This is a genomic window from Pseudarthrobacter sp. GA104 (genome assembly GCF_009741265.1).
GTDB lineage: Bacteria > Actinomycetota > Actinomycetes > Actinomycetales > Micrococcaceae > Arthrobacter.
Map to the genome: position 1 here is coordinate 4009390 of NZ_WOWL01000001.1, position 461373 is coordinate 4470762.

A 461373-nucleotide genomic window follows, 5' to 3' on the forward strand; every position below is an offset into this window, starting at 1 on the left:
GAGCGCAACCGCCTGAACCTGGCGCTGACCCTCAAGCAGGGCGGCAACCTGCTGCTCCTCGATGAGCCCACCAACGACCTCGACGTCGAAACCCTCAGCAGCCTCGAAAACGCACTGCTCGAGTTCCCCGGCTGCGCCGTGGTGGTCTCCCACGACCGCTGGTTCCTGGACCGGGTGGCCACGCACATCCTGGCCTATGAAGGCGACGAGGAAAACCCCTCCAAGTGGTACTGGTTCGAGGGCAACTTCGAATCCTACGAGGAGAACAAGGTGGAGCGCCTCGGCCCGGACGCCGCCAAGCCGCACCGCGTCACGCACCGCCGCCTCACCCGCGACTGACACCAGGCGCAGAGCGCACAAAGACGAACAGGCCGGCACCCCCACTGGGTGCCGGCCTGTTCGTCTTCCCGCTGAAGGCGGAGTTCCGGGTGGTGCTAGTCCCGCCCGGCCTTGCGGATCTGGTGCTCCATCAGCTTCGACTGGAAAGCGCCCACCACTTTGTTCTTCAGGTCGGTAGGCACGCGGATCATTCCCTCCTGCGCGACGGAGGCAACGTGCTGCCCCGCCTGGTTGAAGATCTTGCCGGTCGCGAGTCCACGGGCACCTTGGGCGCTGGGTGACTCCTGGACATACAGGAGCCATTCGTCCACGCGGGCAGGCCGGTGCCACCACATGGCATGGTCCAGGCTTGCCACGTTCATCCCTGGCGTGATCCAGCTCAGCCCGTGGCGCCGCAGGATGGACTCAAGGAGGGTGTAGTCGCTGGCGTACGCCAGGGCTGCCCGGTGCAGGTTGGGGTTGTCCGGCATCGGCCCGAAGGTCTTCATCCACACAGCATTCCGCGCTTCCCTCTTGCCCTTAGCCGACACGTACAAGGGGGGATCGACGTGCCGGATATCGAACGGCCGCTCGTAGGCCCAGTGCCGTGCCACCGGATGGTCGAACTTGCCGAGCAGGTCGGCGGTGCTTGGCAGTGACTCCGGGTCCGGGATGCCGCCGGGCATCGTGGACTCGTGCTCCACGCCTTCGTCCTCGCCCTGGAAGGACGCGATCATCGACAGGATGGGCACGCCCTCCTGGTACGCATGGACCCGCCGGGCGGAAAAGGACCGGCCGTCCCGCAGGCGCTGGACGCCGAAGGTGATGGGCTTGTTCGCGTCCCCCGGGCGCAGGAAGTAGCCATGCATGGAATGGACAAAACGTTCCGGGTCCACCGTCCTGATGGACGCGATGAGCGACTGTGCCAGCACCTGGCCGCCGAACACGCGGTGGTGGGGCTGCTGCTGGGACGGACCCAGGAAGATGTCCTCGTCCGTCCGGGCACCCTCCAGCTCACCAAGGTCAAGGAGGGAGATGAGCGATGAGGTGGGGTCCCCGCTGGGGAGCGCCAGGATTTCGGCGTCGGCTTCAGTCATGGTTTGACTCTAGACGGCCCCCCGGCACCGCTCAACAAAGGTCCAGCGGGTAGTGTTCTTGGTGTGTCTGATCTACTCACCTCGTCCTTCCGCTTCGCCGATCCCCAGGATCTCGCTGACCTGAAGACTTTCGCTACGCGGGCCAAATCAATTGACGACGGCGCCATCAGGCTTCAGGCTGCAGGTTCCGTCCTCGCCGCGTACGTCTGCGTGCTGCGGCCGAGGCTGCTGGGTGAATCGACTCCCACCATTCTGGGGCTGCGGACCATGGCCCTCGCGGAACCTTCGGCGACGGATGTGACAGTGTCCTTGTCCGCCGTCCTGGACCGCCTGGCGCGGGCGGGGGCGGACGACGTCGAGCTGCCGGTTCCGCCGTCCACCGTCACCGAGTCCTGGACCGGGGTGGGCGCCCCGCGGAGCGGGTGGGAGCTGATGGGTTCACGCAGCGATGCCGCGCTGCGGAAAGCCGCAGAAGCAGGAATCGCGGAAGTGGCGGGAATCGTCCCTGACAAGCCGGGGGCGCTGATCGTCAACAACGCCCGTGCCGCCGTCTGGGGCAGGGAACTGGACGACTCCGGCCTGCCGGCCGGAGCCGCTTTCGCCGCCCTGGCCCTGGGGTTTCTGGCCGACGGCGACCAGAAGCTCTACCGGGCAGGGCGCTGGTTCCGGCTTACAGGCACCCGCGGCCACGTGCTCGCGCGGACCGGAAGCGCGCTGCTCTAACGGCGGTTAGGGCAACATCAGCCGGGGCTGTTCACCATGGACAGCGCGGCCCGCTCCATGTAGTCCCACAGCGTTCCCTCGTAGAGCGGCGGCAGTTCCAGGGCATCCACAGCGGCACGCATGTGGAAGAGCCAGCGGTCCTTGGCCTCGGGCGTCACCTTGAACGGCATGTGCCGCATGCGGAGCCGGGGATGGCCGCGCTCCTCGCCGTAGGTGGTGGGCCCGCCCCAGTACTGTTCCAGGAACATCAGGAACCTGCGCTTCGCCGGCGCCAGGTCTTCTTCCGGATACATGGGGCGGAGGAGCGGATCGGTTGCCACGCCGTCGTAGAAGACGTCGATCAGCTTCACGAAGGTTTCATGCCCGCCCACGGCATCGTAGAAATTGTCGGTGTAGCCGGGCTTGCTGAACGGATCGTTCTGCATCAGCTGCGGCCGCTGGGGATCGCTCGGGATTGTCATTCCTAGTCTCCGGCCTTCTGGTCAGTCTTCTTGGGTTCGGCATGATCCGTGCCCTGGTCCGTGGTGCCGTCCTCCGACTCGTGCAGCGGCACATAGTTGCCTTGCGAACGGTTGCCGACGCGCAGGATCTCGCCGTTGCGCAGGTACCAGATAGCGCCGTCGTCCGAGCGGACGCGCGTGATGCGCAGGCCCATGGACTCCACCACGCCAACAACCTCGCTGGTTTCGATGACGTCGCCGATGCCGTACTGGTCTTCAATGGTAATAAAGATCCCGGCCAGGAAGTCGCGGATCAGCTGCTGGGCACCGAAGCCGATGGCCACACCCAGGATGCCGACGCTCGTCAGGAGCGGTGCGATGTTGATGTCCAGGTTCTGCAGGACGTACATGCCCGTGATGATCACCACGAGCACGCCAACCACGCTGTTCAGCAGCGAGCCGATGGTTTCCGCGCGCTGGACGCGCCGCTCGTGGTCCAGGGCCCTAAACGCCGGGGCGGCCCATTTGAAGGTGGGTTTCTTGAAGAAGTTGCTGCCTGCCGCCACGCGCCTGGTGATCCGGGAAATCACGAACGTGGCCACCAGCCAGATGGCGACGCCGACGCCGAGGCTGATCACGATGCCCGTGACGCTGATGCCGTCCGGCTGGCTGGCGGTGGACGGAAGGATCGACAACGTGCTGACCATAAGGGGGAAGTACTCCTGCTGTTCTTCGGCTGCGCCGGGAAGGGATGCCGCAGCGCCGGTTACGCCCGGCGCGGAAGGCTCTGTTCTTCTTCAACACTATCGCCGTAGCGTCTGAACATGCGCATTCTTGTCCTCGGCGGAACAGCCTTCCTGTCCGCAGAAATTGCCCGCCAGGCGGTGGCGGCGGGACACGACGTCACCTGCCTTGCCCGAGGTTCCGCGGCGGCCCCGCCAGCGGGAACCACGTGGCTGAGGGAGGACCGTTCACTGGGCGCGGACGCCTACGCGGGCGCCGAGGGGGAGTGGGACGAGGTGGTGGACGTGGCCCGGGATCCCGTCCCCGCCGCCGAAGCCCTGGACGCCCTCGCACACCGGGCAGCGCACTGGACGTTCGTCTCCAGTTGCTCCGTCTACGCCGACGCCTCTCATGCAAACGAAACTGAGGATGCAGCGCTCCTGCAGCCCCTGGCGCCGGGAACTCCCTCCACTCCGGAGAACTACGGCGAGTCGAAGGCGGCCATCGAGGCCGCCACCCTCAAAGCGGCAGGCGGAAAAGCCCACCTCTGCCGTGCCGGCCTGATCGGCGGCCCGGGGGACAGCTCGGACCGCTACGGCTACTGGCCGGCCCGCTTCGCCAGGAACAACAAGCCGGTGGTGGTTCCCGCCGTCGACTATCCGACCCAGGTCATCGACGTCCGCGATCTTGCTGCCTGGATCCTCCGGGCGGCCGGGAAGGGCGTGGCCGGAGCGTTGAACGCCCTGGGCGGGCAGGTGGCCTTCGGAACGTATCTTGCCGCCGCCAGGGAAACCGCCGGCCACGACGGCGAGGTTCTTCCGGCGGAAGAAGAGTGGCTTGCGAACCAGGGCGTCAACTACTGGGCAGGCCCGGACTCGCTGCCGCTTTGGCTCCCGCCCGGGCATGAGGGCTTCATGGCGCGGAGCAACCGGGCAGCCGTCGCTGCCGGGCTGCAGCTGCGGCCGTGGCGGGAGACGCTGCAGGACACCTTGCGGGACGAGCGGGCGCGAGGGCTGGACAGGCCCCGGAAGGCCGGGCTGTCCCCCGGAACCGAGGCGCGCCTCGCCGCCAGCCTGCCGTCCTAAGCCGCCACTGTCACCGGTTCATGCTCCACCGGGAAGTTCACGCTGCGGGCGATGAAGCACAGCTGGTTCGCCTCGTGGTGAAGCTGGCCGGCCAGCTCCACCTGCGCCGCATCGGCCACGGTCACGTGCGGTCGGAGCGTCACGCGTTCAAACTGGCCGCTGCCGTCCCGGTTCAGGGTCATCAGCCCGAAGGCCTCGTCCCGGTAGTCCGTGACCACCACGCCGTGCTTTACCGCCACGTGCAGGAAAGAGAGCATATGGCACTGGGCAAGTGCCGCGAGGAGCAGCTGCTCCGGGTTGTACCGCTCCCGGTCTCCGTGGAAGGTGGGGTCCGCGGAGCCCTTGAGGACAGGGAGCCCCGGAATAAGGATGTCGTGGTCGCGTGAGTAGCCGCGGTAGGACGCCGTCCCGCTGCCCGAGTTGCCCGTCCACCGGACCGTCAGCTCATAGCGGTGCTCGTGCAGGCTCATGATGCAGGCACAGCTTCGCCGGGAAGGACATCCGCAGCGCGCGCCCGCAGTGCCCGGGCAACGCCGTCGCGGTTTTCCAGCATCATGCGCCGCAGCGCGGCGCTTGCGGGCGGAAGCGCCGCCAGGAAGCCGTCAGTCCGGTCCACGGTTGCCTGGCTGGTCAGCAGCGCAGGGTAGAGTCCGACGACGATCTGCTGGGCCAGTGCGTGGGTGCGGGTTTCGACGATCCGCGGCACTGCCTCGAAGTACTTTTCGGCGTAGGGCTCCAGCAGGGACCGGTCCAGCACGCGCATGAAGCCGGTGACCGCGGAGCCCTGCAGTGCATTGGAGAGCTCGCCCTTGACCACAATGGAATCCCAGGCGGCTGCCTTCGCCTCCGCCGTGGGGATGGCGGCCTTGGCAAGGGCAGCGGCATTCTGGCCGCTGGAGGTATTGTCCCGCGCAAGTTCCGCGTCGATGCCGTTCTGGCCGAGGCGTCCGCCCACCACAAGTGACGCGACCAGCTCCCAGCGCAGGTCCTGGTCAACACCCAGCCCGTCCAGGACCAGGGAGCCGTCCAGGAGGCCCGCCACCTTGTCCAACTGGGGGGCGCTGCCGGCCAGCAGCGCAAACGACTTCACGAACTGCAGCTGCGCGTCCGAGCCGCCCGGCACCTGGGACGCCAGGTCCCACAGCCGGTCCGCCGCAGCCACCGCAGTCGCCTCGCGGTGTTCCTCGGCCACGTAGAAGTTCAGGGTGGTGGCAAGCTGGCGGAGCTGGACCAGGATCACCGAGGAATCGGATTCGGCGGCCACGTTGGCCAGGATCAGCTCCACGTACCGCCGTGCCGGGGTTTCGCCGTCCCGGGCAGCGTCCCAGGCCGAGTTCCACACGAGCGTCCGCGGCAGGCTCTGGCTGAAGTCCTTCAGGTGGGCGGTCGCCGTCGCAAGCGATTTTTCGTCCAGCCGCACCTTGGCGTAGGCGAGGTCGTCGTCATTGACCAGGACCAGGTCCGGCCGGACCAGCCCCACCAGCGCCGGAACTTCGGTCCGCCCGCCGTCGACATCCAGTTCCTCGCGGTGCACCCGCTCCAGCTTGCCGGCGTCGTTAAGGTTGTAGAACCCCACGGCGAGCCGGTGCGGGCGGATGGTGGGCCAATCGTCCACGGCGGACTGCACGATGGCGAAGGACGTGAGCCGGCCGTCGCCGTCAACCTCGAGCTCCGGCTTCAGGGTGTTGACGCCGGCGGTTTCCAGCCACTGCCGCCCCCAGTCATCCAGGTCGCGGCCGCTGGCCTTCTCCAGTTCCACCAGCAGGTCGCCCAGCTCGGTGTTCTGCCAGGAATGCTTGGCGAAGTACTCGCGCACGCCGGCCATGAACTGGTCCGGGCCCACCCACGCCACCAGCTGGCGGAGCACCGAAGCGCCCTTGGCGTAGGTGATGCCGTCGAAGTTGACCTCCACGTCCTGCAGGTCGTTGATCTCGGCGAAGATGGGGTGCGTCGTGGGCAGCTGGTCCTGGCGGTAGGCCCAGGACTTCTCAACGGACGCGAACGTGGTCCAGGCGCTGGTGAACTTCGTCGCCTCGACGGCTGCCAGATGGGACATGTACTCGGCGAAGGACTCGTTGAGCCACAGGTCGTTCCACCAGCGCATTGTCACCAGGTCGCCGAACCACATATGCGCGAGTTCGTGGAGGACGGTGATGGCCCGGCGTTCCACCTGCGCGTCGGTGACTTTGCCCCGGAAGACGTAGCCCTCCAGGATGGTCACCGCGCCGGCGTTTTCCATGGCGCCGGCGTTGAACTCGGGCACAAAGAGCTGGTCGTACTTCTCGAACGGGTAGGGGCAGCCGAACTGCGCCTCGAAGAACTCAAAGCCCTGCCGGGTGAGTTCGAAGATGTTGTCCGCGTCCAGGTACTGCATCAGGGACTTCCGGGCGAAGACGCCGAGCGGGATGACGCGGCCGTCCGAGCTGGCCACCTCGCTGCGCACCGACTGGTAGGGGCCGGCAACCAGCGCAGTGACGTAAGAGGAGAGCCGGGGAGTGGGGGAGAAAGCCCACACGGAGCGGGCACCGCCGTCGTCCGCGGCGGTGGTTTCCACGGGCGCCGGTGTGGGCGAGTTCGAGATGACGTCCCAGTGGGAGGGGGCCGTGACGGTGAACGTGAAGGTTGCCTTCAGGTCCGGCTGCTCGAAGACGGCGAACATCCTGCGCGAATCAGGAACCTCGAACTGCGTGTAGAGGTAGACCTCGTTGTCCACCGGGTCCACGAAGCGGTGGAGTCCCTCGCCGGTGTTCATATACGGGGCATCGGCCACCACCGTGAGTTCGTTGTGTTCCTTGAGATCCGGGAGCTGGATCCTGACGCCGTCCGCCACTGTGGCCGGATCAAGGCTCCTGCCGTTAAGGGTGACGCTGTGCACCGCGCGTGTGACTGCGTCTATGAATGTTGAGGACCCTGGCGTCGCGCTGAACTTCACCGTGGTGGTGCTGCCAAAGACCTCTCCGCCCCGGGTCAGGTCCAGGCTGACGTCATAGGATTCGACGGCGATCAGTTCGGCACGTTCGCTGGCTTCAGCTCGCGTCAGATTCATACCTGGCAAAGTGGGGCCTCCAGAAAGGTTGCGTCTGCCTGCTGGCGTGCCCAGCGGCGGCATTGTTCATTCTTGCATTCCGCCAGCCTTGGCAAGTAGCACGGCCCGGGATGGCTGCCGCGTGAGGCGGAAAGCCGCCGGCCGGCCGTGGGAGTAGCGTTAAATCATGGGAAAGTTCATGGAGTCGATGGACACGAAAGCCCTTCGGTTTGTGGTGGGGTTCCCGCTGCTGGTGTCGGCGGCCTTCGTGGTGTGCGCCTTCCTGATCCGGCCGGACCTTCCGGAGCCGCTCGCCATCCGGTGGACGGACGACGGCGGCGCCTCCTTCGCGCCCTTCGGCGCCTACGTCACGGCAGGAGCCTTAATGATCCTGGCCGGCGGCTGGCTGGTCCTCTTCCAGGCCGTGCCCGTCAGCAGGCCCGTGCTGATGCGCCGGATCATGATGGGCGCCGGGATGTTCTTCACGCTCTTCGTCACCAGCGCCCTCGCTGCCGGCATCGTGGGACAGGCAGGGCTGGCGGACGCCCGTGAATCCCATGTGGACATGACCGTCCTGGCACTCGGAAGCGGGGCGGCCCTGTCGCTCGGCGTGATTGTTGCCTTTACCTTCAAAGCGGACCAGCAGTGGTCACCGGACGACGACCGGGCCCTTCAACTGGCCATCGCGAGGGAGGCTGACCCCGACCTGACACGGGACGACATCCGGCTCTGGGTCCATGCCCGCAGTTCGGTATTCGTCATGATCGCCATCGCATCGCTGCTTCCGTCTGCCCTCATCGCCGTTGCCGTGCCCTGGCTCGGCGCGCTCCTCGTGCTCCTCGCGGCGACGGGCGCGGCGTTCCTGTTCGCGCGCATCAAAGCCGACCGCCGCGGCCTGAAAGTCCTGCTGGCCGGCATCGTTCCGGTCATGAACGTCCCGGCCGGAGCCATCTCGGGCGCTACCGCCGCCGAGGTGAAGGCCGCAGACTATGGGGGGTGGGGCTACCGGCACCACGGCGGCACTGCCGCCATGCTCGTCAGCAGCGGTCCCGCCGTCGTCGTCAGCAAAACCGACGGCCAGCGCCTCGCGGTGAGCGGGGGCAGTACTGCCTCGGCGGCGAGGCTGGCCGAGGTACTGACGCGGGTTGCTGAAAGGGCCCGGCCCGGCGGCGGGGCGGCGCCGACTCCCGGCCAGCCGGAGTCCTAGTATTCTTGACCGTGTTGTCCTGACCCTGGCCTGCGCCGTCCCGGCCGGCTGCCTGCGCCCCCAACCGAACGGATTCTGCTCGTGACATCATCCCCTGCCTTCCCGCGGGTCCACATCGCCACCGACCATGCGGGCATGGAACTGAGCGCCCACCTGGTGTCCCACCTGACAGCCAAGGGCTATGAGGTGGTGGACCACGGCCCCAAGGCCTACGACGCCCAGGACGACTACCCCTCTTTCTGCATCAATGCCGCCCTTGCCGTGGTTGCCGACCAGCAGGCAGGCATCCACGCCCTGGGCATCGTGCTGGGCGGCTCGGGCAACGGGGAGCAGATCGCCGCCAACAAGGTCAAGGGTGTCAGGGCTGCCCTGGCCTGGAACCACTCGACCGCCACACTCGCCCGCGAGCACAATGACGCCAATGTCGTGGCTGTCGGCGGCCGCCAGCACACGGTGGAGGAAGCGACCCGGCTGGTCGAGGCCTTCCTGACCGAGCCCTTCAGCAATGACGAGCGCCACGTCCGCCGCATCGGCAAGATCGCCGCCTACGAAGCAACCGGCGAGGTCATCGAGTAGTGCCCGAAGGGCATTCCGTCCGCCGCCTGGCGCGGCAGTTCGGGGACGTATTCGGCGGCCGGCGGCTCACTGTGTCCAGCCCGCAGGGCCGGTTCAGCGGAGGCGCCGCGCTCCTGGATGGGCGCACCCTGCTCGTGGCCGAGGCGCACGGCAAGCACCTGTTCCTGCACTTCGACAACACCTTGGTGCTGCATGTGCATCTGGGCCTGTACGGTGCCTGGAGTTTTGGCGGCGACAGCACGTTCGCCGGCTCCTCCAGCATCGGTGCCCCGCGCCGGGTGGGGGAGCGGGAGACGTTCCCGGACGCGAACGACGGCGACGGCGCCGGCACGAACGGAGGCAGCGCCTATGCCGGTCCGCCGGACCCCGTGGGGGCCGTGCGGGTCAGGCTGGCCAGCAGCAACGGGTGGGCCGACCTGAGGGGTGCCACCACCTGCGAGGCGATTACCGCGGCAGAGGCTGACGCTGTCCTCGCCCGGCTGGGGCCGGACCCGCTGCGGAACCTGCGGGGCGACGCCGGACGGTTCGCGGCCAATTTGCAGGGCCGGAAAACTCCGGTGGCTGCACTCCTGATGGACCAAAAGATCATCGCCGGCGTCGGCAACGTCTACCGCGCCGAGGTCCTTTTCCGCCGGCGTATCGATCCCTGGCTGCCGGGAACCGCACTGCCCGACGCCGAGGCACGCAAGTTGTGGCGCGACGTCGTGACCGTCATGAACGACGGCGTTGCCGACGGCCGCATCATCACCACAACGCCCCGGTACTGGTCGGAACACGGCAAGGCAACCGCCGCCGCCTTGAAAAGCGGGACCTTCCCCGCGCGGGACAATGCCCATTACGTCTACAAGCGGGACGGGATGCCGTGCCGGGTCTGCGGCACCACGGTGCTGATTGCTGAACTGGCGGGGCGCAAACTCTATTGGTGCCCCTTCTGCCAGCAGCAGGCGTGAACGGGGGCTGCCGGCAAAGCCCCCACGATGGCTTGCCGGCACTGGGGCCCCAACGGATTAAAAAGACAGGCCCCTCGTCGGAGGGGCCTGTCTGTTTGGAGGGGACGACGGGAATCGAACCCGCGTAATCAGTTTGGAAGACTGAGGCTTTACCATTAAGCTACGTCCCCGGAAGAACTGCATCTGCAATATTAGCAGGCCTGCAACTCCGGGCTGGCTGTTCAAGCCGGATACAACTAAACCTAATCCATGGGCTACGTGTCAAATGTGCAAACTGGGCGCGGATCACCGTAGACTTGCCTGTGCACTAACGGGGTGTAGCTCAGCTTGGCTAGAGCGCCTGCTTTGGGAGCAGGAAGTCGCAGGTTCAAATCCTGTCACCCCGACTCTGCGGCCCGGACCACTCGGCCTGGACAAAACATTGCGTTTGCAGAAACCCATCCCACAATCCCAGGAGTACTTAGACCGTGAAGAGCGCTGTCGAGAACCTCACCCCCACGCGGGTCAAGCTCAATGTTGAGGTCCCCTTTGAGGAATTGAAGCCCAGCATCGACTCGGCCTACAAGACCGTTGCTTCGCAGATCCAGGTCCCGGGCTTCCGTAAGGGCAAAGTCCCCGCCAAGCTCATCGACCAGCGCGTCGGCCGCGGCTACGTCCTGGAGACTGCCATCAACGAAGGCCTCAACGGCTGGTACCAGGCCGCTGTGCAGGAATCCGGCATCCGCCCCCTGAGCCGCCCCGAGGTTGAGATCACCGAGGTCCCGGACCCCTCCGCAACGGACGGCGGACTGAAGTTCGCTGCCGAGGTGGACGTCCGCCCGGAGATCGAGCTCCCGGACTACTCCGGCATCAAGGTTGAAGTTGCTGCGGCCGAGTCCTCCGACGAGGACGTGGACAAGGCCCTCGACGAACTGCGCGGCCGCTTCGGCACGCTCAAGTCCGTGGACCGCCCCGCCGCGGACGGCGATTTCCTCACCATCGACATCACCGCCAGCATCGACGGCGAAGAGGTTGACTCCGCTTCCGGCCTGTCCTACCAGGTGGGTGCCGGCACCATGCTCGACGGGCTCGACGAAGCCGTCACCGGGCTCAGCGCCGAGGAAGACGCCATCTTCGACACCACTCTGGTGGGCGGCGACCACGCCGGCGAAGCCGCCCAGGTCAAGGTCGTCGTCAAGGCCGTCAAGGAGCGCGAACTCCCCGAGGCAAACGATGACTTCGCCCAGCTGGCTTCCGAGTTCGACACCCTCGCCGAACTGCGCGAAGACCTGGCCAAGCAGGCCGCAGACTCCAAGGTTGTGGAGCAGGGCGTCGAGGCCCGCGACAAGGTCCTGGACAAGCTCGTTGAGCTCGTTGAGGTTCCCGTTCCGGACTCCGTCGTTGAAGAGCAGCTCGAGGCCCACTTCAAGGAGGGCAGCGGGCACGGTGAAGGCGAGCACGACACCGAGGAGCACCGCGAAGAGGTTCGTGCCAACACGGCCCGCGCCTTCCAGAACGAAATCATCCTCGACGCCATTGCCGAGAAGGAAGAAGTCAACGTCAGCCAGAACGAGCTGATCGACTACATCGTGACCACCGCCAGCCAGTACGGCATGGACCCGAACCAGTTCGCCCAGATCATCGATCAGAGCGGCCAGGTTCCCATGATGGTTTCCGAGGTCCGCCGCCGCAAGGCGCTGGCCGTCGTCCTGGGCCAGGCTGAGGTCACCGACACCGAGGGCAAGGCCGTGGACCTGAGCGACTTCGTCCGTCCCGGCGGCGAAGAGGAAGCTCCCGCAGCCGAAGCTGTCGAGGCCGAGGCTGAGACCGCCGAGGCAGCCGTCGAGGAAGACACGGCAGAGGCCAAGGCCCAGGCCTAAGAGCCACTGAGTGGACGGCCCCCGGATCATTGGATCCGGGGGCCGTTTGCGTTGGATCCTGCTGCTTCGCACCGGCCCTGCCGATCGTGCGCCGTCAGCGAACAGCCGCGGATGCGCGAACAAAACACCGCTGAAACCGGTTAGTGTCCAAGTAGTGATTTTCAGTGATGTCACCGTCACCAGCGAGAGGTAAGTACACATGTCACAGCACGCAGAGTCCCCCCGGATGGCTACTGTCGATCCCGCAGCCCAGGACAACTACATCTACAACCGTCTCCTGAAAGAGCGGATCATCTGGCTGGGCTCAGAGGTGCGTGACGACAACGCCAACGCCATCTGCTCGCAGCTGCTCCTGCTGTCCGCCGAGAACCCGGACAAGGACATCTACCTCTACATCAACTCCCCGGGCGGCTCGGTGACGGCAGGCATGGCCATCTACGACACCATGCAGTTCATCCCCAACGACGTCGTCACGGTAGCCACCGGCCTGGCCGCCTCGATGGGACAGTTCCTGCTGTCTTCCGGCACCAAGGGCAAGCGCTACGCGACCCCCAACGCCCGCGTCCTGATGCACCAGCCCTCCGGCGGCATCGGCGGCACCGCCTCGGACATCAAGATCCAGGCCGAGCTCATCCTGCACATGAAGAAGGTCATGGCGGAACTGACGGCCGAGCAGACCGGCCAGACCGTCGAGACCATCCTCAAGGACAACGACCGGGACAAGTGGTTCACGGCAACCGAGGCCCTGGAGTACGGCTTCTTCGACAAGATCGCCGCCCACGCCGGCTCTGTATCCGGTGGCGGCGGAACGGCCAACGGGTCTTCCGGCGAGTCAGCGTCCGAACAGTAATCCGGCACAGAGAAAACTTAGATCAGGAGCAACAAAAATGACCTACAACTTCGGATCGACTGCCGGTAACCTTCCGACCAGCCGTTATGTCCTGCCCCAGTTCGAGGAACGCACTCCGTACGGCTTCAAGCGCCAGGACCCCTACACCAAGCTCTTCGAAGACCGCATTATCTTCCTTGGTGTGCAGGTGGATGACGCCTCTGCCGATGACGTCATGGCCCAGCTGCTGGTCCTCGAGTCCACTGACCCGGACCGCGACATCACCCTCTACATCAACTCGCCCGGCGGCTCTTTTACCGCCATGACGGCCATCTACGACACCATGCAGTACATCCGCCCCGAGATCCAGACGGTCTGCCTCGGCCAGGCCGCAAGCGCCGCTGCCGTACTGCTGGCGGCAGGTACTCCCGGAAAGCGCCTGGCCCTCCCGAACGCCCGCGTCCTGATCCACCAGCCGGCGCTGTCCGGCGGCCAGGGCGGACAGGCCTCAGACCTGGAGATCCAGGCAGCCGAAGTCATGCGGATGCGCTCCTGGCTGGAAGACACGCTCGCCCACCACTCGGGACGGACGTCAGAGCAGGTCAACAACGACATCGAGCGCGACAAGATCCTCACCGCGGCAGAAGCGCAGACGTACGGCCTGATCGACCAGGTCCTGGATTCACGGAAGATCAAACCGCAGGCGATCAGCCGGTAACGGTAAAGTAATGGGCCGGTGGGGCCAATCATTTGGCTTCACCGGCCTTTTCCTTCCACCCTGGGAAGCGAATGTGACCTAGAGTGGATGGTGTCACAACCGGTCCGTGCAGGCCCGGTGGAGATTCCAGCAACGGAGCAAGGCTGCCTGGCAGCAGGATACTAAGGGGTTCACATATGGCTCGGATTGGCGAGAGCACGGATCTGCTGAAGTGCTCTTTCTGCGGAAAGAGCCAAAAGCAGGTGCGCAAGCTCATAGCCGGGCCCGGTGTCTACATCTGCGATGAATGCATTGAGCTCTGCAACGAGATCATTGAAGAGGAGCTCGCGGAAGTTGCTGACCTGGGAAGCTTCGAACTTCCCAAACCGCGCGAGATCTTCGATTTCCTGCAGGAGTACGTCATTGGCCAGGAGCCTGCCAAGCGTTCCCTCGCCGTCGCCGTCTACAACCACTACAAGCGGATCCAGGCCGGCCACGCCCCTAAATCCGGAAGCCTTGCCGACGGCGGCCACCACGACGACGTCGAGATTGCCAAGTCCAACATCCTGCTCATCGGCCCCACCGGCTGTGGCAAGACCTACCTCGCCCAGACCCTCGCCCGCCGCCTGAACGTTCCCTTCGCGGTAGCTGACGCCACGGCCCTGACCGAGGCCGGGTACGTCGGTGAAGACGTGGAGAACATCCTCCTCAAGCTCATCCAGGCCGCCGACTACGACGTGAAGAAGGCTGAGCAGGGCATCATCTACATTGATGAGATCGACAAGATTTCCCGCAAGAGCGAGAACCCCTCCATCACCCGCGACGTATCCGGCGAAGGCGTCCAGCAGGCGCTCCTGAAGATCCTGGAAGGCACGGTTGCCTCCGTCCCGCCGCAGGGCGGCCGGAAGCACCCGCACCAGGAATTCATCCAGATTGACACCACCAACGTCCTCTTTATCGTGGCGGGCGCCTTTGCCGGCCTGGAAGAGATCATCGGGTCGCGGTCCGGACGGAAGGGCATAGGCTTCGGCGCCCCCCTGAACGAGGCCAGCAAGAAGGTGGATTCCTACGGTGAAGTGATGCCCGAGGACCTGCTGAAATTCGGCCTGATCCCCGAGTTCATCGGCCGGCTTCCCGTGATCACCACCGTCTCCAACCTGGACCGCGATGCCCTGATCCAGATCCTGTCCACCCCCAAGAACGCCCTTGTGAAGCAGTACCAGAAGATGTTCCAGATAGACGGCGTGGAATTGGTGTTTGACGACACAGCCCTTGACGCCATTGCGGAGCAGGCGCTGGAGCGCGGCACCGGCGCCCGGGGGCTGCGGGCCATCATGGAGGAAGTGCTGCTTCCTGTCATGTTCGATCTCCCCAGCCGCGAAGACGTTGCCAGCGTGATCATCACCGAGGACGTCGTGCTGAGGGGTGCGGAACCGACCATCGTTCCCCACGTCGCCAAGCGCCGTAAGTCTGCCTGACTTCCCGGCACAGCGCCGTTACCCGCAGTAGCCCTTACACGTCGTGGCTGCCCCGCGCCACTGAGACCAGCGAAGGAATTCCCTATGACTGAGCCCGCTAAGAACACGGCCGACTTCTGGTTCGATCCGCTGTGCCCGTTCGCCTGGATCACCTCGCGCTGGATAGGCGAAGTGGAGGGCGTCCGCGACATCGGGACGGAGTGGCACGTGATGAGCCTGGCCGTCCTTAACGAAGGCCGGGACCTGGAACCTGCCTACCGCGAATCGATGGACAACGCCTGGGGTATGGTCCGGGTGATCATCGCGGCCCAGGAGGAACACGGCAGGGGCACGGTCAAGCCACTCTACGACGCCATGGGCTCGTTGATCCATGAACAGGGCGAAAAGGACCGCGACCTGGTGATCGCCAAAGCACTTGCTGAATGCGGCCTTCCCGCTTCACTGGCCGGAGCCGCCGCTACCGACGCCTACGACCGCCAGCTCCGGGCCAGCCACGAGGAAGGCATCTCGCGGGTGGGCCAGGACGTTGGAACGCCGGTTGTGGCCTTCAACGGCACGGCATTCTTCGGTCCCGTGCTCACCCGGATCCCGCGGGGCGAGGAAGCCGGCAAGCTGTGGGATGCCACCACCGCGATTGCTTCCTACCCGCACTTCTTCGAATTAAAGCGGAGCAGGACCGAACGTCCGGAATTCAACTAGGCCCGGCCCCTCCGGAAGCCCCGGCGGGAGTGTCCAGAGCCCCGGCTGAACTACTCGTTTGTAGTTCAGCCGGGGCTCTTGCGCATCGCGGCAGCCGGGACAACAATAGTTCTTACCCACTTCGAAAGAATTGGGACGCAGAAACCAAAGATTCAGTGATATGCATTCGACGCAGCCATCGGCAAAGTCAGGATGCAAGCTACAAGTGACGAACGTAGGAAGACCTGAAGATCGGCGGATTCTGCCAGACCATCAAGACGTCACCGGATGGCCGAAAAGTCGAAGCCCCACCAACGGCAAAACGCTGATGGGGCTTCCCCTTTGCCCGAAAACAGGGCCCAAGGCTGCGGCTATGCTTTCGCCGGCTCCTCCGTGACGGCCAGTTCCACACCGGTGACAGCCAGCTCGCCCTCGCCCACCACTATTGAAATTTCGCGGGCATTGGAGGCTGCCTTCAAGTCGGCCAAGCCGGCATTCAGTTGCCCTGCGAGTCCAGCTGGAGCCGTGATGGTCGCAGTCAGGACTTCCGTGCGCTGCTTCACCTTCGCCTCGGATTTGGCCTTGCGGACACCGCTGAGGGCAACACCAACCGTTGCGAGCATGGTGGTGTCGCCGCCCGGCACCGCCAGGGCGGCCGGCCACGCGGCGCGGTGGACCGAGCCCTTGCGCCACCAGCTCCACACCTCTTCAGTGGCGAACGGCAGGAACGGCGCGAAGAGCCGCAGTAGGGCGTCCAGGGTGGTGGCGAGGGCTGCCAGCACCGAGGCCTGTTCCGCTTCGCCCGCAGCCCCGTAGGCCCTGTCCTTGATGAGCTCCACGTAGTCGTCGGTGAACTGCCAGAAGAAGCTTTCCGTGATCTGCAGCGCCCGAGCGTAGTCGTAGTTCTCGAAGGCCTTCGTGGACTGGGCCACAACGTCGGCGAGCTGTGCCAGGACCGCGCGATCGAGCGGATTGGTGAGGACGGAGAGGTCAGCGGACAGCACCGAGTCCTCCGTGGCGCCCAGGTTCAGGACGAACTTGGAGGCATTGAGCAGCTTGATGGCCAGGCGCCGGCCGATCTTCATCTGGGCGATCTCGTAGGCTGTGTCCGCACCGAGCTTGGCCGAAGCGGCCCAGTACCGGACAGCGTCCGAGCCGTATTCCTCCAGCACGTCGGTGGGTACCACCACGTTGCCCTTGGACTTGGACATCTTCTTGCGGTCCGGGTCCAGGATCCAACCGGAGATGGCGGCGTGCTTCCACGGCGCGCTGTTTTCCAAGGCGTCCGCGCGCACCACGGAGGAGAACAGCCAGGTCCGGATGATGTCGTGGCCCTGAGGCCGGACGTCAAAGGGGAAGACCTTGGCGAAGAGGTCTTCGTCGCGCTTCCAGCCGCCCACGATCTTTGGAGTCAGGGAGGACGTGGCCCAGGTGTCCAGGATGTCCGCGTCACCGGTGAAGCCGCCGGGAACATCGCGCTGGCTTTCGTCGAAGCCGGGAGCGGCGTCCGCTGCCGGGTCCACCGGCAGCTGCCCGTCGGAGGGCACGATGGGGGAGTCGTAGTCCGGGTTGCCGTCGGCGTCCAGGGGGTACCAGACGGGGATGGGCACGCCGAAGAAGCGCTGGCGGGAAACCAGCCAGTCACCGTTCAGGCCGGAAATCCAGTTCTCGTAGCGGGAACGCATGAAGGCAGGATGGAAGTCGATCTCCCGGCCCCGTGCGATGAGCCGCTCCCTGCGGTCCTCGTCGCGTCCACCGTTGCGGATGTACCACTGCCGGGACGTGACCACTTCCAGGGGCTTGTCGCCCTTTTCGTAGAAGTTCACGGGATGCATGATCTTCTTGGGCTCGCCCTCAAGCAGCTCTGCGGCGGTGAGGAGCTTCACCACTTCTTCCTTGGCGCTGAAGACTGTCTTGCCGGCAATCGCGGCGAAGGCCTCGCGGCCGGCATCGGTGGTGATCCACTCGGGAACCTCGCTGATGATCCGGCCGTCCCGGCCAACGATGGCGCGGGTGGGCAGCTGCAGTTCGCGCCACCAGGTGACGTCGGTCAGGTCACCGAACGTACACACCATGGCGATGCCGGAGCCCTTGTCCGCCTTGGCGAGCGGGTGCGCCTTCACCTCAACCTCGACGCCGAAGACGGGCGACGTGACCTTCTTGCCGAACAGCGGCTGGTACCGTTCGTCGTCGGGATTTGCCACCAGTGCGGCGCAGGCAGCCAGCAGCTCGGGACGGGTGGTCTCAATGTGGATCTTCTGTCCGTCCTCGGTGAAGAACGGGTAGCGGTAGTAGGCTCCGGGGACCTCGCGGTCTTCGAGTTCGGCCTGGGCCACTGCGGTACGGAAGGTTACGTCCCAGAGGGTGGGTGCCTCGGCCATGTAGGCGTCGCCCGCCGCCAGGTTGGCCAGGAACGCGCGCTGCGAGACCGCCCGCGAGTTGTCGTCGATGGTCCGGTATGTCAGCTCCCAGTCGACGGACAGGCCCAGTGTCTGGAAGAGGTTTTCGAAGACCTTCTCGTCCTCAACCGCCAGCTCTTCGCAGAGCTCGATGAAGTTCCTTCGGGAGACGACGTCGAAGTCCCGCTGGTTCTTCGCCGGCTGCGCCGGCGGCCGGTAGTCAGGGTTGTACGGGATGGAGGGGTCGCAGCGGACGCCGTAGAAGTTCTGGACCCGGCGCTCGGTGGGCAGGCCGTTGTCGTCCCAGCCCATCGGGTAAAAGACGTTCTTTCCGGTCATGCGCTGGTAGCGCGCCAGCACGTCAGTCTGCGTGTAGGAGAACATGTGCCCCACGTGCAGTGAACCGGAAGCGGTGGGCGGGGGAGTGTCAATCGAGTAGACCTGGTCCCGGGTGGTCTCCCGATTGAACTTGTAGGTCCCCTCGGCCAGCCAGCGCTGCGTGAGCGCAGCTTCGAGGCCCTCGAGGGCCGGCTTGTCCGGAACGTTGATGGGGGTGGTGGTGGGCGTGTCTGTACCCTGTTTGTCTTCAGCCATCTGCCAATTGTTTCATGTCCCGCCGCTTCCGCCCGCCCGGCGTCCATGAGGCACCCCGTGTGCTGCGGTTCATCCGCCGACTCATCGGGAGGCGCCCGTTCGGCAGCCCCGGTTAGGGTGGTGCCATGACTGACATTTCGCAGAAAAAAGCAGCATTGGTGACCGGCGCAAGCAGCGGAATCGGAGAGGCCACCGTCCGTGCCCTCGCGGTGGAGGGTTGGACCGTGTTTGCGGTCGCCCGCCGCGCGGATCGCCTCGCCGCCCTGGCGGAGGAGACCGGCGCCGTCGCAGTCCCTGCCGACATTTCCGAGGACGACGACGTGTCCCGGCTTGTGGCGGAGGTGGCCGAAGCGGGCGGCATCGACACGCTGATCAACATCGCCGGCGGTGCCAGGGGCGCCGACACCATCGCAGCAGCCGACACGGAGGACTGGGAGTGGATGTACCGTGTCAACGTGCTGGGCACCATGAAACTCATCCGGGCGTTCCTGCCGATGCTGCGCGCCAACGGCGAAGGGACGGTGCTCAACCTGACCTCCACGGCGGGGTTGGCAGCCTATGAGGGCGGCGGCGGGTACAACGCGGCGAAATTCGCCCAGCACGCCCTGACCGTGGCCCTTCGGCTGGAGGAAGCCGAGCACAACGTCCGGGTCATCGAGGTGGCACCGGGGCTGGTCCAGACGGAGGAGTTCGCTTTGAACCGGCTCGGTGACCGGCAGGCCGCGGACAAGGTCTACCAAGGGGTGGAGAAGCCGCTCACTGCAGGTGACGTGGCCGGAGTGGTGCGGTACGCAGTGAGCGTTCCGCACCACGTCAACCTCGACCAGATTGTGGTCCGCCCGGTGGCGCAGGCAGCAAACTACAAACTGATCCGGAAGAACTGACCGCAGCAACCCGGCCGGCATCCCCGTGGGCGGCCGGGGCTTCGGGGATCAGCCCGCGGGGACGTCAAGGACCGCCGTGACCGCCGCATGGTCGCTTCCGGCTACCCGGTGCACTACGTAGCCGGAGCTTCCGATGTCCGGGCTTGTCACGACGTGGTCGATGGTGATGCCGGGCAGCAGTTGTCCGTCCATGGGCCAGGTGGGCACCAGCCGTGCGCCGGCCGCGACGCCCACGTCCACAAGGCCAGGACCGTCCCCGCCGCCCAGGAGGTTGCGGAAATCGGCGTGATCGTACGTGGCGTTGAAGTCTCCCATGAGGAGCCTGCTCCCGCCGCCGGCGGCCACCTTTTTGACGGCGGCCAGGTCACTGCGCCATTCCCCTGCCTTGTGTTCAACCGGTGCCCGGGTGTGGACATTGGTCACCTCCAGCACCCCGGCCCGGCCCTGGGACGTAACGGTAATCCGCACGATGGGCATCCGGAACGCAGTGCCGGGAACCTGCCCGGCTTTTTCAAGGGGGAACCGCGAGTACACAGCGCTGCCACCTGCATTATTGGCGGGATCCGTCACCCTATGCTGCAGGAGCGCGTCCAGGCCTTCGGCGGCAAGGCGCTCCTGGAAAGCCTGGGAATGCTCCTGCACGGCGAGCACATCTATCCGGTTCTCCTGCACCAGGCGCACAACCGTGCGGGCATCGGCCCGGCCGAGCTTCGAGTTGAAACTCATCACCCTTAACTCGACTGTTGGTCCGTTGCTGGGCACCCGCTTGCCGGCCGGGAGCGGGAAGAGCCAGAAGGCGATGCAGGCCAGCAGCGCCGAACTGACGGCAGCCTGCCAGCGGTTTCGGCCCAACAGGGCCAGCAGGAGTGCCGCTCCGGCCGGTGCCGCCAGCCACGGGGTGAAAGCAAGCAGTTGGATTGCGCGCAACGGCCACGCGGCAGGGACGGCGCGAAAAATGGACAGGCCCACCATCGGCACCATAAGGAGGAACCAGAGCCATGCGTATGCCCTGCCCGGACGCAATGCCGGCCGAAGCCGTGCAGAGTTGGCCATGTGCTTGAGTCTAGGCATCGGGCCGCACTTGCGCAGCGGGGAAGTGCACCGGCCCAAGGTGCCGGAATGGCGATGGACCGGCGGCGATAGTAGACTCAGAGATGGCTATGACCCGGCAATCACCGGTGAGCTTCCGGAAGAACACGCATCCTGCCGTTACGGGGTACGCGCCAGTAGAACCGGACGGGTAAGCCCGTCACAGCAGTCAATGAGCGGCCGTCGCGGCGCCAGTTCCCTTCGGGGAACACGCAGCGACGGTAAGTGAGGTGGTACCGCGGTGAGCGTGGGGTCCGGCGGACAACACGGCAAGCCGTCCTCGCATCCTGAACGGAACAGCACGGCGCAGGCCGGCAGTTCGCCAAGCTCAACCCAGGATGTCGACATGACGTATTACCCCAAGGCCTCAGCCTCCACTTCTGCCAGCGCGTCGTCCAGCGGCGGTGCCGCTGTTTCCGCCTCCGTGAAGTTTCCGGAGATCGAAGAGCGCATCCTGAAGTACTGGGACCAGGACGGCACCTTCCAGGCCAGCATCGACCAGCGCAGCGCGGACGCTCCCGGCGGCGAGCCCGGCAGCAACGAGTTCGTCTTCTACGACGGCCCGCCCTTCGCCAACGGCCTGCCGCACTACGGGCACCTGCTGACCGGCTACGCCAAAGACCTGGTGGGCCGCTACCAGACCCAGCGCGGCAAGCGCGTGGAGCGCCGTTTCGGCTGGGACACCCACGGCCTGCCCGCCGAGCTTGAGGCCATGAAGCAGTTGGGCATGACGGACAAGACCCAGATCGAAGCTATGGGCATCGACAAGTTCAATGACGCCTGCCGCGCCTCCGTGATGAAGTACGCCGACGAGTGGCGCAATTACGTCACCCGCCAGGCTCGCTGGGTGGACTTCGACAACGACTACAAGACCCTCAACGTGGAGTACATGGAGTCCGTCCTCTGGGCCTTCAAGCAGCTGCACGAAAAGGGCCTGACCTACAACGGCTACCGGGTTCTTCCCTACTGCTGGAAGGACGAGACACCGCTGTCCAACCATGAGCTGCGAATGGACGACGACGTCTACAAGAACCGTCAGGACCAGACGGTCACGGTGACCTTCCCCATCACCGCGGGGGACTCGGAGCTGTCCCGGCAGCTTGCCGGCGTCCAGGCCCTCGCCTGGACCACCACGCCCTGGACGCTGCCCACCAACGCGGCGCTCGCCGTCGGCCCTTCCATCACTTACGCTGTGCTGCCTGCCGGCCCGAACGGCATCAAGGCTGCCTCCGCGGAGGCGCCCGTCACGGGAAGCTTCCTGTTGGCGGCCGACCTGGTGGGCAACTACGCCAAGGACCTGGGCTATGAGGATTTCGAGGCTGCCCAGGCCGCAGTGGTTTCCACCCACACCGGCACGGAACTCGAAGGGCTTGCGTACCAGCCGCTGTGGCACGACTTCGCAGACAACGAAAAGTACGGCATGGAGAACGCCTGGCGGATCCTGGTTGCCGACTACGTCACCACCAGTGACGGCACCGGCATCGTCCACCAGTCGCCTGCCTACGGCGAGGATGACCAGAAGGTGTGCGAGGAAGCCGGCATTCCGGTGATCCTTTCCGTGGACGAAGGCGCCAGGTTCCTGCCGCTGTTCAAGCACGGGGACCTGCACGACATCGCGGGCCTGCAGGTGTTCGAGGCCAACAAGCCCATCACGCAGGTGCTGCGTGCCCAGGGGCGGCTGGTCAAGCAGGCCAGCTACGAGCACAGCTACCCGCACTGCTGGCGCTGCCGCAACCCGCTGATCTACCGTGCGGTGTCCTCCTGGTACGTGGAAGTCACCAAGTTCAAGGACCGCATGTCCGAGCTGAACCAGGAGATCAACTGGATCCCGGGCAACGTCAAGGACGGCCAGTTCGGCAAGTGGCTGGAGAACGCCCGCGACTGGTCCATCAGCCGCAACCGCTACTGGGGCAGCCCCATCCCCGTGTGGCAGTCCAGCGATCCCGAATACCCCCGCACGGACGTTTACGGCTCGCTCGCCGAGATCGAGGCGGACTTCGGCCGCCTGCCGCTGAACAAAGACGGCCAGGTGGACCTGCACCGCCCGTTCATCGACGAACTGACCAGGCCCAACCCGGACGATCCCCGAACTCCCGAAGAGGGCCAGTCCGTCATGCGCCGCGTGGAGGACGTCCTGGACGTCTGGTTCGACTCCGGCTCCATGCCCTACGGCCAGGTGCACTACCCGTTCCAGAACGAGGCCTGGTTCGACACCCACAACCCCGCCGACTTCATCGTGGAGTACATCGGCCAGACCCGCGGCTGGTTCTACATGCTGCACATCCTCTCCACGGCACTGTTCGACCGGCCGGCCTTCCGCAACGTCATCAGCCACGGCATCGTGCTGGGCTCTGACGGGCAGAAGATGTCCAAGAGCCTGCGCAACTACCCGGACGTGTCGGAGGTCCTGGACCGCGACGGCTCGGACGCCATGCGCTGGTTCCTGATGTCCAGCCCCATCCTCCGCGGCGGCAACCTCGTGGTCACCGAGCAGGGAATCCGCGACGGCGTCCGCCAGGTCATCCTGCCGCTGTGGAACGTGTACAGCTTCTTCACGCTCTACACCAACGCGGCCAATGGCGGGGCGGGCTACGACGCGAAGCTGCGCTATGACGGCTACGCCGACACCCTGGACCAGTACCTGCTCGCCAACACCGGCGAGCTGGTCCGCAATATGACCGCCCAGCTGGACAGCTATGACATCTCCGGCGCCTGCGACGAACTGCGCAGTTACCTGGACATGCTCACCAACTGGTACGTCCGCCGGAGCCGGCAGCGGTTCTTCGACGAGAGCGTCGACGCCTTCGACGCGCTCTACACCGCGCTGGAAACCGTCGCCCGCGTAGCCGCATCCCTGCTGCCGCTGGTTTCCGAGGAGATCTGGCGCGGGCTCACGGGCGGGCGCTCCGTGCACCTGGCCGACTGGCCGGACGCCGGGCTGTTCCCGGCCAACCCGGGGCTGGTCGAGGCGATGGACCGCGTACAGCAGATCTGCTCCACCGGGTCCTCCCTGCGCAAGGCCGCGAACCTGCGCGTGCGCCTCCCGCTGCAGGAACTTACGGTCGTGGCACCCGGTGCAGGCGCGCTGGGAGGCTTTGCCGTCGTCGTCGCCGATGAACTGAACCTGCGCTCGGTCCGCCTGCTCGACGCCGAGGCCGCCTCCCCGGAGGAGTTCGGCATCGAGCAGAAGCTCGTGGTCAACGCACGGGCTGCCGGCCCGCGCCTGGGCAAGAACGTCCAGCAGGCCATCAAGGGCTCCAAGTCCGGTGACTGGTCCGTCAGCGACGCCGGGGTGGTCACCGCCGGCGGCCTCGAGCTCGAGCCTCAGGAATACGTCCTGGAAACCGTCGTGGCTGAAGCCGCAGAGGGTGCCGGGTCACGTGCAGCCGCTGTCCTTCCCGGGGGCGGCTTTGTGGTCCTGAACACCGAGGTCACCCCGGAACTGGAAGCAGAGGGACTGGCCCGGGACATGATCCGCGCCATCCAGCAGGCCCGCAAGGACGCCGGGCTGAACGTCAGCGACCGGATCCGGACCACTGTGGCTGCCCGGCAGAACGTCGTGGACGCCCTGCTCGCCAACGCCGACCTGGTCAAGGGTGAGACCCTCACCGTTGACCTGGCGGCAGAACCTTCGGACGCCGCCGAGCCGGCCGTCGCCGTCGAAAAAGTAGAGGCCTGATCCATGACTGACGAATTTTCCGTAGAGAGCGTCTACGCCGAACTGCTGGGCAGGGCGCCGGAAAACAAGATGGAGCCGCGCCTCGCGCCCCTGTTCCGCGCCATGGACGTGCTGGGGGAGCCCAACAAGGCGTTCCCGATCATCCACGTGACCGGCACCAACGGCAAGACCTCCACCGCCCGCATGATCGAATCGGTGCTGAGGGCCCATGGCCTCAGCACCGGACGGTACACCAGCCCGCACCTGTCCAAGGTCACTGAGCGGATCAGCATCGACGGCCACCCGGTTTCCGACGAGACGTTCGTCCGGATCTGGGACGAAATCCGTCCCTACCTGGAGATCGTGGACTCCGAGCTTGAAGCCGAGGGCCAGCCCCGGCTCACCTACTTCGAATGCCTCACCATCCTTGGCTTCGCAATCTTCGCGGACCAGCCGGTCAACGTGGCCGTCATCGAGGTGGGCCTGGGCGGGATCACCGATGCCACCAACGTGGGCGACGGGCAGGTCTCCGTCATCACGCCCATTTCCCTTGACCACACGGACCTCCTGGGCGACACCACGGAGGACATCGCCCATGAGAAGGCGGGAATCATCAAGCCGGGCGGCTACCTCATCAGCGCCGCCCAGCCCCTGGACGCGGCGCAGGTCCTGCTGGAGAAGGCAAAGGACGTGGGCGTGCCGTTCCGCTTCGAAGGCGTGGAATTCGGCGTTGAGTCCCGGACCGTGGCTGTGGGCGGGCAGATGGTGAGCATCCAGGGCATCGCCGGCCGGTACCCGGAACTCCTGGTCCCGCTGCACGGCGCACACCAGGCGCAGAACGCCGCGGTGGCCGTGGCCGCGATCGAGGCATTCTTCGGGGGCGAAAAGGAACTCGACTTCGACGTGCTGCAGGAAGGCTTCGCCAACGTGACGTCGCCGGGCCGGCTTGAAGTGGTCCGGACCGCGCCCACCATCATTGTGGATGCAGCCCATAACCCGGATGGCATCAAGGCGTCGGCTGCCGCCCTGCAGGAAGCCTTCAACTTCACCAGGCTGGTTCCGGTAGTGGGGGTGCTGAAGGAAAAGGACGCCGAGGAGATCCTCCGGCAGCTCAAGGAGTCGCTGGGCGGGATCGCGGAGGAATTCTGCTTCACCCAGTCGAACTCCCCGCGGGCAGTCCCTGCCGCGGAACTGGCCGAACTCGCGGTTGAGCTTGGCTTCGGCGAGGACAACGTGCACATCGCGGAGAAGCTCGACGACGCCCTTGAGTGGGCAGTGGAACGCGCCGAAGCCAACGACGACCTGTCCGGGGGAGTCCTGGTGACAGGCTCCATCACCCTTGTTGCCGAGGCCCGGATCCTGCTCGGAAAGACGGAGGCCTGAGTGCCCAAGCTGACCAAAGCCCAGCGTGAGTGGCGCCCGGGCATGCCCAGGAAGCGCCGCTCCACCAAGGTGATGTTCGCGTCCACCGTGCTGCTGCTGGAAGCCTTCGTCATGTTCTTCGCCACCCTGGCAGTGTTCGGACTTCGCCGCGGGGAGTTCCCGCCGGCCCTCATCCTCGGTGTGGGGATCGGGCTCAGTGTCGTGATGATCGTGGCCTGCGCGTTCCTCACCAGGCCCTGGGGCATCGGGCTGGGCTGGATCCTGCAGCTCGTCCTGGTCCTGACCGGCATCTTCGAGCCCGCCATGTTCCTGGTCGGCGCCCTGTTCGCAGCGGCCTGGTGGTACGGCATCCGCACCGGAATCCGGCTGGACCGCGAGGCCGGGGAGCGCGCCCGCGAGCAGGCGGAGTGGGAGGCGGCGCACCCGGACCAGGCGGCTGGGCCGGGGCAGCAGCCGCAGTCCCCGTAGGCAAAGTCCCCGTAGACTTGTCCCCGAAACCCATCCCAACGCATTGGAGCAGTCGTGACCACTGAGCGCACCCTCGTCCTGATCAAGCCCGACGGCGTCGCCCGCAACCTCACCGGCGCCATCCTGGCCCGGATCGAAGCCAAGGGCTACACCCTGGCCGAACTCAAGAAGGTCGACGCCTCGCGCGAACTCCTGGAGCAGCACTATGAGGAGCACGTCGGCAAGCCCTTCTACGAGCCCCTCGTGGAATTCATGCTCAGCGGCCCCGTTGTTGCGGCGATCTTCGAGGGCCACCGGGTCATCGAGGGATTCCGTTCCCTTGCCGGCACCACCGATCCCACCACGGCGGCCCCGGGCACCATCCGCGGCGACTTTGGCCGTGACTGGGGCCTGAAGGTCCAGCAGAACCTGGTGCACGGCTCCGACTCCACCGATTCCGCGGAGCGCGAGATCAAGATCTGGTTCCAGGGCTGACCGCCCGGGGACAGCAAAAAGCCCCTGGTTCTTCGGAACCAGGGGCTTTTCCCGTCCGCAGGCCTAGAAGCCTGACGTCCCGGCGAAAACCTGGATAAAGGCGAAGAAGATGGTGGCGATAACTGCCACATAGAGCAGGGCCGTGATGATCCAGCCGGAGTCGCCCAGGATGCGGGCGGCCTTGGCAGGTACCGGGATCACGCCGGCGCTGATGTTCCGGATGGTCACCCACACGAAGAGCGGAATCATTGCCGCCCACACAATCATGCAGAACGGGCACAGGATGTGGATGACGTACAGCGCCTGCGACCATAGCCACACCACAAACGCGAAGCCCAGCGTGACGCCGGCCTGCAGGCCAAGCCAGTACCACCGGGCGAAGTTGGCGCCGGCCAGCAGCGCCATTCCCACCGTGATGGTGATGGCGAACGCCACGATGCCGATGAACATGTTGGGGAAGCCGAACAGCGAGCTTTGCCACGTCTGCATCACCTGGCCGCAGGAGATCCAAGGGTTCACATCGCACACCGTGGTGTGGTTAGGGTCCTTGAGGACCTCCAGCTTCTCCAGGACCAGTGCTCCGGACGCGAGCCAGCCAACCACCCCGGTGACCACCAGCAGCCAGCCGAGGGGCCGGTCGCGGGTCATGGGCGGGCGGGCTCCAGCCGCACTGGTGTCCGGGTCAAGAGTCCGTTCCGGCGCGTGGGTGCCGCTGACGGGGGAAATGCTGGGCATTGGCAAGGCGTCCTTTTCATCGGGTGCTCCTTGCCCGATTGTAACGCCGGCGGCTGGAAAGACCCTTCAGGGAGGGAATATGCAGCGCCTCTTCCGCCGTGGAATAGTCCGGGTATGAGAGAATGAACGTGGCTGGAACCCGATCCACATTCGGATTCCGGTCCGGTGGCTTGTTCGCAAGACCGCCAATGATGAGCAGCGCAGGCTTTGGATTTGTCAATCCGGCCTCCCGCAACTCCATTGGGCGGCACCTGGTTGTGACACGTGGAACAACGGGTTTTTGAACATCCTGCCGGCCCCCACGGGCTGCCGCACCCCACTGCCGGTGCGAACCTGGGGGTATCCACTTGACTTCTGTCAACGCCTGCGGGTTTTGACAATATGTGCCCCAATGGGTGCCGGATGTGGCGGTACGTCAGGGGCAGGAGTGTTGCCACATATGGATAATGAACAAGTTTCAGCCGTTAATGATGAAGCCGCCGCCACGGGTGCCGAGGCCGAGCCGAAGAAGGCCACGAGGACCAGGCGGAAAGCCGCTCCCAAGGCCAGTGACGCCCTGATCGCCGAAACAGACGTTGCGGCAGGCACCGCGGGCGCAGATTCCGTGCAGGCAGGGGCCAGCGCCGCCGAATCCGGCGCGAACGCAGTAAACACAGTGCCGGTTACCGACGCCGCTGAGGCGAAGGCACCCGTCCGCCGGAGCCGCTCCAGGAAGAAGGTTGACCCGGCTGAGCCGCTTCCGGCCTTCGCCGAGGAGGCAGCCGCCCCTGCCGCTGCCGGCGACGACGCCGGCGCGCAGGCTGCGTCGGCCGGCGCGCCTTCTGAAGCCGCCGCGGAGGACGCAAAACCCGTCCGACGCCGGCGGGTTGCCACCCGCAAGACCTCCGCCCCGGTGGCGGAGGCTGCGGCTGCGCAGGCAGAGAGTGCGGCGGCGGGAGCTGCGCCCGCCGAAGCCGCACCTGCCGCGGAAGCTCCAGCCGTCGCTGACCCGGCAGTCGCCGCAGCTGAAGCCGAAGCGGCCGCACCGGAACCTGCGGTCCTGCCTTCCGCAGCCGGGCAGGACAACGGCACTCCCGTGCAGGGCCCGCCCGCCGCCGAGGCAGCCGCCCAGGGCGATGCTGCCGCGGAACCCGTAGCCGCCCCTGCCGCTTCCACCGCCCCGGCAAGCCCTTTCGGCTCCCTCTTTTTGGAGCCAGGTTCCGCCACTTCCGTCCTGTTCCAGGCCCCGGATCTCAGCGCTGTTGTCCGGCCCGCGCCGGCCGCCACGGAAGAAGCTGAAGAAGAGGACACCGAGGACGACTCGGACGATGCCGGTAACCGCAGGAGGCGCCGTGGCCGCGGCCGCCGCGGCCGCAGCAGGACTGGCGAGCGTGACGGCGAAGACGCCGAGGGCTCAGATGCCGAGACCGATGCTGCCGATGACGCCGACGAGGAAGCCGCCGGGCAGGCCGACGAAGGCGTGACGTCCCGCCGTCGGCGCCGCCGCCGCCGTGGCGACCAGGACCTTGAACTGACGGGCGGGGGAGACGACGATCCCCCCAACACGGTGACCCGCGTCCGCGCACCGCGCCCCGTGGGAGAACCCGCGGTCAGCAACCGGGTCACCAGCGTCAAGGGCTCCACCCGCCTGGAGGCCAAGAAGCAGCGCCGCCGCGAATCGCGCGACACGGGCCGCCGCCGCACCGTCATCACCGAAGCCGAGTTCCTGGCCCGCCGGGAGTCCGTGGACCGCCAAATGATCGTGCGCCAGCGCGATGACAGAATCCAGATTGCCGTCCTGGAAGACGGCGTCCTGGCCGAGCACTTTGTCTCCAAGACCCAGCAGGATTCCCTGATCGGCAACGTCTACCTGGGCAAGGTCCAGAACGTGCTGCCGTCCATGGAAGCAGCCTTCGTGGACATCGGACGCGGGCGCAACGCCGTCCTGTACGCTGGCGAAGTCAACTGGGAGGCCGTTAACCTCGAGGGCAAGCAGCGCCGCATTGAAAACGCGCTCAAGTCCGGCGACACCGTCCTGGTCCAGGTCACCAAGGACCCCGTGGGCCATAAGGGCGCGCGCCTGACCAGTCAGATCTCACTGCCGGGCCGCTACCTGGTCTTCGTTCCCGGCGGTTCCATGACCGGCATCTCCCGCAAGCTGCCCGACGTCGAACGCAACCGCCTCAAGCGGATCCTCAAGGACCGCCTCCCCGAGCAGGCCGGCGTTATTGTCCGGACCGCTGCGGAAGGCGCCTCCGAGGAAGAGCTGACCCACGACATCAACCGGCTGCGGGCCCAGTGGGAAGGCATCGAAAGCCAGTCGAAGTCCACCAAGATCCTTGCTCCGGAACTGCTGTACGGCGAACCGGACCTGACCATCAAGGTGGTCCGCGACGTCTTCAACGAGGACTTCTCCAAGCTGATCGTCTCCGGCGAGGAAGCCTGGGACACCATCGAGGCCTACGTCACCTACGTCGCTCCCGATCTGGTGGGGCGCCTCGAGAAGTGGACCAAGGACCAGGACATCTTCAGCGCATGGCGGATCGACGAACAGATCCACAAGGCACTGGAACGGAAGGTCTTCCTGCCCTCCGGCGGCTCGCTGGTGATCGACCGCACCGAGGCCATGACTGTTGTGGATGTCAACACCGGCAAATTCACCGGCAGCGGCGGCAACCTTGAAGAGACGGTCACCAAGAACAACCTGGAAGCTGCGGAGGAAGTGGTACGCCAGCTCCGCCTGCGCGATATCGGCGGCATTATCGTCATCGACTTCATCGACATGGTCCTGGAATCGAACCGCGACCTCGTCCTCCGTCGGATGGTGGAGTGCCTGGGACGCGACCGCACCAAGCACCAGGTTGCCGAAGTCACGTCCCTTGGCCTGGTGCAGATGACCCGCAAGCGGATGGGCACCGGGCTGCTTGAAGTGTTTGGCGAGCAGTGCGAGGCCTGCGCCGGCCGCGGCGTGGTGACCCACGATGACCCCGTGGAGCACCGCCGGGCCAATATCGTGGCGGCCGAACACCACGTTCAGCGCTCGGACGCCCGCCCGGACGTCCGGAATGAAAGCCACCGCGCTGAGGCCCAGCGCGGGGACAGCAGCCAGCCCGGCGTCCGTCCAGACCGGAAGCGCCGCCGCGGCCGCGGCGGCCAGCAGGTGGACGCTGCTCCTGCAGCCGCCCTCCACGTGCACACGGTCCACCCCGACCCCACGGACGCCGAGCGGCACGCAAAGGCCGAAGCCACCAGGCTTGCCCTTGCCAATATTGCTGCGGCAGCACACGCCGCCCACCTGCACGACGATGAGGTAGCCGCGGCCCGGCAGGCTCCGCAGGTCCAGCCGGCGGAACCTGAGAAGCACGACGGCGACGCCTCCCGGCCTGCCGCCGTCCTCACCTTTGGCGGGGAGAAAGTTGCCCTGCCGTTCGTGGAGCACGCGGAGGAGCAGCAGCCGAAGCCGGCCCTGACGCTGGACCGGCTCGCCGAAGCCTTCGCCCACCTCGGTGAGCCTGCCCCTGCCGCGGAAGCCACAGCCGGGCAGCCCGAACGGCGGGCACCGGAAAAGGAGCAGCGGGAACCGGAGCAGGTCCGGGCACCGCAGCACGTCCAGGCACCGCAGGCGGAGTCTCCGCAGGTCCGGCCTGAGCCGCTGCAGGCTGCCCATGCGCTGCGCGAAAAGGACTATTCCGACCACACCCTGGAACAGTCCCGCCCGCGCCGGGCGCGCCGCAACCGCAGCGCCAGCCGTGCCCAGGGTGCGGCCAACGAGACCTCCGTCGAGCAGCACGAGAATGTCCCCGCCGCGGCGGCAGGGCATTCACACTCTGCAAAGGCGCCGGAAGCTGACCAGGCAGGTGCCCCTGCGCCAGGCAACGCCAAGCCTGCCGCGGAGCCCATCATCCTGGGTGTCGGGGTTCCCGCTTCGGAACTCTAGGCCACGGCACGCGACACGCTGGATGCCCGGCCGCCCACCACGTGTGGACGGCCGGGCATCCGGCATTTAAGGCCGCACCAGTCGCACTGCGTCACCTTCGCCCTGCGTACCGCAAAAAAGCTAGGCTGGTGAACCGACACGGGGTGCCGCGCACAGAGCCGGCTGAGATCCACACCCGTTGAACCTGTCCGGCTAGCACCGGCGAAGGGATGTCTCTTGTCTTCAACTCTCGAATTGCCCTCTGCCACCCCTCAGGGCGCCCCTGCCCCTGCAGCACAGTCCGGCCAGCGGCCGGACGTGCCCCGGGTCCTCTCGATCGCGGGCTCGGATCCGTCCGGCGGAGCCGGCGTCCAGGCGGACCTGAAAAGCATCGCGGCCCACGGCGGCTACGGAATGGCCGCCATCACTGCCCTCACCGCACAGAACACCCGCGGCGTACGCGGGGTCCACGTTCCGCCTGCTGACTTCCTCACCCGGCAACTTGACGCGCTCAGTGAGGACATCAGCATCGACGCCGTGAAAATCGGGATGCTGGGTGATGTCGCGGTGATCGAAGCTGTCCGGGCGTGGCTCGAAAAAGTCCGTCCCGGCGTCGTGGTTTTGGACCCTGTCATGGTGGCCACCAGCGGTGACCGGCTCCTGCAGGAATCCGCCGAAGCCGCACTTCGCGAGCTGCTGCCGCTGGCGCACCTCATCACGCCCAACCTGGCTGAACTTGCCATGCTGGTGGGCGGGAACGTGCAGGAGAGCTGGGAAGGCGCCCTGGAACAGGGCCGCGAGCTCTCTTCCGCCACCGGGGCGACGGTGCTTGTGAAGGGCGGACACCTGGCCGGGGACGAATGCCCCGACGCCCTTGTCAACACTGCAGGCACGCTTGGCCAGGACGTGGTGGTGGTCCCGGGCAGGCGGGTGGCAACGCTGAACAGCCACGGCACCGGTTGTTCACTGTCATCAGCCATGGCCACAGTCCAGGTGCGGCTGGGGGACTGGGAGGCAGCCCTCCGGGAGGTCAAGCCCTGGCTGTCCGGCGCGCTGGAGGCCTCGGAGTCGCTGGAGGTGGGTACGGGCAACGGACCAGTCCACCACTTCCACCACCTTCAGCCGGAGCCTGCTGAAGGCAGCTTCGCGGCGCGGCTGTGGGCTGAAGCGGAGGAGCACCTGGAAGCCATCTATTCCCTGGCGTTTATCCGGGACCTGGCCTCCGGCGACCTGGCCGAGAAACAGTTTGGCTACTACCTGGCCCAGGACGCCATCTACCTCAACGGTTATTCACGGGTGCTCGCGCGGACAAGTGCCCTGGCCCCCACCGAGGCAGAGCAACTCTTCTGGGCACGTTCCGCCGCGCAATGCCTGGAGGTCGAGTCTGAACTGCACCGCTCCTGGCTCAGTACCCGGACCGTTGAGCCGCAGCTGGGACCCGTAACCAAGTCCTACGTGGACCACCTGGTGGCGGCATCGGCGTCGGGCAGTTATGCCGTGCTGGCGGCAGCCGTCCTGCCCTGCTTCTGGCTGTACGCGGAGGTGGGCAAAACGCTCCACGCACAGTTCGTGGCTGCCGGGGAGCCGGCGGGCCATCCCTACGCGGAGTGGCTGCGCACATACGCGGATGAGGACTTCGCCGCGGCCACCCGCAGGGCGGTTGCCATTGTGGACAGTGCGGGGCGCACCGCTCCGGCGCATGAGAAGGATGCCATGGCCACGGCATTCAGGCAGTCCTGCCGCCTGGAAGTTGAATTTTTCGACGCGCCGCGCCTTCATTCCTGACGTCCGGACGGCCGCCGCGCCGGTACTATGGTGGGGCACCCCCCGGCCAAGGAAATGTGTTGTGGTACCTATCACAGACAACCCGCCGGAACCAGCCTCATTTGCGGCCGAAGCCAAAACTAGCGTATTCTAGATCTTCGGTGCTTACGCCAACACTTGGGTTATGACCCCACGGCGTTGAGGCACAGCGAGAGCCCAACCAATTATGGAACCGGGTTCCGCACGCAAATTTGTAATAAACGTCGAGAGAAGTGAGTTCCCAAGTGGTGTACGCGATTGTCCGCGCAGGCGGCCGCCAAGAGAAGGTTTCCGTTGGAGACTTCGTTACCCTGAACCGCGTCGCCGGTGGAGCTGGCAGCACCATTCAGCTGCCCGCACTGCTCCTGGTTGATGGTGACAAGGTCACCTCCGCCGCTGCTGACCTGGCCAAGGTAACTGTTACGGCTGAGATCCTCCAGGACCTCCGTGGTCCTAAGATTGTGATCCAGAAGTTCAAGAACAAGACCGGTTACAAGAAGCGCCAGGGTCACCGCCAGGAACTGACCAAGGTCAAGATCACTGGTATCAAGTAACCTTCCGTTACTGTTCAGGTTTTTCAGCAGATTCCCCAGAATTTAGAGGCAGGCATTTCAGATGGCACATAAAAAGGGCGCGAGCTCCACTCGCAACGGTCGTGACTCCAACGCACAGTACCTCGGCGTCAAGCGCTTCGGCGGTCAGGTAGTTTCCGCAGGCGAGATCATCGTCCGCCAGCGCGGCACCCACTTCCACCCGGGCGCCGGCGTTGGCCGCGGCGGCGACGACACCCTGTTCGCCCTGACCCCGGGCGCCGTTGAATTCGGCACCCGCCGCGGTCGTCGCGTCGTCAACATCGTTGCTGCTGCAGCTGCAGAGTAACAACCAGTTCTGAAGCGGTGGAGCGGGCCATGTGGTCCGCTCCACTGTTCTTTTAACCGCATTACAATCGTCTTGGCGCCCTTGGGTGTCCAGGAAACAGCACTGAGGAGATCCACGTGGCCAGCTTTGTAGACCGGGTAGTACTGCACGTATCCGGCGGTACCGGCGGCCACGGGTGCGTCTCCGTCCACCGTGAGAAGTTCAAGCCGCTGGGTGGTCCCGACGGCGGCAACGGCGGCAACGGCGGCGACGTGATCCTTCGCGTGGACCACCAGACCACCACGCTCCTTGACTACCACCACGCGCCCCACCGCCACGCCACCAACGGCGGCCCGGGCATGGGGGACTGGCGCGGCGGAAAGAACGGCGAGACGCTCATCCTGCCCGTTCCGGACGGCACGGTGGTCAAGTCCAAGGACGGCACCGTCCTCGCCGACCTCGTGGGCGAAGGCACCGAGTACGTGGCTGCGGCGGGCGGCATCGGCGGCCTGGGCAACGCCGCGCTCTCTTCGCAAAAGCGCCGCGCTCCCGGCTTTGCCCTCCTCGGCATCGAAGGCGAGTCCAGCGACATTGTGCTGGAACTGAAGTCAATTGCGGATATTGCCCTGGTGGGTTTCCCGTCCGCCGGCAAGTCCAGCCTTATCGCCGCCATGTCCGCGGCGCGGCCCAAGATCGCCGACTACCCCTTCACCACCCTGATTCCCAACCTGGGCGTAGTTCAGGCCGGGGATGTCCGCTTCACCATTGCAGACGTACCGGGGCTGATTGAAGGCGCCAGCGAGGGCAAGGGCCTCGGCCACCACTTCCTCCGCCATGTGGAGCGGTGCGCGGCGCTGGTCCATGTCCTGGACTGCGGCACGCTGGAGGCCGACCGCGACCCCCTCTCGGACCTGGCCGTCATCGAGGCCGAACTCGAAAAGTACGCCGTGGACATGAGCTACGCGGGCCAGGACGGTGAAGTGGTTCCGCTGAACCACCGCCCCCGCCTGGTGGCACTGAACAAGGTGGACCTGCCGGACGGCAAGGACATGGCCGAGTTCGTCCGCCCCGAACTGGAATCCCGCGGCTACCGGGTCTTTGAAATCTCGGCAACTAGCCACGAGGGCCTCCGCCAGCTGGGCTTTGCCATGGCCGAAATCGTCCAGGCGGCCCGGGACGCGGTGGCTGCTGCGCCGCCCAAGGTGCAGCCCGTTGTCATCAAGCCCCGCGCGGTCAATGAAGCAGGCTTCCGGATCCGCCGGGAAGAGAAGGGCCTTGAGCCGCTGTTCCGCGTGCTGGGCGAAAAGCCGGTGCGCTGGGTCAAGCAGACGGACTTCACCAACGAGGAAGCCATCGGCTACCTCGCTGACCGCCTGGCAAAGCTCGGCGTGGAGACGGAGCTGTTCAAGCAGGGCGCCAAGCCCGGCGACACAGTTGTTATTGGCGAGGATGACGGCGTTGTCTTCGACTGGGAGCCCACCATGATGGCCGGTGCGGAACTGCTGGCCTCGCCGCGCGGCACCGACGTCCGGTTTGCCGATATCGGCGACCGCCCCACGCGCGGACAGAAACGTGAAGAGCAGCAGGAACGCAAGGACGCCAGGGCGGCCGCCCGCGCCGAACTTGAAGCCGAGCGCAAGGCCGGCATCTGGACCGAGTCCGTGAGCAGCCGCCGGGTCGCCAAGCCGCTCAAGGAGAGTGGACTGGACGCAGGCGATGAGTTCTAGGGCTGCAGCTGCGGTGCCGCTGGCGCGGTCCGTGGACAGGAGCGTGCTCGCCAGCGCCCGCAGGATCGTGGTGAAGGTTGGCTCGTCGTCGCTGACCAGCATCAAGGGCGGCATCTCGGAAGAGGCGCTGACTGCCCTGGCTGACGCGTTGGCGGCCAAACGCAACACCGGCACCGAAATCATCCTGGTCTCCTCCGGTGCCATCGCCGCGGGCCTGGCACCCCTGGGCCTTGCCAAGCGCCCCCGCGATCTTGCCACCCAGCAGGCAGCTGCCAGCGTGGGGCAGGGCCTCCTGATGGCCCGCTACACCCAGGCCTTCGGGGCGCACGGTGTGACGGTCAGCCAGGTGCTGCTCACCGCCGAAGACCTCATGCGGCGCAGCCAGCACACCAATGCCTTCCGCGCCCTGGATCGGCTGCTCAACCTTGGCGTGGTGCCGGTGGTCAATGAAAACGACACCGTGGCCACGCATGAAATCCGCTTCGGTGACAACGACCGGCTCGCTGCCCTCGTTGCCCACCTGGTCCGGGCCGATGCCCTCGTGCTGCTGTCCGACGTCGACTCCCTCTACGACGGCCCGCCGTCACTTGGCGCGAAGCGGATCCCGCTCGTTGAGGGCCCCGCGGACCTGGATGGCGTCTCCATCGGGAAACCCGGCAAGGCAGGCGTGGGCACCGGCGGGATGCTGACCAAGGTGGAAGCGGCCACCATGGCAGCCGGCTCCGGCATCCATGCCCTTGTCACTTCCACCCCTAACGCGGCGGCTGCCCTTAACGGCGAGGACGTGGGCACCTGGTTCACGGTCAACGGTGCCCGCAAGCCCGTCCGCCTCCTGTGGCTGGCGCACGTCGCCTCCGTCCAAGGGCGGCTGGTGCTGGACGAAGGCGCCGTCAAGGCTGTGCGGCACCACCGCACCTCGCTGCTTCCCGCAGGCATCTCCGCCGTCCACGGTGAATTTGAAGCGGGCGACGCCGTCGAGATAGCAGCTGCCGACGGCACCGTGGTTGCGCGGGGACTGGTGAACTATTCGTCAGCGGAGTTGCCGCAGATGCTTGGCCGGTCCACCAGGGACCTGGGTGAGGCGCTGGGCAGCGGCTATGACCGCGAAGTTGTTCACGTTGATGACCTGGTGCTGGTTTGAGCTTCCCGCTCGCCTAAACTTGGAACATGACTGAGGCCCTGATCCACAACACGACTGCTGAAAATCCCGGAGATACTGCCGCCACCGAGGCGCAGCCGGCTAATTCATCCGTGGCGCAGGTGCCGGCTGACTCCCCGCTGTCTTCGGGCGATATTGAGGCAGCAGTCCATGCCATTGCGGACCGCTCCCGTGACGCCGCGCGCCGTATGGCCATGGCAAACCGGGCCTGGAAGGACCGCGCCCTCCGTACCGTCGGCGCAGCCTTGGAGGAGAACACCGGGGCCATTCTTACGGCCAACGCCATGGACGTGGCGGCAGGAAAAGCCAATGGCACCTCCGCCGCCATGCTGGACCGCCTTACCCTGACGGAAACCCGCATCTCGGGACTCGTGGCAGCTTTGGAAAACCTGGCCAACCTTCCCGATCCCGTGGGTAACGTGGTCCGCGGGCAGACGCTTCCCAACGGCCTGCGCCTCCGGCAGGTGAACGTGCCCATGGGTGTGGTGGCGGCAATCTACGAAGCACGGCCGAACGTCACCGTGGACATTGCGGGGCTGGCACTCAAGAGCGGCAACGCCGTGATCCTGCGCGGCGGCACTGCCGCCCAAGCTACCAACGAGGTGCTGGTGCGGGTACTGCGTGAAGCGCTGGAGTCCGTAGGCCTGCCTGCCGACGCCGTCCAGACAGTCGACCAGTACGGCCGCGCAGGTGCCAACGTCCTCATGAAGGCGCGCGGCAGGGTGGACGTGCTGATTCCCCGCGGCGGCCGGGAGCTCATCCAGACCGTTGTCGTCAACTCGGCCGTGCCTGTGATCGAGACCGGTGAAGGGAACGTGCACATCTTCATCGATGAATCGGCCAGCGAGGATATGGCAGTCGAGATCCTCCTCAACGCCAAGACCCAGCGGCCCAGCGTCTGCAACACGGTGGAGACGCTCCTGGTCCACTCGGGATCCCCCGTTCTTCCTGCCGTGGCAGCCGCGCTCCGCCAGGCAGGGGTCCGGCTGCATGCCGACGAGCGGGTCCGCGCGGCCCTGCCCGCCTCCATCGAGTCCGAACCTGCCACTGAGGAGGACTGGGGCACGGAGTACATGGACCTGGACCTCGCGGTGGCCATGGTGGACAGCCTGGACGAGGCCGTGCAGCACATCCGTACGTGGTCCACGGGCCACACGGAGGCGATCCTCACCAACGATCTCCGTAACGCAGAACGGTTCATCGCCGAGGTTGATTCTGCTGCCGTCATCGTGAATGCCTCCACCCGGTTCACCGACGGCGGGGAGCTTGGCCTCGGCGCCGAGGTGGGCATTTCCACCCAAAAGCTGCACGCGCGGGGCCCCATGGGGCTGACCGAGCTCACTACCACGAAGTGGATCGTGCAGGGCGAGGGCCAGGTGCGCGGGTAGCGCACGGTAACATAGACCAGAAGTCAGAAACGGCGGAGCTTTCCGCTGCCACAATAGTTTGAGCCCAAGGGGAGAAAATGCTGTTCCAGCAGATTGCCACGTCCGTCGCCGAAGGCGGAGAACACGAACTCGCGCCGCTGTGGGCTGAGCCGTGGGTCTTCGGGGTGGTTATTTTCGCCCTCCTGCTGGTGCTGATGTTCATCACCTTGTCCTACTCCAACCTGGGCAACCGCCACGCAGCAACCGAGGAGCACGCGGACCCGCACCGCCAGCACCCCAACAAGCACGATCACGGGCAGGGCCGCTAACATTTCCCGCGCCCTGCACCGCTCGGGTGCCACCGGCAGGCTGCGGCTTGGCGTGATGGGCGGGACGTTCGATCCCATCCATCACGGCCACTTGGTCGCAGCCAGCGAAGTGGCGGCGGAATTCGACCTGGACGAGGTGGTTTTCGTCCCCACCGGCCAGCCGTGGCAGAAGTCCCACCAGCACGTCAGCGAGCCCGAGCACCGCTACCTCATGACAGTCATCGCGACGGCCTCCAATCCGCGCTTCACTGTGAGCAGGGTAGACATTGAGCGGCCAGGTCCCACCTACACCATCGACACCCTCCGGGACCTCCGCGCCCAGCGTCCCGACGCTGACCTGTTCTTCATCACCGGAGCGGACGCACTGGCACAAATCCTTTCCTGGAAGGACATCGACGAACTGTGGTCGCTCGCCCACTTTGTGGGAGTCACCAGGCCGGGCCATGTCCTCGACGGGATGGGACGCGCTGACGTGAGCCTCCTTGAGGTTCCGGCCATGGCCATCTCCTCCACGGACTGCCGCACGCGCGTGGCGGCGAACAACCCGGTCTGGTACCTGGTGCCGGACGGCGTTGTCCAGTACATCGCCAAGTACGGCCTGTACGCCGACGCCGTGGAAGCCGGCGATGTCCCAACTTCCCAAGCACGTGAACCAGCCAGTACTGAATGAGTTCTCAATGAGTCAGGAACAGCCCCCCATCCGCAGCCGCCGGGAACTCCGGAAGGCCAGGGATGCCCAACAGCCCGTGCCCGCCGGCACGGAGCAGCTTTCCCCTGCCGCGAACCCGCCTGCTGCCACCCCTTCGGCCCCCGGGCCCGCTGCTGCTGTGTCCGAGCAAACCTCCACTCAACGGTCGTCCCAGATCCGGGCGCGCGACCGCGCAGCCCTGCGCACCCTTAAGGAGCTGGAGGAAAAAGAGGGCCAGCTCTCTGCCGGAGGGCCACCCACCCGGCGCCAGCTCCGCCTGCAGCAGCTCAAGGAACAGGCGCTGACCGCGGCCAACCCCGTTGTGCCGCCGTCGTCCGTCCAGACCGATGCCGCCGCTCAGGTGCAGGAGGGCCGGGGCGCGGGGGAGCGGGCTGCCCAGGACGGCAAGAAACCCTCCGGTGCGGAGCCGAGTCCTGCAGCCCCTGCGGGCATGACGGTTGAACAGGCCCTGGCGGCACGGGCACTGCTCGCCGAGCAGGCCAAGAACCAGATCGCCAAGATGGAGCACATCGCCTCCCTGGACCCGGAAGCGGTTGACCCGGAGATCCTGGCGGAGCAGATCGCCCTGGCCGAACGTGCGGCCATCCTGAACCGCCGCGCCATTGCCAAGCAGAAGCTGGCCGAGCAGGCCGGAGCCCCGGTTGCGCCGTCGAGGGATCCTGCCAAGAGCCCGGCGCGGGAACCCGGCGCCGGGGACCAGGCCGGCCCGGCAAGCCAGCGCCCGGCGCCATCGACGGCCAGCAACCTTGCCATGGTCACCCCGCTGGAGTTCGTGCAGGTTCCCGGCATCGACCGGCCGGTCATGAAGCCGCCCGCAACCTCACATGTCCCGGTCACCACCCGTCCGGGGTCGAAGGTTACGGCGCCCGGAACCAAGAAACGGCGCCCTGCGGGCCCTCAGCGTCCGGCCGCACCCGATGCCGGTTCGGGCCGCTCCCACGTCATTGCCAGGGCGGAAGCCGCAGCCCGGGCGGCTGCCCGTCCGCGGCCCGTGATGACCGACGCGAACCAGGCGGAGGACCTCTTTGAGGACCTCCCGCGGATCCCCGCCAGGTCGGCCTACGGCCTGGAGCCCCTGGACGCTGCCACGGCCGGACTGGCCCGGGCGCAGCGGAACAGGGTCCTGCAGTTCTGCATCCTGGCATTCGGAATCGTGGCCCTGGTCTCGGGCATCATCCTCATCATCAGCGGCATGTCCCGCTGAGCCGCGTTCCGCCACTTAGAGTTTCCACCCAACAAGGAGTCACGTGACTGCATCAGAATCATCCATCACCATAGCCCGCGCCGCCGCCAAGGCAGCCGCGGACAAGATCGCGCAGGATATCGTTGCCCTGGACGTCAGCGAGCGGCTCGCCCTGGCCGACGTCTTCCTCATTGCCTCCGCACCCAGCGAGCGGCAGGTCAACGCAATCGTGGACGGGATCGAGGAAGAGCTCGCCAAGCAGGATCTGCGGCCTGTCCGCCGTGAAGGCCGTTCCGGCGGCCGCTGGGTACTGCTGGACTACTCGGACGTTGTGATCCATGTCCAGCATGAGGAAGACCGCGTTTTCTACGCCCTGGAGCGCCTCTGGAAGGACTGCCCCGTCGTTGACCTGCAGCTCGGTGACGACACCTCCGTAAAGGCTGTTGCTGCGTCCGAGAGCGAGTAAATCCGCGGAACCACGCGGAATATGCCCGATTTGGAATTTTCGGAATTGCTGTTCTAAGATATTTGAGTTGCTTCGGGGAAAGCCGAAAAGCTTGAAGGAGCGGCAATAGTTCGGGGCTGTGGCGCAGCTGGTAGCGCACCTGCATGGCATGCAGGGGGTCAGGGGTTCGAGTCCCCTCAGCTCCACCGGACGGTCCGCCGGAATCACTGCGATTCCGGCGGATTTTTTTGTGTGCTTTTACCTGCCCCGGCTGGGAGCCGATGCGGCCGCCAAGGCGGACCAGGCCGATTGGCGTGAGCGGCGAAAGTGCATTAAGCTGAACAGGTTGCTTCGAGGTGGTAAACCGGGGGCGGCAAAGTCCGGGGCTGTGGCGCAGCTGGTAGCGCACCTGCATGGCATGCAGGGGGTCAGGGGTTCGAGTCCCCTCAGCTCCACCGGCACAAAAGGGACGATCCCCACGGGATCGTTCCTTTTGCTTAAGGGCCCGGTTCCGGGGGCACGACCCTGTGTCGCCCCACGGCCCAGGCAGTCAAAGCCACGCTGTACGCCGCAGCGGCGGTTCGTCGCCGCCGGGCCGCTGTACCAGGACCTGGTTGACGCCTGTCAGGCCGCTTTCGAAACCCAGTGCGCTTGCAGCCATGTAAAGCCGCCAGACCCGGGCCCTTCCGAGGCCGCTGAGTTTCGCAGCCTGGTCCCAGTTTGCCTCCAGCCTGTGGACCCACGCGCGCAGGGTCAACGCGTAGTGGCGCCGCAGTGCCTCCACATCCAGGATCTCGAAGCCTGCTGCCTCCAGGGCGGAAACCATCTCGCCGAGGCTGATCATCTCCCCGTCCGGAAACACGTAACGGGGGATGAAGGAATTCGGATCGGGTTTGGTGGGACCGGCATTCCAGGAGATCGCGTGGTTTAGCAGCCGCCCGCCCGGCCGGAGCAGGCCGAACAAGGCAGCGGCGTAACCGGGGGTCTGCTCCCGCCCAACGTGCTCGGACATTCCGATCGAACTGATGGCATCGAACGGACCGTCCCCGATGTCCCGGTAATCCTGGACCCGGATGTCCACCCGTTCGGTCAGTCCGGCGTCTGCGGCCCGTTTCCGGGCCAGGATGGCCTGTTCCTTGGACAGCGTCACGCCCACAACGGTTGCGCCGTACTTCCCGGCCGCATGCAGGGAAAAACTGCCCCAGCCGCAGCCGACATCCAGCACGCGCATGCCCGGCCGGAGGCCAAGCTTGCGGCATACCAGGTCCAGCTTGGCCTCCTGCGCGGCGTCCAGGCCGTCGGCGAGCCGGCTCCCGGCATCCGGTTGCTCCGGGTGGTCGCTGTCTTCGGGCCACACGGCGCAGGAGTAGACCATGGACTGTCCCAGCACCAAGGCGTAGAAGTCGTTGCCCACGTCATAGTGATGCGAGATGGCTGCGGAGTCACGGCGGCGCGAGTGCAGGGGACCTCTCCGGGCCACCCTTGCCTCCTCCGGCGGTGGTGCAGGGTTGGGGCCCAGGGCGCCCAGCCGGACCGCGGTGCGCAGCAGCGTCCAGACTTCACCGGCGGTGAGCGGCCGGAACGGACCCGGCTCCGCGAACTTGCCCGCCGAGCTCAGGGCCGCGAACGCTGCGAAAATGTCCCCGGGAGAGTCGATCTCGCCAGCCACATAGGCACGGCTCAGGCCGAGCTGGCCCGGGGACCACAGGATCCGGCGCAGGGCGCGGCGGGATCGGAATTCAAGGACAGGCGCTCCCGCCGGCCCTGCCTCGGAACCGTCCCAAGCGCGGAGGCGCAGGGGTATTTCTTCAGTGCCAAGCACTACTGCCAGGGCCCTGGCGAGCCGCGATGCATTCCCGGTAGCTGTGGTCATGGTGCTCCTCCCGTCTCCATGGGCCAACACTAAGGCCGGAATACCTCGCGCGACTATCATTGGGGAGGTGAATTCTGCCCGAACCGACGTCATCGTCATTGGTGCGGGCCGGCCGGGTTCTCCGCTGCCTGTCACCTTCAGCGCCGTGGCTCCGGCTATGTAATGCTCGACGCCGGGGACGGCCCGGGTGGCGCCCGGCGGGACCGCCGGGAAAGCCTGCGGACGGCTTTGGAATGAGCGGCAGCAGTTCCGGGCAGCGGCACGTGCAACCAGAACAACGGAAAGCAGCGGGAACAGTTGGCATCAAACAGTCTTGGGGATCTCTTTGCAGCACTCCGGCGCAGGCCGGATGTGGAAGCACCCAACCTGCAGGCGTGGGACGCCACGGACCGGCTCCTGCTTGAGGCAGCCGGGGGACTGGTGGCTTCCGGAAGCGCAGTGGCCGTCATCGGGGACCGGTACGGTGCGCTGACGCTCGGGGCCCTCGCCGCGCTCAACCCGGGCTCCGTACGGGTCCACCAGGACCTGATCACCGGGGAGCGCGCCCTGCAGCTCAACGCGGCCGGGCTCCGTAGCGCCGGCCTGCTCCCGGCCGCCCCGGCGGGGATGCCCGCCGGTTCCACGGACGGGGAGCCGGGGTTCACCCAGCTGCCGCTTGGCCCGGAACTCCTGGCCGGGGCGCAGGCAGTACTGCTTCAGTTGCCCAAGACGCTGGCTGAGCTGGACGAGATCGCCGCCGCGGTGGCCCGCTACGCGGCACCGGGCGTTACGCTCCTGGCCGGCGGGCGGGTCAAGCACATGTCACTCGGCATGAACGCCGTGCTGGAACGCCACTTCTCTTCCGTCCAGCCGCAGCTCGCCAGGCAGAAGTCGCGCGTGGTCCTGGCGTGCGGTCCGCAAGGGGGCGGGAAGGGAAACTATCCCGTCGTCGAACACCTCGCCGAGCTCGACCTCGACGTCGCCGCCCATGGGGCAGTGTTCGCCGGCACCAAACTGGACATCGGTACCAGGTTCCTGCTGACGTTCCTCCCGGCCATGAAGGCGGCCCGGCACGCCGTCGACCTGGGCTGCGGCACGGGAATCCTTGCCGCCATGTACGCCCGGCAGCACCCTGGGGCAGCAGTGACCGCCACGGACCAGTCCGCCGCAGCAGTGGCCTCCGCGCAGGCAACGGCACAAGCCAACGGGCTGGAAGGCCGAATCACCGTCCTGCAGGATGACGCCCTCGGCAGCCTGGCGGCAGGCAGCGTGGACCTGGTCCTGCTCAACCCGCCGTTCCACGTCGGCGCCGGGGTCCATGCTGGAGCAGGCCTAAAGATGATTGAGGCAGCGGGACGGGTCCTCGCGCCCGGGGGCGAGCTGTGGACGGTCTTCAACCGCCACCTGCCCTACCTGCCCGCGCTGGAGCGGCACGTTGGGCCTACCGCCGTGAAAGGCAGGAACCCCAAGTTCACGGTGACGTTGAGCACCCGCCGCGGCGATGGATGAGCGGAACAGGCCGGCCCCGCTCCGCCCAGGGGGAGGACCGCCCTTGCCGCGCCGCGCCGTCGTGCCTGCCCTATGGGTCTGTGACCACGCGTAACGTACGATTCAAGCATCACCACAAGTATGTGGCCAAAGACGTTTAGGGGACGCCGTGACTGAGATCCGCCAATCCTCACCGAGGCGCGGAACCAACCTGCCCAAAATGGGGGACTTCAACCTCACGGTGATCCTGGACGCCATCCGAAGGGCTTCCGCCGGGCTGAGCCGGGTGGAGCTGGCCCAGATTGTGGGCCTCTCACCGCAGACCATCTCCAACATCTCCCGGCGCCTCCTTGACCAGAACCTCATCGTGGAGGCGGGCAAGGAAGGCAGCGGACCCGGCAAGCCGCGCACCATCCTGCGGCTCAACCCCGGCGGTGTGTTCGCGCTGGGTGTCCACCTGGATCCCGCTGTCACCACCTTCGTGGTCCTGGATCTGGTGGGCGCAGTGGTGCGGCACTCGAGGATCAAAACCCCCGGCGGCAACGATCCGTCGGCCGTTATTTCCACCATCGCTGAGGAGATCGCCCAGTTGGTGGAGGACTCCGGCGTGGACCGGGAGAGGATCGCCGGACTCGGCGTCGCTGCTCCCGGCCCCATCGACCTTGATAGCGGATCCGTGGTGGATCCGCCCCTGCTCCCCGGCTGGGACCGGGTGGAACTGCGCAGCGCCCTTTCCGAAGCCACGGGCTATTCCGTCCTGATGGACAAGGACGTCACCAGCGCCGCCGTCGCGGAAACGTGGGCCGGCGGCCCCAGCGGCTCCGGCAGCTTCGTCTTCATGTACATGGGCACCGGCATCGGCTGCGGCATTGTCCTCAATGACGAGGTTGTCCGGGGAACTTCCGGAAACGCCGGCGAGATCGGCCATATCGTGGTGGACCCGGACGGACCCCCTTGCGACTGCGGCCTGCGCGGCTGCGTGAAGTCCACCTGCATCCCGCAGGTGTTGGTGGCCGAAGCGGAGGCCGCCGGGATTTTGGACGGCACGCGGTCCGGGAACAGCGGCGCGGAGATCCAGCAAAGCTTTTCCCGGCTGTGCGACCTTGCGGACGAGGGAAACGAACAGGCCCTTGCCATCATCGACAAGTCCGCAGCGCGGGTAGCGCGTGCCGCCTCGGTGGTCACCAACACGCTGGACGTTGAGCGCGTGGTGTTCGGAGGGCCCTTCTGGAGCCGGCTGGCCGGTCGTTACCTCGAGAAGATTCCGGCGCTGCTCGAGGCCAACAGCGACACCCGGCTCATCCATCCCATCGAGGTAGTGGGCACCGGGGTAGGAGAGGACGTCGGAGCCATCGGAGCGGCCTCCCTGGTCCTGGAATATACGCTGGCGCCCCGGGCCCAGCGGCTCCTCCTGGAAAGTTGACCGGTGCGCCGCCGGCGGTGCCTTGCCTGGGTCAGGGCGTCCATCTAGCATTTGCTTATTGCCGCGGCTGGGGGCCCGCTGACAACGGGGACCGCAGCCATTGACCGAATGGAGCACCATGCGTCGCCAGTCGCTGAAGACCATGTCCCTCATCGCTTCGGCAATGATTGTCCTGACGGCGTGCAACCCGGCTGATCCGGCGGGTGCTTCCAAGACCCTGAAGGTGGCTTACCAGAAGACGGACTCCTTCACCGCCCTGGATACCATGCTCCAGGCCGCCAAGCAGGAGTTCGAGGCGGCGAACCAGGGTGTCAAGGTCGAGCTGCAGCCCATCCAGGCGAACGACGACGACTACGGCACCAAACTGGCGCTTGCCCTCCGGTCGCCGTCCACGGCACCGGACGTGTTTTACGAGGACACCTTCAAGGTCCGCTCCGACGTGGACGCCGGTTACCTCCTCAAGCTGGACAGCCACCTTGAGGGCTGGGCGGACTGGGATACGTTCGACGACGGCGCCAAGGCGGCAGGGCGCGCGGACGACGGCGGGACGTACGCGGTGCCGCTGGGCACGGACACCCGCGCCATTTGGTACAACCGGAAGGTCCTGGAAAATGCCGGGATCAGCCTTCCCTGGCAGCCGCGGAGCTGGCAGGACATCCTGGACACCGCCCGGAAGATCAAGGCCAACGACCCCACGGTGATCCCGTTCAACATGTACGCGGGCAAGGGCACCGGCGAGGGCTCTGTGATGCAAAGCTTCTACGAGCTGCTGTACGGGACGGGGTCTGCCCTGTATGACGAAGATGCCGGCAAATGGGTGGTTGGGTCCGCCGGTTTCCGGGACTCGCTGGGATTCCTTGAAACGCTGTATGAAGAGCAACTGGCGGTTTCGCCGGCTGAAGCGCTGGACGCGAATGTCTGGAAAAAGGTCTTTGGTGAATGGTTCCCGAACGCCAAAATGGGGGCCACGGTGGAAGGCTCCTACGCGCCGTCGTTCTGGCAGGATGGCGGTTCCTACGAGTGGCCCGGCTACGAGCAGGAGATCGGCGTGGCCCCTTTCCCCACCCAAAACGGCCAGGCGCCCGGTGCCGTGAGCATGTCGGGCGGCTGGACCCTGGCGCTCGGGGCGGGGACGAAGGAACCGGAACTGGCTTTCAACTTCCTCTCAACGGCGCTCAACAAGAAGAATTCGTTGGCCTTCACCGTGGAGAGCTCGCAGATTGCCGTCCGAAAGGACGTGGCTGCCGAGAAGGAGTACCTGGATGCCAACCCGTTCGTCAGGGATGTATCCGAGCTTGTCTCGGTGACCCGGTACCGGCCGGCAACTGCTGACTACCCCCGGATTTCAGCGGCCGTCCAGGAGGCCACGGAAGCCGTCATCACCGGCAACAAATCCCCCCAGGAGGCAGCGGCGGAGTACGACGCCGCCGTGGCCGGGATCGTGGGCGGCGACAACACCGTCCGGCAGTAGCCCGTTGCAGCTACCCGCCACGGCACGGCAACTGTTTCGGTACCTGCCGGTCCTTCCTGCTGTGCTGCTCCTCCTCGTCTTTCTTGCCGGACCCGTGCTCTGGGCCTTCCACGCGTCCCTCACCAACGCCGGCCTGACCGGGCGCAGCGCCCGCAACCCCTTATGGGTGGGGCTGGACAACTACGGCCGGCTGCTGGCGGACCCGGTGTTCCCGCTCTCGCTTTTCCTCACGGTGGTGTTTGTCGGTGGTTCGGCGGTACTGGGCCAGAACCTGCTGGGGCTCGCCCTGGCGGTGTTGATGCGCCGGGCCCGGCCGGTGGTGTCCACGGTCGTTGGCACCACGGTGGTAGCTGCCTGGGTCCTTCCCGAGATCGTTGCTGCCTTTGCCGCCTATGCCTTTTTCAGCGGCGACGGGACGCTGAACCAGCTCCTGGGGAGCCTGGGGCTTGGCCGGCCGGACTGGCTCTACGCCTTTCCCATGGTGGCCGTAACGCTCGCCAACGTGTGGCGGGGAACCGCGTTTTCCATGCTGGTGTACCGTGCGGCACTGAACGATGTTCCGGCCGAGGTGACAGAGGCGGCCCAGATGGACGGCGCGCATGGCTGGCAGCGGCTCGCCTTCATCACGCTGCCGATGATCCGCGGAAGCATCACCACGAACCTGATGCTGATCACGCTGCAGACACTGGCGGTGTTCACGCTGGTGTGGGTGATGACTGCCGGTGGACCGGCCAACGCTAGCACCACGCTTCCTGTCCTGGCCTACCAGGAGGCCTTCAAATTCGGGGACATTGGCTACGGGACAGCGGTCGCCTCGGTGCTTATCCTCATTGGCGCGGTCTTCGGCCTGGTGTACGTCCGGCTGCTCCGGGAACGGAATCCATGAGCGCTCCCGCCAGGACAGCCCGCACGCGTCCGGCCACCACTGGAAGCCGGCAGCGGCGCCGGGCCGGCAGCACTCCGGCTGACGTGGTGCTGCTCCTGATCGGAGCCGGCTTCCTGTTGCCGCTGCTCTGGCTCATCCTGGCGTCCCTCGATGCCGAAGCCGGACATGAACTAAGGATTCCTGCCGAAGCCGGCGCGGACAATTTCGCCGCCGTCCTGACCCCGGAACTGCTGTTCCGGCCACTGTGGAACAGCGTGGTGTTGTCCGGGGGTACGGCCGCCGTGACCCTGGTTGCAGCCGTCCTGGCTGCCTATCCGCTCTCCCGCTACCAGTCCCGGTTCAACCGGCCGTTCATGTACACCGTCCTCTTCGGAACATGCCTGCCCATCACTGCCATCATGGTCCCGGTGTACGGCCTCTTCGTCCAGTTCGAGCTGCTCGACTCGATGCCCGCCACCATCTTCTTCATGGCCACCACCACCCTGCCCATGGCCATCTGGATGACCAAGAACTTCATGGACGGCGTGCCGGCATCGCTGGAGGAAGCCGCCTGGGTGGACGGTGCAACGCGGATGGCTGCGCTCCGAACCATTGTGCTGCCGCTGATGAGGCAGGGGCTGGGCGTGGTGTTCATCTTTGTGTTCATCCAGGCGTGGGGCAACTTCTTTGTGCCGTTCGTGCTGCTCCTGTCCGAGGCACGGCAGCCCGCCGCGGTATCCATCTTCAGTTTCTTCGGACAGCACGGGGCTGTTGCGTACGGCCAGCTGGCCGCGTTCTCCGTCCTGTATTCCCTGCCGGTGCTGGTGCTCTACGTCATTGTGGCCAGGGGCGCCGACGGTTCCTTTGCCTTGTCCGGAGCCGTCAGGGGGTAGCCGGGCAGCGCGGGTTTCGCATCACCGCCGGCAACGGCTGCAGCCCGGCACGGACCATGGCGGCCCCTGCCAAGCGACTTTCCCGGGGCAGGAGGAGTCAGTCGATGTCCTCGATGACCACTCCGTACGGCAGGCTTTCGTCCAAGTGCGCCTGGTGGCCTGTGGCTCCGGGATTGTAGATGACCCGGACCCCGTGCAGCTTGTCCGCCGCGGACTGCAGCAGGACAGGCCTGACAGTGCTGATGAACATCTCGCTTTTGTCGGCGAGAAACTCCTTGTAACTGGCTGGAAGCTCGCTCATGTCAAAAGGATAGACCCGGGCGCCCTTGATGGGGAGGGCTCCCCATTGCCGAAAGTGCAGCCCCGTTCTTGGATAGGATGGCGGCGGAGTGCAGCCGGTCCGGCAGCAAAGCCCAGTTCAGCCACCAGGGGGAGTCCGAGTGCTTTCAACCAGCGCGTCCGCAAGAATTGAACCCGCGGAACTGGCCCGGGCGCAGCAGGTTGTGGCGAACATCGCCAGAAGCTTCGAGGCCAAGGTGGTGGGGCAGGCAAGGCTGCGGGAATCACTGCTGGTTGGCCTGCTGACCGGCGGCCACATCCTCCTGGAAAGCGTCCCCGGGCTTGCCAAGACCACCGCCGCGCAGACGGTGGCGGAAGCCGTCAGCGCAGAGTTCCGCCGGATCCAGTGCACCCCGGACCTGCTGCCCAGTGACATCGTGGGGACCCAGATCTACGACGCTGCCAAGGGCACCTTCATCACCCAACTGGGACCGGTGCACGCCAACATTGTCCTCCTGGACGAGATCAACCGTTCCAGCGCCAAAACGCAGAGCGCCATGCTCGAAGCGATGCAGGAACGCCAGACCTCCATCGGCGGCCAGGAATACCGGCTGCCCTCGCCCTTCCTTGTCCTGGCCACCCAGAACCCCATCGAGCAGGAAGGCACGTACCAGTTGCCGGAGGCGCAGATGGACCGGTTTATGCTCAAGGACGTGCTGGACTATCCCTCCCCGGCGGAGGAAGCGGAAATCATCCGGCGCATTGATGCGGGGGTGTACACGCCGGAGCAGGCGCCCCCCGCCGCAGCCTCGCTGGAGGCCGTCACGGCGGTCCAGGAACTCGTCCGGCGCGTCTACGTAGACCCTGCCGTCATCAACTACATCGTGGGGCTGGTCTTCGTCACCCGGAACGCCGGGCAGTACATCGACCCGCGGCTGGCCGGGTTCATCGAGTTCGGTGCCAGCCCCCGGGCCAGCATCGCCTTCAGCCAGGCTGCGCGGGCCGTCGCCCTGCTGAACGGCAGGGACCACGTCATTCCAGAGGACGTCAGAACGCTCGCCCACCGGGTCCTCCGCCACCGCCTGATCCTGAACTTTGACGCTGTGGCGGAAGAGGTACGGGTGGAAACGGTGATTGACGCCGTCGTCGCTGCCGTCCAAACCCCCTAGGCCGGCGTGACCAGCCTCCTGCAGCGGGTGAAGTCCAACATGGCCATCTTCGCGCACCGCAAGGCCCGCGGCATGCTCGACGGCGAATACGGCTCGGTGTTCCGCGGGCGCAGCCTGGACTTCGATGACCTCCGTGCCTACGTTCCCGGCGACGAAGTCCGCGACATCGACTGGAAGGCGTCGGCCCGGCACGGCTCGCCGCTGATCAAACGGTACGTGGCGGTCCGCCGGCAGAGCGTCATCCTGGTCACGGACTCGGGCCGCAACATGGCCGCGGCAGCCTACAGTGGGGAAACCAAGAAGGACATCGCTGTGATGGCGCTGGGGGTCATGGGGTACCTTGCCCACCGGCACGGTGACGTGGTGGGACTGGTGTGCGGCGATTCCGGGGGCACAACGTCACTGCCCGCCAAAGCCGGTGAGGCCCATCTGGAACGCCTCCTGCGGCAGGTGCACTCGGCGGCGACGCTGGACGCTGCGCCCAGCAGGATCGAGGACCAGCTCCACCATGTAGCGCGCAAGGTGAAGGGGCGCAACCTGCTGTTCGTCGTTGCCGACGAACTTGCGGCCAGCCCGGCCTTGGGGCAGTTGCTGCGCCGGCTTCGGGCCCAGCACGAGGTCCTCTGGCTCACGGTCCGGGACGCAGGACTGGCCCCTGGGGACCCGCTCCTTCAGCCGGAGCAGGGCCTGCCTGATTCCTACAGCGTCAGCGGTTCCCGCCCCCTTCTTGCGCACCTTGCCCGGGACCCGGCAGTCGCCGCGGCCTATGCCAACGCCGTGGCAGAACGGGACGCCGGGCGTAGGGCCATGCTGCGCCAGGCCGGGATCACGGAAGGCGAAGTGGCCGGAACCGGGGGCGTGATGACGGCCCTGTTCGCCCTCCTGGAAAGGCACCGACGTGCAGGCTGAACCGGAGTTCTACGGACCGCTGGAGTATGCCCCCGTCTGGGGCTGGGCCGGTGCAGGACTGCTGGTGATGGTTGCCGCCTGGTACGCGTTCGTGTTTGCCGCCACCCGCAAGCCACTGGGCGTGCAGGCCCGCCACCGACCTGCACGCCTGACCGAGCTGGCAGGACTCAAGGCGGCGTACCTGCAGAGGATCGATGACGTGGAACGTGACGCCGCCGCCGGAAAGCGGAGCGCCCGGGACTCCCACCAGGAAATCAGCCTCCTGCTGAGGAAATTCATCCGCGACGCCACCGGAGTGGATGCGCCCCGCATGACCCGGACGGACCTCGCGGAACATCCGCTGCCGGCCGCCGCATCCGCCGTCGGGCAGCTGTATCCGGCCGAGTTCGGCCCCGAGCCCCTTCCCTCCGTCGCAGGCTCCGCGGCCGCGGCACGCAAGGCGGTGCAGGCATGGAACTGATGTGGTGGTGGCTGCTGCCGCTGGCCGCCGTGGCAGCCGGCGCTGCCCTATGGGCTGCCCTGCGGCCGGACAGGAATGCCAACGCACGACGCCGGCCGGTGGCCCATGCGGACCGGCTCACCGTGCTGCCGGAGTACCAGTTAGCCGTGCGGCGGTACTGCCGCTGGCTCGCAGTGGCCGCGCTCGCCTGCGCGTCCCTGCTGGTTTCCACGGCTGTGGCGGCGGCACGACCCGCCGAGGTGGCCACCATCCGGCCGGAACAGCACAACCGCGACATCATGCTGTGCCTCGACGTTTCGGGCTCCATGAGCAGTGCCGACGCCGCCGTGGTGGACGTCTTCTCGGAACTGGCCGCCGAATTCGACGGCGAACGCATCGGCCTGACCGTTTTTGACAGCACGGCCATCCAGGTTTTTCCGCTGACCGACGACTACGGCTACGCCCGGGAGCAGCTGCAGCTCGCACGGGACGCCTTCAACGGGAAACCCGGCAGTTCCGGATTCCTCGACGGGACGTGGAGCGGCCGGGGCTCCTCCCTGATCGGCGACGGCCTGGCGTCCTGCCTCACCAGCTTCCCCCGCGGGACGGAACAGGCCGGAAACCGGGACACTGGCATCAACCGCCCATCCGGCCAACCGGCGCGCTCGCGGTCAGTGGTCCTGGCAACGGACAATTTCCTCTCCGGAGACCCCATCATGACCCTCGGGGAAGCGGCCGCCCTTGCCAGGGACAGGGCTGTGCGCGTGTATGCACTGAACCCGGGTGACCTTGACTACGGCCCAGGCCAGGATCAGCCAGGGGAGCAGTTGCGGGCTGCGGCGGAATCCACGGGCGGTGCCTATTACGCCCTGGACAACCCCGAAGCTGTGCCGGGCGTCGTGCGGGGCGTCGAGGAAACGGAAAAGTCGGCTCTTCAGGGCGCGCCGCGGGCGGTCGTCTCGGACGAGCCGGGACTGCCGCTCACCGCGGCCCTCCTCTCCGGGCTGGTCCTCGCCGTCGCCGGCTGGCGGTTGCGGCCATGACCCTGCAACCGATCCTTCCCTGGTGGCTGCTGCTTCCCGTCATGGTGGCGGCCCTCGGGTTCCTGGGATGGCGGCTTTACCGGGGAGCGGGGACTGCTGTGCGGACGGCTGCGGAGCGAAGTGCGGGAGCCAACGTCCGCGCCTGGATGCCCCGAAGCGCACTGGTACTGCTCCTCCTCGGCGCGGCGCTGCGGCCCGGACTGCCGGGCGGCACGGCCCAGGCAGCCACCGCCGACCTCAACGTGTTTTTTGTGGTGGACACCACCACCAGCATGGTCGCGGAGGACTACGGCAACGCCGGACCCAGGATGGAGGGAGTGCGGCAGGACATCGCGGCCATCGCCGAGGAACTGCCCGGCGCCCGCTTTTCCGTCATCACCTTCGACACCAAAGCCCATGTCCGGATGCCGCTGACCACCGATACCCTGGCGCTGGAAACCATCATCTCTGTGCTGGAGCCGCAGGTCACGGCCTATGCCAAAGGAAGCACCATCACCGCAGCCCGGAAGGTGCTGGCCGAACGCCTCACCGCAGCCCGGCAGAGCCACCCTGAGCGGCCCCGGCTCGTCTACTACCTTGGCGATGGCGAGCACACCAGCCCGAAGGAACCGGAAGCCCTGGACCTGGCGGATGGCCTGGTGGCCGGGGGAGCAGTGCTGGGCTACGGCACACCAGGCGGCGGAAGGATGCGCGAAAACACCGGGCGGGAAAGCGCCGGGCAGGAGCACCACGGAGGTTCCACGGAAGGCGAGGACGCCCCCTATGTCCAGGACAGCACCGCCGGTGCCGGCGGGGAGGCGCAGCCTCGGGATGCACTGTCCAGGATTGATGAGCCCCGGCTGCGGGAGCTCGCAGGGCAGCTGGGCGTTCCCTATGTCCACCGGTCGTCCGGCGACCCCGTTGCGCCGATGATGCAGGATGCCCGCCCTGCGGTGCCCGAATCCGGGGGCACGCTCGAACGCCCGGGCAGTGACGGATCCCTGGCGGGGCGGACCGAGCTGTACTGGATCCTCGCGGCCGGTGCCTTCGTGCTGGGGTTGGCGGAGGCCATCGTGATTATTCGCCGGCTCCGTGAAGTGCGGGCCCTTGTCCCGGCCTCGGCCGGCCGGCGATCCCAGGATGGAAAGGCGGAGGACGGGTGACGTCCCTCGAGCGCGACGCGGGCAGCCGGCCGGCACGGCGCCGCCGCCTCCTCGCGTGGTCCGCCTTGCCGGTGGTCCTGGCCGTGTGCATCGCCGTCAAACTGCTCAGCCTTGGATTGCTGGGAGGCCGGGCAGCGGACGCCTTCGACGCCGCCGACGCGGCATCCGTCCGGGCCGCCGCGGACGCCCTGCAGCCGGCAAACCTCATCGAACCCCACAAGGCGCCCTTCGCCGCCGGGGATGCCGATGTCCTTGACGGCAATTTCGCCGCGGCGCGCCTCCGCTTCGAGGAAGCGCTGGACCTTGTTCCCCCGGCCCGGTCCGAGTCGGCCGAAGCCTGCGTCATCAGGGTGAACCTGGTCCTGGCCATCGAGCGCCTCGGCGACGAAAAACTGCAGGCAGGTGAACCCGCGCCGGCGGCCGGCCTGTTCAGGGAGGCACTCGCAGCCGCGGAAGCAGCACCCGACGGATGCTTTTCCGAGGGACAGCCCGGCGGGACGGGGGACCGGCTGGCGGGAGCTGACGCACGCCTGCAGGAAAAACTCTCGGCCGCCGGCAACAAGCCGGCGCCGGACGTAGGACCGGCGGAGGACACACCCGGTGAGGACGGCCAGGCTTCGCCGCTGCAGAGCCAGCTCCAGCAGTTGGAGGACAGCGCCCGGCAGGGCCAGCGCGAACGCAACAGCGGCCGCGAACGGGAGGAATACCTGGGGGACACTGAATATGCGCCCGGCCCGGAGCGCCCCTGGTAGCGCCGGGCGCAACGAACAAAATTCCGAAAAGATCCAAAAGAGGGCGTAAAACTGAGTCTTAATTCGGAGGCCAACTTGAATACGTGCCCGGCCGCTCATAGAGTCTTATACAAGTTACCCCGGTAACGTGTCAGCGATCCTCCGTGTGGAGGGTGTGGGTGCCCCCATGTGGGCCTGACATTTGCTCACGGACAACTTCATTTCAGGGCGTACCAGCCGCGGCTGCGTCCTCGTGGAGTCCTTCCGTGTTCCCCAAACTCAATTCATTGCCGGCCCGCCGTCGCATTTGCCGACAGCAGCCGTCAATGGCCCAAAGCCAAGGACGCAAATGTCGCCACCAAGCCTTATTGAAACGCACCCGAATCTCTCCGACGCCGCTCCGGTGGCGCTTTCCTACGAGCTGTTCCCGCCACGTTCGCCGGCAGCCGCGGAAACGCTCTGGACCACCATCAGGGAACTGGAAACCACCGCACCGGACTACGTTTCCGTCACCTACGGTGCCAGCGGCTCCAACCGGGATACCGCCGTCGAGCTCATCAACCGCCTCCTCCTGGAAACCACGCTCCGGCCCCTGGCCCACCTGACCTGCGTGGGCAACACGCCCCAGGAACTTGCGGGAATCATCGGCGAGCTGCTGGATACCGGCGTGCGCGGCATCCTTGCCCTCCGCGGCGACCTGCCCAGGGACGGCGGCGAACCGGCCGAAGGGTCGCTGCGCTATGCGCAGGACCTGATCGAACTGATCCGCCGGGTTGAACAGCGCCGGTCCGCCCTGCTCTGCGCCGGGAAGATCGCCGTGGGCGTCGCTGCCTACCCCACCCGGCACCCGGAGTCACCGAGCGAAGCGCACGACGTCGAGGTGCTGCTCGCGAAGCAGCGGTCCGGCGCGGACTTCGCCATCACGCAGGTCTTCTTCCACACGGAGCAGTATGCCGACCTCCTGACGAGGGCACGCCGGGCCGGGGTCACCATCCCGATCATCCCCGGTGTCATGCCGCTCACCAGCCTCCGGCGACTGAAGCGGCTCGGCGAGCTGACAGGCGTGGAGCCGGCTCCCGAACTGCTGGAACGCATGGCCGCGGCGGACAGCGACGCGGAACGCATGCGGATCGGCGTCAGCGCCACCGTGGACCTTGCCAACGCAGCACTGGAAGCCGGAGCGCCGGGCATCCACCTCTACACCTTCAACGAACACCAAAGCGCCCTGGACGTGCTGGACAAGCTGGCCCTCCCGCGGCGCACCCGCTCCAGCCGCCGCGAAGCCGTGGCCGGCCAGCTCGCCAGCTGAGCCCGCCAAAGCCCAACGTCTTTTAGCTGAACGCTTTTTAGCTGAACACCCTTCAGCTGTGCGCCCTCCAACGGGCCTTCCGCACACATTCCAACTCCCCAGGAGATTCCCATGACTGACATCAACAACGCCACCACGCCCTTTCCCGCCGCTTCCCTGCTGGGATACCCCCGCATCGGCCGCCGCCGCGAACTCAAGAAAGCCGTCGAGGCCTACTGGGGCGGCAAGATCGACGCCGCCGCCCTGGACACCGCCGCCAAGGACATCCAGCTGTCCATCGCCAGGCGCCTGCAGGAACTCGGCCTCACGGAAGCCGCAGCCGTACCGGGCACCTTCTCCTACTACGACCAGGTCCTGGACACCACTGCCCACCTCGGCGCCGTGCCTGCCCGCTTCGGCAAGCTGCTCAACGCCGAGGGACAGCTGGACATCGACGGCTACTTCACCCTTGCCCGCGGCAACAAGGAACAGCAGCCGCTGGAAATGACCAAGTGGTTCGACACCAACTACCACTACCTGGTGCCGGAAATCGGGCCGGAGACCGGGTTCAGCCTGGCCACCACCGCGAAGGTTGACGAGTTCGCCTTCGCCCTGGCCAACGGCATCGAAACCCGCCCGTACATCGTTGGCCCGGTCACGTACCTGCTGCTGTCCAAGGCTTCCGACGGCGCCCCGGCCGGTTTCGCGCCGCTGTCCCGCCTCGAGGACATCCTGCCCGTCTACGTCCAGCTGCTTGAGAAGCTCGCCGCCGCCGGCGCCAGCTGGGTCCAGCTGGACGAACCCGCACTCGTAGTTGACCAGGACACCCCGGCCGTCGAAATCGAAGCAGCCGTGGCCCGCGCCTACGAGGTCCTCACCGCTGCAGCGAACCGCCCGCAGATCCTCGTCTCCACCCCGTACGGTTCGCTCGACGGCCAGCTCGGCACCCTCGCAGCCACCAACATCGACGCCCTGCACATTGACGTCTTCAAGGGCGCCGTTCCTTCCGCCGCGGCACTCGCCGGGCTGGGCAGCAAGACCCTGGTTGCCGGCGTCGTTGACGGCCACAACATCTGGCGCAACGACCTCGCCGCTTCGGCTGCCAAGCTGGACGCCCTGAAGGCAGCTGCAGGCAAGGTCACCGTCTCCACCTCCACTTCCACGCAGCACGTGCCGCATGACGTTGCCGAGGAGACGCAGCTCTCCGAACAGCTGCGCAGCTGGCTGGCGTTCTCCGACCAGAAGGCGGTTGAGGTCAGGACCCTCGCGTCATACCTGGCCGACCCCGCTTCCGCGAAGGCCGCCATTGACGAGGCAACAGCAGTGATTGCTTCCCGCGCCACCGCCGCAGGGGTCCGCCGCACGGACGTCCGTGCCCGCACCGAGGCGCTCACCGCCGCTGACTTCAGCCGCTCGGAGTACCCGGTCCGCGAGGCCGCCCAGGAACAGGCGCTGCACCTGCCGCCGCTGCCCACCACCACCATCGGCTCCTTCCCGCAGACCTCGGAGATCCGTTCGGCCCGTGCCCGCAACAACAAGGGCGACCTCACCAACGAGCAGTACGAACAGCTCATGAAGGATGAGATCAAACGCGTCGTTGAACTCCAGGAAGAGCTGGGCTACGACGTCCTGGTGCACGGCGAGCCCGAGCGCAACGACATGGTGCAGTACTTCGCCGAGAACCTTGAGGGCTTCGACGTCACGGTCCACGGCTGGGTCCAGTCCTACGGCTCCCGCTGCACCCGGCCGTCCATCCTCTGGGGCGACGTCACCCGCAGCGCCCCCATCACGGTGGAGTGGGCCAAGTACGCACAGTCCCTGACCAGTAAGCCGATGAAGGGCATGCTCACCGGCCCGGTCACGATCCTCGCCTGGTCCTTCGTCCGCGACGACCAGCCGCTGCGCGAAACCGCCAACCAGGTTGGCCTGGCCCTGCGCGACGAAATCGCCGACCTCGAAGCTGCCGGCATCAAGGTCATCCAGGTGGACGAGCCCGCGCTGCGCGAGCTCCTGCCGCTGCGCAAGGCTGACCACGAGGACTACCTGAAGTGGTCCGTGGATTCCTTCCGCCTGGCAACGGCCGGTGCAGCCGACGCCACCCAGATCCACACCCACCTCTGCTACTCGGAGTTCGGCGTGATCATCGACGCGATCGACGGCCTCGACGCGGACGTGACCTCCATCGAGGCAGCCCGCTCACGCATGGAGGTTGTCCACGACCTCGAGTCCCACGGCTTCGGCCGCGGCGTTGGCCCGGGCGTCTATGACATCCACTCGCCGCGCGTGCCGGGTGAGGGTGAAGTCACCGAACTGCTGGCCACCGCCGTCAAGCACGTTCCGTCCCGCCAGCTCTGGGTCAACCCGGACTGCGGCCTGAAGACCCGGGGCTACGCCGAGACCGAAGAGTCCCTGCGCAACCTGGTCAAGGCAACCCAGGCAGTCCGCGCCGGCTTGCTGGAGTCAGCGAAGTAAGTACATAAAGAACGACGTCGGCTGGTCACTTCAGGTGACCTGCCGACGTCGTTCTTTTGTTTGATGGTCGAGCCCGTCGAAACCTAGGACTCCCACACAATTTCGTCGTCCACCACGCCGTCTTCGTCGGCGGAGGCCACCAGCACCTCGTCGGTGAAATGCTCACCCAGGGTGAAGTCCAGGACGAAGTAGCGTTCGGGCTGTCCGGGGTAGATGCCCACGTGGCCGAGTTTCAGGGCCTTCAGGAACACCTCGTTGGTGAGCTGGCTGCGGTCTGATATCCCGAAGACCTTCTGCAGGTGCTCATCCTTGAGGGCGTTGCAGTGGAAGTGCAGGTACTCCTGCGGGCTGGTGCCTTCCTGCTCCAGTTCTTCCGCGATCATGTCCCGGACCTCGTCCACGAGCTCGGGCAGGAACCGCAGGCGGTAGTCCACCTTGTGCAGCGCGGCCTCGTCGAAGTGGTCGTGGGCGGTCACGTTCAGGTCGAGTTCCAGCGGGTGGCCGCGCAGTTCATGCTTCGCGGCGATCAAGTGATCCCTGCCGTGGTTGAGCTCAATCTCTCCAAAGTGCCGGCTCGCTACCTTGCTCATAGTTTCAACATAGACCCGAACAGCGGTGCATTCCAGCGTTCGGGCCTAATTCACCGCGGTGCGCATCCCGGCGAGCGTCTCGGCCAGGAGGTCGACGAACAGCTGGACCCGGGCGGTCTTCCGCTCATTGATCAGGAGCGCAAAGACGTTCCGGGCCATCCGGATTTCGGGAACGTCCAGCACCACCACGCCCGCCGGCTTGTTCCGCAGCGCGAGTTCCGGCACCAAAGCCGCGCCCAGCCCCGCGGCGGCCATCTCCAGGCTCGCGTGGAAATCGTCACTGTGCGCCACCACCCGCGGATGCAGGTTGCAGCCGGCGAACAGTCGCTCAATCACCATGGCGTCGCTGGTGCCCGGGTGGTGCATGATCCACGGCATCTCGGAGAGATGGTCAGCCGCCACCTTGGCATCGGAGCGGAAGCCCCATCCGGCGGGCAGCACCACCCGGAAGTCGTCGTCGCCGATCCATTGCCGGTTGATGGTGTTCGGCCACGCAAAACCGGTCTGGCCAACCTGAAAGACCACGGCGAGGTCCAGGTCACCGCCGGTGCGCAGCCCCTGGATGGTCTGCCCGGGTTCAGCCACGGACACCTTCAGGTCGATGCCCAGGTTCTTCCACGACGGGTTCTTCAGGATCCGTGGCAGGACATAGGTGGCCAGGCTGGGAAAGATCCCCAGCCTTAGTTCCTGGCTGGCTGAATCCTGCGTCCTGGAAGCAGCGGCCATCAGGGCTTCAATGTCCGTGAGGACCTTGGCAGCGTGGCGGGTCATGACGACGGCGGCTTCCGTGGGCACCACGCGGCGCGCCGAGCGCTGGAACAGGACGACGCCGGTGTCGCGTTCCAGGGCGGACATCTGCTGGGAGACGGCCGAGGCCGTGTAGCCCAGGGTTGCCGCTGCGGCTGCGAATGAACCGAGCCGGGTGACCTCCAGGAGGGTCTTCAGGTGTACCGGGTTTACCACCCGCCCACAGTACTCCGCCGCGGCCGCCGAAAAAACTGCCGCCCATCCCACCCATCCGCGGGGCACCTGGTGCCGAATTGCCCTCTGCATACCCAGCCCAGCGGCAAATGTTCAGCAGAGGAGCATACATTGTCACCTAACCCAGCAGTAAGCGGAGGCGGGCGACGGCGGGTGGCCGTCATTGGCAGCGGCGTGGCCGGCCTGACTGCCGCCTACGTCCTCAACCGGCAGGACGACGTCACGCTGTTCGAAGCGGATTCCCGGCTGGGAGGGCACGCGGACACGCATGACCTGCCGCAGCCGGACGGGTCCTCCCTGGGCGTCGATACCGGCTTCATCGTGCACAATGAACGGACGTACCCCACTCTGCTGCGGCTGTTCGCCGAACTGGGGGTAGAGACGCAGGATTCTGAAATGAGCATGTCCATCCGGTGCGACGGCTGCGGCCTGGAGTACGCCGGGGCCCGCGGGGGCGGACGCGGCATCATCGCCCGCCCCTCCAGCCTCCTGCGGGGCCGTTACCTGCTGATGCTGCTCGAGGTCACCCGCTTCTACCGGAAGGCCCGGGCCCTCCTGGAGACCACACCCGTTTCCGCGGTCAACCCGGAACTGGCCGCACCTGAGCAGACCCTTGGCGAGTTCCTGGAACGCGAAAAATTCAGCTCCTACTTCATCTCGCACTTCATGACCCCGGTGGTCAGCGCCGTGTGGTCCTGCGACCCAACCACCGCGCTGGCGTACCCCGCCCGCTACCTCTTCACGTTCCTGGGCCACCACGGCATGCTGGGCGTCAAAGGCTCGCCGCAGTGGCGGACGGTCAGCGGCGGCTCGGCCAAGTACGTCGAGAAGCTCGCGGCCACGCTGGCAGATGTCCGGCTCAACACGCCGGTGACCGCCGTCCGGCGCCACGAGCTTGGCGTCGAGCTGGTGACGGAACATGGCGTGGAGGATTTCGAGGCGGTTGTCATCGCCACCCATCCTGCGCAGGCCCTCGGGTTCCTGGCCGATGCCACGCCTGCCGAAAAGGAAGCGCTTGGCGGGATGCCGTACTCCGTAAACCACACTGTCTTCCATCGGGACCCGGCCGTCCTGCCCGCCTCGGACAATGCCAAGGCCTCCTGGAACTACCGCCTGCCGTCCTGCGAAGCCCGGCCGGACAAGGTCCTGGTGAGCTACGACCTGACCCGGCTGCAGCGGCTCAGCCCGGCTGACGGCATGCCCTACCTGGTGAGCCTGGGGGAGTCGGAGCTGATTGCGGATGACCGGGTCCTCAAGCGGATGGTGTACGAGCACCCGCAGTACACCCCCGAGTCGCTGCAGGCCCAGCAGGCAATCGCGGGCCTCAGTGACAACCGCATCGCGTACGCCGGTGCCTACCTCGGCTGGGGCTTCCATGAGGACGGCGCGCTTTCCGGCGTGCGGGCCGCCGAGGCGCTGGGCCGTTCCTGGCCCGTTGCCCAGGCTGCCGATCTGCCCGGCTCCCGCGACGGCGGGGAACGGGAGCTGCTGTCCGCGGCGGAACCCGCATGACCACTGCCCCAGCCCTCTACCGCACGTCCATATCGCACGTGCGGCGCACACCGCTGAAGAACGCGTTCACGTACCGCAACTACAGCTGGTTCGTGGATGTGGACCAGCTCCCGCGGCTACCGTTCCTGCTCCGGCCGCTGGCCGTGTTCAAGGCCGGTGACCATCTCGGGGATCCGCATGCCAGCATCCGCAGCAACGTGGAGCGCTACCTGCGCACCCAGGGCATAGAGCCCGACGGCGGCGCTATCCACATGCTGACCAGCGCCAGGGTTTTCGGTTACGTCTTCAACCCCCTGACGCTGTTCTGGTGCTATCGCACCAGCGGTGAGCTCGAGTGCGTGGTGGCCGAGGTCCACAACACGTACGGGGAGCGCCACTGCTACCTGCTCCGGACGGATGCGGCCGGCCGGGCTTCGGTGCCCAAGGCGTTCTATGTCTCACCCTTCAACGACGTAAGCGGGCAGTACCGGATGAAGCTGCCTGCGCCGGGGGAGCGGCTGGCGGTGTCCATCGTGCTGGAGCGCGAAGGCCACCGGCCCTTCGTGGCCAGCATGGACGGCATCCGCCGGCCCGCCACCCTCCGGAACATCCTTGCGGCCGCCCTTGCGGTGCCGGCCGCGCCGCTGCTGGTTTCCGCACTCATCAGGGTGCAGGGCATTACACTCTGGGCAAGACGCCTTCCGGTCGTCGCCCGGCCACACCACCCCTCACAGGAGGCAGTTCAATGACAATGACGGACGACAACCAAGCAACTGCGGCCTATGTCGGAGGCAAGGCAACAGGCACAGCCGCCGATAGGGCTGGACTCATGGCAGCAGGCGACGCTGCCGGCAAGGCCCCCGCGCACTCTCCCGCAGCCTGGACCGCGGCCGGCGTGCCGGCGTCGCCCGCCACCATCGATCCGGACCTGTGGCCGGAAGTGGCCCAGCCGCCGTCGGGCGCCAAGGCTGCCGTGGCCGGCAAAGCCGCCGGCCTCCTGTTCAAAGGAGCCGTGAAGCGGCTGCCGCTGCGGGTGGAGTACCCGGATGGCACCGTGCTGGGCACCGGCGGTCCGGACGCGCCGGTCATGACCATGATGCGGCCGGAGGCGTTCGAAGCCAGGATCGGCGACAACGGCCTGATCGGGCTGGGCGAGTCGTTTATGGCCGGAGACTGGGAAGCCAGCGACCTGGCTGGCGTCCTTGAGGTGTTCGCGGCGTCGGTGGACACGCTCATCCCCACTCCTTTGCAGAAGCTGCGCTCGCTGTACCTGCCGCGCACGCCCCGCCAGGAACGGAACGCAGAACAGAATACGCGCAGCAACATTTCGCGGCACTACGACCTGTCCAACGACCTGTTCTCCAACTTCCTGGACACCACCATGAGCTACTCGGCGGCACTGTTTCCGTCCGACGCCGGGCCGCTCGCCTCGGTTGGCTGGGAGGCGCTGGCCGAAGCCCAGCAGGCAAAGATCGACAGGCTGCTGGACAAGGCCGGCGTCGGAGCCGGGACCAGGCTCCTGGAAATCGGCACCGGCTGGGGTGAATTGGCGCTTCGGGCAGCAGCCCGTGGCGCCACCGTCTACTCCGTGACCCTGTCCAGCGAACAGCAGGCGCTGGCGCAGGAGCGGATCGCGGCGGCCGGCTACGCGGACAGTGTGACCGTGGCCCTCCAGGACTACCGTGCGGTGGAGGGCGAGTACGACGCCGTCGTGTCCGTAGAGATGATCGAGGCGGTGGGCTACGAGTACTGGCCCATCTACTTCCAGACCATCGACCGGGTGCTGGCCCCCGGCGGCAAGGTGGCCATCCAGGCGATCACCATGCCGCACGGCCGCATGCTCGCAACCCGCAACGCGTACACGTGGGTGCACAAGTACATCTTCCCGGGCGGGTTCCTGCCGTCCGTCCGCGCCATCGAGGGCGTGACGCAGCAGCACACCTCGCTGCGCGTGCGGGAGCGGATGGGCATGGGGGACCACTACGCCGCCACCCTGCGGTTGTGGGAGGAACGGTTCCTGGAGCGGTCCCGCGAGGTGGGGGAGCTGGGCTTCGACGCCGTGTTCCAGCGGATGTGGCTGTTCTACCTCTGCTACTCGCGGGCGGGATTCCAGTCCGGCTACCTGGACGTGCAGCAGATCGTGCTGGACCGCCGGGAGGCGCTGCTCTAGCGCTTCATAGATAAGGCGGCGGCCGTCGTCGTGCGTTTCATCACCAGGAGGGGTTCCGAAGGTCACTTCGGGGCCCCTTTCCTGTGCCACGGACCCCTCCAGCACCCCTCGGCAGGGGCCGCGACACGCCGTCTTTCCAGCGACACGCTGGGCGTTAAATGTGGCTAAGTACTCCACAGGGTGTGGATTCAGTCCACGAATTTGGCGGGATTCCGGACATTTTGAGGGACCTTGCCTGTGGATTAACGGTGCATTAAATGACATACTTGTAATACATCATCTTGGGGTTCCGAAGAGGCGTCTGCACTAGATGTAGTATCTACATACAGCTTGGGCGGGAACACCGGACGAGCAAGTTTTTCCAGAAAAGGGGACAGGAATCATGACCGTAACGGTTTACACCAAGCCTGCTTGTGTTCAGTGCAACGCCACCTACCGGGCTCTCGACAAAAAGGGCATCACGTACCAGAGCGTTGACATCTCCCAGGACGCCGAAGCCCTCGAGCGACTGAAGGCACTGGGCTACATGCAGGCACCCGTTGTGGTCACGGACCAGGACCACTGGTCGGGTTTCCGCCCGGACAAGATCGAGGAACTGGCCCTCTCCGCCGTTTCCTCCGTGGCTTAAGGCCTTTCCCTGCCGACAAACAACAACCAGCCGAGGTGACTCTTACGGCAGCACCAGCAGTCCAGGATTTCCACGTGGCTCAGCGCGTGGCATCTTCAGGGCCGGTCCCGGCGGTTGTTACGGAGAGCCAGCTTATCTATTTCTCCTCGGCGTCCGAGAACACCAGCCGCTTTGTCTCCAAGCTTGGCCGCGACGCGGCCCGGATTCCGCTCCTGGCCAAGGACGCACCCCTGCTCGCCACCCGGCCGTTCGTGCTGGTGGTGCCCACCTACGGCGGCACCGGGGGAGAGGGCTCCGTTCCCAAGCAGGTCATCCGGTTCCTGAACAACCCGCAGAACAGGCAACTGCTGCGCGGGGTCATCGGTGCCGGCAACACAAACTTCGGGGACAACTACTGCATGGCGGGGGACATCATCGCCGCCAAATGCCAGGTACCCCACCTCTATAGATTCGAACTTATGGGAACGCCGGAAGACGTCACCCGGGTCAACCAAGGATTGGATACGTTTTGGACACGACTGTCGCAGACACAGAAGTAACCAGGGCCCAGAAGCCCGAGATGCCCGCCGCCTACAAGGGCCTGGGCTACCACGAGCTGAACGCCATGCTGAACCTGTACGGTCCCAGCGGCGAGATCCAGTTCGAGGCCGACCGCGAGGCCGCCCACCAGTACTTCCTGCAGCACGTAAACAACAACACCGTGTTCTTCCACGACCTGGAAGAGAAGCTCGACTACCTGGTGAAGAACCAGTACTACGAGCGCGAGACGCTGGACCAGTACACGATGAACTTCATCCGTGAACTGTTCAACCGTGCCTACAAGAAGAAGTTCCGCTTCGAGACGTTCCTGGGCGCGTTCAAGTTCTACACGTCCTACACACTCAAGACGTTCGACGGCAAGCGCTTCCTGGAGCGCTACGAGGACCGCGTCTGCATGGTTGCCCTGCACCTGGCCCGCGGCAACGAGCAGCTTGCCCTCCAGATGGTGGACGAGATCATCGAGGGCCGCTTCCAGCCGGCCACCCCCACGTTCCTGAACGCGGGCAAGAAGCAGCGCGGCGAGCTGGTCTCCTGCTTCCTGCTCCGCATCGAAGACAACATGGAGTCGATCGGCCGGTCCATCAACTCCGCGCTGCAGCTCTCCAAGCGCGGCGGCGGCGTGGCATTTGCGCTGACCAACATCCGCGAAGTCGGCGCCCCGATCAAGCAGATCGAGAACCAGTCCTCCGGCGTCATCCCCGTGATGAAGCTCCTCGAAGACAGCTTCTCCTACGCCAACCAGCTCGGTGCCCGCCAGGGTGCGGGAGCCGTGTACCTGCACGCGCACCACCCGGACATCTACCGCTTCCTGGACACCAAGCGCGAGAACGCGGACGAGAAGATCCGCATCAAGACCCTCTCCCTCGGCGTCGTCATCCCGGACATTACGTTCGAGCTGGCCAAGCGGGACGAGGACATGTACCTGTTCTCGCCGTACGACGTGGAGCGCGTCTACGGCATGCCGTTCTCCGACGTCTCGGTCACCGAGAAGTACTACGAGATGGTGGACGACTCCCGGATCAAGAAGACCAAGATCAAGGCCCGCGAGTTCTTCCAGACCCTCGCCGAGATCCAGTTCGAGTCCGGCTACCCGTACATCATGTTCGAGGACACCGTGAACCGGGAGAACCCGATCGACGGCAAGATCATCATGTCCAACCTGTGCTCTGAGATCCTCCAGGTTTCCCAGCCCACCACGTACAACGATGACCTGTCCTACGCGGACACCGGCAAGGACATTTCCTGCAACCTGGGCTCGCTGAACATCGCCAAGACCATGGACTCGCCGGACTTCGGCCTGACCATCGAGACGGCCATCCGCTCGCTCTCGGCCGTGTCCGACATGTCCAACATCACCTCGGTGCCGTCCATCGCCAAGGGCAACGACCAGAGCCACGCCATCGGCCTGGGCCAGATGAACCTGCACGGCTACCTGGCGCGTGAGCGGGTCCACTACGGTTCCGAAGAGGGCCTGGACTTCACGAACATCTACTTCTACTCGGTGGTGTACCACGCCATCCGCGCCTCCAACCTGCTGGCCATCGAGACCGGCCAGACGTTCGGCGGCTTTGAAAAGTCCAAGTACGCCTCCGGCGAGTTCTTCGACAAGTACACGGAGCAGGAATGGGTGCCGCAGACCGAGAAGGTCCGTGAGCTCTTCAAGAACGTGCACATCCCCACGCAGGAAGACTGGCGCGCGCTCAAGGCTTCGGTCATGGAGCACGGCATCTACAACCAGAACCTGCAGGCCGTGCCGCCTACCGGCTCGATCTCCTACATCAACAACTCCACCTCCTCGATCCACCCGGTGGCGTCCAAGATCGAGATCCGCAAGGAAGGCAAGCTGGGCCGCGTCTACTACCCGGCGCCGTACCTGACGAACGACAACCTGGAGTACTACCAGGACGCGTACGAGATCGGCTACGAGAAGGTCATCGACACCTACGCCGCCGCCACCCAGCACGTGGACCAGGGCCTGTCGCTGACGCTGTTCTTCAAGGACACCGCCACCACGCGCGATATCAACAAGGCCCAGATCTACGCCTGGAAAAAGGGCATCAAGACCATTTACTACATCCGTCTCCGCCAGCTCGCGCTGGAAGGGACTGAGGTTGAGGGCTGCGTTTCCTGCATGCTTTAATCTTCAACTAAATGTGCCAGTACGACGGCGGGTGCCCGCCCGCCGTCGTACGCTTTAACTTAGAGAAAACCACCCAACGCATAGGGGATGACATGACCGAGAAGGTCAAGCTGCTTAGCCACGTCGAGGCCATCAACTGGAACCGCATCCAGGACGACAAGGACGTCGACGTCTGGAACCGCCTGGTCAACAACTTCTGGCTGCCGGAGAAGGTGCCGCTGTCCAACGACGTGCAGTCCTGGAACACGCTGACGCCGGCCGAGCAGCAGCTCACCATGCGCGTGTTCACCGGGCTGACCCTGCTGGACACCATCCAGGGCACTGTTGGTGCCGTCTCCCTGATCCCGGACGCGCTGACTCCGCACGAAGAGGCCGTGTACACGAACATCGCTTTCATGGAGTCCGTGCACGCCAAGAGCTACTCCTCCATCTTCTCCACGCTGGCCTCCACCAAGGAGATCGACGAGGCTTTCCGCTGGTCCACCGAGAACGAGAACCTTCAGAAGAAGGCGCAGATCGTCATGGACTACTACCAGGGCGATGATCCCCTGAAGCGCAAGGTTGCCTCCACGCTGCTGGAGAGCTTCCTGTTCTACTCGGGCTTCTACCTCCCCATGTACTGGTCCTCACGGGCCAAGCTGACGAACACGGCCGACCTGATCCGCCTGATCATCCGCGATGAGGCCGTGCACGGCTATTACATCGGCTACAAGTTCCAGAAGGGATTGGAGAGGGTTTCCGAGGAGAAGCGCCAGGAAATTAAGGACTACACGTTCGAGCTGCTCTTCGAGCTGTACGAGAACGAGGTCCAGTACACCCACGATCTCTACGACGGCGTGGGCCTGGCCGAGGATGTCAAAAAGTTCCTGCACTACAACGCCAACAAGGCCCTGATGAACCTGGGCTACGAGGCGATGTTCCCGGCTTCCGTCACCGACGTGAACCCGGCCATCCTCTCGGCCCTGTCGCCCAACGCTGACGAGAACCACGACTTCTTCTCGGGATCAGGTTCGTCTTACGTGATCGGGAAGGCTGTTAACACCGAGGACGAGGACTGGGACTTCTAGGACCCCTGTGAGATCGGAAGCTAGTTGGCGGTATGAACTCTAGTTGGCGAAACAGGACTGGAACACTGGCGAAGACTGGTTTTGATGGCGGTAGCCCGACGACGCCGGGTTAGGGACAAAAATCTTGATCGGCTGGGAGTTGACAAGTTAGTTGGCGCCGTAACAAACAGGATGGCGCGGTGCCAACTAACATGTTCAGCGCTGGATCTTGCATGCTTCAAATACTCAGCAAGGTGTGTCCTCTGCTCGGTGTGGCTGGTCAATTCGACGGAATTTCTTGGCACTCAACCCGGAGGTGCGAGATCGCACACAACGTGGGAGCTCCTTCCGGGCCGAAATCACCAAGGAGCAAGTCTGAGTGTCGGCAGATGAATGGGCGCAAGAACCGAACTTGCGGCTGCCACGCAGAGACTGTCCCGCCGTCCAGCACACAGGGGGGACCTCCCCGAGTTATATTGCTATTTCAAGTAAAGCGCGCGGCTGCGCGGCGCACTCGTTTAGAGCGCTAAATCGACCAAGTTCACAAGCGGGCTCTGTCTGAGTTCGTCGCGCAGTTGCGTACCGCTCAAACGCTGCTTGGACTGGGCCTGGCCAGTGAGTCGTAGCGTCCAATGTCCGTCTTCCAAGTCCAAAACGTGGAGCCCACGCTTGAGTCGAATGTCCGTAAACTCGCTTAGGTCCAAGACATAAGCTTCGTACCTAACGCCGCTCTTGTGCTGATCTGAGAGAGACGACTGGACCAAGTGAGCGAATCGCAGGTCCACCAAGAGCGCCAGAAGCTCGTATCCTGGGGAATTCTTCTGCGAAACGTCTATGCGGAAGTATGCGTAGCCCGCACCCTTCACGATCGAGGACAGCTCTTCGAGCGCACCCAGCAATACATCCGCATTCCCCGCAACGTCTTGTTCAAGGTCTCGCTTCTTGCCACGGGCTAGCCGACCGGCCGCCACGGCTACGTCTTCGCGCCCCAGCTCCTTCGCGAGTGTGCGCTTCTCGCGAGCAACCACGAGGGAAGATGCAAAGAGATTTAGATAATCTCGTGGAACCCCGCCAGATGCCAGAACCAAGCGGCCCAGAGCCTCGGACTTGGCGATTGATGACGGGGATTTGATGCCAGCGGTTGTCGTGTACTTGACCAACACTGCCTCCAGGAAGTGTTGCGTGGCCTGAGGATCTTCGAGGGTCATGTCCAAATCGATCTTTGTGGCGTCGTGCGGGATTTCGAGCCCGACACGCGCTGACGGCTCGTACGGCCGTGTCAATCGTTCAATGCTGGCAACTTTTACCCATCCATCGCAGTCGCGAAGCATTCCGGCGACGTAGTCCAGGAACGCAGGCTGGGCATTCAAAGGCAGCAAGTAGAAATCATCGATAAATACATAGAATCGCACCAGCCCAGGGCGCAGGACTGCCCTAAGGACCTGGTTAATTTCCGGCAACCGACGTGCGATGGCACTCTCCACGTTCTGATTATTGTCGACCAGGTCTGCCAGCTCATCCCGAATCGTCCGAAGTCGGGAGAATGCCGTCCCGCCTGAGCTTCCACCCTGCTCTGCCAGGGTGGAAAGGATCATTCCGGCCAGAACTGCAGCTGCGTTGCCCACGGTGTGGTGCCTGAGGACATGAGCGTTCAGCCAGAGGGTTACGTGACCTTCACGCTCCGCGACCCTCTTTGCTTCCAGCAGTAGGGCGGTTTTCCCTACACCTCTTCGTCCGTACACGAGCTGATGACGCGACGCACCCACGGCCGCGAGGCTGGTGCGCGGGTCTTCCACATAGTGGAGACTTGGGAGGGCGTCGGAAGTGCGCGACCGAGCCTCCATTAGTTGAACAAGCTGGTCGACGTCGCGCTCCGCCAAGCGGCCGCGTCTTACGGGCGGGGCCACAGGAGCGTCTGCAACTACTGCGGGGCGGACCACAACTACGAATGAGCTGGAATCTCCATCGACCTGCTTGTTGAGTGTCTGCTCCAACGATCCAGCCAAGCTTTGCGCCGCTACTAAGCTCTCCCCGGCCACGTAGGTAATCAGCCATCGCTCACCAGGGAAACTGCGTTCTTGCACGTCACTGACAGAAATTCCGGCCGTGGCGAGTGTGCTGATGAGCAATTCGACGTGTTCAATGCTGGACATTAGATGTATCCGTTCTGCAGTGCGAAATCCTCGCACGCTTGGCAAAATTCAGATGCTACGACTGACAGCGCCCGAGCGTCCGCTTCCCAGTCCGACTGCTGCGTCGGGTATGGATCGTAATCCGCGAGATTTCTCAGGAGCCTCGCGTCCGTGAGCTCGATTTCGCGCTTTCCTACGTCGACCATCGAGTGGGGAAGGTTTCGCGGGAGCGTGGAATGAGCTTGGTGGTCATCCCCGCCGTGGAAAGCAAAGCTGATGGCTCGCGCTGCGTGATACATGGCGTAGTAATGACGGCTTATAGAGGCCCGATACTGCAGGTCAAAAACTAGTCTGTCTCCGGTCGCCAGTTGTGAGCCGGAAAGAACAAATCGGTCTGAGACGATCTGACTAACCATCTGAGTGAGCGGTAGGGGATACCGCCGACCAGCCGGAAGGTTCAATATATCCACTTTTTTCAAAGTGGCAATGAACAGCAAGAAACTGTCCGCGGTGTTTAGCTGTGGCAAGCCTTCGTACCCCTTCTACCCCCGGACAAGCCAACTCACAGGCAGCCCCAATTTGAGTTGAGTCTTTCACACGCACAGCGAGTATCGGAAGATCGCCATACCCACCTTCCGCGGCGGAAACGGTGAGAGCGTTACGTCTTCGCTTGGAATGAAGCCTGACCCGTGCACTTCGATGAGCTGATGTGGCGGCCGGTGCCGCGCTCGCAGCATCGCGCTGGAGCGTGAGGCTTCATCCGCAGACCGCTCGCGTCTGGTCGCATGGACGATGTTAGTGAAGACAGAGCCATCGTGCTCGTGAACTTCGACCCGAACGGAGTGGCTGCGATGGGCCGACAAGGCATCGAGCAGGTCACCGAATCGAGCACGAGTCCACTCGGTTGTCGATCCTGTGGCGGGAACTCATGCCCGTCGTAGACGACATGCATGACACCGTTCGCGTCGACGCTGATGCTGGCAAACGGAAGGGTGACTGGCAGTTCTGGTGGGGTTTCTCTGGCGTTGCGATTGCTCATGCAAGGTGAGTGCGCGATGCTTCGCAGACTTTCTCGTTGCATCGCCTGTAGATACGACACATATGTTACAGTTACAGCAGTTAAGGGCAGTTGTGGCAATGGAGGCGGCATGGACGGGCAAGAAGAAGACTCGATCGACGTGCTACGCCGCGCGCTCCGAGAAGCTAGCGGTCACGTGCAAGTAACGCTCACGCTCTCGCGCAGAAGCGCAGAGAACATTCTGCGACTCCTTGAAGCGGAGCATGGATCAGGTGCCGTCGTCGTTCCCGTTAAGGAGCAATACACGACCACGGAAGCTTCGAACTTGCTCGGCGTCTCTCGGGCAACGCTCATGAAGCTCATCGAATCAGGCAGCATCGAAGCTGTGAAAGTTGGGACGCACCACCGCATCCCTGCCGACGAATTGGTTGCGTTCCAGCGTGCCCGCCAGGTGAGCCAGGAAAGGGCCGCAGAACTGCTCACAGAGTTCTCTTCTCGTTCGGCCGCCGGCTTCCACAGCAACGTTACGTTCCGCGCTAGCGTTCAAGGGGAGGAGTGAGGTGACGAATCAACGGCCACTGATGCCTGCGACAGGACCTATGCCAACACCACGCCCGCCAATTGGTGAAACCCCGACTCGACGCTCTGCGGAACACCTCGTTGCGTCCGTTCTTGCGCCTGAGGATTTCGTCGAGACCGGCCGCCGACTCTTCATCGATACGAACGTCTTCATGGACACAGACACTGCACGCTCAGCAGGTCTGAAGAGACTCTTCGAGCGTTGCAAGGATGTCGCCATCCGCAATGGCAACGGCATCGTGGTCCCGTCCAAGGTCATCGATGAGCTCTCCAAGCAGAGCGGCCTGGATGTCTCGCTGTTCACTGAGGAGCGCGCGGCCGCAGTGCGTCGTGCTGGCCAGTGGCTCACGGCGTTGGAGTCCGCGGCAGCACACGGACTCGTTCGCAAGGACCTTGGTGACGGATCGAACCCTTATGCAGACGACCTGTTCGTCGATCTCTTCACGCACTTCAGCGACCGGTACGACATGAGCCTGCTGACCAACGACATCACATTGCGGCTGCGCATCCGACTGCTCGCGGCCGAGGCGAAGTGTCAGCTCGTGGCAGGCACAGTAAATGTGGATGGTCGGATTGCAGTAGATTCCGACCAGGACTTGTACCAGCGTGGCGCTGGAAAGCTCGCCCGCATGACGCGGCACGCCGATGAGGGGCTTGCGAAGGCCAAAGACTATGCCGAAGTGGAGACGCTGGCCCCTCTGCTGGACAAGTTCAAGCGCAGGTTTGGCGTCGCCGAAGTCGACGCGAGGCCTGGAGGCAGGCGCGACACCAGTGCGGCAAAGAGGCCTGCTCCGCAACGAGCGGACGGAGCTTTCAAGCGTGTGACAACGCTCAAGCCGAAGGATCAGCTGCTTGAAGATGCAGCCATCCCCATCTCCGGTGACCAGGTGATCGCAGTGTCACTACATTCGCGTCACGCGCTCATCTTGGGCGAACGGGTTGGCGAGGGCGGTGAGGGTTCCGTCTATGCCGTGCGAGACAATCCCAGCAAGGTAGTCAAGATCTTCGACAGGGACCATCGAACCGAACATCGCAAGGCAAAGCTCGAGCTCCTTCTATCGCACGAACTTGAAACGCCAGGCATTGGTTTTCCCTCGCACATCATCACAAATGGTGACGGTGACTTCGTTGGCTACGCCATGCCGCGAGCAACTGGGAAGGAGCTCCAGGCGACGATCATGCGTCCTGCTCGGTTCAAAAGGATGTATCCGACTTGGACCAAAGCAGACCTCGTAGATGTTTGCGTCTCATTCCTGAAAAAGGTTGCCTACCTGCATTCGCTGAACATCCTCCTCGGTGATATAAATCCGAAGAATCTTATGGTTGACGAGCATAAGAACGTTTGGATCATCGATGCCGACTCATGGCAGGTAGAAGGGTACCCCTGCCCCGTGGGGACGGCGATGTTCACCGCGTCTACGATCACGGGCGACTACGCTGACGCGCTGCGCACCGTCGAGGAGGAACGTTTTGCGATCGCAACGATGCTCTTCATGATTCTCATCACGGGTCAGTTCCCCTATGCGCGCGCCGGAGCTGATGGTGGCGACTTTGCAGCCCTAATCAAGGAAGGCAAGTTCGCTTTCCAGTTCCAGGGAGCGTCCGACCAGGACCAGCCCGAGGGGAACTGGAAGTTCATGTGGAGCCACCTCCCTTTTCAAATCAAGCGCCTGTTCTGGCACGCATTTCAGCGCCAGGGCGGCTCACGCTATGATCGTCGCCCGACAGCGAACGAGTGGCTCGCGGCATTCCGCGAATACCGCGACTTCTTCGGTGGCAACGACGATTTCGACCCTATGTCGAACGATGTCTACCCTTTTCGATTCCGTGCATTCCGGCCTGACACACCTATCCGCGACTGTCCGCAGTGTAAGCGGCCGAGCGCAATCGTCGGCAGGTGGGACGAAGAGAACCAGTCCTACTACGAACCCAGCCTTTGCTACGACTGCAATCAGAGCAAATCGAGATGCGCGGACTGCGGCAAACCAAGGCCTGCTGACGCGCTGAACGAAAGTCGTTGCTGGGACTGCAACCGCAAGCGCAACTACGCGACCTGCGAGAACTGCAACAGGGAAGTTGCCCAGACGTACCTGGTCGATGGTCGATGCTCAAACTGTCAACCGGTTCCGTGCAAGGACTGTAAGACGTTGACTGCGAAGACCGAACTCTCTTACGGGCGCTGCGCTGCGTGCGTCAAGAAGGCAGCGGAACTCAACCCGGCGCGGCTTTGTGCCGAGTGTCGCCAGCCCTTCATCACTTTCGATCATGAGCGGTGGTTCCGATCCAAGGGGCTCGATATTCCAAAGTCTCATCAGACCGCGACAAAGCAACCTTGTCCACCGCGCTCGACTGCTTCGCGCCCGCCGCGCACAGCCCCGAGGTCGTCGCCCTCCTCCGCTAACTCAGCCGTGCCGCCGAAGAAGAGCTTCTGGCAGCGTCTCGTCACGTGGCTGAGCTCCTGATCCACTACTAAGCGATCAGATCAAATGAAAGGTAATCCCATGGCACTCAACATCGGCGCCGACGACCTCGTCGAGAACCCGACTCCGCGCGTACCCGTCGCGCTTTGCCTCGACACGAGCGGATCGATGATGGGAGACAACATCCGCGAGCTTGTCAAGGGCGTCAACCTGTTCTACGACGCGATTGACGAAGATGACGACGCCCACGACGCCGCCGAAGTGAGCATCGTCGAGTTCAACTCTGCTGTGAGCCTGATTCAGGACTTCGCTAGTATTGAGCGGCTAAACCGAATCGATGCCATCGATGCGACGGGCGGCACGGCCCTCGGCGAGGGAGTTAACCTCGCCCTCGACACGCTCGAGAAGCGAAAGTCCACTTATTCCAACGCTGGCGTCCTGTACTACCAGCCCTGGCTCGTTCTGATGACCGACGGTAAGCCTAACGGGCGTCCTGACGAACTCGAACGCGCAGTCCACCGCGTGACGGAACTTGTCGCCCAGAAGAAGCTCACAGTATTCCCGATCGGGATCGGGGCTGATGCCGACATGAATGTGCTGGCCCGATTCAGCCCGAACCGTCCGCCGCTTCGGCTCCAAGGCCTGAGCTTTAAGGAGTTCTTCGAGTGGCTGTCGAAGTCTGTTTCCCGTGTCTCCCGGTCCACCCCTGGAGACACGGTCAAGCTTGATCTTGAGGGCTTGGCTGGCTGGGCGGAGTTGTAAGTGTTCAATGAGTTCCATCATCAGGTGCGTGGCCGAGGGCACGAGCTTGACGGAACGCGCGGTCAGGATCGGACTCAGTACCTTTCACGCGGCGGCGTTCAAGCGATCTGTCTAGCTGACGGCGCTGGGTCCGCTTCGCATTCCGAATTTGGCGCGCAAGCGGTGGCAGACGAAGGATGCGCCGCGCTGGTCGAGCAGTTCGAACAGCTTGTCGCGAGCGTCGACGGCGGCCAGATCAAGATCGAGCTCCTAGAGCGACTTCTCGCCAAGGTCAACATGCTCGCCGAACGACACGGTCGTGACGTTCACGATTTTTCCTCGACCTTCCTCGGCGTTGCGGTTTCTGGCGACAAGTTTCTTGGTGCACATGTTGGCGACGGCGTAATTGGATACCTCAAGGACGGTGACCTGCGTGTCATCTCCGCTCCGGATAACAGCGAGTTCGCCAATCAGACCACCTTCGTGACTTCTCACGGTGCCGCCGGGTCGATGCGACTCTTTCGGGGCTCGCTGCAGGGGGTGACCGGATTCATTCTCATGAGTGATGGCGCTGGGGACAGCCTCTTCAACGCTCGCACGCGTCAGCTGGCGGCGGCCTGCGAGAAGCTTATTGTGGCTGTCGGGGCTGCGCCCGCCAGACTGAGTCAGAACTCAAAACACAAGAATCAGTGGCGGAAGTTCATAGACGTCAGAGTGCGCAACGCGACGAAGGATGACTGTTCCATCGGCGTCTTTGGTCGGCCGGTGGCGTCCCAACGCGAACGATCAGGGTCCGCGAAAACGTCATGAATCGTCGAGGGCATGGCGGCTGCCCACCATCCGTCTAGTAGTGTCGAAGAGCTCCAGTTCGCCGGGGTGCAGCTGGTGCTGGCACACGAACGAGCGATCCTTGATGCGCCACAGGCACTGGCCCACGCCAAGCCCGGGGAGTGGCTTCTGTTCGGTTCCGGTGAGTCCCAGCGCTCCGGCTGTGACTCCGAGCTGGTCAGCCTCCTGTCGGTAGATGATCCGGGTTTCGGTGTTAGCCAAGAGGCTGTTTGCCAGCGCACGCATTGCTGAGCCTTGAGCCCCGACATTCTCGAGGTCCGTTAGCTTGTGAAAGATCAGCATGCATGCAATCCCGTAGTGCCGAGCGAGCCGCCAATGCGCATCTATCCGTCGCAGAAGCGCCAGGTGTGACATAAGCCGCCAGGCTTCGTCGTAGATGCACCAGCGTGTTCCAAAGGCGTGAGCGGCCGAGTCAGCACGGTATCCCTCTCGTTCGCCAACTAGGTCTGGGCTGATGTCAGTTACGAGGATGTTCCCAACCGCGGATACTTGGCGTTTCGCATGTGGCGGAAGCCGCCAACTAGGCCTCGGTCTCACAACCCCTGCCGCGATACCTTTCGGATCTGACACAAGGGACTCCGCACGATTTGTGCGTGGTCCCTTGTGCTTTGCCGGCAGTTAGTTGGCACTGAGGTAGGCGCGCAGGAACTGTTCTGCGGCAGATGGCGGTACCTTAAGGTAGTCCACGGTCCCGCCCACGGTGGTGGGCATAGGCGGGTAAAGCCGTTGTGGTTTCCATTCGCCGGCTTCCGGCGCGATCGAACGCGGCCAGTGGGGCGGCTCCCAGTCCTGGTGTTCGCTTTTGTAGTTCCGTCCTGATGGTGAGACCCAGCCGGGCGGCTCATTTTTTGTTGCCGGCGTCGGTCTCCAGCCGCTGGCGTGTTTGAGTCTGTGGTGCCGTGGACAGGGCTGTCCCAGGTTGCTGATCCCGGTGGTTCCGCCGTGATGCCAGGCCAAGAGGTGGTCGGCTTCGTTGTCCAGGGAATGGTTGCTGCACCCGGGGAACGGGCATTTGCCGTCACGCATCCGTAGCCAGTTCCGCATGGCCTTTGTGACCCGGTAACTCGAGCGTCCGATCTCCAAGGGTGCCCCGTCCCGTGGATCCACGAGCACCCGGTGGAACGAGTCCGCTCCATTGGCCACCAGATTCCGTGCCATGGAGGCAGGAATGGGTCCAAACCCGTCGAGCATGGCCGGCTCCTCCGTCGCCCCGAGCAGGGAGAAGACAGGAACGGTAACCAGGATTTCGGCCCGGGGCGTAGGTAGACCGGCAAGACCGCTGGCCCCTGCATCCGGCCCAGCCCCGGTCGCGCCGCTGACGCCGTTGCTGCAGCGGGTGCAGCCGTTGTCGCTGCGCAGGGCTGCCGTTGCGAATACGTCCGCCCGCAACTGGGTGAGCGTCCGGGCCTCGTTAGGCCCCTGCAGGCCCCGGGCGATGGCGGTAATGCGGTTCCAGATCGCAGCCCCCTGGTCCGCCGGCAGGTAGGCAGACACCCGCGCCATGCCGTCCTGCTCCGGGGTGTATTCCAGGCATCTGTCCTGCACTCCTTTGGCATGGCGTTTTTCGATACTGTCGGGGTGGTGCCGTTCGCGCCAGGTCCTGGCCTTCCGCCGGAACCTGAAGGCGGGCATCTCGCCGACAGGACAGCCGCGGGCAGGAGAGGCCGCATCATCCCCGAGGAAGTGGGCTTCAAGTGCCCCCGCTGCGTCGCGGTCGAGGGTGGCGGTTTCGTCCACCATGACCTTGGCGTGTTGCCACGAAACAGTTCCCGCCTGCAAGGCTGACAGGGTCCGGGGTAGGGACGTAGCTAGAGCATGGGATTGTTCCAGCAGCATGCCTGCGGCCCGATCGCCGATGGCCAGGACGCAGCCCACCTCGGCCGCTATTGCCATTTCCTGGGCTGGGCCGGCATGTCTACGGGCGCCGCCGACCGCGCCGAGTCCGCATAGGTAGCTGCTGCCTCCGCCTTCAATGCCGCGATCCGAGCTTCGGCCCGTGCGCTCCCGGCAAGGACGTCCAAGCACTCATCAGCCACGGCGGCCAGAGGGTCGGTGTCCGACGCCGGCCCGCGATGGGGCCGGGCGACTTCGGCGCGAATTATGGCAATCGCGTCGTCGATCGCCCCAAAAGCCTTTTCCACCGCTTCGCTTGCCATGTACCCATTATTGAAGGAGGGTGTGACATTTTTTGTGCACCAGCTTGCGAAGCCCGTAGCGTGATTCCCTCAGAACAGCGGCCAGGGCACCGCCGACATCTCACCGCTCGGAGCCGGGAACCTACCCGCCGAGCGCAACCGGGCGCAGCGCGCGGCGAGCGAGGCGACTTCTTTGGCGCTGAGCAGGTCCGCCAGGTTTCGGCCCAGCTCACCGTCCAGTCCTTCGCCGACACGGTCGATGCCCTCAAGTTCCTCGACGGTCAGGGCATCTCCCAGCCACCCCCACAGCACCGTGCGCAGTTTGTGGTCACGGTGAAAGGTAAGCCCGTGGTCCACGCCGTGCCGGTGGCCGCCCGCCATGGCAAGGATGTGGTCGCCTTTGCGGTCGGCATTGTTTACGACGACGTCGAACACCGCCATGCGTCTGAGCGCCGGAGAGTCCTCATGGATGAGGGCGACCATCCGTCCGTTCTCATCCTGCCCCTCAAGGACGTGTTTCCAACCGACCTCCGGTACGTCGTCCGACGCAATGAGGTCCACGGCGTTCTGGCCGGGGTCTGTCTCCTGCCACAGCTGCACCATCCCTTCGCCGAACGGGCCATCGCGCAGCCAGGTGCGAGGCACCACGTTCCAGCCGAGGACCTCCGAGACCAGGTAGGCGGCGACCTCCCGGTGGGCAAGGACGCCGTCGGGAAAATCCCACAGCGGTTTCTCCCCGGCTATGGGCTTATAGACAACTGTCGTATCGCCGATGCTGCCCACGAAGGTGGCGTTCGACGCCGTCGTAATGCGCCCGGTGAGCGTCAGTTCGGCCGTCACCAGGTCAGGCGCCGGCATCAGGCCTCGGGCAAAGTGCAGACGTGCCCGTCCGCGTCTACGGGGTAACCGCAGAGCGGGCACGCAGGACGCCCGGCGCCCACAACCTCCCGCGTGCGCTTGGCAAATGCGCGGGCGGTGCCAACCGGCATCCGCACCAGTAGCATTTCGGGCACTTCAGCGTCATCCTCATCAAGCAATTCGTCGTCGTTATCAGCGTCGACATCAGTGATCGGGTAGGCCTCTATCACGACCTGCGCTGTCGTCGGGTCCCAGCCCAAACTCATGGCGCCCGTCCGGAACTGCTCCTGAACGGCCTCGAGCTGGTCATTGTCAACCAGTTCAACGGGAGTACTGGTGGGAACGCTGTGGGGGTTGCCCTCGATGTTGAGAAGCTGGTCGAGGATTTCGTCGATCTTCTCCGCAAGCAGGGCCGACTGCTGCTTCTCCATGGCGATACTTACGATCTGAGTCCCTGCCCGCACCTGCAGGTAGAACGTTCGTGCCCCCGGAAGGCCAATGGTGCCAACGACGACCCGATCAGGCCAGTCGAACTCATGAACACGTGTAGGCATAAGAGCATTCTAGGCACAGGCGCTTCATGGCGTCCGTTGCCCTGCACCGCCGCCCACCGGCGCGTCGACGGACTGGATGCCGTTCGACAGCCAGGACAGATCCCCGCCATCGGTGTTGGTCGCGTAGACGCTTGGTCGTGTGGCGCCATAGCGCACGATCGATACCGAGGCAGGGCCCACGTTAATGCGCTGGAACAGGTCGAGGTGCATGCCAAGCGCGTCGGCAACAATTGATTTGATGACGTCACCGTGGCTCACCGCCACCCAAACGGCTCCCGGCCCGTACTCGGCTTCGAAGGCTGCATCGTGGCGCCGAATCGCTGCTACCGCCCGAGCCTGCATCCCGGCCATGGATTCACCGCCGGGAAAGACGACGGCGGACGGCTGCGACTGCACAGCGGACCACAGGTCTTCGGTTGCGAGATCACTGAGCATGCGGCCCTGCCACTGGCCGTAATCGCACTCGGTGAGATCGGGTTCCACCGGCGCGTACGGATTGCCGGCCTGGCGGTCGAGGATGAGCTGGGCAGTTTGCTGGCAACGCTCGAGAGGGCTCGACACCACCCCAACTACGGGCACTGCCGCGAGCCGTTCTCCGGTCAAGGCCGCCTGCTCGCGCCCGATCTGGTCCAGGCTGACACCGGCGGCCCGCCCGGCCAGCAGTCCAGTGGCATTGGCTGTGGTGCGGCCGTGCCGCACGAGAATAACTGTCGCCATCCACCCAGCCTATCTACCCGCTCGACGGCGGTGTCCCCGGACCCATGAAGATTTTGTCCGGCGCTGGCATCGGCCCTTCGGAAGGGAGTAAGCGTGCCCGTCGAGGACCTGGGTAGGCAATAGCCCGCAGCATGACGGTGCGGGTGGAGTCGCTGGTGGATGGCACGCGCTGCCGCCGTCGGCCACCTTTTCATTTGGTCAAGACACAGCATCGCGGCCCGCCGAACTGCCACGGCACCATTTTTGTTGTCCCTTGGGACTTTGGCCGAAGTTTACGGTGTAGCCCCTGCTGCGTTGCCGCAGCGTCACCTGGCGCTGCTTGGCTCGTGCTGTTCCTTTCCCTATCACCCAGGAGCTCACGATGCCGATCCAGTTCCCCGCATCCCACATCAGCCATGGCCAGAGCCGCCGCAGCTTCCTGGGCATGAGTGCCGGTGCGGCCGCCGCTTTCGCCGTCGCCGGGGCCCCAGCAGCAGCCGCAACTACCCGCGGCGCCGAGCCGCCATTGCGGTTCGGAGTCATCGCCGACTGCCAGTACGCTGACAAGCCCGACCGCGGTGTCCGGCTCTACCGGCAGTCCATCAGCAAGCTGCAGGAGGCGGTGGCCACCCTCAATGAGGAAGACCTCCGCTTCGCGCTGCACCTCGGCGACTTCGTCGACGAGTTTCCGGAGAGCTTCGATGCCGTGATGCCCATCTGGGAGCAGCTGCGGATGTCGAAGTACCACGTACTCGGCAACCATGACTTCCAGATGCCCCGCGAGGAGGTGCTGCGCACCATGAACATGCCGGCGTCGTACCACCAGTTTCGCCGCAACGGCTGGCGATTCATCATCGTGGACACGAACGACGTCAGCACCTACGGCAACCCCGAAGGTTCCGCCAACTACGTACTGGCCGAAAAGATGCGGGCCGAACTGCAGGCGGCTGGCAAGCCGAACGGCCAGACCTGGAACGGCGGTGTTGGTCCGGAGCAGCTCGCCTGGATTGAGCAGACCCTTGAACTCGCTCGCCACAACGGCGAAAAGGTTGTGCTCAACGCGCACCACCCTGTCTTCCCCCTTGACCAGCACAATGCCTACAACGACACCACACTGGTGGACCTGGTGACCTCGTACGACAATGTGGTCGCCTGGTTCAACGGCCACAACCATGCAGGCAACTACGGCTTCGCCGGTGGCACCCACTTCATGACTTTCAAGGGCATGCTCGACACGACGGTGAATTCATATGCGACTGTCCAGGCTTACGACGACCGCCTGGTGGTTGAGGGCTTCGGACGCGAGCCGAACCGGATCGTCCCAATAGGCGCGCCTGCATACGAGGTCTGAGCGCGGCGTCACCCACGACGGCGAGGTGCCCTAGACTCGTGCTTGCCGAAGGAAAGTCGAACTCGAGTGGGTGCGGACGAACATGGTGCATCACCAACTGAACAAGCATGATTGTACTGTTCACGCCGCTGACGTGGTCCAGCGTCTGGGACTCCTCATGCCGTGCATCGCGGGGGAGATCTTGGGCCGGTTCGTGCGGCCGAGTTGGTGGACTGGATTGATGTCGCCTTCGAGGTGGAACCCGAGATTTCCGGCCATGGCTGGCAGGTGGGACTGGACGACGAAGTGGGTCTGCTTGTACGTCCCGACTATGACGACCTGGCAGAACTTATGGGAGAGCAGGCCGGTGTCCGCTCGGTTGTCCAGCTCGATCGGGAGGTGTTCGCCGTTGACGCACCCCGGTTGTGCGCCGATGGGTTGCGCGCAGCAGTGATGCAGGCTGTCGCAGCCGCCAACAGGAGAGCACATGACCCGCATTACGCCGGGCAGACTGATGCCCCGGACGTCGACGGCACCGGCCCGTCCAGCCCGTCCGCCACGGCTCAGAAATCTCAGGATGCGGTGGAAGCTCCGGAAAGCGACGACCTATGCCGCCTGGTTTCCGGGGACGCGACCAGCGACGGCCGGCGGGTTCAGGTCTGGGTCAACATGAACGGAATCCTTATCCTGCCCGCCGGAACCATCCCGCACAATCCTCTGGACCACGGCGATAACCCCCGTTTTCAGCGCACCACTGTGACGCCAGTGCGGGCGGTAAGCCTTGCAAAGCAACATGCAGGGAACTGGATCCCGTATGCCTCCCTCGACAAACTCCGCCTGCGCCGGCCCGGGCTGGTGCGACGCCGGTGGGCGGCCATTGTCTTTGAGAAGAGCGGCGCTTCGGTCCCCTTGAACTGGCGAGGAACCCGTCCACACGCGTTGTTGCTCTGGGGGTACGTCGTTGCCCGGCGCGGCCTCGGCGCGGTGGTCGGGCTGCCCTAAGATCCGGCACCTCTCCAACGCAGCCTACGAAGCAGCCCTGGTTTCGAAGCTGCTCAGCGCGGCAGTGGGCACCGCCGTCGACGTCACTGGCATCGTGGAGGTGGTCAGGCTGCAGCAGGATTTCTCGTGGCGGGCGGCCCTAGAAACTGGTCACCAGTTCGCTGAGCACCTCTTCGAGCCTGTTTGGATCGGTGGCGTCATAGTAGTGGGCCCCGCTGGCCTTAGCGATCTCCCTAAGGGTGGGGACATCGGCGTCGGGACCGTAAGCGAGGGTAAAAACCAGGACCGGCGTGGAATGGTTCTGGCGGCTCAACTGTTCCGAGAGACCCTTCAGGTCCCCCGGATGGGTGGTGTCGTTTTTTCCGTCGCTCAAAAGCACGATGGTGTTGATGAAGCTGTCCTTGTATTCCTTCGCTTGTTCGCCCGCGAAGCGGCTCACCGCTTCAAAAAGAGGCGTAGCATCTACGGCCTTAAGTTCAGCGAGCTTGGCCTTGAGGTCGTCCTTGTTGGTTGCAAAGGGAGCTACGGGGCTTACGATGCCCGGTGTCAGGGGACCGTCGCCCACCTGGGAGAAGGCAGCAAGCCCAATCTCATCTTCCCCGACGAAATGATCCAGCGCCTTGAGCACGGCGTCCTTGGCCCGTTGCAGCTTGGTCACTCCGGTTTCCTGCACCATGGACTCGGAGACGTCCAGCAGGAACAGGGCCCTGGCCCGCTTCCGGACATCGGCGAAGCTGTCCTTGATGTCGTTAAGCATCTTGCCCTTGGGAAGCGGCAGCGGCTGGAGCGTCTCAGCGTACCGTCCGGTCGCGGCCACGCCGGCATCCAGCTTCCCCTGGATGCTGCGATACCCGGATGCCTTCACAACGTGTTGGCCCTGTTCCGTTACTGCGAAGGCGAGAAAGTCCTCGGCCGCCATGCGCTGCTGGCGCCCCACCCAGTCACCGTTAAGGATTACTGCGGGGTTGTCCGCTACGTGCACGCCGTCGTCGGGATAAATGGCGCGAAGGGGTTCCTTCGGCGCGGGACCGGATTGCTTCGTTTTGCCGTCCTCGCTGACGACTCCCCGGTTGTAGTCCCAAACAGACTTTTCATCCACGATCACCGCGGAAAGGAACTCCGAGACCCGCCCGGCGTCGTCAGCCTGCCTGGCGTGCCACAGGAAATGCTCGGGAGTGGCCATGTAGTGGCTGGTGCCGAGCTCCACGTCGCGCACCTTCTCCACCAGCGATGGTGCGTTCAGATCCATGCCCTCCAAACCTCCCACGCTGCCGCCGGCGGCACCGTAGGAAGCTGCGAGGGCCATCAAGCCCGACGTCGAGACGAGCGGGCTGGCCTTGCCGAACTTGAACTTTCCCCAGTCGCCATGGCCCTGGCGTTCCCACACATCCTGTTCCCCGGCCATCCGGAAGACCTCAGACCACGACGGCGGGTTGCTGTCCCAGCCGAGCGCGGCGGTCATCGTCTCCGGCATAGCCACCACAATCGCACTCCGGGCGAGGCTGGTTCCTTCATCGGGGACAAGGCTCCCACCGGCACCTTCCCGTGCGATTCTTAACCACGCGGAGGAGTCCGGCAGCCAGATGGCGGGCCTGTCACCTGCCGGCGCACCGGAGAATTGTGCAGCAACCTTGCCGGCAGCGACTCCCGATTTTTCCTGCATCACTGCAGGAGCCACACATTTGCCGTCCACGCTCCGGGGTTTCGCCGTGTACCCGCCGGCCAGGGCACGGACCATGTCCGCGTTTTCCAGCGAAGTGAGGATATTCAAGGGGATGCAGGGAGCGCTCCCGGCGGCGGCGGCAGGGCTGTCCTGCGCCAGGGATTCACTTACCGGAGGCGTGCCTGATGCGCCGCCCCCTCCTGAATCGGCGGGAAAAATCACCGCCCGCAGCACGAATGCGGCGCCTACGATCAGGAGTGCCACGGCTGCCGCTGCGGCAGTCCAGATCCAGCGTGGATAAATCGGGTCAGTTGCTGCGCGTCGGCGGCCCATGCACGTTTCCTTTGGCTTCCGCCGGGTTTCCCCGGTGTGAATACAAACATGAAACCGACCCGCGGTAGTGAAACCGCGATTGCGCCTAGCCCCCGCCCGAATGCCCCCGCAACCGGAGACGCACTTTGAGGATAAACCCGGCGGGCGCGAACTGAGCGTTGTGATTCACATTTTGCCAAGAAAAGGGCCCTGCACGGAATACCGTGCAGGGCCCGCTTGGTGCCGGCACCGGCTTTACGGCCGGGCAGCTCCGGGTTCCAGCGAGAACTGCTTCGGAAGCTTCATGGAGTACTCGGCCATGACGTTGCGAAGGCGGTCCGGGTAGTCGGTGATGATGCCGTCCACTCCGGTGTCGATGAGTGCACGCATGGTGGGCTTGTCGTCCACCGTCCAGGGAATGACCTGCATCCCCTTGGCGTGTGCCCGGCTCACCATGTCCGCCGTGACATACGGGACATAGCCGGGGTCAGTGACGGTTCCGTTCTGGGGCGTGCCGTGGACGGGGGAAACGGCGTCGAAGCCCAGGGACGCGGCCGCGTCCACCAGGTCACCGCCGAAGTCGTCTGAATCAATGCCGCCCAACCAGGGTGAGCTGCCGGGCTTGCCGGCCTGCAGGAAGTCCTTGTTGGTCAGGGCTACGGTGCGGATCTGCGGGTCCATCTCCTGGACGAGCCGGAGTGCGCCCCAGTCGAAGCTTTGGATGGAAACGCGGGACTGCATGTTGGCAGCCTTGATTTCCTTCAGTGCCACGTTTACGAACTGTTCCCGGGGAGCGGTCTGCTCGGGCGCGCCGGCCTCCACCTTCGTCTCGATGTTGAACTTCACCTGGCTTGCCCGGTAGGAGTCCACCAGGGCAAAAACTTCGGCGAGGGTAGGCATCTTGGCGCCTGGGGACGCCTGCTGGCCCGGGAACTGCGGCAGGGTCTTTGAGCCGCAGTCCAGGCTGCGGACCTGGTCGAAGGTGAGGTCCTTGATGTACTTGCCAACGTACGGGAACTGCGGGTCTCCGGGGGTGACGGGGGCGGTGTCGGCGCACTTCTTGTCGCTGATCTTCCGGTCATGCGTGACGACTTCGCGGCCGTCCTTGGTGATCTGCAGGTCCAGTTCAAGGGTGGAGACACCTGTTTCGATGCCCTTGGCGAAGGACGCCAGGGTGGACTCCACGGTCAGTCCCAGCCCGCCGCGGTGCGCCTGGAGGTCAAAGTGGTTGTCCGTGCCGTTGGGGTTGGTGTCGGCGGCCTGGGCCGGAAGGGATGTTCCCAGCGCCATTCCTGTGCATATGGCCGCAGCGGTCAGCAGCTTTGCGTATTTCATCTGTCAATCTCCAAGTTGGGGGGTGCCCGGTGAAAGGGCACACCAAGTCTCGGGATCCAGATGAAACCAAGAACAGCGAACAGGTGGCGGGGACGTTACGCAGGCATGAACTAAGACCGTACTCCCGGAAGGTTCAACGGCCGACGACGTCGAGCACCACGAGGTGCGCCCCCTCACCTTCGGCGAAGATGGCCAGGCCCGTGCTCGCCTCCCCGGGGAACACCAGGTCAGTGAGCGTGGCGAGCCCGTCCTGGGCGAAAACCTCCACCGAGCAGCGGTCCAGGTAGACCCGCAGGCGCAGCCGGCCTCCCTGCAGGGGCACGGCCACGGCTTCGATCGACGGGAAGGTTTCGTGGAAGGCAACCTGCCCGGATTCGCGGCGGTCCAGCCGCAGCATCCCGTCCGAAGTGTCGTAGCGGAGGACCGTCCGCTCATCGTCCCCCGCCCGAAGCACCAGTCCCACTCCCGCCGCGGCGCCCGGCTCCAGCTCAACGTCGATCCGCGCCACGGATGCGGCGGCCGGAACGTCCAGAACGCCGGACGCCAAGGGCTGCGGCCCCAGCCGGACGTGCCCTGTTTCCCGCTCCGGCAACGGATCAATGGCTTGCTGCCGAAGCATCACTTTCCCGTCCACCTGGGTCAGCAACACCTCCCGCGGCAGGGACATGGCGCTGCGCCAGCCGCCGGTGGGCGTCTCGCGGGCGTAGTCCCAGTTGTTCATCCAGCCGATCATGATCCGGCGCCCGTCCGGCACGTTGCTGAACGAAACGGCGGCGTAGTAGTCCCGCCCCCAGTCCAGCCAGCCGTACTCCCGCATCCGGCTGCTGTCCTTCTGGAGGCCCTCGGTGACCGTCGATCCGGAATGGAACGCCACGCCGTCGAACTCTCCCACGAAGTACTGTCCCGCGGAGCCGCCGGCAATGCCGCCCGGGTTGATGTTCACAATGAGGACCCACCGGCTGTCCTCCGGATTCCCGTCCACGGGCAGCTCGAACAGGTCCGGGCATTCCCAGACGCCGCCGGTGGCGTTGGCAGGGCCAAAGGTGCTCAGGTGTTCCCACGCCTTCAGGTCGGCCGACTTGTACAGCACTACCTGGCGCTGCACCGCCTCGACGGCGACCATCACCCAGTAACTTCCGGCGCCGCCGTCGTACCAAAAAACCTTTGGATCGCGGAAGTCCGCGGACGCGCGGTCCAGCACGGGATTGCCGTGGTACTTGGTCCAGGTCCGGCCTTCGTCGAGGCTGTAGGCGAGCGACTGCGCCTGCCGGCCCGGAAGCGGCGCGGCGTCACTGTAGGCACTGGTGTAAATGGCCACCAGCGGGGGATTGGCCGCTGTGCCGAGGCCGCTGGTGTTGTGCTGATCGAATACCGCCGAGCCGGAGAAGATGGCCTCGTGTTCGTCGCACGGAATGGCCACGGGCTGCTCGTCCCAGTGCAGCAGGTCCCGCGAGGTGGCGTGCCCCCAGGACATGTTGCCCCAGTCAGCGCCGAACGGGTTGTGCTGGTAGAAGAGGTGGTAGGTGCCGTTGAGGTACACCAGCCCGTTCGGATCGTTCAGCCAGTTCCGTTCGGCGGTGTAGTGGAACGCGGGCCGGTACTGGTCGGTGGCAGCCAACGTGGCGCCCGCCGCCGTCGTCAATGAATTCATGGTTAGCCCTTTACACCGCTGGAGGCGATGCTGTTGACGAACGAACGCTGGAAGGCGATGAAAAGCACCACCACCGGAACGGTGATCAGGGAAGCGTATGCCATCACCTCGCCCCACGAAACGTTCAGCTGGAAGAAGTACTGGATGCCGATCATCACCGGGCGCAGTTCCTCGGACTGGACCACCATCAGCGGCCAGAGGTAGGAGTTCCAGGCCGGCAGGAAGGTCAGGATCGCCACCGTGGCCGTCGCCGGTCCGGAGAGCGGCATGACCACCTGGCGGTAGATCTTGAACCAGCCGGCCCCGTCAATGCGGGCGGCCTCGTCGAGTTCCTTGGGGATGGACTCGAAGTACTGGTGGAACAGGTAGATGGAGAAGGCGTTGGCGATGAACGGGATGATCTGCACCTGGTAGGTGTCCAGCCAGCCCTTGGAGAATTCAAGGCTGAAGCCGTTCAGTTCAAAGTAGGGGAGCTGGTTGACCCACCACACCAGCGGCAGGGCGAGGGTCTGGAAGGGCACGATCAGCGTGGCCAGGATGGCGGTGAACACGATCTTCTTGCCGCGGACCTGCATCCGGGACAGTGCGAAGGCGCAGAGGCTGTTGACGAAGATGCCCAGGACAACGGTGACGGCGGAGACGCCCACCGAGTTGAGCAGGAAGCGGGCTGCCGGGACGCGGTCGAACACGGCTGCGTAGTTGTCGAAGGAGATGTTGCCGATGGGCAGGAACGCGGCCAGCGAGGACATGTCGCCGAAGATCTGCTGGTCCGGCTTCAGCGAGGACACCAGCATGAAGACGATGGGGAACGCAGCGACGACCGCGAAGAGGATGCGCACCAGCATGGTGCCGGCGCTTCTGAGGAGCAGTTGGTTTTTCATGTCAGTCTTTCTCCCGCGTGAGGTGGCGCTGCACCACGGAGACGATCAGGACGAGGACGAAGAACACCAGTGAGATGGCGGAGGCGTAGGAGGTTTCCTGCTGCCGGTAGCCGGACTGGACTGCCTCGTAAATGATGGTTGTGGTGGAATCCATGGGCCCGCCCTGGGTCATTACGCTGATCTGGTCGAAGAGGCCAAGGGCCTGGATGGTGATGGTCACGAGCACCAGGCTCCGGGTGTGGAAGAGGCCGGGCCAGGTGACGTAGCGGAACTGCTGCCACCGGCTGGTGCCGTCCAGCTGCGCCGCCTCGTAGAGCTCGCCGGAGATGCCCTGCAGTCCGGCCAGCCAGATGATCATGTGGAAGCCGGCGGCCTGCCAGATGGACAGGATGATGATGGCCGGCATTGCGGTGTTGGGATCGCCCAGCCAGTCCGGCCCGTCGATCAGGCCGAAGCTGACGGCGGCGAGGATCTCGTTGACCAGGCCGTCCTTGCGGTACATAAACAGCCACAGCAGCGAGACCACCACCATGGAGGTGACCACAGGCAGGAAGTACACGGTGCGGAAGAAGTTCACTCCGCGGAATTTCTTGTTGATCAGCAGCGCCATCACCAGGGCAAGGCCGGACTGCACCGGAACGATGACCACGGTGAAGTAGGCGACGTTGAGCAGGGCGCGGTAGAACGTGGGGTCGGTGAAGAGCCGGGCGAAGTTGTCCACGCCCACGAATTCCACCGGCCGCGGCGAGATGAGCCGGGCGTTGGTGAAGGCCAGGCCGAAGCCCAGGATGGCCGGAATGAAGATGAAGGCCAGCAGGAGCACCGCCGCGGGGGCGATCATGCCCCAGCCGCTGAGCTGGTCCCGGCGGAAGCCGGGCCGGCGGTGCGCGGCGGGTTTAGCGTTCGACGGCGGCACGGCAGTTGCGGGGGTGGCCGGACGTGGGCGGGTGGGAAGGTGGGAAGTTGCCATGAGGGGTCTCCGTAGGTCGGGCTGCCGGAGGGATGCGGCGCGCTGCGGCGCATCCCTCCGGCGTGCTCCGGCTATTTCTTGTAGCCGCCGTTGGACTTGATGTTGGCGTCTATCGCCTTCACGGCGCTGTCCAGGGTGGACTTCGGGTCTGCGCCGTTCAGGATGTCCTGGACGGCCTTGCCGTATTCAGTGGCGATGAAGGGGTAGGCGGGTGTCTCGGGGCGCATGACGGCGTATTCACGCGAGAAGTCCATGAAGATCCGGTTGGCGCCGCCCTCGGCGAAGGCCGGGATCAGGGCTGCCGCCTCATTGCTGGCGGGGATGGCTCCGGTGGCTTTGGCGACGGCGGCGATGTTCTCCGGCTTCAGGGAGTAGGAGAGGTAGTCCATGGCGGCCTCGGAATTGCTGCAGCCGCTGGTGACGCCCCACTGCCAGGAGGCGCCGCCGATCTTGGGGCCTTCACCCAGGTCAACAGGGGGCATAACCACCAGGTCGTCACCGAGCGCGGCCTTTGCCTTGTCCGCAGCCCATGAACCGGTGTAGACGATGGCGCTCTTGTTGTTCAGGAAGTCCTGGGTGGAATCCTTGCCGCTCTTCTTGGCGATGAATCCCTGGTCGGCCAGGCCGCGGAACCACTCGGCCCACGCCACAGCCTTGTCCCCGTTGAGCTCGCCCTCGGCGCTCTGGAAGCCGTCGCGGTTGACCAGGTCTCCGCCGAAGGACTGCAGGAAGGGGGAGTAGGCGTACGGAAGCCATTCGCCGGTGCCGGCGGTGCCCAGGTCCAGCGGGTGCTCCCACTTGCCGAGGGCCTTGAGCTTTGTCAGGGCGTCCTGGAACTCCTCTTTGGTCCAGGGCTGCTCGATGGTGGCAGCCCGCACCCCGGCGGCCTCCAGGTCTGAGGTGCGTGCCATCATGGCCAGCGCGACGTCGTAGTAGCCCACCGCGTAGGGCTTTCCGTCCCATTCAGCCACTGTGCTGGGGAGCTGCTTGGAAAGGTCGGCATCCAGTTCCAGGGGTTTCAGGTATCCGGCCCACGCCCAGTTCGGCACGTTGGGGCCATCGATGTCCACGATGCAGGGGAGGTTCCCCGCGGCGGCGGCGGAAACGACAGAGTCGTTGTAGGAGTCCTGCGGGAAGGCCTGGACCTTGATCTTCACTTTGTCCTGGCTGCCGTTGTAGGAGTCCACGATCTTCTGGACCGCAGCCAGCTCGTCCGGGTTACCGGCGTTGTGGGTCCAAAGGGCAATCTCCCCGGAACCTTCGCTGGAGGAGGACGCGCTGCCCTTGCCGCAGCCGGCGAGGGTGGCGGTGAGGGCGACGGCGGCTATGCTGGTCGCCAGGACCTTGGTGAGCTTCTTGTTCATGATCAGTCTTTCTGCTTAGACAGGGTGGAGGGGTGTGACGGGGTCCTGCTGGGAACGCGGCCGCTGCAACGGCTGCGTTCCCGATCTTTTTTGGGGGAATTAGGGAAAGCGGATAACAGCACCTGGCCCGGGGGCTCTGCAGGTCAGTTCCTGGGCGGGGCCACGGAGTCCCGCTCGACCAGCGGGCAGGCGATCTTTTCATGCACCCGGGGTGCGCCGGGGTTCTCAAGTTCGTTGAGCAGCTTATGGACCACCCACCGGCCCATTTCATAGTGGGGGAGGGCCATGGTGGATAGCCCCGGCCAGAGGGCGTCGGCAATCAGTTCCAGGTTGTCCACCCCCACAATCGAGACGTCCGCCGGGATGTCCAGGCCAAGATAGCCGGCTGCCTGGTAGGCGCCCATGGCCATCTGGTCGTTGAAACAGAACAACGCGGTGGGCCGTTCCGTTCCGGACAGCAGATCCAGTGCAGCCGCACGCCCGCCGGCAGTGCTCGGATGCCCAGCCACCAGGCGGTCCGCCGGCAGCTCCAGTCCATGGCGGTCCAGGGCAGAACGAAAACCCGCGAGCCGTTCGTGGGCGGCAGGAATGTCGTCCTCATTGTTGATCATGGCGATCCTGCGGTGGCCTGCCGCCACCAGGAGTTCGGCAGCGGACTCGCCGGCCCCGAATTCGTCCGGCACTACCGACGACAGCCCGGGGTTGTCCGTGGTGGCGTCCAGCACGATGGTGGGAACCGCGCTGAGTTCATCGGGTACGGACACCAGCTGGTTGAACATCCGGGCGAAGATGATTCCGTCAACCTGGTGCTGCTGCAGTGCCCGGATCTCCTGGCGCTCCAGTTCATTGTCCAGGCCGGAGTTGACCACCATCAGCAGGTGTCCGTGCTCGGAAGCCGCGTCCTGTGCGCCCTGGATCATGGCGCCGGCGAAGGGGGTGGTGGTGATCTCGTCGCTGACAAGGCCCAGGATCTGGGAGCGCTGGTTCCGCAGTCCGCTCGCCAACCGGTTCGGTGCGTAGCCGAGGTCGCCGGCGACGGCTTTGATGTGCTCGACAGTCCGGGCATTCACCCGGGAGCTGTGCGCTTCGCTCAGGGCGTGGGACACAGTGGTCACGGACACGCCTGCAGCTTTCGCTACGTCCCGGATGTTTACCTTCGTCGCCATCGACCGTTCCTTTGCAAAACGTTTTGTATGTTGCTTGCATCACTATATGCAAAACGTTTTGCAGCCGTCAAGGGGCGAGTTTGGAAAACCTGGGTTTCCTGGGGCCGCGGACAATGTGTGCAAGAGCCGTGCGGGCACCGCTGTTGGCAGGCAGAGCCGCCGTCGAAGGCTTACGCCACCTGCGGTCCGCGCCTGAAAAGGACAGCCAGGAGGACCCCTCCGGCGATCAGCGTCAGCCAGGCGATGCTGATGATGATGATTTCGAAGACGTCCTCCCGGTTCATGCCGCGCAACGCCACCACGACAGCCAGGGAGGCCACTGCCGCGGCGAAGCTGGCCAGGAACAGCCACCGGATACTCCGCTCAAGCCTGGCCCGGGTGGACAACACAGGCACCAGGGAGAGGAAGACCAGGGTCATGAGCAGGTACCCCAGTTCCTCCAAGGCAATGAAGATCCCGTGGGGGTTGTACTGCGTGAAAATGGACCAACCGTCAAGCTGCCCTTTTTCAAGGCTGGTGGGCATGACCACTGCCTGGATGTAGTAGTTGACCAGGAGGACAGTCGCCGCGATCACCTCGAGGCACAGCGCCAGCGAACTGTAGGTCTTGCTTTTATCCGGTGCGTACTGATGAAGCACGGCAACCAACGCCACGAAAAGCAGCATCAGGACCATCGCCGGAAACAGCCAGTAATAGTCACCGGGCCATTGCTGAGGGATTCCGTCGCCAGTGAACGGGTAGGGGACCTTGTCCGGCAGTGCCGTCAGGGCAAGCGCAAATGTCAGGACCGTCACGCCGACAGTAGCCACTGCCACCCGGAACCCGAACCGGCAGGCGGCCCCGGCCGGGCTCAAGGCGCCCGGCCCGCCGTGTGCGGGTGCGCCGGCAGTTCGACTGCTTTTCCGTCTTGTTGGCATGGCTGTTTCCGCTCCTTGCGCCTACAGGTCCCGCGACTAGGATGCGGCTTAGCCGCCGGAGGAAACAGGGCATAAGGTCCCCGGACAGGCTCAGGGACGGCCACCTGGTCAGTCCTGGCGGCCCTCGAGAATCCGCCGGGCGTCATCCTGCGCCTGGAGGGCACGGGGGCTTACCGCCTCGCCCCTCAGATGGCCGGCAGCAGCGATGATGTTCCGGAGTTCCGAAACTGTGCGTGGTTCTGTCACCCCGTGGTGCGCCAGGGCGTGGCAGTTGGGGCACAGCGGAACAAGGTCGACAATGGGATCCAGCTGGTACCCGGCCCCGAGCATTTCCGGCGGCACTACGTGGTGGACGTCGATGTAGCCTGTGCCGGTGTCGCCGTACGAGGCCTCGAAAGAGAACCCGCAGGCAGCGCAGGACGTTCCATGGAAAGCAAGGCACATCCGGCGCGCTTCGGGGTCCCGCTCGTAGCGGTTCACCTCCATACTGCTGACCGCGGCCAGGGGATAGGTCCCGGAAACCACTTGGGCAGGGACAACGGCGGACGGCCCCTGCTCCCGCCACAGCCGGCGAAGGCCAGGCTCCGCCCCTGGTGGAAGGTCCATGCCTGAACGAAAGGTGATGTCGCGCCAGGCCATCCCGGGGACGGCATGGCTGATGGCCTCCGGCGGTATCTGCTCGCCGAGGGGGAGCAGGGCATCGAAAGCGACGCTGACGTGCCAGGCGGCGTCTTCGCGTTCCCCTCGTGGCATGGTTGCGTAGGGTTCGGACACCACCACCCCATGTCCGATGAGCCCGGAACCTGCGTCAGTGCTGCCCTCTACCAGGAGCCAGGCCTCAGCCCCCGGCCGGACATGCAGTGCGTGGCCAATGCTCCAGCGCTGCAGGAACCGCCCGGACTGTTCCACCTGCTCGACGGCGGCACGGTAGTCCCAGCGGTCCCATGCGTTGGGATTCCATCCAAGGAGGACTGCAGCCACTACTCACCTAATCCAGCACGTGCTGTGCGTCGGGTACCACAGCCATCCGAGCGGAACCTAGATAGGTTCCTTGGCCAGCGCCTTGGTCTTTGCGGGTGTTTCGCGGCCCAGACGCTGATCGAGCGTGACGCGCAGCCTGGCGGCCGCAACCTGGACCCGGTGCTCAGCCGGGGTGGCCTTCTTCGGGGCGGGACTGGCGGAAGTGTTCCGCGGAGGATGGACAAACCGGTGTTCAGGCGACGCTGCGCTCATGGTCCAGCCTCCTTGGTTGTGTCTTCATCCGTCGTTCCATTCTCGCCCATGTTGCGGCCGGCGTCCATGAACGGCATCTCCGCGCCGGTGTTTCCTTCCTCCCCAGGGTCGTCCCCGTTCTCATCCCCGGAGACGCTCTTCCACGCGATGTCGAACAACTCGAGTTCCTCGGTGCGCGCGAGTTCGCTGCGGGCCAGCACTTCCAGGGTGGCCAGTCCCAGGGCCTTCGTTCCCTCGTCCTGGTCCAGCGCCCGGTCCAGCGCCCACTGGGTCCGCCGCCACCATTCGGCCCGGCTGTCCGCTTCAGTCTTCTGCATCAGGGCCCGGGCGTCCGCTTCCCGCTTCTGGTCCAGGGCCGTCTTGTCCGCTGTGGTGCGCTGCTTGAGCGTGCGCCAGTTGATGTAGAAGGCGAGCAGGGCGGCGATGAGGACGGCCAACGGCCCGAGGCCGGCAAGGATCACCCACCAGTCAGCCGGTCCGGAATGCACCACGACATCAAGCGTGCTGGGGGTCGGTGCAGGGGTCACCTGGCCAGCATAGGCCGGGGAAGAGCGGCCGGCCCGCCTGACACCCCGCTCCTGCCACACGCCTTCGCGGCCCAGGATCCTTTCCTCCTGGACGGCCGCAACGTCGTCGGACCACGTCCCCTCAAGAATGGTGGATGGGTTTCCGGGCCGAAAGGGTCCCAGGTCCCCGTGTCAGGTCTCCGCGGCGGACCAGCATGACGACGGCGACGACCAGCCAGGCTGTTGCCGCATGGCCCCACGGGTAGACCTGCTGGGGGATCCCGGGCGTCAGGGGGTTCAGGATGAACTGGAACGTCGCGAGGCTGGCGTGCATCAGCATTGCCAGGAGCAGGCTGCCGGTGTGGTCGTAGACCCACACCATGAGCACACGGTAGGCGGTGAGCTGCCCCACGAGCACGGCGACGAACCATAGGGACAGGAAGATCTCCAGCGGTATGCCGCCGTTTGTCCCGCCGCCGCCCCAGTAGCTCACAAAGAAATGCCATACACCCCACAGCACTCCCACCATGATTCCGGTCCAGAGCACGCTGAGGCGCCGGCGCGCCTTCGGGATGGCGAACCCGGTCCAGCCGATTTCTTCGAGGAGCCCGACCACCAGCCCTAGCACAAGCGCCATGACGATGGTGCCGGCCTTGTCTTCTGCCGTGGCGATCCGTGGTGCGTAATCCGCGGAGGACAACCAAAGGCCCAGCACGACGGCGGCCATCGTCACTGGCGCGACCAGCAGGGCGACGGCGTACCAGCGGCCGCCCACGCGCCACTTCTGCAGGCGCGACCATAATTCGCGGTACCCTGCCCGTCCGGACACGACTCCCGTCAGCAGCAGGCCGGCAACAGCCGGCCCGAGCAGCATCGCCGGCACGGTGACCGGGACCGTCAGCTGGAACTCTTCCGGGGTGGGCGACAGGCCGCCGGTGGAGGCCCATACGGCCAGCACAATGCTGCCCCATGACAAGAGGAAAGTAATGCCGTAATACCACCACAGCGGATGCTTCCGGACTGATGTCCGAAGGGCAAGCATGAGATCCTCCCGGTTTACGCCTGATGTACCTTCAGCTTCCCTTCCACGGAACGCACGGCATAGGGCCGTCCGGCCCGATTCGCCTGGAACATAGGGCAGGGGCTCCAGGGCTTGGCTCGGGCCAGGCGCAGGAATGGAGCAGCGGGTCAGACAGTGCCCCGCCGGGAGATCAGGACCGGGCCTCGCGCGTGGTGAAGGACCGCATGGGCGGTGGAACCGATGGTCTCCCGCAAAAAGCCGTGGCCTTTGGTTCCCACGACGAGCATCCGCGCGTCGTCCGAGGCTTTGAGGATGGCATGCGGGACCGACGCGTCGGTGAGTACCCTGCCCTCCACGGCAACGTAGGGTGCGAGCGCCCGGGCACGGTGGAGGGCGGCGTGGAGCACTTCGCCGGCGGCAGCCTCGGCGTCGGGCCCGTTCCGCTGTGCGTACCCGGCAGGCACATGGTGGACGTGGACGATATTGAGCTTTGCCTGCCATGCCGAGGCCAAGGCGCAAGCGTCCTCCAGGGCCGCGGGAGAACCGGATGCGTCAACCGCGACGACGACCGGCCCGCCAGGGTGGAGGTCCGGCCGGATCACAGCTACGGGGCAGGAAGCAGTGGCGGCGAGTTCCAGGCTCACCGAACCCACCAGCAGCCCCAGGAATCCGCCCAGCCCCCGGCTGCCCACAACAACCATCTCCTGGCCGGCAGAGATCTCGGCAAGGTACGAGGCGGGCAGCCCATGCAGCAGGGTGCCCTGGACGTCCAGCCCGGGTGCCGCGGCTTGGGCGCGGCCGACGCCCTCCTCGAGGATCGCCTGTGCTGACCGTTCCAGGCCGCTGTCCGCTACTCCTGGAACGGGGCCCAGTTTGTGGGTCAGCAGCGGCCAGATTGAAACGTGGACGACGTGAAGGGGACAGCCTCGCAGGTCAGCCTGTTGCGCTGCCCACGTGATGGCGGCGGCAGCTTCGGCCGAACCGTCGTATCCGGCGACGATGGTTCCAGGTTCCTCCATTGCTCCTCTCCTTCGCAGGGACCTTCGGCCCTGTGGCGGCTCGCTGTGGGACTCCATGCTGATGGGGTGGGCTTGCTGTGTACCCGCCCTTCCAGCAGAGCACCCGCAGTTGCCGGAAGCAAGAACTGTTGTCCGAGACGAGGAGCACCACATGGCCGCCTGGCAGGAAAACATCACTCCGCACCGGTTCGAGGGCCAGACCGTCATCGTCACCGGCGCAGCCTCCGGCATTGGGCGTGCCACCGCCCTTCGTGTTGCCCGGGAAGGCGGCCGGGTGATTGCCAGCGACCTCAGCGCCGAGGGCCTGGACAGCCTCGCGGCGGAGTACGCCGAACTGGGTTTCGTGCCCGTGGCCGGGGACATCAGCAACGAGGCTGTGGTGCAGAGCGTCGTGGCTGCTGCCGGGGGGCGGGTTGACGCGCTGGCCAATGTCGCCGGGATCATGGACAGCTTCCAGCCGGTGCACGAGCTCGACGACGAAACGTGGGAGCGCGTGCTGAACGTCAACCTGACCGCCGTCATGCGGCTTACCAGGGCAGTGGTGCCGCTGATGCTGGCCGCGGGGTACGGCTCGATTGTGAATGTCTCCTCCGAGGCAGGCCTCCGCGGTTCCGCGGCAGGGGCCGCCTACACCGTGTCCAAGCATGCGGTGAATGGCCTCACCCGCAGCTCAGCCGTCATGTACGGGCGCCGTGGAATCCGCGTCAACGCTGTGGCCCCGGGCGGGACGAGGACCAATATCCACGCCGAGTTCAAGTCCCGGCTGGCTGCCGAGGTGCTGGGGCCGTTTATGCAGGCGAACGTTCCGCCCATCGCCGAGGCAGAGGAGGTCGCGGCGGGGATCGCCTTCCTGCTGAGCAGGGACGGCACGAACATCAACGGCGTGGTGCTGGCCTCGGATAACGGATGGAACGCCATTTGAGCGGCCCGCAGGCCGCGGGACAGGACAGGACAGGAAAGGACAGGACAGGACTGTGCGCAGGATCGTTGGTCTGCTGCTGGCTTTGCTGGTGCTTCTGCCCGGCAGTGCAGGCGTTGCCTTTGCTGTTCGGCCGGCATCCGTCGAGGTCCAGGACATGGCAGGCGTGCTGGACCGGAACACGCTGGTACCGGCCCTTGAACGCATTGAGTTCCACAATCCAACCAAGGTTGTGGTGTACACCTACAACGGCAGTGCGGAGGATAACCTCAACGAGGAGGTCCTGAGGTTCGCCCGGGCCGAGCACCCTGAATGGATCAGCGCGGACGGCCAAAAGTGGGCGGACGGGCTGTTCATTTTTGCCCTCGACCCGGTGGGCCGCCATGTAGGCACATACATGGGCGAGGACCGCAAGGTGTCCCTGGAGCAGCGGACGGACATCCAGGACTCGGCCAAAGAACTTCTGCGGGACGCCCAGTGGACCGACGGAACCATCGCCGGCGTCCGGCGTGCCGCCGAACTCATCAACCAGCCCTGGTACCTCTCGGCTGCCTTCCTGGTCACTGCCTGGGTCACCGCTGGGCTGGCAGCCCTCGGCGCGGGAGCCTGGATCATCGTGCGGGCCGTGACCAGGTCCTCCAGCCGGAAAGAGATTGAGCGCGGGGACCGGAGCTACGCGAACGTCAGCATGGATCTGGAGGTGACCGAGCTGAACGCCGGCACCATTCCCGAGGCGTCCAGGTACGGAAGCCAGGTGCTTGAGAAACACCGCACGTTCCTGAACCGCTATAACGCAACCAGCGAGCTGTCCAACAAAGTGCACGCGTTCTCCGGGCGCGCTTTGAGCCGGCGGAAGAATCTCAAGCTCGCGCGACAGTACGCGGACGCGGCCTCGGAGCTCGACGCGCTGGACGACGTCATCGCGGACAGCAACGCCCTCCTGAACCGCGCCAGCGCCTGGCAGACTGCCTGGGACCGGCAGCTGGCACCCTTCCGCAGCGACCTGGCCGGACTTGAACAGCTCCTCACCAAGCGCCACGGGCAGGGGGATTCGGCCACCGCGGCGGCGCTGCGGTCTTTCCGCGACCAGAGCCTGCGGGAGATCGAGCGCTGGACCGCCGAGCTGGCGGAGGGAAGGGTCGGCCCGGAAGAGGCGCTGGACCGCCTCTACGACGCCCGGACCCGGCTCGCCTCGCTCCTGGAAAGCCACGCGGAAACGGTCATCGGGGGCTTCGCGAAGAATGAACGTGAAGCCGAACTCATGCGGAAGGAAATGCAGGAAGCGCAGGAAGGCCTGGACCACCGGCGCCGTTCCTATGAGCCAAGCATCCTGGGCACCGTCTACCCGTCCTACCACTTCTTCTCCGTGGCCACCTTCAATTCCGGGCTCAACACCGGGGTTAGCAGCGTCAGCTCCGCCCGCGGCGGAGGCGGCAGCACCACCGGCTATGGAAGCAGCGGCGGGAGCTTTTCCGGCTCGGGCAGTTCATCCAGCTTCTAGCGCCGGGACCCGCGCCTTCCGGGCTCCCTGTCCATTGGGTAATTCCAGGGGCTACCGGCGCGTTCCGCGGCGGGCGAGCGGCCACCCGGGGCCGGCACTTACCCTAGGCACATGAGCGAGCGAAGAACTACGTGGCACGCGCGGCACAAGGAGGGCCTAAGCCGGGGTGAGCGGGCGGCGGACGTCCTCCGCAACGGGATGGGCAGCTGGACATTCGTGGGGCTCTTCGTCGCCTTCATGGCGGCATGGGCCGCATTTAACACCTACGTGCTGGCATCGGACGCCTGGGACCCCTACCCCTACATCCTCCTCAACCTCTTCCTCTCCATGCTGGCCGGGCTCCAGGGCGCCATCCTGTTGATTGCCGCAAAGCGCCAGGACGCCATCGCGGCGGCGATGGCCCGCCACGACTACGAGACGGACGTTCAGTCAAAGTCGGAAATCGACCGGCTGATGGCAATCAACAGCCAGCAGGTTGAGCTGCTGGAGGAGCTCCGGGCCATGATCTCCCGGCCAGGCGCGCTTCAACCCGGCCCCCTGCCGCCGGGCGCGCCGCTACAGGGGGAAGATGCAGGCACGGACGACGGCGGCAGTACGGCCGGCCGCCCGGCCGGCGGATAGGCAGGGGTTGCCGGGCGGGGCGCGGCGGAACCGCAGACTGAAGATCAGGCGGCCGCTAGTCTGCCGGGGTGCCGGAGTCCGGACGGCCAGCGGCCTCCAGGCCGGCAGCGATCTCGTCAGCCCAGGCGTCGATGGCCGCCCAATCCCGGAAATCGCCCGCCGGCAGGGCTTCCTTCGCTGCCGGCGCGAGCCGGATGAGGCGCTCACCGATGCCGATGGGAGGGGAATCCGGGTTCCATGCGCCGAAGAAGACCTGTTCTCCGCTGGGCCGGAGCAGTTCCTGCAGTTCGGCGAACTCCTTGGGCCTGGCACTCTTCAAGACATCCTCACCGTCCTTATCGACAGTGTCGTTTCCGAGCGGGCCGCTGCTGAAGAGCCAGACCCTCCTGGCCTGCAGCTCCCGCCGGTGCCGCTTGGCGAAGGCCGTCGCTTCCCTAAGCCAGTGGACCATGTAGGCGGCGCTGCCCAGTACCACGGCTTCATACTGGCCCACGTCATCCACTTCTGCCACGGGCCGGGCCTCGGCCTCGATCCCGTCTTCAGTGATCCGGGCAGCGATGCGTTCGGCAATGCCGGCGGTGGAGCCGTGCCGGCTGGCGTACGCAACGAGAACCTTCATCGGGGACCTCCCTGATTGGCACTTAGGCGACGGGCCAGACAACCCGGGTCTGCCACTTCGCGGGGTCGGGTTCAGTTTCCGGGTCGCTCAGGTAGTACTCCCACATGGTGTCCGACGGGGTGAGTCCTTCGGCTTCCATCTGCCCCAGGATCGCGTGGTAGGTGTTCTCCAGGGTGTCGTACGGCCCGACGTGGAGCGCTTCCAGGGCATCTGTCTCAGGCAGGGTCCCGCTCGCCACCCCGTCAGCCTCCGTGAAGTTGCCGTCGATGGGGAAGCCCGCTTCCACGTCAACTGTCTCGCTGGGCATTCCCCGGTAGAGCGCAAAAGGCGGTCCTGCGGGGCTGGCACCCTGTTTCCGGGCTGCAGCCATCACCGTGCCGAAGGCCCGGCTGAAGAAGTCAGTCAGGGAAGCCATGGGGACGCGTTCGCGGACGACGGCGACGGGCTGCTCTGTAAGGTGGACTTTCCTTGGGTGCTGGGCAGAGTTGTTCATGGCATTAGCGTGCGCCGCAGGCTGCAGGCGTCACAGGGCCTTAGGACTCTAAAAGGTGTCCGGGCCGCCCGGCCTCAGCCGGCAGCCCCATAGGCTTCGCGCATCCAATGCTCCACTTCGGCGTCAAGCTGGCTACTCTCCAGCAGCTCAAGGTGGTGCATCCAGATTCCGGGGGACGGGTGCACGATTTGCTTGAACCGCGGCGATGGCAACTCGTAGGGGAGCGCAAGGGACAGGACAACGGGAACCGAAGATTTCACATAGGTCCCAGGGCGCCAAAGAAACGCGAAGCCGTGCCGGCGGCGGAACGAAACCTGGCTCTTGGAAACCCGGACCTCCATCGGTCCGAGCGCGGATGCCATGCGTTCCGCCGCCCGGTAGATGCCGTAGGCCGTGGCGGAACCTTCAAAAAAACGGTCAAGCGTCCGGGGTTCGCCGCCCTCCACGGGAACGGGCGGGGTCTATTCGAATCCTGCGCGGGTGGCCTCGTCCAGCGGGGTGCGCCAGGTACCGGAGGCGGACAGGGTGAACCTCCTGCCCGTCACAGACTGGGGAACAATCCGGATGAGGTGGTCCTTGCCTACACCCTGCCAGGGAAAGAGCCCCCGTCGCGTCTCGTTCAGTGCCGGCCCCGCGGCATCGTCCTGGACCGCCCTGCCCTTGACTACAACGCTCCAGGCCAGGCCAAACTCGGCGCTGACGCTGTCCGCTTCCAAGGCAACCAGCGGGTTGGCTTCAATGGCCTGCAGCTTGGTTCCACTCCCTGTCCGGAAAACAAGGCCCTGGCCGTCAACCTTGAAGCCCACCGGGAACACATCAGGCTGGCCGTCCACGACGACGCCAAGACGTCCCACGCTGGTGTGTTCCAGTAGTTTCCAGCACTCGTCGGAGTCAAGGATCTCAGCTTCTGGCACCATGTTCTTGTCGGTCATGTCCAGATCCTACGGCGCCGGCCACAGCCCTGAAAGGGCCCAAAGACCTTTGACCTGTCCGCGAGTTCAGGCTTCCCTGTGGCTGCCCTGGTCCTGCAGGCGCGAGAGAAGCGTTTCAGCCCACGCAGCTGCGCGGTCAACCTCCCCTTTGCGAAGAGGGCCTTCGCTGCCCTTGACATGGAAGGCCATGGGGCCGGCGACAATGCTTGCGCCGGCGTCCTTGAGTGCCCGGCTGATTTTCCCGGCCGCATCCCCGTGGATGAAGAGCTTGAGCCTGGTGTCGAACGCGGCGGCCCGGACCCCTGACAGTCCACGGGCCGCAAGATCGGCGAGCGCCTGGGTGATTTTGGGCGTCGGGCGCCAGCCATTGATGGGACTGCCGACCACAAGGAGATCGCCGGACTGGACTGAACCGGGATCGAAACGGTCCACGGGGAAAGCAGCGGCCATGCTGCCCAGGCCCGCCGCCAGGGCTTCGGCGATGGTCCTGGTGTTGCCGTAGGCGGAGTCATAGACGACGAATGCCTTCATGGTCCTGGTCCCTTTCATGGACGGGCGGAAGCCGGGGTTCCCCTTTCAAGAATGCGCGCCGCCGGGCCTGGGCGGCAGGGGCGAAGGTCATACGGGAGGCGGGCTCCGGGCCTAAATGCCCTAGCGGCGGCCGAGGGGTGGCAGTACGTTCAGCTGTATGCTCAACAACTCACCGGAACGGGACGCCTCAGCGGCAGTGGAGGTCCTTGGCGCCAGTGCCTGCTGGGATCTCCTGCGGACAGTATCGGTTGGCCACCTCGCCGTCCTGGTTGACGGCCATCCGGAAATCTTCCCCGTGAACTACAAGGTGGACCATGAGTCGGTGGTCTTCCGCACCGGAGAAGGAACGAAACTTCACGCGGCCGCCGGGCCCGCCGCCGTCGCCCTGGAAGCCGACGGCACCGACCAGGGAACGCGAACCGCGTGGAGCGTCGAGGTGAAGGGCCATGCGGTTGTCCTTGAACCTTCCCCGGACCTGATGACCGGCGTCGGGCTCACCCTTTTTCCGTGGCAGGCGGGGCACAAGGACTACTTCGTGCGGATAACTCCGACGGCGGTGACCGGCCGGCGCTTCAAGATCACTTCGCCGCTGACCTGGTGGAGCCACCTGGATGACCCGGCGCGGGCAGGTTTTGCCTGAGGGTCGGCCGGCCGGTCCGCCCGGCACGTCCCTGGGGCCGCTGCAGGCGGCGAACCCCGAGCAGCCCCGCACGTCCCTGGCGGGCAGGGGCATCGCGTTTGTCCGGCTGTACCCGCTGGTGGCATTGACATGCCTGATGCTCGCGGTGACGGGACTGTTGCTGCAGTCCGGCCTGGGGCAGCCGGCCCGGCTCGGCGCGTCCGCCTATGCCGCCGTCGTCGGCGTGACCCGTGCCGTGTCAATGTTCCGTTCCCTGCGCCAGGGCCGTTGGGGGATCGACGTCCTGGCACTCATGGCCATTGGCAGCACGGTGTGGGTTGGTGAGTACCTTGCTGCCTTGGTGGTCATCCTCATGCTTTCCGGCGGGGAAGCACTTGAAACCTTTGCCCAGGGACGCGCAGCACGGGAGCTGAGGGCGCTCCTGGACAGGGCTCCGCGGTTCGCGCACCGGGAAGCCCCCGGATCAGTCCTGGAGGACACCCCGGTTGGCGGGGTGCTGCCGGGGGACGTGCTGGTAGTGCGTCCCTCCGAGCTCGTACCAGTGGACGGGGAGCTCCTCTCGGACGCTGCCAGCATGGATGAATCCTCGCTGACGGGCGAAAGCCTCCCGGTTGAGCGGGTCCGGGGCGACCTCCTGCTCAGCGGCTCCGTCAACGGCGAGACGGCCATCAGAATGCGGGCCGCCGCGACCGCGGACGATTCACAATACAGCCGCATCATCGCCCTGGTGGAGGAGGCGGCGTCCAGCCGCGCCCCGGTGGTCCGCCTGGCGGACCGCTACGCCGTTCCGTTTACCGCGCTCGCGGTCCTCATGGCTGCAACCGCGTGGCTTCTTTCAGGGGATCCCGTGCGGATCGCCCAGGTCCTGGTGGTGGCAACTCCGTGCCCGCTCCTGATCGCCGCGCCGGTGGCCTTCCTGGCCGGCACCAGCCAGGCCGCCCACAAGGGCATCATCATCAAGAACAGCGGAACCCTCGAGCAGCTGGCCAAGGCCAGGACCGCGGTGTTCGACAAGACAGGAACGCTGACCTCCGGGCGGCCGGTCCTGGATACCGTGCAGGCAGCACCGGGAGGGGAGGGAAGCGGATCGATGAACCCTGCGCGGATCCTGCAGCTTGCCGCCTCCGCAGAGCAATACTCCTCGCACGTCCTGGCAGCCTCCGTCATTGAAGCTGCCGCCCTGCGCGACCTTGAACTCCTGCCGGTAACCCGGGCCACGGAACATGCCACCCAGGGGGTGGAGGCGGTATGCGGCGGGGACACGGTGGTGGTGGGCAAGGCGGGCCTGGTCCGCAGCTCAGCACGGGGTTTCCGGGAAGCCGCCCTGCGCAGCGGGCAGCTGGCGGTCTACGTGGCCGTGAACGGCACGTACGCAGGCGCCCTCATCATGAAGGACCCGCTGCGCGCCGACGCAGGGCAGACGCTTGCCCGGCTGCACCGCCTGGGAATCCGGCACACCATGCTGCTGACCGGTGATGCCCGGGGGACCGCGGCGCACATTGCCGAAGAAGCAGGCATCCGGCACGTGCAGGCGGACTGCCTTCCCGAGGACAAGGTCAACGCGGTGGCCGGCGTGCGGGAGCGACCGGTGCTGATGGTGGGCGACGGCGTCAATGACGCCCCTGTGCTCGCCGCGGCGGACGTCGGGATAGCCATGGGGGCCAAGGGCGCCACAGCCGCGAGTGAGTCGGCAGACGTGGTGATCATGCTCGACGACCTGTCCAAAGTCGCCGTTGCAGTCGAAATCGGGAAACGCACCGTCGCTGTGGCCCTGGTGAGTATCTGGACAGGAATAGGCCTCAGCATCGGGCTCATGGCTGTTGCCATGACCGGGTACATCCCGGCCGTCACGGGGGCACTCCTCCAGGAACTCGTGGACCTGGCCACAATCTTGAACGGGTTGAGGGCGCTGCACGGACCCAGGCCGAAAAAGCCCGTGGGCCGAGGCTGAAACGGCAGGGGGCCGGCATGACCTTCGGCCCTTCCCACGGCCGCCGCCAGTAGGGAATGTGGTGGATATGAAAGCAGAAACAGTGTCCAAGCCCGTCATTGTGGGTGTCGACGGGTCAGAATTCTCATCGGCAGCCCTGAGGTACGCGGGCACCCTCGCGGCCCGCCTTGGCGCCCGGCTGGAGGTCATCACCTGCATCGGCATGCCGGACTACCTGGTGCTGCCCCACCTTGAAGGCGCCGACCGCCAATTTACCGCGAGGCTTGAGGACGCGGCCCGCCGGTTGGTGGACGAAGCCCTGGGGAGGGCATTCTCCGGCGACCGGCCCGAAGATGTCGGGGTAACGGTGAAGTTCGGGCCGCCGGGCAAGGTCCTCGTGGAGGAAAGCCGGCGGGCACAGCTTCTGGTAGTCGGGCGGCACGGTGAGGGAGGGTTCCTCGGAACCAGCATGGGCTCCGTCAGCAAGGCGTGCGCCGCACGGTCCGTGTGCCCGGTGCTCCTGGTGGGCCAGGAGGCGGACGTCGTGTGATGACCGCGGCTGGCCTGACCTCGGTCCAGGCCGCGGATCTCCTGAAGCAGGCAGGCCCCAACCTCCTTCCGGCCGAGAAACCGGTGCCCCAGTGGCGGAAACTCTGGGGGGAGCTGACGCACTTCTTCGCCCTCATGCTGTGGTGCGCGGCGGGCCTTGCCTTCCTCGCGGACATGCCGCAACTGGGCGTGGCGATTATCGTCGTCGTCCTTGTCAACGGCGTCTTTGCCCACATCCAGCAGGAACGCGCCCAGCACGCGGCGGCGAAACTGCGGGGACTGCTGCCCGCTGACGTACTGGTGCGGCGGGACGGGCGCGTCCGGAAAGTCCATGCCAGTGAACTGGTGATCAACGACGTCGTGCTGCTGGCCGCCGGAGACCGCATCCCCGCCGACGTCGTGCTGGTCACCGCTGCGTCCTGCACCGTGGACGAATCCATGCTGACCGGGGAGAGCGAACCGGTGCCGAAAGCCGGCGGCGATCCTGCCTGGGGCGGGACGTTCCTGGTCAACGGCAACGCGGAGGCCGCCGTTTCGGCCACGGGCGCCAGGACCCGGCTGGCCGGGATCGCGCTCCTGACCAGCGGAGCCGTTTCCCCACCCACTCCGCTGTCCTTGGAACTGCGCCGGATCGTCCGCGTGGTGGCATCCGTTGCCCTGGCAATTGCCGCCGTCTTTTTCCTGGTGTCCCTGCTGGTGGGCATCCAGTGGCGGGATTCCTTCCTCTTCGCCATCGGCGTCGCCGTTGCCCTTGTTCCCGAGGGCCTGCTGCCCACGGTGACGCTGTCGCTCGCGATGGGCGCCCAGCGCATGGCTGCCCGCAATGCGCTGGTCCGCAACCTTGAGGCGGTGGAGACCCTTGGGTCCACCACGTTCATCTGTACGGACAAGACGGGCACACTGACCCAGAACAGGATGAACGCCGTCGAGGTCTTCACCTCCCAAGGAGAGGTACACATTGCCGGTGACGGGTACAACCCGGAAGGGACAGTCCTGGGGGAGGGAAAGGACAAAGCCGCCGAAACTGCGCTCGCGGCCCTTGCCGCCTCACAAGGCCGCGCCGAACTGCACGAAGGACAGTGGCGGGCCTCCGGCGACCCAATGGAAGCGGCCATCGACGTGCTGGCACGGCGGCTGACAGGGGCAGCAGGCGACGGCAGGGTGCCTTCGCGCAGGCTCCCCTTCGATCCCGTACGACGGCGGGAATCGGCGATCGTTGGACAGGACCTGTTCTGCAAGGGCGCCCCGGAGGCGGTTCTTCCGCTCTGCGGCGCCGTGCCCGAACCGGTCGGGGAACAAGTCCATCTGATGGCCTCCCGGGGGCTGCGTGTCATCGCCGTGGCGCGGCGGAAGCTGGAGGGCGCGCCGGCGCTCTGGGAGTCCCGCCCCGCCGAGGACATCGAACGCGGCCTCGAGCTGCTGGGCCTGATCGGGCTTCATGATCCGCCCCGGCCGGACGTGGGCGAGGTCATCCGGACCGCCCGTAATGCCGGTCTCAAACTCGCCATGATCACCGGTGACCATCCGGGTACTGCTGCGGCCATCGCGCGTGAGATCGGGTTGATGGGGGTTCCCGAACGGGTGCTGGAAGGCACGGAGCTCCCGGACGACGAGCAGTTGCTCGGCGCGCTCCTGGACCGCGACGGAGTGGTGGTGAGCAGGGTTTCCCCGGAGCAGAAGCTGCGGGTTGCCAGGGCGCTGCAGTCCCGGGGACACGTGGTGGCCATGACCGGAGACGGTGTAAACGACGGCCCGGCCCTGCGCGAAGCGGACATCGGGGTGGCCATGGGCTTAAGCGGCACCGATGTCGCACGCGAAGCGGCCGACCTGGTCCTCCTCGATGACCACTTCGGAACCATCGTGGCCGCCATCGAACAGGGCAGGGCCACCTACGCCAACATCCACAGGTTCCTTACCTACCACCTCACGGACAACGTGGCGGAGCTGACCCCGTTTGTTATCTGGGCGCTCTCCGGCGGGCAGTTTCCGCTGGCCCTCGGCGTCCTGCAGATCCTTGCCCTGGACATCGGAACCGACCTGCTGCCGGCTCTGGCCCTGGGCGCTGAGCAGCCGGGCAAACGCGTGCTTGCGCGGCCCCCGGAACGGCGGCACCTGATGGACCGGAAGCTGATGGTGCGCGTCTTCTGCGTGCTTGGCCCCGTGGAGGCCGTCATCGAAATGGCCGCATTTTCCGCGGTGCTCTTCGGCGGTGGCTGGGACCGCGGCGAGACGCCGGAGCCCGGGCTGCTGATGGCCGCCTCAGGTGCCGCTTTCACAGCGGTGGTGCTGGGTCAGCTGGCCAACGCCTTCGCCTGCCGGAGTGCAACCGTTCCGCCCTGGCGGCTGGGCTGGGGCACGAACAGGCTCCTGGCATGGGCGATCCTGGCTGAGCTGGGTGTGCTCGCGGCTTGCCTGTTTATTCCCCAGCTCGCCGCCGTCCTGGGGCAGGCCCCCCGGCGCCTGCCGGACTCCTCGTGGCATTGTCGGCAGTGCCGGCCGTCCTGGCTGCGGACTGGGCCTACAAGCGCATCAGGGGCCGCTCCAACCACGCATGACCGGCAGCCGCCCCTGGTGCGGGGCCCGGCAAGGGGCGCGTTCCGGGGGCGGGCCGTGCTCGGGACCAAAGACTCTGCCCGGCGTCTTCCGCCACGGCCCAGAATCAAGGCATGACTGCACCCGCAACCCCCCGTGCCGATGTCCATGTCATGTGGATCGCTGACACCGGGATAGGGGACATCGCGTCCGTGGGGGGAAAGAACGCCTCCCTGGGCGAGTTGAGCCGGTCCCTGCGTTCGGCCGGCGTGAGGGTCCCGGAAGGGTTCGCCACCACCGCTGCTGCCTACCGCGCTTTCCTGGAAGCCAACGCCCTGGAGCCGCGCATCCGGGCCTACCTCGGGGAGTACCGCGCGGGGCGGGCCACCCTGCGCCAGGCCGGGGCGGCCATCAGGGAACTGTTTCTGTCAGCCACTTTTCCGGAAAGCACCGGGCAGGCAATCGAGGAACACTACCGCCTCCTTTGCCGCCGCGCCGGCCAGCCCGAGGTTGCGGTTGCGGTCCGCAGCAGTGCCACAGCGGAGGACCTGCCGGACGCCAGTTTCGCGGGCCAGCAGGAGACGTTCCTCAATGTGGCGGGGGAGCGCGCCGTCCTCGAAGCCTGCCGGAACTGCTACGCCTCGCTGTTCACGGACCGCGCCATCAGCTACCGGGAAATGAAGGGCTACGACCACCTGGAGGTGGCGTTGTCCGTGGGTGTCCAGCGCATGGTCCGCTCGGACGTCGGCGCTTCGGGGGTCATGTTCTCCATCGACACGGAGTCCGGGTTCCCGCAGGCCGTGCTTATCAGCGCCGCCTGGGGCCTCGGCGAGACGGTAGTGCAGGGCACCATCAACCCGGACAAATACCAGGTGTTCAAACCGCTGCTCGCCGATGACCGCTTCAGCCCCGTGATTGACAGGGAACGCGGCGCAAAGGAACGCAAGATGGTCTACAGCCTCGGGGGAAACGCGAGGACCCGGATGGTGGAAACGAGCCAACGGGAGCAGGAGATCCTGGTGCTGAACGACCAGGAAGTTGTCCTGCTGGCGCGTTGGGCCGCTGCCGTGGAGGCACACTACGGCAGGCCCATGGACATGGAATGGGCCAAAGACGGCGTAACGGGCGAACTGTTCATGGTGCAGGCCAGGCCGGAGACGGTCCAGGCCCGGCGCAGCAGCTCCACGTTCCGCACCTACCACCTGCGTGAGCCGGGGCGCGTGCTGGCATCAGGGGCGGCGATCGGTGATGCCATAGCCAACGGGCCGGCCTGCGTCATCCGGGATGCGAAGGACATCGAATCGTTCGTGGACGGCTCGGTGCTGGTGACCCGGATGACAGATCCGGACTGGGTGCCGGTGATGCAGCGTGCAGCGGGCATCGTCACGGACCACGGCGGGCCTACCAGCCACGCGGCGATCGTGAGCCGGGAACTGGGCGTACCCGCCGTCGTCGGAACACGCAACGCAACCGAAGCCCTGCCTGACGGTGACCCCATCACCCTGTCCTGCGCGGAAGGCGAAGAAGGCCGGGTGTACGAAGGACTCCTGGAGTACACCGTGGAGGAAGTGGACATGGAGGCTCTTCCCGCCACCGGCACCGACATCATGGTCAACATCGGCAGTCCTGCCGCAGCCTTCAAATGGTGGCGCCTGCCGGCGGCTGGAGTGGGGCTGGCCCGGATGGAATTCATCATCAACAACCTCATCCGCATCCATCCGATGGCCCTGGTGCACCCCGAGCGGGTGGCAGACCCTGAGGAAGCAGCGCTCATCCGCAAACTCACCAGCGGCTACCGGGACCCCCAGGAGTACTTCGTCGACGTGCTGGCCACCGGGATCGCCAAGATCGCGGCGCCGTTCCACCCCAAGCCCGTGATCGTCCGGCTCAGCGACTTCAAGACCAACGAGTACAGCCACCTGATCGGCGGCGGCTATTTTGAACACGCGGAAGAAAACCCCATGCTGGGTTTCCGGGGTGCCTCGCGCTATTACAGCGAGCACTACCGCGAGGGCTTTGCCCTGGAATGCAGGGCCCTTAAGCGCGTCCGCGAGGAAGTGGGTTTCGCCAACGTCATTGTCATGGTTCCCTTCTGCCGGACCTTGCGCGAGGCTGACCTGGTCATAGAGGCCATGGCCGGGCACGGCCTGGTACGGGGCAGCGCCGGGCTGCAGCTCTACATGATGTGCGAGATACCCTCCAACGTGGTGCTGGCGGAACAGTTCGCCCAGCGCTTCGACGGCTTTTCCATTGGCTCCAACGACCTCACCCAGCTGGTCCTGGGCGTGGACCGCGACTCTGAGCAGCTGGCCGGGCTGTTCGACGAAAGGGACCCCGCCGTCAGTTCGATGATTGCCCAGGCCATCGAGAAAGCACACGCGGCCGGCATCAAGATCGGAATCTGCGGGCAGGGCCCGAGCAACCACCCGGACCTTGCCGAGTTCCTGATCAGCAAGGGCATTGATTCCATCTCGCTGAACCCGGACACGTTCCTGAAGGCCCTGCCCGCCATCGCCGCAGCCGAGCAGCGGCTGGGCAGACAGGCCTAACGGCACTGTCACGGGCGGACGGCCTGCTGGTATCCCTGTCATATGACCGCGTCGCCCACTGCTGCTGCCGCCAAGCCGCCCTTTGACGCCGTTATCTTCGACCTGGACGGGGTGGTCACCAACACGGCGCTGGTGCATCAGGCCGCCTGGAAAGAGGCCTTCGAACAGATCCTGCAGGATCCCCGGATACCCGCCACCGCGGACCGGTCCCCCCTCACCAAAGCCGACTACCGCAACTACATTGACGGCCTTCCCCGGGAAGAAGGCGTGCTGAAGTTCCTTGCCTCCAGGGGAGTGAAAGTCGACCGGGGATCTGACCGGGATGAGCCGGGCACCTGGACGGCTTTTGGGCTGGGCGCCCTTAAGAACCGACTGTTCCTCGAGCACCTGAGGGAGGACGGCGTCCAGAGCTATCCGGGGACAATGCAGCTGCTGCAAAGACTTTCCGACGCCGGTGTTCCCACCGGTGTGGTCACGTCCAGCCGCAATGCCTCCTCCGTCCTGGACGCGGCCGGCATTCCGGGCTATTTCAACGTCATCCTGGACGGGACCGCCGCAGCAAACCTGGGACTCCGCGGGAAGCCCGCCCCTGACGTCTTCCTGGCCGCCGCGTTCCGCCTGGGGGTATCGCCGTCCCACGCGGTGGTCATTGAGGACTCGGTCGCGGGGGTACTGGCGGCGCACCGGGGCGGATTCGGGCTGGTGGTGGGAATCGACCGCAACGGCAGCCGGCGGGAACTCGAAGCCGCCGGGGCGCGCTCTGTCCTCAACGACGTTGGCGAACTGGACCTGGGCCTCGTTGTGGGTGATCCCTGGCAACTGATCTATGAGGGCTTCGACGCCGGCCACGAGGGGCACCGCGAAGCGCTTACCACCCTTGGCAATGGCTACTTTGGCGTGCGGGGAGCGGCGCCGGAGGGCGGAAGCTTCCGGTACCCGGGCATGTACCTCGCGGGCGTCTACAACCGGGTGGCCTCCGAGGCGGCCGGCGAAGTGCTCGTGGAAGAGCACATGGTCAATGCCCCTGACTGCCTTCCGGTCGACCTTCGGCTGTCGCCCGGACAGTGGTGGTCGACGGGTGGAATGACAGTCCTCCGCGAGCGCCGCACCCTGGATCTCCAGCGCGCCGTCCTGGAGCGGCGGCTGCTGCTGGAAGCCGCTGACAAGCGGCGCCTGGAAGTTGTCCAGACGCGTTTCGCGTCCATGGCCGAGCCCCACCTCCTTGCCCTGGACATGAAAGTCACCCCGCTGGGCTGGAACGGTGTTGTGGAAGTCCGCAGCGGCGTCAACGCCGGTGTCAGGAATATGAACACTCCCGGCAAGGGGTCCGTTCCCGGGATCCACCTGGTGGACCGGACCAAGGCCGGAAGCGGCGTCGAGCAATCCAATCCGGAAGACATTTCGGTCGTCGAAGCTGAAACGACGCAAAGCCTGGTCCGGATTGCTGCCGCGTTCCGTACGCTGGTATCCGGGGCGGCGGGCGGCGGACATCCCGGCAGGAAGGGTGCCTTTCACTTCCGGACGTTCGAGGTTCCGCTCGTCGACGGGGCACCGTCCAGGATCAGCAAGGCCGTGGCCGTAGTGACCTCCCGTGACCGCGCGATTTCCTCCCCGGCGTCGGCTGCGCGGGCCGTACTGGAGCGGTGCGGTGACGATTTCGAAGCCCTCCTGTCTGCCCACCAGGAGGCCTGGCGGCGTGAACTGGACCCGTTCCGGGTGGATATCGACGCGCCCGTCCAGGTGCGCCTGGTCCTCAACCTGCACATCTTCCACGTGCTGCAGACCCTGACCCGCCATACGGCCGAGCTGGATGCGGGAGTCACTGCCCGCGGTCTCCATGGCGAGGGTTACCGGGGCCACGTCTTCTGGGACGAGCTGTTTGTGCTGCCCCTCCTGACGTCGAGGACGCCCGATCTTGCCCGGTCCCTCATCGACTACCGCTGGCGGAGGCTTCCCGCGGCCCGCCACGCGGCCTCCGTCCTGGGGTTCTCCGGTGCGAAGTTTCCGTGGCAGAGCGGCAGTGACGGGACGGAGGAGACGCCCAAATGGCTCTATAACGACAGGTCCGGGCGGTGGGTCAAAGACAATTCGCACATGCAGTTGCACGCTGGCCTGGCCGTGGCCTTCAACGCCTGGCAGTACTACCAGGCCACCAATGACAAAGCCTGGCTCCTCCGGCGGGGCGCTGAACTGGTCATCGACGTTGCCCGGTTCTTCTCGTCCCGGGCGGAGCGCAGCCAGGACACCGGCCGTTACCACCTCCGCGGCGTCGTGGGGCCGGATGAGTACCACACGGGATATCCGGGCAGCGCCGATCCGGGACTTGATGACAACGCCTACACCAACGTGATGGCTGCCTGGGCATGCCTCCGGGCCGCTGAGCTTGTCTCCATTGTGCAGGGCAACGAATTGGGCGGGCTGATGGACCGCCTCGGCATTACGGATGAGGAAGTTGCCGGCTGGGAGCAGGTGGGCAAGGCATTTTTCGTTCCCTTCCACTCCGACGGCATCATCGGCCAGTTCGCCGGTTACGAAGAGCTGGAGGAACTCGATTGGGAACGCTACCGGGAGGCCTATGACAGCATCGAGCGGCTGGACCTGATCCTGGAGGCTGAGGGGGACGGTACCAACCGCTACAAACTCGCCAAGCAGGCCGATGTCCTGATGCTGCCCTACCTGCTGGGCCAGGAAGGGCTCATCAGCCTTCTTTCCGAACTCGGATACGCCTGCACCGCGGACCAGCTGAACCGGACCATTGAGTATTACCTCGCCCGGACTGCCCATGGATCCACGCTGAGCCGGGTGGCGCATGCATCCGTGCTGGCCGCGGTGGACGCGGACCGCGCATGGGACAGTTTCCGGGAAGCCCTCGACGCCGACCTCGACGACACGCAGCATGGCACAACCCGGGCCGGAATCCATTTGGGCGCCATGGCCGGGACCATCGACGTCATCCAACGCAGTTTCGCCGGGCTGCGGCTCAGCGGCGACACCATTGTGTTCGCGCCCAACCTGCCCACCGGGCTGCGGGCTGTGGCCTTTGAAGTCCGCTACCGAGGACATCACCTCAAGATTGAACTTAAGGACGGGCGCCTGCACATTGCCTCCGCACCAGGAGACGCGGCCCCCATCACGCTGCATGTGAACGGGAGGGACACAGCCCTCCCGGCCGGGCTGGCCAGGAGTTTCCGCCTGCCGGCGAAGGCGCAGGGATCGGCCGCATCATGAAGCAACTCGGAATCCTGACCAGCGGCGGTGACTGCCCGGGGGTGAACGCCGTGATCCGGGGAGCCGTGCTGGGGGGCGATGTTGCCCACGGATTCGGATTCCTGGGCTTCCGCGATGGCTGGCGGGGAGTCCTGGAGCAGGACGTTGTTCCCTTGCCCCGGTCCAGTGTCCGGGGACTTTCCCGGCTTGGCGGAACCATCCTGGGAACCTCCCGCACCAATCCGCTCAAGGACGGCGGCACTGACGCGGTAAGGGAAAGCCTCCGGCGCAACGGCCTGGACGGCCTTATCGCCATTGGCGGTGAAGGAACGCTGGCGGCGGCAAAAGCCCTGTCCGACCAGGGCATCAACGTGGTGGGTGTACCCAAAACGATCGATAACGATCTCGGTGCAACCGACTACACCTTCGGTTTCGATTCAGCAGTGCAAACGGCAACGGAAGCCATCGACAGGCTGCGGACCACCGGGGAATCCCACCACCGGTGCATGATCGCGGAGGTCATGGGCCGCAACGCCGGCTGGATTGCGCTCCACGCGGGAATGGCATCAGGCGCCCACGCCATCCTGCTTCCCGAGCATCCCGTGTCCTTGGAGCAGGTCTCGGCCTGGGTCATGTCGGCACGGGACCGCGGAAGAGCACCCCTGGTGGTGGTGGCGGAGGCGTTTGCGCTGGAGGGACAGGAAGCACCCTATGCGCCCCGGGGCCTTGATACTTTCGGGCGGCCCCGGCTTGGCGGCATCGGCCGCCTGCTGGAACAGCAGTTGCAGGAGCTGACCGGCATTGAAACGCGGGCCACCGTCCTGGGCCATATCCAGCGGGGCGGTGAACCGACGGCCTACGACCGCGTGCTTGCCACGAGGCTCGGGATGGCCGCCGTGGAAGCGGCAGCGAACGGGAGTTGGGGGACCATGGTGTCCCTGCGGGGAACCGACGTTGTCACCGTGGGCCTGGAGCTCGCCCTTGGAACTTTGAAGGTGGTACCCGAGGAGCGGTACCGGGAGGCAGCAGTCCTGTTCGGCTGACCGGAGTGGTGCCTGGCCCCGGCAGTACCAGGCACCAGCCGTCAACCCCTGCTAATCGGGATTTTCGAGGCCGCCGGTCCCTGGCCCTGGTCCGGCAGGGGAGCACGGACTTCCAGGACGCCGTCCTTGTAGGACGCGGTGACGTCGCCCTGCTGGACGCCGCTGGGCAGCGGGAGCCGCCGGACAAAGGAACCGTAACGGAATTCGGACCGGTAACTGTCCTTGTCCTTGTGTTCCTTCTTTTCCTGCCGCTCGGCCTTGATGGACAGCACGCCGTCGGTCACTGTCACGTCAACGTCCTTGTCCGGGTCGATGCCGGGCAGCTCCGCCCGCACCACCAAGGTGTTGCCGTCCACCATCTCCTCTACCCGGATGGCGGCCGTCCCCGTCTCGCCTTCGAACAGTCTTTCGATCAGGTCCATGGGGGAGCGGCGCGACTCGAACCACTTCATCAGCTCAGTCATTATTGCCTCCTGCTCATACTGGTCCGGGACAGCTGGTTGCCCGGCACTACCACCATCCGCTTTACGCGGTGAAGGTTCCAGAGTCCAAGGTCCCACCCTGGCCTGCAGGTGTTTCCGGGCGAACCCGGAGCACGGCGGAACCGGTGATCCTGTCCCCGGCGAGATCGTCCAGCGCGGTAGCGGCTGCATCAAACGGGTAGACGGTGGTGGCCGGTGCCAGCGGAATTTCGGCTGCGAGCGCCAGGAACTCCAGTCCGTCCGCCCGCGTGTTGGCGGTAACGCTGCACACTTGACGCTCGTAGAACAGATGGTCATGGTAGTTCAGGGCAGGTATGTCGCTGAGGTAGATGCCCGCAATCGCCAGCGTTCCGCCACGATCGAGGGCCCGGAGCGCCACCGGCACGAGGTCCCCCACAGGAGCAAAGAGGATGGCGGAATCTAGCGGCACAGGTGGATCGTCGTAGGCGCCGCCGACGTACTCTGCGCCGAGATCCCGGGCAAGGGCACGGGCCTTCGCCGAGCGGGTCATGACGTAGACGGACGCCCCCTGGTGCATCGCCAGCTGCGCGGTCAGGTGGGCGGAACTGCCGAAACCGTAGATGCCAAGGCGGCCCCCGGCCGGCACGCGGGCCCGCTTCAGCGCGCGGTAGCCGATGATGCCCGAGCACAGCAGGGGTGCTGCCTCTTCATCGGTGAACACCTCAGGGATAGGGTAGGCAAAGTCCTGGGCGACAGTGAGCTGCTGGGCGTAGCCGCCGTCCTTGTCCCACCCGGTGAAGACGGGTGCCGTGCACAGGTTTTCGTCCCCGCGGCGGCAGTAGGCGCAGGTACCGCAGACCCCGCCAAGCCAGGCGATGCCTACCCTGTCACCCGGTGCGAACGGGGAATTGCCCGGCCCGGTCCCGGCTACCACGCCCACTGCCTCGTGCCCTGGCACAACACGGGGACGGCGGGGCGGGAGGTCCCCTTCGGCGAGATGCAGGTCCGTGCGGCAGACACCGCACACGCTCACGTCAACCAGGAGTTCGTTGGCCCCGGGCCTGGGGTTTTCGCGGATCCCCATGGTCAGGGGACGGGTAGAGACGGGGCCGGGGCGGCCCACCCACCAAGCGAGCACCGATTCCTCCTCGTGCCATCCGGCTTATCACTGTGGCACGGCCGGCGCAGCCCGGCCAGAGCCGAAAGTCATTTTCCGCCAGCCATTCCTTGGCCGCCGGTCAGGCGCCGTTGAAAACGGCCGATTCCTTCGATAGCCAGGCTTCCTGCCACGGCCACTATGACGGAGGCCGCCAGCAGGTCCGGGGGCGGCCAGTCGAGCCTGAAGAAATCCTTGACCGGAGGGACGGTGAACAAGAGGACCAGGCCGCCGTACATGCCGGCCAAAATGAGGGTTTTGATCCAGTTCAACGGCCGGGATGCCATCACCAGGATCCATGCCGCGATCAGGGCGAGGCTGATGATGGTGGCAGACTGGACCGCCCCGGCGCCGTGCTGGCCGCCCAGCCGCGCGTAGGCGGCGACCGCCAGCACGCACAGTGCGGCGCACATACCGGCCGGTACCGAGAAGACCAGGGAGCGTTTCAGGAAACCAGGTGCATAGCGCTGTGCACTGGGCTGGAGGGCCAGGAAGAATGCGGGCAGGCCGATGGTCAGTCCGTCCAGTACGGAAAGCTGGCGCGGAAGGAACGGGAAGGGCAGCAGCAGCAGGGCGAAAGCCAACGAGGTCAGCGTTATGTACACGGTCTTGCTGAGGAACACCATGGAGACCCGCTCGATGTTGCTGATGGCGCGGCGGCCCTCCGCCACGACCGCGGGCAACCTGTCGAAGCGCCCGTCCAAAAGGACAAGCCGTGCCACGGCCTTGGTGGCCGGTGATGCCGTGTCCATGGCGATGCCCAGGTCCGCATCCTTCAGCGCAAGCACATCATTGACGCCGTCTCCGGTCATTGCCACCGTGTGCCCGCGCCGCTTCAGGGCCTGGACCATGTCCCGCTTCTGGGCAGGGGTGACGCTGCCGAACACGTGGTGGTCCTCCATGGTCTTTTCCAGCAGGACGGGGTCGGCGGGCAGGTTTCGCGCGTCATAGGCCGCACCCTGTCCAAACCCCACTTCGCGCGCCAGGACGGCAACGGTGCGCGGATCGTCCCCGGAGATGATCTTCACGGCGACCCCCTGCTGCCGGAAGTATGCGAGGGTCTTGTGTGCGTCCTTCCGGATGTCCTCACGGAAGGTCAACAGCACCACCGGAACAAGTTCGGGGGGCAGCCGGCCGCTTTCGCCCCATTCGGGCACGGAACCGGGCAGGGAGCCCGGCATGTGGGCGAGTGCCAGGGTCCGCAGCCCGGTGGAGGCCAGTGCCGCGGCGAGCCGGTGGGCCCCGGCACGCCGGGAGGATCCCGCAAGGACAGCGTCAGGAGCTCCCAACACCCAGGTTCCGGGAGCCCCGGACCCGGGCGGGAACGTCACTGCGCTCCATTTCCGGGCGGAAGTGAACGGCACGGACGCGGCTGCCGGCAGGAGGTCGCCCGCCGGAAAAGCGGCGCCGATGGACTTGGTCGTCGTGCTGGCTTCCTCGTTTGCGCCGAACCACTCCAGGGCCCTCCGCCACCCCTCCGCCGGCGGTGTGCCGGCGTCGTGCACGTCGTCGAATTTGATGGAACCGGAGGACAGGGTGCCCGTCTTGTCCAGGCACAGGACGTCGACCCTCGCCAGGACCTCAACGGCCGCCAGCTCCTGCACCAGGACCATGTGGCCGGCAAGCCGGACCCCGCCCACGGCAAACGCAACGCTGGTGAGCAGGACCAGGCCGAGCGGAATCATGGAGATGATGCTGGCCACCAGGCCCAAGGTCCCGGGTATCCAGCGCCCGGAACTGAGGGCGTCCTCCCAGCCGCCGGCATTCTGGATCTGGGCGTTGGCCACGAGTGCTGCGGTGGGCAGGAGCAGCCACGTAATGACGCGGAGGACTTTGTCCAGGCCCGAGCGGATCTCGGACGTGACCAGGGAGAACCGCTTGGCCTCAGCCGTAAGTTTGTAGGCGAACGTGTCCGGTCCTGCCCGGAACACCGCTGCCCGGCCACTGCCCGCCATGATCAGCGACCCGGACAGGAGCACCGCTCCGGGAGCCTTGGACACGGGTTCGGATTCTCCGGTCAGGAAGGACTCGTCCACCTCCACGTACCCTCCGTCCAGGAGGCGCAGGTCCGCGCTGACCTGTTCCCCGGCGCTGAGCAGGACGATGTCGTCCTGAACCAGGGCGTCCGCAGGGATCCGTTGGGGCCTGCCGTCCCGCACAACCTTGCTCTCCGCCGCGTGGAGAATGGCTAACCGGTCAAGGGATTTCTTCGCGCGGTATTCCTGGACGATTCCGATCAGTGAGTTACCAAGGGCCGAAAAGCCAAAGAGCGCGTCCCGCCACTGGTCCAGCACCAACAGCAGGATGAAGCACCCCGCCACGATGCCGTTGAAAAGGGTCAGGACATTCGCCCGGACGATTTCCCAGAGGCTGCGGCTTGTTGTTCCCGGGACGCGGTTGATGCGTCCGGCACTGGTGCGTTCCAGGACATCAGCCGAGGTGAGGCCATCGTGCCACCGCCGGCCCCCGGGCATGCTTGAGGACGGGTGGTGTTCGAGGCTTTCCCCGGCTTCATACATCACGCCGTCAGCAGGTTCCGTCCGTCATTACTCATGCCGGGTCTTCTTCAGCCGTGTGATCACAGTGGGGCAGGGTGGCTGGGTGAGGACGCCGTGCGCCGTCGATCCGAGGAGCAGCCTTCCAAAGCCGCCCCTGCCCCGGCTGCCCAGAACCAGCATCCGTGCGTTGGCAGCTGCCTGGACCAGGGCGTCGGCAGGTTCCAGGACGGTTTCGAGGACTCCGTGCACCACGAGGCCGGGGTAGTCCTGGCGGAGCCCCGCCACGGTCTCTGACAGGACGATCTGTTCCTCTTGCATCACGTGCTCCGCGAAACTGCTGGACGGCAGCCCTGCCTTGATCCAGCGGTTGGGGCCGGTGAAGGCGTAGATGACGGTAAGTTCTTCGCCCAGTGCGTCAGCCTCGGATGCCGCGAAGGCCACGGCTTGGGTGGACTCCCTTGATCCGTCCACGCCCACCACGACGCCTTGCCCGCCGCCGTGGCCTGCGCCGATGACCGCCACCGGACATTCTGCGTGGGCAGCCGCCTGGAGCGCCCGGTCCGTCAGTGCAGCGCGAGAGTGGCCGCTGCTGCCCAGGACCAGCATGGATGCTTTCGTTGAATAGTCGCCAAGGGATCCCCCGACGCTTCCTTCCAGCAGTTCGGTTGTTACCTGAAGGTCAGGTTCTGCTGCGCGGACGCGTTCCCCGGCCTCCTTCAGCATGCCGAGCGCGGAGTTCCGCAGGGCGTCGATATAGGGGAGCGCATCGAGCGCCTCGCCTGCCATCCAGCGGTCATCCAGGACATGAAGGATGGCCAGCGGCAGCCTGAGCCGGCGGGCACGGGCGGCCGCCCACAGCAGGGCGGCGTTCGAGGGGGAGGAGTCGATGATGCCGACGGCGATGGGCTTGCTTGCGTCCATGGGTTTACCTTCCTTGGTTCTCTCAGTGCGGCGGTGAAGATGTGCCTCAGGCCCTGTCGCCCGGCTCCTGCGGGGCCCACCACCGGGTAGGCGGGGCGATCACGAATCGCCGCCCGGTGATCTCCTCGGGTGTAACGCGGATAAGGCTGTTCTTTGGTCCCGCCTGCCAGGGCGAGAGCCCCGCGTCGGCGGCGTCCTGGAATTCCTCGGCGTCGGTAACGACCACAGCGTGGCCCTTCACCACGACGCTCCAGGCGATGGTGCCGTACTGGTTCAGGCCGTCGGCCTCCAGCGCCACCACCCTGCGTTCCGCCACTGCATCCAATTTCGTGCCTTCTCCCGTCCGGATCAGCAGTGTTCCGTTGCTGGGCACGTAGTTCACCGGGAAGATTTCCACCGTGTTGCCACGGGTGAAGGCCATTCGGCAAAGGGAGGTGGACCGAAGGTATCTCCAGCAATCATGTACGCCCAGGCTTTCGGCTTCCGGTTCTGTCGCAGCTGTATCCATGGCCGTAGCCTAAGGCGGGGAATCCCACCCGGCTAGGGAAGAAGGTCCCGCAGCATTTCGTGGCAGTCTGCGGGCATTGCTAAGCGTTTCAATTAGGGCATTTCAGGCCTTGACTTTTTCTTCTAAACTGGCCCCAAGGTATGCCTTCGTGCTCAGGCAAAGGTGACCTTTCCGGGGGAGCAAACCGGCCCGGACGATTGAAGTGCTGCTGGGCCCGCAGCGTCGCGGGTAACTGTCACAGGAGGTCGGACGTGAGTACTGAGCCGTGGCGCTCTCCTATGAAGGAAAGGGCAGAAGACCTCCTGCGGGATTTTGTTGCCCGTGCGGACGAATTGCTGCAGACCCAGGAACGGATGAACGGCCTCCTGGCTTCCGTGGTGGCCCTGGCCGAGGATCTGAGCCTGGAAGCCGTGCTGGACCGACTGGTGCGGTCGGCCTGCGAACTTGTCGGCGCCAGGTACGGTGCGCTGGGGGTCATTGCCGAGGACCGCAGCCTTAGCCATTTCATCACTGTGGGAATTAACGACGACGCGATCGGGTCCATCGGGGACCTGCCGACAGGGCATGGCGTCCTGGGACTGTTGATCCGCGAGCCGCGGCCCCTGCGGCTGCACGACCTCGGCCAGCACCCCATAGCGTCCGGTTTTCCCAGGAACCACCCGCCAATGAAGACTTTCCTTGGCGTACCCGTGCGCGTGAGGGACGAAGTGTTCGGGAATCTTTACTTGACGGAAAAGGACGGCGGCCAGGACTTCACGCCGGAGGATGAGGACCTCGCCGTCGCTTTGGCTGCTGCTGCCGGTGTGGCCATCCAGAATGCCCGCCTTTTCGAAGACAGCAAGCGGCGCCAGAAATGGTTGGAGGCGGGCATGGAGCTGAGCAGCCGGCTGATCATGACCCCGCACCCCGAAACTGAGGACAACCTCGATCTCGTTGCCGAAACCGCATTGAGGGTGTCGGATTCAGCGCTGGCCGTGATTGCCGTTCCCGCTGGTGCCGGCGCCCTAAGATGCAGGGCATCCCTGGGGGTGCAGGGCCTGCAGGCGGGGCAGGAAATTACCGGGTCGGACGAGGTCTCCCGGGTCATTGAAACAGGGGAGTCGCTTGTGGCGCGGGACCCCCGCCTGGTATTTGATGACGAGGTCGTTGAAAAGCTGGGTTCGGTCCTGGTGTGCCCCCTGGGCCACAGCAACAGTGAAAATGGCGTGCTGCTGCTTGCGCGTCCGGTGGGCGCGGCTGCCTATAACCAGGCCGAAATTGAGTCCAGTTCGCTTTTCGGCAGCAGGATCGGGCTGGCACTTGACCTGGCCCGCGTCCATGCCTTGCGCGAACAGAACCTGCTGTTCACCGACCGGGAGCGGATTGCCCGTGACCTGCACGATCTCGTTATCCAGAGGCTGTTTGCTTCCGGGTTGAGCATCCAGAGCCTCCGCCGCTACACCCTGGATCCTGTCGCCCATGAGCGGATCGCGGTCGTCACGTCCGAGCTCGACGACACCATCAGGAAGTTGAGGGACACGATCTACTCCCTCCGCACGGGCGAGCAAGAGCGTGAACCGCTCACGGGCCGCATCCTGAAGGTGGTGCAGGAGACATCCCGGAGCTATGCCGTGGCACCGAAAGTCGCCTTCGCCGGGCCCGTGGACGATGCTGTCAGGGAGAATATCGCCGGCCACCTGCTGTCCGTCCTCTCGGAAGGACTGAGCAATGCGGCCAGGCACTCGGGCGCCGAGGAAATCCGCGTCACCGTTTCCGTCACCCAAAAACAGGTTGAACTGGTGCTCACGGACGACGGCTGCGGTTTTGGCGAGCCTGCCAAGGCCAGCGGCCTCGCGAACATGCGGCACCGCGCAGAGCTGCTGGGCGGCACCTGCATTATTAAAAGCGCCCCGGGGGAAGGCACCCGGATAACCTGGTCCGTCCACCGCCAATGATCTGCGCCGAAAACGACTGAATGTTGTACACCGCCGTGCACAGGGTTACTGGGCGTCCTGTGCATTCCGGGTGACATAGACGGCTGCCTGGGTCCGCCTTTCGAACCCCAATTTCGCCAGGATGGAAGAAACGTAGTTCTTCACGGTTTTCTCCGCCAGGAAAAGTTCCTCACCGATCTGGCGGTTCGTCAGTCCTTGCCCGATCAGCGCCAGTACCTTCTTCTCCTGCGCACTGAGCGCGTCCAACCGCGGGTCTGTGGGGGCTTTGGAAAGGCCGGCGATAATCCGCTCCTTGACTCCGGGCTCGAACAGCGATTCGCCCATGGCGGCCTTGCGGATGCCCTGAAGCAGGTCGTCACTCCTGATCTGCTTGAGGATGTACCCGGACGCGCCTGCCAGGACAGCCCCGCGGATGGCCTGCTCGTCGTCGTAGCTGGTCAGGATCAGGCAGTGCAGGCGGGGGTCGAACGAGCGCACGTCCCTGCAGACCTCGATGCCGGTGCCGTCGGGAAGCCGACCGTCCAGGATCGCAATATCCGGCTGCAATGCCGGGATGCGCCGGGTGGCTTCCGCCGCCGATCCGCTTTCGCCGACCACCACAAACCCCTCACCCTCCAACAGGTCCTTCAGTCCCTGCCTGACGAGTTCATGGTCGTCGAGGATAAAAACGCGCAGGGGCCCGCGGAGACCTGCAGTCCCTTCCGGACCTGACTCATGCATTTGCACCCAACCGCTCCCATTTTCATAAGGACCAAAACTCACTGCTGTGTGAGGCAGCCCTGCCAAGGGCCTAGGACTATTCTTCCTTGCCCACAGATCGGCAGGAAGGGACCAAAGTCTGGAGTCGTGATCATACAACGCACCCTGTGGCCGCGACTGTGCCGGGCCGGCCGGTCCTGCTGCCGGCCGGCATCCCCCTGTGACTTTAGGCCCTATCCCGCAGGCCCGCACCTTCTCCAGTCTTGGAACAGGCCAAAGAGAATGGAGCCCGCATCATGGATGCCCCCGAACGGCACCCCAAAATAATTGTGGGCGTGGACGGTTCCGACGCCTCTGTTTCCGCCCTCCGGACGGCCGCAACCCTGGCCGGGCCGCTCGAAGCAACGGTGGAGGCTTGGGCATGCTGGGATGTTCCGGCCGGCTTCGGGCTCTACCTGGTAGTGGGTGTTGAAGGTTTTCAGTACGCTGCGGAGCAGTCGCTGGAGCAGGCGCTCACGGCTGCGTTCGGCCCGGAGCGGCCGTCATATGTCCATACCCGGCTGATGCGTGGAAAACCCGGCGAGCTCCTGGTTGAGGGGAGCCGCAGCGCCTCGCTCCTCATCGTTGGGCGGCGGGGGCACAGCGGCTTTGTGCCGGGCTCGGTCAGTTCTGCGTGCGTCAGCCACGCCCATTGCCCTGTCCTGGTAGTCCATGCCCCGGACGAAGAACGCGCCCGCGCGAGAGGAGCCGACGGCGGAAAATAGGGACGCCGGGCTGGTCACCGCTGGTGCGCGCCGCCGTCGTGCGTTTCCGCGTGGTGCCCGCTGCCTTCCCCGGTCAATTCGTGGAGTCCCTTGACCGCTGCGGCAAGGGAAAGCTCAGGGGAGCCGGCAACGAAGGGCATCAGGAGGCGGTTTTCCTTCTCCAGGTGCATGGCAAACATCCGCTGGATGGCAGCGCCGGCAACTGCCGCGGACAGTCCCTTGGACGTGCGAAGTTCCTCCACCAGGTCCACGATGACGCGGTGCTCGGCCAGCATTCCCTCCACCAGGAGCCGCCCCTCCGGGGTGTTGCGGGGTCCACTGTACAGGGGCCCCTCTTCTGCCAGGGCGTGGGGAATAAGCTCGTTGTCGCACCAGTCCAACAGCGTTGCATGTGCTGTTCGTTCGGCTTCCGTGTCGCCTGCCTCAACCGCTTCCATCAGCAGGGCCACCAGCCCCTTGAGCTGCCCGAGCATCTTCGCGTGATGCTGTTCGACGGCCTGGAGCGCCTGGGTCTCGGCGGCGGCGTCCTTGGGGTGGTTCATGGTTCTCTCCCTAACTTATATGCCGGCTGTTGGCTGCGGACTGCTGGTAACGGACCGACGCTTGCCTGCCATTAACTATGGGCAGCAGGCGCAGGCCGCAGGCAGAGCCATTGGTCCCGGTCAGGGTGTCAGTCGTTTTTCAGTTTCTCGGCGAGCATCAGGAGGATTCCGCTGGGACCGCGGAGGTACGTGAGTTTGTAGGCATCGCCGTAGGTCGCCACGCCGCGGAGCGGATGGCATCCGTGCCTCGCAGCTGTTTCGAGGGCTTTGTCGATGTCGTCGACCGAGAAGGCCACACGGTGCATGCCGATGTCGTTTGGACGGGTCGGATCCGACTCGATCGCTTCGGGGTGGATGTATTCGAAGAGCTCAAGTTGACCCCGGCCGTCCGGGGTCTGGAGCAGCGCAATCCTGGCATGGTTGCCATCAAGCCCCACGGCAGTGTCGGCCCACCCGCCGCTGACAGTGTCACGGCCGACGAGTATCAGCCCGAGGTCGGTGAAAAAGGCGATGGCCGCTTCGAGGTCGCGAACCGCGATACCGACGTTCTCAAGTTTGATGGCCATGCATTGAAGCTACCAAGGCGGACAGACCGGCTCCAGTGCCACCGCAGGGCCTTTGGCACTGGTGTTCCGCGGCTGCCCGTCCCACTCTGGGGAAGACACCGGAAGGAGGACTGTGACCGGTGGCTAAGGGGCCCGTTGTGACGCGCAGAAACACTTTCTTCGCCCGCTGGGTGGGCTGGGTGAGCCTCGGCGAGAGCCTGGGATTCCTTGCCCCCGTACTCGCCCAGTCCGTCCCGGTTGCCCCGGGGCCCGCGGCGGCGGTTCCGCTGCTGGTGCTGGCCGGCCTCGTTGAAGGAGCGGTCCTGGGGTGGTTCCAGGTGCGGGTGCTCAGGACAACGCTGCCCGGCGTATCGGTTCTGCGGTGGGTCCTGCTGACGGCCGCCGCGGCGGTGGTTGCCTGGACCGTGGCACTGCTGACCTTCAGCAACGAAGGCTGGCAGGGCTGGCCCGCACCCGCCCAGGCCGCTACGGGAGCCGTGGCGGCAGTGGTCATCCTGGTTTCGATCGGCCTTGCGCAGTGGTTTGAGCTGCGGCACCACGTTCCGCGGGCCTGGCGGTGGGTGGCAGGAAGCGCCGCCGCGTGGACGGCAGGACTGGGCGTCTTCATGGCGGTGGCCACGCCGCTGTGGCAGCCCGGCCAGGATGTGTGGCTGGTTGCCGCCATAGGAGCCGGGGCCGCCGTCCTGATGGCGGTGGCCATGGCCGCGGTCACCGGGTTGGTGATGGTCCGGCTCCTGCCGAAGACGTAAGGCACGGCGGGCCGGGCGTTCGCCGCATCGTTGAACGGCCCCTAGAACTCACGGCGCCGGAAGCGCTTTTCCACTGCCACAACCAGGGACGCGAGCAGTGCGATGCCCAGGATCCGCAGCCAGGCTTCCGCCGTGATCGGGGCCGTATGGAAAAGCTCGTTCATCAGCGGCAGGTACGTGATGGCCAGTTGGCCGGCTGCCTGGACCAGGACGCCAAGGATGACCCAGCGGTTGCTGAAGAAGCCGATTCGCCAGACCGACCTGGTGAGGGAACGGCAGCTGAACAGGTAGAACAGTTCCACCGCAACAAAAAGGTTGACGGCCGCCGTCCGGGCTTCCGCGAGGGACGCGCCGCCAGCGAGCTCAAGTTCGAAGATCCACCAGGTGCCTGCCACGAGGAGGGTGGAGACCAGCAGGATCCGAAGGGTAAGCGTCCAGGTCAGCAGCGGTCGGCCGGGGGCCCGCGGCGGGCGGGACATAAGGCCCGGTTCCTTCGGCTCGAAGGCAAGCATCAGGCCCAGGGCCACAGCGGTGGTCATGTTGATCCACAGAATCTGGGTGGGCAGGACGGGGAGCGTTGCCCCGATCAGGATTGCCACCAGGATCACCAGGCCTTCCCCCATGTTCGTGGGCAAGGTCCAGACGATGAACTTGGTCAGGTTGTCGAAGACGTTCCGGCCTTCCTCAACGGCAGCCTCAATGGTGGCAAAGTCGTCGTCGGTGAGGACGATGTCCGAGGCCTCCTTGGCCACTTCCGTTCCAGAGCGCCCCATGGCTATGCCCACGTTCGCCTGCCTCAGGGCCGGTGCGTCGTTGACGCCATCGCCTGTCATGGCGACGACGTTTCCCCGGGACTGCAGGGCGCCGATCAGGCGAAGCTTCTGTTCGGGGGACACCCGTGCGAAGACCGTTGCCCGCTCGACGGCGTCGGGCAGTCCGTCCGCGGGTATCGCGTCAAGTTCAGTTCCGGTCAGTGCCGTCCCGTCCGCCCGGTCCGCGGTCAGGCCCACCGCCCTGGCAATGGTGGCGGCTGTTCCCACGTGGTCTCCGGTGATCATTTTCACTGCCACGCCCGCCTGGTGGCAGGCCTGCACCGATGCCGCCGCTGCCTCCCGCGGCGGATCGAACATGGCCTGCAGTCCCGTCAGCGTCAGCTGCCCGTGCAGGCTTGACTCGGCCAGGGCGCCGCCGGCAGGAAGGCGCATCATCGCCGTGGCAAGCACCCTCAGCCCGGTGCCGGCGAACCGGTGGGCCTCATCGAGTACTGACTGCCTGGCCAGCGGCGTGGTGCGGCCCTGGTGATCCATCTGCCCCGCGCACAGCTCCAGCACGCGTTCCACCGCGCCCTTGACCAGCACAATGCCGGACCCCGTGCCCCTGCCGTCCTGGAAGGCGGAGGTGTGGAGGGTTGCCATGTATTGGTGCTCCGAGGCGAACGGCAGCGTGCCGGTCCGCGGATGGGAGGAAAGGAACTCCCCGGCCTCCACGCCGCCCTTCCCTGCCGCCACCACCATGGCCGCCTCCGTGGGGTCCCCCCGGGCCTGCCAGTGCTGTCCCTCCCTGATGATCCTGGCGTCATTGCAGGCGCCTCCCGCCAGAAGGGACCAGTACAGTCCCTCGTCCTGCGCCGCCGCCGTCGTCCGGTCCGTGGCGGTTCCGGCCGCCCGGACGCCGGCCCCGGCACGGAGGACCTGCCCCTCCGGGCCGTAACCGGAACCTGTCACCTCGTACCTTGCGGACGGTGTCCAGAGCGCACGCACCGTCATCTGGTTTTCCGTAAAGGTGCCGGTCTTGTCCGAACAGATAACGGTGGTGCTGCCCAACGTCTCAACCACCGGCAACCGCCGGACCACGGCGCGGCGCCGGGCCATGCGGCGGACACCGATGGCGAGGGTTACAGTGACCGCTGCCGGCAGGCCTTCAGGAATCGCCCCCACAGCCAGTGCGACGGCAGCGGTGAACATCTGCGCGGGCTCCTGGCCGCGTGCCACGCCGGCAAGGAAAGCCACGGCGGCCAGGGCAAGGATGGCCACCGTCAGCGTCATGCTGAAGCGTGACAGTTTCTGGGTCAGCGGTGTAGCCACCGGCTGCACCGCACCCATGAGCCGATGGATCTCGCCGAGTTCCGTCTCGCCGCCGATTGCGACGACGACGCCTGCCCCGCTGCCCGCGGTCACCAGGGTGCCGCTGTAGACCATGTTCCGGCGGTCCGCGACGGGGGTGGTCGGGGGCAGTACCACCTCGTCCTTGGCGACTGCGTCGGATTCTCCCGTCAGCGCTGACTCATCCGCGCGCAGGCCGGACAACCTGACCAGCCGGAGGTCCGCCGGCACTTTGTCGCCGGCTTCGAGCAGCACGAGGTCCCCCGGTACCAGCTCCTCGGAGGGAACCTCGCGCCTCTGCCCGTCCCTTGTGACCACGGCACGGGTGCGGACGAGGGAATGCAGCGCATCCAGGGCAGCCTCTGCCCGCACCTCCTGGACGAAGCCGATCGCCGTGTTCACCAGGACGACGGCGAGGATGACGCCCGAGTCCAGGTACTCGCCCAGGGCGAGAGTGACGGCGGCCGCGGCCAACAGGACGTAAACCAGCGGGTTGTTGAACTGCCGCGCCAGTTTCCGGAGAATTCCCGCACCCCGTGAGCGCGGCAGGACATTGGCACCGAACTGTTCCTGCCGGCGGGCCACCTCCGCGGAAGCGAGGCCCCGCACGTGGTCTGTCCCAAGCAGGAGGACCACCTCGTGCAGGGGAAGGCCGTGGTGGGCCGGATCAGGCATACCGTTCGCGGCCGGACCGGATTTTCTGCCTCCAGGCCCTGCCTGCCGGGCCTTAGCCATGGGTCTGGCCCTCCTTGCCTACGGGGCCAGCAGCGCGTCGAGGGTGACGAAGCCATACCCCGCGGCGCTGATCCGGTCGATGATCTGCGGCAGGGCATCGGCGTCCAGGGTAGTGCCGTCGTTGGGATTGGAGCCGATGTGCATCAGGACAATTTCGCCCGGCTGCAGGCCCGCCAGTGTGCGGTCGGCAACGATCTGCGTGTTGATCCCGCCGCTGGTGCCTTTCCAGCCCAGGGTGTCCACAGTCCAGCGGACTGCAACATAGCCCAGGTCGTTGACAGCGGCAATGGTCCGGGCATCGCGTTCCCCGAAGGGAAAGCGGAACAGCGGCGTGGGGTCGGCGCCGGCGGCCAGGATGGCCTGTTCCGCTCCGCGCACCTGCTGCGCAATCCCGGTACCGTCGAGGCCGGTGAAACCAGGATGGGTCATGGAGTGGTTGGCCACCCGGTGCCCCGCGGAAACAATCTGCCCCACCCCTCCGGGATTGGTGTCTGCCCAGTTCCCGGTCAGGAAGAACGTGGCGGCAACCTCTTTTGCGGACAGGGTGGAGAGGATTTTCGGCAGCCCCGCAGCGTTGGCTCCCGCGTCGAAAGTCAGCGCCACGACCTGCCCGGCGCGAGGGATGACCGTGAGGTCCTGGTCACGGAGCGAGGCCGGAAAGGGAGCTGCGGGCGGAACCGGGCCAGGGGTGGCAACGGGCTCCGACGGCGGGGGAACAGGGACGGGAGGTACGGTAACCGGCGGCTGGACGGGATTTTGGCCGGCCTCGGGTGGTTCTGTCGAGGCTTCCGCAGGCTGCGACGCCGAGGGAACGGCGCTGGATGCATCGGGGCTGGGGCTTGACGCCACCGGGGTTGCGGAGGGGCTCGCAGAGCCTGACGGCCCTGCCGCCGGCGGGCCTCCCGGCGCCCTTAGCAAGAGGGCCAGGACTATGGCGAGGGCCAGCAGGGCGAGGGCGGCCGCCACGGCCGCCACCCGCCGTCGTCCGCCCTGCCGCATTGTTGTCAACGGTCTGTACCTGCTGTGCGCCGGCCCAAGCTGCCCTGCCTAGGACGAGGCCGTGTGGGTTTCCGGTGTGTGGACCACCAGCACGGGACAATGGGCGTGGGCCACCAGGGCGGAACTGACTGAGCCAAGCAGCAGCCCGCCAAAGCCGCCGTGGCCGCGCCTCCCCACCACGACCATGTCCGCGTCGCGGCTGGCTTCGATCAGTGATTCCCGGGGATGGCCGCGGACCAGCGTGGAAATGACGTTCGACGGCGTTTCGTCACCGAAGGCGGTCTTGACCGCCTCAGCCAGGATTTCCCCGGCGCGTTCCTCGAAGCCCTCAATGCCCATCATCACGTAGCCTGTGTAGACCTGCGGATAATCCCAGTAGGCGTTGGCCAGGACCTTCGCCCCGAGGGGCACCGCCAGCCGCTGGGCCTGCCGCAGGGCTTCAATGGAAGCCTCCGATCCGTCGACCCCCACCAGTATCCGTGCGAACGGCGCTCCGGAAGTATTCATCTCAGCTCCTCATGCGGCGCGTGCGGCCACACTGGCAATAGTGTCCCGGCGGGCTCCCGCAAAGGTAGGGCCGAAAGTCACTGCAGGCGGCAGTGCCGAGGGGTGGGAAGGGCCAGGCTAGTCGGTGTGCCGGCCCTCCTTCAGCCACAGCGTATCGCCCTCGACCCGGTCCAACTCATCCGATGCGAAGTAGGCATGACCAGCCAACAAGCCGGACCTGTCGACTTTGACATAGCCGATCCGCAGCAGCCTCTCTGCGGTGTGGTGGGGCAACCTGGACGTCGCGGCAAACCCATCGACCGCCGTATTGACGAGGCCTCCCGTTTCAGGGTCTGTTTGGCCGTCAGAGGTCACAGCCTCCGGATCACCCATTTTCAGGTCGTCGACCTTGCCGATTTTCTTCCCGTCCGACGCTACGACGTGCATTCCTTCGCGCACCTGCTCGATGACCGCCATGGCCTTCTCCTCTTGTCCGCAGCCGCTGATTGCAGAACCAGTTTAGGGCGGGCTTGCAGCCTGTAATAGAGGCTGACCGGCAGTCGGCAGGACGCTCCGGCAGCATCAAGGCAGGCCCTCACTCAAGGGGCGGGGTGGCTCCTGGTACGGCGGTCCCGCCAGGGGGCGGCGGTACCTCACGGGCGCCCTGGTCCAGCCGGAACGGAGGGTACTCGTCCCGCATCAGGGCCGCATAGGCCAGGACGCGGTAGATCCATCGGTTGATGCCGAGTATCAGGTCGAACAGCGGGCGCTGGTAGCGGCCGGTGAAGAGCAGGGCCACTACTGCAACCAGGACCAGCAGGCCCAGCAGCGACAGGCCTGTGCTCCGTTGGTAGGTGGTTCCCAAATCATCGGTCTCCGCCTGCCAGGTCCAGGGGGTGCCGGAGAAGGCTGCGACGATGAGCAGGTGCGGGATCGCAAGCAGCCACGACTTGACCAGGACCAGCCCCCGGGAGAGGCGTTCCGGGTAGTCCACCTCGAAATCGGCAGGATAGTTGGTGCGTGCCAGGGTGAACGGCGGGTAGAGGTCCGTTCCTGCAGCGGCGTAGGCGTAGAAAGCCACTCGCCAGTTCCAGCGCAGGACGCCGACGTTGAAGTCAAACAGGGGCCGGGGATAGCGCCCGGTGAACAGGATGGCGAACCACGCCGCGATGGTGGTTACGACGAACGCAAACCAGAGGAAGAACAGCACGATGAAATGCGGGATGGCAAGGAACCACTTGACCAGCCACATTGCTCGCGACAAGGCCGGGTCAAGGTCGCCGAAGAGCCGGGCCGGGTAGGGTGCGCGGTCGGCCCGGTCGCCTTGGCCGGGCTGTTGCAGGGGCGGAGTTCCCGGTGAGCCCGGATAACCGGGATCTCCTGGGGTGCCTTCCGCTCCCGGTGCTCCGCCTGCGTATCCGGGTGGTGGTGCATATCCGGGGGCCGGTCCATAGCCGGGGGGTGGTGCGTATCCGGGGGGCGGTCCGTAGCCGGGTGGTGGCGCGGCCGGCCCGCCGGAGTGCGGCCCAGTGTGCCGGCCGAGTCCGACGGCTCCCAGGATCAGCAACGGAATCCCGATTGCCAGCGCAACGGCGCCTCCCACCAGCAGCCCCGTTGCCGCGGGCCGGATCAGGTCGGAGCGGAAACCGGCCTGCACTTCGGCATTGACCCCGGGGCTGGCATCGGCATTCATGATGACTATCGCCCAATTGCCTGCGGCAAGGTCCCACGTGAGATCCTGCTGGCCGGCCCCGGAGGCAGAGGTGCTCCAGAACGTTTGCTCTCCCGGGGGTGCGGGGGTGCCGGTGCCCGGGATGTCGCGGTATTCGGCCCGGAAGGGCCGGCTGTCGACTTTAATCAGCTCCGAGTGATGCACGCCCGAAAGATATCGCTCGACGTCGGCCTGCGGGGCGACGCCCACGAAGATCTCCTTGCCGGGGTCCAGGGAAGAGGCGCGCAGCCTGAGCGTACCGACGTCGAAGGGAAGGCGGGGCGGTACGCCCCCGCCGACCGCGTCGAGCCTGGGCGAGGTCAGGGCGTGGGATCCAACGGAGAGGCGTTCCGTGCGGGTGGTGAGGTATCCGTCGCCTTGGGCGGTCCCCACTACGGACGCCACGGCACCTCCGGCCAGGATGGTGGCCCCGACGATTGAGATCAGGATCCCGAGGATAAGCATGATTACTGCAGCAGTCTTTTTCATGGTGCCGGCCCGGAACGTAGGGAATGGGACAGGTGTGTGCGGGGGAGTGGGCAGCTGCCAGGGCTTCCTAGGGTGTGTTCTTGATTGCCTGGATCCGGGTGATCACGGTAGGGCACGGCAGGTGCTTGAGGACGCCGTAGGCTGTGGAACCGAGCAGAAGCCGTTTGATTCCGCCCCTTCCGCGGCTGCCCACCACGAGCATCCTGGCCCCGGAGGCAGCATCAACCAACGATTCCACCGGTCCCCTTTCGGTCTCCAGCACGCGATGCACCGTCAGGCTCGGATAGTCCTCGTTGAGACCGGCCACTGTTTCGGACAGGACGATGCGTTCTTCCTCGGTAACAAGGTCGGCCAGGCTGGTGGTCAGCAGGCCCGCATCCGTAACTCGGTCGGGCGCGTTGATGGCATAGACCACAGTGAGGTCGTCCCCCTCACGGTCAGCCTCGGCTGCGGCGAAGGCCACAGCCTGGGTTGCCTCCCTGGAGCCGTCGACTCCCACCACCACGCCGGACCGGCCTTCAAGCTCCTGTGTACCTACCACCGCAACGGGAACCTTTGAAGAAGCCGCAACCTGCAGCGCCCGGTCTGCAAGGGTTCCGCCGAGGTGGCCCGTGCCTGAGCCCACAACCACCATGGATGCCTTGCCGGAATACTTCGCCAGCGAGCCTCCCACGCTTCCGGTAAGAAGCCGGGTGGTAACGCTGATGGGGAAGGCCCCCCGGATACGGCCGGCGGCAGTCTGCAGGAGCTTGTCGCCCGCCTCCTCGAGAACGCCGATCCACGGATACGGATCAGCCGCCCACCGGTCGTCCACGACGTGGAGGATCACCAGTGGCAGGCCGGAACGTTCGGCCCGGCGGGCAGCCCAGAGCACGGCAGCCTGGCTCTGGGGGGAGTCGTTGGTGGCGACTGCGATTGGTTTGCGAGTTGTCATGGCCGGGCTTCCTGTTTCTTCTCGGGCGGGTCCAGTTCAAGACTGGCGCTGTGCCCCCGGGAGATATAGGGCCAAAGGTCACGGCAAGTCGTGCCGGGGGGAAGTTAGCGCCGTCCCTATTTCATCAGTATGCTTACTATTGTTCGCTTTGCCTGTCCAAGAGACATTGGCTGTTCAAGAGAAAGGCATCACCATGACGGAACAGAACCTCCCTGACGACGGCCTTGAGGTTGTCCGGGATGACGACGTGCTCCTTGATGAGACCCCCGGCGCGGCTGCATCATTTGAACTTGACCCGGTGAAGGGCGAACCGGACAGCTATCCGGGAGCGGCCGAAAACAATCCGGACCGCTGGCAGGACGATCCGCTGCTCCAGGACGAGGCGGTCTCCGGGGAAGAAGAGGACTTCATCAGCGACCAGGCATTCCGTGAAGGATCAGCCCAGGCAGGTTACGCAGCGGATGAAGCCCAGGACGGTCCCGTAACGCCCACCTTGGAGGAGGCCGTTGCCGATGTGGATTTCGGCGGGAATCCGAACGGACCAGGGGCTGAGGGCAGTGACGACACGGAAAGCTTTGGCGGCTCCCCTCTCAGTGAGTTCGAACCCGACGATCTGGAGCGCTGAGGGGCCGCGGCTGTCCTGACCTGGCCATTCATCCTGGGGACGAAAGACTCTGGCACCGCACACGGGCCGGATGGATCATCGAACAGGGAGCAGTGGCGGGGCTCCGCGAGGTGAGGATGCAGGGATGATGTGGTGGGACGGGAACATGGGCGCCTGGGGCTACATCCTGATGGTGGTGAGCTTCATCCTCTTTTGGGGTGCAATCATCGTCGCCATCGTGGTTTTTGCCCGCTCGATGTCAGGCGGCAACCGCAGGGACGGCGGAGGCCACAGTCTCGGCAGTGCGGAGCAACTGCTGGCCGAGCGGTTTGCCCGCGGTGAAATAGACGAGACGGAATACTCGGCCCGCCTCTCCGCCCTCCGCCGCGCCCGCGGGGCCTGACGCGCCGCCGCGCCGGCTCTTCCAAGGCCGGATCGCATGGATGTGCGGCTCATAGCCCGGGTGCTCGTTCTTCGGGCTGCCTTGAAGCGGCGGGACCGCTGGAGCCCTGTCCGGATTGCTGCCCACCAGGAATGTGCCCTGCAGAGACTGCGGACGGCCGCCTATGCCGGGTCTGAGTTCTACCGGCGCCGCCATGCAGGGCTCTACGGGGCTCCCCTTGCCCAGTTGCCGCCCGTGACCAAGGCCGACCTCATGGGCCACTTCGACGAGGTCCTTACTACGCGCGACCTGAGCCTGGCCGACCTGGAACAACGTCTCCGGACCCTCGCCGCCGAGGACGGTGATCCCGGCTTGCCGTGGAGGGGGCGCTGGTGGGCTGCGGCGACAGCCGGGACCGCCGGTCCACGCGGAACCTTCGTGTGGAGCCGGCCGGAATGGGCACATGTGCTGGCTTCCTATGCCCGCGCTAATGACTGGGCTGGAATAGCGGCCGGCCTCGGCCGGCCGCTTAAAATGGCGCTGGTAAGCTCGCGCGTCCCCACCCACCAGTCCGCCGTGGTTGGCGCTTCGCTGCGTTCGGGGCTTGTCCCCACGCTCCGGCTGGACGTGACCGCACCCATGCATGAAACAGTGGCGGCGCTGAACGGGTTCCAGCCCCGGGTCCTGGTGGGTTACGCTTCCGCGCTTTTGCCCCTGGCGGCCGAACAGCTGGCCGGGCGCCTGAAAATTTCGCCGCAGGCAGTGATGTCGGCCTCGGAGGTGCTCACCCCGCCCGCTGCCCGGGAATTGGAAAGGGCCTGGGGGAGTGCACCGTTCGATGTCTACGCCGCCACTGAGACGGCCGGCATCGCTTCACCGTGCGTCTACCGGAACCGGCATGTCTACGAGGACCTGCTCATTGTCGAACCAGTGGACAAGGAGGGCGTCCCGGTACCGCCCGGGTCAACGGGCGCGAAGCTTTTGGTCACCGTCCTGTTCTCGCGGACTTTGCCGCTGATTCGCTATGAGCTGTCGGACAGCGTGACGTTGGGGCAGCGCGGATGCCCCTGTGGCCGCTCGTTCATCCGCATGGAGGATATCGAAGGCAGGTTGGAGGACGTGCTTGAGCTGCCAGGCAGGGCAGGCCTTGTCAGCGTCCACCCCATCGTGTTCCACCACGTCCTGGACCAGGCAGCCGCCGCCGGCTGGCAGGTGGTCCAGGAACCCACGGGACTGCGGGTCCTCGTTGCAGGACTGACGGCGGGAAGCACAACAGCAGGCATCCAGGCTTCGGTGGCCGAAGCCCTCGCAGCAGCCGGCGTCGCGCGAACCCCGGTCTCTGTGTCCGTGGTGGACCAGCTGGAGCGGACACCGTTGGGCAAGGCGCCCTTCGTCCGCCGGCTCAGGCCGTGAGCCGTCGGAACGGACCTGGACGCTTCCGGTGAAATGTTCGGCAATGGTGTCCCTTACCGGACGTCGGCCAGCCAGCAGAACGGATCGGGGCTCCTGCGCTTATCGGGCCAAATGCAGGGGGAACTTCTGCTGCTTCCCCTAGTTGCAGCCAAACTACGCTAAAATCATAAGCAGGCTGATGAATATCGGTTGGCAGGATCAATACTGAAGGAGTTTCACATGAACTTGGGAAGCATGATCAGGAATGCCGCTGGACGATTCTCCGGCAGGACCGGGACCGCCGGAACAACGCGCCGGACCGGACTGAATGCCACGGGCCGGGCACCTGGCACGACGGGCCCCGCAGGAGCCCGGACCGGTGGCGTGACCGGCAAAATCATGGGAATGCTCCGGCGGCGCTAAGCCGACCCGGCAACCACAAAAGCAGGTCCCGGACTCCTCCGGAGCCTGCTTTTTGGCACCCACCGCCATGCGCGACCTCACCATCCTCGGTACGGCCTCCCAGGTCCCCACCCGGACCAGGAACCACAACGGCTACCTGCTCCGCTGGGACGGGGAAGGTTTCCTCTTTGACCCGGGCGAGGGCACGCAGCGCCAAATGATCCACGCGGGGATCCCGGCGAGCCAGATAACCCGCATTTGCCTCACCCACGTCCATGGAGACCATTGTTTTGGCCTGCCGGGGGTGTTGTCGCGGATGGCCCTGGACGGGGTGGCGCACCCTATCCATCTTCACTACCCGTTATCCGGGGAAGACGTGGTGCGCGCCCTCGTGTCTGTCAGTTCACCGGGAATCGACCTCAGGCTTCGCCCCCACGGCGGAAGCGGGACGGTGGCCGAAGGCCTTGACGTCCGGCCGCTGAAGCACCGCATTGAGACCTACGGCTACCGGCTGGTGGAACCGGACGGCCGCACGCTGCTGCCTGAACGCCTTGCCGCGGCAGGAATATCGGGCCCCGCGATCGGGCGCCTGCAGCATGAAGGCAGCCTTGCGGGCGTCCGCCTCGATGATGTCAGCATTCCGCGGCCCGGCCAGCGCTTCGCTTTCGTAATGGACACGGCGCCCTGCGAGGGCGCCGAGGAGCTGGCCGACGGCGTCGACCTCCTCGTTGCGGAGTCCACCTTCAGCGATGACGACGGCGGGCTGGCGCGCCAGTACCGTCACCTCACCGCCGGGCAGGCAGGGGAACTGGCAGCGGGGGCAGCCGCCCGAACCCTCGTGCTGACGCACTTCTCCTCACGGTACGGCGAGGACGCCGCGCCGCTCGCGGTCCAGGCCAGGGCCCGTGCGGCGGATACTGACGTCATCGCCGCGCAGGACCTGCAACGCGTCCCCATGCCCCGGCGGCGCCGCTGGCCGGGGCATGGCGTCACGGCACCGGAACGGTCCACTGCACCTGAACGGACCGCTCTGCCAGGCCATGCCATTCCTCGAGCCGGGGAGGTCACCGATGAGCTCATCAACGGCCGGACAAGCGACGGCGATAGGGTTAACCCATGACTGCTGCAGCAGAATCAACTGTCGTCTTCGAGGGCCGCTTTGCCCGTGAACTGGCGGAGCTGGCCGTTCCGTGGCAGGCGGAGGAAGCGCCGGAGCCTGAACTCTTGGTCCTTAACGACGCGCTGGCGACCGAGCTGGGGCTGGCACCCGACTACCTGCGGACGCCGGAAGGCGTGCGCCTCCTGCTGGGCAACTACCTCCCCCCGGGTGCGACCCCCGTAGCCCAGGCGTACGCCGGGCACCAGTTCGGTGGCTACTCACCGCTGCTCGGCGACGGCCGCGCGCTGCTGCTGGGCGAAATAGTTGCCGACGGCGGGCGCTTGCGGGATGTGCACCTGAAGGGTTCCGGCCGTACACCTTTCGCCCGCGCGGGCGACGGCCGGGCCGTCATCGGCCCGATGCTGCGGGAGTACCTTGTGAGCGAGGCCATGCACGCCCTGCACATTCCCACCACGCGGGCCCTGGCCGTCGTAGCCACCGGGCGGCCGGTGCGCCGGGACACGATGCTGCCGGGCGCCGTCCTGGCCCGTGTGGCCAGCAGCCACCTCCGCGTGGGCAGCTTCCAATACGCCCGGGCCACGGAGAACATGGACCTGCTGCGCCGGCTGGCGGACCACGCCATCAGCAGGCACTATCCGGCTGCAGCCCGGTCCGAACAGCCCTACCTGGCGCTGTTTGAAGCAGTGGTCGCCGCCCAGGCGGAGCTCGTGGCCAAGTGGATGCTGGTGGGCTTCGTGCACGGGGTCATGAACACGGACAACATGACCATCTCCGGGGAAACCATCGACTACGGGCCCTGCGCATTCATGGACGCGTTTGATCCCGCCGCCGTGTATAGCTCCATCGATGTAGGCGGCCGCTATGCCTACGCGAACCAGCCCGTGGTAGCCGAGTGGAACCTGGCCCGGCTCGCTGAGGCCATGCTGCCGCTCTTCAACGAAGACCAGGAACAGGCTGTCGGCCCCGCGGTGGAGGCCCTAGGCACGTTCCGCGGCCGGTACAGTGATGCCTGGTTCGAGGGCATGAAGGCCAAGCTCGGCGTGCCTGCCGGCCCTGCGGCAGGCCCGGAACGTGACGAAGCCTCGGACCTTGTGGATGGCGTGATCGGCCTGCTGAAGGACGGACCCGTTGACTACACGCAATTCTTCCGGAACCTTGGACAGGCCGCCCGGGGCAACTCCAGGCCTGCCCGCGGCATGGTGCTGCACCTGGGGACTTTCGATGCCTGGGCCGGACGCTGGGCCGCGCTGAAGCCCGACGCCGAACTCATGGACAGCGTGAACCCCGCGTACATCCCCAGGAACCACCTGGTGGAGGAAGCACTGGCCGCTGCCACCGAGGGCGATCTTGACCCGTTTAACCGCCTCCTTGAGGTTGTCCGGTCCCCGTTCCAGGAGCGTCCGGGGCTGGAACGCTACACGGAAGGACCGCCGGAGGACTTCGGCAAATACCGGACCTTCTGCGGCACCTAGCCGTAATTCCAGCGGAGCCAAGGGAGCCCCAAGGACCCTTAAGAACGTGGAAGGGGCGGCAGCCGGTAAACCCGGCTGCCGCCCCTTCCAGCCCCTTCCACAGGGTGGGACTGCCCCGCTGCGAGCGGACTGCCCCGTCGCCGTTGGTTACGCTACGCGGACGAAGGAAGCGCCGCTCAGCCAGCTGATGGAGTGGACTTCGGTGCTGTAACCGTTCACGCCGCCGCTGACAACCTGGCCGTCGCCGGCGTAAACGCCCACGTGGCCGGCCGTGATCACGAGGTCACCGGGAGCGGGGGAACCCACAACAGTGCCGTACTGGAAGAACTGGGCGGGAGCCAGGTCGCCGACGCTCAGGCCAACGGAACGCAGGGCGTTCTCCACCATCGCGGTGCAGTCCTGGCCGACGCCCACCTGGCTGTAAGCCGAGGCGAGAATTGCTGCTCCGGTGCCCGTGCCGGTGCTGGCAGAGGCGTAGGACAGGTTCATCCCCGTGTTCGCCGGTGCCGTGGCAGCGGCGGTCTGGACGGGTGCCGGGGCGGGTGCGGCGGCCGGAGCTGCCGGGGCGTAGCCTGCACCCGGGATCTGGATCTGGTCGCCGGGGTAGATAACCGCGGAGATTGAAAGCCCGTTGGCTGCCAGGACATCGCCCAGGGCCACGCCGTAAGCGGCCGAGATGGCGCCAAGCGTGTCGCCGGATACAACCGTATGGACGGTTCCGGCCGCGGCGGCGGGGGCTGCAACTGCTGCTGCCGGGGCGGCGGAGGCCTGGATGTTAGTGGTCTCAGTGGTGTCCGGACCTGTCACACCGGCGTGCGCCGGGGCTCCGACGCCGAAGGCAATGCCGGATGCGGCTGCGACGGCGAGCGCCGGACGGCCCAGGGTCCTGGCTTGGGACTTGGCCGAAACAGCCAGTCCTTCCAGGATGATGGAGCGGGCCGGAGTTGCGCGATGACGGGCGGTGGTGGAAATTTTTGACACAGTTGATCGCCTCTCCCATGCCTGCGGGGTGAGCTGTCGGGTTCGGGCTGGAGATACCCGGCCGGGAGCAACTCCGAAAGGAACGGAGGCGCCAGCGACTTAACCCCAAGGCCTCTTGAGAGGCCGTGGAAACTTGGTTCCCCCGTCCCTGCCAGCTGGATAGCGATGGTTCCCGGTTCAGCGGCAGGGCTCGGCAAGCTGAGGGGAATGTCCCGTCTGGGAGGGACACCTTAAGACCATAACCCGCCCCGGCGCCGATTGTCACGTTTGGGTAACATGCGAGGTTCTCCTCTCGGTTTATGCAAACGAATCGACTCTGGGTCGCGGGCACTGCGCGCACGCTCAGGCTTTCACCGTGGAAAGTCGATGGCTTGTCTCTGCTGTATAACGATGCAGGCCCCTCATCCTTGAAGTGAAGGTTGAAGCCGGTAAGCTTCCGAACTATGTCCCGTTCCGTTCTAAATGCCCGGCACCGCCTGCCCGGGATACTGCTGGCCGCCGCCCTCGCCGGCAGCGTTTGGCTGACTCCGGCCGGCGCGGCCGAGGGCGTTCCGCCTGGTGGCTACCCCTCGTGGGAGGACGTGGAGCGGGCCAAGCTGACCGAGGCCGGCACGGAAAAAGAGATCGGTATGATCGCAGGCCTGTTGGACGGGCTGCAGGCGCAGTCGGAGGCCTTGGGCAACGCGGCGGTGGCGTCAGCCGCTGAGTCTGCAGCGGCTGATGCCGCGTTGGCAGCATCCACTGCCCGAGTGGAGTCGCTGGCGGAACAGGCCGGGACCGCCAAAGCCGAACTCATCCGCCACAGGAAGGACATCGGAGCCCTGGCCGCCCAGTCCTACAAAACGGGCGGTACGAACATGGGGTTCTTCGTGGCCCTGGATGCGATCGGGAACAACAATGTCCACGGGCTCAACGTGGTGCATCTGGTGGGCGGCAAAACGGCGGGCCTTGTGGACAAGGCAGCAGCCGCGGGGAAAGTCACGGCTTCACTGGCCGATCAGGAGAAAGCCGCCCGGGCCGAGCGTGAACGGCTGTCCGGCGAGGCGGCGGAAAAGCTTGCGGCGGCCCGATCGGCCCAGGAAGCCATGGCACGCCAGCTTACGGAAGAACAGCAGCGCAGCCGGGAGCTGACCGAGCAGTTGGCGTCCCTGAAGGGCACGACGGCGGCGGTTGAGGGTGAATTCCGGCGTGGACAGGCGGCTCTGGCCGCTTATGAAGCAGCGCAGGAGGCGAAAAGGGCCGCGGCCGGGGAAGAGGCACGACGACGGGCTGCCGCAGCCGCCGCGGCGGCAAAGGCGCAGCCATCTGCTGCTCCCGCCCCCGTGCGTCCGGCTCCTGCCGATCCGGCACCTGAAAATCCTCCGGCCGGCAACCCTGCGCCGGCGGATCCTGCTCCGCCTGTCCCCGCTCCGGCGCCTGCCGCGCCGCCCAGCCCGCCCGCCGTCGTAATTCCCTCTGCTCCTGCGGGTGCGGTCAACGATCCTGCCGGTGCCAAAAGCTACGCCTCGGGGAGGCTGGGGGCCTATGGCTGGGGATCGGACCAGTTCCTCTGCCTTGCCCGGCTTTGGACCAAGGAATCGAACTGGCTGACAACGGCCACCAACCCGTACTCCGGTGCCTACGGCATCCCGCAGGCGCTGCCGCCGGGCAAGTATTCCAGCGCCGGCAGCGATTGGCTGACCAATTACCGGACACAGATCGAGTGGGGCCTTGGATATATCCGCGAACGGTACGGTTCCCCCTGCTCGGCGTGGAACCACTCCGTGGCCAGGAATTGGTACTGACACCGCGCTAGGCTTTTCCCATGCCTGATTTCGAAAGATTCCGCGTCCTCCTCGAGGAGGAGCGGAAGCGGAAGGTGGCACTGCTCCCGGCGCTCCGCGCCGACATTGCCTCGGCAAACTCTGCGCGCCAGGATTCGAACGTCGACGACGAACACGATCCCGAGGGTTCCACCATTGCCTTCGAGCTGTCCCAGGCAGCTGCCCTGCTGCAGCAAAGCACCGCCGGCCTTGACCAGGTGGAGGCCGCCCTGGCCCGGATCGCCGCCGGCACGTACGGCATCTGTGCGGTTTGTGCAGAACCTATCGCGGAGGGAAGGCTGGAGGCCAGGCCGTGGACACCGTTCTGCATCCGGCACGCAGCCGCGGGACGTGGCCGATGAACGGCGGGACCGACTGTGTGGCGGCCGCCGCGGCGTTCATCGACCGCACCCTGCAGAATGAAGGCGCCTGGTACCGGGCGGACGACGTCGAGTCCCGGCTGGGCGGGGCGCTGTCCTCCTACGGCTCTTCGGTGGGCGCCGTCCGGGGAACGGTCCGGGACGCCCTGCGGAAGTTCAAGGAGCTGGACCACGATGCCGTGCTCCAGCTGGCGTCCCGGCTGTGGGGCCAGCCGAAACCTGGCAGCAGGCCGGTTTTTGAGCGCCGCCTGGCCGCCGTGGTGCTCCTGCAGTCAAGGGCCGGCCTCCTGCTGCACTCCGACCTGACCCGGATCGAGGGCTTCCTTCGTTCCGCGGAAAGCCCCGAGTTGGTGGACCCCCTGCTGTCCGACGTAGTGTTGCCGCTATTGGCTGGACTGGCAGGACGCGACCGGCAGCGCGCAGGTGTGGTCCTTGCCAGGTGGAGCCAGGACCCGGACGGGCGGCTGCGCAGGGCTGCGGCCTGCATTGGGCAGCAGTCCGGCACTGAGGCCCCCCACAAAGGAGACAGCTATGAACGATCCCTATGACCTGAAACGCTTCGTGTCAGCCCAGGACAGCGGCGCAGGCGAGGGCGGGACCTTCGGGCAGGCCTTGGCTGAGCTTCAGCTCGGCAACAAGGCCGGCCACTGGATGTGGTTCATCTTTCCGCAGCTCGCCGGCCTTGGGCAAAGCCCGACCTCGCGGAAATATGCCATCACTTCGCTGGCCGAAGCCCGGGCGTACCTGGACCACGAGGTCCTGGGCCCGCGGCTCCTGGAGTGCGCCCTGGCGTTCAGCAACCACGCCGGGCGCACTGCCGAGGAAATCCTGGGCGGCATCGATGCCAGGAAGCTGCACTCGTCCATGACCCTGTTCCTCCGCGCCGCGCCCGGCGAAACAGTGTTCAAGACCGTCCTTGCCCAGTTCTTTGACGGCCAGCCGGACGAGGCCACCGACGCCCTGCTCGCGGAGCAGGACCAGGACTGAAAAGCCAAGCACGTCTACTGTTCCGGCGCAGGCAGTACGCGGCCCCTGTCGACCCCGTCCCTTCCCGCCTCCCGTCAGCCGCGGGAAACCTCCACCAGGCGGACGTCGGCCAGCCGGCCGGCGTCCACGACGGCGGTCATGTAAGTGCAGGCCGGCTGCCGGCGGCGGTCGGTGGGTGAACCCGGGTTCAGCAGGCGCAGGCCGCGCGGGGTGGTGGTGTCCCACGGGATGTGGCTATGCCCGAAGACCAGGACGTCCGCCTCCGGGTACAGCGCTTCGCAGCGTGCCTCACGTCCCTTTGCCTGGCCGGTTTCGTGGACCATCGCAAAGTTGACTCCCTCGAGGGTGGCCGTGGCAACTTCCGGCAACCGCCGGCGCAGCTGCGGCCCGTCATTGTTTCCGTAGACGCCCAGCAGCGAGCGGCTCCGCTGTTCAAACTCATCCAAGAGGGACGCGTCAACCCAGTCGCCGGCGTGCAACACCATGTCGGCGCTTTCGACGGCGGACCACAGCTGTGCGGGGAGGGCCCGGGCGCGCTTCGGGACATGGGTATCGGCAACCAGCACAAGATGCAGCGGCATGGTTAAAATCCTGCCATGGCACGGCTCTTTCCCCACCTCGCCGCCATGCACTCCATTTCCCTCCGCACTTTCTCCTTCGCCCTTTCCCCGCCGGGTAGGCAGTCGTACTCTTGGGCTGGGAGGTGATTGCCATGGAGGCAACGCAAGGCGACCGCATCATCGTCCATGGAAGGACCGTTGGGGCCACAGACCGGCACGGGGTGATCCTGGAGGTGCGGGGCCAGGGCGGGACGCCGCCCTACCTCGTCCGCTTTGATGACGGACACGAAACCATCATGTACCCCGGCGGTGATTTCGCCGTCGAACGCGGCCACGCGAACCAGGCCTGACTGACATCCGGCACGGCAGGTGCACCCCGTCCACGGCACCTGTCAGACTGGAACGATGGATCACTTTTCGGTTTCCACTGCGTCCTCAGCCCCGCCCGTCCGCACCGGTCCCCGGGACCCGGGCGACGCCTGGGTCGAAGGGGACCGCGGCCGCTACTGGGGGCGGTTCGGTGCAGCCGGAGTGCTGGCGTACGATCCGGACAAAGGCGTGCTGCTGCAGCACCGGGCTGTCTGGAGCCACAACGGGGGGACGTGGGGCCTGCCCGGAGGGGCGCTCCATCATGGCGAGGAGCCCGTCACAGGCGCGCTCCGGGAAGCCTTCGAGGAAGCTGCCGTACCCGCCGGCAATGTCGACCTTCTCTTCACGTCCTTCTTTGACGTGGGTTATTGGTCCTACACCACGGTGGTGGTGCTGGTCAGGGAGCCCTTTGATCCGGTGATCAGTGATCCCGAAAGCCTCGAACTGCGGTGGGTGCCGGTGGCCGATGTGGACTGCCTCGAACTGCACCCGGGCTTCGGGGCATCGTGGCCCGGCCTGCGTGAACGGCTTGGGGCCTAGTAGTCCGGACCGTATTCGGCGGTGACCAGGATCGGGAGGTGGTCCGAGTTCCCGCGTGGAAGCGTTTCGACGCTTTCGATGTCGAGGCCCAGTGACGTTGCAAAATCGAAGTGGCCCTTGAATACCTTGTACCGGGTGTAGGTGCGCCTGTTGCTGAGCGACAGGGCATAGCCGGAGTTCTTCATGTGCAGGTCCAGGTTCTTCGTGAAGAACGGATAGTTGAAGTCGCCCACCATCAGGGTCATCAGGCCTTTGCCCATGCTGAGCAGCTCGGCATGGGCGGCGTGGATCTGCTTCCGCCGCAGCGAGTTCGAAGCCGTGAGGGGCGCGGCGTGGAAGGAGCCGATGACCAGCTCATGCTGCGTCTCGTTGTCCATCACCCGGGTGCCGATCAGCCGCTCATGGGCCGGGGCCAGGACCCGGTCGTGCATTGACTTCTTGAGCGCGAAGGACTGGGTGTCCAGGGCAGTGAAGCGGCTCATCCGGTAATAGATGGCCAGCCCCAGCCGGTTGCCCTTGGTGGCATCCGCCAGGTGCAGCGGCCCCAGCGTCTCGGGGAGGTCACTGGAATCCACCTCCTGGAGGCAGAGCGCATCAATGTCATGGTTCCGCGCCAGGGCGAGGAGTTCACCGCTCGCCTTGTGTTTGCGGAGGTTGTAGCTGATGACACGCATGGAACACCTCTTCCGAGGGTTGCTGACAGGACCAGTTTCCGAGTCTAGTCGGATCAATCCTGTCCGGCTCCAACATTTCGCCGCGTCCGGCCAAGTCTCCCTCGGCAGACCGCCTCTGCCGCCCGTCCGGGGGACGGCGGATAGAGTTAAGGCCAATTCACTGAGTATCACCGGAGGGGCGCGCTTTGACCGCAGACTTGCCTGAACTGGCCGCAGGAAGCTTCTACTACCTGAACCTGGGCGGGGGACGATTCCGTTCCACCATCCATGCCCAGGGTGCCTGGAACGTGCACGAGCAGCACATGGCGCCCGCGTCAGGCCTGATGGCGGACAGCCTGGAACGGCATGAGCCGCGGGCGGACATGCGGATGGCGCGGATCAGCTACGAGATCCTGGGGCTCATCCCGGGCGGCGCCTTCCATATCGAAACCACCACCCTCCGGCCGGGGAAGACCATCGAACTCCTCCAGGCGGAACTGGTGGCCGGCGGGCGGACTGCCATTCGCGCCACCGCCTGGCGGCTGGTCACCAGCGATACCACCGAAGTGGCGGCCATCGAAGACAACCCGATTCCCGGACCGGAGGACTGCAAGCCATACGACGGCGCGTCCGTCTGGCCGGGCGGCTACATCCGCTCCCTTGAAATGAGGGTGGCGGAAGGGCACCGGCCGGGCGCCGGAAAGGTCTGGCTCCGGACAGACCACCCCCTGACGGACCGTGGCGACAGCGGCGACCTTGCCCGGCTCATGGGGCTCGTGGACACCGCCAACGGTATTGCGGCCCGGGTCCCCCCGGGCAAGGACAGTTATGCCTTCCCCAACCTGGACCTCCAGATCCACATGTACCGCCGCCCCGAGGGGGAATGGCTGGGCCTGGACAATGCTGTGTCGTTCGGCGGAGACGGGATTGGCCTGACATCCACCGTGCTGCACGACCTCCAGGGTCCGTTCGGGCGTGCCGAGCAGATTCTCACCATCCGCAGAACCTGACATTGCGCGCGGATTTCGGCCGCAGAGGCCGAAGCCGCGCGCTCATGAAATCTCCCCTGCCCCTAGCTCCGAGCCTGTGTCGTTGAGTATCGTTGTATATCGTTCAGGATTCACAAGGGAGAACATCATGCGTGGTTCATATCAATCCGGCGGATTCGGCGGGACCAACATCGATGGCATGTGGCAGGCCGTCGAGGAACTGCGTTCCCGGTTCGAAAAGCGCGCAGGAACCCGCGCCGGCAAAGGCGAGGTCCGCGCCGCCGTGCTGGCCCTCCTGGCGGAGCGGCCCATGCACGGCTACCAGATCATCCGCGAAATCGAGGAGCGCAGCAACGGCAGCTGGAAGCCAAGCGCCGGCTCGGTCTACCCCACGCTGCAGCTGCTCGCGGACGAGGGGACCATCCGCGCGGAAGAGTCCAACAGCCGCAAGATCTATTCGCTGACAGAGGCCGGCCGTGAGGAAGTGGCCAACGACCATGCCGCGGCGGCCCCCTGGGAATCAGCGGGTTCCCAGGCCGGCGGGTTTACGGCCCTGCCCAAGGCCGGTGTGGAATTGGCCCAGGCTGCAGCCCAGGTTGGCCGCACGGGTTCACCGGAGCAGGTGCGGCAGGCCGTGGCAGTGCTCGATGAGGCGCGGCGCCGGATCTATTCGATCCTCGCCCAGGACTGACGCGGGTGGCGTTCGTCCGCCGGGACCGCCCTGCCCGGGTACCCGGCGCCGGAGGCACCCGCGCCCGCTACCGCCGCATCCTTCGCTTTGCCGCGTGGAACCTGGCTGTGACGTGGTGGTTTGAGCTCTTCCTCCCGCGGATCGGACTTGCGCGCATCGCCGGGCGGACACGTTCGAAGAGAATGCAGGGCTTCGCCCGGAACTTCCACCTGATGGCAGTGGAACTGGGCGGCCTGATGATCAAGGTGGGGCAGTTCCTGTCCTCCAGGCTCGACGTCCTTCCGCCCGAGATCACCAGGGAGCTTGAGGGGCTGCAGGACGAAGTCCCTCCGGTTCCGTTTCCCGCGATCCGCGCCCTTGCGGAGAAGGAACTGGGCGCCCGGCTTGAGCAGGTGTTCGCCTTCGTCGAGGAGGTGCCGGTCGCGGCCGCCTCGCTGGGCCAGGCGCACCGCGCCCGCCTCCTGCCCGCCGACGCCGCCGACACCGGGCTCAGCAACGTGGTCCTGAAGGTGCAGCGTCCGGGCATCGACGGGATTGTCGACGTCGACCTGGCGGCCCTGCGCAAGGTGGGAGGGTGGCTCAGCCGCATCCGCCTGGTTTCCAGCCGTGCGGACGTCCCGGCGCTGGTCGAGGAGTTCGCGCAGACGAGTTTCGAGGAGATCGACTACCTGCACGAGGCGGCAAATGCCGAGCGCTTCGAGGCCGCGTTTGCAGCTGATGACAGGGTCGGCGTGCCGCGCGTCGCGTGGGAGCGGACCACCCGGCGCGTCCTTACCCTTGAAGATGTCACGGCCATCAAGATCACGGAGGCCGGAGCCCTTCGCGCCGCCGGCATCGATCCGGCCGAAGTGGCCCCGGTGTTCGCGTCCGTTATGTTCGACCAGTTGTTCACCACCGGGTTCTTCCACGCGGATCCGCACCCGGGCAACATCTTCGTCACTCCTGTTTCCGCCGGCTCGGGGGGACATCCGTGGAAACTGACGTTCATCGACTTCGGCATGATGGGCGAGGTCACCGACTCCACGCGCAGCGGGCTGAGGAAGCTGCTGATTGCGGCCGCCGCGCGTGACGGCAAGGGGCTGGTGGCGGCGATCAACGACGTCGGCGTGCTGGCGCCGTCGGCGGACATCATGGAGCTGGAAAGGGCCATGACGCACCTCTTCGCCCGCTTCGGCGGGATGGGGTTTGCCGAGCTTCGTGAAGTGGATCCCAAGGAGTTCCGCGATTTCGGCGTGGAATTCGGGGACGTTATCCGCTCTTTGCCGTTCCAGTTCCCGGAGAACTTCCTGCTGATCATCCGGGCGATGTCACTGACGTCCGGTGTCTGCAGCTCGCTTGATGAACGCTTCAACCTGTGGGACTCGGTGGAACCGTATGCGGCCCGGCTGCTGCGGGACGAGCGCGGCAACCTCGTGCAGGACGTGGTTCAGCAGGCCCTCGACGCCGCGGCGATCGCCCTGCGCCTGCCCAAACGCCTGGAGGCACTGGCCGGCCGCCTCGAGGAGGGGTCGCTTGCGGTGGCTAATCCCCGCATTGAGCGGCAGCTCGCCCGGCTGGACCGCAGGGCCCGGCGGTCGGCGTCGGCCCTTGTTTTTGCGGCCCTGCTCATTGCCGGCGCCGTGGTGCGGGCAGACGACCTTGTCCTGGGCAGCGTCCTCATGGCCGGGTCCGTGGTCCCGCTGCTGCACGGGCTGTGGGCGGGCCGCCGCGGCCCGTGACCGCGTCAGCGTCAGGCGCGTCCCTGGAATACAAGCCAGCCGGCAACCGTGGACAGCCCGGTGAGTACGGCGCCCCACAGCATGTCCACCACGATCAGCTGCAGCGGCCACACCTTCAGGGTGGCGGCATTGGTGAGGTCGTAGGTGGCGTAGGCGAAGGCGCCCAATGCCGCGCCGTAACCCAGGGCAGTGAGCCAGCTGCCGCCGTCGAGGGCAGGCCGGAGGGCGAAAAACACAATCCCGGCGATGTAAATGACATAGAAGGCGACGGCGTAACCTAGGTGTGGTTTATCCGCCAGCAGCTCGCCGATGTGGCTGCGGTAAAAGGGATTCATCAGCTTGAGCCAGACGGCGTCAATCGCCGCGAAGGCGGCGGCGACCACCAGGAACTGCAATATGACCATAGGGGAGCATAGCAACATGTACGACGACGGCCCGGGGCCCCGCACGCTAACCGTTGTGCGGCAGGAAAAGTCGCTGGGCGCGGGCCGTGACCTGGAGCTCGGCCTGGAACTCCTGGCACGGGTGAAGAAGGGGGACATTGGCCCCACGCTCCGGCTTTACCGGCCTGCGCCCACCGTGGCCTTCGGCCAGCGTGACACCCGGTTGCCGGGCTTTGAGGCGGCTGCCCGGGCGTGCAGGGCCAACGGCTTCGAGCCCCTGGTCCGCCGGGCAGGGGGGCGGGCGGCCGCCTACCACGAGGGGACCCTGGTGGTGGACCACCTTCAACCGGACGCCGACGCCATCGCAGGCTCCAAAACCAGGTTCGGTTACTTTGGGGAGCTGTTTGCGGAGGTACTGCGCAGCGTCGGCGTTCAGGCGGCCGTGGGCGAGATTCCGGGCGAATACTGCCCCGGCGAGTTCAGCGTGCACGGAACCGACCCGACTGACGGCGGCCACCAGGTGAAGCTGGTGGGCACGGCGCAACGCGTAGTGGCCGGCGGCTGGCTCTTCAGTTCCGTCATTGTGGTGGAAAACTCTGCGCCCATCCGCAAGGTGCTGACCGACAGCTATGCCGCCCTGGGGCTGGACTGGAACCCCGCCACGGCAGGTGCGGTCGAAGACCTGGTCCCTGGCGTGGACGTTGCCGCGGTGGAAAATGCCTTGCTTGCCGCCTACGCGGGCCATGCCGTCCTGAAGGCCGCTTCCTTCAGCAGCCTGGGGGCATGACCCGCGCGATGGCGTTAACGCCTAGGCTGCGAGGCGGGTCTTGACCTCGGCTGCGGACGGATTCGTGGCCGCGGTGCCGTCCGGGAAGAGGACGGTGGGTACCGTGCGGTTGCCCCCGTTAAGCTGCTCCACGAGTTCGGCAGTGCCTTCCACTTCCTCGATGTTGATCTCGGTGTAGCCGATGCCCTGGGCATCCAGCTGCTTCTTCAGCCGGTTGCAGTAGCCGCACCAGGTAGTGGAAAACATGGTGATGGTGCCGGAGTCGGGAGTGAAGTCCACGGAGCTCTCCTCTGTGTCGTTGACGGTTTCGTTCCTGACAACGGTAACGCGGCGGTGCCTATTCCCGGCCAACAGAGGCCGCGGGTCGTTCATATGTCCTTCGGATGACACCATCTGGCGCCGGTGGCATGCTGGAGCCATGTGTGGACGCTATGTCATGGCCCGTGCCGTGGGGGACCTCCTGGCCGAGTTCGACGCCGAACTGGAGGACGAGGTGAACATTCCTCCGTCGTGGAATGTCGCCCCGACGGACGGCGTTCCCATCGTCCTTGAACGCCTGGTGGATGACGGGCCGGCTGCCAGGCAGGTGCGCCAGCTCCATGTTGCCCGGTGGGGGCTGGTCCCGTCCTGGGCCAAGGACCCGGGCATCGGCTCGCGGATGATCAACGCACGCAGTGAGTCCGTGCTTGAGAAGCCGGCGTTCCGCAAGGCCGCCAGGTCGCGCCGCTGCGCGGTCCCGGCAGATGGATACTACGAATGGAAGCAGGGGCCGGGAAAGTCGAAGCAGCCGTACTATGTCCATCCGGACGGGGGTAAGGGCCTGGTCTTCGCAGGGCTCTATGAGTGGTGGAAGGATCCCGCGTGGCCGGCGGGGGAGCCGGGCGGCTGGATGCTCTCCACGGCCATCCTGACCACTGACACCCCGCCGCCCGGCAGCGAGTCAACGGTGTTTGGAAAACTGACGGCCCTGCATGACCGCGTGCCGCTGCCGATGGACAAAGCAACGATGCGGGCATGGCTCGACCCAGCCGCGGACGACGCCGCCGGCCTGGTGGACCTGGTGCGGGCGGGGGTCAAGGACGTGGCGGCGGACTGGCGCGTGGACTCTGTGGGAAAAGAAGTCGGCAACGTCCGGAACAACGGGCCGGAACTCATCCGGCCCGTGGAGGCCCTCTTCTAGCAGTCCGTCGCGGACCCGCGGCAAGCGCTACACGGTGACCGCGCCGTCGTCGTCCACTCTCCAGGCGGGGTTGTAGGCAACCTCCCACCGGAAGCCGTCCGGATCGGCGAAGTATCCGCTGTACCCGCCCCACGGCTGGGTGATGGGCTCCGCGATGATGGCAGCCCCCGCCGCGGCCGCTTCTTCCATGACCCGGTCCACGTCCTCAGTGGACGGAAGGTTGTGGCTAAGCGTGATGCAGGGAACCGGACCGGGCGGACTGACGCCGGCGTCAGCCTGCATCTGGCGCACGTCCCACAGGGACAGCACCAAACCGTGGTTCACCTGGATGAACACAACATCACCCTCAAGTTCACGGTGGACCGGCCAGCCAAGGCCGTCCACATAGAACGCGCGGGAGGCGGAAACGCTGCGGACACCTAGTGAGATGAAGTCGACTCTGGGCTGCATGCTTCGATACTGTCAGACGATGGCGACAATTCAAGGAAATGATCGAGATGCTTTGGCCGACAAGGAACAGCTCGCTGCGGTCCGCATTGCTGTCGACGAGGTGGATGAGCAGATTGTCACCCTCATCGCCCGCCGGGAACGGCTGATCCGGATTGCCGGAACCCTCAAGGGTGATGACGCCGAGGTCCGTGCGCCCGGGCGCGTGGAACGGATCATTGAGCATGTCCGCTCGGCAGCCGAGAAAAAAGACATCGACCCGGACATTGTGGAGTCCACGTACCGGGCAATGATCTCCGGCTTCATCGAACTGGAAATGCGGGTCCACAAAGGGAACAGCTGAACTGCCCGCAAGCCCTTGTTTAGAGGTGTTCCTCCACGGGGACGCCGTGCTGGAATTCCCTGCCCTCGGCCTCGCTGAAGGCTGACATGACATGCCCCTTGCCAAGGCCGTTCAAGGCCGCCAGGGGAAAGCTGCCCGTAATGGTGCTGTCGGAGTGGGTCACACCGGACAGGTCGTAGTCTTCTTCGACTCCCTGTTCACGGTTGAATGAATAAAAGGCAATCGCCTCCCCGTTCATGAACTCAATGCATAGCCGCCGTTGTGTTGAATAGTCCGGAGTAGCCCCTACCAGACCTACCACGTAAGCACCGGACGCCGGGATGGTGCCGTCTATATTGAACGTGGCCACCACGGTGGAGTCCTGGGTTGAGATGCTTGCCTGCTTAAGAAGTGCGTCTTGGGTGCTCATGGCACCATCCTGCTCCCTGTCGATCGGTCCGTCCACCCTTGCGCGCCATTCTCCTCAGTCCTTCCCCTGAACCTTCTTTGCGCACGTTCAGGGCAGGGGTAGACTGGGCTTATTCGAACAAGTATTCGAATAAGCCAGATGAGATCCGGGAGGCGCCATGGGCATGTTCAGCCAATCCGTGGACGTCGAGTGCACCGCCGACGGCGAACCGCAGCGCCTGCTGTGGGCAGGACGTTCCTATGCTGTTTGTGCTGAACCGGTGCGCTGGTACGAACGCCGGCAATGGTGGGCGGAAGAAAGCCGCGCTCCGCTTGGCAGCGGCCGCGGACTGGTGGACCACGAAATCTGGCGGGTCCAGGTGCGGCCTGACCACCCTGTCCGTGGAGTCCAGGAGCCGGAAGAAACCCTGACGCTTGACCTCACCAGGCATATCCAAAGCGGCCGCTGGCGGCTGCTGCGCATCCATGACGCACTCCGGCCCAGGACAGCATGAGCTTCACCCATCTTCACGTCTCCACTGCCTTCAGTGCGCACTACGGCGTCTCCTGGCCAGAGGAACTGGCGCAGGCCGCCGCCGCTGACGGTGCAACAGCCCTTGCCTGCACTGACCGTGACGGCATGTACGGAACCATCAAACACCTCAAGGCATGCATGGGAGCGGGCATCGATCCCATTGTGGGTGTTGACCTTGCGGTATTTGACGACGACGGCGATCACCGCACCCAGCTTGCCGGCAGGGTGGTGGTGCTGGCCCGGGGCAACAACAACGGGGCGGGCTACCGCGCGCTCTGCAGGCTGATATCAGATGCCCATGCCCGCACCTCCGGGAAATCCGGGGGAACAGTTCCAGCCGCCGTGACCAGGGCCGAACTTGCCTCCCGAACCCTCGATCCCCAAACCCTGAAACCGGTGCTGACTGTCCTGGTCGGGCCTGATTCCGACGTCGGCCGCGCCATGGGCGGGCGGCGCTACCTTCGTCCGCGCACCCTCTTCAAGCAATGGTTGGACGCCATGCCCGCAGGCACTTTGGTTGCCGAGATAGTTTCCCAGCTCAGCGCACCCGGAAAGCCCTTGAGTACCGCCCATGCTGTCCGCATGCTCAAGCTGGCAGAAGAGCATCATGTTCCTGCAATCCTGACAAACGCCGTAAGGTACTGCGCTGCAGACGGAGCGCCCACCGCGGATGTGCTCGACTCAGCCCGCACCCTGAAATCCCTGCCGCAACTCGCGGAAGAACCCCTGCTGCAGCCAACAGGCCAAGGCTGGCTTAAATCCTCCGCGGAGATGCTCCGCCTGGGCAAGGAGATCATTTCTGCGGCAGGCTATGGTGCAGCGGACCTCAAGCAGCTGATGGCGCAGACCGAGGCGCTGGCGGACCTCTGCAGGATTGATCCGGTCACGGACATGGGGTGGAAGCAGCCCGTGGTGCCGGAAGCTTCAGTCATCGGGATCAGCCAGGATCCGCACCTTGAACTGGTCCAGCGGTGCCAGGCTGGAATCAGCAGGCGCTTCCCGGGAATTACCGGCACTGCCGGACAAAGGATGCGCTCCCGGCTCGATCACGAACTGGGCATCATCCGCAACCTCGGCTTCTCCTCCTATTTCCTGACAGTTGCCGAGGTCTCCCGCATGATCCAGGAAATGGGAGTGCGGGCAGCAGCCCGTGGATCCGGCGCCTCAAGCCTGGTCAATTACCTGATCGACGTCAGCCAGGTGAACCCCCTGCAGCATGACCTCATTTTCGAACGCTTCCTGTCGCAGGACCGGGCAACCCTTCCGGATATTGACATAGACGTTGAAAGCGCGGAGCGGCACAACGTCTACCACCGGATTTTTGAGCGCTTTGGTGCTGAGCGGGTCACCCTGATGAGCATGCAGAATGGCTACCGGGCCAGGGGCGCAGTGCGGGACGCCGGCATGGCGCTGGGCATGGACGGCGACGAAGTGGGGGAGATTGCCAAGCAGTTGTGGCGCTTTTCTGCCCGCAATTTCCGTGAAGCGCTGCAGGAAAAACCTGAGCTCCGGGAGTTCGCCGGCCGGGTGGAACAGCGGGACCTGGATGGAAACCAGCAGCTTGATCTGCTGGTGGACCTGACGGAACGCCTTGACAGGCTGCCCCGGCATATTTCCATGCATCCCTGCGGCGTGATCCTTGGCGACGCAACCCTGCTGGACCGCACTCCCGTGCAGCCCAGCGGACTTGGCCTCCCCATGAGCCAGTTCGATAAGCACGACATGGATCCCATGGGAATGCTCAAGCTTGATGTCCTTGGGGTCCGGATGCAGAGCGCCATGGCTTTTGCCGTGCGGGAAGTCATCCGCATCCACCCCTCCAAGGAAGAAGTGGTGGCAGCCGGAAAGCATTCACCTGGTCCGGACGGGACCGGTCCCGACTACATTGCCGACAACGGGCGCATCGACCTCAATGCCGTCCCGCTGGACGATGAAGCCACCTTTGAACTGATCAGGAGCACCCACACCCTGGGCTGCTTCCAGATTGAATCGCCCGGGCAGCGTGAGCTCATTGGCAAGATGGCGCCCCGGGAATTCAACGACCTCATCATCGATATTTCACTGTTCCGCCCCGGCCCCATGAAATCGGACATGGTCCGGCCCTTCCTTGAGCACAGGCACGGATTCGCCCCCGAGGTGTACCCCCATCCGGACCTGAAACCGGTGCTCGCGGAGACCCACGGCGTCACCGTTTTCCACGAACAGATCCTGAAGACCTTCGACGTCATGACAGGCTGCGGACTGGCACGTGCGGACGAGTTCCGCCGTGCCCTGGGCAACGAGGTCCTTGAGTTGGGCGTGGAGGAGTTCTTCCGCAAAGCGGCCCGGGAAAGGGGCTACGCGCCCGTTGTGGTGGACAACGTCTGGGGACCTTGAAAGCCTTCGGAAGCTTCGGATTCTGCAAAGCGCATGGTGCTGCCTTTGCAGTCCCCACCTACCAGTCGGCCTGGCTGAAGGCGCACCATCCCGAAGCATTCCTTGCCGGGCTGTGGGAGCACGATCCCGGGATGTACCCCAAAAGGCTGCTGGTAGCGGAAGCACGGCGCCTGGGCATCCCGATCCTCCCGTTGGACATCAACCGCAGCAAGGCAGAATACCGGGTGGAACGGGTAGAGCAAGGCCCGGATGCAGGAAAGCTGGGAATCAGGCTAAGCCTGAACGGCATTTACGGATTGTCCGCAACAGAACTTAAGCGGATCGTTGCCGGCCAGCCCTTTGACTCACTCGCAGACCTGAGGGCACGGTCCAGGGTCAGCAAGCCCAGCATCAAGCGGCTGGCCCAGCTGGGCGCTTTTGATTCCCTTCACCGGGAGGCAGGCGGCAACGCAAACCGTGCGGACCTTGTCCAACACCTGCAAAAACTCCAAGGTGCCGGCAGCGGACGGAAAGGCGTGGAGGTTATCGAGGGTCAGCTCTCCCTGCCTTTGGGGGATGTTGAGCTGCGCAACGTCAAGCCCGGGCTGCCGGCGCCTACCCTGGTGGAAACTGTGCGGGCCGAACTCGACCTGATGGCTGTTGATGTCAGCAGCCACCTGATGGACAGCCACCGGCCGATGCTCAACAGGCTGGGAGTCACCACGGCGGACAAGCTCCTCGGCCTGCGGAACGGGACGGAAGTATTGGTGGCCGGGGTTCGCGTGGCAACCCAGACGCCGCCCATGCGGGGCGGCCGGCGGGTAGTTTTCATCAGCATCGACGACGGCACCGGCTGCATCGATTCGGTCTTCTTCCATGAAGCCCAGGAAAAGGCAGGAATGCTCCTCTTTGGAACCCGGCTGCTCCTGATCCGTGGCACCACCAGGCGGACCGGCCCGCGGGGAATCAGCCTGAGCGCGAGCATGGCCTGGGACCTGAGCCGCACCGAAACCTTGCCGTTCCAGGAGTCCCAGGCGCAGGAACCGGAGGCCCGGCACCCCCTGGACGGAATCACCCGGACCCTCGCCATCACGGGATTCGGCGGCTGATCCTCGGGTGCGCCGCGTTGGTCGGGCCTGAGCTGAACCGATAGCATTGACGATGGCTGGCTGTGGTCCCCGTATGCCACAAGCTATGAAGCCATAACTTTGAATAGGAGACACCCGTGTCAGATGCCCAGCAGATCACCCTTCTCGTCGATGGCGAAGAAACCAAGGTGACTACCGGGACAACCGGTGCGGAACTCTTCTTTGAGCGCCGTGATGTTGTTGTTGCCCGCGTCAACGGCGAGCTTAAGGACCTGGACCAGGAACTGCCTGAAGGCGCCGACGTCGAGGGCGTCACCATCGATTCCCCGGACGGACTGAACGTCCTCCGCCACTCCACCGCCCACGTCATGGCGCAGGCCGTCCAGCAGCTGCGCCCGGACGCCAAACTGGGCATCGGCCCGTACATCACCGACGGCTTCTACTTCGACTTCGATGTTGCCGAACCGTTCACTCCCGAGGACCTCAAGACCCTCGAAAAGATGATGCAGAAGATCATCAACCAGAACCAGAAGTTCGTCCGCCGCGTGGTCAATGAGGACGAGGCCCGCGAAGCCATGAAGGACGAGCCTTACAAGCTTGAACTCCTGGGCAAGAAGAACGAAGCCGCAGAGGCCGGCGAAGGCGTCAATGTCGAGGTCGGTGCCGGCGACATCACCATCTACGACAACGTGGAGCGCAAGGACGGGACCACCGTCTGGTGCGACCTTTGCCGTGGGCCGCACCTGCCCAACACAAAGCTGATCTCCAATGCCTTCGCCCTCACCCGTTCGTCCTCCGCCTACTGGCTGGGCAATCAGAAGAACCAGCAGCTGCAGCGGATCTACGGCACTGCGTGGCCTACCAAGGATGCCCTCAAGGCCTACCAGGAGCGCATCGCCGAGGCCGAACGCCGCGACCACCGCAAGCTTGGCTCTGAACTGGACCTGTTCTCCTTCCCGGACGAACTCGGCTCGGGCCTTCCCGTCTTCCACCCCAAGGGCGGCATCATCCGCAAGGAGATGGAGGACTACTCCCGGCAGCGCCATGTTGAGGCCGGCTATGAGTTCGTGTACACGCCGCACATCACCAAGGGCCACCTGTACGAGGTCTCGGGCCACCTGGACTGGTACAAGGACGGCATGTTCCCGGCCATGCACGTGGACGCCGAACTCAATGAAGACGGCACAGTCCGCAAGCCCGGCCAGGATTACTACCTCAAGCCGATGAACTGCCCCATGCACAACCTGGTCTTCCGGGCCCGCGGACGCTCCTACCGTGAGCTGCCCCTGCGGCTGTTCGAATTCGGGTCGGTGTACCGGTACGAGAAGTCCGGCGTGGTGCACGGCCTGACCCGGGTCCGCGGCATGACACAGGACGACGCCCACATCTACTGCACCCGCGAGCAGATGAAGGATGAGCTCACCAAGACCCTGACGTTCGTGCTGGACCTGCTCAAGGACTACGGCCTGAACGACTTCTACCTGGAGCTCTCCACCAAGGATCCCGAGAAGTTCGTCGGTGACGACGCCGCCTGGGACGAAGCTACCCGGACCCTGGCCGAAGTGGCCGAGGAATCGGGCCTGGAACTTGTCGCTGATCCGGGCGGGGCCGCGTTCTACGGCCCCAAGATTTCCGTGCAGGCGAAGGACGCCCTGGGCCGGACCTGGCAGATGTCCACCATCCAGCTGGACTTCAACCTGCCGGAACGGTTCGAACTGGAGTTCCAGGCGGCAGACGGCACCCGCCAGCGCCCCGTCATGATCCACCGCGCACTGTTCGGATCGATCGAGCGGTTCATGGGAGTGCTCACCGAGCATTACGCCGGCGCCTTCCCCGCCTGGCTTGCCCCGGTGCAGGTGGTGGGCATCCCGGTGGCGGAAACGTTCAACGAGTACATGTTCGACGTCGTCGACCAGCTCAAGGCCGCAGGCATCCGTGCCGAGGTGGACACCTCCTCGGACCGGTTCCCGAAGAAGATCCGCACCGCCAGTAAGGACAAGATCCCGTTCGTGCTGATCGCCGGCGGGGATGACGCCGAGGCAGGCGCAGTGTCGTTCCGCTTCCGGGACGGAAGCCAGGACAACGGCGTGCCCGTGGCAGAGGCAGTCAAGCGGATCACGGAAGCCGTCCGTAACCGGACCAGCTAGCGGAAACGGAACAGCACGGTGCAGGAGAACACAGGCGCAGGGTATCCAGGCGATGCCGGCGTTACCGACGACTTTGACCTCGCCGGTGTCCCGGACGCCTTCCAGCGCCTGTGGACTCCGCACCGCATGGCGTACATCAAAGGCGGGCAGCACCAGTTCAAGAATGAGAACGACTGCCCTTTCTGCGTTGGCCCCGGACGGACTGACGAGGAAGCCCTTATCGTCCACCGCGGAAAGACCTGCTACGTGGTGCTGAACCTCTTTCCCTACAACCCCGGCCATCTCCTGGTATGCCCGTACCGTCACATTCCCGACTACACAGACCTGACCCTCGACGAGACCGCCGAGTTCGCGGAACTCACCCAGACCGCCATGAAGGTCCTGCGGAAAGTGGCCAACCCGGGCGGCTTCAACCTGGGCATGAACCAGGGCGTCGTGGGCGGTGCCGGAATCGCGGCGCACCTCCACCAGCACATCGTTCCCCGCTGGGGCGGTGACGGGAATTTCTTCCCGATCATCGCCCAGACCAAGGCCATTACGCAGACCCTCGACGAGGTCCGCCAGCAGGTGGCCGACGCCTGGCCCGGGGAGACGGATGCTGAATAGGCACGCCCGCGGTTTCTTCACCGCACTGTTCACCCCGCTTGCCCGCTGGCTCCTCAAGATCGGTGTTTCGCCGGATGCGGTAACGGTCGTCGGCACGGCCGGTGTCGTGGTGGGTGCCCTGGTCTTCTATCCGCTCGGCCAGCTTTGGTGGGGAACCCTGTTCATCACCGCGTTCATCTTCTCCGATGTCCTGGACGGCATCATGGCCAGGATGCGGGAGGTGGGCAGCCGGTGGGGCAACTTCCTTGACTCCACGCTTGACCGGATCGCCGACGGCGCCCTGTTCGCCGGCCTGGCCGTGTGGTTCTTCACCGGCGGGGCGAACGTTCCCATCGCCGTGGCAGCCATGGTCTGCCTGGTCCTTGGCATGGTGGTTTCCTATGCCAGGGCAAAGGCCGAGTCGCTGGGGTTCACGGCCAACACCGGGATCGCGGAGCGGGCCGAGCGCCTCGTCTCCGTGCTGGTGGTTACCGGCTTCACGGGCCTTGGACTTCCGGAACTGGTGCTGCTGGTGACGCTCCTGCTGCTGGCCGTGGCCAGCTTCATCACAGTGGTCCAGCGCGTGCTTTCCGTCCGCCGCCAGTCCCTCGCCGAGCCGTCGCCTGCTGATTAACACGAATTAAGCCTGCTGGCCGCGGTGAGACTAGTATTAGGACTGCCCGGTCAATGGATCCGGCAACCCGGTGCGTGTACATCGGCATCTCCGTGCCGCCCTGCACCCCGGCGAAGGTCATCTATCTACCCATAGGGGTTTTTGTGTCTACACCTGATGTAAGCAGCGAAGCCGGTTCGTCCGCGAACAGCGTCACGGGCAGCAACCGCGTGAAGCGCGGTATGGCTGAGATGCTCAAGGGCGGCGTCATCATGGACGTCGTCAACGTCGAACAGGCCCGCATCGCCGAGGACGCCGGTGCCGTTGCTGTGATGGCGCTGGAACGAGTTCCGGCCGATATCCGTGCCCAGGGCGGCGTGTCCCGCATGTCGGATCCGGACATGATCGACCAGATCATCGATGCCGTGTCCATCCCGGTCATGGCCAAGGCCCGGATCGGCCACTTCGTGGAGGCCCAGGTCCTGCAGTCCCTGGGCGTGGACTACATCGACGAGTCCGAGGTCCTGACCCCGGCCGACTATGTCAACCACATCGACAAGTGGAACTTCAAGGTTCCCTTCGTTTGCGGTGCCACCAACCTCGGTGAGGCCCTGCGCCGCATCAACGAGGGTGCGGCCATGATCCGTTCCAAGGGCGAGGCCGGCACCGGCGACGTCTCGAACGCCACCGGGCACATGCGCCAGATCCGTTCCGAGATCGCCAAGCTTGCGGCCCTGCCCGAGGACGAGCTGTACGTTGCGGCGAAGGAACTGCAGGCACCGTACGAACTGGTCAAGGAAGTTGCCGCCGCCGGCAAGCTTCCGGTGGTGCTGTTCACCGCCGGCGGCATCGCCACCCCGGCTGACGCGGCCATGATGATGCAGCTCGGCGCTGACGGCGTGTTCGTCGGCTCGGGCATCTTCAAGTCCGGCAACCCGGCCCAGCGCGCCGCCGCCGTCGTGAAGGCCACCACCTTCTTCGATGACCCCGACGTCATCGCCAAGGCCTCCCGCGGCCTCGGCGAAGCCATGGTGGGCATCAACGTCGACGAGATCCCCCAGCCCCACCGCCTCGCCGAGCGCGGCTGGTAACAGCTTCAAAAGCAGTACGACGGCGGGGGGTCACCCGGGAAGGTGACCCGCCGCCGTCGTTCGTTTATCCCAAGTAGGTAGCGCTAAGTGTCGTTTTGGAGGTTCAAAACGACACTTAGCGCTACCTACTTGGAAACCCTTACTCCAGGCCGCGGCGCTTCAGCAGCGGGTCCAGGCGGGCGTCGCGGCCGCGGAGGCTGCGGAAGGATTCCAGGGGGTCCCGGCTGTTACCCCGTGACAGCAGCTCCTGGCGGAAGCGTTGGCCGTTCGCGCGTGTCAGGCCGCCGTTTTCGGTGAACCAGTCCACCGTTTCCGCGTCCAGGACCTCGCTCCAGATGTAGGAGTAGTAGCCTGCTGCGTACCCTGCGCCTGCGAAGACGTGCTGGAAGTAGCCGGTGCGGTAGCGCGGCGGAATCAGGGGGTGGGCGATTCCCGCGGCAGCGAGGGCCTTGTCTTCGAAAGCCAGGGCGTCTTCCGGAACATCGCCGGCCCCGAGGACATGCCAGGCAAGGTCCAGCAAGGCCGCGCCCAGGTACTCGGTGGTGGCAAAACCCTCGCCCCACAGCCGGGACTCGTTGAGCTTTTCCACGACGGTGGCCGGCAGCGGCTCACCGGTGGCGTGGTGGCGCGCATAATTTTCCAGGACTTCGGGCCACATGATCCACATTTCATTGACCTGGGACGGGTACTCAACGAAGTCGCGGGGAACTGACGTGCCGGAAAACCGCGGGTACGTAACGTTGGAGAAGAGCCCGTGCAGGGCGTGGCCGAATTCGTGGAACGTGGTCCGCAGCTCGTCCAGGGTCAGCAGGGTTGGCTCGCCGGCCGGCGGCTTGGAGATGTTCAGGTTGTTGATGACAACAGGCTTGGTTCCCAGCAGCGCCGACTGTTCAACCAGGGAATTCATCCATGCCCCGCCACGCTTTGACTCGCGGGTGTAGTAGTCGCCCAGGAACAGGCCCAGTCCCTCACCGTCCTCGTCCCGGACCTCCCAAATGCGTACATCGGGGTGGTAGCCGGAGAGGTCGTCCCGCTCGTGGAACGTGATGCCGTACAGGGATGTGGCGGCGAAGAAAACCCCGTCGGCCAGGACCCGGTCAAGTTCGAAATAGGGACGCAGCGCCTGTTCGTCCACCGCATACTTCCCGCGGCGGACCCTGGCGGAGTAGAAGGCCCAGTCCCAGGCCTCCAGCGGATGGCCCGCAGCCTCGGCCAGCGCCGCCGCTTCGGCGTCCGCGTTCCGCACCGCTGCCGGGGCCATGCGGCTAAGCATGGCCTGGACCGATTCGAAGTCCGGAGCAGTTTGGCGGTCCACCACCAGCTCGGCGTAGTTGGCAAAGCCGAGCAGCGATGCCTTCTCGGCGCGGAGCCGCGCCATTGATGTTGCCAGGTCCAGCACGTCGAGGCTGCCGCCGCTGCTGCCCCGGGCTACGGAGGCTTCGAAGAGCCGACGGCGGACGTCGCGGTTTTCGAGGGCGGCCAGGGCAGGCTGGTTGCTGGGCTGGATCAGCGTCAGCAGGAACTTCCCGTCATGGCCGGCCGCGCGGGCGGCCTCGGCAGCGCTGGCAATGTCATCCGCCGGCAGGCCGGCCAGATCCCCGGCATGGTCAAGCAGGATGGCGGCCGACTTCATTCCGTCCTTGACCCGCTGTCCGAACTCCGTGCCCAGCTGTGAGAGTTCGGCGTTGATGGCGCGGAGCCTGTCCTGGCCCGGGCCGTCAAGCTGGATGCCGGACTGCCGGAATTCCCTGAGGTATTCCTCCACCAGCCGGGTGGACTCGGCATCACATTGGGCCGTATCGATGGCGGCAAAGCGCTCGAAAAGTCCACGGTTCAGGAAGATCTCGTCCTGGTGGGCTGAGAAGAGCGGGGAAAGTTTCGTTTCGAGGTCCCGGATCCGCTCCGACGCGTCCGCTGACACCAGTGTGAAGAAGGACGCGGCGGCCCGGTCCAGCAGGCGGCCGGAGCGCTCCATCGCCAGCGCCGTGTTGTCGAAGGTGGCCGGTGCCGGGGTGTCCACGATTCCCTGGATCTCGTCCAGGTGTTCGGCGAGGCCCGCTTCGATGGCTTCCTCGTAGTGGGCGGGTTCGATCCCGGCGAAGGGAGGAAGTCCGTACGGCAGGGGACTGGGCGCCAGAAGGGGGTTGGTCATGAACTAAAACCTTTCACAGCAGGCCACGCTTCTCAATGTGCGCCACGCCACGCCGCCGTCCCTACAATGGCAGCTATGGGGACCATATCCGGCAGGGGGCCGGTGCATATCCGCGCCCATGCTTCCGCGTCGGCCTTGGCCGTTTCGGTGCTCCTGGCAGGGGCCTTGGCAGGCTGCGGCCTGTTGGCGGAGCAGGACGGGTCCACGGCCCGGGCGGGAAACTCCGCTTCCGCCGGGGCGGTTCCGGCAGCGGGCGGTTCCGGCAGTTCTGGTCCCGTGACGGCCACAACCCCTGCTCCGCCGTCCACACCGACACCCACCCCGACCCCAGGCAAAGGGCCTGCCTGCCCCGTGCTCCGCTGCACTTCGGTGCTGGTCACCGGAGACATGCTGGTGCACGCGCAGCTGTGGCAGCAGGGACAGCACGACGCGGCGGCCGCAGGCAAGCCGGGAATGGACTTCGTGCCGCTCCTGGAAGGCCAGCGCAGGTACATCAACAACAGCGACCTCGCCATCTGCCACCTGGAAACTCCCGTATCCGGTCCGGACGGCCCGTTCTCGGCCTATCCCTCCTTCAACGTTCCGCCGCAGATCATTACCGCCTCAAGAGAGGTCGGCTACCAGGCCTGCACAACGGGCAGCAACCACACCATCGACCGCGGGACGGACGGACTGCTGCGAACCCTGGATACCCTGGACGCCGCCGGCCTCAAACACACAGGCTCCTACCGGACCGAAACCGAGTCCCAAAAGATCCTCATTATGCAGACGGCGGCGGCAAAGATCGCTGTTGTCCAGGGAACCTATGGGCTGAACGGGCTGGTTCCGGACCATCCCTGGCAGGTGGACATGCTCGATGCCCCCACCATGATCGCCAAGGCGGAGAAAGCGCGGGCGCAGGGGGCGGACATCGTGCTGGCGGCCATGCATGCGGGGGACGAATACGCCAGTGAACCCAACGTCCAGCAGCAGGAGGTGGCGCGTGCCCTGGCGGACAGCGGCCAGTTCAACCTGGTCTACGGACACCACGCGCACGCCGTGCAGCCCATTGAAAACTACAAGGGCACCTGGATCGTGTACGGGCTGGGCAACGCCATCACGGAACTTTCCCCGTGGTATGTGGTCAACAATGAGGGCCTGCTGGTCAGGGTACAGTTCGGCCAGGACACGTCGGGCAGGTGGTCAGCCACGGACCTGGCCTGGGCTCCTTCGGTTATTGTCCGGGATCCCTACCGCTGGTGTTCGGTGGCCTCCGACGCGCCGCAGGGGCCCTGTGCCGGGCCGGAAGCCGACGCCGCGACCAGGGAGCGTACTCTGGGGGTGGTCGAGTCCATGGACGCCCCGTCCGCCGGCGCCCACGAACTCCTGGTAACGAAGGAGCCGTGATCCGTGGTGAACCCGCAGCCGGAGTCAGGAAGAGTGGCCGGGCATCCCGGCCTCCCCGTGCGGTGGACCGGGCCCGCCGGCATTATGGGCTTTTCCGCGGCCTATGCAGTCCTTTGGTACCTGATGCGGCCCGGAGGGGAGGCTGTGCCGGGCTACCTGGGACAACTCTTTGGTGGCGAGTCCATCCTGCTCTTTTCCATAGCGTTGGTCCTGATCAGTACGCTTCCGCAGGTGGAGCACATCTTCGGTGGCATTGACCACGCCGCCATCTGGCACCGCCGCCTTGCGATTACCGGAAGCCTGCTCCTGGTGCCCCACATCCAACTTGCCGCCAACCCCGCTGCCACCAGCGTGGGCAAGGCGCTGGCCGTCATCGCCGCAACCGGGCTTGCCGCCCTGGTGGTCTGGGCCGTCCTGCCTCGCTGGCGCACCATGCTGCCTGCCCCTGTCCGGCGGATGGTGCTCGACTTCCGCGAAGCCTGGCCTGTGCGGCTTCTTCGGCGCCTGCTTGGAGGCTATGAACGGTGGCGCGGCTTCCACCGCCTGACAGGACTTTTTGTCGCTGCCGGCTTTCTGCATGGCCTTTTGGACGCCAGCGCCTTCGATGCGGTACCAGGATTGCGCTGGAGCTACGTGGCCATCGGCGGCACGGGACTTGCCTTCTACGCCTACCGGGAACTCCTGGCGCGGCACTTCCTGCCCCACCACGATTACCAGGTGGAACGCGTCGACATCGTGGCGCCGGGCCTGGTGGAGGTTAGCCTCCTGCCACTGGGAAGGCCGCTGAAGTTCAAACCAGGCCAGTTCGCCATGATCTACCTGGAGACGAAGCAAGGATGGCAGCGGCATCCGTTTTCGATCTCGGGCTCCGTCCGGGAGCGCCGGATACGCATCACGGTCAAGGCCCTGGGTGATCACACCGCCGGCATGCCCGACGCGGTGCTCCCCGGCATGCCGGCGGTAGTCAGCGGACCCTATGGCCGCTTCGACCGCGACGCCGGGACCGGGCACCAGGTCTGGATAGCAGGAGGCGTGGGGATCACCCCGTTCCTTAGCTGGCTGCGTTCCCTGGAAGGAAAGCTGGAGGGCACCGTCGATCTGTTCGTCACCTCATCAGGCACGTCGCCCTTTGCCCAAGAAATCGCAGGTATCGCCAGGGCCCACCCTGGCCTTACGGTCCATTTCGTGGACACGGATACGGACGGGAGGCTGACTCCTGAGATGGTCCTTGGCTCCGTAGCCGTGGAACCTCGCCGCTTGTCTGTCTTCATGGGAGGTCCGGACAAGATGCTCCGCCAGTTTGGGAAGGCTTTTCGCGCCGCCGGTGTCCGCCGGGCGAACATACACCGTGAGTACTTTAACTGGCGCTGAGCGCTGACTGCCCCGCCCCGGGTCAGCGAGGGCGCCGCGCCGCGTGTTCCCTGGCCAGTTCCGCGTAGTGGTCATCCGGATGGCCCGGAACAAAGCTGCCGTACTTGCGCTCCGCTGCCGTGCGGATCAGGAAGTCCGCGATGGCTGGATTCTTGGGCAGGAGGGAGCCGTGCAGGTAGCTGGCCACTATATTGCGGTAGCGGGCACCCTCGTGGCCGTCACTGCTGTTGTTGCCCATACCCTTCGGGGTGGAGCCCAAAGGCCGCACGCCGCTGCCAAGGGTGGTCTGGCCGCTGTGGTTCTCATAACCCAGGACTTCGCCGAACTCCGGGGTGGAGACCTTGACGTTGCCGATCAGGCGTTCGTCCGTCCCGTGGGTTTCCACGTCCAGGATGCCGATGCCCGGGATCACGGCGCCTGTGCGGGTCTTGAAGAAGTGTCCGAAGAGCTGGTACAGCCCACAGATGACAAGCATCGGCGCACCGTCCTCAGCCAGGTCCTTCAGTACTCCGGCCCGCGACTGCAGGTCGTCCTGGATCACCAGCTGGCCGCTGTCCTGGCCGCCGCCGCCCACGATAATGTCCACGCCGTCGGGGAACGGATCCCCCACGTTGTACTCGACCAGCTCCGGAGTGTAGCCGTGCCACCTGATCCGCTGCTGCAGGACCAGGGCATTGCCCCAGTCGCCGTAGATGTTCATGTCCCGCGGGTAGAGCTGCACCACGCGGAGGGTGCCCTTGCTCGCAGAGTTCTCCTGTGCGGGGTCCGCACCTGCCTGGCTCAAGAGACAACCTCCACGGTGGTGATTTTGGACAGTTCACGGCGGATGGCCAGCATGGCGGTGTAGGTGCAGAAGATGCGCTTCGGCTTTCCCCGGGCTTCCCGGATGAAGGCTGCAAGGGCCGGCGCAATGTCCGTCTGCACACTGCCGACGGGGACGTCGTCGTATTGCAGCCGGAGGGCCATGTCATAGGCGCGGGACCCGGTCAGCTGGTCCACCCCGCCTTCCCGCAGGGAATCGAACTCAACATCCCACAGCCACGACATATCCCGGCCGTCCGCATAGTTGTCATTGATGGCGATCATGGTGGCGTAGCCTCCGGCCGGGAAGGACTTCAGGCCGAGCCGGAAGCCGCTCGGGTTCTTGACCAGGACCAGGTCCAGGGGCTGGCCGTCCACGGTAAGGCTTTCCCCGCGTCCGAATGCCGGTGCCACGTGGGACAGCGCATCCAACAGGGTCTCATGGTTGGCCGTGGCGGCGCCGCTGCCGCAGATGCTCCGCGCGAGCGTCAGCGCCGCGGCCGCATTGAAGATGTTGTAGACACCCCGAAGCTTCATGCCTGTGCTGACCGTGACGCCGTCGTACTCGAACTCGGCCGTGTCCGCGCCCACCTTGCGAAGGACGACGTCGGCAGCGGGCTTCTCCGGCAGGCCCGCCGGGGCGGGACTGCCGGGAGCGGCCCGCATATCGTCGTCGTTGGGGAAGGTGCCCAGGAGCGAATCGTCCAGGCCGAAGTATTTGACGTCCTGGCCGGTCAGCGTTTCGGCGATCCGGGCCACCCTGGGATCCTCACGGTTCAGCACCACCGTCCCGGTGGTCTTGGCAGCGATGTGCTGGAGCAGTTGGGCCGTCTTGTCGATTTCACCAAAGCGGTCCAGCTGGTCGCGGAGGACGTTCAGCAGCAGGCAGTAGCGCGGCGGCACGCTGTTGACGAAGTGCACGGCGTGGGCTTCGTCGAGTTCCAGGACCGCGACGTCGGCGTCGAGCCGGCCGCGCCAATCCACCTCGCCCAGCAGGGCTGCGGCCACACCGCGGGTGAAGTTGCTCCCCGTGCGGTTGGTGAAGACCTTGAGGCCCTGGCTTTCCAGCAGCTCCACCACCATTTTGGTGGTGGTGGTCTTGCCGTTCGTGCCGCTGACAACAGCGACGCCGTGGGGGAGCGTGGTGAGCGTCCGCCGCATGAAGCCGGGGTCGATTTTTTCAACCACCAGCCCGGGCAGGGCGGACCCGCCACCCCTGAGCCGGGAGACGCGGCGCACCAGCTTGCCGAGCGGAACACTGAAGTAGAGCATGTTTTGAATATATCCCAGCAACGGCATGCAACCTCCGCCAGGCGCCTGCCATGAGCCAGGCAGGATGGTTTGGGCGCTTATGCTGGTTGGATGGCAAATTCCCCTTCAGCTGATTCTGCGCGCCCGGGCGCCGGCCTTCGGATCGGTGTGCTGGCGCTCCAGGGCGACTTCCGCGAGCACCTCCGTGCGATCGAACGGACGGGTGCCCAGGCTGTGGGCGTCCGCCGCCCGAAGGAACTGGACGGGTTGGACGGGCTGGTGATTCCGGGCGGCGAGTCCACTGCAATCGACAAGCTGGCGCGCGCCTTTGATCTGGCCGAACCGCTGCGGGAACGCATCGCCGAAGGCCTGCCCGTCTATGGCTCATGTGCGGGGATGATCCTGCTTGCCGACGACATTGCCGATCCCGCGACGGACCTGTCCGGGGCACCGCAGCAGACTTTCGGCGGCCTGGACATCACCGTCCGCCGCAACGCCTTCGGCCGGCAGCGCGAGTCCTTCGAGACGGACCTGGAGTTCAAAGGCCTTGAATTCAGCGCAACGGAAGACGGCGTCCCGCCCGTCCATGCCGTGTTCATCCGGGGGCCCTGGGTGGAGAGGGTGGGTCCCGGCGTCGAAATCCTTGCCCAGGTTGAGCCGGCCGACCCGGAACACGCGTCCCACGCGGTCCCGCTGCCCGGGACGGCTAGAATTGTTGCAGTGCGTTCCGGCCAGTTGCTGGCCACCTCCTTCCACCCGGAAGTGACTGGGGAGAAACGCGTACACGAACTTTTTATCCGCATGATCAGAGGAGAAGCGTAGAGCATGTCAGGCCACTCCAAATGGGCAACGACCAAGCACAAGAAGGCCATCCTCGATAGCCGGCGCGCCAAGTCGTTTGCCAAGCTGATCAAGAATATTGAAGTTGCCGCGCGCATGGGCGGCCCTGACCTGCAAGGCAACCCGGGCCTGGAACTCGCCGTCACCAAAGCGAAGAAGACGTCTGTCCCGGCCGACAATATCGACCGTGCCATCAAGCGCGGAGCCGGGCTCACCGGTGAAGTGGTCGATTACACAGAGATCATGTACGAATGCCGCGGCCCGCAGGGTTCCGCCCTGCTGATCGAATGCCTCACGGACAACAAAAACCGCGCCGCCTCCGAGGTCCGCCTCGCGATCTCCCGCAACGGCGGCACCATTGCCGATCCCGGCTCGGTGAGCTACCTGTTCAGCCGCAAGGGCGTGGTGACGCTGCCCAAGAAGGACCTGACCGAGGACGACGTCCTGATGGCTGTCCTGGACGCCGGAGCCGAGGAAGTCAAGGACAACGGCGAAACCTTCGAGATCCACTCAGACCCCAAGGACCTTCAGGCCGTCCGCGACGCCCTGAAGGAGGCCGGCATCGAGTACGACACTGATGAGGCTGAGTTCGTTCCGTCCATGGAAGTTCCCCTGGATCTGGAAGCAGCCAGGAAGTTCATGAAGCTCGTTGACGCGCTGGAAGACCTCGACGACGTCCAGAACGTCTACAGCAACGCCGACCTCAGCGACGACGTCCAGGCCGCCCTGGAATCTGAGTGACGTACCGCCCGCCCGCCGCACCCGCCCAACCGTGACGCTGCGCGTCCTCGGGGTGGACCCGGGCCTGACCCGATGCGGGATCGGCGTGGTGGACGTGGAACGGAACCGGCGGGCCACCATGGTTGCGGTGGGCGTCGTGGGCACCTCGCCCGACGAAAGCCTCGACCAGCGGCTCCTGGTCATAGCCACCTCGATCGATGAATGGCTGGACCGTTATGAACCGCAGGTCCTCGCCGTCGAACGCGTCTTTTCCCAACTGAACGTCAGCACGGTGATGGGCGTGGCCCAGGCGTCGGGCGTGGTGATCGCCGCCGCTGCCCGGCGGGGGATCCCGGTGGCCCTGCATACGCCGTCGGAGGTCAAGGCGGCCGTCACCGGCAGCGGTTCCGCCAACAAGGATGCCGTGACGAAGCTGGTCACCAAGATCCTTCGCCTCGATGCGCCGCCGCGGCCTGCGGATGCGGCCGACGCCCTGGCGCTGGCCATCACCCACGCCTGGCGGGCCGGCAGCGGCATCTCCAACAACGGCGCAGTCACCACCGGACCCGGCAGTTCATCCCTCACTTCCGCCCAGCGGGCCTGGGCCGAGGCGGAAGCAAAGGCGCGCCGCGCACGCTGATTGTCCCGGCGGCTTGCTAGGGTATTCGTAGATATGTTCGGATGCCGGTCCTGCTCCCTGGAGCCCGGCAATACACCAGGAGCCCGGCCTTGATCAGTTTCCTACGCGGGACGGTAGCGCACGTGGGTCTTTCCACGGCTGTCATTGACCTCAACGGTGCGGGCATGAGCGTCAACGCCACCCCGCAAACCCTGAGCCGGCTTCGCGCCGGGGAAGAGGGCCAGCTCTTCACCTCGTTGATTGTGCGGGAGGATTCGCTCACCCTTTTCGGTTTCGCGTCCGGCGACGAGCGTGAGGTTTTCGATGTCCTGCTCAGCGTGAGCGGGGTTGGCCCCCGGCTGGCGCTGGCTGTCCTGGCCGTGCACGAACCGGAGGCCATCCGGGTGGCCGCGCACACCGGGGACAGCAAGACGTTCACCAAGGTGCCGGGCATCGGTCCCAAGGTGGCCGGGCGGATCGTGCTGGAGCTGGCCGGAAAACTTGTGCCGCACGGCACCGCGGGTGCCGCCGCGGCGTCCACGGCAGCCGAGGCCGCCTGGAAACCGCAGGTGGTAGCCGCGATGACGAGCCTGGGCTGGTCCGAGAAGGACGCCTCGGCAAGCATCGACAAAGCCCTGGCGGACGAGCCCGAGGTTTCCTTCCGCGGCAACGTGCCGGAGATCCTGCGCACTACCCTCCGGTGGCTGGGCCAGGACGGCGCGCGCGCCGGCAACCGGGTAGGCAGCCGTGGCTGAACCGTCCCTCGTGGCCGCGGGCGAGGAACCTGAGGAGCGGGCCATTGAGGCAGCGCTCAGGCCCAAGAACCTCGATGACTTCGTGGGCCAGCACCGGGTGCGGAAACAGCTGTCCCTGGTGCTGAAGGCGTCACGGATGCGCGGCCGCAGCGCGGACCACGTGCTGTTCTCGGGCCCGCCAGGCCTGGGTAAAACGACCCTCGCCATGATCGTTGCATCCGAAATGAGCGCCCCGCTGCGGATCAGCAGCGGTCCCGCTATCCAGCACGCTGGAGACCTCGCCGCCATACTGTCCTCCCTTTCCGAGGGCGAGGTCTTGTTCCTGGACGAGATCCACCGCATGTCCCGGCCGGCGGAAGAGATGCTGTACATGGCCATGGAGGATTTCCGGGTGGACATCGTGGTGGGCAAGGGCGCAGGTGCCACCGCAATCCCGCTCGAGCTGCCGCCTTTCACCCTGGTGGGCGCCACCACCCGCGCCGGCCTGCTGCCCGGGCCCTTGCGCGACCGGTTCGGATTCACCGGCCACCTGGAGTTCTACTCCGTCCCCGAGCTCGAACTCGTGCTGCGCCGTTCTGCCGGGCTGCTGGACCTCAAAGTCAATTCCGCCGGTTTCAGCGAAATAGCGGGACGATCCCGGGGCACCCCCCGTATTGCCAACAGGTTGCTGCGGCGAGTGCGGGACTGGGCCCTGGTCCACGGAATTGAGCAGATTGACGCGCGGGCGGCGTCCGCTGCCCTGGACATGTACGAGGTGGACAAGAAGGGCCTGGACAGGCTTGACCGCGCCGTCCTTGAAGCACTCATCACCAAGTTCGGTGGCGGGCCCGTGGGGCTGTCCACGCTCGCGATCGCCGTCGGCGAAGAAACCGAAACAGTGGAAACGGTCGCGGAGCCCTTCCTGGTACGGGAAGGACTCCTGGGCCGCACCCCCCGGGGCAGGATAGCCATGGCTCCCGCCTGGACGCACCTCGGCTATGCCATTCCGTCAGGAGTCTTCGCGCAGGAGCAGCTGGACCTGTTCGAACCGGCCGGGGACGCCGAACCCGCGGGCGGCTGGGCCCCGGAGGGCCCATAGGCAGGCTGCGTTCAGCTTTTCCCTTTAGACTGGTATGACGCTCGGCACGTTCGGGTCTTTGTTTCGTGGGCGGCCACCGGCCTCCTGCGTCGCTGGGGAAGGGAACCCGACAGGCTTTTGCCTGCCTTACTGTCCTGCCCCGGCCGGAGCGAAGCCGAAGTTGCTGGAAAATCAGCTATGTAAATAAAGGACGGAATTCCCCTTGGATCCAATGTCAATTCTCCTGTTCGTCATGCTCGGCGTCTTCATCTTCATGATGTTCCGCCGCAACAAGAAGACGCAGCAGCAGCAGGCGGAGCTCCAGTCGAAGTTCGGCCCGGGCGTGGAGGTCATGACCAGCTTCGGCCTGTTCGGCCGCATCGTGGCCATCGACGAGGAGGAAAACAAGGTCACCCTGGAACTGTCGCCGGGCAACCTCGCCACCGTGCACCGCCAGGCCGTCACCAAGATTGTGGAACCCGCGGTGGCAGCCGAGCCCGAGGTTGTTTCCCCGGCCGTGCCGGACGATGCTTCTTCCCTGACGGCGTCCGAAGGCGGCAGCACCGCTGCGACGGCGGAGACACCGGACGAAACCCCGCAGCGCCTCAATGACGAGGGCAAGAAGGACAGCTAGTCCCCGCTGCTTCCCAACAACCTCTACCGCTGCGGACCGCCGCCGGTGCAAGCACGGCAGGCACCGGCGGTTCCTCCGTGAATAAGAGAAAGATCGACAATGGCACGAACTGGCCCCAAGAAACCAGGCCTCCGGGTCCTGGTCTGGCTCGGTGTAATCCTCGCCGCACTCACTGCCGTCCTGGCCGGAGGCACCCTTGCCGGACAGGCAAGCTGGGCACCCAAACTGGCCCTGGACCTCGAAGGCGGCACCCAGATGATCCTGGCGCCGAAGGTCGAGGGCGGCTCGGACATCAATGAGGAACAGCTCAACCAGGCCGTGGCGATCATCCGCCAGCGTGTTGACGGTTCAGGTGTTGCCGAGGCCGAGATCAGCACCCAGTCCGGGCGCAACGTGGTGGTCAGCCTTCCCGGCACCCCCTCGAGCCAGACCCGAGACCTGATCCAGGCCTCGGCGGACATGAACTTCCGCCCCGTCCTGCTCGCCGGAGCAGGTGCGCCGGTGCCGGAGGAGCAGCGGGCGCCCGAGGACCAGCTGCCAAAGCCGACGGCGGAACCTGCCAACAGCAGCGACACGAACTGGATCACCCCTGAGGTCTACCGCCAGTTCGAGACGCTGGACTGCGACAACCCTGCCCAGGACAAGCAGGAACGCTCGGACCCGGCCAAGCCGCTGGTGACTTGCGAGCCTGCCACCGACTCCACCCCTGCCATCAAGTACATCCTCGGCCCGGTGGAGGTCAAGGGCAGCAACATCGTCACGTCCTCCTTCCAGCTCCAGCAGGGTGCGCAGGGTGCCGTCACGAACGACTGGGCGGTCAACATCCAGTTCGACGACCAGGGAACAGCCAAGTTCAAGGAGGTCACGGAACGCCTGAACCAGTTCTACGTGGCCGCCGGCGGCGACGCAGGCAACGACCCCAAGGCCCAGTTCGCCATTGTTCTTGATGACCAGGTCATTTCCGCGCCCCGGTCCCTTGCGGTCATCACCGACGGACGCCCGCAGATCACCGGAGGGTTCACCGAACAAAGCGCCAAGGCACTGTCCGACCAACTCCGGTTCGGCGCCCTCCCCATCAGTTTCGAAATCCAAAGCGAACAGCAGATTTCCGCCACCCTGGGCGGGGAACAGCTGCGGATGGGCCTCCTCGCGGGCCTTATCGGACTCCTGCTCGTGGTGGTCTACTCGCTGTTCCAGTACCGGGCGCTTGGCTTCGTGACCATCGCGTCGCTGGTGGTGGCCGGCATCCTCACGTATCTCGCCATCGCCATCCTGGGCTGGACGGAGAACTACCGCCTGTCCCTGGCCGGCGTGGCGGGCATCATCGTGGCCATCGGCCAGACGGCCGACTCGTTCATCGTCTACTTCGAGCGGATCAGGGATGAGCTCCGTGAAGGCCGCGGCCTGGTTTCCGCCGTCGAAAACGGCTGGAAGCGGGCCAAGCGGACAGTCCTGGCCTCCAAGGCCGTCAACCTGCTGGCAGCCCTGGTCCTGTACTTCGTGGCCGTGGGCAACGTGCGCGGGTTCGCCTTCACCCTCGGCCTGACGGCCATCGCCGACCTCATCGTGGTGTTCATGTTCACCCACCCCACGCTGCAGCTCCTGGCCCGCACCAGGTTCTTCGGCGAGGGCCACCCGCTGTCCGGCCTCGATCCCAAGCGACTCGGTGCCGTCCCGCTCTACCGCGGTGCCGGGCGTGTCCGTACCCCGGACGCCAAGCCGGCCCTGGTCCGCGCCAAGAACGCCGGCGCGGCAGCGGAAGCCGAACGCAGGATGACCATTGCGGAACGCCGACTGGCGGAGAAGCAGGAGCAGCTTGCGGGCTCCTCGAAGTCCGCAGCGAAGGAGAACAAGTAATGTCAGGCTTCGCCAACTTCGGCAACGAGCTCTACACCGGAAAACGCTCCTACAACTTTGTCGGCGCCAAGAAACTCTGGTTCATCATTGCGGCGGTGGCTGTTGCGCTGTCCATTCTCATCCCGGCGGCCAAGGGCGGCTTCAACCTTGGCATCGAGTTCCGCGGCGGATCGGAGTTCACGGTCTCCAACGTGCAGACCACGGATGCAGCCGTGGGGGAGAAGGCCGTCACCGATGTGGTGCCCGGCAGCGTCCCCCGCGTGGCGAACGTCGCCGGCACCACCATGCGGATCCAAACGGACAAACTCACCGATGATGAGACGCTTCGCATCAAGGAGGGACTCACCGGCGCGTACGGTGTCACCGAGAACGAGGTGACGTCCACCTTCGTCGGTCCCACCTGGGGCGCCGATGTCACCAAGCAGGCGCTGATCGGCCTGGTGGTCTTCGTGCTCCTCGCGGCCGTGCTGATGGCCCTGTACTTCCGCACGTGGAAGATGTCGCTCTCGGCAATCGCCGGCATGGCGGTGACGATGTTCATCACTGCCGGCGTCTACGCCCTCAGCGACTTCGAGGTTACCCCTTCGGCCATCATCGGTTTCCTGACCGTCCTCAGCTACTCCCTCTACGATACGGTGGTGGTGTTCGACAAGATCCGCGAGAACACCGCGGACCTGGACGCCTCGACCCGCCGGACGTTCGCCGAGGAGGTCAACCTCGCCGTCAACCAGACCCTGGTCCGCTCGATCAACACCATGATGGTGGCAATCCTCCCCGTGGGGGCCATCCTCTTCATCGGCGCCGGACTCCTGGGCGCCGGTACCCTGCGCGACCTTTCCCTTGCGCTGTTCGTCGGAATCCTCATCGGAACGGCGGCCACGATCTTCGTGGCGGCCCCGATGTACGCCTGGCTGCGGCAGAATGAGCCTGACCTCGTCAGGCAGGCCAAGCGCGTTGAGCAGAGGCGTGCCACCGCCGAGCGGAACGCGGCTGCGGAGCCCGCCCAGGCCTGACTTTTCAGCAGGGGCCGGACGGCGCCAGGAACCTGGCGTTGTCCGGCCCGTCGGCGTTTAGTGGGCCGGTTATAAAAGTCACCGCCGCGGGGAATAGACTGAAGTAATTAAAACGGTGGTGAGGGGTACTTCATTGGAAGAACGTTCGGCGTCGGCGCCAACGGCACAAGGAGACAAAAGTCCTGCCCCCGGCATGCAGACCGGGGTGGCCGCCTCCGCGCGCCCCGGGCCGCTCGTTCCGGTCGACAACTCCGGGTCCCGTCCCACATTCCCCGGCCGCAGGGAGCGCACCCGCTCCAGGCTCGCCCGGCTGACGGGGCGCAGCACGGCCACGTACTCACCCATTCTTGAACCACTGTTGAGGACCGTCCGGGCCAACAATCCCAAAGAGGACTTCGACCTTATCCAGCGGGCGTTCGACGTCGCTGAGCAGAGCCACCGCGGGCAGAAGCGCAAAAGCGGCGATCCTTACATCACGCATCCGGTGGCCGTGGCCACCATCCTCGCCGAACTGGGCCTGAGCGGCACAACGCTTGCCGCCGCCCTGCTCCATGACACGGTGGAGGACACCCCCTACACCCTCGCCGACCTCAAGCGGGACTTCGGGCCCGAAGTTGCCATGCTGGTGGACGGCGTGACCAAGCTGGACAAAGTCAGCTTCGGCGAGGCGGCGCAGTCCGAAACCGTCCGCAAGATGGTTGTGGCGATGGCCAAGGACATCCGCGTGCTGATGATCAAACTGGCCGACCGGCTGCACAACGCGCGGACCTGGCGCTTCGTGTCGGCCGAATCCTCAGCCCGCAAGGCCCGCGAAACCCTCGAAATTTTCGCCCCGCTGGCGCACCGGCTGGGCATGAACACCATTAAGTGGGAACTGGAGGATCTTTCCTTCGCTGCGCTGTATCCCAAGGTGTACGAAGAAATTGTCCGCATGGTGGGGGACCGGACCCCCGAGCGGGAGAAGAGCCTGAGCGTCATCCGGGACCAGATCACCGAAGACCTGCGCGCCGCGAAGATCAAGGCGACCATCACTGGCCGTCCGAAGCACTACTATTCCATCTACCAGAAGATGATCGTCCGCGATAAGGACTTCGACGACATCAACGACCTCATGGGTGTCCGGGTGCTGGTGGACTCGGTCAGGGACTGTTACGCCGCACTGGGCACCATGCATTCGCGCTGGAACCCGCTGCCCGGCAGGTTCAAGGACTACATCGCGATGCCCAAGTTCAACATGTACCAGTCGCTGCACACCACGGTGATCGGGCCCGGCGGCAAACCCGTGGAAATCCAGATCCGCACCCATGAAATGCACCGCCGGGCTGAATACGGCGTCGCTGCACACTGGAAGTACAAGGACCAGCCCAACCGCACGGCCGTCGGCCCGGGCAGCCCCCGCGACGGGGACATGGGCTGGCTGCGTTCCCTGGTGGACTGGCAGCAGGAAACCTCCGATCCCGGCGAGTTCCTTGATTCGCTCCGCTTCGAAATCAACGCCCGGGAGGTCTTTGTCTTCACCCCCAAGGGCGAGGTCATGGCACTGCCGGCGGGATCCACCCCCGTGGACTTTGCCTACGCCGTGCACACCGAGGTGGGCCACCGCACCATCGGCGCCAGGGTCAACGGCAAGCTGGTTCCGCTCAATAGTGAACTGAACCACGGTGACTGGGTGGAGATCTTCACCTCGAAGGCTGAGGGGGCAGGGCCGAGCCAGGACTGGCAGCACTTCGTCAAGAGCGCCAGGGCCCGGAACAAGATCCGCCAGTGGTTCAGCAAGGAACGCCGCGAAGAAGCCATTGATCGCGGCAAGGAACTGCTGACCCGTGCAATGCGGAAGCAGAACCTTCCCCTGCAGCGGCTCATGACCCACGAGGCCCTCGCAGCGGTGGCGGAGGAATTCAAGTACGTCGACATCTCCGGCCTGTACGCCGGCGTCGGTGACGGCCACACGTCCGCGCAGTCGGTCATGGAGAAGCTGGTCGAGAGCCTCGGCGGCAATGAAAGCACCGACGACGATATTGCCGAAGTCAGCATTCCCACCCAGGTCACCAAGGCCCGCTTCTCCGACTCGGGCGTGGTGGTCCGTGGCGTGGGCGACGTCTGGGTGAAGCTGGCCCGCTGCTGCACGCCGGTCCCGCCGGATCCCATCCTCGGTTTCGTCACCCGGGGCTCGGGAGTCTCCGTGCACAGGACCGACTGCACCAACATCTCCGACCTGAAGGACCAGCCGGACAGGATTGTTGACGTGGACTGGGCACCGACGCAGTCCAGCGTCTTCCTGGTGGAGATCCAGGTGGAGGCACTGGACCGCAAGTCCCTGCTGTCCGACGTCACCCGGGTCCTGTCCGAGAACCACGTGAACATCCTGGCAGCCAGTGTGCACACCTCCACGGACAGGGTGGCCATCTCAAAGTTTGCCTTCGAGATGGGGGACCCCAAGTACCTGAGCCACGTCCTCAGTGCAGTCCGCAGGATCGACGGGGTGTTTGACGTCTACCGGACCACCGGCAACAAGCGCCGGAGCTAGTGCAGCGAGTTTTTCCAGGGCAGCCTTTTTGTGGGGCACCCGCGGCGTGGCTTCTATTGCCAGGACCAGCAGGCGCAGGCGGACGTCGTTCTGGGGCCGCGCCAGCAGTCTTTCCAGGGTGGGGATGGCGCGCTCGGCGTCCACGTGCAGGGCGATGTCCAGGGCGGTCCGCAACGGGCTTGAGACCATCAGGCCACCGAGGCTGACAACATCGAACGGCCCGAGCCTTACCTCATGGAGGGTGCATCCCCTTGTGGTCCGGAGGCTGGAGACCCTCCGCGTCGCATCCACAAGGAGGGCCAGCCTGTCCGGCTCACTGGCACAGCCGTAGATCCAGGCGGCCGTCATCCGGCCGGCAACCACCCTTTGGCGGACCGAAGCGGGCACCGCCCCCGCCGCCGCCCGTGCCCGCAGCTGCGGAGAGGCCGGGAGCCCTGGCAGTGTATAGCCGCGGTGGTGGATCCTGTCCAGCAGCCCGTCCGCCGCGAGGGACTGCAGCTCGGGCCAGGCGAAGGGCATGTCCGGGGAATAGAGTTCGGGAAAGCGGGGCGCCAAAGCGTCTGCCGCAGCTGCATGATCGGGGCCCGGAGGAGCCGGTGGAATCACCATTCGTCCATCCTGCACCGGGAGCCGTTAACTGGCACAGGCCCGGTTCAGGTTATGTGGATAACCGGAACCGGGCCCGCTGGTCAGGGCAGGTGTATCAGGAAAGCTCGCTGGCCGAGCGCTGGATCTGGTCCAGCCATGCCTGGCGTGCTTCGAGGGCCTCCCGGGCCGTCTTGATCCTGCGCTGGTCGCCGCTCTTCTCCGCCTTGGCGAGATCATCCTGCAGGCCGGCGATCGCGGATTCCAGCTGGGAGAGGGCGCTGTTGGTCCGCGCCTTCCGCTCCGGGTTGGAGCGCTGCCACTGTTCGTCCTCGGCGCTGCGGACGGCGTCTTCGACCTTGCGCAGGCCAGCCTCGATGCGTCCCATGTCGGCCCGCGGAACCTTGCCCGCTTCTTCCCACCGGTCGCGGACGGACTGCAGTGCCTTCTTTGCCGCCGCGAGGTCCTTCACCGGAAGGATGGCGTTGGCCTCTGCCAGGAGCGCTTCCTTGACGGTGAGGTTGGCGGCGTATTCCTGGTCGATTTCGTCGTTGGCGGCCTGGCGGTTCGTGAAGAACACATCCTGCGCCGCACGGAAACGGGCCCACAGCGCGTCATCGTCCTTGCGGCTGGCGCGCGGTGACGCCTTCCACTGATCCATCAGCCTGCGGTACTCGCCGGCGGCGAAACCCCAGTCGGTGGAGCTGGACAGCGCTTCGGCTTCAGCGATCAGCTTTTCCTTGGCCGACTTGGCAGCGGAATTGTTGCTGTCCAGCTGGGAGAAGTAGGCGCGGCGGTGGCGGTCGAAAACCGTGCGGGCGGCGCGGAACCTCTTCCACAGGGCGTCCTCGTTGCTCCGGCCCAGGCGTACGCCGCTCTTCTGGGCTGTTTTCCAGCTCTCAAAGAGTTCGTTCATCCTGGCGCTGGAGGTCTTCCACTGAGTCTGTGCCGGGTCCTGGCCGGAGATCTGCTCGGCCTCCGCCACGATAGCCTCGCGGGCCGCCAGTTCAGAGGCGCGGACGGCGTCGTGCTCTGCCTTCTCGGCTTTCTCCAGCTCAACTACCTGTTCGGAGAGCTTGTCCAGCCGGGCCTCCGCAGAACGCAGGTCGCCCACCATGTTGCGCTCCGCAAGCTGCTCCCGCAGGTGCGTCACGGTCTTCTGCATATCAGTGCTGGGCGCCTTTGAGCTGACGCGCTGTTCGAGCAGCACAATCTGGGCCACGACGTCGTCGTATTTCCGTGCGAAGTACGCGAGGGCTTCGTCGTCGCTCACGCCCGGGTACTGCCCGACGGCGTGCTCGCTGCCGTCAATGGTCAGGAAGACGTACCCGTCGCCTTCAACCCGACCCCACTTCGAGGCTTCCGCAAGGGAGGTGGTTGGGGCTGCCGTTACTGCTGCTGCGGCCGGGGCCGCGGCAGCAGGCTTGGGGCGGGAAGCGAACGCGGCCGGAGACGGCGCTACTGACCTTGGAGATGGCGCAGGTGCAGGTGCAGGTGCGGGTGCAGCGTCAGCCGGCGTTTCGGCCGCTGGAGCCTCGCCGGCGGCTGGTTCTTCTGCAGCGGCCCCGGTTTCGGTTGCCTCCGCAGCGGGGGTGCCGGCCGCTTCGGTGGCCTCACCGCCGGCTGCGGGTGCCGCCGCTTCGGCCAGGTCTGTTGCTGTTTCGTCGGATTTCTGACTGTCTGTCACCGCTAAAAGTCTTTCGCTTGGAGGGAAATACGCACGTACTGCACCGCGGCCGCGCCGGCCGGGCTTCCTACTTCAGAGAAAACGAGTCTATCGTGACTGGTTCAACGGGCGCGCCGTCTGTGACACTGCTGCCCGGGGTGACCCCTGCAGCGGCCACTTTCGACACCAGGTCCAGCCCCGACGTCACCTTTCCGACCACCGTGTAGCCTCCGGCGCTGTCTGCCGGGATCACGGTGTCCTTGTAGACGATGAAGAACTGGGTGCCGTTCCCGTAGGCGTTGTTGCCCGTCCGGGCTACAGCGATGGTTCCCGCCGGATAGCTGTTGTCCGCCGGCGTGTTTTCGAGCGGCCCCCACGTGTAATTCGGGTCTCCCTGCCCGTCGCCCGTGGCCGAGCCGCATTGCAGGACGCCGAATGCCTCACCGGTGGTCAACCGGTGGCAGTTCTTTCCGTTGTAGAAGCCCTCATCGCTGAGGGACTTGAAGACCGCGGCGGCCTGCGGCGCGCTGGTCCCATCCAGCTCCACACCGAGCGGGCTGCCGTTGAGGACGAGTTCGCCCGTGAAGGTCTTGCCGGCGGCGATGCCGGCCGCAGGAATGTTGGGACCGTTCGTTGCCTGGGCCGACGGCGTCGCCGAAGGGCTGGCGGTGGCGGGCGGGCTGGACAACCCGGCTTGCGCCGCAGCGAATTCATCCTCGGTCGGGTTGCCGGCGAAGGCAGTGAGCTGGAGTACGACGGCGAGGGCCACTGCGGTTGCCCCGGCACCGGCGGCGATCAGGTTGTCACGCTTGCGCCGGCCCTCCTGGTCCCGCCGCAGGGCACGCTTGGCTTCCATCTGCTGAATGCGCCGTTTGGTTTCGCGGGCACTGCGTGAACTGGCCGCCAAGGGTCCTCCTTATAGTCGGGCTGCTGCAGGCGCGGCTTTGGGGCCGCGTCAGCAGTTGTTGGCGGCCAAGCCCTGCCGCTCCGCTGCATTAGAGATGCCGGCGGATGACGCATAAACTGACTGCCGCACATAGTTTATGCATGACTGGCTGGACTGCCGCCGTCGCAAGCCCGTTTCGGGCCGATTGCCACGCAGGTTCCGGCAACCGTTCACCAAGAGGAGAAACTCCACCATGGCACGCACCGCCTCCCTGTCCGGATTCCCCGAGTGGCTTCCCGAGGAGCGGCTGGTGGAGCTCCATGTGCTGGATACGCTGCGCCGCGTTTTTGAACTGCACGGGTTTTCCTCCATTGAGACCCGCGCTGTGGAGACGGTGGGCCAGTTGCTGCGCAAGGGCGAAATCGACAAGGAAGTCTACGGGCTCAGCCGGCTGCAGGATGATGAGGGCGCCAGCCCCGTTAAGGAGGGCAAGGCCGATCCGCACGCACTTGCCCTGCACTTCGACCTCACCGTTCCGTTTGCCCGCTACGTCGTAGAAAACGCCGGCTACCTGGCGTTCCCCTTCCGGCGGTACCAGATCCAGAAGGTCTGGCGCGGCGAGCGTCCCCAGGAGGGACGCGCCCGCGAATTCACCCAGGCGGACATTGACGTGGTGGGTGACGGCGACCTGCCGTTCCGCTACGACGTAGAGATCGCGCTGGTGATCGCCGAGGCGCTCAGCGCCCTCCCCATCCCTGACTTCCGGCTGCGCATCAACAACAGGAAGCTTGCCGAAGGCTTTTACCGTGGAATCGGGCTGGATGACACCGCAGGGGTGCTGCGGAGTATCGACAAACTCGAAAAGATCGGTGCGGCGAAGGTTGCCGAACTGCTGAAGACGGAACTGGGCGCCACCGACGAGCAGGCCCGGAAGGCCCTGCAGTTGGCTGGAATCCGCACCGAGGACACCTCGTTCGTGGCACAGGTCCAGGCCTTGGGGGTCAGCAATGAACTCCTCGACGAAGGGCTGAGCGAGCTCGAACAGGTGATCGAGGCGGCTGTCCAGCGTGCCCCCGGCAAGGTGGTGGCTGACCTCAGCATTGCCCGCGGCCTCGACTATTACACCGGAACAGTGGTGGAAACCGTCCTGGTGGGCCACGAACAGCTCGGTTCCATCTGCTCCGGCGGCCGGTATGACGCGTTGGCGTCGAAGGGAAACCGGAAGTTCCCGGGCGTGGGTCTTTCGATCGGCGTCACCCGGCTGGTGTCCCGCATTTTGAGCCAGGACCTGGCGAGGGCGTCACGGTCGGTTCCCACCGCGGTGCTGGTGGCCCTCACCCACGATGACAGCTGGGATGCCGCCCAGGACGTGGCCGCCCAGCTGCGCAGCCGGGGCATTCCTACCGAAGTGGCAGCGAAAGCGGAAAAGTTCGGCAAGCAGATCAAGTTCGCCGACCGCCGCGGCATCCCCTTTGTGTGGTTCACGGACGACGACGGAACGCACCAGGTCAAGGACATCCGCACCGGCGAACAGGTGGTGGCAGCCCCGGAGACCTGGACGCCGCCGTCGGAAGACCTGGCAGTACAGGTGTTGACGGCGGCAGAGGCCGCCGCGTCCGTTTAGCGGCGCAGCCGAAGCATCAGCCACCGCCCCGCCACGCCGGCGGCCAGGACCCCGGCCATGGTCAGTACCGGGATCGGCGGCAGGGTGAAGGCCAGCAACAGGCAGGCCACGAAGCCGACGGCGTTGAGCCACTTGGGCGCATATGCCGGGTGCGTCGGCAACGTGTACGCTGATGCGTTCGCCACAGCGTAGTAGATCAGTACGCCAAAGCTGGAGAAGCCCACCACCGTCATAACGTCCGTGGTGGCAAGCAGCAGGATGACGACGGCGGCCACGGCGAGTTCTGCGGCGTACGGCACGGTGTGCTTTCCCCCGACCCGCGCAAGAAGTACAGGCAGGTCGCGTTCCCTGGCCATGGCGAGGGTGGTGCGACCGACGCCGGTGATGAGTGCCAGGAGCGCGCCCAGGCAGGCCGCCGCGGCTCCTGCCTGGACGGCGGGAGCCCCCGCCGCCAGCCCGGACTGCAGCACGGCGTCGAGCAGCGGCGTCCTGGTGGCAGCGAGCTGCCCGCCGGGAAGGTGGTTCAGCAGGAGCAGCGACAGGGTGAGGTAGATGGCGAAGGCACCCGCAAGGGCCGCAAGGATGGCACGCGGTATGGCGCGGGCAGGATCCTTGACCTCCTCGCCGAGGGTGGCAATCCGGGCGTAGCCGGCAAAGGCGAAAAACATCAGGCCTGCCGCGGGCAACACGCCCCCCGGGGAGGCCATGTCCGCGGATCCGGCAGGTCCCGCATCGGGGTGCGGCCCGACCGCTGCGGCAACAGCCACGAAGCTGAGGGTGGCCAGGACGACGCACAGCAGGACCCTGGTGAGCAGCGCCGTCCGCGTGATGCCCAGCAGGTTCACGCCGGTCAGGGCCACCACGGCAGCCACGGCCACCGGCACGGCGTACTGCGGCGAGATGTAGCTGCCGAATGTCAGGGCCATGGCAGCGCAGGACGCCGTCTTGCCGGTCACAAAGCCCCAGCCGGCAAGGAATCCCGGCCACTTACCCAGCTGTTCGCGCCCATAGACGTACGTCCCCCCGCTGGTGGGGTACTTCGCGGCAAGGGCGGCTGAAGCCACGGCGTTGCAGTAGGCCACCGCCCCGGCGATGACCACCGACAGGGCCAGCAGCTGGCCGGCCAGCGCCGCCGCGGGGGCGAACACCACGAACACCCCTGCTCCCAGCATTGAGCCCAGCCCGATGGCGGTGGCGTCGAACGTGCCGAGCCTGCGTTGAAGTTGCTGGTGTGCGCTCATGCGGTGACAGTCCCTTGGCAGCGGGTAAACTCGAACGGAATCGTTCCTGCAACGATCCTATTGAACTTCCCGATCGACTTCCCGCTGTAACCCCGCAGAAAGGCGTGCTGTGCTGCGCACACATGACCTCGGATCCCTTCGTTCCGAGCACATTGGACAAACCGTAACCCTGGCTGGCTGGGTGGGCCGCCGTCGTGATCACGGTGGTGTGGCCTTCGTGGACCTGCGCGATGCTTCCGGCGTGGCCCAGGTTGTGGTCCGCGAGGAAGAAGTCTTCCACGGCCTGCGCAACGAGTATGTCCTGCAGGTCACCGGCACTGTCTCCAAGCGGCCCGAGGGCAACGAGAACCCTGCCCTGGCCACCGGCGGGATCGAGGTCATGGCGGACAAGGTGGTTATCCTCAACACCTCCGAGCCGCTCCCGTTCCAGATCGACGAGCATGTTGAAGTGGGCGAGGAAGCACGCCTGAAGCACCGTTACCTGGACCTGCGCCGGCCCGGTCCCGCCCGAAACCTCCGGCTGCGTTCCGAGGCAAACCGTGTGGCCCGCGACTTGCTGCACAAGGACGGCTTCGTGGAGGTTGAAACCCCCACCCTCACCCGGTCCACGCCCGAAGGCGCCCGCGACTTCGTGGTCCCGGCCCGCCTGGCACCGGGTTCCTGGTATGCCCTTCCGCAGTCCCCGCAGTTGTTCAAGCAGCTCCTGCAGGTGGGCGGCTTTGAGAAGTATTACCAGATTGCCCGCTGCTACCGCGATGAGGACTTCCGCGCCGACCGGCAGCCGGAGTTCACCCAGCTGGACATCGAAGCAAGCTTCGTGGACCAGGACGACATCATTGCCCTCGGCGAAAACATCCTCAAGGCCCTGTGGAAGCTGATCGACGTCGAGATCCCCACTCCCATCCAGCGGATCACCTACGCCGACGCCATGGCCCGGTACGGCTCGGATAAGCCCGACCTCCGTTTCGGCGTGGAGCTCACCGAACTGACCGGGTTCTTCAAGGACACCAACTTCGGTGTGTTCAAGGCGCCTTACGTCGGTGCCGTGGTGATGCCCGGCGGCGCCTCCCAGCCGCGCCGGACCTTGGATGGCTGGCAGGAATTCGCCAAGCAGCGCGGCCACAAGGGACTTGCCTATGTCCTGTTCAAGGAAGATGGCGAACTTGCCGGTCCGGTGGCCAAGAACCTGACCGACACGGAGCGCGCAGGCCTGGCAGACGCGGTCGGCGCCAAGCCCGGTGACTGCATCTTCTTCGCTGCCGGCGAGAAGCCTGCGGCACGGGCACTGCTCGGCGCTGCCCGGGTGGAAATCGGACATCGCACCGGCCTGATCGATCCCGCCGCCTGGGCCTTCTGCTGGGTGGTCGACGCGCCGATGTTCGAACCTGCGGCCGCGGCCGTTGCTTCAGGTGACGTGGCGGTGGGTGCAGGCAAGTGGACCGCCGTCCACCACGCCTTCACCTCGCCCAAGCCCGAGTTCCTGGAGACCTTTGACAAGGACCCGGAATCAGCGCTGTCGTACGCCTACGACATTGTCTGTAACGGCCACGAAATCGGCGGCGGATCCATCCGTATCCACGAGCGCGACGTCCAGGAACGGGTGTTCGAACTGATGGGCCTCGACCGGGAAGATGCCCAGACCAAGTTTGGGTTCCTGCTGGAGGGCTTCAAGTACGGTGCCCCTCCGCACGGCGGCATCGCCTTTGGCTGGGACCGCGTGGTGGCACTGCTGGCTGGGGTTGAGTCCATCCGCGACGTTATTGCCTTCCCCAAGACCGGCAACGGGTACGATCCCCTGACCGCCGCCCCCGCCCCGATCACGCCCCAGCAGCGCAAGGAAGCCGGTGTCGACTTCAAGCCGGAGTCCAAGCCGGCAGAGGGCAAGTAGGGCATTACCCCGTTTGGCCTGAAGGCCCTCCCGGATGGGAGGGCCTTCAGGCTTATCCGCAGACAGGAACCCCAGTGGTCCACAGCCTCCCGGGTCACCAGACCGGCGCCTTCGAGATACTCATGGATGCCGCCTGGCCTGCCGTTGAGCGCCGGGACACGGGGGAGTGGGTGCTCCGTGCTGCGGCCGGGGTCACGCAGAGGGCGAACTCGGTGTGGCCCCGGAACACTGCCGGGGAGCCCCTGGCAGCATTGCGCGAGGCGATGCAGTGGTACCGGGAGCGGCGGTTGCCGCTCATTTTTCAGATGACGGACACTCCCGCCAACGACGGGCTGAACCAGGTCCTGGACGCCCAAGGCTTCACCCGGCAGTCGGAAACGCTGATCATGTCCCGGCCTTCGGGGAACGGCTTCCCAGGTTCCGGAAGCGGACGGGTGGAGGTTCAGGACGCGCCGGACGAGGAGTGGCTGCACCTCTGGTGGAGCGTGGACGGCCGAGGCGGAGAGGGGGAGCGTGACACGGCGCGCGCCATCCTGACCGGATGCCCGTCGCTGTATGCCCTCGTAAGGGGCGACGACGGTGTCCCCGCCGCGGTAGGGCGCCTCGCCATGGTGCACGGCACGGGAGGAATCTATTGCATGGCCACATCCGCGTCGGGCCGCCGCCGGGGATATGCGACGGCGGTGCTCCAGGCCCTCCTTGCTGAGGGAGGCGCGCACGGAGTGGACAGGTTCTGGCTGCTGGTTACAGCCGCGAACCAAGCTGCCCGGCAGTTGTACAGCAAGGCGGGTTTTACGGAGTCGGGACGGTACATTTACCGCCAGCAGCGGCCGCGCAGGGCTCTCACGGGCTGTTAACTAGGACGGGTCTGAGACCTGGATCCGCACCGCACACGCATCGGCGGCGGTTTTCCTCAGCACCGAGGCCTTGGGATCCGGGACGTCGAGACAGGCCAGCCGGGGCAAGGCGGTATAGCCCTTCAGGGCCGGGTGCTCGAGGACAAGGCCGGCCAGGGTCCTGTCGCCCCCGGGAACCACGTATTCAAAAGATGCACTGCTGAACACGCGGCCGGCATGTTCGGCGACTGCCCCCACCAGAGCGTCTGCCTGGTTGCTCCGCCGGCGTGCGAAGCGCTGCTGCGACTGGCCGCCCGCGGCGGTCCGGGACTGCACATAGGTGGAGCCCACCTTGGAGGCCAGGACCACGCCCTCACTTACTACCGCTACGCCGTATCCTCCGCGCCGGACCAGCAGGAGGCCGAGCCTGCGCGGCTGGGACGCGAGGGACGCGAGCCGTTCAAGGGCATCCGCCCCACGGCCCGGCCTTCCGTCAACCGGCCACGGCGGCTGCAGCAATGCTTCGGTGCCGTCCGCGGCAATCAGCCGCAGTCCGTCGTCGTCATCCGTCATCCGGTACCCGCCGTGCGCAGCACCGAACCGCCCTGCCCATCCGGCCAGCCGGGCGCCGGGGACGAAAGCGGTCCGTACGGACGGCGGCCTGGCTCCGCCGGTGGCATGCACGGACATGGGTCAACCCTTCGCTGACGCGCGTGGCTTCCGGCGAAACCGGAAGGTGAACTGGAAGTAGCCTATCTATGTGGAAGATCTCTTCGGGCACGGGCCCGGCAATGATGACGACGACGGCGACAGTGCTGCACCTGCCGCCGGGCGGCCTGCCGGGGGAGGAGGCAGCGCTTCCCCCCGCGGCCCGCTCGCCGTCCGGATGCGTCCCCGCACCCTCGATGAGGTGGTGGGCCAGCAACACCTGCTGGGTCAGGGGTCACCCTTGCGCCAGCTCGCTGCCGGGGCGGGAGCGGACACAACCGGCCCGGCAGGACCCACGTCGCTCATCCTCTGGGGTCCTCCCGGGACCGGCAAGACCACCCTGGCGCACGTGATCGCCAGGGGACCGGGCCGGAAGTTCGTGGAACTCTCTGCCATCACTGCCGGCGTCAAGGACGTGCGGCGGGTGATGGACGACGCCCTCACCGCGAGGGACCTCTACAAGACCACCACCGTCCTGTTCCTCGACGAGATCCACCGCTTCAACAAAGCGCAGCAGGATGCCCTGCTGCCCGGCGTCGAAAACCGGTGGGTGGTCCTGGTGGCTGCCACCACCGAGAACCCCTCGTTTTCGGTCGTCTCGCCGCTTTTGTCCCGTTCCCTGCTGCTGACCCTCAAACCACTGACCGATGCGGACATCGAGGGACTGATCCAGCGCGCCGTTGCAGATCCTCGCGGCCTGAACGGGAAAGTGGACCTCAATGAGGAAGCACTGGACCACCTCGTAAGGCTTTCCGGGGGTGATGCCCGCCGTGCCTTGACGGCCCTGGAAGCGGCAGCCGGGGTTGCGTTCGGGGATGCGGACGATGCAGGGGAAGGGCCTGTCGTCGTCGAACTCAAGCACACCGAGCGTGCCCTCGATGTTGCCGCCGTCCGTTACGACCGTGCCGGGGACCAGCACTACGACGTCATCAGTGCCTTCATCAAATCGATCCGCGGGTCTGACGTGGACGCAGCCCTCCACTACCTGGCGCGGATGCTGGAAGCGGGGGAGGACCCCCGCTTCGTGGCCCGAAGGATCGTGATCTCTGCGGCCGAGGACGTGGGGATGGCCGATCCCACTGCGCTGCAGACGGCAGTGGCAGCGGCCCAGGCCGTGCAGCTGATCGGGATGCCGGAGGGCCGCATCATCCTTGCCGAGGCCGTGGTGCACCTGGCCACCGCCCCGAAGTCCAACGCCGCCTACATGGGCATCAACAAGGCCATCGCCGACGTCCGGGCAGGCCTGGGGAACGGCATCCCCGCGCACCTGCGGGACGCGCACTATCCGGGTTCCAAACAGCTGGGCCACGGCGTGGGGTACAAATACGCCCACGATGCGCCGCACGGAGTAGCCGCCCAGCAGTATCCCCCGGACGACCTCGTGGGGAGGGACTACTACCAGCCCACGGCCAACGGCGCGGAGCGGGACATTGCGGTGCGCCTGGAGCGGCTGCGGAAGATTGTCCGGGGCAAGTAGCCGCCGTGGTAGGATAGATGTTTGTCTGGCAAGGCACGGACGCACAATCTCCCCAATTTACGTTGAGAAGGTTATGCCCTGTGCCCAGTAGCAAAAGGCAGCGGTTGGCCGATGCTCTCCATCGTGGAGGCCAGTAACACTGACACACCGCAGATATTGGAAGGACACAAGTGGCTAACAACACTCGTGCTCGCCGTCAGGCCCGCCTCTCGCGGTCCCTCGGCATCGCTCTGACCCCCAAGGCCGCCAAGTACATGGAGCGCCGCCCGTACGGCCCCGGTGAGCATGGCCGTGCCCGCAAGAAGCAGGACTCCGACTACGCCGTACGCCTCCGCGAAAAGCAGCGCCTGCGCGCCCAGTACGGCATCCGCGAAGCACAGATGACCCGTGCCTTCGAAGAGGCCCGCCGCACCAAGGGCCTGACCGGTGAAAACCTCATCGAACTGCTCGAAATGCGCCTTGACGCCCTGGTCCTGCGTGCCGGTTTCGCCCGCACCATCGCCCAGGCCCGCCAGCTGGTTGTGCACCGCCACATCATGGTTGACGGCGTCCGCGTTGACCGTCCGTCGTTCCGCGTCGGCGAGGGCCAGCTGGTCCACGTCCACAGCCGCAGCGAAACCATGGTCCCGCTCCAGGTTGCAGCAGCCGGCGCCCACCGCGACGTCCTGCCCGCCGTTCCGGCCTACCTGGACGTCAAGCTGGAGGCCCTGCAGGCACGCCTGGTCCGCCGCCCCAAGCGCTCCGAGGTCCCCGTGACCTGCGAAGAGCAGCTCGTCGTCGAATTCTACGCACGCTAAATTCCGGCAGCGTATCCAAAGAAGCCCGTGGCAAGCGCCGCGGGCTTCTTTGTATGTAAGGTACTTGGGGGACATCTGCGGAAACGCGTTTTGCTGACGCATCCGCTGATGACACGAACCACAGAATTTCGAGGAGATGAAACGTCTATGTCTGGTGGCGATATTGCCGGCCTGATCGCTGCCGGGGTGTTTGCGCTCCTGGTGCTGCTGCTCGCGGTGCCCATCGTGAAGCTGGGCAAGGTGTTTGACGAGGTGCGCACGGCCATCCGGTCCCTGAGCGACGGCGCCACGCCCCTGATGGACGAGGTCACGGCCACCGTGTCCACCACCAACCAGCAGCTGAAGAAAGTGGACGGTATCTCGTCCAACGTTTCGGACGCCTCGGCCAACCTGTCGGCGCTGTCCTCGCTGGTGGCCGCCACAGTCGGATCCCCGCTCATCAAGGTGGCCGCCTTCAGCTACGGTGTCCGCACCGCGTTTGCCAACCGCAAGAAACCCGCTGCCGGCCGCCGCAGCCGCTGAATTCCGGAGAACATAAAATGAAACGACTTGTCTGGATGGGAATCGGCGTGGCGATCGGAGTGATCGCCTTCCGCAAGGTGACCGAAGCGCAGGCCGGCATGCAGTCCGCGCTTGGCCCGGAGGGCCTCAACCGCGCGGTGAACCGGCTCGCTGACGGCGTCTACGACTTCGCCGATGCCGTCCGCGCAGGGATGCGTGAGCGCGAGACCGATCTGCGGGCCGCCCTCGGCGTCGAATCGGAAGACCTGGTCCGCCGCTGACCAGGCCCCGCAGGCCGGCACCACGCCGGCCCGCACCCGCCGACCGCACGATGCGGCGGCACCAAACGTTATAACAACACCGGCGGGAACCGTACAGCTACGGGAACCGCACGCGAAAGAACCTCCGCGCCGGTCAGTGCGCGGAGCAAGAAGGGTACGTAACAGCTCATGAAGTCGCAGGAGATCACAAAGCGCTGGGTGGACTTTTTTGTCAGCAAGGGCCACACCGCGGTTCCCTCCGCATCGTTGGTTTCCAGCGACCCCTCGCTGCTGTTCACGGTTGCCGGCATGGTGCCGTTCATTCCCTACCTGACGGCCAGGGAGGAACCACCCTACTCACGTGCCGTCAGCGTGCAGAAATGCATCCGCACCGGCGATATCGAGGAAGTGGGCAAGACTGCCCGCCACGGAACCTTCTTCCAAATGTGCGGCAACTTCTCCTTCGGAGATTACTTCAAGGAAGACGCCATCAAATTCGCCTGGGAACTGCTCACCACGAGCGTTGACGACGGCGGCTACGGGCTTGCGCCGGAACGCCTCTGGGTGACCGTCTACGAAGAGGACGACGAAGCCAGGGAACTGTGGCTGAAGAACACCGGCGTCCCCGCGGAGCGCATCCAGAAAATGGGCAAGGCGGACAACTACTGGCACACCGGGCAGCCCGGCCCTGCCGGCCCCTGCTCCGAAATCTACTATGACCGCGGCCCCGCATACGGCGTCGAGGGCGGCCCGCTGGCGGACGAAACCCGCTACATCGAGATCTGGAACCTCGTGTTCATGCAGTACCAGATCGAAAACGTGCGTTCGAAGGAAGACTTCGACGTCGTGGGCGAGCTGCCCAAGCGCAACATCGACACCGGCCTGGGCATGGAGCGCCTGGCCATGATCCTGCAGGGCGTCGAGAACATGTACGAGACGGACCAGGTCCGCCCCGTCATCGACAAAGCCGCCGAACTCTCCGGCAGGGAGTACACCTCCGCCGAGTCCGACGACGACCCGCACCACACGGACGACGTGCGCATGCGCGTGGTCGCCGACCACGTCCGCTCGGCGCTGATGCTCATCTCCGACGGCGTGACCCCCTCCAACGAGGGCCGCGGCTACGTCCTGCGCCGGCTCATCCGCCGTGCCGTCCGCTCCATGCGCCTCCTCGGCGTGGAACAGGCATGCCTGCCTGAGCTCCTGCCGGCCTCCCGCGACGCCATGAAGGGCGTCTACCCCGTGGTTGACACCGACTTCGCCCGGATCAGCCGCATCGCCTACGCGGAGGAGAAGGCCTTCCTGCGCACCATCGCTTCCGGCACTGCCCGGCTTGAGGACGCCGTCAAGGTGTCCAAAGCGGCCAACAAGCCGCTGTCCGGCGAGGACGCCTTCACCCTGCACGACACCTACGGGTTCCCCATCGACCTGACCCTGGAAATGGCCGAAGAAGCCGGGCTCAAGGTGGATGAGGCAGCGTTCCGCAGCCTCATGCAGGAACAGCGCCAGCGCGCCCAGGCGGATGCCAAGGGCAAGAAGGGCGGCCACGCCGACCTCAGCGCCTTCCAGGACATCCTGGCCCAGGGCGAGACGGTCTTCACCGGCTACACGGAGCTCGACGGCGAATCCCGGGTCCGCGGCATCCTCACGGGCGGCCGCCCGGTCCAGCAGGCCTCCACGGGCGACGAGATCGAGCTGGTGCTCTCCGAGACCCCGTTCTACGCGGAAGCAGGCGGCCAGGCCGCAGACACGGGCCTCATCACCGGTGACGGATTCGTCGTCGAGGTCCTTGACGTGCAGCGGCCCCTGAAGGGCCTGAGCGTGCACAAGGCGATCGTGCGCGAAGGCGAAATCGGGTCCGACTCGCTGGTCCGCGCCGCCGTCGACCGTGAACGCCGGCACGCCGCCGAACAGGCCCACACCGGCACGCACATCGTGCACGCGGCGCTCCACCAGATCCTCGGCCCCGAAGCCACGCAGCGCGGTTCTTACAACAAGGCCGGCTACCTGCGCTTCGACTTCGCCTGGGGCGAAGGCCTGAGCACGGCCACCCGGTCCGAGATCGAGGAAGTCTCCAACCTGGCCATCCGGAACAATTTCCGGGTGGAGACCAAGGTGATGGGACTGGCGGAGGCCAAGGCCCTGGGCGCCATGGCACTGTTCGGTGAAAACTATGGCAGCGAAGTACGCGTGGTGGAGATCGACGGCGCCTGGTCCCGCGAGCTGTGCGGCGGCACCCACGTGCCCAACACTTCCCTGATCGGCAGCCTTTCGCTGCTGGGCGAGCAGTCCGTGGGGTCGGGAAACCGCCGCGTGGAGGCCTTCGTGGGCATGGATGCGTTCCGCCACCTGGCCGCCGAACGCGCCCTGGTGACCGAGCTGACCGAGCTCCTCAAAGTGCCCTCGGGCCAGCTGGCCGACCGGATTTCCGCCACCCTCGCCAAGCTCAAGGCCACGGAGAAGGAGCTGGACCGCCTCCGCAAGGAGCAGTTGGCCGCCTCGGCCGCACAGCTGGTCAGCAGCGCCAAGGACGCGGCCGGCGTGAGCGTCATCGCCCATGATGCCGGCCAGGTCAGTGGCGCGGACGATCTTCGCGGCCTGGCGCTGGACCTGCGCAACCGTCTCGGCTCGGCAGCGGCGACTGTGGCCGTTGCCGGCGTTGCGAACGACCGTCCCATGATCCTGGTGGCCACCAATGAAGCCGCCAGGGAGGCCGGGGTCAAGGCCGGCGCGCTTGTCCGCCTCGCCGCGGGTGTCCTCGGCGGCGGAGGCGGCGGCAAGGACGACGTCGCCCAGGGCGGCGGCACCGACGCCGGCAAGGTCGGCCCGGCACTGGCGGCGGTTGTTGACGCCATTACGCGGCGCTAACCACCCATGACCAGTCCTGCAGCTGCCGGTGCCTACCCCCACGGCATCAAACTGGGGGTGGACGTCGGCACGGTCCGGGTGGGGGTTGCCATCTGCGACCGCGACTCGATCCTGGCAACGCCCTACAAAACGCTGGACCGCAACGCCAGGAAAAACTCCGACGTCAGGGTCATCGCAAACCTGGTCGAGGAGCTCGGCGCCGTGCAGGTGATCGTGGGGCTGCCCCGCACCCTCAAGGGTGAGGAAAGGGCGTCCGCCAAGATGGCCGTGGACTACGCCCGGCTGCTTGCCGGCGAACTGGCTGCCCGTGCTGTGGACGTCCCGGTTAACCTTGTGGACGAACGGTTGAGCAGCGTGACCGCGCACCGCAACCTGCATGAAGCTGGCATGAGCAGCAGGAATCACCGTAAAGTAGTTGATCAGGTCGCGGCGGCGGGTATCCTTCAGCACGCCATCGACATGCAGAAAGCCAGGGGAGCGGACGTCGGCTCACGCGTGACGCCGCCGCCCCCTTCCGTGGACCTGGGAGGCAGCGGGCAGAATGACACTGTGCGCGCCGCCCCCGGCGAAACGGCCCAATCTTCAGATAATGGAAGGCAACAGTGAGCCCTGCCAACATTGACGACGCTTCCAGCCCACTGGACGCCGGAGCAGCACGACCGCTGACCCGCAAGGAACTCCGTGCAAGGGAAAAAACCTTCAACACCGGAGGCCAGGACGCGGTGCCCGAGCAGGCCTACGAGACCGGCCACGACATTCCGCCGCAGCCTTCGGAACCTCCCGTGGCACCCGAGCCGCACCCCCTGCCTAAGGACGAAGCATTGCGGAACGAAGCTGGACCCCAGGAAGCGGCACCGCAGGAAACACCGGTAGAACAGCCCGTTCCTGCTGCTCCCCTCACTCCGCCGTCCATCCAGGACATCCCCCGGGAAGAGGCACATCACAACGAAGACTTCCGTGGGGACGCCAACTATGAAGAAGCCGGCCTGCATGACGGGCTTCATGCCCACGAGGCACCCGTTTTTTCAGGAGCGCCCGCCTTCGGAGCCCACCAGCACGGAACTGGAACGCATTACGACGACGAGCCGCACTTCCCGGACGGGGCCGCCTACCCTGCAGCGCACCACGCGGATCACTATCACGATGGCCACTACGACCAGGAGCACTACGGTGACGCCCACTACGCCGAGGGGCACGACGACGGCGCGCACCATCACGAATTCCTTCCCGCCCCGTCGACGGCAGCGGTAGTGGCCAAACCGTCCAAGAAGGTGCGCCGCCGCAGGCGGATGCTGGCACTGTTCCTTACCCTTGCTGTCTTCGTCACGGCCGTGGCAGTCGGCGCGCAGTTCCTGAAGCCGTTGCTTGGCAACGACAAGCCCGCCGACTTCCCGGGCCCGGGGACGGGCGAAGTCGTGGTGACCGTCGAGAACGGCGAAGGCACCCGGTCCGTCGCTGCGAAGCTGGAAAACGAACGCGTGGTGGCGAATGCGGACACCTTCCTCCAGAGCTTCAGCGCATCCGGGGGAACACTGGCTCCGGGGGACTACACGTTCAAGAACGAGATGAAGAATTCCGACGCCGTAAACGTCCTGCTGGGCAAGGACCAAACCAAGGTCATCTACTTCGCCCTCAGTGCCGGCCTGCGCGTGGGCGAGTCCCTGCAGGCGATCTCGCAAGGTTCCGGAATATCCATCCAGGACCTGCAGGCGCTCAGCAACCAGCCGGCCCAGTTCGGGCTGCCGGCCACCGCAAAAAACCTTGAGGGCTACCTGGCTCCGGGTGAACACCGTTTCCCCCTTGGTACCCCGGCAAAGGACATCCTCCAGGCCCTGGTCAAGATCACAACCGACGAACTTGTGTCGCAGGGCATCACGGACCCGGCCAAGCAGTACGAGGCCGTGATCGTGGCCAGCATTGTCCAGGCCGAAGGCGGCCAGGCGGAGTACGGGGACGTGGCAGGTGCCATCTACAACCGGCTCAAGCCCAACGACCAGACCGGAGGTTTCCTGCAGGTGGACTCGGCGGTGACGTACGGCCTGGGCACCAAGAGCTACAACTTCACGGACGAACAGCGCCAGGACAAGTCCAACCCGTACAACACCTATGCGAATCCCGGACTGCCCCCGGGACCCATCGGCTCTCCGGGAAAGACGGCCATTGATGCTGCCGCCAGGCCGAAGACGAACGACTACCTGTACTGGGTCACCATCAACCTGGACACCAAAGAGACCAAGTTCTCCAGGACGCTGGCCGAGCACAACGGGTACGTCGAGCAGTACAACGCCTGGTGCGCGGCGAACGCCGGACGCTGCACATGAGCCTTCGGGCTGCCGTCCTGGGCCACCCGATCAGCCACTCGAAGTCGCCGGCACTGCATCTTGCTGCCTACGGCCGGCTGGGCGTCGGCATCAGCTACACGGCGATTGACGTCACCGAGCAGTTGCTGCCGACGCTGATGCGGCAGATCCGCGACCAGCCGGGCTGGCGCGGCCTGTCCGTCACGATGCCCTTGAAGACGGCGATGCTCGGGCAGGTGGATGAGGTCCGCGGCGTTGCCGGGATCCTGGGTGTGGTCAACACGGTGTCCTTCGAGGACCACGACGGCGGCCGGAAGATCGTTGGATCGAACACCGATGTTGCCGGGATCGTCAACGCCCTGCGGCATGCCGGGACGGGGCCAGCCCCCGCCGCCGTCATCCTCGGCGGCGGGGGAACAGCGGCCTCTGCCATCGCGGCGCTGAAGGAGCTTGGGACCGGCCACGTCCAGGTTTTCGTCCGGGACACCTCCAGGACCGGGGAGGTCCGCTCCGCCGCCGCAAGCCTGGGCATGGACCTGGACATCCGCCGCCTGGCTGACGCGGTGCACCCAACGGCTGCCGCCGACGTCGTCATCTCCACCCTGCCACCGCGGGCCGCGGACGGGCTGGCGGCCGAAATAGCTGAGTTGAAAACCGCCACTACCGGCGTGCTGCTGGATGTTGCCTACGATCCCTGGCCCAGCCTGGTCGCCTCGGTGTGGCAGGCAGGCGGCGGCACCGTGGTGCCCGGCCTGGAGATGCTGCTGTACCAGGCAGTGGAACAGGTACGCCTTTTTACCCGTCGCGGCGATGACGTCAATGCCGCCGTCATAGATGTGATGTGCGCCTCAGTCGGCCTTCCCCGACGCGCTTTGTAACCGCCCCCCGTGGCAGGATGGAAGATATGTTGCGTTGGTTGACTGCCGGTGAATCCCATGGTCCGGCTCTGATGGGAATTATTGAAGGCGTCCCCGCCGGTGTGGAAATCACCAGCGGGCACATCGCAGACTCCTTGGCACGCCGCCGGCTGGGCTATGGCCGTGGCGCGCGCATGAAGTTCGAGCAGGACGTCGTCACCATCCTCGGCGGCGTCCGCCACGGCCTCACCCAGGGCGGCCCGGTGGCCATCCAGGTGGGCAATACAGAGTGGCCCAAGTGGGAACAGATCATGTCGGCGGATCCTGTGGATCCGGACCTGCTCGCGGACCAGGCACGCAACGCGCCGCTGACCCGCCCCCGGCCCGGCCACGCCGATTTCACCGGGATGCAGAAGTACGGCTTCGCTGAGGCACGTCCTGTCCTGGAGCGGGCAAGCGCGCGCGAGACCGCCACCCGCGTTGCCATGGGCACCGTTGCGGCACAATTCCTCAAGCACCTCGGCATCGAGCTGGTCAGCCACACAGTCAGCATTGCCACTGTCGCAGTCCCGGAAGGACGTCCCCTTCCGGTGCCCGCGGATGTCATTGCGCTGGACGCCGACCCGCTCCGCTGCTTCGACCGCGAAACCTCCGATGCGATGGTCGCCGAGGTGGACGCCGCCCACAAGGAAGGCGAAACCCTGGGCGGCGTGGTGGAAGTCCTCGCCTACGGACTCCCGCCAGGACTGGGCAGCTACGTGCACTGGGACCGGCGCCTGGATTCCCGCCTTGCCGCCGCACTGATGGGCATCCAGGCCATCAAGGGCGTGGAGGTCGGCGACGGCTTCCTGACGGCTGCGCGCCGCGGCTCCGCCGCCCATGACGAAATCGTCCGGGATGCTGACGGCCGCATTGTCCGCACCAGCAACCGTGCCGGCGGCATCGAGGGCGGCATGAGCATCGGAGACGTCCTGCGCGTCCGGGCCGCCATGAAGCCCATCGCCACGGTGCCGCGCGCCCTCAAGACCATCGACGTCAGCACCGGGGAGCCTGCAAAGGCGCACCACCAGCGTTCGGACGTCTGTGCGGTTCCGGCTGCCGGTGTGGTGGCAGAGGCAATGGTGGCGCTGGTCCTCGCCGAGGCCGTCACCGAAAAGTTCGGCGGCGACTCCGTCGCGGAGACCGCACGCAACATCAAGGGTTACCTGGACAACATTCCGGCGTCCCTGGACTCGATCGGCCAGTAAGTGCCCCACCGCAGCAAAACCGGACCCTCAGGCCGGCCCATTGTCCTGATCGGGCCCATGGCGGTGGGCAAGTCGGCCATCGGGCAGCAGCTTGCCTATCAGCTCGGCGTCCCGTTCGTGGACACCGACGCCGTGATCGTGGCCGGCCATGGATCGATTTCGGATATATTTGCCGGGCGCGGTGAACATGCGTTCCGTGAGATCGAAGCACGGACGGTAGCCGACGTCGTCGAAGCGGCGGACCAGACCGTCGCGGTGATCTCCCTCGGCGGCGGCGCGGTACTGGACTCCGGCACTCAGCAGCTGATCAGCCGCTGTACCGTGGTGTACCTCGAGTGCGACGCGCAAACAGTGGCCGGCCGCATCGCCCGGAACTCCGGGCGCCCGCTGCTGGCCGGGGACGCGATGGGCCGCTGGACCGCAATGTTCGCCACCCGCAAGCCAGTCTATGAGCGGCTGGCTGACCTCACCCTGGACGTGCGCCACGGCTCGGTTTCCGAGCTGGGCGCGCGGCTCGAAGCAGCACTGCGGGACTACGCAGCTGCCAAACAGGAAGTTGAAAAGTGACCACCGAATCAACAGTCATCAGTGTCACAGGCAGTTCCGCCGCCGAGAATTACGACGTCGTCGTGGGGCGGGGGCTGCTGGGTGACCTTCCGGGGCTGCTGGGGGAGCGGGTACGGCGCGTGCTGGTCATCCATCCGCGCGCCTTGCGGCTTACCGGCGACACCGTCCGCGACGAGCTGGCCGCCGCCGGTTTCACCTCCCTGACCGCGGAAATCCCGGACGCCGAAGAAGGCAAGCACATCCAGGTGGCCGCCTTCTGCTGGCAGGTCCTGGGGCAGAACGACTTCACCCGGTCCGACGCCATCGTTGCCGTCGGCGGAGGCGCGGTCACGGATGTCGCCGGCTTCGTTGCAGCCACCTGGCTGCGCGGCGTCAAGGTCATCCACATGCCCACCAGCCTGCTCGCCATGGTGGACGCCTCCGTGGGCGGGAAGACGGGGATCAACACCGCCGAAGGCAAGAACCTGGTGGGCGCGTTCCATCCTCCCGCGGGCGTGCTGGCCGATCTCGACACCCTCAACACGCTGCCCCGCAACGAGATGGTTTCCGGCATGGCGGAGGTCATCAAGTGCGGTTTCATCGCCGATCCCGCCATCCTCGACCTCGTGGAAAAGGACCCGGCCGCTGTGGTGGATCCGCAGTCTGACGTCCTCCGGGAGTTGATCGAGCGGGCCATCGCCGTTAAGGCCAAGGTGGTTTCCGAGGACCTCAAGGAATCCGGTTTGCGGGAAATCCTGAACTACGGGCACACCCTCGGGCATGCCATCGAACTCGTCGAACGCTACTCGTGGCGTCACGGCGCCGCTGTCTCGGTTGGCATGATGTTCGCTGCCGAGCTCGCCCGCAGCGTGGGCCGCCTCAGCGATGCCGACGCCGACCGGCACCGGACCGTCCTTGAGAGCCTCGGCCTCCCGGTTACTTACCGGCGGGACCGTTGGCAAGCCCTCCTTGACGGAATGCGGCGCGACAAGAAGTCACGCGGTGACCTGCTGCGCTTTGTTGTTTTGGACGGCGTGGCAAAGCCCGGAATCCTTGACGTCCCGGACACCTCCCTGCTGTTCGCCGCATATCAGGAAATTGCTTCCTGATGCAGGGGGACATGCAAGGAACAGCAGACTGGCCCGATGCCGGTTTTCCGGGTATCCGGATCAACCCGGAATCGCTGCTGCCGGAGATTGTGAACGAGGACGCCTGCCGGGAGGCGTTGGCGGTATCCAGCGATCCGGCAGACCATATTTTCGTTCTCCTGGTGGAGGGGCACGCCTCCGAAGCCGCCGAACTGCTGGCCGAAGCCCGGTTCAAGGACCCCGAATCCTTCCGGCTGCGGACCTTCGAGGCTGAGGTGCTGCGGGTTTCAAACCGCCTTGACCGTGCCGTGGAGCTGTTCCGCCAGCTCCTGGCCGAAGTGCAGGGGACGCCGCGGGAGGCCCTCGTGTGGCAGTTCCTGGGAAAGACCCAGTACAGTGCCGGCCAGATGTCAGCAGCTGTTGAATCGTTCGCGCGCGCACTCGACCTGCGCGTGGCGCAGTCCGCCGATGCGGCCCAGATCTACTCGTCCACCGTGGCGTTGCAGCGTGCCCGGGATGTCCTGGACCTGGCCTGCTGATACCGGCAGCGGATCGGTGCAGCTGCCCTCCGGCAGCCGCCTGAAGCCGCAGCCGGGAAGCGCACCGGATTAACCCGGTAGAATGGTTCTTGAATTTTTAACCACCCGATTTTTGACAAACACGCGCCGGCAGTCCGTTTGGGTTGCCTGCCCGGCATACAACGTCTGACAACGCGACCAGACAGAGAAACCAGAGGAAACAGTGGCAACCACTAACGACATCAAGAACGGAACGGTCCTGAAGCTCGAGGGCCAGCTCTGGAACATCATCGAATTCCAGCACGTCAAGCCAGGCAAGGGCGGTGCGTTCGTTCGCACCAAGATGCGCAACGTGATGTCCGGCAAGGTCGTGGACAAGACGTTCAACGCCGGGCTGAAGATCGAAACCGCAACGGTTGACCGCCGTGACTACCAGTACCTGTACCAGGACGGCGCCGACTTCGTGTTCATGGACACCTCAGACTTCGACCAGATCACTGTCTCCGGCGCAACGGTAGGCGATGCCACCAACTTCATGCTCGAGAACCAGATGGTCAACATCGCCATTCACGAGGGCACCCCGCTGTACATCGAACTCCCGCCCAGCGTCGTGCTGGAAATCACCTACACCGAGCCGGGCCTGCAGGGCGACCGCTCCTCTGCGGGCACCAAGCCCGCAACCCTGGAAACCGGGTACGAGATCCAGGTTCCGCTGTTCATTGAAAACAACACCAAGGTCAAGGTAGACACCCGCGACGGCAGCTACCTGGGCCGGGTCACTGAGTAGTGAGCGCACGCGGTAAAGCCCGTAACAGGGCACTGGACGTTCTTTTCGAAGCTGAGCAGCGCTCGGTTTCGGCCTTTGACGTGATCCGCTCCCGGCGGGAAAAGACCGACCAGGTAATCAACCCGTACACCATCGAAATCGTTGAGGGCGTGCTGTCCCAGCAAACCGCCATCGACGAGTTCCTGGAGACGTACTCCCAGGGCTGGAGCCTTGAGCGGATGCCGTCGGTGGACCGCATCATTTTGCGCATCGGCACTTGGGAACTCCTGTACAACGACGATATTCCGGACGGCGTGGCGGTGAGCGAAGCGGTGGCGTTGGCCAAGACGCTTTCCACTGACGAGTCGCCCCAATTCATCAACGGCCTCCTGGGCCGGCTTCAGCAGCTGAAGCCTTCCCTGCTCGCATAGCCAAACTGACAAGCCCCGTCCCGGCAAGCCTGGACGGGGCTTTTCGGTGCCTAGCCTGCCCGCGGGGCCGCGGCCGGGTGGCAGGTCCCGGATCGTTGGAACCCTATAGGATCTGAACATGCAGAAAGCCCCCAAGGACAACGGGCCCCGGCCGGAGGACATGGCGACGGCCCGCCGGCCGGGCCGCGCTGTCAACCGCCAGGTGCTCGCCGACCACGTCTACGCGGAACTCCTGGCGTCCCTTATGGACGGCCGCCTGGCGCCGGGAGCCGTGGTCAGCATTGACGGCACCGCCCGGGACCTGGACGTCTCGCCCACGCCTGTCCGCGAGGCGCTGGCGAGGCTGGAGCACACGGGCATGGTCCGGAGGGTGGCCCTCAAGGGGTACCGGGTGGCTCCGGTCTTCACAAGGGAGGACTTCGCCGAGCTCATGGAGGCGCGGCTGGCTATCGAACCCGTGAACGCCAAGCTGGCCTGTGAACGGATCGGCCAGAAGGGCCTGGCCGAACTGGAAACGGCGGTGGAGGACCTGAAGGCCGCTCCACGGGGCCCGTCCTTCGCCGAGTTCAAGGACTACCTGGAAGCGGACGAGCGTTTTCACCAGCTCATCGCCCGGCACACCGGCAACCAGTTCATGGAAGCCGCCTATGCGTCCCTCGGCGGCCAGATCCAGCGGTTCAGGCTCTTCGGGGGAGTGGGAATTACCGACGCCGACAGTGCAATCGCCGAACACCAGGCTGTCCTGAAGGCCCTTGCATCGGGCAACCCCGGCACGGCGGAGGCCGCGATGGCCGAGCATATCCGGCAGGTCCGTGCGCGTGCCATGGCTGATGCCCCGCCAGGCTGAACCAGCCCTCCCGCCCAACTAGGTAGCGCCAAGTGTCGTTTTGAACCCCCAAAACGACACTTGGCGCTACTTAGTTGGGTTGCCCCCGCCTCTGTGTGACCTTGACAACACTCCGTTAATAATAAATCCTATAGGAAAGAGGATCTAGCAAGGGAGCTACACCATGGCGTACACAGCCGACAACTGGCCCATCACTGCAGCACTGCTGCAGTTTCCGGCAACAGACGCCCGGGGTGTGCACGTGAACGACGCCGAAGCCTCCGTCTGGGCCGGTGTCCTGTCCGAGGTGAAGGAGGCCGGCTTCGCCAATGCCGACCTCACGGACAGCTGGGTCCGGCCGGGCGATCTGAGCCAAGGGCGCCTGGCCGAGTTCAAGGAGGCCGCGGACGCTGTTGGAATCGGCGTACCGGTCATCTCGGCTATCCGCCGCAGCGTCATCGAAGAAGGCAGGTGGGAAGAAAACCTGGCCTACAGCCACCGCACCATTGACGCCGCAGCAGCGCTGGGCTGCGAGGTTGTCTCCTTTGGACTCCACCAGGCCATCACGGCGGAGCAGCAGAAGCAGCTGTGGTTCTGGACGGTGGAAGGCTACAAGGACCCCGAAGGCAACAGGGAAGCGTGGAACAACGCCGTGACGCGCCTCCGTGAACTGGGCCGGCACGCGGCCGAGGTGGGCGTCCTGCTGTCCCTGGAAATGTACGAGGACACGTACCTGGGCACCGCCGACTCCTCCGTGAAGATGGTCCAGGACATCGGCCTCGCCAACGTCGGCCTCAACCCGGACCTCGGCAACCTCATCCGGCTGCACCGGCCCATCGAGGACTGGCGCGAGATGGTGGCCAAGACCCTGCCGTACTCCAACTACTGGCACATGAAGAACTACATCCGGGACGAGGACACGGCCCGCGACATGTATGTCGCCATGCCGGCACCCATGGAGAGCGGCCTCATCAACTACCGCGAGGCCTTCAAAGTCGCCTTGTCTGCGGGCTTCCAGGGCATCCTTTGCACCGAGCACTACGGCGGCGACGGACTGAGCGTCACCGCCAGCAACCAGGACTACCTCCGCCGCCACGTCCTCCCCAAGACCGACGGCTACGCACTCGGGCAGAGCCGGGTGGCGCAGGGGAGGCAGCTGCCCGCCGCCCCGGAACTCAGCAGCGTCTGATCCATGGCGCCTGGTGCGGCCGGCATGCATTCGGTGGCGGCCGCACCAATTCAGACTCCCGGCTTTACTTCTCCAACTCGGATTCAATGAGGAAACCATGACCCAGATCTTCGACAACCCCGCTGATTTCGCGGATGAGGCACTGGACGGCTTTGTGGCAGCCAACCGCGGGTACGTCGCCCGGGTGGACGGCGGCGTGGTCCGCTCCACCGAGGTGCCCGCCGGCCAAGTGGCCCTGGTGGTGGGCGGCGGATCCGGCCACTACCCGGCCTTCGCAGGCCTCGTGGGACCGGGCCTCGCCACGGGCTCCGCCTGCGGCAACATGTTCGCTTCCCCGGCAGCCGGCCAGGTCTACCGGGTGGCCAAGGCCGCCAACGCGGGCGGGGGCGTGCTGCTGAGTTACGGCAACTACGCAGGCGACGTGCTCCACTTCGGGCAGGCCCAGCTGCGGCTTAACGCCGAAGGCATCGAAACCCGCACCGTCCTGGTCACGGACGACATCGCCAGCGCTCCGCTGGACCAGATCGAGAAGCGCCGCGGCATTGCCGGGGACCTGACGGTCTTCAAGATTGCCGGCGCCGCGGCCGAAGCAGGACTGGACCTCGGCGCCGTCGAACGCCTGGCCATCCGGACCAACTACCGCACCCGTTCCCTGGGTGTGGCCTTTGACGGCTGCACGCTGCCGGGAGCGGACGCGCCGCTGTTCCACGTGCCCGCCGGGCAGATGTCGCTGGGCCTCGGCATCCACGGCGAGCCGGGCATCTCCGAACACCCCATGCCCACCGCCTCCGAACTCGCCGAACTGCTGGTCTCCAGGCTCCTGGCGGACAAGCCCGACGACGCCGGGAACCGTGTGGTGGCCATCGTCAACGGCCTGGGCACGGTCAAGTACGACGAGCTGTTCCTGCTTTTCGGGAAGATCGAAAAGCTCCTCACCGCCGCCGGCCTGACGGTGGTGGAGCCCGAGTGCGGCGAGCTGGTCACCAGCCTGGACATGTCCGGACTCTCCCTCACCCTGCTCTGGCTGGACGACGAGCTGGAGCGGTACTGGGCCGCACCTGCCGACACCCCCGCCTTCCGCAAGGGCAACCTGGCTCCGCGGGCCCGCCGTGAGCTGGCCGGACCGGAAGACGCCGTGGCCGGTGAAGCGGAGAACACGACGGCGGCAGCAGCCGAGCTGGGCCGGCTGGCCGCCGCCGTGCTCGCCCAGGTGCAGGGCGTCGTCGTCGAGCATGAAGTGGAACTGGGGAACCTGGACGCCATCGCGGGCGACGGCGACCACGGCATCGGCATGCGCCGCGGCGTGGACGCGGCAGCGGCGGCCGCGGCTGAAGCAGCGGCAGCCGGAGTTTCCGTGGAGCGCGTGCTGACGTCGGCCGGGGAGGCCTGGAGTGAACGTGCCGGCGGCACCTCCGGTGCGTTGTGGGGATCAGCCGTGATTGCGGCCGGGCTCGCGCTCGGCAACAAGGACTCGTACCGCGGCGGCGACGCGGCCGCTGCCGTGGCCGCGTTCGTGGATGCCATCACCGGACTGGGCGGGGCTGAACCTGGCGACAAAACCATGGTGGACGCGCTGCTTCCCTACCAGGAGGCTTTCCGGGCAGCGTTCGACGGCGGCACGCAGGTCAAGGGGGCACTGGCGGCAGCGGCCGCTGCTGCCCGGGAGGCGGCCGATGCCACGGCTTCCCTCCGTCCGCTCAAGGGCCGTGCCCGCCCCCTGGCGGAGAAGAGCCTGGGGCATCCCGACCCCGGAGCCGTATCCTTCGGCCTCATCGCCTCCCGTATAGCACGCTATGCCGAATCCGGCACAGCCGACAACCCACTGACTGATTCCCGGCTGGCCGCTTCCGCGGCCGGAAATGGAGCACAAGAATGAGCGCAGGACAGAACACAGGACAGAATCCCGGACAGGGCGCGGCAGCAGGGTGGCGCATCGTCATTGGCAACGATGAAGCCGGGGTCGAGTACAAGAATGCCCTGAGGGCGCTGCTCGAGGCAGACAGCCGTGTGGCGTCCGTCGTCGACATCGGCGTAGGCGCGAACGACTCGACCGCGTACCCGCACGTGGCCGTGGACGCCGCCCGCAAGGTGGCAGACGGCGAGGCAGACCGCGCCCTGCTGATCTGCGGTACCGGCCTGGGGGTGGCCATCGCGGCCAACAAGGTCCCGGGCGTCCGTGCGGTTACGGCCCACGACGGCTACTCCGTGGAACGTTCGGTCCTGAGCAACAACGCCCAGGTCCTCACCATGGGCCAGCGCGTCATCGGCCTCGAACTGGCCAAGAAGCTGGTGGGCGAATGGCTCGACTACCGCTTCGACGAGACTTCAGCCTCCGCCGCCAAGGTGGACGCCATCTGCTCCTATGAGCCCGACTACACGAAGGCAGTCTGACCATGACCGAAACAGCAAGCACCCCGACTCCAACGGACGCCAACAGCGCGCGGAAGATCGCCGTCGTCGGCTCCGGCTACATGGGCGGCGGCATCGCCCAGGTCCTGGCGCTCGGCGGAGCGCGCGTGGCACTGGCGGACGTGTCCGCCGAGGTGGCCCGGGGCAACTACGACCGCCTGCTGGCCGAATCGGACCAGTTCGTGGCCGACGGCCTTTTCCCCGCCGGTTCCACAGAGATCCTGAAGCAGAACCTCTGGGCCGCCAAGGACATCGAGGAAGCGGTGGCGGACGCTGACTTCATCGAAGAAGCCGTCCCCGAGGTCATCGCCATCAAGCATCAGACGCTGGCCCGCATCAGCGCAGCGGCGCGGCCGGATGCCATCATCGGCTCCAACACCTCCACCATTTCCATCGCCGAACTGTCCGGGCCGGTCATCCACCCGGAGCGCTTCCTGGGCGTCCACTTCTCCAACCCGTCGCCGTTCATCCCCGGTGTGGAAATCATTCCCCACGCCGGCACGTCCGCATCAACAGTGGGGACAGCCCGCGACCTGGTCCACGCCGCCGGCAAGCAGACAGCAGTGGTCAAGGACGTCACAGGCTTCGTGCTCAACCGCCTGCAGTATGCGCTGTTCCACGAAGCTGCCCAGCTGGTGGAGCAGGGGATTGCGACGGCGGACGACGTCGACACACTGGTCCGCACCACCTTTGGTTTCCGGCTGCCGTTCTTTGGGCCCTTCGCCATCGCGGACATGGCCGGGCTGGATGTCTACAACTTCTGCTACAAGTCCCTGCAGACCGACTTCCCGGAGAGGTTTGCCACGCCCAGGATCCTCAGCGACCTGGTGGAGGCCGGGAAGCTCGGCACGAAGACCGGCGCCGGCTTCCTCAATGTCCCGGCCGAACGCACCCCCGAGCTCATCGCCTACCGCAACAGGGCCTACGTGGCCATGCAGAAACTGCTTGATGAGCTCGGCCCGGCACCCATCGGCTGACCATCCCTTCCTACTCCCAGGAGCAACCATGAGTGTTTTCCCTGCACGACGCACCGCCATCGTCACCGGGGCGGTCTCTGAGCGCGGCATCGGCCGGGCCACCGCCAACTACCTTGCGGCCCAGGGCTGGAACATCGGCATCATCGACCTCGACGACGCACTGTGCAAGGCCACAGCCAAGGAACTGGCATCCCGCTACGGCGTGCAGGCCCATGGCGCCGGTGCCGATGTGGCTGACGAAGGCTCCGTCCGCGCCGCGGTCGACTCAATCGAAGCCGAGCTGCCGCAGGTGGTGGCCCTGGCCAATATTGCCGGCGTCAGCTCCCCGGTTCCGTACCTGGACCTTGACGCGGCCGAGTGGGACCGCGTGCTGAACATCAACCTGAACGGCGTCCACTACGCCACCCGCCGGGTCGCGGAGTCAATGGTTAAGAACCGGATCGGTCGGATCGTCAATATCTCTTCGGTGTCCGCCCAGCGGGGCGGCGGAACGTTCTCCAAAACGCCCTACTCGGTGGCGAAGGCCGGCGTGATCGGGCTGACCCGCTCCACCGCCCGCGAACTGGGGGAGTACGACATCACCGTGAACGCCATCTCCCCGGGCCCGATCGATACCGACATCATGGGCGGCACCCTCAGCGAGGAACGCAAGGAAGAACTCACCCGCGACCTGGTGGTCAACCGGGTGGGATCCCCCCGCGACATCGCTGCCGCCATCGCCTTCCTCATCAGCGAGGACGCCGGCTATATCTCCGGCCAGACGCTGAATGTGGACGGCGGCCTCTACATGCACTAGGAAAGGACCCCCCATGGGCGCCTGGACCAAGGAACGACGGATCTACCTGGCAATCGGCGTGCTCGCCTGCCTGGCGGGCGTGGTTCTCATCGCCTTCCCGCTGTAACCGGGCATCAACGTGCACCGATTTCCACGCTTACATACTCAAAGAGGAGTTTAGATGTCCCTAACAGCAGCATCCACCAAGGAGCTCCTGGACTCGCCGGTCCTTAAGTCGGCGATCTCCAAGGCCTCCTTCCGGCTCATGCCGATGCTCGTCATCCTGTACATCGTTGCGTTCCTGGACCGTACCAACGTGGGCTTCGCGGAGGCGGCGCTCGGGGTGGACCGCGGGGTCACCGCGGGGGCCTACGCCCTTGGCGCCGGTATCTTCTTCATCGGCTACGCACTGTTCGAAATTCCCAGCAACCTGCTCCTAACCAAGTTCGGCGCAAAGGTGTGGCTGGCCCGCATCGCCATCACCTGGGGCATCGTGTCCGCCTGCTTCGCCTTCGTCCAGGGCGAGACTTCCTTCATCATTCTGCGTTTCCTGCTGGGTGTAACCGAAGCAGGCCTGTTCCCCGGCGTCATCATGTTCCTCGCTGCCTGGTTCCCCAACAAGGTGCGCGTGAAGATGTTCGCCATCTTCTACCTCGCGCAGCCGTTCTCGCAGATGATGGGTGCCCCGCTGTCCGGCTGGCTGATCAACATTGGCGACCAGGTTCCCGGCGTGGCCGGCTGGCAGGTCATGTTCTTCGTGGAAGGCATGCTCGCCGTTGTGGCCGGCATCGCCGCCTACTTCTTCCTGATCAACAGCCCCCAGGACGCCAAATTCCTGGGCCCCGGGGAAAAACAGGCCCTGCTGGATGTCATGGCGCTGGAGGACACCGTCAAGGAAGAAACCGGCCCCCGAGGCGTCGTTGCCGCCATGAAGAACCGCAAGGTCTGGTACTTCACGGCCATCTACTTCTGCCTCCAGGTGGCTGTGTATGGCGTGACGTTCTACCTGCCGCAGCAGGTGTCCCAGCTGACCGGCCAAAAGGTCGGACTGATGGTGGGCCTGCTGGCAGCGATCCCGTGGTTCTTTGGCATCTTCGCCTGCTACTTCATCGGCCGGGCCGCCAACACCATAGTCCGCCGCCGTGTCTGGGGCACCGGCCTGTTCCTCTCCACCGGCCTGTGCATCTTCGGCTCTGCCTGGGCGGGAGCAAACCATATCCCGGCCCTGGGCATCCTCTTCATCACCCTGGCGGTGTGCAGCTTCCTGTCCATCGGCCCCATCGCCTGGTCCTACCCCACGGCCTTCCTCACCGGAACGGCAGCCGCCGCGGGCATTGGCCTGATCAACTCGCTGGGCAACCTGGGCGGCTTCGTGGCCCCGATCCTGCGCACAACGGTCAATCAGGTCACGGCGTCGGACACCGGCACCATGGGGGTCTACGCGCTGGGCGTCCTGCCGTTCGTGGCCGCCATCATGATGTACGCCACCAAGCGGTTCCGCAACAAGGCGGACGACCTGCTCGATCATAAGTGATCGAACCCATGCCCGACTGCAGCACAACGGACCGTCAGGGCACCGAAACGGTGTACGTCGGCGTCAGCACCAAAATGTACCTGGGCTACGCCGACTCCCTTGAGTGGCTCACCGGCATCCGGCACGAAGTGGACACCCGTCCGGCCCTTGCGGCCGGGCGGGTGGTCCCGTTCGTCGTCCCCAGTTTTCCGGTGCTGCCGGCCGCCGGCCGGATCCTCGAAGGGTCGCCGGTCCGCCTCGGCGCGCAGAACTGCGGCTGGGCGGACGGGCCCTGGACGGGGGAAGTGGCTCCGTCCATGCTGGCTGATCTGGGCGTCCTCCTGGTGGAGATCGGCCACGCCGAACGCCGCGCCCACTTCGGCGAAACTGACGGCATTGTGGCGCTCAAGGTCCGGGCAGCGGACGACGCCGGGCTGACGCCGCTGCTCTGCGTGGGAGAAGACTCCTTGGGGGAAAGCTCCCCCCGTCACGCCGCCGTCGTTGTGTACAGGCAGATCCGGGCGGCCGTTGGCGGCGACTGGGCGCTGGCCGCCCGGGTCATCGTGGCCTACGAACCTGTCTGGGCCATCGGGGCAGCAGAGCCGGCGGACACCGGGTACGTGTCCGACGTCGTCAGCCACCTCCGCGCGCTGCTCGCCGGGCATGGGCTAGTGGGGCTCCCGGTCATCTACGGCGGGTCAGCCAAGCCCGGCGTGTTTCCCAGGCTCAGCGGCGTTTCCGGGCTGTTCCTGGGCCGCTTTGCCCACGATGCCGCGAACTTCGGGAAGGTACTGGACGAGGCGCTGGCACTGACTTCGAGGGCGTACCCCGCGAGGTGAGCGGGCGGGGCGTCAGCCGGCCACGGCGGCCCGCAGGGCCAGGATGCGCTGCAGCTGCTGGCGCTCCTCAGCCTGGTGCAGCTGGACATCGCGGCCGCTCAGGATGCGCTGCCGGGTATTCGCCAGATGCGTGGCGGCCTTCAGGAACTCCCTCATCTGCCTTTTCCTGCCATAGCTGCCGGCCCAGTTCAACGCCGTCCGCCGTCCGCCCACGGTGGCCAGGAGCTCCACCTCAGCGGGAGTGAACCAGCCTGCCGCCGAGTACTCGAGCAGCCGCTGCCGGGTCAGCCTCTTCTCCGCGACGCGCAGCAGGATGATGCCGCCTACAGCGAGGAGGAAGATGGGCACCTGGACCAGGATGTAGTCCGCCAGGAAGCCCTGCCCCATGCTGTTCCAGCGGTTGTGCAGGAACATGGCAGGCAGCAGCCCCACCAGGAAAGCGGCCACCGAGGCGCCGGTATGCCAGCGCCGGGCGGCGAACCCCATGACCAGCCCGGTGGTGCCCGTGAAGATCGCATGCGCAAAGGGCGACATGACCCCGCGGAGGAAAAAGACCTGGGCGAAGTCGCCTGCGGGATCTGCCGACTCCGCGATGGCCCTGCCGAAGTACAGGATGTTCTCGGTGAAAGCGAAACCCCCGGCGATGGTGAACGCGAAGACCACGCCGTCCACCGGCCCGTCAAAGTGTTTCCTCGCCAGCAGGAGCAGTATCAGCAGCCCCAGGGATTTGGCGAACTCCTCCACGACGGGCGCCTGCACCGTGGCCATGTAGGTTCGGAGGTCCGCCTCGTCAGAAAACTGGAACGCCAGGACGAAAAACGGCTGGATGAGCAGGGTCACCGCAATGGATACGGCGGCGCCCCACGTGAAGGCGAAGTACAGCAGCCGCTTTGGCTCGGGCTCCCACTTGTCAATGATGTGCACGGCCAGGAGCACCACGGACAGGGGGATCAATGATGCGAGGAACCCCACAACGAACCCGGCCGCCCCCGTGCTGGACAGCAGGAACGGCACCACCAGGAAAAGGCTCAGGAGGGCCAGGACACTGACGCCGACGGTCAAACCCAGCAGGCCGCTGCGGGACCTGGCCGCCTTCACCATGGTTCCCTGGTCCTGCGGCGGCACCACAGTTCCAACCGGTGCCCCCTCATGCCCGGGCGCCGGACGGTAGTTCCCGGGCTGCACGTGCCCCATCCAGCTGGGGTTGGCCTGGGCGGGCAGCGGCGCCGTTCCCCGCCCCCAGGGGTCTTCCGGCCGGCCGGACGCAGGGTTGCTCGGATGCATCGACATACCGAAAAGCCTAGGTGTGAGTCGCCCGGACGCCTAAGACCACGCCTTGCCGGTTCCACTAAGCCGCCTGGGTGTGACCATCACCGCGTCCTCCCGACGCATGTCCAGGGAGGCCGCTGTGGTAATTTTGAGACGCACATGATCCTTTTTTAATTCCGTCCCGTGAGGCGGGGAAAGGGGAGACGAGCGTTGACTTCTGTCACCAGCGCACCGGTTCCAGCCAGGGTTGTCCTCAGCCAGGCGGACATTGACCGGGCGCTCACTCGTATCGCCCATGAGATCCTTGAGGCCAACAAGGGATCGCAGGACCTCGTCCTGCTGGGCATCCCGCGCCGCGGTTTCCCGCTGGCTGTCCGGCTCGCCGAAAAAATCGCCGCCGCGGATCCCACCGTTGACGCAGCGGCCATCGTCGGCCAGCTGGACGTCACCATGTTCCGCGACGACCTCTCCCACCAGGGCACCCGGCCGCCGTACCCCACCAAGCTGCCGCGTACGGGCATCGACAACAAGGTGGTGGTCCTGATCGACGACGTCCTCTACTCCGGCCGCACCATCCGCGCCGCCCTGGACGCCCTCGTGGACCTCGGCCGCCCCCGCATCGTCCGGCTCGCCGTCCTGATCGACCGGGGCCACCGGGAGCTTCCCATCCGGGCCGACCACGTCGGCAAGAACCTGCCGACGTCATCCGCGGAAAAGGTCAGGGTCCGGCTGGAGGAAACCGATACCGCCCCCGGCGGCGTACCCGTCAACGAAGTAGTCATCGAGGGCCGCTCATGAAGCACCTGCTCTCCACCGAGGACCTCAGCCTTGCCAGCGCGATCCGTATCCTCGACACCGCCGAGGAGATGGCTGCCGTGGGCGACCGCGAGGTCAAGAAGCTCCCGGCCCTTCGCGGCCGTACCGTGGTGAACCTCTTCTTCGAAGATTCCACCCGCACCCGCATCTCCTTCGAGGCCGCCGCCAAGCGGCTCTCGGCGGATGTCATCAACTTCGCCGCCAAGGGATCCTCGGTGTCCAAGGGGGAGTCCCTGAAGGACACCGCCCAGACGCTGTCCGCCATGGGCGCGGACGCCGTCGTGATCCGCCACTGGGCCTCCGGTGCGCCGCACCGCCTGGCCGCAACCGACTGGATCGACGCCGCCGTCATCAACGCCGGGGACGGCACCCACGAACACCCGACCCAGGCACTGCTCGATGCGTTCACCATGCGCCGGCACTGGGCCCGCCTGGCCGGCACCGGTTCCGAAGGCGCAGACCTCAAGGGCATGCGGGTGGCCATTGCCGGGGACGTCCTGCACTCGCGGGTGGCGCGCTCCAACGTCTGGCTCCTGCGTACCCTCGGTGCCGACGTCACCCTCGTGGCGCCGCCCACCCTGCTGCCCATCGGCGTCGAAAAGTGGCCCTGCAAGGTCAGCTACAACCTGGACGAGACCCTCGAACAGGGCGTGGACGCGGTCATGATGCTCCGCGTTCAGGGTGAACGCATGAATGCATCCTTCTTCCCCAGTACCCGTGAGTACTCCCGCCGCTGGGGCTTTGATGACAACCGTCTGCGGGCGCTGGACACCCTGGGCATGAAGGACACCATCATCATGCACCCCGGCCCGATGAACCGCGGCCTGGAAATTTCGGCGGCAGCCGCTGATTCACCGCGTTCCACCGTGCTGGCCCAGGTCCGCAACGGCGTCTCGGTGCGCATGGCCGCACTCTACCTGCTGCTCTCCGGGGACACCCGCGGACCAGCCGCCACCCCCGCCCTGGCGTACGCCGGCATCCATCCCACCAAGGAGAGCAACTGATGGCAGCCAACACCGGAACCTACCTGATCCGCGGCGCCTCGATCCTGGGCGGCGAACCGGCGGACCTCCTGATCCGCGACGGGCTGATCGCTGAGCGTGGGACGGGTCTTTCAGCCGACGGAGCCACAGTGGTCGATGCCGCCGGCCTGGTGGCCCTGCCCGGCATGGTGGACGTCCACACCCACCTCCGCGAACCCGGCCGCGAAGACGCCGAAACCGTGGAGACCGGAACCCGGGCCGCCGCGCTGGGCGGTTACACCGCTGTCCATGCGATGGCCAACAGCACTCCCGTGGCAGACACCGCCGGCGTGGTGGAACAGGTCTACACCCTCGGCCAAACGGCCGGCTGGGTGGACGTCCGGCCCGTCGGCGCCGTCACCGTGGGCCTGGCCGGGGAACAGCTCGCCGAGTTGGGCGCCATGGCCGATTCCCGCGCCAGGGTCCGGATGTTCTCCGACGACGGCATCTGCGTCCACGATCCCGTCCTCATGCGCCGTGCGCTGGAATACGTCAAGGCGTTCGACGGCGTGGTGGCCCAGCACGCGCAGGAACCCCGCCTGACAGCCGGCGCCCAGATGAACGAGGGCGAGGTGTCCGCTGTGCTGGGGCTGGCAGGGTGGCCCGCGGTGGCCGAGGAAAGCATCATTGCCCGCGACGTCCTGCTGGCCCGGCATGTCGGGTCCCGGCTCCACGTCTGCCACGTCTCCACCGCCGGTTCGGTGGAAATCATCCGCTGGGCCAAGGAGCGCGGCATCAACGTCACCGCCGAGGTCACCCCGCACCACCTGCTCCTGACCGACGACCTGGTCCGCAGCTACGACCCCGTCTACAAGGTGAACCCGCCCTTGCGGACCGACGCCGATGTCCAGGCCCTGCGCGCCGGCCTCGCGGACGGCACCATCGACGTCGTGGGCACGGACCACGCACCGCACCCCAGTGAGCACAAGGAATGCGAGTGGGCGCAGGCGGCCATGGGAATGACCGGACTGGAAACTGCCCTGTCCGTGGTCCAGCACACCATGATCGAAACCGGCCTGATCACCTGGGCGGATTTTGCCAGGGTGACCTCCACGGCGGCCGCGGCGATCGGCCGCCTCGAGGACCAGGGCCGGCCGCTGGAAGCGGGGGAGCCCGCCAACATCACCTTGGTGGACCCGGCCGCGCGCTGGACCGTGGAGCCCGCAAAGATGGCCACGATGGGACGGAACTCCCCGTTCAAGGGCATGGAACTGCCCGGCAAGGTGGTGGCCACGTTCTTCAAGGGCCACCCCACCGTCCTCAACGGCGAGCTCAACACCCCGTACCCGTACGGGTCGGCCACAACCGCAGGCGCAGCCTGATGGACACCAAGCTGCTTTCGCTGGTCATCACGCTGGGCCTCATCGCCATAGCATTTGCCCTTATCTGGATGGGCTGGCGGAACCGCCTCCGACGCCAGTCCGACGTCGAACGGTTGCCCGTGGTGCCGGAGGCGCCGGGGGAGCCGCTCGCCGCAGCCGAGGGCCAGTACGTAGCGTCCACCACCGCCGGTGACTGGCTGGACCGGATCGCCGTGCATGCGCTGGGCATCCGCACCAATGCCACGCTGGAGGTCTACCCGCACGGCGTCCTCTTTGACCGTTCCGGGGCTCCGGCGCTCTATATCCCGGCGGCGTCCCTGGCCGGCGTGCGGCTGGACAGCGGGATGGCCGGAAAGTTCGTGGAGAAGGACGGCCTCCTGGTCCTTGCCTGGGCGCACGGCAGCCATGTGCTGGACACCGGCTTCCGGACCAGGCGCGCAGAGGACAGGGACGTGCTCATCGCAGCACTTCAGGAATTGATTTCTTCGGCCCCCGCGGCTGATGCCAATAGTGGAAAGTAAGACAGTGACAACAAACACCGCAGTAACCGCCCCAGTTTCCGCTCCCGTGTCCGCTCCAGCTGCGCTGGTGCTCGAAGACGGCCGCATCTTCCGCGGAAGCAGCTACGGCGCCACTGGAACCGCGCTGGGCGAAGCAGTCTTCGCCACCGGCATGACCGGCTACCAGGAAACCATCACGGACCCCTCCTACGCCCGCCAGCTCGTAGTGCAGACCGCTCCGCACATCGGCAACACCGGCGTGAACAATGAGGACGCCGAGTCCCGCCGCATCTGGGTCGCCGGCTACATCGTCCGCGATGCCGCCCGCCGCCCGTCCAACTGGCGCTCCGAGCGTTCGCTGGACGAGGAGCTGGTGGCACAGGGCATCGTCGGCATCCAGGGCGTGGACACCCGCGCCATCACCCGCCACCTGCGCGAGCACAAGACCATGCGCGCCGGCATCTTCTCCGGCGAGGCCGCCCAGGCCACGGACAAGGAACTGCTCGACGCCGTGCTGGCCAGTGCCCCGATGGAAGGCGCCCGGCTGGCCGAGGAAGTCAGTATCGACGAAGCCTACGTGGTGGAACCCAAGGACCACGGCTGGGACGGTGAACCCCGCTTCAGCATCGCCGCCATCGACCTTGGCATCAAGGCCATGACCCCGGTCCGGTTCGCCGAGCGCGGCGTCCGCGTGCACGTGCTTCCGGCCACCGCAACCCTGGCGGACGTCAAAGCCGTCAACCCGGACGGTTTCTTCATGTCCAACGGCCCCGGGGACCCCGCCACAGCCGACGCCCAGGTCAAGCTCCTCCGCTCCGTCCTGGACGAAAAGCTGCCCTACTTCGGCATCTGCTTCGGCAACCAGATCCTGGGCCGTGCGCTCGGCTTCGGCACCTACAAGCTGAAGTACGGCCACCGCGGCATCAACCAGCCAGTCATGGACCGGCGCACCGGCAAGGTGGAGATCACCTCTCAGAACCACGGCTTTGCAGTGGATGCACCGCTCGACGGCGCCACGCAGGCACCGGAGGCACGTTACGGCCGCGTCGAAGTCAGCCACGTCAGCCTGAACGACGATGTGGTGGAAGGCCTCGCCTGCCTGGACATCCCCGCCTTCTCCGTCCAGTACCACCCGGAAGCAGCCGCGGGACCGCACGACGCCGCGTACCTCTTCGACCGCTTCATTGACCTGATGGAGGGCACCCGGAACGGCAAGACCGCCAACCTGTCAAAGGAACCGGTGGACTCCGCCCATCCCGCTGCCGGTACCACTGCTGGTGCCGGCCACAACAACGACAACAAGACTGAGGACAAGAAGTAATGCCGAAACGTACAGATCTCAAAAGCGTCCTCGTCATTGGTTCCGGCCCGATCGTCATCGGCCAGGCCGCCGAGTTCGACTACTCCGGCACGCAGGCGCTGCGCGTCCTGAAGGAGGAGGGCCTGCGGGTCATCCTGGTCAACTCCAACCCGGCCACCATCATGACGGACCCCGAGTTCGCCGATGCCACCTACATCGAGCCCATCACCCCCGAGGTGGTGGAGAAGATCATCGCCAAGGAACGCCCCGACGCCGTGCTGCCCACACTGGGCGGGCAGACCGCGCTGAACACGGCCATCGCGCTGGACAAGAACGGCGTGCTGGAGAAGTACAACGTGGAGTTGATCGGCGCCAACATCGCCGCCATCGAGCTTGGCGAGGACCGCGAGAAGTTCAAGGGCGTGGTGGAGCGCTGCGGCGCCGAGTCCGCCCGCAGCCACATCATCCACACCATGGACGAGGCATTGAAAGCCGCCGAGGACCTCGGCTACCCCATGGTGGTCCGGCCCTCCTTCACCATGGGCGGCCTGGGCTCCGGCCTCGCCTACAACGAGGACGACCTCCGCCGCATCGTGGGACAGGGCCTGCAGTACAGCCCCACCAGCGAGGTGCTGCTCGAAGAGAGCATCCTCGGCTGGAAGGAATACGAGCTAGAGATGATGCGCGACAAGAACGACAACGTCGTGGTGGTCTGCTCCATTGAAAACTTCGATCCCGTGGGCGTCCACACCGGCGACTCCATCACGGTGGCACCGGCCCTCACCCTCACCGACCGGGAATACCAGCGGCTGCGCGACATCTCCATCGCCGTCATCCGTGAAGTTGGCGTGGACACCGGCGGCTGCAACATCCAGTTCGCCATCGACCCCGCCACCGGCCGCGTCGTGGTCATCGAGATGAACCCCCGGGTGTCCCGGTCCTCGGCGCTGGCGTCCAAGGCCACGGGGTTTGCGATCGCCAAGATCGCCACCAAGCTTTCCCTCGGCTACACGCTGGACGAGATCCCCAACGACATCACCCAGAAGACTCCGGCGTCCTTCGAGCCCACGCTCGACTACGTTGTGGTCAAGGTTCCGCGGTTCGCGTTCGAGAAGTTCCCGGCGGCGGACAACACCCTCACCACCACCATGAAGTCCGTGGGCGAGGCCATGGCCATGGGCCGCAACTTCACCGAAGCCCTGCAGAAGGCACTGCGCTCCCTGGAGCAGAAGGGCTCGCAGCTGGACTTCAGCTCCGTCCCGGAATGGGAAGTGCCGGACCTCATCGAGAAGGCAAAGCGCCCGACGACGGAACGGCTCCACCAGGTGCAGCGCGCCCTCCTGGGCGGCGCCACCGTTGAACAGCTCTTCGAAGCCACCAAGATCGACCCCTGGTTCCTTGACCAGCTCCAGCTCCTCAACGAGATCTCCCGGGAAATCCGCCAGGCCGGCGCGCTGACGGCTGACATGCTCAAGCGGGCCAAGCGCCACGGCTTCTCCGACGAGCAGATCGGCTCCCTCACCCACAACTCCGAGGCCGTGGTCCGCGGAGTGCGCCAGGCCCTGGGCATCCGCCCCGTCTACAAGACCGTGGACACCTGCGCCGCCGAGTTCGCCGCGTACACGCCCTACCACTACTCGGCCTACGACGAGGAGGACGAGGTTGCGCTGCACTCCAAGCCGTCCATCCTGATCCTCGGCTCCGGCCCCAACCGCATCGGCCAGGGCATCGAGTTCGACTACTCCTGCGTCCACGCCTCCATGGCGCTGCGCAAGGCCGGCTACGAGACCGTCATGGTCAACTGCAACCCGGAAACCGTCTCCACCGACTACGACATCTCCACCCGCCTGTACTTCGAGCCGCTCACGCTCGAGGACGTGCTGGAGGTCATCGCCGCCGAGGAACGCACCGGCGGCGTGATGGGCGTGTTCGTCCAGCTCGGCGGCCAGACCCCCCTCAAGCTGGCCCAGCAGCTGGCCGACGCCGGCGTCCCCATCCTTGGCACCTCCCCGGAGGCGATCGACCTCGCCGAGCACCGCGGCGCCTTCTCCCGGGTCCTGGACAAGGCCGGCCTCATCTCCCCGAAGAACGGCACCGCCGTATCCTTCGAGGACGCCAAGAAGATCGCCGACGAGATCGGCTACCCGGTCCTGGTCCGCCCGTCCTACGTGCTGGGCGGCCGCGGCATGGAGATCGTCTACGACGAGCCCAACCTGTCCCGCTACATCGCCAACGCCACGGAAATCACCCCGGACCATCCGGTGCTGATCGACCGCTTCCTGGAGGACGCCGTCGAAATCGACGTCGACGCGCTCTTCGACGGGACGGACATGTACCTGGGCGGCATCATGGAGCACATCGAGGAAGCCGGCATCCACTCCGGCGACTCGGCCTGCGTCCTGCCGCCCATCACCCTCGGCACGAATGTCCTGGAACGGGTCCGCACGGCAACCCGCGCCATCGCCGAAGGCGTGGGCGTCCGCGGCCTGATCAACATCCAGTTCGCCCTCGCCTCGGATGTGCTGTACGTCCTGGAAGCCAACCCCCGCGCATCGCGCACGGTGCCGTTCGTCTCCAAGGCCACCGGCGTGCAGATGGCCAAGGCCGCCGCCCTGATCGGCACCGGCGTGACCATCAACCAGCTCCGCAGCGCCTACAAGATGCTGCCGGAGACCGGTGACGGATCCACCCTGCCCCTGGACGCCCCCGTCTCCGTCAAGGAGGCAGTCCTGCCGTTCAGCCGCTTCCGTACGCTGGAAGGCAAGGTTGTGGATTCCCTGCTCGGCCCGGAAATGCGCTCCACCGGCGAGGTGATGGGCATCGACAAGCACTTCGACACCGCCTTCGCGAAGAGCCAGGCCGCCGCCAACAACGCACTGCCCACCGAAGGCAAGATCTTTGTCTCTGTTGCCAACCGGGACAAGCGCTCGGTGATCATGGGCGTCAAGCGGCTCTCCGACCTCGGTTTCGAGATCGTGTCCACCGGCGGCACCGCCGACGTCCTGCGCCGCAACGGCATCCAGGCAACGCCGGTCCGCAAGGTGGCAGAAGGCAGCAGCGCCGAAGGCGAAGGCACCATCGCCGACCTCGTGATCGCGGGTGAGATCGACATGGTCTTCAACACGCCTTCCGGCGGCGAGGCCCGCAGCGACGGCTACGAACTCCGGGCCGCGGCCACGTCCATCGGCATCCCCTGCATCACCACGGTGGCCGAGTTCAACGCCGCAGTGCAGGCCATCGAGGCCATGCGGACCTACGAATGGTCGGTCACCAGCCTGCAGGAGCATGCCGCTGCCCTGGCCGAGTCCCAGAAGGCGGCGCTGCAGCGTGCCTGAGCAGGCACCAGCGTCCCCCGCAGTGCAGGGCCGGGAGCCCTTCGGCTCCCGGCTTGGCGCGGCCATGGCCGCCCGGGGTCCGCTCTGCGTCGGGATCGATCCGCACCCTGCCCTGTTGAAGGCCTGGGGGCTGGCGGACGACGCCGGCGGGCTGAGGCGGTTTTCGCTGACAGTTTTGGAGGCCGTGGGTTCGCTCGCTGCCGCCATCAAGCCGCAGGTGGCGCTGTATGAGCGCCACGGGTCCGCCGGCATGGCTGTCCTGGAGGAGCTTCTTGCCGAAGCGCGCGATGAGTCGGTGCTCACCATCGCCGATGCCAAGCGCGGCGACATCGGATCCACCATGGCCGCCTACGCAGACGCCTGGCTCCGTGACGATTCCCCGCTGGCAGCGGATTCGGTGACACTCAGCCCGTACCTGGGTTTTGAGTCCCTGCGGCCAGCCCTGGACCTCGCTGCCGCGACCGGCCGCGGCGTCTTCGTCCTTGCCCTGACGTCCAATCCGGAGGGCGCCTCGGTCCAGCACGTCGGCGGAACCGATTCGGTGGCCCGGAGGATTACCGAAGCCGCCGCGGCGGAAAACCGGCGCTACCCGGGGAACCTGGGCTCCGTGGGCCTGGTGGTGGGTGCAACCGTGGGCTCGGCCCTCGCTGAACTGGAACTGGACCTTGCCGCGGTCCGCGGCCCGCTCCTGGCGCCGGGCCTCGGGGCCCAGGGCGCCACGCCCGCCGACCTCCGCGCCACGTTCGGTACGGCCTACCCGCAGGTCCTCGGAACATCCAGCCGGGACATCCTGTCCGCCGGGCCGGACCTGCGCGGCCTGCGGGACGCCGCGCAGCGGACCCTGCACGGCCTCCGCAGCGAATAGCGGCGGGTTTCACCGGATGCATTGATTCGGGCAGCACCAAAGGGTAGTTTCAGGACAGGTCCAAGGGCGGCCGCCTTTGGACACAGTCCGCCGAATCCGGGGGTGTCCACATGGTCCTGCGACCGTTATCCGCGTCGGAACGGGCTGACGCGCTGAACAAGGCGGCAGCAGCCAGGGCCACCCGCGCGGCGGCCAAGGAAAGCCTGAAGAACGGTGAGAGGTCCGCGGCGGACATCATCGACTCCGCGCAGCAGGACGACGCCCTTGCGCGGATGAAGGTTTCGGAGCTGCTCGAGGCCCTTCCGGGCATCGGAAAGGTCCGGGCCGCGATCATCATGGGCCAGTTGGGAATCGCCGCTTCCCGCAGGGTCCGCGGCCTGGGCGTTCACCAGCGCCGGGCGCTGGTAGATTTTATAGACGATAACCAGGGCGGGCCCTAAACCCGCCTTAACCCAAACCCCGGCAAAGGAATACGTGAGCAAGAAACCTGGATTGACAGTCCTCGCTGGCCCGACGGCTGTTGGCAAAGGCACCGTGTCCACCTACATCCGGGACAACTATCCCGAGGTCTGGCTGTCCGTATCCGCCACCACCCGCGCACCCCGCCCCGGAGAGCAGGACGGGGTCCACTACTTTTTCAAGTCCAAGGAAGAGTTCGAAAAACTCGTGGCTGACGGTGAACTCCTCGAATGGGCAGTGGTCCACGGCCAGAACACCTATGGGACCTTGAAGAGCACGGTGGACCAGGCCATCGCCGAGGGCCGGTCCGTGCTCCTGGAAATCGACCTGCAGGGTGCCCGGCAGGTCAAGGCCGCTGTCCCGGACGCCCAGTTTGTGTTCCTGGCCCCGCCCAGCTGGGACGAAATGGTGCGCCGCCTGGTGGGCCGCGGCACGGAATCCCCCGAGGAACAGCAGCGACGCCTGGAAACCGCTAAACTGGAACTTGCTGCTGAACCGGAGTTCGACCATACCGTCATCAACGACGACGTTCGCCGGGCAGCGGACGAGCTTGTTTCACTCATGGGGCTGACCCCGCATCCGCACGGTTTGCCGGAACCGTCAACCCGCTAGAACTTTGGAGAATTCGTGTCCACGAACCTTGAAGGCATCATCAACCCGCCGATCGACTCGCTGCTTAAAGCGGCGGATTCCAAGTACGGCCTGGTGATCTTCGGTGCCAAGCGTGCTCGTCAGATCAACGCCTACTACGCCCAGCTGCACGAGGGCCTTTTCGAATACGTCGGCCCGCTGGTTGACACCAAGCTGAACGAGAAGTCCCTCTCGATCGCCCTTCGCGAGATCAACGAAGGCAAGCTGGTCTCCACGCCGATCCAGCCGGCAGAGTAAAACTGCCGCCTGACGTACTGGTGACGGAGGCCACGTGCGCATAGTCCTCGGAGTCGGGGGAGGGATTGCCGCCTACAAGGTGGCGTCGCTCCTCCGGCTTTTTACTGAAGCCGGGCACAACGTGACCGTGATTCCCACGGAGGCGTCCACACGTTTTGTGGGCAGCGCCACCTGGGAGGCGCTATCCGGGAATCCGGTCAGCAACAGCGTCTTTGACGACGTCCACCAGGTCAACCACGTGCGTCTCGGCCACGAGGCAGACCTCGTGGTCGTCGCTCCGGCCACGGCGGACCTCCTGGCGAAGGCTGCAACCGGACAGGCCGGGGACCTCCTGACGAACACGCTGCTGATGGCTCACGGGCCGGTGCTGTTTGCCCCCGCCATGCACACCGAAATGTGGCAGCACGCGGCCACCCGCGCCAATGTCGAGACCCTCCGCGGGCGCGGGGCCGCGGTCCTGGAGCCGGCCACCGGGCGGCTCACGGGTGCAGATTCGGGCCCCGGCAGGCTTCCCGAGCCGGAAGCCATTTTCGCCGCCGCCATGGCCCTGGTGGAGGGCCGGCAGGACTTTCAGCTTCCGCTGGCCGGCCGCACAATCACCATCAGCGCCGGTGGCACCCGCGAGCCCCTGGACCCGGTGCGGTTCCTGGGCAACAGGTCCTCGGGCAAGCAGGGTGTCGCCCTGGCCGTAGCCGCCCGGAATGCAGGGGCAAACGTCCGGCTCCTCGCAGCGCACATGGAAGTTCCGCCGCCGGCTGGCGTCGAGGTTGTCCAAGTGGAGACCGCCCTGCAATTGCGGGAGGCGGCGCTGGCGGCGGCAGCTGATTCCGACGTCGTCATCATGTCCGCGGCAGTGGCGGACTTCCGCCCCGCGGAGGTCTCGGACACCAAGATCAAGAAACGTGATGACCGGACCGATCCCGTGATCACCTTGGTCCGCAACCCGGACATCCTGCTTGAACTGGTGGAACTGCGCAACAGTACCGTCCAAGTGGAGGGGCACCAGCTCATTGTCGGCTTCGCGGCGGAGACCGGAGACAGCGACGGCGATGTCCTGGCCCACGCCGAAGCGAAGCTGCAACGCAAGGGCTGCGACCTGCTGGTGGTCAACCACGTGGGTACGGACAAAGTGTTTGGCCAGGACACCACTTCGGTTGTCATCCTTGCCCGCTCCGGGTCCGAACCACAGGAGGCGTCCGGAACCAAGACCGAGGTGTCAGCGGCCATCATCAGCCGGATCGCCTTTGAACTGAATGCCGTTTCGCCCCGCGCCTGAGTGTTTCAGGCCACGTTTGCTTAGCACGGAGACATCTCCCGGCGTCTCCTGCGGGGCGGGCGTATTCCAACCAGTAAGGTAGTTAAGTGACTTTACCGCTGCACCTTCCCCACACTTCCGGGGCCACGCCTCCCGCGCTTCGGCTCTTCACTTCCGAGTCGGTCACCGAGGGCCACCCGGACAAGATCTGCGACCAGATCAGTGACGCCATCCTGGACGCGCTGCTGGCCGCCGACCCCGAATCCCGGGTCGCGGTGGAGACAATGGCCACTACCGGCCTGGTCCACGTTGCAGGCGAAGTCACCACCGATGCCTACGTGGAGATTCCGCAGATCGTGCGCGAAACCATCCTGGGCATCGGCTACGACTCTTCAGCCAATGGATTCGACGGCGCCCGCTGCGGAGTGTCCGTATCCATCGGCCAGCAGTCCAACGACATCGCCGGGGGCGTGTTCAACTCCCTGGAGGCCCGTGAGGGGCGCCAGGAAGACGATTACGACCTTCAGGGCGCCGGCGACCAAGGGCTCATGTTCGGGTACGCCAGCGATGAAACCCCCTCCTACATGCCCGTGCCCATCTGGCTGGCACACCGGTTGTCCGAGCGCCTCACCGAAGTGCGCAAGTCGGGCCAGTTGGCCTACCTGCGTCCGGACGGCAAGACCCAGGTGACGGTCGGATACGACAAAGACGTTCCGGTCTCGGTGGAAACGGTGGTTATCTCAAGCCAGCACGCCGAAGGTGCAAGTCTTGACCAGCTCCGCGCCGACCTCGCGTCGATCGTCATCGAACCGGTGCTCGCAGGTGCCAACCTGGACCTGTCCCGGGTGCGCAACATCCTCAACCCTGCCGGTGAGTTCGTGATTGGCGGGCCCGTGGGCGACGCCGGCCTCACCGGCCGCAAGATCATCGTGGACACGTACGGTGGCATGGCCAGGCACGGCGGCGGGGCCTTCTCCGGCAAGGACCCGTCCAAGGTGGACCGCTCGGCTGCCTACGCCATGCGGTGGGTTGCCAAGAACGTGGTGGCGGCAGGACTCGCCAAGCGTGCGGAGATCCAGATTGCGTACGCCATTGGCCAGGCCCGTCCCGTAGGTACCTACGTGGAAACCTTCGGGACTGAAACCGTCGATCCGGCCCGGATCAGCGCCGCCATCGCGGAAATTTTCGACTTGCGCCCCCGTGCCATCATCGATGCACTGGACCTGAAGCGCCCCATCTATGCCAAGACGGCAGCCCACGGCCACTTTGGCCGCGACGAGCCGGACTTTACCTGGGAGCGGCTGGACCGCGTTGATGACCTGAAGGCGTTCTTCAACGCCTAAGCCCCGGTGGGTCGCCCTGAGCCTTTTTGCCTTGGGAATCATTGCCTTCGGCGGAATGTCACCGCCCTGTGGTTGGCTGGACATGTCCACACGGGAGCTGAACGGAGGTAACGGCCATCGCTGCTGACAGGACCCTCAAGCCATTCCTGGACATCCCGGACGCCGTGCAGCCTACCCTGCTGCAGGGGTTTCCTTCCGCGTCCCGGCCGCCCGGACCGCAGCTGTCAAAGAACATGCCCGTGGCCAGGGTCCTGGTGGAATCCTCCCTTCCGCACCTGGACCGGCTTTTCGACTACGGGGTTCCGGAGGCCCTCGACGAGTCCGCCAAGCCGGGAGTCCGGGTCAAAGTCAAGTTCAACGGCCAGGACCTCAACGGGTTCATCATGGAGCGGGTGGCAGAGTCCGACGCCGGGCACACCCTGGTGCCGCTGGCGAAGGTTGTGTCCCCGGTGCCGGTGCTGACGCCCGCCGTCCGGGAGCTTGTTTCCTCCGTCGCCGCACGCTACGCCGGGACGGTCAGCGATGTCCTCCGCGTCGCCGTCCCGCCCAGGGTGGCCAGGCTGGAAAAGGAGTTCGCGTCAGCGGAGCCGGAGGGGCCGGCAGTCCCGGACCAGGCAGAACCCCGCGAGGCCACGGCCCTGCAGGCCGGTCCCGCGCAGGACGCCCTGCCGAGTGCCTGGGCGGCCTACCATAACGGCCAGGCCTTCCTGCAGCACCTGGCCGGTGGCGGTTCGCCCAGGGCCGTGCTGAACCCGCTGCAGGGATTCGGTCCGGGTGGGTGGCCCCAGCTGCTGGCGGAGGCCGTGGCCGCCGCGTACGCATCAGGGCGCGGCGCCGTGGTGGTTGTGCCCGATTACCGCGACCTTGACCGCCTTGAAGAGGCGCTCCACTGCCTGCTGCCCGAAGACGCAGTTGCCCGGCTGACTGCCGACGACGGACCCACCCCGCGCTACCGGAGTTTCCTGCGGCTCCTGGCAGGGACTGCCCGGGTTGCCATCGGCACCAGGTCGGCAGCTTTTGCACCCGTCAAGGACCTGGGCCTGGTGGCCTGTTGGGACGACGGCGACGACCTCCACATCGAGCAGCGCGCCCCGTATGCGCACGCCCGCGAGGTGCTGCTCCTGCGGGCTGGGCAGGAGGATGCCGCGTGCCTCCTTGCAGGCCACTCCCGAAGCACGGAAGCCCAGCGGCTGGTAGAAGCGGGCTGGGCACGTGCGGTCGAAGCCGGCCGCCCTGACGTCCGGAGGACAGCTCCGCGCATCGTCAACACTGCTGACAGCTTCGAGCAGGAGCGGGATCCGCTGGCCAGGATCGCCCGCCTGCCCGGCGCCGCGTGGCGGGCCGCCAAGGAGGGGCTGGAGCGCGGACCGGTCCTGGTCCAGGTGGCCCGCGCCGGTTATGCGCCGTCACTGGCCTGTGAGATGTGCCGGGAGCCGGCGCGCTGCGGCAGCTGCCAGGGACCACTGGCCGTGGCAGGCGCCAGCGGCACGTCCGCCATGCCCCAATGCCGCTGGTGCTCCACCCCGGCGCCGGACTGGCACTGCGTGCACTGCGGCGGCAGGCGCCTGCGCAAGGGTGCCACCGGAGTGATCAGGACAGCTGAGGAACTCGGCCGTGCCTTTCCCGGGAAGACCGTCGTTACTTCCTCGGGAGACCAGGTAAAGGCTGAGGTGGGTCCGGGCAAGGCGCTGGTGGTGGCCACGGTGGGTGCCGAACCGGTAGCGGACGGGGGATACGCGGCTGCACTGCTCCTGGACGGTGATTCACTCCTGCGCCGGGAGACGCTGCGCGCCGGCGAGGATACGGTGCGTCGGTGGTTCAATGCAGCCGCTCTGGTGCGTCCGGCGGCGGACGGCGGGCTGGTAGTGGTCACGGCCGCGGATACAGCTGCCGTGGGTGCACTGCTTCGCTGGGACCCCGCCGGTTATGCGGAACGGGAACTTTCCCTGCGCATGGAGCTGCAGCTTCCCCCCGCGGTCCGCCTCGCCTCCGTCACCGGGCCGCGCGCCGCCGTCGAACATTACACCGGTGCCGTGTCAGCGGAACTTGCCTCCAGCGGGATCACCTTACGGACCGCCGGGCCCGCACCCGTGGTGCTCAGCGGTCCGCCGTCGCCCCGCCGTTCAGCGGAGGATGTGCGCACCCTGCTCTTCTTCCCCTACGGACAGGCTGCGTCCGTCACCCGTGTCCTGCGGGTCACCAGGGCCGCGGCCGCTGCGAAACGCTCCAGCGAGCCTTTCCAGCTCCGGCTGGACGGCATCGACGTCCTCTAGGGGCTTCCTCTAACGCCGGCCCCGGCGCCGGGCCATGATTTCGTGTGCCACATCCACCAGCTGGCGGGCCGACTCGTCCCAGGTGAACTCCCGTGCACGCGCAACGCAGCGCCGCGAAAGTTCCTCCCAGTGCCCGTTGTCCTGGAGCGTGCGCACGGCATCGGCAAACTGTTCCGGGGACTCCGGATCCACGTAGAGCGCGGCGTCCCCGCCGACCTCCCGGAAGATGGGGATGTCGCTGGCAACAACAGGGGTGCCGAGCGCCATGGCCTCCACCAGGGGAAGCCCGTAGCCTTCAGCCCGGGACAGGCTGACCAGCGCCGCAGCAGAGCGCAGGAATTCGTGATACTGCTCGTCCGTGACGCCGTTGTGGAATACCACGTGCGCCCCTGGCGGAACCAGGCGTTCCAATTCGGCACGGCGTTGGGGCGTGATGCGGCTGAGCAGGTGGAGGGTGTACCCGGGCAGGCCCGCCATCCCCGCCACCATGGTTTCCACGTTCTTGTACGGCATGAAAGAGCCCATGTAGACGAGCGCGCGGTCTGCACCGGCGCCAGCGGGCCGCGGTCCGTGTTCCTGCTCCGGCTGGGGGGCATTGCTGATGATCCGCACCGGGCGGCGCGTCAGGCGGTACTTTGCGATCAGCGCTTCCGTGGTTGCGCTGATGGTGGCCACAGTGTCGGCGCGGTTGAGGAGGAGCCGCTGCGGCCAGTATGCCTTGTGGTACAGCCGCCACAGCAGGCGCACGGGCGCGGGGAGGAAGCCGGGCGGGGCCGGGTGTTCGTAGTAGATAAGGTCGTGGAGGGTCAGGACCAGGCCGTACTTGCGGCCCCATGTTCCCATCGTCTGCATGGGGCACACCACCACGTCGGCGCCCAGCTTGTTGATGGTCCGCGCCACAAACAGTTCCCTGGGCGACAGCGGGCTGCCGATCAGGGTGTACGGAACGTCCGGGAGCAGGGCGAGTTGCCGGACGTCGGAGACCAGCATGGAGACGTCGGCGATTTTAGCCGTGGCGGCAATCAGGCTGGCGCCGTAGCGGCTGATGCCGTCGTGGTGGTCTGTCCGGGTAAACCGTGCGTCAATGACAATCTTCACGCGGGATGGTCCTTAAGGAAGCTGCGGATGAAAGTGGCTGCCGGTTCAGGTGTTTCGTAGTGGATCAGATGCCCGACGCCGGGAATCACCTGGAGCTCTCCATCCGGCAGCAGCGCAGCCAGGCGGTGTTGGTCGGCCAGGACGGCGATCTCGTCCTTTTCCCCCGCGATCAGCAGGACTGGCAGGGTCAGCCGGCCGGCTACTTCCGCCACATGGCTGCTGACTGATGCCGTAAACGATTCAAGGAGGCTCTCCCGGCTGGCGAAAGCGCTGAAGTAGGCGTGGTGCTGGCCGTGGATGAACCGGCGGAGGTCTTTATCGCCCGTCTTGGCCATGGTTTCACTCATGACCCGGACAATCAGCGGATTCCGCAGCAGGGCCAGTCCCACCGTCCGGGGGAGCCGGGCTGAAAGGCGGTAGTACAGGATCGCCAGCCTGGTCATCACACCCTTTGGCCCTTCCAGTGCCGGTGCCGCAATGGGGTTGATGAGGATGAGCGGATCCACGGTGCCGGGACGATCGGCCACGAAGTGCGCCGCAATGATGGAGCCGAACGAGTGTCCCAGCAGGACCGTGTCCGGGCCGAGGCCCAGGGCTGCCATGAATTGCGTGATGAACAGGCCGTAGCGCTCCACGGAATGCTCGCCCGACCGGAATGCCGCGGACTCACCAAATGCGGGCAGGTCCGGCATGATGATCCGCATCTCGGGAAGCTGGTCTGCCACCCTCAGCAGTCCGTGGTGGTCTCCGCGGAAGCCATGGATGACCAGGATGGTGCGTGTTTCGGGGCTGGCCACCAGCGGTTCGTAGGTCCAATAGGCAACCTTGCCGCCGTCGAGCTCCAGGGTGGAGGCGGACGTGCGTGCGGCCAGGTCGGCGCTGAAGTAGGCGGGCGCGGCGGATCCGGGCTGTGCTGTAGTCATGTGTCCTGCCTCAGTTAACGGTGTCCGGGTGGGACCCGGTGCGGTAACCCCGGTCCAGCCCGGCCAGCGCCGTCATGTCCCGGGCGGAGAGCTCGAAGTCGAAGATGTCCATGTTTTCCCGGATCCGCACCTCCGAGCTCGCCTTGGGGATGGCAATATTTCCCAGCTGGATATGCCAGCGGAGGATCACCTGGGCGGGGGTTTTGCCGTGTTCGGAGGCGCAGGCGCGGACAACGGGGTCGGCGAGGACCTGGCCCCGCCCCAGGGGGCTCCACGCTTCGGTCCGGATACCCAGTCCATCATGCTGTGTCCGGAGTTCTGCCTGCTGCAGCCACGGATGCAGTTCTATCTGGTTGACGGCGGGGACCACTTCCGCGGTCTGCAGCAGCCGGTCAAGGTGGGCGGGCTGGAAATTGCTGACGCCGATGGCACGGACTTTTCCTTCCCGGTACAGGGTTTCCAGTGCACGGTACGTGTCCGGAAATAGGCCGCGGGCGGCGCAAGGCCAGTGGATGAGGTACATGTCAACGTAGTCAAGGCCGAGATTGACCATGGACTCATCAAAGGCACGCAGCGTGGCGTCATAGCCGTGGTCGCTGTTCCACACCTTCGTGGTGACGAAAATGTCTTCCCGGGACAGCGCCGGGAACAGCTCGCCCGAGCCGCCGCTGCCCGCGTCACCGCCCAGTTGGGAACTGATGCCCCGAGCCACACCGGTTTCGTTGCCGTACATCGCCGCCGTGTCGAAGTGGCGGTATCCGGCTGCGAGCGCAGTGGCGACGAGGCCTTCCGCGTCGGCGGCCGGGACCTTGTAGAGCCCGTATCCGAGTTGGTGGATCAGCACGCCGTTGTTCAGGCTGAGCCGCGGTGAAGTTCTCATAGCCACGACTCTACCCACCAGCGGTGGCGAGACCTTCAAAATCCACCAGGCGGCGCGCGGTGGCCTCGTCCAGGATCAGGTCCGTGGCCAGGCCCGCCGCCAGGGCTCCGCGGAGCCCGTTGATCTTGGACACCCCGGACACTACACAGATCCTCCGTCGGACTTGCCGCAACTGCGCGAGTGCGGGTCCGGTGGATCGTTCGTTGAGGACGATCCCGTCGGAGGAGCCATCGCTGCGGAAGAAGACGGTGGCTACGTCGCCCACAACATCCGAGGTTGCCAGGATGTTGAGGTCAGCCTCGTCCAGGTATCCACCGGCATACACGTGGCTGGGATAGTCGGCGTCCACGGAGCCCACGCCGAAAATTGCGATGCTCATCTTCGCCTGGAGTTCGAGGATCCGTTGCACGCTGCGTTCATTCCACATGGCAACCTTGGTGGCTGCGTGGTCAAAGAAGGCAGGCACCGGGAACTGTTCAACCCTGGCCCCGTAGGCGCTTCCAAACCGCCGCATGATGTCGCTGGCATACGTGATACCGGTGGTGTGCATGTTGCCGGCGCCGTTCAACTGCACGATGACGCTGTCATGGGTGATCTTGCGGGTGAGGTGGCGGCTGACGGCGCTCAGGGTGGATCCCCAGGCCACTCCGATGATCGCGTTGGAATCCACCAGCGGTCCGATGGTTCGCGCTGCCTGCATCGCCACCCGGTCCAGTGTTTCCGCCTCATTGAGTATTTCCATGACCGGAACCACGTGGACATCCACGCCGTACCGCCGGCGGATCCTGCCCTCCAGTTCGGGGCCCGTATCCAGCGGATTGCGGATCTGGATTTGCACCAGGCCGGATTCGCGGGCGGAGGACAGGAGGCGGGAAACCGTGGACCGGGACGTCCCCAGCTCCCGGGCTATGGCGTCCATGGTGAGGTCCTGCAGGTAATACATTTGTGCAGCCCGCAGTGCGTCAGAGTGGCGTGAGGGGTCCATCAGTCCTCCAGACTGCACGTTTGTGCATAGTGCTTGACTCCATTTTCCATTACTCCAAAGAATAGTGGTGAAACGGCGGTAAACCCATCCGGTACCGCGTCACACAAAGCCCCAAGGGAGTTGTTTTGGGACCCAAGGATTTTCACGTCCAACCTATTGCTTCAGCGGCGAAGCCAGGAGTGGAGCGCAGCGCAGTGCACCACCTCCGGCGCCGTCCACATGCCAAGGTCCTCGTGGTGGGAGGAGGTATCAACGGCGTGGGAACTTTCCGTGACCTTGCGCTGCAGGGCGTGGACGTCGCCCTCGTGGAACGCGGCGACTACTGCCAGGGGGCCAGCGGCGCCTCCTCCCACATGATCCATGGCGGCATCCGCTACCTGGAAAACGGCGAGTTTCGCCTGGTCCGGGAATCAGTGGTGGAACGTAACCGGTTGCTTCGCATCGCCCCGCACTACGTTAAGCCGCTGCAGACCACCATCCCGATCTTCAGCACCTTCTCCGGCGTCCTTGCGGCACCGCTTCGCTTCCTGACGCACAAGCAGCACGGCAAGCCGAAGGAACGGGGGGCCTTCCTCATCAAGCTCGGCCTGAGCCTGTACGACTCCTTTTCCCGGGATGGCGGCGCCGTCCCGCGTCACCAGTTCCGCAGCGGCCAGCGTGCCCTTGCCGAGCTGCCCAGCCTCCGCCCCGACGTGAAATACACGGCGACCTACTTCGACGCTTCCGTGCACAACCCGGAGCGGCTTACGCTCGATGTCCTCCAGGACGGGGAGAAAGCCGGGCTGGCGGCAACCGGTGCAGGCAACGGACAGGGCAGCACGGCCCGTGCCAGCAACTACGTTTCGCTGCAGTCCGTCACCGGACAGCCCAATCCGGGCACCGGCCGGGGAAGCACCGTGCGGCTGCGGGACGAACTGACGGGGGAGGAATTCGACTTCACTGCAGACGTCATTGTGAACACCACGGGCGCCTGGGTGGACCTCACCAACGCCGCCATGGGCTCTGCCTCCACGTTCATGGGCGGCACCAAGGGCTCCCACATCGTCCTGGACCACCCTGCGCTCCTTGAAGCCTGCCGCGGCAGGGAGATCTTCTTCGAGCACACGGACGGGCGGATCGTCCTGATCTACCCCATGGGTGACCGGGTCCTTGTGGGTACCACGGATGTGGATGCGGACATGGCGGAGGACGCCGTCTGCACAGATGAGGAAATCGAGTACTTCTTCGACCTGATAGGCCACGTGTTCCCGGACATCGCCGTTACCCGTGAGCAGATCGTCTACACCTTCTCCGGAGTGCGGCCGCTGCCGCGCCACGATGCCACCCAGCCCGGCTTCGTTTCCCGCGACTACCGCATCGAGCGCCGGGAAACGGGACTGGACCGGAATGGAAAGGGAGCCGTGGTCTTGAGCCTGGTAGGCGGCAAATGGACAACCTTCCGTGCCCTCGCCGAACACATGACGAACGACGTCCTGGCTGAGATCGGGATGGAGCGCAAAGTCTCCACCGCGCAGTTGCCTATCGGCGGCGGCGCCGGGTTCCCTGCCGATGAGGCCGGTGTCCAGAAGTGGATCAAGGCCCATATGGCCGACAACCGTGACGCGGACCGTACAGCAGGGCTCCTGACCAGGTACGGGACACGTGCGGAAGCGGTCATGGAATACCTTGACGCCGGACCTGACAGGCTGCTGCACTCCACCCGCGAACTGAGCGTCCGTGAACTTGAGTTCATGGCGGCCCATGAGCAGGTGGGGCACCTGGTGGACGTCCTCATCCGCCGGACCTCCCTGGCGTTCCGGGGGCTGGTGACGGGCGAGTTGCTCAACGAAATGGCCGAAGTGCTGTCCGTTCCCTTGGGTTGGAACGCCGCAGCCCGGGCAGCGGAAATCAAGCATGCCCAGGAAGTGCTGCAGAAGTTCCACCGTGTAGAAACCCACAGCCTGGTCGCCTGAGGCCCGGCTGTCGGCCGGGGCGGCAACCCGCCCCGGCCACACGGTCCTTCAACCCGCGAAGGACCTCCATCTGAAAATAAAAGGAGTCAAAGATGTCTCTTGGAATAGTTTTCCTTTCCGAAGTATTCGGAACGGCGATGCTGACCCTTCTGGGTTGCGGCGTCGTCGCCAACGTTGCCCTGAGGGGGACAAAGGGCAACAGCGGCGGGTTCCTGATGGTCACCTGGGGATGGGGCATCGCTGTCTTCGCGGGCGTCTTCGTGGCCGCAAAGTCCGGGGCGCACCTGAATCCTGCCGTGACCTTGGGGCTGCTGATTAACGGAAAGGCCGAATACGCGCCGGATGTACCGGTGGATTTCGCTTCCACCCTGACGTACTTCGGCGGCGAGATGCTCGGCGCCTTCCTCGGCGCCGTGGTGTGCTGGCTCGCCTACAAACAGCACTTTGACGCTGAAGAGGAGGTTGCCAGCAAGCTTGCCGTCTTCTCCACCGGACCGGCCATCCGCTCCAGTTCCTGGAACCTGGTGACCGAAATCATCGGCACCTTCGTCCTGGTGTTTGTCATCCTGACGTTCGGCGGGACCCCCTCCGGCCTGGGCCCGCTGGCTGTCGCACTCCTCGTCGTCGGCATCGGCGTCTCCCTGGGCGGCCCCACCGGCTACGCCATCAACCCTGCCCGCGACCTCGGTCCACGCATTGCCCATGCCCTGCTCCCCATCAAGGGCAAGGGCTCGAGCGACTGGGGCTATTCCTGGATTCCGGTGGTAGGCCCGCTGGTTGGCGGCGCCCTTGGCGGCATCGTCGCCAGGATTGCCCCCATCATCGTCACGGCCGCCTCCTGACCCCCTACCCAACCACTGCTCAACTCCATTACAGACAAGGACGTCAACCATGAACCAGTACGTAATCGCCATCGACCAGGGAACCACCAGCACCCGTGCCATCGTCTTCGACCACAGCGGGAGCATCGTGTCCTCCGGGCAGATGGAGCACGAACAGATCTTCCCGCAGGCCGGCTGGGTGGAGCACAACCCGGCCGAAATCTGGAACAACACCCGGGAGGTCATTGCCTCAGCGCTGTCGAAGGCGAACCTGACACGGCACGATATTGCCGCCGTCGGCATCACCAACCAGCGTGAAACTGCGGTGGTGTGGGACAAGACCACCGGTGAGGCCGTCTACAACGCCATCGTCTGGCAGGATACCCGCACCCAGGACATCGTGGACGAGCTGGCCAAGGATGGCGGGCCGGACCGCTTCAAGCAAAAAGTGGGCCTCCCGCTGGCCACGTACTTCTCCGGAACAAAGATCAAGTGGATCCTGGACAACGTGGAGGGCGCCCGCGCCAGGGCTGAGGCCGGCGACCTGGTCTTTGGCAACACCGACTCTTGGGTCCTGTGGAACCTGACCGGCGGAGTGGACGGCGGGGTTCACGTCACGGACGTCACCAACGCCTCCCGCACGCTGTTCATGGACCTGGATACCCTGCAGTGGGATGAGGAGATCCTTGGCATCTTCGGTGTTCCCCGGACGATGATGCCCGAGATTAAGTCCTCCTCGGAGGTGTACGGCACCGTGCACACCTCCCAACTCCTGCGGGAGGTTCCCGTTGCCGGGATCCTCGGGGACCAGCAGGCCGCCACGTTCGGCCAGGCGGCCTTCGAGGCAGGCGAGGCCAAGAACACGTACGGCACGGGCTGCTTCCTGATCTTCAACACCGGCGAGGAAATCGTCCACTCCAAGAACGGGCTGCTGACGACGGTGGGCTACAAACTCGGTGACGCTGCACCGCACTACGCCCTGGAAGGTTCCATCGCCGTCACCGGCTCGCTCATCCAGTGGCTGCGTGACAACCTGGGCCTGATCAGCAGCGCACCCGAGGTGGAAACCCTGGCTGCGTCCGTGAAGGACAACGGCGGCGTGTACATCGTGCCGGCCTTCTCGGGTCTCTTCGCACCCTACTGGCGGTCCGATGCGCGCGGCGCCATCGTGGGACTGACCAGGTTCGTCAACAGGAACCACATCGCGCGTGCCGCGCTGGAGGCCACCGCCTTCCAGACGCGGGAGGTCCTGGACGCTGTGAACGCGGACTCCGGCGTTCCGCTGACCGAGCTGAAGGTCGACGGCGGCATGGTGGCCAATGATGCGCTGATGCAGTTCCAGGCGGACATCCTGGGCGTCCCCGTCATCCGGCCAAAGGTAGTGGAGACAACCGCGCTGGGTGCCGCCTACGCCGCCGGCCTTGCCGTCGGTTTCTGGAAGGACCTGGGGGAGTGCTCGGCCAACTGGTCCGAGGACAAGCGCTGGGAACCGCAGCTGGACCAGGCGGAGCAGGACCGGCAGATGCGGCTTTGGAAGAAGGCCGTCACCAAGTCCATGGACTGGGTTGACGAGGACGTGCGCTAGGCGCCCCTGCCGGCAGCGGATGGCGAAGAAGGAGGGCGGCACGGGTGCCGCCCTCCTTCTTCTTGCGTCGGCTTAATGCCGGCCAGGAACTTCCTCTGCCTCTCAGTAGTTGAGTTCGGCCCGCGGCGTCTTGGCATAGACGCTCCGGCTGACCTCGTATCCCCTTTCGTCCAGTTCCAGGGCCTGTGCGTTGACGGCCGCGAACTTCTCGGCGTTCAGTTTCCGCACTTTCACCAGATCCATGAATTCCTGGTCTTCACCGCCAACGGCAGTGACCTTTATCAGCCCGGTTCCGGGTGAGTAGAACTTCCGCTGGTGTCCGGCCTCAGGCGGTTCCAGGGGGTTGTATTCGTCGATCACCAGGACGTCGTCGTAACACCCGGTGGGAACGCAGACGTTCTGGTTCGTCTGGAACACGCTCCCGCAGTCGAGGAAATCAACCTTGGGTGCGTAGGCCTGGACGTAGGAGGCCGTGCCTGTCTCGGGCTTTGCCTGCATGGCGATGCCCGCCTGTGCCTTGGCCAAACCGCTGATGAAGGTGCTTGGGGCACCCACGAACTCGCCGTTTTCGTATTCCTCAGGGTATTCGCCAAACAGCCACACATCCCCGGCGCGGGTCTGGGCAAAGAAGGCCAGTTCGGACTCCACCAGTTCACCGTCAGAGTAGTCACGGTCCCACATCACACGGGTGGTCACGCCGTCGATTACCTTCGTCAGACCGGTGACCGTATGGACCACCTTGTGCGCCTGGACGCCGTCAGCCGATGTCACGGTGCCCACCGTGGTGAACTGCATGCCCGGCTTGAGCGGGAACCACTTGTTGTCGATCCGCGGATATTCCGGGAAGGCGGACCGGTCGAAATTAATCGCGGACCCGGGGCCGCAGAGTTCTTCGGCTGCCGGCGCGGCCGCCGTTGGTGCCGAGATCACCGTCAGCGACCCGAAGGCCAGCAGCAGCGCGGACCCGTATGCTGTGAGGCGGCGTGCCAAAAGCGTCATCTCAGTGCCTTTCATACTGGTTGGAAGAGGACTACACCGCAGGGGCCGGCTGCAGTTCGGGGGTGCTGCGCCGACCGCGGCCGCCCTTGGCGAAGCGGAGGTACAGCGAGGGGACGATGAACAGGTTGACCAACGTCGACGTGACGAGCCCGCCCAGGATCACCACCGCCATCGGATGCTCGATCTCGTGGCCCGGGATGTTGCCCATGACAACGAGTGGCACCAGGGCCAGCGCGGTGGCCAGCGTGGTCATCAGGATCGGCGACAACCGCTCTGCAGCCCCGCGAAGCACCAGCTCCGGTCCGAAGGGGACGCCTTCGAACTGTTCAAGGTGCTGGCAGTGGTTGATGAGCAGGATGCCGTTGCGTGCCGCGATCCCCATCAGCGTCAGGAAGCCGACCAGGGAACCCAGGGACAGGATTCCGCCGCTGAGGTGCGCAGCGATCACCCCGCCCACAAGCGCCACCGGGAGGGTCAGGATGGCCAGGGTGGCAAGCCGCCAGCTCCTGAAAGCAGCCTGCAGGAGAAGGTAGACAACGATGAGCGCGACGATGGAGTAGAGCATCAGGCGCTGCGATGCGGCCTGCCGTTCCGCGTATTCGCCGAGGACAACGGCGCTGTAGCCGACCGGGAACTGGACTGATTTCATGCCGTCCTGCAGCTTCTCCACCACCTTGGCCAGGTCGCCTTCCTTGACGTTGGCGCTGACATCGATGCGCCTTGACCCTTCGGAACGTTCAACGACGTTGGGTGTCGGCTTGACCGAAACGGCCGCCACGTCAGCCAACCGGATCTTCTGCCCGGACGGCGTATCCAGCACGAGGTTCTCTATGCTTGTGACGCTCGTCCGGACCTCCGGCGGGCTCCAGACCTGGACGTCGTAGGCCTTGCCGTCACGGTAGATGTCGCCGACCTCTTCGCCGGCCACCATGGTGGCCGCCGCCCGGCGCACATCGCCCGGCTTCAGTCCGTAGCGGTTCGCTGCGTCCAGGTTCACCTCCACATCAATCTGCGGAATGTTGGACTGGAGCGCGACCTTGGCACCGATGGCCCCGTCAATGCCGCCGAGGATCTCCTTGATCTTGTCGGCTTCCTGGCGAAGTATCGAAAGGTCGTCGCCGTAGACGCGGACGACGACGGCATAGCCGGTCCCCGTCAGCACCTCACGGATGCGTTCCTTGAGGTAGGTCTGCACGTCCCTTTGGATACCGGGGTAGCCGGCCACTACAGACTCGACCGACTTCAGCGTGGAATCGTAGTCCACGCCCGGGTCTACGCTGATCCAGTTCTCACCAAAGTAGACACCCACCACTTCATCAGCGTTGAAGGCCTGGCCGGTGTGGGATCCGCAGTTGTTCACGCCCTGGATGGTCATGAGTTCCTTGCAGGCCAGCTGGCTGACCCGGACTTCTTCGGCGTTGGACGTACCGGGTTTGGTAAGCCAGTGCATCAGGAAATCGCGTTCCTTGAAGGAAGGGAGCAGGGATTGGCCCAGCAACGGTGCCGCCACTATGCCCACCATGCCGAAGGCGGCCAAGGCGAGGTAACCGGGAATTGGCCGCCGGACGATGGGCCGGAGGGCCTTGCTGTACCAGCGCTTGAGGACCCTGACCACGGGCGGGTCCCTGTCCTCCAGCTTGGCGTTCCGGAGGAAGATGTATGCCAACGCGGGGGTCACCGTAAGGGCCACGAGCATCGACGCGAACACTGCCAACGTGTAGGCCGTGGCCAGCGGCCGGAAGAAGGCCCCCGTCAGCCCGTCCAGGAAGAAGATCGGAACCGTGGCCGCGACGATGATCAGTGTGGCATAAACGATGGGTCCCCGGACCTCCAGGGACGCGTTGACCACAACCCTCGCGGTGCTTCCCGTGCCGCCGGTTGCCCGGTGGTGCCGAAGGCGCCTGACGATGTTTTCGACGTCGATGATGGCATCGTCCACCACCACCCCGACCGCAATCACCAGCCCCGCAAGCACCATGGTGTTGACTGTGCCGCCGGTCCAATAGAGCACAAGGGCAGCCGCCACCAGCGACAAGGGGATGGCCAGCACGCTGACCAGCGCCGTCCGCCACTGGAAGAGGAAGACACTCAACACCATGATGACAAGCAGGCAGCCAAGGAGAAGGGCGACGCCCAGGTTATTGAGGGATTCCTCGATGAACGTTGCCGGCCGGAAAATCGTGGTGTCCACGGCAATTCCGGTCAGGCCGGGTTCGAGTTGCTTCATTGCCTCTTCAACGCCCCGGGTGACTTCAAGGGTGTTTCCCCACGGCAGTTTCTCCACGATCAGCATCAGGCCCGGCCCGCCGTTGATCACTGCGTCACCAATAAGCTGCTGGTGGTCCTCCACGACATTTGCCACGTCGCCCAGCTTCAGTGGTGGCTGCCCCTCCCGGTCCTCCAGCGCCACCTGGGCGAGGTCTTCCGGGGTGGTGATGGGCTGGACGTGGCGGATTCCGATGGATTGGCTGGGCGTGTCCAGGGATCCGCCGGTGCCGATCATGGCACCCGGGGAGTAATGGAGGAGCCCGGCATCCAGCGCATTGGCCGTAGAATTCATCACTGTTTCCAGGCTGACCTTGTGGGTCGCCAGCCTGGCGGGATCCGCCTGGACCTGCAGCATCTGGAGGCGTTCGCCCCAGATTGCCACGTTCGCCACACCCGGAACGCGGAGCAGATGGGCCCTGATGTTCCAGTAGGAGATCATGGACATCTCGATCAGGGACCGCGTGTCGGAGGACAGGCCGATCTTCATCACCCGGCTGGTGGAGGACAGCGGCTGCAGCATCACCGGCGGGGCTGCCCAGGTGGGCAGGGTGGGAATGACTGTCGCCATCCGTTCGGATACCAGCTGGCGTGCAGTCAGCAGATCCGTGCCGTTCTCGAATTCCATGACGATCGAGGACAACTGCGGGACTGACTTGGATCGCATGTGGTCGAGGCCGTCTATGCCGTTGAAGGCCTCCTCCATGGGAACCGATACCAGTGCTTCAACCTCCGCGGCCGTTAGGCCAAGGCATGCTGTCTGGACCTCGACTTTTGGCGGCGCGAATTCAGGGAAGACATCCACTGAGGCGTTGCTGAGCTGGGCGCCGCCAACCATCATCAGAGCCGCCGCCAACGCGATGACGATGGATCTGAAGCGCAGGCTGGCGGCGACTATCCGGCGCATGTCATTTGCCCGTGACGAACTCTGCGCCGAACAACTCAGCGGCGGCCACGGTCACCACTTGGGAACCCGCCGCGGGACCTGCGCTGGCGGTGACAACACCAGCCTCCACTTTCGTCACGGTGACGGCCTGGCGTTCAAACACCCGTGGTTCGGGGTTCCCGTAAACCCAGGTCTTCCCCTCGGCGTCGTAAAGCAGGGCAGCGTAGGGGAGGAGGATGCCTCCATCCGCCGGCTTGACGGTCTCCGTGAGCAGTTCAAGCCGTTCAATGGCCCGCTGGCTGAGCGTTATGCGTGCAATCCCCGTGGTGGCGTTCTTCTCCACCTTGGCAGGCGCTTCGGCTGCAGACTCCGCCTGCGCTGTGGACTGGGCGCAGGCCGGCAGTGAAGACAGCAGGGCGGCGCAGACGGCAGCTGCGACTGGCAGGCGCCGAAGGAGGCTTTTGCTGGTCATGATACTTTCACCTTTTCCGGCATCGACATGACTGGATGTTCTGATTCGTAGACTTCCGACCACTCTTCGGGCTCGGTGCGGGGACCGAACCACAGGGTGAGCAGCGGGAGGATGAAGAGCCCCACGAGCGTTGTGGTCACCAGGCCGCCGGCCAGGATCAGCAGCATCGGCCCTATCAAGGCTTGGCCGACCGTGCCGCCCATGAAGGCGGGCGGTATCAGCACAAGCAGCGTGATGATGGCCGACTTCAGGACTGGCGACACGCGGTCCCGGGCTGCCTGCATGACCACGTCTGTGCGCGAAGCTCCGGCAGTCTCCCGCCAGATCTCGTCGACGCGTGCGGACAACAGGGCTGCGTTGCGCGCGGCGATGGCAAGGACGGCAGCAAACGCTGTCAGTGACAGCCAGGACAGCGACGCCGATCCGAACCAGGCCGCCACCGCTGCCCCGGACATCGCGGCGGGAAGGGCCAGGAAAGTGGCGACAGCCAGTTTCCAGCTCCTCACCGCTGTCTGGAGCAGGAGCAGCACAGCCAGGGCGGCAGCAACTCCGAGCCCGTGCACCAAGGTATCCGCGGCCTGGAGTTCACCATATTTCGTGGGGATCTCGGCGTGGTACTCGAGCGGGAACTCGATTTGCTGGACGGCTGCCTGGATGTCCCGCTGAATATCTTCCAGGGGGCGTCCGCTGATGTCGGCGACAATGTCGATGCGCCGCGACGTAGCATCGTGCTGGACCACGACTTCACTCGGGACCATCCGCACGTCGGCGATCTGCCCCAGTTGGATGTGGCCGCCGTTGGGGGTGTCAAGGAGCAGCTCACGGATGCTTGTCAGGTCATCCCGGACGCCAACGGCCCCCCGGATAACCACTTCGAAAACCTTCTGCTGTTCAAAGAGGTTCCCAACCACGATGCCCTGCATCAGGGTCGCAGCGGCGCGCCTTGCGTCACCGGGCTTGATACCTGCCTTTTGGGCCGCTTCGAGGTTGACCTGGACCTCCACTATCGGGGTCACGGCCGGTGCGTCGATCGTCGGGTTGTTCACCCCGTTGATCTTTTGGAGGGCCTGGCGGACCTCTTCTGCCTTTTTACGCAGCACCGGCATTTCCGTTCCAAAGACCCGGACCGCAAAGTCCGGCTCCATGCTGGAGCGTACATCTCCGATGGTTTGTTGCGAGTAGTTCATCACGTTGTGCGCGATGCCAGGGTAACCCTGGACCACGTCCCGCACGGCACGCTCGGTTTCGCCGAAGTTGGCGCCCCGGTCGATCGACACCCACAGCTCAGCGGAGCTGTTGCCTACCACCTGGTCTGCTGAAATGGCGCGTCCCAGGTGCCCGCCGACTCCGGAGACCCCCGGAAGGGCCCGAAGTTCCTCGGCGGCCTTGGCGGCAACCCGCTGGACTTCATCGTTGGAGGTCCCGGCCATGGTGTCCCACTGAACCAAAAGAGTGCGGTCAGGCAGCGTAGGAACAAGTTGCCTGTTTTGCGTCAGCTGGGAACCGGCTACGATCCCCAGCATTCCCACAACCACCACCACCGCGACGGCAAGGCCTTTCCGGGGACCGATTCCGTCCAGCGCGCGGCCGTAGTAGGCCTTCGCGCGTCCTACAGCGGGAAGTTCCCTGGCCGGAGCAGTCTTCGGCGGAAGCAGGAAGTACGCCAGCACGGGCGTCACGGAGAGGCCAACTATCAGTGCGGCGGCGAGGGTCAGCGCAAGTGACCAGAACAGCGGGGTGAAGAACGAGCCGCCGACCCCGGTCAGAAAGAGCGTGGGAACGAGGACAACCACCATGATGAGCGATGCGTGGAACAGCGGAGTGCGGATTCCCTTCGCGATGAGGCTGATCCTCGACCTTGGGGAAGTTCCCGGCTTCGCCACATCCTGGCCCGAGGCCAGCCGCCGGTGGGCCTGGATGTCTTCCACAATGTCGCCCACGATTACCGATGTGCCGAGCAGAACCCCGAGCAGGATGGCGATGTTGAGTGTTGCATTCTGGGCGAACAGCACAACTGCGGCCGTCGTGACCGTCGTGGCGATGGCCACGAGCGCAATCACAGCCGCACGCCAGGAGCGGAAAAGCAGCCAGAACAGGGCTACGGCAATCAGCAGGCTGATCAGCAGGGAGAGGCCCAGGCTGTCGACGGATTCCTGGACGCCGGTTGCCGGCCGGAAGACGGACGTGTCGATCTGGATCCCGGTGAGGCCCGGCTCCATGTCCTTCAGCGCGGCTTCAACGTTGCGGGTGACTTCCAGTGTGTTGGTGCCCGGGAACTTTTCGACGACCAGCATCAGGCCTGCACCTGAGCCGGCCACGGCGTCCCCGATCAGCGGCTGGTGGCCTTCCTTGACCTGGGCGATGTCGCCCAAGAGCACCGGCGGGTCCGCTTCCTCCACGCTGACCTTTGCCAGGTCGGCCGGGGTGCGGATAGGGAGGACGTGCTGGATGCCAAGGCGCTGGTTGGGTGACTCCACGAAGCCGCCGGTACCCGGCGTGGATGCCTCCAGGAAGCTCAGCGGCGAAACCCAGACGGCGTTGCCCGTGGTCTTGACCAGCTGCTCAAGGGTTATGCCCTTGTCGCGGAGCTGCGTGGGAGTGACTTCAACTTGCAGCTGCTGTTCGCGCTGGCCCCAGATAGACACGTTTGCGACGCCCGGGATGCCTATCAGGCGCGGCTTGATCTTCCACCGGGCCAGGACGGACATGTCGATGCCCGAGAGCTCGGTGGAGTTCATCTTGATCATCATCACGCGGCTCGTGGACGACATCGGCTGCATGATCAGGGGCGGCGAGGAGACGTTGGGCAGCGCGTGGGCCTGCGTCATCCTTTCCGCCACCAGCTGGCGTGCACGCAGGACGTCCGTACCGGGCTCGAAGACGAGTTCGATGGACGACAGGCCGGGAACGGACTTGGAGCGTATCTCGTCCAGCCAGGCCACGCCATTAAGAAGGTCCGCCTCCATGGGGGCGGTGATGAGCTGTTCGACCTCAGCGGCGGAAAGCCCGAGGGCTTCGGTCTGGATCTCGACGTGTGCGGGGGCGAACTCCGGCATGGTGTCCACAGCCATATGTGGAATGTTTACTACGCCAAAAGTAATAAGGCCCGCTGCGATCGCGAGAACCAGAATCCGAAACTGCATGCTGAACCGGGTAACCCAGCCAAACATGGTTCGTCACCCGTTGGATTCTCGGCCGGGGTTAGACGAAGGGTAAGACCCGCGGCTACTTTGCTGCGGGTGTAACTGGCATGAATACATTTCAGGCTCCTACGCCGGAGACCAGTCAGTTTCCCCCTCAGACTTGGTCATTACAATGCACCTGCCCTGCCACTGTTGGCAAGGGGGGAAAGCACACAAGTTCGCAGCTATAGGGGGGTAGGGGAGGGCACGTGGTTTTGCGGGTTGCGGCAGTAGGGGGACACGTAATCCTGCGGGCCGTTCCAGTAGGGGGACTCGTACCCTCGGGGTCCTGACGGAGGCCGTCATTCCCGGCAGGCCCCCGGCGGTGTTCCTTCCCGGGTGCGCTAAAGTGGTTTCATGCGTGCGATCCTTCTGCTTAGCCAGCCGCCCGGTATCCGGACCAACGGATAGCGTGCGGCAGCCCCTCCATGGTGAGGGGCTTTTGTGTGTCCGGGAGCGTCCGGTGACAGCAGGAGGATCAGGCCGTTATGGCAGCACAGATGCCGTAACAGAACAGAAGAGGGCAGCAGTGGGCGTTCAGCCGGAGACAGAGACCGGAACAGCAGCAACAGTGTCAGCGGAGGTGCCCGAGGAGGGCACTTACAGCTTCACGGCGATGGAGGCCAAATGGCCGCAGGTGTGGGAAGACCTCAAGGTCTTCACCCCTGTCGACGACGGGTCCCGGGAGCGGCGCTACGTGCTGGATATGTTCCCGTACCCTTCGGGCGACCTCCACATGGGCCATGCGGAGGCGTTCGCCATGGGTGACGTGGTGGCCCGCTATCTGCGCCAGAAAGGATTCGACGTCCTCCACCCGATCGGCTGGGACTCCTTTGGCCTTCCGGCGGAAAACGCTGCCATCAAGCGCAACGCCCACCCCAGCGAGTGGACCTACGCCAACATCGACACCCAGGCCGCGTCCTTCAAGCGGTACGCCATCTCGGCCGACTGGTCGCGCCGGCTGCATACCTCGGATCCCGAGTACTACCGCTGGACCCAGTGGCTGTTCAAGCGTTTCTACGAGCGCGGGCTGGCTTACCGCAAGGACTCCCCGGTCAACTGGTGCCCCAAGGACCAAACGGTGCTGGCCAACGAACAGGTAGTCAACGGTGCCTGCGAGCGCTGCGGCACCACCGTCACCAAAAAGTCCCTCAACCAGTGGTACTTCAAGATCACCGAATACGCCGACAGGCTGCTTGACGACATGGAGCAGCTCCGCGGCCACTGGCCCGAGCGCGTCCTGGCCATGCAGAAGAACTGGATTGGCCGCTCCGAGGGCGCCCACGTCAACTTCGTGATCGAGGCCGACGGCGGCAAGCCCGCCAAGGAGGTGACTGTCTTCACCACCCGCCCCGATACCCTGTACGGCGCGACGTTCTTTGTGGTGGCCGCGGACGCGCAGCTCGCCGTCGAACTCGTCACCGGGGAGCACGCCGCGGCCCTGGACGAATACCGCGAGCAGGTCAAGGCACTCTCCGAGATTGAACGCCAGTCCACTGAGCGGGAGAAGACCGGCGTCTTCACCGGCCGGTACGCCGTCAACCCGCTGAACGGGGAGAAGCTGCCCGTCTGGGCCGCTGACTACGTCCTGGCCGACTACGGCACCGGCGCGATCATGGCCGTGCCGGCCCACGACCAGCGCGATCTGGACTTCGCCCGCACCTTCGACCTGCCTGTCCGGGCAGTCCTGGACACGGGCGAGGAGGATCCTGCCGTTTCCGGCACGGCTACCACGGGCGAGGGTACCCTGATCAACTCCGGCGACCTCGACGGCCTGCCCAAGGCGGAGGCCATCCCGGCCGCGATCGCCATGCTGGAACGCCAGGGCACCGGTGAGAAGTTCGTGAACTTCCGCCTGCGGGACTGGCTGCTCAGCCGCCAGCGGTTCTGGGGCACCCCGATCCCGATCATCCACTGCCCGTCCTGCGGCGAGGTTCCTGTCCCCGACGAGCAGCTGCCCGTCACGCTGCCGTCCGATTTGCGCGGTGAAGACCTGTCGCCCAAGGGCACCTCTCCGCTGGCTGCTGCCGAAGCATGGGTCAACGTGGATTGCCCTTCCTGCCACGGCCCGGCCAAGCGGGATACCGACACCATGGACACCTTCGTGGACTCGTCGTGGTACTTCCTGCGCTTCGTTTCGCCGCACTACACGGAGGGGCCCTTCGACCCGGAGAAAATCAACGACTGGATGCCGGTGGGCCAGTACGTTGGCGGCGTTGAACACGCGATCCTGCACCTGCTGTACGCCCGGTTCTTCACCAAGGTCATCCACGACCTCGGCATGATCGACGCCGACGAGCCGTTCAGCGCCCTGCTCAACCAGGGGCAGGTGCTCAACGGCGGCAAAGCCATGAGTAAGTCCCTCGGCAACGGTGTGGACCTCGGCGAGCAGCTGGACAAATACGGCGTGGATGCCGTCCGCCTGACCATGATCTTCGCCTCCCCGCCCGAGGACGACGTGGACTGGGCTGACGTTTCGCCCTCCGGTTCCGCCAAGTTCCTGGCGCGGGCGTGGCGCCTGGCCCAGGATGTGGCGAGCGAACCCGGCATCGACGTCACCAGCGGCGACCGCGCACTGCGCTCCGTTACGCACCGGACCATCGCCGACGCCGCCGCGCTGCTGGACGCCAACAAGTTCAACGTGGTGGTGGCGAAACTGATGGAGCTGGTCAACGCCACCCGCAAGACCATAGACGCAGCCTCCGGTGCCGGCGGCGCCGACCCGGCTGTGCGCGAGGCCGCTGAGGCCGTCGCGGTGATCCTGAGCCTGTTCGCGCCGTATACGGCTGAGGACATGTGGAACGTCCTGGGCCACCCGGCCTCCGTCGCGAATGCGGGATGGCCGGCCCATGACGCCTCCCTGCTGGTCCAGGACACCGTCACGGCAGTGGTGCAGGTCCAGGGCAAGGTCCGGGACAGGCTGGAAGTGTCCCCGAACGTCTCCGAGGACCAGCTGCGCGAACTGGCGCTTGCGTCGGAGAATGTCCAGCGGGCACTGGACGGCCGCGGCATCCGCACGGTGATTGTCCGCGCACCTAAACTGGTCAACATCGTCCCGGCCTAGCCGGACCGGGCCGCCGGAACAGCTCCGGCGGCCTGCAGTGACACCAGGAGGCCCCCTTGCCCGACCGCGACACCGCCGCCTGGCCCTGGCTCCGCGCACGCCTGGCGGCCATGCGCGCCAGGCAGGAGGCTGCCAGGCGGGACGATTCCGGAACACGGCCGGGCGCCGTCGTGCGTACTGCCGTGGTCACTGATTCCGCAGCTGCCTTGCCGCCGGAGTGGGTGTCCCCGCTCACGGGCGACGGCGTCCTGACGGTCATTCCGATGCCTGTGATGGTTGGGTCGGAGATCTATGGCGAGGGCGAAGACGACATCTCCGAAACCATCGCCCTGGCGTTGGCCGCCGGGACCTCCGTTAAGACCTCCCGGCCCTCGCCCGGCCAATTCGAGCAGGCCTACTGCGCTGCCCGGCAAAAGGGCTTCGAGGCGGTAGTCTCCATCCATATTTCCGGGGACCTGTCCGGGACGGCGGACGCGGCCCGGCTGGCTGCGGCGAGGGTGGACATCCCGGTGGAGGTCGTGGACTCCCGCACTGTTGGCATGGCTTTGGGCATGGCCGTCCAGGCGGCAGTGGGGGCAGCGGCCGACGGCGGTGGCGCTGCGGCCGTTGCCGCTGCCGCGGCTGGACAGGCAGGACGGACCAAGGTGTATTTCTACGTCCCGAGCCTGGAGCAGCTGCGCCGCGGGGGCCGGATCGGTGCAGCCGCCTCGCTGCTGGGGACGATGCTGGCCATCAAGCCGATCCTGGCGGTGGAGGGCGGCAGGATTGTCCTGCTTGAGAAGGTGCGGTCTGCTGCAAGGGCTGTTGCGCGCCTGGAAGAGATCGTCGCCGCCGATGCTGCCGGCCGGCCGGCATCGGCCGTCCACCTTGCCATCCACCATTTCGGCAATCCCGACGAAGCCAAAAACCTGGCTGCACGCCTGGCCTTGGCCTTGCCGGGGTGCCCGCCGGCCCAGACCAGCCCGCTTCCCGCTGTCCTCGCGGCCCATGCCGGCCTGGGGGTCCTGGCCGTGATCGTGGGGGAAGAGCTGACGGAAACGGGCAGCCGTTCGGCAGGCCTTTCCACATAACGCGTGTCTGCCCTGTTGCCGCGCCTGGACGTTTCCCTAGCGTGAAGCCATGTCACGCCGGGACGCTGGAGAAGCAGGTGGTCCGGCCCGCCATGCCAGGAATCGCCTGCAGGCCGCCCTCGGGGAGGCTCCCGCGGGGCTGCTCCGGAACGGTAACGGGCCTTTTGAGTACCGGGGACCGGCCGGGGACCCGCCGGGGGCCTCCCCGCACTCCCCACCCGCCGGTTCCCGGCAGGACCTGGATCCTTCCGCCACCACTCCCGTGGGATCCGTGCTCCGGTGGCGGCTGGGGCCGCGCCTCGCTGTGCTGCTGGGCATCCTCTCTGTTGCGGCGGGGGCATGGTTCTGGTGGCAGGTGGCATCAGGCCGTCCGGAGATCCTGCCCCTCAGCGGCATCAGCCCCGGTGGTCCGGTGGCGGACGGCGCCCCCGCGGGGGACCAGGGGACCGGAGGTGATCCTGAAGCTGCCAGGGACGCCCGCGGCGATGAATCCCCAGGCTCGGTAGTGGTCCATGTGGCAGGGGCAGTGGCAAGGCCGGGCGTGGTTCGGCTGCCCGCAGGGAGCCGGGTGCACGAGGCCATCGCGGCAGCAGGAGGCGGGGCGCCGGGAGCCGACCTGAACCGCCTGAACCTTGCCCTGGCCGTGGAGGACGGCCAGAAGATCCATGTTCCGCGGGAAGGGGAGGAAGTCCCTGCAGGCGGGCCGGATGGCGCTGGCCAGGATGGCGGCAGCGGTGCAATGCCGCCGGAAGGAAAAGTCAACCTCAACACGGCGGGCGTGGAGGAGCTGGATGCCTTGCCGAAAGTGGGTCCTGTCCTTGCCCAACGAATCGTGGACTGGCGCAAGGAGCACGGGGCATTCAAGAACGTCGAGGAGTTGGACGCCGTGGACGGCGTGGGACCCAAGATGCTTGAAGCATTGCTGCCACTGGTGACGGTGTGAGGCTCTGGCGGTATGGGGAGGCCCGGTATGAGAAGGCCCGGGCGAACCGTGATCCCGATGGGTAGTGGCAGGAAGACCTCCCGGACGAGTCCCTGGAGCCGTTACGTGCAGTCCGCTGTGAAAGTACCGGCTACTCCACCCGGTCCTGGGGGCAGCCGTGAAGCAGGCGCCCGCCTTCCCGGGACCCGTGACAATCCGGCAGTCCGCTCCGGGGATGCTCCTTTCGAGCGCCGGAGGCCGGGGCTTGCAGTGCCCTTCCGGCACCGTGTCCTGGAATATTGGAGCCGGATCCTAAAGGACACCTGGGCGCGGGCAGTGAAGGACGGGGCAGGGACAATCACCGGCACCCCCGGTGAGGCCCCGCGCCGCCGCACGGATGTCCGCCTCACCCTGCCGGCAGCCGCGGTGTGGGCTGCGTCAGTCGCCGGGCTCTGGCTGGCCCCTGCAGCCCTGGCGGTCGTATGTTGCGCAGCGGTGGCCTTGGGGCTGCTCCTGCTGTTCCGCACGGCCCGGCCCTCCTTGCCCGGCCTCCGCCGGCGCAGGCTACGGGCAAACCCGGCAGGGGGAACCTGTACCGGGGGAACGGGGGCATCGGGAGGCGGGGCCTGCGAAGGAGGGGCGCCGGCAGCCAAAAATACTCCGGTTCGGCGGAGTTTCCTGGCCACCAGCGCGGTGGCACTCTTCCTGGCTGCCGCCGCGGCATCGCACTCGGCCGTCGCGTCCAGCCAGAGGTCCGAGGGTCCGCTGGCGGCGGCGATTGCGTCCGGGAAGTCGGTGGTGGCCGTGGTCGAAGTGGCGGGAGCCCCGCGCGCACTGGCGGCACCCGGCCAGGCAGGACCGCCCGAGCGTTGGTCGGTGCCCGTCTGGACACGGGATGTCAGCACCGGCGGCGTCCTGCTCAGGACGCGTGCCCACCTTGTGGTCATGGGCGGCCCGGCCTGGGGAACCCTTGTGCCGGGCCAGCTGGTCCGCACCGCAGGAAAGCTCCGCCCTCCTGATCCGGGCAGGGAGGAGGCCGGCACCCTCACTGCTTCCTCCCCGCCCGGGCGGCCCAACGAATCTCCGCTACTGCAGGGATCGGCCAAGGAACTGCGGGAACGGTTTGTTGCCGCAGCTTCCTTCCTCGCCTCTGATCCGGCGGGCCTGCTTCCCGGCATGGTCACGGGAGACACCAGCGCGCTGGATGAGGGCCTGAAGAACGCCATGAAAGGTGTGGGCATGACGCACCTGACAGCTGTCAGCGGGGCAAACTATGACAATTGATATGGGTCAAATCTCTAATGTTGCGAGGTGGGTAGAGGGGGCAATATACCGAAAATCTCGTTCACAACTCCGCCTCTCCTCACTCGTCCAGAGAAGCTGGGACGCCGTGGATCAGAGATCATGTCCGGATGCTCAGATCTTACGTCCCGGGCCCCATCGCGGCGACCTGCGAGAATTGGATCCATGCCCGACGCGACCTTGACCACCGTCCACCATCTCTACTCCAGACCTGACGACCTCCTTCCCGTCTGTGGCACAGTGCCCGGCCCCGACGGCCCGGAATGGCATACAGGCCATCAGGCTGACGTTCTGCTGGCTTTCTCCGCCAGGGGTTCTGCTTGTTGTTCGCTCTGCCTCGAAAAGGCCGAGACAAAGCTCTGAGCGGCGTTTCATAGGTGGTACATCTGGTACGTTCTGCCATACTGGTAGAGAAAACAGGTATACGAGTGGAAAAGCCGACTCAGCCCAGCTGAGCAGAGAATCCGTCGAGGTGGGCGCGTGGGGACCAGCTTCGGCTCCCGGGCGTGGTTTGGGATCCGGAACTCGGGGATGCTGTGCTGAACTGTGGAGCCGAGACGCTGGACCCTTCGAATAAAACACCACCTGGACACACTGGGTAGAACGAGACGCAAGGGGGAGCGGCTATGAGCGAGAACCAGTCACACGCGCCTGAGCCGCAGACGCGAGAGCAACGCGCAGGCCAGGCAACGAGCGCCGACCAGTGGGCCGCCGCGTTCCAGCAGGAAAACCATCGTAAACCGACCATGGCTGAGTACCAGGAAGCGCTGCGCCTCGGACACGTCGCGGCTGAGCGCCGACCCCGCGATCCCTCGCTGCAGCAGATGGCCGACGGTGCCCGTCAGGTCGCCGCGGGTGCTAAGAGCCTTTACGACACCAAGCTCGCACCCGCTGTCGAGCGCTCCGGTGCCAAGGAATTCTTCAATGAGAAGGTCGCCCCCGCAGCGCAGAATGCTACGCACTCTGCCAGGGCCGCATTCGAAGAGCAGCGCAAGGACCCGCAGGGCAGCCTGCAGCGCTGGATCGCCCGGGCACCGCGGATACTGCCGGTTGCCGCATTCCTGGCCATCATTTCGCTGTTCCTGCCGATCGCCTCGATGTTCGGCGCTTCAGTGAACTTCTTCAGCAAAGAGCTCGACCAGAGCGACGGCGGCTTCATCCTGTTCCTCATGCTCGTCGTCATCGGCTCGTCCATCGCGACCTTCGTCGTGAAGGCGAAGTGGGCCCGTATCGCCGCCGGCGCATCCGGCGTCGTCGCCGGGCTCGTCGGGATGATCAACGGCTTCGGCAACATGGCCTCCGTCAGCAGCCAGTCCGGTGTATCGATCGGCCTCGGCCTGGTCCTGCTGACCATGCTGTCGGTCGTGGTCGCCGGCTGCGGCGTTCTCGTACTGATGTCGCTCCGCCGCACGCCGATCACCGCTCGTGACGAATAACGGCTGAAACCCCCTGTACACCCACATCACCAAACAACACACGACGTAAAGGACAAGATCATGCACACCATCAGGACCGCACACGTGACGCGGACGAAGTTGGCCGCGACCGCTGCGGCCCTGGCTGCCCTGGGCCTCGTGCTCACCGGCTGTGGCGGCGCTGCCGGTGGCAGCAGCAATACCACCAGCAACGCCGACGGCGCGTGGATAGCGACCAAGGGTCCGAACGGCGGCGGCGACGTCCTCGTCGTGGACGGCAGTTCGATCATCTACGCCACCCCGACGAGTGATAAGGGCAGCACCTGCACCAGCACCACTGCGCTTCTCGAAGCTGCGCGGGCCGGCTCGATGGATCTCAATCACCGCAACGACAAAGATGCATACCGCGTCGTCTCGACCGGCACGATCGACGAGGGCCGGACGTCGGTGACATGGGATGACAACAACGGCTCCAACCGAACCGGTGAGGATGCAGGACCCGGATCGATCTCCATCCGAACCGATTCGATCGCATTGAGCTACATCTTCAGTTCCGGTGTCGATGACCCGGAGTTCGCACCTGTCGACGGTGACGAGGGCAAGGCTGTAGCAGCCAAGGCCTGCAGCTGAGGCCAAACCTCAGAGCCACGATCAGTTCAGCCGACCAGAACCCCGTGGACATACCGTCCACGGGGTTCTCTTTTTTCACCCGCTTCGCCCGGAACCGCTGCCACAGGAGAACCAGCATGACCCTCATAGCAAAGACCAGGTACTACCAGGGTCGAGTCGCCTACCCCAGCTCTGAACAGCTGAGGGCCGCGCGTGCCACGTGGGACTTCGATGACGTCCGCCGGCCGACGGAGGACGTCGACTGCACGCATATCCAGCGGATCGAGATCTCGGGTCGCGATGCTCAGGAAGCCCGCCTGATCGAGAAGGAAACGCTGGAGCGGTTCTTCGATTACATCGGACACAGATCCGGTTTCAGAGTGCTGACCCACGAGACGACGACAGGCTCGCATCAAGGTGCGGTGACGGCAATCCACGAAATTGTTTACGTCATCGAGTCGAGACCGACCAAGGGTTACGTGAAGCTGACACTCAAGTCAGAACTGCCACCTGAGCGCCCTGCCGACCTCGTGTCCGGAGTATTCAGTGATCAAAATCTTGACCAGATGAGTCGACTGTTCGAACAACCAAAGAGAGATTGAACCCTGGCAGGACGGTCAACAAAATGAAGACCCAGTGGACATCGCGTCCACGGGGTCTCTTGTTTCCTCCGGCTCTACCGCCGCGCCTTCAGATGATGGGCACGGTACTCATCCACCGTCTCCGGCGGACGACCGTTCTTCGGCAGGTTTGCCTCGATGAAGTCCAGATCCTCCCAGGCCTCCCGGTGTCTGATCCGCGACCTGGCGATAACTGCCAGCGCCGTGACCGACACCGCAATGTTGGCCAGGAACCACAGGATCCCCACCGTCAGCAGAGCCAGGAGGTACCCCTGGACCAACGCGCTGTCCTGCGTCGCCAGGGCAACCATGCACCCAAAGCCTGCCAGGCCCACCAGGAACCCTGCGATCCAACCCTCGACCGGGACACGGCCCTCTGTGAGCTCGCGTGGCGTATCCCGCCCACGTACAAGGTGGAGCGCTTCGCGAGTAAAAAGCCAGGCCCCAACGGCAGCCAGGCAATTCAGCCCCAGCTCCCGCAAGCCAGCAACCCACCAAACTCCTGATCGCCACCAGCCTCGCGGAAACTCGTCGCGCACCTTGGATCTAAGACTCGTCATGCTCTCTTCCTTCGTCTGGCCTGGACGGTGAGAAAGGCGCATCCGGCGGTGATCGGATGCGCCTCTCTCGGCTTCTACAACTGCCGATCAGTCCTTCGACTCATCAGACTCACGCTGTGCAACCGGACCGTCCGTGCGCTTCGGAGCACGGTCTGCCGCGCGGCGCGACCGAGCCGGACTCTGTTGCTGCGGCTGTGCCTCCACCTGGGCGGGCGTCCGAGGGGCCCCTGCGTTGCGAGCCTGACGGCTGTTCACGGTCGGGATCTTCCTCGGATTGCCAGCTGGAGCCGAAACCAGGGCGGACGGCTGCGGGGCTGCGCCCGAAGCCACCGACCGATCAGCCTGTTCCCGACGCTGGCCCTGCTGTGGACGAACAGCCGTCGTCGAGGCGACCTTCCGTCCTCCGTCCTGACGTGGAGCCGGAGCCGGAGCCGACGACGGAGCCTGCGGCTGCGGACGCTTTGCGTCCGGCTGCTGCACGTCCGAACGGCCGGCCGCACGACGTCCGCCCATTGCTTGGATCGGCTGCGCCACCTGGTTCGCCTGCCCCTGGACCGTCGAACCCTGCACAGGGGAGACAGAGCGAGTACCGGAGGCTGCCTGTGGAGCCTTGGTCGAGGCAGTGCCTGCCGCACCCGGAGTGCCCGGAGCGGCCTGATTCGCCGGCGTGCCCGCACGGCCCGGGTTCAGCTGGGCCGGACCGCTGGTGCCAGCGGAGAAGCGCGCACCCTTGGAACCGTGCTGAGCCGGGTTCGAGGAAGCCGAAGCCCCGCCCTGCGGACCGGAGCCGAACTGGGTCGGTCCCGTCTGGTCGGCCCCGTTGGTCCGGCCGCCACTAGTACGCATAGCGTTCTCGGATGCAGCCTGGATTCCACCGTTCCGGCCGTTGCCCTCGCCGGTGCTCTGACCCGACTGCTTCGTGCCCGGAGCACGCTGAACAACGCCGCCGCCAAGTCCAAAGCTGGTCTGACCACCAGTGACCTCGCCGCCGCGGGAAGAGGCGCGCTGAGCGCCCTGTCCACCGGTACCGGCCTGGCCGGTGCCCCCCTGGCCCTGTCCCGCGCCCGGGCGACCGGACTGGCCTTCGGCGCTTCCACGCGAGCCCTGCTGGCTACCGGTGCTGTAACCGAGGTTCGACAGCCCACCCTTGCCACTGAGGCTCTGCGCGGTCTCCTTATCGGAGCGTGAACTGCCAGGGTTACCGCTCGTGAGCTGCAAAGGACCGCCCTTGTCGCCACCGTCAGAGCCCTTCGAGCCCGCAGGGCCGTCGGAGCCGCTACTGGAAGGCAACGCGCGGACGTCGCCGCCACCACCCGAGGGCAGAGGCCGAGGACCATCATCCCCGCCGCCGCTCGACGGGCTGTCCGGATCATTGCCGCCGTCGAGCGCGAGTCCGCCCTTGCCAGCAGGCAGTGCCTGGTGGTCGCTGTTCAGGCCGCCGGCGTTTGTCGACGCAGTCTTGCCGCCGCCCGGGTTGCCGCCGGACGTCGGGGACTTCGAGCCGCCAAGTTTGCTGCCGACTCCCGAGGCAAGCTTGTTGCCCATGGCCATGCCCGCACCGGCTCCGGCCCCGGCGGCCAGCGACGGGAGCAGGCCGCTCTTGTCCGGCTTCGGTGCGGTGTTCGTCTCTAGGAACTTGTCCACGATCTTGGTGAACACTTCGTCCATCGCTTGCAGCACGACCTTGCGCACCCGCAGGAGAGCGACCGTGACACCCATGACCAGAAGTGAGGAGATCAGGGTGAGGACCACCACGATGATTCCGCCGAGCATGCCACTGCCCCAGATGCCATCCTTCGCCATCAGCGCCGACACGGGTCCGGCGATGATGTCAGGGATCGAGATCAGCAGCTCCGAGACGAACTGGTAGATGAACAGCGTTACGAGTACCTCGAGAACCAGCGCGATCGAATAGACGATCACCTTGCTGATGGCTGCCAGCGCACCAATCGTGGCGAACGGAATCGCCGCCACAAGACTGAAGGTGCGCTTGATCGCACCGGCCAGCATGCCGATGGCGTACCAGAAGCCAAGCAGGACGAGTGAGCCGAGAACGGTTGCCGCGTTGGACCAGTACATGAACTTCGCCGGTCCGGTGCCCACCTGGCTGACGGCCATGTGGTCCTCGCGGGTCAGTCCGCTGGTGACGTTGTTCGAACTGAACAGGGTCATGGACGAAGCGTCGAAGCCCGTGTTCAGGTAGTTGTAGGCGGACATCGCCGACATGTTGCATGAAACCGGGGCGTCATTCTCCCAGACCCTGAGCCCGCAACCGTGCTTCGTGCCCAGCGAGGTAAAGACCTTCGAGTCCCCGCCGGGGTTTGACGAGGTCAAGCCGGGGCCGTTCACTGCCAGTATCGGGTGATTGGTCGGGATGTAGTCACCCTCGTCACCGAACCGCTCGCTGTCGCCATAACTCGCCTTGTCGATGAACCATTCCTTCTTGACATCCGAGTCCACAACCAGGGCCATGATCGAGCTCTTGATCGACGACTCGAAATCGGAAGCCGAGGCCTTTTCGCCGACAATGTAGCGGCCGAGCATCCCGTACGTTGCACCGATTGCTGCCGCATCCTGGTCGACGTTGCACTGAGCCGATTCCTTACCGTCCGCACCGATCGTGCAGCCGTCGGGGCGGCCGTAGGACGCGCTGCCATCACGCCATGCCGAGCCGGCGTCTCCGGGCTTCGTCCCGACATTGATGCTGGAGAACAGGGAGCCATGTGCCTGGCGATTGATGGCCAGGGCGCTCGTGCGCACTCCCATCATCGCGTCGTTGCTCGCCTGGTCGCCGTTCCAGGCAACCACAGCGCCCTCAGGTACAGCCAGACGATCATTCATCATCCATGCGTCGAAATCGACGTAGGTCGAGAGGACCACCCTGGTCGGCCCGGCCTGCGAGCCCCATACCGAGTCGTCGAACTTATCGAGGACGCCGGTGTACATGGAGCCCATCAGCGGCAGACCTACGCCGATAAAGACAACGCGGATGACCAGCTTCTTGATCGCGGAACCGCGATCCATCTTCTTGAACAGAACCAGGCCGATGAGCAGGAAGGCGATGAACAGCGGGACCAGCGCTTCCCAGGCGATGGACTGAAGCAAGCTGTACCAACCCGCGATCCAATGCTGCAGACCCGCCAGTGCGCCTCCTCCGGAGTCGCCTCCGGTCATCCCTTCTGCCAGTTCCTGCTGGTGCGAACTGGAGGTGCTCCCGCCCGAATCCGCCGTGACCTTGACCGCCTGGTAGAACCACATGAACGGGTTCACAACCTTCAGCAGCTGGATGACGAGCCAGAAGCACGTACTCACAAGCAGTGCCAGGGAGTAGAGGATCAGCATGATTCCGCCACCGATCAGCGACAGGATCTGCCCGCCGACGCCCGTGGACATGGTGTCCAGTCCGAGGTCGGCGTTCGCCGCGCCGAAGTGGGCGTAGTCGAGCATGCCGGAGTAGACATTCGCGCCGTTGCCGCCGGACACCCTCAACGAGTCATACTTGATCGTCTGCGTGGAACCCGTCGCCTCCGCGTAGAGCCATCCGACGACGTTGAAGAGGTTGAACTCAGGGTCGGCGTAGCCAAGCATGTCGCCACCGGTGGCCGGGTTGCCCGTGATCTCCCTCCATGTCTCGGTCATCCGCTCATCGGGCGCATTGTCGTTGTCCGGAGAGTTCTCCTTGTTGAAGTAGTTTGCAGCGTTGGATGAGAGGTTATACAGCGAGTAGTTGTCGCGCTCCTCTTCTGCGTGTGCCGTTGGCGCGAATACCGTCATCAACAGTGGCAGAACCAGCGCCATAAGCAGCGCCAGGGCAAGGACGCGCGCCAGCGGTCCCCGGGCATCTGCTCCACCCCGGATCCGCGCCACAAGCGTGGTGATCCCGTTCATCTTTTCCTCTCTGTCCGTGATGGCGCTCATGGCTTGCGCAACTTCTGCGGAACCTCGCCGGTCTTCTTCAGGCTCTTCTTTTTCGCCGCTTCCCGAATTGAACTCTTGGATCCGTCCTCCTCGGGCTCGACGTTCTGGCGGGCGCTGGTGAGCTTCGCTCCCGGGGCCGGCTTCTCCTTCATCAGCTGGTCCATCCGGGCCGACTCCTCGGCTTTGGCCGCCTCGAGCCGCACCTGCCTGCGCTGGGCCTCGCGGTAGGGATTGATCCCCAGCGCCAGATCGAGGTGGAAAACCACATTCGAGACGTCGCGGCGCAGGTATGTGAGGTTCTCGCCCTTGGTCGTGATGAGTTGGGCGAGATCCGGCGGGATCTGCTGGTGCAGCTGTTTTTGGTACTCCGCCACCGTGCGGTCGCGCATCGGGCCGAAGAGCGTGTAATCCGCAGCGTCAAACTTGTTGAAACCCGAATCCTCAAGCATCGTGTCGACGTCGTTGTAGCTGTAGACCACACGGCCGCCACGCTCGTGCATGTGATCAAACTGATCGCGCAGGTACTTCTTCACCCGGTCATCGATCTGCTCAGTGCCATGGATTACCAAGGTGTCCCCGAGACCCAATCTGCCGACCGCGAAGCCGACGATGTTGACCAGCTGGGCCATGGCCACACCCTTGCCGCGACGCATCAGCCGGGAGAAGTCATAGACCACACGCTTGGCATCCCGGATCCCGTCGACCGCCGAGGCAGTGTGGTTGTTGAACAGATCACCGTTCGTCGAGAGCATGTTCGATGCGATGCCCTTGAGCACGTTGTATGCACGCAGCTGGTCAGGGTCGGTCTTGCCCGAGTTCAGCAGTGCCTTGTGCGCGGTGTCGAGGTACGACACGAACATCTGCAGCCGCGGTACCTGCTGGTGCGGGATGTTCACCACGCGCAGGCGGCGTCGCTGCTCCTTGGCGTTGTGCCGCCACATGCCCTGCTCGACATAGAAATCCGTTGCGGTGTCTTCCAGCGCGCTGCGGATGATCGAGGCCACAGAGCCATCGGTCGATTCGTAGAGCTGCTCGAACATCAGTTTGAGCTTCTCCATCTGTGCGGCAAAAACGGTAAGCTCGTCGTCCTCTTCACCGAACATCTCGAAAGGGTTCACATCGCCACGGTTCAGGTCCACGCGGGAGGTCAGTCGCTCGAACTTCGGCCCCAGCTTGTCCAGATTCGCCCCATCGAGGACCAGATGAACCACCGCGCCGTTGCCGAGCATGCAGGCCTGCGAGAGCTTCGAGCACCACATATTCGAAACGCGCTGCCGGTCCAGATATCCACTGAGCGTCGTATCGGCTACGACCACGTGATGCTCATACCGGTTCACGTCCATGAGCACAGCTGAATTGTTGACGTCACCGACCATGTAACCGACGTACTCGCCGCCCTTGTCGTTGAGCCCGTTGGTCACCAGTGAGTAAGAGCCTGCCAGCTCCGTCGAGGTGTAATGAAAGCCCTTGCCGCGCTTCTTTTCGTTGGTCTTGAACAGGCTGGAGAGCTCCTGGCGCTGTTCGCCGGCATACGGTTCAGCCTTGAGCGTGCCGAAGCGGTCGATGTAGAGCCGGGTGACCCTGTTGATCGAATCCTCCAGAATCTGCAGATCAGGAGCCTTGAGGAAAAGCCGGTTGTGTACCGAGAGGTAGCTCGCGCCGTCCTGGATTTCGCCGATGGTCACCTCGAGGTCCGAGGTAACCTTCGCGGCCTTTCGCTTCGAGGAAGTCGTGCCCGTCTCCGCCTGCTCGTTCGAGTCCAGCCGGTCCAGCTTCTCTGACTGCTTCGTGAATTGGTCGACCCACTTCTCGTCCATCCGGCGCACCTGCTCCAGGACCACCGCGGTGACTCGGTCGTCGAGACCGTCCGGGATCCTGTCAATGCCCCAGAACGCGGCGAAATTGTCGTGCGCCGCGTCATCGTGGAAGTACGCGAGTACGCAGCCGACCGATCCATCGACCTCAAAGTAATCAGAGCGGAAGAGGTATTTCTCGCGCGGCTTGAGTGCCAACAGGTGCGGATACGAGTCGAACCGCCCCTCCAGCTTCTTCATTTCCTGGCGGCGCTGCCACCAGTTCTTCTTCGGCTCGGCCGGCTCCTCCTCGACAGCTGGAACACCCTCGAGGACCGCCTCCGATTCTTCGACCGACGGTGCGGGAGCCGTGTCCTCGTTCTTGTTCTTCTTTCCCGGGATACCCAACTGCGCCCGGGCCTTTGTCATCAGCGCCATGTCGTCCGTCGTCCTTGTCGTCGTTCGTCTCAGTCGGCCGGTCTCAGCTCAGCGATGCTTTGAGAGAGGGCAGTTCGTCATCAATTCCCTGGTAGAAGACCCGGAGCATGGGTTCGGTCTCCCAGCGGTCGAGGACCGTCGCCTCCTTGATCATCAGCGCCGACCCCTCGACCTCGGCCTGCAGCACCATGTGGGCCCCGCGCAGAGCGTCCGCGCTCTTTCCCCTGAGCAGCAGGTACTGGTGTATCGAGGTGAACTTCCCGCCGACATGTTGAGTGAGAATGTCGTACTGCTCGTTCTGCAACTCGATAAGATCCGGGTCCCGGACCTGGAGCACATGGTTCCGCTCCTCAAGTGAGGCAACCTGGTGGTAGATCCGCTGCGGCTCCTTCGTAGTGATGAAGGACCATTCACAGGTCGACCCGATCTTGCGCCAGAAGGCATCGACCCTGTCCAGGATTCCAATCCGGTCCTCGTCGAAGAGCAGGTAGGACGCCGAACCGACGACCAGGTAGACCTGGCCCTCACCCCCGTCGGAGTAGTGGATCCGGCCGTCCTCCTCGATTCCGTCGATGCCCACTATCGAGTAGAAGTCGCTCGGATCAGAGCTGCGACGGGTGTAAACCGTCCGTGCCCTGGAGGAAAGATAGGCAAGCAGAGCGGGAATAGTCATCGCCCGCAGCTCCTTGGTCTTCGTCATGCCTCCGAAGTAGCCGATCGCCAACAGGGCCCAAATGACGAAGAAGGTGATGAACACCGGCCCCGAGCTCGCCACAAACGTCTGCGTGATGATCCACAGCACAGCCAGCACACCGCCGCCGAAGAAGAGCAGCTGCTTGATGGGGGAGGGTTTCGCCGCCCAGCCGCCCTTGCTCAGCGTGATCTCGTGGTCAAGGAACGACCGGTTGAGGCTCGTCGGCACCTTGTACGACGTCTTGGCCATGAATCTCTCCCTGCTACCCGCGGATTTGTCCGCCCCTGCCCGAATGCCCTCATAGACGAGGGATACATGACTACTCTACCTTAGAGTGACCAGTCGAATCGAGTACGACTGACATGCAAATGGCACCGCCCAATAACAGGGGACTCGCGGTCCGAGGTTATTGGGCGGTGCCACTTTTCCGCTAGATTGCGCAGTATCAGACTATCCGAGCATCTATTGAATGATTACTCAATGACCAGTCGATTGGATCCTTCGCAGAGAATCAGCTGAACGATGGGACGAGCTTCCTCTTCCCGCCCTCGTCCTTCCATGCCAAGGTTGCGTCAAACTTCTTACCCTTACTCGAAGTGAAGCCCTTACCCTTGATCGTCTTACCCGCGGCCAGTGCTGCGAGCTGGTCATCAGTGAACGCCACACCACACCAGCTCTTCGGCGGTGTGTCCAGGGAGGCCTCGAAATCAGGGACGATCTTCTTACCGCCGCCCTTCTTCTCCTCTTTGAAAAAGACCTTGCACTGGAACCGGTTACCCTTCTGCGAAACGAAGTCGCTGGACTCAACGCCCTCGCCGGCCATCAGCCGGTCGATCTCGTCCTGCGTGAAGCTGTACTGGCACCAGGACGCAGGCGGCAGGGCGTTGCCGTTCGCGTCGCGGCGGCCGAACCCCTGCTTCTGGAACCCGACGAACTTCCGCCCCTTGAACGTGCCCTCGCCGAGTACGCCGAAGACCTCGTAGCTGCTCCCTGTGCTGCTGGTGGCTGAGAACTCGATCGTCTCTCCGGACAGCAGCTTGACGACTTCATCATCGGAGAAACGGTGGCCGCCCCATTCGCGAGCAAAGACCACTGATTTGCCGGTTTTCGACCAGGTGCCCTGTGCGCGCTCCTTCTGGACGACAGCCTCCTCCTTCAATCCGAGCTCGGAGCGCATCACGGCGACGTTCTTCTGCATCGTGGCGATGTCCTCGCGTACCCATCCGGCTACGACTGCGAGGCGTTCCTCAGCCGTCGCCGTCCCGGCGGCGATGTCCTTCATGTCCGCGTAGACCTTTTCGGTCAGTGCAAGGTCGCCGATCCGAGTGCCTGGGAGGAGCCGCCAGCTCATGTCCCCGGCCTCGGCGAGAGTGAGCTTGCGTCCCTTCTCGACCAACAGCGGGTACTTCGTCTTGGTACTGGTGACCTCGGAGTAGGTGCTGGTGCGCGTTGCACCGGTGCCCACGTCACGCTTCTCCAGCTGCTTCATCAGCCACTTCATGCTCGGGTGCTCGGCACGCTTGTTTGCCCCCTCGAAGACGAACGGCTCCGCATTGGTGCCCAGGCCCTTGGCCGACTCGTTCTCGTCGCCCTCGGCCGAGTCGTCACCTGCGTCCGGATCGAAGACCGCCTTCCAACCCGCAGAGAGCGGGACGTTTGCGATGCCCGCGAAGTCCGGATACTTCTCGACGTGACCCTTCTGCTGCTCGTAGATATAGTCCTCGGCCACCATCGCCAGGTAGTTCTTGCCCAAGGTTTCGTAGATCAGACGGCCGGCTTTGCCGAAGCGCTGCTCGACGTCGTCCAGCGAGGAAGGCACCTTCGGGCCCGGCCGGTTCGCACCGTGCGCGCCCTGCGGCTTCACGTGCGTCTTCCGCGGCCCGCGGTGCGTAAGCAGCTTCGTGTCCACGCCCACCACCCCGGCGATCCTGTCCACGAGAGGCGCGAGCTCATTGAATTGCTCGGGGGTGATCGTCTTATCCTCGGTACGCGGGTAGCTCACGACCTGCGCCTCATACATCTTCTGGTACGTCGAAAGCACCAGCTGGGCCTTGATGCCCTTGCCGACCAGGAGCGAGGACAACGCTGCAAGGTCCAGCAGCTTCGGCGGAGCAGTCTGCTTTTTCGCCTTGCCGTCGAGCACCACGGGGGAGGGGCCGTACTGATTCGGCACCTGGTCCTTCTTGTCGAACCGCGGCTCCTCCTGGTTCGTGTACATCACGTCGTTCTCATCGCGAAAACGGTTCTGGAAGAACGGCTTCTTGACGTAGTCGTTGTACTCCTTCAGCTGGTCGCCGACCAGCTTGACCATCGCGCTCTTGAGTCGCCCCTGCCGCAACACGGTGTTCTGTCCCGATTGACGGGCCATGTTCGTGGCAATGCGCGTGAACTGCATGGAGAGCAAATCAAACTGGGAGCGGTAGCGCGCCTTCTTGTACTCATCGAAGTCCAACAGCGACGGGATCGTCTTGCGGGCTGCAAACGCCTTCTGCAGTGAAGCGGCGGCCTCGTCCGTGAAGTACATGCGCGACCAGGTCTTCGCTCTGAGGCCCAGCTCGAGGAAGGCGTTCACCGCAATCATGCCGCCCTCGCCCGTGGGATCGACGTCGGTGGCGATCACGATCTCGTCGCATTTGGCCAATGTGCGCTTGACGTCCTGTGCGACCGAGCCTGCATCCTTGATCACCTCGAGCTTCCAGTCGAGGTCGTCCGGATTCCACGGCAGACTACCCAGATCCCAAGTCCGGTACTTATCCGCCAGACCCGGGTCGCCGACCATCTTGTGCGGATCAACGAATTCGTACAGATGCCCCCGTGCATGGGCGATCACGAACTGCTCCCCGTTGTACGTGCCGCTCGTTCCACCAAGGGCCGCAGCGAAGTGCCGCGCCGCGCTCGGCTTCTCCGTAAGGATTCCGACAACCATCATGACTCCTTCTCGTCGATTACTCGTAAATCAGTCATAAGTCTATCGAGTGACCTATCGAATGGCGAGTCAAAGACGAGTCGCATGAGCGTCTGTCAAAACGGAAGTCAGCGATGCCGGCACGTGTTGCGAACCGGGATTTGCTCCTGCTGTACGTCCCTGAACGGGGGTAACGTTTAAAGGGCCGTACGCCCTCGCCCGACCCCAGGAGCACGAACCATGGCCCTCGACCAGACTTTCCTACGCTCGCCCCAGGACTTCCGCAGCATGCTCGTGGACATGCAGGAAGGAAGCTGGCCCCCGGACGAGGCCGACGTCATCCGTATTGCGCAGGCCAGCGCTCTGCTGATCGAGTGCATCGACGCCTGGGAGACCACCACGCACGGCAAGAATGTCTTTGACGTCACCCGCGGGGAGATCACTACTGCAGATGTGCGCCGACTCCTTGCCCAGGAGGTCGCACTGAGCTACGAAGGCGATGTCGCGGTCCTGCTGGTGCCGCCGGGAGACGAACGCGTGCGCGTCGAGATCCGTGCCGACGTAGACGAATACCAAGGGTTACTGAAGCGCCCGGAGATGGTCCTTGACTGGGACGAGGACGGCGAGGAACACCAGCACCACATCTCCCTCAAGCCCAAAGGCCCGCACTGGTACATGCTCTCTCAGCTGCGCGACGACATGAAGGAAGGTCGACTCGTCAGTCAGTCTTGAGCGCTGCTGAACGCTTAGTTCAGGTGTCGGCTCCAGAAGGGATCATCGGCCCAGTCCTCGGGGATGCCCATGCCGCGAAGATTCAGCGCCCGGCCGGCAGTGCCACGCCGAGTCGGACGCGATAGACCTTGAGCACCTTGCCCAGTGTCCTCAGGCCCTCGTGATGGTCAATACCCGTCTCCAGCTCTTTGAGCCGTCTCGGCCGGATTCCTGCGACCTCGGCGACTTGCTTGTGTGTCGCTTTCCCGCGGAGCTTGACCAGCAGGTCCGGAAGATCCTCCCCAAGGTCCTCGAACATCCGGAACTTCTCGGTGGTCCCCATCCTTGTATGGCCGATATGAAGGTGCCCGCAGTGTCCGCAGGAGTACCAGCTCGTCGAAGGATCTCCGCGCAGCCTGTCCGGGATCTCTGACTCGCTGCGATAGCGCCGCTTGAAAACCTCCCTGCCGTCGCGCACCGTCATGCACTCGCGCGGAGCGTCCTGAGGCCGGGCGGCAGGATTCGCCATCCCGGCGCACTTCGATGCACAGAACAAGCCGAGCAGCACCTGATCCTGGGGACGAAGCCCCAGTCCCTTGCCGCACCCCTTGCACCGCTGCCTCTTCGGGAACAGAGTCTCAGCCACCCTTGCTCTCCTTCTTGTTCTTCGTCCTGTCAGCTTCTGCCTTCAAACGCTCACGCCTCGCGCGGGCTGCGGCCTTGATCCTTGTGCGGTATTCCGGGTCATCCCGGTACCGCTGCAGCTGGCGCTGCCTCTTGTGCTCGGCCCGTTGCGGATCGGCGGCGATGTACCGGGCGCTGGCCGCAGACTGCTTCGCCAGGAATCCGGGATCCTGGCGGTACCGGCGAAAATGGTCGCGCTTGCATGGTCGACAGACCCAGGTGCCGTCCTTGGCCCAATAGCCGTTCTCCTCATTCATCGCGTGCCCACGGGCGCAGCTCGTGCTGCCCGGGCGGCGCAATGGCTTCGAGGCCATCTCCATATGCTCCGGATTCACGCAGTCGCTCCGGCTACAGCTCATGCGCAGGATCTGATCCTGTGTCAGCGGCTCAAGACCCAGATCCTCCTGAAGCGCCGCCCACGCGAAGCGGCGAAGCGTGACCGAGGACCGCCCGTGCGCCAGACCGAAGCGGCCTGACGCGGACCAGAGCCAGCAGCCGGTGCCGTCCTGGGCCCCGGCTTCCTTGTCGACTTTCGCCCAGAACCGCTCGGCATCTGCGCTCATACGAGCCTGAATACCACTACTCACCTGATCGGCCGCCCTTCACGCTCCCGTTCGATCCTCGCCTGTTTCTTCGTTTCCTCCCGCACCTTGTCGCGTACGAAGAGCGCATCCTTGTGGATGATCGGGGCGTCATGGATGTTGTGTGAGCCGCGCAGAAAATTGCTCGTGCGGTCCGCAATCGAATAAGCAAGCGCCTGCTCGATAGCGGCACTGGCGTCCTTCACTTCGCCCACCTGCTCGCGCAGACCCGCCAGACCCTCGTTCCGCTCGCGCTCACGCCGTTCGAGGTTCTCCATGCGGGCCGCGATGCTGCCCAGCAACGGATCTCTTGACCGGAACAGCTGCGCCGCCCGGCGCGTAGCCGCGTCGACGTCCAAGCCGAGGTCCAGTTGAGCCAGCAGGAAGGCCGTGACCAGACTTGCCTGGCTCAGACGCTCGGTGAACTCCCTGGCGGCCGCATCGCTTGCGCCAAACTCCCGAACAGCCGCAGAGCGCAGTTGCTCGCGCAGTGTGCCGACCAGGACCTCGGGCAAAGCCCGGACTGCCGGCTGGCTTTTGACACCGGAGAGACGGAATCCGGTCTGGGGGAGCGTCACGCTGTCGCCTTCGTCCCCTCCGTCCGAACCACCTCTCGCCGCCGCGCTCTGAACGGCCTCCTGATGGTCGGTGTGCTGGAGCGGGACCGGGGGTGTGAGGTTCGCCTCCGCATGCGGAGGCATCGGGGGAGCGAGCACGTCGGTCGCGTCGGAGAGATCCTCCGCATCATCGTGCGCCTGAGGGGCTGCTGCCTCTCCCGGCTGGGACGCAGCTGTCCCGGTTGCGCCGGATGAACCGGAGCCGCCGTGTTGTGTGGACGATCCTTCGCGCTCGAGATCACCGGAAGCAGCGTCAGGATTCGGTTGAAGATCCTTACCGGACTCCTCCTGCTCGAGCGCCCTGGCCTGGGCCTTCTTCAGACCATCGCTGCCGCCGGTGCGATAGGCGTCAAGGAATGACGTATCGATGTCCATGCGTTCATCGGTCGAGGGCATGATTTCGTTCAGGTCCTGGCTCACGTCAGTTCCCCATTCTCTTCATCGAGCAGGTAGTTGTCGCCGCGGGTCAAGCCGATGAGGGAGTCGAAGCCCATGGTGACAACCCGCTCCAAATTCGCGGTGTTCGTCGAGACGGCCTTGAGCTCGTCAATGACCTGGTTGATGCGGGCGGTGAGAATGTCCGGGATGTCGAAGTCGAGATTCTCACGTTCGATCTTCTCGGCTACAGCCTCAGCAATATACTCGTTGACCGAGTCGTAATCGCGCCGGTCAGCCCAGTACTCGGCCCGCTGCTTCTCGTCCCTCGACAAACGAGTGAAGGCCCGCTCCCGGCGGTCGTTGCCGTTATGATCGACGCCCGGCCCGCCCCCGGACGGTCGGGCAATACCGGATCGAGCAGCCAACTTTGACTCCTGGGCGACGGTCATGTCTCACCTCTTCTGTCGTATTCGACTGATGTATGAGTCCATTCTATCGCCATTCGACTCGCTGTCACGAGAGGCGACAATGTCGGCATGAGTGATCTTTGCGAATGGACCATTCAGGAGGATAGAGTCATCCACACCACCCGATCAGCGTCTGATCGTGTGCACCCAGGCGGCCTTGGCTTCTCGACCCCAGAGCCAGGGCCGCCAAACATGATTCGCATATCCATCCATGCGAAAAAAGAAGGCCCCGGCGCGCGTAAAGCGCACCGGGGCCTTTTTCTGCCTGCTGTCCGGATTCGAAGCCCTTCGGGTTGCCGCCCAAGCGCCACCTCGGTGGCCTGGATTCCCGCTGGCGTTGTGTGCCGTCTCCGTCCGGGCGTACGATCTACTATCGAACATACGTTCTAAAAGGAAGTGGATATGCAGGCCTCGCAGCCAGAACCCCTGGCGCTCGACGAGCCGCTGATACTTCCGCTCGCGCCGGAAGCGGTGGCCTGCGGCTTCCCCAGCCCTGCAGAGGGATATTGGTCCGGAGACCTTGATCTCATCAAACACATGGTCCGCGACCCGGCCTCCACATTCGTCTGGAAGGCAGCCGGCCATTCCATGACCGGAGCCGGAATCAACGACGGCGACCTGCTGCTCGTGGACCGGGGGATCGATCCCATCCCGGGCAAAATCGTGATCGCTGTCGTCGACGGCGAATACACAGTCAAACGACTCGATGTCATCCAGGGTCGCACGGTTCTCCTCGCCGAGAACCTTGACTACGCAGACATCGTTCTCCATGAATACACGGAGATGACGGTCTGGGGTGTGGTCACATGGATTCTGTCTTCTCCGAAAATCAGACGCGGTGTCAGACCTCGTCGATAGTCTCCGGCCGTGGCAATGACTTCTCTGACCCCAGGACCCGACCAAATCGCTCTCGTGGACTGCGTCTCCTTTTACGCCAACGCTGAGCGGGTCTTCGACCCTACGCTGCACAACCGGCCGACCCTGGTCTTGTCGAACAATGACGGATGCGTGGTCGCTGCATGCCCGCTGGTGAAGGCCCTGGACCCTGACATCATGGGCAAGCCGTGGTTCAAGATCCGCGGCTGGTGCCAGGCCAAAGGCGTTGAGGCGAGGTCATCGAACTACGAGCTGTATGGCTCGCTGAGCGCACGGGTTGCCACCATCCTGGGCCGCTTCAGTGCGTGGCAGGAGGTGTATTCGATTGACGAAAGCTGGCTGAAACTCCGGGGGACTCCTAACGAGCTCGAACCACTGGGCCAAGAGATCCGCCGGACTGTCCTCCAGCTGACCGGCATTCCTGTCCGTGTCGCGATCGCTCCCACGAAAACCTTGGCCAAGGTCGCGGCTCTCGGCATCAAGAAAAACCCTGCTTTCGACGGTGTGCTGGACCTCCGGCGCTTCCCTGAAGAGCGGCTGGACCGGATCCTCGACTCACTCCATGTCACAGACCTCTGGGGCGTCGCCGGCCGTAACGGCAAACGCCTTGCCGGGCTCGGCATCCACACCGCCAAAGAACTGCGCGATGCTGTTGCCAAATGGCTCCGCAAGCGGTTCTCCGTCGTCATGGAGAGAACCATCCTGGAGCTCCGGGGACAAAAATGCATCGAGCTGGAGACTCAGCCGCGCGCCGCCAAAGACCAGCTCATCTACTCCAGGAGCTTCTCCCGCAAGATCACGGACCCCGACGAGATGCACCAGGTGCTCTCGATCTACGCGCAGCGGGTCTCGGCACGTCTGCGGGCTCAGGGTTCTGTCGCCGGTGTCCTGTCGGTCTGGGTTGCGACCGGCTGGGCTGATGAAGGGACCGTCGCCCATTCAGCACACAGGGCTGTTCCGCTGGCTGTGCCGACCGATGACCCGATCGCGCTCACGAAGGCGTCCAGCGCAATCCTGCCTGAACTCTTTCCCGAGCCCGGCATCCGATACGCCCGGGCAGGCGTCGTGCTCACCGGGCTGCGCGCAGCTGACGGCATTCAATTCTTGCCTATGTTCCAGTCCCAATTCGAAGACCGGGGGATAGGCGAGGTACTCGACGAGATCACCAGGAAGCTGGGCAAAGAAGCCGTCGGTGTCGGTCTCGGCGGCATGAAGACACCGCCGGATTGGGAAATGAAACGCGCGATGCTCTCGAAGAGGTGCACGACGCATTGGGATGAACTTCCCGTGGCCGTGGCCTAACCCGGCAACACCGCGGACGCGCGCCGGATCCTGGCCCGGGAAGTCGCCGACAGCTACGAAGGCGACTTTGCGGTACTTGCTACTGCCCGAGGGGGAGCAGCGCGTGCGTGTCGAGCTCAGGGCATTCGTCGACGAAGGCAGCGACCTGCTGCGCCGGCCGGAGCTCGTGCTCGACTGGAGGCACGGCGGCGAAGAGCATGAACACTACGTCTCCCTCAAGCGGAAGGGCGCGCATTGGTCCGATCAGGCCGCCTTTGAATGCGCTCATTAATGTCCTCCGTACTAGATGCATGCTGCTTGCCGTGTGGCACCCCCTTTCAGCCCGGGACAGGGATCTTATCTCAAAGGAAACGAGAGGGCCTTGAATCTAGAAGTCCAATCGGAGCATTATTTGACAATAGTCAGGGCCGCAATCGGTAGGGCGTGAATTCGATGTGGCACAAGTTCAGATTTTTGTTTATAGGCATGTGCCTTTGTTTCGTCGCGGCCAACTCGGGAATCACGGTGATGACGAGTGAACCAACCAGTGCCCATGGGGCAGCGATCGTGTCCACTGAGAGCGTAGGCGGTGTAGCGGCGGCCAAAGTCCAGGGAAATGCCGCTGTATCTCGAACTGGAGCTGCTACTTATACTATTCCGCTCTGGGTCCCTGCCGGACGCCTAGGCCTACAGCCCTCGCTCGCCCTACGTTACTCTTCGGAGAACGGCAACGGTGTGGCTGGCATGGGGTGGTCGGTTTCGGGCTTATCCCGAATTTCGCGGTGTGCTCGCACAGTGGCACGGGATGGATTTGTACAAGGAATCAACTTCAGTGACGGCCCGGCTGGGGACAGATACTGCCTTGACGGAGTGCGACTTCTCTTGCGGACCGGCGAGGAGGGTGCCACCGGAGCTACTTATCACCCGGAGACGCAGGCGGACACGAAAGTCACCATCTCGGAGGCTGACTCTAGAGGACCGTTGACCTTCACGATGCGGACCGGGGACGGGGCCATCGTGACGTTCGGAGGCCGTGGGACCGTAACGTTCCGAGAGCGCGGACTTGAACTTGAAAGTGGGATAACAGAAGGGGAGCGTTTCGGAGTCCCACCTACAAATCCTTTGAGCCTGAGTCCGACCGGCCGGGCATCGGTCCGGCTCACTTGGCCCGCCACCCGAATTCAGGACAGGCACAGCAATTACCTCACCGTCAGCTATTCAAGAATGGATGGCAATGGTATAGAAGTCCTGCCTCAGGTCATAAGATACACGGGCTTCGATTCGCAAAATGATGCACTTCCGCCCGACAAGACTGTGACGTTCACATATGAACCGCGTCCCGATCCCCAAGTTTCCTACGTGGCTGGACTTGAATTGCAGCAGGCATTTCGGCTCAAAGAAATAGGCGTAGCCGTACAAGGACAGTCGGTAATGACCACCGTACTTGGATACAGTCAGTCCCCCGCGACCCGACGAACTCTTCTAAACGATGTCCAGCAGTGTGACCGAGATGGTATTTGCACCAAGCCGACACTCATTGAGTGGCGTGAAACGCGGGAGCCTTCGTTCAGCATTGTTGAGGGCGGGGAGCCTAGAGCGAGCTGGGGAGATCTTAATGCGGATGGACTAGACGACATGCTGGTGCCGCCCAAAGGCGATGCGCCCTATGCGCCGTCTAAAGTGCAGCTCAGCAATGGATCAAGCTTGGGTGTTCCCTTACAGACCAATTTGCCTCTTCTTCCTCAGCTCTACTGCGACAACGGGCGGGGAATAGATAACACGTTTCCACAGTTCGGACCCGCTACAAAGAGTGCGCTGACTGACCTGGACGCCGACGGGAAGGCCGACTTTCTGGGAGCACTATATCGGCTCGTAGTACATAGGAACCCGGATGGTTCAATCAACTCATGCTCCGTTGAGAGGTCACTACAGGTCTTCAGGAATACGACAAGCGATTTCACGAAAATGGTCGAGTTCGAAATGGTGTATTCCGAACCGTTCAGAGCAGCGATCGCTCTCGACGATTACCCAACCTTTGCTGACATGACTGGGGATGGTTTGCCAGACTGGATCGGAAGGATAGACGCAGACCACTACGGATTCCGCAGGAATCTAGGAGGCACTCCGTTTAGGGCGTCGGCCATGTTTGACCATTATCAGTCGTTTGAGGACCTCAGCTCTCTGTGGTCTTCGGGGCCTGGTACCCGCGACCCGCTCTCTTATCTTGTCACCACGAATGATGGAACCGGACGCGCAAGCGTGGTGGGTCGGGGACCGGAAGATTCGTTGACAGTAGCTGACTACAGTAAAGGGTTAGCTTCACGAACAATCGCAACAGGATGGTTCTCTACTCAGATGGGATTGGACTTCACTGCTGCGGACGTCAATGGGGACGGGCTAACCGACATTGTTCGGCGTTTCCATAGCGAAGCGAGTGTGAAGGGTGTCCGTTTCGGGCAGCAGGCCTTGTATGTAAGCCTGAATACGGGGAACGGGTATACGAAGCCGTCCTTGTGGACGGTAGATGGTGTCGATACGGTCTACGCCCACGGTAATCCGATCCTTGTTGACGATTTTGATGGTGATGGTGCCGATGATCTCATATGGAGTGGAGCTTACTTGGATGACAGTTTTTGTCAGCCTCATCCTGGAGGTTGCAGGTCATTCTTCCTCACAAGTCGTTCAAACGGGAAATTTGAAAGCATACGAATCCCGGATGGAAGCCCACCAGTAAGCAAAGGCGACCTTGTCCAGGCCAGCTCAATAGTGTCCCGAGAGTCTTTGGACTTCAATGGAGACGGCCAGACTGATTTCTTTGCGCCCGCGGCCTTACAGCACAGCAGTAAAATTTATGTTCGCGATGTGGACAATTTGGACCTTGTGGTTGGCATAACTGATGGCTTAGGGAAGCAGGACACTTTTCGGTATGGCTCCACTGGGAGCCGTGATGTCTATACTCCCAATCCAACAGGGGTTGAAAAGGGGCAGTCTTCCAGCTTCGGAGGTCAGTGGGTCGTGGACAATCGGACTCTAGCCAGCCATGCTAGCGCTCAAAGCGTGGATTACCGATACGAGAATGGACGGTTTGACCTGCGCGGGAACGGATGGCTCGGATTCGGTTCAGTCATATCGAGAGACCGAAGCACAGGCCTAACCACGGAGCAGACTTATGACGTTTCGAAGAATGTTGCGGGTCATTATCCAGGCCGGGACCAACTGCTTTCGGAAAAGCGAATAGTCTCTGCTGGGCAGATTACTCACGTTTCCTCCACACTCCTTTCGCCAACGTACTTTGCGCGGCTCGATGGAGTGTATGGGCTGACGCGGCTCCAGACAGTGACTGAGGAGAGAGAACTAATCGCAGGCGCTCCTGAAAGAATAGTCAGCAAAGACGTCACAAATCTGAGATTTGACTCCTTTGGCAATCAAGTGTGGCGAGACTCGACGATTACCTGGGCGTCACAAGACGGAAGGATGCATAGCTATTTCACGTCAACCGATACTCGCTATCAAGATAACTTCGATGCTTGGCTAGTGGGCAGATTGCGATCCGCCTCCACAACAAGCCGTGATGACGAAGGACGTTCCCAAACAAGGATTATGGGTTACGAAATCGATGGCGAAACAGGCGACTATACGGCCCAAGTTATAGAACCAGCGAATGGCGACGTCGCGGTCTGGGAGAGAACTGATTACGCCTACGATTCACGCGGTTTGCTCGAAGCAATCAAAAGAACGGACCTCACGGGTAATACGCGTGAGGAGTCATTCCGCTACGACGACTCAGCCAAAACGTTTCCGACTTCTTTTACGAATGCGGTCGGACAATCCGAACTAGTGCAATACGACTCGACTTTTGGAGTCGTGGTCTCGCGCCAAGACGCTAACAACCTTACGAGTCGATGGACTTACGATGGATTTGGCCGCCCGCGTCATGTGTCAATTCCGGGCAGGGCAGGACTTAGTCTGTCATATAGCTCCAATAGCAGCGGCCTCATGCAGCTGCGGGCCACTTATGCCGGTGGGAATGATGTCTTCATAACACTGGATGGGTTAGGCCGCGAGGTTCAACGAAAGTACCCGGGATTTGACGGCAAATGGGTCTTTGAGGACCGCACATACAACACTCAGCTGGGCTTTCCTGAAGCACGGACCATGCCCTATCGGGAGGGTCAGGAGCCGGTAACGATGCGCGTGGAGTATGACCCGCTGGGGCGGCCTGTTCTTTTTGTCGCCGCTGACGGTTCCCAGTCACATCTTTCTTATGCGGGTCTCGCGATCAGCAGCGTAGACGAGGACGGTCATACTACGGCAACTGAAACTGACCCCATTGGCAACGTACTTCAAACCGCTTCCTGGGATGATCAGGGGCGGCGCATCGAGGCTAGATATGTTTACGGGCCATTTGGTCAGTTGTCTAGGACAATCGATCCCGAGGGCAACGAATCGAGTTTGGGTTATGATCTGCGAGGCCGGCAGGAATGGGTCATGGATGCTGACAGGGGCCTCTCACTTTTCCGTTACAACGCGTTCAGCGACTTAGTCGGGACATCCGGACCTTCGGGTGTAATCGAATTTGAATCTGATGCGTTGGGGCGAACGACCAGAGTCGGTTCGCGTGGAACGACGGCTTCGTACGAATGGGATAAGGCTGCGAATGGAATCGGAAGATTAGCTTCCGCCACCTCGCCGGATGGGACGAGAGTGTCATTTAGTTATGATCCCGAGGGCCGGCTGATTGAACAGGCACTCGAATTGGACGGCGAAGCCTTGGCGATGCAGCAGTCGTACGATCAATACGGGAGGCCCTCAATATTGAGGTATCCCAGCGTCGCTGGCCGCCAGTTGGAAGTGGAGACTCTCTACAGCGCTTACGGCGAGGTCAGGGAGCTCCGCAACGCCGCAAGCGGAAAGTCCTACTGGAAAGCAATTACTAAGAGCCTCCGTGGAGAAACGCTCGTCCAAAGTTATGGCAACGGGCTGATCGCCGAACGGACTTATGACGCACGTGGACGTGTCAAAAGTATCTTGAGCCGACTCAACCGTGAGACCGTGCAGAACCTTCGCTATGACTATTCAAACGCGGGTTTGATGCATGAACGAAGCGACGCTATCACCGGGTCAGATGAGACTTTTGAGTATGATGCCTTGGGTCGTCTATCGCATTGGAAACTTTCACAGGGCTCGGTTTTGCTGCACTACGGATACGAATACAGCGATTCTGGCAACCTACTCTCAAGAAACGTACTAGAGGGTCAGGGGTCTGGGCATCAGATTGCCTATTCGGCTCTTGGAGTGAGTCCCCATGCCGCGAAATCTAGGGTTACAGATGCGGGGATCTTTGATTATTACAGCCTTGCGGGCAATCAGTACCAGGCCTATCGGCGGGGTGGGCAAGAGCCACAACTGCTCCGTGAAATCGAATACAACGCTAACGACCTTCCCTCTGAGGTTCGACGTCCCGGTCTCACGAATAACTATCGCTACGATGCTTTCGGTCGCCGAATTATGCAAAGCTCGCGCGCTGAAACCACCTTGGACTTCGGTCGGGAGATGCAACGGCATATTGGGGCTGACGGACGAGAGACGTATGCGTTTAGATTGCAGGCAAGCGGCGAAATAGTTGGAGAAGAAATATGGGAGGTTGGGAATCGAGGAATCGAGACAGAGGATACTCTGTACAGTCATACGGATGTGCATGGGACACCAGCGGAAAGAACAAGCGAATCCGGGCAGTTAGTCCAGCGACAACGCTTCGACCCGTTCGGTGCGGGTCTCAAGTCGGGGAATCTCGGAGAGCTTCCGCCATCGGCATCAACACCGGTATCCGATCTCGGTTTTACAGGTCATCATCTGGAGGATGCATTCGGCATCATAGACATGGGGGGTCGCCTGTATGACCCGCACCTGGGCGGCTTTCTGACACCTGACCCGCTCGTTGCGAGCCTGCCAAGCACCCAGACGCTCAACCCATATTCGTATGTGCTCAATTCGCCACCGAACTTCGTTGATCCTACGGGATTCGAACCAGTCGGGTGGCTCAGCGAATCTTTCTCAACTGGGTCTGGTTCTGGATTCACTTTTGGATTCCACTATTGCTCCTGCGGCGGCTCTCGTTCCCCGGGTCCAGCGACGCCAGCGCCCACGTTTGCAGAAATCGGACGAGGTGGTGAGGTGCCCCGGCCTGAGCCTCGGCCGGCTATAGGCGCTGGTGGGTTCAGGTCCATTCAATCAACTACCGGCAATCTCACATATCGAGTTGGCCGGGTGAACTTGGATGGCTCCAGAGTCCGATACTCCGATCCTTTCGCTGTCGAAGCCGGAGAAAGCACTGGCCTCGCAGCCGCCTACTCTGCGGACGCAGGCTTGGCGGCAAGTGGCGTTGCCCAGGTTCGGGGTCTATTAGTCGGCCTGGTCGGCGCAGGGCGTTCTGGCGCTCGGGCCGTCGTAAATTATGTTGATAAGTTTTTCAATCGCGGTCGCTTGATTCCGCCGACACCCTCGGTTTCTTCAGGGCTAGAGTTCAAGCCCTACATTCCAAGAACCGCCAGCGGTGAGGTTGTGGAACTTAGCATGAATCAACCCAGAGGAGGGATCGACGTACCGCTTCCCGACCCTCGCGCTAACGGATATGCACATACGGTCCTGGGCGGGCGCTACGGTAGTGATGGCAGTGGCCTGTACCGGCAGTCGGCAACTTTTACGGAAGCGGGCAACTACACCGTTTACGGGGGACACCCCGTGCCCTTAGGACGGATCGACTGGACCACCCACAACCGCCCGCTTCAGCATGCGTTCCCTCACATCCATGGATACCATTTTGATGGCCGTACCCTGAGGGAAGCTGAAGAAATCCTTGGATTCCCTCTCCCAAAGCGATGATTTGATGGGCGCTGATTACCGCCCTACTCCTGATGCCTGGGCTGCTGAATCTGTTGACCCGAGGGTCCCCGGTGACTGCAATACTCGCCGATGCACGCGAAACACCAAGGGCCCGTTCTTCTCCACAGCAGCACCGCTCAAACGGACTTGCGGTGCCCCCATGTGGAGCCGGTCCTACAGAGTCTGAGGTGCATGCGAAGCTGGAAAGATCACCGGCGGACAGTGCCCGTCCGGGCCAGCACTGTACGAGGGGGAGTGTGACTTGACTGACATCTATATTTCCGATCCCAACTTCTGGTGGCGCACCGACGCCGGACGAGTCCGCACATTCGTGCCTTTCGACCCTGACGTCGAGGACGGACATCAAACGCTGGGATGACCGCGACGAGCAGCACTGGGATCTGATTGCACAAGCCGTCATCCAGGTCTCCCAAGCGCTGGCAGCCGGCGAGTGGGAACCCGACGACGAGGACGACGACGGCAGGATCAGCTGCCTGATTCGGATCGATGCCGAGGAACTGACCGGCACCGAAACGAAGATCGTCCGAAGGTGGTTCGGCGCGGCCGAGCCCGTGCGCATGGATCCCTGGTTCGAACCCTTGCAGAACGGTCGGCACCGTCTGTGGTCGACGCTGGACTTTTTCGGTAGTGAACTGGTTCCGATCAAGGGCGACGCTCTTGGCTATGCAACGCCCCTGAACACTCAGGAGCTGGGGGAGAACTGGCACAGGCTCTTCAAGATGAACCTCCAGGAACTCGACGCCGTGGACTGGTTCGACACCTCCGACCCTGTCAACATCCGTTTCGCCGATGCTCTGAGGACGGCCGCCCGCGGAGAACACCCTGCCCGTTTCTGATCCGCAGACCAGCTGCGAAAAAAGATGACCCCGGGAAGCCTCAGCCTCCCGGGGTCATTGTCATTATCTGGAACGTTCGCAGCCCTGTAAACAGCGAAAATCCTGGTGCATGTCAGGCTTTACCGTCGTTGCTCTTCCCGGGCGTCACGTTGGCCGTGCAGTCCAGGAGCGCCGTGGTGAAGTCCTTCGACTCCCAAATCCGTTTGTCCTCGTCCTTATGCAGATGATCCGTAATCGAACCGGCACCGATGGGCGCTCCTCCGGCCAGGAAGCGCAGCGTGACCTGTGAGAACCGGGCGTTGAACACGACGCCGGCCAGGCATTCGCCCGCAGCCTGATAGGTCTTTTCCTGCGCCTCGTCCAGAGCGTAGGAGGAGAACATCGAGACCAGCCCGTCGGTCAGCTCCGACGCCGAGTTGATGCTCAGGTCCTCCCTGATTTCGTACTTCGGGTTGAGATTCGGCGCGGCCTCCGCCGTTTCCTCGACTGGCTTCGGCGACTCGTAGCTCTGATCGCCGTCACCGGGAGGAATGACCGCGTCGACACAGGCGTCGAAAAGGTCGCTCAGCTCAGGGGAGAGCAGGATGGCCGTGTCCATCGAGCTGACCTCCCGCAGGCCCTCGGCCACAGCGCCCATGTCGTCGCTGTTCCGCTCGACGATGTAAGCCAGGCCCTCGTTCGAGATGCCCTGCTCCTTCACGGCCTCGACCAGGCAGTCGCCGCCGTCGGCACTCTTCGTGCCCGTGCCATGGAAGACGAGCCTGTGCAGGGCCTTGCCCAGCGCCGTGTCGTTCACAGCAGCCAGGCTGGCGCTCGGGCTGGGCGAGGGCTTCGCCGTCCCGCCTCCTCCCGAGCATCCGGCCAGGAGAACGCCGAGCGTGGCCAGCGCGACGGCAGGAAGTGCCGCCCTCCTCATCATCCGGGTCTTCATAGCTCCGCTCTCTCTTGTCAGATGGACATCCGCTATCAGTCGACTATCTGCTCGTATCCGACTGGTCTTCGAGTACATCCTATCTGACTGAGGCACTAATCATCTATTAGTCACCAGTCAGATGGGGGCTTGAAAACCATTCAGAGAGGAGGGGACGCGCCGAGCTGCGCTCGTGCGCGCCCGGGTCCCCACGGACCTCACGTAGTCCTGGGGTGGCTGGGATCAACGGAGTTGATCCGGAGGAGCTCTCGCCGCGTCTCCCGCGCATCACCGGGGTCCGTGGCGGGCTGGTTGGCCAAACGTCCCGAATCCCGAGGAGCAGAGCCATGCCCGCGCTGGGCTGCGTCGTCACACATAGCCCCACGAGAAGAAGAAGGAGGTCGGCGTCATGGACGTCACCATCGACCACCCGACCTCGAGGGCAATCAGGCCTTAGACACCATCGTCGGCTGCATGACCCTGACCGTCGTCGACGAGCGAAATCACCGTACTGCTTGACCTGCCGCACCTGGAGAAGTACGGACACCAGCGCACCCGTGAGCTGGTTTACGGCTGCAACTTCCCCGTGGCGGTCGGGGACCAGGTGCTCTGCCCGCCGACGCCGCTTTATTCAAAGTGGACCACCGGCGTGATCACAGAGCCCTCGACGGCCGACAGTACCGCGGCCGCGTCAAGTACGTCCGCAAGATCAAAAAGATCCAGCCGGAGGAGGGCGAAGTGCGATGACCAGCCTCCAGCACCACGTCCCGGCCCCGACCAAACCCGGCCCGGTCGTCTATACCGACCGTCAGCTGCTCAACGCGCTGCGTCGGCTGGCACTGAACGAGCCGACCATTGGCCGCCGAACCTTCGATCAGCGCCGCCACAGTTCGGACCCCACGTCGCAGCTCTACGAACGCAGATTCGGCTCCTGGTCCCGCGCGCTCGAAACCGCCGGCTTGACGTCCATCGAGCAGCCCCGGCACTTACAGGGCGCGACGACGAAGTGGACCGAGCCGGCGATACTCGAGGCGCTGAGAAACTGCCAGCGATGCACAGGTTCCACCACGGTCGCTGCCTACGAGGCCTGGCGGACGGACGCCGACTGCCCGCAGACCGATGCCCCGCCGGCGACAACCATCCGCTTCCGGATGCGCAGCTGGTCCCGGGCAACACAGCTGGCCTTTGACTAGGCCCTCTGCCCATACCGCAATCCCATCACGAAGGACCCGGAAGGATCGTTGATCCCATGCCCACCCTCTCTGACCTCTATAACGCCGACCAACGCACACGTGATCCGCAGATCCGCGAGCTGACGAAGAAGAACCTCATCCCGCATCCACTGAACAACGTCCAGTACGCCGACGGCATCTCGAAATGCCGCCATGGCAGGAAACACGATCAGTTCCAGCTCTGCCGCCAGGAGGTGCGCCGCTCATGACACCGGACCCCGAAGAATCCTCCATCGTGACCCTCAGCCGCACTGTTCACGACATGCTCTCCGGCTCCGCGCTGGACGAAGATGCCCGCGCGATCGCACAGCAGATCAGGGACCGGAACCTCTCCATGCTCTTGCCTGAACAAGAGTGGTGCGAGGACTGCTCCCGCGACATCGACGCAGCCGCCGAGCCCGGCATGCCACAGGACGTCGCCGACCGATCCATCGAACCGTTGCCGCTGCCTCCTGACTGGGACCCCGACTGGGGCCCCGCGCCGCTGTATGACGTCGCGTACCTGGCCTGCGGGCACACCCTAGCCCACCTGGCTTCTTGAGCAGGTGGGAATCACAGGCGGTGCTGCTTTTCGTGCGGGTCTGGTGACGTAGGGATCAAGGGCGACCCCGTCGGCGGACCGACGGAGATAGTACTGGATCTCTCACGCAGCGGGGCTGCGTCGGGTCCTGGTCGACATCCAATCTACGAAGGGGTCTTCTCGTGCTCCCCATGACACCTGCCCAGAGCTGGGCATTCCTCGCCCTGGTCATACTCACCATTCTGTGCCTCGTGTGGCTCATGGCCCAGCACCACCGAACAAGCCTGAAGCGCCGGACAGCTTCTGCTGAGGTCACACCCGCCCTCGAAAATACCGTCGAACAGCCCACGCGGCGTCCGGCTCCTCATCTCGTCGAGGGCTCTACGGAGTCTCCGCAAGGTCCCCGCGAGGTCTACGACTGGGCTGTGCAGGGGATCTGAACAGACCTCATCCAGCCCTGGTCCCCATCGGGTCCGGTGCAAGACCTCCAGCGGCCCAGAGCCGCACCACGAACAACCCCCGGTCCGCCGCATGATGCGCCAGACGCGCTTTGCACCCAGCCCAGTCACGTGCAAAGACAGCAGTCCGGTAAAAAGCCACGGCGGCTTGGGGGGGGCACCACGTCGGACCCACCAGGCAATCCCGAAAGCGAGAAGACCATGAACAAGACCAGCGCACCAGCACCCGTCGTCAAGCACGGCATCACCATCGAGTTCAGCGCGATCACACTCAATGGATCGCTGCACCACGACGACGAACGCCGCGCTTTGATGCTGATGACCGAAGAAGGTCCGGAGCGCGTCTCGGTGAACCTTGAGGCGTACGGACTCGTCCCTGCTCCCAGTCACGTCTACGTCAAGGACTGGTCCGAGCACTCGGGCCTTGCCGAGAGCCTCCAACGAGCACGGCTGGCCCGAATCGTCAGATCTATTGAAGTCGGGCCGTTCTCCTCCACGGCATACGAAGTCGAGGTGACACTCTGATGACTCTCGAACCCCAGATAATTGCGCGCCTTGGTTCCATCCGCGAGCACCTCGAAAAGATCGAAGACAGCAACCGCAAGCTGCTCGCCCTCGGCGAAGAGCACCTTGACGTCGAGAGACGTCAGCTCGAAGCCCAGGATACGCAGAACCTGCTGGGCTGGATGCAGCTGCAGCAGGGGGCGGGTCGTGATCCCGATCCGAGCCTTATGGACATCGTTCGCCAACGGCTCCGGTTGTGAGCCCGTGCACCAACTCAAAAAGGAGGGTCGCGCCATGGGTACCGTCATCATCGCCCTCCTGGTCCTCGGAGGAATCGTCTGGTCCACGACCAGAATCCTTCGTTGGATGACGGGGGAGCGCGCGCTCAACGTCGTCGGGCTCGAATCCCGGTACTGGTACGCCAGGGAGATCGGGGATGTGGCAGGTGCGGATCAGATCGAGGCTCAGTTACGCGACACCCTTGGTTCCGGCTGGGGGAGACCCGCAGGTAAGACGCAGGGCATGTGAAAAGCGAGTCAGATCAGCAGAGCTGATGCGGGACTCGTGATGAAGGGCATCTGGATCACCGAAGGCGATCGAAGGAAGAGCTCTGGAAAGAACAGCAGAGCACTCGATCAGCGCAGCTGATTCGGGGCTCCGTTCGAAGATCATCATCTGATCAGCACAGCTGATCCGGATGGGGGTCTGAGAGACAACCGAATACTTCAACTCACCCAATTCGCGCGCGGAAGCAATGACATTGCCCGCGCGCTTCGTGCACAACGAGGAGAAACAATCATGTCGAACCCCCGCAACTCCGGAACCGTCATCGGCCGCCTGACCAAGGACCCCGTCGTCTTCACCAACCAGGACGGCTCCAAGAAGGTCGCCTTCACCCTCATGTCCGACCACGACTACACCGACGCCCAGGGCAACCGCGGCGCAGATGCTGTGCCCGTGGAAGCCTTCGTGCGCGCGACCACCAACGGCACCGGTCCTTTCGCCAGCATCCACAGGGGCGACCTCGTCGCCGTGACCGTGAAGCTGAAGCAGGACCGCTACCAGAAGAACGGCGTCGAGGTCTTCGAGCTCAAGGCAGTCGTCCAGAGCATTACCTTCCTCGAGCCGCGCTCGGTGACCCAGGCCCGTGTGAGCGAACGCGTCGCCGCCGCAGAGGCCCAGAACCAGGCTCTGCAGACCCAGGTCCAGGACCCGGCCCCTGCCGCCGTTGCTGCACCGGCTGTCGCCACCAGCGCTGTCCAGAGCGAAGAGCTGCCCTTCGGAGAGCCGCCCTTCTAAGCCAAGGCGCGCACGCGGCACAGCAAACCATAACTGAATACCCACAACCGAATACAGGTGGCCATGCCACCGCAGATCCCCGTTCCGAGGAGCCTCGCGCTGCTCGGGCGGGGATCTGCTTTTCCACCCCAAAGCACATCAGCACAGCTGATGCGGTTCCGCTGTTGAAAGAACACCCTCGTCCGTAAGAAGGAGACCTGCCATGCCCACCGTCGCAGTTGAAACAACCGACGCCACCGACGTCACCGGCCGCGAGGAGACACTGCGCGCCGAGCTCACCGGCATCGTCGGTGGAGTGATCGAGAACCACCCCGGCCCCGACGTTGAGGCCATGGTCGACGACGTCGTAACGGCACTGGTCGAGAAGCTGCGCTTGCACGCCAGCAAGCTGTTCGTTGCCAAACACGACGACCGGCCGGCGGAGAAGTTCCGCACCGTCACTGGACGGATGGACGTAACCGACTCATGACGGAGCGCAGGCACTACTGAGAGGAACCCGACATGAGCTTGTTGCTTGAACCCCGGCCCACCATCGCGAAAATAGTCGAGCCTGTCGACGCCCGGCCGCCGGCTGTCTCCGACATCCCGGCCCCAGCCCGGATCCTTGCCGAGATGTACCCGCAAATCGTCAACTTTGATGCCACCGGGCTGACGGCCGAGGAAGTCCACTACTTCCTCGGTGGCGAATCACCCGGCATCGCCTACTTCCAGTACCAGGTCCTCGTGGGCCGGTCATAAACCAAACGGCTGGCAGCCTAAGCCCCGATCCGGCTCCAACCATCCCTTCCATCAAAGCTGTCCACACTGGACAGCCCCGGCGCTCTAGCTCAGCGGCAGAGCACTCGGCGTTCTGACTGCCCGCGGTTCGACTCCGCATCAATCCCCGGTCGGGCAGACCCAGGCGACAGGTCCGGTACAGGACGACGCACGAGAGGTCACGGGTTCGATTCCCGTGAGCGCCACCAGATCCCTATCTCCAGTCCCATCAGCCCAGGAGCGCAACCTCATGACTGACATGATCACTCCCGCCTTCCTCGCGATGGCCAGGAACACGGACCCTGCGGCAGGCGGAATCGTCTTCGACTCCGCTGAACGCCACCGTATTCTCGGCGGCAAAAGCGCCAGGCTCCTGCGCCGCGGCGACCGGGTCGCCCTGCGTGACCTGAACCCGGACATCGAAGAGGGCACCGCCGTCATCGACCAGGTGCGCCCACCGGTGGGCACGACAGTTCACGTCCTGACCATCGGTGGAAACGCCTACCTCGTCCGCGGTTCGCGCCTGGTGCTCGTCATCCGCGACGGCGCTGAGGCCTGAAGCCCGGATCCGCTTACCATTGACCTCTTCAACTAGGAGCACCACATGAAGCGCAACGCATCCCGCCTCGTCCTCCGCTGCCTCGTGGCCGCACTGCTGGGCATCAGTACACTGACCGGCTGCGACGACGGCCAACCGATAGTGCCAGGTGTCCCAAGTGACCAAGCACCGTCGACCAGTCAGGCTGCGGATCGGTCCGCGCCACCTCAGTCTCAGGATGGCGAAAAGCCCGTCTCGGTCGAAACCGAGATCATCCGGGTGATCGACGGCGACACCATCGCTGTCCGGGCAGTTGCCGGCGCACTGCAGCCAACCAATGATGCAGGCACCCAGCACACCGTACGCTTGCTGGGCATCGATGCCGCCGAGATGAACTATGGCAAGGACGCCGGCCCCGAATGTGGTGCCCAGGAGGCTACTGACCATCTCAACAAGCTGCTGCCCGAAGGTACCCAGGTAACCATTTCTTACGACTCCCACGCCGACCGCACCGACCGCTACGGCCGGTCGCTTGCCTACGTCCTTGTCTCATCAAGCGATGAGGACGTCAACCTTGCGCAAACCGCCGGCGGTTATGCCGAGGCCTGGATTCCTAAGGGTGAACCCCAGCCTGAGCGCTGGCACGAATACCTGTCCGCCGCCGAGCAAGCGAAGTGGCAACACAAGGGTGCTTACGGCGCGCCTGCGAACTGCCCGACACTCGGCCGCCAGTAATGGCTGACCAATACAGTGTGGAAAGCTCTTGCGCAGAAGGGGCTACTTCGTTTCATGACTGCCGAACCCGCTGCCGCACATGCCACCCCGGCGGTTCAAAAAGACAAGCACCAGACTGGTGTTCTTCCGGGTTACAGCCTTTGAAAGGGCCGTCGACGGAGCAGGATGCCCATGTGGTGGGTTGCGTGGTCGCGCCACCAAACGGTCATTCCGGTGGCCCCATCGAGGCGGAGGTGCTCCCAGGCTCGCCATAGCGCCTCGAGGCGGCTAATCGCTTCGGGGCGGTTCCACCACCGTGGGCACCAAGTAACATCGCCTCCGACGTTGATCTGCCGGCCATGATGGGATCAGACAGTCGCCGGATAGCCTGCGAAGGAGACAAGCTTCACGACCCGTAGTAAGGGATCTCAGCGAAGCTATCTCTTAGCGCTCTTCGCAGCATCCGTTTGAATCTGTAGGATCAGGCCTATCGTGACTTAGAGTACGCGTAGAATTTCGATAATGCCTTTGGCTTCTAGCTCTAAAAGAGGAGCACTGAGTTTAGTGCGCGTGCCCGCGCGTACAACAAGGGTGAAGCGGATCTCATTAGCCCCGGCGAACAGGATAAAATCCTCAAGTTGTTTCGTTAGACTTAGTCGGAGCACATTCTTGACCTCTTCCAGGCCCAGGCTCGTTAATTTGTCCGGTATCCTGAAGCCAGATTTGGAACTGTCTGTTATGGAGATAATCCATTCCTTATCCTCCGGCGAAATACCGCGTGCTTGCTCTCCGGCACGCCCCGTTTGGACAGGTGCGGCTCCGCCACGCTTGGGACCGGCGGATCCGCCTCCTCCCGCTGCTACTGCAAAAGCTGTAGTCGCTTCTACAGCCTTGGCCAGGATGTCGACCTCGCGTAGTGCTACGCTTCCGGCTACGCTGCCTCCAGATACTAAAGCCACGGGCCGTGATGCCCTAGCGACGTTTGCAGCAATCGAGGCGAGACTCTTCGCTAGCGACGCGAGCCCGAGAACTCCGGATACGACCCCGATGTAGTCTCCCAATTTGAGAATTTCGGAGCCTGCTTCGAGGCCGGCTTGCAACCGGTCGAGACGCCATTTTGCTTCCTCCGAATAGGCCTGTGCCACATTTGCCAATCGCCCGTATTCTCCGTGAGTATCATTCAAATCCTCCAATAAATGGAACAATCTGCCGGCGAGATCAATAAGTCCTATCTGAAGCACGTCGTCAGTGAGGTACCAAGGAGCTTCCAGCTCTATGTACTGGGAAAGTTGAATAACAGCCGTGTATGTGCCGATGCCAACGGCGAGAGCCGAAATTCTTTCTACCCACTTCTTCAGGGATTGCTCGTCCGCAGATCCGGTGGCGCTCTTCAATGCTGCGCGTATCCAGACATCAAAACGTGTCATGGACTTCTGCAGAAACTCGATCGCCTTCTGCCAGTCAGGGGTAACGGTTTTGGAGATCGCCTCGAGATTCTCACCTATGACCTTCTCGATTGCTCGGAATCCGATATAGATGCCCGCGTATGCGAACTTCATAACGTTCGAGTCATCTAAGATCCGTTGCTCGTGCAACTTCAGGTCGCCAGTGCTCACCCTTATTAGAGTGCTGCTCCTACTACGCATGGACTCAACGCGAGATTGAAGAAAATAAGACGCCGCAAATTCGTCGGGATACCTTCCAGGTAGAGGATACTTCTTTAGCATGGCTGCTGAAGCCGAGGAGATCAGCTGCAAATCAGAGTTGGGGTCTTTAGCGAGGAGTGAGACCGCGAGTACTGGAATGCAGGAAATCGCTATTGCTTGATGTGCCCCTTCAAGCCATTCCCAATCTTTTGACAATTTGGTCAGCATTACCCCCCAACTTTCATGAATGAGTCGGAAGTAGTCTGATCCGGTGTGCTGCTCACGCGCGTGCCTATGTTCTTTGGCTTCAGGGAATGACTCTATGATCCACCTGAAGTCAGCTGTCGCGCCATCAGGTGCCAAACCTAGTCGGATTCGCGTCGTGAGGCTGTTTCGCGTTGAAGTAACAGCGGCTCGAAGTTCCCCCTGGACAGTGGAGTCGGCAGAAGAAGTGGACCTGAGAAGCCTTTGCATATGAAAAGCCACGTTCGTGATTGATTCATAGTCGGTGTCCGGCAGGGAGATGAACGATGGTCCCACCCAAAGCGCTCCTTTTCGGTGATCCGTGGCGTCGCGCGTTGCGTCTTGCGAGTCAGGGGCACAACATCGGGGGCTCAGCCCCGAGTCTTCGACCTTGCGCAAGGTTAGCGCAAACGCCCTCGTGATGTAACTGATTCGAGTGGTGCGACCGACTAGACATCTCCTCGGGAGGTTGAAGGGGGATCCCGTCGGCGCAAGCTCGGGGCGACGAACAGTGTCTCCCAGGACGAACACGGGTCGCCAAGAGAGGGACAGCAGCAATGTTAGCTCCCAGGCCTCTTGTGATGGGACTGGTTGGAGAGCAAACTGTCAGCAGACATCTTCTCGGGAGGTTGAAGGGGTGTTATGTCCGGAGATAAGGCCGAGGAATCGCCAAATGATGAGGGCAAGATCGAATTAAGTAGCGAATTCAGTAGCCTACATGAGGCAATCTCCTCCCTCCAGGCAGATTCTGATCGCATGACGTACTCGAATGTCTTCGTGCCGCTTCAGATCGAAGAAGGAAGGGGTGCCCCTGCTCTAACGCACTTGCAACTTGACAATCTATCGCGAATCGCTGCATCCCCCCAGCAGCTGGCAACGACGCTGGCTCGAATGGAAATCAAAGATAGGCGTCAACTTCTTTCGATCATCATCGAAAACTGCTTGGATGGAATTGAAGCCCTCGCTCTCGAAGCATCTGGGACTTCTGCAGATTCGGGTAAAGACCTGCATGAGTCAACCGATTCCACGGTTGCCTCCAAAGTTTGGGGCAGGCGTCGTCCGCTTCATAGGAACCGGGTACACATTGCTTCGGGTTCGCCCTTGCGGAGCATTGAAGGCCGTTGGCGAGGGAATATGCCCATGGATCGACTCGTTTCCGCAATTAGGGCGGTTAGCGTAACGTCCGCTGGCAATGACGTCTGGATAGATGCCATTAGTGAGTCCTTGACAAGAAAGAAACTTGTCCTTCCGACTATCCCGTCGATTCAGCAATTCACCCTGGATGGCCCTTCTCAATGGAAGAGTGAAATTGGATCCCTTTTTCTGGATAGAACCAGGGAGAGTCCCTCGGAGATCAGGCTGGGTGAGGATGTTTATGTCTTGCCTCTTGGCCCTGGAGAAGAGGTTGTATTTGAGCAGCGAGCCTTCACGAAGCGACAAATTGCCCTTGAAGACGTGACTGAGGTCGAGCAGCAGAAGGATTTGGAACTGTCCAGTTCACTAAGCACCGAGATGCAGGAGGGGTTGGAGAGGAGCAACGCACGTAACGCCTCGTCTGGAGTGACAGCGGGGGGCCAATTGGGATTAGGCCCACCGGTAGCGAACATTGGCGTCAGTGTGGGCTTTACGAGCAACACCTCTGAAGCGAACAATGAATCTCGTTCATTGTCCGTGAAGAGGGCTAGCGATGCCACCACGAAGCTGGCGGCGAAATACCGCTCCCTTCATCGCCTTGCCTACAAAGTGTCCACGGAATATGGATTTGAGAGCACCTCGAAGAGGATCGTGAAGAACCCGGCAAAGTATTCGGGGATCGACTTGGCGTACTTCAAGATCCTACGACGTGTGCGGCTACGTCAGGAGCGATACGGAATTCGGCTCTGCTGGGCAGCGACAGTGAGAAACCCGGGTGGCGGGTTCCGGGGCCGCATCGACGACGGACGAAGGAAGAGGATCCAGGACGTTACTGACACTGTCTTTTATCCTGCTCCCCCTCCAATACCGGTCCAGAAGACTTCAGCCGTTGAGACAGCTACGGGCCAAAAGAAGATTGTCAACTGGAGCATCGGCGGTGGGACGGATCGCACAGAGGAGATTGTGATTGCCGCGCCATCGGGGAAAGTTTGGGACGGACAAGGGGCCCGCGTAAAGGCGAGCCTGCGGTTCGTGACTAGCATGCATCGCCCTCGGGAGCTGATACCCCTGGATGAACCGCGCTGGGACGGTACTGAAGTGAAGCTCCTTGTCCGCGTCAAGGTCGTTGAGCGAGATCTGATTAGGGATGCCCCCTAACTGGGCGGGAGAATGGAGTGATGTATTTGTTCAAGCGAGCGCCGATTTCATCGAAGATCCTCGATCGGCAGATCAGGCTTATCAAGCAGAGTGGAAAGAATATTCCTCCAAACTAGCCATCTGGCAAGCCGAACATTCCGACTTGGAGCATCGGACTGAAGTCAGAGCACAGGCTTCGGCGGATGCATGGGAGAAGGAATTTCGTGCGTCAACGACTGATCTCGTGGAGCTCACCAGCGTCTTGGTGGAGAATTTGTTTCCGGCCAACTTGCGGGACGAGGCGCACGAAGTAAATCTCTGGCGAGATCTCTTCGAGTGGGATTCGGTGTCTTATGAGCTGTATCCAGGCTGGTGGATTAGCCCAGAGCTGAAACGACCACTAGAACCCCCCGACTCAATCCTTAATGCCAGCTGGGCTCGAATATACCTGCCTGTGACTCCCGGTGCGGAAGATTTGGCGATGCGCTGGTTGTACGGTGGTCGGTTGAGCGAAAAGCGTAGGCAGGAAGTTGTCCGGGATATTGTCGATTTCAGGACGAAGAACTTCGGTTTGGGAGAAGTCGCCTATGGATCAGAATCCAATGCCTTGAAGATGGAACAGAAGTATATGGTTCTCGCTGAGTGGGATGACCTAATGCCTACCGATGGTACTCACGTTGAAATACTACGCAGTAGTACCACTGCCGCAGGCATTTCGGAACTCCGGCAGATGCAAGCTGATGTTCAGCGCAAGTCGGCACTTACATCAGTTGTCCATTCGCTCAAGGGAAAATCAGCCAGAGTCAACGTGGATCTCACTGAGCCTGGGACCAAATAGGAAGTTTCGGTACTTGCGTGTCCTCCGGGAAAGCTGCTGGGGTTGCCCTGATGGTGTTTGCGTGAACGGGAGGGGTAGCTGGAACAAAGAGTCGAAGCTGCCAGCTTTAGCGGTTGGGCGAGGGGGCCCGAGTATGCGGACGTCCTGAGATCAATACCGCCAGGGCGGCCGGCGTCGGGAGAATGTCCTGACGGCAGAGGTCCTTCTGCCGTTGTCGTACCTGCCACGGGATGCGTTCCGGGGGAGGTCCTCCGCAGGGCCCATGGGGCCGAGCGCGCCAGGGAAGCGGCAGCGGGTGGAGGCCGAGCTCGCGAGCATCACGCTGCTGCCCCAGGAAGACACCCTTCCGGGTGGGATTCGGGTCCAGCCCGACGCAGACCTCTCCATGCCCATGAGCTATGTGCTGGTCGAGGCAAAGCGGATCGGCAGGGCGTCCTTCCAGAGAACTCAGCTGGCGAAGGAGTACCTTGCCGTCCGGAAGGCAGCCGTCAGCAGGATTCCGTCCTGCTGCTCATCCTCGGCACTCTGCCGCCCGTAGCGGTGAAGGATACAGGGGCGGTGACGCCGGAAGAGGCCCTGGTGCGGTTCCTTCCGGAGCTGACCGGGGGAGCAGTCCAGGACGCCGAGGCACTCGCTGCCGACGTGCGCGAGGCGATCGCCTGACCTGAGCTGGCCTCCGAAACCAACAGACCCGCGTCGGCCCAGCCGACGCCATGTCCTGCCTTGACCAGGCAGTGCGCCGACCATACAGAGCCCCGACGGGGATGCGCCATGCGCTCTTCGTCGGGGCTCGCTCTTTTCCTTCACTTCTTCGTCGAACACGGGATCAGCGCAGCTGATCCGGAGCAGGAGGTGACAAGACAACCACGCCGGCCACTGGAGGACGACATGAGCATCATCGCCGCACCCGAGCAGGACATACTGCCCCTCGATTTCGATCTGGACCTCCAGTTCCTCGCGCCCGTTTACGACGAGCAAGCTCGTCTGGCCGATCGAAAGCTGTGCCTCGACTACCTGAAGCAGTGGGCCGGTTCCTTCAAGCGCGAAGATGCGACCACCGAAATCAGCAAAGACGACTTCGTAGCGGCTGCCGAACGCCTCGCTACGGCTCGGTCGTCGCAGACGTGGTCGACGGGGAGATGATCGAATTGCGTCTCCCCGTCATTCGAATGGGCGTCATCCTGCCCGTGGAGAACCTGCCCTTCCGCCCCTTGCGGATCCGTGAGGAAGAGCTGGTGATCTGAGGCGTTGTCCGGCGCAGCATCCACGAACCGACGACGCCAACTCGTTGGCATCAAAGGGTGGTTAACTGGGAGCTATGTTTCTTGCCTGGGCGGTTCAGTGGTGCGCAGGAGCGATGAATTCTTGGGGGAGTCTGTCTTGGCGAAGTACGATTTGGATCGTTTGGGCGATGTTGAGTTTGAGCATCTGACCCGAGCATTGGCGATTGCTGTCTTCGGAGCCTCAGCCGAGGTGTTCGGTGTGGGATCTGACGGTGGTCGAGAGGCAACGTTCGAGGGCTCGATGTCCTACCCTGGCGATCGGGGGGCTAAGGACAACTGGAATGGCTACCTTGTCATTCAGGCAAAGTTTTGCGAGGAACCCAAGGGTGTGGCGGACAACTCGAAGTGGCTTCGTAATGCCGTCCAGCGCGAGATCAACGAGTGGAAAGATGAAAAGAAGCGCAGGCGCACCAATGGTCGGCTGCCGGAGTATTTGCTCTTCACCACGAATGTTCAGCTCTCTTCGGTGCCAGGCGTCGGGGGCATTGACGAACTGAACTCACTCCTGGCGAACGAACTACCGTCTCTGGGAATTCGGGGATGGGCACTCTGGCATGGGGATAAGATCCACGCGCTGCTGGACAACTACCCTGGTATCCGGAACCGTTACAACGCCTTTCTCATGGCCGGCGATTTGCTTTCGCAGATACAGAGCCAGCTTCAGCTTGATGGACAAGGACTTGAAGCAATTTATGAGACACACAGCCTGAAGAGTCTCCGACGGGAGCAGTGGGTCCGTCTCGATGAGTCCGGAGCAGACCGGTCCAAGCGCCTTCCGCTTTCGCAAGTCGCTATCGATCTGCCTCACATGGAGGGGTTCCGTGCTGACGGAGGCGATCCGGGCGTACTGCGTAAAATCATTATGCTCGGTGATCGGATGCTACGCCCTGGGGATGAAATGCCTGATCAGCCACATGTGGTCGTCGTCGGTGGTCCGGGTCAAGGCAAGTCGACGCTGGGGTTGCTCCTTTGCCAGGCGTACCGGCTTGCCCTTTTGCAGACGTACCCGGAATCCAAGCTTGCTTCCGCGGATGCCGATGTTTTGAAGACAATGCGTGAGCATCTGGTTCGCGAAATGGGTGTGCCGCTCCCTCTGAATCGTCGCTGGCCGGTTCTTGTCAGGCTGAGCGAGTTAGGCGATGCGCTCACTAGCGGCAAGTCCGGAGGCCTACTGCGTTTTATTGCTGACAGGATGAACGATCTGATCGATGGAGATGCGCCGGTCACCCCGGCGAAGTTGAAGTCATGGCTTCGCATATGGCCATGGATGATTGTGCTCGATGGTCTGGATGAGGTACCCGCTTCGTCCTCCCGCGAGAAGGTCTTTGAAGCGATCGACGACTTCCTCACCGATGCCAGAAGCGTCGAAGCCGATGTGTTCATCGTTGCGACCACCCGGCCGCAGGGCTACGCTCAGGAACTCTCACCTGAGTCCTACGAGCAGCTGACTCTTGCGCCACTCTCGGCCGAGGAAGCCGTGAACTATGTGAGACAGCTCGCCGCCGTTCAGTATTCAGGGGACGACGAGTTGCAAGAGCATGTCGTCCGTCACGCCAAGATTGCTGTTCAGCGTGAAGCGACAAGCCGGCTGATGGTTACACCGTTGCAAGTCACGATCATGAGCTTGTTGCTGGCCAAGCGCGCCAAGCTCCCGGAAAGCCGTCACGAGCTGTTCAGCCAGTACTTTTCGACCATCTACGAGCGTGAGATGAACAAGGAGCCTTCGTACTTGGCTAAGCTCCTTCGAGAACATCGGCGAAACGTTCAGCGGATCCACGAACGTGTAGGGATCGCCCTGCAGCAACGAGCTGAAGACGTCGGGCACGCTGACGCGCTCCTCACAAACAAACAGTTCGAAAGTGTCATCGCCGAACGGCTCAGGGCTGAAGACTTCCCCAACGGTGATGTGCAACGGATTACCTCAGACCTCTCGAAAGCGGCTCTTGACCGGCTCGTCCTCCTTGTTCCGCGGAAGGCCGAGCATGTCGGTTTTGAACTCCGTAGCCTTCAGGAATTCATGGCAGCCTCGTACTTCTTCAGCCTCGGCGACAAGGAGACGTTGGACCCGTTCGAGCGGACTGCCACATCTGCTCACTGGCGGCACACATGGCTGCTCGGGGCAGGTCAGCTTTTCGAAGAGCGCGAGATTCTCCGCGACGGTCTCGTTTCTTTGGTCGGCGACGTCGGCCACCGAGATGAAGCCACCGGCACCAGTCTGCTCGGACCGATGCTCGCAGTCGACCTGCTCGACGACGATATTGCCGCGGACGCACCCAAGTACCTTCGTCGCCTCACCAGATACGCGCTGGAGGCTCTCGGCGAACATCCTGGAAGTCACACAGAGCAGCTGAATAGAGTGCTGAGAGAATCCTCGGAACGCGACACGCAAGCCTGGACCCAGGTGAAAGAACGTATTCAAACGAGTCTGAAGGCTGGCTCCGGGGCGAAGCTCTCCGCGGTATGGCTGCTGGCAAGTCTTTCAACTAGATCAGACAACATCGCCGCACATGCACGCGCCCAGCTCAATACTGCGCTGAAAGGTCTGGACACGGCAGAGTCAGCTGCGCTTGTGTGGTTCCTGCGCGAACGACCAGAACTGATGAAACTGGGAACACTTCGATCTCTGTCCATCGAACTATCTGGAATGCAGAATCTGGGTGACCTCATCGCGCCATACCTGTCGGCGCAGGATGACTTTTCAGGTTCCCCGGGGCAGAAGCCACTGCTCAAAGAGCTCCGCTCCATCAGCGCTACCCGGATCGCGGCAGACGAAATCGTCTTCTACGCCGTCGAAGACATCCCCGATGTGGCCAGGTATGGCCTACTGGACCTTCTCCGTGTGTCGGAGGAAGCCCGTCGGCTGGTTTCCATCGTCATTCAGGTACTACCCATCGAAAATGCGCCGGTTGGTGACTTCCTCCGAACACAACTTCGCGCTGCGATATCCACCAACTCGGCGCAGTGGGGTCCTGGCTGGGCCCAAGATATCAGGGAAAGTATCGAAGACTGATGCGATGTAACGACTGGTCAAACCGGCCCTATGTGAACGCGCTCATTCCATACAGCAACTAACCAGGGAAAGAACTGCAGTACTTGGTGACCAATCAGCGGAGCTCTTCGAGTTGCTGGCTGGCTGAATAAACCCCCTCGCCTAACTTGCCCCTCGCACTCGGCGGGCCTTCGACTCAGAGAACCCCACCAGCTCATAGCTGATGGGGTTCTCTTTTTTTCGATCGCGTCGCGAACCGACTGTTCGCTCTTCTTCCTGCAAAGGATCAGCACAGCTGATCCGGATCTCGTTCTGAATGAGAACTCTCAATGGTTGGCCCTGCACCCGCGGGCCAGCGGACGACGTCTGTAAAGGAGCCTTGCCATGTCTTTCCTCGAACGCATCGGATTCATCGAGACCGAGGGGCAGGAGCGCGAGCGTCTGGCCCAGTCGCCGGAGGGATCCAGCAACCACCACCTGTCCACGCTTCCCATAACGATCCGGGAATGGCCGCAGGACCTGCTAATCGAGCTGCCGGGCTCGACGTTGAACGACCACCGCCTCGTCGTGGTCCCCATCGATTACCGCAAGGACCTCCTGCCCGAGAGGGTCGAGGAGGAGCCGAAGCCCCGCAAGCGGAACTCTGGTTCCTGGACGTGTGCTGTCGTCTCAAGCGACCACCCGAGCTATCCCGTGGGTGGCTACCGCATCGTGATCAGCAGCGCCGAGCTGGCCCGCGGCAGAAAGCTCTCGGTCTGAGGCCAGTCCGACTACCCCGACCCCATGCTTCGGCATCGGGTCGGGGTTTTTCTTTGTCTGGTTCTTCTTTTGTCCTCGGGAAATGCGCTGCAGGGCAGCGCCTGGTGTCTTGCGACAGGAAGACAGCCGTCTCGAACGAAGGAAAAGCCATGACCACCCTGCCCATAACGCGTGTCCCGCTCAAGCAGATGGACCCGGCCATGCTCGTGTTCGAGCTCGACCGCGAGATCCATCGTCTCTTGCCCGGCACCACGAACTCGGAGCTTGTCACCTCCGCAGCTACGATGGCCTCGTTCCTGCACCGGAAGCAGACCCGCTTCGTCAGGGGAGACATGCCACGCGTGCCGTACATTGAGCATCCGCTGCGCGTGGCGTTGCGCCTCATACGGTGGGGCGTCGTCGACGCTGAGCTGATTGCTGCCGCGCTGCTGCATGATGTCGTCGAAGACTGCAGCAAGGAACTCCTCGAAGCTTTCGGCCACCCCAGCGAGAAACCGATGGACTGTCTGTCGCGGATATTCGGCCGGCGCGTCTCGCAGCTGGTGGGAGCGGTGACTAATCCAGCCAACGGCACCAGCTACGAAGAGCACATCACCCTGCTTGCAAACTCCGGCTCCCGGGCGCTGCTCATCAAGGCCAGCGACCTGAAAGACAATGCTGGCTCCATCCGTCACCAACTTGGCCACGGTCAGGACTCCCGGATGTACCGCATGCTGTTCAAGTACATGCCTGCCGTCGAAATTGTGGCCAAAGGTCTGCGCAGCTCACTCTGTTGCCTCACGGCCCAGCCGTGCACCCTGGCCGCCGTCGTCGAGATGGAGGACCTCAGCCACGATCTGGCAGCCTTGTCGGCCGAACACGGCATTGACTGAAAACCAAGCAGACCAGTCAAAAAGTTTAGGAAGGAACTTTGATGGGTACCAGACAAGTAACCCTCACCTCCTGTGATCGTTGCGGAGCTGAGACTGATATTGATGTTACCCACGAGAATTCGGACAACTACGATCCGAATGCCCACGTATGGCGGACCCTGAAATTCCACTACATCCAGCCCTGGTTCTTTCTCTGCCCGGACTGTGTGCAGGCCTTCCTGAAGTTCATCGCCATGGAAGCAGTACTACCTGTCAAAGTGATTCGCAGAGCCGACCGCGCCTCAACCGAATGACCAACAGCACTGCAAAGACCCCACCGCCAGGAGCTCAGGCTCCGACGGTGGGGTCTCTTTTTTCGTCAGTGAGTTACGGCTGCTCGGGATCGTCGGGATTGTCGCTGTCGTCGACGTCCTTCATTCGCTGTTCCAGCCTGGCTGCGTGGACCTGCTTGGCTTTCCGGTAAAGCTTTACGCCACCGGAAACGATGACGACGGTGCCGGCCACGACGCCTGCAATGATCAGGTCCTCCACACGGGTGTCATGACTGCCGTCGTGGTAACCCTTGCCATAGACCGCGCTTCCACGCACGAGTCCCCCCCTTTTGAAATACAAATGACGCCCAAGCCTACCTTAGGGGTCCACCATCAACAGGGCGTCCATCAGGCAACGCCATCGGAGAGAACAACGCCGAGCAGGAACACCAGGGCAGAGAACCCCATCAGGAGCACAGCGAAGACCGCCGGCCGTTCCTCGTACAACTGCCTGAGCCGGGCAACCATACCGGATGGCTTATCTCTGGGTTTGTGCTGGTCCTTCTTGGGTCCGTCGTTGGTCTTGTCGTGATCGGTCATTGTGCTGATGCCTCCTTGGGGCGGTGTATGGACTGCTGCTGGTCGGTCTGTAGTCTCCGTCGGGACGAGTCAGGACCGGGGTTCATTTCCAGGGAGCTGCAACGCTGCGCCCTCGCGCTCCTTATAGACCTCGTAGAGCGTCCGGCCCGTCGAATCGACCTGCAGAAACGCCAGCAGCGCCTGGTCGACGTCGATCATCCTGGCGGCCACGAGCGCAAGCTGCGCTTCGAGCCAGGTCTTCATGACCCGCCAGGCGACGCGTTCTGCCTGGGCCCGGCTGGTCCTCTCGGCCTTGCTGCCTGACTTCAGGCGGCCGGCCTTCTCTTCGCTGCGGAGCAGCGCCTCCATACGGTCGACGCTGGCAGGGAGCGAGAAGCCGCGCTGGCCGTGCGGCGTCTCCAAGACGAAGTCGAGTGCGCTGGGCACACCGGAGGCGTCGTAGTCGACGCTGATCCGGCGTGCTCCATGCGCAGCAAGCAGAGCCTGCATCTCGGCGACAGTCTGTGCCGCCGAGATCTTCGTCGTGTAGTTGACAGGCACTACCATGGCTCAGCCTCCCGCCCCGGCGCTACGGCTCATCACGCCGCAGCCTTGCTCCGCTTGGCCACAGGCTTGGCGCTCTTCGCGACGGCGTTGGCCGCCAGGTAGAGACCCTCGCGGTTCAGGTGCCGCGAGTATGCAGCATCGAGATACAGCACCGGGATCGAGCCGGCTGCCTTCTGCAGGACCGGGCGCAGGATCTCCTTGATCGGACCCGAGCCGCCGCCGTAGACATAGACCACCTCGGTGGTACCGCCGACCTCGGTGAGGACGTCCTCGAACCGCGAGGCGATCTCGTCGCAAAGGTACTCAGCCTCTTCCGAGACGAAGCCGGCCGCCCTGTCGAAGCGACCCTGCAGGAACACGCTCGGCTCCTGCTGCAGGAAATCGGCCAGGGCCTTGCGGTTCTTGAACCGCAAGTCCTTATCACCGCTGGTGCTCATGCGGTCCAGGGCGTTCGTCAGCGCGGTGCCATAGCCCTGCTCGAGGGTCCCAGCAGCTTCAGAGTTGAACGCGCCGTCGGTGAAGACCGGGAAGTTCACGGTGCCCTCGCCGACGTCGACACCAACGGTGTTGCGTACGCCGACCAGCAGGCCTGCGGTGACGCCCTTCAGGCGCGCGGCCTCCTCCGGATCCGAGGCCCGCAGGTCATCAAGCAGAGCCTGTGCCAGCGGCTCGCCCTTGTCGGTGATCGCAAACTGCGCGGACGCACCCTCAGGCAGCACCTGCACGTCCTCGAACGTGAGGCGCACGGTGACCGGAGTGCTGAAGTTCTTGATCGTCACCAGGTGAACCGTCGGATCCGCGCTGCCGAGGCGGCCGATGAACTGGGCGGCGTAAGAACTGCGGCGCTGCACGTACTCGGCGATCGGCAGTGCCAGGCCCGTGCGCACCGAGGCATGCAGCTCGTGATCCGGCAGAGTACCGTGGTCGCGCACGTGGTCGCGCAGTACCTTGGCGGCGAATACACCAAGGACAAGCACGAAGCTCAGCTCCTGATCGGCCTTCGAGCGGGCACCGAGGACCTCAAACTGTGTGAACTTCGAGCCCGGAGTACTCAGCGCCGCGCGGCCGAACGTGCGCAGGTCCGAGTGCCCGACCAGGGGAGTGGTGAATGAGGCTGCGAGGTGATTGTAGAAGTCATCCTCGACGACGATCCTGAGGGCATCTGCATCAGCCTCGGGTACCTTCGGCGTGGCGCGTGAGGTGCTCACCACCGCAGAGGGCAGATCGATTGCGTCGAAGACCTCCTTGCCGTTCACTTCGCCGCGGATGACGCCCTTGACGTAGCCGTTACCGACATCGATGCCGCCGGTGAGCTCAATGGTTTTCTCGGTGGTGCTGTTGCTGCTCATGGTCTGTGTCCTTCTCGTTCAGGTGTTCGTTGTCTCAGGAAGTACGGATCAGTGGGTGAGGAAGGCATCCAACCCGGATGGAGCGGCCTTTACGACTGGAGGCTCGAGGTGCTGCGCGGGCGTCTCGATGAATGGTTCTTCATCAACCTCGGCCGGCTGGGTGCCGACCTGCGCTGCCTGCTCGGTCACAGCCTGCACCTCTGCTCGAGCAGGAACTGGAGCCCCGGTGTTGGCTGTGCCTGCTTCCGGTTCAGCGCCAGTGGCCTGGAGCTCGGACTCGCTCTGCGGCGGTCGGCCCCGGCGGGGCAGCTGCTCGATGGGCCTGTTCACGACGTCGATGTAGCCGTCCCGCTGAATGGACTCGCGGATCAGCAGCTGCAGGGATTGCGAGATGTCGTTCTGCGTATCCAGCCACTGGTTCGTCGACACGTCCACGCGCGGGACGCTCCAGCGCAGGCGGCGCGGCTCAGCAGGCTTCGCCATGATTCACACCCTCTGGCGCAGTCGTGCTGGTGGCCTTGCTTGCAGTCATCACGGACCCCTCTCGTGCGTGGTCCGCGATGGATATCACCATTTGCGGCCCTTTCGACTCATCTATCAGTCATCAGTCTATGGTCTTTCAATGGTCTCTGCAAGGACCAGTGAAAGACCATCGTGAGTCCATGACTGAATGCGGCAGAAATCGAGGCATCGGAGCACTGGGCTGGCTTTGGTTCCGTCAGCGCCACCGGCAGGACCCGAATAAGTCCAGTGCCGGGCCAGCGCGCCCGAAGGCGCTGGACCGGCCGAGGTCTCACCCGGGACCGGCACTCGGTCCCACAGGGGCCACTACTGGACCTCGAAAAGGCCAAGTCACAACACAGGGCGGGTATGGGTCCCCATATGGTGCAGGTGCGCCCACGGAAAGACTGCGATCAGTCCACCCATGAGACCCGGACCAGCAAAAGACCAGTGCAGGACCTGCAATGCGCCAACATGAGTCCCCTGACGCGACGTGGGGTGCTCAATGGGCTGTGAATGCCCTCTCTGGACTCATTCGGGTCCCTACTGCGTCTCTGTCGCGTAAAGGTATGGCCATACAGAGACACCTATCAGTCCGTATCGGGGCCACGTGCTGTCCTGTTGCTTCATTACGATCGGGGCGGTAAACCATGCCCAGGTACCCGCCGGCGATGCCCCAGACAAGCGTTGGAGCCTGGTGGAAAGAGAGTCTGGTCAGATGTCGGTGCAGGGTTGCTGCGCAAGCGGTGCAAGCGGCGTCACCGACTCGTCGTGGGGCCCGCAGGGAGAGCGGATGGAAAAGGCGTGAAGGGGAGTAGGCCCACGCAGTCGGCGAGGGGGCTAAGACTCCCGTTCCTGGAGCGAGGTCATCCGGCTTACGCCTGGAACCGATGGAGGGACCCCGCTCCAGGAACGTCCTCCTGGCAGAAGCCCATGACGACTCGGCGACGCTGGAGGAAGTGACGCTGCGTGGGATCCGGGGCAGACGGTCGCAGCCAGGGGAGTTCTCTTCTTCTGATGCGTCCACGAGACAGTGGCCCGGCGGTGTGCCTCAAAGACTCGCGCAGGCGCTCGTCAGTGGGAGCAACCAAGGTGGGAGTAAGCCGGGCCGGTACGGGCACCGACAAGGAAGCGTCAGAGTGCCCGCCTTTGACGCGGTGCGACATGTGCTGACACAGCAATGGGACACAGCCGGACCAGCACGGCACGGCGACGCAACAGGGCGGTGCTGAAACTGCATCAACCCGTCGATGCAGTGCTGTAGCCACAGGGTTATCCACAGCCTGACGCGACGGGGTCGCGGTGTGGGAAGACCGCTGCGCGCCATGTCTGATGCGCCTGTGGCAGCACAGTGTGACAGTGCAGTGACCGGGCTGCGCCCGTCGTCGCTGGCGCTCCGTGTGAGGACCCGTACGGGTAGCGGCTCGTACCTCGCCATGGAGCTGAAAATGCACCCGTACGGCGTTGCCACGGTCGGCAAAAGGGCTGTACAGCCAAAAGCAGCTATATCCAAGGGAAACGACATGACCCGTACACCCGCTGCGCGGATGAGAGGCGGTGTACGGGTCAAGGGTGTACGGGTCGTTTCCCCTGATATTCCAGGCTTCCGCTAAAGCTCCAGCCGTGGAACAGCGAGACGAACGGCAAGAAGGAAAAGGGCATAAGGGAACCTGGCAACAGCGGTCCTGCGGACCCTCCGCTTCGCTCCGGTCTCTTGCTGCGCTTCGAGACGCTGTTGGTCGGCATAGCCGACGGGTTCCACCGCTCGCTTCGCTCGCTAGTCCGTCAGTCGCTGCGCTCCCTCCGGCTATGCCCAGCGCTGCGCTTGAGTGGTGGATGCCCACCGCCGCCCGCTGCAGTTGTCCACAGGTGGACCCCGCAGCAAAAGGAGGCGACGGCGGTGGATCGTCTGGCGCTGCGCGCCAGGCTCATCCGAGAAGGACGGCCCATCGGCCGGGTCGCTGCGCGACCCAATCGGATCAGATCCCTGGAAGAGGGATCAATGGGCCGTCAGGCCAGCAGAGCTGGCACGGGAGCTGTGCCGAACATCGAGTCCCCGCGGGTCCCACAGGGCCCCGCGTCGATGCCCGACACCTGCATCCCAATGACAGAAGAGGCATCGCCGTAAGCGGGATCATCACGAAGCCAAACATCTGCGACAGGGTCAGAAGGGGAGCCGATCAGCCAAGCCGATGTCAGCCAACAGCTCACCGACAGGCTCGGCCGCGCGATTGATCCCAGTGCCGTCGCGAGGATGTGGAGCCTTGAATGTATTGTGCGCCTCGGACAAGCCGTCGGAGATCACAGTCCTGCCCGGGGTGCAGTTGGGCACCACTCTCTCAGAGTTGGATGGCATCGACAGGAGCATTTGCAGCCCTGGAAGAGAACGTCGATAAAAGGGGATCAACCGCGCACTTGGCGAAACGCGCCACTCGCACAGGGCACGAACGTGCCGATCAACAGCGAGTGCGACCCAATGCTTTCGAAGCTTTCCAAGTCGACCAGGCCTGATGCCTGACCACTCGAATCATTCCGCGAATCATTTCTCTAATGTCACCTGACGCCATAACGCGAGGAGCCCCAACATGACCTCAGTAACTCCTTATGACACCGGCGATCGTTGCGAGGCCAGACCCTGGGTCCCCTCCGGGACAAAGGTCTCCGAAGCGATCCCGGCCGATAGTTTCGGCAAGGTTGACTTCGACAACGATGAAGGCAGCACTGTCTGCGTCGTGCATGTAGAGCGCCGAAAGGACGGCCGTCACATCGTCCACATCCAACCCTTGTGTGACGATACCGAGCTCGATGTAGTCGTTGACGTCGATCGAGCAAATGCACAGGGAACCAATGTCGATGCAACGACCAGCAGAGGCGACCGCCCATGAGTTCAACGTTCTCCCATACCCTGCTGATCACCGGCGCGCACCTGGAGCGACGAGCTTGCTATGCGAGCCGCTTTCAACGAGGCCTGGTGCATCTGGGGAATCTCTAAGGTCGCCCGGCCACTGCTGATCTCTGGGCACTGCCCAAAAGGGGCCGATGCCATGGCCGAGCGGCTGTGGCGCACCGCAGGTTTCGATGTACTTGAGGTCCCTGCCGACTGGGACGCCCACGGTGGAGGGGTAGGATTCAAGCGCAACAGCGAGATGGTGAGGATCGCGCGATCGCTGCGAGAGCAGGGGAGCGAGGTGCTGTGCGCGGCGTTCCTCGACCTGTGCACCAAGCAGAACTGCCCGCAGCTCCGACGTCAGCAGCTCGCACCGATGGTTGCCGGCCATTTCTCGCACGGCACCACGCACTGTAGATCAGAGGCCCGATCTGCCGGGATTCGCACGATCGACGTCCTGCCAGCGGCGCAGCGGCCCGCAAGCTGACTCCGGATGCGCGAAGAGCCCTGCAGCAGATACTGCAGGGCTCTTCGTCGATGAATGGTTGGTGCCCAAACGCCTTTCGGGAAGATGGCCGAAGATGTTGGGAATTCGAACTGACTACTTGGACCGTTCGATGTTGTGTGCCTCGTCATAGGCCTTCTGGACCTTCTTCGGAATGCGCCCGTAAGGCGGTACTTCGAAGTTGTTTTGGCGGCCCCATTCGCGGATCTGCTCCCGTTCCTCGGGCGTGGTCTCGGGTACGAGTCGTTTCTTCTCACCCTTACCTGTGGCCTTTCTGCCCTTGGTTGCATAGCGCTCAAGTGTCTTCTCGAGTTCCTCCCTCTCTTCATCGGTCAGGTCTATCTCAAACCAGGTGTCCTTCAGTCCGAAGGTCACCGTGGCTGCGCCTGCCTTACCACTGATATCTGACTCAATTACTTTTCGCATCGCCATACTTCGCAGGATAAACCATCCACACCCCTATAGAGAAGCCTTTCGGCCTGAGTACCCGATACGCCTGTCGAATGGCCTCGTTATGGCCATAAAACGCTGCTATACGAGCATGAACAACATGCCGCACTGCTAAAATCACACTGCCAGCGGGGGCCACTTTCACCACCGCTGAACCATCACCATCGAACCAATCGAGAGGCCCCGCAATGACCACACTCCAGACCGTCGATGACTACCCCCTGTCTCAGGAAGACGTTGATCTTTTCGCCCTGATGTGCCAGCGTCGCGGTTGGTCCGATGAATACCTCCGCGAGATCGAATCCGCCGAACACGACGAACTCCTGGGCCTGGCCGAAATGGTCGAGGCGCTGGAGGACGCGCGCGCCGCAGGCAGGAAGATCACGATCGCCCCCGACTTCGACATGGACGGCATCTCCTCCGGAATACTCGGCTATGCCGGTCTCTCCGAACTCGGTTTCGATGTGGAGCTGCACGTGCCGGACTACCGCCGCGGCCACGACCTCGCCCCGGAGGACATCGCCGAAATCGCCGCGAAATGGCCGGATACCAGTGTCCTGCTCACCTGCGACGGCGGAGTGAACTCCCATCGCGGGATCGCGGCGGCCCGGGACCTGGGTTGGACGACCCTGGTGACCGACCATCATGAGGAGCTCGCGCCCGGGTCGACCGCCGACATCACCGTTGACCCGTGTCGGATAGATGAGACCTACGCCCACACCGGTATCTGCGGAGCACACGTGCTCTACCAGGTGATCGAGGCCTACGCACGCGTCCATCAGCCAGAAAAGCTTTGGGAAGTCCGCTTGCTGCGCCTCTTCGCCGGCTTGGGTACCGTCTCCGACGTCATGCCTGTCCTATATGAGAACCGACAACTGGTGCGCGACTCACTCTCAATCGCACGCCTGTTGTACGCGCCCGCGCCGCGGACGATCCCCACTCCCTGGGGCTTCGACCCGGACCCTGAAGCAATCGACGTCGAGCAGGCCACGCTGATGCAGCTGCTTCGCATCGACCAGCACCACCCGGTCTTCATCCGGGCCTTCCAGGGTTTCGCGGTCCTCCTGAAAGCTTTCGGACAGGCTGGCAAGGTCCGCGACGTCGACAGCCTCGACGAGGGCTTCTACGGGTTCTACGTCGCGCCGGCGATGAACTGCCCCCGTCGGACAGGTGATCCTCTCGAACCCTGCTTCGAAGTTTTCACCGCGCCCGACCAGAACTCCATGCTGGAGGCTGCGCACAAGGTCATCGCAACCAACGAGAAGCGCAAGCAGCTTGTCGAAGTCCACCTGCAGGAGCTCGCGGGCGATGACCAGCCGCTGGCTCCCTGGGTGTACTTCTCGGAAGCCTATCCGGGCATGTATGGCCTGCTGGCAAATCAAATGATGGAACGCCAGGGCCATCCGGTCGTCGTGCTCAACCGTCCTTCCGGACCGGACGACTTCGTCAGCGGCTCCGGCCGGGCCCCGTCCTGGTTCAACATCATTGACACCCTGGAACCGCAGAACGGCATGCGCGCCATTGGCCACCAGCAGGCGTGCGGCGTCAAGGTCGACCGGGCCGAATTGCTCGATGAGCTCGTCGACACGCTTCAGGCAGCCACGCAGGTAGCTCTGCTGGCAGTCGACCCGAACGAGCGACGCGCCGACCTTGTGCTCGGCCCCGACGCCGACTGCGACGCAGGCCTCGACGACCTTGAACCGTTGGTGGGCTTTGTCCGCCGGATTGAGACTCTGCGGCCCTTCGGCCAGGGATTCGTCGAGCCGGTTGTTGAGATCGCGATCGAGCCTCTGGGTCTGCGCGTGGATCGCATCGGCTCAGACGCCGACTGCGAACACGATCGTGTTGACGCCAACATGATGATGAACGCCCGCGGATACCGTGTGTGCCGACTGTGCAAGAAGCACTTGCGGTTGGTCACCCGCTCGGGACTGTCCTGCCTGTGGTGGAACGTCGCCGAGGAGAAGGAGCCGGAGCTCGTACAGCTGACGAAATCCGCCAGCCGCACGGAGATCGGGACGCTGCGCTTCATCGCGAAGCTGCAACTGAACACCTTCCGTGGCGAGACACGGGTCCAGGCCATCATCGACCAGCAGATCACCGAGTCTGCCTGAACCAAGAAAGGAGGCGGGTATGGCCGCTCCATCAACCAAGTCCCGGCTCCTCGCTGTCGTGTGGTGCTTCCTCATGCCTCTTGGTGTGATCGGCGGATATCTGGGCGTGGGCTTCGCGGTGGTCGCCGCAGTGGGCGAGCCGATCCTCGGGACCATAGTGCTCGGAGGTGTCGTGTTCCTGCTCGTCGGCGCAGCCAGGTTGCTGCGTCCCGGGTGGCTCGCTTACGAGCCGGCCGCCCGGCCGCTGCCCGAGACGCCGCGCTTGACCAGGATGGTACTCGGGGGTCTCGCCCTGGCATTCCTCGCCGGTCAGTCACTGGCACTGTGGCTCTACTCCCTGGGAGGGTCGACGGGTTTCGACCAGTCAGTCCAGGCCCGTCAGGACGCCGGAGTTATCGCCGCCCTGCTGCTTGCCCTGGTCGCTGCTCCATTGGCCGAAGAAATGCTCTTCCGCGGTCTGCTCTACGCGCTGCTGAGACGACGGATCGGCATCATCGGCTCGGTTCTCGTCACAACCACAGTGTTCGGCCTGGTGCACGGAAACGTCGTTCAGTTCGCCTCGACTCTGCCGTTGGCTGTCCTGCTGGCGCTGGTCTACGAACGCACACGCGTACTCTGGCCATGCGTGCTCATGCACCTGGGTTTCAACCTCGTGGCCACGTTCGTCCCGCCTGTACTGGTCACGCCATTGGCAAACCCGGTCTCCGCGCTCCTGCTGATCACAGCTTTCCTCGGATGCGCACTCATGCTCTACCGGAAGATTGCGACTCCGACTGTGCTCCTCGCCGCCGAACCTGCCATGGACATGGGAGACGGTAAGGAAGGCGATCCCAGGACCGTCTAAGCGGCCGGGCTCATCATCCAAGGAACGACGTTGGTGCCCTCCGGGCGCTACCTCTCGACCTCTCGGTCGAGGGTGCGCACCGGAGGGCTGTTCTCGGGTGACCGGGGTGATCCGGTCACCGGGGGATTGGCTGAAAGAATTTCTTCAGCCAAGCTCTTGAGAGAGGGGGATCCACCATGACTGTCGTCAGCACTTGCGTCTACGACGCCCAGGGCCGACTCGTTCGCCCGTCTGACAGCGATGTTCGCCGCGCACGGTTTGCGCTCGACTTCGACACCGGTGAGAGGCCGACCTTTGATCGAGGGTCTGTGCACTTCTACACCATGACCACCAGCGGTCTGACGGCCGGGCACGCGCGTCAGCGTGCCAAGGAAATGCTCTCTCGCTTCTTTGAGCGCGCCGAATCCGTCGACGGCTACCGCAAAATCGAGATGAGCAAGACGCAGGGGATCATCCACTGCAACCGCAACGTCTCGATCACCTACGAGATCCTTTACGCCGTCGAGGACGGCGGCAGGGGCCGTATCCACATTCCCGAGTCCCCCTATGCGGGATACCGGCGAGGCCGGAGCTCCGTCGCCCACTAGGCGAGTAGTGCTCCATCCGCGTCTCGCACCAGCGCAACGCGCAGAAAGGCCGGAGAGCTCCCTTCCCACGGGGAGGTCTCTCCAGCCTTTCTGTTTTTCACGTTCCTGTGACAACTACACCTGGTGACGGTCATCGCCTACACCTTTTCCCCTACAGTATCAGTGCCGAGTCATAATGCGCAATGGATCGCAATCGTCTATCAAGCGGCTCTCTACGTGAGTCCCGGGGTCAGTCACATGGGAGGATGACATTCTGTCGAGTCACTCCAGAGAGGCTCGTCAGAGCCTCCATCGCCGGGAACGCCCGGAAGCAGGGGCCTGGTTGCAAGGTGGCGCGGCAGGCTAATGACCAATCAAGGTGTACCACTTGTAGTGGTACACCTCCGGATCCCAGCTCTGACAAGGGAAGACATCGATCCAGCGAGTTCATCCGGCGGGGTGCGTACCACGTGGCAGCAGGGACGTGGTACGCCGTTTTGACTGATAAACCAACGCTTTTGACAGATGTACCACGTGTACCACCTCAGCACAGGACTTTTCATGCGCACATATGCGCATACGCGTGATACCAAAATGGCTTGGTCGCCGCAAGGGGCTAGTTGAGGGGTTCCGGCGGGTGGCTCTCCACCCCAAAAACCCATATATCTAGTCTTTTTTAAGTGGTACAAGTGGTACAGGGGGTATGTAAAGCCCGCCAACTCAAGGTAAAAGCCTGTACCACGCGCAAATCTCCACGTGGTACACCCAGTCATTACACTTCCCAGAATCCTTGCCTGACCTGGGGAAACAGCTGTACCACGTCAAGTGGTACACCTCCCGATACCCCGTGTGGGTATTCCGTACGAGTGCTGAAGCATCAACCCCTGCCTCTCTTGGGGATTCCAGGCCGGCCGGCCGGAAGAACTCCCCGGGCCCCGACCAGAAGGCCGGGCGGCTTACGCCGCCCGCGGGTGGGTGATCGAGCACGAGAAGACAGTGGCTCCGTGGGGCATTCGCCCCCGGAGCCACTGTTTCTCATTTCAGACCCATGCTCTCAACGTGTGCGCCGCTGGAGACCTCCGGGTCTCGCGCGCGACCCCTCCGAGACCTGTCCATGCATCAGTCGGGAACTCTGTCGATGAATCAGTCGATACGTGGGCGACTCGTTGCGACAGACCACTCGAATGGAATAGAGTCGAGTTTACGTTCCTATTCGATTACGAGACCAATCGGCTTCCCACTCAACTGCCGGCAGGTGCTCGTGCCATCGAGAAAGACAGCAACATGACGACTCCTGACGACCCCACGCCCGTCTTCGAGGACGACTTCGACGTCCCATCAACCAACCCTGTGGCCGACGCCTTTACCAGCGTCATGGACCACTTCTCCGGCGAATCCGACATCGCCCCGCAGAACGAGATTGTCACCCGCGCCACTGCGGTGTACCTCGATCTGATCGACCCGTCCGACCCGCCGTCGCCACGTCTGATCGAGAAGCAGCTGCTCGCGATCGTCAACGGAGTCTGTAAGGCCGAGAACGCCAAGACCAAGGTCGCCACCGAGAAGCTGCTGCTGATGCGGACGCTGACGTACTGGCAGGTGGCGCAGATTCTGTTGAACCTGCACCACGTGATCCGCATCGCCCCAAGCGCCAAGGACACCGACCGGGAGTACGACCTGCTGGCGATGTACCAGGCGACCGGCCCAAGCCGCGGTACCTACACAACCAGTGAGGATGACATCCGGACCGCGGCTCGCAAATACAACACGCAGCTGACGCTGAAGGAGTTCGCCGAGGTCCTCGCTGTCCTCCGGGAGGACGGTCCGCGCCGACACCAATGCACCCATAGGGATCTGATTGCAGTGAACAATGGTGTGTTCCACTACGGACAGACAGCCCGCGACATCTCTGTCGGCGGCAAGGATTTCCATCTGGAACCGAAGACCCTCGTACCGTTCGATCCGGCCCTGGTCTTCCTGGCCAAGTGCCACATTGACTACGTTGAGAACCCGGACAACCCGGTAATCGCGCATCCGACGGATGGTACAACCTGGGATATTGAGTCCTGGGTCAGCGAGCTCTCGGATGATGAGGGAATTCCCGAGCTGCTCTGGGAAATCATCGGCGCGATTATCCGCCCCCACGTGAGCTGGGGTAAGACCGCCTGGTTCTACTCCGAGCAGGGCAACAACGGCAAGGGAACGCTGTGCGCGCTCATGCGTAACTTGTGCGGGCCCCGTTCGCACACCTCGATCCCGCTGAGCGACTTCGGCAAAGACTTCGCACTCGAGCCACTGGTGCGCGCCAACGCGATCATCGTCGACGAAAACGACGTGGGTACCTTCATCGACAAGGCGGCCAACCTGAAGGCGATCGTTACCAATGACGTCATCCAGATCAACCGCAAATACAGAATGCCGATCGCCTACCAGTTCTTCGGCTTCATGGTCCAGTGCCTCAACGAGTTCCCACGGGTGAAGGACAAGTCAGACAGCTTCTATCGCAGGCAGCTGTTCGTGCCGTTCCTGAAGAGTTTCGAAGGTGTGGAGCGCAAGTACATCAAACAGGACTACCTCCAGCGCCGTGAAGTCCTGGAATATGCCCTCTGGTATGTGCTCAACCGCGCCGGAGCTTCTGACCCGGGTAACTACTACCAGCTCTCGGAGCCGGTGGCGACCAAAGAGGTCCTGGCCGAATACAAAGAATCCAACGATCCGGTCCGGGCCTTCTGGCAGGAGTTCCGTGAACGGCTGGTGTGGGACCTCCTGCCCTTCACGTTCCTGTACGACCTCTACAAGGCCTGGTTTGCCGATGTCTCGCCCTCGGGGTCGCCGGTGTCGAACAAGCAGTTCATCACCGACCTCGTGGCGATCGTGCGGCCTGACCCGTTGTGGCACTGCCCGGACAAGAACAAGAAGATTCGTCCCGGTCAGATGATGACCCTCTCCGAGACCACCATCGCCGAATACGAGCTCACCAAGTGGCTGAACCCCAGTTACAAGGGCAGTGACCGCGACAAGCGTTCGAAGCCGCTCATCCAGGCCAACTACCGGGGCATCCTCCGGCACACCGGCCCCGTCGCGGGTGCTGATCCCGCAGGCACCGACCACCACGAAGAACAGGACTGACCTGATATGTCGAAAATAGCCTCGGCCATCGCCCAACTCACTCAAGCCGTCATCGACCTCGTCCAGCAGCAAAGCCGCACGAGCACTGCGCTGACCGATGTCGCACGTGAGCAGAGGATCACCAACCTGATCGTCCGTTCGCAGATTTCCACCGACGGCGAGGAGAAGCAGCGACTGATGGCCGAGGCCACCCGACGCATGGATCAGCCCCGCCGGCGATCGCCTCATGACCAGCTCTGACCACACGACGCCACATCAGTTCAACACCTGGGCCAAGACGCCCAAGGACGGATCACGACCATGACCAAACATCAGAACGGCGAACCCAACTGGCAAGAAGGGTGTGCAGGAGACGGAGTCAAGCCCGGTAAAGAATGCCGTGACTGCCTCTTCCAGCGCGGGCACTTCGGCTATGCCCTCGTCAATGGCCAATGGTCGACCACGCCCTGATCACGATCTCCCTATCTCTGTCACAGGAGTTGGGAACCAAACCTCGATAACTGCAATCCGGCCCGTGACGGCTGGCCGACCAGAGGAGACCCTCATGACCAACCAGCGCATACCCGTCACGGCCGACACAGCGCTCTTCACCTATTACGACATCGAGTCACTGGCCAATGTCTTCAGCCTTGTTGCCTACACGCCGCGGCCCAACGGCATCGGTGCTCTCGAAGTCTTCTACCTCGTCGACGATGCCGCTGATGGCACCAATCTCTCTGACGCCGTCGATTTCAAGGCACTCGGAGACGCCATCTTCCAGAGCAACCCGGGTCTGCCTGCATTCCCGCAAACCCAGCTGCGGTTTTGGGACCTGCGTCTGCTTGAAAGCAACACCTGGCTCGCGCAGATCATAGGCCTCTCCGACGCCGAGCAGGTCTGCCACCGCAATGCCCCCTCGGCCTACCCGGCCGCCCTGCGCCCGGTTTGCGACACAGACCCCGATTACGACCCCACAGTGCACCCGTTCCTTGTCGGCTACAACTCGATGAACTACGACACAACGATGCTCGCGCTCTACCTCTACGAAACGTTCGGTTCCTACATCGATTTCGAGGAGCGTCTCGGACAGGCGCGCGCCATGATCAGCAAGCTCACCGCCCTGCATGCCCGAACCCGGAGCGAAAACGTCGCGCGCGAGCTCGCCGACTGGCAAGCCAGGCTCGATGCTGAACAAATGGCGGGCCGCGGTTTCCGCAAAAGCAGCGCGGCGAAGCTGCGCGAACAGAACGACCAGCTGTTCTCTGACGAGCACATCAACTACATGCCCGGATACCTCGGCTGGGACAAACCCGCCGCAAAGATCCGCCGTGCCATGCTGCATTCCGGCCGGCACATTGATATGTCCCGTCTCAATGAACTGCAGGCCAAGGTCAGCCTCAAACGCCTGCTCGGAATGCTCGGTCGCCAGATCAAAGAATCCGAGAAGCTCAGCCACGACACCACGATCACGGCAGTCGAAGACCTCTACGAGCTGCTGGCCTACAACGTTTCCGACTGCCTGGGCCTGGGCCAGCTGTCCAAGCACCCGGTGTACTCAAACAACTTCGACCTGAAGGCCGGCTTGCTCGCGCAGTACTCCGAGACAGTCTTCGATAAGAACGGTGCGGTGCGCCGGGACCGCCTGGCCATTGACTCGTCCTCGGCGAAGTTCGTGGGTCGGATCCTCGCGCCGTATACGGCTTTGGATGACATCGAGGCTGTGTCCTTCATGTACCCGGACCCCGAAGTCGCCAAGGAGAGAGGAATCGAGCCGGTCAACGTGCTCGACGAGTGCGTGCAGTTGTTCGAGGAAAGCGTCGCGCCCGACCCCGCCAAAGATGCATCCGCGACGCCGGCGCAGCGGGAGGCACATCGTCAGTTCATGCAGATCGTGGAGTACTACCGCTCCATCGAGGGGCAGAACTTCAATGAATCCGAGGAGTATCGCGAGAAATTCAACCTTCCGGCGAAGTCGCTACGTGACATACCCAAGACGCCGAACAATGTTCCGTACTTCGGTGCCGACGCCTCACCGTCGTCCTGTTTCGCCACATTTAGCACCGGCGGCATCCACGGAGCCGAGGCTGATTTGTCAGTCTTCACCTCAGAGCGGATCGAGCATGTCGAACAGGACATGATGCTCACCCGCGCGAAGCTGGTCTTCCCCGATGCAAAGGACTTCGTTTCCGAGGCCAAGCGCCAGCATTCGGCGCTCCGGCTGCCCGACGGCACATTCGTTGACAAACGGCTGGTACTGCTGGGCTCGGACCCTTTGAAGGTGAAGTACAGGAAGCCGAAGAAGGATGACCCGGAGCAGGCCGCGCAGCTCGCCCGCGCTCAAACCCAGGTGCCCGATCCGGCGGATCTGCTCGTAACCCAGCGCCCGGATGCCCAGGCGCTGAACGTCGTCCTGCCCGACGGCACCGTCCTGGAAGGCAAAGTCGTGCTGGCAAGTACCACGGCAACCAAGGCCAGCTACCGCGATGAACCGCCCAAGAAGGCACCGACCCTGTTCACCCTGAAGGAGGACGGATCCGACAAACTGCACCCGAAATTCGCGCGCACTTCAGCGGGCCTGGTAATCCACGAGGATTTCACTTCGTACTATCCAAACCTGCTGCGCAACATGCGCGCGTTCTACAACCCCGAACTCGGTGAGGACCGCTACGCGAAGATCTTCTTCGACAAGGAGCGCTACGGACAGGAGATGAAGCGCCCCGGCATCACGCCGGAAGAGAAAACCCGGCTGAACACGCTCAGGAACGGCACCAAGCTGATCCTCAACTCTGCATCGGGTGCGGGGGACGCAGGCCATAAAACCCCGATCCGAATGAACAACCGCATCATCTCGATGCGTATTCTTGGCCAGCTCTTCAGCTGGCGGATCGGGCAGGCCCAGACACTGGCAGGTGCCCGGATCATCTCGACCAACACGGACGGCCTCTACTCGGTCGTCGGCGGTGGAAACGGCTTCGACGAAGCGACCAACAACCGCGTTCTCGCCGAGCAGCAGGAAGCCATCGGCGTCGACATCGAGCCCGAACTGATGTTTCTCATCAGCAAGGACTCGAACAACCGCCTGGAGATCGAAGCCCCCGAGCAGGGGCGCTCGGTCGCTGACAGCCCGATCATCGCCGCCGGCGGCGGAACCCTCGCATGCCACGCGGGGCCGACCCCGACGAAGTCGTTGGCCCACCCGGCCGTCATAGACTTCGCTCTGGCCAGGTACCTGCAGATCACTGCCAGCAGGGGAGAGGCTGCACTCTCCGAGCCCTTCGACCCCCAGCTGGGCCGGAAGGTGATCGAAGAAGCAGTCCTGGAAGACGACCCGATCCGGTCGCTGATGCTGTTCCAGAACGTCATCGCTGCCTCGCGGGGTTCGATCACCTATCCCTTCGCCGCCGCCCCGGTCAGTGCCGAGGGTGAGAGCGAGGATGCCGAGACTGATGCACAGCTCCTCGATCCCCGCCCGCTGCAGATGGTCAACCGGGTCTTCATCGTCCGCGAAGGCACCCCTGACGCCGTCTCGCTGCATAACGCCGGTGCCTGGAAGGTCAACCCTGCCAGCCAGGCCAAACGCCGTGAAAGCGGGGCCGCTGGCGTTCGTCGCGATCCGATTGCGCTCGAGATCCTGCGCCATCACGGCTGGGCGAAGTCACGCGCCGAGGCCAGTAGCTCAGACGGGCTCGCGGTATTGCCCGATGACCAGGATGTTGTCATCCGACGAATCAACAGTATCGACCCGACCTGGTCAATGGCCGTCGTCAACGACGACCTGCACGAGTTGCCCGCGGAGCGGATCCAGCAGCTCATCGCAGCGCTCGACCTCGACATCTACACCCGGATGCTGGCCGAGACGTTCACCAAGAACTGGATGAACGCCGCCGTCTGAGCAATGCCAACTCCTCATCCGCCGGCGGGGTGCCGAGCGACAACACAATGTCGTGCGGCACCCCGCTGGCTTTCCAAACCTCAATCGAGTGATGCCTTATAGATCAATCGATTCGAGTCATAATTGAGTACGAATGCGAGTTTACTCGCTCATGTCAAACCATTAAGAGGCAATCATGACCCAGTCAACACTCCCCGTCCGCTCCAGTGATCCGGACACCTCCTACGCAGCCGCCGTGAAGGCGGCCCTCGGAGCCTCCCGCGTCCGTCCTGTCGTCCTCGACATCGTCCGCGACCACGGGCCACTCACCCACGACGAGATCATCAGGGCCTACCACAATAAGGTCGTCATGGAACCTGAGACCCCACGCTCCTCGGAGTCCGGAATCCGCACCCGCCTCAAGGAACTCGCCCATGAGGGGCTCGTGGCCGTTGACGACGAAGAGGGCGTCTCCAACTTCGGCAATGCGGCCAAGAAATGGATCGCTGTCAACCCTGACGATCCGAGCTTTGTCTTTGATCCCGATGCGATGGCCGCTTATTTCGAGGAAGAGGACATCGTCCCCTTCACGGCCGCCGACCTGGAGGACGACGCAGCGTCGACGCTCAAAGAGGACTGATCTTATGTCGACCAAGCCGGATCCCAAGACGTTGTCGCAGGCCGAACTGGACGAGCTGCTCGACGAGCTTGTCCAGTCCGGCCGCGACGATTCCCCGGAGTTCCACGCAGCTTACGCCGAATGGGAGCGGAGAGAGGAGCAATCTTGACAACCCTCAGACGAAAACCCCGCGAGAACGTGATCGAGCAATACTTCCTTAGCCAGTGCCGCCAACACGGATTCCTCTGTCTGAAATTCACCTCTCCGTCCCGGGGTGCCGTCCCTGACCGGATCGTCATCGCGCCGGCCGCGACTGTCTTCGTCGAGCTCAAAAGACCGGGCGAAAGTGTGAATAAGCGGCAACTGATCACCCACGCCAAAATGCGCCGCTTCGGGGCAGAGGTCCACGTGATCGACGACAGGTCCGCTGTGGACAAGTTCATCTCCGACATGCTCCGCCGAGGCCGGGAAAACCAGGACCAGCAGAGAGAAGCATCATGACAATGACAGCCACCGAAACGATCCCGCGAGGATACGAGACCAAGGACTCGGGATCACGCATTCACACCGAGTCCGGCATGCAGCGCGAACCTAAAAACGGCCAGCCCCGCTTCGACCTCCTGATACCGCTCAAGGTGCCCTACCACGAGCAACTGCTCACACGGGCGGCGGCCCTTGTGGAGCGAGGAGCTCAAAAGTACGACTCCCGCGACTGGGAGCAGGCAAGCACCCCCGCCGAAGCCGAGGAGTTCCGCGCCAGCGCCTTCCGCCACTTCATGCAGTGGATGTGCGGCGAAAACGACGAGGACCATGCCGCGGCAATCGTATTCAACGTACTAGCCGCTGAAAGCACCGCCTACAAGATCGCCCACCGCACCGCTGACTCAGACGGGCAGACCGGATGAGGAACAGAGCCGCCAAAACCAACAGCCAGAGTCCGACTATGTTCCGCAACCTCACTCGGGCCGATCTCATCACGTTCCCCTGACCAAACGACGAAGCGTGCCGACAAGACACAGACCCGGCTCGGGCTTATCCAGGAGGCCTTCCATGCCTGACCGCATACCGCACGATCGACAACCCAGGAAAGGAAGGCAGGCGTCATGACCACAACCATCGCACCCCGACAGCAGTCACCCGGGCCCATCGTGCTCAAGCCTTATCAGCAGCAGATCCACGATTTTCTCGTCCGCAAACCCTACGCCGGGGCCTGGCTCGGTGTTGGTGCAGGAAAGACGCTCAGTACGCTCAGTGTCCTGCAGAAGGTCCGGCCGATAGGCCACATCCTCGTCGTCGCTCCTGTCGCCATCGCACGGTCGACGTGGCTCGACGAGATCGACAAGTGGGGATTTCCCATCCGAACGAAATCACTCATCGTCAACGAGAACGACAAGAAGCTGCCGAAGGCCAAGCGCCTCGAGCGCTTCCGGGAGGTCTTCTCCGACCCGCCGACGATGTATTTCGTCAACCAGGAGCTACTCACCCAACCCTCCCAGGGCGTCAAGCTGATCGAGCCGGTGCCCGGAGCTGCGGCATCACCTGCCCTGGGGCAGGTTTCTCCGCCGGCCCGTGACGTGTTCGGCTCCCTCATGGCCTCCGGACCCGTCTCCCAGGAAGAGCTTGTCGAGAGTTACCGTGCCGCGGTGATTTCGTCGGGTCATGCCGCCCCCGCCAAATCAAGGATCGGCTCCTGGATTCAGGAACTGGCCAAGGCTGGACTCGTCACACGAGAGCAGCATGATTGCCGGTCATGTCAGGGCGAGGGCTGCAAAGAGTGCCGCTTCGGACTTGTCGACCAGATGCCCATACAGAACATTAACGGCCAGGACACCCTCATTTGGCCGTTCCAGACAGTGATCATCGACGAGTCCCAAGGCTTCAAATCGCATTCGTCCGAGCGATTCAAGGCCCTCAAGATCGTCCGCCCGGCGATTACGCGGCTCATCGAACTGACCGGCACGCCAAGCCCGAACGGACTGCACGATCTGTGGAGTCAGATCTACCTGCTTGACCAGGGAGAGGCACTCGGTAAGAACATCACCGAGTTCCGCAGCCGGTGGTTCATCCCGAAGATGGTGCCCGGCACCACCACACCATCGAAGTGGATCCCCAACCCAAACGCCGAGGCCGAGATCCACGGGTCCATCAAGCATCTGGTGATGAGCGCGCAGAACACCAACCTGAACCTGCCCGGGCTCACGATCCAGAACGAGAATGTCACGCTGCCCCCGGACCTCATGCAGGCCTACAAGGAGTTCAAGCGCGATCTCGTCCTCGACGTGGTCAAGTCCTATATTGACGAGAACGGGAAGCTCACGCAGAGCATCGAGTCAATCGTGGCCGAGAACCAGGCGGTGCTCACCAGCAAGCTCATGCAGTTCGCCTCGGGCACGCTCTACACGGCCGACCCTGACGACCCGAGCACGAAGGGCCAGTACGAGGTCATTCATGACAAGAAGATCGAGATGGTCGAGTACGTGGTACGCAACAGCGGCGGCGACCCGGTCTTGATCGCCTACCACTTCCGATCGGACCTGGAGCAGCTGCTCCTGCGCTTCAAGAAGTCGGGCATCGATGCGCAGGCCTTCGACGGCTCGCGCGAAATGGTCCGCCGGTGGAACGACAAGCGGATCCCGGTGATGCTGCTGCACCCCGCGGCGGCCGGTCACGGGCTGAACCTTCAGGACGGCGGCTCGACGATGATCTGGTACACGCTGCCGTTCTCACTTGAGCACTATCTTCAGACCAACGGCCGGCTCTACCGTACTGGCCAGACGAAGCCGGTGACCATCCATCGGTTGATCGCCAAAGGTACGCAGGACGAGCGCATGCCCGGCGTGCTTGCTGACAAACAGCAGATCCAGGACGACCTCATCGAGGCCGTCTCCGGCGAGGACCGCATCCTTGCTGCCCTGGCGGAGGAGATTCAGGACGACCTGAACGACCTCTGGGTCTCCGAACGGGTCTGAGAGCTCCGCCTCTCCGCTTCCCACCGATGGAGTCGCTGCCGCACATTGGCGACCGCGACTCCATCGGTGGGAGGTCCGCCCCATCACCGCGACGAAGCCCTTAGAAGGAGCGCACCCCATGTCCAGATACCGCAGCATAGTGAAGCTCCTGGAGGCAAACACCGGAGCCCGGCGGCTCGCGAACATCTTCGACGACTTCGTACAGATGAGCGCGCTCTCGTTCCGCAATTCCGTCGACAGTCGCCATCACGCCGAACGCGAAGTCCAGTACCTCCGCACCGCCGGTGGGTACACGCCAAAGCAGCTCGACCGCTTTGCCGAGGCCCTCGCCCTCGTCGTGATGACGATGGAAGAAGAGCCAGGCGACGTGCTCGGACGGCTCTATATGGAGCTGGACCTGGGCAACGAACGGCTCGGCCAGTTCTACACGCCCTATGACGTCGCTTCTCTCCTCGCGGGCATGACAATCGACACCCTGTCTGCACAGATCGCCGTACGGGGCTTCGCCCAGGTCTACGAGCCGGCGTGCGGCGCGGGTGCGTTCCTGGTCGCCATGACGCAGGAGATGCGCCGCGCTGAACTCGACTACCAGCGCCAGCTGCACGTCACAGCGGAAGACATCTCCGCCCAAGCCGTGCACATGACCTACATCCACCTGACCCTTCTGCATGTCCCGGCGATCGTCTACCGCCGCAACACACTCACGCAGGAAACGTTCGACGCCTGGCGCACACCCGCCCATGTGCTCGGCGGATGGGAATCATAAGGAAGGTATTATTGCCTATTAGGAATGAGTTATCCACAGTTACCAGGGTTGGGCGGACAACATATAAAACAGCAAAGCCCCCGCTCATATAGCGAGGGCTTGCTTTTTACTTAGTCTTTGGCGGCTGAGGCGGCTTCGGCTTCGACGGTGCATTCCTGCTCTCGCTGAAGGTTCCGCCCTTTTGAACGCGCACCGTCGTGGACGGTATCTGCACTCGAGGCTGGCTCCTCGACTTTTCGTTATCAGCCACAGTACTTCTTCCTAAATAAGTTTCGCATGCATCAGACCTACTGTGATGGGCATTGCCAACCAAGCTAGGGCAAGTATCCCATAGCCGGCGACAATCAACTTGGCGGCTCGCTCTATCCGCTGCAGGTCATCCGATAGACCCTCCATACTGTCTGTCACGATGCTGTGCTCAGTACTGTAGGGATCAGCGTCGAGCCGCTCTTGAAAATAGAGTGTGGCATTAGCGTCGACGCCTGATGACGGTCGCATCGCCCATAAGCCGATGACAGCGGCAACCACCGACAGAGTGATGCTTATGAACTGCCAACCCGTTACCCAGTTGTTTGCCTGGACTGTACTGAACACTCCGGAGGCGGTGACCAGGATGGCTGCACGGGTATACATGTTGCTTGTCCGCTGGAGGACCGTTGCCCGCTGCCGAACGACCTCAGCGTGAACCAGCTTGAGCTGTTCTATTGGCTCACCTGATGATGCCTTCTGAAACTTCCACCGAGATTGCGGTCTGATCGAGGCTTTTATCTTCGGCGGCATGTCATAAGTGTATGAGCGGGGCTGACACGTTGTGGGCCGCCGAATGAATGTCAGCCCCTCCCGTTAGGCTTAGATCCAACCTTCAGAGGCCAAACAGGGGGAAATATGACGCTCAAGTCCGACATTGACGTGGCAGTTAGTGAACTGACGAGTGACTGGTCGATTTCGAATCCGAGCAGGACCAGCACCGACGTGCCCGATCCGGACAACATGGGTTACTCGGATGCTAAGAAGGTCATGGCCACGTTCTTGTACGCCGACATGGTCGATTCGTCAGGGCTGATAAGACTAGCCGGGCCGGAGGTTGCTGCCAGCATCACGAAGGCCTACCTAAAAGCTTGCGTGAGAGTCGTCCGTTCCCAGGATGGACACATACGAAGCTTCGATGGAGACCGTGTCATGGGCGTGTTCAATGGCCCTGACAAGGTAAGCCGTGCAGCCATCGCTGGTCTCAAGATCAACTATGCCGTCAGAGACATGCTAGATCCGAAGGTTCAAACGGCATTCCCCGCTCTAGCGAAGGCCGGTTGGAAGCTCCGTCATGCAGTTGGAATCGCTACAACCGAAACCCTCATGGTCAGAGCCGGCATCCGAAACAACAGCGACCTGGTGTCACTTGGGTTAGGGCCAAATATGGCGGCCAAGCTCAGTGATCTACGGGATGGCAGTTTTCGAACATTCATAGGCGCAGGGACATACGCAGATCTCAACCAAAACGCAAAGATCGGCAGCGACAAATTAGACATGTGGAAGGGGCCGTTCAAAATTTCATTCGGCGGCGGCACATACTCCTACTACAAGTCTTCGTATCACTGGTCGATCAAGTGAGCCCCATGCCCGCGCCGCAATCGGCCTCGGGCTCGGCGTATACGCAGCTCTAGCACTCAGGAGACTCCTACTTGTATCCATCCATCCAACAGTCGGTCCAGGACATCCTCAACACCGACTGGAACATCACTAACGGTACGGTCGTGCCAAAGACGGAAGACATTGTGTTGAAAAACGGTGGGCGGCTGGTAGATGCAACATACCTCTACGCTGACCTTGCCGGCTCATCCAAACTGGCAAAGACCGTATACAAGGAAGTAACTGCGGCGGTCATCCGCGCCTATATCAACACTGCGTCGCGAATCCTCCGCAACTATGCAGGCGAGATCAGGAGCTTCGATGGCGACCGCGTTATGGCCATCTTCATGGGTGCCGACAAGGAGACAAGAGCCGTCCGAGCTGCCCTGGCGATCAACTGGGCAGTAGTTGAAGTCTTGAGACCCGCTATGGCGAAGCGTTGGACTAGCTTCGAGTCTTACTACACGATCAATCACGGCATTGGGATCGACACTGGCGAAGCCCTAATCGTCCGCGGTGGCGTAAGAGATAACAACGACCTTATTTCAGTAGGCGAAGCACCTAATCAGGCAGCAAAATTGAGCGAGATCCGGGATGCATACCCCCTCACGATCACAAAAGCTGTCTATGAGGCCATGTCAAACGATGTGGCCTTCTACGACGGGAAGCCTTTCTGGACACAGTCGAATGTCCGGAATGAGAGCGGCGGGCTAACGACCCGCTTCCGAAGCAATACGATTTGGGAAATCTAATGTGGTGGGACAAGACGCCTTATCCGCCCGTAGATACTTCAGACAAGGACGCCCTAGACACTGCCTGGCGTATCCACGGCGCTCTCGTCGACTGGACTGGAAAGGTTGACGCGAAAGCCTCGTTCGCCTTTGCCCTTGAATCAGCTGGCCTTGCGATGCTAATTACCCTCTCGGGTAACGACCGTCTGTTTAACCGCCTCGAAGGCCCGCTCCAAGAGATCACATACTACGGAGCTGGGATTGCCCTGGTATTGGCGGCCGGATGCGCGATGTGGGTGGTTATCCCCCGGTTGCGTATGTGGCACGTGAAGAAGGAATGGAGAGACAACTTTATCTACTTCGGACACTTGAAGTTCTGGCCCGTAGAACAGCTGCCGGCCAAGATTAAAGATGCCGATATGCTGCCGATTCTGTCTAATCAAATGGTCCGCATGAGCAAGATCGCCTGGACTAAGCACCTCCTCGTGAAGTCATCGCTGACGCTCGCCTCTGTCGCAGGGTTAGGCCTGATCACGTGTGCGACCCTAGTAAGGTTCGGTCTGACGCCATAGTGAAGATCCGGATGTGGTAAGCAGTCCTGGCTAGTCCGGCCCTTTAGACCGACATGATTTTGGTTGGTGCCTCCGTTGCAAGATCGGCCATATAGTCGCGCCAGTAATGCATATGGGCCACAGCCTCTCGGCAGACGGCACCTGGGAGCACGAGCTCCTGCCGTCATCGCGCGATGAAGCGTTCCGACGCCGCTTTCGGTTCTTTCTCGAGGACGCCCTGCGGCTGGCAACCTCTGCCGTCGACGGAGTGAAGATCAACGGCCGCACGCTCGCCCAATGCGACGAGCGTATCGCTGCTGGTCCGTGACCACTCGGCTGCACGCCCTGCGGGCGCTGGCCTCGGGATCAGGGTCGGCGGGGCCGACCCGGGTGTCGGGACAGTGATGTCGGGGGTCGGGCACGAATGCCCGGCCCCTCTCATCTTTCTCCGCTCTGGGAGCGGCCCATCAACCACGACCACGAAGCCCAGGAGTCCCCCTGATGAAGGGCACAGCACGCAGACCGAACGCACGTACGACTCCTGGGACGACCTCGCCGCGGAGGAGGCCAACGGGGCCAACGGGCTCAACTGCAACTGCACGAAACCGAAGAAAGGAGGCCCTCGATGAGCAAGCGCAAACACCAGAAGAAATCACGCGAGTCCATCGAGGGTTTTCGCGGCACGTCCAACCCCGAGCTCGCGCGATGGATGCACCAGCTGCGCAGCTCTTCGGCCACGCAGCGGCACACGCCCACACCCCGCAAGGGCACCCGCAGGGATCGTGAACGCCAGGCACTTCGCGATCAACAGAGGAACAAGGAGCGCTGACCGTGAACACCACTGCACCAGAGGGTTACGACCAAAAACTATGGGATTCGATCCCTTCCATCCGCGCGATGAAACACCGCGGCAAGCATGAAACCTATGTCTTCGGCCAATCCAGCGCCGACGGCACTGCCTGCATCGGCTGCTCCTGGGAGACGAGCCGCGTCCTGACCGGAGCGGCGGCGGTCGGGGCCCACGATGCCGACAAGCGTCATACCCATGATCACGACGCGTGGGTGCCGATCGAGAGCGGCACTGAGGCCGGTCGCTGCCCCTGCAGAAATCAGCCCGGGTTCAACCCTATTTCTCTCGGTGCTGAATCCGTCCGGGCCGAACTGCAGCAGGCCCCCGAGGCCCACAGCCTCGACACCGCGAAAGCAGGTGCACTGCAAGCTCTGAGTGATTCAGACATCAACGCCGCGGTCCGGGAAAACGCTGACGATGCCTTCTGGGAACAGTACGACGCCGTGCGCCGGCGGGCCATCGCCAGTCTCATCCGTTCCCACCCCTCGCCGACCTGAGCCCCTCACCAACGGGCCCTGTGACATTTGCGGCGACAAGAACAGGAGCTGACCAGGAACCGAGAAAGGAGACCACCATGCCATCAAGTAAAGAAGACTCGATCGTGTCCGGCGATCCCGTCGAGGATGAGCTGTGTCCACGATGCCGCCACGTCGGATCCGTTGTCTAGTGCCAGGACCACTACGAAGAGCACAAGTCTGCCCACAACGACACGAGCGACCACCCGCTCGCACAGATGCTCGACGCCCTGCTCGATGACGATAAGGACCAACCATGACTCAGGACCCGTCCGGGACAGCGGTCCAACCCAGCGACCTCCGATCCCGCCTGCTCGCCGCCATTCAGAACCCTGAGCACGAAGCCATCCTGTTCCGTAATCTCGATGATGTGCCTGTCGGCTCCACTGGATACCTCTCACCGAGCGGCCGCTCCGTCGCACGCGGACCCTACGGCTGGACCTCCCACGACGTCAGCTACACGCCCCAGGACAACCAGGTCTTCACCTCGCACCATGGGCCGGCCAACGACGAGAAGCTCGCCGAACTGCTCGAAGCCTCCCTCGTGCCCGAGAACGCCATCCTCGTGAGCTTCGAAGCTGTCACCGGCACTGAGTCCGATTGGGAGCTCGGCTATTCAAGCACCTACACCGATCTCGCGGACCCCAAGCTGCTGAGCCACAATCTCGACAACACCGCCCTTGCCCACCTCTACTTCCAGATCGAAGCTGTCGGCGGACTGGGGGAGTCCGACGCTTACGGTGATCTGGACAAGCTCATCCAGCAGCTCGGCGAAGGCCCTGCCGAAGCACTGCGAGCCCAGGCAGACACCGCTCATCCTGCGCTCTTCGAGCTCGACGCAGACTAAGACCTCATTCAAGAAGTGCCCTCGCCTGACCGCGGGGGCACTTCGTCGTTTTCACTCCGCTGAAGGACCTGAACCATGACTCTTCCCCGCATACCCGCACACACCTCCCACCACCCCGACCGGTATATCGACGTGAAAACCGGCCTCGGCTACTCCGTCTGCCAGGACGCCGGAGCCGAGGATCCGCGACAGCGCATCGGCGATGAGCACGCTGCTCTTTTCACCTACCGCGGTCCCCGCGGTGACGCTGATGCTGTTCCCGACAACGTCGCCGCGCAGGCCTTCGACCGTTACTGGCAGAAGACCAACGACGAGGACAAAGCTCTCAACCTGACCCGCCGTTATCTGGCTCTCTTCCACCCCGAGAAGAAGATCGCCGTGACGATCAGCACCATCCGGGGCCCCTCCCAAGGTGACTGGCGTGAAGTCTTCGTCGCCGTCTCAGACGGTTATGGTAAGCCGGAGAACCACGTCGAAGAGTTCAGCATGTGGGCATTCGGCGATGTGTGGATCGTCATCCCCGACGGTAAGGCAGGCATCTCCGGCATTTACGCCGAAGACGCCGAAGCAGCTCTGACTTACTTCCGCGAAAACTTCGAAGACGACACACCGCTGGATACAGAGAGCAGTAATGCGCTCATCCCGCTCACGACCGGTGGCCCCTACCGGGTGAGTTGGTCAATTGACGGGGAGGAAGACTTCTCGCCGGCGCAGGTCGCGGCCTGGCAACAGAACTTTCGTCGCGGAGCACACCAGCCAAACCCCGACGAAGCATGTGTCTTCACAGTCCTGGACCAGACCACGGGCCGGAGCGTCGACATCGATTTGAGCGACGCCCGGTTCGCGCATCTGTTCCGCTGATCCTTGATCCTGACTTCGCCATGGCGAAGTCCGGGCTCCACCACAGAAGGAACCACCATGTCGCGCATCGATTGCCGCACAGTCTCAAGGTTCGAGCAGGGAAAGCAATACATCCATCCAAACGCCACCGATGCCGGGACTTGCTCAGATGGCTGCTGCGACAAGTACGTCTGCCCTGACTGCAATACCCGCTTCACGGTGGAAGCACCGCAATGACCGGCCCCTGACAGGAGGAGGCTCTGATGCCTGACACCGAAACACCCCTCCAAATTGTGCTTAGTGCCGACGGAGCCAAGGACCTCTCCTGGCAAGAGAACGCGCTGTGCACACAGATCGACCCTGAGCTCTTCTTCCCGGAAAAAGGCCAGTCCCCACGCGACGCCAGGAAAATCTGCGCCAGCTGTGAAGTCCGCGAGCAGTGCCTCCAATGGGCTATGGCGACGAACCAGCGCCATGGTGTCTGGGGCGGTCTGACCAGCCACGAACGGAGCATGCTTGCCCGGGCCGGCAACAAGACCAGGAGGCTCCGCACCGCGAAGAAAGCCATGCGGGAAGACACCATCGTCCAGCTGCACAAGGCCAGCGTTCCGGTCCCCGAAATCGCCCAGCGCTTCGAAATTACCGAACGATCCGTGCATCGCATCGTCAAGAAGGCCAGAGAACTCCAGAAACAGTCTGCATAAAAGGCCGGCTTTTGACCCAGCGGAGCCATTCGCTCAGGTCTGTCCTGCCAACACACCCGCTATACACACACGTCCCCGAGCAGGGGAGAGAAGGAACTCCGATCCCATGACACCCACCACGATGGGCGACCTGCCCAGAACCACACGTGTCGCACCAAAGATCACCGTCTACGGCCCGCCCGAGTGCCCCAATTGCGACAAGGCTATGAAGCTGTTTGACCGCAAGGGCATCACCGCCACGAAAATCAGTGTGAGCGAGGGCGATGCGAACCATGTCTACGTCACGAAGACGCTCGGTTACGAGACTGCGCCGGTGGTCATCGTCGAACTTGAGAATGGACGTACCGTGCACTGGGGCGGCCACCGTCAGGACATGCTCACGGCGCTGGTGCGGCTGTGCACCACAGGCCTGAAGGCCGAGCAATATGAAGAGGAAGCGACCGCCTCCTGATGGCCGGGACTGAAAAGCGCCTGAGCCTCAAGATCACAGCCCGGCAGGCCAACTTTCTCCTCGACGCGCTCTACGACAAAACAGTCGAGACCGATCACTACCTGATCGGTTACCGCAACGACGAAAATCCCGGCCCACTGGACACCTGCTGCGACGCACACCTGGCTCGTTTCAAAGACCGTGCACGCCAGCGCGAGGCCCTCGTCGAACGGAAAACACAGCTTCAGGGCCTCATCACACTGATCGAAGCGCTGAAGCCGATGTCCGAGACATCTGACGAGCCTGAGCACGACCCGGAGAAATCCGACCATTCCAACGACTGACAAGAACTGCGTCACGCCAAAGTCAGAGCTACGGTCGGCAGAGCCGACCCGAGTCAAGAGATGAGAGGCCTCCGGAGCTGTCCCGGAGGCCTCGGCGCGGCTCATCGCCGCTCTCGGGCAGGGCATGGTGTCCTGCCCGTTTCATCGCCAAAATCCTGCAGTCACTAATCTGACGAGGCCGAGCCGGGACCACGCGGCAAGAAGGAGCACCCCATGCACCCCCGCATCGAAGACGAACACCTCGACGTCGGCCTCCTGCCGACGGTCGAGGTTGCCACGCGCACCGAAGCACATCTGGTCGAGCCTGTCCTCCGAGCGATCCAGGCGGCCGTCGCCGACTGCAGCGTCACCGCTGCCCAAACCTTCGCCGGCCGGATCTACGACCGTAAAGGCGTCGAGAACTGCGTCACCGCGTTCGGCAACGAGCCGAATCCGCGATACAGCTCCGAGCGCGATGATTTCTACCTGGAGATCGGCGTCCGCGTGCCCTATTACGCCAATGCTTCGGTGCTCCAGGAAATCCGAGCCGTCGAGACGCAATCGAATGAACAGCTGCTCCAGGAGGCCCGTGTCCTGCTCGCCGAGGCGAAAAAGCGCACGGCCGATGCGCAGGACGCCGAAGCCAAAATCCAGACCAGGATCGACCGGCTTACAAAGGAGGAATAGCCCATGAGTGGTAATCAACCCCTGGCCGCCCGCATGCGACCTATCTCTCTCGACCAGATCGTAGGCCAGGCCCACCTGATCTTCCCTGGCTCACCGCTCGAGCTGCTCGCCGACGGTAAAGGTTCGACCTCGGTGTTGCTCTGGGGTCCTCCCGGCGTCGGAAAAACCACCATTGCCTCCGTCGTCGCTCACCGGACCAGCCGGCGCTTCGTCGAGCTCTCGGCTACATCCGCCGGTGTTGCTGATGTTCGCAAGACACTAGCCGCGGCCCACAAGGCGCTCGAGAAGGGTGAGCAGACCCTGGTGTTCATCGACGAGATCCACCGCTTCTCCAAAGCCCAGCAGGACGTCCTGCTGCCCGCCGTCGAATCCGGCCTGATCTCCCTGATCGGAGCGACCACGGAGAACCCCAGCTTCTCCGTCAACTCCGCACTCATCTCCCGTTCGATCCTGCTGGTCCTGCGTCCCGTCGAGAACAGCGACGTTGTCATCCTGCTCTCACGGGCGCTGAAGGAAGATCCGGTGCTCTCAACGACCGGCATCGGCTTCGAAGATTCGGCTCTCGACATCATCGCCGATCTCTCCAGCGGAGATGTGCGCCAGGCCCTGAACCGTCTCGAAACAGCCATGGCCACTGCACAAGCGGCAGGGAAGCACATCATCGACCGCGAGGTCCTTGAGCAGGTCACCGGGTTCGCGCTTCAGCGCTACGACCGTGACGGCGACCAGCACTACGACATCATTTCGGCGTTCATCAAGTCGCTGCGCGGCAGTGACCCGGATGCGGCGCTGCACTGGCTGGCCCGGATGATCGAGGCGGGGGAGGACCCCCGATTCATCGCCCGTCGGCTTGTCGTGCACGCCTCCGAAGACGTAGGCATGGCTGATCCTTCGGTATTGGGAATTGCCGTGGCCGCCGCCCAGGCTGTCCAACTGATCGGCCTGCCCGAAGCAAGGGTTAATCTTGCCCAGGCCACCATTGCCATCGCCACGGCCCCGAAGTCGAATGCGGCATACCGCGGCATCGATGCGGCACTGGCCGATGTCCGATCCGGACGCACCGGCGAAGTGCCCAGGCATTTGCGCGACTCGCACTACCCCGGAGCCAAAGCCCTCGGCCACGGAAAGAGCTATCTCTACCCGCACGACTTCGAGCACGCAGTCGCCGTGCAGCAATACCTGCCCGATGCCGTCCTCGGCACGAAGTACTACCGACCCACAGTCAACGGCTTCGAGCAGACAGTCACCAACCGGCTTGCCTCCATCGCGGCCATGACCAGGAAGGAATGACCCATGTCAGAGACGCCGCACGATCGTTCGACCAAGCCCTTGCTGAGGATCTCGGCATCGAGATCGACGTCGGGCTCGTCGAACTAAAACTTGGCTTTGCACTGGACCATCAGCGGATCAAGCGCGGCGAACAACATCTGATGGGCTATGTGCTCCTTGATCGGGAGCACCACACCAACGCCGCCATCGTCTTTGCCACACCCGAGGAAGCCCGCCGGTCCCTGGACGGCCACCCGCTGATCGAGAACCTCCGCGAAGAAGATTGCATCGACGCCCGGGTACCAGACCAACTGACTCTCTCCGACCTCGCCTCCCGCGAGGTCATCCTGCCCTGATCGCACCTCATCGCGAAGGAATTGAATCATGACCAGCACCGGCATCTTCACCCAATCAGCAGCGTCAATCCTGCAGGACGTCGAGGAGTTCTACTTCGGCGGCACGCTGCCGTGGTACCACGGCAGCAAGCTGACCGAGGACGGCTCGCGCGTGCTGGTCACCCTGGACGACCCGGACAGTGACGACGAGTCCCGCACCAAGGACTACGAACTATCGGCTGCTCAAATCAAGGAGGCCTTCCGCGAGGCCAAACAGAAGGGATACAACCTCTGCTGCGCCGCAGACATCGAGGCCGAGCAACTGGGATTCGGTTGCGCCCAGGACCTCGACATCATCCTGCAGACCGCATGCTACGGCGAGCTGGTCTTCGGCTGACGGCCCACACGCCTTGACTTCCCTAGTGGAACTACTTCCACTAGGGTGAAATATCGGAGCTGCCCTGTTGGGCCTGAGACCGCTCACAGCAGTCCTTGCTCTTATTCGAAGCCCAGCCTGCTCCCCTTCTTCGCACCCACCTCGATCGATAGGTTCCGATTACATGAACGACCAGGAAGTGCGCCGCGGCGCTGGTATCTACAGCAAACCCGTTCTTGGATTTTATGACCTGCTGGTCGTGAAATTCTCCAACTCGTTGGCCTGGCGATGCCCCAGCCGGCTCATGCTGGACCAATACAACCGTTGCATCCGATCCCGACATCTCGACGTCGGACCTGGCACCGGTTGGTACCTCGCCAAGGCCGACCTTCCCGATTCTGCTGAAATCACACTCATGGACCTCAACAAAAACAGCGTGGAACACGCCGCATCCAGGCTCACACACACGGAGGCAAGTCTCAGCAGTGTGACTGCGAATGTCCTCGAACCAATCCCCGAGGCACTGGGCCAATTCAGTTCCATCGCGGCGAACTACGTCTTTCACTGCGTCCCCGGCTCTTGGGAAGACAAAGGCGTGGCGTTCGAACACCTGGGGGAGCGGCTCACGGATGACGGTGTGCTGTTCGGCAGCACCATCCTCGGCGATGGCGTAAACCACAACCTCGTAGGCCGTGGCTTCATGGCCCTGTACAACCGCATGGGCATCTTCCACAACCGGAAAGACGACGCTGCGGGGCTTGAGACCTCACTCCGACGTAGCTTCGGTCAAGTGAATGTCGAGATCGTCGGCACCGTGGCAGTGTTCAGTGCGCGGGAGCCGTTGCGAAATGTCGAAGCTGGATAGCAGGACACTTTGCCTCAAATCTCCTGGGATTCCGCCGCCAATCGCCCAAGCTGAGACACCGGCGGATGAGGGTAGACTCAGCTAAAAATCAAGCCTGACCACTGCATCCCGCCCCTCAACACCGGACCTGACGCCGGTAGCAGTAATGCTCACATTCTGCACGGAACCGTCGACCCGGCGAAGGGCAAATTTCATTGATTGAGCGCGGACAGTATCGGTCGCTGCCGCCGCAATGAACGCATGCAGCTCACCTGCATCATCGATAGCGAACTCTCCAAGACCACCGACGTGCCCAAAGTCTTCCCGACGCCACGATGGCGAAGTCATCAATACATCAAGGGTCGCAGCATCGATCACAGCCATCGGTTCCTTGGCCAGAGCCATCACCCCGCGCAGAACGTCATCGACACGACCTGCATTGGCGTCTTGCTCGAATGCCATGTCATGGAAGGTCTCCGGGGCATCGTAGCTGAAGCCCTGCAGGAAGATCTTGTCGTCATTGGGTTCAATCGGCGGAATGACGCCGACCAGACGCAGGTGTCGGCGTCCCTGTGAAGTCGATCCGTAGCCGGTGACGATGTTATACGTCAGGCACCGCACCTTACCTGTGACGCCCATAAGTCCGTCCTGGATCCCGTCGCGAATCAGGCTGCTCACCCTCATCTGATCAGACTGGTCAATGAGCTCGCTTGCCCATTCCCCGGCCTCCCAGTAACCCGTGCGCTGCTGGGCTACAGAGGGATCAACGTCATAGATATGGAAGAGGTTACGGTCCCAGTATGTGCGTCGGCGTAGCGTGGGCTGCCCTTCGGAATCACGCTCAATCTCCCATTCCCAGACTCCGACCAGGGGAGGCTCGGGCAGCGGATCACTCGCTTTGGCCACACCTGCAAGAACACCGAGCACCGTGGCGGTCCGGGGCGACAGGACGGGCCGCAGCTCAACAGCCCATTGCTCACCAGCGTGAGAGACAGTCTCCGATAGTGCACTGCCGGTGCGCATCGCCTGAGCGATGCGGTTCTCATCAAGAAGAAGACGCCTGGGGATTGCGCGCGTGGGCTTTCGGGCAGAGACAGGCCCGCAGGGCTTGTCATCCACCAGAACGAGCTGCCTGCCGTCGTATCCGCAAAAAAGGCCCCAGGATCCTACGTCCAGCTGGACCTGCATGATCAGATCCCGCCCGAGACCTGAACAGTGGCCTCCGGCATGTACATGTTTTCGGCCGTGTGGCTCATTGTCGAAGCCATCGCCTCCGCCGTTCCGAACCGCCCCAGCGGGCTACCCTCGGTCTTTGCCATCCGTGCCCCTCCGCAACATCAGTCATCATGTCCGTATTCGTGGCCCCGGGGGCAATCACGTTCACCCGGTGTTCCGGCTGCATTTTCCCTGACCATTGATCGGGCAACGCTTCCAGAGCCCCTGTGAAGCAGTGTAATTGCACGGACCGACAACGCTGTACTTCACGGACATCGATATCACGAGAACTGTTGAAACGTTGCGCTTCCTCAGTATCTGACTCAGGACTGATTTGCACACCTTCGCCCCGGCAGGCCCCGGCCGTCCGGTATCGCGGGTGAGCGGTTCCCGGACGCTTGCTGCTCCGATCCCGCGATCGCACCGATCGCCGGGGCAGTTGCTCCGGTGCCTGCTTGTGTCGTTTCTTGATTTTCCGTCATTTGTCACAGGTAAGACAAAACCTGTACCGTATGTGACAAAGTAAAATACGGGACTGTACCCCTGCGTTGGCAAACGCCAGGCGGTGTCCGCTCTTCTCTCCACCAGAGGAAACGCTGATGCCTGCCTTCAATCCACTTGCCCGCAATATCGTCAAGCTGCGGCCCTTGCGGTTCAACCGCTCACCCTTCGCCAAGCTCCGGCACGGGACCGCTGCCATCGTTGGTGCCACCAGCTGTGCCTCAGACCGCCAACTCGACACATTCGACTGGCCCGCTGAGCCCACCCTCGAGTCCCTCGGCCAGGCCATCGCTGCAGCACGTGACCTCGAAATCTTGATCAGACCTATCCCTGAAGAGATGCGCCACCAGGAGATCAGCGGCCTCACCACCGTGATCGGACGTGTGGCACACGTGTTCTACGACCCCGAACTCTCACCTCTCAACAAGGAGCTGACGATCTTCCACGAGTACGCCCACATCCTGCACGGCGACGTCCGGGCCGACTCCGACTGCACGCATATGCGCAGCATTTTCGACGACCCCGTAGAGAAGCGGGCCGAAACCACCGGCATGCGACTGATGGATGCTTTGCACCGCCGGCAGCGGGCATCCGAAAAGCGGAATGGGTCTGAAGCCCTCGCTTTCCTGTCTGGATCAGACGAGAACGGCCTCTGATGGCCGAGATCGTCATCGTCGGCATCACGATGGGCCTGATCGTGATCGTCTCCGCCCTGTACAAGGGACGTCGACGCCGGGTCAACCTGCTGCGGATCACCTGCGTGGCTCTCTTCGTCGCCACGTTCTGCCGTGGCATGGAGCCTCCCATCGATGGACCCGCTGTTGACCTCATCAAACGCATCGCCATCCTGACCGCCCAGGCCTCGGTTGCTCTGCTCATCCTTACATTCCGCGCGACTCCGCTCTCGGAGCGCACAACCCGATTCGTCTACTTCTTCACCGGGCTCGTCGCCCTGGGGGAGACCGTGCTGGTCTGGTTCATTCCCGTCCACGCCGACGGCACTCTGTACCACCGGACCGACATCGACGATGCCCTTGCCCAAGGACGGGCCTGGGCCCTCGTCTCCTACAACTTCCTGTACCTGAGTGCATTTGCCGCAGCGACCATCGTCGTCGCAGTCGGCTGTTGGAGCACCATGACCCAGAGAAACCAACCGTTCGCTGCCCGCCTCCCTGTCGCATTCGTCTTTTCCGGAGCCATCGGCTCTGCCCTGTTCATCGGCTCATCGCTCCTGGACTTGTTTGGCCACGCGGTCCTCGGCGGATCAGAAGTAAGGACCCAACTGCTCGTCGCCGTTGTCAGCTTCTTCTTCATCGGTCTCGCCACGGGTGTCATCCGCCGCATCAGCATCGAGGTACGGAAGAAGCTGGCGCTCCGCCTCGCGCACGAGGTCGTCGTTCCCCTGTGGCGGACGACGACGACGCTCCACCCCGACGTCAGGCTCCCGCCGGAAGACCAGCAGGAGTTTGACCAATTGATGACACTGTCGAGACTCACGATCGAGACCCACGACGCTCTCAGGCTCATTCGCGAGGACGATGACCCCGCCCTGGAGCCGCTGCACAAGCAACACCCCGAGGATCCGGATCTGTCGGCAGGGTTGGTGCGCCACCTCAGCGGCGAGAATTCCGTGCCCCGGCTCGGATGGTTCACCGTGGCGCTGAGCCGACTGCGCACCCTTAGGCTGAAGGACGACGAAAACCTGGCCACCTCTGTACAGAGTCTTTACGAGATCAGAGTCGCGGTGAGCGCCATGAATGAACAGGACAGCCGATGACGGAGAGCCCGACGAAAATCCAGGGCCCCGCGGCCGCTGATCCTGCAATCCGGTCAGCCCGGATCCTCAGCGACGTTTTCGCCCCTGCTGTTTCCGTGTTCCTCATCTGCGTCCTGTGCGGCGTCGCCGGGCACCCTCACCCATGGGCGGGCCTCGGATGGGGCGTCCTGCTCGGAACTTTCTGCGCAGTGATTCCGATGACCGCCATCCATATCGCGGTGCGCCGTGAACACCTCACAGATCGGCACGTCACCCGGCGCGAACAACGATGGTGGGTCTTCCTCGTCTGTGTGGGATCCGTGCTTTGCGGCATGACCACAACACTCCTGCTGAATGCGCCCAGCGTCTTGGTCTGGATCATGCTGACCATGGTGGCGGGCCTCGTCGTCACCGGGACGGTCACCCTTCTCGGCCCAAAAGTCTCCATGCATGCCTTCTGCATGACATGCCTGGTCATCATCGCAGCGCTGCTCATCTCACCCTGGTTGCTGCTCGCGCTCCTGCTCCTCCTGCCTGCAGTGGCATTCGCCCGCCTGAAGCTCGGCCACCACACACTCGTCGAAGTCATCCTCGGCACCGGGCTCGCCTTCCTCGTGATAATAGTCGCGCAGCAGTTCCTGCCTGACCTCGGCTAGGGTTTCGACGGCCGACAAGCGGAAATGCACCGCAGTGGAAGATCTTCCACTAAGATAATGAGCGGTGCTGCACTGATGCGACCGCGGCGACCGATCCATGTCAGCGTCCATGAGGAGGACCAGCTCCGTGAGCATTGCTCAGCGACTAGAACGCCTGTTCGCACAGACCGCCGGCCCCCACGGCCGACCCGTCACGCTGCAGGAGATCATCCACAGGATGGAGAAGCGGGGCATCTCGACGATGTCGCTGAGCTATCTGCAACAACTGCGCACCGGACAGGCCGAGAACCCCCGACTCCAGCACCTCCGGGCGCTGGCCGACGCATTCGATGTACCTCTGTCCTACTTCCTGGATGATGACAAAGATGACTCCGCATCGACCGCCGAGGACGAACTGACTCCCGAAGAGCGCACGATCGCCCTGCGCGTCCACGGCCTGAGCAACGATGCTTTGTCCAGCATCCGGGCAATTGTCGAGCTCGCCCGCAAGAGCGAACAGCTTGATGATCCGCCACAGGCCCCGCACGACAAATAAAACCGGACCAACTGGCTGAACCGTCCTTCCGGGGCACAAACAGCTTGTTCTGAGGCTCGTGCCGGCGCTCATGCCACATGAGTGGAAAGTTTTCCATTCATGTGGCATGATCGAAATCACCGACCGGCGATGCATACCTATCGCCGGGTTGCCACACCTCATGATCACGCCTTGTGAAGGAGCACACCATGAACCCCCTGCGGCCCGGAGCATCCGATTCCGACGAGTTCCGAGGATTCGAAGAGGCCCGCACGCTCATGTGGTGCTACGAGGACCGGTCCAGGACGCATGCGCGCCTGAATCAGACCGACTTCCTCACCGACGAGTCCGTCGTTGCGGTCCACGTGGAGAACACCACGCGGGCTGACCGTGTCTTCCTCTCAGCGTTCGATCGCGAGGGCCGGCTGCTGCGCGGCGACACTCTCTATGTCGACTACGCCAACCAGCGACTCGACGTCACCGCGGAATTCGACCATGACTACACCGGCATGGCAGTCCCTGAGGGATCCGAACTGAAGGAGGCCGTGGCACGCGAGAACGGCTGGGTCATCGACATGCACACCCTGCGGGAGTATGACCCCCTCGAGGACCGTCGGACCACCCAGAGGGCGGTGCTCCTGGCTCACCTCGGCGACATGATGGCCAACGGAGAAGCCCGCGGCTTCCTCCTCGGGAAGCACGACGCCGCCGAGGATCCTGGCGACGCGGCTGACACAGATGCAGCGTGAGAAGCAGATCCTCTTGCTTTGAATACATCCAGACCCCGCCCGGCATCAGCCGAGGCGGGGTCTTCTCTGTCCAGGAGCTGATGGGTAACAGCCGTGGACCGGCTCACGCCGGTCCCGGGTGTCGTTTCGTGGTGTGCGCTGCTGCGCTGCGCGCGCCGCGGCCACCATCCCCATAGGCAACGAGATCAGTACAGGTGCGTCCAGGAACAGCAACCAGGCGACACGGGTCGTTGTCGACATCTTCGACCCGCAGGAGCAGCAATCCATGACCCTCTCTCTCCGCGCATCAAACCTGCCCATTAAGTACGAGCGCCCGCGCGAGACTCATCGATCCGGGATGACCATCTACGAGGTGTCCGGTGCAGGCCTTTACCGGGTACTGGAAATCCATTCCGGCGAGTTCACAGTCGAAACACTCACGCCGGTCGGATGGATGAACCTGATCCTGCTCGACAAGCGCGACAAAATATCGACCGCCGTCGAAGCCATGCAGATCTGGCTCACCATCCAGACGCCAACGTCCGCTCCGGAGACTCAACAGGAAGAGGAGGCCCCTAATCATGGCTGAACCAAGCAAAGCCGTGCAGGATGCCGCCGAAGAGGCTGCCAATGACGTCATCAGCGCCCATGGCATCGCAGTGGAGGACGACGAGAGCTGTTTCGAGGCTCTCTGCTGGGCCTTGGGCAGCGGTGTCCCCTATGAAAAGGGCTTGCTCCAGTTCGCCCAGGCGGTTCTCGACAGCTTCGACCTGAAAGGGCTGATCGACGCCAAGATCGAGCTGCTCTCCGAGTACAAGCTCAACTACCCGCAGGATTACGAAACCGCGGACGTCGACCGCATGAAGGCCGAAATCGCTCGCCTTCGAACACTCCGGGAACAGCTCGAAAAGTCATAGGCTGAGCGCCCGCACAATAGAAAGAGGCCCGGACTTCGCTGAAAAATCAGCATCGTCCGGGCCTCTTTCGCCATCCCCGAGGCAACAAACTCTTTCGATCACCCCACCGGCGGAATCAAAAGCGACGCCCCGGCGTAAATAAGGTTCGGGTTCTGGATCTTATTCGCCTCGACAAGGTGCCCGATAGGCACGCCTGTCTCGCCGGAGATTTTGGTGAGGGTGTCGTTCGGCTGAATGGTGTACACCATCGTCGTGAGCTTCGGGTCCGGTTCACGCGCAGGAGGCACTGCAGGCAGTGGTTCTGGCTTCGGCGGCTCAAGCTCGTCCGCAATGCCATTTCCGTCCTTGTCCGGCAGAGTCACCGTCACGGTGCCTTCATTGCTGCCCTGGGCCTCCGCTGCGACGGCTGCCGCATCGGGACCATTCGCGGCGCTCTCGTCGGCCGTGAGGATCTGCGTCAGGCCCCATCCGGCAAAAAGTACCGCCCCGCCAACCATGATCCCGGCCGCGAGCACCGGGCCATTCCCGTATCCCAGCGGCCCAACGCGACCACTGCGGTCAGCAGCCGGCCGCGCCGGGGGAGCAGCCCCGGTCTCCGTGCCTTCGGGCTTGTAAATCGTATCCGTCATTCCTGTCGCCTCTCCTCTGTCCTCATCACCTGCGATCAGTCGTATCCATCATTTCTATTCTACTCATAGCCCAGTCGATCTTGATAGAATAGGAGCAGTAATAGCTAGTCGATAGGCGAGTCAAACGGACTTCCACAGACCATTGCACCACCTCAACAGAAGGAACCTCATCACCATGGCCAACTACTCCATCTCCGCCAGCCAGCTCACCGAGGGCACCAGCGTGTTCATCCGAGGCAAGCTCGCCTTCGCACGCCTCACCAGCCTCATCGAAGGCGCGGCCCTGGCAGCCAGCGACCAGCGCAAGGTGCAGAACGGCATGAGCCCCGTGGGCAAGCCGCACACCACCGCGACCGTCACCGAAGCCGAGGTCCAGTTTGCCGATCCGGCGAACCCGACGATCGAGGAGCAGTTCGTCGCCGAGCGCCGCTACGTCTCCAAGAAGAACCCGGACACGGGTGCGAACTACTCGATCGATTCCAAGGGCACCAACCTGCCGATCATCGCCATCCCTTCCGACAAGGGCGACGGCACCTTCGATCAGGACACCTCCGGCCAGGAGCTCGCCCAGGGCCTGGACGTGACGCTCGTGCTGCGCGTCTACAAGCCGAAGAACTTCGCCAACCGTGGCCTGTCGCTCGACCAGGTAATCGTGAACGAGGCCCCGCGCTACTACAACGCCGGCGGCGTCGCCACTGGCGAGCTCGCTGCCCGCGGGATCGTGTTCAATGCCCCGCCGCGTGCGGTGCAGGCGCAGGCAGGCTCCGACTCTGCCATCGGCAACGGCGAGGAACCTGTAGGCACCGATGTCGAGGATGGATTGTCCTTCCCGTCCCCGGTGGCTGCTGTTGCACCTGTACAGGTGCAGGCTCCCGCGCAGGTCCAGGCGGCCCCGGTACAGACTGCCACCGTTCCCCAAGCTGCCGCTCCGGCTGTCCAGCCGCAGGCTCAGGTCGAGACCCCTGAGCAGAAGCTCGCCCGGCTCGAGGCCGAGAATGCTGCGCTGAAGAACGCAGGCTCAGCCGTCGGTGCGCCTTCGGCCCAGGGCCCGTGGAACGGCTCCGGCGACGCCGGCGGCCAGCAGGCGGGGATCACCTACCAGGGCTGATCCAAAACCGGCAACCCCAACCTCGACAAGACCCCCGTGCTGGCATCCGTGCAGTACGGGGGTCTTGTCTTTTTCAGACCCCTTCTCCCGCCGAACGAAAGCGTGCGCCCCAAGATGACCTCACTCGACCCACGGGCATGGTTCCCGCAGTTCTACGACAACCCCGCGATCCGCGCTCTGGCGACCGCCTGTCGATGGACCATCTCCGGTCAGCTCGGCGAGCTCGACGACGAGGACTCGGGCCGCAAGGCCCCGATCGACGTGCGCCACCTCCTCGACGGATGCAACGCCGGCTGTCGCCACGTCGGCCCGCTGCGCGGTGCGTTCGCCCTGGACTCCACCTGCCTGCTCCCTCTCGAGGACCTCACGGGCGCGCTGCCGAATGCGGCCAACGCCGCCTTCTACCTGCAGGCCCAAGCCGACGGCCTGATCGTAATCGACGTCGAACCGGGATGCCCGCCGGACGTGGCCGCGGACATCCTGCGGCTGCCCGGGATCCTCTACTCCGAGCTGTCCATGTCCGGCAAGGGATTCCACCTGATCGCGTCCCTGCCCGAAAACCTCCACGACTTTCCCGTGGCCGCCGAAAAGCGCGTACTTCGTGAAGAGCACGGCTGGTACGAGATCCTCCTTGACCACTGGTGTACCTTCACGCGGTCCCCGGTCCCTGACCGCATCGTCAAGCACGTCGCGGCTCTGCCCGCTCCGTCCGGGTTCTCCACTGTTGAGGATCTCTATGCGGATCTGGCAGCCAAGGCCCGGCCCAGCCTCAGCGTCTCGGCGACCGAGGTTGGCACCGACGGAGAAATGCCCGACATCCCATACGCCCAAGCCATCATCAATCAGACGCTGGCCGGATCCCTTGACCGCCTGAAGACCCCCGAGGACTTCGATAACGACTTCTCCCGTTGGGAGTTTTCCGTCCTCGGAGTGCTCTACACCGGGATGCAGCTTCCACTGCGCACCTATCGTTCCTTCGGGGCCGAATTCTCCATCGGAGACCAAGCCTGGCTGTTGTACCAGACCTCGCTCAAGGTGATCAAGCCCCGGCCCAAACACTCTCAGATGCGCAACGGCAGGCCGTTCCTCCTTGACCGTGCCGCTGCCCTGGTGGCAGCACGTGAGGCATCCGCAGCTCCGTGGTGAGTCTCTGGGGAAACGCCTGTCGGCAGGTGTTGTGGGAAGTACTGGATCGGGCGGAGCCCGATCGGGGATGAAGTGGCGGTGTGCAGCGGGGCTCCACCGCCACCTCCACCGGGCCTCGGGGCCCTGCTTCCGATCCGTGCATACGGCACCACATACCGTCCTCTCGTCTCTTTCTCCTGCTTGATCTCAGCTCGCCCACGACCAGAAAGACATCATCATGAAGTTCAACGACACCCTGACGACCCTCATCCAGCAGTCCCTCGAGGTCGGCGCGACACCTGCACTCATGGGCGAGCCCGGCATCGGCAAGTCCTCCTTCGTCGAGGCCCTGGCCTACTCGATGGGCACCAAGGCCTTCGTCCTGCCCTGCAACCAGCTTGCTGACAAGGCCGACCTCACCGGCGCGCGCCTGGTTCCGTACACCAAGAACGACGGAACCGAAAGCTTCAAGCAGGTGTTCTACCCCCATCAGGTCATCCAGGAAGCCATCGATTACGCACTGGCCAATCCGCGCGAATGGCCGATCCTGTTCCTCGACGAGATCAACCGAACCACCTCGGACGTGACCTCGGGCGCGCTGACCCTGGTGACACTGCGCCGCATGGGTCACATCGAGCTGCCGAGCAACGTCCGCATTGTCGTAGCCGGCAACGACAAGGGCAACGTCACCACCCTGGACGAGGCGAGCCTCTCACGCTTCGCGATCTTCCACGTGGAGCCCGACGCCGCGACGCTCATGTCCGTCCTTGGCGACATGAACCCCTGGGTGAAAAAGGTGCTCACCCAGCACCCGGGCCTCATCTTCCAGAAGTCGACGCCGAACGCCATCGTGGCCGACGGCCGCGACGACGATGATGACAACGGCAATGTCACCATGGCCGAGCTGTTCGACGGCGGCGAAGAGATGAACCAGCTCACCACGCCACGCACCATCGACTACCTCTCGCGGTGGCTGAACCGTGTCGACCGTCAGGAACTGGCGAGCCACCTCGCGACCCCGGTCCAGATCGACAGCCGCGACACCACTCTGCTCAACGAGGCAATCGAGGCCTTCACCGGGGACACCATGTTCACCACCCAGCTGGTGGCGACGATCGCCGAGGACCTTGCATCGAACTCGGGCGGCCCGACGCAGAACCGCGTGAACGTGCCGAAGCCGAACTGCTACGCGGGCCTCAAAACCGCAGGTACAGTCACCGACCTCGCCGCACAGATCGCGACCCTGACCCAGAACGAGGTCTCCGGATCGCTGCTGTACGCGTTGAAGGAGACCGATGACAACGCCCGGCTCATCGAGCAGCTGGCCCAGGCGGCGACGCAGATCGAACCGGAGCACACGCGCACGCTCTTCGAGCTGGTGACCACCGGACTGATCGACCGTCAGAACCTGGAGTCCTTCCTCGAGATCGACACTCCGATCGTCACCGCGGTCAAGCCGTCATTGTCGGCTTTCCTCTGAGCCGAACCCGGCCAACGCCAGCGTGGGATGCCCCGGTGCTATCTCCCGGGGCATCCCACGCCATCACCGATGACTGACCGCAGTCGCCTCAAACAGCAGAAGGAGATCTCAACATGACGATCACCGTCACGAACCAGAAGCCGGCGGTGCTCGACGCCCTGCACACGATCTCGTGCACCGGCGACTACGACCCCATGCCGGCCGTCCAGAAAGTCCTCATCGATCCACTGCTCGAACCGCTGAATCCCAGTGCTCCGGCAAGCATCACCGACGGCTCCGGCAAGGACATCACCGCAGACGTCCAGGGCCTCATCCTGCGCTGCCTCGGGGATTCGATGGACCCCAACGCCGAGAAAACAGCCAAGGAGCTGCTGGGGCAGACCATGGTCAATTATGACCAGGGCACACCTCTGCCTGTGGGGGAGTTGTTTGCTGTCCAGGCCGGACAGCGGAACAAGTGGCCCGCACCCTCAGCCCGGGTCCTCTACACCGCCCAAAACGACGTCATCCCCGCAGCCAAGGGACTGCTCGCAGGCTCAGCGGACGAGAGCGCGTTCTTCGCATCTGTGGCCTACGCGTACCACCCGAACACGCTCGGATTCTGGTTTCAGTCCTCGGCGGCATTCGACGGCTTCAAGATCTGGCTGAGCCAGCAGGTTCAGAGCATGGCCGGTGCCAACATCATGCCGCCGGACACTCTCCGACTGCTGAATGACTTTGCGAACCTTTCGCTCAAGGGCCTGACCGAGTCGCTGCTGCTGCGCAAGGACGACTCCGATGGCAATGAAGAATTTTCATTCGCCCGCCTGGTCATCCGGATGCTTATGAACTACGTCGAACAGCAGCGCAAGCAGACATCCACGGGCCAACCGCCTGCGGTCATCGACACCGGAATCATGCCCTTCACCCTCGGAGAGCTGTTCTGCCCGCGGTCACTGGTCCTCGTCAACGTCGAAGCCCATGCCCGGGCCACGTCCACGAAGGTCACCACTGAGTGGAACCTGATCAACCAGTCGCTGGCCTCGCCGGTCAAGGTCGTCTCCAATGCCTCCCTGTCCAAGCTCACCTCGCTTCCGCGCGCTGCAGCCAAGGCTGCAGCCATGGGCGCGAAGCAGCAGCCGGGCCAGCCGGGCTCACGATCGGCCCAGGTAAAGTTCCGGAAGCAGCCGCCCAGCAAGCTGGATCTGTTCAAGGACATCACCCGGGTGCTGCGCCGCATGGGTAAGGTCAACAAGTCCCAGAACATTTACCGAACGACGAAGACGACCTTCCTCAAGGCCAACCGTCGCAACCCGGACGACTTCAACAAGCCCGGCCGGATCACCTCGGTGCAGTACATGCCCGACCTACACATCTACATCGACACCTCCGGTTCGATCTCCGAGGAGAACTACCAGGAGGCGGTGCTGATGCTGATCAGGATCGCCAAGAAACTCAACGTCAACCTGTACTTCAACTCGTTCAGCCACATCCTCTCGCAGGAGACGCTGCTCAAGGTGGAGAACAAATCGACCCGGCAGATCTGGCAGGAATTCCGCAAGGTACCCAAGGTCACCGGCGGGACGCAGTTCAAGCAGGTCTGGGACTACATCAACGCTTCGCCGAAGCGCAAGCGACAGCTCTCGTTGATGATCACCGACTTCGAGTGGTCGCCGCCTTCCAGGCGCGAAGAGCACCCCGCGAATCTCTACTACGCGCCGTGCTCTGCCATGGACTGGAAGTACATGGTCCGCTCCGCTGAGGACTACGCCAACGCGATGCAGCACATCGACGCGAGCATTCGCCAGAAGCTGCTTGGCATGGTCATCTGACCCGGCCAACAGCTGTCCCCGAAGAGACGTCGATCGGCTTCATCCGGTCGGCGTCTCTTCGACCTGATTCCCAACGACTCTCACCTCATACCTACCCGTACCCCTTGCCCGGGATCCTGTGATGCGCCCACCCAGCGCTTCTTCGACCCAGGCGCATACCAAAGGAGGGACCCGAGATGGGCCTCAGCAACTTCACGTCGGGCTCCGACGATGACAAGAACAACAGCGGCGGCACACCTCCGGGCTTCCCGCCAATGGGTGCTCCCGCTTCCAGCAACAATCAGGACGACGACGTAGCCAAGGAGCTCCTCGTCGACTACAACGAAAAGTTCAAGAACGCCGACCCGACATTGTTCCGCGATGTGCTCATCGAGCAGGTCCTCTCAGTGCTGATCAGCAAGAACAAGCCGAATGCACTGCTCAAAGGCTCCGCCGGCGTCGGCAAGACCAGGATCGTCGAGGACATCGCCCGCCGGATCGAGCTGGGCGATACCCTCATCCCCGACCAGCTCAAGGGCCACACTGTCTACGAGCTGCCGATCACGAACCTGATCGCCGGATCCGGCATCCGCGGGCAGCTCGAGGAGAAGGTCCAGGCCATCGTCGCCTTCGTCTCAGACCCCAAGAACAAGGTCATCCTGTTCATCGACGAGATCCACCAGATCACCGGCGGATCCAGCACGGGCAGCAGCCATGAAGCGCGGCTGATCTCGCAGATCCTCAAGCCTGCGCTGGCCCGCGGCGACATGCATGTCATCGGCGCAACCACCTCGAACGAGTCCCGGGCCTTCGATGATGACCCCGCTTTCGCACGACGCTTCACCCAGCTCATCGTCGATGAGCTGACCGTCGAACAGACGCTCGCTGTCCTGGGGACCGTTCGCCCAGGCCTGGTGGCCCACTACAACCACAAGATCATGGTCGCCGATGACGTCCTGATCGAAACGGTCAGGATCGCCGAAGAGAACTCCCGCGCCGGACAGCACCGCCCCGACAACGCCATCACGCTGCTTGACCGCGCGATGGCAGACCGGGTCCTGGAACAGAAGAAGCTCATCGTCCAGGCCGAGGCCGCCGGCGACACCGCCCTCGTGGCAACTCTCCGGTCGATCCCGCAGGTGCCGCTCACGGCCAAGCGTGTCCTGGACGTGGCCAAGCGGCTGATGACCGGCAACGCGCAGCGCCCGGACTTCGACGTTGCGACACTGCGCGGCACCCTGATGAACCGCCTGCAGGGACAGGCCGACGTACTCGACAAACTCGTGGACCGTCTGGCCCGCGAAGAACTGGACCTGTTCCCGACCAAGACCCCTACGACGTGGATGCTCGCCGGAGCATCGGGGGTGGGAAAGACCGAGACGGCAAAGATCATCGCAGAGCAGATGACCGGCACCGAGCCGATCATCCTCAACATGACCGAGTTCCACTCCGAGTGGTCGACCTCCAAGATCATCGGGTCCCCTCCGGGGTATGTCGGATCCGACTCCAACCAGGAGCTGCCTTTCGACACTCTCGAATCCAACCCGCACCGGGTGATCCTGCTTGACGAGTTCGAGAAGGCTGACAAGGCCGTGCAGCGGCTGTTCCTCTCCGCATTTGACGAGGGGTACATCCGCAACGCCCGCGGTAAGCTGCTGGACTTTTCCAAGGCCCTGGTCATCTGCACGACCAATGCCGCAAGGGAAGCTCTCAGCGGCAGTCACATCGGGTTCGGATCTGCCCCGACGGCGGTCTCTCACAAGAGCCTTACGAAGGCCTTGAGTGAGCACTTCGACGCGGAACTGTTGGGACGGTTCTCCTTGGTGGTGGGATTCAACCCCATTGATGAGGAGACCTACCGCAACATCATGGCTGCTGACTACGTCCGCCAGCGTGAACGGATCCTGGACGTCAAGCCCCGGCTGGCGCAGGCTCTGCCCACGTCGATGCCTGACGACGAGGTACGCGCGGTCGCCGAGCGAACTTTCGTCGACTCCCAGGGTGCACGACCGGCAGGAAAAGCAGTCCGTGTCTGGATCGAGGACCGACTTCTCGCCGCCCAGACAGCTGCCTCCTCGGCTCCCGCATTGGTAGCCGCTCCGGTGATCGCTCCCTCCGAGGAACCGGAAACGTCGACCATCGACTGATTCGCGCTCCGATTCCTCGAACGCCCCTGCTCTGGACATTCCACGGCAGGGGCGTTCGTGCGGCTGCATCTCAAATTGCACAGGAAGAGAAGGCCTCATGACCGTCACTGTCCCCGCCTCCGGCTCGGCCCGGGAGCAATTGCTCCATAAGACCACCCAGCTCTCTGACAAGGCCCGACTTGGGGTCGCCGCCCATTCCGCGAGTCCGGCCGACTGCCGTGAACTCGCCCTCATGCTCGGCCTGATCGAGGTCGATCCTTCCGGATCCCTCGTAAAGGCCAATCCCTGGGAGATCGACAACGTCGGCTCCCCTTCGGGCTCACCCAAAGAGTGAGCCCGGCAATGGACGACCGCGCGCCTGGGTAGCGCGCGGTGTCCGGGGCTGCACGGCTGACGCCGGTGCCCCCGGACTCAGGGGCCTTAGGGCCCCTGACGGGTGGGTTGAGAGGAACACGGGAGGGCTCGTCGTCTGACGCGAGCCCTCCCGTGTTCAAACCTGCACCCAAACGACCCAACTGCTCGTCTACGAGCATTCGACTCATCACACGACTCTGTCACAATGGTTATACGACTCCCCAATCAAATCTCTCTCGACTCACCTATTGATCCGCCCGACGAAAGACGACACCATGCCTATCCTGCTCGATGACATCGACCTCTCCGCAGCTGCCGTCGCTGCCCAAAAGGCTGCCGACCCGAAGTTCTTCTCCTCGAAGCTGACCGGATCCGGCAAGAAGACCGGGCTGCTCAATGAGGCCCTGCGTCCGATCAACACTGCAACCAACACCGCCTACGCCATCGCGCGGGACATTGAGGTCAAGCAGAGCTCGACCCAGCACGAGATCACGACTTCCACGGTGCCGCTGGCCCCGATCACGCGCCGAGCGCTCCTTTCGGGCGGCTCCTTCACGCTGCCGGTGCCACACGTTGACGACCGCTTCTCCGTCGATGTTTCTGCCAACAAGATCCAGGACTGGGACGTCGTCTTCGACATGATCCCGCAGGGCCTGACCCTGTACGAAGACAAGTCCGGTGACAAGATGGCCCGCGACCTCGTCATCCAGTACCGCATGGAGCTTTACTTCTTCAAGCAGGGCCTGGTGGAGCCCGAGCGCGCGACCTCGGTCGCCCACTCGAACGGATACGGCAACCACGATGCTGCCGTGCTCCTGCAGTGGGACACCAGCCCTTCCGAGAACGCCCGTGATTTCATCGAAGACGTCCTCGCATCGGCAGGCCTGACCGCCTCAAACCTCGACGAACTCGCCGAGTGGATGGACGAGTACCCGATTCACGAGCGCATCACCCGCCTCGCCCAGGTCTGGGACTCCGAAGCGATTGCCGACGAGGTTTGCCAGTACGTGCTGGACATGCCGGCCAGCCCCAGCGAAGAACAGCTGAACATGCTCGCCGTGCAGCTTCGCTACCTGGAGAACTACAACGTTCCGCTGGAGGCTTACCGCCGGATCCACCAGCAGCTGGACGCCACCTTCTCCGAGCAAATCGCGGCGAAGCTGTCCAAGCAGAACCTGAGCCTGCTGATGAACCACACGCTCGACCACCTTGACCGGATGAAGAGCCAGCTGGTGACCCCGACACAGCCGGTAACGCCTCCGGTCCTGCCGGCGCACCTGTCCAAGCAGCAGCTTGACGCACTCACCACGCATGAGCCCCTGGTGATGACCCAGGCCGGCGCGGGCACCGGCAAGTCCACGGTGATCCTCGAGCGCATCAAGTACCTCGAAGCCTGCGGGGTCCCCGCCTCGGACATCACGGTGCTGAGCTTCACGAACGCCGCGGCCGACAACATCACTGAGAAGAACCCGAACGTCGGCTCGATGACGATCGCCAAGAAGATCATCGACATCTACTCGATGAACCACCCGACCCACAAGGTCTCGGCGATCGACACGATCATCAACTCGATCGACATCTTCTACCCGAACAACCAGTTCGCAGCGACGTTCCGTCATCGCCTGCTGGAGGTCGACCAGAACAAGACCGGCGCGTTCACGGCACTGAACACCTACGTCGAGAACCACTTCGACGAGGTGATCGCGCTGCTGGACCAGATCCAGCAGACGTCCCTGGAACTGCAGATCATCATCTGCTACCAGAAGATCGACGACATGGTCGAGCCTGCCCACGTGCAGAGCAAGTACCTGATCATCGACGAAGTCCAGGACAACTCGGTGTTCGAGTTCATCTACGTGCTGAAGTACATCACCAAGCACGCACAGTCGCTCTTCATCGTCGGCGATGCCAGCCAGACGCTGTATGAGTTCCGCTCGGCCAACCCGAGGGCGCTCAACACGCTGGAGGGCTCGGGAGTCTTCGCGACCTTCCGGCTCACGACCAACTACCGGAGCAACCAGGAGATCCTTGACTTCGCCAACGTCGTGCTCGGTGGACTGGAGACCAACCAGTTCGCCAACATCCAGCTGCAGGCTAACTCGCTCGCGGTCCCGACAGCCGATTCCTTCCAAGCGAAGGTCAAGCTCGACTACCGCGAGTTGCCTCGGATCGGCACCTTCGTTACGCAGGATCTGCAGCCAATCGTGCGCAACACGGTGATCCCGGACTACGTCCAGGGTTGCCTCGACCGCGGTGAGCAGGTGGCTTTCCTCGCTTACTCACGACGGGAGGTCGCGCTGATCCAGGAAGTGCTCGAGAAGGCATACCCGAACAAGCACGTCGCATCGCTCGTCAGCGACCGGGTCTACGCCACGGACATCTTCTCGAAGTACATCAAGTTCTACTGGAACGACGTCCTGCAGGTCCAGCCTGCCAACGCCTCGTTCGTGGTCTCCCAGGGGATCAAGGACAACATGGGCAAGCTAACGAAGAACGCTGGCAGCCCTGCCGTGGAGAAGGCCATTCTGCTCACCATCTCGCAGTGGTGGGTAGAGAACAGCGCCACGATCAACGGCTGGGTCGCCCTGTGCAACCAGGGCACGCTGCCGCACAAGGCGTTCTTCGACCGCCTGCGAGACAACCTCCTGGGATTCGAGATCGCTCGCAACCAGCAAAAGCTGAACGTGAACAAGCAGAAGAACCAGGAGCGCAAGCGGAAGAACCTCGAGTCCAAGGCCGATCTCGTCGTCTCGACGATCCACGGTGCCAAGGGTCTCGAGTTCAACAACGTCGTCGTCCTCTACAAGGAGGACACGCAGATGAGCCAGGACACCAAGCGGATGTTCTACGTCGCCTTTACCCGCGCCATGAAGAGCCAGTACGTGCTCTCCTACGGCACGGTAAAGAACCCGCCGATTCAGAGCAGCTACGAGCAGATCGTCAACGCTCTGACCGAGCGCGACGAGAAGAACGCCTTGCGTGCCCAGGGTATCGACCCGGACCTCATGGTCGACGACGATGCCGCTGGCTCCGTCGGTGATCAGCTGCCGGTCCCCGAGGCCGTCTGACCGATGACCGCAGAAGGCGCGGACGCTCCACTTCCTCCCTGACCGGGGAGGACGGAACGTCCGCGCCTTCTTCTTCGCACACCCCTCTTGATCCACCGCAGCTTCGAAGGAGCATGCCATGACCACCATTGGAACCCAGGTCGACTCCGACGAGCTCGTACCGGGCCCCGACACCACCTACGACCTAGTCATCTGTCACAACGACAGAATCATCTTTCACGACCACTACCCATCACCTGCCTTTCGGCTGCGTATGTGCGAACAGCTGCTCACGGCCTCCGACGTCGTGGCCGGCGTGGTCGATGCTGCCCGTGCGAACGAGATTCACGAGCTGTACCAGTCCCACGTATCGCAGTGGGAAACCGCCTCCGATGCCGTCGTCAATGCGATCTCCAAGCTCTGCCGCCGCTGGGGTGTGCAGATCTACATGAGCACAACGAAGAAGAAGACTGCTGCCCCCGCTGTCCTCTTCTCGGTCGTCACCCAATACGGCCCCGGACAAACCGTTGCAGAGCACTTCCCGACCCGTCAGGCCCGCCGCGCCAGCCTGATCGAGCGTGCCGAGTCGTTCTTTGACGCTCCTGGCCACATCCCCGAACGCGTCCTGTCCGACGACCAGCGCCTCGCCGCCCTCGTTGCGACCTTCCTCATGCCGGCCACCGTCATCCTCACCGAGTCAGCCCTCGACGACGCCGACAACGTGTACAAGCCCTCAGGTCGGCCACTGCCGATCATCTGACCCCACGAAGGACCGGCTCGATCCCCAAGCCGAGGGCCTGGACAGGCCACCCATCGATTCGACCACCACCTGCCGGAGTGACCCGCCATGACCGTGACCGCCATCCAGAAGCCCGAAAATCCGTATGTCAAGACCTACGCCGACTTCGTCGAACAGACCAAGGACCACGACCTGGTCATCCTGCACGACGATGGTCTGTACCGCCACCTGCGCGTCCAGGCCCCCGGCACCCGCATGTGGAGCTGGGACGTCACTACGTGGCCCGGTCACCTCGCCACCAGCGGTGACATCGCCGACGGCCATGTCTTCACCCGAGAGCCCGACATGCTCGAGTTCTTCACGATCGCGGGCCGGAGCGAAGGATAATACTCCGATGGCGCACCAAGCATCGACGTGCGCTACTGGGCCGAGAAGCTCTGCGGCGGACGGTCCCACGAGGTGAAAAAGTACGACCCCGACATCTTCTTGCAGCTGGTGCGCGAACACCTCGAAGAGAGTGAAGCCCTCGGCGACGAAGCTCAGACCATTCACGAAAAGCAGCTCGCGCTCGTGAAAAGGTCCACGAGCTGCGAGGCCTCGACAACGAGGTGATGCAGACCAGCCTCAAGGCGTACTGGGCTGCACAGGAGAAGGTCAGCCATAGCGGCGCATTCGACACATATACCCTCGCTCGCTCAAGCCGTGAAGACCTTACGAAGCCCGGAACGAGGCCAGAAACCACCTCTGGAGCACCGAGGGCATCTCCGACGAGCAGCACGACAGGCTCATCGAAGAGTTCGACTGGTATGAAATCGGAGACACCGAGATCGCTGAGCAGTCGCCGGCCACGCGCCGCCAGGAAATCCTCGACGACGCACGCTGGCATGCCGACAGTGAATCCGAGGCACACAAGTGGCTGCAGGAGAACGAGGAACACGTCGGCTCCGACACCTGTGAATGGAACCTGCGGGAATACGACATCCACTTCCTGTTCACCTGCTACGCAATTGCTCTGACAACCACCCTCTGGCGCGAACACCTCGCCAAACAGGAAGTGGATGCTGCATAGCACTGGCCAGTCGAGCCGAACTCTTCCTTCACCCCGGAACAAAGGAACAGCTGTCATGCCCCACGAGACCGTCGATACCCAGCGCTTGGACCAATTGAAGAAACGGCTCATTGCCGCCACCGGGTCTTCCGGTTTGACCTCGTTCTACGACGGGAAGATCCACATGTCTCTCGACGAGTGGGAGCGTCTTGTCAGCTCCATCGAAGGAGCCCGCCAGGAACTTCAGTCCCGCGAGCTCCACCACTTTGAGGAGGAGCAGATCTCGGCCAGGGCTCAGGCGGTGCTCGATGAAGCCCGGAGGCTTTGCGAGAGCGTCGAATTCAGAGTCCCCGGCAAGCACGAGACCTGGGACGCTTACCATGAAGGCCGATCTGCTCTCTCCGACGAGATCCAGCAGATCCTCGACCGGACCAATGAACCGCACGCCGCGACACACGAACGCATCAATACCGCGTTCAACCGAGCCGCCGATGAGGTTCTCGAAATCGCCCGGGACGACGGCGACGAGCTGCTGCGCGACGCAATTAACCTCGTCGTCAACGCCGGGCTCCACTTCCTGGAGCACCCAGAGGCTTCGCTCGAGGACGCCGCCTCCGAGAATTACGACAACGACTTTGCTGAGGAGCTCCTGGACTCGCTGCGATGACCTCGCCGAGGGCCGGGATGCTCACTCCATCGGAGTGATCGTCACACAACACATTCGCCTAAGCCGGGCTCCCGCCACGCAGCCAACCCTCTAATCCACAAGGAGACCCCATGGGATCCAGCATGCTCACCGCCACCATCGCCGTTCCCGCCAACCGCGAACAGCCGCCGGCGTTCGAAGTCGGCCGCCAGATGATCAACGAGATTATCGACGTCGACCTCTTCGCGTTCGATGACCCGGAATCACAGCTCGAAGAACTCGTTGAAGACTTCGACCCTGCGGTGCACCTGGACGCAGACGGCTTACCTACCTTGGAAATCACCCGGAAGACCGGCCTGCAGATCATTGACGCCCTCGAAGAAGCGCTCAACTCCAGCGAAACTAACACCATCACGATCGCCGGCTACTTACTCCACATCTCGGGCGGACTCTCCGGCGGCGACGCCTCGACCGAAGCGGCCGATGCCATCTGGAACGCGTACTACCTGCCCGAAACGGTCCTGCAGGCCATGGGCTTCATTCGGGACTACAGCAAGCCGCTGTCCCGGACCAACGGGAACCCGGGAGAGACTACAGACACTGACATCGTCGACGCCATCGCGCTCGGGCTCGGCACGAAGCCTGAGTGGTCAGGAGCGGACGAGCTGGAGTGGATCGCCAACGCCATCGGTTTTGTTCGGCCGCACCCCGGAGACCGGGACCCGCGTGAGTACCACGAGGAATTCATTGAGCAACACGATTTCGATCCGATCCAGGACAACTTCCTCACCGGTTATGTCAGCAAGTACGACGACGAAGGCGACGAGGGATAACCATGGCCAACACGACCTTCATTCTCTGCGAATGCTGCACGCTCGTGCTGGTGAACGACGACGAGTCCGGCTGCCGGGACTTCCACGGCCACAAGCACGCCCCGTTGGACGTACCGCCCGGCACTGCCATCTCTCAGGGTCCACACACTTGGGACGGCAGCCTGGAGCTGACCTGCCATGGTCATGAAAAGGGACTCATCCAGCCCGGTGAGAACTTTTGGGTCGCCGAACTCCAGACCGAACAACTGGCCCGCACGTCCCCACTCGAGGGAGCAACCCATGACTAAGACAGCAAAGGTGGTAAGCCCCGGCACCAATCCGCTCTTCGGCTCCGGCATCCACCAGCTGCTGAAGAGTGGTGCGGAATGACCGTCTACGTTGACAATGCCTACATCCCGGCCAAGGTCCGCTCAGGTTCCTTCGTTCATGACTCCCGTTGGTGCCATATGACCGCGGACAGCACCGAGGAACTGATCACCTTCGCCGTCGGACTGGGACTGCAACCGAAGTACATCCAGCACCGGGGAACGTGGAAGGAGCACTTCGACGTCACCGAATCAAAGCGTCGACTGGCAGTGACAAAAGGTGCCGTTGAAGTCTCCTACCGGGATCACGTAATGGCGATGGCCCAGCGGCGAACAACTGATTCCGGGACGAAGGACAAGAAATCAGTCGAACCTCAAACTCCTCAATAACGGAGTTGTCCTCACCAGAAAGAATAGAGATTATGACCTCGAGCAGACCTGCTGCCGTCATCGTCGACATCGACGGGACAGTTGCTACGCACACCCTGCCCGACGGTAGCCTCATCCGGCCTCACCACGAGTACCGGCTCGTCTCCTGGGACCTTCCCAACCAGCCGGTGATCGACACCGTCCGCGCACTGCGTGATGCCGGATTCGAGATCTTGTTCTGCTCCGGGCGGCCCATCATTGAAGACCACGGTGTCAACATAGGAAATGCCACCTATGCCTGGCTCATCGAGCACGTGGGGGAGTGGACCGCCCGAGCCCCGTTGTACATGCGCGGACAAGGCGATTCAAGGCCCGACGACATCGTCAAGACCGAGATCTACGAGACATTCATCCGCAGCCACTACGACGTCCGACTGGCACTTGAGGACCGCCCCAGGGTGATCCGTGCTTGGCAGGCTCTCGGCTTGCCCGTATTCGACGTAGCCCCGGAGTCAGGCGAGTTCTGACCCGCACTCTGGCTTCAGCCCGTGCACCGACCCCGTTGGGGGTCTGTGCACGGGCTTTGCTTGTTCCTCTGAACATTCCACACCTCTCGAATTCCATTGCCGAATCACCGGGAATGGTCATATACGAGACACTGACAAACCATTCCACCCCGAATAGACTGGAACCATGACTGACGACAACGCCGCCACTGACCAGCCCGACACGACACTCCCAAAGTTCTCCGTGAACGTCGCTCCGACCGAAGGAATTACCGCAGCGCACCTCGGTTCGCTGATCGAGCGCTATCGCGCCGGTGAGACCGAGCCATTGATCTTCGGTGACGACAACGTCCCCGAAGCCGCGATCATCCCGTTCGCAGCCTTCGTCCGCCTGCTGAAGCGCGACCATGCAGACGCTGTCCGCCAGGAGCACGCCTTCCAGTCCGAGCTTTTGCACCGTATCCAGGATGCTGACGCCTCCGAAGACCCGGGCATAACGCTCGATGAGCTCGGCGATGAGCTGGGGGAGCCGGCCCGATCCATGCTCCGCAAGGCGCGTGACGATGACTAATGGCCTGCGCATCAAGGTCCATCTCACACCAGGGGCACGCGGCGACATTGAGCACCTGAACCAGCGGGCGCTCAAGCATCCGCACGGCAAGGACGAAGCGTTGCTGGAGGCCACCATCGTGATGCTGCACCGGCTCAACGGACGCCGCCACCCGACCAAGCCGCTGGATTACAATCCCCATTTCGCAGACCTTTCAGACTGCGATACAACCTACGTCGGAGCCGACGCCTACGAGAAGCCGCCGCTGCGGATCGTTTCCCGGGACATCCGCCCAGAGCAACCCGATGGAATCACCCGGCGCGAAATCGTCGCCATCGGGGCGCGTCGGGACAGCGAGGTCTACAAAATAGCCGGCCAGCGACTCGGACGCCCCATCGGCTTCACCTTGGACCAGCTGGCAGCGCAGCGTCAGCCGACCGCCGGGCAGAACCGGACACCGCGCGCCGGCCGGGGCGTCGACGAGCCCTTCTCCACAGAGTCGGATCTTGTGTTCGACTGACCATTCAAACGTCGTTTCTGTTCATTGCTGAGTGCTTCTCATAGATTGAATTGACTGATCATTCGATGTGGGCAGGATAAAGCAATGAACGAGCAAGAGACTGAACTTGAGCCAGAGGCGCAGTCCGGGCATGACCAGAACTCCGGCCAGGAGCGTCGTCGAGGACTGAGCCCCCGGGCATCGCTTATCGTGCGACGCCTGCTTGCCCTCTCGATCGCCGTAGGCATCGGATACGGAATCTTCCATGTGATCTTCCGTACTGATGTCCTCGATCCGGTGCTGGCCTATGCCCAGCCCCTCAAAAACGGCATCGACTGGGTGCTCGAAGACCCGAGGCGGGCCTGGGCCGCACTCGCCGTACTCGTCATACCCCACATCGGCATGTACTACCTGCTGTTCGAAGACCGGAAGTAAGGAGACCCACCATGTTCAAAAGCACACGGGCAATCGTAGGCCTCTGCCTGGTCGGCGGGGTATCACTGGCAACCGTCATCGGCTGGATCACCGGATTCTTCAGCCGGGTTGCGGCCTTTGTCGGCGGCCTATGGACAGGATTCACCACCTGGCTCAGTTCGCCCTTCGGCTGGGATCACGTCATTGCCGGGGCGGGCGTGCTGCTCATCCCTGTCGCTATCCTTGTCGCGATCTTCATCGTGGTTGACAGCTGAATATCAACCATTCCTGCATGTTCGACTAGGAGGAAGGATGGATGAGCCGGTCTGGGGGAGCAGTGGTCTTTCCCAGTTGCGGAGCTCCAGTGCTATCAATCCAGGTGACTGTGAAGGTGACGCCCTCTTCAAGACCCTTCTCCGTAACCGCACCCTCGAACTGTCTGCCAATCGCATCAAAGGTCTCGTTAGGCCAGGCGGAGAGCTTACCGATGCTGAAGTACTTCGGATCGGCTTCAATCCGAACATTACGGACGGGCGCTCCGTTGTTGTAGAGCCAGAACGAGCCGGGCCACTGCGTCGCCTTTACAAACCAACTGGGCCAACCAACACGGCTCCTCTGTAACTCAATTTCCTGGGCATGATCGTCATACCCATCCTTCATCAACTTCTGCCGGTCCTCCGAGGTAGTAAGTTTTAGCCCCCAGATTCGCTTGGGGAGGCGCACCCATACGGCTTCCCGCCAGCCCTGAACCGCGAAACTCTTTACAAAGAGGACCAGGACCAAGACAGCGCCCGCAATCCACAAACCGAGGCTGAGACTTTCTTCCCAAGTCTTTCCCTCTGCCCACTTATTCCAAAAGAAGCCGATGATCAGTACACCCACGGGTCCAAAGGTTTCGACACCCATATTTGACCAAAAGCCACTCTTTGATTCCTTATTACTCACGAGTGCAGTGTAGGACCCAGACGGGATCCGGCATGGCTTGAAGTGAATGCGGGCGTGTCAGAGGACAAGCGTGATTGAACTGCAGCAAGCAAGGCATTTTCTGTCTGCGGCTATTACTCCCGCTCGAAGTCTGCCGGGAGGCTGACCTCATCCGGCTGCAAATCCGGCCGGACCCGCACGAGGCGAACCGAGTGCCGAAAGGCCTGACCCGACCAGGCGACGTCGGCTGAGACCTCCGCAACCAGAGGTTCCACCAAAGTCAGACGAATCTTGCCGCATTCCTTGGTGAATCTATCCAGCAACCTCTCGCTGATTTTTTCCGGCCATGGATGCTTCCCCTGTGGCGGCCGAAGGTAGCGGGCCAAATCCCTTCCGGCACGAGCCGACAGGGGGCCGGATCGGCCGACAATCCGCAATCGTCCATGCAACGGCAAACCCACGACCACGCCTCGCGGCTGGGTTGCCGGACCTATGACCGCAGCAACAACAACATCTACAACATTTCTGCTTTTGACCTTTAGCCAGATGCGCCGTGGTTCATAAGTTTGGGCCTCACCCTTGACCAGGATTCCTTCAACGCCAGTGGCCGGCATTTCTTGGAGCCAGGTCTCCGCCACCGCCCGGTCCTTGGTCACGGGCGACAGATTCAATGGCGGTACCCATTCACGCGCCAGCTCTTCCAGCAAAGTGCGTCGGTCCCGGAACGGCAATCCGCGGATATCATTTCCGGCCACGGCCAGAGCATCAAAAGCTATCAGCGAGGCCGGACTCTCGTGCACGAGCGCCGGAAGTGCTGCTTTGGCCGTCACCAGGCGAAGCTGCAGCGCATCGAAATCCAGCCGGTCTCCAGACCACACCACCAGCTCACCATCAATGACACAGCCCGGTGGAATCTGCTTACCCGCAGCAGCCAAAACGTCCGGAAAGTATCGGCTTAGATCCTTGCCTTGCCTCGAGTACAACCACACGTCCCTCAAGCCGACAAAACATGCTGCGCGGAAGCCATCAAATTTCATCTCGAAAACGGAACCGCCGGACAGCACATCCCCATGCGGAATCGACTCCACGGCCTTCGCCAGAGCGAGGTCCACAGGAGGGTGCAGCGCAGCAGGCACACCTTCAAACATTCTGGGCACAGCGTAAACCCATCCCGCCAAGGCCGAAAGCGGCGTACCGCAGCAAAACAATGGCCCGTGACTGTAATCCGGGATAGCAAGCTACAGAACGTCACAGCGAAGCTGTGACCGGGTATTGCTCCGACCAGGGAAACCAACCACGTCCGAAATGAGAGCTGTCATGTCCACTGAACCTGCTCTGATCCCCATCAATACCGTCGGCACTGCCGGTGGCAAACGGTACGCCGAACCCACATCACAACAGATCGAAGATGCGGCAGCTCTGATGTTCCTGGCGGCAACCCGGAAAATTCTGCGGACTCAGGAGCACATTCGGGATGTGCAGCTGGAGCTGGAAGTGACCTACACGGTTCACAACCAGCGCAGCTACCGCGTGCATGCCACTACCCGTGCAGGCGAAAGCATCACTGGCACTACCGGTCATCATGTCCATCCCGCAAATGGCACGCCTGAGACGGCCGCTTGGAGTATTGCCCGGGAAATCCGCAACGCAGCGACCAAACGCCGTCAAAAGGCAGCCATCAAGCTTGTCTGAATCGCATCGATAAACCACGGCCAAGAATGGTCGTGCCAGCACAGAAGAACCCCGGTGATGCATTGCGCATCACCGGGGTTCTTCTTTTTTATCCGCCTGTTTCACGTCGTCTAAGACGCAACCTCGAGCAGGCGCTCTTCCGCCTCGTCGAACTCGTCCATCACCCCGTAGATCTCCGGATCGGTCAGGGTGGTGCTGTCATCTGAATCCAATCGGCGGTTGATGCTGCGCGACGCAGAAAACTTCAGCACCGAATAGTCATCGACGTCCTTCTTGCCAAAGCGGACCTTGTGACCCTTGTGCGTTTGTCGGCAGAAGCGACCAAAACCGGTGAGCATCACAATATCTCCACGACGGACCGAGTCAGTCAGCTCTCCGATCAGGGATTCGTACACCTCACTCACGATCCGGATTGGCTGTCCGCTGCGGCTGGCCACCTTCGAAATGAATTCACGCTTGCTGATGCGCGGATGCCCCGTCGTCTCCATGCCCACACCCTGTCCTTACGTCCCTCGTGATCCGCTTCTATCTTGAATATCAGTCTATCCGACACATATGCCTATCGGAAAGCTATCGATAGGTCTATCAAGACCAGTTGACTAGAGCTCAAAGTCCGGATCGATAGATTCCCTGGCGTCCTTGTACTCGTAGTCGACCGATTCGATAATGGACCTCGTCTTCGGGTCGTGGCGCGTATTCACGATCTTGTCGTGCGATTCGTCGAACCGCTGCTGGTCCGCGATCCTGTGTGCCGCGTTGAGCTTTGCGTTGATGTTCTTGTCGCCGAACTCCATCATTGAGCCAACCGAGGACTTAGCGCCCTGCTTGGTCGCGTTGACGGTCGACTTGTTCTGAACACGCTGCTGCTCCCAGCGGCTCCGGTCCTCTGGCGTGATGTATCCAAACATCTGCGCGAGTCGCGAGCCGTACCGCTCCTGTTGTCCCACCTGCTGATCGTCGCTCATGGTGATTCCTTCCTATTGTCGGTCTGCCGCCTACGCCGGCTGGTACTCGTCTGCCCCGCGCTGCGCCCCTGGCCCGTCACCTTCATGCTGGGCCGAAGGACCGGGACCCTGGCGGAAGGGCTTCGGCCGCATCCGCTGTTCGGCGAAGAACGCCGCCGGGTGATCAACCGCGTCGCGCATCCGGCCCTGCCAGTCCTCGCCGAGAGCCAGCCTCAATTCGTGTTCGAACTCCGGGTCCTCCTTGTTGATCTGCTCGACTGCGTCGACATACGCATTTGAATAGACCCGCTGCTGCTCCTCGTCCGGGATGCCATCGATGTCCATGCTCGCGAGCATGATTTCGGACTGATCGAAACGCTGCTGCAGGAGAGGATCCAGTCCGCTGGTATCAAGGCCCTGTTTTTTTGCGGCGAAGCCGACCATGTAACCCATCATGCTTCCCGCCAGCGCCTGGCGGCCGCCCTTGTTGACACCGTCAAGCATTGCGGCCTTCATGGTCTCTGCCAGCTGGACCTGATGCTCATCCGCCTTCATCGGCTGGCGCAGGGTAAACATGCCGTCTGCCGGGATCCTGCGGCCGAGGTGATCGTCAAACTCGCCGGTCCACACCTCGCGCACGCGGTCCGTCCCCGCCATGCGCTCCTCGTGCGGGGGAGCCTTGACGATCCTGCCGTGGGACACACCGTTGAACATCAGACGCAGCTCCGGTTCTGATTCCATACGTTCGCCGATGATCATCCGTGCACGCTTGACGACCTCAGCACGGTCCAAGCCGTCCTCGTCCATCTGGCCGCGCAGCCGCTTACGCATTGCCTTGTAGCTGGCATGAATCTGCTTGCTGTCCTGTTCGGGATCACGCATCTTCCAAAACGCGTTCTCCATCAATGCAACCTCTGTCATTGCCGCAGAGTCAGGTGTGAACGTCTCGCGGCTGCCCCGGTCACGATGTTCCATCTTCTCCATGCGGCGCTGCCACTTCTTCGACAGGTAGTCCGTGCGGTCGTGCTTCTTGCCCTCCCGGCGTGCCAGGAAGTCCTGGTCACCGGCCAGATCCGGATTCCTGTTCAACTTCGACTCGGTGCCCAGGTCGATGACCCGGTTGTACTGCTCGGCCGAGTTCTCAGCTCCAGCCCTGGCCGCCCTGGTTCGGGCGTCCATGCGCTCGTGGATCTTGTCCTTGAACGGCTGCAGGTACGACTCCATCTCGTTCTTGAAGTCCGGGGAAAGCATCCGCATTGCCATCATCATGCCTGCGGCCTGGATGACCGAGTTCGGATTCACGCCGCGCGTGAGGGGCTTGAGGCAGCTCTGCATCATCATTTGCATGTAGACAGCGTGCATGGCGTTGAATTCGTGTTCGCGCTCTTGGTCATTGAACCCGGGCACGAGCAGCGTGGAATCCCGGAGGGTCTCCATGTACTTCTCACCAGCCAGCTTGGTTTCCGCGCGAAGCTTCAGCAGCTGTTCACGCTCGTCGAGGCCGTCGCCACCGGAGGCAGCACGCTCCTCGTCAACTCTGCGCTGCTGCTCCCGGCCATCGGTGGTTGCCCGGGTCCTCGCTCCGAAGAACTCGCGGGCCCGGTCCCGCAAACGCTCGCGCCGGGCATTGGCGGAACTCTGCGACTCCGTCCCGTCAACGAACTCGGCATCGACGATGTCCTCGTCCGGCCAATCTGCCGGTGCGGCCTCCTGCGACGGCCGCACCGGCTCTGCGGGCAGAGGGCCGCCACGACGGTCCTCCACACGGTCCGCGGTGCCTGAATAGACGTTGCCGGAACTATCCACCGGCAGAGCCTTCCTGGCTCGCCTGTTACCGCTTGGGCCGTTTTCAAGTTCCTTGTCCTGTGCCATCTCAGTTCCCCATTCCGTAGTCGTCGTCACTCTTCTCAGGTTCGGCCTCAAAGTTCGGCGTCCAGACCGGCCGACGTGCTCCGACGCCGACGGCGTGCACCGAGCGCCGTCCCGCGCCACGTGCCCTGGCAGCGCCGTCTACATCCGGGGCGATTACGTCGCGCTTGACCACCGAGGCGTCCACTGCGATCTCAGCACTCTCCATACCGTTCAGGCCGTCCAGCCCGTGGATCTCGAACGCGTCCAGCTGGCGGGCCGCCGCCGAGCGCACTCGTCGGGTCCCTGCTGAGGCGAACTGTTCGTTCTTCGCTCCGTCGAAAATGCCTTCGCGATCCTTCGCTGCCTGCAGCAGCGCCGCAAAGTCACCACCGTAAGCCATACGGTCCATCACGGTGCCGGCCAGAGACGGGTCCTCCTCCAGATTGCGCACAAGCCCCGTCTTCGGGTCTTCCAAGGCACGTGCGACGCGCGCCACGTGGTCAGGATTGACCGTGACGTTGAACCCGTCCTTGGCTTCGTAGAACTCCGTGAACTGGGCCTCCCACTCCTCGGCCGTTGCCTGGACAGCCTCACCGTCGGAGAACTCGGGCCGCCACTGGCCGGGACCAACATGCTCGAGCTTGCGGCCCCTCCACAGGTCGCGCCCCGGGCCCTGAAGCATCTCGTACTTGTGCCGGGCTTCCGCTGCATCGTGTTTGGCCTGCAGGATCGACTGGGTCACCGGGTAGGTCACCTCCAGCACGGCCTTGAGGTCCGCGCCGCGCAGGGCACGCACGGCCCTCTGCGAGAAGGAGCCACCGAGTCCCGTTCCGTGGGCCTTGATCGCCGTGGCAAACATACTCGCCTCCTGGTCCTCCTGGGTGATGCCAGGCCTGCCCCGGTCGTCGCCGAGGTTGCGGGCGTAATCGGCCAGCTTCTTCTCGCTGCCCTTCGCGCCGGTCTCAACGCAGACCTGGCGCACGCTCTGCAGGTGCGCCTCACGGTCGGAGAACGTCAACGCCGCCCCGAATTCACCGCGCTGGGCAGAGCGGTAGATACCGCTGAGCTCGTCGGTGAGTGTCTCCCGACCGGTGCCAACCTCGTAGGAGTCGTCGACGAAACGCAGCCGGTTCGCCTCCGCCAGGGAGCTGTCCAGATCCTCCACCAGGTTCGGATTCTTCGACAGTGCGACCTGAGTGTCCAGAGAAACCTGCATCGCCAAGGGGTGCGATCCGTCAGGCTTCACCACTCCGGTGTCCAGCAGGTTCGAGGGCACCGAGAGCTTCTCAAGAGCCTCAGCCTTCGCTGCCTCGCTGTGCAGCTTCACCACCGCGACCGCATCGCCGTCGAAGTCGCCGTCGAAGCACTGATCCATGACCGGGTTGATCGCCGCGCCCGTGAGCCGGTCGTCGATGGCCACCCGCATGTAGCGCACGCCGGCGTCGCGCAGGACCGGATCGCGCCAAACCAGAGCGTGGTCGCCTTCGGTCAGACCCAGCTGCCCGGCCTTGACCGAGCTCAGGGCGATCTGGTCGATGTCGAGCCGCGGGTCCGCAGTCCAGACCATTGTCGCCGAGTCGGACAGGCGCGAGGACATCAAACCTGTCTTGAAGATGTTGTTCTTTCCGGTGAGTACCCGGGTCTGCACATCGGTGGTGATCGCTTCGAAGGAACGCTGGGCCCGGGACACGGACTCACTCATACCCCGCCGCACTTCGGCGCGCTTCTCCGAGGACAAGCCCTGACCGTCCAGCTGCTCGGCCATAAACCGGTAGCGGCAGGCCTCGACAAAAACGTCCTGGTAGTTGCGGGTGTAATCGTGTGTGACCGATGTACCGTCGTCGAATTCCTGCCCGCTGCGCAGGTGCGAGGAAAGCACAGGCAGCTTCCAGGAGGTCGCACTGACGGTCTCGGTCTGCTCGCCGGTCGGGTACGCCAGCGGGAACGGGATCTCCATGTCGCCGCCGCGGTCACCGATCAGGTCGCCAAAGGACTTACGCATCGCTGTTGTGTTCAGCCCCGGGAGCGCGCCATCACTGCGTGGCTGAGTGCGCATCAACTCCGGCATCGGGATGAGACGGCGCTCGGGACGCTCGTCGATGCTGTCGGACTGACCGACGACGCGCAAGGAGCCGTCGGCTTCCATGTCCAGGCCGGCGACAAGCAGGTACTCGCGCAGGTTCGACTCGGCCCCGGAGTTGTGACCGAAGAACTCACGCATGATCGCAGGGCAGTCCTGGGACTGCAGTGCCCACGCCAGCTGCGAAGACGCCTTGCGGCCCTTGCCGGCCCGCACCTGCTCGTCGTCGTAAATTTTGGTCTTCTCGTCGACGGCCATGTGGGTGACGACGAAGCGCATCTGGCCGATACCGTCTGCCACATTGTTCTCCGGAGCAGAAGGTGCCACCAGATCCTGGGTCTCACCGGCCATCAGTTCACGGGCCGACCCTGCGTTGCGACGCGAGATCAACGAAAACGGACTCATCACAACGTCCATCTCGGGGTTGGCGCGGAACCAGTTCAGTTCTTCCTCGATGCCGTGGGACCTGGCTTCGTCCAGCGGCATGTCCCGATCCACAACCAGCGAAATTACACCCTTGTTGCCGTGCAGGTCCGAGATCTTGTCGCCCACGACGAGGTCACGCGGCTGGCCACCGGCCCCGCGGATACGATGGCGCTCGGCGAACTCACGGCTCACCACGATCGGGTCGTCGGCCGTCCAGCCGCCGAAGGTCATCAGAGCGGTACCCGTGGGCTTGGTGACCTCAGAGGACTGCATGATCGTCGAGGCCGTCATCTGCTGGCGGTCGAAGGGGTCGTAGCGCAGCGTCTCCAGCTCCGGCCGGCTCATCAGCGGAGCACGGGACCCGGTCACAGTCTCCGGGTTGCCCGGCTCGATGGTGCCGTCCGGGCGCACCGCTGCATCCTCGGTGAGATAGCGCACGATGCCCTGGTTGGTTGCGCCACCGGTCATCACCGGGTCGAAGTACCCGCCCGGGGCTGCAACGCGGTTGCGATCGGTTCCCGTCAGGACCGTCATGTTCCGCCCGCCGGTGAGCTTCCAGGCGTCGAAGACGTTGTCGTCGGCCGGGTCGGTGCGGTCCCGCTCGGCGCGGTACTCGGCGTAGATCGTCGAGCTCTGCTTGATCTCGTTGGAGTAGCGCACGCGCTTCGCCTCGGTCTCCAGGATCGAAGCCGTCCACTCATCCAGACGTGCCGTGATCTCGCCGGTGGACTCATCGAGCTCGTACGTCGTGGCCTGCTCGACAAAGTCAACCGGGTGCTTGGTGCCGTAAAGCTGCGAGTACACGGCGTTGAGCGAGGCCGGCTCTCCGGTCCGGCTGCGTCCGGAGACGAGGTCGCCCGCGATCTGGTACTGGATGCGCTCGTGCATAAGCTGCTCGTAGCCGCGCAAGACAGTGCGCTCTTCAACTGACTTAGGAGCTTCGCCAGGGATCTGCGCCTTAATGCGCGCTTCGTAGCCGGGGACGATCAGCGCGTTCTCGCCGCTGGCGAACTTCGTGACGATCTCGCCGTATTCGCCGACGTCGAAGACCTGACCGATCTCACCGGAGACCGGGGTCGTCTTGCCGTCGCGTCGCAGCTTCTCGCCGGTCCAGCTGATAACACCCTGCTCGTCGACCAGGATCTCAACCGGCGTCGCAGCATTGCGCACCAGGCTCTGGCGCACGGTATCGCCAATGCGGCGCATGAACTCCGAGGAGTGCTCGGTGATCGGCATGGCGGTGGCCGCATCGAAACCGACGATCCGGTCTTTGAACCGGGTCGCCTGAAAACTGGTACCCATCAACTCGTCAGGGGAGACCCCGCAACGACGCAGAGCCGAGGCAAGGTTGTCGAGATTCGACCACTGACCTGTGGGGCTGGTCATGTACTTGGCCACCCGGGACGGATCGAAGCGTTGCTCCATCCATTCGCCGTCGATGTAATGGGGTTCGGCGTCCCATGTCCCAACCAGCTCGAAGGGAACGTCGTCAGCGTGCCCGCGGACCTTTTCCGCAGGCGAGCCGCCGTAGACGAGGTTACCCAGATCGGGCACGTCCCCGGCCTGCAGCTCGCCGATCTCGTCCAGGCGCTCCTGGTACATCTCCTCGGTCGCGCCCGGGCGCAGCAGTTCGCTGCGGGCCCCGATAAGCACGTCCCAGTAAGAGCGCTGGATCGCCGCAACCTCAGGGTCCGATGCGTACTCGGGCGGCTCGATCTCATCGACCACACCCTCGGTGCGCTGCAGCTCGGACCCGGCACGAAGAATCAATTCTTCAACACCCAAAGCAGCACGCAGATTCTCTCGCGCGGTTTCGACGGCCTCACGTCCATAGATTTCTGCGGGCTCGGCGTCGACAAAGAAGGTCGGCAGGGAGCGGTTCTTGGCGTCGCGGCGAAGCATGATCTTGGACCCGGGACGTGGGGCATTCTCACCGGGGACCACATAGCCGGCCACTACGAACATACTCTCGCGGTCGACATGGTAGCTGTCGGGCACATCCACAAGTGTGCGGCCGCGGCCGCGTTCGGGATGACTGGTGCCGACCTCGCCGACAGCCACTCCAGGGAGATCCTCACGTTCAACGCGCTGCCCCTGGGCGAAGCGCAGCAACCGCACTGCCTCCTCCGGAGTGGGCGAAGGAACCGCCATGCCGCCCGGAACCCGGTGGTTGGTGCTGTAACGCAGGACAGTGCCGTTGTCGTAGATGCGTGCGCCGGCGTACTCCTCCTGCCGTGTGTCGGTAAGACGGATCTCCATGCCGGTCCCGGCGATCTTGGCCTTGATCTGGCCCGGCTCACGGTCGCGCAACACCTCGTAGGACACGCCCTGCGACTTCAGCTCTTCGAGCAGAGCAGCCGAGCGGGTCACGGCACGCTGGGACATGAAACGGTTGCGGTCAATGCGGCCGGTCTGGGGGTCGCGGCCGCCGTCAATGACCCACTCCCGGACCTGGTCGTATTCCTGGCGGCTCATCTTGTCCATGAGCGCCGTAAGCCCTGCTGCGTCATCATTGGTCATGGCCCGCCCGGCTTCGTAAGGCTTTCCTTCGGCGTCAACGCGCCAGAGCGTCATGTTCCCGCGCCGGGGATCAGCCAGAGTCTCGACCTCGCCGTCGGCGTTCTTCGTGATCGTTTCATCAGAGATGTACAACAGCTCGGTCCCGGCCCGCTTCACGGTCGCCCGCTCGGACCACGCCGGGTCGTAGGGGCTGATCGGCAGCCGCGCCGAACGAGGATCCGCCTGCGCGCCGACGCCCGTGGCGCGGGTAAAGTCCCGCTGCAGCGACTGATAGCGCTCGTTCTTGGGGGAGTGGTCGCCGAACTGCAGCTCATAATCCGGGACCTTCTCCGAGAAAGCCGCGTCGATCGCGCTCAGGCAGTCGGTGACACCCAACCGGGGGTCAGCCAACGCGGTTCCGCGCTGTCCGAGAATCTGGTCGACTCGTGCGCGGATAGCTTTGGCCTGGGAGATCGGAATGATCTCTCCGCTCTGATCCCTTGCCTGTTCGACTGCCTTATAGAACACGTACTCGTAGAAGTACCTGCGCAGGCCATGTGCCTTTTTCATCTCTTCTCAGCCTCCTGTGGATGCTCGGGTGACATAACTATGTATAGATCATACCCAGACCATTCGATAGAAAGCGAGTAATGAGTCGATAGACGAGAGCTGTGGCAGTTCGACTCATTGAAGGACTGCCACGGCTCGTGAAAGGCGTTACTACTTCGACTTCATCTCGACCGCCATTGCCCGGTCAAAGCTGCCGTCGGCCAGGATCTCCCAGCTGGGCAGCGAAGCGAGGAACAGATAGAACGCGGCGTGGACCTTGACCGTCGCCAGCGACCGCAGATCGTCCTCGGTTACGTCCTGTTCGGCGTACACCCGGGAATTTTCGTCGCCGATCTGACCGTTGAGCCGGCGGGCCGCCTCGGTGAAGGCATCCGAACGGACCTGGCTGATAAAGGTCTTCGTCCCGTCCGCGCTGCGCAGTTCGCCGTCACCGCCGACCGAGAAATGCTTGTGGTCCTGCTGCATCTCGACCAGCGCTGCCTTGTACGCCTCGCCGATCTCGACGTCCAGTGCTTTGACCTTGGCCGAGCCGTCGAGATTGATCAGCATCTCTTTACTGATCGTGCCCTCGGCGTAGACCATACGCCGGTGGTCATTCAGTGTCGTTGCATTCGCAGCCACCGCAACAGCGACTTCGACATTCTCGAGGAACTCCTCGTCGCTGCCCACCATCATCGCTTCGTAGTCATCCGGATCCACGATTACCGGGGCATTAGGATCGTCGCCGTCATGGACCATCGTCATCCTGGTGATGACCTCCATGACCTCATCTGAGTAGACGTCCGGATCCAAACGTTCGATGTCAACATCCTTGTAGTCATAGGTCTCCTGATACAGCGTCTTGGCATCCGGAGCCTTGACTGCCTGCGCCATGCGCTTGTCGAGCATCTTCACAAAGTCGGGCTGGTTCATCCGCACGTCGAACTCCATCGCCGAGCTCAGCGTCGGAATTGTCTGCAGCGAGTACTCGTGCCCGGGGTGCCTGATCGTGTTACCCAGCAGCTTGTACGACATCGGCAGGATCGTCTCGTTGCGGTTCCATACGGGCGCGTCGCCGGCGCGCAGCACGATGGAGTTACGCGGAGCAAGGAACGCGAAGTCGTTGTACTTGATCAGCGGCTCCTCCTCCGTCGAGTAGGTGCGCGAGATCGCCCCGTCCGTTTGCCCGCCAACCACTTTGTCCAGGTTCTGCGTGATCTGCTTGGAGCTGGCGTGCGTGCGGTGCGTCTTACCGCTCATCTTCTCCAGGGTCTCGATCATCGAGTCGTCGGTGGATTTGAGGAAGACGATGTTTGAGGTGTTGCCCTGGACGATTTTGTCGACGGACTCGCCGTAGACGTCGCGCAGCTGCTGCAGGGTCTGCAGGATGAGCGTGAACTGCTGCTCCTGTCCGAGGCCAATGCTCAGCATCGTCTCGAAGCCGGAAATGCCGTTGCCGTCGGACTGCAGGTTGCCCAGCTCGTCGAGCATGAACCGCGTGCGGTACAGCGGCTTCTGGTTCGACTTCGTCATGTATGACTGATCGAACGATACGTCCACCAGCTGCTTGACCAGAATGAGGATCAGCTTCGCGTACTTCATCAGGTGAGGGGGAGTCACCAGGAAGACCGCCTTCGACGACTCCGAGTACCGTGCCATCGTCTGAGTGATCGCCCGCGCCTGGCATTCGACCTCTTCCGGGTTCCCTCCGCCGGAGAAATCCAGCTTCCGGCTTGGGAACGTCGTATCCCCGGGCTGGAACGAGAGAATCTTCCCGTCCCGCTTCCCACCCTCACGCACCGGCTTGAGCTCACGCACCACGCCGTTCTTTACGATCTTCTTGCCGGTCACCGGCTCGACCACGAAGTGGCGTCCGTTGAGCGACAGCTGGTAGTTCTTCTTGAAGTGGAAGTAGAAGGTCCGCACAAGCATCCCGCTCTGGGGATTCTTCAGCTCCAGCTTCAACCAGGCCTCGTCCTTGGGGAAGATTCCCTTGAAGTTGTAGCGCGCCCAACCCACTCGGCCGACGACCTCAGCGTGCTCGAAATCCTTACCCAGCGATTCACTGAACATCGGGTCCGCGTACGCCGTCCAGCTGGCCTGTTGTCCCAGCAGGTGGTCGCGCTTGAGAAAGTTCGGTGAGAAGCGCACGCCAAGCCGCCGCGGAAACGACAGGCCAGCAAGATCGGTGTTCTGCGAAGGCTTGCCCGAGGTCAGCGTCGAGATCGTCGGGTCGGTGAAGAAGCTCATACCGGTGATCGCGATGCCGTACACCGAGGACATCATCTTCTCTGCGCCAGCCATGGCGACCAGGGCATTGTGCGCGTTTCCGACCAACGTACGCATCGAGTTGCGGGGGAGTGCCTGTGTCGCGTTGAAGTACAGGGTGAGCAGGTCCTGTTCAGCCTTGCCTTCCCACAGGAAATCCTTCTCGGCGACCTTCGCCTGCTCTTCGACCAAAGCCTCCTCGTCTTCCTCGAACTCGCCGGCCTTGATGCGCTTCTCCAGCTCGGCTGCCGGATTCTTCCACTTCTTGGAGGTCAGCTGCACGAACAATTGGTAGCAGTTGTAGAGCGTGACCTTGCCCCACATGTCGTCCAGGCGATGCTCAAGCGTCTCGGGATCCATGCCAGTCACGGCGGCATACTCACGCAACTCCCGCTCCTCCTCGAGGTAGAAGTCGATAAGGCCGTAGGCTGCTCGCTTGAAGGCGTTGTTTGCCGCGTTCGGCCAAACCGGATCCTCGCCTCCGTCGAGCGGGAAGAACACTTCGCCAATGTTCTCGATGTAGAGCGCGCACTTGGTCGAGTCGCCCTCACGGGCTGCGTCGGCCGCCATCCCCAGCGGATTGTAGATGTCGGTCTTCATTGAGTTGATCAGATTGAACTGCACCGGCTCGAATCCTCGGGTGACCAGCGGAATGTAGTTCTTGACAAGAAGCTCGCCCTTGGGGTCGTTGATGACCATGTTGGAGGGGTTCTTTTCCCGGCTCCACATGTCGATCATCGGCTCGATGTACCCCTGACCCTTACCGGCTCGGGTGATCGCCAGAACCATGGTGTTCACCGGTGCTGTATCTACGATGTACGCGCCGGCCGGACGCTGGACCTCATAAGCCGGGAAATCCCAGTCGTCCTTGATCAGGTCCGCCACGGTCTTGTACTTGCCGAGCTTGTCGCGGTTCGAACCGTCAGGGTTGTAGGGGATCAAGGTCGTGTCATACTTCTTCCGCAGTGCCTTGTCCTGCGGCAGGCCCGAAGCGTCGAAAAGAGCCTCGCCGAACTCCTCGTCGATAACCGGCAGAGTCTTGACCAGCGGATTGCCTTCGGCGTCGTCCATGATCTCGCCCTTGTAGTAGACGAGTTTGCCATCCTCATCGATCACGTCGGCCTCGGCCCGCTGGGAGACCTCGACGGAACCCAGGCCCTTTTTCCTGAGCATCATGTGGCTGATCATTGAACTGACCTGGACTGCGGAGTGCGCGCCGGCGTCCGGGAACCAATCGTAGGCCTGCTGGATCTCCTCGGGCAGCGCAATGTGCTGGTCATTGCGGTGGTCGTTGATGTCGGTGTGGTCGACATGCGCGTTGTGCTTCGCGACCTGGCGGCCGGTCCACGTTCCGATCACAAGAGCGACGAGCAATCCCGAACCCAGGGTGAGGAAGAGCTTGAATACCGAGACAGCGGCCAGCTGCTCACCGACGCTCGTCGAGCCGGATGCGGTCTCCTTGGGTTCTGCATCTGCCGGGGCATCCTGGGCCTCCGTCCACCACTCTGGTACGGGCACCTCCGCGAGATCCCTGTGGCACTTGCCCCCGAGTTCCGGGTTGCCCTTCTTATCGAGAGCGCGGTAGCAGCTAACGGGCACCCCACCCTGCCCGGTCGTCGTGTCCTCGACGTAATACGAGGTCGGCGCACGTCCCTGGCCGTTTCCGCCCAGGCCATCCCCCAGAGTCGGACCTACCGACATCACCGCCGTGGCGATGACTGAGAAAAGCACCCATGCCACGACTGCGACCAGGATCCCGACAATCCCCGCAAGCACCATGCCGGGAGTGTTCGAGCGCTTGCTCAACCGCTCGCCCCGATCAAGCTGCTGATCCTCGTAGACGTCCCTGTTCGTCAACGTCTCACCGGGCCTGCGGGCCGAGAGCTTCTCCCATCCGCGCGCCTTCGGACGTGACGCCTTCCACCTGCTGCCTGCCATGATTACCCGCCTGTTCCTGCGTGTCTTGCTTACTGTGCACTGTCCTTCGTCCCGCCTCCGGAGACGACAACGGCGCATGGAGTGCCTCCATGCGCCGTCCATCCGATGCGCTCGGCCCTTACGGGGCGTCGCGTCAGCCGCCCATCCCCGCTCCGCCGATGAAGCCGGCAAGGCCGCCAAGCAAGGGCAGCGCCACGATGAGAGCGACGATCATCTTGTTGTAGCGACCCTGGATCTCCGAGGCCCGCGTGAGCTCACTAGCGTACGATTCCTTATCGGCCAGCAGCTCTTCCATCCGCGCCTCATAACGACGCTTGACCGAGTCCTCCACGGACGCCATCTGCTGGAGCAGATCCGTGTTGCGCTTGGTAGCCGAGTCAGTTTTCTCCTTCTCCAGCTCCAGGCTGTGCTGCCACTCCGAATCGCGCCCCTGCATCTGGGTGATCGCGTCCTTGCGGCTGCGGTCGAGCTCGTCCTCCATCCGGCGGATGCGATCAGCATGCTCGCTGCGGATCGACTCCAGAAGCGCTTCCTGCTCGCGTCGGACCACGCCGATCTCGTCGGTGGTCCGCTGGTGCTCGGCCAGAGCCTCGGCCTGGACGATGTCCGCCTTGCGGTTGTCATCGACGATCCGTGCGATCTCGTCCTTCCACTGGCCCAGGCGCGCCTCCTCGGCCTCGAGGTACGCCCTCTGCTTCTCAGCGAGCACCTCGAAGATCCGCGTAGTGCCGATCTGCATCTTCAAGGCTGCGTCGGAGCGGCGCACGCGCAGGATCTCCTGCTGGTCGTGCGAGTAAGCGTTCTCGATGACCCGCTCGATCTCGGCTACAGCGTCGCCCTGCTCGCGTTCCATACGGGAACGGTTGCGCTCCTTGTACTGGATCTCAGCCTGGATCGCCGCCTGCTCGGCTAGCTTCTTAGCCTGGGTCTCGTGATCCTTGAGGATCTCAGCCTTGCGGGCACGAATCCGCTGCTCCTTCTCGGACTCGCGCTCCCGGTGGGCCTCCTCGGTGCCGTCCTTGAGCGACTTGTAGCGCGATCCCGGGCGGTCAGTGGCCACCTCACGGATAACCTGTTCGACGTGTGCCGACATCAGATTCACGTACAAGGTACGCAGCTCGTCCTCATGCGCCCAGCGCAGCTGTGAGAGGTCGGCGTTGGCCTGCCGGTTGAGCTGAGCAACCTGGTCGCCGAGCCATTCGGTCGCGCCTTGAGGCACGTCGATTTGCACGACCGGTGCGCCGATGGCAAAGGTCGCGTTGAACTCGGAAAGATCAACCTGGAGATCCAGATCCTCAGAGAGGAAGCGGCGGGCAATGACTTCGCGCACCTGTTCCTGGTCCTCCAGCAGCACCACATCCTCGGCGCTCTGATCAAGGGCTCCCGATTCCTCGTCCAATTCATCGAGGCCACCGGACCCGTCAAACTCCGGCTCGGCTTCGACGGCAAACGACTTGGGATCGACCTCAGTGCCGAAATTGATCGGCTCATCGTCGAACAAGGGTTCATCAGCACCCGCAGAGTCGAAGATTGGCTCATCGCCAGTATCAGAGTTGCCGCCAGGGAGTTCGTCAAAAATGTCGTCGCCCCCGTCCTCGACCACCGCGACTGCCTCAGTATCGGTGGATGCACTCCCGGCCGCGACCTCGTCGAACGCAACTCCGCTGTGGTCCTTCCAGGCCTGCTCTCCAACGGCCTGCTCAAGGCTCATCGCACCAGCGGCGACCTCCTGTGCCTGTTTGAATGTCGCCTCGTTCACGAGGTCCACCAACAGTTCGCCGCTGGGCTTCTGCCACACGACTGCCCAGGAGTAGTCGGCACCGGTGAAGAGTGAGTACTCCTCCATCCGGGAAAGCGTCTCCGTGGTCGGGATGATGCCAAAAACTTCTTCACCGAGCATCTCGGCGGTAGCCACGGTCTTGATCTGATCTGAATCGATGAGCTCGATGATCGACCCTTTGGCCTCGTCACGGCCATGCCGCTTGCTCAGCCCTCCGATGTTCTCCGCGGCAAGTACGAGCATGACCCATGCCGTACCGCTGGGGAAGACGAACTTCGCGTTCGACCGCAGCAGCTCTACCGCCGCCGGGATCGCCGTCTCCCTGACCACGGAGGACAGCAGCTCGTCAGGCTTCTTCTTCCGATCCTTGTTCCGGCTTCCAGCCGTGCCCAGAATGCCCATTGGTGTCGATCCCTTCGATGATGAAACGCAGTTCGCCTGGTATATGAGTATCCTATCGCTTTCGAGTCGATAGGAGCAAGAATGATGAGTCGATAGATTCAAGACTCATGTAAGAAAACCACCCGGTCAGCGCAATGCACTGACCTCAATGTGGGCGTCCGAGGTAAGCATGTCCTTGTTGTCGCTGACCAATTCGCCGACCACGTCGATCCGGATCCTCCGCTCCGAGGGGTGCTCATTGATAAATGCCGCCACGCCTGTGGTGACTTCATCGGTCATTTTCGCCACCGCCGTACGCGCACCGCCGGCATTGGAGTCGGTATCGGCCTTGTCCTCGATCAGGTACTGAAGCACCCTTTCGTCGATGTCCACACGCACGTTGTGTTTGACCAGTACCTCCTGCACCATGGAGCGCAGCTTGTTGCGCACAATCTTTCGTAGCGTGTCCTCCGACAGCGGCTGGAAGGGAACAATGGCGTCGATGCGGCCCAGCAGTTCCGGAGGAAACCGATTGTCGGCCGAGGTCTCCGAGATCGAGCGCCGGATGAGCTTGTCGTATTTCAACAGCTGCTCGCCCGAGCCGGTGTCATCAGCGGCGTACCTCGCGATGGTCTCGTAGATCTCCGATCCGGCGTTCGTGGTGAGCACAATGTATGTATTCAGGAAGCTGACCTCGCGGTTGTTGTCATCAGAGAGCCGGCCGTCGTCGAGCACCTGGAGCAACAGGCGCGTGACCATCGCCGAGGCCTTCTCGATCTCGTCGAAGAGCAGCACGGCGTGGGAAAGATCCCAGACCCGCTTCGTCAGCTCAGAACGGAACAGATCCATAGAGGAATCCTGCGCAAACTCGGACATATCGAAGCGGATCAGGTGCCGCTGGTCGTCTCCGAAGAGCAGCCGTGCCAGCTGCTTGGTCAACTCGGTCTTACCCACGCCCGTAGACCCAGTCAGGAGCATGGACGCTTCCGGGCGGCCCTTGTCGTTCAGATCGGCCACCGACAACTGCAGCCGTCGGGCGACCGCCCGCGTCGCCAGATCCTGGCTGTACACCCGGGCGTCCAACTGCGTCTTGATCTTTGCGCCGTCGACCTTGAAGGCTACGTTGACGCCCAGGGACTCCTGGAGCACGTCCGAGAGCAGGGCGCGGTCCATCGCCCGTCCAGTCAGACGGTGCCAGCCGACCATGCTGTCCAGTACGAGGATCGATTTGCGGGGCTGTGAGCTCGCCGGCATGTAGCGCTGTGTGTATTCGTAGATCTGACGGTAGATGTGATCGTCGTAGAACTGGTCAGCCACCTCGTAGCGCTCCGCCATGCCCTGAAGGATCTTGATCGTCGTCACCTGGTCCGGAGGCGTCAGGTTAATGCGCTGCAGGCGCTCGACCAGGGGCTGGTTCGGCGCGATGTGCTTGTGAAATTCGACGTACGTCGTCGCCGCGATGATCCGGATGCCGCGTGTACCCGAAGCGGCCAGCACCGGCTTGATCGCCTCCACGGCTGCGGTGGAGAGTTGGATGATCTGGTGGAATTCGTCGATGAAGAGCACCAGCTCCTGCTTCTCGTCCTTGACGAAGCGCTCGGCCTCGTCGAAGAATCCCTTGAGCATCGAGGCCATGAGATCACCGTCGCCCGCCTCGGAAACCATTCGGGCCGGATCGGCTTCAAGATATAGGCGCTCTGCGTCGGCCAGCATGGTCGCCTGGACCAGTGCCGTCTTACCCGTACCGGCCTCGGCCAGCAGGAGTGCATTGTTCAGCTCCGGACGGCTCATGGACGCCATCAGCTGCATCACCTCATGCTCCCGGCCGACAATCTCTCGCTCGGCCTTCTTCAGGGGATCCGACAGCTTGGACAGGAGGGGGTAGCTGTCATTCAGACTGGCATCGTTGAACATGCTGTGGAAGACCTCTCGACAAGCCTCTGATTCACCTGATAGATCAGTCGAAAGTCTATCATGAATGGCATTCGATAGATGATGGATAGAACATGGAGAGACCCCCGGACTTGTATCCGGAGGCCTCCTCAATGCCCAGTGCCCTGGCCGATTCCGTCACTGACCCTGTTCGGGCCCGTCGTCCTGCCGCTCCCCGGACTGCTCGAACCGGTAGTCGTAGCGTTCACTGAGCGGCCGATTGGACTCTCTGGCCTGCTGTGCCACCCGCCGTCGCTCCTCCCGCAGCGACTCATCCATCCGGTCAATCAGCGCCAGCCCGGCGGCAGCCCACCGGTCCTGCCCCTCGTCAGGGGCCGTGATCTCATCCAGTCCCAGGTCCAGAAGGCTGGTACCGTTCATCGGGTTGCTGTCATTCGCCGCCATGTCACCCTCCTCTTTGCTCAGTCATGCTGCTGCTCGACGCCGCGGCTCTGGTCCTGCCCCTCAAACTGGTAGTCGTACCTCTCGCTCAACGGCTGCCTGGTACGCTCCGGGGGACTCTTCGGGACCTCGGGTGCCCTGCCAACCACCGCCCCCAAGCGCCCGACGAGATCCGTTCCCACCGGGGTGCCCCTTGTCTCCTGGTCATGTCCCTGCTGCGTGAGTTGATCGTTGCAGCTGGCTATTTCTGTGCGCAAACCCCGGGCCATGCCCACGGCTGCACCCTTGGCTGCGCTGGCCACAACGCCCTTGGTGTTGGATCCGCCCTGCTTGGCGCGGACTGCCTCCGCGCCCGCGTCCCGCATTACCCCGACGCCAACGCGTTTGACTCCGCTCTTGAAGTCCTCGGACTGCACAACCTGACCGACCTTCTCCTTGAGCCTCTGGCCCGCCGGCAGCCTCTTGAGCTGCACTGAACTCCCGGGCCCTGGAACGTCGGCCGAGGTCACCATATCCGGGATCCCGGGGACCTTGGGGCTGACCTTGCGATCGCGCACTACGGGGTTGAACCGCGAGCCCGGCTGGCCGGGAGCGGGGGAGGAGGGGGCCGATCGCACCGGTCCTCTTGCCGCGGCCAGACCCGCCTGTGAGCTCACGCCTGGTCGGGAGGGTGTGATACCTCCGGTGCGCTGCGGTGTGTCATTTGCCATGTTCTTTCACTCCTTTCAATTGGTCCCGGGATGCAAAAGAGGGCTGCGTTCCATTACTGGAACGCAGCCCTCTTGTCAGTCCCGCGGACGGCCCTCGCCCGCTCAGCCGACGGCGGGCTCCTCGACTTCAACGGCCTGTTCGACCGACTGTTCAGGTGCCGCGGTCTGCGCTTCCTTGGTTGCCGACTGGGCATCCTTCGCCGCCTTCATCGAGGCGAACTGGGTGTCCAGAGTGTTGGCGTCGACCTTGAAGTCAGAGGCTTCGACGGACTTGGTGTTGACCACCAGACCGGTGCCGCGTGATGCTGGCATCACGTTGCCCTTGAAGCCGTAGAGGGTACCGACGGCATTGCCGTCCTTATCCTTGATCGGCTCCTTGTTCGGACCGGCGGCCTTGACGATTTCCTCCAGCTGGCCGACTGAGTACGGTGCGCTGTTGTTGAACCCCGGCTTGCCGTCGGGACGCTGGATGCGCTCCGACTTCAAGTGCAGGTTGCTCTGCTCGGGGCCGCGTGCGTCGCGGGCATCAACCTGGACATCCGCGTAATGCGACTTGCCGTCCTTGGTCTTGCCGTTGTCGTAGACCTTCGCGATGAGGTTGACCCCGGTCATCGCGCCCTTGCCCTTGAGAAGTGCCATGATCTTGTCCTTTCGTCGTTCCGGCCACCAATTGGCGAACCGGCCATGATCATTCGCATCGTCCTGGCAAGACCTGTGGGTACTTGCCGAACTGATCTATACACTAATACTGTATAGAGCATTCCGCAACCATTCGAATGGTGACTTACTCGTGTTGCATGTCCTCGGACAGGCCAATCTCTTCCGAGTCAGTGATACGAGCCGCATCAGGACTGGTCACTGCCGCGTCGATCCGCTCCTGGACGCGCACCACAAGCCCTGCGTCCAGAGAAGCTGTCCTCGACCTGCGCAGCTGCGCTACCTGCTCCCGTTCTTCGCGCAGCTCGGCGAGCCTCGAGCGCAACACCGGATTCCCGCTGCCGTGCTCGGGTGTCAGGCTCCGGGAAAGGCGGGTCATGGATGCGATGTCATCGACCGGAAGGTCAACAATTGCCTCGGACTGACCCGACTGGTCCAGGTACTCCATCGCTGCCAGCAGCAGCCTGCGGCGCTGCATGGCTGCGGCGGAAAAGTCCTGGCGTGCACGTTGACCAATTTCGACATCGGTGACGAAGTCATAGCCGAGATGGTGCAGGTCCAGAGCTTTGACCTCGTCGAAAGGGTGCGGAGTCCCCGGCTCTATGGAGAGCTCCGCGGTGACGCCGGACTCCTTGGCCTCTGCCTGACCTGCCGCACCTGCAACGAGCACCAGACCCGAGTCGGCGAGATCCGACCGAAGCTCATTGACCCGCTCGTTGTAGATCTCCTTCATCGCTGCGATCCGGCCATCAAGCACAACCCGGCCGGCCTTGCCCTCAGTCAAATGCCGGCCACCAGGTTGGTCATAAATTTCCCTGCCCAGGCGCTCGGCCTCCTCCGAATCCTTCATGCGCTGCAGCGAGGCATCCTGGCGGAGGGCCATGAGGGAGAGCAGGCGCTGGCCATAGTCGGCAACGTGCTGCTGCCGCTCGTACCACTGGCCGACGTCGCCGATAAACGGCAGGAAATGCTGGTACTTGCTCATCACCCGTCGGTGGTAGTCCTCCTCGAATCGGTAGAAGTCATAGAGCGGCCGTGAGTCTTCATCAGCCACATCGGCCTTCTCGGCCCGCTCCCACTGGCGGACCAGGTCGCGATAGACGCCGGCTTTGGCCTTGTGGTGCTGCAGGCGGGAGGCGTAGCTGCGCAGCCGGAAGCCGAAGGTCACCAGATCGTCCTCGCCTCCATGCTCGTCCCCGGCCTGTTCCTGGCGTTCCGCGGCGAGCACTGCCATCTGTGCGTAATCCATACCCATGACCTCGAGCATCGGAGTGCGCACGCGCAATTCCTCCGGTGGCAGGGCGCGCAGCATCTGATAAACGCCGTTGACAGCCCGCTCGGTGATCCGATCCCTGCCCGCGTCGATCAAGCGCTGCCACTGATCCTTGGACAGACCTTCGGACCCGCGGCGCTGGTTGGCGTAGTCCACGACTTTCTCCATCGCCTCCGGCAGCGGCGACCCTGGACGTTCCAGCTGCTCGGCAACCAGCTCGGAGACGAGTTGGTTTGCCTTGCGCATGCGCAGATCATTGGAGCCGGCCCGCCACAACGAACGATCAGCCGGCAGACAGGCCAGCAGAAACTGGGGGAGCGACTCAGCCCGCATGCGGTCGTGCGCCCACCGCTTGATATACGTGGTGACGTTCCTGCGTTCGTAGCCCACAGCGCTGGAGAGGTGGGCCACCGCTTGCTTCTCGTCAAGCCAGCCGTCCATACCGCGGCGCAGCCTCGACTTATGCCGGTCCAACAGCTTGCCGCGCTGCGTGCCGTCCTTGGCCAGGTTTCCGTGCCCGGCATCGACCATGGCGAGATGACAGTGCACGTGCTCGGTGTCGACCTGGATCACGCCCACATAGCGCAGGTCATCAAATCCGCTGGTGCCCGAGCTCATCCGCTCCAAACCGTGCATGATCGCCATGCGCAACTTCATCTGATCGATATGGCCCCGGTAGTCCCCGCGGTTCTGACAGTGAAAGTCCTCGCTGACGATCCCTCGTCTCTTCAAATAATCCTCGTCAAAGGAAAGCACCGTCTTGAGGACGGTCTTGCCGCTCTCGAAATGCCGCTGAATGTCCTTGGACGCGGCACGCAGTTGTTCATCCGAGAGTGAAACGGAGCCATAGCCGAACGCGACACCCCCGTCACCCTGTGCCTGGCGCATCGCCGTCTTAGTGTCGAGCCGACTGGTCCCCGCACGCTCGACGGCGCTCTCGCGCGCCATATAGCGCAGGATGAAGTCATCGGTGCGCAGCCGCTGGATCGGTGCGAGCGACTCAGTGGCCTGCTCGCGGGCCATGTACCGGGTGACATAGTCGCCGGGTGTCCCACCCCGGGAGCCCTTACCGCCCGGCAGCGGTACCGAATACTCGTTGACCAGAACGATGTCCTGTTTCAGTCCCATAGCTCCTCGCATCCTTCATCTCGGGAACCGAAGGCCCCGGCTGCTGTTATCCAGCGGCCGGGGCCTTCGCATGCTCTTCTCTGCCCGCCAGATCCCTCAGGACCCGAGGTCGTGCCCGCGGTCCTGGCCGAAGTCGAGATCGGCCGCGCGCTGCTTGGCCTCGCGCTTGCGTTCATCAAGCGTGGTCCCGGTCTTGACCTGTTCCTCGGTTTCAAGACCGAAATCGAGATCACTGCCGCGCTCTGTCTCAATGCCCGTCCGGTCCTGATCGCCGTCGGTGGCACCCGGCGCATCAACCTCGTCCGCACGCAGTACCTGGGCCACACGCTCGTGGTACAAGTTCTCCGGGGTACCTTCGGTGAGCTTGAGCTCGTCCTGGAACTGCTCGCGCTCAGCAGCAATCTCGGCCTCGAGCTCCTGCAGCCTTGTGTTCACGCCATCGGCCGCAGTCTTCTCCGGACTCTCGGGTCCGGCCTGACGTTCTGCCTGCTCGACCAGATCCAGCTCGTCCTCTGTGAACAGCGAATTGATCGCGTCCGAGCGGGCCCGCAGGCCCCGCTCGTCAACTACGGCCTCAGCCTTACCCTTGCCGTCCTTCGAGTGGTCAGCGAAGTAGTCGCTGAGGTCGTAGCCGGAAGACTCCAAGTCGATCTCAAGATCGGCGATGCGGTGCACGTTCATGAAGACCACGGGGGCATCGGCCTGGTGCTCAGACGGAGTAAGTACAAGAGCGTCCACCGTGGCGGGCAGCTCCCACTCGATTCCCGTGAGCTGCTCCGGCACTACGAAGGAAGAGCTGAAGTAGCCCTTGGCGGCCAGCGCGACCAACTGTGTGTCGTCGAACTCGTAGAAGGCATCAACCTTCTCACCTTGGCCGTGGGAGTACGTCACCTGGGTGATCCCATACGGCAGGGACACTGCGGGGGTGATCGAACGCAGTTCGCCGATGACGTGCAGATACGGGCGGTGGTTCTCATCCTTGCCTTTGTGCTTGAGTTCAACGGAGTCGACCAGGACGCCAATCTCCGCTTCCAGCCCGTCGTAGCGGTGGGCTTCGACGCCTCGCTCCCGCAAGGCCCGGTCGGCCCACACATCGTTCATCATCAATCCAGCGGTGCGCATCAGTTGCTCCTCTTTCGGTTGGCGCTCTTGTTCTGGGAATTGGTGCGGGGAGTCGTTACCAGGGCGTCACCGGCCCGTGCGTCGCGAATGCTCTGGATCCGGCGGCTGGCCCAACGCCACATGGCGCGCATTACGGCGATCTCAGCGGCTGCCAGGACCAGAACCAGGAACAGCAGCGGAGCGATCCACATCGCGATGGTCCCGGCCATGGTCAGATCGCCGTACACGTCACCGGACTGATGGTGCAGCCACGCACCGAGCATCGGAATGAGAGCAATCGCAGTGCTGAGCACCAACAGGTAGTCGGCGATGAGGACGACCAGGCGGAAGAACACCGTCCAGATCAAGACCGGAAATCCGGCTGAACTCTTCTCCGGGGTCAGGCCGCGCAGCACGCCGGCCAGCTTCGAGGGCTTGCGCTCCTTCGCCGCCTTCTTTGATGCGGGTGTGGCCACCTCGCGGACGTCCTCCGCCTCGGTCGTACCATTCTTCTTGTCCAGGGTCTGGGTCGTCATGTTCTCGTCCTTCGTCATTGTCGTCGTGCGTATCGTGTTCATGGGTCGCGCCTGTCAGCCGTTTTCAGTAGGCTCGGCGCTCGGAATCTTGATCGGGACTGCCGTCGCCTTGGCAACGGGCTCTTGCGCAACAAGCAGATCGCGTGTCCGGCTGGAGGCGCGATACGCCTCGAAAGCGGACACTGAGCCGTCCTGACGGGTGCTAAAGGTAAAAAACACATACTCTCGCTTGGCTGTGCTCTCACCGTCTGCCCGGACGGGATCGAACCGGGCCACTCCCGCGTAGGAATAGTCCAGGCCCCGCACTTCTGTCACATCGATGTCGAGCGTGACCAGCCGGTAGGTCGTTCCCGAACCGTGGCCCGATCCGGTGGCCGCCATCCACTCGGGGATGAACTCGGTAAGAACGCGCGAGGTCGGGCCCAAAAACTCGTATCGGGCGTCGAGGAAAGCCTGTGTCCCTGCCAGATCTCTGGTCGATGATGAAGGGCTGATGAGGCCCAAGAGCACCGAGCGCGCAAAGGCACGATCCCGGTCTGCCCGTTCGGCGTCCAACCCCGGCAGATCCGCAAGCAACTGGGCGTGCGTGGCGTCCAGTGCTTTTTCAGCCGTCTCCAAATCACCTTGGAGTCCGACGATGAGCTGGTCTGCCTTGGTCTCGGCGTCAGCGGATCCGTTGCCCAGCAACGCTGATCCCAGCGGGATAAGTGACAGTGCCAACAGGGTCCCGGTGCTGCAGACGAGTACCTTCCCGGCCCGCTGACGCACCCAGTCCTTCGCCTCTTCGATCACTGTGTCTTCACCTCCTGCCGCAGGGCCTCACCCGTGGTCGTCGTGCCGGTCTCCACGTTCGAGAACGTCTTGCGGGTCATGTCATAGTCGGCGTGTGCCCATGCCAGCACCGTCGGAGTGCGACCCGCGGCAGGCCGGGTTTCGACGGCCAGCCATGTGACCCGGATGGTGCTGTCCTCATTCAGCGAGTAGGGACGCTGCGCAACCCACTTGAATCCGGAGTCAAAGCTCATGGGGAGCCCGTTACCCGCAGGTACCTCCTTGTCGCTTGCCAGCAGGTACCACGGCTCCAGGGCCGGCTGCCCGACTTCGGGGGAGAAATACGGGGTCAGGTTCCGTCGCGTCGACTCTGACGCCGATGCTTCAAGCGTCCCGCCTTTGGCTGCCACCAAGGGCGTCAGATGTCGGTAGTCGTTCTGCAGTTGGGCAATCTGCACGGCTGAGGACTGCGCCGTCACCAGAGCCCGGTCGGCGTCTTCAGCCTTGGGAAGGGCATCGGCCTTCGTTTCAGCGACTCTGATCTGGTCGCGCAGTTCCATGTCTTCCCGGGCGGTGGAGCCGCTCACTGCGGAACCGCCACCGGAGAGCCCTGCACCGAGTACGAAGCACAGTACGGCTGCTGCACCCATGCACACGCCGCCGATGGCCGCACGCCGACTCATCAGCGCGCCATCGGCCTCCACGTGCTCTGCCGGACCTGCGCCGTTCGACGTCGGCTCAGCCGTGGGGGAGGTGACGAAGCGTGTCCTGCGCGCAGGGCTCTCAACCTGCTCGCCTGACTTGCCGATCTCTGTCGTTGCCATTGACCCCTCAACTCACTGTTCCACTCGGATACCAGTACAACTCTATCAAGAATACGAGTCGATAGGGAGTCGGAATCATCCCGAATGGCGAGTCGATCCGCTGGCCGGAACGCCGGAGAGGTTCGACACCGTGCCCTCAGCGTCGACGGCGAGAAAGAGCAACATCCTCCGCTGTGTCGAAACCGAGCCCGGATTGGCGTTGTTTTGGATCACCGCGTCAGAAGTGATTGAGACGTCGACCATCACTGCATAGGTATATTGATCGGCATTGACCTTCACGACCTCTATGTCAGGATCGAGAGCGACGGAGGAGTTCATCCCCTGCGTGTCGATGTAGTAGTAGCGCTTGCCCGAGTCGTCCTCATTAAACCTCGACGGAGGCATGAACTGCTGCAGGAACGGCTGGTCCTCGGAGAGGTTGTGACGTTCCTTCAGGTCCGCCCGGGCCGACTCATAGGACTGACCCGAGTCCCAGGTGAAGGCCGTACGCACCAAACGATCGATGACTGGCCTGTCCTTGTCGATCCGCCCCTGACTTACGCCCAGCGCCTCAAGTACGTTCTGCTCCACCTGCTCCGACTTCGCCAGTTCCGCGCTCTTCAGCTGACCCTCCAACCCGCCGATCCGCTGTCCCTGAGCATCCAGTACCGCCTGCTGGGATCCCCAGGTCATCCCAGTCACAACTGAGGCAGTTGCCAGGATTGCCGCAACCGCCAACACCAGGGCGTTGCGCCTTGCGAACCCGGGCCGTGCCGATGTGGTCTCGTCGCGCTCGGCGCTCATAATCTGTTCCTGCACCATCAGCCTTCTCCGTTCTCGTCCGTCGTTCCGGTTGCCGGCCCGCTGATCTCCGGCACCTTCGGCGCGTTCGGTTCCTGACCCGCGCCCTGCTGGTGCTCGTGCCCGGCAGCGGTCACCACGACGTCCAGGTCCTTGAAGGTGCCATGCCCGCCGTTCGGGGTGTAGCTCGCGTTCGCCCAGGCCAGGACCCGGTCGGTTCCAACCTCACGGCACAGCCAGACCACCTGCGCTGTACGCGCCACACCCGCGGCGTCCCGCGCGTCCAGGTCAGGCATCACGGTTTCGACGGTCCACGTATAGGCGTCGGGGGGTGAGGCCTTCGTGCCGTCATAACGCACGTACCAGGCAAAGCGCGGATCGATCTGCGTACTCGGGTCGAACGGGGTTATCGATGACGGAGAATAAGCCTCCTTGTCATTGGCCAGGTAGGTGCGGTCGTCGAACAACGGGGCAACAACCCTGCGGTGCTCTACGATCTGCAGCATCGCCGTATTAGGAGTGCCGTTGCCTGCACTTGGCTCGGTGCTTGCTCTGTAATGAAGCTCTGAGAAGACCTGCTGCGCATCCGCCACCTTTCCGGCGTCTCTTGCGGCGGTCTCCGCCAGGCGGGTCATCTTCCCCGACAGGTCCGGGTCCACCGGGACGACCTGTGCTTTCTGCATCTCAGACTCCAGCTGTGCGATCCGACCGTCATTCCGGGCCTGCGAGGCCTCGAAGCCCTGTCCCGTCAGTGCGCTGACTACGGCCAACGCCAGGATCCCCACCCCCATTGCCACGCTCAATCCGCGGCGCATCCGTCGTGCATCGTCCTCAGGGGTACGTGCGTCCTGCTTCCCGCGCCGCTCGTCGCGCCAGTGCTCGAAGCGGGCCTCCAGCTCGACTCCGCTGAACGTCCTGCGCGTAGCAGGAGCCTTGGGCTTCGCGTCCTCAGCAGCGTCCTCCTGAGCCGCGTCGTGCGTCTCGTCGACACTCGTCACCTTGCCCGTCCCTTCACTCGATTTGTCCTCATATACGACTCCAAGTCTATCTCTAAAGGGAGTCGAGTCATGACTCTGTCATCATTCAAAAGGCTGAGTGAGTGACCCGGACACGACGAAGCCGGTGCCCGGATCACCGGGCACCGGCTTCGTCTTTTCTCGCTTCTGATCCTTCCGGGCCTACGCGGCGACCTCCGACGCCGGCAGGGGGCCACTCTCGCTGATCAGATCAGCGACCTCGACGAATACCCAGCCCTCGGCCTTCATTCGTGCCGCGCTGTCCACGCGAACACGACCCATATGCGCGCAGTAACCGGCTTCGCCAATGATGACCTGGTCACCGTTGACGCCCAGCACCACCAGTGTGTGGCCGGCGGAGCCGGTGCCAGGTCCCGAGCCGACGGAGTACGCCGTCGGCGTGTCCGAAACCGGCTTGCCTGTCATTGACGCGATCGAGTGCGCAGTCTGGATCCCGTCGCCTGCGGGGTACTGCTGGAACGAGGTGTACTTGTTCACGAAGTAGACCGAGAACGACACGCAGTTCATCGCATGGTTATCGCCGCACGATCCCGGGCCACCGCTGTTGCCGTACCTTTCGTCAAGGAACTTGTCGCCTTCCTGGTTGTACAGCTCGATCAGCTGCTGCGCCTGCTCCTCGTTCATACCGCCGTCGACCAGGTCGCCGCCGGCTACGGTCTCGTTGTTATCGCAGTTGCCGAGGATCGTATTGACGCCTCCGCCGATGGTGTCGATGATGCCGCCCACAATGTCCTCGACGCCGCCGACGATCGAACCATCGACCTCCCAGCCGCTCATCTTGCCGTACCACATTTCGGCATCCGCGACACGCTCGGCCATCATCGAAGCGTTGTCCGCGGAACGTTCCCACTTGTCATGGAAGTGCCGGGCCGCAGCCCCGGGTGAGCCCAGGGAAGTCTCGATCATGCCCTTGAATACATCCACGTCACCGGGATTGTCGCCCTCGACCATGAACGCCAGCTGTGCCTCGATCGTGTACCAGTCCAGACCCTTGGACTGCGCGTAGTTCAGGAGCATCGGGGTACGGCCGTTCGACCACTGGCCCAGGCCGATGCCGCCGTGCGACTGACCAGGAATGTGGGTGAACTCGTTGTCCCAGGCTTCCTGCTTGCGCTGGCCGATCCTGTAGGGCTCGTTGTAGATACCCTCGACGCTGGTCGGGTCGATGCCCGACTCCTGCGACCAGTTGCCCAGGATGCCTGCGATGTTCTGGTCGGACATGCCCCAGCTCTTCAGTACCGAGTACACGGCCTTGGCATTCGCCTCGGTGCTGGCCGGGACTTCCGCGCCAGGACCGTTGTTGCCGACTCTCACGACACAGCTTGCTGAACCGCGGTCGCTGCTGCCGTCGAAGCCGGCCTGGTCGAGAATGCCGGTGACTACCGTGCTCAGCACGGCCACCGCAGTGATCGTCGCGATGATGCCGGAGGTAGCGGTAGCCACGGGCGCAACCGTTGCCGTGACCGCCACCCCAAACACAGCACCCGCACCTTTGGCCGCGAGGCCTCCGATTGCCACGAACGGTGCTGCGATCGCCTTGCCCATGACCTTGGCGACGCCGACGATGAAGCCCCATACGAGATTGGCCGCATTCGCGGCCATCGCCATCATCGCGAAGAACATGGTCTTCAGCCACTTCAACAGGGCCATCAACATGACCAGGCCCATGGCCGGGGGAGCGGCTGCTGCAGCGCCACCGATAGCGACACCCTTGGCGGTCTTGGAGACCAGCTCCCCGTCTTTCTTGGCGGCCCGTTCGTAGCCCGTTCCACCAGCGCCGAGTCGCTTGTCGGCAGGCTCCGCGTCAGGCCCTCCACCGGTGATTTTGGACGCACCGTCGACGACGTCCTTGCCACCCTCCATGCCGACGTTCTTGGCTGCGCCGATGGCAGCCCCGGGCAGAGCTCCGACACCTCCTGCCGCGGCTCCGGCCTGTGCACCGGCCACCGCACCCGAGGCAGCAGCCCCCGCGTAACGGCCTGCATTACTTCGGGCCTTACTATCGCCCTTCCCCTCGATCGCCTTTTGGGCTGCTCCTCCTGCAGCGTTCGCCGCGACACCATCCAAGCTCTTGCCCGCCTTCTTGGCGGTGTCCATCGCACCCTTGGCCTGCCCGGCCTTGTCGGCTGCCTCGCTCGCCTTGCCAGCAGTATCGGCTGGGCTCCCCGCGGCCTGCGCGGGCGTCGAAGTCTTTGAGGAGGAGCCGGTGCCGCCTGTCGAGCCGTCCTGGTGTGTTGTCGAACCTGTCCGGTTGCTGCTCGCCGGTCCGGATCCCGGACCAGCAGGACCAGTTCCCCCAGCTGCGCCCGCTGCTCCGGGAAGGGACTTGGTCCCGCGCGCCCCGAGCGTGCCCTGGTTACCGCCTTCAGGACCGTACGCGCCGCTTTTCGCATCTTTGGTCGCCCCGGCCCCAACCTTCTTCGGCCCGGCTGCGGCTGCACCAGGGGCTCCTGTGTGAGTGCCGGGGACGGCTCCTGAGGCTGCAGCCCCGGCAGAGCCACCTGCGTTGCTGCGGCCTTGGCTCTGATCCCCACGCCGTGTGCGCTGAGCATCGTTCCCCGCAGCTTTCCCGACCTTGCGTCCGGATCCCTGGTTCTGGTCGGGCGACCCTCCGGGCCGAGTCGAGCCATCCGGCTGCTCAGGCTTGTCAGTGGCCATTAGTTGTCCTTTCCGGCTCGATGCCTGGAGGTCGTTTTGTGTGGGATCCGGAAGGCGCTCAGTAGAGCGTCTTCAGAAAGTCCTTGGTCTCGTTGACGGTGCTGTTGGACTGCACGTCGCGCAGCTGCACGTCCAGCCGCAAAAGGTCGAGCAGGAGCGTCGACTGGTACTCGGACTTGCTCTTGCCGTAGTCCTGGTACGCCTGCGACAGGTTGTGCATCACATTCGTCAGAGGCCGCATCGTGACGTCTGAAGACTGGTAGTCGTTCTTGAGGTCGGAACCATCCGAGAGGATCCACTTCATACTGGAGATCTGCTGGCTCGTGGCGTCCGAGCCTTCCTGGCGCTTGGCTGCCAGGAATTCGACGTATCCCTGGCCCGAGGGCACCAACACATCGAGGTAACCGTCGTAGACGTTGCCCGCGCGCCAGTTGAGATCAAAACCGCCAGGGACCGTGTGATCGGTCTCCAAAGCCAGCGTTGAAACGCCGTTCTCCGCCTCGGCGGCCGAGGCTCCGCTGATCTCGTCACCGGCGACGGTTGTCGGTACCGACGGCGGACGCAGGAACAAACCGTCAACCTTGGTCGTCTGAAGGTCCGAGGTGTAGGACTGGATCTGCGCCAAATTCGTGCGCATCGCCAGCAACTTCTGATCCAGCTTCTCTCGGGTCTTGGCCTCCTCGGCCTTGAGAACCACGTCGTAGTAAGCCCGGGCGGGGTCGAAGTTCATAGCTTCGAGGGCCGGGATCTTCTCCGCTCCGTCCGCGCCGGGATTGAAGAAGACACGCCACTGGTCATACTTGGAGAAGCTCGAGTCACGCACGGCCTCGTCAGTGTTTCCGGTGGCTTGCTGACGCTCGTCGTAGGAAAGCTCGGCGTTCGCCCGGATCGTCAGGTTGAGCACCTGCCTGTCGAAGGGTTCGTCCGCCTCGAGCAGCACTCCGACGTAGCCGGTCGAACCGAAGACGTGGAAGGTGCCCCGGATTCCGCCGGTCTTCACGGTCTTGGTACTGAGGTCGGTGTCGGAGCCCAGCAGGAAGGCCTGATAGTCCGCCGCGTTGTATGAGATCGACACCTTGGTCCCGAAGTGCATCATGACCAGCGCCCTGTCGCCGGCCTTGTTGGTGTAAATGCCGTCGACGTCGCCCTTGAGCTGCGTCTTCGAACTCGTGAACTCGGTGTTGTAAAGCGCCGTGTGCGACAGTGTGTCACTGCCTGCCTTGATGGCCGCTGCTCCCGACCCGGCGATCACGATCGTGCCCATGAGCGCGAAAATGCCGAAGAACACTCCGAAACGCTCGATCGCGTGATGCGAATCGAGCTTGAACTTCTTACCAAAGGCCTTCGCCTTGTCCTTGATCCCCATAATCCCTTGCCTGCCTGTCCTCGCTCTTATTGCCGCCTGTGCCGTGGTCCAGTCCCGGAAACGACGAACCGGGCCGGCGGAGGCATCACACCTCTACCGGCCCGGTTCGACGACGCCTTGCAATTCCGGTCGTGTGCGTGGCCTCTGTCGGCGACGCCTACCAGCCGGAAGTAATGTCAAAGACTCCGTTGAAGTCCTGGACGATTGCAGTGCCGCCGCCGAGGTCTTCAATGGTTTGCTGTCCGCCGGAGCCGATCGTCGAGACCAGCGACCAGCCGCCGGTGCCAAATGCGCCGCCGACCAGGATGAGCAGGGCGATCGTGCCCCAGCCCTGCTGCTGGCCTGCGGTCTGCGGGTTGGCCATCAGTTTCTTGATCAGGAGCACGCCGCCCCAGACCAGACCGACAGCACCCAGCAGCATGAGCACCAGACCGCCCCAGAGCTGGATCTGCGTCTTGGTGTTTTCCAGGAAACTGGTCAGGTCCCAGGCCGCGGTGGGCAGGCTCGCCTGCGTCAGGACTGCTGCCTCGTAGATCTTCGTCATGGTTCTTTCCTCTCGCCTTTCGAATGATTCGTGACATGACAGTGAGTCACAAGGCACCTAGCACCACTCACTCGCATAGATAGAGCATATAGTGCCCTGTCATTGATGTCTCGTGATGCGACTCGACTCCCGATCAAGAGGGCTGGAGTGTTCGCAATCATGCCGCCAACCTCGCTTAGGGACTCGTATACGTGCACATCCTCAAGGTCTAATCTACATCATTCGACTGACTTATCGCATCATGACTCGACTAATCGACTCACAAGCAGTCGAATATCCTCGTAGATCAGGCGAAACGTGCCCATGGAGCGGCGTGATGAAGTTCAGCTCAAAGACGTGTAGATTTCGCATGACGGCGCTTTCAACATGCTGCGCCGGCACGACCGCGTAGCCTTGTTATTGAGAAGTGCCACTGTCCCGTCCGACCGCTAAACCACCCCGACCAGGAGCCCGAGCCCCATGAATTCATTGCCCGGAGACCTCTTTGCACGCCGACTGCGCCAAGAGAGAGAGCGCCTGGGCATCAGCCAGGCCGAATTGGCCCGAAGGATTGCAGAAATTCTTGGCACGAATGTGGACCCGTCGGCAGTGACGCGTATCGAGCAACAAATCCGCGCTGTTCGGCTCGACGAAGCCGTCGCGGCCGCCAAGGCCCTCGATGTCCCACTGGCACTCCTGGTCGCCGACGACCATGAGGCCGAATCCGAGGGTCAGCTGCAGCAGTACCTGGCGGACCTTGCTCTGGCCCAGCGTGAATGGGAGAAGAGCCGGCTGGAAGTCCTGCGGATCACCCGGGCAATCCAGGCCCTGGGTGGAAGCGCTGAGCTCCAGGCCCGGATCGACCCCAGACTCATGGACAGCATCGACGCCCGCGTCCCGCTTGAAGACGAGACCGAAGAACCAGGACCTACAAGCCCAAGCGCGTAACGCTGTTGCGCGCCGCGGGGTTGTACTCCCGGTCGTAGATGTTTACCGTCTCGGCCCGCCTCCAGCGGCCGGCGCGCATGATCTCCTCAGTGGTCGCACCGTTTCGCCGGGCCTGGGTGACGTGCCCTGCCCTCAATGAGTGGAAGCCGTACGCCGACGGATCCATACCTGCCTCGGCCATTCGAACAAGCAGCATGGAATGCAGGGCATCACCGCTGACGCTCACCTTATGGATCCGCGCGTCGTACCTGTTGCGGTAGGTCGCCCGCATCAGAGGTGTCAAAGACGCCAGGTCCGCGCTGCTGATGAGTCCGTATCCTCCTTCGGAGCCGCACACATGATCGTCCAGCTGGTAGGCGAACAACTGACGCATGGTCCTGCGCCGGCGCTGTGAGGCGTCGGCCTCCTGGGCTATTCCGACCAGTGCGACCCAGCGATGTACCGCACACGGAGCACAGGTCATTGCCGTCGACCCGAAGGGGAGCACCACCACATCCGCCTCGGCGTTCTCCTGGTCTGCTTTTGATGCACCAACATGCACATGGATCCCGTCCTTGGGGTGCAGTTCCAGGTCCTTCAGCTGCAGGCCAGCTGCCTCGCTCCGCCTCAGGGCACCAGCGAAGCCCAGCCATAAAGCGACTGCGTCGCGTGCTGCAGACACGCCGTTCGGATATACGTCGTGGTCCATGGTTCCGATAATCCTGGTCACGTCGTCCAGCAGCAGGGGCCTCTTCCTCACCGGCCGCGTTGCCCTGAGCTTAGCCAGTCCGCGGACCAGATCACTGACGGCCTTGTGACCAGTCGGGTCGAGGTAGCCGTCTTTCACGTGACGATTCGCGACTCCGGCCAAATGCTGTCTGATAGTCGCCGTCGCAAACCGGGGCAATCCCCATTCGTCGGTCTGCGTGGACATCCAGGCGACATACCAGCGGACAGCCTCCGGGTGGGCTGGAAGCGCCTCAAGTGAATGCAGGTCGCAGAACCATGTGAACGACCTCCATGCCTTTTCGTATGCCCGCCGTGTATTCGCCGAAAGCGTGTGCTCCTCGAGACCGCGCGAGATTGCTTCGAGCTCTTCCAGCTCTTCATCGATCTCCGGATCCAGGATCAGTGGAGGCTCGGCAACCGCCGCCAGTTGGGATCGCCGCCCGTTTCCCGCTATCGCGCTCATGTCTCCAGTGTTGCCCACCGGCCCAGACACAAGTGCGACATTCGATCGCAGGTTCCTGATAATTGCTCTTATCGGGGCATGAAAAGACACTGGTGTCGCGTGACGCGATGAGTAGCAAGACCCTCGTTCAGTCCCGGATAAGATCACGTGTGGGTAGTGCGTTCCTGGACTGCCCATATAAGGAGTATCAACGTGTGTGAACCGTGGTCGTACGTCGACGTCATTTCAGCTAGCCCCAGAAGCAAACGCCTCATCACCAAGAGCCCGGCGGCCCATAGTCGGTTTACGTTCGCGAAGGAAACAAGTTCATGGTGAAGCTCAATCTGAAGGCCGTCCAGGAACGGGTCGCCCCACTCGGGGGCCGTGAGGCCTACGATCGCGAGTTCATTTTCAGCTTGTTGTCCGCCTACGGTAAACCACAAGGCAACGTAACCAGGCTGCGCAATGGCTCACTCAACGTTGCCCACGACCCAGCGACTGAAGTCGCCCAGAAGAACGTCGTCTACTTCAAGGAGACGACCGGCGATCCACTTGCCGTGATCGATGAACTGAAGACTTCACCGCTGGTCGTCCGATACAACACCCGCTTCGTGATTGTCACCGACTACACGGAACTGCTGGCCATCGATACGAAGACCGGCGAAAACCTGATGATCCCGATTCGGGACATCGATCAGCACTTCACGTTCTTCCTGCCCTGGGCGGGCATGGAGAAAGCCCAATACGTCGCCGAAGCACATGCAGACGTCAAAGCTGCCGAGCGGATTGGGAAGCTGTTCGATGAGCTGCTCGTAGCGAACCCCGGAATGTTCGACCTGGCGCACGGCCGTCATGCTCTCAACGTGTTCTTCACCAGGCTCCTGTTCTGCTTCTTCGCCGAAGACACCGGCATCTTCGAGGAAGGTGCGTTCACCAACGCCGTCGGCTCGCACACTCAAGCCGACGGATCGGACGTCGCCGAGTTCTTGACCGACCTATTTACTACCCTCGATACCGAACAGGTTGATGACAAACCCAAGCATCTTGCCGGTTTCCCGTACGTCAACGGTCGCCTGTTCACGATGTCCTCTGAGCACATCGTTCCAGTCTTCACGAAGAAGGCACGGGATCTGCTGATCGAGTCTGGAAAGCTGATCTGGCGCGACATCAACCCGGATATTTTCGGCTCGATGTTCCAAGCCATCGTTACCCCGGGAGAGCGCAGTGACCTGGGCCAGCACTACACTTCTGTCCCCAACATCCTGAAGACCATCGAGCCCCTATTCCTGGATGATTTGAAAGAACAGCTCGATGCGGGGTTCGACTCCGTCAAGAAGCTTGAAGCACTGCTCGAGCGCATCAGCGCGATCAAGGTCTTCGATCCGGCCTGCGGATCCGGCAACTTCCTCATTATCGCCTACAAGGAACTGCGCCGTCTGGAGCACGCAATCCTGGAACGTCTCGCGGAAATCGACATCAACCACCAAGTGCTGTACGCCGAGTCGAAGATCAGCATCGAAAACTTCTACGGCATCGAGCTTGACGACTTCGCAGTCGAGGTCGCGATTCTCTCCCTATGGATCGCCAAACACCAAATGAACAGTGAGTACAAGGACAAGTTCAATCTTTCCATCCCTCTGATCCCGCTGAAGGAGACAGGTCAGATCCAGGCGGGCAACGCCACTCGCGTCGATTGGAACGAGATCTGCCCGAACGACGGCGACGAGATCTACCTGATTGGAAACCCTCCGTACTACGGAGCCAGCAAGCAGACTACGGAGCAGAAAGCCGACTTCCCTCATGCGTTCGCGGGACGAAAGCATTCGAAGAAGCTAAACTACATCGCACTCTGGTTCATCAAAGGTGCAGATTACATTGCGGGAACGCGAGCCGAGCTGGCTTTTGTGACAACGAAAACTGTGTCCCAAGGGGAGCATGTGGACCTCATGTTCCCGATGATTTTTGGCATGAACGTAGAGATAGGGTTTGCGCACACCGGGTTCCAGTGGGATAACAACGCCAAGGGAAACGCTGACGTTACAGTCGCAGTCATTTCGCTCAGGCCTTCGAGCCAAGCCCCGAAGTACCTCTACTCGAATGACCTGCAGATAGCTGCGACCAACATCAACGGCTACCTTGCGGACGGCGACAACATATTCGTGTCAGCCAGATCGAAGCCGCTGTCTCCCCAGCTTCCGGCGATGGTTTACGGCTCGAAGGCAACTGACGGCGGAAACCTCACCCTGGAACCAATGGAGCGTGACCGTCTTTTGGTGGAATCACCCGGATCTGGGCGATTCATCAAGCGTCTGCTCGGTTCGGAAGAGTTCATCAAGGGAAAAGATCGCTATTGCGTGTGGGTGCCAACCGCCGAGGCCGACGTTGCGACAGCATTCCCTGGGCTTCGCGCTCGTTTTGAACGCACAGCGGCCATGAGGCTGGCAAGCACCAAAGTGTCGACACAAAAATTGGCCGAAACCCCCCATTTATTTGGCGAAATACGGCACAAGCAGGCCGAGTCCATTCTTGTTCCAAGTGTTTCTTCGGGGCTTAGAGAATACATCCCCTTCGGATATCTTGGGCCCGATGACATCATCTCGAATTCAGCGTTCGCGGTACCTGAATCAGACCCTTGGGTTCTCGCACTGTTGACGTCCAAAATGCACATGGTTTGGGTGAATTCTGTTGCCGGACGCATGCGAATCAACTACAGGTACTCAAACACGATCGTCTACAACAACTTTCCGGTCCCGCCCTTGTCGGAAACTGTCAAGGAAAAGCTCACGCACACCGCGTTGCGCTTGTTGGACGTTCGAGAGTATCACTGCGAAAAGACCCTGGCTGAGATGTACGACCCCGACTTGATGCCGGCAGACCTTCGATTTGCTCACGCAGAGGTCGACGCCTTGGTGGACTCAATCTATTCGAAGCGGCGCTATGAGACTGACGAGCAGAGACTGTCGGACCTCTTTGCTATGTATGAGGCAATGACAGCCGCAGAAGCTGCAAAGGGGAGCAAAAAGAATTGAACAAGCCGATAAACATCGTCGACGTGACCTATGCCCGCACTAAAGCATCGGTCAACACCGATGCATTGGGTATGCGGGAGATGCAGCAGCGAGTCTTCGCCAAGAGAGATTCCCAGCACCTTTTGGTCAAGGCTCCGCCGGCATCGGGGAAGTCTCGTGCGCTAATGTTCGTCGCTCTGGACAAGCTCTACAACCAGGACCGGAAGAAGGTCATCGTCGCCGTTCCCGAACGTTCCATCGGTGCCTCCTTTTCTTCGACGAAGCTCACCTCCCACGGGTTCTTCGCAGACTGGGAAATCAAGGACGAGCACAACCTTTGTGACGCCGGTTCCTCGCAGGGCAAAGTCGGGGCATTCATCGACTTCCTCAAAGGTCCCGGCGCAACGCTGGTCTGCACACATGCGACGCTGCGGTTCGCCTTCGAGAAACTCGCACCGGAAGCTTTCAACGGCACCGTGCTGGCGATCGATGAGTTCCACCATGTCTCCGCTGACACTGAAGCCAACCGCCTTGGCGCGCTCCTGCGCGACATCATGAACGGCTCGGACGTACACATCGTCGCAATGACCGGCTCATACTTCCGCGGAGACTCTGTGCCGGTGCTGTCAGCCGAGGACGAAGCACGGTTCACGCCGGTCACGTTCAACTACTACGACCAACTCAACGGTTACGAGCACCTGCACTCGCTGGGCATTGGGCACCACTTCTACCAAGGCCGCTATACCGATGCGATCGGTGAGGTCCTGCACCTGGACAAGAAGACGATCGTCCATATCCCGAACGTTAACTCGGGGGAGTCCACCAAGGACAAGATCGAAGAAGTCGGATTCATCATCGATGCCATCGGCCATGTCGAAGAGACCGACCCGGACACCGGAATCATCAAGATCAGACACAAAGACACCGGTGAAATTCTTCTGGTTGCTGATCTTGTCGACGACACGGACCAGAAGAAGCGCGCTGACACACTCCACTATCTCTCCCATGTCGCTTCCAAAGAGCGAGACGCCGTGGACATCATCATCGCCCTGGGCATGGCCAAGGAGGGCTTCGACTGGCCTTTTGCCGAGCACGCCCTGACTGTCGGATATCGTGCCTCGCTGACCGAGGTTATCCAGATCATCGGCCGCGTCACACGTGACAGTCCCGGCAAAGAGCATGCCCAGTTCACGAACCTGATCGCTGAACCCGATGCCACCCAGGGGGAGGTGAAGGTCTCGGTCAACAACATGTTGAAGGCCATTACAGCGTCGTTGCTGATGGAGCAGGTACTCGCACAAAACTTCACCTTCAAGACCAGGCACTCGGACGACGAAGACGCCACGCCGCCAGGGGTCATCAAGATCAAGGGTTTCAAGGAGCCTTCCTCCGAACGGGTCAAGCAAATCGTCGAGACAGACCTGAACGACCTGAAGGCGACGATCCTTCAGGATGACACTTTTGCAAAAGCTGCTGCCGGCTCGGTGGACGCAGAGACCACAAATAGGGTTCTAATCCCGAAGATCATCCGAGAGCGATACCCGGATCTGGACGAAACCCAGGTTGAGGAACTGCGGCAGCAGGTAGTGGTGGACTCAGTCATCAAGAACGGCGAAGTCCGCGACGTCGGAGATAAGCGGTTCATCAAGATGGCGGAGAAGTTCGTTAATATTGATGACATCAATATCAATCTCATCGACTCGGTCAACCCATTCCAGCGGGCCTTTGAGGTCATCTCGAAGTCCGTGACCCCGTCCGTACTACGCATCATTCAGGACACCATCACCGCCACACGCGTGGAAGTCACGGAAGAGGAAGCCCTGGCGTTGTTCCCGAAAATCCAGAACTGGGTCAAGGTTGCAGGACGCAGACCAAACGTACGCTCCGAAGAGCCGACCGAGAAGCGGTATGCCGAGGTCTTGCTGTTCCTGCAACGCAAAAAACAGGAGCACCAGGCGGCGCAACGGGCAATGGAGATGGTGGAAGACGCATGAGCGAGGCGGAAGTCGTGGACGCAATTGAGTCTGCCTACCCTGGCAATCTCCAAGAGCTGTTCGATGCGGACATTGACGGTCTCCTCGACGCACCAGAGCAAGCTACAAAGGTCACCTCAGCCGACCGTCTGGAGAGGGCGTTCCTGGAGATCATAGAGTTCCGCCGTACCCATGGCCGAATCCCAAACTCTACGACGCGGGAGATCTCGGAACGTAAGCTCGGTGCCCGACTCGATGGCATCCTCGCTAGTGAAGAGAAAATCGCAGCATTGACTCATCTTGACGAGTTCGGTTTGTTGGAAGTCCCCGCGGCTCCAACCTCGATTGATGACTTGCTCGCAGGTGATGATCTTGACCTGCTGCGCGATGAATCCGGGTTGCTTGATGTCTCCGATCTACCGGTGCGCAAGGCACCGAATTCCCCAGACTCCGTGGCAAAGCGGAAGAAGAGCCTTGACTTCGACCAGTTCGAACATCTCTTCAAGACCAAGCACGCTGAGCTTGCCGAAGGTACCGTCACGCTATCCCCGTTTAGGGGATTACCGACCGTTGAGGAGGGCCGGTTCTTCGTCCTGAACGGAATCATGCTGTTCGTCGCCGAGGTTGGTGAAACCAAGACGATGGTTGTCGGTGGCAAACCCGAGCCGAAGCAACGGCTGCGGGTGATCTTTGAGAATGGCACGGAATCCGCGATGTACCGTCAGTCTCTCTCCATCCGGCTCCACGAACAGGATGGCCAAGCGGTCGTCCGCACCGGCGTCGAAGATGAGGAGATCTTCGACGCCGACAAGGAGAGCGGTCACATTTACGTGCTCCAGTCGTTAAGTGACGACCCTCAGATCGCCGGGATTGAGGATCTTCACAAAATTGGATTCTCGACCACGAGCGTGGAACAGCGGATCAAGAACGCTGAGAAGTCGCCTACATATCTGATGGCTCCCGTTAAAATCGTTGAAAACTACCGCACCTACAACCTCAAGCCATCCGCCTTGGAGCACCTCCTTCACCGCGTGTTCGCCGAGGTGCGGCTCGACCTCACGCAGGTCGACCGCAAGGGCCGTAATTACGACCCTTCAGAGTGGTTTGTTGCGCCGCGGAAGGTGATCAACCAAGCCATCAACATGATCATGTCCGGCGAGATCGTCGACTACGTCTACGATGCTCAGCTCAGGAAGCTAGTCGAACGCGAATAAGCTGAAATCGGGATGAACCAAGTCTTGCACCCCACGCCAGGCCTCTGGGTCGACTGGTGCGCGGCCACGGGAACTCCTTCAGAGCGTCGCGATCAAGCCACACTGGACCGGTTCCGCAAGCAGGCGCAACCCTCCCGGATCGTGCTGGATGCAATACGGCCCAAAGTCGAGACATCCAGGGCTCCGGCTTGGCCGGTTCAGTTGCGACACCACGACACAGCTCTCGCACGGCTCATCCGCAGCGGCTCGTCCCGGATCAACAACCCTGACTTGGACTGGATCTCACGATTACGGTTGCGCCGGCTGGTATTCGCAGCTGTACTAATTTCGCCTGTCGACCTCGGAGGACTCGGTCTTGACCGGAGCAAGGCACGCAGCCTCAACCCCAGGCGACTACAGGAGCTGAGACCACAAATCGGCAGTGCCGACGATGCGGCCTCCTGCCCGGCCTGTGCAGTGTGGTCATGGCTCGAAATCCTCGGGACGAACAGCAAATGGTCACAGGGAGCCATCAAGGCTCTTGGGCGGCGACGCGATGATGCACGCAGCGAAACACACCGTCACCAGCGTGAAGACCCTTGCCCCGACTGGCTGGACTGGCCTGAGCAGGCAAACCTGCTGCCGGCCATCGACCGATGGGGGTATCTCGATCAGTACGAATCGATACACCCGTCGTCGCTCTCGATCCTCATACATACTATGGTGATGATCGCAGAAGCCCCTGTCGTCGAGTTCCCGCAGACCGAGCCGGCTCCGGTTCCGCCAGCCAGACACATCAGTCCGGAAGAAGAGACCGAGATCCTCAGCAGAGCAGACGAGCTCAACGCACGCATCTCACGGATACTGAAGGAATTCGGCTAAAGTCATGCCCATGGGATTTGACTGGGAGAGCATCCTCGGCACAAGCGGAGTCGTCCTCGCCGACGCATACGACCAGGCTGTTTCGACCGTCATGAGGATTGAGCCATGGCAAAGCGCATCCGCGGTCTAACCGCCGTGATTTACAAGCAGGCTGGGTCCGTGTCGGTGATCCACCCCGTATCCTCATGAAGCAAATGAGGCTCCGGTACGCCGGAGCGTGTCGGGGGTGCGGTGCATCTCTTCCGGCCGGGACGGAAGCGATCTATGAGAGCGAGACAAAGACCGTCCGCTGCGTGGAGTGTGCCACCGAGGCTACGGAAATCATGTCGCCCGACCTGGAACCACCTGGTGATGAGCCGTCGGCCAATGAGTCAGGAGTAGCCGGGTCGTCCGCCCGTCGCGAATATGAGCGTCGTAAGGCGAAGGATGAGGAAAAGCTCCGCGAGAAGTGGGGTCACTTCGGTGGCCTCGCAGTCGCCCTCTCTGACGAGCGGCAGCACACCAAGTCCTGGGATCGAGGCGCGATCGGTGAGGAACGCCTCGGCGCTCGGCTAAATGCCCTGGCCGCTGATGGCCTGGCTGTCCTCCACGATCGACGCATCCCCGGCTCGAAGGCCAATATCGACCACATCGCCATCACTCCCGGTGGAATCTGGGTGATCGACGCCAAGCGGTACAAGGGACGGCCTGAACTGAAGATCGACGGTGGCATCCTTCGCCCGCGCGTCGAGACGCTCGTCGTTGGCCGGCGTGATTGCACGAAACTGGTCGACGGGGTGCTCAAACAGGTCGACGTCGTGCGCGACCTCGTCGGGGATGTTCCAGTTACCGGGGTGCTGTGCTTCATCGAAGCGGATTGGCCCCTGATCGGGGGCGCGTTTTCGACTCGTGCCGTTCACGTACTCTGGCCGAAACGGCTGGCCAAAATGCTTGCAGAGGAGAGAGCCGGCGATGTTGATGTGGCGGCTGTGCGTGTTGCGATAGCCTCCCGATTCAGGTCTGCGTGATATCTCCATCTGAAGTGGATAACAGGCCCACCGCCGCGCAGTATTGGCAGCCAGCGTACATATGAATTCCCATCCAGGGCCCTGATACTGAGATACTGCGCAAATGGCGAATCCCTCTGATCAAGCGGCAGCAGAGATCAAGATACATCCGGCAGTGGCGACCTTGATGCATTCGGCGTCCAGATGGATGGACGATGCCCTTAAGGCCTGGGCGGAAGACGATTACGCGAAAGTGGCCGTGCTTGCGCCGTTGGCTGTCGAGCACTTGGGCAAAGCGACCCTTTGGCGGACAAATCCGGTCCTTATTGTTCCACTAAGCCAGGATGCAGAACACTCCCTTATTAGCCTGGCAACCAAACCTGACATTTCGGACCCTCGTCTCCGAACTATCAGTCTCGCGGTGCTGCTCCGACGCCTGGAGCAAATTCTTGGCGTGCTGCCAATCGACAAGAAGAGATGCGGGCGCATGGTGGAAATCCGCAACGGGGCTATGCATGTCGGGTCCCCGAGCGAGTCCAGACACGTGCTGCTGGACTCCTTGGCGCTATGCAAACCGCTTCTGGAACGACTAAAGGAGGATCCCAAGATCTTCTACGGTGACCACTATTGGACCGCACGCTCTCTCCTGGAGGAAAAACTTTCCGAAGCCGGTCACCGAGTCGCCGCAAAACGCGCACGTGCGCGCCATCACCTCAATGCCCTAGAGGCTCGGCTTGGAGAGATCCTGTTCCGGGAGACCACCGACAAACTTGAGGAGCAGGCTGCGGAACTGCTCAATCCAGAGGACTTCGGGAGCGGCTTCTACGGCTTGGATCAGGCGTGTCCTGAATGTGGTTCCAAAGGACGATTGTTCGGCAGGGTCGAGGGTGATCCGGAAGCCGATTGGGACGTCGAACCACTCGGGAATGGTCTCTATGAACCAGTCTTCGCCGGCGTCGACTGGAAACTTACCTTCCATCCCCAGACCTACGCATGCAACGTGTGCAGGCTGGAACTATTTGCAACAGACGAACTAAGCGAAGGCCACCTGCCCGCCTCCAGCTATGAAATCTCAGAGGAAGACTTGGGCGAAGAAGCCTACGACAGGCTCATCGAATCAATTGAGTTCGACCACGCCAACTTATAGTGGTGATTGGCCGCCGCCCAACAGCTTGCGGTTGTCGCCGAGTGGAAAAGTGATTCCCGGGCCGCTTTAGAAGCCGATCGCTGAGCCGGGGGAGGGTTCTGTACCCGTGAGTTCCAGAAAGCGCGTTGGAACAGAGGATTCAAGCACGGTTCAGAAGAAGCGAGGACAGACCCTGGACCGACGTAAGTAGGCGAACCGGTCTTGGTGAAGCGAACAAAGCGGGCGCAGGAACTCGTCGAAGCGGTCACCGCAACCCGGGACGTGCTGCTCAAACATCCCAGCTGCCCTGTGTCCGGGTGGCGAACTCCTCTCGCGTACACGACTCGACGCTGAGTTCGGCGGCCTTCGCGCGAACTGCCTTGTCGTTCGACACGATGACCCACGTTGGCCCGAAGAGGAGCGATGCGGTTTTTTGCATCGCGTCCATTGCGCAGGCGACGAGCATCGGGTCGGCAGCGCCCTTGTTTGCGTAGAGGTTCACGAGTGCGGTGTCGTCCTCGGGCACGGTGGCCATGACCGTCCGGAGGAATCTCAGCACGCTCGCCGTAGTCGCGTACTCAACCGCCTTGAGCGCATCGCTATCGGGGTAGCCTTCGGCTTCGTGGAGAACCTCGGACGGGATCCGGCACCGCGTATGGAAGAACTCACTCGCTCGCTGTGCCGGCGACAAGTGTGAGAGGGCGTTGTTATCGACCAGGTACATTTCCTCATTCATCGGAGTACTGCCTTCAACTCGCCAATCTCGCCGGTACCGATCCGATTCAGACAGACCACACGGCAGAATTCCCGCGCGGTGAGCCGCCGCTCATCGACCGCACGGAGCATCCGGGTAGTCAGCTCCCGGCCACTGTATTTCTTTATCGCGTTGACGGGCTTCGGCTGGCGCGGTTTCGGCCTTTGTCTGGTCAGGAACTCTTTCTCGAGTTCGTGCAGGTACCCGATCGCGGTCAGGGCGGTGAGCCTGCCGAGCCGCATCGCTCTGACCGTCACTGCGCTCGGGGTTACTTTGAACAGATCTGCCGCGGCCTTCACGTCGTCGAGGTCTTCGAGCGTGATTCCTTGCAGCTCGGCCGCGGGCATGAGAATCTCGCCTACGATGTCGTACTCACGGCCCGCGTCAGGCGCGGCACTGTTCGCGTCGTAGCTGACCGGCGCGAATATCCCGCGTGCGACGAGCACCGCCATCAGTACGAGGGTGAAAATCTGCCGCCCGGCCGGCTCCTGAAAGTCCCCGTGGTCGCCGCCGGACAGGAAGATGTACGGCACCTTCGAGTCGCGCACGGTCATCCCGCTAAAGCGCACCTCGATGAGTTGAGGCATGAAGCCCCGCACGCTGCGGGACACGAGCACCTGATTGGCTTCAAGCCGCTCGATGATCAGTTCGAGTGCGTCTTCCTTCTTACGAACTTGACGGATCGCGTCACGATCGAGCCCGAGGGCGTTAATAAGCGCATCGGCGTCTTCCCGCACGGTCGGACGGGGTCTGCGGAGCAGCCCAATGATCTTGTTCTTCGCGAGCGTGGGATCGTGCTTTCGGGCCAGTTCCTGTTTGCGGAGGAGGTCCTTCACGATCAACTCGACATCGCGCAGTTTCACTGTTGTTCGTGTGTTCACCGTGAACGTCTCTGGTGCAACTCCCTGCAGCAGCTTTTCACTCTTTGTGCGCAATTGTGTCCGTACCACGGCCGGGGGAGCGAAGAACAGTGGGTGTGGAACCTCGGCCTTTCGGGCAAGATCCAAGAGGTCGGAGTATTGGATCTTAGACTTCTCGAGGGCGTGGAGGTACGGTGCCCGCCCGTTAACGACAGAGTTCTCCAAGAGATCTTCGAAGACTGATCGGTCTATCGACACCGGTTCACCCGCAATGATCACGTGCACTTTGAAGCCCCCAAGTCCAGGTCCCATCACAGACTCAGTATTTGTCTATTCCACGCAATCTACACCGTAGAAATGGCAAAAAATGGGACGTCCACGCCAATGCAGCTCCAGCAGGGCGTCTGTCGGGACACGTGATTTGTCGATGGAGGGCCGGCGGCGTCTTTTTATGATCAGCAGCGTGCCTTTCCCGATTGAAGAAGGCCCATCTGGTAAAGCCGTGAATGTGGGAGGCGCTCTTATTGCACCTCACGTTTCTCTCGCTATGTCGGTGCCGGACGATACCTTTAGAGCAATAGCTGACCACATTTGAATCGTGCACTTGAGATCTAGGAGAACCACCACGTGGCACCGATAATCGGCGAAGGATATCGCGCCGGGCTGCACGAAAAGATCCGGCGTACTGCGAACGGCCTGAGCAATGACGTTGACGGCTGGACTCCTAATAGACCTGGAACGATATGAAGGATCGCCGCATGCACCTTGCGGATTTCTCTCAGCTCGCCAGGCAATGCCGCGAGGACGGGTACGGATTCGCGGAATTTCGAGAGATGGATAGGGTTAGCCAGCTTCGCTGGCCAGATGATGTTCTCGAGCAATGGGTATTCGACCACGCCGAGAATGTCTCCTTCCTGAATGACTACGGGGAGGTCGATCTCACCCAGATCGATTGGCAGGTCGAAGACTTGCCGGTCGACGATTTCATGGTGATGCCGACAGGGCGGTCCGACCGAGATGTCATCGAGCGTTTCGCAGAGAACCCGGACCACTGGGTCGCTGTGCGCAAGTACGGCGTGCACATGGGCGTGGGGCTCTGCTGGGCGGTCCACGGGACCTGGAAGCGCTGGCCCATCGTGCTCGACCGGGACCTGATCAATCCAGGTGATCTCTGTCTTCAGCTCGTCGAAGGACGCACCCGGGTGGGCGTACTGCGCGGCCGTCGGCTGCGCGGGAGCCTGGTCGCTGAGAGGCACCTGGCCTGGGTCGGCCGGCGACGGGCATGAGCCGCCCGACGGCAACCCCAGGCGCGGGCAATCAATGCTCGCCAGAGATGGCACGATGAAGTCCTCACCTATCCAGGAGTCCTCGACCTTGACCTCTCCAACCCAACTCGCCACGCAGATCCGCTTCCACCTCGAGACCCTCGGCGAGACCAACGCGCATCACCCGTTTGAGCAGCTGTGCCTCGGTCTGACCCGCCGTCGTATCGTCAGCAACGTCATGCCTGCGACGGGCCCGGTCTCAGCCGGCGGCGACGGAGGGCGAGACGCCGAGAGCTTCTGGACCATCGTGGCCAAGGAGCTGCCGGACACGTCCCTCTTCACTGCTCTCGCCACGGAGGACGCAGTCGTCCTTGCAGTGACTACGCAGCGCGACAACGTTCCGTCCAAGATTCGGTCCGATCTGGCAAAGATCTGCGGCAGGGGGGAGCCGGTCGAGCGTGTCATCTATTTCACCGTCGCGCCTGTCGACACGGCGAAGAGGCATGAGCTCCAGGCGCACGCGCGCGAACAGCATTCGATTGAACTGCAGATCTGGGATGCGCAGGCCATCGCGAACGAGATCGCCAGTGCGGACCTGTTCTACCTCGCCGTCGACTTCCTCCATCTGCCATCCTCCCTCGCGCCCAAGCGCGAAGAGTCCCGTGATGAGCTCCCTGACTGGTATATCGAGGAACGCAGTCGCTGGCGGACGCCTTCAGACCGCTCGGGCTCGATGGGCGAGGCCGTCGACCTGAGGGAAGGCCTTCGGTTCTCCAGCCTGAATCCGGAGGCGCGTGCCGACCTGTCCGACTGGCTCGCATCGGCGCGGGCACTGAGAGATGCAGCACTTGGCAACATCGGTGTGCTCAACCGCATCGACTACGAAATCGTCCTCGCAACAGGGTTCGGCCTCAACACACTGAAGCCAGTCGACGGGATCCTCCGCGACTACTTCCGGCGGCTTGCCTCGCAGGCATCCGACTCCGGCGTGCTGGTCGACGCCATCACCCTGCTCCGCCTCGTGCAGGCGACGCTGCCGCGCGGCGGGACCACCATCACATCGGATGAAGCAGAAGCATGGACCGGCGACTTGGAGAGGGTGCTCGAAGCCGAGTTGCGCGCAGCGCCCGGGATGAACGCGAAGGCGGGCCTGCTGACAGCCGGCGCGATCCTCGCTCTCGGTCCCCGGGGCTTCACGCCGGAGGAGCTCGACGGAGTCTCCGGCCGTGGTCCGTTGATGTCGGAAATCCACCAGGAACTGAGCGCCGCGAAGCGCGAAGGACGCGGGCTCCCGGCTGTGCCGTCCGACGCGGAGCTGCGCGACCTCGACGCGGGCATGAGGCATTTGGTCGACCTCGTGGGGGCCCTGCCGGACGCTCCGATGGTACCGCTGGATGAGCTCATGTCGATCTTCGATTTCACAGCGCCCGCCCTGATCGACCACCCTGACTATCTTAAGGTGCGGCAAGCTCTGGAAGACGTGACGATCGAGCGCTCGGGGCGTGCTACGGCCGGAGAGCGGGCACAAAGCCGCGCCATAGCTCTGCTCCAAGCAGGTCGGGCCTTAGACGCCCTACGTGAGATTCACTCCGCGAAGTTCAGCTGGCTCAACGGCGACGCTGCGGAGGGTGCGGCCATCATGATGCTCCTCGCGTCGGCCGTATACAGCGACCTCGGGCTCCCGCTGGCCGCGAAGCAGTACGCGATGAGCGCGGTATCGGTCGCAAGAGTGAGCGGCGGCCCCGATCTCGCCGTCCTTGTGGCCAGGGGCATCATCTTGACTGCGACGTACGAGCACCAGGCCGGCCAGTGGCTAACCGCCACCCAAACGTTCAGGATCGGGATCTGGGCACAGGCGGAGCTGGCGGGTGATCTGTGGAGCTTCGAGCGCTATCCGTACTTCATGGACATGCTGGTCGACCAGTGCCACATCCTGCGGGCCGCATCTTCGCTTCGCCCCGGACTATTGCCGGCCATCAAACCCGTGGTTCAGTCCACCCAGCTCGACGAGCTCGTTGCTCCGATGCTGGCTTCGGTCGCGCACATCGAGCCGCAGGGAGAGGATGAGACCGCCGACGCGGCGGACCGTGGTGGCCTTGGGCGGCCCTTCTCCGATGCCGGCCCGGTGCGCGAGTACAGCTGGGCCGCGCTCGGCAACGTGTGGGTCGTGACCGCCCCGAACGATCGGGCCCATGTGCTCGCGGCCGAGAGATTCGTGGCTGCCGTGCAGATCACCCTCGCTGACCTCGCCGGCGAGGACCTCCTTCTCGTGCCAGGTGAGATCCGTGTCGAGGTCAAAGTCTGGGATCGGCCCGTCAAGCCGGGATCGGTGTTCACCGCGGAGTCGGAGCGCGGCCGTGGCGCAGTCGGGCATCAGGTGATCCTCTCCCGTTCGGGAGCCTTGGCACCCGAAGCGGACCAGCTGGAGGTCACCTCCGCGGCGCTCCAGGCGATCGTCACCCAGTCGCTCCTCGGGCAGCCGGCATTCATCGCCGTGACGGAGCGGACCTTCGAACGCGGTCTTCCGCACATGCTGACCTGCGTGCGTCCCTACGATGACCTCGTCGACGTTCACAAAGACTCGTTCTACGACGAGATCAGCGGATTGTCAGAGGGTCTCGTCGGAGCCGACAGGCCGCGGTCACCCAAGCCCGCCACCGGACTGCGCAGGAGGCTTCCGGAACATGCGTCGGCCTATGACCATGCCGCGTCCCTTGATGCGATCGCCGCACGATATGAGACGATGCTGCCACCAGTGCGGCTGACGCTTCCGCGGCTTGCTGGGGACCCGGCTTTCATGGAACTCGTGGCATCGCTGAGCGCCGAAGGGTGGAAGGACTGGCACATTCTCCTCGCGGTCGTCAACATCGTGGTTAATGGACGCGCAAAGCATCTGGGTCTGAACATGTCCACATCCATCACCAAGGCCGACGTCGAACGATTCCGTTCCCTCATGCAGATGGAGGAGGGGGTGGAGGACCCGAAGCCGCCGCTGAAGATTTTTACTGAGGACGCGATGTGGTTTCACCTCGCGAACGCCGCGCTGACGACCGTACGTCAGTGGGGACTGGAGGTGCGCCTCAACCGCGTGGACCCGCGATCGTTCCTGGGACTCCTGGGCGGTCGCTTCAACTATTGGGACGACGACGTTGACCATGCCCCGATCTTCACGACGCCGCGCTGATCTTCCTGTCGGATGCGTCTCCTGTTCCGGCCAGACCCTGTTCAGCCCGCCAGCTACTGACAGCTGTGCGGGTGGCCGACTGTTGGGAGCGACGCTCGTGATGTGCCTGCAGAAATCGACGCGAGCCGCCTTGTGCTCATGCCGTTCGCCACGAACCGGACCAGCGGCTCGGCATCGTTCGTCAGCACGTCCAGAACTTCATCGGGCGTGTCAGGATTCAGTGCAACGAGCAATGCCAGGTCGACGCTGCGTGCCGCCAGATCAAGAAGTACACCGGCAGGCGTAGCGCCATTGAAGGCGACTGCCTGAAGAACAAGCTCGTCGCTGTCTTCAGCGAGGGAAGCGAGCAGGTTTGCCGGCGAGTGGGGATTCGCAGCCACGGCTCGTCGCACGTGCGTGCTTCGTCGTTCTCCGCCGAGGAAGGAGAGGATGTCCGCGTCTGCGTTCGGGTCAAAGGCCACCAGCAGCCGCACTTGGGCCCGGCTGTTCGCAGCCATTTCAAGGAGCAGGGCGCGGTTCGTCGGTGTCGGGGCTTGTTGCTGGTTGAATTCGGCAACGGCATCATCGAACGATTCACCCCAGCGGTGGAACACCTCTCGTGCTCCAGGATTCGCTAATGCAATTTCCCGCACCTCTTGTGATTCGTCATTCAGCAGCCGCTCCAGCACGTCAGGAGCGAGGCTGACCCGTGCCGCTATTCCCTGACGCGCCTTGGGCGACGCATCATGCGATAGTGCAATGATCGCCGCCGGCGGGGTCGACTCATTCCCTGAAACCCGTGTTCGGACGTACTCGTCCGGGTCCGTCGAGAGCGCCTCCAGAGCGTCGGCCGGCGTGCGAGGGTTTGCCGCGACGGCCGCGCGGATGCCGCTGTCCGCGACGCGGGCGAGCCTGGCCAGGACAGCGGGCGGTGTTCGCTGGTGGCTGGCTGCAGCCTGGCGGACGTCGGGGTCTCGAAGACGGCTCTTGGACAGGCGGACCAGAGCTTCCTCGATCGTGCCCTTCGGGACTTCCGAAGACGCCAGATCGATGACCGCGGCGAGCACACCAGGAAGACGCCAGTCCGGCGCGTCACGCAAAACTGAGGCCGCCGTATCTGCGATGAGCTCTGTTGGCCTGCTCGGGTTCTGAAGAACCTCCAGACGCACCTCCCACCCCGGGTCAGCAGCAAGGGCAACCATAGTGCTCTGGGGGAGCCGCTCGTGCCCTGCGACGGCGCGACGGACGTCGAAGTCGTTATCTGCGGCCAGTCGCACGAGCACGTCGAGCGGAAGGTCATCAAGCTCCGTAAGGAACACCCGTGAACCTGCATCTCGGCTCTTGAACATCTTCTCGATGAGTATGTTTCGGTCCTCGGTGCTGAGCGTCGGGTTCGCAACCAGCTGCGCGCGGATGGCCGGCGAAGGGCTGGCAAGCAGATGTGCCAGCACGTCAGGGGGAGTGGACCGGTGCGAGGCGAGAACCTGCAGCACTTCGTCGTTGTATCGTGCCCGATCCTGACGATCCATGTACTTGTAGTCGCTGGATCCGTGTGTGCGGAACCGCAGCCGCGCGTCTCGTGAGGTCCCGAGTTCAGTAAGCAAGGGGGCGAGGCGGGCGTCGACCTGGTGCACCGTCCGGCAGAATGCGCGCCATCGGATGGCAGGGTCAGGGTCCTGCAGGAGGGCGTCACGTATCCCGTGATCATCAATGGGTCGCTGCCAGGCCGCCGCCCGCCGCAGCTTTTCCGGACGGTCGTTGCCCATGAGGTCCGATGCGATGTCATCCGGCAGTCCTGCCCGGAGCCATGCAGGCACATCAAGGCGGCGTTTCGCCAGCATGCCCCAACGCCAGCTTGCGTCCGGGACCGGCAGCCGTGTTCCCCCCATCTGGGATGCGCCGTTGACCATCATGATGAAGTTGCAGAGCCACGTTACGTCCGACGCCGGGCTGACAGGGGCAGGGTCGATGCGCATGATCGTGGCCGCCTGAGCTGGCACGCCGGAAGGGGGCGCTCCTGGCTGAGACAACAGGACGACGGCTCCGTCGTTCGAACGCGCCGTCCACCGCACGCTGACGTCCGGATCCGACGCCAGGGCCTTGATAACCTCATGCTGCGTGCTTGGATTAGCGGCGACAGCGCGCCGGACCGCGACGCTCTTATCGCGCGCAAGAGTCAGCAGGACATCACCAGGTGCCGCTTCGTTTATCGCGACGCCTTTGCGGACACTCCAGGCGCGATCCCCGGCAAGGGCGCGCACTGTTTCCTCTGGTGTGACAGTGTTGCGCCCGACCCGGCTCCGGATGCGCGGGTCCTCATTCAGGGCCAGTTTGTTAAGCATCTCAAAAGGCGTGTGTCGATTCTCGGCGAGAATCTGGTGTCTATGGCGCTCGGGCACTGGCTCCTTGAGCGCGATCTGCTGGTTTCCGGTCGCGCGCACAAAGCCTTCCCGCAAGGAGGGGAGGAGCAACTCCGGGTCCCCGGAAAGCAGCCGCGTGAGGCTCCACATCGGCATCAATCCCTGACGTGGGAGCCAGATCCCGACCTGACGGATGCCGAAACGGTCGTCGAGGTCGAGCATGACGTACCCGAGGAGCTGCAACAGGAAGCCGCGTAGCTCGGACACGCTGAGCCGGTTGTACACCTTGCAGTCGATCAGAGTGTCGCCGATGATCCAATCAGCGTCCGCGCCGCCCACGAGCTCCGACCCTGCGAACCCGGGATTCGACGCAAAATCTGTTCCCTCTACGATCTCGCCGCGCCATTCCTCGAGTTGCATCCGGCTGGCCTCGACGAGAGATCCGATGTCGGCCACCATCATCGGGCTGATCTGGTCAGCGAACGAGGATCCGTCGCTGGCATTGTCCAGCAGCTTCCCGGTTCCGCCGCTCAGCGCGCGTGCCCCGGACCGCAGGACCCGCTCGCAATGGGCAAGAAGGACTGAGGCCCGGTCAAGATCAGTGTCATTCGCCGGATGGCGCAGCAACGCCTGCGCGACGTCAAACGACTCAGCGAGCACCGCAACCCGATGGTGACCATTCTCGACCCAGGAAGCGTATTCGGCTGCCCGGGCTATACCTGCAGCAGCTGCTGATTCCCGCGGATTGAAATCACCGAGTTCGATGCGTGCACGAAAATCAAAGGCCGTGCCTGACAGGGTGCCGTCAACCCCGGCGGCCCGCGGGATAACGACATAAGCGTCAACGAGCGCGGGGAGGCCAAGTTCGCCGGCGGCGATCCGCGCGCCACCGGTGCTGCCGGCCGAAGCTTCAAGGCGCGGTGAGACCCGCTCAAGGTAGGCCCGCACCGGTGAGCCGGAATCCTTCAAGTGATCAGTGAGACTCAACTCTGGTCACGCTCAAAGAAACTTGGTCGTTGGTTCATGCCCTTAGCGTACGTGGGCCCTACGACACGAGAAGATCAGGCTGCCGAAGTCTTGCGTCGTCCGAGCACAGACTTCCCCGGTCGACCGTGATGCTGATCTACCCATGACTCTATGATGATCCCGTGACGATTCCTGACTTGAGCGCACTTACTCTTTCTGAGCTGCTCCAACTGCAAGCGCGCATCGGACAGGAGATTATTCGTCGCGGTGTCTCCCGCACATCCGGCAGTATTCAAGGTGAGGTCGGCGAAGCTCTGGCGAAGGCGGTCTACGGTGGTGTCCTCGCGCCCCCCGGGACAAAGGCGTACGACCTAGCTGACGCGCTGGGTCGCAAGATCCAGGTGAAGACGCGTACGTTGCCGAGGGGAGTGGACCGCATGTTCCAGTTCGACTCGGCTCGACATCGATCTCGCTCTGTGCATTAGATTCGACCGGGAAACGAACGCGTTGGATTGGGCGCGGGAGTTTACGGGCGAAGAGCTCCGGAATCTCGTCAGCCCTCACGCCCGTGGTCCGAGACTTCCGATGGTTCGGGCGCGCCGCAATGGGATGGACGTGACGGCGGAGTTTCAGTCGGCTTACGAGGCACTGGCTGGCATGAAGGGTTGAGGTGCGCCGTTGATCTTCCATGATCGCTCCGCACCACGCCGACGCTGCTCTCGTAGGAGAGCGCAGAGGGAGCTTAGGGGTGCTGCACTGGTTGCGGACGTAAGATTTTGCATCAGGCTCGGAATTTCCGCCGATCGTGCAAACCAAGGAGAGGACCGCCCATGTGGACTGAGCTCGACAATCACGGTTTTGAGAACGAGGAGGATTATCTGAAGTCGCTGAAGAAAGAGGACAGCTACACCTTCTCGTATTCCTTCGAATACATCGCCAAGAATCACGGGAATGACAACTACGACATCGACACGGCGACCATGGAGGTCCGCGTCGAGTGGAGTGATCCACAAGCGGGATACGTAATCTCTTACAACGTCACCGATATGTACAAGATCGACCCGGCTCAGGGGAACAGCGATGCCGAGGGGTTCTACGAGTCCGACGTCTATTGGCGGTTACTGATCGACCTCTCGAGCCTCGGTATCGACTCGGATCTCATCGCTACTTAGGCGCATCTATCAAAGCGGCGACGTCTTTGCGGCGTTGAGGCGTCGCCGCGGTGGGCTACAGAGAGCCGGGCGGCGCGACGCGCTTCAGCGTCTATAACGCTGCGCCGCAGCTGGACTTTGCCTGACCCGGCGTTTAGACGCCGCGAAGAGATGAGGGACGTGTCAGAACGTCCGCAACAACCGCCCTGGATGGATGTCGAGTATGCGTGGCCCTAGCGATGACAAGAATTGTCCGCTTAGAGTGTGGGTTCATTCTCAGCGCCAGGACCTCAAAGCCGGACTCCTCCTGGGAACGGCTGACCGACGGCGTCCTTCCGGGACCCGCTCACAACCCCGACTCCCTCTCGCCCTTGGCCTCCTGCTCAGCCAGGTGCTCGGCAAGAAGGCTCTCGACGACGGGGTCCATCTCATCCATGATCTCCTGCGCGCGCTGCTCGTCCCCGGACAGCTCCTCCTCGCCCTGCCACTCAAGCTCCCATGCCCGGTACCTCAGCCGCAGCGCAGGCCAGTCATGGATGTCGTCGCCCGGGACCGTGGATGCAAGCGGCTCCGGTGCCACCACACCCGCCTCCGCCAGCGCACGACGGAAGCACCACCGCGCGTCGATGAGCCACACCCTGATCCGCGTGAGAGGGATGCCCGCCAGCCAGACCTCCTCGTCGTCGGGCATTGGCAACTCAAACAGCGAGGGCGGGTAGGCCTCCAACTTCACCCGAAGTGCTTCCAGCTCGTGCTTGCCGCCCCGCCGCATCGCGAGCATCTCGTGGATCTCCCGAAGCATCGCAGAGTGCTGTGATTCCAGCAGCTCCCGCCGCGCCCGTCCTTCGGCATCCTCGCGGTGCTCACTCAGGTCCCGCAGCAGGAACAGGATCCGTTCCTCGTCGAGCACAGTCTTTGGCCGGTGCTCCTTTGGGAGGCTAGCCTCGGCAGTCTGCACGTGCTGGGTTGCCACCAGCAGGAACGAGAGCTCGGCCTGCTGCTGCCACCCGAGGGCCACTGTCGGGACAAGGATCGGAGGGTCACCTATGCCCCGCATCCACGGGCGCACCGCGCAGTCGTGACGGCGGTACGCGTCCTCTCGCGCCAGTTCGTTCTCGCGCACTAGGCGCTCGAACCGGACGCACTGCATCTCGGCCGCCTCGACCCACATCAGTGCCTCGGACCATAGCTCCGGACCAGGTCGCTTCTTTGACTTCGCCATACCATGGATGCTCTCACGCCGTGGCCGCCGCAAACACCAAAGCGGTGGCCTAGGCCCTTACCTGCCCGTGGGCCAACGCTTCCGGGGCGATAGGCGGGAGCCCCTCGGCCAGCGCCTTCCTGGCTGCCACCGAATGAGTGCCATCCGGCAAGTCATCTATATTGACGTCACAGTTCGTCTATGTTCGTGGGACCGGTATGGCTAGTTTTGGATAATGACATATCCAGAAGAGGCAACAGCGATTATCATCGGTGCGTCCCAGGGCTACACGCACTCGACAATTGGGACTCTACTGATGAGCGTCGGGCTGAGTGTCTATGACCCCGGCGATCAGTCGGCTGATGGGCGCAGCATCAACAAGGAGAAACGCCTTACGGCCGCCATCAAGAAAGCGCCATCTGAAGCTAAAGAGAAAGCACTCCGAAAGCTGACTGTAAAGCTCTGCAACGATTTTGCAGAGATAGAGCGCCCGGAGTGGCTGGATGAACTGATCGACGAGCTTCGCTCTGCCGGGCTTTCACTGCATGCTGACGCCGGTGAGTTCAAGCAATATGAGTGGTCCGCGCCCGAAACCCGCTACACCTGGCGACTTGGCCCTCTCGGCGCGGATGAAATCCCAGTGACCTCCCAGGCCGGCCAACTTGAAGATCTACTCACGAAGCACAATCTTGCAGTTGCAGCCAATCACTATGCCCAAGCTTTCGACAACTTCAAGGCGGGTAACCTGGAAGCCTCCAACAGTCAGCTGCGTACGGCGCTGGAAGAAACACTGTTGAAGCTCACGTCGCGCGCTACAGGCTGGAAGGCCACCAACCAGGGTGGTGATGCCATTGATGTTTTGAACGGTAAGAAATACTTCCAAGACGGTGAGCACAATTACTTTCTGGGTCTTTGGAAGATTAGTCACGGTCAAGGGGCCCACCCAGGTCTTACAAACGAGGCCGAAGCCGAATTTCGTTTCCACGCCATTACGGCTGCCATCTACTTCCTGGTTCACAGGTTGACCTAGCTTCACCGCTTGGAAAGGACCTTCAATAGGTGGGGCACCAGCGGCCCGCTTACTGAAGGCAACATAACCCGCAGGCGACCTAGCCATGTGCCGCTACAGCCGCCGCGCCCGGCTCGTGACATAAGGTGTTTCCGTGTCTGATCTTGCTCTCGACGTACCTGCGGAAACAACGATTTCTGCGATGCCGGCTTCGCGCGCGTCCCTCACTCTCGGTCATGTACTGACTGGCATGGGCGCAGACTGCGACCCGGCCGGTCCGGCTGGTGGATGTATTGCTGATCCGCCATGCCTTCAGGCCCGGCGACCCGACCGGCCTGCGTGGTCCCGAAGACCTGACGGAGGAACTGGTCCTCGCTTACACCAGGGAGCAGGGTCTCTCACCACGGCAATTCCCCACGGAACCTCCCCGTTTCTGGGTGATCCTCATCGCCGACGGCAAACGCCGCTCCCGGTTGTGGGGCACCTTCGAGAACCATGGCGAGATGATCGCAGAGCGTACTGAGGTGAACCGGTTCTTCGACCTGCGCATCTCGGATTTCCTGGCACCTCTGAATGACCGGCTCGTGATCGAATGGGACAGTCCGCGGAACTGGCACCGGCGTGCCACGAGTGCCGCGAACCTGCCCGTACTGGAGATCGCAGACCGAGACAAGGAACCGTTCCCAGGATTCGACGGGGTGTTGCTCACCTACCACCGACTTTGCGAAATGGTAGAGAGCCCCCGCTACGCCGATTGGCGCACTGCCTTGAAGGAAGTGCAGGGCATCTACCTCATCACTGACTCCACCAACGGCAAGCAATACGTTGGAAAGGCGGACGGTGCTGAGCGCATTCTCGGACGGTGGACGAGCTACGCTCGCGACGGCCACGGCGGGAACGTCGCACTTCGTGAACTTGCCTACGACAGTGCAGCCGGAGAAACGACCAAGACAGACCACGCCCGGCACTTTGTCTTCAGCCTTCTTCGCGTGTTCGGACCCAGCACACCCTCTACAGAGGTGGATTCAGCGGAGTCTCACTACAAGGACGCGCTGATGACACGACAATTCGGCCTCAACAGAAACTGAATCGAGCAATGACACCACGTCCACGCCGCGCCTGGCAGGCGGCAGCAAAAGCCAAGCAGGAGTCCAAAGAACTGGGGGAGCTGCATGCGATCGAACCAGCGTCCCGCCGCAGCGATGGCTCACCCAAAGTGGGCCCTGGCCAGGTTTACGTGGTGAGCTCCGGAAAGGTCTACCACCCGGCCTGGTGCAACTCAGTGGGCAATGTCTGGGACGACAACCCCAAACGGCTGCTGGTCGTCGAGGAGACCGGTGTTGGCGGCCGGAAGGCCTGTAAAGCCTGCGACGAGCCGCTTCAGGCTTAGGCTTGCCCGCAGCTACCCACCGTTGAGCTTCTTCCGGTTGGCTACTTCGCGACATTTCCGACCTGGCGTGATACCAGGGAACGCCTAATTGGGGCGCTTCGCCATTCATTGCGTCGTGCCCCTATGTCTGCATAGACCCGATGGTTCTGATCTGATGGGCTCACAGTCGAAGATAATCGAACATATGTTCTATAATCAAGCCGTGATCAAGCGAGGTACTCCTGAGGACTCTGAGCGTATGTTCGCCCGGATCCAAGCGGAAGAGAGCCGACCGATTGATGACCCGGCTCCCATCAGAGAGTTCCCGAAGTATGGCCGGCCCCTGGTCTACGTGAGCGGCATCTACGGCAAAGCTGTGGGCTGGACCCGGAACTATGGCCTGATTGAATGGCTCGACTCATCCGGCAAATACCACGTGGGTTGGGCGCATTCGTCGAGCATCAAGCGGGTGAAGCCTGAAGAGTGGAAGGGCGGCGGCGGGCTGTAGCGAGCGTGAGCGTCCGGCCGGTGGGTGCGGGATTCAACGGACTTTAGGCCGCTGCCCGCACATAGGATGAACCGGTGACCGAAGAACCCAAGAAGCACCGATTTCTGACCATCGAGCAGGCAGCCGAGGAACTCAACGTGTCCCACAGCCAGATCCGGGCACTGCTGAAGACAGGTGAGCTTCGCGCCATTCAGGTCGGCGGCCGGGGCATGTGGCGTATCGGCGTCAAGGACCTGGAGGACTACATTGCCGAGGCGTACAGGCGCACTGCCGAACGGATAGACGCCGGCGAGATCGTTGACGACGGAGAGCCCGACGCCTGAATCAGTGGTTTCCAAGGGGCAGGGTTGGAGCCGCGTGGACCGCTCGTCTTGACCGCTTTTGGGACAGATGCGCGGACGGCCATTCCTCGGCCCGGCAGGGGGCTCGATCGCAAGAACTCCTCCTGAATTTGGAAAAGTACCCGTGCTGGGAAGGCCGCGTCCCATTAGTTACCGTGGGCGACAGCCGGAGCCTAAATAGTGATGGATAGATTCGAATTGTTCCTGACGTGTCCTATCCGTAAATATCAACGCTGGCCAGACTTTTCCGGCTGTCTCCATCCATGCCGCCCGCAATCAGTACAGTGCCATTGGGTAGCAGTGTCGCCGTGTGGTCACGACGGGTGCCGCCCACACCAGCCAATAGTGACCATACGCCCGTCTCAGGGTCGAACACTTCGGAGCTTCCAACACCGTCGTGGGAGCCAGATTGTCCCGTTGTTCCCGCAGTCGTTCCACCCGAGACTAGGACCGTACCGTCGGGCATCAGAGCAGCATTGTGGCCTGACCGGCCAACTGCCATGCTCGCCGTCATTGACCAGGCCCCGGTCCCAGGATCGTAAACCTGACAAGCGGCGACCGGACCCTTGTCGGCACGTCCGACCCCACGACCACCCGACACTAGGACGGCACCGCTGGGGAGTAGCGTGGCTGCGTGGCCGTCCCGGGCAACGGGCATGCTCGCGGCCAGTGACCACATTCCGGTCGCTGGGTCAAAGAGCTCAGCCGAGTATTGCGTGTTGAAGTCGGCGCAACCACCACAGACGAGGACAGTACCATTAGGCAACAACGTGGCTGTGTGGCCGGATCGGGCAGCTACCATCCTCGCGGTGGTTGACCAAGTTTCGGTTGCTGGGTCGTACAGCTCAGCGCTAGCCACAGAGGGCCCGCCCTTGGAGGATCCTCCAGCGACAAGGACTTTACCGTCGGGCAGCAGCGTGGCGCTGTGTCCGGCCCGGACAATTGAAAGGCTCGCGGTCTCTAACCAGGTTCCCCGTACGGGGTCGTACAGCTCTGCACTCGACACCTCGTTCCAGCCGTCGGTGAATCCGCCGGCGACAAGGACCATTTCGTTGGGCAGCAGCGTGGCGGTATGCACCCCACGAGCGATATCCATGCTGGCAATGCTCTGCCACAACCCGGTTGTTGGATTGTACAGCTCGGAACTACTCACAACATGGATTCCGCTGTCCTCTCCTCCAACGACAAGGACGGTGCCGTCGGGCAGCAGCGTGGCCGTGTGATCGACACGGGGAGTATTCATACTCGCCAGGCCAACGGTCTTATCGACAGAACCAGCTTCCGGAACGCTGGCCGGCATACTCGCTGCTTGCCAATTTTGGTAGTCCTCGTGAAGCCCCCTCACGAAGTTCACGTACGGCGTAGAGTCATAGCCGCCCATCTGCTTGACGGAGAAGCCCAGGTCCCACACTTCATCGTTATCGAAGACGATCCTCATCGCCAGATTGGGTAGTTCAAAACCGGTGAAATGCGCGAGGTTCGCTATCGTGACTGCCCCCGGGACTACTGTGTACCCCACGTTTCTGATCGAGGAGAAGTTCAGGATTCTGTCGCCGGGCAACGGATCCCCGCTTGTTGTCAGACTCTGCATGGAAAAGAGGCCGACCTTTTCTTTGGTGCATGCAATAAGGCCGCTCTGAACATCCGTTGATCCCTCTATCTGGAACTTACAGGCCAGGGAGTTCCCTCCTGCCAGAGCTTGAAAGCCACGCCTCAGATCGTCCAGGGGCGACGGTTGGTCACCTTCTGCTGAGATAACGTGATAAAGCTTTGTAAAGGCGGCGTCTGCGGCGATTTTGTTGGCCATAAAACTGTCCAGAATCGTCTCCGCAGGGCCGCCGTGTTCCGGGCCGTAGATTTCGTCAGGATCGATGGGCTCGTGCCATGATCCGCGGCCAAAGACTTTCTCCCACAGGATGATCCGTTGGCGGTGCGCCTCGGGTCCCGTCGGAAACGGGTCCAATCGTTTCAAGGTCTGATTGATTTCAAATGAGACCTGTTGTCGCTCCAAGACAGCCCGGGGAACGCCAGCAGCGCGTTTGCGCTCCTTAATGTACGCCGCCTGTGCCAGGCAGAATGCTTCGTCCGGAGTGAATCCCGCTTGCATCAGCCGAGACACCATTCCATTAACTGCGCCATCTAGCCATGCCATGGGAATGAGTCTTGGCTCTGCGCGACAAAACGTCAATGGGAGTTCGCGGTTTCCTAGTATTCGCCCTCCCCTTATGGACGCAACTGTTCGGATGTGAACAAGGCCGAGAACATGGTGCTGCGGCTCCGGACACCAAGGCCCAGGCGCTGGCTGACCGCGAAGCCGCCAAGTTGGCCAAGAAGAACGCACGCAAGGTCACCCAGACCCCGCAAGCAGAGGACGACGAAGAGGACCTCCTGCCCAGTGCCGGCGTCAAGATCTGTCGCTGGAGCCATCCGGGTTCGCCGGGATCCGCCGAACCCGGGTTCCCTGCAGCGGAATGAGAACACCAAGGGCACCGGGGCTTGGGTGGCCTAGGAAAGCCGCTGAGCTGAGTGAAGCTCCGAGGTAGGGCCGGCTACCGGGCGCGGATAGTCACCGCTTTCGAGGGACGTTGGCACGCACGTCGGCGGCCTGGGCTTCATCTAGCACCCAACGCTGGTACTTGGGGTGGTCCGGGTATTTCTTTCGGAGATAATCCCGGACGACTTTCCCTGGTCGGTGCTCATCGGTATAGCCCATTTCCCGGGCGAGTTCGGCAGGTCTATATGTAGCCACGACTCTGAGTGTAAGACGTGGCGGGGTCGTATCAGAGGAAACCTTGGCCCCCAAGCGTCCGTAATCTGATCCCTCGATGGATCGGGTCTCAGAGAGTGCGTCTCGCTAGGCGCGTCTCGGGAAGTGACTTCTTAAGCCACCGATCCCTGTGCGAAGAACTCATTCCGTGCGCTCAACTGCCACTGAAGAACGGTGCATTGGATAGGTCAGCAACATCCCGCGAGAAAGAAATCTCCGCCCTAGCAGCGAACCAAAGCAGCCAGGAGATCGCTGTCCGTCTTGGAATCAGCGCAGGAACGGTCGAGAACCACCTATCGAAAGTCATGAAGAAATCCGGCACCAGTTCCCGCGACCAACTTCGCGCTTTCGTCGTTCAAAGCCTGCGTGGCCAACAAATCCCCCGTCAATAGGACGACCGAATGTGGAACTTGGGAAGAGGAGCGGGAATTGCTGGTTGTAGATCGACCGCAACGAAGCCGGCAATTCCCGCTGATACCGTGTGAAGGCGGCCAATGGCCGGTTATAGAGCATTTATTGGGGGGAGCATGACGGAATGGAAGCCAGGCTGGTGGGCTCGAATGTTCATGGGCGCAGGGTCATGGGTGCTGTCGATCGGCGAGGGCAGTCTCCATGTCCGCGGAATTCCACAAGAGCTCGCGGTCGATGTACTGGACATCCACGGGCTCGCCGTCGATGAAGGCTCTAGACGGATCGTCATCACTCTCACCCACCGAACAGAAACCGTACTTACCGGGCTCCCTCGCCGCGCGGTGCGGGAAGTCTCTGCTGCGTACCGCTCTGAGCTAGAAGAACGGCGACATCTCATAGCTTTGCTCTCAAGGGCTGAGGAGCAGGGCGAGGCAGCCCGCCTGTGGTGGTCCCAGGTACAAGATGTGATGAACCGAGCCAGATGGGCGGACCAGGACACGATCGCCTCGCTCGAGGGCTCCCGTCCAGACGTCGCTGTGTGGTTGGCTGCCGACAGCGATCCGAGGCTCTCCGGGCTTCCCAGGGACAAACGCGAGGACCAGCGTGCCGCGGTCGAGGCTTGCTGTACCACTGACTTACCTGCGTGGGCAGCTCAGCGGAACGAAGCATTCCTGGAGTGGGAGAAGAAAGAATTGGCGGACTTCTTCCGCACGGTTGAGAAATCCCCACTGACAGACGAGCAGACAAGGGCGACCGTCTGCTTCGATAACCGGGTGCGCGTGATCGCTGCCGCGGGCTCCGGGAAGACTTCGACGATGGTTGCACGCGCCGGGTACGCGATACGGCGCGGCATCGCACAACCAGCTGAGATCCTCGCTCTCGCCTTCAATAAGAAGGCAGCCGGTGAACTTTCGGACCGGCTCGTCTCCCGCCTCGGCGACGATGGTGCCGGGGTAGCGTCGAGCACGTTTCATGCCTTCGGGTTGCGCGTCGTTGGCGAGGCCACTGGCCGCAAGCCGTCCCTCCCCGACGACCTTGCCACGGACAATGGCATCGGGCGGCTCGCGAGGATCGTGGACGTCCTCCGCGACCAGGACCCGGCCTTTCGGCGGGACTGGGACCTCTTCCGGCTCGTCTTCGGCCGGCAGCTGCCGGACCTCGGGGATGAAGCTGATCCTGAGAGGTCGGACCGGAACACCGGCAATAACGGATTTGGAACTCTCGCCGGGGAGGTCGTGAAGAGCCAGGAAGAGGTAATGATTGCCAACTGGCTCTTCCTGAACGGGGTCCGGTATGAGTACGAGCGGCCGTACGCGCACGATGTCGCGGACGCGCACCACCGTCAGTACCAGCCCGACTTCTACTACCCGGACATCGATGTGTGGCATGAGCACTGGGCGCTCGGCCCCGATGGCACCCCGCCGCCCCACTTCGACGGGTATGCCGAGAGCATGGCGTGGCGGCGTCAGACCCACACGCGTTTCAGTACCCGGTTGATCGAGACGACATCGGCGACCATCCGGGACGGGTCCGGGTTCGACCATCTCGAACAGGAGCTCCGCAGGCACGGAATCCAGCTCAAGGAAGACCCGTACCGGGAAGCGGTCGGGGAGCCTCCGATCACCGACCAGGCGATGGTGGCGCTGATGCGGTCCTTCATGGCCCACGCGAAGGGCAACCGCCTCGACCCTGACACACTCGCACAACGGGCCGACCGGACCTTGCGGGCCAGGCTCTTCACTCGCCTGTACGGCGTCATCCTTGCCGAATGGGACCGGCAACTCCGAGCCGCGGGCCAGATTGACTTCGAGGACATGCTGAACCTTGCCACCGATCACGTCGAATCCGGCCGGTGGACCAGCCCGTATCGCGTTGTCATGGTAGATGAGATGCAGGACACCAGCGCTGCGCGAGCGGCGTTGGTGCGGGCGCTGCTGAAGGCACCCGACACCTACCTGTACGCAGTCGGCGACGACTGGCAGTCCATCAACAGATTCGCGGGCTCAGACCTCAGCGTGATGACCCGCTTCGATGACTGGTTTGGCGCGGGATCAACGATTTGGCTGGACCGCACTTTCCGGTCCCCGCAGTCCCTGTGCGACGCTGCCGGCGGGTTCGTGATGAAGAACCCCGTTCAGATATCCAAGAGCGTTCAATCTTCAGCGCCGGATACTGACGAGACCATACTCGCAGTCAGCGTGCGGGACCGCAGCCACTACGGATCGGCCGTTCGACAACACCTCATGAACCTTGATGCAGAGCTCACTGGGCCGGCAACGGCCCTGCTGCTCGGCCGATACACCCGGTCCAAGGACGATGTGACCTCAGCCTTGGACGAGGAGTATGCCAATCTGACCGTCCAGTTCAACACCGTGCACGCCTCGAAGGGAAAAGAAGCCGACTACGTGGTCGTCCTCGGCCTTGAGAGGAGCGGTTTCCCGAGCACCATCGAGGACGATCGACTCCTGCAGCTGGCCATGGCCGCACCGGATCCCTACCCGTTCGCCGAGGAACGACGCCTGTTCTACGTCGCTCTAACCCGCGCGCGGCATTCCGCGCTCCTGGTCACCCGCAGCGGCGCAGAATCAGTATTCCTCCTCGAACTGGTTCGAGACCGAATCCTCAAGATCCGGTCCGCCAAAGGCGATGACATCACCCCGGTGGTCTGCCCGAAATGCAAGAAGCGCGCCATGAAGGAACGCAATGGACGCTACGGGCAGTTCTTCGGCTGCACCGGGTACCCGATCTGTAACGGAACGATGAAACTCGCTGCTGCTTAGGCTCGGGGTGCTGCAGAACCTCCAGGCGCATCAACGGCGAACGGCAGCCATGGCGCTGTGGGGGAGCAGCTCGTGCCGTTCGCCGTGGCCCCTGTCGTCGACTTCCCGCAAACCGGGCCTGTTCCGGCCCCTCCCGCCAGGCACATCAGTCCGGAAGAAGAAACCGGGATCTTCAGCCGGGCGGACGAGCTCAACGCTCGTGTCGCCAGGATCCTCCATGAGTACAGCTGAACGATAAAGTCGTGTACATGGCATTCAACTGGGAGCAAGTCCTCGGGACCACTGGCACGGGTCTATCCAACGCCTACGACGAACATGCGTCTGACGCTTTGTACCAGGATCACCCAACAGCGGCTCCACCGGGATCGCCCATTGATCCCGGCGATGAACAGGTCAGCCTGCCTTTCGAAGAGAACTGACTCGACTGCCGAGTCGAGTCACTGCGGACTCGTCTCAGGCTGCCACGCGGTCGTCATCGTCGAGTTGCCAGTAATCGCGCTCCATGACAACGACTGGTTTGTCCAGTGCCTGAGTGAACAGCCCTATCAGCTTCATGATCTGGACGTCAGTGGGCGCGGGGGCCTCTGCCACCGTCCGTTTGCACCACTCGGCGAACGACTCGCCAGTGCTCGCGACGCGAACGCCTCGCAGCAATGCGGCTCTCTCGCTCGCCTTTGTACTCATGACTTGAATGATATTTGATAGACGAGTCGAAAGGCAAATGACTCGTGAACCAGTCGGGAATTGTCAACGCCAGTCCATCACCACCCTGTCAGGGTCCACGCCGCGGGTGCCTCTCTTTGCGGCCCTCATGATCTTGGGGGTGGCCACCGCGCGGATGACATGGCGACACCAGTCCAGGTCGCCGGCCTCCTCTCGCTCCGACCAAATCTCACGGACACGACCCGAGCGGGCCAGCTCCAGCACCACCGGATCGACGTCGGCCAGCAGCAGCAGTTTGGCCTCGGCCGCGTCGATCTTCGGCTGCACGATGTCCTCTTGACGCGTGAGGTAGCTGAGGTCCCTGCGGCGCTCGGCCTCGGCGTGCACCTGCTCGAGCCACTGTTTGTGATCCGCGATCTCGTCCAGGAGCGCCTTGCGCTCAGAATCGACGTCCCGATCCTGCTGCCCGATGCGGGCCATGAAGTCGGGCCTTTCGATCCACGCAAGCACGAGCTCAATCACGACGGCATCGAGGTGCGTCTCCTTCATCGCAACATGAAAACCGGTCCTGCCGGGCACGCCGACGCAAAGGTAGGTGTTGTAGTGCTGGCGAGGGAGGAGATTGCCGTCTTCGTCCGACTGCTTCCGGCCCTTATTCTGCTTGCCGATTCGAGTGCCCGCTCCACACACGCCGCAGACTGCTATTCCCGAAAGTAAGTGCTTCGCTGGCCAGACGTTCGTCTGCTTTCTCCACTCAGGGTTCATGAGCACCTGCAGCTTCCGCCACGCAGTCTCGTCGATGAGCGGCGGCCAAATTGCATTGCCAAGGATCTCACCCTGATGCTGCCGCAGCCCGGCATAGGCAGGCATCCCCAACATCTGCTTGATCGCGACAGCCGTCCATCCCAGGTTCTGGCGCTGCTGTCGGTATGCCTTCCGACGCGGCGGGATGGAGCGGCGGTTGAAATCCTTGGCGATCATGTAGAACGTCTCACCGGCCAGCACCCGCCGCGCGGACTCCTTGACGATCGGTGCTTGCTCGGGATGAGGGATGACCTCGATCAGCTGCCGCGTTTCCTGGTCATAGATCCGCTGGTATCCGTAGATCTGCTTGCCGTGTGGGCGACCCTTCTCGGCATTGGCTCTGACGTCGCGAAGCAGTCGTTCGGACGACTTGTCGCTCTCGTACTCAGCGTCGGAGGCGTCCTCGCGCAAGCTTCGGCGGTCGCGAGCGTTGTTCGGGTCGTAGACACGGCCGTGGGTGAGAACCCAGATCTTGACGTCCCGTTCCATGCACAGATCGATGAGTTCCAACCACTCGCTCGTGCGTCTGGATCCTCGGGAAGACTCCCAGATGCCCAGCAGATCGGCACCGAAGGTCCCCGTTTTGAGGTCGGCCATGAGGTCAAGGAAGCCCTCACGGGTCTTGCGGGCGTAACGACTCGCGCTGCGGTTGTCATCCCGATATGGAACCGGGTGTAGCCGCCAGCTCCGCGCTCGGCACTCGCGCTCCATCTCGTCATGCTGTTGGTCTGGGCTCTTGCCGATGCCGGAGCGGTCCTGGGAAACACGCAGGTACTCCCTGACGGTGACGTTCGCGAGGTCGATCATGCACCCATCTTCTCATTCATCTTTGTCCCACAAGACCATGTGAGGTGACTCCAGCATCCGACTCTCGATTCCCGGCCATACTGGACTTATCGACCTCGATTTAGGGATCCGATCCGCCCGCTCACAACGCGTCAGCAGGACAGGGCGGCGGCAGAGAGGCTGGCAACCGCCGGGCTCTTTAGGGGAATTCTTCCGATGTCCTGTTCGTTGCAGGACCGGTAACCCCTCAACAGAGAAGAGATGCACCTCCGTGGCAACCGATTACGATGAACTGCGCACCGAGGTCAAGGAGTCCCAGGAAAACTCACTGGAGGCCCTGAAATCCGCCAAAGCCCCGGATGCCAAGTCCGTGGTTCAGGAACTCGAGGAGGCTGACACTTTTGACGGCCTGACCCCTGGCGGCGAGTTCATCGCCGAAGAGCTTGTGGTCCAGGTCATCCCGCAGGCCGACGATGAGTTCACCTGCTACTCGTGCTTCCTGGTCCGCCACCGTTCTCAGAAGGCGCGCGAGAAGGACGGCCATGCCTACTGCGTCGAATGTGAGGGCTGAGCGGTTCTGGCCGGCTGTCCCGGAGCACATCTGGGAAAGCATCCGAGAAGAATTCACCCTGCCGACCGCGATAGACATGGACACGCATTTTCAGTCACTCGGCGATCCGGAGGCGATGCGCCGGGCGGTCCGGGTCTTCATCGGGGAGGGAACGCACTGCCCGGGCTTCCAACTCAAAGACGGGCTTTTTCACGAACCGGTGCTGCGTCTCTTTGACCAGGCGATGGCCTTGAAGATTCCACACAACGTGTTCTCCGCCTGGATGGTCATCCCGCTGCCTGCAGGATCCGGTTCCAGACCCGTCGACCTGGTGGACAGCATGGCGTTGCTCCAGAATTCCTTGGCTGACTTCGGTGACAGGTACCGGCCGGTGGAAAACAGCTAGGCCGGCCATTGACTTAAGGAAGGTATCTTCCTATTCTTTCGGCATGCCGCGACGAAAAGCAGGGACGCTACTTCCTTTGGAACTTCGCGTCCTGGAAATCGCTAAGAAAGCCGAGCTAGACCGCAAACCCATGTACGGATTTGCGCTTGCTAGTGCTCTGTCTGGAGATGGCGGAAAGTCACTAACGGGCCATGGCACCCTATACAAGGCACTGGCGCGCATGGCCGACGCCGGCCTGCTGGAAACCGAGTGGGAAGATCCTGAGATTGCAGAGACTGAACGTCGCCCGCGCCGACGCCTCTACCGCATCTCATCCAAGGGAGTCGCCGCGCTCCACGCGTCCCACCCCGCTCCGGCCACGGCACCGCGCCCGATAGCTACCCTGCGCCCGGTTCAGCCATGACCGCTCTATACGACATCCCGACTTCAAGAACCATGTCGGAAGTCCTCCGATGGGTCGACTTCTACACAAGCTTCGTTCCGGCGAACGTGGCGCAAGAAAGACGTCAGGAACTCCTTTCTGACATCTACGAGCAACTGGCGGACGGACAGCTACGGGAACTCTCACCAGGAGCAATTGACCGCGCAATAGCTAGTCGTGCACTCCGCGGCTTGCCCGCCGACCTCATCTGGAGCAGGAAGCACCAACGAAAGGGCAAGAAGATGAACGCATCACCGGCTACACCCCAACCCTCCAACGCGCCCGTGACTATCCGTCTCAGCAGCCTTGTCTGGGTAGCCTTAACACTTCTGGCGCTGATCGGCGTCGCTACCTCAATCACCGAGTTTGTTGAATATGGGGGTAACCGCTTCGGCTATGTCCCCTGGCCCGGGGCCGGGAACATCAACACCACCGTCGTCCAGCTAGTCTGCAGCGCAATACTTCTAATCCCCGCCACAGTCATCACAGTCAAAAGGCTGATCCACCACAACGCCCGCCAAGCCTAAAAAGGCTTCCATGGATATCCAGCGGTTATTTCGTCAGCCTAGTAGCGACTTCAGGGGGCGACTTCGGCCAGGAATTTGCCTATCGTGCCTCGCAGCGAGGGAAAAAGAAGGCCCACCGATGGGGGACCGGCAGGCCTTCAGCACGCCACGCTACAGCAGCGTGCAGTGAACATCGACTGGACGAACGGGGGCGGTCGACGGAGAGACGAGGAGGCTGTTGGCTTTTTGGCTCTCTCCATTAGCGATTCGATCTACTCAACCAGCTCTCACTATTTGAGCGTGATCAACGTTGTGACCGAGTACCGGGCATATCGGCCTGGCTAGGGTTGGGGACGCCGATCGTGATGGCACCAAAGAGTTGCTGGACACCTTTGGCCAGTCCGTAGGTAGCCCCGGATGGGCTGAGCCGATCAACAACCGAAAACCCCTCACACCAAGCTGAACGCCCCACTGAAAGCAGAAGTCATCCGTCACTAGGCCACGAACATTTCGCGGGGGCGGATCTGTTCCCAGGACTTACCGTCGCCCCAGATCGAATTGAAGTGAACGAGGCGGCTGGCCTGCTCTAGGCGCTTATCCTCTGCTGTTCCCGCCAGGGCGCTCTCTGCGACCTGACGAGTGAATCCCGCCGTGATATCGGCCAACTGTATCCGCGGGTCTGTTTTCGAGTCGATGTGTTTCACATCTACTAGCGGGAACTTGTAGTTGGGCAGGTTGAAGCCGCGCGGAGTACCCTCATTCGCTACTTTGAGAAGCATCTTAAGCAATGGCTCGGTTAAGGCAGTTTGTTCATCGTGCATGATGATTAGAGGCTGCTTCAGCTTGCGATGCCATGTAAGTGCGAGTTGATAGAGAGTCGTCTGCAGCGGATCGAGAGTCTTCAGGGCCAAACCTTCGGCGATGGCCACTTGGAAGGCGTCAGCGTGGTGCCGCGTTCTCCACACCAGCTCCAGCACCCTGCTCACCTTGTCGCGCCGTGACTTCAAGCGGTAGGTGTCCACCTTCTCGAAAAAGCTATCGACTGTCTCCTTTTCTCCGCCCTTGCGCTGTTTAGTCCGCATTAGCGAAGTGAAGCCTGAGACCAGATCGTTCCATCCCTCAGCACCGAGTGCGCGGGGACCATACTCGTACAGATCGTCGGCCATCTGCTTGGCCGTGCCGCCGGCATAGAGGTTGATCCCACGCCGGTAGGCCTCCTCCTCGATCAGGAGGTCGATGATTTTACCGACCGCAAAGTTGGCCTTTTCGACTAGGTACACCTGGACATGGCCGACGAGCTTTCCATTCGCCCCGAACAGCTCATCGATTGCCTGGCCGTTGCGCAGCACATCTGAAGCCTTCAACTCCGGGCTTTGAGCTTTAGTCTTCCTGCGGAGATACGCGACCAGATCAGTCGCCTCGGCAAGATCCATGTGAAGACTGCTGTGCGCCAGGACGGGAGTGGTGCCTGCCATCAGGTTCTCGCCGTCGTGACCAGACTCGTCACAGAAGATCTCAGCGATATCGGTGGTGGCGGTCATGTCGTTCTTCATCCTCTGCCTCGGCGTGATCCCAAGGGTAAGCATTCCAGAGCCAGTCACTACTTTCACAACTAGCTTGAGAAAGCCATGTGCTGGCCCGCGAGTGGGGGCTGGGGATGCAGTAGGTCTCGCTTGCCCGGCTGCTGTCCCGTCCGGCCGTGGCCTTGGCGATGCAGTATCGACCCGGGTTGGCGGGTCGGTTGTCGATTGACCAGTCACATCCCACGCGGCATATGCGAAAGTAAGTGGACCATCTACCTGGGGGAGAGACCATGCCAGCTGTGCCCGATGACCTGCGAAGAAGATTCCAGAAATGGGACGCGAACGGTCGGCCGCCCCAGATGCCGTTTGAGTGGAAGAAGGGCAACTGGCAAAAGTACTTGGGCAGCCGCAGCATTCTCGAAACACTTCCGAACCCTATAGACCGCGGAGGCGTCCTGGAGTCCTTCAAGCTCATCCATGACTCGGACTCGGCTCTGGACGCTTACATCGCCAGCTACCTCTGGGGCTATGCAGGGACTGGTTTTGGCCCGTACCGTGCCGCTAGGGTCATCAAGCTCAACACGGACGTTGAGAACGGCAAAGACTTCTCCGGTGAGCTGCACAGGCTTGCCGGGATCGCGATGACCAATGGCGGGAACGCCGCATTCGAGCACGTCGTGGAGCAGCGGCAAAGCAACAGGAAGTTCTCTGCCTGGTGGGGTCCAGCCTTCGCCACGAAGTTCATCAGCTTCGCTACCAAGGCGTCCGACCAGGTAGCCACCACCCCCATCATGGACAGCATCGTCGCGGGATGGTTCAGGAAGCACTGCAAGGAAGTTGGCCCGCTCAGGCTCAACTGGAACAGCGCCGGCAGTTACCGCCGGTACACCGAATGCGTGGCTGAATGGGCGGAAGAGTTGGACATTGAACCCGAGCAGGTCGAACAGCTGATCTTTAGGCGGGACTGAGGCGGAGGGGGCTTTGTGCTCCTGTCCTCATACAGAGTTGGCCAGGGACAGTGCTGCTGCCCGCGAGAAGGCTTCGTTCAGTAGTTCCTTGTTGGGCTTGCCCGTGACCGCATCTGTTTTGTTGTAAGCGAGCGGACTCGGATGGGGAGCGGTGATAACAAGGAGGCTCTTGAGCTCAGGGGAGGCTCTGAGTAACAGCTGGGACCAGGCTGCCTGTGCTTGTTTGCCCAGAAGGAGAACCACCTTGGGACGGGACTCCAGTAACTCCATCAACTCTGCCAGCAGGGGAGCGGCCCGGCGTGCCTCGGCAGCCAAAGTCCGTTGTGGAAAGGCTGGGTTTGCGACCCACCAGGGTACGACGTTCCAGTGGAGGGACCTGGAGTAGGGCAGACCACCGGCTTCGGCAGCGAGTGAGGAGTTATGGGCCGTTGGGTCATTGTTGTCCCGGCTGATGAATCCTGAACCGAGTTGCGCTTCTCCGGAGGGGTCCTGGAGCAGAACCAGCACGTCGGCCCCCTGCGTCGCCGCCCGCGGGTCGAAGTAAGGGACGCTTTCCCTTGTGGCAACCCTGACCTCGTCAACCCACTTATTCAGGGGACCAACCACGCCTTCGTATCTGGTCTCTTGCCGCTGTTGGAGGACGTGGGGAAGGTGATGCTGGCTAAGCAAGGTTCCTGCGTTGTACGCATGCTTGTTCCATATGACTGTGGACCTGTTCGTCACTCTGCCTGCCGTTCTCTCGACACTGAATACCTCTACATTAGGCGCGCGGAATCGGTACGCACCGTTCAAGGAGTCTCTTCATCGTCGCCGTGCCCTCATCTTCAGGGGTCCTTCCCTTGGAGATGCTGTCGTCATGCCATCCGAGTAATGCTGGTAGCCGGCAACCAGGATCCGGCGGTATGCGGCCTATTGGCTGTCCGAGACCGGGAATTCACGGAGTGTGGCTGCTACGGCCCTGACGGCGGCCGGGTCTTCCGTCCAAGGCCGGCCGGCCCTTGTGCAGGCCTGGAAGCTGGTTACTTTCGAGGCTTTGGCAGCCGCAGTGAGTTCATCCCACGCGCACCGCAGATCCTCCAAGAGTTCCGGTGGCAAGGGCTCATCCTGGGCTACGGCAGCCACGGGAGCGGTCACCTTAGGAACCGTGGTCACAGCTTTTCGCTGAAAGAGATTTCTGAGGCCCATTTCTGTCTCCCTTCTGAAGACAGGGAGAGCATGGCCAGGCTTCATGAAGGCTTCCGGCAGACAGCAGCGCAGTCATTTGTCCCCCAATAGTCGAGCTTCCATTCTGATCGGCACGACAGGTTAATGTCCATCACTCTTGAACAGCTGCGAGGACGCAGGGCTCGCACCCCTTCGGGCGTCCGCTCGGCGGCGCTCCAGCCAAAGGGGAGAGTGCAGGTGTTCGTCGGCTCCCGGGTGAAGCGGACGAACACCCTAGAACCCACGAGCGGTCAGCCGCGGAATACAGTGTTTGTTACCCAGTTCCCGAGAGCGGCGACGAACCCGGCGGTGTCCGTCACATCAAGTGTTGCCAGCGTGACCTTACCGCGCCGCCCCATATACAGTTCGATCTCGATCTTGGCGAAAACGTCGCGATCCCAAGGCGCTGTTTTGCGCATGTCGATGTCTGGGCCGATGTAGAGGACGGCGTCGCCGTGAACGAACTCTGCGTTGGCGGCATAGTCGCGATAGGCATCCGCGAGGGAGCTCTGCGCCACGGCGGGGTGAACGTCGTCGCTGACGGCCGTGCCCGAAAGGTCGGAATGGTCGATATGAACGCCGAATAGAGTTGCCGGCAGAACGAGATGATCCATCAACCCGGAAACTGAGTCCAGTTCAGCACCGCCGCGCGCGTTGACGGTTTTCGCGGCAGCTGCCAATTGTTCTAGCCGGTGCAACAGGTTCCGGGCACCCCACCGCTCGGCGGGGCCGTGATCGGTGTCGAACACGCGAACCATCCATCCGGAGGCACCGTCAGGCAGAGCTCCGGTCAGACCCATCTTGGTGGCCCGCGTGATATCCGCAGCCTGCCAAATGCGGGATGCAGGTTCGCTGGGGTCGTATCCGGTAGGCAACAGTCGGAGAGACTCGGCGCGGGCTGTCGCATCAGCGGCAAGCTCGTCGGCGACCGACAGGCGCTGGGCGCGGGTGAGTGAATTCAGGGTCTGAGGCAGGCCCGCTCCGAGAGCATTGATCAGCTCTATTCCAGTCCACGTCTCCGCGTGTCGGCAGCTGTCAAACGCCGACGCGGTGAAAGTTGGTACATCGGTGGTTCCGCGGGTGGCATCGATGATGGTTTTTAGACGGGCTTCAGCCTCGTCGTAGACGTCCAGCCACGCTGCGGCATCCCACATCGACTCCGAGACTCGGGTTAGGTCTTCGGCTATCCGAGAGGCTTGAGGGGCGTCGGTAAAGGTGGTGACCTTGGCGCTGCGAGAGTCGGCGTACTCGCCGGGCCAGGTTGCGAGGACGGTGACTTTGCCCTGAGTCGGCAGACAGCTGTAAAGCGTCATGATGGTTCTCCAAAATGGGGTTCGATTGGCGGACCGCTGCTACCGTTCCTCGGCATCTCGCGAAAATGGCTGGCTAGGCACGAGGTAAGCAGCGCGAGTCGCGCTAAGGATGATGGGAGAGCCGGTAGCTTCGCGGCACCACCGCAACGCCAATCCGTTGTTACACAGAATAGCCTTGCTCTGCGACAGACCGCCACCATGACACGCAAGCAGCTTCTTGCTGACGGAAAATGATTTCTTTTGCCTCCGACCCGGCGTGCTCAACGCCGCACAGTTCGCCCAAACACTCGCCTGCACGTAGCTAACAGTTGTGAAGCCTGAATATCGAGGGCAGCCGGAAGGCTGTTTGCCGCGTTAGGTAGGGGTCTCGGGCACCTAAGCTGGGCGTATGCCAGATCCGGACACTTGGACTTCCCCCTTTCCGATGCGAATCCCGGGAATACGGACGTATGCTTTGGCCTCGGAATTATTGGGGAAGCGTGTACCCGAAAACATCAGAACTGAGTTCTGGAAGCAGCTATCACTTGGACAGGCGCTATCCCTTATCGCTCAAATCATCACAGACATCGAAGTTCACTCCGGCACGTCAGATGCGCCGGCTTCTGAAGTGGACATGCGCTGGGCCAAGCAGGTGGCAAACCGCAATCTGCGCACCCATCTTGAAATTGCCTCGACCTTCGGCGTCACGCTGTTTGCTCCACAGATGCTGTTGTTGGCGGCCAAAGAGGCCATGCTGCACTCCCCAGAAGGGCCGCCAACGGACGACGCGCGAGGCGTTGATCTTTTGGTCATCTGCTTGCTCGGAATCGCTGACGACAACGATGAAGGGCCAAAGGATACCGGCGGTGCGACCTGGGGTGGCATGGATGTGTCGCTGGCTAGCGAACTGATCGCAAACCTTCACTTCAACCGTACCCTGTGGGTCGGTCGTCAGCTGGTTTGGTTCGAACGGACATGGTTCCGCAGTTGGCCGAAGCGAACGAAAGCAGCCACGACGGTCGGGGGTGAACCTCACGAGCTGTTCAAAGAAGCGACCGGGATCGAGCTTGTAGATTTCGCCGCCGCAGCCTTCAATCTCTACGCACAGGCAGCTGGCCATGGATATGTGCGTTACCCGGATGAGTTTTTCGCAACACTGGGGTTGCCGGCGGAAGCGGTCAAACATTTCCTTGACGCGACATCGTGTTCAGTGTCGGAAATGCGCAGGCTCATCCGTGACGATTCCCCAGCCCCGAAGCCGTCCAGGTTTGGGTTCGATGCATTCCGGCGTTTCCCCCTCGTCCGCTTGGAATCGGGAGAGCTACTTATGCTTAGCCCGAACTTTGTCATGCAACGTGCCTTGAGCGAGACCACGTTCTGGGACGTTCGTCAGTACCTCCGCAAGGTCGATGCCAAGCGTGAAGTGGCTTTCCACCAATGCACCAAAGACATCCTCGAGTACGAGGCGGGCGCTGCCTTACGGAGAATCTTCTTCAAGAAAAAACTGCAGGTCCTGGATGAAGGACAACTGCAGAAAAGGCTCGCAGCCGGCAGAAAAAGCATGCCCCGCATGTGTGACTTTGCGATTCGCTCGGGACGCACGTGGCTGCTCGTCGAAGTCACGGATCGAGCAATGCCGCGGCCCGTCGTCTTCGCTAGCGCCTCCGCAACCGCGTTGGACGATGAACTAGACAAGGTTTTGACAGCTCGCAAGGCGGAGCAACTCATTTCCACGATCAGACTGCTGGAGGAAGAAAAAACACGGCTTCGCCGCAGCCAAAGCGATGAGCGGTTCACCTATATCCCGTTAGTACTTACAGGCGAAACCGGGCTGCCCTGGACTTTGCCGGTCCAACACCGGACACGGGAACGTCTGGCGTCGTTAGGACACCCCGAGGAATTTTGCTCTGCAGTGGCACTGATCACGCTCAAAGAACTCATCATGTTGGAAAACGCCGCCGCCCTGGGTCATGACACCATTGAGATCCTGCGGTCCTGGAGACTGGACAATCCCTCACTCCCGCTGGACCAGCACATTCACCTCCAGACGATTCCCCTCAACTCTCCCGTGTGGGAAAGGAACCGTGTTTCCGCAGTCGTCCGCAGCTTTGCGAACAGAATGGGTCCTTCGGGCCTACAAAAGAACTGACAGGGCCGTCATCGGCCTGCACGCGTGCTTACTTGAGCTCGTGTTCCGGTCGCAGCTCATCGTCCTGACGCGGGGGAGCGGTGCTACTCTCAAGAACACCTGTCGGTACCGTGGGACTCACGAGACTCGTGCTAGCAGTGGTGATCGAAACACCGAAGGCTCTCTTGCCCTGATTTGTGGCTGGTGAAACACCCCAATTTAGTCGGCTTGCACCAGCAGCACGCCGCGGCTGGTTACTAAAGCCCGTATGTCACGATCCACAGCAACGGCCGCCCTCACTGCATTTTGGTATGTCGCAGCATTGCAGCGATCCAACCTCAGCGGCTTCAGGCCGTCGGGAGTTCGACGGATCAGGTAGTCCAGCTTTTTCTGTACATCCTCCAAATCTGCGGTGTTACGCCCGGCAAGCACCGGCGCTCCACCTGTGAGAACTGCTTGAGCCACAGATGCTACGAAGTTGCCATAGGAGTCTTCGCGATGGAGGCCTCGCAATATTGGGAGGCCATGTTGATAGCTCGCCATGATGTCGTAAACCTGCTGGTAGGTTGCATCGAAGCTTGCGATGAACCACAACTCGTCGTCAGACTCCTTGAGAGAACTTGACAGGTCGCTCAGCTCAGGAGGATTGACCGTCCATCCCGGCAGTGCTGCAAGTTGTGCCTCAACGGCTTGACTGTGCTTGTTCTCAATCTGGAAATCATCGATGCTTCCTGCCGTCTGCCAGTGTCAGTTGATGTGGCTTCCAGAAAGCTGTATAAGGTTTCGCCCGTGTGGAACATTTCATATACTGCGCACACCATGTGGCGGATGCGGAGTCTGGGTGGAAGCTCGCTGGCTGCTCCGGGAGCATAGGTCTGCAACGGGCTCAGCTGAACTTTCAAGACCCGCAGTGATTCGATAATTCGTTCGATGTCGTGGTCGGGCTGAGCATCATGTTTGTCATGGTTGGCGCTCGTCCTCACGAAATCCATGGCATCAGCGCCCTCTTGCCACCCTGCCGAGCGAAGCTGTTGCGTGATGGCAAATAGTGATGAGTCTGCCCAGTCCGGGTGTGAGGCTTTTAGAGATCTCTCCCACAGAGCGGCGGCGTCTCGCGCGATCTCTCCAACTTCGTCCTGGTCGTAGCCAGTCACTTTGAGTCGAAGAGCCTGTGCAAGGCTCCGCGCCAAACCGTTGGAAAGCTCGTCGATGATACGCATGGGAGAATGATCTGCCAACTGGAGGCAATCGATCAAATCCAGCCACGGCGCTTGCCGACGCTTCTCGCGAAGAAAGACCAAGACAGATCCCCGCCCAGTGGGGGTTTGTCTGTGCTTGTGAGCGAGGGTGGCTTGTGTCGCGGAGTCGTTGGTCCTGAGGTCTTGAGCCGGTGGGTATATGTCAGCGGTACCAGCCGCGGCGGGTCGGTACTTCTATCCGCGGGATTTCGTGCGGTTTCAGCGGACGTTGGGGAACCGGGCGGATGGTGTAAGGGGTGATGCGGTCCTCCTCGCGCTCCCTCTCGATCATTTCTGCGGCGCTCTTGTCAGTCCTACGGATGTGGTCCACAGCCCAGGTCAGGAGGACGTCGAGGCGATTGACTTCCGCTTCTGCAGCCAAGAGCCGTTCATGGGCGGTCACCGAGCCATAACCGCACCATTGGCGGAGGATCTCATGAATGGGTCTTTGGCGGCGCAGGTAATAGTCGTATTCAAACTCGGCTGAAGTGGCTACCTGTTCCCGGGTTTCCCAGTTTTCAATTGTTCCGCCCCGCTTGGATTTTTCTCGAGCCACTGCTTCCTCGGCCATGACGAGGTCCAGGACCGGGGCCGGGTTCCTGCGACAGGCCAGCTCCACTACAGCCAGCGCCGCACGCGGGGACAGGAACACCTCGCCGTCGTGAACCAGCCAGGAAAATCGGGCTTGGAAGGCGGCCAGGGTCTGCCCGGTTAGCGTTTCGAAGGCGTTGTGATCGTGGACCGTCAACGAATCGTCGCTTGAGGCGACAGACAGCTCGGCGACCTCCGAAGGTACAAGGAGCTCAAGGGCCGCCCATAGGGCCGACGCCTCATGGTCGTCGATGGACTCGGCCTTGAGCCGCCTCCAGCCATCCATGGAGGCGTTGTACGGTACTACGTCTTCCCACGGCACCTTGAGCCGCGAACGAGGGACGTTCTCTTCCCTGCCCGGCGGATAGCCGTGCAGGTGACGGATGTCGACCCGGAATCTTCGACCCTCCTTGTGCACCGCCACGATGTGCACTCGCTCGGACGGCGCATCGTCACGCAGCCTGTAGGCCCACTCTTCCCCTGGGCAGGGACTACGTGAAACATCAGCTTTTGGTTCCATAGCCGCTCATTATCCGTCCACCCCCCGGCTGCTGTCTCCTAGCAGATTGGTGCCAACCAGTTAGCCGAACGAGAAACCATCAGCTGGAACTGCGCAGAACCTGGCTTTTGTTCAAAGCTACGTTTTCGGGATGGTGTCCGGCTTGTTCCTAGACTTGGGTGACGCTGTGGACGAGCATTGAATAATGAGCGCCGCCGAGACTGCCCCGGTCGATGACCAGACACGTGAATCCGGAAAACTGCTGAAGCGAGTACCTGGGCGGGCGCGGCCCCAGAAGGAGGCGCTCCGGGAGTTCGAGAAGGCTGTGGCCGAGCTACGGCAGCGGTACCAGCCGGTGTTCTGGCCTCTCTTCGTCCCAGAACCCAAGGACATGTTTCGCTGGCGCGTCCAGTTGGAGTGCGGATGTACTTACGAGGTCTACACGCACGGAGAGGACAAGTATCCGGACGATCGCCGCTACCTCGACCCAATCGCCCGATGCCGGCTTCCCGGCGGCGAATACTGGTGCCCGACCGACCACGGACCTGCTCAGAAACCGTATCGCGACATCGTGGAGTGGGTCGATCGGAAGATCACGGAGTTCCCGGCGGACCCTGAGGAGTCGGAGTATGACTGGATGGACGCCGAGACTTGGGCGAAGATTCGGAAGCCCGGGCCACACTCGTCGGCGTTCTGGCGGGTCAAGCTCGCCTGCGGGCACTACGAGCAGGTCTGTAGCGACGTGGACTGGAAACCTGAGGACGGGCCCAAGCTGGTGTCGGAGGAGCGTATCGCGGAGATCCGCCGTGAATTCGAGGAGATCTGGAACCCGGAAGGGCGCACCGGCTGGCCACACGAGAGCCCCGAGCGTGACCACATCCGTAAGATGATCGAGCTGCGCTGGCCTCGCCCCGATCCCAAGAGGGACTGCTTCACATGCACGCGTGCGCGGAGAATCACCGGCTACCAGCGGATCGGTTGGCTCGTTCCGAAGACGAACCCGGCACCGGCGTCATCAGCGAACCTTGACCGGAAGAAGGTCGAAGCCCGACTCGCCGCGGCGGAGGCCGAGGTCCGCAAGCTGCGCAAACAACTCGATGACGGAAAGGACGCTTGAATCCTTAGGTAGCGGCAGGAAGTTTCTCCAAGAGCCCGCGCGCGGTTCTATTGCTTCGATGGACAGCGTCGTGAATCGGGCGACTGAGTGCGTGATGCTTAGGCAAGGTTGCGGACCTTCTTCCCAGAACCCCATCCGTTCTTGACGATCTCGACCTTGCCCGAGGTCGCCAGGCGCTCGAAGAGCGTGTTGTTGGAGGAACCTGACGGGAGGTCAAACTCTACCCCCGGTCCACTGGTGAGCGTGTTGTAAGGGGAGCCGAGAAGCGCCAGCGACTCGATCAAGGACTCAGGAGTCATGTCTCGGGCACGCACCAAATGAGACAGGATCAGCTCCGGATTCTGGGTGGCTCGGGCGATACGCTGAACCTCCGCGAGGGGAAGCCAGATTTTCATCTCGCGTGCGTACTCACCCGCGGCTCGGAGCGCCCCAGCGTTGTCGTCGACCACGTACATGGCGAGTTCATTTACGACCTTCTCGCGAACACTGTGGGGTACCTGCGGGCTCGCCAGCAGGTCGGCGACGAATCCGGATACCAGGGCAGGAGTCAGGATCGATTCCATGTTCTTGGATACCGCGAAGGCCTCCGAGACCGACTTCCATCCAGCACGGGCAAAGTGCGCGAACGTGTCCGCTGTATCTGGGATCAAACCGGCTTCCAGAGCCAGCGCAAGAAGATTGTCCCCAGCCGGAACTAAGGCTGTTGCATCGACTTCGGCCGGTAGATTCAGGTTAACGGCGAGGTCGACCCGAGTCGCTGCTCGGAGATACGAGGAGGCGTTCAGGATCTGAATCGCGAGACTGTTTCTGGTGTCGGTATCGGTTTCATCGACAGACTGTAGTTCGATCGGCGTGTTTCCGTCGGGTGCCAGGAAACGGGCGAGGTGCTGATCGACTTGATTCGCCTGAACGTATGCCCAGACGTTCTCGGCTGTTGGCACCGCACGTGCCGCATTGATAACTGTTGGCCATGTCGCTGAAGGCACAGTCGTGATGACGTGAAGCGCCGCGTCGGGGGAGCTGTCCATGATGACATCGCGGAGTTGGTCTTCCGTCCAGGCTTCGTGTTGCTCGGTGATGACGTCCCGGAGGACAGACTCTGTTCCCACCACGTACTCGACCGGATCGTCGCCCCGAGCCGCGGCCAGGTACTCGTCCACGTTCTCATTGCAGTACAGCCAGACGTCCACCTTCTTCCTCACCTCGTCGAGAGTAGGATCGCCTTCGATGCCGAGCGCGATTCTCAGATTCGACGTGGTGAGCTGGTACATCTGTTCGGCGACGATCTTCTCGCGCAGTGGTTCGGCCAGATTGTTCAAGTCGGGGACGAGGATCTCGGCCGCCTTGACGAACGACAGGACGCGCTCGGTGCGCTCGGGGGACTGCCTCTGGTTGACCGCCGTAAGGCGAGGTAGTGCGGAGGTGAGCAGTGCCACGGATTTTTCCCCGTGGTCGTAAGCTTCAGCGTCCAGCCCGTTGAGAAGCGCGGCGTCTAGCAGACTGATCCTGGTCGCCTCGTCGGGGATCCCGCTGTGGCTTGCGATGTAGTCGATCAGTCCGGGCCACGGATGGAGTGCGAGCAGTGCGACGAGCTGTTCTCGCGGGGCATCGGCCGCATTAAGGAACGCATCGAGGAACGTCTCCACGTCACGGCTGTGGTCAGCCACGATAAACGCGACGACCTTCTTCGCTTCGGACAAGCTATTGGTCAAGAGGTGGCTGACGACATGGATGTTGAGGGAACTGACTGAACTCGTGAAGTCAGATGGAACCTGCTCGAGTAGGTTGCTTAAGGCGTTCCTGGTCGTGAACTGGTGGTCGACGTACATCTGGTTCGGTTGAACACTGTGATTGTAGAAGAACGCGACGTCGACCCCGATGAAGCTGCCATAGAAGGTCGCAGAGTACTCTGCGTAATTGCGGTTGATGAAGCCTCGACGGACGAGATCCCGCGCCAGCTCCGACTTCAGCACCCTTGTGATCTCGTCGCCGAATTTTGGTTCACCTTTCGGGAACCGCTCGTACTTGGCCAAATCGCTGAAGTCAGCGCCACGCAAGAAGGCGATGTCGCGATCATACTGTTGCCGCTGTCTGGCCAACTCGCTGGTGCTCGGATCGCGCCAGCGGTCGGCTTTCAGGCTCTCTGGGAAAAGGATCTCGACACGCGTTCGGTCGAGATGCACCATGGGAGGGCCGTAGTTGTTTTGTGTGGCAACGAAGCTCACGGATCCTGCCGCAGCGACATGCTTCCAGAAAGGAACAGTTGGCACATGGTCGGGTCCAAAGTTTGTACCGCCGACTGAGAATAGGTTGTAGGGGTACCCCGAATTGTTTGGCAGCGTATCTCTGATTGCGATGAGTTGACGCCCCAAGATTCTTGCCGTTTCCTCTTGCGTCCGCTGTAGTTCCTCTGTGTTTACTACCTCACGGCCTTTTTGCTGCAAGAGCTCGATTGATGCTCGGACAAGATCCCGATGGCGTTGCTCGAGCTTGTCCAATGAGCTTGCCCGCTGTGAGATGGCCTCGAAGTCCGCGAGGTGGAAGTTCTTGTAGACCACCAGCGCAAACAGATCGTCGGCAGTCATACCAGGCGCAGGATTCTTCACCCAGAGCAGGTGCTCCGCGAACACGACGAACTCGTTGCAGATGTTCTTCAGTAAGCGCATGTCGGTCGTATGGCGCGCTACCAAATCCAACAGTGGACGCGTCACGGTATCCGGACCCAGCTTCAGGTCATTCAACGCGTCGACCAGGTGATCACGTGCGTTGCGGTGCGAGATGAACGGCACCATAGGGACCACGAGTTCGAAGAACTTGGTCCGGTTCGCTCGCTCTACTGCAGCAGCGGCCATATCGACGGAAGGCACGACTGCTTCAGCAGAGCCGGCGTCTCCGCTCTCAGAGGTCTCCGTTCTCTTCTCTCGTGTCTCGGGGTCCGTACCTAGCTGTTCGAAGAGGCTGTCTTTGATGGCGTAGATGAACCGGAGCGGCTGGCTCTTGCCTTTCCAGTGTGCAGACGAGTTGATGAGCGTGTTGAGTTCTCTAAGGGAATCGAAGATCTGTGGATCGTCGAAGCGATCAAGGTCCTCGAAAATAACGTATTCGGGTTCGACTGCGTCGAAGAAGGCCACGATCTCGTCCAAGAACCCGTCGAAGTAGGTGCTTGGCTTCTCGCCGAGAGTGATGGTGGTCCCGGCTGTCGTGACCTGCGAGACGATCCGATCGCCGATAATCCATCGCCCGCCCGTGACGACAAGCACGACCAGAACGAAGAATAGGACACCCAAGGCGGTCTTCACACTTGGATCCGCGGTCCCGCCGAACCACGAGTCTCCCGGCCGGAAACCGATGAGCCAGGAAAGCGCCAGCCCGATGGAGGTCAAGCAAAGAGCCTGGAGGAAAGCCCTCCGCGGGGTCAGGGGAATGGTACGGGCGAACCTGGAACGACGGAGCTTCCCAGGTTTGGCCCGGTACACCAGCTGCTTGACGAGCTCCTTCTGGATCCTGTTTGTCAGGTCTTCGTCGTCCTCATCCGGGCCCAGAGTGTTGATGCTGATGCGTAGAGTCTGGTTCTTGTGTTTGGATTCGAACTGGTCGAGCACGCTGGACTTTCCGGCACCGTAACGACCGGTAAGGGCTATGTTCCTGTTCCTTGTATCCTCTATCGCGTTTTCGAGATGTCGCACGTAACCGCTGTGTTGCGAATCCAAAAATAAGGGCGCGAGAGAACGCAAGGTGACCTGGGCTCTGGCACTCGCTTCTGGTGCATTTTCGGCCTCGATCGAGCTGTCTTCAGATTCGGTAGTTTCCGTCACACTGACAGTATGTCCGGATGCCCCGACACTTTCTCTTCTGACGGCCACGGATTCGGTGTGCTGCCGAAAATTTCAATTACTGGACCGCCAACCAGATATGACTCGGCCGACGCTGTCTAGCGGCCTTCGGGGCCTGGCGATCTTCGCATGCCGAATCCCCGGAGCGCTGCGACCCATTCAGGCGACATGTCTCTTGCTTGACGCAGTGGCGTGAACGGCAGGGGAGCAGCGCCTGATCAGATCGGGGAGTGGCCCCCGTCGCCAGAAACCGGACCGCGCCGGGGTTCTGCCACCAGGGTCAGAGGCTAGGGTTCGACTTCATGAAACCAGAGCACCAGGCACGCGTGTCGTGGGCATGAGGCGACTCATCTCCTACTTCAACGTTTGTAAGCTGATCTCCTATCAGATGATGCCAAGTAGGGAGCGTCGTCGTCCTTTGTTGTTGCCGGGAGAACGAGCAAATCGTCCACTCAGCTCATCCGCGAAGACCTAGAAAGCGCACCTGACCTGCGGAAACACCTATGCAAGGCGACCCACCCCCTGTTTGAACAATCACCGGTCAGTAATGTGCGGAGACCCATATGGGTCGTCTTTCGGCCGCAGCAAAGGTATCGCCGCATTTCAGAGGCACATTTGCCTACCCATCTGACAACGTTGGTAAACCGCTCATATCGCGAGAATCTCCACCAAATGAAGGTGCTCGGGACCTAGCAAACAAGGGGCAAGTATGCAGGGTGACGACGACTGAGCTAACTCAAGCCAAACCGAAACGGCGGCTTGGTGGATCCGGTCAGAGGGCCCCTCGCGGCCAGCAGGCATCCCTCTGCATGCACAGCGCCTGTCAATCCGAGCGTGGCGTAGCCGCCCCTTACGGTGTGGCTACGAGAGCCCTCGCGGTCGGTGCACGAGAGTGCCCTGAGTCGCTGGGCGTTCTGCGCAATGATCAAGCGGTGAATTAGTTCGACAGGGGCCTGTGCCGCGGGTGCGAGGGCGAGGATCAGCTTGCGCCGAATATGGTGGAGACCAGTCGTGCGGGTTCTCTTCCTGCTCAATGATCTGGTGCAGCGGGTTGCCGTGGCAGGTCGGCCGGCAGCCTTGCTGCGTGCGATGCCAGGCCCGCTACGCCGAAGAGTTCATGCAGCCGAATGCGAAGACTCCCCGGGGCCCGGGCCTGCCGCGCTGGAAGGCCGGGACGAGTTGGCGTGTCGGTAGTGCCGGTTCCTGGGCAGCAGGACCATAGCGGCCAGCAGTGAGGCGATGAGGGACGCCGCCAGGATCCCTGTCGTCGCCTGGTCACCATAGTCGCCGCCGTGGCCGAAGCTGAGTTCCGCGACCAGCAGGGAAACGGTGAAGCCGATCCCGCCGAGGAGCGAAACGCCGAAAATGTCGATCCACTTGATGGAGCGGTCCAGTCTTGCCCTGGTGGCCTTGGTAAGGAGCCAGACCGTTCCGAGAATTCCGACCGGTTTGCCGACGACCAAGGCGATGATGATCCCGAGGGTCACCGGGTTCGCGAACAGGGATCCGATCCCGTCCCGGCCGCCCACCTGTACACCGGCGGAAAAGAAGGCAAACACCGGCACGGCGATACCAGCTGAAACGGGGCGGAGCCGGTGCTCCAGGATCTCGGCCAATCCCCCACCGGGCTGCGGTCCGCCCTTGGAGTGAGCGAGCGGAACAGCGAAGCCCAGCATGACTCCTGCAACCGTCGCGTGAATCCCTGAATTGTGGACCAGTACCCAGACGGCAGCGCCCAGGGGAAGCAGGATCAGCCAGGCCGCCGTCCGTGTACTGAAGAACCGCCGGTACCGGTGTGCAAGAAGGGTGTAGGAACCTAAGGCGAGCAGCACCAGCAGCAGCGGTTCCGGACGAATGTCCTGCGAATAGAAGAACGCGATGATGCCAATGGCGATCAGGTCATCAACCACGGCGAGTGTCAGGAGGAAAATCCGCAACGCGCCCGGCAGGTGCGAACCGATCAGGGCCAGAACAGCGACGGCGAAGGCGATGTCCGTCGCTGTGGGGATCGCCCATCCCCTCAGCGTTTCGGGACTGGCCAGGTTGACCACGGAATAGATGATGGCGGGAACAGCGACCCCACCGGCGGCAGCGGCAACCGGCACGACCGACTTGCTGGGCTCGCGCAGATCCCCGATCAGGAACTCCCGCTTAAGTTCAAGGCCGACGAGGAAGAAGAAGATGGCCAGCAGACCGTCCGACGCCCACTCGCCCAGGCTGAGTTCCAGATGCCATGGCCCGTATCCGACGCGGATATCCCTCAGCTGGAAGTAACCGGCGGAGAGCGGGGAGTTTGCCCAAATCAGTGCGATGATCGCAGCTGCCACGAGCAGCGCCCCGCCGACAGTCTCTTTGCGCAGGATGGAACCGATGCGCAGCAACTCGGAAGAACTTTCCCCTCCGAGCAGGAAGAAGCGGGGGCGGGAGTCCGGTGAGTTCTGGTCCATTCGGTGCGTCCTCGAGTAGTCCCGACAAGACAATGTCCCTCGCCGACGTAGTGGTCAGCGCAGCCGGGCGAATGTCACGTCAGCTCCTCCATGAGCCGGGCGAGAATGTCATTCATGGCGAGCAGCCCGACGAGCTGATTGCCTTCCACCACGACGAGCCGGCTGAGGTGATAGCGGCTCATCAGGGCCGCTGCCTGGCGGACGGACAGGTCCTCGTTGACAGTGATCGCGGGAATCGTGGCGGCGTCATAGACGTTCAGGAGGTCCACATCCCCCTCCTGCGCAACGACGGTGTCCAGGAGTTCTCTGTAGCTGAGCAGGCCGTAGGCGTCGTGGGCGTGCTGCCGCTCCACTACCAGGCTCTTCACCTGGCGCTCCTTCATCATGGACAGCGCCTCCCGCAGCGTGCTGTAGGGGGAGATCGTGACGACCTCGGGGACCATGACATCTTTGACGGTGAGCATCTTTCCTCCTCGTAACGTTTCCGGGCCTGCTTCAGGAGCCCTCGCGGCGCAGATGCTCCTCGAACCTGACCACCTGCCGCATATCGATCCCGGTCAGGTGCTCGATCGGAATCGCGAAGGCCAGGCCCCGGGATTCCGTTCCTTGAACCAATATCGAGTGCAGTTCCTTCAGGATGGGGGCAGTCAGGTGAGCGCCGACGACCATCAGCAGCACGGACTGCGTCCCTTCGAAGGTGAGCCCGAAAAACGTCTTCCTGGCCTCACCCCCGATGCCCTTGCCCGGCAAAATGGTCACACCCGTGGCACCGGCCCGCTGGGCGTGTTCAATCACCTTGTCTTCAAGCTCGTCCGGGGCAATCACGATGACTGCTGTGAATTTCATGCCGGTTGCCTCCTCAGACGGGGAAATCTCTCCATCACCATGGCATACACCATGACGGAAATGACGGGGAAGATCGAGGCATACGCGATCAGCCCAAACCCGTCGATCAGGGCGTCGCGTCCTTCGACCGCCGTTGCCAGGCCGATGCCAAGGGCTGTTACCAGCGGCACCGTGACCTCCGACGTCGTCACCCCGCCCAGGTCGAAGGCCAGGGCGATGATGTACTTCGGGGCGAAGAACACCAGCACGATGGCGACGGCGTAGGCGGCCATGATGAAGTAGTGGAACGGCCCTCCCACCAGAATGCGGTAGACGCCAAAACCGATCCCGAGGGCGACACCAACGGCGACAATGACCCGGACCGCGAACGCGCTGATCTTGCCCGGAGATGCATCCTGCGCCTGTTCTCCGATGGCCACCAGGGCAGGTTCGGCCATGGTGACCGCGAAGCCGATGAGCAGCGCGAAGAGCAGGATCAGGGCCGGGACTCCCTGTGCGATGAGTTGCTCCGCCATCAGGGTCCCGAGCGGGAACAGCCCGAGCTTGAGCCCCACGACAAAGGCATACAGTCCCACCAGGACCATGACGAACCCGATGACGACCCGCAACGGGTGGGGCAGTTTGCGCCGGAGCGCAACCCATTGGAAGAAGAGGACAACGCCCACGATCGGCAGCACTTCCCGGATCATTGAGGCGAGGCCGAGGATCATGCCGACCACCCAATCCGTGGGGGCCTCCCCGGCGTCGGTGACCGGCGGAGCTGGCCCGGCATCGCCGAAGGTGTAGACCCAGATGCCGTAGAGCTGCACGCCGATCATGGGCACCATCACGCACAGTGCCACCAGGCCAAAGCCGTCCGCGAGCAGGCTGCGTCCCCTGATGGAATTCGCCAATCCAAGGCCGATCGCCGCGATCAGCGGGACACTGACGATGTTGGTGGTGACCCCGCCCGAATCGTAGGCGAGACCAATGATCTCCGCGGGGGCCACATAACTGAGCCCCAGCACCACGACATAGCCAGCGATCAGCAGTTTGTAGACAGCCCAGCCCCGCAGGACACGCAGTACGCCCAAGATCAAGACCAGACCCACCGACACAGCGATGACAAAGCGCAGCACCAGCGCATTGATCCGACCATCGCTGACCAGCTGGGCCTGCTCCGCGACAGCGATCACCGCCGGCTCCGCGACGGAGGCAGCGAAGCCAATGGCAAACCCAAATGGCAGCAACAACCCCAGCGCCCCGCTCCGGACAAACTGATTAGCCAGGTTCTTCCCTACCGGGAAGATACTCAGATCCAGGCCATACAGGAACAGGGCAATGCCAACAGCCACAATCAGGAGCCCCGCCACCAGCTCCAGGGGATCATCGGGCATGGAGCGGAACACCAGCAGTTGGAACAGAACAACCACGATAACGATGGGCAGAAGGTTCCTGAGCGCCTTAAGGAATTCGCGGGCAAGTCGGCTGAGGTGCTCCATCGGGTCCTCTCCCGGAATGATCCTGCGAGTACCTGGCTTTTCAGTCTGCCGGGCCAGCCCAGTCGCGTCTGCCAACCGAGGCTCCGGTGTGAATCGACGACACGCGCGGGTCCACGATCGTCATCGCCCGCTCCCTGCGAGCCGGGCAACCCGACGTTCGAGTTCGGCGATCCGATCGGTGATCGGCTGACTGTGCAGGAGCTCGGCGACCTGATCGGCCTCGTCCTCCTCAAGCACGATCCTTGCCACTACCCGATCCGGCTCCGCCGAGTCGTAAACGAAGATTTCGCATCTGCCGGGACGCGCGACGAGGATGCGGAATTGCTGGCCGTCGCGGGTCTGGCAGTCGTGCAGCACGCCGGAGCCGGGCACCGTGGAGTGGGTGGTCTCCATTGGGCACTCCGTTCCGTCGGTTCTAGGGGTAAATCCAGTCTCCCTTTGCGGTCAGGGAGGTGCCATTGGGCCTGACACCCATTTCCGGTGCGTCGCGCGCCAGGGATTCCGCCGTCCGTGGGTGCCAGCCCTCATGGACAAAGGACGCGGGCCGCGCAAGGCTAGTACGCATGCGGACTCCGCTCGAAACCAGGGCCGCCGGAACGGCACGCGGCGTACCTCCGAAAGGACCGGCACAGTTGCTGTTCTGGCGATTGTTCATCATCAACGGATTGCTTTTCGCGATCGGAACGCTCGTGTTGGCACTCTCGCCGGCGACGGTGTCCTCGCCCGTACTGCTCACCGAGGTACCGGTCCTCCTCATTGGTCTGGCTCTCATCCTCGCCGCGAACGCAGCCCTGGTGCGGGCCAGCCTCGCGCCGCTCGACGCCTTGACGACCGTGATGCGCCGGGTGGGCCTGCTGCGGCGCGGTGGCGACCGGGCGATCGAAGCCGGCAACGGCGACCTTGGGCATCTCATCCGCACCTTCAATGAGATGCTTGACCGGCTGGAGGCGGAGAACAGCGCGAGCAGCGCCCTCGCGCTGGCTGCGCAGGAGGGGGAACGTCAGCGGATCTCGCGGGAACTGCACGACCAGATCGGCCAGAGCCTGACCGTTGCTCTCCTCAGTCTCAAACGGGTTGTCGATCGATCTCCTGACGATCTCCGCGAGGAGAGCCTCGTCGCGCAGGAGGCGGTCCGCGCGAGCCTGGAGGAGGTCCGCCAGGTGGCGCAGCGTCTGCGCCCGGGCGTGCTCGCGGACCTCGGCCTGCGAAGCGCGCTGAATTCGCTGGGCTCGGAGTTCTCCCGCTCGAGCGGGATCCCAGTGACCTGGGAGGTCGATGACCCCCTCCCCGAGCTCAGCGGGGACGTCGAGCTCGTGCTTTACCGCATCGCGCAGGAGGCGCTCACCAATGTCGCCCGGCACGCGCACGCAACACGAGTCGATTTCGCGCTCACCTCGACGACGAAGGGGCTGACCCTGCGGATTCTCGACGACGGGCAGGGCGGTGACCTCCGCGAAGGCGCGGGCATCCGCGGGATGCGCGAACGGGCCCTGCTCATCGGTGCCGAGCTGACGATCGCCGCACGGGCGAGCGAGGGGACCGACGTTCGCCTCGTCGTTCCCGGAGTCGAGACGGGGAGCTGATCCGATGGGCGAACCCACGCGCATCCTGCTCGCTGACGACCACGCCCTGGTCCGCCGCGGCCTTCGCATGATCCTCGACGCGGAACCCGACCTCACCGTCGTGGCCGAGGCCGCCGACGGCACAGAGGCCGTCGCCGCCGCGACCGCGGGCGGGGTGGACCTCGCTGTTCTCGACATCGCCATGCCACAGATGACCGGCATCCAGGCGGCACGGCAGATAGCGCGGAGCGCACCCGACGTGCGGATCCTCATCCTGTCGATGTACGACAACGAGCAGTACTTCTTCGAGGCCCTGCGCGCCGGGGCCTCGGGCTATGTGCTCAAATCGGTCGCCGACCGCGACCTCATCGAGGCGTGCCGTGCAGCGATGCGCGGGGAGTCGTTCCTCTACCCCGGCGCGGTCACCGCGCTCATCCGCGACTACCTCGAGCGCGACCGCCGTGGCGACCGGATGCCGGACAGTATCCTCACGCCCCGCGAGGAGCAGATTACGAAGCTCATCGCAGAGGGGAACTCCGCCAAGGAGATCGCCGACATCCTCAGGATCAGCGTGAAGACCGTCGATCGCCACCGGGCCAACGTCCTGCAGAAGCTGGGGTTGCGCGACCGGCTGGACCTCACACGGTTCGCCATCCGCACCGGGCTCATCGAGCCATAAGCGGTCCGACCTGAGGAGCGGACGGCTCATGACTGCAGCACCACAACCTGTCGTTGAAACCTTCGGCCTTGTCCAAGATTTCGGCGGGACACGTGCACCGTGCAGCCCTTACCCGAGAGTCACCGGCGGTGAATTCCACGATTTTCTGGGCCCCCACAGTGCAGGCAAATCCACCACGCTGAGGATTCTCCTGGGCCTCATCGGCCCCGCCGCCGGTACAGCCCGGTTGTTCGGCCTGGGCTCCTGGACCGATCCTGTCGGAACGCGCCGGGACGTTGCAGTCCTCCGGCTCACGGTTGTACGCAGGAGGGCGGGAAGCGGTCATGGCTCTGTCAGATGAAGAGCGCAAGCGCCTTGAAAAGCTCGAACAGGAACTGGCCCTATCCGACCCGGGTCTGGACAGGCAGCTGCAATCGGGCCGGAACCCGGCTTCCCCCCGTACTATCTACGGTGTCCTGGCCGTTCTGGCCGGCTTCGCCTTGGTCATCGCCGGCATCATCACACAGCTTGCGGTCATCGGCGTCGCTGGCTTCCTGCTGATGGTCGCAGGAGCCAGCTGGTTCCTTAGCGGCCTCCGCATAGGGGACGTGTCCGGGCGGCAGCCAGAACGCCGGGCAGACGGCGGACCCGGGCCCCTTTGACCGCTGCCTGCTCGCGGGGTGTGGGCGTCCACCATCGCTACCTCACCTGACGGGAGACTTACCGATGAAGGTATTGATCACTCCTGCAAAGGAACATCTACCGTTGCGGTGGATGATTGCCGCCTGCTCCGTATACGCCGGCGCGGGCATTCCACGTCCGGCGTCACCATCTGCGCCTTCGATGGCTTTGTAGCAGAGGACGACGGCTTCTTCGAGGCGTCCTTCGCGTTTCAGGTTGCGAGTGCTTTGTCGTCGCACGGACTCCTGGGTGGCAAGTTGGTGCCGGCGCGGCAGTAGGGTCCCGGGCGTCCGCTCAGGCGGCTGCGCCGATACTTGTAGAACGCGATCGGGTGAGGGATGGTGCGTGCCGTGTATCGGGGCTGTCGGCGGCGGGTCTGGTTCTGTAATTTGGCGGCGATGCGGAGCCGGTGGCGGCATCGGCGGGAGGCATCGGGCACAGGTCCGTGATGTGGCCCATTCCGGCGTACTCCCGCACGTCACTGATTCCTGCAACTGCCGACGGCTTGTCCGGAAAGGAACGGGAGACCGCCATCACCGTCCTGTCGGGAGCTATGATCCTGAACCTGAAGCCCGCTTCTTCATCTTTGAAGAGTTCGTACATTCCCGCCATTGGTCTCCTCCCGGCGGTAACCGCCGCCTTGGCTTCGATATTTTGTCATCGGGGCGGAAACACGGCGCTGGGCTACCGTCCCGATGGGCTCGTAAAGGCATGGACTCCGAATGACACAAAATGTGAAGCGCGCCACACGTCCGCCACTAAAGCTACGTTGAAAATCCCCTACCGGCCAGTAGAACTTTTGCAGGAAGTTGGATGCCCGACGTCAGCCAGCCAAATACGCAGTATCTCGGAGAGCAAACGGTGGGCGCCGATTATTAAGGCCGCTCGCGCGCATCGTCTTTCCAACATCCACCCGCCGCCGGGAGCAGGCAAGACTATGCACCATCGGTGGGACGGCGAATTTCGCCCGATCGCGACGCCGCCGCGCCGCGGTGACCACTCGAGCCTGTCCACTCGGACTCCCGGACGACAGCATTCGGGAGACAAATGGCGGCGCACTTGTTGATGGCGGCCTCCGCCGGACACGGGTAATCGTGACCGAACTCGAGCCCGCGTCTCACGCGAGGATCATCCATGTGCCCGACTGCTCGTCCGTCAGACGGACGCTGGTTGGTTGAGCGAGCACGATGCGACAGGGGCCATGTCGACCCACCTCGTTCTTGAACGTTCGTCGATCAAGCCCCTCTCAGATGGTCTCTCGGAAGGTCGCTATCGTCCTCCGGTCAGATCGGCACGGTCGACTTGATCGCCGTGCCAAGGGCCCAATGAACGCCGAGAACCTCGCCTGAACAGGGGAAACACGGGTCTAAACCGACCCACCCCCTGTTTTAACATTCACTGGGGCCAACTGCAGCCTGGTCCTCGGTGCACTGCTGTTGGCCTGCCGCAGCCTACGCCTGCCCCGGGTGCCGGCTGCTGTGCTGGCCGGGGCCGGACTGGGCCTGTTCGTGGTGCTTGTGGGTCCCGATGCGAGCGTGCTTCGGGCGGCGCTGATGGGAGGTGTTGGACTGATCTCACTGGCAGGCGGGCGGTCCGGACGCGGGCTCAGCTTCCTGAGCGTGGCCGTGATCGCGCTGCTGCTGATCGACCCGGGCCTGGGATCGAGCTTCGGGTTCCTCCTGTCCGTCCTGGCCACCCTGGGGATCATTGTCCTCGGGCGCCGCATCATCGACTGGACGCCGGTGTTCATTCCGCGTTGGGTGGCGGCCGGGGTCGCAGTCCCCTTGTCTGCGCAACTGATGTGCGGGCCGGTTACAGTGCTGCTGCAACCCGAATTCTCAACGTACTCGCTGCTGGCCAATGTCATCGCTTCACCCCTGGTGGCTCCGGTGACACTTCTGGGGACCGCAGCCGTGCCCTTGGTAATTCCGGCTCCCTGGTCCGCCACAGCCCTGATCGCCGTTGCGGGTATCTTCACCGCCGGCATTGCAGCCACGGCAAGGTTCACCCCGCAGCTCCCGGGCGCATCACTTCCGTGGCCGGAAGGCGTTGCCGGGCTGCTCACCATGCTCTTCCTGTCAGCCCTCACGTTTGGAACGCTGTGGGCGGCCTCCCGGCCCCGCAGGTTCGGCCGCTGCGTCCTGGCTTCCCATCGGCGCGTTGTAGCCCTGATCGAGGCCCTTGAATCGGGCCAAGTCGGTACCCTGGACGGCCTTGGCCGCGGGTCAGGGCCCGGGCCGAGCCGGCCCGTGGTGCCACTGACGCCTGCCGGCTTGGACCGGACGGCCGGACGTGGCAGGCTGGAATACTCCACAAGACTTTCCGGAAGGAACCCACGATGGCCGCTGCGCAGAAGCGAGCAACCCGTTCCCCGGCATCGAATGCGGCCTCCTGGCGGGATGTAAAGCCCGCTGCGGTGGTGCTGGTCAGCGGCCCGGAGGAGTACCTGGGCATCAGGGCCATGGACCACATCCGTGCCCAGGTCCGGGCAACAGCCCCGGACGTGGAGGTCAGCCGCATCAATGCGGCCGCGTACGAGCCCGGCACCCTGCTGATGCAGGTCAGCCCGTCGCTGTTCGGCGAAAGCAAGCTCATCGAGGTCGAAGCTGTCGAGGCCATGAACGACGCCTTCCTCGCTGACGCGCTTCGGTACGTAGAACATACGGAACCGGATGCCGTCCTTGTCCTGCGGCACGGCGGGGGAGTCCGTGGGAAGAAACTCCTGGACGCAATCAAGAAGGACGGCTGGCCCGTGGTGGACTGCCAGCCCCTCAAGAAAGACGCAGACAAGGTGGCCTTCGTGGCGGCCGAGTTCAAGGCCGGCGGCCGCCGTATTGAGCAGGACGCGGTGCAGGCCCTGGTCAACGCTGTCGGCGCAAACCTCTCGGAACTTGCGGCGGCGTGCAGCCAGCTCATCGCCGATGCCGGGACCACCGTGACTTCAGATATTGTGGACCGCTACTACGGTGGACGCATTGAAGCGACGGCCTTCAAGGTGGCGGACGCGGCAATGGCCGGCAACGCTCCTTTGGCCCTGTCCACGCTCCGTCATGCCCTCGCCACGGGAGCAGACCCCGTCCCGCTTGTTGCCGCGCTGGCCGCAAAACTCCGTACCGTGGCCCGCGTTGCCGGTGCGTCGGGCTCCTCTGGCCAGATTGCCGCGGAACTGGGTATGCAGCCCTGGCTGGTGGAGCAGGCGCAGCGCGACGTCCGCCGGTGGACCCCGGATGGCCTGGTCAGGTCCATCCAGGCCACGGCCGAGGCGGACGCGCAGGTCAAGGGGCTTTCGCGTGATCCTGTGTATGCAGTGGAGCATGCGGTCACGGTGATCGCCATGTCGGTCCAGGGCCGCTGACAGTTCCGTTCCGATCCGGGCCCAAGCCTGGCATCCGGGGCCGCAATTCCGGGCCTTAAAGCCGCAATTCCGGGCCTTAAAGATGTGTGGCCGGCCCCCGAGGGGACCGGCCACAACCATCAGTTCAGTTGAACTGGAAACCTTACAGTGCGTTGACCTTCTTGGAGATCGCCGACTTGCGGTTCGCTGCGTTGTTCTTGTGCAGAACACCCTTGCTGACAGCCTTGTCCAGCTTGCGGCTGGCAGCAACCAGGGCAGCAGCAGCTGCATCCTTGTCCGTGGACTCAACGGCGGTGTTGACGGCGCGGATGGCCGTCTTCAGCTCGGACTTGACTGCGTTGTTGCGCAGGCGTGCCTTCTCGTTGGTGAGGATGCGCTTCTTCTGGGATTTGATATTCGCCACGTGTGAACTCTCTTTTTAATGCGGAAATGGTCTAGAGGGCTTTCAGATTGGCCATTGACTGAGCGGCGTGGGGATACCTATGGCGGCCAACCATCAGTGGCCGTCGACCTGCACGGACACACAGCTATAAAGAATAGCAGGTCAGCGGCAGGCCTGGCCATTTCGGTGTTTACGTCCAGCCGTGTCGGCTGCGCAGTCCGGCCGCCACGGTGTCGAAGCGCGCACGGTCCAGGACAGCACCTTCGCGCCGGATGGCGTCCGGCCGAAGCTGCACGATCCTGTCCAGCCGGGCTTCGCTGGCCCGGCCCTGCCTGTCCCAGGCGCCGGCGCCCAGGTCCACATAGTCCTGTGACACGGCCGATTCGGGGACACGGTCCCTGCTCGTGAGCATGACTCCCAACAAGTAACTGCCGCTGCGGCCCACCAAAAGCACGGGGCGGTCTTTGCCCCGGCTGTGGTCCTCTTCGTAGGGCACCCACGCCCACACCACCTCGCCCGGATCCGGTTCACCATCGGGCCTCGGTGCGTAGCGGACGCTGGACCGGCCCTGGAAGTCCCCGGGATATACATCGCCATCCACGGCGCCGCCGCGGGCAGCGGCCGGCAGGCGGGCGTTGCCGGGCACAGGCGCCGCCCGGCCGGGGGAGGAGTCGGGGCCAGGCGCCGGGGACGTCCTGGCTGCGTTGCGCAGTGCCCGGAGGCCTGTCCTGACGGCATCCTGCAGGGAGCGGAGATTGAGAACCATCCAGCTACCTTATAACCGCCCCCGGTACGGGAGAGTGAAGGCAGGAACTCCGCTCAGGATGCGGTGGCGCGGGCCCTGACGTGGGACACTGGAGGTTGAAAATGTGCGGTCGGGCCGCAGCGTGCCATCGGCGCGTCCTGCCTGGTTGCCCAAAGCCATCAGTGAATGCCAACAGTAAGGACCCTGCGTGTCTCCCATGGCCCGCACCGCCCCGGTGCCCGCCGCGACAGATCCGGCCATCATTCGGAATTTCTGCATCATCGCGCACATTGACCACGGTAAGTCCACCCTGGCCGACCGGATGCTGCAGTTCACCGGAGTGGTCCAGTCCCGCGACATGAAGGCCCAGTACCTGGACCGGATGGACATCGAACGCGAGCGCGGCATCACCATCAAGTCCCAGGCTGTCCGCATGCCGTGGGAGCTGGATGGCGTCAGCTACGCGCTGAACATGATCGACACGCCCGGACACGTTGACTTCACCTACGAGGTCTCCCGCTCCCTCGCGGCCTGCGAGGGAGCAATCCTCCTGGTGGACGCGGCACAGGGCATCGAAGCCCAGACCCTCGCCAACCTGTACCTGGCAATGGAAAACAACCTGACCATCATCCCGGTCCTGAACAAGATCGATCTTCCTGCGGCACAGCCCGAGAAGTACGCGGCTGAACTTGCCAGCCTGATCGGCGGCGAACCGGAGGACGTGCTGCGGGTATCGGGAAAAACCGGCATGGGCGTTGAAGCGCTGCTGGACAAGATTGTCCGCGACCTCCCGGCTCCCCAGGGTGACGCCAATGCCCCGGCCCGCGCAATGATCTTCGACTCCGTCTACGACACCTACCGCGGCGTGGTCACCTATGTCCGTGTGGTGGATGGCATGCTGCACCCCCGCGAGCGCATCCAGATGATGTCCACGCGGGCCACGCATGAACTCCTCGAGATTGGCGTGAGCTCCCCGGAGCCGACGCCCTCGAAGGGCCTGGGCGTCGGCGAGGTGGGGTACCTCATCACCGGAGTGAAGGACGTCCGCCTGTCCAAGGTCGGCGATACCGTTACCAACCTCGCCAAGCCGGCCGCTGAATCCCTGCCCGGCTACGCCGATGCCAAGCCGATGGTGTTTTCCGGCCTGTACCCGCTGGACGGCACGGACTATCCGGTGCTGCGCGATGCACTGGAGAAGCTGATGCTCAACGATGCCGCCCTGGTCTACGAGCCGGAGACCTCCGCGGCGCTGGGCTTCGGGTTCCGGGTGGGCTTCCTGGGACTGCTCCACCTTGAAATCACCCGCGAGCGGCTGGAACGCGAATACAACCTGGACCTGATTTCCACGGCCCCCAACGTGGAATACGAGGTGACGCTGGAGGACAAGAAAGTGGTCCACGTGACCAACCCCAGCGAATACCCCTCCGGCAAGATCTCCGAGGTCCGCGAGCCCATGGTGTCGGCCACCATCCTTGCGCCGAACGAATTCGTCGGCGCCATCATGGAGCTGTGCCAGAGCCGCCGCGGCGTCATGGGAGGAATGGATTACCTCTCGGAGGACCGGGTGGAAATCCGCTACCGCCTGCCGCTCGCCGAGATCGTGTTCGATTTCTTCGACATCCTCAAGTCCAAGACCCGCGGCTACGGCTCGCTCGACTGGAAGGCCGACGGCGACCAGGTGGCGGACCTCGTCAAGGTCGACATCATGCTCCAGGGCGAACAGGTGGATGCCTTCTCCGCCATCACGCACCGCGACAAGGCCTACGCCTACGGCGTCATGATGACCACCAAGCTGCGCGAACTCATTCCCCGCCAGCAGTTCGAGGTGCCCATCCAGGCGGCCATCGGCTCCAGGATCATCGCCCGGGAAAGCATCCGCGCCATCCGCAAGGACGTCCTGGCCAAGTGCTACGGCGGCGACATCTCCCGTAAGCGCAAACTGCTGGAGAAGCAGAAGGAAGGCAAGAAGCGCATGAAGATGGTGGGCCGCGTTGAGGTCCCTCAGGAAGCCTTCATTGCTGCGCTCACCACGGACGAGTCCAAGGACAAGGCCAAGAAGTAGTGGTTACAGCGGCCGGCGCCACCGGAGGCCCCTGCAATGCCTAGCACTCTTCCCCTCGGCGACCCGGCGCCGTCGGACGGTCTCCTGCCTCCCCAGGCGGTTGACGGTGCGGCGGGCCGGGCGTTCGGGCTTTACGTACACATTCCGTTCTGTGCCGTCCGCTGTGGCTACTGCGACTTCAACACCTATACCGCCACGGAGCTCGGCGGCGGGGCCTCGCAGGACGCCTATGCCGCCACGGCCGCCTCCGAAGTGTCCCTGGCAGCCAGGGTCCTGGCGGAATCAGGGCTTCCTGCGCGCCCGCTCAGCACGGTGTTTTTCGGCGGCGGCACACCCACCCTGCTTCCCGCCGAGGACCTCGCCCTGATATTGCGCCGCGCCATCGGACAGTGGGGAATCGAGGCCGGCGCCGAAGTCACCACGGAGGCGAACCCGGACTCCGTCACGCCTGAATCCCTTGCCATCCTGAAGGAAGCCGGCTTCACCCGCATCTCCTTCGGGATGCAGTCTGCAGTGCCCCATGTCCTCAAAGTGCTTGACCGGACCCACACGCCCAGCCGAGTCCCGCAGGTTGTGCAATGGGCCCGGGACGCGGGACTGGCTGTGAGCCTGGACCTCATCTACGGCACGCCGGGGGAGTCCCTGGACGACTGGCGCTACTCCCTGGAGACAGCACTGTCCTACCAGCCGGACCACATCAGCGCCTATGCGCTGATCATCGAAGAGGGAACCAAGCTCGCCGCCCAGATCCGCCGGGGCGAGGTTCCAGGAATCGACGACGACGACCACGCCGACAAGTACGAACTCGCCGACGACCTCATCACCAAAGCCGGCCTGGGCTGGTACGAGGTCAGCAACTGGGCCCGCACGCCGGAGCAGGCCTGCCGCCACAACCTCGCCTATTGGCGGGGCGACGACTGGTGGGGGATCGGCCCCGGCGCCCATTCGCATGTGGGCGGCGTGCGGTGGTGGAACGTCAAACACCCCACGGCCTACGCCGGACGCCTCGCACAGGGAGTGTCACCGGCGGCCGGCAGGGAAACCCTGGACCAGGAGACCCGGAACGTCGAACGTGTGATGCTCGAGGCCCGTCTCCAGTCCGGCCTCGAAGTATCGTCGCTGGGCCAAGAAGGACGCCATGAGGTTGCGGGGCTGATCGCGGACGGCCTCGTGGATCCTGCTGCCGCGTTCAGGGGCAGGCTGGTCCTGACCCTCAGGGGCAGGCTGCTGGCAGACGCGGTGGTCCGCCGGGTCCTGCCGGACTGAACGGCACAAAGCAACGTGGGCCCGCGCCCGCCAGGGAACCCCGCGGGCGTGGACCCGTGCAGCCGCTACTTGATCCAGCGCAGGTTGTACTGGTAGCGGTGCGGCTGGCCACGGTTGACATGGATGCCGGCCGCCACCGAGAAGCAGGTGAGCGCAATCCAGATGAGGGTGGCGATGACGGCGAAGATGTTGCCGATCACGGGGACGAAGACCACCAGGATGTTCGCCAGCAGGGCAGCAATGGTGGGCGGCAGGCTGAAATTCAGGGCTTCCTTGGATTCCTGTGCCGTGAAGGGCCCGCGGTCCCGGAAGATCAGGTAGATCAGCAGCGACGGAACGCAGCCCAGGATGCCCCCGAAGTGCGCCATGGTGGCCCATTGCCGGTCTTCGCTGGCTGTCAGGGGCAGCGCATTCGCGGGAACGCCGTGGTACTCCGAACGGCCCTGGCCGCCCGGGCTGTCCCTGTGATCACGTGCGTTTTCTGCCACAGTCTGTTCCTTCTGAAGTGCAATGGTGCCGGCTAAGAAAGCTTAGTGGGTGCGGCGGCCTGCAATGTTGCAGGATCCGCAGTACCAAGAATACTTGGTACCGGCCCCATACCTGCCCCGGGATGCGCGGGCCGGGGCAGAACCGTCCTTCAGGGCACGGTGAGGAAGTCGATGACTTCTTCGACCCTCCCCAGCAGCGAGGCTTCCAGGTCGGCGTACGTTCGGACGGCGCCGAGCAGTTTCTGCCAGCCAAGCCCGATGTCCTCCTTTGTGGCATGGGGCCAGCCGAACGCTGCGAGGATGCCGGTCTTCCAATCCTGCCCGCGCGGCACTACCGGCCACTGCTCAATGCCCAGGACCGCGGGCCGGATGGCCTGCCACACGTCCACGTAAGGGTGACCCACAATCAGGACGTTCCCTGCAGCTCCCGGCGAGGCCATGACGGCGTCCGCAATGCGGGATTCCTTGGAATCCGGCACCAGGTGGTCCACCAGGACGCCGAGGCGCCTGCCCGGTCCGGGCCTGAACGCTGCGACGGCCCCCGCCAGGTCATCAATGCCGTGCAGGGGTTCGACGACGATGCCCTCCACGCGCAGGTCGTCTCCCCAGACCTTTTCCACCAGTTCGGCGTCGTGCTTTCCCTCCACCCAGATCCGGCTGGCCTTGGCCACCTGTGCCCGCTGGCCGGCGACGCGGACGGACCCGGAGGCGGTCCGGCCGGCGACGGCGCCGGCGGCCTGCCGCGGGGCCGGGGGCAGGAGCTTGATGGCCCGGCCTTCGAGGAGGAATCCGAAACCAAGCCGGAAGGACCGGGATTTACCGCGCCGGTCCTCCAGGGCAACCACGTGCATGCCGCCGGATTTTTCCACCCGGGTCACGGCGCCCACCCAGCCGGACTGGACGTCCTCAAGGACCATTCCCCGTTCAACGGGAACCTCGGGCAGTTCAGTCTTTGCGGGAGCGGACAAGTCGCGTGGGCCCCAGTTCTGGTACTGCATGGTTTCACTCCGCCTAGCGTTCGGTCACAGGTCCGGATTTCGCCCGGAGCGGTACCAATGCTAGCAACGGCGGGAGTCATAATAGACTGTTAGCACTGAGGCATGTCGAGTGCTAACCCTTGAGGTGGCACAGCGCGGGCGGCGCGGCCGCCCCGAACCCTGGATGGAGGTGGAGTGTGAGCGAGCCACGCAAACTTGAAGTGCTGCGTGCAATCGTGGAGGACTACGTCCACTCCCGGGAACCCGTCGGGTCCAAGGCCCTGGTGGAGCGGCACCATCTCGGTGTGTCCAGCGCAACGATCAGGAACGATATGGCCGCCCTGGAGGAAGAGGGCCTGATCACCGCTCCGCACACCAGCGCCGGACGTATCCCCACTGACAAGGGTTACCGGCTGTTCGTGGACCAGATCTCGGCGGTCAAACCGCTGTCCCAGGCCGAGCGCAGGGCCATCCAGTCGCTGCTGGAAGGATCTGACGACCTCGACGACGTCCTTGACCGCACGGTCCGCCTGCTGTCGCAGCTGACCAACCAGGTTGCCGTGGTCCAGTATCCGCACCTGAGCCGGGCACTGGTCCGCCATATCGAGTTCGTCCTCCTCGCGCCGCGCAAGGTGCTGGTGGTGCTGATCGCCAACAGCGGCAAAGTGGAACAGCGCGTTATCGACGTCGGCCAGGACCTGGGGGACGACGCCCTCGCCACCCTGCGGGCACGGTTCCTTGGCTCCCTTGCCGGCACTCCGCTGAACCAGCTCGCCCAGTCCCTGCCGGCAGTGGTGGCCACAGCCGGCCCGGGGCAAAGGCAGGCCGCCCATGCCCTCGCCGTCGGCCTCGAAGGCCTGGCCCAGAGCAGCAGGGAAGACCGCATGGTCATGGCGGGCACCGCCAACCTTGCGCGTTCCAACGTGGACTTTCCGCTCAGCATCGGACCGGTCCTGGAAGCACTCGAGGAACAGGTGGTCATGCTCCGCCTGCTGAGCGAAATGGCGCAGGACCACCGCGGGGTGGCTGTCAGCATCGGCCGCGAGAATCCCTACGACGGCCTTGCCGAGGCGTCCGTCGTTGCCACGGGGTACGGTCCGGACCACATTGCGAAAATTGGTGTCCTGGGACCAACCCGGATGGACTATCCCACCACCATGGCCGCAGTCAGGGCCGTTGCCCGCTACCTTTCGCGGATCCTGGGACCCTGACGTTTTCCCGTTCCCGGGCATGCAGATCATTTCCCGCAGTCCAACTGCAGGCAGTACAACAAGGAAGAGATACGAACTTTGAGCAGCCACTACGACGTCCTTGGAGTCTCACCGGAGGCCACGGGAGAAGAGATCAAGAAGGCCTACCGCAAGCTGGCGCGCACGCTCCACCCGGACGTCAACCCGGGTGAGGACGCGTCGGACCGCTTCAAGGCCGTGACCCACGCCTACGAGGTTCTTTCGGACCCGCAGAAGCGCCGCGTCTACGACACCACCGGCAACGAGAACGGCACGGACAACGGCTTCGGCGGAGGCAGCTACGCCGGCCAGGGATTCGCGTTCCAGGACATCTTCGACACCTTCTTCGGGGCCGGCGGAACAACGGGCCCGGCTTCCCGCGTCAGGCGCGGCCAGGACGCACTCATCAGTGTCCGCATCGAACTCCGCGACGCTGTCTTCGGCGTCAACAAGAAGCTGGAAGTGGACACGGCCGTCACGTGCCCCACCTGCGAAGGTTCGTGCTGCCGGCCGGGAACCCATCCGGAACGCTGCGACATCTGCGGCGGCAGCGGCCAGGTCCAGCGTGCCGTGCGCTCCATCCTGGGACAGGTCATGACCGCCGCCCCGTGCGGTACCTGCGAGGGCTTCGGCACCGTCATCAAGGACCCCTGCAATGAGTGCAGCGGCCAGGGACGCATCCGCAGCCGCCGTTCGCTGACCATCAAGGTTCCCGCCGGCGTAGCCACCGGAACCCGCATCCAGCTTTCCGGCCAGGGCGAAGCAGGTCCCGCCGGCGGTCCCGCCGGCGACCTCTACGTCGAGATCCGCGTGAACAACGACGCCACCTATGTCCGGGACAACGACGACCTCCACGCAACCCTGCACCTTCCCATGACCGCTGCAGCCCTGGGCACCGAGGTGAGCCTGGAAACGTTCGACGGACCGCAGGAGATCGACGTCAAGCCGGGCACCCAGTCCGGCGAGATCATCACCCTTCGCGGACTTGGCGTGACCCACCTTCGCGGGTACGGGCGCGGCGACCTGAAAGTGCACCTCCAGGTCGAGACTCCCGCCAAGCTGGACGCCGCGCAGGAGGACCTCCTGCGTCAGCTTGCCAAGATGCGCGGTGAACAGATCACCGAGGGCAAGCTTGCGGCCAGCGGGGGCATGTTCGCCAAGCTCCGGGACCGGCTCGGTAACCTGTAGCGGTGAGCAACCCGGTCTTTTTCACTCCTCCCGGTTCCCTTGACCAGCTGGTGGCGGGGGAAGTCTTTGTCCTGGAGGGGCCCGAGGCGCGGCACGCCGTCACGGTGAAGCGGCTTGCCCCGGGCGAGCCCGTTGACATCGTGGACGGCGCCGGGACGCGCATGAGCGGAAAGGTGCTTGCGGCGTCCCCCTCCGGGCTGGATGTTGAGTGCTCCTCCCTGGCCGTTGAGCCGCAGCCGGTAACAAGGCTGGTGCTGGTACAGGCGCTGGCGAAGGGCGACCGCGACGAACTTGCCATTGAGACGGCAACTGAACTCGGGATCGACGCCGTCATACCCTGGCAGTCCGAACGGTCCATCGTCCGGTGGAAAGGCGACCGGGCCGCGAAGGCCCACACCAAATGGCAGTCCGTGGTCACGGCAGCCGCCAAGCAGGCGCGCCGCGCCTGGGTTCCCGAGGTGCGGCCCGCCGTCGACACCGCCGCGCTGGCCGGCCTCGTGGAGGCCGCAGGGCTTGCCGTCATCCTGCACGAGGACGCGGTTAGGCCCTTGCGGACAGTGCTGGAAGCATGGCAGCGCGGCGGAACCCCAACGGAACCCCGCGAAGTCTTCCTGATCGTTGGGCCGGAAGGCGGCATCAGTCCCCGGGAAGTAACCCGGCTCTGCGGCAAGGGTGCTGTCACGGCCCTGCTGGGGCACCATGTGCTGCGCTCATCCACCGCCGGCCCCGCCGCCGTCGTGCTTGCCAGCGACGTCCTGGGCCGCTGGGCGGCGCATGCTGCCGAGCCTGCCGGTTGAGCAGGCCGCCGAAGCTGCAGCGTGCGGGCTAGCGGACTTTGAAAGCCCGCGAGTCCTCGTTCTGGTCCGGCTGCCCGTCGGCGCCGGCCTGGGCCACGCGCAACTCGTAGTCGCCGGAAGGCAGCGTGAGGGCAAGCGTGAAGATCCCTCCCTGTCCGGGCTGGGCGGAGGCCGTTGTTTCTCCGGTGAGGAACGGTACCTTGTTGCCGTCCTGCTCCGCCCGCTGGATCTGCCAGCGCAGCTTGCTGCCGGCCAGGGTGCTGCGGCCGGTGATCTTCACGCTTCCGTCGGCAATTTCCACATTTTCCTGCGGATCGATGATCCAGACGGGCGCCACCATGCCCGCGCCCCTCGTCATGAGGTCACCCAGCTGGATGTGGTCGAAAGCAACGTAGTCCGTGTGCCCGTCCACCAGGATCCGCACCCGGATCTGCTGCCCGGAGTCAATGAGCCCGGAGCTGGCCGCAGCGGCCGTGGCCGTATAAACAAGCTGCTGGACGGCACGGGCCGCCATGTCAGCGTCGAGGTTGCTGTTGAACGCGTCCTCGGACACGTCCACCGTAATAACGTCCTTGCCGGAAATCGAGGTGGCGAGCTTGCTGGGATTCTGCCAAGGGGTGAAGAAGTCCGGATCAAGCGGCTTATCCTTCATCATCGCCCGCAGGGCACGCGTCACGGGGTTTTCCTGCTCCGGCACGTCCCGGAACTCCCGGTAGAGGAACACGCTGCTGCCGGTGCGGCCAATCCAGTACACCGGCGCCTTGTTGGAGGACTGCGTGGTTTCAAGGGGGGCGCTGGTGGATGGTGCGGTGCCGGTGGCGGCAGGCCCGGAGTTCAGGAGGCCGGTAGGTGCAGGATTGGGCTCGGCCAGGCACCCCGCCAGGAGCGGGCCCACTGCCAGAACCACTGCGAGGACCGCAGGGCGCGCACGGCCCCAGCGTCGTCCTGCCCTCAGGGGCGCAGCTGATTCCGGCACGTTTGGTTGCCTGTCCTTTCGCAACTGGGCCGCATCCGGGCGGCGGTAGTCCAGCAATGAAGCTGGATTTCCAGCATGGCACAGGGCGCGGGACCGTACGGCCCTGCCATGGTCCCCGGGGCCAACTGCAACGGGAACGATATGAGGCCGATATGAAGTTGATACCTAATGACGCAGCCACCGCGCCTGAAGGCCGCCTTGCCCTGGTCCGTGGCTGGTTGCCTCATCCGGTGTTGACGCCGTACTGGCGTAAGATGGAGGGACCGCTTGGGCAAGGCGCGCCGGATGCGGTGGCCGGCCCTGCGGTGGACATTATTTTCGTACTTTGAGGGGATCACGGGCCTGCGGGCCGTCACCATGACTGAATCAGCGAATGGAAAGCGCCGGCTCAACACAGGCGAAGGCGCTGCGGGGGAGTTTCCCCATTCCCTGCCCGGCAGCCGTACCGAGGTTGTACTTTTCGACAACTCCGACCAGATGGTCCAGTCCTTGGGCAGCCACGATGAGGCTTTGCGCTTCATCGAGGAACAGTTCCCGCACGTCAATTTCCACGTCCGCGGAAATGAACTTTCCATCACTGGTCCTGCCAGCGACGTGCCCCGCATCATGCGGCTCCTCCACGAGGTCCGCGGCCTGGTGGCCCGCGGCACGGTTATCAGTCCCGCTGTCCTTCAGCAGCTCGTGGCCCTCCTGCGTACCCAGTCGCTGCAGAACCCCGTGGATGTTCTGACCCACGACATCCTTTCCAGCCGCGGGAGGACAATCCGTCCCAAGACGCTGAACCAGAAGACCTACGTCGACGCCATCGACAACAACACGGTGATCTTTGGCATTGGCCCGGCCGGAACAGGGAAGACCTACCTGGCCATGGCAAAGGCTGTGCAGGCGCTTCAGCAAAAAGAGGTCAGCCGGATTATCCTGACGCGCCCGGCAGTTGAAGCCGGGGAACGGCTGGGATTCCTGCCCGGAACCCTGAGCGACAAGATTGATCCCTACCTGCGCCCCCTCTACGACGCGCTGCACGACATGATGGACCCGGAGTCCATTCCCAGGCTGATGGCGGCGGGCACCATAGAAGTGGCTCCGCTGGCCTACATGCGCGGACGCACGCTCAATGACGCCTTCATCATCCTTGACGAGGCGCAGAACACCACGCCCGAGCAGATGAAGATGTTCCTGACCCGGCTGGGCTTTGGCTCCAAGATGGTGGTCACCGGCGACGTCACCCAGGTTGACCTGCCCTTCGGCACCCGCTCCGGGCTCCGTATTGTGGCGGAGATCCTGCAGGGTATCGAAGGCGTCAGTTTCTCGGTGCTGGACGCCGCAGACGTTGTCCGGCACCGCCTGGTGGGGGATATTGTCAACGCCTACAGCATCTGGGATGAGGCACAGCGCAGCCGGGTAAAGCATTCGACCGGCGCCGGCAAGCGGGGGGAACACGCATGAGCATCGAGGTCAACAACGAGTCCGGTGTCCAGGTGGACGAAGCTGAACTCGTTGCTTTGTCCCGGTACATCTTCGAGCAGCTCTACATCCATCCGCAGGCTGAACTGTCCATCCTCCTGGTGGATGAGCCTGCAATGGAGAAGCTTCACATTGAGCTGATGGACGAGCCAGGTTCCACGGATGTTTTGTCCGTGCCCATGGACGAGCTGACCCCGGGTACGCCTGACCGGCCCACGCCCCAGGGAATGCTGGGTGACATTGCCATTTGCCCCCAGGTGGCCCGGGTGCAGGCCAAAAACGCCGGCCACCCCCTCCAGGACGAGATGTTGCTGCTGACCACCCACGGCATCCTGCATCTGCTCGGATACGACCACGCCGAACCCGAGGAAAAGGCCGAGATGTTCGGGCTCCAGCGTGAGCTGCTGTCCGGCTTCACGGGCAAAGAAGCGCCTGCCGAGACCACCCAGTGACGCCCCTGCTCCTCGTGGCAATGGCCCTGGTTTTCCTGGTCGTTGCGGCGGTGCTGACCGCGGCGGAGGCCGCGTTCAACTTCATCCCGCGCCATGATGCCGAGGAAGCCCTGGTCAAGAGCCGCGGCACCGCCCTGCGGCGCATCCTCGGCCAGCCCGTGGCGCACATCCGCGCCCTGAGGTTCTGGCGCATCTGGTTCGAAATGGCGTCCGCCGTTGCCGTGTCCGTCCTGCTCTACAGCCTGCTCAGCAACGTGTGGCTTGCGGGCCTGGCAGCAACCGGGATTATGGCCCTGCTGGGCTTTGTCATTGTTGGTGTCTCCCCGCGGCAACTCGGACGGCTGCACGCAGCCGCTGTTGTCCGCTTCACCGCGCCGACGATCCGTTTCCTCACCTGGGTGCTGGGGCCCATCCCGGGCTGGCTGGTGAGGCTTGGAAGCACGGCGGCCCCCGGGGCCCCCGGCGGCGACGAGGCGTTCTTCAGCGAGCAGGAATTCCGTGAACTCGTGGAGCGCGCCAGCGAGTCGGACATGATCGAGGACACCGAGGCTGAGATGATCCAGTCCGTCTTCGACTTCGGTGACACCCTTGTCCGCGCCGTCATGGTGCCCCGGACCGACATCCTCACCATCGAAGCGGGGTCAAGCCTGCGCCAGGCCATGTCGCTTTTCCTTCGCTCCGGCTATTCCAGGATTCCGGTGATCGGCGACAGTACCGACCAGATCCTGGGCATCATCTACCTGAAGGATGTTGCCGCCGTCATCCATGAGCTGGCGCCCAACGAGGAGCCGCCGCTGGTGGAATCGCTCGCCCGCGACGTTCGCTACGTACCGGAGTCGAAACCTGTCAGCGACCTGCTCCGGGAGCTGCAGAAAGAGTCCACGCACGTGGCCATCGTGATCGACGAATACGGCGGAACGGCCGGCCTGGTCACCCTCGAGGACCTTATCGAGGAAATCGTGGGCGAAATCGTGGACGAGTACGACACCGAAAGCGCGGAGGCCGTGGAGCTCGGGGACGGTTCGTACCGGGTCAGCGCGCGGATGGGCATTGACGACCTCGGCGAGCTCTTCGGCATTGAGCTTGACGACGACGAAGTGGACACCGTCGGCGGCCTGCTCGCCAAGGCCCTGGGCCGCGTTCCCATTGTGGGGAGCTCCGTGGAAGTGCACGGTGTGTCCCTGCGGGCCGACCGGCTTGAAGGCCGCCGAAACCGCGTCAGCCACATTATTGCGGCACCGTTGGCAAAAGAAGACACTGACCTTGAAGATCTCTTCGACGAGGCGGAAGCAACCCAGCAGGGAGTTTCACGTGAGCAAGAAAAATAAGGCCGAAGGCCAGGACGATTTCGGCGGTTTCCACGCAGGATTTGCGATCCTGGTGGGACGGCCCAACGCGGGCAAGTCCACTTTGACGAACGCGCTGGTGGGCAAGAAGGTGGCCATTACGTCCGCCAAACCGCAGACCACCCGCCACACCATCCGCGGCATCGTTCACCGCGAGGACGCACAACTCATCCTCGTGGATACGCCGGGCCTCCATCGCCCGCGGACGCTCCTTGGCAAGCGCCTTAACGACCTCGTGGCGGATACGCTGGCCGAAGTTGATGCGATTGGGTTCTGCCTGCCGGCCAACGAAAAGATCGGCCCCGGAGACAAATTCATTGCCGCCCAGCTCGCGGCGGTTGGCCGCAAGCCCGTGATCGCCATCGTCACCAAAGCCGACCTCGTGGACCGCCAGGCACTGACGGAACAGCTCCTGGCCGTCGCAGCCCTCGGCAGGGAAGTGATGGGGGAGGACGGCTGGAAGGACATCGTTCCCGTTTCTGCCACCGACGGCTTCCAGGTGGGCACCGTTGCTGACGTCCTGATCAGCCACATGCCGCCGTCGCCCCCGCTGTACCCTGACGGTGAACTGACGGACGAACCTGAGGCCGTCATGGTCGCAGAACTGATCCGCGAGGCGGCGCTGGAAGGTGTCCGCGATGAACTTCCGCACTCGCTCGCTGTGGTGGTGGAGGAAATCGTTCCCCGCGAAGACCGGCCCGAAGACAGCCCGCTGCTGGACGTGCGGGTCAATCTCTACGTTGAGCGTCCCTCGCAGAAGGCGATCATCATCGGCAAGGGCGGCAGCCGGCTGCGTGAAGTGGGCACCAATGCACGCAAGGGCATCGAGGCGCTCCTGGGCACGCGGATCTATCTCGACCTTCACGTGAAGGTGGCGAAGGACTGGCAGCGGGACCCGAAACAGCTGGTCAAGCTGGGTTTCTGAGCCGTTTCGGCTCCGCCGGCGCAGGCCGCCCGGCATTTTCCCAGCCCGGGCCACTAAAATGGGCCGGATTTGGTTTTTAGAGGAAGGTTCACCACGTGGGGCTAGGCCGCGACAGACGCGACAACGGACTCGATGGTCCCGCCGGAGCGGGACCCGTATCCCGCCACGCCGACGGCGGTACCGTCGGTGCAGCCCGTCATCTTGGGCGCATAAGCGGAATGCCGGTGTGGCTGAAGGTGGTCACGGCCATCCTGTCAGTGGCTATTGTGGGCGGCCTCGCCTTCGCGGGCTTCTGGTTCCTGCGCCTGCAGGGCAACATTTCCAAAGCGCCCCTGAACGCCGGTGGCGGCAGCAACGAATCCGTGAGCGACGCCACCGGACGGATGCAGATCCTCATCCTCGGTTCCGATACCCGTGACGGGAAGAACTCCGAATACGGTACGGCGGATGACTCCAACGGATACGGCAAGTCCGATGTCATGATGCTGATGGACATCTCCGAGGACAACAAGCGCGTCAGCGTCATCAGCTTCCCGCGGGACCTGCTGGTTGACATCCCGCAGTGCAAGGACCCGAAAACCAACCAGGTCTATCCTGCCCGCAGCGGTGTGATGATCAATGAAGCCATGGCTGAAGCAGGCATTGGCTGCGCCGTGGACACCGTCAACAAACTCACCGGCCTGGAAGTGGACCACTTCATGATGGCTGACTTCAATGCCGTGAAGGAACTGTCCAACGCGGTCGGGGGTGTGGAGGTGTGCATCAGTGACGCCGTCTACGATCCTGACTCACGCCTCCGGCTGCCGGCCGGCACCTCGGCTGTCCAGGGTGAGATGGCCCTCGCGTTCCTGCGCACCCGGCATGCCTTTGCCGACGGCGGCGACCTGGGCCGGATCAAGGCCCAGCAAGGGTTCCTGTCCTCCCTGACCCGCAAGATCAAGGACGACGGTACGCTCTCGGATCCGGGGAAGATGCTGAAGATCGCCGACGTGGTAACCCAGAACCTGACCGTCGATGAAGGGCTGGCCTCGGTGCCCAGCCTGCTCACCATCGGGTCCCGGCTCAAGGACATCGACGTCAGCAAGGTGGCGTTCGTGGCTGTGCCCACCACCCCCGCGGTGCTGGATCCGAACAGGCTCCAGATTGCCGAGCCCGCAGGTTCCCAGCTCTTCTCGGCAATGCGGCAGGACGTCGACCTGACCGATCCAACCGCTCCGTCGCCTGCGCCAACGGAGACGTCGGCACCCCCGACCCCCACGGAAACCACGCCTGCGCCCCCGCCCTACGACAAAGCCCTGCAGCCTGTCACGGTGGCCAACGGCAGCGGCGTCCCGGGCCGTGCCCAGGAAATAGTCCAGGCCCTGGTCGCCGGCGGATTCGCGCAGGCCGGCCGGTTTGAGGCGACGGCTGTGGCGCAGTCGGTGGTCTACTACGGCCCGGACTTCGCGGACGTGGCAGCGGATGTTGCCGCAATGCTGGGTATTCCCGCTGAACAAATGCTCCCTGCCCCGAACATCGCAGGGGTCCAGGTATACCTCGGTACCGACTTCACCGCCGGCACCACCTACGGGGCGGCCGTATTGCCCGAAGACATCGTTAACCAGACAGCCAAGGATGCGGCCTGCCAGCAGGCCAATCCGATGCTCATCGAGCGTTAGCGGACCGGGCCCCAGCGGCACAACGGAACAGTCTGTGACAAGGCACAGCGGGGACCGCCGGAAGGCGGGTCCCGCTGTGCCTTGTCATTACCAGATGCTGACGCGTTCCGCGGGAGGCATCCACATGCCATCCTGTTCGGAAACCTCGAATGCCTCGTGGAAGGCGTCGAGGTTCCTGGCAATGGCATTGGTGCGGAACTCGTTAGGGGAGTGCGGGTCCGTCGCGAGACGGCGGATAGCCTCCTCCTGCCGAATGACCTGCCGCCAGCCGGCGGCCCACGAGGCAAAGAAGCGCTGCTCCCCGGTCAGGCCGTCCAGGACCTCCGGTTCCTTTCCGTCAAGGCTGATCTGGTAGGCCTTGTAGGCGATCGCCAGGCCTGCCAGATCGCCAATGTTCTCGCCAAGCGTGAGCCGGCCGTTGACGTTGTGTCCTGGCGCCGCGGAGGGTGACAGGGCATCGAATTGGGCTACGAGTTTGGCGGTGAGCTCTTCGAAAGCCTCCCGGTCCTCGTCCGTCCACCAGTTCCGCAGCGCCCCGCCGCCGTCGAACTGGGACCCCTGATCATCAAAACCATGGCCGATCTCGTGCCCGATGACAGCCCCGATGCCGCCATAGTTCACGGCGTCGTCAGCATCGGCCGTGAAGAACGGGGGCTGCAGGATCGCTGCCGGGAACACGATTTCGTTCATCATCGGGTGGTAGTACGCGTTGACCGTCTGCGGGGTCATGAGCCACTTGTTGCGGTCCACCGGCTTGCCCACCTCATCAAGGTGCCTGTCGACGTCGGCATTGTGTGCACGTTCCACATTGCCCAGCAGGTCAGCCGGATCGATCTCCACGGCGGAGTAATCGATCCATTCCTCCGGGTAGCCGATTTTCGCCCGGAACCCCTCAAGTTTCCGGAGCGCTTCCGCCTTAGTGGCGTCTCCCATCCAGCCCACGGCGGTGATGCTCTGCCGGTAGGCCTCTATCAGGTTGGCAACGAGCGCCTGCATGCGTGCCTTGTGGGTCTCCGGGAAATGCCGGGCGACGTAGATCTGCCCCACGGCTTCGCCAAGCGCCGCTTCGACGACGGCGACACCGCGCTTCCAGCGGTCCTTGTTCCTCGGGGTGCCGCTGAGGGTGGTCCCGTAGAAGGCGAAATTGGCATCCACGAACGACGACGAAAGGTAGGGGGCCGCGGCGCTCACCACCCGCATGGCGAGCCATTCCTGCCAGTGGGCCAGCGGCTCGGACCCAAGGAGCGCTGCGGCCCCGTCGAAGAACGGCGGGGTGCTCACCACGATTTCCCGGCGTTTGGCCTCGTCGATGCCGGCGGCTTCGAACCATGTGGTGAGCAGGGGGAACAGCGCGGACGCTTCATCCGCCGTCTTCAGGTTGTAGGTCTTTTGCGGGTCCCGGAGCGTGACTTTGTCCCAGTGGTGGGATGCGAGCCTGGTCTCCAGCTCCACCACCCGCCCGGCGGCGGCCCCGGCGTCAGCAACGCCGGCCAGCTCAAGCATGGTCTTCACGTGTGCGTTGTACGCCGTAACCGTCGGCGCGAACTTTTCTTCCCGGTAGTACGACTCGTCCGGCAGGCCAAGGCCGCCCTGTCCGGTGTACAGCAGGATCCGGTCGGGGTTGCCCGCATCGGGGGCCGGGTAGATATAGAAGAGCCCCCCAACATCGGCCCGGAAGAGCCGCCCTGCCAGGGACACGAGCTCAGCCACGGTGGTTGTGGCGAACACGGCCGCCAGCCTCTGCCGGATCGGTTCCATGCCCTTGGCTTCAACAGCGGCCTCGTCCATGAAGCTGTTGTAGAGGTCGCCGATCTTCCGCTCGATTCCGCTGGCGGCTTCACCCTTGGCCGCCGCCTCCTCAATGATGTCCCGGACCGCGATCTCTGCACCGTCCCGGAGCGCCGTGAAGGCTCCCTCAAGCGGACGGTCGTCAGGGATTTCCGCGCCCTTCAGCCAGGCACCGTTGACGTGCTGGTACAGGTCATCCTGCGGCCGGACCGTGTGGTCGATGGTGGACAGGTCGATCCCCGATATGGGCACTGAAACTCCTTTGATGAAGGGCCGCGGCCCGGTCGAATACCCGGCGGCGTCTGCATGGTGGACTTTACGGACGGTAGTGCCCTTTCATCTTACGCACGCGTGTTACCCTCAAAAGGTGCGTGCAGAGCTCCTTCTTCTTAGCTGCCGCGGCGAGGCCTCAGACGCGATCTAGCGCAAGGCCCAACCTCGCTGCGGAGTTTGTGTTGCCCGGCCACCCTTTCACCGAAGAACCACAGAAAAGGCCCCGATAGTAATGCGAAACGCACAGAAGCCCTCAGGAATGCCCGCCCACCGCTACACGCCGTTCCAGGACCAGATCAAGGTAGAGCTGCCGGACCGCACGTGGCCGGACAAGATCATCACCAAAGCCCCCCGCTGGTGTGCGGTGGACCTGCGTGACGGCAACCAGGCCCTGATTGATCCCATGAGCCCTGCCCGCAAGATGAAGATGTTCGACCTGCTGGTACGGATGGGCTACAAGGAGATTGAGGTAGGTTTTCCCTCTGCTTCCCAGACGGATTTCGACTTTGTCCGCCAGCTCATTGAGGGCAACCACATCCCGGACG

The 461373-nt window shown here is 63.8% G+C and carries 421 protein-coding genes, 5 tRNA genes, 6 pseudogenes and 2 riboswitches (2 of these 434 cut by a window edge); of the genes and pseudogenes, 282 read left to right on the forward strand and 150 right to left on the reverse strand.

Going from position 1 to position 461373, the window contains the following annotated elements; all coding sequences use genetic code 11:
* Window positions 1-339, forward strand: partial view of an energy-dependent translational throttle protein EttA gene (gene ettA / locus GK109_RS18360; protein ID WP_157241951.1) — the end only. 1344 nt of this gene lie to the left of the window's left edge; 339 of the gene's 1683 nt are visible here — the last part of the coding sequence; the start codon falls outside the window, past its left edge; the stop codon is at window positions 337-339.
* A gap of 95 nt (window positions 340-434) precedes the next feature.
* Here ettA and GK109_RS18365 read toward each other — a convergent pair whose 3' ends face one another.
* On the reverse strand, window positions 435-1415 hold the full coding sequence (locus GK109_RS18365) for an acyl-CoA thioesterase II (protein ID WP_157241952.1): 981 nt from the start codon (window positions 1413-1415) through the stop codon (window positions 435-437).
* A 63-nt stretch (window positions 1416-1478) separates the two neighbouring features.
* Between GK109_RS18365 and GK109_RS18370 the strand changes: the two genes are divergently transcribed.
* Complete coding sequence (locus tag GK109_RS18370) at window positions 1479-2138, forward strand: hypothetical protein (RefSeq protein ID WP_321213760.1); 660 nt, start codon at window positions 1479-1481, stop codon at window positions 2136-2138.
* Between the two features lie 17 nt (window positions 2139-2155).
* On the opposite strand, the gene GK109_RS18375 is transcribed toward GK109_RS18370, so the two are convergent.
* Both GK109_RS18375 and GK109_RS18380 read right to left on the reverse strand, forming a co-directional pair.
* On the reverse strand, window positions 2156-2599 hold the full coding sequence (locus tag GK109_RS18375; protein WP_157241954.1) for a globin: 444 nt from the start codon (window positions 2597-2599) through the stop codon (window positions 2156-2158).
* A 2-nt stretch (window positions 2600-2601) separates the two neighbouring features.
* Entirely contained in the window at window positions 2602-3285 is a 684-nt protein-coding gene (locus GK109_RS18380) for a mechanosensitive ion channel family protein (RefSeq protein ID WP_157241955.1), read from the reverse strand.
* 117 nt (window positions 3286-3402) lie between these two features.
* Here GK109_RS18380 and GK109_RS18385 point away from each other — a divergent pair, with 117 nt between their 5' ends.
* Complete coding sequence (locus GK109_RS18385; protein WP_157241956.1) at window positions 3403-4386, forward strand: NAD-dependent epimerase/dehydratase family protein; 984 nt, start codon at window positions 3403-3405, stop codon at window positions 4384-4386.
* Here the strand turns inward: GK109_RS18385 and GK109_RS18390 are convergent.
* A complete protein-coding gene (locus tag GK109_RS18390) occupies window positions 4383-4856 on the reverse strand; it encodes an OsmC family protein (RefSeq protein WP_157241957.1) in 474 nt (157 codons plus the stop codon). The genes GK109_RS18385 and GK109_RS18390 overlap by 4 nt on opposite strands.
* On the reverse strand, window positions 4853-7432 hold the full coding sequence (gene pepN / locus GK109_RS18395; RefSeq protein ID WP_157241958.1) for an aminopeptidase N: 2580 nt from the start codon (window positions 7430-7432) through the stop codon (window positions 4853-4855). The genes GK109_RS18390 and pepN overlap by 4 nt, the downstream gene beginning before the upstream one ends.
* A gap of 166 nt (window positions 7433-7598) precedes the next feature.
* Between pepN and GK109_RS18400 the strand changes: the two genes are divergently transcribed.
* The 3 genes from GK109_RS18400 to GK109_RS18410 all read left to right on the forward strand — a co-directional run bounded on the left by GK109_RS18400 (window position 7599) and on the right by GK109_RS18410 (window position 10144).
* Window positions 7599-8618 carry a hypothetical protein gene (locus tag GK109_RS18400; protein ID WP_157241959.1) on the forward strand — a complete coding sequence of 340 codons (1020 nt, stop codon included), beginning with the start codon at window positions 7599-7601 and terminating at the stop codon, window positions 8616-8618.
* 81 nt (window positions 8619-8699) lie between these two features.
* Window positions 8700-9194 (forward strand): ribose-5-phosphate isomerase, encoded by a 495-nt coding sequence (locus tag GK109_RS18405; protein ID WP_321213754.1) that lies wholly within the window; start codon window positions 8700-8702, stop codon window positions 9192-9194.
* Window positions 9194-10144, forward strand: coding sequence for a DNA-formamidopyrimidine glycosylase family protein (locus GK109_RS18410; protein WP_321213753.1), 951 nt, complete (start codon window positions 9194-9196; stop codon window positions 10142-10144). Before GK109_RS18405 ends, GK109_RS18410 begins: the two co-directional genes overlap by 1 nt.
* Before the next feature lie 96 nt (window positions 10145-10240).
* On the opposite strand, the gene GK109_RS18415 is transcribed toward GK109_RS18410, so the two are convergent.
* A tRNA-Gly gene (locus GK109_RS18415) sits at window positions 10241-10314 on the reverse strand.
* Between the two features lie 141 nt (window positions 10315-10455).
* Here GK109_RS18415 and GK109_RS18420 point away from each other — a divergent pair.
* The 6 genes from GK109_RS18420 to GK109_RS18445 all read left to right on the forward strand — a co-directional run bounded on the left by GK109_RS18420 (window position 10456) and on the right by GK109_RS18445 (window position 15706).
* A tRNA-Pro gene (locus GK109_RS18420) sits at window positions 10456-10530 on the forward strand.
* 81 nt (window positions 10531-10611) lie between these two features.
* On the forward strand, window positions 10612-12003 hold the full coding sequence (gene tig, locus GK109_RS18425; RefSeq protein ID WP_370460688.1) for a trigger factor: 1392 nt from the start codon (window positions 10612-10614) through the stop codon (window positions 12001-12003).
* Between the two features lie 226 nt (window positions 12004-12229).
* Window positions 12230-12853, forward strand: a complete 624-nt coding sequence (locus GK109_RS18430; protein WP_157243122.1) for an ATP-dependent Clp protease proteolytic subunit — start codon at window positions 12230-12232, stop codon at window positions 12851-12853.
* 37 nt (window positions 12854-12890) lie between these two features.
* Window positions 12891-13550 (forward strand): ATP-dependent Clp protease proteolytic subunit, encoded by a 660-nt coding sequence (locus GK109_RS18435; RefSeq protein ID WP_157241960.1) that lies wholly within the window; start codon window positions 12891-12893, stop codon window positions 13548-13550.
* Between the two features lie 176 nt (window positions 13551-13726).
* On the forward strand, window positions 13727-15007 hold the full coding sequence (gene clpX, locus GK109_RS18440; protein ID WP_157241961.1) for an ATP-dependent Clp protease ATP-binding subunit ClpX: 1281 nt from the start codon (window positions 13727-13729) through the stop codon (window positions 15005-15007).
* Between the two features lie 84 nt (window positions 15008-15091).
* On the forward strand, window positions 15092-15706 hold the full coding sequence (locus tag GK109_RS18445) for a DsbA family protein (protein WP_157241962.1): 615 nt from the start codon (window positions 15092-15094) through the stop codon (window positions 15704-15706).
* Between the two features lie 350 nt (window positions 15707-16056).
* Here GK109_RS18445 and valS read toward each other — a convergent pair whose 3' ends face one another.
* The gene (valS, locus tag GK109_RS18450; protein ID WP_157241963.1) at window positions 16057-18678 is read right to left on the reverse strand and encodes a valine--tRNA ligase; all 2622 of its coding nucleotides are present in this window, start codon (window positions 18676-18678) and stop codon (window positions 16057-16059) included.
* 125 nt (window positions 18679-18803) lie between these two features.
* Between valS and GK109_RS18455 the strand changes: the two genes are divergently transcribed.
* Window positions 18804-19562 carry an SDR family oxidoreductase gene (locus GK109_RS18455; protein ID WP_157241964.1) on the forward strand — a complete coding sequence of 253 codons (759 nt, stop codon included), beginning with the start codon at window positions 18804-18806 and terminating at the stop codon, window positions 19560-19562.
* Window positions 19563-19610: 48 nt separating this feature from the next.
* On the opposite strand, the gene GK109_RS18460 is transcribed toward GK109_RS18455, so the two are convergent.
* On the reverse strand, window positions 19611-20615 hold the full coding sequence (locus GK109_RS18460) for an endonuclease/exonuclease/phosphatase family protein (RefSeq protein WP_157241965.1): 1005 nt from the start codon (window positions 20613-20615) through the stop codon (window positions 19611-19613).
* A gap of 382 nt (window positions 20616-20997) precedes the next feature.
* Here GK109_RS18460 and ileS point away from each other — a divergent pair, with 382 nt between their 5' ends.
* The 4 genes from ileS to ndk are packed head-to-tail and all read left to right on the forward strand — an operon-like array spanning window position 20998 to window position 26634.
* On the forward strand, window positions 20998-24330 hold the full coding sequence (gene ileS, locus GK109_RS18465; protein ID WP_157241966.1) for an isoleucine--tRNA ligase: 3333 nt from the start codon (window positions 20998-21000) through the stop codon (window positions 24328-24330).
* A gap of 3 nt (window positions 24331-24333) precedes the next feature.
* Window positions 24334-25692, forward strand: coding sequence for a folylpolyglutamate synthase/dihydrofolate synthase family protein (locus GK109_RS18470; RefSeq protein WP_157241967.1), 1359 nt, complete (start codon window positions 24334-24336; stop codon window positions 25690-25692).
* Window positions 25693-26160: a DUF4233 domain-containing protein gene (locus GK109_RS18475; protein WP_321213744.1), complete on the forward strand. Its 468-nt coding sequence runs from the start codon at window positions 25693-25695 to the stop codon at window positions 26158-26160. It abuts the gene before it with no gap.
* Between the two features lie 54 nt (window positions 26161-26214).
* Window positions 26215-26634 (forward strand): nucleoside-diphosphate kinase, encoded by a 420-nt coding sequence (ndk, locus tag GK109_RS18480; protein ID WP_228403670.1) that lies wholly within the window; start codon window positions 26215-26217, stop codon window positions 26632-26634.
* Window positions 26635-26697: 63 nt separating this feature from the next.
* On the opposite strand, the gene GK109_RS18485 is transcribed toward ndk, so the two are convergent.
* Window positions 26698-27369 carry a vitamin K epoxide reductase family protein gene (locus tag GK109_RS18485; RefSeq protein ID WP_157241968.1) on the reverse strand — a complete coding sequence of 224 codons (672 nt, stop codon included), beginning with the start codon at window positions 27367-27369 and terminating at the stop codon, window positions 26698-26700.
* Between the two features lie 439 nt (window positions 27370-27808).
* Between GK109_RS18485 and GK109_RS18490 the strand changes: the two genes are divergently transcribed.
* The 13 genes from GK109_RS18490 (at window position 27809) to GK109_RS18550 (ending at window position 41299) form a co-directional block, all read left to right on the forward strand.
* Window positions 27809-31285: an Rne/Rng family ribonuclease gene (locus GK109_RS18490; RefSeq protein WP_157241969.1), complete on the forward strand. Its 3477-nt coding sequence runs from the start codon at window positions 27809-27811 to the stop codon at window positions 31283-31285.
* Window positions 31286-31414: 129 nt separating this feature from the next.
* Window positions 31415-31512: riboswitch (TPP riboswitch) on the forward strand.
* Entirely contained in the window at window positions 31502-33049 is a 1548-nt protein-coding gene (gene thiD, locus GK109_RS18495) for a bifunctional hydroxymethylpyrimidine kinase/phosphomethylpyrimidine kinase (RefSeq protein WP_370460689.1), read from the forward strand. It overlaps the preceding riboswitch by 11 nt.
* A 263-nt stretch (window positions 33050-33312) precedes the next feature.
* Window positions 33313-33621 (forward strand): 50S ribosomal protein L21, encoded by a 309-nt coding sequence (gene rplU, locus GK109_RS18500; RefSeq protein ID WP_066276623.1) that lies wholly within the window; start codon window positions 33313-33315, stop codon window positions 33619-33621.
* 61 nt (window positions 33622-33682) lie between these two features.
* Complete coding sequence (gene rpmA, locus GK109_RS18505) at window positions 33683-33946, forward strand: 50S ribosomal protein L27 (RefSeq protein WP_009372867.1); 264 nt, start codon at window positions 33683-33685, stop codon at window positions 33944-33946.
* A 116-nt stretch (window positions 33947-34062) separates the two neighbouring features.
* Window positions 34063-35652 carry a GTPase ObgE gene (obgE, locus tag GK109_RS18510; protein WP_323057040.1) on the forward strand — a complete coding sequence of 530 codons (1590 nt, stop codon included), beginning with the start codon at window positions 34063-34065 and terminating at the stop codon, window positions 35650-35652.
* A complete protein-coding gene (gene proB, locus GK109_RS18515) occupies window positions 35642-36793 on the forward strand; it encodes a glutamate 5-kinase (RefSeq protein ID WP_157241970.1) in 1152 nt (383 codons plus the stop codon). The genes obgE and proB overlap by 11 nt, the downstream gene beginning before the upstream one ends.
* A 26-nt stretch (window positions 36794-36819) precedes the next feature.
* Window positions 36820-38199 carry a glutamate-5-semialdehyde dehydrogenase gene (locus GK109_RS18520; RefSeq protein ID WP_157241971.1) on the forward strand — a complete coding sequence of 460 codons (1380 nt, stop codon included), beginning with the start codon at window positions 36820-36822 and terminating at the stop codon, window positions 38197-38199.
* Window positions 38200-38276: 77 nt separating this feature from the next.
* Window positions 38277-38507, forward strand: a complete 231-nt coding sequence (locus GK109_RS18525; RefSeq protein WP_157241972.1) for a hypothetical protein — start codon at window positions 38277-38279, stop codon at window positions 38505-38507.
* A 40-nt stretch (window positions 38508-38547) separates the two neighbouring features.
* Window positions 38548-39177, forward strand: coding sequence for a nicotinate-nucleotide adenylyltransferase (gene nadD, locus GK109_RS18530; RefSeq protein WP_255428835.1), 630 nt, complete (start codon window positions 38548-38550; stop codon window positions 39175-39177).
* Between the two features lie 7 nt (window positions 39178-39184).
* Window positions 39185-40420 carry a hypothetical protein gene (locus GK109_RS18535; protein ID WP_157241974.1) on the forward strand — a complete coding sequence of 412 codons (1236 nt, stop codon included), beginning with the start codon at window positions 39185-39187 and terminating at the stop codon, window positions 40418-40420.
* A gap of 43 nt (window positions 40421-40463) precedes the next feature.
* A complete protein-coding gene (gene rsfS, locus GK109_RS18540; protein WP_321213738.1) occupies window positions 40464-40865 on the forward strand; it encodes a ribosome silencing factor in 402 nt (133 codons plus the stop codon).
* 112 nt (window positions 40866-40977) lie between these two features.
* Window positions 40978-41050: transfer RNA gene (locus GK109_RS18545), tRNA-Ala, on the forward strand.
* 176 nt (window positions 41051-41226) lie between these two features.
* Window positions 41227-41299: transfer RNA gene (locus GK109_RS18550), tRNA-Ala, on the forward strand.
* A gap of 95 nt (window positions 41300-41394) precedes the next feature.
* Here the strand turns inward: GK109_RS18550 and GK109_RS18555 are convergent.
* Window positions 41395-42717 (reverse strand): class I SAM-dependent methyltransferase, encoded by a 1323-nt coding sequence (locus tag GK109_RS18555; protein WP_157241975.1) that lies wholly within the window; start codon window positions 42715-42717, stop codon window positions 41395-41397.
* A gap of 297 nt (window positions 42718-43014) precedes the next feature.
* Here GK109_RS18555 and GK109_RS18565 point away from each other — a divergent pair, with 297 nt between their 5' ends.
* The 5 genes from GK109_RS18565 (at window position 43015) to GK109_RS18585 (ending at window position 48836) form a co-directional block, all read left to right on the forward strand.
* A complete protein-coding gene (locus GK109_RS18565) occupies window positions 43015-44205 on the forward strand; it encodes a methyltransferase (protein WP_157241976.1) in 1191 nt (396 codons plus the stop codon).
* Window positions 44206-44404: 199 nt separating this feature from the next.
* Window positions 44405-45607, forward strand: a complete 1203-nt coding sequence (locus GK109_RS18570; protein ID WP_157243127.1) for an ROK family protein — start codon at window positions 44405-44407, stop codon at window positions 45605-45607.
* A gap of 118 nt (window positions 45608-45725) precedes the next feature.
* Window positions 45726-47078, forward strand: a complete 1353-nt coding sequence (locus GK109_RS18575) for an extracellular solute-binding protein (RefSeq protein WP_157241977.1) — start codon at window positions 45726-45728, stop codon at window positions 47076-47078.
* Window positions 47079-47082: 4 nt separating this feature from the next.
* Entirely contained in the window at window positions 47083-47964 is an 882-nt protein-coding gene (locus GK109_RS18580; RefSeq protein ID WP_157241978.1) for a carbohydrate ABC transporter permease, read from the forward strand.
* Complete coding sequence (locus tag GK109_RS18585) at window positions 47961-48836, forward strand: carbohydrate ABC transporter permease (RefSeq protein ID WP_157241979.1); 876 nt, start codon at window positions 47961-47963, stop codon at window positions 48834-48836. The genes GK109_RS18580 and GK109_RS18585 overlap by 4 nt, the downstream gene beginning before the upstream one ends.
* Window positions 48837-48933: 97 nt before the next feature.
* Here the strand turns inward: GK109_RS18585 and GK109_RS18590 are convergent, their stop codons facing one another.
* Window positions 48934-49137: a hypothetical protein gene (locus GK109_RS18590; RefSeq protein ID WP_157241980.1), complete on the reverse strand. Its 204-nt coding sequence runs from the start codon at window positions 49135-49137 to the stop codon at window positions 48934-48936.
* A 139-nt stretch (window positions 49138-49276) separates the two neighbouring features.
* On the opposite strand from GK109_RS18590, the gene GK109_RS18595 reads away from it, so the two are divergent.
* The 8 genes from GK109_RS18595 to metE all read left to right on the forward strand — a co-directional run bounded on the left by GK109_RS18595 (window position 49277) and on the right by metE (window position 58308).
* Entirely contained in the window at window positions 49277-50284 is a 1008-nt protein-coding gene (locus GK109_RS18595) for an AAA family ATPase (protein WP_370460690.1), read from the forward strand.
* Between the two features lie 6 nt (window positions 50285-50290).
* Window positions 50291-51193 (forward strand): DUF58 domain-containing protein, encoded by a 903-nt coding sequence (locus tag GK109_RS18600; protein WP_370460691.1) that lies wholly within the window; start codon window positions 50291-50293, stop codon window positions 51191-51193.
* Window positions 51183-51653, forward strand: a complete 471-nt coding sequence (locus GK109_RS18605; RefSeq protein WP_321213731.1) for a hypothetical protein — start codon at window positions 51183-51185, stop codon at window positions 51651-51653. Before GK109_RS18600 ends, GK109_RS18605 begins: the two co-directional genes overlap by 11 nt.
* Window positions 51644-52675, forward strand: a complete 1032-nt coding sequence (locus tag GK109_RS18610; RefSeq protein ID WP_157241981.1) for a VWA domain-containing protein — start codon at window positions 51644-51646, stop codon at window positions 52673-52675. The genes GK109_RS18605 and GK109_RS18610 overlap by 10 nt, the downstream gene beginning before the upstream one ends.
* Complete coding sequence (locus tag GK109_RS18615; protein ID WP_197432497.1) at window positions 52672-53817, forward strand: VWA domain-containing protein; 1146 nt, start codon at window positions 52672-52674, stop codon at window positions 53815-53817. Before GK109_RS18610 ends, GK109_RS18615 begins: the two co-directional genes overlap by 4 nt.
* Window positions 53814-54569, forward strand: coding sequence for a hypothetical protein (locus tag GK109_RS18620; RefSeq protein WP_370460692.1), 756 nt, complete (start codon window positions 53814-53816; stop codon window positions 54567-54569). The genes GK109_RS18615 and GK109_RS18620 overlap by 4 nt, the downstream gene beginning before the upstream one ends.
* A gap of 328 nt (window positions 54570-54897) precedes the next feature.
* Window positions 54898-55857, forward strand: coding sequence for a methylenetetrahydrofolate reductase (locus GK109_RS18625; protein ID WP_157241983.1), 960 nt, complete (start codon window positions 54898-54900; stop codon window positions 55855-55857).
* A gap of 111 nt (window positions 55858-55968) precedes the next feature.
* Window positions 55969-58308: a 5-methyltetrahydropteroyltriglutamate--homocysteine S-methyltransferase gene (gene metE, locus GK109_RS18630; protein WP_157241984.1), complete on the forward strand. Its 2340-nt coding sequence runs from the start codon at window positions 55969-55971 to the stop codon at window positions 58306-58308.
* An 83-nt stretch (window positions 58309-58391) separates the two neighbouring features.
* Here metE and GK109_RS18635 read toward each other — a convergent pair whose 3' ends face one another.
* Together GK109_RS18635 and GK109_RS18640 are read right to left on the reverse strand one after the other, a co-directional pair.
* Complete coding sequence (locus GK109_RS18635; RefSeq protein ID WP_157241985.1) at window positions 58392-58898, reverse strand: DUF2004 domain-containing protein; 507 nt, start codon at window positions 58896-58898, stop codon at window positions 58392-58394.
* 45 nt (window positions 58899-58943) lie between these two features.
* Complete coding sequence (locus GK109_RS18640; RefSeq protein WP_370460693.1) at window positions 58944-59861, reverse strand: LysR family transcriptional regulator; 918 nt, start codon at window positions 59859-59861, stop codon at window positions 58944-58946.
* Window positions 59862-59990: 129 nt separating this feature from the next.
* Here GK109_RS18640 and GK109_RS18645 point away from each other — a divergent pair, with 129 nt between their 5' ends.
* The 7 genes from GK109_RS18645 to nrdF all read left to right on the forward strand — a co-directional run bounded on the left by GK109_RS18645 (window position 59991) and on the right by nrdF (window position 67915).
* Entirely contained in the window at window positions 59991-61391 is a 1401-nt protein-coding gene (locus tag GK109_RS18645) for an NAD(P)/FAD-dependent oxidoreductase (RefSeq protein WP_157241986.1), read from the forward strand.
* Window positions 61388-62119: a DUF1365 domain-containing protein gene (locus tag GK109_RS18650; protein WP_157241987.1), complete on the forward strand. Its 732-nt coding sequence runs from the start codon at window positions 61388-61390 to the stop codon at window positions 62117-62119. The genes GK109_RS18645 and GK109_RS18650 overlap by 4 nt, the downstream gene beginning before the upstream one ends.
* Entirely contained in the window at window positions 62116-63540 is a 1425-nt protein-coding gene (locus tag GK109_RS18655; protein WP_197432498.1) for a class I SAM-dependent methyltransferase, read from the forward strand. The genes GK109_RS18650 and GK109_RS18655 overlap by 4 nt, the downstream gene beginning before the upstream one ends.
* A gap of 382 nt (window positions 63541-63922) precedes the next feature.
* Window positions 63923-64168 carry a glutaredoxin-like protein NrdH gene (gene nrdH, locus GK109_RS18660; protein ID WP_013601222.1) on the forward strand — a complete coding sequence of 82 codons (246 nt, stop codon included), beginning with the start codon at window positions 63923-63925 and terminating at the stop codon, window positions 64166-64168.
* Window positions 64169-64242: 74 nt separating this feature from the next.
* On the forward strand, window positions 64243-64707 hold the full coding sequence (nrdI, locus tag GK109_RS18665; protein WP_370460694.1) for a class Ib ribonucleoside-diphosphate reductase assembly flavoprotein NrdI: 465 nt from the start codon (window positions 64243-64245) through the stop codon (window positions 64705-64707).
* Between the two features lie 20 nt (window positions 64708-64727).
* Window positions 64728-66848, forward strand: coding sequence for a class 1b ribonucleoside-diphosphate reductase subunit alpha (gene nrdE / locus GK109_RS18670; protein ID WP_157243134.1), 2121 nt, complete (start codon window positions 64728-64730; stop codon window positions 66846-66848).
* Window positions 66849-66940: 92 nt separating this feature from the next.
* The gene (gene nrdF, locus GK109_RS18675; RefSeq protein WP_056079660.1) at window positions 66941-67915 is read left to right on the forward strand and encodes a class 1b ribonucleoside-diphosphate reductase subunit beta; all 975 of its coding nucleotides are present in this window, start codon (window positions 66941-66943) and stop codon (window positions 67913-67915) included.
* Window positions 67916-68412: 497 nt separating this feature from the next.
* Here nrdF and GK109_RS18680 read toward each other — a convergent pair whose 3' ends face one another.
* Complete coding sequence (locus GK109_RS18680; protein WP_157241988.1) at window positions 68413-70047, reverse strand: ATP-binding protein; 1635 nt, start codon at window positions 70045-70047, stop codon at window positions 68413-68415.
* Between the two features lie 929 nt (window positions 70048-70976).
* Between GK109_RS18680 and GK109_RS18685 the strand changes: the two genes are divergently transcribed.
* The 4 genes from GK109_RS18685 (at window position 70977) to GK109_RS18700 (ending at window position 75594) form a co-directional block, all read left to right on the forward strand.
* The gene (locus GK109_RS18685) at window positions 70977-71603 is read left to right on the forward strand and encodes a helix-turn-helix domain-containing protein (RefSeq protein WP_231754893.1); all 627 of its coding nucleotides are present in this window, start codon (window positions 70977-70979) and stop codon (window positions 71601-71603) included.
* Between the two features lie 172 nt (window positions 71604-71775).
* Complete coding sequence (locus GK109_RS18690; RefSeq protein WP_197432499.1) at window positions 71776-74085, forward strand: hypothetical protein; 2310 nt, start codon at window positions 71776-71778, stop codon at window positions 74083-74085.
* A gap of 39 nt (window positions 74086-74124) precedes the next feature.
* Entirely contained in the window at window positions 74125-74805 is a 681-nt protein-coding gene (locus GK109_RS18695) for a VWA domain-containing protein (protein ID WP_197432500.1), read from the forward strand.
* A complete protein-coding gene (locus GK109_RS18700; protein WP_157241991.1) occupies window positions 74806-75594 on the forward strand; it encodes a PP2C family serine/threonine-protein phosphatase in 789 nt (262 codons plus the stop codon).
* Here GK109_RS18700 and GK109_RS18705 read toward each other — a convergent pair.
* The 5 genes and pseudogenes from GK109_RS18705 to GK109_RS18725 form a co-directional block, all read right to left on the reverse strand.
* Window positions 75589-76026, reverse strand: a pseudogene (locus GK109_RS18705) (ATP-binding protein); the annotation flags it as partial. The gene GK109_RS18700 and the pseudogene GK109_RS18705 overlap by 6 nt on opposite strands.
* Before the next feature lie 225 nt (window positions 76027-76251).
* A pseudogene (locus GK109_RS18710) lies at window positions 76252-77789 on the reverse strand (DUF222 domain-containing protein).
* 69 nt (window positions 77790-77858) lie between these two features.
* The gene (locus GK109_RS18715) at window positions 77859-78626 is read right to left on the reverse strand and encodes an SCO1664 family protein (protein ID WP_157241992.1); all 768 of its coding nucleotides are present in this window, start codon (window positions 78624-78626) and stop codon (window positions 77859-77861) included.
* Window positions 78626-79180, reverse strand: a complete 555-nt coding sequence (locus GK109_RS18720; protein ID WP_157241993.1) for a DUF3090 domain-containing protein — start codon at window positions 79178-79180, stop codon at window positions 78626-78628. The genes GK109_RS18715 and GK109_RS18720 overlap by 1 nt, the downstream gene beginning before the upstream one ends.
* Window positions 79181-79204: 24 nt before the next feature.
* Window positions 79205-79897 (reverse strand): histidine phosphatase family protein, encoded by a 693-nt coding sequence (locus tag GK109_RS18725; RefSeq protein ID WP_157241994.1) that lies wholly within the window; start codon window positions 79895-79897, stop codon window positions 79205-79207.
* A 361-nt stretch (window positions 79898-80258) separates the two neighbouring features.
* Between GK109_RS18725 and GK109_RS18730 the strand changes: the two genes are divergently transcribed.
* Together GK109_RS18730 and GK109_RS18735 are read left to right on the forward strand one after the other, a co-directional pair.
* Window positions 80259-81227 (forward strand): metallophosphoesterase, encoded by a 969-nt coding sequence (locus GK109_RS18730; RefSeq protein ID WP_157241995.1) that lies wholly within the window; start codon window positions 80259-80261, stop codon window positions 81225-81227.
* Between the two features lie 207 nt (window positions 81228-81434).
* Entirely contained in the window at window positions 81435-82208 is a 774-nt protein-coding gene (locus GK109_RS18735) for a hypothetical protein (RefSeq protein WP_157241996.1), read from the forward strand.
* A gap of 139 nt (window positions 82209-82347) precedes the next feature.
* Here the strand turns inward: GK109_RS18735 and GK109_RS18740 are convergent, their stop codons facing one another.
* From GK109_RS18740 to GK109_RS18800, 13 genes are all read right to left on the reverse strand, one after another.
* Complete coding sequence (locus GK109_RS18740) at window positions 82348-84204, reverse strand: substrate-binding domain-containing protein (protein ID WP_157241997.1); 1857 nt, start codon at window positions 84202-84204, stop codon at window positions 82348-82350.
* Window positions 84205-84438: 234 nt separating this feature from the next.
* Window positions 84439-85518, reverse strand: a complete 1080-nt coding sequence (locus tag GK109_RS18745) for a glycerophosphodiester phosphodiesterase (protein WP_157241998.1) — start codon at window positions 85516-85518, stop codon at window positions 84439-84441.
* A 133-nt stretch (window positions 85519-85651) separates the two neighbouring features.
* Entirely contained in the window at window positions 85652-87169 is a 1518-nt protein-coding gene (locus GK109_RS18750; protein ID WP_157241999.1) for a glycoside hydrolase family 32 protein, read from the reverse strand.
* A 2-nt stretch (window positions 87170-87171) separates the two neighbouring features.
* Window positions 87172-88050 carry a carbohydrate ABC transporter permease gene (locus tag GK109_RS18755; protein WP_104998153.1) on the reverse strand — a complete coding sequence of 293 codons (879 nt, stop codon included), beginning with the start codon at window positions 88048-88050 and terminating at the stop codon, window positions 87172-87174.
* A gap of 1 nt (window position 88051) precedes the next feature.
* Window positions 88052-89020: a carbohydrate ABC transporter permease gene (locus GK109_RS18760; RefSeq protein WP_157242000.1), complete on the reverse strand. Its 969-nt coding sequence runs from the start codon at window positions 89018-89020 to the stop codon at window positions 88052-88054.
* 71 nt (window positions 89021-89091) lie between these two features.
* Entirely contained in the window at window positions 89092-90384 is a 1293-nt protein-coding gene (locus tag GK109_RS18765; RefSeq protein ID WP_157242001.1) for a sugar ABC transporter substrate-binding protein, read from the reverse strand.
* Window positions 90385-90527: 143 nt separating this feature from the next.
* Window positions 90528-91550, reverse strand: a complete 1023-nt coding sequence (locus GK109_RS18770; RefSeq protein ID WP_157242002.1) for a LacI family DNA-binding transcriptional regulator — start codon at window positions 91548-91550, stop codon at window positions 90528-90530.
* A gap of 170 nt (window positions 91551-91720) precedes the next feature.
* Window positions 91721-92344: a hypothetical protein gene (locus GK109_RS18775; RefSeq protein ID WP_370460695.1), complete on the reverse strand. Its 624-nt coding sequence runs from the start codon at window positions 92342-92344 to the stop codon at window positions 91721-91723.
* A 231-nt stretch (window positions 92345-92575) separates the two neighbouring features.
* Window positions 92576-93448, reverse strand: coding sequence for an HNH endonuclease (locus GK109_RS18780; RefSeq protein ID WP_370460696.1), 873 nt, complete (start codon window positions 93446-93448; stop codon window positions 92576-92578).
* A 57-nt stretch (window positions 93449-93505) separates the two neighbouring features.
* Complete coding sequence (locus GK109_RS18785; RefSeq protein ID WP_157242003.1) at window positions 93506-93700, reverse strand: hypothetical protein; 195 nt, start codon at window positions 93698-93700, stop codon at window positions 93506-93508.
* Entirely contained in the window at window positions 93697-94227 is a 531-nt protein-coding gene (locus tag GK109_RS18790) for a hypothetical protein (RefSeq protein ID WP_370460697.1), read from the reverse strand. Before GK109_RS18790 ends, GK109_RS18785 begins: the two co-directional genes overlap by 4 nt.
* Window positions 94228-94348: 121 nt before the next feature.
* Window positions 94349-95248: a CPBP family intramembrane glutamic endopeptidase gene (locus tag GK109_RS18795; RefSeq protein ID WP_157242004.1), complete on the reverse strand. Its 900-nt coding sequence runs from the start codon at window positions 95246-95248 to the stop codon at window positions 94349-94351.
* A 146-nt stretch (window positions 95249-95394) separates the two neighbouring features.
* Entirely contained in the window at window positions 95395-96246 is an 852-nt protein-coding gene (locus GK109_RS18800; protein WP_157242005.1) for a universal stress protein, read from the reverse strand.
* Window positions 96247-96397: 151 nt separating this feature from the next.
* Between GK109_RS18800 and GK109_RS18805 the strand changes: the two genes are divergently transcribed.
* From GK109_RS18805 to GK109_RS18815, 3 genes are all read left to right on the forward strand, one after another.
* Window positions 96398-97168, forward strand: coding sequence for an SDR family NAD(P)-dependent oxidoreductase (locus GK109_RS18805; protein WP_157242006.1), 771 nt, complete (start codon window positions 96398-96400; stop codon window positions 97166-97168).
* Window positions 97169-97220: 52 nt separating this feature from the next.
* On the forward strand, window positions 97221-98666 hold the full coding sequence (locus GK109_RS18810; protein WP_370460698.1) for a DUF5129 domain-containing protein: 1446 nt from the start codon (window positions 97221-97223) through the stop codon (window positions 98664-98666).
* Window positions 98667-98777: 111 nt separating this feature from the next.
* A complete protein-coding gene (locus tag GK109_RS18815) occupies window positions 98778-99287 on the forward strand; it encodes a DUF1003 domain-containing protein (RefSeq protein ID WP_157242007.1) in 510 nt (169 codons plus the stop codon).
* Between the two features lie 55 nt (window positions 99288-99342).
* Here GK109_RS18815 and GK109_RS18820 read toward each other — a convergent pair whose 3' ends face one another.
* The 5 genes from GK109_RS18820 to GK109_RS18840 form a co-directional block, all read right to left on the reverse strand.
* On the reverse strand, window positions 99343-99906 hold the full coding sequence (locus GK109_RS18820; RefSeq protein WP_157242008.1) for a flavodoxin domain-containing protein: 564 nt from the start codon (window positions 99904-99906) through the stop codon (window positions 99343-99345).
* A gap of 22 nt (window positions 99907-99928) precedes the next feature.
* Window positions 99929-100399, reverse strand: coding sequence for a GyrI-like domain-containing protein (locus GK109_RS18825; protein ID WP_157242009.1), 471 nt, complete (start codon window positions 100397-100399; stop codon window positions 99929-99931).
* Between the two features lie 74 nt (window positions 100400-100473).
* The gene (locus GK109_RS18830; protein WP_370460699.1) at window positions 100474-100845 is read right to left on the reverse strand and encodes a DUF5655 domain-containing protein; all 372 of its coding nucleotides are present in this window, start codon (window positions 100843-100845) and stop codon (window positions 100474-100476) included.
* Between the two features lie 15 nt (window positions 100846-100860).
* The gene (locus GK109_RS18835) at window positions 100861-101331 is read right to left on the reverse strand and encodes a pyridoxamine 5'-phosphate oxidase family protein (protein ID WP_157242010.1); all 471 of its coding nucleotides are present in this window, start codon (window positions 101329-101331) and stop codon (window positions 100861-100863) included.
* A 66-nt stretch (window positions 101332-101397) separates the two neighbouring features.
* Window positions 101398-101862: a flavodoxin domain-containing protein gene (locus GK109_RS18840; protein ID WP_157242011.1), complete on the reverse strand. Its 465-nt coding sequence runs from the start codon at window positions 101860-101862 to the stop codon at window positions 101398-101400.
* Between the two features lie 157 nt (window positions 101863-102019).
* On the opposite strand from GK109_RS18840, the gene GK109_RS18845 reads away from it, so the two are divergent.
* The 7 genes and pseudogenes from GK109_RS18845 (at window position 102020) to GK109_RS18875 (ending at window position 114312) form a co-directional block, all read left to right on the forward strand.
* Entirely contained in the window at window positions 102020-102502 is a 483-nt protein-coding gene (locus GK109_RS18845) for a pyridoxamine 5'-phosphate oxidase family protein (RefSeq protein WP_157242012.1), read from the forward strand.
* Window positions 102474-104453, forward strand: a complete 1980-nt coding sequence (locus GK109_RS18850; protein WP_157242013.1) for a heavy metal translocating P-type ATPase — start codon at window positions 102474-102476, stop codon at window positions 104451-104453. Before GK109_RS18845 ends, GK109_RS18850 begins: the two co-directional genes overlap by 29 nt.
* 67 nt (window positions 104454-104520) lie before the next feature.
* Entirely contained in the window at window positions 104521-104982 is a 462-nt protein-coding gene (locus GK109_RS18855; RefSeq protein WP_157242014.1) for a universal stress protein, read from the forward strand.
* Window positions 104982-107536 (forward strand): annotated as a pseudogene (locus GK109_RS18860) (cation-translocating P-type ATPase). The gene GK109_RS18855 and the pseudogene GK109_RS18860 overlap by 1 nt, the downstream one beginning before the upstream one ends.
* Before the next feature lie 111 nt (window positions 107537-107647).
* Window positions 107648-110062 carry a phosphoenolpyruvate synthase gene (gene ppsA, locus GK109_RS18865; RefSeq protein WP_157242015.1) on the forward strand — a complete coding sequence of 805 codons (2415 nt, stop codon included), beginning with the start codon at window positions 107648-107650 and terminating at the stop codon, window positions 110060-110062.
* A gap of 42 nt (window positions 110063-110104) precedes the next feature.
* Window positions 110105-113290, forward strand: a complete 3186-nt coding sequence (locus tag GK109_RS18870) for an HAD-IA family hydrolase (RefSeq protein ID WP_157242016.1) — start codon at window positions 110105-110107, stop codon at window positions 113288-113290.
* Window positions 113287-114312, forward strand: a complete 1026-nt coding sequence (locus GK109_RS18875) for a 6-phosphofructokinase (protein WP_157242017.1) — start codon at window positions 113287-113289, stop codon at window positions 114310-114312. Before GK109_RS18870 ends, GK109_RS18875 begins: the two co-directional genes overlap by 4 nt.
* 41 nt (window positions 114313-114353) lie before the next feature.
* Here the strand turns inward: GK109_RS18875 and GK109_RS18880 are convergent, their stop codons facing one another.
* From GK109_RS18880 to GK109_RS18900, 5 genes are all read right to left on the reverse strand, one after another.
* Window positions 114354-114776 (reverse strand): Hsp20/alpha crystallin family protein, encoded by a 423-nt coding sequence (locus GK109_RS18880; protein ID WP_157242018.1) that lies wholly within the window; start codon window positions 114774-114776, stop codon window positions 114354-114356.
* Window positions 114777-114837: 61 nt separating this feature from the next.
* Entirely contained in the window at window positions 114838-115893 is a 1056-nt protein-coding gene (locus tag GK109_RS18885) for a zinc-dependent alcohol dehydrogenase family protein (protein WP_370460700.1), read from the reverse strand.
* 68 nt (window positions 115894-115961) lie between these two features.
* On the reverse strand, window positions 115962-118430 hold the full coding sequence (locus GK109_RS18890) for an HAD-IC family P-type ATPase (RefSeq protein WP_157243142.1): 2469 nt from the start codon (window positions 118428-118430) through the stop codon (window positions 115962-115964).
* 27 nt (window positions 118431-118457) lie between these two features.
* On the reverse strand, window positions 118458-119330 hold the full coding sequence (locus GK109_RS18895; RefSeq protein WP_157242019.1) for a universal stress protein: 873 nt from the start codon (window positions 119328-119330) through the stop codon (window positions 118458-118460).
* Between the two features lie 46 nt (window positions 119331-119376).
* Window positions 119377-119838 carry a pyridoxamine 5'-phosphate oxidase family protein gene (locus tag GK109_RS18900; protein WP_157242020.1) on the reverse strand — a complete coding sequence of 154 codons (462 nt, stop codon included), beginning with the start codon at window positions 119836-119838 and terminating at the stop codon, window positions 119377-119379.
* Between the two features lie 278 nt (window positions 119839-120116).
* Between GK109_RS18900 and GK109_RS18905 the strand changes: the two genes are divergently transcribed.
* A complete protein-coding gene (locus tag GK109_RS18905; protein WP_157243143.1) occupies window positions 120117-121772 on the forward strand; it encodes a GAF domain-containing sensor histidine kinase in 1656 nt (551 codons plus the stop codon).
* A 45-nt stretch (window positions 121773-121817) separates the two neighbouring features.
* On the opposite strand, the gene GK109_RS18910 is transcribed toward GK109_RS18905, so the two are convergent.
* Window positions 121818-122492 (reverse strand): response regulator transcription factor, encoded by a 675-nt coding sequence (locus GK109_RS18910; RefSeq protein ID WP_157242021.1) that lies wholly within the window; start codon window positions 122490-122492, stop codon window positions 121818-121820.
* A gap of 275 nt (window positions 122493-122767) precedes the next feature.
* Between GK109_RS18910 and GK109_RS18915 the strand changes: the two genes are divergently transcribed.
* Window positions 122768-123235 (forward strand): universal stress protein, encoded by a 468-nt coding sequence (locus tag GK109_RS18915; protein ID WP_157242022.1) that lies wholly within the window; start codon window positions 122768-122770, stop codon window positions 123233-123235.
* 14 nt (window positions 123236-123249) lie between these two features.
* On the opposite strand, the gene GK109_RS18920 is transcribed toward GK109_RS18915, so the two are convergent.
* Both GK109_RS18920 and GK109_RS18925 read right to left on the reverse strand, forming a co-directional pair.
* On the reverse strand, window positions 123250-123777 hold the full coding sequence (locus GK109_RS18920; RefSeq protein ID WP_157242023.1) for a hemerythrin domain-containing protein: 528 nt from the start codon (window positions 123775-123777) through the stop codon (window positions 123250-123252).
* Window positions 123778-123905: 128 nt separating this feature from the next.
* Window positions 123906-124343, reverse strand: a complete 438-nt coding sequence (locus GK109_RS18925) for a VOC family protein (RefSeq protein ID WP_157242024.1) — start codon at window positions 124341-124343, stop codon at window positions 123906-123908.
* Between the two features lie 137 nt (window positions 124344-124480).
* Between GK109_RS18925 and GK109_RS18930 the strand changes: the two genes are divergently transcribed.
* Window positions 124481-125092, forward strand: a complete 612-nt coding sequence (locus GK109_RS18930) for a hypothetical protein (RefSeq protein ID WP_323057083.1) — start codon at window positions 124481-124483, stop codon at window positions 125090-125092.
* A gap of 41 nt (window positions 125093-125133) precedes the next feature.
* Here the strand turns inward: GK109_RS18930 and GK109_RS18935 are convergent, their stop codons facing one another.
* The 6 genes from GK109_RS18935 to GK109_RS18960 all read right to left on the reverse strand — a co-directional run bounded on the left by GK109_RS18935 (window position 125134) and on the right by GK109_RS18960 (window position 132548).
* The gene (locus tag GK109_RS18935) at window positions 125134-127929 is read right to left on the reverse strand and encodes an HAD-IC family P-type ATPase (protein ID WP_197432501.1); all 2796 of its coding nucleotides are present in this window, start codon (window positions 127927-127929) and stop codon (window positions 125134-125136) included.
* Window positions 127930-127947: 18 nt separating this feature from the next.
* Complete coding sequence (locus GK109_RS18940; RefSeq protein WP_157243146.1) at window positions 127948-128928, reverse strand: polysaccharide deacetylase family protein; 981 nt, start codon at window positions 128926-128928, stop codon at window positions 127948-127950.
* Between the two features lie 48 nt (window positions 128929-128976).
* Window positions 128977-129435 (reverse strand): universal stress protein, encoded by a 459-nt coding sequence (locus tag GK109_RS18945; RefSeq protein WP_157242025.1) that lies wholly within the window; start codon window positions 129433-129435, stop codon window positions 128977-128979.
* Between the two features lie 117 nt (window positions 129436-129552).
* Window positions 129553-129891 (reverse strand): hypothetical protein, encoded by a 339-nt coding sequence (locus tag GK109_RS18950; RefSeq protein ID WP_157242026.1) that lies wholly within the window; start codon window positions 129889-129891, stop codon window positions 129553-129555.
* Window positions 129892-130009: 118 nt separating this feature from the next.
* Window positions 130010-131614 carry a DUF4389 domain-containing protein gene (locus GK109_RS18955; protein ID WP_157242027.1) on the reverse strand — a complete coding sequence of 535 codons (1605 nt, stop codon included), beginning with the start codon at window positions 131612-131614 and terminating at the stop codon, window positions 130010-130012.
* A 67-nt stretch (window positions 131615-131681) separates the two neighbouring features.
* Entirely contained in the window at window positions 131682-132548 is an 867-nt protein-coding gene (locus tag GK109_RS18960) for a universal stress protein (RefSeq protein ID WP_157242028.1), read from the reverse strand.
* 193 nt (window positions 132549-132741) lie between these two features.
* Here GK109_RS18960 and GK109_RS18965 point away from each other — a divergent pair, with 193 nt between their 5' ends.
* From GK109_RS18965 to GK109_RS18990, 6 genes are all read left to right on the forward strand, one after another.
* A complete protein-coding gene (locus GK109_RS18965; RefSeq protein WP_157242029.1) occupies window positions 132742-133173 on the forward strand; it encodes a hypothetical protein in 432 nt (143 codons plus the stop codon).
* Between the two features lie 124 nt (window positions 133174-133297).
* Entirely contained in the window at window positions 133298-133555 is a 258-nt protein-coding gene (locus GK109_RS18970) for an SHOCT domain-containing protein (RefSeq protein ID WP_157242030.1), read from the forward strand.
* Window positions 133556-133591: 36 nt separating this feature from the next.
* Window positions 133592-134947: a phenylacetate--CoA ligase family protein gene (locus GK109_RS18975; RefSeq protein WP_157242031.1), complete on the forward strand. Its 1356-nt coding sequence runs from the start codon at window positions 133592-133594 to the stop codon at window positions 134945-134947.
* Window positions 134948-135166: 219 nt separating this feature from the next.
* Complete coding sequence (locus tag GK109_RS18980) at window positions 135167-135349, forward strand: hypothetical protein (protein ID WP_157242032.1); 183 nt, start codon at window positions 135167-135169, stop codon at window positions 135347-135349.
* A 67-nt stretch (window positions 135350-135416) separates the two neighbouring features.
* Window positions 135417-136448, forward strand: a complete 1032-nt coding sequence (locus GK109_RS18985; protein WP_157243147.1) for a ribonuclease Z — start codon at window positions 135417-135419, stop codon at window positions 136446-136448.
* On the forward strand, window positions 136445-137920 hold the full coding sequence (locus GK109_RS18990) for a YdiU family protein (protein ID WP_157242033.1): 1476 nt from the start codon (window positions 136445-136447) through the stop codon (window positions 137918-137920). Before GK109_RS18985 ends, GK109_RS18990 begins: the two co-directional genes overlap by 4 nt.
* Before the next feature lie 147 nt (window positions 137921-138067).
* On the opposite strand, the gene GK109_RS18995 is transcribed toward GK109_RS18990, so the two are convergent.
* Window positions 138068-138901, reverse strand: coding sequence for a LysM peptidoglycan-binding domain-containing protein (locus tag GK109_RS18995; protein ID WP_370460701.1), 834 nt, complete (start codon window positions 138899-138901; stop codon window positions 138068-138070).
* Window positions 138902-138904: 3 nt separating this feature from the next.
* A riboswitch (cyclic di-AMP (ydaO/yuaA leader) is annotated at window positions 138905-139105 on the reverse strand.
* 239 nt (window positions 139106-139344) lie between these two features.
* On the opposite strand from GK109_RS18995, the gene GK109_RS19000 reads away from it, so the two are divergent.
* The 4 genes from GK109_RS19000 to GK109_RS19015 are packed head-to-tail and all read left to right on the forward strand — an operon-like array spanning window position 139345 to window position 142070.
* Window positions 139345-140685 (forward strand): lytic transglycosylase domain-containing protein, encoded by a 1341-nt coding sequence (locus GK109_RS19000; protein WP_157242034.1) that lies wholly within the window; start codon window positions 139345-139347, stop codon window positions 140683-140685.
* Between the two features lie 20 nt (window positions 140686-140705).
* On the forward strand, window positions 140706-141065 hold the full coding sequence (locus tag GK109_RS19005) for a TraR/DksA C4-type zinc finger protein (RefSeq protein WP_157242035.1): 360 nt from the start codon (window positions 140706-140708) through the stop codon (window positions 141063-141065).
* Window positions 141062-141631, forward strand: a complete 570-nt coding sequence (locus GK109_RS19010; protein WP_157243149.1) for a DNA alkylation repair protein — start codon at window positions 141062-141064, stop codon at window positions 141629-141631. The genes GK109_RS19005 and GK109_RS19010 overlap by 4 nt, the downstream gene beginning before the upstream one ends.
* On the forward strand, window positions 141615-142070 hold the full coding sequence (locus GK109_RS19015; RefSeq protein ID WP_157242036.1) for a DUF1810 domain-containing protein: 456 nt from the start codon (window positions 141615-141617) through the stop codon (window positions 142068-142070). The genes GK109_RS19010 and GK109_RS19015 overlap by 17 nt, the downstream gene beginning before the upstream one ends.
* Window positions 142071-142144: 74 nt before the next feature.
* Here GK109_RS19015 and GK109_RS19020 read toward each other — a convergent pair whose 3' ends face one another.
* Window positions 142145-142651 (reverse strand): metallophosphoesterase, encoded by a 507-nt coding sequence (locus tag GK109_RS19020; RefSeq protein WP_157242037.1) that lies wholly within the window; start codon window positions 142649-142651, stop codon window positions 142145-142147.
* 131 nt (window positions 142652-142782) lie between these two features.
* Between GK109_RS19020 and GK109_RS19025 the strand changes: the two genes are divergently transcribed.
* Window positions 142783-142980: a DUF1918 domain-containing protein gene (locus GK109_RS19025; RefSeq protein WP_104999751.1), complete on the forward strand. Its 198-nt coding sequence runs from the start codon at window positions 142783-142785 to the stop codon at window positions 142978-142980.
* Window positions 142981-143035: 55 nt separating this feature from the next.
* Window positions 143036-143539: an NUDIX domain-containing protein gene (locus GK109_RS19030; RefSeq protein ID WP_157242038.1), complete on the forward strand. Its 504-nt coding sequence runs from the start codon at window positions 143036-143038 to the stop codon at window positions 143537-143539.
* On the opposite strand, the gene GK109_RS19035 is transcribed toward GK109_RS19030, so the two are convergent.
* Window positions 143536-144213, reverse strand: a complete 678-nt coding sequence (locus GK109_RS19035) for an endonuclease/exonuclease/phosphatase family protein (protein ID WP_157242039.1) — start codon at window positions 144211-144213, stop codon at window positions 143536-143538. The genes GK109_RS19030 and GK109_RS19035 overlap by 4 nt on opposite strands.
* A gap of 185 nt (window positions 144214-144398) precedes the next feature.
* Between GK109_RS19035 and GK109_RS19040 the strand changes: the two genes are divergently transcribed.
* The 3 genes from GK109_RS19040 (at window position 144399) to GK109_RS19050 (ending at window position 147590) form a co-directional block, all read left to right on the forward strand.
* Entirely contained in the window at window positions 144399-145202 is an 804-nt protein-coding gene (locus tag GK109_RS19040; RefSeq protein WP_157242040.1) for a thioesterase family protein, read from the forward strand.
* 127 nt (window positions 145203-145329) lie between these two features.
* On the forward strand, window positions 145330-145872 hold the full coding sequence (locus GK109_RS19045) for a PadR family transcriptional regulator (protein WP_157242041.1): 543 nt from the start codon (window positions 145330-145332) through the stop codon (window positions 145870-145872).
* A gap of 5 nt (window positions 145873-145877) precedes the next feature.
* Entirely contained in the window at window positions 145878-147590 is a 1713-nt protein-coding gene (locus tag GK109_RS19050; protein WP_370460702.1) for an ABC1 kinase family protein, read from the forward strand.
* 11 nt (window positions 147591-147601) lie between these two features.
* On the opposite strand, the gene GK109_RS19055 is transcribed toward GK109_RS19050, so the two are convergent.
* Window positions 147602-147994 carry a DUF2177 family protein gene (locus tag GK109_RS19055; protein ID WP_157242043.1) on the reverse strand — a complete coding sequence of 131 codons (393 nt, stop codon included), beginning with the start codon at window positions 147992-147994 and terminating at the stop codon, window positions 147602-147604.
* Between GK109_RS19055 and GK109_RS19060 the strand changes: the two genes are divergently transcribed.
* On the forward strand, window positions 147987-148760 hold the full coding sequence (locus GK109_RS19060) for a biotin/lipoate A/B protein ligase family protein (protein WP_370460703.1): 774 nt from the start codon (window positions 147987-147989) through the stop codon (window positions 148758-148760). The two genes, GK109_RS19055 and GK109_RS19060, sit on opposite strands and share 8 nt — an antisense overlap.
* 21 nt (window positions 148761-148781) lie before the next feature.
* Here GK109_RS19060 and GK109_RS19065 read toward each other — a convergent pair whose 3' ends face one another.
* The gene (locus tag GK109_RS19065; protein ID WP_104998100.1) at window positions 148782-149039 is read right to left on the reverse strand and encodes a mycoredoxin; all 258 of its coding nucleotides are present in this window, start codon (window positions 149037-149039) and stop codon (window positions 148782-148784) included.
* Window positions 149040-149178: 139 nt separating this feature from the next.
* Between GK109_RS19065 and GK109_RS19070 the strand changes: the two genes are divergently transcribed.
* The gene (locus tag GK109_RS19070; RefSeq protein WP_157242044.1) at window positions 149179-149940 is read left to right on the forward strand and encodes an SOS response-associated peptidase; all 762 of its coding nucleotides are present in this window, start codon (window positions 149179-149181) and stop codon (window positions 149938-149940) included.
* A 27-nt stretch (window positions 149941-149967) separates the two neighbouring features.
* Here GK109_RS19070 and GK109_RS19075 read toward each other — a convergent pair whose 3' ends face one another.
* Entirely contained in the window at window positions 149968-150390 is a 423-nt protein-coding gene (locus tag GK109_RS19075; protein ID WP_157242045.1) for a VOC family protein, read from the reverse strand.
* 19 nt (window positions 150391-150409) lie between these two features.
* Here GK109_RS19075 and GK109_RS19080 point away from each other — a divergent pair, with 19 nt between their 5' ends.
* The gene (locus GK109_RS19080) at window positions 150410-150730 is read left to right on the forward strand and encodes a chorismate mutase (RefSeq protein WP_157242046.1); all 321 of its coding nucleotides are present in this window, start codon (window positions 150410-150412) and stop codon (window positions 150728-150730) included.
* A gap of 19 nt (window positions 150731-150749) precedes the next feature.
* Here GK109_RS19080 and GK109_RS19085 read toward each other — a convergent pair whose 3' ends face one another.
* On the reverse strand, window positions 150750-151139 hold the full coding sequence (locus tag GK109_RS19085) for a hypothetical protein (RefSeq protein ID WP_157242047.1): 390 nt from the start codon (window positions 151137-151139) through the stop codon (window positions 150750-150752).
* Window positions 151140-151296: 157 nt separating this feature from the next.
* Between GK109_RS19085 and GK109_RS19090 the strand changes: the two genes are divergently transcribed.
* The 6 genes and pseudogenes from GK109_RS19090 to pdxS all read left to right on the forward strand — a co-directional run bounded on the left by GK109_RS19090 (window position 151297) and on the right by pdxS (window position 159531).
* On the forward strand, window positions 151297-151632 hold the full coding sequence (locus tag GK109_RS19090) for a DUF6504 family protein (protein ID WP_157242048.1): 336 nt from the start codon (window positions 151297-151299) through the stop codon (window positions 151630-151632).
* Window positions 151629-155116 (forward strand): annotated as a pseudogene (locus tag GK109_RS19095) (DNA polymerase III subunit alpha). The gene GK109_RS19090 and the pseudogene GK109_RS19095 overlap by 4 nt, the downstream one beginning before the upstream one ends.
* A 116-nt stretch (window positions 155117-155232) precedes the next feature.
* Window positions 155233-157242 carry a threonine--tRNA ligase gene (thrS, locus tag GK109_RS19100; protein ID WP_321213643.1) on the forward strand — a complete coding sequence of 670 codons (2010 nt, stop codon included), beginning with the start codon at window positions 155233-155235 and terminating at the stop codon, window positions 157240-157242.
* An 18-nt stretch (window positions 157243-157260) separates the two neighbouring features.
* Entirely contained in the window at window positions 157261-157848 is a 588-nt protein-coding gene (locus GK109_RS19105; protein WP_321213642.1) for an HIT domain-containing protein, read from the forward strand.
* Window positions 157838-158461, forward strand: a complete 624-nt coding sequence (pgsA, locus tag GK109_RS19110) for a phosphatidylinositol phosphate synthase (RefSeq protein ID WP_157242049.1) — start codon at window positions 157838-157840, stop codon at window positions 158459-158461. Before GK109_RS19105 ends, pgsA begins: the two co-directional genes overlap by 11 nt.
* 143 nt (window positions 158462-158604) lie before the next feature.
* Window positions 158605-159531: a pyridoxal 5'-phosphate synthase lyase subunit PdxS gene (gene pdxS, locus GK109_RS19115; RefSeq protein WP_041652076.1), complete on the forward strand. Its 927-nt coding sequence runs from the start codon at window positions 158605-158607 to the stop codon at window positions 159529-159531.
* A 139-nt stretch (window positions 159532-159670) separates the two neighbouring features.
* Here pdxS and GK109_RS19120 read toward each other — a convergent pair whose 3' ends face one another.
* Window positions 159671-161683: a M3 family metallopeptidase gene (locus GK109_RS19120; RefSeq protein WP_157242051.1), complete on the reverse strand. Its 2013-nt coding sequence runs from the start codon at window positions 161681-161683 to the stop codon at window positions 159671-159673.
* A 75-nt stretch (window positions 161684-161758) separates the two neighbouring features.
* Here GK109_RS19120 and GK109_RS19125 point away from each other — a divergent pair, with 75 nt between their 5' ends.
* Window positions 161759-163069 carry a CapA family protein gene (locus tag GK109_RS19125; protein ID WP_157242052.1) on the forward strand — a complete coding sequence of 437 codons (1311 nt, stop codon included), beginning with the start codon at window positions 161759-161761 and terminating at the stop codon, window positions 163067-163069.
* Between the two features lie 3 nt (window positions 163070-163072).
* Window positions 163073-164440 (forward strand): hypothetical protein, encoded by a 1368-nt coding sequence (locus GK109_RS19130; protein ID WP_321213639.1) that lies wholly within the window; start codon window positions 163073-163075, stop codon window positions 164438-164440.
* Between the two features lie 22 nt (window positions 164441-164462).
* Here the strand turns inward: GK109_RS19130 and GK109_RS19135 are convergent, their stop codons facing one another.
* Window positions 164463-165224: a type 1 glutamine amidotransferase gene (locus GK109_RS19135; protein WP_157242053.1), complete on the reverse strand. Its 762-nt coding sequence runs from the start codon at window positions 165222-165224 to the stop codon at window positions 164463-164465.
* Window positions 165221-166513, reverse strand: a complete 1293-nt coding sequence (locus tag GK109_RS19140; RefSeq protein ID WP_197432502.1) for a Mur ligase family protein — start codon at window positions 166511-166513, stop codon at window positions 165221-165223. Before GK109_RS19140 ends, GK109_RS19135 begins: the two co-directional genes overlap by 4 nt.
* A 90-nt stretch (window positions 166514-166603) precedes the next feature.
* Here GK109_RS19140 and pdxT point away from each other — a divergent pair, with 90 nt between their 5' ends.
* From pdxT to GK109_RS19185, 9 genes are all read left to right on the forward strand, one after another.
* Window positions 166604-167314 (forward strand): pyridoxal 5'-phosphate synthase glutaminase subunit PdxT, encoded by a 711-nt coding sequence (pdxT, locus tag GK109_RS19145; RefSeq protein ID WP_157242055.1) that lies wholly within the window; start codon window positions 166604-166606, stop codon window positions 167312-167314.
* Between the two features lie 3 nt (window positions 167315-167317).
* Window positions 167318-168073 carry a YebC/PmpR family DNA-binding transcriptional regulator gene (locus GK109_RS19150; protein WP_157242056.1) on the forward strand — a complete coding sequence of 252 codons (756 nt, stop codon included), beginning with the start codon at window positions 167318-167320 and terminating at the stop codon, window positions 168071-168073.
* Window positions 168074-168104: 31 nt separating this feature from the next.
* Window positions 168105-168692, forward strand: coding sequence for a crossover junction endodeoxyribonuclease RuvC (ruvC, locus tag GK109_RS19155; RefSeq protein WP_370460704.1), 588 nt, complete (start codon window positions 168105-168107; stop codon window positions 168690-168692).
* Window positions 168693-168781: 89 nt separating this feature from the next.
* Complete coding sequence (gene ruvA / locus GK109_RS19160; RefSeq protein WP_157242057.1) at window positions 168782-169426, forward strand: Holliday junction branch migration protein RuvA; 645 nt, start codon at window positions 168782-168784, stop codon at window positions 169424-169426.
* The gene (gene ruvB, locus GK109_RS19165; RefSeq protein ID WP_321213635.1) at window positions 169419-170504 is read left to right on the forward strand and encodes a Holliday junction branch migration DNA helicase RuvB; all 1086 of its coding nucleotides are present in this window, start codon (window positions 169419-169421) and stop codon (window positions 170502-170504) included. Before ruvA ends, ruvB begins: the two co-directional genes overlap by 8 nt.
* A 211-nt stretch (window positions 170505-170715) precedes the next feature.
* Complete coding sequence (yajC, locus tag GK109_RS19170) at window positions 170716-171117, forward strand: preprotein translocase subunit YajC (RefSeq protein WP_157242058.1); 402 nt, start codon at window positions 170716-170718, stop codon at window positions 171115-171117.
* 99 nt (window positions 171118-171216) lie between these two features.
* The gene (secD, locus tag GK109_RS19175) at window positions 171217-172974 is read left to right on the forward strand and encodes a protein translocase subunit SecD (protein WP_157242059.1); all 1758 of its coding nucleotides are present in this window, start codon (window positions 171217-171219) and stop codon (window positions 172972-172974) included.
* Window positions 172974-173987 (forward strand): protein translocase subunit SecF, encoded by a 1014-nt coding sequence (gene secF / locus GK109_RS19180; RefSeq protein WP_157242060.1) that lies wholly within the window; start codon window positions 172974-172976, stop codon window positions 173985-173987. The genes secD and secF overlap by 1 nt, the downstream gene beginning before the upstream one ends.
* A gap of 133 nt (window positions 173988-174120) precedes the next feature.
* Window positions 174121-176514, forward strand: coding sequence for a bifunctional (p)ppGpp synthetase/guanosine-3',5'-bis(diphosphate) 3'-pyrophosphohydrolase (locus tag GK109_RS19185; protein WP_157242061.1), 2394 nt, complete (start codon window positions 174121-174123; stop codon window positions 176512-176514).
* On the opposite strand, the gene GK109_RS19190 is transcribed toward GK109_RS19185, so the two are convergent.
* From GK109_RS19190 to GK109_RS19200, 3 genes are all read right to left on the reverse strand, one after another.
* Window positions 176395-177123 (reverse strand): type IV toxin-antitoxin system AbiEi family antitoxin, encoded by a 729-nt coding sequence (locus GK109_RS19190; RefSeq protein ID WP_231754895.1) that lies wholly within the window; start codon window positions 177121-177123, stop codon window positions 176395-176397. The two genes, GK109_RS19185 and GK109_RS19190, sit on opposite strands and share 120 nt — an antisense overlap.
* Window positions 177124-177217: 94 nt before the next feature.
* Window positions 177218-178786 carry a DUF349 domain-containing protein gene (locus tag GK109_RS19195; RefSeq protein ID WP_323057103.1) on the reverse strand — a complete coding sequence of 523 codons (1569 nt, stop codon included), beginning with the start codon at window positions 178784-178786 and terminating at the stop codon, window positions 177218-177220.
* Between the two features lie 67 nt (window positions 178787-178853).
* Window positions 178854-179672 carry a peptidylprolyl isomerase gene (locus GK109_RS19200; RefSeq protein WP_157242062.1) on the reverse strand — a complete coding sequence of 273 codons (819 nt, stop codon included), beginning with the start codon at window positions 179670-179672 and terminating at the stop codon, window positions 178854-178856.
* Window positions 179673-179904: 232 nt separating this feature from the next.
* Here GK109_RS19200 and hisS point away from each other — a divergent pair, with 232 nt between their 5' ends.
* Entirely contained in the window at window positions 179905-181275 is a 1371-nt protein-coding gene (hisS, locus tag GK109_RS19205; RefSeq protein ID WP_157242063.1) for a histidine--tRNA ligase, read from the forward strand.
* On the opposite strand, the gene GK109_RS19210 is transcribed toward hisS, so the two are convergent.
* Window positions 181272-182516, reverse strand: a complete 1245-nt coding sequence (locus GK109_RS19210; protein WP_157242064.1) for an APC family permease — start codon at window positions 182514-182516, stop codon at window positions 181272-181274. The genes hisS and GK109_RS19210 overlap by 4 nt on opposite strands.
* Before the next feature lie 109 nt (window positions 182517-182625).
* Between GK109_RS19210 and aspS the strand changes: the two genes are divergently transcribed.
* Together aspS and GK109_RS19220 are read left to right on the forward strand one after the other, a co-directional pair.
* On the forward strand, window positions 182626-184404 hold the full coding sequence (gene aspS / locus GK109_RS19215) for an aspartate--tRNA ligase (RefSeq protein WP_321213631.1): 1779 nt from the start codon (window positions 182626-182628) through the stop codon (window positions 184402-184404).
* A gap of 122 nt (window positions 184405-184526) precedes the next feature.
* Complete coding sequence (locus GK109_RS19220; RefSeq protein ID WP_157243157.1) at window positions 184527-185261, forward strand: GNAT family N-acetyltransferase; 735 nt, start codon at window positions 184527-184529, stop codon at window positions 185259-185261.
* Here the strand turns inward: GK109_RS19220 and GK109_RS19225 are convergent, their stop codons facing one another.
* On the reverse strand, window positions 185262-185930 hold the full coding sequence (locus GK109_RS19225; RefSeq protein WP_157242065.1) for an acVLRF1 family peptidyl-tRNA hydrolase: 669 nt from the start codon (window positions 185928-185930) through the stop codon (window positions 185262-185264).
* Window positions 185931-186000: 70 nt separating this feature from the next.
* On the opposite strand from GK109_RS19225, the gene GK109_RS19230 reads away from it, so the two are divergent.
* The 22 genes from GK109_RS19230 to GK109_RS19335 all read left to right on the forward strand — a co-directional run bounded on the left by GK109_RS19230 (window position 186001) and on the right by GK109_RS19335 (window position 208132).
* Window positions 186001-187425, forward strand: coding sequence for a replication-associated recombination protein A (locus GK109_RS19230; RefSeq protein WP_323057104.1), 1425 nt, complete (start codon window positions 186001-186003; stop codon window positions 187423-187425).
* A gap of 170 nt (window positions 187426-187595) precedes the next feature.
* Complete coding sequence (rpsD, locus tag GK109_RS19235; protein WP_066276228.1) at window positions 187596-188222, forward strand: 30S ribosomal protein S4; 627 nt, start codon at window positions 187596-187598, stop codon at window positions 188220-188222.
* A 147-nt stretch (window positions 188223-188369) separates the two neighbouring features.
* Complete coding sequence (locus tag GK109_RS19240; RefSeq protein ID WP_157242066.1) at window positions 188370-188744, forward strand: DUF948 domain-containing protein; 375 nt, start codon at window positions 188370-188372, stop codon at window positions 188742-188744.
* A gap of 17 nt (window positions 188745-188761) precedes the next feature.
* A complete protein-coding gene (locus GK109_RS19245) occupies window positions 188762-189004 on the forward strand; it encodes a hypothetical protein (RefSeq protein WP_231754896.1) in 243 nt (80 codons plus the stop codon).
* A gap of 168 nt (window positions 189005-189172) precedes the next feature.
* Window positions 189173-191851, forward strand: coding sequence for an alanine--tRNA ligase (gene alaS / locus GK109_RS19250; RefSeq protein WP_157242067.1), 2679 nt, complete (start codon window positions 189173-189175; stop codon window positions 191849-191851).
* A gap of 6 nt (window positions 191852-191857) precedes the next feature.
* Window positions 191858-192457: a Holliday junction resolvase RuvX gene (gene ruvX / locus GK109_RS19255; RefSeq protein ID WP_157242068.1), complete on the forward strand. Its 600-nt coding sequence runs from the start codon at window positions 191858-191860 to the stop codon at window positions 192455-192457.
* Window positions 192454-194172 (forward strand): endolytic transglycosylase MltG, encoded by a 1719-nt coding sequence (gene mltG, locus GK109_RS19260; protein ID WP_370460705.1) that lies wholly within the window; start codon window positions 192454-192456, stop codon window positions 194170-194172. The genes ruvX and mltG overlap by 4 nt, the downstream gene beginning before the upstream one ends.
* Complete coding sequence (locus GK109_RS19265) at window positions 194169-195029, forward strand: shikimate dehydrogenase (RefSeq protein ID WP_157242069.1); 861 nt, start codon at window positions 194169-194171, stop codon at window positions 195027-195029. Before mltG ends, GK109_RS19265 begins: the two co-directional genes overlap by 4 nt.
* 26 nt (window positions 195030-195055) lie before the next feature.
* On the forward strand, window positions 195056-196255 hold the full coding sequence (aroC, locus tag GK109_RS19270) for a chorismate synthase (protein ID WP_157242070.1): 1200 nt from the start codon (window positions 195056-195058) through the stop codon (window positions 196253-196255).
* Window positions 196256-196822: a shikimate kinase gene (locus tag GK109_RS19275; protein WP_370460706.1), complete on the forward strand. Its 567-nt coding sequence runs from the start codon at window positions 196256-196258 to the stop codon at window positions 196820-196822. It abuts the gene before it with no gap.
* The gene (gene aroB / locus GK109_RS19280; protein ID WP_370460707.1) at window positions 196819-197910 is read left to right on the forward strand and encodes a 3-dehydroquinate synthase; all 1092 of its coding nucleotides are present in this window, start codon (window positions 196819-196821) and stop codon (window positions 197908-197910) included. The genes GK109_RS19275 and aroB overlap by 4 nt, the downstream gene beginning before the upstream one ends.
* On the forward strand, window positions 197910-198428 hold the full coding sequence (locus GK109_RS19285; RefSeq protein ID WP_157242071.1) for a tetratricopeptide repeat protein: 519 nt from the start codon (window positions 197910-197912) through the stop codon (window positions 198426-198428). The genes aroB and GK109_RS19285 overlap by 1 nt, the downstream gene beginning before the upstream one ends.
* 202 nt (window positions 198429-198630) lie before the next feature.
* On the forward strand, window positions 198631-199194 hold the full coding sequence (gene efp / locus GK109_RS19290; RefSeq protein ID WP_321213624.1) for an elongation factor P: 564 nt from the start codon (window positions 198631-198633) through the stop codon (window positions 199192-199194).
* On the forward strand, window positions 199194-199604 hold the full coding sequence (gene nusB / locus GK109_RS19295; protein ID WP_311217652.1) for a transcription antitermination factor NusB: 411 nt from the start codon (window positions 199194-199196) through the stop codon (window positions 199602-199604). The genes efp and nusB overlap by 1 nt, the downstream gene beginning before the upstream one ends.
* 160 nt (window positions 199605-199764) lie before the next feature.
* Window positions 199765-200451 (forward strand): GntR family transcriptional regulator, encoded by a 687-nt coding sequence (locus GK109_RS19300; RefSeq protein ID WP_157243165.1) that lies wholly within the window; start codon window positions 199765-199767, stop codon window positions 200449-200451.
* A 163-nt stretch (window positions 200452-200614) separates the two neighbouring features.
* Entirely contained in the window at window positions 200615-201619 is a 1005-nt protein-coding gene (locus GK109_RS19305) for a sugar phosphate isomerase/epimerase (RefSeq protein ID WP_157242072.1), read from the forward strand.
* Window positions 201620-201716: 97 nt separating this feature from the next.
* Complete coding sequence (locus GK109_RS19310) at window positions 201717-203495, forward strand: dihydroxyacetone kinase family protein (protein ID WP_157242073.1); 1779 nt, start codon at window positions 201717-201719, stop codon at window positions 203493-203495.
* Window positions 203492-204010: a ribose-5-phosphate isomerase gene (locus GK109_RS19315; RefSeq protein ID WP_157242074.1), complete on the forward strand. Its 519-nt coding sequence runs from the start codon at window positions 203492-203494 to the stop codon at window positions 204008-204010. Before GK109_RS19310 ends, GK109_RS19315 begins: the two co-directional genes overlap by 4 nt.
* Window positions 204011-204012: 2 nt before the next feature.
* Window positions 204013-205005 (forward strand): 3-hydroxyacyl-CoA dehydrogenase family protein, encoded by a 993-nt coding sequence (locus GK109_RS19320; RefSeq protein ID WP_157242075.1) that lies wholly within the window; start codon window positions 204013-204015, stop codon window positions 205003-205005.
* 28 nt (window positions 205006-205033) lie between these two features.
* A complete protein-coding gene (locus GK109_RS19325) occupies window positions 205034-205801 on the forward strand; it encodes an SDR family NAD(P)-dependent oxidoreductase (RefSeq protein ID WP_157242076.1) in 768 nt (255 codons plus the stop codon).
* A 160-nt stretch (window positions 205802-205961) separates the two neighbouring features.
* A complete protein-coding gene (locus GK109_RS19330) occupies window positions 205962-207314 on the forward strand; it encodes an MFS transporter (RefSeq protein ID WP_157242077.1) in 1353 nt (450 codons plus the stop codon).
* A gap of 8 nt (window positions 207315-207322) precedes the next feature.
* Window positions 207323-208132, forward strand: coding sequence for a triose-phosphate isomerase family protein (locus GK109_RS19335; RefSeq protein ID WP_157242078.1), 810 nt, complete (start codon window positions 207323-207325; stop codon window positions 208130-208132).
* Between the two features lie 12 nt (window positions 208133-208144).
* Here the strand turns inward: GK109_RS19335 and GK109_RS19340 are convergent, their stop codons facing one another.
* Window positions 208145-209422, reverse strand: a complete 1278-nt coding sequence (locus GK109_RS19340; RefSeq protein ID WP_157242079.1) for a PrsW family intramembrane metalloprotease — start codon at window positions 209420-209422, stop codon at window positions 208145-208147.
* A 189-nt stretch (window positions 209423-209611) separates the two neighbouring features.
* On the opposite strand from GK109_RS19340, the gene pyrR reads away from it, so the two are divergent.
* The 13 genes from pyrR (at window position 209612) to GK109_RS19405 (ending at window position 224779) form a co-directional block, all read left to right on the forward strand.
* The gene (gene pyrR / locus GK109_RS19345; protein WP_157242080.1) at window positions 209612-210199 is read left to right on the forward strand and encodes a bifunctional pyr operon transcriptional regulator/uracil phosphoribosyltransferase PyrR; all 588 of its coding nucleotides are present in this window, start codon (window positions 209612-209614) and stop codon (window positions 210197-210199) included.
* Entirely contained in the window at window positions 210196-211221 is a 1026-nt protein-coding gene (locus tag GK109_RS19350; RefSeq protein WP_157242081.1) for an aspartate carbamoyltransferase catalytic subunit, read from the forward strand. Before pyrR ends, GK109_RS19350 begins: the two co-directional genes overlap by 4 nt.
* Window positions 211221-212561, forward strand: coding sequence for a dihydroorotase (locus GK109_RS19355; RefSeq protein WP_157242082.1), 1341 nt, complete (start codon window positions 211221-211223; stop codon window positions 212559-212561). Before GK109_RS19350 ends, GK109_RS19355 begins: the two co-directional genes overlap by 1 nt.
* Entirely contained in the window at window positions 212561-213082 is a 522-nt protein-coding gene (locus GK109_RS19360; protein WP_157242083.1) for a hypothetical protein, read from the forward strand. The genes GK109_RS19355 and GK109_RS19360 overlap by 1 nt, the downstream gene beginning before the upstream one ends.
* Entirely contained in the window at window positions 213063-214382 is a 1320-nt protein-coding gene (carA, locus tag GK109_RS19365) for a glutamine-hydrolyzing carbamoyl-phosphate synthase small subunit (RefSeq protein ID WP_157242084.1), read from the forward strand. The genes GK109_RS19360 and carA overlap by 20 nt, the downstream gene beginning before the upstream one ends.
* A complete protein-coding gene (carB, locus tag GK109_RS19370) occupies window positions 214382-217696 on the forward strand; it encodes a carbamoyl-phosphate synthase large subunit (RefSeq protein ID WP_157242085.1) in 3315 nt (1104 codons plus the stop codon). The genes carA and carB overlap by 1 nt, the downstream gene beginning before the upstream one ends.
* Window positions 217689-218561: an orotidine-5'-phosphate decarboxylase gene (gene pyrF, locus GK109_RS19375; RefSeq protein ID WP_323057117.1), complete on the forward strand. Its 873-nt coding sequence runs from the start codon at window positions 217689-217691 to the stop codon at window positions 218559-218561. Before carB ends, pyrF begins: the two co-directional genes overlap by 8 nt.
* A gap of 110 nt (window positions 218562-218671) precedes the next feature.
* Window positions 218672-219001 (forward strand): integration host factor, actinobacterial type, encoded by a 330-nt coding sequence (mihF, locus tag GK109_RS19380; RefSeq protein ID WP_157242087.1) that lies wholly within the window; start codon window positions 218672-218674, stop codon window positions 218999-219001.
* Window positions 219002-219035: 34 nt separating this feature from the next.
* A complete protein-coding gene (gene gmk / locus GK109_RS19385; protein ID WP_370460708.1) occupies window positions 219036-219632 on the forward strand; it encodes a guanylate kinase in 597 nt (198 codons plus the stop codon).
* A gap of 15 nt (window positions 219633-219647) precedes the next feature.
* On the forward strand, window positions 219648-219908 hold the full coding sequence (rpoZ, locus tag GK109_RS19390; protein WP_321213611.1) for a DNA-directed RNA polymerase subunit omega: 261 nt from the start codon (window positions 219648-219650) through the stop codon (window positions 219906-219908).
* A gap of 34 nt (window positions 219909-219942) precedes the next feature.
* Window positions 219943-221184 (forward strand): bifunctional phosphopantothenoylcysteine decarboxylase/phosphopantothenate--cysteine ligase CoaBC, encoded by a 1242-nt coding sequence (gene coaBC / locus GK109_RS19395; RefSeq protein WP_370460709.1) that lies wholly within the window; start codon window positions 219943-219945, stop codon window positions 221182-221184.
* 86 nt (window positions 221185-221270) lie between these two features.
* Window positions 221271-222506: a methionine adenosyltransferase gene (metK, locus tag GK109_RS19400; RefSeq protein WP_321213609.1), complete on the forward strand. Its 1236-nt coding sequence runs from the start codon at window positions 221271-221273 to the stop codon at window positions 222504-222506.
* A 233-nt stretch (window positions 222507-222739) separates the two neighbouring features.
* Entirely contained in the window at window positions 222740-224779 is a 2040-nt protein-coding gene (locus GK109_RS19405; RefSeq protein ID WP_231755123.1) for a primosomal protein N', read from the forward strand.
* A 9-nt stretch (window positions 224780-224788) separates the two neighbouring features.
* Here the strand turns inward: GK109_RS19405 and GK109_RS19410 are convergent, their stop codons facing one another.
* From GK109_RS19410 to GK109_RS19425, 4 genes are read right to left on the reverse strand one after another with little or no spacing between them, the layout of a single operon-like run.
* The gene (locus tag GK109_RS19410) at window positions 224789-225877 is read right to left on the reverse strand and encodes a glycosyltransferase family 1 protein (protein ID WP_323057120.1); all 1089 of its coding nucleotides are present in this window, start codon (window positions 225875-225877) and stop codon (window positions 224789-224791) included.
* The gene (locus tag GK109_RS19415) at window positions 225874-226800 is read right to left on the reverse strand and encodes an alpha/beta fold hydrolase (RefSeq protein ID WP_157242089.1); all 927 of its coding nucleotides are present in this window, start codon (window positions 226798-226800) and stop codon (window positions 225874-225876) included. Before GK109_RS19415 ends, GK109_RS19410 begins: the two co-directional genes overlap by 4 nt.
* Before the next feature lie 10 nt (window positions 226801-226810).
* Complete coding sequence (locus GK109_RS19420; RefSeq protein ID WP_157242090.1) at window positions 226811-227680, reverse strand: aldo/keto reductase; 870 nt, start codon at window positions 227678-227680, stop codon at window positions 226811-226813.
* Window positions 227681-227690: 10 nt separating this feature from the next.
* Window positions 227691-228665 (reverse strand): sugar-binding transcriptional regulator, encoded by a 975-nt coding sequence (locus GK109_RS19425; protein ID WP_157242091.1) that lies wholly within the window; start codon window positions 228663-228665, stop codon window positions 227691-227693.
* 179 nt (window positions 228666-228844) lie between these two features.
* Here GK109_RS19425 and GK109_RS19430 point away from each other — a divergent pair, with 179 nt between their 5' ends.
* The 3 genes from GK109_RS19430 (at window position 228845) to glpK (ending at window position 233023) form a co-directional block, all read left to right on the forward strand.
* Window positions 228845-230617: a glycerol-3-phosphate dehydrogenase/oxidase gene (locus tag GK109_RS19430; RefSeq protein WP_370460710.1), complete on the forward strand. Its 1773-nt coding sequence runs from the start codon at window positions 228845-228847 to the stop codon at window positions 230615-230617.
* Window positions 230618-230709: 92 nt separating this feature from the next.
* Window positions 230710-231459, forward strand: a complete 750-nt coding sequence (locus GK109_RS19435; RefSeq protein ID WP_157242093.1) for an MIP/aquaporin family protein — start codon at window positions 230710-230712, stop codon at window positions 231457-231459.
* A 49-nt stretch (window positions 231460-231508) separates the two neighbouring features.
* Window positions 231509-233023 (forward strand): glycerol kinase GlpK, encoded by a 1515-nt coding sequence (gene glpK / locus GK109_RS19440; RefSeq protein WP_157242094.1) that lies wholly within the window; start codon window positions 231509-231511, stop codon window positions 233021-233023.
* 102 nt (window positions 233024-233125) lie between these two features.
* Here the strand turns inward: glpK and GK109_RS19445 are convergent, their stop codons facing one another.
* From GK109_RS19445 to GK109_RS19460, 4 genes are read right to left on the reverse strand one after another with little or no spacing between them, the layout of a single operon-like run.
* Window positions 233126-234022: a hypothetical protein gene (locus tag GK109_RS19445; RefSeq protein ID WP_157242095.1), complete on the reverse strand. Its 897-nt coding sequence runs from the start codon at window positions 234020-234022 to the stop codon at window positions 233126-233128.
* A 31-nt stretch (window positions 234023-234053) separates the two neighbouring features.
* Window positions 234054-237194 (reverse strand): efflux RND transporter permease subunit, encoded by a 3141-nt coding sequence (locus tag GK109_RS19450; protein WP_157242096.1) that lies wholly within the window; start codon window positions 237192-237194, stop codon window positions 234054-234056.
* 1 nt (window position 237195) lies between these two features.
* On the reverse strand, window positions 237196-237645 hold the full coding sequence (locus GK109_RS19455) for a hypothetical protein (protein WP_157242097.1): 450 nt from the start codon (window positions 237643-237645) through the stop codon (window positions 237196-237198).
* The gene (locus tag GK109_RS19460; protein WP_157242098.1) at window positions 237642-240815 is read right to left on the reverse strand and encodes an efflux RND transporter permease subunit; all 3174 of its coding nucleotides are present in this window, start codon (window positions 240813-240815) and stop codon (window positions 237642-237644) included. The genes GK109_RS19455 and GK109_RS19460 overlap by 4 nt, the downstream gene beginning before the upstream one ends.
* Before the next feature lie 541 nt (window positions 240816-241356).
* Here GK109_RS19460 and leuS point away from each other — a divergent pair.
* From leuS to GK109_RS19495, 7 genes are all read left to right on the forward strand, one after another.
* Window positions 241357-243891 (forward strand): leucine--tRNA ligase, encoded by a 2535-nt coding sequence (gene leuS / locus GK109_RS19465; RefSeq protein ID WP_370460711.1) that lies wholly within the window; start codon window positions 241357-241359, stop codon window positions 243889-243891.
* A 56-nt stretch (window positions 243892-243947) separates the two neighbouring features.
* Window positions 243948-244961: a DegV family protein gene (locus GK109_RS19470; protein WP_157242099.1), complete on the forward strand. Its 1014-nt coding sequence runs from the start codon at window positions 243948-243950 to the stop codon at window positions 244959-244961.
* 49 nt (window positions 244962-245010) lie between these two features.
* A complete protein-coding gene (locus tag GK109_RS19475) occupies window positions 245011-245904 on the forward strand; it encodes a helix-hairpin-helix domain-containing protein (protein ID WP_157242100.1) in 894 nt (297 codons plus the stop codon).
* A gap of 315 nt (window positions 245905-246219) precedes the next feature.
* On the forward strand, window positions 246220-247167 hold the full coding sequence (locus tag GK109_RS19480) for a hypothetical protein (protein ID WP_157242101.1): 948 nt from the start codon (window positions 246220-246222) through the stop codon (window positions 247165-247167).
* A 644-nt stretch (window positions 247168-247811) separates the two neighbouring features.
* Window positions 247812-248621 (forward strand): hypothetical protein, encoded by an 810-nt coding sequence (locus GK109_RS19485; RefSeq protein WP_157242102.1) that lies wholly within the window; start codon window positions 247812-247814, stop codon window positions 248619-248621.
* A gap of 60 nt (window positions 248622-248681) precedes the next feature.
* Entirely contained in the window at window positions 248682-249230 is a 549-nt protein-coding gene (locus tag GK109_RS19490) for a hypothetical protein (protein ID WP_157242103.1), read from the forward strand.
* 116 nt (window positions 249231-249346) lie between these two features.
* A complete protein-coding gene (locus tag GK109_RS19495) occupies window positions 249347-249811 on the forward strand; it encodes a hypothetical protein (RefSeq protein WP_157242104.1) in 465 nt (154 codons plus the stop codon).
* A gap of 74 nt (window positions 249812-249885) precedes the next feature.
* On the opposite strand, the gene GK109_RS19500 is transcribed toward GK109_RS19495, so the two are convergent.
* From GK109_RS19500 to GK109_RS19520, 5 genes are all read right to left on the reverse strand, one after another.
* On the reverse strand, window positions 249886-250140 hold the full coding sequence (locus tag GK109_RS19500) for a hypothetical protein (protein WP_157242105.1): 255 nt from the start codon (window positions 250138-250140) through the stop codon (window positions 249886-249888).
* Window positions 250141-250476: 336 nt separating this feature from the next.
* The gene (locus GK109_RS19505; protein ID WP_157242106.1) at window positions 250477-254307 is read right to left on the reverse strand and encodes a hypothetical protein; all 3831 of its coding nucleotides are present in this window, start codon (window positions 254305-254307) and stop codon (window positions 250477-250479) included.
* Window positions 254304-256538, reverse strand: coding sequence for a hypothetical protein (locus tag GK109_RS19510; RefSeq protein ID WP_197432504.1), 2235 nt, complete (start codon window positions 256536-256538; stop codon window positions 254304-254306). The genes GK109_RS19505 and GK109_RS19510 overlap by 4 nt, the downstream gene beginning before the upstream one ends.
* A gap of 43 nt (window positions 256539-256581) precedes the next feature.
* A complete protein-coding gene (locus GK109_RS19515) occupies window positions 256582-257481 on the reverse strand; it encodes a hypothetical protein (RefSeq protein ID WP_157242107.1) in 900 nt (299 codons plus the stop codon).
* Between the two features lie 262 nt (window positions 257482-257743).
* Window positions 257744-260161, reverse strand: coding sequence for a type IA DNA topoisomerase (locus GK109_RS19520; RefSeq protein ID WP_197432505.1), 2418 nt, complete (start codon window positions 260159-260161; stop codon window positions 257744-257746).
* A 216-nt stretch (window positions 260162-260377) separates the two neighbouring features.
* Here GK109_RS19520 and GK109_RS19525 point away from each other — a divergent pair, with 216 nt between their 5' ends.
* Window positions 260378-260869 carry a hypothetical protein gene (locus GK109_RS19525; protein WP_157242108.1) on the forward strand — a complete coding sequence of 164 codons (492 nt, stop codon included), beginning with the start codon at window positions 260378-260380 and terminating at the stop codon, window positions 260867-260869.
* 82 nt (window positions 260870-260951) lie between these two features.
* On the opposite strand, the gene GK109_RS19530 is transcribed toward GK109_RS19525, so the two are convergent.
* From GK109_RS19530 to GK109_RS19545, 4 genes are read right to left on the reverse strand one after another with little or no spacing between them, the layout of a single operon-like run.
* A complete protein-coding gene (locus tag GK109_RS19530; RefSeq protein WP_157242109.1) occupies window positions 260952-261494 on the reverse strand; it encodes a hypothetical protein in 543 nt (180 codons plus the stop codon).
* Entirely contained in the window at window positions 261487-262095 is a 609-nt protein-coding gene (locus GK109_RS19535) for a hypothetical protein (protein WP_157242110.1), read from the reverse strand. The genes GK109_RS19530 and GK109_RS19535 overlap by 8 nt, the downstream gene beginning before the upstream one ends.
* Window positions 262096-262115: 20 nt before the next feature.
* A complete protein-coding gene (locus GK109_RS19540; RefSeq protein WP_197432506.1) occupies window positions 262116-263150 on the reverse strand; it encodes a hypothetical protein in 1035 nt (344 codons plus the stop codon).
* Window positions 263147-263557, reverse strand: a complete 411-nt coding sequence (locus GK109_RS19545; RefSeq protein ID WP_197432507.1) for a hypothetical protein — start codon at window positions 263555-263557, stop codon at window positions 263147-263149. Before GK109_RS19545 ends, GK109_RS19540 begins: the two co-directional genes overlap by 4 nt.
* 420 nt (window positions 263558-263977) lie before the next feature.
* On the opposite strand from GK109_RS19545, the gene GK109_RS19550 reads away from it, so the two are divergent.
* Window positions 263978-264433, forward strand: coding sequence for a LexA family transcriptional regulator (locus GK109_RS19550; RefSeq protein WP_157242111.1), 456 nt, complete (start codon window positions 263978-263980; stop codon window positions 264431-264433).
* A 15-nt stretch (window positions 264434-264448) separates the two neighbouring features.
* Window positions 264449-265753 carry a Y-family DNA polymerase gene (locus GK109_RS19555; RefSeq protein ID WP_231755125.1) on the forward strand — a complete coding sequence of 435 codons (1305 nt, stop codon included), beginning with the start codon at window positions 264449-264451 and terminating at the stop codon, window positions 265751-265753.
* Between the two features lie 79 nt (window positions 265754-265832).
* On the opposite strand, the gene GK109_RS19560 is transcribed toward GK109_RS19555, so the two are convergent.
* Window positions 265833-266021 carry a hypothetical protein gene (locus GK109_RS19560; protein WP_157242113.1) on the reverse strand — a complete coding sequence of 63 codons (189 nt, stop codon included), beginning with the start codon at window positions 266019-266021 and terminating at the stop codon, window positions 265833-265835.
* Window positions 266022-266260: 239 nt separating this feature from the next.
* On the opposite strand from GK109_RS19560, the pseudogene GK109_RS22405 reads away from it, so the two are divergent.
* From GK109_RS22405 to GK109_RS19570, 3 genes and pseudogenes are all read left to right on the forward strand, one after another.
* Window positions 266261-266506: pseudogene (locus tag GK109_RS22405) on the forward strand (SpvB/TcaC N-terminal domain-containing protein); the annotation flags it as partial.
* A 450-nt stretch (window positions 266507-266956) separates the two neighbouring features.
* The gene (locus GK109_RS19565; RefSeq protein ID WP_231754897.1) at window positions 266957-272614 is read left to right on the forward strand and encodes an RHS repeat domain-containing protein; all 5658 of its coding nucleotides are present in this window, start codon (window positions 266957-266959) and stop codon (window positions 272612-272614) included.
* 578 nt (window positions 272615-273192) lie between these two features.
* Window positions 273193-273471 (forward strand): hypothetical protein, encoded by a 279-nt coding sequence (locus GK109_RS19570; RefSeq protein WP_157242115.1) that lies wholly within the window; start codon window positions 273193-273195, stop codon window positions 273469-273471.
* A gap of 112 nt (window positions 273472-273583) precedes the next feature.
* Here the strand turns inward: GK109_RS19570 and GK109_RS19575 are convergent, their stop codons facing one another.
* Window positions 273584-274402 carry a hypothetical protein gene (locus GK109_RS19575; RefSeq protein ID WP_157242116.1) on the reverse strand — a complete coding sequence of 273 codons (819 nt, stop codon included), beginning with the start codon at window positions 274400-274402 and terminating at the stop codon, window positions 273584-273586.
* 722 nt (window positions 274403-275124) lie between these two features.
* Between GK109_RS19575 and GK109_RS19580 the strand changes: the two genes are divergently transcribed.
* From GK109_RS19580 to GK109_RS19640, 13 genes are all read left to right on the forward strand, one after another.
* Complete coding sequence (locus tag GK109_RS19580) at window positions 275125-275574, forward strand: homing endonuclease associated repeat-containing protein (RefSeq protein WP_157242117.1); 450 nt, start codon at window positions 275125-275127, stop codon at window positions 275572-275574.
* A gap of 56 nt (window positions 275575-275630) precedes the next feature.
* Window positions 275631-275822, forward strand: coding sequence for a hypothetical protein (locus GK109_RS19585; RefSeq protein WP_157242118.1), 192 nt, complete (start codon window positions 275631-275633; stop codon window positions 275820-275822).
* Window positions 275819-276154: a hypothetical protein gene (locus GK109_RS19590; protein WP_157242119.1), complete on the forward strand. Its 336-nt coding sequence runs from the start codon at window positions 275819-275821 to the stop codon at window positions 276152-276154. The genes GK109_RS19585 and GK109_RS19590 overlap by 4 nt, the downstream gene beginning before the upstream one ends.
* Before the next feature lie 161 nt (window positions 276155-276315).
* On the forward strand, window positions 276316-276573 hold the full coding sequence (locus GK109_RS19595; protein WP_197432509.1) for a hypothetical protein: 258 nt from the start codon (window positions 276316-276318) through the stop codon (window positions 276571-276573).
* A gap of 219 nt (window positions 276574-276792) precedes the next feature.
* On the forward strand, window positions 276793-277116 hold the full coding sequence (locus GK109_RS19600; protein WP_157242121.1) for a hypothetical protein: 324 nt from the start codon (window positions 276793-276795) through the stop codon (window positions 277114-277116).
* Window positions 277116-277355, forward strand: a complete 240-nt coding sequence (locus tag GK109_RS19605; protein ID WP_157242122.1) for a hypothetical protein — start codon at window positions 277116-277118, stop codon at window positions 277353-277355. The genes GK109_RS19600 and GK109_RS19605 overlap by 1 nt, the downstream gene beginning before the upstream one ends.
* Window positions 277356-277389: 34 nt before the next feature.
* Window positions 277390-277623 carry a hypothetical protein gene (locus GK109_RS19610; RefSeq protein WP_157242123.1) on the forward strand — a complete coding sequence of 78 codons (234 nt, stop codon included), beginning with the start codon at window positions 277390-277392 and terminating at the stop codon, window positions 277621-277623.
* 270 nt (window positions 277624-277893) lie between these two features.
* A complete protein-coding gene (locus GK109_RS19615; RefSeq protein WP_157242124.1) occupies window positions 277894-278394 on the forward strand; it encodes a single-stranded DNA-binding protein in 501 nt (166 codons plus the stop codon).
* Between the two features lie 202 nt (window positions 278395-278596).
* On the forward strand, window positions 278597-278863 hold the full coding sequence (locus GK109_RS19620) for a hypothetical protein (RefSeq protein ID WP_157242125.1): 267 nt from the start codon (window positions 278597-278599) through the stop codon (window positions 278861-278863).
* Between the two features lie 32 nt (window positions 278864-278895).
* Window positions 278896-279132: a hypothetical protein gene (locus GK109_RS19625; RefSeq protein ID WP_157242126.1), complete on the forward strand. Its 237-nt coding sequence runs from the start codon at window positions 278896-278898 to the stop codon at window positions 279130-279132.
* Window positions 279133-279210: 78 nt separating this feature from the next.
* Window positions 279211-279359: transfer RNA gene (locus GK109_RS19630), tRNA-OTHER, on the forward strand.
* 41 nt (window positions 279360-279400) lie between these two features.
* Window positions 279401-279709 carry a hypothetical protein gene (locus GK109_RS19635; protein ID WP_157242127.1) on the forward strand — a complete coding sequence of 103 codons (309 nt, stop codon included), beginning with the start codon at window positions 279401-279403 and terminating at the stop codon, window positions 279707-279709.
* A 45-nt stretch (window positions 279710-279754) separates the two neighbouring features.
* Window positions 279755-280423 (forward strand): thermonuclease family protein, encoded by a 669-nt coding sequence (locus GK109_RS19640; RefSeq protein WP_157242128.1) that lies wholly within the window; start codon window positions 279755-279757, stop codon window positions 280421-280423.
* A 131-nt stretch (window positions 280424-280554) separates the two neighbouring features.
* Here the strand turns inward: GK109_RS19640 and GK109_RS19645 are convergent, their stop codons facing one another.
* Together GK109_RS19645 and GK109_RS19650 are read right to left on the reverse strand one after the other, a co-directional pair.
* Entirely contained in the window at window positions 280555-280752 is a 198-nt protein-coding gene (locus GK109_RS19645; protein ID WP_370460793.1) for a DUF4913 domain-containing protein, read from the reverse strand.
* Between the two features lie 147 nt (window positions 280753-280899).
* Window positions 280900-282276 (reverse strand): putative toxin, encoded by a 1377-nt coding sequence (locus tag GK109_RS19650; protein WP_197432510.1) that lies wholly within the window; start codon window positions 282274-282276, stop codon window positions 280900-280902.
* A 1155-nt stretch (window positions 282277-283431) separates the two neighbouring features.
* On the opposite strand from GK109_RS19650, the gene GK109_RS19655 reads away from it, so the two are divergent.
* From GK109_RS19655 to GK109_RS19690, 8 genes are all read left to right on the forward strand, one after another.
* Entirely contained in the window at window positions 283432-284583 is a 1152-nt protein-coding gene (locus GK109_RS19655) for a hypothetical protein (protein ID WP_157242130.1), read from the forward strand.
* Entirely contained in the window at window positions 284573-285400 is an 828-nt protein-coding gene (locus GK109_RS19660) for a hypothetical protein (protein WP_157242131.1), read from the forward strand. Before GK109_RS19655 ends, GK109_RS19660 begins: the two co-directional genes overlap by 11 nt.
* A 295-nt stretch (window positions 285401-285695) precedes the next feature.
* A complete protein-coding gene (locus GK109_RS19665; protein WP_197432511.1) occupies window positions 285696-285938 on the forward strand; it encodes a hypothetical protein in 243 nt (80 codons plus the stop codon).
* A 350-nt stretch (window positions 285939-286288) separates the two neighbouring features.
* Window positions 286289-286543, forward strand: a complete 255-nt coding sequence (locus tag GK109_RS19670; protein ID WP_157242133.1) for a hypothetical protein — start codon at window positions 286289-286291, stop codon at window positions 286541-286543.
* 237 nt (window positions 286544-286780) lie between these two features.
* Window positions 286781-289693: an NACHT domain-containing NTPase gene (locus GK109_RS19675; protein ID WP_157242134.1), complete on the forward strand. Its 2913-nt coding sequence runs from the start codon at window positions 286781-286783 to the stop codon at window positions 289691-289693.
* A gap of 363 nt (window positions 289694-290056) precedes the next feature.
* The gene (locus tag GK109_RS19680) at window positions 290057-290431 is read left to right on the forward strand and encodes a hypothetical protein (protein WP_197432512.1); all 375 of its coding nucleotides are present in this window, start codon (window positions 290057-290059) and stop codon (window positions 290429-290431) included.
* A gap of 149 nt (window positions 290432-290580) precedes the next feature.
* Window positions 290581-291303 (forward strand): HD domain-containing protein, encoded by a 723-nt coding sequence (locus tag GK109_RS19685; protein ID WP_157242135.1) that lies wholly within the window; start codon window positions 290581-290583, stop codon window positions 291301-291303.
* A gap of 41 nt (window positions 291304-291344) precedes the next feature.
* On the forward strand, window positions 291345-291596 hold the full coding sequence (locus GK109_RS19690; protein WP_157242136.1) for a hypothetical protein: 252 nt from the start codon (window positions 291345-291347) through the stop codon (window positions 291594-291596).
* Between the two features lie 73 nt (window positions 291597-291669).
* Here the strand turns inward: GK109_RS19690 and GK109_RS19695 are convergent, their stop codons facing one another.
* The 5 genes from GK109_RS19695 to GK109_RS19715 all read right to left on the reverse strand — a co-directional run bounded on the left by GK109_RS19695 (window position 291670) and on the right by GK109_RS19715 (window position 294532).
* On the reverse strand, window positions 291670-291891 hold the full coding sequence (locus GK109_RS19695; protein WP_157242137.1) for a hypothetical protein: 222 nt from the start codon (window positions 291889-291891) through the stop codon (window positions 291670-291672).
* A 71-nt stretch (window positions 291892-291962) separates the two neighbouring features.
* A complete protein-coding gene (locus tag GK109_RS19700) occupies window positions 291963-292154 on the reverse strand; it encodes a hypothetical protein (protein WP_157242138.1) in 192 nt (63 codons plus the stop codon).
* A gap of 69 nt (window positions 292155-292223) precedes the next feature.
* Complete coding sequence (locus GK109_RS19705; protein ID WP_157242139.1) at window positions 292224-292700, reverse strand: hypothetical protein; 477 nt, start codon at window positions 292698-292700, stop codon at window positions 292224-292226.
* A 32-nt stretch (window positions 292701-292732) separates the two neighbouring features.
* The gene (locus GK109_RS19710) at window positions 292733-294049 is read right to left on the reverse strand and encodes a hypothetical protein (RefSeq protein WP_157242140.1); all 1317 of its coding nucleotides are present in this window, start codon (window positions 294047-294049) and stop codon (window positions 292733-292735) included.
* A 48-nt stretch (window positions 294050-294097) separates the two neighbouring features.
* Complete coding sequence (locus GK109_RS19715) at window positions 294098-294532, reverse strand: hypothetical protein (RefSeq protein ID WP_157242141.1); 435 nt, start codon at window positions 294530-294532, stop codon at window positions 294098-294100.
* Window positions 294533-297135: 2603 nt separating this feature from the next.
* Here GK109_RS19715 and GK109_RS19720 point away from each other — a divergent pair.
* Together GK109_RS19720 and GK109_RS19725 are read left to right on the forward strand one after the other, a co-directional pair.
* On the forward strand, window positions 297136-297435 hold the full coding sequence (locus GK109_RS19720) for a hypothetical protein (protein WP_157242142.1): 300 nt from the start codon (window positions 297136-297138) through the stop codon (window positions 297433-297435).
* 159 nt (window positions 297436-297594) lie between these two features.
* Window positions 297595-297924 carry a hypothetical protein gene (locus GK109_RS19725; RefSeq protein WP_157242143.1) on the forward strand — a complete coding sequence of 110 codons (330 nt, stop codon included), beginning with the start codon at window positions 297595-297597 and terminating at the stop codon, window positions 297922-297924.
* Between the two features lie 114 nt (window positions 297925-298038).
* Here the strand turns inward: GK109_RS19725 and GK109_RS19730 are convergent, their stop codons facing one another.
* Window positions 298039-298374 carry an Lsr2 family protein gene (locus tag GK109_RS19730; RefSeq protein WP_157242144.1) on the reverse strand — a complete coding sequence of 112 codons (336 nt, stop codon included), beginning with the start codon at window positions 298372-298374 and terminating at the stop codon, window positions 298039-298041.
* A 206-nt stretch (window positions 298375-298580) separates the two neighbouring features.
* Here GK109_RS19730 and GK109_RS19735 point away from each other — a divergent pair, with 206 nt between their 5' ends.
* From GK109_RS19735 to GK109_RS19790, 13 genes are all read left to right on the forward strand, one after another.
* On the forward strand, window positions 298581-300506 hold the full coding sequence (locus GK109_RS19735) for a DHH family phosphoesterase (RefSeq protein WP_157242145.1): 1926 nt from the start codon (window positions 298581-298583) through the stop codon (window positions 300504-300506).
* Window positions 300507-300525: 19 nt separating this feature from the next.
* On the forward strand, window positions 300526-301350 hold the full coding sequence (locus GK109_RS19740; protein ID WP_157242146.1) for a CPBP family intramembrane glutamic endopeptidase: 825 nt from the start codon (window positions 300526-300528) through the stop codon (window positions 301348-301350).
* 323 nt (window positions 301351-301673) lie between these two features.
* Entirely contained in the window at window positions 301674-301937 is a 264-nt protein-coding gene (locus GK109_RS19745) for a hypothetical protein (RefSeq protein ID WP_157242147.1), read from the forward strand.
* 1263 nt (window positions 301938-303200) lie between these two features.
* Window positions 303201-305045 (forward strand): phage/plasmid primase, P4 family, encoded by a 1845-nt coding sequence (locus GK109_RS19750; protein WP_157242148.1) that lies wholly within the window; start codon window positions 303201-303203, stop codon window positions 305043-305045.
* Window positions 305046-305051: 6 nt separating this feature from the next.
* Window positions 305052-305285, forward strand: a complete 234-nt coding sequence (locus tag GK109_RS19755; RefSeq protein WP_157242149.1) for a hypothetical protein — start codon at window positions 305052-305054, stop codon at window positions 305283-305285.
* A gap of 60 nt (window positions 305286-305345) precedes the next feature.
* Window positions 305346-305495 (forward strand): hypothetical protein, encoded by a 150-nt coding sequence (locus GK109_RS19760; protein ID WP_157242150.1) that lies wholly within the window; start codon window positions 305346-305348, stop codon window positions 305493-305495.
* 94 nt (window positions 305496-305589) lie between these two features.
* Window positions 305590-308916: a hypothetical protein gene (locus GK109_RS19765; protein WP_157242151.1), complete on the forward strand. Its 3327-nt coding sequence runs from the start codon at window positions 305590-305592 to the stop codon at window positions 308914-308916.
* Window positions 308917-309091: 175 nt separating this feature from the next.
* Window positions 309092-309535, forward strand: a complete 444-nt coding sequence (locus GK109_RS19770; RefSeq protein WP_157242152.1) for a hypothetical protein — start codon at window positions 309092-309094, stop codon at window positions 309533-309535.
* 4 nt (window positions 309536-309539) lie between these two features.
* Window positions 309540-309683 (forward strand): hypothetical protein, encoded by a 144-nt coding sequence (locus GK109_RS21960; RefSeq protein ID WP_197432513.1) that lies wholly within the window; start codon window positions 309540-309542, stop codon window positions 309681-309683.
* Window positions 309680-310015: a VRR-NUC domain-containing protein gene (locus GK109_RS19775; protein ID WP_157242153.1), complete on the forward strand. Its 336-nt coding sequence runs from the start codon at window positions 309680-309682 to the stop codon at window positions 310013-310015. The genes GK109_RS21960 and GK109_RS19775 overlap by 4 nt, the downstream gene beginning before the upstream one ends.
* A 2-nt stretch (window positions 310016-310017) precedes the next feature.
* Window positions 310018-310419 (forward strand): dATP/dGTP diphosphohydrolase domain-containing protein, encoded by a 402-nt coding sequence (locus GK109_RS19780; protein ID WP_157242154.1) that lies wholly within the window; start codon window positions 310018-310020, stop codon window positions 310417-310419.
* A 198-nt stretch (window positions 310420-310617) separates the two neighbouring features.
* The gene (locus tag GK109_RS19785; RefSeq protein ID WP_157242155.1) at window positions 310618-312483 is read left to right on the forward strand and encodes a DEAD/DEAH box helicase; all 1866 of its coding nucleotides are present in this window, start codon (window positions 310618-310620) and stop codon (window positions 312481-312483) included.
* Window positions 312484-312601: 118 nt separating this feature from the next.
* Window positions 312602-313249: an N-6 DNA methylase gene (locus GK109_RS19790; protein WP_157242156.1), complete on the forward strand. Its 648-nt coding sequence runs from the start codon at window positions 312602-312604 to the stop codon at window positions 313247-313249.
* 261 nt (window positions 313250-313510) lie between these two features.
* On the opposite strand, the gene GK109_RS19795 is transcribed toward GK109_RS19790, so the two are convergent.
* On the reverse strand, window positions 313511-314029 hold the full coding sequence (locus GK109_RS19795) for a hypothetical protein (protein WP_157242157.1): 519 nt from the start codon (window positions 314027-314029) through the stop codon (window positions 313511-313513).
* A gap of 105 nt (window positions 314030-314134) precedes the next feature.
* Here GK109_RS19795 and GK109_RS19800 point away from each other — a divergent pair, with 105 nt between their 5' ends.
* The 17 genes and pseudogenes from GK109_RS19800 (at window position 314135) to GK109_RS19880 (ending at window position 324198) form a co-directional block, all read left to right on the forward strand.
* On the forward strand, window positions 314135-314857 hold the full coding sequence (locus tag GK109_RS19800; RefSeq protein WP_157242158.1) for a hypothetical protein: 723 nt from the start codon (window positions 314135-314137) through the stop codon (window positions 314855-314857).
* A gap of 71 nt (window positions 314858-314928) precedes the next feature.
* A complete protein-coding gene (locus GK109_RS19805; protein ID WP_157242159.1) occupies window positions 314929-315627 on the forward strand; it encodes an adenylate/guanylate cyclase domain-containing protein in 699 nt (232 codons plus the stop codon).
* Window positions 315627-316178, forward strand: a complete 552-nt coding sequence (locus tag GK109_RS19810) for a Pycsar system effector family protein (RefSeq protein ID WP_157242160.1) — start codon at window positions 315627-315629, stop codon at window positions 316176-316178. The genes GK109_RS19805 and GK109_RS19810 overlap by 1 nt, the downstream gene beginning before the upstream one ends.
* Before the next feature lie 112 nt (window positions 316179-316290).
* Window positions 316291-316485 (forward strand): hypothetical protein, encoded by a 195-nt coding sequence (locus GK109_RS19815; protein ID WP_157242161.1) that lies wholly within the window; start codon window positions 316291-316293, stop codon window positions 316483-316485.
* A gap of 297 nt (window positions 316486-316782) precedes the next feature.
* Window positions 316783-316986, forward strand: a complete 204-nt coding sequence (locus GK109_RS19820) for a hypothetical protein (protein WP_157242162.1) — start codon at window positions 316783-316785, stop codon at window positions 316984-316986.
* Between the two features lie 2 nt (window positions 316987-316988).
* Window positions 316989-317504, forward strand: a complete 516-nt coding sequence (locus GK109_RS19825; RefSeq protein ID WP_157242163.1) for a hypothetical protein — start codon at window positions 316989-316991, stop codon at window positions 317502-317504.
* Window positions 317505-317778: 274 nt separating this feature from the next.
* A complete protein-coding gene (locus GK109_RS19830; RefSeq protein WP_157242164.1) occupies window positions 317779-318369 on the forward strand; it encodes a hypothetical protein in 591 nt (196 codons plus the stop codon).
* 75 nt (window positions 318370-318444) lie between these two features.
* Window positions 318445-319230 carry a hypothetical protein gene (locus GK109_RS19835; protein ID WP_157242165.1) on the forward strand — a complete coding sequence of 262 codons (786 nt, stop codon included), beginning with the start codon at window positions 318445-318447 and terminating at the stop codon, window positions 319228-319230.
* Between the two features lie 57 nt (window positions 319231-319287).
* The gene (locus GK109_RS19840; protein ID WP_157242166.1) at window positions 319288-319446 is read left to right on the forward strand and encodes a hypothetical protein; all 159 of its coding nucleotides are present in this window, start codon (window positions 319288-319290) and stop codon (window positions 319444-319446) included.
* A gap of 26 nt (window positions 319447-319472) precedes the next feature.
* Window positions 319473-319736: pseudogene (locus GK109_RS22410) on the forward strand (WhiB family transcriptional regulator); the annotation flags it as partial.
* A gap of 283 nt (window positions 319737-320019) precedes the next feature.
* On the forward strand, window positions 320020-320364 hold the full coding sequence (locus GK109_RS19850) for a glutaredoxin family protein (RefSeq protein WP_157242168.1): 345 nt from the start codon (window positions 320020-320022) through the stop codon (window positions 320362-320364).
* A complete protein-coding gene (locus GK109_RS19855) occupies window positions 320364-320687 on the forward strand; it encodes a hypothetical protein (RefSeq protein WP_157242169.1) in 324 nt (107 codons plus the stop codon). Before GK109_RS19850 ends, GK109_RS19855 begins: the two co-directional genes overlap by 1 nt.
* A gap of 213 nt (window positions 320688-320900) precedes the next feature.
* On the forward strand, window positions 320901-321353 hold the full coding sequence (locus tag GK109_RS19860) for a hypothetical protein (protein WP_157242170.1): 453 nt from the start codon (window positions 320901-320903) through the stop codon (window positions 321351-321353).
* 3 nt (window positions 321354-321356) lie between these two features.
* Window positions 321357-322643, forward strand: coding sequence for a replication-associated recombination protein A (locus GK109_RS19865; protein WP_157242171.1), 1287 nt, complete (start codon window positions 321357-321359; stop codon window positions 322641-322643).
* Window positions 322640-322978 carry a hypothetical protein gene (locus GK109_RS19870; RefSeq protein WP_157242172.1) on the forward strand — a complete coding sequence of 113 codons (339 nt, stop codon included), beginning with the start codon at window positions 322640-322642 and terminating at the stop codon, window positions 322976-322978. The genes GK109_RS19865 and GK109_RS19870 overlap by 4 nt, the downstream gene beginning before the upstream one ends.
* A 28-nt stretch (window positions 322979-323006) precedes the next feature.
* Window positions 323007-323354 (forward strand): hypothetical protein, encoded by a 348-nt coding sequence (locus tag GK109_RS19875; protein WP_157242173.1) that lies wholly within the window; start codon window positions 323007-323009, stop codon window positions 323352-323354.
* A gap of 163 nt (window positions 323355-323517) precedes the next feature.
* Entirely contained in the window at window positions 323518-324198 is a 681-nt protein-coding gene (locus GK109_RS19880; RefSeq protein ID WP_157242174.1) for a trans-aconitate 2-methyltransferase, read from the forward strand.
* A gap of 81 nt (window positions 324199-324279) precedes the next feature.
* On the opposite strand, the gene GK109_RS19885 is transcribed toward GK109_RS19880, so the two are convergent.
* Both GK109_RS19885 and GK109_RS22245 read right to left on the reverse strand, forming a co-directional pair.
* Window positions 324280-325365: a hypothetical protein gene (locus tag GK109_RS19885; RefSeq protein WP_157242175.1), complete on the reverse strand. Its 1086-nt coding sequence runs from the start codon at window positions 325363-325365 to the stop codon at window positions 324280-324282.
* A gap of 2 nt (window positions 325366-325367) precedes the next feature.
* Window positions 325368-325496 carry a hypothetical protein gene (locus GK109_RS22245; protein WP_255428780.1) on the reverse strand — a complete coding sequence of 43 codons (129 nt, stop codon included), beginning with the start codon at window positions 325494-325496 and terminating at the stop codon, window positions 325368-325370.
* A 495-nt stretch (window positions 325497-325991) separates the two neighbouring features.
* Here GK109_RS22245 and GK109_RS19890 point away from each other — a divergent pair, with 495 nt between their 5' ends.
* The 7 genes from GK109_RS19890 to GK109_RS19920 all read left to right on the forward strand — a co-directional run bounded on the left by GK109_RS19890 (window position 325992) and on the right by GK109_RS19920 (window position 330464).
* Entirely contained in the window at window positions 325992-326549 is a 558-nt protein-coding gene (locus GK109_RS19890; protein WP_157242176.1) for a hypothetical protein, read from the forward strand.
* Window positions 326549-327670, forward strand: coding sequence for a hypothetical protein (locus tag GK109_RS19895; RefSeq protein ID WP_157242177.1), 1122 nt, complete (start codon window positions 326549-326551; stop codon window positions 327668-327670). Before GK109_RS19890 ends, GK109_RS19895 begins: the two co-directional genes overlap by 1 nt.
* A complete protein-coding gene (locus GK109_RS19900; RefSeq protein WP_157242178.1) occupies window positions 327667-328305 on the forward strand; it encodes a hypothetical protein in 639 nt (212 codons plus the stop codon). Before GK109_RS19895 ends, GK109_RS19900 begins: the two co-directional genes overlap by 4 nt.
* Before the next feature lie 127 nt (window positions 328306-328432).
* Window positions 328433-328840 carry a helix-turn-helix domain-containing protein gene (locus GK109_RS19905; protein WP_157242179.1) on the forward strand — a complete coding sequence of 136 codons (408 nt, stop codon included), beginning with the start codon at window positions 328433-328435 and terminating at the stop codon, window positions 328838-328840.
* A 188-nt stretch (window positions 328841-329028) separates the two neighbouring features.
* Window positions 329029-329568, forward strand: coding sequence for a hypothetical protein (locus GK109_RS19910; RefSeq protein WP_157242180.1), 540 nt, complete (start codon window positions 329029-329031; stop codon window positions 329566-329568).
* A gap of 265 nt (window positions 329569-329833) precedes the next feature.
* A complete protein-coding gene (locus GK109_RS19915; RefSeq protein WP_157242181.1) occupies window positions 329834-330136 on the forward strand; it encodes a hypothetical protein in 303 nt (100 codons plus the stop codon).
* Window positions 330129-330464, forward strand: coding sequence for a hypothetical protein (locus GK109_RS19920; protein WP_157242182.1), 336 nt, complete (start codon window positions 330129-330131; stop codon window positions 330462-330464). Before GK109_RS19915 ends, GK109_RS19920 begins: the two co-directional genes overlap by 8 nt.
* 98 nt (window positions 330465-330562) lie before the next feature.
* Here GK109_RS19920 and GK109_RS19925 read toward each other — a convergent pair whose 3' ends face one another.
* On the reverse strand, window positions 330563-331093 hold the full coding sequence (locus GK109_RS19925) for a LysM domain-containing protein (protein WP_157242183.1): 531 nt from the start codon (window positions 331091-331093) through the stop codon (window positions 330563-330565).
* Between the two features lie 175 nt (window positions 331094-331268).
* On the opposite strand from GK109_RS19925, the gene GK109_RS19930 reads away from it, so the two are divergent.
* The 19 genes from GK109_RS19930 to GK109_RS20020 all read left to right on the forward strand — a co-directional run bounded on the left by GK109_RS19930 (window position 331269) and on the right by GK109_RS20020 (window position 348328).
* Window positions 331269-332201, forward strand: coding sequence for a hypothetical protein (locus GK109_RS19930; RefSeq protein ID WP_157242184.1), 933 nt, complete (start codon window positions 331269-331271; stop codon window positions 332199-332201).
* Window positions 332202-332315: 114 nt separating this feature from the next.
* A complete protein-coding gene (locus GK109_RS19935; protein WP_157242185.1) occupies window positions 332316-333347 on the forward strand; it encodes a hypothetical protein in 1032 nt (343 codons plus the stop codon).
* Window positions 333348-333564: 217 nt separating this feature from the next.
* A complete protein-coding gene (locus tag GK109_RS19940; RefSeq protein ID WP_157242186.1) occupies window positions 333565-334806 on the forward strand; it encodes an AAA family ATPase in 1242 nt (413 codons plus the stop codon).
* A gap of 113 nt (window positions 334807-334919) precedes the next feature.
* On the forward strand, window positions 334920-336617 hold the full coding sequence (locus tag GK109_RS19945; RefSeq protein ID WP_157242187.1) for a hypothetical protein: 1698 nt from the start codon (window positions 334920-334922) through the stop codon (window positions 336615-336617).
* Between the two features lie 176 nt (window positions 336618-336793).
* Window positions 336794-338743: an AAA family ATPase gene (locus tag GK109_RS19950; RefSeq protein WP_157242188.1), complete on the forward strand. Its 1950-nt coding sequence runs from the start codon at window positions 336794-336796 to the stop codon at window positions 338741-338743.
* A gap of 97 nt (window positions 338744-338840) precedes the next feature.
* The gene (locus GK109_RS19955) at window positions 338841-339077 is read left to right on the forward strand and encodes a hypothetical protein (RefSeq protein ID WP_157242189.1); all 237 of its coding nucleotides are present in this window, start codon (window positions 338841-338843) and stop codon (window positions 339075-339077) included.
* A 295-nt stretch (window positions 339078-339372) separates the two neighbouring features.
* Entirely contained in the window at window positions 339373-342165 is a 2793-nt protein-coding gene (locus GK109_RS19960) for an AAA family ATPase (protein WP_157242190.1), read from the forward strand.
* 118 nt (window positions 342166-342283) lie between these two features.
* Window positions 342284-342904 carry a hypothetical protein gene (locus GK109_RS19965; RefSeq protein WP_157242191.1) on the forward strand — a complete coding sequence of 207 codons (621 nt, stop codon included), beginning with the start codon at window positions 342284-342286 and terminating at the stop codon, window positions 342902-342904.
* 87 nt (window positions 342905-342991) lie between these two features.
* A complete protein-coding gene (locus tag GK109_RS19970; RefSeq protein ID WP_157242192.1) occupies window positions 342992-343270 on the forward strand; it encodes a hypothetical protein in 279 nt (92 codons plus the stop codon).
* Between the two features lie 27 nt (window positions 343271-343297).
* Window positions 343298-343495: a hypothetical protein gene (locus GK109_RS19975; protein ID WP_157242193.1), complete on the forward strand. Its 198-nt coding sequence runs from the start codon at window positions 343298-343300 to the stop codon at window positions 343493-343495.
* A gap of 512 nt (window positions 343496-344007) precedes the next feature.
* Window positions 344008-344598 (forward strand): hypothetical protein, encoded by a 591-nt coding sequence (locus GK109_RS19980; RefSeq protein ID WP_157242194.1) that lies wholly within the window; start codon window positions 344008-344010, stop codon window positions 344596-344598.
* Window positions 344599-344708: 110 nt separating this feature from the next.
* Window positions 344709-345410 (forward strand): hypothetical protein, encoded by a 702-nt coding sequence (locus tag GK109_RS19985; RefSeq protein ID WP_157242195.1) that lies wholly within the window; start codon window positions 344709-344711, stop codon window positions 345408-345410.
* A 2-nt stretch (window positions 345411-345412) separates the two neighbouring features.
* A complete protein-coding gene (locus GK109_RS19990; RefSeq protein ID WP_157242196.1) occupies window positions 345413-345697 on the forward strand; it encodes a hypothetical protein in 285 nt (94 codons plus the stop codon).
* A gap of 78 nt (window positions 345698-345775) precedes the next feature.
* On the forward strand, window positions 345776-346105 hold the full coding sequence (locus tag GK109_RS19995; protein ID WP_157242197.1) for a DUF4031 domain-containing protein: 330 nt from the start codon (window positions 345776-345778) through the stop codon (window positions 346103-346105).
* A 32-nt stretch (window positions 346106-346137) separates the two neighbouring features.
* Complete coding sequence (locus GK109_RS20000) at window positions 346138-346611, forward strand: hypothetical protein (RefSeq protein WP_157242198.1); 474 nt, start codon at window positions 346138-346140, stop codon at window positions 346609-346611.
* Window positions 346612-346777: 166 nt separating this feature from the next.
* The gene (locus GK109_RS20005; RefSeq protein ID WP_157242199.1) at window positions 346778-347161 is read left to right on the forward strand and encodes a hypothetical protein; all 384 of its coding nucleotides are present in this window, start codon (window positions 346778-346780) and stop codon (window positions 347159-347161) included.
* Window positions 347154-347660, forward strand: a complete 507-nt coding sequence (locus GK109_RS20010) for a hypothetical protein (RefSeq protein WP_157242200.1) — start codon at window positions 347154-347156, stop codon at window positions 347658-347660. Before GK109_RS20005 ends, GK109_RS20010 begins: the two co-directional genes overlap by 8 nt.
* Before the next feature lie 84 nt (window positions 347661-347744).
* Complete coding sequence (locus tag GK109_RS20015; RefSeq protein ID WP_157242201.1) at window positions 347745-348074, forward strand: hypothetical protein; 330 nt, start codon at window positions 347745-347747, stop codon at window positions 348072-348074.
* Between the two features lie 11 nt (window positions 348075-348085).
* On the forward strand, window positions 348086-348328 hold the full coding sequence (locus tag GK109_RS20020) for a hypothetical protein (protein ID WP_157242202.1): 243 nt from the start codon (window positions 348086-348088) through the stop codon (window positions 348326-348328).
* A 25-nt stretch (window positions 348329-348353) separates the two neighbouring features.
* Here the strand turns inward: GK109_RS20020 and GK109_RS20025 are convergent, their stop codons facing one another.
* Entirely contained in the window at window positions 348354-348998 is a 645-nt protein-coding gene (locus GK109_RS20025) for a hypothetical protein (protein WP_157242203.1), read from the reverse strand.
* Between the two features lie 113 nt (window positions 348999-349111).
* A complete protein-coding gene (locus tag GK109_RS20030) occupies window positions 349112-350125 on the reverse strand; it encodes an ATP-dependent DNA ligase (protein WP_157242204.1) in 1014 nt (337 codons plus the stop codon).
* A 169-nt stretch (window positions 350126-350294) separates the two neighbouring features.
* Here GK109_RS20030 and GK109_RS20035 point away from each other — a divergent pair, with 169 nt between their 5' ends.
* Entirely contained in the window at window positions 350295-350669 is a 375-nt protein-coding gene (locus tag GK109_RS20035) for a hypothetical protein (RefSeq protein ID WP_157242205.1), read from the forward strand.
* A gap of 110 nt (window positions 350670-350779) precedes the next feature.
* On the opposite strand, the gene GK109_RS20040 is transcribed toward GK109_RS20035, so the two are convergent.
* From GK109_RS20040 to GK109_RS20135, 20 genes are all read right to left on the reverse strand, one after another.
* A complete protein-coding gene (locus GK109_RS20040) occupies window positions 350780-351157 on the reverse strand; it encodes an HU family DNA-binding protein (RefSeq protein ID WP_157243173.1) in 378 nt (125 codons plus the stop codon).
* 111 nt (window positions 351158-351268) lie between these two features.
* Complete coding sequence (locus GK109_RS20045; RefSeq protein ID WP_157242206.1) at window positions 351269-351634, reverse strand: hypothetical protein; 366 nt, start codon at window positions 351632-351634, stop codon at window positions 351269-351271.
* Between the two features lie 30 nt (window positions 351635-351664).
* A complete protein-coding gene (locus GK109_RS20050) occupies window positions 351665-353419 on the reverse strand; it encodes a hypothetical protein (protein ID WP_157242207.1) in 1755 nt (584 codons plus the stop codon).
* 67 nt (window positions 353420-353486) lie between these two features.
* The gene (locus GK109_RS20055) at window positions 353487-359039 is read right to left on the reverse strand and encodes a hypothetical protein (protein WP_157242208.1); all 5553 of its coding nucleotides are present in this window, start codon (window positions 359037-359039) and stop codon (window positions 353487-353489) included.
* Between the two features lie 150 nt (window positions 359040-359189).
* Complete coding sequence (locus GK109_RS20060) at window positions 359190-363224, reverse strand: type IV secretory system conjugative DNA transfer family protein (protein WP_157242209.1); 4035 nt, start codon at window positions 363222-363224, stop codon at window positions 359190-359192.
* A 133-nt stretch (window positions 363225-363357) separates the two neighbouring features.
* Complete coding sequence (locus GK109_RS20065; protein ID WP_157242210.1) at window positions 363358-365406, reverse strand: hypothetical protein; 2049 nt, start codon at window positions 365404-365406, stop codon at window positions 363358-363360.
* A gap of 126 nt (window positions 365407-365532) precedes the next feature.
* Window positions 365533-367299: an AAA family ATPase gene (locus tag GK109_RS20070; RefSeq protein ID WP_157242211.1), complete on the reverse strand. Its 1767-nt coding sequence runs from the start codon at window positions 367297-367299 to the stop codon at window positions 365533-365535.
* Between the two features lie 156 nt (window positions 367300-367455).
* Window positions 367456-367722 (reverse strand): hypothetical protein, encoded by a 267-nt coding sequence (locus GK109_RS20075; protein ID WP_157242212.1) that lies wholly within the window; start codon window positions 367720-367722, stop codon window positions 367456-367458.
* Between the two features lie 17 nt (window positions 367723-367739).
* Entirely contained in the window at window positions 367740-368429 is a 690-nt protein-coding gene (locus GK109_RS20080) for a hypothetical protein (protein ID WP_157242213.1), read from the reverse strand.
* A gap of 102 nt (window positions 368430-368531) precedes the next feature.
* Window positions 368532-369068 (reverse strand): hypothetical protein, encoded by a 537-nt coding sequence (locus GK109_RS20085; protein ID WP_157242214.1) that lies wholly within the window; start codon window positions 369066-369068, stop codon window positions 368532-368534.
* A 145-nt stretch (window positions 369069-369213) separates the two neighbouring features.
* Window positions 369214-371487, reverse strand: a complete 2274-nt coding sequence (mobL, locus tag GK109_RS20090) for a relaxase MobL (RefSeq protein ID WP_157242215.1) — start codon at window positions 371485-371487, stop codon at window positions 369214-369216.
* Between the two features lie 96 nt (window positions 371488-371583).
* Window positions 371584-372609 carry a hypothetical protein gene (locus tag GK109_RS20095; RefSeq protein WP_157242216.1) on the reverse strand — a complete coding sequence of 342 codons (1026 nt, stop codon included), beginning with the start codon at window positions 372607-372609 and terminating at the stop codon, window positions 371584-371586.
* Complete coding sequence (locus GK109_RS20100) at window positions 372609-373124, reverse strand: hypothetical protein (protein ID WP_157242217.1); 516 nt, start codon at window positions 373122-373124, stop codon at window positions 372609-372611. The genes GK109_RS20095 and GK109_RS20100 overlap by 1 nt, the downstream gene beginning before the upstream one ends.
* 54 nt (window positions 373125-373178) lie before the next feature.
* Window positions 373179-373916, reverse strand: a complete 738-nt coding sequence (locus GK109_RS20105) for a hypothetical protein (RefSeq protein WP_157242218.1) — start codon at window positions 373914-373916, stop codon at window positions 373179-373181.
* Window positions 373913-374719: a hypothetical protein gene (locus GK109_RS20110; RefSeq protein WP_157242219.1), complete on the reverse strand. Its 807-nt coding sequence runs from the start codon at window positions 374717-374719 to the stop codon at window positions 373913-373915. Before GK109_RS20110 ends, GK109_RS20105 begins: the two co-directional genes overlap by 4 nt.
* A gap of 75 nt (window positions 374720-374794) precedes the next feature.
* Window positions 374795-375520: a hypothetical protein gene (locus GK109_RS20115; protein ID WP_157242220.1), complete on the reverse strand. Its 726-nt coding sequence runs from the start codon at window positions 375518-375520 to the stop codon at window positions 374795-374797.
* Window positions 375520-376497, reverse strand: coding sequence for a hypothetical protein (locus GK109_RS20120; RefSeq protein WP_157242221.1), 978 nt, complete (start codon window positions 376495-376497; stop codon window positions 375520-375522). Before GK109_RS20120 ends, GK109_RS20115 begins: the two co-directional genes overlap by 1 nt.
* Before the next feature lie 180 nt (window positions 376498-376677).
* Window positions 376678-378603: a phage tail tip lysozyme gene (locus GK109_RS20125; RefSeq protein ID WP_157242222.1), complete on the reverse strand. Its 1926-nt coding sequence runs from the start codon at window positions 378601-378603 to the stop codon at window positions 376678-376680.
* 649 nt (window positions 378604-379252) lie between these two features.
* Entirely contained in the window at window positions 379253-380560 is a 1308-nt protein-coding gene (locus GK109_RS20130; RefSeq protein WP_157242223.1) for a hypothetical protein, read from the reverse strand.
* A gap of 157 nt (window positions 380561-380717) precedes the next feature.
* Window positions 380718-381104 carry a hypothetical protein gene (locus tag GK109_RS20135; RefSeq protein ID WP_157242224.1) on the reverse strand — a complete coding sequence of 129 codons (387 nt, stop codon included), beginning with the start codon at window positions 381102-381104 and terminating at the stop codon, window positions 380718-380720.
* Between the two features lie 459 nt (window positions 381105-381563).
* Between GK109_RS20135 and GK109_RS20140 the strand changes: the two genes are divergently transcribed.
* Window positions 381564-382031: a helix-turn-helix domain-containing protein gene (locus GK109_RS20140; protein ID WP_157242225.1), complete on the forward strand. Its 468-nt coding sequence runs from the start codon at window positions 381564-381566 to the stop codon at window positions 382029-382031.
* Here GK109_RS20140 and GK109_RS20145 read toward each other — a convergent pair.
* Window positions 382012-383202, reverse strand: coding sequence for a tyrosine-type recombinase/integrase (locus GK109_RS20145; RefSeq protein WP_197432515.1), 1191 nt, complete (start codon window positions 383200-383202; stop codon window positions 382012-382014). The two genes, GK109_RS20140 and GK109_RS20145, sit on opposite strands and share 20 nt — an antisense overlap.
* Window positions 383203-383510: 308 nt before the next feature.
* Here GK109_RS20145 and GK109_RS20150 point away from each other — a divergent pair, with 308 nt between their 5' ends.
* The 6 genes from GK109_RS20150 (at window position 383511) to GK109_RS20175 (ending at window position 392370) form a co-directional block, all read left to right on the forward strand.
* Window positions 383511-386210 carry a DNA methyltransferase gene (locus GK109_RS20150; RefSeq protein ID WP_157242227.1) on the forward strand — a complete coding sequence of 900 codons (2700 nt, stop codon included), beginning with the start codon at window positions 383511-383513 and terminating at the stop codon, window positions 386208-386210.
* 23 nt (window positions 386211-386233) lie between these two features.
* Window positions 386234-388183 (forward strand): DEAD/DEAH box helicase, encoded by a 1950-nt coding sequence (locus GK109_RS20155; RefSeq protein WP_370460714.1) that lies wholly within the window; start codon window positions 386234-386236, stop codon window positions 388181-388183.
* Window positions 388180-389376: a GIY-YIG nuclease family protein gene (locus GK109_RS20160; protein ID WP_157242229.1), complete on the forward strand. Its 1197-nt coding sequence runs from the start codon at window positions 388180-388182 to the stop codon at window positions 389374-389376. The genes GK109_RS20155 and GK109_RS20160 overlap by 4 nt, the downstream gene beginning before the upstream one ends.
* Before the next feature lie 12 nt (window positions 389377-389388).
* Window positions 389389-390237, forward strand: a complete 849-nt coding sequence (locus tag GK109_RS20165; protein WP_157242230.1) for a hypothetical protein — start codon at window positions 389389-389391, stop codon at window positions 390235-390237.
* A 323-nt stretch (window positions 390238-390560) separates the two neighbouring features.
* Window positions 390561-391244, forward strand: coding sequence for a nuclease-related domain-containing protein (locus GK109_RS20170; protein ID WP_231754898.1), 684 nt, complete (start codon window positions 390561-390563; stop codon window positions 391242-391244).
* A gap of 103 nt (window positions 391245-391347) precedes the next feature.
* Window positions 391348-392370: a hypothetical protein gene (locus GK109_RS20175; RefSeq protein ID WP_157242232.1), complete on the forward strand. Its 1023-nt coding sequence runs from the start codon at window positions 391348-391350 to the stop codon at window positions 392368-392370.
* A 268-nt stretch (window positions 392371-392638) separates the two neighbouring features.
* Here the strand turns inward: GK109_RS20175 and GK109_RS20180 are convergent, their stop codons facing one another.
* Window positions 392639-393085, reverse strand: coding sequence for a hypothetical protein (locus tag GK109_RS20180; RefSeq protein WP_157242233.1), 447 nt, complete (start codon window positions 393083-393085; stop codon window positions 392639-392641).
* Window positions 393082-393966, reverse strand: coding sequence for a hypothetical protein (locus GK109_RS20185; RefSeq protein ID WP_157242234.1), 885 nt, complete (start codon window positions 393964-393966; stop codon window positions 393082-393084). The genes GK109_RS20180 and GK109_RS20185 overlap by 4 nt, the downstream gene beginning before the upstream one ends.
* Window positions 393967-394721: 755 nt before the next feature.
* Here GK109_RS20185 and GK109_RS20190 point away from each other — a divergent pair.
* Window positions 394722-395249 (forward strand): hypothetical protein, encoded by a 528-nt coding sequence (locus tag GK109_RS20190; protein ID WP_157242235.1) that lies wholly within the window; start codon window positions 394722-394724, stop codon window positions 395247-395249.
* Window positions 395250-395337: 88 nt separating this feature from the next.
* Window positions 395338-398412 (forward strand): hypothetical protein, encoded by a 3075-nt coding sequence (locus GK109_RS20195; RefSeq protein ID WP_157242236.1) that lies wholly within the window; start codon window positions 395338-395340, stop codon window positions 398410-398412.
* Between the two features lie 53 nt (window positions 398413-398465).
* On the opposite strand, the gene GK109_RS20200 is transcribed toward GK109_RS20195, so the two are convergent.
* The gene (locus GK109_RS20200; RefSeq protein WP_157242237.1) at window positions 398466-401720 is read right to left on the reverse strand and encodes a hypothetical protein; all 3255 of its coding nucleotides are present in this window, start codon (window positions 401718-401720) and stop codon (window positions 398466-398468) included.
* Window positions 401721-401899: 179 nt separating this feature from the next.
* On the opposite strand from GK109_RS20200, the gene GK109_RS20205 reads away from it, so the two are divergent.
* Both GK109_RS20205 and GK109_RS20210 read left to right on the forward strand, forming a co-directional pair.
* Entirely contained in the window at window positions 401900-402202 is a 303-nt protein-coding gene (locus GK109_RS20205; protein ID WP_157242238.1) for a hypothetical protein, read from the forward strand.
* Between the two features lie 345 nt (window positions 402203-402547).
* Window positions 402548-402889 carry a hypothetical protein gene (locus GK109_RS20210; RefSeq protein WP_157242239.1) on the forward strand — a complete coding sequence of 114 codons (342 nt, stop codon included), beginning with the start codon at window positions 402548-402550 and terminating at the stop codon, window positions 402887-402889.
* Between the two features lie 325 nt (window positions 402890-403214).
* On the opposite strand, the gene GK109_RS20215 is transcribed toward GK109_RS20210, so the two are convergent.
* The gene (locus tag GK109_RS20215) at window positions 403215-404090 is read right to left on the reverse strand and encodes a hypothetical protein (RefSeq protein WP_157242240.1); all 876 of its coding nucleotides are present in this window, start codon (window positions 404088-404090) and stop codon (window positions 403215-403217) included.
* 214 nt (window positions 404091-404304) lie between these two features.
* Here GK109_RS20215 and GK109_RS20220 point away from each other — a divergent pair, with 214 nt between their 5' ends.
* The 5 genes from GK109_RS20220 (at window position 404305) to GK109_RS20240 (ending at window position 407278) form a co-directional block, all read left to right on the forward strand.
* Window positions 404305-405099 (forward strand): hypothetical protein, encoded by a 795-nt coding sequence (locus GK109_RS20220; protein ID WP_157242241.1) that lies wholly within the window; start codon window positions 404305-404307, stop codon window positions 405097-405099.
* A gap of 263 nt (window positions 405100-405362) precedes the next feature.
* Window positions 405363-406166, forward strand: a complete 804-nt coding sequence (locus GK109_RS20225) for a GIY-YIG nuclease family protein (RefSeq protein ID WP_370460715.1) — start codon at window positions 405363-405365, stop codon at window positions 406164-406166.
* A gap of 8 nt (window positions 406167-406174) precedes the next feature.
* Window positions 406175-406468: a hypothetical protein gene (locus GK109_RS20230; RefSeq protein WP_157242242.1), complete on the forward strand. Its 294-nt coding sequence runs from the start codon at window positions 406175-406177 to the stop codon at window positions 406466-406468.
* Between the two features lie 202 nt (window positions 406469-406670).
* Window positions 406671-406955, forward strand: coding sequence for a hypothetical protein (locus tag GK109_RS20235; protein WP_157242243.1), 285 nt, complete (start codon window positions 406671-406673; stop codon window positions 406953-406955).
* Between the two features lie 74 nt (window positions 406956-407029).
* Window positions 407030-407278 (forward strand): helix-turn-helix domain-containing protein, encoded by a 249-nt coding sequence (locus GK109_RS20240; RefSeq protein ID WP_370460716.1) that lies wholly within the window; start codon window positions 407030-407032, stop codon window positions 407276-407278.
* A gap of 232 nt (window positions 407279-407510) precedes the next feature.
* On the opposite strand, the gene GK109_RS20245 is transcribed toward GK109_RS20240, so the two are convergent.
* Window positions 407511-409448 carry a kelch motif-containing protein gene (locus GK109_RS20245; protein ID WP_157242244.1) on the reverse strand — a complete coding sequence of 646 codons (1938 nt, stop codon included), beginning with the start codon at window positions 409446-409448 and terminating at the stop codon, window positions 407511-407513.
* Between the two features lie 35 nt (window positions 409449-409483).
* Here GK109_RS20245 and GK109_RS20250 point away from each other — a divergent pair, with 35 nt between their 5' ends.
* The gene (locus GK109_RS20250) at window positions 409484-409771 is read left to right on the forward strand and encodes a hypothetical protein (protein WP_157242245.1); all 288 of its coding nucleotides are present in this window, start codon (window positions 409484-409486) and stop codon (window positions 409769-409771) included.
* Window positions 409772-409862: 91 nt separating this feature from the next.
* Here GK109_RS20250 and GK109_RS20255 read toward each other — a convergent pair whose 3' ends face one another.
* A complete protein-coding gene (locus tag GK109_RS20255) occupies window positions 409863-410045 on the reverse strand; it encodes a hypothetical protein (RefSeq protein ID WP_157242246.1) in 183 nt (60 codons plus the stop codon).
* Window positions 410046-410140: 95 nt separating this feature from the next.
* Between GK109_RS20255 and GK109_RS22415 the strand changes: the two genes are divergently transcribed.
* Window positions 410141-410455, forward strand: a complete 315-nt coding sequence (locus GK109_RS22415) for a helix-turn-helix transcriptional regulator (RefSeq protein WP_370460718.1) — start codon at window positions 410141-410143, stop codon at window positions 410453-410455.
* A gap of 186 nt (window positions 410456-410641) precedes the next feature.
* Here the strand turns inward: GK109_RS22415 and GK109_RS22250 are convergent, their stop codons facing one another.
* A complete protein-coding gene (locus GK109_RS22250) occupies window positions 410642-410776 on the reverse strand; it encodes a hypothetical protein (protein ID WP_255428782.1) in 135 nt (44 codons plus the stop codon).
* A gap of 165 nt (window positions 410777-410941) precedes the next feature.
* Here GK109_RS22250 and GK109_RS20265 point away from each other — a divergent pair, with 165 nt between their 5' ends.
* The 3 genes from GK109_RS20265 to GK109_RS20275 are packed head-to-tail and all read left to right on the forward strand — an operon-like array spanning window position 410942 to window position 413673.
* Entirely contained in the window at window positions 410942-413254 is a 2313-nt protein-coding gene (locus tag GK109_RS20265) for a UvrD-helicase domain-containing protein (protein WP_197432517.1), read from the forward strand.
* A gap of 57 nt (window positions 413255-413311) precedes the next feature.
* Window positions 413312-413485, forward strand: a complete 174-nt coding sequence (locus GK109_RS20270) for a hypothetical protein (RefSeq protein WP_157242249.1) — start codon at window positions 413312-413314, stop codon at window positions 413483-413485.
* A gap of 17 nt (window positions 413486-413502) precedes the next feature.
* On the forward strand, window positions 413503-413673 hold the full coding sequence (locus tag GK109_RS20275) for a hypothetical protein (RefSeq protein ID WP_157242250.1): 171 nt from the start codon (window positions 413503-413505) through the stop codon (window positions 413671-413673).
* 34 nt (window positions 413674-413707) lie between these two features.
* Here the strand turns inward: GK109_RS20275 and GK109_RS20280 are convergent, their stop codons facing one another.
* Window positions 413708-413845 (reverse strand): hypothetical protein, encoded by a 138-nt coding sequence (locus GK109_RS20280; protein WP_157242251.1) that lies wholly within the window; start codon window positions 413843-413845, stop codon window positions 413708-413710.
* A gap of 156 nt (window positions 413846-414001) precedes the next feature.
* The gene (locus tag GK109_RS20285; RefSeq protein ID WP_157242252.1) at window positions 414002-415528 is read right to left on the reverse strand and encodes a recombinase family protein; all 1527 of its coding nucleotides are present in this window, start codon (window positions 415526-415528) and stop codon (window positions 414002-414004) included.
* A gap of 250 nt (window positions 415529-415778) precedes the next feature.
* Between GK109_RS20285 and GK109_RS20290 the strand changes: the two genes are divergently transcribed.
* From GK109_RS20290 to GK109_RS20305, 4 genes are read left to right on the forward strand one after another with little or no spacing between them, the layout of a single operon-like run.
* A complete protein-coding gene (locus tag GK109_RS20290; protein WP_370460720.1) occupies window positions 415779-416078 on the forward strand; it encodes a DUF4193 domain-containing protein in 300 nt (99 codons plus the stop codon).
* Window positions 416050-416463 (forward strand): hypothetical protein, encoded by a 414-nt coding sequence (locus GK109_RS20295; RefSeq protein ID WP_197432518.1) that lies wholly within the window; start codon window positions 416050-416052, stop codon window positions 416461-416463. The genes GK109_RS20290 and GK109_RS20295 overlap by 29 nt, the downstream gene beginning before the upstream one ends.
* A gap of 43 nt (window positions 416464-416506) precedes the next feature.
* Window positions 416507-416866 (forward strand): helix-turn-helix transcriptional regulator, encoded by a 360-nt coding sequence (locus GK109_RS22420; protein ID WP_157242253.1) that lies wholly within the window; start codon window positions 416507-416509, stop codon window positions 416864-416866.
* A gap of 32 nt (window positions 416867-416898) precedes the next feature.
* Window positions 416899-417411 (forward strand): hypothetical protein, encoded by a 513-nt coding sequence (locus GK109_RS20305; protein WP_157242254.1) that lies wholly within the window; start codon window positions 416899-416901, stop codon window positions 417409-417411.
* 473 nt (window positions 417412-417884) lie between these two features.
* Here GK109_RS20305 and GK109_RS20310 read toward each other — a convergent pair whose 3' ends face one another.
* A complete protein-coding gene (locus GK109_RS20310) occupies window positions 417885-418931 on the reverse strand; it encodes a DUF3800 domain-containing protein (RefSeq protein ID WP_157242255.1) in 1047 nt (348 codons plus the stop codon).
* Between the two features lie 272 nt (window positions 418932-419203).
* Between GK109_RS20310 and GK109_RS20315 the strand changes: the two genes are divergently transcribed.
* Window positions 419204-419881, forward strand: coding sequence for a hypothetical protein (locus GK109_RS20315; RefSeq protein ID WP_197432519.1), 678 nt, complete (start codon window positions 419204-419206; stop codon window positions 419879-419881).
* Window positions 419882-419908: 27 nt separating this feature from the next.
* On the opposite strand, the gene GK109_RS20320 is transcribed toward GK109_RS20315, so the two are convergent.
* Window positions 419909-420487, reverse strand: a complete 579-nt coding sequence (locus GK109_RS20320) for a uracil-DNA glycosylase family protein (protein ID WP_197432520.1) — start codon at window positions 420485-420487, stop codon at window positions 419909-419911.
* Between the two features lie 848 nt (window positions 420488-421335).
* Window positions 421336-422397, reverse strand: coding sequence for a hypothetical protein (locus tag GK109_RS20325; protein WP_157242258.1), 1062 nt, complete (start codon window positions 422395-422397; stop codon window positions 421336-421338).
* Window positions 422398-422785: 388 nt separating this feature from the next.
* On the opposite strand from GK109_RS20325, the gene GK109_RS20330 reads away from it, so the two are divergent.
* The gene (locus GK109_RS20330; RefSeq protein ID WP_157242259.1) at window positions 422786-424525 is read left to right on the forward strand and encodes a hypothetical protein; all 1740 of its coding nucleotides are present in this window, start codon (window positions 422786-422788) and stop codon (window positions 424523-424525) included.
* A gap of 198 nt (window positions 424526-424723) precedes the next feature.
* On the opposite strand, the gene GK109_RS20335 is transcribed toward GK109_RS20330, so the two are convergent.
* From GK109_RS20335 to GK109_RS20345, 3 genes are all read right to left on the reverse strand, one after another.
* Window positions 424724-425098 (reverse strand): hypothetical protein, encoded by a 375-nt coding sequence (locus GK109_RS20335; RefSeq protein WP_157242260.1) that lies wholly within the window; start codon window positions 425096-425098, stop codon window positions 424724-424726.
* A gap of 38 nt (window positions 425099-425136) precedes the next feature.
* Window positions 425137-425724, reverse strand: a complete 588-nt coding sequence (locus tag GK109_RS20340; protein WP_157242261.1) for a hypothetical protein — start codon at window positions 425722-425724, stop codon at window positions 425137-425139.
* 181 nt (window positions 425725-425905) lie between these two features.
* Window positions 425906-426853, reverse strand: coding sequence for a hypothetical protein (locus GK109_RS20345; protein ID WP_157242262.1), 948 nt, complete (start codon window positions 426851-426853; stop codon window positions 425906-425908).
* A 184-nt stretch (window positions 426854-427037) separates the two neighbouring features.
* On the opposite strand from GK109_RS20345, the gene GK109_RS20350 reads away from it, so the two are divergent.
* Window positions 427038-427949: a hypothetical protein gene (locus tag GK109_RS20350; RefSeq protein WP_157242263.1), complete on the forward strand. Its 912-nt coding sequence runs from the start codon at window positions 427038-427040 to the stop codon at window positions 427947-427949.
* A gap of 98 nt (window positions 427950-428047) precedes the next feature.
* On the opposite strand, the gene GK109_RS20355 is transcribed toward GK109_RS20350, so the two are convergent.
* From GK109_RS20355 to GK109_RS20385, 7 genes are all read right to left on the reverse strand, one after another.
* Window positions 428048-431635, reverse strand: a complete 3588-nt coding sequence (locus GK109_RS20355) for a hypothetical protein (protein ID WP_157242264.1) — start codon at window positions 431633-431635, stop codon at window positions 428048-428050.
* A gap of 1262 nt (window positions 431636-432897) precedes the next feature.
* The gene (nhaA, locus tag GK109_RS20360; protein WP_157242265.1) at window positions 432898-434229 is read right to left on the reverse strand and encodes a Na+/H+ antiporter NhaA; all 1332 of its coding nucleotides are present in this window, start codon (window positions 434227-434229) and stop codon (window positions 432898-432900) included.
* A gap of 74 nt (window positions 434230-434303) precedes the next feature.
* Complete coding sequence (locus GK109_RS20365) at window positions 434304-434693, reverse strand: CBS domain-containing protein (protein WP_157242266.1); 390 nt, start codon at window positions 434691-434693, stop codon at window positions 434304-434306.
* 31 nt (window positions 434694-434724) lie between these two features.
* The gene (locus GK109_RS20370) at window positions 434725-435075 is read right to left on the reverse strand and encodes a transcriptional regulator (protein WP_157242267.1); all 351 of its coding nucleotides are present in this window, start codon (window positions 435073-435075) and stop codon (window positions 434725-434727) included.
* Complete coding sequence (locus GK109_RS20375; protein WP_231754899.1) at window positions 435072-436631, reverse strand: DUF1538 domain-containing protein; 1560 nt, start codon at window positions 436629-436631, stop codon at window positions 435072-435074. Before GK109_RS20375 ends, GK109_RS20370 begins: the two co-directional genes overlap by 4 nt.
* 45 nt (window positions 436632-436676) lie before the next feature.
* A complete protein-coding gene (locus GK109_RS20380; protein WP_157242269.1) occupies window positions 436677-436949 on the reverse strand; it encodes a hypothetical protein in 273 nt (90 codons plus the stop codon).
* 22 nt (window positions 436950-436971) lie between these two features.
* The gene (locus GK109_RS20385) at window positions 436972-437121 is read right to left on the reverse strand and encodes a hypothetical protein (protein ID WP_157242270.1); all 150 of its coding nucleotides are present in this window, start codon (window positions 437119-437121) and stop codon (window positions 436972-436974) included.
* Between GK109_RS20385 and GK109_RS20390 the strand changes: the two genes are divergently transcribed.
* The 3 genes from GK109_RS20390 to GK109_RS20400 all read left to right on the forward strand — a co-directional run bounded on the left by GK109_RS20390 (window position 437120) and on the right by GK109_RS20400 (window position 439438).
* On the forward strand, window positions 437120-438139 hold the full coding sequence (locus GK109_RS20390; RefSeq protein WP_197432521.1) for a histidine kinase: 1020 nt from the start codon (window positions 437120-437122) through the stop codon (window positions 438137-438139). The two genes, GK109_RS20385 and GK109_RS20390, sit on opposite strands and share 2 nt — an antisense overlap.
* 4 nt (window positions 438140-438143) lie before the next feature.
* Complete coding sequence (locus GK109_RS20395) at window positions 438144-438797, forward strand: response regulator transcription factor (protein ID WP_157242271.1); 654 nt, start codon at window positions 438144-438146, stop codon at window positions 438795-438797.
* Between the two features lie 323 nt (window positions 438798-439120).
* Window positions 439121-439438 (forward strand): DUF3040 domain-containing protein, encoded by a 318-nt coding sequence (locus GK109_RS20400; RefSeq protein ID WP_157242272.1) that lies wholly within the window; start codon window positions 439121-439123, stop codon window positions 439436-439438.
* A 313-nt stretch (window positions 439439-439751) separates the two neighbouring features.
* Here GK109_RS20400 and GK109_RS20405 read toward each other — a convergent pair whose 3' ends face one another.
* Complete coding sequence (locus tag GK109_RS20405; RefSeq protein ID WP_157242273.1) at window positions 439752-440069, reverse strand: DUF1508 domain-containing protein; 318 nt, start codon at window positions 440067-440069, stop codon at window positions 439752-439754.
* A gap of 824 nt (window positions 440070-440893) precedes the next feature.
* On the opposite strand from GK109_RS20405, the gene GK109_RS20410 reads away from it, so the two are divergent.
* Window positions 440894-441862 carry a ComEC/Rec2 family competence protein gene (locus tag GK109_RS20410; protein WP_231754900.1) on the forward strand — a complete coding sequence of 323 codons (969 nt, stop codon included), beginning with the start codon at window positions 440894-440896 and terminating at the stop codon, window positions 441860-441862.
* Window positions 441796-442812: a DNA polymerase III subunit delta gene (holA, locus tag GK109_RS20415; RefSeq protein ID WP_157242275.1), complete on the forward strand. Its 1017-nt coding sequence runs from the start codon at window positions 441796-441798 to the stop codon at window positions 442810-442812. The genes GK109_RS20410 and holA overlap by 67 nt, the downstream gene beginning before the upstream one ends.
* Window positions 442813-442954: 142 nt before the next feature.
* On the opposite strand, the gene rpsT is transcribed toward holA, so the two are convergent.
* Complete coding sequence (gene rpsT, locus GK109_RS20420; RefSeq protein ID WP_011692086.1) at window positions 442955-443215, reverse strand: 30S ribosomal protein S20; 261 nt, start codon at window positions 443213-443215, stop codon at window positions 442955-442957.
* 169 nt (window positions 443216-443384) lie between these two features.
* Entirely contained in the window at window positions 443385-443960 is a 576-nt protein-coding gene (locus GK109_RS20425) for a type II toxin-antitoxin system PemK/MazF family toxin (RefSeq protein ID WP_157242276.1), read from the reverse strand.
* A gap of 187 nt (window positions 443961-444147) precedes the next feature.
* Here GK109_RS20425 and lepA point away from each other — a divergent pair, with 187 nt between their 5' ends.
* Window positions 444148-446001 (forward strand): translation elongation factor 4, encoded by a 1854-nt coding sequence (lepA, locus tag GK109_RS20430; protein ID WP_321213598.1) that lies wholly within the window; start codon window positions 444148-444150, stop codon window positions 445999-446001.
* Window positions 446002-446037: 36 nt separating this feature from the next.
* Window positions 446038-447267: a radical SAM family heme chaperone HemW gene (hemW, locus tag GK109_RS20435; RefSeq protein WP_157242277.1), complete on the forward strand. Its 1230-nt coding sequence runs from the start codon at window positions 446038-446040 to the stop codon at window positions 447265-447267.
* A 65-nt stretch (window positions 447268-447332) separates the two neighbouring features.
* Here hemW and GK109_RS20440 read toward each other — a convergent pair whose 3' ends face one another.
* Together GK109_RS20440 and GK109_RS20445 are read right to left on the reverse strand one after the other, a co-directional pair.
* A complete protein-coding gene (locus tag GK109_RS20440) occupies window positions 447333-447755 on the reverse strand; it encodes a DUF4870 domain-containing protein (RefSeq protein ID WP_321213596.1) in 423 nt (140 codons plus the stop codon).
* Between the two features lie 149 nt (window positions 447756-447904).
* Window positions 447905-448753: a DUF3097 domain-containing protein gene (locus tag GK109_RS20445; RefSeq protein WP_157242278.1), complete on the reverse strand. Its 849-nt coding sequence runs from the start codon at window positions 448751-448753 to the stop codon at window positions 447905-447907.
* 176 nt (window positions 448754-448929) lie between these two features.
* Between GK109_RS20445 and hrcA the strand changes: the two genes are divergently transcribed.
* From hrcA to GK109_RS20460, 3 genes are all read left to right on the forward strand, one after another.
* Window positions 448930-449943, forward strand: coding sequence for a heat-inducible transcriptional repressor HrcA (hrcA, locus tag GK109_RS20450; protein ID WP_321213595.1), 1014 nt, complete (start codon window positions 448930-448932; stop codon window positions 449941-449943).
* 78 nt (window positions 449944-450021) lie between these two features.
* Window positions 450022-451149 (forward strand): molecular chaperone DnaJ, encoded by a 1128-nt coding sequence (gene dnaJ, locus GK109_RS20455; protein ID WP_157242280.1) that lies wholly within the window; start codon window positions 450022-450024, stop codon window positions 451147-451149.
* A gap of 2 nt (window positions 451150-451151) precedes the next feature.
* Window positions 451152-451946, forward strand: coding sequence for a 16S rRNA (uracil(1498)-N(3))-methyltransferase (locus GK109_RS20460; protein WP_370460721.1), 795 nt, complete (start codon window positions 451152-451154; stop codon window positions 451944-451946).
* A gap of 28 nt (window positions 451947-451974) precedes the next feature.
* On the opposite strand, the gene GK109_RS20465 is transcribed toward GK109_RS20460, so the two are convergent.
* Window positions 451975-452922 carry a GerMN domain-containing protein gene (locus tag GK109_RS20465; protein WP_370460722.1) on the reverse strand — a complete coding sequence of 316 codons (948 nt, stop codon included), beginning with the start codon at window positions 452920-452922 and terminating at the stop codon, window positions 451975-451977.
* 357 nt (window positions 452923-453279) lie between these two features.
* Here GK109_RS20465 and GK109_RS20470 point away from each other — a divergent pair, with 357 nt between their 5' ends.
* The 5 genes from GK109_RS20470 (at window position 453280) to GK109_RS20490 (ending at window position 458767) form a co-directional block, all read left to right on the forward strand.
* Entirely contained in the window at window positions 453280-454368 is a 1089-nt protein-coding gene (locus tag GK109_RS20470; RefSeq protein WP_157242281.1) for a PhoH family protein, read from the forward strand.
* The gene (ybeY, locus tag GK109_RS20475) at window positions 454365-454838 is read left to right on the forward strand and encodes an rRNA maturation RNase YbeY (protein WP_157242282.1); all 474 of its coding nucleotides are present in this window, start codon (window positions 454365-454367) and stop codon (window positions 454836-454838) included. The genes GK109_RS20470 and ybeY overlap by 4 nt, the downstream gene beginning before the upstream one ends.
* Complete coding sequence (locus GK109_RS20480) at window positions 454835-456166, forward strand: hemolysin family protein (protein ID WP_370460723.1); 1332 nt, start codon at window positions 454835-454837, stop codon at window positions 456164-456166. The genes ybeY and GK109_RS20480 overlap by 4 nt, the downstream gene beginning before the upstream one ends.
* Window positions 456150-457109: a GTPase Era gene (era, locus tag GK109_RS20485; protein ID WP_321213591.1), complete on the forward strand. Its 960-nt coding sequence runs from the start codon at window positions 456150-456152 to the stop codon at window positions 457107-457109. Before GK109_RS20480 ends, era begins: the two co-directional genes overlap by 17 nt.
* 218 nt (window positions 457110-457327) lie before the next feature.
* The gene (locus tag GK109_RS20490) at window positions 457328-458767 is read left to right on the forward strand and encodes an LCP family protein (RefSeq protein ID WP_157243182.1); all 1440 of its coding nucleotides are present in this window, start codon (window positions 457328-457330) and stop codon (window positions 458765-458767) included.
* A gap of 87 nt (window positions 458768-458854) precedes the next feature.
* On the opposite strand, the gene GK109_RS20495 is transcribed toward GK109_RS20490, so the two are convergent.
* Entirely contained in the window at window positions 458855-460807 is a 1953-nt protein-coding gene (locus GK109_RS20495) for a M13 family metallopeptidase (RefSeq protein WP_370460724.1), read from the reverse strand.
* A 253-nt stretch (window positions 460808-461060) separates the two neighbouring features.
* Here GK109_RS20495 and leuA point away from each other — a divergent pair, with 253 nt between their 5' ends.
* Window positions 461061-461373: the 5' end (the start) of a 2-isopropylmalate synthase gene (gene leuA / locus GK109_RS20500; RefSeq protein WP_157242284.1), read on the forward strand. It continues 1427 nt past the right edge of the window; only the first 313 of its 1740 coding nucleotides appear in the window; the start codon lies at window positions 461061-461063; the stop codon falls past the right edge of the window.

What these genes read in the sequence shown, in the direction of transcription:
- GK109_RS19795 (WP_157242157.1), bottom strand. Translation starts at nt 314,029, where the DNA reads ATGCCGCCGAAGATAAAAGCCTCGATCAGACCGCAATCTCGGTGGAAG.
- GK109_RS18800 (WP_157242005.1), bottom strand. Translation starts at nt 96,246, where the DNA reads ATGGAGGAACCTGGAACCATCGTCGCCGGATACGACGGTTCGGCCGAA.
- GK109_RS19760 (WP_157242150.1), top strand. Translation starts at nt 305,346, where the DNA reads ATGACCAAACATCAGAACGGCGAACCCAACTGGCAAGAAGGGTGTGCA.
- GK109_RS18920 (WP_157242023.1), bottom strand. Translation starts at nt 123,777, where the DNA reads ATGAACCACCCCAAGGACGCCGCCGCCGAGACCCAGGCGCTCCAGGCC.
- GK109_RS20380 (WP_157242269.1), bottom strand. Translation starts at nt 436,949, where the DNA reads ATGGAGACCACCCACTCCACGGTGCCCGGCTCCGGCGTGCTGCACGAC.
- GK109_RS19490 (WP_157242103.1), top strand. Translation starts at nt 248,682, where the DNA reads ATGCACACCATCAGGACCGCACACGTGACGCGGACGAAGTTGGCCGCG.
- GK109_RS20165 (WP_157242230.1), top strand. Translation starts at nt 389,389, where the DNA reads ATGAACCAAGTCTTGCACCCCACGCCAGGCCTCTGGGTCGACTGGTGC.
- GK109_RS20310 (WP_157242255.1), bottom strand. Translation starts at nt 418,931, where the DNA reads ATGACCGCCACCACCGATATCGCTGAGATCTTCTGTGACGAGTCTGGT.
- GK109_RS19955 (WP_157242189.1), top strand. Translation starts at nt 338,841, where the DNA reads ATGACCGTCACTGTCCCCGCCTCCGGCTCGGCCCGGGAGCAATTGCTC.
- GK109_RS20150 (WP_157242227.1), top strand. Translation starts at nt 383,511, where the DNA reads ATGGTGAAGCTCAATCTGAAGGCCGTCCAGGAACGGGTCGCCCCACTC.
- carA (WP_157242084.1), top strand. Translation starts at nt 213,063, where the DNA reads ATGCCAATAGTGGAAAGTAAGACAGTGACAACAAACACCGCAGTAACC.
- GK109_RS19035 (WP_157242039.1), bottom strand. Translation starts at nt 144,213, where the DNA reads ATGCGTGTCATCAGCTACAACCTCCGCAAACACAAGGCGAGCGGTGAA.
- GK109_RS19885 (WP_157242175.1), bottom strand. Translation starts at nt 325,365, where the DNA reads ATGCAGGTCCAGCTGGACGTAGGATCCTGGGGCCTTTTTTGCGGATAC.
- GK109_RS19785 (WP_157242155.1), top strand. Translation starts at nt 310,618, where the DNA reads ATGACCACAACCATCGCACCCCGACAGCAGTCACCCGGGCCCATCGTG.
- GK109_RS19555 (WP_231755125.1), top strand. Translation starts at nt 264,449, where the DNA reads ATGACTTCTCTGACCCCAGGACCCGACCAAATCGCTCTCGTGGACTGC.
- GK109_RS19970 (WP_157242192.1), top strand. Translation starts at nt 342,992, where the DNA reads ATGACCGTGACCGCCATCCAGAAGCCCGAAAATCCGTATGTCAAGACC.
- GK109_RS20215 (WP_157242240.1), bottom strand. Translation starts at nt 404,090, where the DNA reads ATGGCGAAGTCAAAGAAGCGACCTGGTCCGGAGCTATGGTCCGAGGCA.
- GK109_RS19950 (WP_157242188.1), top strand. Translation starts at nt 336,794, where the DNA reads ATGGGCCTCAGCAACTTCACGTCGGGCTCCGACGATGACAAGAACAAC.
- GK109_RS20250 (WP_157242245.1), top strand. Translation starts at nt 409,484, where the DNA reads ATGGGAGTTCGCGGTTTCCTAGTATTCGCCCTCCCCTTATGGACGCAA.
- GK109_RS20020 (WP_157242202.1), top strand. Translation starts at nt 348,086, where the DNA reads ATGTTCAAAAGCACACGGGCAATCGTAGGCCTCTGCCTGGTCGGCGGG.
- GK109_RS19075 (WP_157242045.1), bottom strand. Translation starts at nt 150,390, where the DNA reads ATGCAGCCCAGAGTCGACTTCATCTCACTAGGTGTCCGCAGCGTTTCC.
- GK109_RS18890 (WP_157243142.1), bottom strand. Translation starts at nt 118,430, where the DNA reads ATGTATGAAGCCGGGGAAAGCCTCGAACACCACCCGTCCTCAAGCATG.
- GK109_RS19000 (WP_157242034.1), top strand. Translation starts at nt 139,345, where the DNA reads ATGTCCCGTTCCGTTCTAAATGCCCGGCACCGCCTGCCCGGGATACTG.
- GK109_RS19500 (WP_157242105.1), bottom strand. Translation starts at nt 250,140, where the DNA reads ATGGTTGCCCTGGCGACGCAGGACAGCGCGTTGGTCCAGGGGTACCTC.
- alaS (WP_157242067.1), top strand. Translation starts at nt 189,173, where the DNA reads ATGAAGTCGCAGGAGATCACAAAGCGCTGGGTGGACTTTTTTGTCAGC.
- GK109_RS19765 (WP_157242151.1), top strand. Translation starts at nt 305,590, where the DNA reads ATGACCAACCAGCGCATACCCGTCACGGCCGACACAGCGCTCTTCACC.
- GK109_RS18870 (WP_157242016.1), top strand. Translation starts at nt 110,105, where the DNA reads ATGACCGCGTCGCCCACTGCTGCTGCCGCCAAGCCGCCCTTTGACGCC.
- GK109_RS18965 (WP_157242029.1), top strand. Translation starts at nt 132,742, where the DNA reads ATGACGGAACAGAACCTCCCTGACGACGGCCTTGAGGTTGTCCGGGAT.
- GK109_RS18785 (WP_157242003.1), bottom strand. Translation starts at nt 93,700, where the DNA reads ATGAGCGCAGCGTCGCCTGAACACCGGTTTGTCCATCCTCCGCGGAAC.
- pgsA (WP_157242049.1), top strand. Translation starts at nt 157,838, where the DNA reads ATGCTGAATAGGCACGCCCGCGGTTTCTTCACCGCACTGTTCACCCCG.
- GK109_RS19880 (WP_157242174.1), top strand. Translation starts at nt 323,518, where the DNA reads ATGAACGACCAGGAAGTGCGCCGCGGCGCTGGTATCTACAGCAAACCC.
- GK109_RS19245 (WP_231754896.1), top strand. Translation starts at nt 188,762, where the DNA reads ATGAAACGACTTGTCTGGATGGGAATCGGCGTGGCGATCGGAGTGATC.
- pepN (WP_157241958.1), bottom strand. Translation starts at nt 7,432, where the DNA reads ATGAATCTGACGCGAGCTGAAGCCAGCGAACGTGCCGAACTGATCGCC.
- GK109_RS20395 (WP_157242271.1), top strand. Translation starts at nt 438,144, where the DNA reads ATGGGCGAACCCACGCGCATCCTGCTCGCTGACGACCACGCCCTGGTC.
- nrdH (WP_013601222.1), top strand. Translation starts at nt 63,923, where the DNA reads ATGACCGTAACGGTTTACACCAAGCCTGCTTGTGTTCAGTGCAACGCC.
- GK109_RS18590 (WP_157241980.1), bottom strand. Translation starts at nt 49,137, where the DNA reads ATGAGCGAGCTTCCAGCCAGTTACAAGGAGTTTCTCGCCGACAAAAGC.
- GK109_RS20265 (WP_197432517.1), top strand. Translation starts at nt 410,942, where the DNA reads ATGAACCGAGCCAGATGGGCGGACCAGGACACGATCGCCTCGCTCGAG.
- GK109_RS20175 (WP_157242232.1), top strand. Translation starts at nt 391,348, where the DNA reads ATGGCGAATCCCTCTGATCAAGCGGCAGCAGAGATCAAGATACATCCG.
- GK109_RS19810 (WP_157242160.1), top strand. Translation starts at nt 315,627, where the DNA reads ATGTGGTGGGACAAGACGCCTTATCCGCCCGTAGATACTTCAGACAAG.
- GK109_RS20140 (WP_157242225.1), top strand. Translation starts at nt 381,564, where the DNA reads ATGAATTCATTGCCCGGAGACCTCTTTGCACGCCGACTGCGCCAAGAG.
- GK109_RS19570 (WP_157242115.1), top strand. Translation starts at nt 273,193, where the DNA reads ATGGATCCCTGGTTCGAACCCTTGCAGAACGGTCGGCACCGTCTGTGG.
- GK109_RS18765 (WP_157242001.1), bottom strand. Translation starts at nt 90,384, where the DNA reads ATGAACAAGAAGCTCACCAAGGTCCTGGCGACCAGCATAGCCGCCGTC.
- GK109_RS19740 (WP_157242146.1), top strand. Translation starts at nt 300,526, where the DNA reads ATGGCCGCTCCATCAACCAAGTCCCGGCTCCTCGCTGTCGTGTGGTGC.
- GK109_RS19495 (WP_157242104.1), top strand. Translation starts at nt 249,347, where the DNA reads ATGACCCTCATAGCAAAGACCAGGTACTACCAGGGTCGAGTCGCCTAC.
- GK109_RS20315 (WP_197432519.1), top strand. Translation starts at nt 419,204, where the DNA reads ATGCCAGCTGTGCCCGATGACCTGCGAAGAAGATTCCAGAAATGGGAC.
- GK109_RS20275 (WP_157242250.1), top strand. Translation starts at nt 413,503, where the DNA reads ATGGCATTCAACTGGGAGCAAGTCCTCGGGACCACTGGCACGGGTCTA.
- hemW (WP_157242277.1), top strand. Translation starts at nt 446,038, where the DNA reads ATGCCTAGCACTCTTCCCCTCGGCGACCCGGCGCCGTCGGACGGTCTC.
- holA (WP_157242275.1), top strand. Translation starts at nt 441,796, where the DNA reads ATGGCCGCTGCGCAGAAGCGAGCAACCCGTTCCCCGGCATCGAATGCG.
- nrdF (WP_056079660.1), top strand. Translation starts at nt 66,941, where the DNA reads ATGACCGAGAAGGTCAAGCTGCTTAGCCACGTCGAGGCCATCAACTGG.
- GK109_RS20065 (WP_157242210.1), bottom strand. Translation starts at nt 365,406, where the DNA reads ATGGGCATTCTGGGCACGGCTGGAAGCCGGAACAAGGATCGGAAGAAG.
- GK109_RS18460 (WP_157241965.1), bottom strand. Translation starts at nt 20,615, where the DNA reads ATGGCCAACTCTGCACGGCTTCGGCCGGCATTGCGTCCGGGCAGGGCA.
- GK109_RS19790 (WP_157242156.1), top strand. Translation starts at nt 312,602, where the DNA reads ATGTCCAGATACCGCAGCATAGTGAAGCTCCTGGAGGCAAACACCGGA.
- ybeY (WP_157242282.1), top strand. Translation starts at nt 454,365, where the DNA reads ATGAGCATCGAGGTCAACAACGAGTCCGGTGTCCAGGTGGACGAAGCT.
- nhaA (WP_157242265.1), bottom strand. Translation starts at nt 434,229, where the DNA reads ATGGACCAGAACTCACCGGACTCCCGCCCCCGCTTCTTCCTGCTCGGA.
- GK109_RS18805 (WP_157242006.1), top strand. Translation starts at nt 96,398, where the DNA reads ATGGCCGCCTGGCAGGAAAACATCACTCCGCACCGGTTCGAGGGCCAG.
- GK109_RS20145 (WP_197432515.1), bottom strand. Translation starts at nt 383,202, where the DNA reads ATGAGCGCGATAGCGGGAAACGGGCGGCGATCCCAACTGGCGGCGGTT.
- GK109_RS18825 (WP_157242009.1), bottom strand. Translation starts at nt 100,399, where the DNA reads ATGAACAACTCTGCCCAGCACCCAAGGAAAGTCCACCTTACAGAGCAG.
- GK109_RS18585 (WP_157241979.1), top strand. Translation starts at nt 47,961, where the DNA reads ATGAGCGCTCCCGCCAGGACAGCCCGCACGCGTCCGGCCACCACTGGA.
- GK109_RS19315 (WP_157242074.1), top strand. Translation starts at nt 203,492, where the DNA reads ATGAGCGCAGGACAGAACACAGGACAGAATCCCGGACAGGGCGCGGCA.
- nrdE (WP_157243134.1), top strand. Translation starts at nt 64,728, where the DNA reads ATGCCCGCCGCCTACAAGGGCCTGGGCTACCACGAGCTGAACGCCATG.
- GK109_RS19600 (WP_157242121.1), top strand. Translation starts at nt 276,793, where the DNA reads ATGAACAAGACCAGCGCACCAGCACCCGTCGTCAAGCACGGCATCACC.
- GK109_RS19610 (WP_157242123.1), top strand. Translation starts at nt 277,390, where the DNA reads ATGGGTACCGTCATCATCGCCCTCCTGGTCCTCGGAGGAATCGTCTGG.
- GK109_RS20015 (WP_157242201.1), top strand. Translation starts at nt 347,745, where the DNA reads ATGAACGAGCAAGAGACTGAACTTGAGCCAGAGGCGCAGTCCGGGCAT.
- GK109_RS20190 (WP_157242235.1), top strand. Translation starts at nt 394,722, where the DNA reads ATGCACCTTGCGGATTTCTCTCAGCTCGCCAGGCAATGCCGCGAGGAC.
- GK109_RS18380 (WP_157241955.1), bottom strand. Translation starts at nt 3,285, where the DNA reads ATGGTCAGCACGTTGTCGATCCTTCCGTCCACCGCCAGCCAGCCGGAC.
- GK109_RS18770 (WP_157242002.1), bottom strand. Translation starts at nt 91,550, where the DNA reads ATGGCGACGAAGGTAAACATCCGGGACGTAGCGAAAGCTGCAGGCGTG.
- GK109_RS18875 (WP_157242017.1), top strand. Translation starts at nt 113,287, where the DNA reads ATGAAGCAACTCGGAATCCTGACCAGCGGCGGTGACTGCCCGGGGGTG.
- GK109_RS19800 (WP_157242158.1), top strand. Translation starts at nt 314,135, where the DNA reads ATGACGCTCAAGTCCGACATTGACGTGGCAGTTAGTGAACTGACGAGT.
- GK109_RS18900 (WP_157242020.1), bottom strand. Translation starts at nt 119,838, where the DNA reads ATGGATACAGCTGCGACAGAACCGGAAGCCGAAAGCCTGGGCGTACAT.
- GK109_RS19415 (WP_157242089.1), bottom strand. Translation starts at nt 226,800, where the DNA reads ATGACTACAGCACAGCCCGGATCCGCCGCGCCCGCCTACTTCAGCGCC.
- GK109_RS19615 (WP_157242124.1), top strand. Translation starts at nt 277,894, where the DNA reads ATGTCGAACCCCCGCAACTCCGGAACCGTCATCGGCCGCCTGACCAAG.
- GK109_RS19590 (WP_157242119.1), top strand. Translation starts at nt 275,819, where the DNA reads ATGACACCGGACCCCGAAGAATCCTCCATCGTGACCCTCAGCCGCACT.
- GK109_RS19450 (WP_157242096.1), bottom strand. Translation starts at nt 237,194, where the DNA reads ATGCGCCGGATAGTCGCCGCCAGCCTGCGCTTCAGATCCATCGTCATC.
- GK109_RS18615 (WP_197432497.1), top strand. Translation starts at nt 52,672, where the DNA reads ATGACCCTGCAACCGATCCTTCCCTGGTGGCTGCTGCTTCCCGTCATG.
- GK109_RS19705 (WP_157242139.1), bottom strand. Translation starts at nt 292,700, where the DNA reads ATGGTAGTGCCTGTCAACTACACGACGAAGATCTCGGCGGCACAGACT.
- GK109_RS18535 (WP_157241974.1), top strand. Translation starts at nt 39,185, where the DNA reads ATGAGTCAGGAACAGCCCCCCATCCGCAGCCGCCGGGAACTCCGGAAG.
- hisS (WP_157242063.1), top strand. Translation starts at nt 179,905, where the DNA reads ATGGCACGCACCGCCTCCCTGTCCGGATTCCCCGAGTGGCTTCCCGAG.
- pdxT (WP_157242055.1), top strand. Translation starts at nt 166,604, where the DNA reads ATGGCAAATTCCCCTTCAGCTGATTCTGCGCGCCCGGGCGCCGGCCTT.
- GK109_RS19755 (WP_157242149.1), top strand. Translation starts at nt 305,052, where the DNA reads ATGTCGAAAATAGCCTCGGCCATCGCCCAACTCACTCAAGCCGTCATC.
- carB (WP_157242085.1), top strand. Translation starts at nt 214,382, where the DNA reads ATGCCGAAACGTACAGATCTCAAAAGCGTCCTCGTCATTGGTTCCGGC.
- GK109_RS18750 (WP_157241999.1), bottom strand. Translation starts at nt 87,169, where the DNA reads ATGAATTCATTGACGACGGCGGCGGGCGCCACGTTGGCTGCCACCGAC.
- GK109_RS18935 (WP_197432501.1), bottom strand. Translation starts at nt 127,929, where the DNA reads ATGGCTAAGGCCCGGCAGGCAGGGCCTGGAGGCAGAAAATCCGGTCCG.
- GK109_RS18740 (WP_157241997.1), bottom strand. Translation starts at nt 84,204, where the DNA reads ATGGGCCGCCGACGCGCAGCAACTGACCCGATTTATCCACGCTGGATC.
- GK109_RS19620 (WP_157242125.1), top strand. Translation starts at nt 278,597, where the DNA reads ATGCCCACCGTCGCAGTTGAAACAACCGACGCCACCGACGTCACCGGC.
- GK109_RS20405 (WP_157242273.1), bottom strand. Translation starts at nt 440,069, where the DNA reads ATGGCGGGAATGTACGAACTCTTCAAAGATGAAGAAGCGGGCTTCAGG.
- GK109_RS20075 (WP_157242212.1), bottom strand. Translation starts at nt 367,722, where the DNA reads ATGGCGGCGAATGACAGCAACCCGATGAACGGTACCAGCCTTCTGGAC.
- GK109_RS19730 (WP_157242144.1), bottom strand. Translation starts at nt 298,374, where the DNA reads ATGGCGATGCGAAAAGTAATTGAGTCAGATATCAGTGGTAAGGCAGGC.
- GK109_RS19635 (WP_157242127.1), top strand. Translation starts at nt 279,401, where the DNA reads ATGACTGACATGATCACTCCCGCCTTCCTCGCGATGGCCAGGAACACG.
- GK109_RS19455 (WP_157242097.1), bottom strand. Translation starts at nt 237,645, where the DNA reads ATGACCAGCAAAAGCCTCCTTCGGCGCCTGCCAGTCGCAGCTGCCGTC.
- GK109_RS20095 (WP_157242216.1), bottom strand. Translation starts at nt 372,609, where the DNA reads ATGCGCACCGCTGGATTGATGATGAACGATGTGTGGGCCGACCGGGCC.
- GK109_RS19240 (WP_157242066.1), top strand. Translation starts at nt 188,370, where the DNA reads ATGTCTGGTGGCGATATTGCCGGCCTGATCGCTGCCGGGGTGTTTGCG.
- GK109_RS18490 (WP_157241969.1), top strand. Translation starts at nt 27,809, where the DNA reads ATGGATAATGAACAAGTTTCAGCCGTTAATGATGAAGCCGCCGCCACG.
- GK109_RS18815 (WP_157242007.1), top strand. Translation starts at nt 98,778, where the DNA reads ATGAGCGAGCGAAGAACTACGTGGCACGCGCGGCACAAGGAGGGCCTA.
- GK109_RS18625 (WP_157241983.1), top strand. Translation starts at nt 54,898, where the DNA reads ATGTCGCCACCAAGCCTTATTGAAACGCACCCGAATCTCTCCGACGCC.
- GK109_RS19010 (WP_157243149.1), top strand. Translation starts at nt 141,062, where the DNA reads ATGAACGGCGGGACCGACTGTGTGGCGGCCGCCGCGGCGTTCATCGAC.
- GK109_RS20135 (WP_157242224.1), bottom strand. Translation starts at nt 381,104, where the DNA reads ATGACGAAGATCTACGAGGCAGCAGTCCTGACGCAGGCGAGCCTGCCC.
- yajC (WP_157242058.1), top strand. Translation starts at nt 170,716, where the DNA reads ATGTCAATTCTCCTGTTCGTCATGCTCGGCGTCTTCATCTTCATGATG.
- secF (WP_157242060.1), top strand. Translation starts at nt 172,974, where the DNA reads ATGTCAGGCTTCGCCAACTTCGGCAACGAGCTCTACACCGGAAAACGC.
- GK109_RS20085 (WP_157242214.1), bottom strand. Translation starts at nt 369,068, where the DNA reads ATGGCACTTCTCAAGGGCAAGGGCGCGATGACCGGGGTCAACCTCATC.
- GK109_RS18970 (WP_157242030.1), top strand. Translation starts at nt 133,298, where the DNA reads ATGATGTGGTGGGACGGGAACATGGGCGCCTGGGGCTACATCCTGATG.
- GK109_RS18520 (WP_157241971.1), top strand. Translation starts at nt 36,820, where the DNA reads ATGACTGAGGCCCTGATCCACAACACGACTGCTGAAAATCCCGGAGAT.
- GK109_RS18455 (WP_157241964.1), top strand. Translation starts at nt 18,804, where the DNA reads ATGACTGACATTTCGCAGAAAAAAGCAGCATTGGTGACCGGCGCAAGC.
- GK109_RS19330 (WP_157242077.1), top strand. Translation starts at nt 205,962, where the DNA reads ATGTCCCTAACAGCAGCATCCACCAAGGAGCTCCTGGACTCGCCGGTC.
- GK109_RS19525 (WP_157242108.1), top strand. Translation starts at nt 260,378, where the DNA reads ATGGCCCTCGACCAGACTTTCCTACGCTCGCCCCAGGACTTCCGCAGC.
- GK109_RS20220 (WP_157242241.1), top strand. Translation starts at nt 404,305, where the DNA reads ATGACATATCCAGAAGAGGCAACAGCGATTATCATCGGTGCGTCCCAG.
- GK109_RS19625 (WP_157242126.1), top strand. Translation starts at nt 278,896, where the DNA reads ATGAGCTTGTTGCTTGAACCCCGGCCCACCATCGCGAAAATAGTCGAG.
- GK109_RS19990 (WP_157242196.1), top strand. Translation starts at nt 345,413, where the DNA reads ATGGCCAACACGACCTTCATTCTCTGCGAATGCTGCACGCTCGTGCTG.
- GK109_RS18910 (WP_157242021.1), bottom strand. Translation starts at nt 122,492, where the DNA reads ATGCATGAGTCAGGTCCGGAAGGGACTGCAGGTCTCCGCGGGCCCCTG.
- GK109_RS18895 (WP_157242019.1), bottom strand. Translation starts at nt 119,330, where the DNA reads ATGGACGCAAGCAAGCCCATCGCCGTCGGCATCATCGACTCCTCCCCC.
- GK109_RS20385 (WP_157242270.1), bottom strand. Translation starts at nt 437,121, where the DNA reads ATGCGTACTAGCCTTGCGCGGCCCGCGTCCTTTGTCCATGAGGGCTGG.
- GK109_RS19935 (WP_157242185.1), top strand. Translation starts at nt 332,316, where the DNA reads ATGACCTCACTCGACCCACGGGCATGGTTCCCGCAGTTCTACGACAAC.
- GK109_RS19860 (WP_157242170.1), top strand. Translation starts at nt 320,901, where the DNA reads ATGCACCCCCGCATCGAAGACGAACACCTCGACGTCGGCCTCCTGCCG.
- GK109_RS18685 (WP_231754893.1), top strand. Translation starts at nt 70,977, where the DNA reads ATGACACCGTTCGCGTCGACGCTGATGCTGGCAAACGGAAGGGTGACT.
- GK109_RS19565 (WP_231754897.1), top strand. Translation starts at nt 266,957, where the DNA reads ATGGATGGCAATGGTATAGAAGTCCTGCCTCAGGTCATAAGATACACG.
- GK109_RS20170 (WP_231754898.1), top strand. Translation starts at nt 390,561, where the DNA reads ATGTCGCCCGACCTGGAACCACCTGGTGATGAGCCGTCGGCCAATGAG.
- GK109_RS19360 (WP_157242083.1), top strand. Translation starts at nt 212,561, where the DNA reads ATGGACACCAAGCTGCTTTCGCTGGTCATCACGCTGGGCCTCATCGCC.
- GK109_RS18915 (WP_157242022.1), top strand. Translation starts at nt 122,768, where the DNA reads ATGGATGCCCCCGAACGGCACCCCAAAATAATTGTGGGCGTGGACGGT.
- GK109_RS20370 (WP_157242267.1), bottom strand. Translation starts at nt 435,075, where the DNA reads ATGAAATTCACAGCAGTCATCGTGATTGCCCCGGACGAGCTTGAAGAC.
- GK109_RS20210 (WP_157242239.1), top strand. Translation starts at nt 402,548, where the DNA reads ATGTGGACTGAGCTCGACAATCACGGTTTTGAGAACGAGGAGGATTAT.
- GK109_RS20285 (WP_157242252.1), bottom strand. Translation starts at nt 415,528, where the DNA reads ATGATCGACCTCGCGAACGTCACCGTCAGGGAGTACCTGCGTGTTTCC.
- GK109_RS19930 (WP_157242184.1), top strand. Translation starts at nt 331,269, where the DNA reads ATGGCCAACTACTCCATCTCCGCCAGCCAGCTCACCGAGGGCACCAGC.
- GK109_RS18820 (WP_157242008.1), bottom strand. Translation starts at nt 99,906, where the DNA reads ATGAAGGTTCTCGTTGCGTACGCCAGCCGGCACGGCTCCACCGCCGGC.
- GK109_RS19700 (WP_157242138.1), bottom strand. Translation starts at nt 292,154, where the DNA reads ATGACCGATCACGACAAGACCAACGACGGACCCAAGAAGGACCAGCAC.
- GK109_RS19305 (WP_157242072.1), top strand. Translation starts at nt 200,615, where the DNA reads ATGGCGTACACAGCCGACAACTGGCCCATCACTGCAGCACTGCTGCAG.
- GK109_RS19725 (WP_157242143.1), top strand. Translation starts at nt 297,595, where the DNA reads ATGGCCGAGCGGCTGTGGCGCACCGCAGGTTTCGATGTACTTGAGGTC.
- GK109_RS18950 (WP_157242026.1), bottom strand. Translation starts at nt 129,891, where the DNA reads ATGGCGGTCATCGAGCAGGTGCGCGAAGGAATGCACGTCGTAGCGTCG.
- GK109_RS19355 (WP_157242082.1), top strand. Translation starts at nt 211,221, where the DNA reads ATGGCAGCCAACACCGGAACCTACCTGATCCGCGGCGCCTCGATCCTG.
- GK109_RS22245 (WP_255428780.1), bottom strand. Translation starts at nt 325,496, where the DNA reads ATGGCAAAGACCGAGGGTAGCCCGCTGGGGCGGTTCGGAACGGCGGAG.
- GK109_RS19220 (WP_157243157.1), top strand. Translation starts at nt 184,527, where the DNA reads ATGGATGCCGCCTGGCCTGCCGTTGAGCGCCGGGACACGGGGGAGTGG.
- metE (WP_157241984.1), top strand. Translation starts at nt 55,969, where the DNA reads ATGACTGACATCAACAACGCCACCACGCCCTTTCCCGCCGCTTCCCTG.
- GK109_RS18715 (WP_157241992.1), bottom strand. Translation starts at nt 78,626, where the DNA reads ATGCCGGCGCCTGACCTGGTGACGGCCGAACTGACGCTCACCGGGCGC.
- GK109_RS18730 (WP_157241995.1), top strand. Translation starts at nt 80,259, where the DNA reads ATGCCGATCCAGTTCCCCGCATCCCACATCAGCCATGGCCAGAGCCGC.
- GK109_RS20035 (WP_157242205.1), top strand. Translation starts at nt 350,295, where the DNA reads ATGTCCACTGAACCTGCTCTGATCCCCATCAATACCGTCGGCACTGCC.
- GK109_RS19350 (WP_157242081.1), top strand. Translation starts at nt 210,196, where the DNA reads ATGAAGCACCTGCTCTCCACCGAGGACCTCAGCCTTGCCAGCGCGATC.
- GK109_RS18435 (WP_157241960.1), top strand. Translation starts at nt 12,891, where the DNA reads ATGACCTACAACTTCGGATCGACTGCCGGTAACCTTCCGACCAGCCGT.
- GK109_RS19720 (WP_157242142.1), top strand. Translation starts at nt 297,136, where the DNA reads ATGACCTCAGTAACTCCTTATGACACCGGCGATCGTTGCGAGGCCAGA.
- GK109_RS18445 (WP_157241962.1), top strand. Translation starts at nt 15,092, where the DNA reads ATGACTGAGCCCGCTAAGAACACGGCCGACTTCTGGTTCGATCCGCTG.
- GK109_RS19820 (WP_157242162.1), top strand. Translation starts at nt 316,783, where the DNA reads ATGAGCAAGCGCAAACACCAGAAGAAATCACGCGAGTCCATCGAGGGT.
- GK109_RS18760 (WP_157242000.1), bottom strand. Translation starts at nt 89,020, where the DNA reads ATGGCAACTTCCCACCTTCCCACCCGCCCACGTCCGGCCACCCCCGCA.
- GK109_RS20130 (WP_157242223.1), bottom strand. Translation starts at nt 380,560, where the DNA reads ATGGGGATCAAGGACAAGGCGAAGGCCTTTGGTAAGAAGTTCAAGCTC.
- GK109_RS20390 (WP_197432521.1), top strand. Translation starts at nt 437,120, where the DNA reads ATGCGGACTCCGCTCGAAACCAGGGCCGCCGGAACGGCACGCGGCGTA.
- GK109_RS20365 (WP_157242266.1), bottom strand. Translation starts at nt 434,693, where the DNA reads ATGCTCACCGTCAAAGATGTCATGGTCCCCGAGGTCGTCACGATCTCC.
- GK109_RS20325 (WP_157242258.1), bottom strand. Translation starts at nt 422,397, where the DNA reads ATGACGCTTTACAGCTGTCTGCCGACTCAGGGCAAAGTCACCGTCCTC.
- GK109_RS20040 (WP_157243173.1), bottom strand. Translation starts at nt 351,157, where the DNA reads ATGGAGACGACGGGGCATCCGCGCATCAGCAAGCGTGAATTCATTTCG.
- GK109_RS18985 (WP_157243147.1), top strand. Translation starts at nt 135,417, where the DNA reads ATGCGCGACCTCACCATCCTCGGTACGGCCTCCCAGGTCCCCACCCGG.
- GK109_RS19770 (WP_157242152.1), top strand. Translation starts at nt 309,092, where the DNA reads ATGACCCAGTCAACACTCCCCGTCCGCTCCAGTGATCCGGACACCTCC.
- GK109_RS18840 (WP_157242011.1), bottom strand. Translation starts at nt 101,862, where the DNA reads ATGAAGGCATTCGTCGTCTATGACTCCGCCTACGGCAACACCAGGACC.
- GK109_RS20470 (WP_157242281.1), top strand. Translation starts at nt 453,280, where the DNA reads ATGACTGAATCAGCGAATGGAAAGCGCCGGCTCAACACAGGCGAAGGC.
- GK109_RS19945 (WP_157242187.1), top strand. Translation starts at nt 334,920, where the DNA reads ATGACGATCACCGTCACGAACCAGAAGCCGGCGGTGCTCGACGCCCTG.
- GK109_RS20080 (WP_157242213.1), bottom strand. Translation starts at nt 368,429, where the DNA reads ATGGCAAATGACACACCGCAGCGCACCGGAGGTATCACACCCTCCCGA.
- GK109_RS18755 (WP_104998153.1), bottom strand. Translation starts at nt 88,050, where the DNA reads ATGAAAAACCAACTGCTCCTCAGAAGCGCCGGCACCATGCTGGTGCGC.
- GK109_RS19605 (WP_157242122.1), top strand. Translation starts at nt 277,116, where the DNA reads ATGACTCTCGAACCCCAGATAATTGCGCGCCTTGGTTCCATCCGCGAG.
- GK109_RS19535 (WP_157242110.1), bottom strand. Translation starts at nt 262,095, where the DNA reads ATGAGCGCAGATGCCGAGCGGTTCTGGGCGAAAGTCGACAAGGAAGCC.
- GK109_RS19055 (WP_157242043.1), bottom strand. Translation starts at nt 147,994, where the DNA reads ATGGTCATATTGCAGTTCCTGGTGGTCGCCGCCGCCTTCGCGGCGATT.
- GK109_RS19335 (WP_157242078.1), top strand. Translation starts at nt 207,323, where the DNA reads ATGCCCGACTGCAGCACAACGGACCGTCAGGGCACCGAAACGGTGTAC.
- GK109_RS18720 (WP_157241993.1), bottom strand. Translation starts at nt 79,180, where the DNA reads ATGCCTACACGTGTTCATGAGTTCGACTGGCCTGATCGGGTCGTCGTT.
- glpK (WP_157242094.1), top strand. Translation starts at nt 231,509, where the DNA reads ATGAACCAGTACGTAATCGCCATCGACCAGGGAACCACCAGCACCCGT.
- GK109_RS18610 (WP_157241981.1), top strand. Translation starts at nt 51,644, where the DNA reads ATGGAACTGATGTGGTGGTGGCTGCTGCCGCTGGCCGCCGTGGCAGCC.
- GK109_RS18485 (WP_157241968.1), bottom strand. Translation starts at nt 27,369, where the DNA reads ATGCCCAGCATTTCCCCCGTCAGCGGCACCCACGCGCCGGAACGGACT.
- GK109_RS19850 (WP_157242168.1), top strand. Translation starts at nt 320,020, where the DNA reads ATGACACCCACCACGATGGGCGACCTGCCCAGAACCACACGTGTCGCA.
- GK109_RS18990 (WP_157242033.1), top strand. Translation starts at nt 136,445, where the DNA reads ATGACTGCTGCAGCAGAATCAACTGTCGTCTTCGAGGGCCGCTTTGCC.
- GK109_RS18385 (WP_157241956.1), top strand. Translation starts at nt 3,403, where the DNA reads ATGCGCATTCTTGTCCTCGGCGGAACAGCCTTCCTGTCCGCAGAAATT.
- GK109_RS19285 (WP_157242071.1), top strand. Translation starts at nt 197,910, where the DNA reads ATGCAGGGGGACATGCAAGGAACAGCAGACTGGCCCGATGCCGGTTTT.
- GK109_RS19575 (WP_157242116.1), bottom strand. Translation starts at nt 274,402, where the DNA reads ATGAAGACCCGGATGATGAGGAGGGCGGCACTTCCTGCCGTCGCGCTG.
- GK109_RS18680 (WP_157241988.1), bottom strand. Translation starts at nt 70,047, where the DNA reads ATGTCCAGCATTGAACACGTCGAATTGCTCATCAGCACACTCGCCACG.
- GK109_RS19520 (WP_197432505.1), bottom strand. Translation starts at nt 260,161, where the DNA reads ATGATGGTTGTCGGAATCCTTACGGAGAAGCCGAGCGCGGCGCGGCAC.
- GK109_RS18555 (WP_157241975.1), bottom strand. Translation starts at nt 42,717, where the DNA reads ATGACCACAGCTACCGGGAATGCATCGCGGCTCGCCAGGGCCCTGGCA.
- GK109_RS19545 (WP_197432507.1), bottom strand. Translation starts at nt 263,557, where the DNA reads ATGACCGTCGCCCAGGAGTCAAAGTTGGCTGCTCGATCCGGTATTGCC.
- GK109_RS20100 (WP_157242217.1), bottom strand. Translation starts at nt 373,124, where the DNA reads ATGACGACCCAGACCCTGGACAAGAAGAATGGTACGACCGAGGCGGAG.
- aroC (WP_157242070.1), top strand. Translation starts at nt 195,056, where the DNA reads ATGTTGCGTTGGTTGACTGCCGGTGAATCCCATGGTCCGGCTCTGATG.
- GK109_RS20340 (WP_157242261.1), bottom strand. Translation starts at nt 425,724, where the DNA reads ATGCGTATCATCGACGAGCTTTCCAACGGTTTGGCGCGGAGCCTTGCA.
- GK109_RS19670 (WP_157242133.1), top strand. Translation starts at nt 286,289, where the DNA reads ATGAGCATCATCGCCGCACCCGAGCAGGACATACTGCCCCTCGATTTC.
- GK109_RS19840 (WP_157242166.1), top strand. Translation starts at nt 319,288, where the DNA reads ATGTCGCGCATCGATTGCCGCACAGTCTCAAGGTTCGAGCAGGGAAAG.
- GK109_RS19865 (WP_157242171.1), top strand. Translation starts at nt 321,357, where the DNA reads ATGAGTGGTAATCAACCCCTGGCCGCCCGCATGCGACCTATCTCTCTC.
- GK109_RS18880 (WP_157242018.1), bottom strand. Translation starts at nt 114,776, where the DNA reads ATGACTGAGCTGATGAAGTGGTTCGAGTCGCGCCGCTCCCCCATGGAC.
- mihF (WP_157242087.1), top strand. Translation starts at nt 218,672, where the DNA reads ATGGTCCTGCGACCGTTATCCGCGTCGGAACGGGCTGACGCGCTGAAC.
- GK109_RS19475 (WP_157242100.1), top strand. Translation starts at nt 245,011, where the DNA reads ATGTCACGCCGGGACGCTGGAGAAGCAGGTGGTCCGGCCCGCCATGCC.
- GK109_RS19515 (WP_157242107.1), bottom strand. Translation starts at nt 257,481, where the DNA reads ATGGCCAAGACGTCGTACAAGGTGCCGACGAGCCTCAACCGGTCGTTC.
- GK109_RS19680 (WP_197432512.1), top strand. Translation starts at nt 290,057, where the DNA reads ATGTCTTTCCTCGAACGCATCGGATTCATCGAGACCGAGGGGCAGGAG.
- GK109_RS18845 (WP_157242012.1), top strand. Translation starts at nt 102,020, where the DNA reads ATGCTCAACAACTCACCGGAACGGGACGCCTCAGCGGCAGTGGAGGTC.
- GK109_RS19085 (WP_157242047.1), bottom strand. Translation starts at nt 151,139, where the DNA reads ATGAGCACCCAAGACGCACTTCTTAAGCAGGCAAGCATCTCAACCCAG.
- GK109_RS18940 (WP_157243146.1), bottom strand. Translation starts at nt 128,928, where the DNA reads ATGCGGCAGGGCGGACGACGGCGGGTGGCGGCCGTGGCGGCCGCCCTC.
- GK109_RS19505 (WP_157242106.1), bottom strand. Translation starts at nt 254,307, where the DNA reads ATGAGCGCCATCACGGACAGAGAGGAAAAGATGAACGGGATCACCACG.
- GK109_RS19025 (WP_104999751.1), top strand. Translation starts at nt 142,783, where the DNA reads ATGGAGGCAACGCAAGGCGACCGCATCATCGTCCATGGAAGGACCGTT.
- rpmA (WP_009372867.1), top strand. Translation starts at nt 33,683, where the DNA reads ATGGCACATAAAAAGGGCGCGAGCTCCACTCGCAACGGTCGTGACTCC.
- GK109_RS19895 (WP_157242177.1), top strand. Translation starts at nt 326,549, where the DNA reads ATGGCCGAGATCGTCATCGTCGGCATCACGATGGGCCTGATCGTGATC.
- GK109_RS19325 (WP_157242076.1), top strand. Translation starts at nt 205,034, where the DNA reads ATGAGTGTTTTCCCTGCACGACGCACCGCCATCGTCACCGGGGCGGTC.
- GK109_RS18470 (WP_157241967.1), top strand. Translation starts at nt 24,334, where the DNA reads ATGACTGACGAATTTTCCGTAGAGAGCGTCTACGCCGAACTGCTGGGC.
- GK109_RS19715 (WP_157242141.1), bottom strand. Translation starts at nt 294,532, where the DNA reads ATGGCGAAGCCTGCTGAGCCGCGCCGCCTGCGCTGGAGCGTCCCGCGC.
- GK109_RS19640 (WP_157242128.1), top strand. Translation starts at nt 279,755, where the DNA reads ATGAAGCGCAACGCATCCCGCCTCGTCCTCCGCTGCCTCGTGGCCGCA.
- GK109_RS19650 (WP_197432510.1), bottom strand. Translation starts at nt 282,276, where the DNA reads ATGCTGACCAAATTGTCAAAAGATTGGGAATGGCTTGAAGGGGCACAT.
- GK109_RS19940 (WP_157242186.1), top strand. Translation starts at nt 333,565, where the DNA reads ATGAAGTTCAACGACACCCTGACGACCCTCATCCAGCAGTCCCTCGAG.
- GK109_RS18855 (WP_157242014.1), top strand. Translation starts at nt 104,521, where the DNA reads ATGAAAGCAGAAACAGTGTCCAAGCCCGTCATTGTGGGTGTCGACGGG.
- GK109_RS19020 (WP_157242037.1), bottom strand. Translation starts at nt 142,651, where the DNA reads ATGCCGCTGCATCTTGTGCTGGTTGCCGATACCCATGTCCCGAAGCGC.
- GK109_RS19585 (WP_157242118.1), top strand. Translation starts at nt 275,631, where the DNA reads ATGCCCACCCTCTCTGACCTCTATAACGCCGACCAACGCACACGTGAT.
- GK109_RS19120 (WP_157242051.1), bottom strand. Translation starts at nt 161,683, where the DNA reads ATGACCAACCCCCTTCTGGCGCCCAGTCCCCTGCCGTACGGACTTCCT.
- GK109_RS20305 (WP_157242254.1), top strand. Translation starts at nt 416,899, where the DNA reads ATGTCGGAAGTCCTCCGATGGGTCGACTTCTACACAAGCTTCGTTCCG.
- GK109_RS20490 (WP_157243182.1), top strand. Translation starts at nt 457,328, where the DNA reads ATGCCGGTGTGGCTGAAGGTGGTCACGGCCATCCTGTCAGTGGCTATT.
- GK109_RS19420 (WP_157242090.1), bottom strand. Translation starts at nt 227,680, where the DNA reads ATGAGAACTTCACCGCGGCTCAGCCTGAACAACGGCGTGCTGATCCAC.
- secD (WP_157242059.1), top strand. Translation starts at nt 171,217, where the DNA reads ATGGCACGAACTGGCCCCAAGAAACCAGGCCTCCGGGTCCTGGTCTGG.
- GK109_RS19870 (WP_157242172.1), top strand. Translation starts at nt 322,640, where the DNA reads ATGACCCATGTCAGAGACGCCGCACGATCGTTCGACCAAGCCCTTGCT.
- GK109_RS18980 (WP_157242032.1), top strand. Translation starts at nt 135,167, where the DNA reads ATGAACTTGGGAAGCATGATCAGGAATGCCGCTGGACGATTCTCCGGC.
- valS (WP_157241963.1), bottom strand. Translation starts at nt 18,678, where the DNA reads ATGGCTGAAGACAAACAGGGTACAGACACGCCCACCACCACCCCCATC.
- GK109_RS20295 (WP_197432518.1), top strand. Translation starts at nt 416,050, where the DNA reads ATGCCTACTGCGTCGAATGTGAGGGCTGAGCGGTTCTGGCCGGCTGTC.
- ileS (WP_157241966.1), top strand. Translation starts at nt 20,998, where the DNA reads ATGACGTATTACCCCAAGGCCTCAGCCTCCACTTCTGCCAGCGCGTCG.
- GK109_RS18635 (WP_157241985.1), bottom strand. Translation starts at nt 58,898, where the DNA reads ATGAGCAAGGTAGCGAGCCGGCACTTTGGAGAGATTGAGCTCAACCAC.
- GK109_RS19015 (WP_157242036.1), top strand. Translation starts at nt 141,615, where the DNA reads ATGAACGATCCCTATGACCTGAAACGCTTCGTGTCAGCCCAGGACAGC.
- GK109_RS19875 (WP_157242173.1), top strand. Translation starts at nt 323,007, where the DNA reads ATGACCAGCACCGGCATCTTCACCCAATCAGCAGCGTCAATCCTGCAG.
- GK109_RS18400 (WP_157241959.1), top strand. Translation starts at nt 7,599, where the DNA reads ATGGGAAAGTTCATGGAGTCGATGGACACGAAAGCCCTTCGGTTTGTG.
- GK109_RS19655 (WP_157242130.1), top strand. Translation starts at nt 283,432, where the DNA reads ATGGATCGACTCGTTTCCGCAATTAGGGCGGTTAGCGTAACGTCCGCT.
- GK109_RS20030 (WP_157242204.1), bottom strand. Translation starts at nt 350,125, where the DNA reads ATGTTTGAAGGTGTGCCTGCTGCGCTGCACCCTCCTGTGGACCTCGCT.
- GK109_RS20425 (WP_157242276.1), bottom strand. Translation starts at nt 443,960, where the DNA reads ATGGTTCTCAATCTCCGCTCCCTGCAGGATGCCGTCAGGACAGGCCTC.
- GK109_RS19920 (WP_157242182.1), top strand. Translation starts at nt 330,129, where the DNA reads ATGGCTGAACCAAGCAAAGCCGTGCAGGATGCCGCCGAAGAGGCTGCC.
- GK109_RS19560 (WP_157242113.1), bottom strand. Translation starts at nt 266,021, where the DNA reads ATGAGCGCATTCAAAGGCGGCCTGATCGGACCAATGCGCGCCCTTCCG.
- GK109_RS18955 (WP_157242027.1), bottom strand. Translation starts at nt 131,614, where the DNA reads ATGAAAAAGACTGCTGCAGTAATCATGCTTATCCTCGGGATCCTGATC.
- GK109_RS19815 (WP_157242161.1), top strand. Translation starts at nt 316,291, where the DNA reads ATGGGCCACAGCCTCTCGGCAGACGGCACCTGGGAGCACGAGCTCCTG.
- GK109_RS19910 (WP_157242180.1), top strand. Translation starts at nt 329,029, where the DNA reads ATGAACCCCCTGCGGCCCGGAGCATCCGATTCCGACGAGTTCCGAGGA.
- GK109_RS18835 (WP_157242010.1), bottom strand. Translation starts at nt 101,331, where the DNA reads ATGACCGACAAGAACATGGTGCCAGAAGCTGAGATCCTTGACTCCGAC.
- ruvX (WP_157242068.1), top strand. Translation starts at nt 191,858, where the DNA reads ATGACCAGTCCTGCAGCTGCCGGTGCCTACCCCCACGGCATCAAACTG.
- GK109_RS19690 (WP_157242136.1), top strand. Translation starts at nt 291,345, where the DNA reads ATGGGTACCAGACAAGTAACCCTCACCTCCTGTGATCGTTGCGGAGCT.
- GK109_RS18575 (WP_157241977.1), top strand. Translation starts at nt 45,726, where the DNA reads ATGCGTCGCCAGTCGCTGAAGACCATGTCCCTCATCGCTTCGGCAATG.
- GK109_RS19435 (WP_157242093.1), top strand. Translation starts at nt 230,710, where the DNA reads ATGTCTCTTGGAATAGTTTTCCTTTCCGAAGTATTCGGAACGGCGATG.
- GK109_RS19925 (WP_157242183.1), bottom strand. Translation starts at nt 331,093, where the DNA reads ATGACGGATACGATTTACAAGCCCGAAGGCACGGAGACCGGGGCTGCT.
- GK109_RS19340 (WP_157242079.1), bottom strand. Translation starts at nt 209,422, where the DNA reads ATGTCGATGCATCCGAGCAACCCTGCGTCCGGCCGGCCGGAAGACCCC.
- GK109_RS18925 (WP_157242024.1), bottom strand. Translation starts at nt 124,343, where the DNA reads ATGGCCATCAAACTTGAGAACGTCGGTATCGCGGTTCGCGACCTCGAA.
- GK109_RS19510 (WP_197432504.1), bottom strand. Translation starts at nt 256,538, where the DNA reads ATGGCGCTGATGACAAAGGCCCGGGCGCAGTTGGGTATCCCGGGAAAG.
- GK109_RS20115 (WP_157242220.1), bottom strand. Translation starts at nt 375,520, where the DNA reads ATGGTGCAGGAACAGATTATGAGCGCCGAGCGCGACGAGACCACATCG.
- GK109_RS19190 (WP_231754895.1), bottom strand. Translation starts at nt 177,123, where the DNA reads ATGGTGATTCCACCGGCTCCTCCGGGCCCCGATCATGCAGCTGCGGCA.
- GK109_RS19210 (WP_157242064.1), bottom strand. Translation starts at nt 182,516, where the DNA reads ATGAGCGCACACCAGCAACTTCAACGCAGGCTCGGCACGTTCGACGCC.
- GK109_RS18850 (WP_157242013.1), top strand. Translation starts at nt 102,474, where the DNA reads ATGACCCGGCGCGGGCAGGTTTTGCCTGAGGGTCGGCCGGCCGGTCCG.
- GK109_RS20000 (WP_157242198.1), top strand. Translation starts at nt 346,138, where the DNA reads ATGACCTCGAGCAGACCTGCTGCCGTCATCGTCGACATCGACGGGACA.
- GK109_RS18570 (WP_157243127.1), top strand. Translation starts at nt 44,405, where the DNA reads ATGGGGGACTTCAACCTCACGGTGATCCTGGACGCCATCCGAAGGGCT.
- GK109_RS18650 (WP_157241987.1), top strand. Translation starts at nt 61,388, where the DNA reads ATGACCACTGCCCCAGCCCTCTACCGCACGTCCATATCGCACGTGCGG.
- GK109_RS20330 (WP_157242259.1), top strand. Translation starts at nt 422,786, where the DNA reads ATGCCAGATCCGGACACTTGGACTTCCCCCTTTCCGATGCGAATCCCG.
- GK109_RS18375 (WP_157241954.1), bottom strand. Translation starts at nt 2,599, where the DNA reads ATGACAATCCCGAGCGATCCCCAGCGGCCGCAGCTGATGCAGAACGAT.
- GK109_RS19125 (WP_157242052.1), top strand. Translation starts at nt 161,759, where the DNA reads ATGGGGACCATATCCGGCAGGGGGCCGGTGCATATCCGCGCCCATGCT.
- GK109_RS20055 (WP_157242208.1), bottom strand. Translation starts at nt 359,039, where the DNA reads ATGAAAAAGGCACATGGCCTGCGCAGGTACTTCTACGAGTACGTGTTC.
- GK109_RS19915 (WP_157242181.1), top strand. Translation starts at nt 329,834, where the DNA reads ATGACCCTCTCTCTCCGCGCATCAAACCTGCCCATTAAGTACGAGCGC.
- GK109_RS19320 (WP_157242075.1), top strand. Translation starts at nt 204,013, where the DNA reads ATGACCGAAACAGCAAGCACCCCGACTCCAACGGACGCCAACAGCGCG.
- GK109_RS18430 (WP_157243122.1), top strand. Translation starts at nt 12,230, where the DNA reads ATGGCTACTGTCGATCCCGCAGCCCAGGACAACTACATCTACAACCGT.
- GK109_RS20345 (WP_157242262.1), bottom strand. Translation starts at nt 426,853, where the DNA reads ATGGAACCAAAAGCTGATGTTTCACGTAGTCCCTGCCCAGGGGAAGAG.
- GK109_RS19735 (WP_157242145.1), top strand. Translation starts at nt 298,581, where the DNA reads ATGACCACACTCCAGACCGTCGATGACTACCCCCTGTCTCAGGAAGAC.
- GK109_RS19405 (WP_231755123.1), top strand. Translation starts at nt 222,740, where the DNA reads ATGCCCGTGGCCAGGGTCCTGGTGGAATCCTCCCTTCCGCACCTGGAC.
- GK109_RS20070 (WP_157242211.1), bottom strand. Translation starts at nt 367,299, where the DNA reads ATGTTCAACGATGCCAGTCTGAATGACAGCTACCCCCTCCTGTCCAAG.
- GK109_RS18695 (WP_197432500.1), top strand. Translation starts at nt 74,125, where the DNA reads ATGGCACTCAACATCGGCGCCGACGACCTCGTCGAGAACCCGACTCCG.
- GK109_RS19830 (WP_157242164.1), top strand. Translation starts at nt 317,779, where the DNA reads ATGACTCAGGACCCGTCCGGGACAGCGGTCCAACCCAGCGACCTCCGA.
- GK109_RS19300 (WP_157243165.1), top strand. Translation starts at nt 199,765, where the DNA reads ATGGCGACGGCCCGCCGGCCGGGCCGCGCTGTCAACCGCCAGGTGCTC.
- GK109_RS20230 (WP_157242242.1), top strand. Translation starts at nt 406,175, where the DNA reads ATGACACCACGTCCACGCCGCGCCTGGCAGGCGGCAGCAAAAGCCAAG.
- GK109_RS19090 (WP_157242048.1), top strand. Translation starts at nt 151,297, where the DNA reads ATGGGCATGTTCAGCCAATCCGTGGACGTCGAGTGCACCGCCGACGGC.
- GK109_RS19030 (WP_157242038.1), top strand. Translation starts at nt 143,036, where the DNA reads ATGGATCACTTTTCGGTTTCCACTGCGTCCTCAGCCCCGCCCGTCCGC.
- GK109_RS19890 (WP_157242176.1), top strand. Translation starts at nt 325,992, where the DNA reads ATGCCTGCCTTCAATCCACTTGCCCGCAATATCGTCAAGCTGCGGCCC.
- GK109_RS19265 (WP_157242069.1), top strand. Translation starts at nt 194,169, where the DNA reads ATGAGCCTTCGGGCTGCCGTCCTGGGCCACCCGATCAGCCACTCGAAG.
- GK109_RS19995 (WP_157242197.1), top strand. Translation starts at nt 345,776, where the DNA reads ATGACCGTCTACGTTGACAATGCCTACATCCCGGCCAAGGTCCGCTCA.
- GK109_RS19460 (WP_157242098.1), bottom strand. Translation starts at nt 240,815, where the DNA reads ATGTTTGGCTGGGTTACCCGGTTCAGCATGCAGTTTCGGATTCTGGTT.
- GK109_RS18745 (WP_157241998.1), bottom strand. Translation starts at nt 85,518, where the DNA reads ATGAAATACGCAAAGCTGCTGACCGCTGCGGCCATATGCACAGGAATG.
- GK109_RS19060 (WP_370460703.1), top strand. Translation starts at nt 147,987, where the DNA reads ATGACCATAGGGGAGCATAGCAACATGTACGACGACGGCCCGGGGCCC.
- GK109_RS21960 (WP_197432513.1), top strand. Translation starts at nt 309,540, where the DNA reads ATGTCGACCAAGCCGGATCCCAAGACGTTGTCGCAGGCCGAACTGGAC.
- GK109_RS19980 (WP_157242194.1), top strand. Translation starts at nt 344,008, where the DNA reads ATGCCCCACGAGACCGTCGATACCCAGCGCTTGGACCAATTGAAGAAA.
- GK109_RS19710 (WP_157242140.1), bottom strand. Translation starts at nt 294,049, where the DNA reads ATGAGCAGCAACAGCACCACCGAGAAAACCATTGAGCTCACCGGCGGC.
- GK109_RS20245 (WP_157242244.1), bottom strand. Translation starts at nt 409,448, where the DNA reads ATGGCATGGCTAGATGGCGCAGTTAATGGAATGGTGTCTCGGCTGATG.
- GK109_RS20005 (WP_157242199.1), top strand. Translation starts at nt 346,778, where the DNA reads ATGACTGACGACAACGCCGCCACTGACCAGCCCGACACGACACTCCCA.
- GK109_RS19960 (WP_157242190.1), top strand. Translation starts at nt 339,373, where the DNA reads ATGCCTATCCTGCTCGATGACATCGACCTCTCCGCAGCTGCCGTCGCT.
- GK109_RS19835 (WP_157242165.1), top strand. Translation starts at nt 318,445, where the DNA reads ATGACTCTTCCCCGCATACCCGCACACACCTCCCACCACCCCGACCGG.
- clpX (WP_157241961.1), top strand. Translation starts at nt 13,727, where the DNA reads ATGGCTCGGATTGGCGAGAGCACGGATCTGCTGAAGTGCTCTTTCTGC.
- ppsA (WP_157242015.1), top strand. Translation starts at nt 107,648, where the DNA reads ATGACTGCACCCGCAACCCCCCGTGCCGATGTCCATGTCATGTGGATC.
- GK109_RS19780 (WP_157242154.1), top strand. Translation starts at nt 310,018, where the DNA reads ATGACAGCCACCGAAACGATCCCGCGAGGATACGAGACCAAGGACTCG.
- GK109_RS20160 (WP_157242229.1), top strand. Translation starts at nt 388,180, where the DNA reads ATGAGCGAGGCGGAAGTCGTGGACGCAATTGAGTCTGCCTACCCTGGC.
- GK109_RS19985 (WP_157242195.1), top strand. Translation starts at nt 344,709, where the DNA reads ATGGGATCCAGCATGCTCACCGCCACCATCGCCGTTCCCGCCAACCGC.
- GK109_RS19900 (WP_157242178.1), top strand. Translation starts at nt 327,667, where the DNA reads ATGACGGAGAGCCCGACGAAAATCCAGGGCCCCGCGGCCGCTGATCCT.
- GK109_RS19745 (WP_157242147.1), top strand. Translation starts at nt 301,674, where the DNA reads ATGACCACCAGCGGTCTGACGGCCGGGCACGCGCGTCAGCGTGCCAAG.
- GK109_RS18725 (WP_157241994.1), bottom strand. Translation starts at nt 79,897, where the DNA reads ATGGCGACAGTTATTCTCGTGCGGCACGGCCGCACCACAGCCAATGCC.
- GK109_RS20110 (WP_157242219.1), bottom strand. Translation starts at nt 374,719, where the DNA reads ATGGCAACGACAGAGATCGGCAAGTCAGGCGAGCAGGTTGAGAGCCCT.
- GK109_RS19225 (WP_157242065.1), bottom strand. Translation starts at nt 185,930, where the DNA reads ATGTCCGTGCATGCCACCGGCGGAGCCAGGCCGCCGTCCGTACGGACC.
- GK109_RS18975 (WP_157242031.1), top strand. Translation starts at nt 133,592, where the DNA reads ATGGATGTGCGGCTCATAGCCCGGGTGCTCGTTCTTCGGGCTGCCTTG.
- GK109_RS22420 (WP_157242253.1), top strand. Translation starts at nt 416,507, where the DNA reads ATGCCGCGACGAAAAGCAGGGACGCTACTTCCTTTGGAACTTCGCGTC.
- GK109_RS20400 (WP_157242272.1), top strand. Translation starts at nt 439,121, where the DNA reads ATGGCTCTGTCAGATGAAGAGCGCAAGCGCCTTGAAAAGCTCGAACAG.
- GK109_RS19965 (WP_157242191.1), top strand. Translation starts at nt 342,284, where the DNA reads ATGACCACCATTGGAACCCAGGTCGACTCCGACGAGCTCGTACCGGGC.
- GK109_RS18960 (WP_157242028.1), bottom strand. Translation starts at nt 132,548, where the DNA reads ATGACAACTCGCAAACCAATCGCAGTCGCCACCAACGACTCCCCCCAG.
- GK109_RS18525 (WP_157241972.1), top strand. Translation starts at nt 38,277, where the DNA reads ATGCTGTTCCAGCAGATTGCCACGTCCGTCGCCGAAGGCGGAGAACAC.
- GK109_RS19485 (WP_157242102.1), top strand. Translation starts at nt 247,812, where the DNA reads ATGAGCGAGAACCAGTCACACGCGCCTGAGCCGCAGACGCGAGAGCAA.
- GK109_RS20060 (WP_157242209.1), bottom strand. Translation starts at nt 363,224, where the DNA reads ATGGCAGGCAGCAGGTGGAAGGCGTCACGTCCGAAGGCGCGCGGATGG.
- GK109_RS19310 (WP_157242073.1), top strand. Translation starts at nt 201,717, where the DNA reads ATGACCCAGATCTTCGACAACCCCGCTGATTTCGCGGATGAGGCACTG.
- GK109_RS20045 (WP_157242206.1), bottom strand. Translation starts at nt 351,634, where the DNA reads ATGAGCGACGATCAGCAGGTGGGACAACAGGAGCGGTACGGCTCGCGA.
- GK109_RS18390 (WP_157241957.1), bottom strand. Translation starts at nt 4,856, where the DNA reads ATGAGCCTGCACGAGCACCGCTATGAGCTGACGGTCCGGTGGACGGGC.
- GK109_RS19425 (WP_157242091.1), bottom strand. Translation starts at nt 228,665, where the DNA reads ATGGACCCCTCACGCCACTCTGACGCACTGCGGGCTGCACAAATGTAT.
- GK109_RS18905 (WP_157243143.1), top strand. Translation starts at nt 120,117, where the DNA reads ATGAAGGAAAGGGCAGAAGACCTCCTGCGGGATTTTGTTGCCCGTGCG.
- GK109_RS19080 (WP_157242046.1), top strand. Translation starts at nt 150,410, where the DNA reads ATGGCGACAATTCAAGGAAATGATCGAGATGCTTTGGCCGACAAGGAA.
- mobL (WP_157242215.1), bottom strand. Translation starts at nt 371,487, where the DNA reads ATGGGACTGAAACAGGACATCGTTCTGGTCAACGAGTATTCGGTACCG.
- GK109_RS19580 (WP_157242117.1), top strand. Translation starts at nt 275,125, where the DNA reads ATGACCAGCCTCCAGCACCACGTCCCGGCCCCGACCAAACCCGGCCCG.
- GK109_RS19005 (WP_157242035.1), top strand. Translation starts at nt 140,706, where the DNA reads ATGCCTGATTTCGAAAGATTCCGCGTCCTCCTCGAGGAGGAGCGGAAG.
- GK109_RS18690 (WP_197432499.1), top strand. Translation starts at nt 71,776, where the DNA reads ATGGACACAGACACTGCACGCTCAGCAGGTCTGAAGAGACTCTTCGAG.
- GK109_RS19070 (WP_157242044.1), top strand. Translation starts at nt 149,179, where the DNA reads ATGTGTGGACGCTATGTCATGGCCCGTGCCGTGGGGGACCTCCTGGCC.
- GK109_RS18795 (WP_157242004.1), bottom strand. Translation starts at nt 95,248, where the DNA reads ATGCTTGCCCTTCGGACATCAGTCCGGAAGCATCCGCTGTGGTGGTAT.
- GK109_RS19445 (WP_157242095.1), bottom strand. Translation starts at nt 234,022, where the DNA reads ATGACGCTTTTGGCACGCCGCCTCACAGCATACGGGTCCGCGCTGCTG.
- GK109_RS19550 (WP_157242111.1), top strand. Translation starts at nt 263,978, where the DNA reads ATGCAGGCCTCGCAGCCAGAACCCCTGGCGCTCGACGAGCCGCTGATA.
- GK109_RS18655 (WP_197432498.1), top strand. Translation starts at nt 62,116, where the DNA reads ATGACAATGACGGACGACAACCAAGCAACTGCGGCCTATGTCGGAGGC.
- GK109_RS19045 (WP_157242041.1), top strand. Translation starts at nt 145,330, where the DNA reads ATGCGTGGTTCATATCAATCCGGCGGATTCGGCGGGACCAACATCGAT.
- GK109_RS19750 (WP_157242148.1), top strand. Translation starts at nt 303,201, where the DNA reads ATGACGACTCCTGACGACCCCACGCCCGTCTTCGAGGACGACTTCGAC.
- GK109_RS20010 (WP_157242200.1), top strand. Translation starts at nt 347,154, where the DNA reads ATGACTAATGGCCTGCGCATCAAGGTCCATCTCACACCAGGGGCACGC.
- GK109_RS20445 (WP_157242278.1), bottom strand. Translation starts at nt 448,753, where the DNA reads ATGCAGTACCAGAACTGGGGCCCACGCGACTTGTCCGCTCCCGCAAAG.
- GK109_RS19685 (WP_157242135.1), top strand. Translation starts at nt 290,581, where the DNA reads ATGACCACCCTGCCCATAACGCGTGTCCCGCTCAAGCAGATGGACCCG.
- proB (WP_157241970.1), top strand. Translation starts at nt 35,642, where the DNA reads ATGAGTTCTAGGGCTGCAGCTGCGGTGCCGCTGGCGCGGTCCGTGGAC.
- GK109_RS19140 (WP_197432502.1), bottom strand. Translation starts at nt 166,513, where the DNA reads ATGCTCTACTTCAGTGTTCCGCTCGGCAAGCTGGTGCGCCGCGTCTCC.
- GK109_RS20180 (WP_157242233.1), bottom strand. Translation starts at nt 393,085, where the DNA reads ATGAATGAGGAAATGTACCTGGTCGATAACAACGCCCTCTCACACTTG.
- GK109_RS18945 (WP_157242025.1), bottom strand. Translation starts at nt 129,435, where the DNA reads ATGAATACTTCCGGAGCGCCGTTCGCACGGATACTGGTGGGGGTCGAC.
- GK109_RS19855 (WP_157242169.1), top strand. Translation starts at nt 320,364, where the DNA reads ATGGCCGGGACTGAAAAGCGCCTGAGCCTCAAGATCACAGCCCGGCAG.
- GK109_RS19150 (WP_157242056.1), top strand. Translation starts at nt 167,318, where the DNA reads ATGTCAGGCCACTCCAAATGGGCAACGACCAAGCACAAGAAGGCCATC.
- GK109_RS20350 (WP_157242263.1), top strand. Translation starts at nt 427,038, where the DNA reads ATGAGCGCCGCCGAGACTGCCCCGGTCGATGACCAGACACGTGAATCC.
- GK109_RS19660 (WP_157242131.1), top strand. Translation starts at nt 284,573, where the DNA reads ATGCCCCCTAACTGGGCGGGAGAATGGAGTGATGTATTTGTTCAAGCG.
- GK109_RS18365 (WP_157241952.1), bottom strand. Translation starts at nt 1,415, where the DNA reads ATGACTGAAGCCGACGCCGAAATCCTGGCGCTCCCCAGCGGGGACCCC.